The 354,611-nt window shown below is 66.9% G+C and carries 314 protein-coding genes, 10 tRNA genes, 3 pseudogenes and 1 riboswitch; of the genes and pseudogenes, 141 read left to right on the top strand and 186 right to left on the bottom strand.

Annotated elements, in window-relative coordinates; all coding sequences use genetic code 11:
- Positions 1-84: 84 nt before the first annotated feature.
- The 6 genes from ABE424_RS03910 to ABE424_RS03935 form a co-directional block, all read right to left on the bottom strand.
- Entirely contained in the window at positions 85-1,002 is a 918-nt protein-coding gene (locus tag ABE424_RS03910) for a M14 family metallocarboxypeptidase (protein ID WP_346491116.1), read from the bottom strand.
- Positions 1,003-1,078: 76 nt separating this feature from the next.
- Positions 1,079-1,735, bottom strand: coding sequence for an SDR family oxidoreductase (locus ABE424_RS03915; protein ID WP_346491115.1), 657 nt, complete (start codon positions 1,733-1,735; stop codon positions 1,079-1,081).
- Between the two features lie 77 nt (positions 1,736-1,812).
- Positions 1,813-2,232 carry a cupin domain-containing protein gene (locus ABE424_RS03920; protein ID WP_346491114.1) on the bottom strand — a complete coding sequence of 140 codons (420 nt, stop codon included), beginning with the start codon at positions 2,230-2,232 and terminating at the stop codon, positions 1,813-1,815.
- A gap of 244 nt (positions 2,233-2,476) precedes the next feature.
- Entirely contained in the window at positions 2,477-3,454 is a 978-nt protein-coding gene (locus ABE424_RS03925) for a zinc-binding dehydrogenase (RefSeq protein ID WP_346491113.1), read from the bottom strand.
- A gap of 50 nt (positions 3,455-3,504) precedes the next feature.
- Positions 3,505-4,275 carry a hypothetical protein gene (locus ABE424_RS03930; RefSeq protein WP_346488039.1) on the bottom strand — a complete coding sequence of 257 codons (771 nt, stop codon included), beginning with the start codon at positions 4,273-4,275 and terminating at the stop codon, positions 3,505-3,507.
- Positions 4,276-4,321: 46 nt separating this feature from the next.
- Positions 4,322-5,464 (bottom strand): MFS transporter, encoded by a 1,143-nt coding sequence (locus tag ABE424_RS03935; RefSeq protein WP_346491112.1) that lies wholly within the window; start codon positions 5,462-5,464, stop codon positions 4,322-4,324.
- A 165-nt stretch (positions 5,465-5,629) separates the two neighbouring features.
- Here ABE424_RS03935 and ABE424_RS03940 point away from each other — a divergent pair, with 165 nt between their 5' ends.
- From ABE424_RS03940 to ABE424_RS03950, 3 genes are all read left to right on the top strand, one after another.
- Positions 5,630-6,574 carry a LysR family transcriptional regulator gene (locus tag ABE424_RS03940; protein WP_346491111.1) on the top strand — a complete coding sequence of 315 codons (945 nt, stop codon included), beginning with the start codon at positions 5,630-5,632 and terminating at the stop codon, positions 6,572-6,574.
- A gap of 133 nt (positions 6,575-6,707) precedes the next feature.
- Positions 6,708-7,988 (top strand): Nramp family divalent metal transporter, encoded by a 1,281-nt coding sequence (locus ABE424_RS03945; RefSeq protein ID WP_346491245.1) that lies wholly within the window; start codon positions 6,708-6,710, stop codon positions 7,986-7,988.
- Positions 7,989-8,073: 85 nt separating this feature from the next.
- Entirely contained in the window at positions 8,074-8,907 is an 834-nt protein-coding gene (locus tag ABE424_RS03950) for a class I SAM-dependent methyltransferase (RefSeq protein WP_346491110.1), read from the top strand.
- A gap of 35 nt (positions 8,908-8,942) precedes the next feature.
- Here the strand turns inward: ABE424_RS03950 and ABE424_RS03955 are convergent, their stop codons facing one another.
- From ABE424_RS03955 to cyoA, 7 genes are read right to left on the bottom strand one after another with little or no spacing between them, the layout of a single operon-like run.
- Positions 8,943-10,442 carry an MFS transporter gene (locus ABE424_RS03955; protein WP_346491109.1) on the bottom strand — a complete coding sequence of 500 codons (1,500 nt, stop codon included), beginning with the start codon at positions 10,440-10,442 and terminating at the stop codon, positions 8,943-8,945.
- A gap of 37 nt (positions 10,443-10,479) precedes the next feature.
- On the bottom strand, positions 10,480-11,049 hold the full coding sequence (locus ABE424_RS03960; protein WP_346491108.1) for an SCO family protein: 570 nt from the start codon (positions 11,047-11,049) through the stop codon (positions 10,480-10,482).
- Positions 11,046-11,528 carry a copper chaperone PCu(A)C gene (locus tag ABE424_RS03965; protein WP_346491107.1) on the bottom strand — a complete coding sequence of 161 codons (483 nt, stop codon included), beginning with the start codon at positions 11,526-11,528 and terminating at the stop codon, positions 11,046-11,048. The genes ABE424_RS03960 and ABE424_RS03965 overlap by 4 nt, the downstream gene beginning before the upstream one ends.
- Positions 11,525-11,848, bottom strand: a complete 324-nt coding sequence (gene cyoD, locus ABE424_RS03970; RefSeq protein WP_346491106.1) for a cytochrome o ubiquinol oxidase subunit IV — start codon at positions 11,846-11,848, stop codon at positions 11,525-11,527. Before cyoD ends, ABE424_RS03965 begins: the two co-directional genes overlap by 4 nt.
- Positions 11,845-12,483 (bottom strand): cytochrome o ubiquinol oxidase subunit III, encoded by a 639-nt coding sequence (gene cyoC / locus ABE424_RS03975; RefSeq protein WP_346491105.1) that lies wholly within the window; start codon positions 12,481-12,483, stop codon positions 11,845-11,847. The genes cyoD and cyoC overlap by 4 nt, the downstream gene beginning before the upstream one ends.
- Positions 12,480-14,459: a cytochrome o ubiquinol oxidase subunit I gene (gene cyoB / locus ABE424_RS03980; protein WP_346491104.1), complete on the bottom strand. Its 1,980-nt coding sequence runs from the start codon at positions 14,457-14,459 to the stop codon at positions 12,480-12,482. The genes cyoC and cyoB overlap by 4 nt, the downstream gene beginning before the upstream one ends.
- 2 nt (positions 14,460-14,461) lie before the next feature.
- Complete coding sequence (cyoA, locus tag ABE424_RS03985; protein WP_346491103.1) at positions 14,462-15,436, bottom strand: ubiquinol oxidase subunit II; 975 nt, start codon at positions 15,434-15,436, stop codon at positions 14,462-14,464.
- A 190-nt stretch (positions 15,437-15,626) separates the two neighbouring features.
- On the opposite strand from cyoA, the gene ABE424_RS03990 reads away from it, so the two are divergent.
- Positions 15,627-16,994: a PLP-dependent aminotransferase family protein gene (locus ABE424_RS03990; protein ID WP_346491102.1), complete on the top strand. Its 1,368-nt coding sequence runs from the start codon at positions 15,627-15,629 to the stop codon at positions 16,992-16,994.
- A gap of 19 nt (positions 16,995-17,013) precedes the next feature.
- Here ABE424_RS03990 and ABE424_RS03995 read toward each other — a convergent pair whose 3' ends face one another.
- Positions 17,014-17,283: a hypothetical protein gene (locus ABE424_RS03995; RefSeq protein ID WP_346491101.1), complete on the bottom strand. Its 270-nt coding sequence runs from the start codon at positions 17,281-17,283 to the stop codon at positions 17,014-17,016.
- Positions 17,284-17,420: 137 nt separating this feature from the next.
- Between ABE424_RS03995 and ABE424_RS04000 the strand changes: the two genes are divergently transcribed.
- Together ABE424_RS04000 and ABE424_RS04005 are read left to right on the top strand one after the other, a co-directional pair.
- Positions 17,421-18,026 carry a TetR/AcrR family transcriptional regulator gene (locus tag ABE424_RS04000; RefSeq protein ID WP_346491100.1) on the top strand — a complete coding sequence of 202 codons (606 nt, stop codon included), beginning with the start codon at positions 17,421-17,423 and terminating at the stop codon, positions 18,024-18,026.
- A gap of 95 nt (positions 18,027-18,121) precedes the next feature.
- Complete coding sequence (locus ABE424_RS04005) at positions 18,122-18,814, top strand: type 1 glutamine amidotransferase domain-containing protein (RefSeq protein WP_346491099.1); 693 nt, start codon at positions 18,122-18,124, stop codon at positions 18,812-18,814.
- Positions 18,815-18,831: 17 nt separating this feature from the next.
- Here the strand turns inward: ABE424_RS04005 and cueR are convergent, their stop codons facing one another.
- The 4 genes from cueR to ABE424_RS04025 all read right to left on the bottom strand — a co-directional run bounded on the left by cueR (position 18,832) and on the right by ABE424_RS04025 (position 23,712).
- The gene (gene cueR / locus ABE424_RS04010; protein WP_346491098.1) at positions 18,832-19,332 is read right to left on the bottom strand and encodes a Cu(I)-responsive transcriptional regulator; all 501 of its coding nucleotides are present in this window, start codon (positions 19,330-19,332) and stop codon (positions 18,832-18,834) included.
- Positions 19,329-21,869, bottom strand: a complete 2,541-nt coding sequence (locus ABE424_RS04015) for a heavy metal translocating P-type ATPase (protein WP_346491097.1) — start codon at positions 21,867-21,869, stop codon at positions 19,329-19,331. The genes cueR and ABE424_RS04015 overlap by 4 nt, the downstream gene beginning before the upstream one ends.
- A gap of 119 nt (positions 21,870-21,988) precedes the next feature.
- Positions 21,989-23,299, bottom strand: coding sequence for a sorbosone dehydrogenase family protein (locus ABE424_RS04020; protein WP_346491096.1), 1,311 nt, complete (start codon positions 23,297-23,299; stop codon positions 21,989-21,991).
- Complete coding sequence (locus ABE424_RS04025; RefSeq protein ID WP_346477404.1) at positions 23,296-23,712, bottom strand: DUF2231 domain-containing protein; 417 nt, start codon at positions 23,710-23,712, stop codon at positions 23,296-23,298. Before ABE424_RS04025 ends, ABE424_RS04020 begins: the two co-directional genes overlap by 4 nt.
- A 123-nt stretch (positions 23,713-23,835) precedes the next feature.
- Here ABE424_RS04025 and ABE424_RS04030 point away from each other — a divergent pair, with 123 nt between their 5' ends.
- Complete coding sequence (locus tag ABE424_RS04030; protein WP_346491095.1) at positions 23,836-24,963, top strand: alpha/beta hydrolase; 1,128 nt, start codon at positions 23,836-23,838, stop codon at positions 24,961-24,963.
- Between the two features lie 47 nt (positions 24,964-25,010).
- On the opposite strand, the gene ABE424_RS04035 is transcribed toward ABE424_RS04030, so the two are convergent.
- Positions 25,011-25,949, bottom strand: coding sequence for a LysR family transcriptional regulator (locus ABE424_RS04035; protein WP_346491094.1), 939 nt, complete (start codon positions 25,947-25,949; stop codon positions 25,011-25,013).
- Positions 25,950-26,096: 147 nt separating this feature from the next.
- On the opposite strand from ABE424_RS04035, the gene ABE424_RS04040 reads away from it, so the two are divergent.
- Positions 26,097-27,254 (top strand): alkene reductase, encoded by a 1,158-nt coding sequence (locus tag ABE424_RS04040; RefSeq protein ID WP_346491093.1) that lies wholly within the window; start codon positions 26,097-26,099, stop codon positions 27,252-27,254.
- Between the two features lie 73 nt (positions 27,255-27,327).
- On the opposite strand, the gene ABE424_RS04045 is transcribed toward ABE424_RS04040, so the two are convergent.
- Together ABE424_RS04045 and ABE424_RS04050 are read right to left on the bottom strand one after the other, a co-directional pair.
- Positions 27,328-28,899 carry an arylsulfatase gene (locus ABE424_RS04045; protein ID WP_346491092.1) on the bottom strand — a complete coding sequence of 524 codons (1,572 nt, stop codon included), beginning with the start codon at positions 28,897-28,899 and terminating at the stop codon, positions 27,328-27,330.
- 103 nt (positions 28,900-29,002) lie between these two features.
- Complete coding sequence (locus ABE424_RS04050; RefSeq protein WP_346491091.1) at positions 29,003-33,814, bottom strand: ATP-dependent helicase; 4,812 nt, start codon at positions 33,812-33,814, stop codon at positions 29,003-29,005.
- A gap of 248 nt (positions 33,815-34,062) precedes the next feature.
- Here ABE424_RS04050 and ABE424_RS04055 point away from each other — a divergent pair, with 248 nt between their 5' ends.
- The 7 genes from ABE424_RS04055 to ABE424_RS04085 all read left to right on the top strand — a co-directional run bounded on the left by ABE424_RS04055 (position 34,063) and on the right by ABE424_RS04085 (position 42,050).
- A complete protein-coding gene (locus ABE424_RS04055; RefSeq protein ID WP_346491090.1) occupies positions 34,063-35,850 on the top strand; it encodes an FAD-binding protein in 1,788 nt (595 codons plus the stop codon).
- Positions 35,851-36,148: 298 nt separating this feature from the next.
- The gene (locus ABE424_RS04060; RefSeq protein ID WP_346491089.1) at positions 36,149-36,814 is read left to right on the top strand and encodes a T6SS immunity protein Tdi1 domain-containing protein; all 666 of its coding nucleotides are present in this window, start codon (positions 36,149-36,151) and stop codon (positions 36,812-36,814) included.
- A 135-nt stretch (positions 36,815-36,949) separates the two neighbouring features.
- Positions 36,950-38,842, top strand: a complete 1,893-nt coding sequence (locus ABE424_RS04065; RefSeq protein WP_346491088.1) for a DUF885 domain-containing protein — start codon at positions 36,950-36,952, stop codon at positions 38,840-38,842.
- A 155-nt stretch (positions 38,843-38,997) separates the two neighbouring features.
- On the top strand, positions 38,998-39,780 hold the full coding sequence (locus tag ABE424_RS04070; RefSeq protein WP_346477413.1) for a DUF2092 domain-containing protein: 783 nt from the start codon (positions 38,998-39,000) through the stop codon (positions 39,778-39,780).
- 643 nt (positions 39,781-40,423) lie between these two features.
- Complete coding sequence (locus tag ABE424_RS04075) at positions 40,424-41,245, top strand: hypothetical protein (RefSeq protein WP_346491087.1); 822 nt, start codon at positions 40,424-40,426, stop codon at positions 41,243-41,245.
- A gap of 11 nt (positions 41,246-41,256) precedes the next feature.
- A complete protein-coding gene (locus tag ABE424_RS04080) occupies positions 41,257-41,853 on the top strand; it encodes a YSC84-related protein (protein WP_346491086.1) in 597 nt (198 codons plus the stop codon).
- A 20-nt stretch (positions 41,854-41,873) separates the two neighbouring features.
- The gene (locus tag ABE424_RS04085) at positions 41,874-42,050 is read left to right on the top strand and encodes a hypothetical protein (RefSeq protein WP_167390385.1); all 177 of its coding nucleotides are present in this window, start codon (positions 41,874-41,876) and stop codon (positions 42,048-42,050) included.
- Positions 42,051-42,181: 131 nt separating this feature from the next.
- On the opposite strand, the gene ABE424_RS04090 is transcribed toward ABE424_RS04085, so the two are convergent.
- The 10 genes from ABE424_RS04090 to ABE424_RS04135 form a co-directional block, all read right to left on the bottom strand.
- Complete coding sequence (locus ABE424_RS04090) at positions 42,182-44,479, bottom strand: patatin-like phospholipase family protein (protein WP_346491085.1); 2,298 nt, start codon at positions 44,477-44,479, stop codon at positions 42,182-42,184.
- Positions 44,470-45,657 (bottom strand): BamA/TamA family outer membrane protein, encoded by a 1,188-nt coding sequence (locus tag ABE424_RS04095; protein ID WP_346491084.1) that lies wholly within the window; start codon positions 45,655-45,657, stop codon positions 44,470-44,472. Before ABE424_RS04095 ends, ABE424_RS04090 begins: the two co-directional genes overlap by 10 nt.
- Before the next feature lie 134 nt (positions 45,658-45,791).
- Positions 45,792-46,340 (bottom strand): DUF4136 domain-containing protein, encoded by a 549-nt coding sequence (locus tag ABE424_RS04100; protein ID WP_346491083.1) that lies wholly within the window; start codon positions 46,338-46,340, stop codon positions 45,792-45,794.
- Positions 46,341-46,496: 156 nt separating this feature from the next.
- Positions 46,497-47,018 (bottom strand): hypothetical protein, encoded by a 522-nt coding sequence (locus ABE424_RS04105; RefSeq protein WP_346491082.1) that lies wholly within the window; start codon positions 47,016-47,018, stop codon positions 46,497-46,499.
- Between the two features lies 1 nt (position 47,019).
- Positions 47,020-47,838 carry a DUF2092 domain-containing protein gene (locus ABE424_RS04110; RefSeq protein ID WP_346491081.1) on the bottom strand — a complete coding sequence of 273 codons (819 nt, stop codon included), beginning with the start codon at positions 47,836-47,838 and terminating at the stop codon, positions 47,020-47,022.
- A gap of 53 nt (positions 47,839-47,891) precedes the next feature.
- A complete protein-coding gene (locus ABE424_RS04115; protein ID WP_346491080.1) occupies positions 47,892-48,869 on the bottom strand; it encodes a transporter in 978 nt (325 codons plus the stop codon).
- 43 nt (positions 48,870-48,912) lie between these two features.
- Positions 48,913-49,290, bottom strand: a complete 378-nt coding sequence (locus tag ABE424_RS04120; RefSeq protein WP_346491079.1) for a DUF1622 domain-containing protein — start codon at positions 49,288-49,290, stop codon at positions 48,913-48,915.
- 42 nt (positions 49,291-49,332) lie between these two features.
- Entirely contained in the window at positions 49,333-50,259 is a 927-nt protein-coding gene (locus tag ABE424_RS04125; protein WP_346491078.1) for a formylglycine-generating enzyme family protein, read from the bottom strand.
- Positions 50,256-50,795 carry a DUF202 domain-containing protein gene (locus tag ABE424_RS04130; RefSeq protein ID WP_346501837.1) on the bottom strand — a complete coding sequence of 180 codons (540 nt, stop codon included), beginning with the start codon at positions 50,793-50,795 and terminating at the stop codon, positions 50,256-50,258. Before ABE424_RS04130 ends, ABE424_RS04125 begins: the two co-directional genes overlap by 4 nt.
- Entirely contained in the window at positions 50,792-51,196 is a 405-nt protein-coding gene (locus ABE424_RS04135) for a hypothetical protein (protein ID WP_346477425.1), read from the bottom strand. Before ABE424_RS04135 ends, ABE424_RS04130 begins: the two co-directional genes overlap by 4 nt.
- 182 nt (positions 51,197-51,378) lie before the next feature.
- Here ABE424_RS04135 and ABE424_RS04140 point away from each other — a divergent pair, with 182 nt between their 5' ends.
- A complete protein-coding gene (locus tag ABE424_RS04140; protein WP_346491077.1) occupies positions 51,379-52,551 on the top strand; it encodes a hypothetical protein in 1,173 nt (390 codons plus the stop codon).
- A gap of 12 nt (positions 52,552-52,563) precedes the next feature.
- On the opposite strand, the gene ABE424_RS04145 is transcribed toward ABE424_RS04140, so the two are convergent.
- From ABE424_RS04145 to ABE424_RS04155, 3 genes are all read right to left on the bottom strand, one after another.
- A complete protein-coding gene (locus tag ABE424_RS04145) occupies positions 52,564-52,971 on the bottom strand; it encodes a response regulator transcription factor (RefSeq protein WP_346477427.1) in 408 nt (135 codons plus the stop codon).
- A gap of 131 nt (positions 52,972-53,102) precedes the next feature.
- Entirely contained in the window at positions 53,103-53,753 is a 651-nt protein-coding gene (locus tag ABE424_RS04150; RefSeq protein WP_346491076.1) for a response regulator transcription factor, read from the bottom strand.
- Between the two features lie 205 nt (positions 53,754-53,958).
- Positions 53,959-54,930: an AraC family transcriptional regulator gene (locus ABE424_RS04155; RefSeq protein ID WP_346477429.1), complete on the bottom strand. Its 972-nt coding sequence runs from the start codon at positions 54,928-54,930 to the stop codon at positions 53,959-53,961.
- Positions 54,931-55,332: 402 nt separating this feature from the next.
- Here ABE424_RS04155 and ABE424_RS04160 point away from each other — a divergent pair, with 402 nt between their 5' ends.
- The 4 genes from ABE424_RS04160 to ABE424_RS04175 all read left to right on the top strand — a co-directional run bounded on the left by ABE424_RS04160 (position 55,333) and on the right by ABE424_RS04175 (position 59,015).
- The gene (locus ABE424_RS04160; protein ID WP_346491244.1) at positions 55,333-56,838 is read left to right on the top strand and encodes an ATP-binding protein; all 1,506 of its coding nucleotides are present in this window, start codon (positions 55,333-55,335) and stop codon (positions 56,836-56,838) included.
- A 181-nt stretch (positions 56,839-57,019) separates the two neighbouring features.
- The gene (locus ABE424_RS04165; RefSeq protein ID WP_346491075.1) at positions 57,020-57,814 is read left to right on the top strand and encodes a phosphatase PAP2 family protein; all 795 of its coding nucleotides are present in this window, start codon (positions 57,020-57,022) and stop codon (positions 57,812-57,814) included.
- A 68-nt stretch (positions 57,815-57,882) separates the two neighbouring features.
- Positions 57,883-58,275 carry an OsmC family protein gene (locus tag ABE424_RS04170; RefSeq protein ID WP_346491074.1) on the top strand — a complete coding sequence of 131 codons (393 nt, stop codon included), beginning with the start codon at positions 57,883-57,885 and terminating at the stop codon, positions 58,273-58,275.
- Between the two features lie 158 nt (positions 58,276-58,433).
- Entirely contained in the window at positions 58,434-59,015 is a 582-nt protein-coding gene (locus ABE424_RS04175) for a fasciclin domain-containing protein (protein WP_346491073.1), read from the top strand.
- Between the two features lie 197 nt (positions 59,016-59,212).
- On the opposite strand, the gene ABE424_RS04180 is transcribed toward ABE424_RS04175, so the two are convergent.
- The 4 genes from ABE424_RS04180 to ABE424_RS04195 all read right to left on the bottom strand — a co-directional run bounded on the left by ABE424_RS04180 (position 59,213) and on the right by ABE424_RS04195 (position 66,456).
- Positions 59,213-60,058, bottom strand: a complete 846-nt coding sequence (locus ABE424_RS04180; RefSeq protein ID WP_346491072.1) for an OmpA family protein — start codon at positions 60,056-60,058, stop codon at positions 59,213-59,215.
- Between the two features lie 78 nt (positions 60,059-60,136).
- The gene (locus tag ABE424_RS04185; protein ID WP_346491071.1) at positions 60,137-64,714 is read right to left on the bottom strand and encodes a YadA-like family protein; all 4,578 of its coding nucleotides are present in this window, start codon (positions 64,712-64,714) and stop codon (positions 60,137-60,139) included.
- Between the two features lie 215 nt (positions 64,715-64,929).
- Positions 64,930-65,919, bottom strand: a complete 990-nt coding sequence (locus tag ABE424_RS04190; protein WP_346491070.1) for a helix-turn-helix domain-containing protein — start codon at positions 65,917-65,919, stop codon at positions 64,930-64,932.
- 372 nt (positions 65,920-66,291) lie between these two features.
- The gene (locus ABE424_RS04195; protein ID WP_346491069.1) at positions 66,292-66,456 is read right to left on the bottom strand and encodes a hypothetical protein; all 165 of its coding nucleotides are present in this window, start codon (positions 66,454-66,456) and stop codon (positions 66,292-66,294) included.
- 252 nt (positions 66,457-66,708) lie between these two features.
- On the opposite strand from ABE424_RS04195, the gene ABE424_RS04200 reads away from it, so the two are divergent.
- The 14 genes from ABE424_RS04200 to ABE424_RS04265 all read left to right on the top strand — a co-directional run bounded on the left by ABE424_RS04200 (position 66,709) and on the right by ABE424_RS04265 (position 80,882).
- Positions 66,709-66,900: a Flp family type IVb pilin gene (locus ABE424_RS04200; protein WP_346491068.1), complete on the top strand. Its 192-nt coding sequence runs from the start codon at positions 66,709-66,711 to the stop codon at positions 66,898-66,900.
- 97 nt (positions 66,901-66,997) lie between these two features.
- Positions 66,998-67,543 carry an A24 family peptidase gene (locus tag ABE424_RS04205; protein WP_346491067.1) on the top strand — a complete coding sequence of 182 codons (546 nt, stop codon included), beginning with the start codon at positions 66,998-67,000 and terminating at the stop codon, positions 67,541-67,543.
- A complete protein-coding gene (locus ABE424_RS04210; RefSeq protein ID WP_346491066.1) occupies positions 67,540-68,028 on the top strand; it encodes a pilus assembly protein in 489 nt (162 codons plus the stop codon). The genes ABE424_RS04205 and ABE424_RS04210 overlap by 4 nt, the downstream gene beginning before the upstream one ends.
- A 19-nt stretch (positions 68,029-68,047) precedes the next feature.
- Positions 68,048-69,085 carry a Flp pilus assembly protein CpaB gene (cpaB, locus tag ABE424_RS04215; RefSeq protein WP_346491065.1) on the top strand — a complete coding sequence of 346 codons (1,038 nt, stop codon included), beginning with the start codon at positions 68,048-68,050 and terminating at the stop codon, positions 69,083-69,085.
- Positions 69,086-69,104: 19 nt separating this feature from the next.
- Positions 69,105-70,472 (top strand): type II and III secretion system protein family protein, encoded by a 1,368-nt coding sequence (locus tag ABE424_RS04220; protein WP_346491064.1) that lies wholly within the window; start codon positions 69,105-69,107, stop codon positions 70,470-70,472.
- Positions 70,473-70,497: 25 nt separating this feature from the next.
- A complete protein-coding gene (locus ABE424_RS04225; RefSeq protein ID WP_346491063.1) occupies positions 70,498-71,766 on the top strand; it encodes a fimbrial protein in 1,269 nt (422 codons plus the stop codon).
- Complete coding sequence (locus tag ABE424_RS04230; protein ID WP_346477442.1) at positions 71,751-73,103, top strand: CpaF family protein; 1,353 nt, start codon at positions 71,751-71,753, stop codon at positions 73,101-73,103. Before ABE424_RS04225 ends, ABE424_RS04230 begins: the two co-directional genes overlap by 16 nt.
- Before the next feature lie 2 nt (positions 73,104-73,105).
- Positions 73,106-74,044 carry a type II secretion system F family protein gene (locus tag ABE424_RS04235; protein WP_346491062.1) on the top strand — a complete coding sequence of 313 codons (939 nt, stop codon included), beginning with the start codon at positions 73,106-73,108 and terminating at the stop codon, positions 74,042-74,044.
- A gap of 36 nt (positions 74,045-74,080) precedes the next feature.
- On the top strand, positions 74,081-75,031 hold the full coding sequence (locus tag ABE424_RS04240; RefSeq protein WP_346491061.1) for a type II secretion system F family protein: 951 nt from the start codon (positions 74,081-74,083) through the stop codon (positions 75,029-75,031).
- Between the two features lie 5 nt (positions 75,032-75,036).
- Positions 75,037-75,936, top strand: coding sequence for a Flp pilus assembly protein TadD (locus ABE424_RS04245; RefSeq protein ID WP_346491060.1), 900 nt, complete (start codon positions 75,037-75,039; stop codon positions 75,934-75,936).
- On the top strand, positions 75,933-76,385 hold the full coding sequence (locus tag ABE424_RS04250) for a DUF3613 domain-containing protein (RefSeq protein WP_346491059.1): 453 nt from the start codon (positions 75,933-75,935) through the stop codon (positions 76,383-76,385). The genes ABE424_RS04245 and ABE424_RS04250 overlap by 4 nt, the downstream gene beginning before the upstream one ends.
- 13 nt (positions 76,386-76,398) lie before the next feature.
- Positions 76,399-78,570 carry a TadG family pilus assembly protein gene (locus tag ABE424_RS04255; RefSeq protein WP_346491058.1) on the top strand — a complete coding sequence of 724 codons (2,172 nt, stop codon included), beginning with the start codon at positions 76,399-76,401 and terminating at the stop codon, positions 78,568-78,570.
- Between the two features lie 92 nt (positions 78,571-78,662).
- On the top strand, positions 78,663-79,382 hold the full coding sequence (locus tag ABE424_RS04260) for a DUF2968 domain-containing protein (RefSeq protein ID WP_346491057.1): 720 nt from the start codon (positions 78,663-78,665) through the stop codon (positions 79,380-79,382).
- Positions 79,383-79,502: 120 nt separating this feature from the next.
- Positions 79,503-80,882 carry a serine hydrolase gene (locus ABE424_RS04265; protein WP_346491056.1) on the top strand — a complete coding sequence of 460 codons (1,380 nt, stop codon included), beginning with the start codon at positions 79,503-79,505 and terminating at the stop codon, positions 80,880-80,882.
- Positions 80,883-80,954: 72 nt separating this feature from the next.
- Here the strand turns inward: ABE424_RS04265 and ABE424_RS04270 are convergent, their stop codons facing one another.
- The 7 genes from ABE424_RS04270 to ABE424_RS04300 form a co-directional block, all read right to left on the bottom strand.
- On the bottom strand, positions 80,955-81,389 hold the full coding sequence (locus tag ABE424_RS04270; RefSeq protein ID WP_346491055.1) for a hypothetical protein: 435 nt from the start codon (positions 81,387-81,389) through the stop codon (positions 80,955-80,957).
- A 126-nt stretch (positions 81,390-81,515) separates the two neighbouring features.
- Positions 81,516-81,983: a GNAT family N-acetyltransferase gene (locus ABE424_RS04275; protein WP_346491054.1), complete on the bottom strand. Its 468-nt coding sequence runs from the start codon at positions 81,981-81,983 to the stop codon at positions 81,516-81,518.
- Between the two features lie 105 nt (positions 81,984-82,088).
- Positions 82,089-84,812 (bottom strand): TonB-dependent receptor, encoded by a 2,724-nt coding sequence (locus ABE424_RS04280; RefSeq protein ID WP_346491053.1) that lies wholly within the window; start codon positions 84,810-84,812, stop codon positions 82,089-82,091.
- A gap of 198 nt (positions 84,813-85,010) precedes the next feature.
- On the bottom strand, positions 85,011-85,778 hold the full coding sequence (locus ABE424_RS04285; RefSeq protein ID WP_179458755.1) for a SapC family protein: 768 nt from the start codon (positions 85,776-85,778) through the stop codon (positions 85,011-85,013).
- A 119-nt stretch (positions 85,779-85,897) separates the two neighbouring features.
- On the bottom strand, positions 85,898-86,698 hold the full coding sequence (locus tag ABE424_RS04290; protein ID WP_346491052.1) for a CDP-diacylglycerol diphosphatase: 801 nt from the start codon (positions 86,696-86,698) through the stop codon (positions 85,898-85,900).
- Between the two features lie 87 nt (positions 86,699-86,785).
- The gene (locus ABE424_RS04295) at positions 86,786-87,412 is read right to left on the bottom strand and encodes a decarboxylase (protein WP_346491051.1); all 627 of its coding nucleotides are present in this window, start codon (positions 87,410-87,412) and stop codon (positions 86,786-86,788) included.
- Between the two features lie 100 nt (positions 87,413-87,512).
- Entirely contained in the window at positions 87,513-88,007 is a 495-nt protein-coding gene (locus ABE424_RS04300; protein ID WP_176988723.1) for a DUF1543 domain-containing protein, read from the bottom strand.
- 169 nt (positions 88,008-88,176) lie between these two features.
- On the opposite strand from ABE424_RS04300, the gene ABE424_RS04305 reads away from it, so the two are divergent.
- Positions 88,177-88,482: a hypothetical protein gene (locus tag ABE424_RS04305; RefSeq protein ID WP_346491050.1), complete on the top strand. Its 306-nt coding sequence runs from the start codon at positions 88,177-88,179 to the stop codon at positions 88,480-88,482.
- 79 nt (positions 88,483-88,561) lie between these two features.
- On the opposite strand, the gene dld is transcribed toward ABE424_RS04305, so the two are convergent.
- From dld to ABE424_RS04340, 7 genes are all read right to left on the bottom strand, one after another.
- Complete coding sequence (gene dld, locus ABE424_RS04310; RefSeq protein WP_346491049.1) at positions 88,562-90,283, bottom strand: D-lactate dehydrogenase; 1,722 nt, start codon at positions 90,281-90,283, stop codon at positions 88,562-88,564.
- Positions 90,280-91,440, bottom strand: a complete 1,161-nt coding sequence (gene lldD, locus ABE424_RS04315) for an FMN-dependent L-lactate dehydrogenase LldD (protein WP_346491048.1) — start codon at positions 91,438-91,440, stop codon at positions 90,280-90,282. The genes dld and lldD overlap by 4 nt, the downstream gene beginning before the upstream one ends.
- A gap of 3 nt (positions 91,441-91,443) precedes the next feature.
- Positions 91,444-92,208 (bottom strand): transcriptional regulator LldR, encoded by a 765-nt coding sequence (lldR, locus tag ABE424_RS04320; RefSeq protein ID WP_346491243.1) that lies wholly within the window; start codon positions 92,206-92,208, stop codon positions 91,444-91,446.
- Positions 92,209-92,275: 67 nt separating this feature from the next.
- The gene (gene lldP, locus ABE424_RS04325) at positions 92,276-93,934 is read right to left on the bottom strand and encodes an L-lactate permease (RefSeq protein ID WP_346491047.1); all 1,659 of its coding nucleotides are present in this window, start codon (positions 93,932-93,934) and stop codon (positions 92,276-92,278) included.
- A gap of 185 nt (positions 93,935-94,119) precedes the next feature.
- Positions 94,120-94,554 (bottom strand): VOC family protein, encoded by a 435-nt coding sequence (locus tag ABE424_RS04330; RefSeq protein WP_346477460.1) that lies wholly within the window; start codon positions 94,552-94,554, stop codon positions 94,120-94,122.
- Positions 94,551-95,009 (bottom strand): MgtC/SapB family protein, encoded by a 459-nt coding sequence (locus tag ABE424_RS04335; RefSeq protein WP_346491046.1) that lies wholly within the window; start codon positions 95,007-95,009, stop codon positions 94,551-94,553. The genes ABE424_RS04330 and ABE424_RS04335 overlap by 4 nt, the downstream gene beginning before the upstream one ends.
- Positions 95,010-95,108: 99 nt before the next feature.
- Complete coding sequence (locus tag ABE424_RS04340; RefSeq protein WP_346491045.1) at positions 95,109-95,867, bottom strand: SDR family NAD(P)-dependent oxidoreductase; 759 nt, start codon at positions 95,865-95,867, stop codon at positions 95,109-95,111.
- A gap of 208 nt (positions 95,868-96,075) precedes the next feature.
- Between ABE424_RS04340 and ABE424_RS04345 the strand changes: the two genes are divergently transcribed.
- A complete protein-coding gene (locus tag ABE424_RS04345) occupies positions 96,076-97,170 on the top strand; it encodes an alkene reductase (protein WP_346477462.1) in 1,095 nt (364 codons plus the stop codon).
- An 11-nt stretch (positions 97,171-97,181) separates the two neighbouring features.
- Here the strand turns inward: ABE424_RS04345 and ABE424_RS04350 are convergent, their stop codons facing one another.
- The 4 genes from ABE424_RS04350 to ABE424_RS04365 all read right to left on the bottom strand — a co-directional run bounded on the left by ABE424_RS04350 (position 97,182) and on the right by ABE424_RS04365 (position 102,917).
- Complete coding sequence (locus ABE424_RS04350; protein WP_346491044.1) at positions 97,182-99,053, bottom strand: hypothetical protein; 1,872 nt, start codon at positions 99,051-99,053, stop codon at positions 97,182-97,184.
- 122 nt (positions 99,054-99,175) lie between these two features.
- Positions 99,176-101,071, bottom strand: a complete 1,896-nt coding sequence (locus tag ABE424_RS04355; RefSeq protein ID WP_346487976.1) for a CocE/NonD family hydrolase — start codon at positions 101,069-101,071, stop codon at positions 99,176-99,178.
- 98 nt (positions 101,072-101,169) lie between these two features.
- On the bottom strand, positions 101,170-101,565 hold the full coding sequence (locus ABE424_RS04360) for a hypothetical protein (RefSeq protein WP_346491043.1): 396 nt from the start codon (positions 101,563-101,565) through the stop codon (positions 101,170-101,172).
- Entirely contained in the window at positions 101,562-102,917 is a 1,356-nt protein-coding gene (locus tag ABE424_RS04365) for an MFS transporter (RefSeq protein WP_346491042.1), read from the bottom strand. The genes ABE424_RS04360 and ABE424_RS04365 overlap by 4 nt, the downstream gene beginning before the upstream one ends.
- A 104-nt stretch (positions 102,918-103,021) precedes the next feature.
- On the opposite strand from ABE424_RS04365, the gene ABE424_RS04370 reads away from it, so the two are divergent.
- Positions 103,022-103,918 carry a LysR family transcriptional regulator gene (locus ABE424_RS04370; protein WP_346491041.1) on the top strand — a complete coding sequence of 299 codons (897 nt, stop codon included), beginning with the start codon at positions 103,022-103,024 and terminating at the stop codon, positions 103,916-103,918.
- Between the two features lie 138 nt (positions 103,919-104,056).
- On the opposite strand, the gene ABE424_RS04375 is transcribed toward ABE424_RS04370, so the two are convergent.
- Both ABE424_RS04375 and ABE424_RS04380 read right to left on the bottom strand, forming a co-directional pair.
- Positions 104,057-106,876, bottom strand: a complete 2,820-nt coding sequence (locus tag ABE424_RS04375; protein ID WP_346491040.1) for a glycoside hydrolase family 3 C-terminal domain-containing protein — start codon at positions 106,874-106,876, stop codon at positions 104,057-104,059.
- 267 nt (positions 106,877-107,143) lie between these two features.
- Entirely contained in the window at positions 107,144-107,587 is a 444-nt protein-coding gene (locus ABE424_RS04380; protein ID WP_346491039.1) for a helix-turn-helix domain-containing protein, read from the bottom strand.
- Between the two features lie 75 nt (positions 107,588-107,662).
- On the opposite strand from ABE424_RS04380, the gene ABE424_RS04385 reads away from it, so the two are divergent.
- The 7 genes from ABE424_RS04385 to ABE424_RS04415 all read left to right on the top strand — a co-directional run bounded on the left by ABE424_RS04385 (position 107,663) and on the right by ABE424_RS04415 (position 116,255).
- Positions 107,663-109,003 (top strand): MFS transporter, encoded by a 1,341-nt coding sequence (locus ABE424_RS04385; RefSeq protein WP_346491038.1) that lies wholly within the window; start codon positions 107,663-107,665, stop codon positions 109,001-109,003.
- Positions 108,925-109,359, top strand: coding sequence for a glyoxalase (locus tag ABE424_RS04390; protein ID WP_070425312.1), 435 nt, complete (start codon positions 108,925-108,927; stop codon positions 109,357-109,359). Before ABE424_RS04385 ends, ABE424_RS04390 begins: the two co-directional genes overlap by 79 nt.
- 257 nt (positions 109,360-109,616) lie before the next feature.
- Complete coding sequence (gene imuA / locus ABE424_RS04395; protein ID WP_179458734.1) at positions 109,617-110,234, top strand: translesion DNA synthesis-associated protein ImuA; 618 nt, start codon at positions 109,617-109,619, stop codon at positions 110,232-110,234.
- Positions 110,235-110,243: 9 nt separating this feature from the next.
- Positions 110,244-111,659 (top strand): DNA polymerase Y family protein, encoded by a 1,416-nt coding sequence (locus tag ABE424_RS04400; RefSeq protein ID WP_346491037.1) that lies wholly within the window; start codon positions 110,244-110,246, stop codon positions 111,657-111,659.
- A complete protein-coding gene (locus ABE424_RS04405; protein WP_346491036.1) occupies positions 111,656-114,760 on the top strand; it encodes an error-prone DNA polymerase in 3,105 nt (1,034 codons plus the stop codon). Before ABE424_RS04400 ends, ABE424_RS04405 begins: the two co-directional genes overlap by 4 nt.
- A gap of 110 nt (positions 114,761-114,870) precedes the next feature.
- The gene (locus tag ABE424_RS04410; RefSeq protein ID WP_346491035.1) at positions 114,871-115,377 is read left to right on the top strand and encodes a hypothetical protein; all 507 of its coding nucleotides are present in this window, start codon (positions 114,871-114,873) and stop codon (positions 115,375-115,377) included.
- Positions 115,378-115,487: 110 nt separating this feature from the next.
- The gene (locus ABE424_RS04415; RefSeq protein WP_346491034.1) at positions 115,488-116,255 is read left to right on the top strand and encodes a YggS family pyridoxal phosphate-dependent enzyme; all 768 of its coding nucleotides are present in this window, start codon (positions 115,488-115,490) and stop codon (positions 116,253-116,255) included.
- A 12-nt stretch (positions 116,256-116,267) separates the two neighbouring features.
- Here ABE424_RS04415 and ABE424_RS04420 read toward each other — a convergent pair.
- Both ABE424_RS04420 and ABE424_RS04425 read right to left on the bottom strand, forming a co-directional pair.
- A pseudogene (locus tag ABE424_RS04420) lies at positions 116,268-116,481 on the bottom strand (biotin transporter BioY); the annotation flags it as partial.
- A 30-nt stretch (positions 116,482-116,511) separates the two neighbouring features.
- Positions 116,512-116,589: pseudogene (locus tag ABE424_RS04425) on the bottom strand (hypothetical protein); the annotation flags it as partial.
- A gap of 18 nt (positions 116,590-116,607) precedes the next feature.
- On the opposite strand from ABE424_RS04425, the gene ABE424_RS04430 reads away from it, so the two are divergent.
- Positions 116,608-116,799 (top strand): hypothetical protein, encoded by a 192-nt coding sequence (locus ABE424_RS04430; protein ID WP_346491033.1) that lies wholly within the window; start codon positions 116,608-116,610, stop codon positions 116,797-116,799.
- A gap of 312 nt (positions 116,800-117,111) precedes the next feature.
- Here the strand turns inward: ABE424_RS04430 and ABE424_RS04435 are convergent, their stop codons facing one another.
- Entirely contained in the window at positions 117,112-117,996 is an 885-nt protein-coding gene (locus ABE424_RS04435) for an AraC family transcriptional regulator (protein ID WP_346491032.1), read from the bottom strand.
- A 161-nt stretch (positions 117,997-118,157) separates the two neighbouring features.
- On the opposite strand from ABE424_RS04435, the gene ABE424_RS04440 reads away from it, so the two are divergent.
- From ABE424_RS04440 to ABE424_RS04450, 3 genes are all read left to right on the top strand, one after another.
- Positions 118,158-119,228 carry an aldo/keto reductase gene (locus tag ABE424_RS04440; RefSeq protein ID WP_346491031.1) on the top strand — a complete coding sequence of 357 codons (1,071 nt, stop codon included), beginning with the start codon at positions 118,158-118,160 and terminating at the stop codon, positions 119,226-119,228.
- A 130-nt stretch (positions 119,229-119,358) separates the two neighbouring features.
- Positions 119,359-119,763 (top strand): nuclear transport factor 2 family protein, encoded by a 405-nt coding sequence (locus tag ABE424_RS04445; RefSeq protein WP_346491030.1) that lies wholly within the window; start codon positions 119,359-119,361, stop codon positions 119,761-119,763.
- Positions 119,764-119,858: 95 nt separating this feature from the next.
- Entirely contained in the window at positions 119,859-121,172 is a 1,314-nt protein-coding gene (locus tag ABE424_RS04450; protein WP_346491029.1) for a chloride channel protein, read from the top strand.
- Between the two features lie 54 nt (positions 121,173-121,226).
- Here ABE424_RS04450 and ABE424_RS04455 read toward each other — a convergent pair whose 3' ends face one another.
- From ABE424_RS04455 to ABE424_RS04465, 3 genes are all read right to left on the bottom strand, one after another.
- Positions 121,227-122,213 carry an MDR family oxidoreductase gene (locus ABE424_RS04455; RefSeq protein ID WP_346491028.1) on the bottom strand — a complete coding sequence of 329 codons (987 nt, stop codon included), beginning with the start codon at positions 122,211-122,213 and terminating at the stop codon, positions 121,227-121,229.
- An 88-nt stretch (positions 122,214-122,301) separates the two neighbouring features.
- Positions 122,302-122,733, bottom strand: coding sequence for a lysozyme inhibitor LprI family protein (locus tag ABE424_RS04460; protein WP_346491027.1), 432 nt, complete (start codon positions 122,731-122,733; stop codon positions 122,302-122,304).
- A 191-nt stretch (positions 122,734-122,924) separates the two neighbouring features.
- A complete protein-coding gene (locus tag ABE424_RS04465) occupies positions 122,925-123,569 on the bottom strand; it encodes a helix-turn-helix domain-containing protein (RefSeq protein WP_346477479.1) in 645 nt (214 codons plus the stop codon).
- Positions 123,570-123,695: 126 nt separating this feature from the next.
- Between ABE424_RS04465 and ABE424_RS04470 the strand changes: the two genes are divergently transcribed.
- The gene (locus ABE424_RS04470; protein WP_346491026.1) at positions 123,696-125,978 is read left to right on the top strand and encodes a TonB-dependent receptor; all 2,283 of its coding nucleotides are present in this window, start codon (positions 123,696-123,698) and stop codon (positions 125,976-125,978) included.
- A 17-nt stretch (positions 125,979-125,995) separates the two neighbouring features.
- A complete protein-coding gene (locus ABE424_RS04475; RefSeq protein ID WP_346491025.1) occupies positions 125,996-126,901 on the top strand; it encodes a tyrosine-protein phosphatase in 906 nt (301 codons plus the stop codon).
- Between the two features lie 112 nt (positions 126,902-127,013).
- On the opposite strand, the gene ABE424_RS04480 is transcribed toward ABE424_RS04475, so the two are convergent.
- Together ABE424_RS04480 and ABE424_RS04485 are read right to left on the bottom strand one after the other, a co-directional pair.
- Positions 127,014-127,829 carry a trypsin-like serine protease gene (locus ABE424_RS04480; RefSeq protein ID WP_346491024.1) on the bottom strand — a complete coding sequence of 272 codons (816 nt, stop codon included), beginning with the start codon at positions 127,827-127,829 and terminating at the stop codon, positions 127,014-127,016.
- A 72-nt stretch (positions 127,830-127,901) separates the two neighbouring features.
- On the bottom strand, positions 127,902-128,321 hold the full coding sequence (locus tag ABE424_RS04485) for a MarR family transcriptional regulator (protein WP_346501841.1): 420 nt from the start codon (positions 128,319-128,321) through the stop codon (positions 127,902-127,904).
- Positions 128,322-128,456: 135 nt separating this feature from the next.
- Between ABE424_RS04485 and ABE424_RS04490 the strand changes: the two genes are divergently transcribed.
- Positions 128,457-129,944: an FAD-dependent oxidoreductase gene (locus ABE424_RS04490; protein WP_346491022.1), complete on the top strand. Its 1,488-nt coding sequence runs from the start codon at positions 128,457-128,459 to the stop codon at positions 129,942-129,944.
- A 20-nt stretch (positions 129,945-129,964) separates the two neighbouring features.
- Here ABE424_RS04490 and ABE424_RS04495 read toward each other — a convergent pair whose 3' ends face one another.
- Complete coding sequence (locus tag ABE424_RS04495) at positions 129,965-130,549, bottom strand: DUF3011 domain-containing protein (RefSeq protein ID WP_179458720.1); 585 nt, start codon at positions 130,547-130,549, stop codon at positions 129,965-129,967.
- Positions 130,550-130,597: 48 nt separating this feature from the next.
- On the bottom strand, positions 130,598-130,879 hold the full coding sequence (locus ABE424_RS04500) for a hypothetical protein (protein WP_179458719.1): 282 nt from the start codon (positions 130,877-130,879) through the stop codon (positions 130,598-130,600).
- Positions 130,880-131,097: 218 nt separating this feature from the next.
- Here ABE424_RS04500 and ABE424_RS04505 point away from each other — a divergent pair, with 218 nt between their 5' ends.
- Together ABE424_RS04505 and ABE424_RS04510 are read left to right on the top strand one after the other, a co-directional pair.
- Complete coding sequence (locus ABE424_RS04505; RefSeq protein WP_346491021.1) at positions 131,098-131,757, top strand: AprI/Inh family metalloprotease inhibitor; 660 nt, start codon at positions 131,098-131,100, stop codon at positions 131,755-131,757.
- Between the two features lie 139 nt (positions 131,758-131,896).
- Positions 131,897-132,637, top strand: coding sequence for a hypothetical protein (locus ABE424_RS04510; RefSeq protein ID WP_346491020.1), 741 nt, complete (start codon positions 131,897-131,899; stop codon positions 132,635-132,637).
- A gap of 42 nt (positions 132,638-132,679) precedes the next feature.
- On the opposite strand, the gene ABE424_RS04515 is transcribed toward ABE424_RS04510, so the two are convergent.
- From ABE424_RS04515 to ABE424_RS04525, 3 genes are all read right to left on the bottom strand, one after another.
- Positions 132,680-133,366 carry a hypothetical protein gene (locus ABE424_RS04515; protein WP_346491019.1) on the bottom strand — a complete coding sequence of 229 codons (687 nt, stop codon included), beginning with the start codon at positions 133,364-133,366 and terminating at the stop codon, positions 132,680-132,682.
- Positions 133,367-133,521: 155 nt separating this feature from the next.
- The gene (locus ABE424_RS04520; RefSeq protein WP_088433391.1) at positions 133,522-133,791 is read right to left on the bottom strand and encodes a hypothetical protein; all 270 of its coding nucleotides are present in this window, start codon (positions 133,789-133,791) and stop codon (positions 133,522-133,524) included.
- Between the two features lie 135 nt (positions 133,792-133,926).
- On the bottom strand, positions 133,927-134,703 hold the full coding sequence (locus ABE424_RS04525; RefSeq protein ID WP_346491018.1) for a helix-turn-helix transcriptional regulator: 777 nt from the start codon (positions 134,701-134,703) through the stop codon (positions 133,927-133,929).
- Positions 134,704-134,799: 96 nt separating this feature from the next.
- Between ABE424_RS04525 and ABE424_RS04530 the strand changes: the two genes are divergently transcribed.
- From ABE424_RS04530 to ABE424_RS04540, 3 genes are read left to right on the top strand one after another with little or no spacing between them, the layout of a single operon-like run.
- Positions 134,800-136,266, top strand: a complete 1,467-nt coding sequence (locus tag ABE424_RS04530) for a TolC family protein (RefSeq protein WP_346491017.1) — start codon at positions 134,800-134,802, stop codon at positions 136,264-136,266.
- 30 nt (positions 136,267-136,296) lie between these two features.
- On the top strand, positions 136,297-137,433 hold the full coding sequence (locus ABE424_RS04535) for an HlyD family secretion protein (protein WP_346491016.1): 1,137 nt from the start codon (positions 136,297-136,299) through the stop codon (positions 137,431-137,433).
- Positions 137,430-139,028, top strand: a complete 1,599-nt coding sequence (locus tag ABE424_RS04540; RefSeq protein WP_346491015.1) for a DHA2 family efflux MFS transporter permease subunit — start codon at positions 137,430-137,432, stop codon at positions 139,026-139,028. Before ABE424_RS04535 ends, ABE424_RS04540 begins: the two co-directional genes overlap by 4 nt.
- An 83-nt stretch (positions 139,029-139,111) precedes the next feature.
- Here ABE424_RS04540 and ABE424_RS04545 read toward each other — a convergent pair whose 3' ends face one another.
- The 9 genes from ABE424_RS04545 to ABE424_RS04585 form a co-directional block, all read right to left on the bottom strand.
- On the bottom strand, positions 139,112-139,966 hold the full coding sequence (locus ABE424_RS04545) for a hypothetical protein (protein ID WP_346491014.1): 855 nt from the start codon (positions 139,964-139,966) through the stop codon (positions 139,112-139,114).
- 25 nt (positions 139,967-139,991) lie between these two features.
- Positions 139,992-140,264 (bottom strand): heavy-metal-associated domain-containing protein, encoded by a 273-nt coding sequence (locus ABE424_RS04550; protein ID WP_346491013.1) that lies wholly within the window; start codon positions 140,262-140,264, stop codon positions 139,992-139,994.
- A 36-nt stretch (positions 140,265-140,300) separates the two neighbouring features.
- Positions 140,301-141,311 (bottom strand): 2Fe-2S iron-sulfur cluster-binding protein, encoded by a 1,011-nt coding sequence (locus ABE424_RS04555; protein ID WP_346491012.1) that lies wholly within the window; start codon positions 141,309-141,311, stop codon positions 140,301-140,303.
- A 9-nt stretch (positions 141,312-141,320) separates the two neighbouring features.
- A complete protein-coding gene (locus ABE424_RS04560; RefSeq protein ID WP_346491011.1) occupies positions 141,321-142,787 on the bottom strand; it encodes a TolC family protein in 1,467 nt (488 codons plus the stop codon).
- Positions 142,784-145,960: an efflux RND transporter permease subunit gene (locus ABE424_RS04565; RefSeq protein WP_346491010.1), complete on the bottom strand. Its 3,177-nt coding sequence runs from the start codon at positions 145,958-145,960 to the stop codon at positions 142,784-142,786. The genes ABE424_RS04560 and ABE424_RS04565 overlap by 4 nt, the downstream gene beginning before the upstream one ends.
- A complete protein-coding gene (locus tag ABE424_RS04570) occupies positions 145,957-147,123 on the bottom strand; it encodes an efflux RND transporter periplasmic adaptor subunit (RefSeq protein WP_346491009.1) in 1,167 nt (388 codons plus the stop codon). The genes ABE424_RS04565 and ABE424_RS04570 overlap by 4 nt, the downstream gene beginning before the upstream one ends.
- A 304-nt stretch (positions 147,124-147,427) precedes the next feature.
- Positions 147,428-147,700 carry a hypothetical protein gene (locus tag ABE424_RS04575; RefSeq protein WP_346491008.1) on the bottom strand — a complete coding sequence of 91 codons (273 nt, stop codon included), beginning with the start codon at positions 147,698-147,700 and terminating at the stop codon, positions 147,428-147,430.
- Between the two features lie 311 nt (positions 147,701-148,011).
- On the bottom strand, positions 148,012-148,794 hold the full coding sequence (locus ABE424_RS04580) for an SDR family oxidoreductase (RefSeq protein ID WP_346491007.1): 783 nt from the start codon (positions 148,792-148,794) through the stop codon (positions 148,012-148,014).
- Positions 148,791-149,120, bottom strand: a complete 330-nt coding sequence (locus tag ABE424_RS04585; protein ID WP_346491006.1) for a nuclear transport factor 2 family protein — start codon at positions 149,118-149,120, stop codon at positions 148,791-148,793. Before ABE424_RS04585 ends, ABE424_RS04580 begins: the two co-directional genes overlap by 4 nt.
- A 98-nt stretch (positions 149,121-149,218) precedes the next feature.
- On the opposite strand from ABE424_RS04585, the gene ABE424_RS04590 reads away from it, so the two are divergent.
- Positions 149,219-150,118 carry a LysR family transcriptional regulator gene (locus ABE424_RS04590; RefSeq protein ID WP_346491005.1) on the top strand — a complete coding sequence of 300 codons (900 nt, stop codon included), beginning with the start codon at positions 149,219-149,221 and terminating at the stop codon, positions 150,116-150,118.
- Between the two features lie 52 nt (positions 150,119-150,170).
- Here the strand turns inward: ABE424_RS04590 and ABE424_RS04595 are convergent, their stop codons facing one another.
- Complete coding sequence (locus ABE424_RS04595) at positions 150,171-150,545, bottom strand: glycine zipper 2TM domain-containing protein (protein ID WP_346491004.1); 375 nt, start codon at positions 150,543-150,545, stop codon at positions 150,171-150,173.
- A 76-nt stretch (positions 150,546-150,621) separates the two neighbouring features.
- On the opposite strand from ABE424_RS04595, the gene ABE424_RS04600 reads away from it, so the two are divergent.
- The 5 genes from ABE424_RS04600 (at position 150,622) to ABE424_RS04620 (ending at position 154,994) form a co-directional block, all read left to right on the top strand.
- A complete protein-coding gene (locus ABE424_RS04600; protein ID WP_346491003.1) occupies positions 150,622-151,149 on the top strand; it encodes an H-NS family nucleoid-associated regulatory protein in 528 nt (175 codons plus the stop codon).
- A gap of 11 nt (positions 151,150-151,160) precedes the next feature.
- Positions 151,161-151,517 (top strand): VOC family protein, encoded by a 357-nt coding sequence (locus ABE424_RS04605; RefSeq protein ID WP_346491002.1) that lies wholly within the window; start codon positions 151,161-151,163, stop codon positions 151,515-151,517.
- 46 nt (positions 151,518-151,563) lie between these two features.
- Positions 151,564-152,493, top strand: coding sequence for a hypothetical protein (locus ABE424_RS04610; protein ID WP_346491001.1), 930 nt, complete (start codon positions 151,564-151,566; stop codon positions 152,491-152,493).
- Between the two features lie 73 nt (positions 152,494-152,566).
- On the top strand, positions 152,567-152,800 hold the full coding sequence (locus ABE424_RS04615; RefSeq protein WP_179458702.1) for a hypothetical protein: 234 nt from the start codon (positions 152,567-152,569) through the stop codon (positions 152,798-152,800).
- A gap of 142 nt (positions 152,801-152,942) precedes the next feature.
- Positions 152,943-154,994: a TonB-dependent receptor gene (locus tag ABE424_RS04620; protein WP_346491000.1), complete on the top strand. Its 2,052-nt coding sequence runs from the start codon at positions 152,943-152,945 to the stop codon at positions 154,992-154,994.
- Between the two features lie 48 nt (positions 154,995-155,042).
- Here the strand turns inward: ABE424_RS04620 and pnuC are convergent, their stop codons facing one another.
- From pnuC to ABE424_RS04645, 5 genes are all read right to left on the bottom strand, one after another.
- Positions 155,043-155,639, bottom strand: a complete 597-nt coding sequence (pnuC, locus tag ABE424_RS04625) for a nicotinamide riboside transporter PnuC (protein ID WP_346490999.1) — start codon at positions 155,637-155,639, stop codon at positions 155,043-155,045.
- Positions 155,636-157,801 (bottom strand): TonB-dependent siderophore receptor, encoded by a 2,166-nt coding sequence (locus ABE424_RS04630; RefSeq protein WP_346490998.1) that lies wholly within the window; start codon positions 157,799-157,801, stop codon positions 155,636-155,638. Before ABE424_RS04630 ends, pnuC begins: the two co-directional genes overlap by 4 nt.
- 67 nt (positions 157,802-157,868) lie before the next feature.
- A riboswitch (TPP riboswitch) is annotated at positions 157,869-157,964 on the bottom strand.
- A 39-nt stretch (positions 157,965-158,003) separates the two neighbouring features.
- Positions 158,004-159,134: a phosphotransferase gene (locus ABE424_RS04635; protein ID WP_346490997.1), complete on the bottom strand. Its 1,131-nt coding sequence runs from the start codon at positions 159,132-159,134 to the stop codon at positions 158,004-158,006.
- A 102-nt stretch (positions 159,135-159,236) separates the two neighbouring features.
- Entirely contained in the window at positions 159,237-161,435 is a 2,199-nt protein-coding gene (locus tag ABE424_RS04640; RefSeq protein WP_346490996.1) for a hypothetical protein, read from the bottom strand.
- A gap of 72 nt (positions 161,436-161,507) precedes the next feature.
- Complete coding sequence (locus ABE424_RS04645; RefSeq protein WP_176988673.1) at positions 161,508-161,897, bottom strand: RidA family protein; 390 nt, start codon at positions 161,895-161,897, stop codon at positions 161,508-161,510.
- Between the two features lie 139 nt (positions 161,898-162,036).
- On the opposite strand from ABE424_RS04645, the gene ABE424_RS04650 reads away from it, so the two are divergent.
- A complete protein-coding gene (locus ABE424_RS04650) occupies positions 162,037-162,954 on the top strand; it encodes a LysR family transcriptional regulator (RefSeq protein ID WP_346490995.1) in 918 nt (305 codons plus the stop codon).
- A gap of 29 nt (positions 162,955-162,983) precedes the next feature.
- Here the strand turns inward: ABE424_RS04650 and ABE424_RS04655 are convergent, their stop codons facing one another.
- Positions 162,984-163,361 (bottom strand): hypothetical protein, encoded by a 378-nt coding sequence (locus ABE424_RS04655; RefSeq protein WP_346490994.1) that lies wholly within the window; start codon positions 163,359-163,361, stop codon positions 162,984-162,986.
- 184 nt (positions 163,362-163,545) lie between these two features.
- Here ABE424_RS04655 and ABE424_RS04660 point away from each other — a divergent pair, with 184 nt between their 5' ends.
- Together ABE424_RS04660 and ABE424_RS04665 are read left to right on the top strand one after the other, a co-directional pair.
- Positions 163,546-164,682 carry a histidine kinase gene (locus ABE424_RS04660; RefSeq protein WP_346490993.1) on the top strand — a complete coding sequence of 379 codons (1,137 nt, stop codon included), beginning with the start codon at positions 163,546-163,548 and terminating at the stop codon, positions 164,680-164,682.
- A complete protein-coding gene (locus ABE424_RS04665; protein WP_346490992.1) occupies positions 164,679-165,455 on the top strand; it encodes a LytTR family DNA-binding domain-containing protein in 777 nt (258 codons plus the stop codon). Before ABE424_RS04660 ends, ABE424_RS04665 begins: the two co-directional genes overlap by 4 nt.
- 4 nt (positions 165,456-165,459) lie before the next feature.
- Here ABE424_RS04665 and map read toward each other — a convergent pair whose 3' ends face one another.
- The 10 genes from map to ABE424_RS04715 form a co-directional block, all read right to left on the bottom strand.
- Complete coding sequence (gene map, locus ABE424_RS04670) at positions 165,460-166,227, bottom strand: type I methionyl aminopeptidase (RefSeq protein WP_346490991.1); 768 nt, start codon at positions 166,225-166,227, stop codon at positions 165,460-165,462.
- Entirely contained in the window at positions 166,224-166,436 is a 213-nt protein-coding gene (locus tag ABE424_RS04675) for a ParD-like family protein (protein WP_088433419.1), read from the bottom strand. The genes map and ABE424_RS04675 overlap by 4 nt, the downstream gene beginning before the upstream one ends.
- Positions 166,437-166,512: 76 nt before the next feature.
- The gene (locus tag ABE424_RS04680; RefSeq protein WP_346490990.1) at positions 166,513-166,944 is read right to left on the bottom strand and encodes a RidA family protein; all 432 of its coding nucleotides are present in this window, start codon (positions 166,942-166,944) and stop codon (positions 166,513-166,515) included.
- A 116-nt stretch (positions 166,945-167,060) separates the two neighbouring features.
- Positions 167,061-167,963 carry a cation diffusion facilitator family transporter gene (locus ABE424_RS04685; protein WP_346490989.1) on the bottom strand — a complete coding sequence of 301 codons (903 nt, stop codon included), beginning with the start codon at positions 167,961-167,963 and terminating at the stop codon, positions 167,061-167,063.
- 28 nt (positions 167,964-167,991) lie between these two features.
- Positions 167,992-170,280 carry an Orn/Lys/Arg decarboxylase N-terminal domain-containing protein gene (locus tag ABE424_RS04690; RefSeq protein ID WP_346490988.1) on the bottom strand — a complete coding sequence of 763 codons (2,289 nt, stop codon included), beginning with the start codon at positions 170,278-170,280 and terminating at the stop codon, positions 167,992-167,994.
- Positions 170,281-170,301: 21 nt separating this feature from the next.
- Positions 170,302-171,651, bottom strand: coding sequence for an arginine/agmatine antiporter (gene adiC, locus ABE424_RS04695; protein WP_176988665.1), 1,350 nt, complete (start codon positions 171,649-171,651; stop codon positions 170,302-170,304).
- A 51-nt stretch (positions 171,652-171,702) separates the two neighbouring features.
- A complete protein-coding gene (locus ABE424_RS04700) occupies positions 171,703-173,136 on the bottom strand; it encodes a DcaP family trimeric outer membrane transporter (protein ID WP_346490987.1) in 1,434 nt (477 codons plus the stop codon).
- 432 nt (positions 173,137-173,568) lie between these two features.
- Positions 173,569-174,390, bottom strand: a complete 822-nt coding sequence (gene dsbG, locus ABE424_RS04705; protein ID WP_346490986.1) for a thiol:disulfide interchange protein DsbG — start codon at positions 174,388-174,390, stop codon at positions 173,569-173,571.
- Positions 174,391-174,431: 41 nt separating this feature from the next.
- A complete protein-coding gene (locus ABE424_RS04710; protein WP_346490985.1) occupies positions 174,432-175,232 on the bottom strand; it encodes a TlpA disulfide reductase family protein in 801 nt (266 codons plus the stop codon).
- 114 nt (positions 175,233-175,346) lie between these two features.
- A complete protein-coding gene (locus ABE424_RS04715) occupies positions 175,347-176,411 on the bottom strand; it encodes a helix-turn-helix domain-containing protein (protein ID WP_346490984.1) in 1,065 nt (354 codons plus the stop codon).
- Positions 176,412-176,622: 211 nt separating this feature from the next.
- Between ABE424_RS04715 and ABE424_RS04720 the strand changes: the two genes are divergently transcribed.
- The 10 genes from ABE424_RS04720 (at position 176,623) to ABE424_RS04765 (ending at position 178,612) form a co-directional block, all read left to right on the top strand.
- Positions 176,623-177,021 (top strand): heavy metal-responsive transcriptional regulator, encoded by a 399-nt coding sequence (locus ABE424_RS04720; RefSeq protein WP_346490983.1) that lies wholly within the window; start codon positions 176,623-176,625, stop codon positions 177,019-177,021.
- Positions 177,022-177,094: 73 nt separating this feature from the next.
- Positions 177,095-177,253, top strand: a complete 159-nt coding sequence (locus tag ABE424_RS04725) for a hypothetical protein (RefSeq protein ID WP_346490982.1) — start codon at positions 177,095-177,097, stop codon at positions 177,251-177,253.
- Positions 177,254-177,334: 81 nt separating this feature from the next.
- Positions 177,335-177,410, top strand: a tRNA-Ala gene (locus ABE424_RS04730).
- Positions 177,411-177,463: 53 nt separating this feature from the next.
- A tRNA-Glu gene (locus ABE424_RS04735) sits at positions 177,464-177,539 on the top strand.
- A gap of 226 nt (positions 177,540-177,765) precedes the next feature.
- Positions 177,766-177,841 (top strand) — tRNA-Ala (locus ABE424_RS04740).
- A 52-nt stretch (positions 177,842-177,893) separates the two neighbouring features.
- Positions 177,894-177,969: transfer RNA gene (locus tag ABE424_RS04745), tRNA-Glu, on the top strand.
- Positions 177,970-178,104: 135 nt separating this feature from the next.
- A tRNA-Ala gene (locus tag ABE424_RS04750) sits at positions 178,105-178,180 on the top strand.
- A 50-nt stretch (positions 178,181-178,230) separates the two neighbouring features.
- A tRNA-Glu gene (locus tag ABE424_RS04755) sits at positions 178,231-178,306 on the top strand.
- 104 nt (positions 178,307-178,410) lie between these two features.
- Positions 178,411-178,486, top strand: a tRNA-Ala gene (locus ABE424_RS04760).
- Positions 178,487-178,536: 50 nt separating this feature from the next.
- Positions 178,537-178,612 (top strand) — tRNA-Glu (locus ABE424_RS04765).
- Between the two features lie 49 nt (positions 178,613-178,661).
- Here ABE424_RS04765 and ABE424_RS04770 read toward each other — a convergent pair.
- Positions 178,662-179,078: a GNAT family N-acetyltransferase gene (locus ABE424_RS04770; protein ID WP_346490981.1), complete on the bottom strand. Its 417-nt coding sequence runs from the start codon at positions 179,076-179,078 to the stop codon at positions 178,662-178,664.
- A gap of 105 nt (positions 179,079-179,183) precedes the next feature.
- On the opposite strand from ABE424_RS04770, the gene ABE424_RS04775 reads away from it, so the two are divergent.
- Positions 179,184-180,140: an SOS response-associated peptidase family protein gene (locus ABE424_RS04775; RefSeq protein WP_176988658.1), complete on the top strand. Its 957-nt coding sequence runs from the start codon at positions 179,184-179,186 to the stop codon at positions 180,138-180,140.
- A gap of 9 nt (positions 180,141-180,149) precedes the next feature.
- Here the strand turns inward: ABE424_RS04775 and ABE424_RS04780 are convergent, their stop codons facing one another.
- The gene (locus ABE424_RS04780; protein WP_346490980.1) at positions 180,150-180,530 is read right to left on the bottom strand and encodes a response regulator; all 381 of its coding nucleotides are present in this window, start codon (positions 180,528-180,530) and stop codon (positions 180,150-180,152) included.
- A gap of 124 nt (positions 180,531-180,654) precedes the next feature.
- Here ABE424_RS04780 and ABE424_RS04785 point away from each other — a divergent pair.
- The 3 genes from ABE424_RS04785 (at position 180,655) to ABE424_RS04795 (ending at position 181,516) form a co-directional block, all read left to right on the top strand.
- A tRNA-Leu gene (locus ABE424_RS04785) sits at positions 180,655-180,741 on the top strand.
- Positions 180,742-180,854: 113 nt separating this feature from the next.
- Positions 180,855-181,160, top strand: a complete 306-nt coding sequence (locus ABE424_RS04790; protein ID WP_346490979.1) for a type II toxin-antitoxin system HigB family toxin — start codon at positions 180,855-180,857, stop codon at positions 181,158-181,160.
- On the top strand, positions 181,157-181,516 hold the full coding sequence (locus tag ABE424_RS04795) for a transcriptional regulator (RefSeq protein WP_346490978.1): 360 nt from the start codon (positions 181,157-181,159) through the stop codon (positions 181,514-181,516). Before ABE424_RS04790 ends, ABE424_RS04795 begins: the two co-directional genes overlap by 4 nt.
- A gap of 62 nt (positions 181,517-181,578) precedes the next feature.
- Here the strand turns inward: ABE424_RS04795 and ABE424_RS04800 are convergent, their stop codons facing one another.
- The 10 genes from ABE424_RS04800 to ABE424_RS04845 form a co-directional block, all read right to left on the bottom strand.
- A complete protein-coding gene (locus tag ABE424_RS04800; RefSeq protein ID WP_346490977.1) occupies positions 181,579-183,441 on the bottom strand; it encodes a methyl-accepting chemotaxis protein in 1,863 nt (620 codons plus the stop codon).
- Positions 183,442-183,721: 280 nt separating this feature from the next.
- Positions 183,722-185,869 carry a PAS domain S-box protein gene (locus ABE424_RS04805; RefSeq protein WP_346491242.1) on the bottom strand — a complete coding sequence of 716 codons (2,148 nt, stop codon included), beginning with the start codon at positions 185,867-185,869 and terminating at the stop codon, positions 183,722-183,724.
- 228 nt (positions 185,870-186,097) lie between these two features.
- On the bottom strand, positions 186,098-188,473 hold the full coding sequence (locus tag ABE424_RS04810) for a Tex family protein (RefSeq protein WP_346490976.1): 2,376 nt from the start codon (positions 188,471-188,473) through the stop codon (positions 186,098-186,100).
- A gap of 206 nt (positions 188,474-188,679) precedes the next feature.
- On the bottom strand, positions 188,680-188,895 hold the full coding sequence (locus ABE424_RS04815) for a hypothetical protein (RefSeq protein WP_176988654.1): 216 nt from the start codon (positions 188,893-188,895) through the stop codon (positions 188,680-188,682).
- Between the two features lie 134 nt (positions 188,896-189,029).
- Entirely contained in the window at positions 189,030-189,494 is a 465-nt protein-coding gene (locus ABE424_RS04820) for a hypothetical protein (protein WP_346490975.1), read from the bottom strand.
- Entirely contained in the window at positions 189,491-189,694 is a 204-nt protein-coding gene (locus ABE424_RS04825; protein ID WP_123729552.1) for a PspC domain-containing protein, read from the bottom strand. The genes ABE424_RS04820 and ABE424_RS04825 overlap by 4 nt, the downstream gene beginning before the upstream one ends.
- 47 nt (positions 189,695-189,741) lie before the next feature.
- Positions 189,742-190,107, bottom strand: coding sequence for a YfeK family protein (locus tag ABE424_RS04830; RefSeq protein WP_346491241.1), 366 nt, complete (start codon positions 190,105-190,107; stop codon positions 189,742-189,744).
- 2 nt (positions 190,108-190,109) lie between these two features.
- Entirely contained in the window at positions 190,110-191,180 is a 1,071-nt protein-coding gene (locus ABE424_RS04835; RefSeq protein WP_179458670.1) for a class III poly(R)-hydroxyalkanoic acid synthase subunit PhaC, read from the bottom strand.
- Positions 191,177-192,292, bottom strand: a complete 1,116-nt coding sequence (phaE, locus tag ABE424_RS04840) for a class III poly(R)-hydroxyalkanoic acid synthase subunit PhaE (RefSeq protein WP_346490974.1) — start codon at positions 192,290-192,292, stop codon at positions 191,177-191,179. Before phaE ends, ABE424_RS04835 begins: the two co-directional genes overlap by 4 nt.
- A 52-nt stretch (positions 192,293-192,344) precedes the next feature.
- Complete coding sequence (locus ABE424_RS04845; protein WP_070474651.1) at positions 192,345-192,959, bottom strand: CDP-alcohol phosphatidyltransferase family protein; 615 nt, start codon at positions 192,957-192,959, stop codon at positions 192,345-192,347.
- A gap of 376 nt (positions 192,960-193,335) precedes the next feature.
- Between ABE424_RS04845 and ABE424_RS04850 the strand changes: the two genes are divergently transcribed.
- The gene (locus ABE424_RS04850; RefSeq protein WP_346490973.1) at positions 193,336-193,986 is read left to right on the top strand and encodes a methyltransferase domain-containing protein; all 651 of its coding nucleotides are present in this window, start codon (positions 193,336-193,338) and stop codon (positions 193,984-193,986) included.
- A 19-nt stretch (positions 193,987-194,005) separates the two neighbouring features.
- Here the strand turns inward: ABE424_RS04850 and ABE424_RS04855 are convergent, their stop codons facing one another.
- The 3 genes from ABE424_RS04855 to ABE424_RS04865 all read right to left on the bottom strand — a co-directional run bounded on the left by ABE424_RS04855 (position 194,006) and on the right by ABE424_RS04865 (position 196,156).
- Positions 194,006-194,494, bottom strand: coding sequence for an 8-oxo-dGTP diphosphatase (locus tag ABE424_RS04855; RefSeq protein WP_179458667.1), 489 nt, complete (start codon positions 194,492-194,494; stop codon positions 194,006-194,008).
- Between the two features lie 59 nt (positions 194,495-194,553).
- Positions 194,554-195,063 (bottom strand): DUF1249 domain-containing protein, encoded by a 510-nt coding sequence (locus ABE424_RS04860; protein WP_346490972.1) that lies wholly within the window; start codon positions 195,061-195,063, stop codon positions 194,554-194,556.
- 271 nt (positions 195,064-195,334) lie between these two features.
- The gene (locus tag ABE424_RS04865) at positions 195,335-196,156 is read right to left on the bottom strand and encodes a pyruvate, water dikinase regulatory protein (protein ID WP_019184148.1); all 822 of its coding nucleotides are present in this window, start codon (positions 196,154-196,156) and stop codon (positions 195,335-195,337) included.
- Between the two features lie 143 nt (positions 196,157-196,299).
- On the opposite strand from ABE424_RS04865, the gene ppsA reads away from it, so the two are divergent.
- A complete protein-coding gene (gene ppsA, locus ABE424_RS04870; RefSeq protein WP_346492025.1) occupies positions 196,300-198,678 on the top strand; it encodes a phosphoenolpyruvate synthase in 2,379 nt (792 codons plus the stop codon).
- Positions 198,679-198,858: 180 nt separating this feature from the next.
- On the opposite strand, the gene ABE424_RS04875 is transcribed toward ppsA, so the two are convergent.
- From ABE424_RS04875 to mntR, 5 genes are all read right to left on the bottom strand, one after another.
- On the bottom strand, positions 198,859-200,025 hold the full coding sequence (locus ABE424_RS04875) for an alkene reductase (RefSeq protein ID WP_346492024.1): 1,167 nt from the start codon (positions 200,023-200,025) through the stop codon (positions 198,859-198,861).
- Between the two features lie 118 nt (positions 200,026-200,143).
- Complete coding sequence (locus ABE424_RS04880) at positions 200,144-201,013, bottom strand: EcsC family protein (RefSeq protein ID WP_346492023.1); 870 nt, start codon at positions 201,011-201,013, stop codon at positions 200,144-200,146.
- A gap of 73 nt (positions 201,014-201,086) precedes the next feature.
- Positions 201,087-201,656, bottom strand: coding sequence for an oligoribonuclease (gene orn / locus ABE424_RS04885; RefSeq protein ID WP_176988643.1), 570 nt, complete (start codon positions 201,654-201,656; stop codon positions 201,087-201,089).
- Positions 201,657-201,756: 100 nt separating this feature from the next.
- Entirely contained in the window at positions 201,757-202,281 is a 525-nt protein-coding gene (gene tadA, locus ABE424_RS04890; RefSeq protein WP_346492021.1) for a tRNA adenosine(34) deaminase TadA, read from the bottom strand.
- A complete protein-coding gene (mntR, locus tag ABE424_RS04895; protein WP_176988641.1) occupies positions 202,274-202,732 on the bottom strand; it encodes a manganese-binding transcriptional regulator MntR in 459 nt (152 codons plus the stop codon). Before mntR ends, tadA begins: the two co-directional genes overlap by 8 nt.
- A gap of 241 nt (positions 202,733-202,973) precedes the next feature.
- Between mntR and ABE424_RS04900 the strand changes: the two genes are divergently transcribed.
- The 4 genes from ABE424_RS04900 to ABE424_RS04915 all read left to right on the top strand — a co-directional run bounded on the left by ABE424_RS04900 (position 202,974) and on the right by ABE424_RS04915 (position 204,366).
- Positions 202,974-203,588: a TlpA disulfide reductase family protein gene (locus ABE424_RS04900; protein ID WP_346492020.1), complete on the top strand. Its 615-nt coding sequence runs from the start codon at positions 202,974-202,976 to the stop codon at positions 203,586-203,588.
- Positions 203,589-203,697: 109 nt separating this feature from the next.
- A complete protein-coding gene (locus tag ABE424_RS04905) occupies positions 203,698-203,892 on the top strand; it encodes a hypothetical protein (RefSeq protein WP_346477535.1) in 195 nt (64 codons plus the stop codon).
- A 54-nt stretch (positions 203,893-203,946) separates the two neighbouring features.
- Positions 203,947-204,126 carry a hypothetical protein gene (locus ABE424_RS04910; protein WP_346492019.1) on the top strand — a complete coding sequence of 60 codons (180 nt, stop codon included), beginning with the start codon at positions 203,947-203,949 and terminating at the stop codon, positions 204,124-204,126.
- A gap of 60 nt (positions 204,127-204,186) precedes the next feature.
- Positions 204,187-204,366, top strand: coding sequence for a hypothetical protein (locus ABE424_RS04915; RefSeq protein ID WP_346477537.1), 180 nt, complete (start codon positions 204,187-204,189; stop codon positions 204,364-204,366).
- Positions 204,367-204,414: 48 nt separating this feature from the next.
- Here ABE424_RS04915 and ABE424_RS04920 read toward each other — a convergent pair whose 3' ends face one another.
- The 4 genes from ABE424_RS04920 to ABE424_RS04935 are packed head-to-tail and all read right to left on the bottom strand — an operon-like array spanning position 204,415 to position 210,045.
- On the bottom strand, positions 204,415-205,533 hold the full coding sequence (locus tag ABE424_RS04920; protein WP_346477538.1) for a hybrid sensor histidine kinase/response regulator: 1,119 nt from the start codon (positions 205,531-205,533) through the stop codon (positions 204,415-204,417).
- The gene (locus tag ABE424_RS04925; RefSeq protein ID WP_346492018.1) at positions 205,530-206,114 is read right to left on the bottom strand and encodes a chemotaxis protein CheB; all 585 of its coding nucleotides are present in this window, start codon (positions 206,112-206,114) and stop codon (positions 205,530-205,532) included. The genes ABE424_RS04920 and ABE424_RS04925 overlap by 4 nt, the downstream gene beginning before the upstream one ends.
- Complete coding sequence (locus ABE424_RS04930; protein ID WP_346489448.1) at positions 206,114-206,962, bottom strand: CheR family methyltransferase; 849 nt, start codon at positions 206,960-206,962, stop codon at positions 206,114-206,116. The genes ABE424_RS04925 and ABE424_RS04930 overlap by 1 nt, the downstream gene beginning before the upstream one ends.
- Complete coding sequence (locus ABE424_RS04935; protein WP_346492016.1) at positions 206,935-210,045, bottom strand: response regulator; 3,111 nt, start codon at positions 210,043-210,045, stop codon at positions 206,935-206,937. The genes ABE424_RS04930 and ABE424_RS04935 overlap by 28 nt, the downstream gene beginning before the upstream one ends.
- 154 nt (positions 210,046-210,199) lie before the next feature.
- Between ABE424_RS04935 and ABE424_RS04940 the strand changes: the two genes are divergently transcribed.
- From ABE424_RS04940 to ABE424_RS04955, 4 genes are all read left to right on the top strand, one after another.
- Positions 210,200-211,357: an ATP-binding protein gene (locus tag ABE424_RS04940; protein WP_346492015.1), complete on the top strand. Its 1,158-nt coding sequence runs from the start codon at positions 210,200-210,202 to the stop codon at positions 211,355-211,357.
- Positions 211,350-211,718, top strand: a complete 369-nt coding sequence (locus tag ABE424_RS04945; RefSeq protein ID WP_121037386.1) for a response regulator — start codon at positions 211,350-211,352, stop codon at positions 211,716-211,718. Before ABE424_RS04940 ends, ABE424_RS04945 begins: the two co-directional genes overlap by 8 nt.
- A 110-nt stretch (positions 211,719-211,828) precedes the next feature.
- The gene (locus tag ABE424_RS04950; protein ID WP_346492014.1) at positions 211,829-213,613 is read left to right on the top strand and encodes an EAL domain-containing protein; all 1,785 of its coding nucleotides are present in this window, start codon (positions 211,829-211,831) and stop codon (positions 213,611-213,613) included.
- Positions 213,614-213,682: 69 nt separating this feature from the next.
- A complete protein-coding gene (locus ABE424_RS04955; RefSeq protein WP_346492012.1) occupies positions 213,683-213,913 on the top strand; it encodes a DUF1653 domain-containing protein in 231 nt (76 codons plus the stop codon).
- A 46-nt stretch (positions 213,914-213,959) separates the two neighbouring features.
- On the opposite strand, the gene ABE424_RS04960 is transcribed toward ABE424_RS04955, so the two are convergent.
- Positions 213,960-214,871 carry a GAF domain-containing protein gene (locus ABE424_RS04960; RefSeq protein ID WP_346492011.1) on the bottom strand — a complete coding sequence of 304 codons (912 nt, stop codon included), beginning with the start codon at positions 214,869-214,871 and terminating at the stop codon, positions 213,960-213,962.
- A 210-nt stretch (positions 214,872-215,081) separates the two neighbouring features.
- Between ABE424_RS04960 and ABE424_RS04965 the strand changes: the two genes are divergently transcribed.
- From ABE424_RS04965 to ABE424_RS04975, 3 genes are all read left to right on the top strand, one after another.
- Positions 215,082-215,393, top strand: a complete 312-nt coding sequence (locus ABE424_RS04965; RefSeq protein WP_346492010.1) for a hypothetical protein — start codon at positions 215,082-215,084, stop codon at positions 215,391-215,393.
- A gap of 528 nt (positions 215,394-215,921) precedes the next feature.
- On the top strand, positions 215,922-216,542 hold the full coding sequence (locus ABE424_RS04970; protein ID WP_319207071.1) for a hypothetical protein: 621 nt from the start codon (positions 215,922-215,924) through the stop codon (positions 216,540-216,542).
- The gene (locus ABE424_RS04975) at positions 216,539-217,858 is read left to right on the top strand and encodes an XVIPCD domain-containing protein (protein WP_346492009.1); all 1,320 of its coding nucleotides are present in this window, start codon (positions 216,539-216,541) and stop codon (positions 217,856-217,858) included. Before ABE424_RS04970 ends, ABE424_RS04975 begins: the two co-directional genes overlap by 4 nt.
- Positions 217,859-217,996: 138 nt before the next feature.
- Here ABE424_RS04975 and ABE424_RS04980 read toward each other — a convergent pair whose 3' ends face one another.
- The 14 genes from ABE424_RS04980 to ABE424_RS05045 form a co-directional block, all read right to left on the bottom strand.
- Positions 217,997-219,184, bottom strand: a complete 1,188-nt coding sequence (locus ABE424_RS04980) for an XVIPCD domain-containing protein (protein ID WP_346492008.1) — start codon at positions 219,182-219,184, stop codon at positions 217,997-217,999.
- A 3-nt stretch (positions 219,185-219,187) separates the two neighbouring features.
- Positions 219,188-219,592 (bottom strand): hypothetical protein, encoded by a 405-nt coding sequence (locus ABE424_RS04985; RefSeq protein ID WP_319207065.1) that lies wholly within the window; start codon positions 219,590-219,592, stop codon positions 219,188-219,190.
- Between the two features lie 955 nt (positions 219,593-220,547).
- On the bottom strand, positions 220,548-221,696 hold the full coding sequence (locus tag ABE424_RS04990) for a type IV secretion system protein (RefSeq protein ID WP_346492007.1): 1,149 nt from the start codon (positions 221,694-221,696) through the stop codon (positions 220,548-220,550).
- 70 nt (positions 221,697-221,766) lie between these two features.
- The gene (locus ABE424_RS04995; protein ID WP_179458646.1) at positions 221,767-222,636 is read right to left on the bottom strand and encodes a hypothetical protein; all 870 of its coding nucleotides are present in this window, start codon (positions 222,634-222,636) and stop codon (positions 221,767-221,769) included.
- Entirely contained in the window at positions 222,633-225,080 is a 2,448-nt protein-coding gene (locus tag ABE424_RS05000) for a VirB4 family type IV secretion/conjugal transfer ATPase (RefSeq protein WP_179458645.1), read from the bottom strand. The genes ABE424_RS04995 and ABE424_RS05000 overlap by 4 nt, the downstream gene beginning before the upstream one ends.
- An 81-nt stretch (positions 225,081-225,161) precedes the next feature.
- Positions 225,162-225,470: a VirB3 family type IV secretion system protein gene (locus tag ABE424_RS05005; RefSeq protein WP_179458644.1), complete on the bottom strand. Its 309-nt coding sequence runs from the start codon at positions 225,468-225,470 to the stop codon at positions 225,162-225,164.
- Positions 225,463-225,867 (bottom strand): TrbC/VirB2 family protein, encoded by a 405-nt coding sequence (locus tag ABE424_RS05010; protein ID WP_179458643.1) that lies wholly within the window; start codon positions 225,865-225,867, stop codon positions 225,463-225,465. Before ABE424_RS05010 ends, ABE424_RS05005 begins: the two co-directional genes overlap by 8 nt.
- 73 nt (positions 225,868-225,940) lie before the next feature.
- Entirely contained in the window at positions 225,941-226,903 is a 963-nt protein-coding gene (locus ABE424_RS05015) for a transglycosylase SLT domain-containing protein (protein ID WP_346492006.1), read from the bottom strand.
- A gap of 71 nt (positions 226,904-226,974) precedes the next feature.
- Positions 226,975-228,018 carry a P-type DNA transfer ATPase VirB11 gene (gene virB11, locus ABE424_RS05020; protein ID WP_319207051.1) on the bottom strand — a complete coding sequence of 348 codons (1,044 nt, stop codon included), beginning with the start codon at positions 228,016-228,018 and terminating at the stop codon, positions 226,975-226,977.
- A 16-nt stretch (positions 228,019-228,034) separates the two neighbouring features.
- Positions 228,035-229,291, bottom strand: a complete 1,257-nt coding sequence (locus tag ABE424_RS05025; protein ID WP_346492004.1) for a TrbI/VirB10 family protein — start codon at positions 229,289-229,291, stop codon at positions 228,035-228,037.
- Positions 229,288-230,067, bottom strand: coding sequence for a TrbG/VirB9 family P-type conjugative transfer protein (locus ABE424_RS05030; RefSeq protein WP_346492003.1), 780 nt, complete (start codon positions 230,065-230,067; stop codon positions 229,288-229,290). The genes ABE424_RS05025 and ABE424_RS05030 overlap by 4 nt, the downstream gene beginning before the upstream one ends.
- The gene (locus ABE424_RS05035; protein WP_346492002.1) at positions 230,064-231,146 is read right to left on the bottom strand and encodes a VirB8/TrbF family protein; all 1,083 of its coding nucleotides are present in this window, start codon (positions 231,144-231,146) and stop codon (positions 230,064-230,066) included. Before ABE424_RS05035 ends, ABE424_RS05030 begins: the two co-directional genes overlap by 4 nt.
- Before the next feature lie 89 nt (positions 231,147-231,235).
- Positions 231,236-231,679, bottom strand: a complete 444-nt coding sequence (locus tag ABE424_RS05040; protein ID WP_346477557.1) for a hypothetical protein — start codon at positions 231,677-231,679, stop codon at positions 231,236-231,238.
- A gap of 433 nt (positions 231,680-232,112) precedes the next feature.
- Positions 232,113-233,789: a type IV secretory system conjugative DNA transfer family protein gene (locus ABE424_RS05045; RefSeq protein ID WP_346492001.1), complete on the bottom strand. Its 1,677-nt coding sequence runs from the start codon at positions 233,787-233,789 to the stop codon at positions 232,113-232,115.
- A gap of 385 nt (positions 233,790-234,174) precedes the next feature.
- Here ABE424_RS05045 and ABE424_RS05050 point away from each other — a divergent pair, with 385 nt between their 5' ends.
- The gene (locus ABE424_RS05050; protein ID WP_176988612.1) at positions 234,175-235,389 is read left to right on the top strand and encodes an MFS transporter; all 1,215 of its coding nucleotides are present in this window, start codon (positions 234,175-234,177) and stop codon (positions 235,387-235,389) included.
- A 107-nt stretch (positions 235,390-235,496) separates the two neighbouring features.
- Positions 235,497-238,244 carry a UvrD-helicase domain-containing protein gene (locus ABE424_RS05055; RefSeq protein ID WP_346492000.1) on the top strand — a complete coding sequence of 916 codons (2,748 nt, stop codon included), beginning with the start codon at positions 235,497-235,499 and terminating at the stop codon, positions 238,242-238,244.
- An 18-nt stretch (positions 238,245-238,262) separates the two neighbouring features.
- Here ABE424_RS05055 and ABE424_RS05060 read toward each other — a convergent pair whose 3' ends face one another.
- The 9 genes from ABE424_RS05060 to ABE424_RS05100 all read right to left on the bottom strand — a co-directional run bounded on the left by ABE424_RS05060 (position 238,263) and on the right by ABE424_RS05100 (position 246,674).
- The gene (locus ABE424_RS05060) at positions 238,263-239,051 is read right to left on the bottom strand and encodes a CHAD domain-containing protein (protein ID WP_346477560.1); all 789 of its coding nucleotides are present in this window, start codon (positions 239,049-239,051) and stop codon (positions 238,263-238,265) included.
- A 55-nt stretch (positions 239,052-239,106) separates the two neighbouring features.
- Positions 239,107-241,050, bottom strand: coding sequence for a response regulator (locus ABE424_RS05065; RefSeq protein ID WP_346491999.1), 1,944 nt, complete (start codon positions 241,048-241,050; stop codon positions 239,107-239,109).
- Positions 241,037-241,897, bottom strand: coding sequence for an ATP-binding protein (locus ABE424_RS05070; protein ID WP_346491998.1), 861 nt, complete (start codon positions 241,895-241,897; stop codon positions 241,037-241,039). The genes ABE424_RS05065 and ABE424_RS05070 overlap by 14 nt, the downstream gene beginning before the upstream one ends.
- Complete coding sequence (locus tag ABE424_RS05075) at positions 241,894-242,910, bottom strand: ATP-binding protein (protein WP_346491997.1); 1,017 nt, start codon at positions 242,908-242,910, stop codon at positions 241,894-241,896. Before ABE424_RS05075 ends, ABE424_RS05070 begins: the two co-directional genes overlap by 4 nt.
- Positions 242,901-243,302: an anti-sigma regulatory factor gene (locus tag ABE424_RS05080; protein ID WP_176988606.1), complete on the bottom strand. Its 402-nt coding sequence runs from the start codon at positions 243,300-243,302 to the stop codon at positions 242,901-242,903. Before ABE424_RS05080 ends, ABE424_RS05075 begins: the two co-directional genes overlap by 10 nt.
- Positions 243,299-243,670 carry an STAS domain-containing protein gene (locus ABE424_RS05085; protein WP_176988605.1) on the bottom strand — a complete coding sequence of 124 codons (372 nt, stop codon included), beginning with the start codon at positions 243,668-243,670 and terminating at the stop codon, positions 243,299-243,301. The genes ABE424_RS05080 and ABE424_RS05085 overlap by 4 nt, the downstream gene beginning before the upstream one ends.
- Position 243,671: 1 nt before the next feature.
- Complete coding sequence (locus ABE424_RS05090; protein ID WP_346491995.1) at positions 243,672-244,532, bottom strand: STAS domain-containing protein; 861 nt, start codon at positions 244,530-244,532, stop codon at positions 243,672-243,674.
- Positions 244,533-244,888: 356 nt separating this feature from the next.
- Positions 244,889-245,929, bottom strand: a complete 1,041-nt coding sequence (locus ABE424_RS05095; protein WP_346491994.1) for a hypothetical protein — start codon at positions 245,927-245,929, stop codon at positions 244,889-244,891.
- A gap of 136 nt (positions 245,930-246,065) precedes the next feature.
- Entirely contained in the window at positions 246,066-246,674 is a 609-nt protein-coding gene (locus tag ABE424_RS05100) for a hypothetical protein (RefSeq protein ID WP_346491993.1), read from the bottom strand.
- 326 nt (positions 246,675-247,000) lie between these two features.
- On the opposite strand from ABE424_RS05100, the gene ABE424_RS05105 reads away from it, so the two are divergent.
- The 4 genes from ABE424_RS05105 to ABE424_RS05120 all read left to right on the top strand — a co-directional run bounded on the left by ABE424_RS05105 (position 247,001) and on the right by ABE424_RS05120 (position 252,652).
- Positions 247,001-249,238: an ATP-binding protein gene (locus ABE424_RS05105; protein ID WP_346491992.1), complete on the top strand. Its 2,238-nt coding sequence runs from the start codon at positions 247,001-247,003 to the stop codon at positions 249,236-249,238.
- Positions 249,235-249,708 carry a response regulator gene (locus ABE424_RS05110; RefSeq protein ID WP_176988594.1) on the top strand — a complete coding sequence of 158 codons (474 nt, stop codon included), beginning with the start codon at positions 249,235-249,237 and terminating at the stop codon, positions 249,706-249,708. Before ABE424_RS05105 ends, ABE424_RS05110 begins: the two co-directional genes overlap by 4 nt.
- Entirely contained in the window at positions 249,701-252,124 is a 2,424-nt protein-coding gene (locus ABE424_RS05115; RefSeq protein WP_346491991.1) for a PAS domain-containing protein, read from the top strand. The genes ABE424_RS05110 and ABE424_RS05115 overlap by 8 nt, the downstream gene beginning before the upstream one ends.
- A 183-nt stretch (positions 252,125-252,307) precedes the next feature.
- The gene (locus tag ABE424_RS05120; RefSeq protein WP_346492031.1) at positions 252,308-252,652 is read left to right on the top strand and encodes a response regulator; all 345 of its coding nucleotides are present in this window, start codon (positions 252,308-252,310) and stop codon (positions 252,650-252,652) included.
- A gap of 27 nt (positions 252,653-252,679) precedes the next feature.
- Here the strand turns inward: ABE424_RS05120 and ABE424_RS05125 are convergent, their stop codons facing one another.
- The gene (locus ABE424_RS05125; protein WP_346492030.1) at positions 252,680-255,517 is read right to left on the bottom strand and encodes a PAS domain S-box protein; all 2,838 of its coding nucleotides are present in this window, start codon (positions 255,515-255,517) and stop codon (positions 252,680-252,682) included.
- Between the two features lie 303 nt (positions 255,518-255,820).
- Between ABE424_RS05125 and ABE424_RS05130 the strand changes: the two genes are divergently transcribed.
- The 3 genes from ABE424_RS05130 (at position 255,821) to ABE424_RS05140 (ending at position 257,863) form a co-directional block, all read left to right on the top strand.
- Positions 255,821-256,780 carry a cation diffusion facilitator family transporter gene (locus ABE424_RS05130; RefSeq protein ID WP_346491990.1) on the top strand — a complete coding sequence of 320 codons (960 nt, stop codon included), beginning with the start codon at positions 255,821-255,823 and terminating at the stop codon, positions 256,778-256,780.
- Between the two features lie 23 nt (positions 256,781-256,803).
- Entirely contained in the window at positions 256,804-257,547 is a 744-nt protein-coding gene (locus ABE424_RS05135; RefSeq protein WP_346491989.1) for an SOS response-associated peptidase family protein, read from the top strand.
- A gap of 145 nt (positions 257,548-257,692) precedes the next feature.
- The gene (locus tag ABE424_RS05140; protein ID WP_019184192.1) at positions 257,693-257,863 is read left to right on the top strand and encodes a CsbD family protein; all 171 of its coding nucleotides are present in this window, start codon (positions 257,693-257,695) and stop codon (positions 257,861-257,863) included.
- A 51-nt stretch (positions 257,864-257,914) separates the two neighbouring features.
- On the opposite strand, the gene ABE424_RS05145 is transcribed toward ABE424_RS05140, so the two are convergent.
- Positions 257,915-258,601: a class I SAM-dependent methyltransferase gene (locus tag ABE424_RS05145; protein WP_346491988.1), complete on the bottom strand. Its 687-nt coding sequence runs from the start codon at positions 258,599-258,601 to the stop codon at positions 257,915-257,917.
- A gap of 60 nt (positions 258,602-258,661) precedes the next feature.
- Positions 258,662-259,579: an NAD(P)/FAD-dependent oxidoreductase gene (locus ABE424_RS05150; RefSeq protein ID WP_346491987.1), complete on the bottom strand. Its 918-nt coding sequence runs from the start codon at positions 259,577-259,579 to the stop codon at positions 258,662-258,664.
- 263 nt (positions 259,580-259,842) lie between these two features.
- On the opposite strand from ABE424_RS05150, the gene ABE424_RS05155 reads away from it, so the two are divergent.
- From ABE424_RS05155 to ABE424_RS05180, 6 genes are all read left to right on the top strand, one after another.
- The gene (locus ABE424_RS05155; RefSeq protein ID WP_346491986.1) at positions 259,843-260,271 is read left to right on the top strand and encodes a DUF805 domain-containing protein; all 429 of its coding nucleotides are present in this window, start codon (positions 259,843-259,845) and stop codon (positions 260,269-260,271) included.
- A gap of 55 nt (positions 260,272-260,326) precedes the next feature.
- On the top strand, positions 260,327-261,253 hold the full coding sequence (locus ABE424_RS05160) for a DUF6624 domain-containing protein (protein WP_346491985.1): 927 nt from the start codon (positions 260,327-260,329) through the stop codon (positions 261,251-261,253).
- A 94-nt stretch (positions 261,254-261,347) separates the two neighbouring features.
- Complete coding sequence (locus tag ABE424_RS05165) at positions 261,348-263,495, top strand: TonB-dependent siderophore receptor (protein WP_346491984.1); 2,148 nt, start codon at positions 261,348-261,350, stop codon at positions 263,493-263,495.
- 8 nt (positions 263,496-263,503) lie between these two features.
- Positions 263,504-264,634: a PepSY-associated TM helix domain-containing protein gene (locus ABE424_RS05170; protein WP_346491983.1), complete on the top strand. Its 1,131-nt coding sequence runs from the start codon at positions 263,504-263,506 to the stop codon at positions 264,632-264,634.
- Positions 264,631-264,756, top strand: a complete 126-nt coding sequence (locus ABE424_RS05175) for a hypothetical protein (protein WP_346491982.1) — start codon at positions 264,631-264,633, stop codon at positions 264,754-264,756. Before ABE424_RS05170 ends, ABE424_RS05175 begins: the two co-directional genes overlap by 4 nt.
- A gap of 54 nt (positions 264,757-264,810) precedes the next feature.
- Positions 264,811-265,173, top strand: coding sequence for a hypothetical protein (locus ABE424_RS05180; RefSeq protein ID WP_346491981.1), 363 nt, complete (start codon positions 264,811-264,813; stop codon positions 265,171-265,173).
- Between the two features lie 5 nt (positions 265,174-265,178).
- Here ABE424_RS05180 and ABE424_RS05185 read toward each other — a convergent pair whose 3' ends face one another.
- Both ABE424_RS05185 and ABE424_RS05190 read right to left on the bottom strand, forming a co-directional pair.
- Positions 265,179-265,862: a thermonuclease family protein gene (locus ABE424_RS05185; protein WP_346492029.1), complete on the bottom strand. Its 684-nt coding sequence runs from the start codon at positions 265,860-265,862 to the stop codon at positions 265,179-265,181.
- Between the two features lie 139 nt (positions 265,863-266,001).
- Positions 266,002-267,246 carry an MFS transporter gene (locus tag ABE424_RS05190; RefSeq protein ID WP_346491980.1) on the bottom strand — a complete coding sequence of 415 codons (1,245 nt, stop codon included), beginning with the start codon at positions 267,244-267,246 and terminating at the stop codon, positions 266,002-266,004.
- A 104-nt stretch (positions 267,247-267,350) separates the two neighbouring features.
- Between ABE424_RS05190 and ABE424_RS05195 the strand changes: the two genes are divergently transcribed.
- Positions 267,351-268,322, top strand: a complete 972-nt coding sequence (locus ABE424_RS05195; protein WP_346491979.1) for an AraC family transcriptional regulator — start codon at positions 267,351-267,353, stop codon at positions 268,320-268,322.
- A gap of 412 nt (positions 268,323-268,734) precedes the next feature.
- On the opposite strand, the gene ABE424_RS05200 is transcribed toward ABE424_RS05195, so the two are convergent.
- Complete coding sequence (locus ABE424_RS05200) at positions 268,735-274,332, bottom strand: DUF3320 domain-containing protein (RefSeq protein WP_346491978.1); 5,598 nt, start codon at positions 274,330-274,332, stop codon at positions 268,735-268,737.
- A gap of 117 nt (positions 274,333-274,449) precedes the next feature.
- Between ABE424_RS05200 and ABE424_RS05205 the strand changes: the two genes are divergently transcribed.
- Complete coding sequence (locus tag ABE424_RS05205) at positions 274,450-275,199, top strand: abortive infection family protein (protein WP_346492028.1); 750 nt, start codon at positions 274,450-274,452, stop codon at positions 275,197-275,199.
- A 581-nt stretch (positions 275,200-275,780) separates the two neighbouring features.
- Here ABE424_RS05205 and ABE424_RS05210 read toward each other — a convergent pair.
- Positions 275,781-275,870, bottom strand: a tRNA-Ser gene (locus tag ABE424_RS05210).
- A gap of 154 nt (positions 275,871-276,024) precedes the next feature.
- On the bottom strand, positions 276,025-277,017 hold the full coding sequence (locus tag ABE424_RS05215; RefSeq protein ID WP_019184298.1) for a LysR substrate-binding domain-containing protein: 993 nt from the start codon (positions 277,015-277,017) through the stop codon (positions 276,025-276,027).
- A gap of 123 nt (positions 277,018-277,140) precedes the next feature.
- On the opposite strand from ABE424_RS05215, the gene ABE424_RS05220 reads away from it, so the two are divergent.
- Positions 277,141-277,722 (top strand): NAD(P)H-dependent oxidoreductase, encoded by a 582-nt coding sequence (locus ABE424_RS05220; RefSeq protein ID WP_319206945.1) that lies wholly within the window; start codon positions 277,141-277,143, stop codon positions 277,720-277,722.
- 104 nt (positions 277,723-277,826) lie between these two features.
- On the opposite strand, the gene ABE424_RS05225 is transcribed toward ABE424_RS05220, so the two are convergent.
- Positions 277,827-278,420, bottom strand: coding sequence for a hypothetical protein (locus ABE424_RS05225; protein ID WP_346491977.1), 594 nt, complete (start codon positions 278,418-278,420; stop codon positions 277,827-277,829).
- 380 nt (positions 278,421-278,800) lie between these two features.
- Here ABE424_RS05225 and ABE424_RS05230 point away from each other — a divergent pair, with 380 nt between their 5' ends.
- On the top strand, positions 278,801-279,160 hold the full coding sequence (locus tag ABE424_RS05230; RefSeq protein ID WP_346491976.1) for an SH3 domain-containing protein: 360 nt from the start codon (positions 278,801-278,803) through the stop codon (positions 279,158-279,160).
- 128 nt (positions 279,161-279,288) lie between these two features.
- On the opposite strand, the gene serS is transcribed toward ABE424_RS05230, so the two are convergent.
- Positions 279,289-280,569 carry a serine--tRNA ligase gene (serS, locus tag ABE424_RS05235; protein ID WP_346491975.1) on the bottom strand — a complete coding sequence of 427 codons (1,281 nt, stop codon included), beginning with the start codon at positions 280,567-280,569 and terminating at the stop codon, positions 279,289-279,291.
- Positions 280,570-280,681: 112 nt separating this feature from the next.
- Between serS and ABE424_RS05240 the strand changes: the two genes are divergently transcribed.
- Positions 280,682-281,317: an energy transducer TonB gene (locus tag ABE424_RS05240; protein ID WP_346491974.1), complete on the top strand. Its 636-nt coding sequence runs from the start codon at positions 280,682-280,684 to the stop codon at positions 281,315-281,317.
- A gap of 148 nt (positions 281,318-281,465) precedes the next feature.
- A complete protein-coding gene (locus ABE424_RS05245; RefSeq protein WP_346491973.1) occupies positions 281,466-282,044 on the top strand; it encodes an energy transducer TonB in 579 nt (192 codons plus the stop codon).
- A gap of 160 nt (positions 282,045-282,204) precedes the next feature.
- Here the strand turns inward: ABE424_RS05245 and aroA are convergent, their stop codons facing one another.
- The 4 genes from aroA to ABE424_RS05265 all read right to left on the bottom strand — a co-directional run bounded on the left by aroA (position 282,205) and on the right by ABE424_RS05265 (position 287,018).
- Positions 282,205-283,518: a 3-phosphoshikimate 1-carboxyvinyltransferase gene (gene aroA / locus ABE424_RS05250; RefSeq protein WP_346491972.1), complete on the bottom strand. Its 1,314-nt coding sequence runs from the start codon at positions 283,516-283,518 to the stop codon at positions 282,205-282,207.
- Between the two features lie 117 nt (positions 283,519-283,635).
- Positions 283,636-284,832 (bottom strand): prephenate dehydratase, encoded by a 1,197-nt coding sequence (pheA, locus tag ABE424_RS05255; RefSeq protein WP_346491971.1) that lies wholly within the window; start codon positions 284,830-284,832, stop codon positions 283,636-283,638.
- A gap of 52 nt (positions 284,833-284,884) precedes the next feature.
- Positions 284,885-285,970 carry a 3-phosphoserine/phosphohydroxythreonine transaminase gene (serC, locus tag ABE424_RS05260; protein ID WP_176988513.1) on the bottom strand — a complete coding sequence of 362 codons (1,086 nt, stop codon included), beginning with the start codon at positions 285,968-285,970 and terminating at the stop codon, positions 284,885-284,887.
- A 247-nt stretch (positions 285,971-286,217) separates the two neighbouring features.
- A complete protein-coding gene (locus ABE424_RS05265) occupies positions 286,218-287,018 on the bottom strand; it encodes an FHA domain-containing protein (RefSeq protein ID WP_346491970.1) in 801 nt (266 codons plus the stop codon).
- Between the two features lie 121 nt (positions 287,019-287,139).
- Between ABE424_RS05265 and ABE424_RS05270 the strand changes: the two genes are divergently transcribed.
- The 3 genes from ABE424_RS05270 to ABE424_RS05280 all read left to right on the top strand — a co-directional run bounded on the left by ABE424_RS05270 (position 287,140) and on the right by ABE424_RS05280 (position 289,257).
- On the top strand, positions 287,140-287,415 hold the full coding sequence (locus ABE424_RS05270) for a polyhydroxyalkanoic acid system family protein (RefSeq protein ID WP_176988511.1): 276 nt from the start codon (positions 287,140-287,142) through the stop codon (positions 287,413-287,415).
- Positions 287,416-287,513: 98 nt separating this feature from the next.
- Positions 287,514-288,008: a phasin family protein gene (locus ABE424_RS05275; RefSeq protein WP_176988510.1), complete on the top strand. Its 495-nt coding sequence runs from the start codon at positions 287,514-287,516 to the stop codon at positions 288,006-288,008.
- A 262-nt stretch (positions 288,009-288,270) separates the two neighbouring features.
- The gene (locus tag ABE424_RS05280) at positions 288,271-289,257 is read left to right on the top strand and encodes a restriction endonuclease (protein WP_346491969.1); all 987 of its coding nucleotides are present in this window, start codon (positions 288,271-288,273) and stop codon (positions 289,255-289,257) included.
- A 3-nt stretch (positions 289,258-289,260) separates the two neighbouring features.
- Here the strand turns inward: ABE424_RS05280 and hutC are convergent, their stop codons facing one another.
- Positions 289,261-289,989 carry a histidine utilization repressor gene (hutC, locus tag ABE424_RS05285; protein ID WP_319206916.1) on the bottom strand — a complete coding sequence of 243 codons (729 nt, stop codon included), beginning with the start codon at positions 289,987-289,989 and terminating at the stop codon, positions 289,261-289,263.
- Positions 289,990-290,016: 27 nt separating this feature from the next.
- Positions 290,017-291,393 (bottom strand): formimidoylglutamate deiminase, encoded by a 1,377-nt coding sequence (locus ABE424_RS05290; protein WP_346491968.1) that lies wholly within the window; start codon positions 291,391-291,393, stop codon positions 290,017-290,019.
- Positions 291,394-291,456: 63 nt separating this feature from the next.
- On the opposite strand from ABE424_RS05290, the gene hutI reads away from it, so the two are divergent.
- The 5 genes from hutI to ABE424_RS05315 all read left to right on the top strand — a co-directional run bounded on the left by hutI (position 291,457) and on the right by ABE424_RS05315 (position 299,128).
- Positions 291,457-292,656 (top strand): imidazolonepropionase, encoded by a 1,200-nt coding sequence (gene hutI / locus ABE424_RS05295; protein ID WP_346491967.1) that lies wholly within the window; start codon positions 291,457-291,459, stop codon positions 292,654-292,656.
- 23 nt (positions 292,657-292,679) lie between these two features.
- A complete protein-coding gene (gene hutH, locus ABE424_RS05300; protein ID WP_319206910.1) occupies positions 292,680-294,221 on the top strand; it encodes a histidine ammonia-lyase in 1,542 nt (513 codons plus the stop codon).
- On the top strand, positions 294,218-295,051 hold the full coding sequence (hutG, locus tag ABE424_RS05305) for an N-formylglutamate deformylase (RefSeq protein WP_346489504.1): 834 nt from the start codon (positions 294,218-294,220) through the stop codon (positions 295,049-295,051). Before hutH ends, hutG begins: the two co-directional genes overlap by 4 nt.
- Positions 295,048-296,715, top strand: a complete 1,668-nt coding sequence (hutU, locus tag ABE424_RS05310; protein WP_346491966.1) for a urocanate hydratase — start codon at positions 295,048-295,050, stop codon at positions 296,713-296,715. Before hutG ends, hutU begins: the two co-directional genes overlap by 4 nt.
- A 280-nt stretch (positions 296,716-296,995) precedes the next feature.
- Complete coding sequence (locus tag ABE424_RS05315; protein WP_346491965.1) at positions 296,996-299,128, top strand: TonB-dependent receptor; 2,133 nt, start codon at positions 296,996-296,998, stop codon at positions 299,126-299,128.
- 22 nt (positions 299,129-299,150) lie between these two features.
- Here the strand turns inward: ABE424_RS05315 and ABE424_RS05320 are convergent, their stop codons facing one another.
- From ABE424_RS05320 to ABE424_RS05330, 3 genes are all read right to left on the bottom strand, one after another.
- Positions 299,151-299,534 (bottom strand): hypothetical protein, encoded by a 384-nt coding sequence (locus ABE424_RS05320; RefSeq protein ID WP_346491964.1) that lies wholly within the window; start codon positions 299,532-299,534, stop codon positions 299,151-299,153.
- Positions 299,535-299,536: 2 nt separating this feature from the next.
- Entirely contained in the window at positions 299,537-300,223 is a 687-nt protein-coding gene (locus ABE424_RS05325) for an SGNH/GDSL hydrolase family protein (RefSeq protein ID WP_346492027.1), read from the bottom strand.
- Positions 300,224-300,356: 133 nt separating this feature from the next.
- Positions 300,357-300,932: a TetR/AcrR family transcriptional regulator gene (locus tag ABE424_RS05330; protein ID WP_346491963.1), complete on the bottom strand. Its 576-nt coding sequence runs from the start codon at positions 300,930-300,932 to the stop codon at positions 300,357-300,359.
- Positions 300,933-301,014: 82 nt separating this feature from the next.
- On the opposite strand from ABE424_RS05330, the gene ABE424_RS05335 reads away from it, so the two are divergent.
- Positions 301,015-301,554 carry a thioesterase family protein gene (locus tag ABE424_RS05335; protein WP_046273341.1) on the top strand — a complete coding sequence of 180 codons (540 nt, stop codon included), beginning with the start codon at positions 301,015-301,017 and terminating at the stop codon, positions 301,552-301,554.
- Positions 301,555-301,586: 32 nt separating this feature from the next.
- On the opposite strand, the gene ABE424_RS05340 is transcribed toward ABE424_RS05335, so the two are convergent.
- From ABE424_RS05340 to ABE424_RS05360, 5 genes are all read right to left on the bottom strand, one after another.
- Positions 301,587-302,258, bottom strand: coding sequence for an HAD family hydrolase (locus ABE424_RS05340; RefSeq protein ID WP_346491962.1), 672 nt, complete (start codon positions 302,256-302,258; stop codon positions 301,587-301,589).
- Between the two features lie 15 nt (positions 302,259-302,273).
- Positions 302,274-302,597, bottom strand: a complete 324-nt coding sequence (locus tag ABE424_RS05345; protein WP_346491961.1) for a hypothetical protein — start codon at positions 302,595-302,597, stop codon at positions 302,274-302,276.
- A gap of 84 nt (positions 302,598-302,681) precedes the next feature.
- A complete protein-coding gene (locus tag ABE424_RS05350) occupies positions 302,682-304,865 on the bottom strand; it encodes a patatin-like phospholipase family protein (RefSeq protein ID WP_346491960.1) in 2,184 nt (727 codons plus the stop codon).
- Between the two features lie 208 nt (positions 304,866-305,073).
- Positions 305,074-305,520 carry a hypothetical protein gene (locus ABE424_RS05355; RefSeq protein WP_346491959.1) on the bottom strand — a complete coding sequence of 149 codons (447 nt, stop codon included), beginning with the start codon at positions 305,518-305,520 and terminating at the stop codon, positions 305,074-305,076.
- Positions 305,521-305,656: 136 nt separating this feature from the next.
- Positions 305,657-308,128, bottom strand: coding sequence for a prolyl oligopeptidase family serine peptidase (locus ABE424_RS05360; RefSeq protein ID WP_346491958.1), 2,472 nt, complete (start codon positions 308,126-308,128; stop codon positions 305,657-305,659).
- A gap of 129 nt (positions 308,129-308,257) precedes the next feature.
- Between ABE424_RS05360 and ABE424_RS05365 the strand changes: the two genes are divergently transcribed.
- Both ABE424_RS05365 and ABE424_RS05370 read left to right on the top strand, forming a co-directional pair.
- Complete coding sequence (locus ABE424_RS05365) at positions 308,258-309,034, top strand: HipA family kinase (protein WP_346491957.1); 777 nt, start codon at positions 308,258-308,260, stop codon at positions 309,032-309,034.
- The gene (locus ABE424_RS05370) at positions 309,012-309,404 is read left to right on the top strand and encodes a DUF3037 domain-containing protein (RefSeq protein WP_346477664.1); all 393 of its coding nucleotides are present in this window, start codon (positions 309,012-309,014) and stop codon (positions 309,402-309,404) included. Before ABE424_RS05365 ends, ABE424_RS05370 begins: the two co-directional genes overlap by 23 nt.
- Positions 309,405-309,449: 45 nt before the next feature.
- Here the strand turns inward: ABE424_RS05370 and ABE424_RS05375 are convergent, their stop codons facing one another.
- The 8 genes from ABE424_RS05375 to ligA form a co-directional block, all read right to left on the bottom strand.
- Complete coding sequence (locus tag ABE424_RS05375) at positions 309,450-309,662, bottom strand: hypothetical protein (RefSeq protein WP_346491956.1); 213 nt, start codon at positions 309,660-309,662, stop codon at positions 309,450-309,452.
- Between the two features lie 272 nt (positions 309,663-309,934).
- Entirely contained in the window at positions 309,935-312,427 is a 2,493-nt protein-coding gene (locus tag ABE424_RS05380; RefSeq protein ID WP_346491955.1) for a membrane-bound PQQ-dependent dehydrogenase, glucose/quinate/shikimate family, read from the bottom strand.
- A 200-nt stretch (positions 312,428-312,627) separates the two neighbouring features.
- Positions 312,628-315,327 (bottom strand): DNA gyrase subunit A, encoded by a 2,700-nt coding sequence (gyrA, locus tag ABE424_RS05385; RefSeq protein WP_346491954.1) that lies wholly within the window; start codon positions 315,325-315,327, stop codon positions 312,628-312,630.
- Positions 315,328-315,575: 248 nt separating this feature from the next.
- Positions 315,576-316,637 (bottom strand): S-methyl-5-thioribose-1-phosphate isomerase, encoded by a 1,062-nt coding sequence (mtnA, locus tag ABE424_RS05390; RefSeq protein ID WP_346490331.1) that lies wholly within the window; start codon positions 316,635-316,637, stop codon positions 315,576-315,578.
- A gap of 43 nt (positions 316,638-316,680) precedes the next feature.
- The gene (locus ABE424_RS05395) at positions 316,681-317,403 is read right to left on the bottom strand and encodes a DUF3011 domain-containing protein (protein WP_346491953.1); all 723 of its coding nucleotides are present in this window, start codon (positions 317,401-317,403) and stop codon (positions 316,681-316,683) included.
- A gap of 110 nt (positions 317,404-317,513) precedes the next feature.
- Positions 317,514-318,458 (bottom strand): EF-P lysine aminoacylase EpmA, encoded by a 945-nt coding sequence (gene epmA / locus ABE424_RS05400; RefSeq protein WP_346491952.1) that lies wholly within the window; start codon positions 318,456-318,458, stop codon positions 317,514-317,516.
- Positions 318,455-318,940 carry a GNAT family N-acetyltransferase gene (locus ABE424_RS05405; protein WP_346477671.1) on the bottom strand — a complete coding sequence of 162 codons (486 nt, stop codon included), beginning with the start codon at positions 318,938-318,940 and terminating at the stop codon, positions 318,455-318,457. Before ABE424_RS05405 ends, epmA begins: the two co-directional genes overlap by 4 nt.
- 52 nt (positions 318,941-318,992) lie before the next feature.
- Positions 318,993-321,455 carry an NAD-dependent DNA ligase LigA gene (gene ligA / locus ABE424_RS05410; protein WP_346491951.1) on the bottom strand — a complete coding sequence of 821 codons (2,463 nt, stop codon included), beginning with the start codon at positions 321,453-321,455 and terminating at the stop codon, positions 318,993-318,995.
- Between the two features lie 126 nt (positions 321,456-321,581).
- Here ligA and ABE424_RS05415 point away from each other — a divergent pair, with 126 nt between their 5' ends.
- Complete coding sequence (locus tag ABE424_RS05415) at positions 321,582-322,703, top strand: pyridoxal phosphate-dependent aminotransferase (protein ID WP_346491950.1); 1,122 nt, start codon at positions 321,582-321,584, stop codon at positions 322,701-322,703.
- 91 nt (positions 322,704-322,794) lie between these two features.
- Here the strand turns inward: ABE424_RS05415 and zipA are convergent, their stop codons facing one another.
- The 6 genes from zipA to ABE424_RS05445 all read right to left on the bottom strand — a co-directional run bounded on the left by zipA (position 322,795) and on the right by ABE424_RS05445 (position 329,805).
- The gene (gene zipA, locus ABE424_RS05420) at positions 322,795-323,532 is read right to left on the bottom strand and encodes a cell division protein ZipA (RefSeq protein WP_346491949.1); all 738 of its coding nucleotides are present in this window, start codon (positions 323,530-323,532) and stop codon (positions 322,795-322,797) included.
- A gap of 47 nt (positions 323,533-323,579) precedes the next feature.
- Positions 323,580-327,083: a chromosome segregation protein SMC gene (gene smc, locus ABE424_RS05425; protein ID WP_346477674.1), complete on the bottom strand. Its 3,504-nt coding sequence runs from the start codon at positions 327,081-327,083 to the stop codon at positions 323,580-323,582.
- Positions 327,084-328,008: 925 nt separating this feature from the next.
- Positions 328,009-328,461, bottom strand: coding sequence for a 50S ribosomal protein L9 (rplI, locus tag ABE424_RS05430; RefSeq protein WP_019184347.1), 453 nt, complete (start codon positions 328,459-328,461; stop codon positions 328,009-328,011).
- Positions 328,462-328,616: 155 nt separating this feature from the next.
- Entirely contained in the window at positions 328,617-328,847 is a 231-nt protein-coding gene (gene rpsR, locus ABE424_RS05435) for a 30S ribosomal protein S18 (protein WP_002804494.1), read from the bottom strand.
- Positions 328,848-328,858: 11 nt separating this feature from the next.
- Complete coding sequence (gene rpsF / locus ABE424_RS05440) at positions 328,859-329,299, bottom strand: 30S ribosomal protein S6 (protein WP_319213497.1); 441 nt, start codon at positions 329,297-329,299, stop codon at positions 328,859-328,861.
- A gap of 167 nt (positions 329,300-329,466) precedes the next feature.
- Positions 329,467-329,805, bottom strand: coding sequence for an iron-sulfur cluster assembly accessory protein (locus ABE424_RS05445; protein WP_123729654.1), 339 nt, complete (start codon positions 329,803-329,805; stop codon positions 329,467-329,469).
- A 186-nt stretch (positions 329,806-329,991) separates the two neighbouring features.
- Here ABE424_RS05445 and asnS point away from each other — a divergent pair, with 186 nt between their 5' ends.
- The 13 genes from asnS (at position 329,992) to ABE424_RS05510 (ending at position 341,699) form a co-directional block, all read left to right on the top strand.
- Positions 329,992-331,386 (top strand): asparagine--tRNA ligase, encoded by a 1,395-nt coding sequence (gene asnS, locus ABE424_RS05450; protein ID WP_346491948.1) that lies wholly within the window; start codon positions 329,992-329,994, stop codon positions 331,384-331,386.
- Positions 331,387-331,411: 25 nt separating this feature from the next.
- A complete protein-coding gene (locus ABE424_RS05455) occupies positions 331,412-331,717 on the top strand; it encodes a hypothetical protein (protein WP_176990894.1) in 306 nt (101 codons plus the stop codon).
- Positions 331,714-332,028 (top strand): hypothetical protein, encoded by a 315-nt coding sequence (locus ABE424_RS05460; RefSeq protein WP_121037851.1) that lies wholly within the window; start codon positions 331,714-331,716, stop codon positions 332,026-332,028. The genes ABE424_RS05455 and ABE424_RS05460 overlap by 4 nt, the downstream gene beginning before the upstream one ends.
- A gap of 6 nt (positions 332,029-332,034) precedes the next feature.
- On the top strand, positions 332,035-332,673 hold the full coding sequence (locus ABE424_RS05465) for an FMN-binding negative transcriptional regulator (protein ID WP_346491947.1): 639 nt from the start codon (positions 332,035-332,037) through the stop codon (positions 332,671-332,673).
- Between the two features lie 75 nt (positions 332,674-332,748).
- Complete coding sequence (gene can / locus ABE424_RS05470; protein WP_346490389.1) at positions 332,749-333,411, top strand: carbonate dehydratase; 663 nt, start codon at positions 332,749-332,751, stop codon at positions 333,409-333,411.
- A gap of 25 nt (positions 333,412-333,436) precedes the next feature.
- Positions 333,437-333,964 (top strand): 3-hydroxyanthranilate 3,4-dioxygenase, encoded by a 528-nt coding sequence (locus ABE424_RS05475; protein WP_179458566.1) that lies wholly within the window; start codon positions 333,437-333,439, stop codon positions 333,962-333,964.
- A gap of 254 nt (positions 333,965-334,218) precedes the next feature.
- The gene (locus ABE424_RS05480; RefSeq protein ID WP_346491946.1) at positions 334,219-334,485 is read left to right on the top strand and encodes a hypothetical protein; all 267 of its coding nucleotides are present in this window, start codon (positions 334,219-334,221) and stop codon (positions 334,483-334,485) included.
- A 457-nt stretch (positions 334,486-334,942) separates the two neighbouring features.
- Entirely contained in the window at positions 334,943-335,857 is a 915-nt protein-coding gene (locus ABE424_RS05485) for an IS110 family transposase (RefSeq protein ID WP_346501846.1), read from the top strand.
- A gap of 397 nt (positions 335,858-336,254) precedes the next feature.
- Complete coding sequence (kynU, locus tag ABE424_RS05490) at positions 336,255-337,532, top strand: kynureninase (RefSeq protein WP_346492683.1); 1,278 nt, start codon at positions 336,255-336,257, stop codon at positions 337,530-337,532.
- Positions 337,533-337,566: 34 nt separating this feature from the next.
- Complete coding sequence (locus ABE424_RS05495; protein ID WP_346492682.1) at positions 337,567-338,934, top strand: NAD(P)/FAD-dependent oxidoreductase; 1,368 nt, start codon at positions 337,567-337,569, stop codon at positions 338,932-338,934.
- Positions 338,934-340,373, top strand: a complete 1,440-nt coding sequence (gene sbcB, locus ABE424_RS05500) for an exodeoxyribonuclease I (protein WP_346492681.1) — start codon at positions 338,934-338,936, stop codon at positions 340,371-340,373. The genes ABE424_RS05495 and sbcB overlap by 1 nt, the downstream gene beginning before the upstream one ends.
- Positions 340,370-341,056 (top strand): DUF2461 domain-containing protein, encoded by a 687-nt coding sequence (locus tag ABE424_RS05505; protein ID WP_346492680.1) that lies wholly within the window; start codon positions 340,370-340,372, stop codon positions 341,054-341,056. The genes sbcB and ABE424_RS05505 overlap by 4 nt, the downstream gene beginning before the upstream one ends.
- A gap of 61 nt (positions 341,057-341,117) precedes the next feature.
- A complete protein-coding gene (locus ABE424_RS05510; RefSeq protein WP_346492679.1) occupies positions 341,118-341,699 on the top strand; it encodes a DUF2939 domain-containing protein in 582 nt (193 codons plus the stop codon).
- A 73-nt stretch (positions 341,700-341,772) separates the two neighbouring features.
- Here ABE424_RS05510 and ABE424_RS05515 read toward each other — a convergent pair whose 3' ends face one another.
- The 3 genes and pseudogenes from ABE424_RS05515 to ABE424_RS05525 form a co-directional block, all read right to left on the bottom strand.
- On the bottom strand, positions 341,773-342,720 hold the full coding sequence (locus tag ABE424_RS05515) for a 5'-nucleotidase (protein ID WP_088434636.1): 948 nt from the start codon (positions 342,718-342,720) through the stop codon (positions 341,773-341,775).
- 79 nt (positions 342,721-342,799) lie between these two features.
- Positions 342,800-343,570 (bottom strand): NAD kinase, encoded by a 771-nt coding sequence (locus ABE424_RS05520; RefSeq protein WP_176990886.1) that lies wholly within the window; start codon positions 343,568-343,570, stop codon positions 342,800-342,802.
- Between the two features lie 347 nt (positions 343,571-343,917).
- Positions 343,918-348,810 (bottom strand): annotated as a pseudogene (locus ABE424_RS05525) (NAD-glutamate dehydrogenase domain-containing protein); the annotation flags it as partial.
- A 347-nt stretch (positions 348,811-349,157) separates the two neighbouring features.
- Between ABE424_RS05525 and ABE424_RS05530 the strand changes: the two are divergent.
- From ABE424_RS05530 to ABE424_RS05540, 3 genes are read left to right on the top strand one after another with little or no spacing between them, the layout of a single operon-like run.
- Positions 349,158-349,817: a TetR/AcrR family transcriptional regulator gene (locus ABE424_RS05530; protein WP_346492678.1), complete on the top strand. Its 660-nt coding sequence runs from the start codon at positions 349,158-349,160 to the stop codon at positions 349,815-349,817.
- The gene (locus tag ABE424_RS05535) at positions 349,817-351,094 is read left to right on the top strand and encodes an efflux RND transporter periplasmic adaptor subunit (RefSeq protein WP_346479836.1); all 1,278 of its coding nucleotides are present in this window, start codon (positions 349,817-349,819) and stop codon (positions 351,092-351,094) included. Before ABE424_RS05530 ends, ABE424_RS05535 begins: the two co-directional genes overlap by 1 nt.
- 15 nt (positions 351,095-351,109) lie before the next feature.
- Positions 351,110-354,283 (top strand): multidrug efflux RND transporter permease subunit, encoded by a 3,174-nt coding sequence (locus ABE424_RS05540; protein ID WP_346479837.1) that lies wholly within the window; start codon positions 351,110-351,112, stop codon positions 354,281-354,283.
- Positions 354,284-354,611 lie beyond the last annotated feature (328 nt).

Consider the following 354,611-nt stretch of genomic DNA (forward strand, 5'->3'; position numbering starts at 1 on the left):
CCCGCCAGGTGTGGGCGGGCGCGGGGAACACCTCACCCCCCCTCCTTCTGCCGCCCCCGCCCCCCCCACTACCCGGGCGGTGGGTCAGTGTGCGAGCGCGTAATCGATCGCCGCGCAGATCGCTGCCACCTGGGCGTCGTTGCACTGCTGTGGCGTGGCACGCGGGCTGTCCGGGTACACCTCGGTGGTGGTGGTGTACCTCGCGCCACTGACACTGGCGCACAGGCCCAGTTTCTCCAGCGGATACTCGATCACCCCCGGCGCCACCACCGGCGAGCCGATGATCTCGCCCTTGTCGTCGGCCGGGGCGATATGAGTCACCCGCTCGACCGCCGCATTGACCGCGGTCTGGAACGCAGGCTGCGGGTTCTCACTGTCATCGACCAGATAGAAACCATCGGGAATCAGCCCCGGTTCGAACGGCTTGCCGTCGCGTGCGGCCAGGGCCGGGCGGAATTCGGTCTCATCCGTGTCGGTGGTTTCGTGCAGGTCGATATGCATCGCGATACTGCCGCGCAGCGGCGCGACCAGGGCCATCAGCGCTGCGGATTCGGCCGCCGGGCTGTTGGCCATGAACGAGCGGTTCGGATCGATCGCATCGGCGTTCCAGCGCTGGATGCGCTCGTAACCCCAGGGGCTGACGCAGGGCACCACCAGCAGATTGGCGCGGCCGGCATACTCCGCTGCGCGGGTCTGCAGGAACTGCAGCGCGCCCTGCACGCCGCTGGTTTCGTAGCCATGGATGCCGCCGGTGACCAGCATCGTCGGCAGAGCCGGATTCCAGTCGCGGCTGCGCACCGCCAAGAGCGGGTACTGGTCCGGCGCGTAGTCCAGCGTGCCGTACTGGCTCACATCGAACGCATCGCGCAGCGCGTCGATCGCTGGCAGGACATCATCGGCATAGCGCCGCTGCGGCACCTGGCGGGCACGCCACTGCGCCTTCTCCGCTGCGCCCCACGGCTGGCCGGGGGTGCCGATGGGATAGAAGGAGGCGTGGTTCATGGCGTGCTCGTCTGTGTTGCGGTGTGGAAAGGCGATTTTACCATCGCCTTCAGCATCGCCGCGCAGGGCTGCCCGCTTACGTCCGGGCAAGCTGCGCGACGGCGTCCTCCACCGGCCGGTCGCCTTCGGTGAGCTCGATGATCGTGCGGCGCACCTCGGGGTGCTCGACCAGCGCGACCAGCGTGGCAGCCACATCGGCGCGTGGGATATCGCCGTACGCGATCGCCGGGCCGGCGCTGACGCGGCCCGTGCCTGGCGCATCGCTCAAGGTGCCCGGGCGCAGGATCACCCAATCCAGATCGGTGGCGGCCAGATACACATCGGCACGCTTCTTGACCGTCATGTAATTCTCGAAGCCCTCGCCCATGCCCTTGTTGCGGCCCGCTTCCGGGAATGCCGAGACCAGCAGGAAGCGGCGCACGCCCGCCTGCCGGGCGGCATCGACGGTAAGCTCAAGGCCACGGCCATCGATGGCGTTGGTCACTTCCACGCCTGCGCCACCCGCACCGGCGGTGAACACCACCACGTTAGTGCCGGCCATCTGCGCGGCCAGTGCAGCCACGTCGGTGGCGGTGAGATCACCGGTGACCGGCGTAGCGCCCAGTGCCTCCAGTTCGGCGCCCTGCCCGGCGCGGCGGTGCAGTGCGAGCACGCGATGCTGTTTGTCGGCCAGCTGCTTGACCAGGTGACGGCCGACCTTGCCGGCCGCGCCGACGATGAAGACAGTGCTCAAGACGGTTCTCCTGTTTCAATCGACCTGCAAGGGTACGCAGGCGGATGTGATACGACCGTCCCGACGCGCGCCGTCGTTCAGCCGCCGCTGTACTGCGCGTCGCTGACCTGTTCCATCCACGTCACCGGCGAGCCATCGACCGCTTCGGCGATCGCGATGTGCGTCATCGCGGTAGCGGCCTTCGCGCCATGCCAGTGCTTGACGCCTGGCGGGATCCAGACGATGTCGCCGGGTCGGATGTCGCGCGCGGGCTTGCCCCATTCCTGCACGCTGCCCACGCCGGCGGTGACGATCAGGGTCTGGCCCAGCGGATGGGTATGCCACGCGGTGCGTGCGCCGGGCTCGAAGGTGACAGTGGCTCCGCCGACCCGTGCGGGCGCGTCGGTCTGGAACGGTGCATCGATGCGCACCTGGCCGGTGAAATAGTCCGCCGGACCGGCCGCCGAGGCGGTGGTGCCCGCGCTGGTGATGCGGATGGGCGCGGTGTCGGTGGGCATGGCGCGATCTCCTGAAGAAACGGCGCAGTTCGCCGCGGACCCTCACTGTAGGCGCGCGGCCGCATCGGGACTAGCCGCCGCAAGCGGCATGCAGCCATGAGCCCAGCTCATCAATGGATCAGGCGGTCGCTGATGACCGAGGCCGGCGAGAACGTGCGCGTGGACCCGGTAGAGCCGACCCAGGGTCGGCTGCATGACCGGGGGCACCGCGACAGCCGACCATGGGTCGGCTCTACCGTAGCTGTCAGGGGCGCAGCAGCACCTTGCCGTTGCGGCCCGGCTCCAGGCTGGCCTTGGCGGCATCACCGACCTCATCCAGCCCGAAAACCCCGTCCACCGGCAGGCTCAATCCACCGCGGGCGGCCAGCTGCAGCAGTTCGCCGACCAGGCGACGCTTGTCCTCCGGGGCCATGGCCTGGCTGACCTTGCTGCCCCAGAAGCCCTTCACCGTCGCCTGCTTGAAGATCACGTCGCCCGAGCTGAGCTGCATCGGCTCGCCGGTCATCGAGCCGAACGAGACCAGCGTGCCGCCGTCGCCGAGCAGCGTCATCAGCTCGCTGCTCGCGCGCCCGCCGACCGAGTCGACCGCGGCGGCGATCGAGGCGCCGCCGGTCGCGGCCTGCACCTGCGCCATCCAGTCCGACTGCGCGGTGGAGATCGTGTGGTCGATGCCGAGCCCGCTCATCTCCGCCACGCCCGCGTCGCGCCGCACCAGGTTGATGCAGTGCACGCCGCGCGCCTTGGCCAGCATCGCCAGCGCCTTGCCGACCGCGCCGTTGGCCGCATTCTGGAGAATCCACTGGCCTTCCTTCACCTGCAGGAATTCCAGCAGCATCAGCGCGCTCAGCGGCATGGCGATCAGCTGCGCGGCGGTGTTGTCATCGATGCTGTCCGGCATCGGAATGACCATGCGTGCCGGCGCGATGAAGGACGCGGCCCAGGTGCCATGCACCGAGGCGGCGCTGACGCGCTGGCCGATCTTCAGGCCTTCGACGCCCTCGCCCAGCGCGTCGATCACGCCGGTCCCTTCGCTGCCACCGATCGCCGGCAGCTCGGGCTTGTAGCCGTACTGGCCGCGCACGGTCCACAGGTCGTGGTTGTGGATGGGCGCCAGCACGGTGCGGATGCGCACCTCGCCGGCCGCCGGGGCCGGCTGCGGCACGTCGCCGCCGTGCAGTACCTGGGTGGGATCACCAAAGGTGGTATGGATCGCAGCGCGCATCAGCAACGCTCCTTCTTCACGATGTTCATGGGGGTCTCCTGCAACGGGAATCAACGACGATGACGGTGCGCGGCGGCGATCGCGCGCGGCTGGCGGTACGCGCGTACGCGCAACCAGACGGTCTGGATCACCACGATGATGATCAGCACCAGGGCCAGGGTGGCGATGTTGCCTGCACCCGGCAGGTCCCAACCGGACTGCTTGACGTACATGCCGGCCAGCGCCCAGATCACGGCTGCCGGATAGGCGAAATGCCCGCGCAGCAGCTGGTTCACCACCAGCACCAGCAGCGTGGCCAGGACCAGCAGCACCAGGCTCCAGCCGAGCATGTTGTCCGTCGGCAGCCAGCCGTAGGCGACGATCACCTGGGCGGTATTGAGGTAGGCCGCCAACGACAGCCAGCCGGCGTGCAGCCCGAGCGGGTACGCCGCCCAGGCGCGTTGACCGCCCGGAGCGGTGATCGGCGAGGCGCGGTAGGCGGCCACGATCAGGCAGAGCAAGGCGGCCCATATGATCGCCAGCGCCGGCAGGAACCACTGGTTGGAGAACACGGGCATCCAGGCGGCGGTGAGCGCGAAACCGGCGGCGGCCCACGGGCGCACGCCGGTGATGTCGGGCTTGCGGAGGCGCAGCTGCCAGAATCCGAACAGCACGTCCCAGAGGAAAATCACGCCCCAGATCGCGAAGGCGTACCCGGCCGCCACCAGCAGCGTCGGATACTGGTCGGACACTGCGCCGTTGGTCGGGCCGAACATGCCGGTCTGTGAGAGCCACGCCACTACAGGCATCGCCAATGCGGCCAACAACACGATCCAACGCATGCATCCACTCCAGCTGAAAAGAGCGGTGACGATACGCGGTTCAGGGTTAAGACGTTGGGAGGGGGCGCCGGCGGCGCACGAACAGGCTCAGTGCCGCCGCCGCGGTCGCCAGCGTGGCCACGCCCATCCAGCCCCACTCTGCGAGCGCCAGGCTTCCCAGCGCGCCGCCCGCGGCCATGCCAAGGAAGACCCCGGTGAACAGCAGTGCGTTGAGCCGGCTGCGGGCATCGGGCACCAGCCCGTAGACCAGGGTCTGATGCGAGACCAGGGCCGACTGGAACCCGAAATCGAACACCACGGCACTCACCGCCAGCAGCGGCACCACCGCGACCCGCGGCAGCCACGGATCCAGCAGGAGCATCGCAAACCCGCACAGCGCGACCAGAATCGCGATCCGGGCCACCGCATGGCTGCCGAGCCGGTCGGCCCACCGCCCGGCCAACGGTGCCGCCAGCGCACCCGCCGCACCGGCGATGCCGAAGGCGCCGGCCACCGCACTGCCCAGTTGATAGCGACTGTGCAGCATCAGCGCCAGGGTCGACCAGAACGCACTGAACCCGACCGCCAGCAGCCCCTGCGCGAACACGGCGCGGCGCAGCGCCGGTTGCCCGCGCCACAGCGCCACCAGCGAACCCAACAACGCCGGATAGCGCAGCGTGGTACTCGGCGCGAAGCGCGGCAGCTCCCGTCCCAGGGCCACCGCCATCAGCCCGACCGAAAGCGCCGCGAGCCCGAACATCGTGCGCCAGCCGAGCCATTCAGCAACCAGCCCGCTGGCGACGCGTGAGAGCAGGATGCCGAGCAGCAGCCCGGTCATGACCTTCCCGACCACGGCGCCCCGGCTTGCCTCAGGTGCAAGGCTGGCTGCCGCGGGTACGACATCCTGGGCGACTGTCGCCGTCAGGCCCACCAGCAGACTGGCCAGCAGCAGCGTCGGCAGGCTGCCCGCCAGTGCCGCCCCGCCAAGCGCCAGCGCGAGCAGCGCAGCCTTGACCAGGATCAGCCGACGGCGATCGAACCGGTCGCCCAATGGCGCCAGCAGCAGAATGCCCAGCGCATAACCCAGCTGCGTCAGCGTAGGCACCAAGCCGATGGCGGCGGGCGCCGCGGACAGGCTGGGCCCCATTACCCCGAGCATGGGCTGGCTGTAGTAGATGGAAGCAACGGAAAAACCGGTCGCCGCAGCCATCGCCAGGATCAATCGCGGTGCCAGCGTGTGCGTCGGCGGCGCGCTGGAAGGTATATGCAGGACAGACATGGGCAACTCCAACCACGGGGAAAGTGGCGCCAGCATCGCCCTCCCCAGGCGCGGCGTGTAGTAGGCTTTCCCGCATATTCCTCATACGTCCGACGCATGACCAGCATCAGCCCTGCCCCCAGCGCCGACCGTATCGATCTGCTGCGGACCTTCGTGCGCATCGTGGAAAGCGGCAGCCTTTCAGCCGCTGCGGCCCAGCTCGGCACCACGCAGCCAACCGTGAGCCGGCGTCTTCAGGCCTTGGAGCGCCTGTTCGGCCTGCAACTGCTCAAGCGCTCGACGCACCGCATGACCCTCACCGAAGACGGCGAGCGGTGCTTCGCCCATGCCGAGGCACTGGTCGCCGACTGGGACGCGATCCAGGCCGACCTGCGCGGCGAGGTGAACGTGCCGCGCGGGCGGCTGCGGGTGCTGGTGCCGCACGCGTTCGGGCAAGCGCAGCTGCTGGCCCCGATGCTTCAGTTCCTGGCGCGCCATCCCCAGGTCAATCTGGAGTGGATCCTGGAAGATCGCCATCCGGACTTCATCGCCGAGGGCATCGACTGTGCGATCCGGGTTGGCACGGTGGACGCGCCACACCTCGTTGCAGTGCCCCTGGCCGAGGTGCCTCGCATCGTCATTGCCTCGCCACAGCTGATCGGCGAAGCGGATCCGCGCGACCCCGCCCTGTTGACCACCGTGCCCTGGATCGCGCTCACCACCTACTACCGCGACCGCATCACGCTGCTGCCCGACGACGGTGGCCCGGCCCTGCAGATCGCGATCCAGCCCCGCCTGTTCACCGACAATCTGTTCGTCGTGCGCGAGGCGGCGTTGGCGGGCCTGGGAGCCGCCGTCGTGTCCGCCTGGCTGGTGGAGGAGGCGCTGCGAGCCGGTCGGCTGATCCGCCTCATGCCGGAGCGGGAGGCACCCCCCTTGCCGGTGCACCTCGTCTATCCCACGACGCGCCAGATGCCAAGTCGGCTGCGTGCCTTCATCGACGCGATGAAGGCCTCCCTGCCACACACCCATGGGATGCGCCGCCTGCCGCCGCCACGCTGATTGGAGTCAGGTCGCGTGACCCGAAATTGCAAAGACTTACTAACATAGCCTCTGCTATATTGCGGCCGTGGACATCCAACGCCGCCCCGGGAACTCCCCTGCCTGGCCTTCCTCGGACGGGCACACGCCCAGCCTGGGTGAAATGAACGCCAGCGTGGCCGTTCCCAGCGGCGGCCACTGGTGGTTCCGGCTGCTGGCCTTCCTCGGCCCCGGCTACATGATTTCGGTCGGCTACATGGATCCGGGCAACTGGGCCACGGACATCGCCGGCGGCGCGCAGTTCGGCTATCTGCTGCTGTCGGTGATCCTGCTTTCCAATCTGATGGCGATCGTGCTGCAGGGGCTGTCCGCGCGGCTGGGCATCGCGACCGGGCGCGATCTGGCGCAGGCGTGCCGCGATCACTATTCGCGGCCGGTGAACCTGGGCCTGTGGCTGCTGTGCGAGATCGCGATCATCGCCTGCGACCTGGCCGAGGTGATCGGCACCGCGATCGCGCTGAAGCTGCTGTTCGGCATCCCGCTGCTGGCCGGCGCGATCATCACCGCGGTGGATGTGGTGCTGGTGCTGCTGCTGATGAACCGCGGCTTCCGCGCGCTGGAGGCCTTCGTGATCGCGCTGCTGCTGGTGATCTTCGGCTGCTTCGCGATCCAGATCTTCATCGCCGCCCCGCCGCTGCAGGCCGTGCTGGCCGGCTTCATCCCGCACGCGCAGGTGGTGACCGACCCCAAGGCGCTGTACCTGGCGATCGGCATCATCGGCGCCACCGTGATGCCACACAATCTGTACCTGCACTCCTCGATCGTGCAGACCCGCGCCTACCCGCGCACCGATGCCGGGCGCCGCAGTGCACTGCGCTGGGCGGTGACCGACAGCACCATCGCCCTGATGCTGGCGCTCTTCATCAACGCCTCGATCCTGATCCTGGCGGCCGCGGTGTTCCATGCGCACGGCCGTACCGACGTGCAGGAGATCGAGCAGGCATACGAGCTGCTGGCGCCGATGCTCGGCGTAGGGCTGGCCTCCACCCTGTTCGCGGTCGCCCTGCTCGCTTCGGGGATCAACTCGACGGTGACTGCGACGCTGGCCGGGCAGATCGTGATGGAAGGTTTCCTGCGGCTGCGGATTGCCCCGTGGGCACGGCGCCTGATTACCCGCGGCATCGCGATCGTGCCGGTGGTGGTGGTCACCGCGATCTACGGCGAGCAGGGCACCGCGCGGTTGCTGGTGCTGAGCCAGGTGCTGCTGTCGATGCAGCTGCCGTTCGCGGTGGTACCGCTGGTGCGGTTCGTGTCGGACAAGGCCAAGATGGGGGCGCTGGTCGCGCCGCGCTGGCTGATCGCGCTGTCATGGCTGATCGGCGGCCTGATCATCGTCTTGAACGTGAAGCTTCTGGTGGATGTGTGGTGGGGCTGAGGCATCCCCACTTGACCTCAACGATGGTTGAGGTGGCACAGTGCGAGCTCCTTACCCCACTGGCAAGCCCAGATCGAGCCACGCAATGACCGACACCTCGCAGCACGCGCTATGGAATGGCCCCGCCGGTGAGGCGTGGGTGGAGGCGCAGCGCATCCTAGACCAGATGTTCGCGCCGCTTGCCACCCACCTGGTCGAGGCGATCCCGCCCGGCGACGAACTGCACGTCCTGGATGTGGGCTGCGGGACCGGCGCGGTGGCGCTTGCCATTGCCGGGCGGATGAGTCCGGATGCTCACGTTACCGGGGTCGACATCTCGGCCCCGATGATCGCGCTGGCGCGTGAGCGCGCGCAACGTGCCGGGCTGCCCGTGGAGTTCATCGTCGCCGACGCGCAGCAGCATGCGTTCGCACCGGGCAGCCTGGATCGGATCGTGTCGCGCTTCGGGGTGATGTTCTTCGATGATCCCGTGCAGGCTTTCGTGCAGCTGCAGCGGGCGGCGAAACGTGACGGCGTGCTGCAGGCCCTGGTCTGGCGCGGCCCCGACGAGAATGGCTTCATGACCACGGCCGAGCGCGCGGCCGCACCGTGGTTGACCCTGCCCGCGCGCCAGCCCGGGGGACCGGGGCAGTTCGCGTTCGCCGACCGTGCGCAGGTCGAGCAGATCCTGACAGACGCGGGCTGGGAGGATGTCGAGATCCTGCCGCTGGACGTGGTCTGCCGGATCGACCGTGCGGACCTGGCGACCTACGTGACCTTGCTGGGACCGGTCGGAAGCGCGTTACGGAATGCGCACCTCGACGCGGCTGCACGGTCGCAGGTGATGGACGCGGTACTGCAGGCCTTTGCGCCGTTCGTTGAAGGCGATGCGGTGACGTTCACCGCCGCCTGCTGGGATGTGCGCGCCCGCGCCTGGTAGATCCACGCCCCGCGTGGATGCGACCCGCCGGCGCTCTATCCCTGCGAACAGCGCCTCGCCATCAGCGTGTTGGTCAGCAGCATCGCCACCAGTGCGATCACGGCGGCCGTCACGAAGGCATAGGCGGCCCCCTCCGCGTAGGCGTGGCGGGCCAGCTGCGTGAGGCCGTCGCTGGCCGCGCCCTGCACGGACAGCTCGCCCACCACCACGCGCTCGATCAGCGCCGGCGTCCATGCTTGCCCGGCCTCGGTCAGCGCGCCGCGGGCGGCGTCACGTACATGGCTGGACAGCACCGCGCCCAGCGTGGCGAACCCGATCAGGATGCCGGTGAAGCGCGCGGTGGTACTGATGCCCGAGGCCATGCCGGCGCGGTCCGGCGGGATCACGCTCATGATCGCCTTCTGCGTTTCGCCATTGAGCAGGCCACCGCCACTGCCGAGCACGGCCATCGCCAGCAGCAGGCCCGCGCTGCTGTGCTGCCACAGCGCCACGGCGATACCGAGGTTGCCGATCACGGCCACGCCCAGGCCGAGCACCAGGATCCGACCGGAGGCCCATCGCGTGCCGAGGCGGCGACCGAGGAACGGCAGCAGCAGCATCGCCAGCGCGAACGGCAGCATGTGCACGCCGGCCTGCAGCACGCTGTCGCCGCGGGCGTTCTGCAGCAGCAGCGGCAGCAACGAGGCCATCACCTGTACGCAGGCGGCGTAGGCGAACATCGCCAGCACTGCGCCCACCAGCGCCGGCGCGCGGAACAGGCGCAGGTCGAGCATGGGCTGGGCGCGGCGCTGTTCGACCGCGATGAAGCCAGCGCCCAGCACCGTCCCGGCCAGCAGCCACGGCAGCACCGCCGCGCTGCCCCAGCCTTCCACCGGCCCGCGGATCAGCGCCCAGGTCCACGACAGCATGCTGCCCGCGAACAGCAGTACGCCCGGCACGTCGATGCGACGGCTGACCGGATCGCGCGATTCCGGCACGAAACTCCACGCCAGGCCGGCCAGCAGCAGGCACAGGGGAAGGTTGATATGGAAGGCCCAGCGCCAGCCGAACCAGGTGGCGATGGCGCCGCCGATCAAGGGCGCGAGCACCATGGTCAGGCCCATGATCGCGCCCCAGATCGCCCAGGCACGCGCACGCGAGGGGGCGGTCTGGTGCGCATGCCCGATCAACGACAGCGCAGGTGCCAGCATGAACGCGGCCGCCGCACCCTGCCCGGCCCGTGCCAGGTACAAGGTCATCGCAGTGCCGGCGATGCCGCACGCCACCGAGGTCAGCGCGAACAGGCTCAAGCCGATCAGGAACAGGCGCCGACGACCGATGCGGTCGGCCAGCGTGCCCGCCGGCAGCAGCAACGCGGCGAAGCACAGCACGTAGGCACTGACCACCCACTCGATGTCCGCGAAGGAGGCCGACAGATCGCGCGCGATGGTCGGCAGCACCACACCGACCACATTGGTGTCGAGCACGGTGAGCGCGCAGCCGGCCGAGCCGAGCAGCAGCACGGCGTCCGCACGGTGCGGCGCAGTACGGCTCATCGCAGTGCCCGCCCTCGGAACGTGGCCGTCAACGGCTTCATGTGCCAGCCGCCGCCAGCCGACCGCGCAGCTTCTCCACGATCGCCTGCTCGCTCATCGCATAGCCGTACACATCGTGCAGCTGTCCGTCGGCGCCGAGCAGGAACCACGACGCGGTGTGCTCGAAGGTCGCGGCGTCGCCCTCGCCGACCCGGCGATAGCTCACGCCCAGGCTTTCGGCGATGGCACGCGTGCCCGCCTCGTCACCGGCCAGGCCGAGGAAGCCCGGATCGAAGGCGGCCAGGTATTCGCGCAGGTGCGCCGGTGTGTCGCGCTGCGGGTCGACCGTCACGAAGACGACCTGCAGTCGCTCTGCCGCCGGGCCCAGGAGGCGCTTGATCTGCACCGCCTTGACCAGGCTCAGCGGGCACACCTCGGGGCAATGGGTGAAGCCGAAGAACAGCAGGGTCGGCCTGCCCTGCAGATCCCGGAGGGTGAGCGTGCGGCCGTCGCTGCTCTCCAGCCTCACGGCCGCAAAGGCCGCCTGGCCCATCACGGGTGCCTGGCCGTCCGCGCAGCCGGCCAGCAGCATCAGTGCCAGCAGGCCCGCGGCTAGCCGACGGCTCACTTAGCCGATCCCTGCGCGACCCGACCATCGCGCACGCTGAAGTCCACCGCCTGTTCGGCACCGTGGGCGAACCGGAGTCTGATCCGCACCGTCTGCCCGGCCGACAACGGCCGCTTGGGATTCAACAGCATGAGGTGATAGCCGCCGGGCTGCAGCGCCACGGTCTGGCCTTCCGGCAAGGCCAGGCCATCGGGCAGCGCTTGCATGCGCATCACTTCGCCGTCCATGCGCATGGCATGGATCTGCACCTCGGCGAACGCCGCGGACGAGGCGGACAGCAGCCGGTCCGGCCCGCCACCGTTATGCAGCTGGACATAGCCGGCCGCCACGCTCGCCGCCGGTGGTGGCAGCCGGATCCACGGATCGCTGACCGACACCGTTGCCGCGGCGTGGGTCGGCGCGGCCGCCGCCACCACCGGCATCAGGGAGCTCGTCAACAGCAGCCCGACCCACAGGGCGCCGGCGCGGGACCTGCTCATGGCGTGCCCGACATCTGCATCGGCATCATGTTGAGGGTGGCGTTGTGCATCACCCACAGCGAGCCGGCCACCACGATGGCGATCAGGAAGGCGGTGCACAGGAAGATGCCGGTGTTCTCGCGCTGGCTGCGCCCTGCCCCGATATGCAGGAACAGCACCAGCTGCGCGACCAGCTGCACCACGCACAGCACCACGATCGCGGTCAGCCGCAGCGGCTGCGGTACGAGCCCGGTCATGACCACGGCGAACGAGGCGCCGGTCAGCACCAGGCACAGCAGCAGGCCGAGGATGTAGCCCTTCAGGGTGGCGTGGCCGCTCATACGAACTCCCGCAGGTAGACGAAGGTGAACACACAGATCCAGATCAGATCCAGGAAGTGCCAGAACAGGCTCAGGCAGGCCAGGCGGCGGCGCACGATCCCGTCCAGGCCGAACTTCAGCACCTGGTGGATCATGATGGCCAGCCATAGCAGGCCGAAGGTGACATGCAGGCCGTGCGTGGCCACCAGCGTGAAGTACGCCGACAGATACGCGCTCACGTCCGGGGTGGCGCCTTCATGGATCAGCTCGGCGAACTCATACAGCTCCATGCCAATGAACACCGCACCGAGCACGCCGGTCACGGCCAGCCATCCCACCACCTGGTTGCGTCTGCCGGCCTGCATGCCAAGCATCGCCAGGCCGAAGGTGAAGCTGCTGAGCAGCAGCACCACCGTTTCGGAGAGCACGAAGCTCAGTTTGAACAGCTCTTTCCCGCTGGGGCCATCGGCCGTGCCGTTGAGCAGCACGCCGAAGGTGGCGAACAGCACCGCGAAGATCAGGCAGTCGCCCATCAGGTACATCCAGAACCCGACGACGGTCTTGTTGCCGTCGTCGTGGTGCTCGTCGGCGTGGTCGTGATGACCGGCCGCGAGGTGCCCGTGCTGCGTGGCAGCGGTCAGGGTATCGCCGCTCATGCCTTGGCTCCTTCCATCTGCGCGAAGTGCGCGTCTTCGATGCGCTTCACCTCGGCGGCGGGCACGTAGTAGTCCACGTCACGGTCGTACGAACGCAGCACGAAGGTGGCGATCACACCGATCAGGCCGATGCCGGCCAGCACCCACATATGCCAGACCAGGGCGAAGCACAGGACCAGGCTGAACACCGAGATCACCACACCCGCTGCGGTATTGCGCGGCATGTGGATGTCCTCGTAGCTGTCCTGGCGCTGCCAGGCCCGGCCGTGCTGCTTGTCGTCCCAATGCTGTTCCAGCGAGGTGATCGTGGGCAGCTTCGCGAAGTTGTAGAACGGCGGCGGCGAGGACGTGGCCCATTCCAGGCTGCGCGCATTCCACGGGTCGCCGGTGAGGTCCATGTTGGCCTTGCGGTCACGCACGCTGACGTAGAACTGGATGAACATCGCGGCGATGCCGGCAGCGATCACCAGCGCACCGATCGCGGCCACGATCAGCCAGGGCTGGTAGCCCTCCACGCCGTAGTGATTCATGCGGCGGGTCATGCCCTTGAAGCCGAGCACGTACAGCGGCATGAAGGCCAGGTAGAAACCGACCAGCCAGCACCAGAACGAAATCTTGCCCCAGCGCTCGTTGAGGGTGAAACCAAAGGCTTTCGGGAACCAGAAGCTGATGCCGGCCAGGCACCCGAACACCACGCCGCCGATGATCACGTTATGGAAGTGCGCGATCAGGAACAGGCTGTTGTGCAGCACGAAGTCGGCACCCGGGATCGCCAGCATCACGCCGGTCATGCCGCCCAGGGCGAAGGTGACCATGAAGCCGATCGTCCACAACGTCGAGGAGTGGTAGCGGATCCGGCCGCGGTACATGGTGAACAGCCAGTTGAACAGCTTCACGCCGGTGGGGATCGAGATGATCGAGGTCATGATGCCGAAGAAGGCATTCACGTTCGCGCCCGAGCCCATGGTGAAGAAGTGGTGCAGCCACACGAAGAACGACAGGATGCCGATCGACGAGGTCGCGTAGACCATCGAGCGGTAGCCGAACAGCGGCTTGCCCGAGAACGTGGCGATGATCTCCGAGAACGCGCCGAAGCACGGCAGGATCAGCACATAGACTTCCGGATGGCCCCAGATCCAGATCAGGTTGACGTACATCATGGCGTTGCCGCCGGCGTCATTGGTGAAGAAATGCATCCCGAAGTAGCGGTCCATGGTCAGCAGCGCCAGGGTCGCGGTCAGCACCGGGAAAATCGCCACGATCAGGATGTTGGTGATCAGCGCGGTCCAGGTGAACACCGGCATCTTCATCAGGTCCATGCCCGGTGCACGCATCTTGAGGATGGTGACGATGAAGTTCAGGCCGGTCAGCGTGGTGCCGATGCCGGAGACCTGCAGCGACCAGATGTAGTAATCCACGCCCACCGTGGGGCTGTACTCGATCCCGGACAGCGGCGGATAGGCGACCCAGCCGGTCGCGGCGAAATCGCCGACGAACATCGACAGCATCACCAGCACCGCGCCCACCGCCGACAGCCAGAAGCTGAGCGAGTTGACGAACGGGAACGCCACGTCGCGCGCGCCGATCTGCAGCGGCACCACGATGTTCATCAAGCCCACGATCAGCGGCGTGGCCACGAAGAAGATCATGATCACACCGTGCGCGGTGAAGATCTGGTCGTAGTGTTCCGGCGGCAGGTAGCCTGCACTGTCATTGGCGGCGATGGCCTGCTGGGCACGCATCATCAGCGCGTCGGCGAAGCCGCGCACCAGCATGACCAAGGCCAGGAGGATGTACATCACGCCGATCTTCTTGTGGTCCACCGAGGTGATCCACTCGGTCCAGATATAGCCCCACTTCTTGTAATACGTGATGGCCGCGACGATCGCCACGCCCAGCAGCAGCGAGCCCACCAGCGCCGACATGATGATCGGGTCGTGGTAGGGAATCGCTTCGAGGTTCAACTTTCCGAGCACAATCAGTTCTCCGCGGTACGGCTGGCAGACGCGGCCAGGCTTACGGGTTGGGATTTCGCGCCGGGTTCTTCGCCGGGCAGGCAGATCTCGTCATCGGGCATGCCGCCGTAACGGCGCAGGATGCTGTCGAACAGTCCGGTATCCACGCTGGCGAAGCGCTGCATCGGCGCACCGTGGGTCGGCTTCTCCAGTTCGGCCAAGCGGGCCTGGTCCAGGTGCGCGGCGGTGCCACGCGACTGCGCCAGCCACTGCGTAAAGTCCGCCTCGGTCATCACCCGCGCATCGAACTTCATGTCCGAGAAGCCCGAACCGCTGTAGGCGGACGACATGCCGGCGTAGGTGCCCGGCGTATGGCCGATCAGGTGCAGGCGGGTCTGCATCGCCGGCATGGTGTAGACCATGCTGCCCAGCTGCGGCACGAAGAAGGCATTCATCATCGACTCGGAGGTCAGCTTGAACGCCACCGGTGTATCGACCGGCATCACGAGCTCATTGACCGTGGCCACGTTGTGGTCCGGGTAGATGAACAACCATTTCCAGTTGAGCGAGACCACTTCCACGCGCAGTGCGGGCTTGTCCGACGCGATCGGGCGGTAGGGATCCAGTGCGTGGGTGCTCTTCCAGATCAACACGCCGAGCACGACCACGATCAGGCACGGAATCGTCCACACCACCACTTCGATCGCGGTGGAATGCGACCAGGTCGGCGCGTAGGTGGCCTCCTTGTTGGACTCGCGGTAGTGCCACGCGAAGTACAGCGTGAGGATGATCACCGGGATCACCACCAGCAGCATCAGGCCGGTGCAGACCAGGATCAGCTGCATTTCCTGCTCGGCGATGCTGCCCATGGGGTTGAACAGCTCCAGGTTCTTGCACCCTGTGAGCAATGGCAGCAGCGCTGCCAGGCCGAACCAGCGTCCGGCGCGGGCTCGACCGGCCGGGGTGGCGCGGCGAGCGGGATGTGTAGCGGGGTTCATGCGTGACGGCCCTTCCAACGCAGTGCCGGGCCGGGCGGCCCGGATCATGAAAAGTGGCGAACACCCCCCTGCATGACCGATATGCATGGGGGGTGCCCGCCGCAGCCGCGTACGTTAGGCAACGACATGATCCATACATGATGCGACACACTGTCGCAGCCCGGCCCTGCGCCGCGCGTACCATGCGCGCATGGAATGGAGCCCCCTCATCGCCGACGGCCACGGGCCGGTCTACCTGCGCATCGTGCAGGCACTGGAACGTGCGGTCTGGTCCGGCGCGCTGCGCCCGGGTGAGCGCCTGCCCGCACAGCGCGCGCTCGCCGCCGAACTCGGCGTGGATCTGACCACCATCACCCGCGCCTTCACCGAGGCACGCAAACGCGGATTGATCGATGCGCGCGGCCCGCTCGGCTCGTTCGTCGCGCCTCCGCAGGTGGAGCTCACCCAGCTGGTCGACCTGAGCATGAACCTGCCGCCCAGCCCCGGCGGCGGCCAGGTCGCCGACGTTCTGCGGCGTGGCCTGTCGTCCGTGCTGACCCGCAGCGATGCGGACAACCTGATGACGTATCACGTGGGCGGTGGCAGCCGCGCCGATCACCGGGCGGCCCAGCACTGGCTCAAGCCGATCCTCGGCAAGGTCGATGCCGATACGCTGGTCGTCACCGAAGGCGCGCAGGCGGCGCTGTCGGCCCTGCTGCTGGCGTTGACCGACGCCGGCGACACGATCCTGTGCGAGCCCCTGGTCTACCCGGGCCTGCTGCACGCCGCGCGGGTGCTGGAGCGACGGCTGCACGTGGTCGAGTGCGACGCGCACGGCATGCGTCCGGACGCACTGGCGCGCATCGCGAAGCAGCAGGGCGCACGGCTGATCTACCTCAACCCAACCGCGCAGAACCCGACCGCCCACACGATGCCGCAGGCACGCCGCGAGGCGCTGGCCCAGGTGATCCGCGCGCAGGACCTGCGACTGATCGAAGACGATCCGTACTGGCTGCTGGTCGACGACGCCCCTGCCCCGCTCGCGCTGCTGGCGCCACGGCACGCCTGCTACATCTCCACCCTCTCCAAGTGCCTGAGCCCGGGATTGCACACCGGTTTCGTGCGCCTGCCCGACGGCATGGACCGGCAACCGGTGCTCGATGCCCTGCGCGCGGTCAACCTGATGGCGCCGCCGCTGATGAATGCCCTGGTGACGCAACTGATCCTGGATGGCTCGGCCCAGGCGATGCTGAAGCTGGTGCAGGAAGAGGCGGCCGAGCGCCGCTACCTGGCGCAGTCGGCGTTGTCGCCGCGCTTCCTGCAGCACTGCGCGGGCGTGCACGCATGGTGCCGGCTGCCCGCGCACTGGACCGATGCCAGCCTGACCCACGCCGCGCGGCTGCAGGGCCTGGGCATCGCACCGTCGTCGGCCTTCACGCCCGAAGGCGTGGCGATCAACGATGCGGTGCGGATTTCATTGGGCGCGGCCGCCCACCGGCAGGAACTGCACCGGGCGCTGCGCCAGCTGGATCAGCTGATGCATGTGGCGGCGGCGGAGCGCCCGGGCTGGACGGTCTGAGTCCCGCGCCCCGGCAACCTCAGCCGGACACGGCCTTGGCTTGCTTCCAGACCGCTTCAAACTGGCTGGCGGTGATGCTGTCATCCGAATCCAGGTCCAGCCAGGACAAGGGCTGATCGGACAGCGGGAAGCGTTCGTCGGCCTGCCCCGACTTGTCGGCCCAGACCAGCACGCTGCGATAGCTTTCGACCTGGCGGACGATCACATCGCCCTGTGCCTCGAGGTAGATCGTGCCGTTGCCGATCTCGGATTCCGCGGGGTGTTTGTAGTATGTCCGGGGCATGCTCATGGCGGGGTCTGGATCTGGCGATGAAAAGGGGCCGGGGAATATACCGTGATCCGGTAGTGCCGGCCGCTGGCCGGCTCTCCGTCAGGCCAACCGCCCAGCACTAGACGACCGGTCTAATCAGGCGTACAGTCCCTCCCATGACCTCCGCCTCCGCCTCCGCCACCTCCCCCGTCCGCGACACGATCCTGGCCACAGGCCAGCGGATCATGGGCGCCAAGGGCTTCTCCGCCGTCGGCCTCAATGAAGTGCTCGCAGCGGCGGGCGTCCCCAAGGGCTCGTTCTACCACTACTTTGCCTCCAAGGAGGCATTCGGCGAGGCGCTGCTCGAGGACTACTTCAGTGCGTACCTTGCCGACATGGACCGCATCTTCCGGCAGCCGGGCCAGACCAAGGCCGAGCAGCTGGAGGCGTATTTCGCTGCGTGGCAGGACAGCCAGTCGTTCGAGGATTGCCAAGGCAAGTGCCTGGCGGTGAAGCTCGGCGCGGAAGTCGCCGACCTGTCCGAGCCCATGCGGGCCGCCCTGCAGCGCGGCACCACCGGGATCACCGATCGTCTGGCGCGTGCGCTTGACGCAGGCGTCGCCGACGGATCGGTGACGCTTCAGGACCCGCCCGATGCGGTGGCGCGGCGCCTGTACCAGCTGTGGCTGGGCACCAGCATCATGGTCAAGATCGCCCGCACGACCCGCCCCTTCGACGATGCCGTGGCGTTGACCCGCCGCCTTCTGCATACCGCCCCCTGACAAAGGGATGTCTCACGCACGCCGGCATCGGCGTGTTCTTTTCGGCCCCATCACTAGACGACCAGTCTAATCAAGCACCCACAGGAGTATCACCCATGAAAGTCCTCATCGTATTGACGTCCCACGACGAACTCGGCAACACCGGCAAGAAGACCGGCTTCTGGCTGGAAGAGCTGGCCGCGCCCTACTACACCTTCAAGGACGCCGGCGCCGAGATCGTGCTGGCCTCGCCCAAGGGCGGGCAGCCGCCACTGGATCCCAAGAGCAACGAGCCCGACTTCAAGACCGACGCCACGCGTCGTTTCGAAGCCGATGCGGACGCCAACGCACAGCTGGCCGACACCGTGCGCCTGGACAGCGTCTCGCAGGCCGACTTCGATACCGTGTTCTATCCCGGCGGTCATGGCCCGCTGTGGGACCTGGCCGAAGACAGCCACTCGATCGCGCTGATCGAGGCCTTCATCGCCGCCGGCAAGCCGGTCGCGCTGGTCTGCCATGCCCCCGGCGTGCTGCGTCACGTCAAGAGCGCCGAGGGCGCCCCGCTGGTCCAGGGCAGGAAGGTCACCGGCTTCACCAACACCGAGGAAGCCGGCGTCGGCCTGACTGACGTGGTGCCCTTCCTGGTCGAAGACATGCTCAAGGCCGCGGGGGGCGACTACTCGCAGGGCCCGGACTGGGGCTCGTACGTGGTCAGCGACGGGCTGCTGATCACCGGCCAGAATCCGGCCTCGTCCGCCGAAGCCGCGGCCGTGCTGATGCAGAAGCTCGCCTCCGCCCCACAGCCCTGATCACCGGCGGACGTCACTCAGGCGCGTGGCTTCCGCGCCGATACCCCGCGTGAGGACACGGGGGTATCGGCCCCGAACAACGGCGTCCGGCGTGCCTTCCTGGACGCCGGCGCGTCCGATGCGGCGGCAACGGGCTCGGCCAGGTCAGCGATGATCGGGCAATCCGGCCGGTCATTGCCATGGCAGTGCTCGGCCAGATGCTCCAGGGTCTGCACCATCGCCTGCAGCTCGGCGATCTTGGCCTTCAACCCGCCCACGTGGGACAGCGCAACCGCCTTGACGTCGGCACTGGCGCGCTCGCGATCCTGCCACAGCACCAGCAGTTCGCCGATCTGCTCGACCGAGAAACCCAGATCGCGCGCGCGCCGGATGAAGCGCAGGCTGTGCGCGTCCTGCGGGCTGTAATGCCGGTAACCCGCCTCCGAGCGGGCCGCCGGAGGAATCAGCCCGATCTGCTCGTAGTAGCGGATCATCTTGGCCGACACGCCCGAGAACGTCGCTGCCTCCCCAATATTCATCGTACGGCCCTCATAGCGCCTGCCTCGACGCCGGTATCCAGCGTATCGGCCTGCATCGGTGCATGGAAGCGCTTGAGCCGCAGCGCGTTGCCGAGCACGAACACGCTGGACAGGGCCATCGCCGCCGCGGCGAAGATCGGCGAGAGCAGCGTGCCGTTGAACGGGTACAGCAGGCCCGCGGCCACCGGGATCAGCACCGCGTTGTAGGCGAAGGCCCAGAACAGGTTCTGCTTGATGTTGCGGATGGTCGCTTTGCTCAATGCGATGGCATTGGGCACGCCACGCAGGTCGCCGGACATCAGCACCACGTCCGCGGCCTCGATCGCCACATCCGTGCCGGTACCGATCGCCAGGCCGACATCGGCCTCGGCCAGGGCCGGTGCGTCGTTGATGCCGTCGCCGACGAAGGCCACCTTGGCGCCGCCCGCGCGGAAACGCTTCAATGCCGCGACCTTGCCATCCGGCAGCACTTCGGCCGCTACTTCATCGATGCCGAGCTGGCGGGCGATCGCCGCGGCGGTGGCGGCATTGTCGCCGGTGATCATCGCCACCTTCAGCCCGAGCGCGTGCAGCGCCTGGATCGCGGCCGGCGTGCTCTCCTTGATCGGATCGGCCACCGCGATGACCGCCGCCAGACGACCATCGATGGCGGCATACAGCGGGCTCCTGCCCTGCTTGCCCAGCTGCTGGGCAGTAGCGCGGAAGGCGGCGACATCCTGGCCGAGCTGGATCATGTAGCGGTCCGCGCCGACTGCGACGCTGCGGCCGCCGACCTGCGCCGACACGCCGAAGCCGGGCACGGCCTCGAAACTCTCGATGGGGGCCAGTGCAAGACCCCGCGCCTTGGCGGCCGCCACGATGGCCTCGGCGATCGGGTGCTCGGAACGGGTCTCCACTGCAGCGACCAGCGCCAGCACCTCATCCGCCGTGAAACCGGCGGCCGGCTCCAGGTCGGTCAGTTCCGGACGGCCCTTGGTCAGCGTGCCGGTCTTGTCCAGCGCAATCACACTCACATCGCGCAGGGCCTGCAGGGCTTCGCCCTTGCGGAACAGCACGCCCAATTCGGCGGCGCGCCCGGTGCCGACCATGATCGAGGTCGGCGTGGCCAGGCCCATCGCACAGGGGCAGGCGATGATGAGCACCGCGACGGCATTGACCAGCGCAAAGGTCAGCGCCGGCGCGGGGCCGAACACCAGCCAGACCAGGAAGGTGAGCGCGGCCGCGGCCATCACCGCCGGCACGAACCACATCGTCACCTTGTCGACCAGCGCCTGGATCGGCAGCTTGGAGCCCTGCGCCTGCTCGACCAGACGGATGATCTGCGCGAGCACGGTGTCGCCGCCCACCTTGGTGACACGGAAGCTGAAGGCGCCGGTCGTGTTGAGGGTGCCACCGACGACCTCGGCACCCACCGCCTTGGCGACCGGCACCGGTTCGCCGGTGATCATGCTTTCGTCCACGTACGAGGATCCTTCGACCACCACTCCGTCCACCGGCACTTTCTCGCCCGGGCGGACCAGCACGATGTCGCCGCGCGTGACCTGCTCGAGCGGCACTTCGACGGTGTCAGCGCCGCGCTGCACGCGAGCGGTCCGCGCCTGCAGCCCGACCAGGCGCTTGATCGCCTGTGAGGTGCGGCCCTTGGCCCGCGCCTCCAGCGTGCGTCCGAGCAGGATCAGGGTCACGATCACCACGGCCGCCTCGAAGTAGACGTTGGCGGTTGCCGGCGGAAGTGCGCCCGGCGCGAAGGTGGCGACCACCGAGTAGCCATAGGCCGCCGCGGTGCCCAGCGACACCAGCGAGTTCATGTCCGGCGCGCCACGCAGCAGTGCCGGTACGCCCTTGCGGAAGAAACGCAGGCCGGGCCCGAACAGCACCAGCGTGGCCAGCGCGAACTGCAGATACCAGCTGGTCTGCATTCCCAGGGTGTGCATCACCCAGTGGTGCATGGCCGGGACCAGGTGCGAGCCCATTTCGAGGATGAACACCGGCAGGGTCAGCGCGGCGGCGAGCACCAGGGAGCGGCGCAGCGCGCGCGCTTCCCCTTCGCGGCGTTCCTCCTCCTGCTCGCCGGCCGCAGCGGTGCTGACGGTGACGGCGCGCCCGGTATAGCCGGCCTTTTCCACGGCGGCCTCGAGATCGGCGACGGACACGGTGCCCGCCAGATGGCGTACCTGGGCGCGCTCGGTGGCGAGGTTGACGCTGGCGGCGATCACGCCGGGCACCTGCCCGAGGCTGCGTTCGACGCGGCCGACACAGGAGGCGCAGGTCATGCCCTCGATGCTCAGTTCGGTGCTGTCTTCCCGCACGGTGTAGCCCGCACTCTCGATGGCGCGTACGGCGGCCAGGGGATCGGCCGCGCCGATGAAACCGAGGTCGGCGCGCTCGGTGGCGAGGTTGACGGAGGCGCTCATTACGCCGGGCACCGCAGTGAGCGCACGCTCGACCCGGCCCACGCACGAGGCGCAGGTCATGCCCTCGATGGGCAGGCTCAGGCGGCTGATCGGCGCACCGGACCGGGAAGCAATGGAAGACATGGGGACAGTCCTTGGGGTGAGGTTACCTGCCACCCTAAAGGTTCCCATCATGGGAAGGTCAAGCGTCATAACGGGGACGGAGGGGATTATTAATCCCATCCGTCCCCATTACTGGAGCGTTACGGCGCGGGCGTCCCGTCGGGGGTGACGCGCCAGATCGTGTTGGAAAGGTCGTCGGCGACGATCAGGGCGCCGCGCGGGTCGACCGAGACGCCGACCGGGCGGCCGCGGGTCTTGCCGTCTTCGCCGAAGAAGCCGCTCACGAAATCGATCGGCTCGCCGGCCGGGCGACCATTGCTGAAGGGCACGAACACCACCTTGTAGCCGACCGGCGGATTGCGGTTCCAGCTGCCGTGCTCGCCCACGAAGACGCCATCGGCGAACTGCGTGCCCATCACCGGCGACGAGAACGCCACGCCGAGCGCCGCCACATGCGAGCCCAGCGCGTAGTCCGGTGCGATCGCCGAGGCGACCTTCGCCGGATTCTGCGGCATCACCCGGCGATCCACGTTCTTGCCCCAGTAGCTGTAGGGCCAGCCATAGAACCCGCCCTCCTTCACCGAGGTAAGGTAATCCGGAACCAGGTTCGGGCCGATCTCATCGCGTTCGTTGACCACCGCCCACAGCGTGCCCGTGCCCGGCTGGATCGCCAGCGCGGTGGGATTGCGGATGCCGGTGGCGTAATCCTTGTGCGCGCCGGTAGCCACATCGATCTGCCAGATCCGCGCACGGTCGATTTCCACCGCCATGCCACGCTCGGTGATGTTGCTGTTGGAGCCGATGCCCACATAGAGGTAGCGGCCATCGGCACTGGCGGTCATCGCCTTCGTCCAGTGATGGTTGATCGCCGCGGGCAGGTCGGTCAGCTTGACCGGGGCCGCGGCCGCCTTGGTCTGGCCGTCCTGGTAGTCGAAGCGCACCACGGCATCCTGGTTGGCCACGTAGATCGCGTTGCCGATCATCGCCAGCCCATATGGCGCGTTGAGCTTGTCGGCAAACACCGTCTTCAGTTCGTAGGTGCCATCGCCATCGGCATCACGCAGCAGAGTCAGGCGGTTGCCGCTCTTGACCGCCGTATTGCCCTTGGCCTTGATCTTGCCGGCGATGACGTCCTTCGGTTTCAGATTCGGCGCGCTGCCGCCCCGGCCTTCCGCCACCAGGATGTCGCCGTTGGGGAGGACCAGCGTCTGCCTCGGAATGCTCAGATCCGTGGCGATCGCCGAGATCCGGTAGCCCTTGGGCACGGTGGGCAGCCGGTCGCCCCACTGGGCCGGCTTGGCGATGGTCATGTCCGGCATCAGCCCGCGATGCGGCTTGGGCATCTCCGGGTTGCCGCCGTACTGCTCGAGCTCGGGGGCCTTGCCGCTGCAGGCAGCCAGTGCGACCGCAAGCGCGGACACCGAGAGGATCCGGATCGTCTGGCGGCTCATCGGACACCTCCCACGCGCAGGCTGGACAGTCCCACCCAGGTCGCGATCAACGCCAGCACCGTCAGGATCACCGAAAGCACCAGACCGGCCGGCATCACCGCCCACGCATCGCGGGCGTGGTGCAGGCAGTTGATGAAGCCCACGCCCCAGGTCACGGCCAGCAGCACCACATACGCAAGGTTACGGCTGCGACGGACCAGGCCGACGATCCCGCACAGCAGGGCCAGCGTGGTCATCACCATGGCGCCGATCAGCAGCCAGGAGGCGAAGTTGGCCCACTGGATCTCGTACGAGCTCCAGTAAGCGTAGTCCGCCAGCAGCGCGCCGAGGAACAGCGGCAGCACGCCACCCAGTACAGCGGCGTGGAACGGATGGATGACCCATGATCGGGTCAGGACAACGGTCGAAGCCATGGTGGTCTCCTGGTGAGGGGCGAATCTCTCCCGATCCTGCCACTGCATGCGTGATGGGGGTGCCGATGGCCTGCGCGCATGACACACTCGCCGGCCACTGCACCTCACCGGGTCACCACGCCGATGAAACGCCTGCTTTGGAGTCTGCTGGGCCTCGCCCTCGCGGGACTGTCCGCTTCTGCGTTCGCGTCACCGCCGTCACCGCCGTCACCGAACAACCGGGCCGAAGCGGTCGCCATCGTCAAGGAACTGCGGCGCGTGGTGAGCGATAACGGGGTGGAGCGCCTGGAAACCGTCCGTATTGGCGGCATAGACCAGGCGGTCTCGATCCGCGGCAACGACCGCCGCAATCCGGTGCTGTTGATGCTGCACGGCGGACCGGGCTGGGTGGCGATGCCCACCAGCTGGTACTTCCAGCGCGGCTGGGAAGAATATTTCACCGTCGTCCAGTGGGACCAGCGCGGTGCCGGGAAGACCTACGTCGCCAACGATCCCGCTGCCGTGGCACCGACCATGACGCGCGAACGCATGATCGCCGACGCCGAGGAGATGGTGGCCTGGCTACGCAAGGAGTTCGGCAAGGACAGGATTTTCGTGCTGGGCCACTCGTGGGGCAGCTATCTCGGCGTGGAACTGGCACAGCGCCGACCGGACTGGCTGCATGCCTACATCGGCATCGGCCAGATATCGAACGCGCCCGAGAGCGAACGCCGGGGATGGCGCTGGACCCTGCAGCAGGCCGAGCGCGACGGCAATGCCGTGGCGGTCGCCGAACTCCAGGCACTGGCGCCCTACGCCGTCGGCAATGCCCCGGTGCCGCTGCAGCAGCTGTTCCAGCAGCGCAAGTGGCTCAACCACTATGGCGGCATGGTGCACAACCGTCGCGGTGGCGATGCCGAAGCGGCCGGCGTCCGCCTGTCACCCGAGTACACCGATGCCGATGTCGCCGGCATGTGGAAGGGCAACGACTTCTCGATGGAACATCTGCTGTCCGGCGCCCTGACGCTGGACCTCACCGGTCGGCGCCGTTTCCAGACGCCGATCTTCCTGTTCCTGGGCCGCCACGATTACAACGTTTCCTCCGAACTGGCGGCGGCCTGGTTCGACACGATCACCGCCCCGGACAAGCAGCTGATCTGGTTCGAGCAGTCCGCGCACGAAGTGATGATCGAAGAGCCGGGCAAGACCTTGTTGACGCTGGTGCAGCAGGTCCGGCCGATCGCAGCGCGTGCGGGAGACGTCGCGCCCTGAGTGCCGGCACCCGACACCTGACAGCGCATTCCCGCCCCGTCGCTGTCTCAGCGTCCCCGCGTGTCGGCACGATCCCAGTACGGTGGCGAGCCGATCGCATCGGTGAGGAAGGCCGAGACTTCGCGGACCTTGCGCGAGCGCAGCTTGTTTTCCGGTGACAGCAGCTGCAGATGGACGCGCTCGGACTGCGGCGAAAACTCCCAGTCGTCGAGCAGCGTGACCATGTGTCCGCCCTGCAGGGTGTCCGGGTTGAACAGCCAGGTCGGGAACATCACCACGCCGCGCCCCGCGAGCGCGGCCGCGAGCAACGCTTCGGCGTTGTTGCTGCGCAGGGGCCCGGTGACGTTCAAGGCCTTGAACGGCACGTCGGGCGTGGCGCGGAAGTACCACTTCTGGATGCCCAGCTGGCCTTTGTAGACCAGGCACTGATGCTGCAGCAGATCCTCGGGCCGCTCCGGCGTGCCGTGTGCGGCCAGGTAGGCCGGGCTGGCGGCAAGCAGGTTCCGGTGCGGCGCGATGACCTTGCCGATCAGGCCCGAGTCGACCAGCGGCCCCACCCGGATGGTGATGTCCACCCCCTCCTGCACCGGATCGATCAGCATGTCGGTGAGGGTGAGCTCCACGAGCAGCTCCGGGTACCTGGCCTGCAGTGTGTTGACGATCTGGGCGATATGCAGCCGCCCCAGCGATTCGGGGGCGTTGATGCGGATCAGCCCCCGCAGTCCGGCATCGCGGCCTTCCAGTTGTTCGACCGCCTCGTCCAGCAGGTCGACGGCATCGCGCACCTGCAGGTGGAAGCGCTCGCCGGCCTCGGTCAGCCGCACGGCGCGCGTGCTGCGGTAGAACAACTGCTGCCCGACATCCTGCTCGAGTGCCGCGATGAAGCGCGATACCGACGACGCCTGCACCCGGAAGTGGCGCGCCGTGGCCAGGAAGCTGCCGGTGGCGGCGACGGTGAGGAAATAGCGGAGGGCTTTGAGCTGCATGGCGGGGGCCTCGGCGTCTGAATTGCGATTCCGGCAATAGTAATTTGTCAGAAGCCCGGATTGTGGCCGTTATCGCACACCCATACGATGAGGTCACGCGCATGGCGGATCGCCATGCCCTCCCCCCTTCCCCCATCTGGAACCCCCATGAGCGCCCTTTTCGACACCTTCGACCTCGCCGGTCTGCCCCTGCGCAACCGCGTGGTCATGGCCCCGCTGACCCGTGCCCGCGCCCCGCACGATGCCGCCGATGAGCGCACGGCGCTCTATTACGCCCAGCGTGCCACCGCCGGCCTGATCGTCAGCGAAGGCACGCCCATTTCCCGCGAGGGCCAGGGCTACCTGTTCAACCCCGGCATCTTCACCGCCGAGCAGATCGCCGGCTGGCGCCTGACCACCGATTCGGTCCACGCGCTGGGCAGCCGCATGTTCGCGCAGATCTGGCACGTCGGCCGGGTCTCGCATCCCACCATCCAGGCCGATGATGCGCTCCCGGTCAGCGCCAGTTCGCGCCTGCCGGTCGGCGCGCAGGCGTTCGGCTACGACGAGCACGGCCAGCCCGCGCTGGTGGCCTCGCCGGCCCCGCGCCAGCTGCAGACGGAAGAGATCGCGCGCATCGTCGCCGACTTCGCGCAGGCAGCCGCCAATGCCATCGACGCCGGCTTCGATGGCGTGGAAATCCACGGCGCGAACGGCTACCTGCATGAGCAGTTCATCAATCCGCGCGTGAATGACCGCAACGACCAGTACGGCCCACAGACGCTGGAGAACCGCCTGCGCTTCACCCTCGAGGTGATCGATGCCGTGGTCGCACGCATCGGTGCCTCGCGCACCGCCATCCGCCTTTCGCCGTATGGCCAGCTGTTCGACATGCCGCTGTATCCGGAGATCGACGCGACCTACACCGCGCTCATCCAGGCGATCGGTCAGCGTGGCCTGTCGTATGTGCATCTGATGGACCAGTCCGGCTTCAAGGTCGGCCAGAAGTCGGTCGATGGCGCGGGCGATTCGGGCTTCGGCGGCCTGCTGCGCACCCTGAAGCCGCTGCTGCCCGGCACCGCGCTGATCCTCGCCGGCCGCATGACCCGCGCGCGCGCCGAGCAGTTGATTGATGCCGGCGTGATCGATCTGGCTGCCTTCGGCACCGGCTTCATCAGCAACCCGGACCTGGTGGCACGCCTGCAGAACGGCTGGCCGCTGGCGCCTGCCGATCGCGAGACGTTCTATGGCGGCGGCGCCACCGGCTATATCGACTACCCGGCCTACGTTCCTGCACGCGAGCCGGCGGCCGCCAAAGCAGCCTGATACGGCAGGCACGACGAAAGGGGGACATCCCATCCCCCTGTCGTTGATGCTGGCGCGGACGCACACCCTGCCGCTATTTGCCGGTCACTGCTTCCTGCAGCTTCTCCACCGCCTGGTCGGCCGTGAACGTGTTCGGCTTCTGGATCTTGGGGAAGTCCACGAAGGTCTCATTGAACTTCGTCAGCAACGCGATCGCACCGTACACGATGTAGACGTGGTTGATGTACCAGTCCCAGTAGGTGTTGGAGGTCACGTCCGCGAACTCGTACGGATCCGTGCGCAGGTTGTAGATCTTGGGGATGCGCATCACCGTGAACGGTTCGCCCCAGATCTGCATCGTGCCCTTGCAGCGCTGCTCGATGAAGGTCACCTTCCAGTTGTCATAGCGGATCCCGAGCATGTCGCCGTCGTCGGATATGTAGACGAACAGCTTGCGCGGCGATTTCTCTTCCTTGCCGGTGAGGTACGGCAGCAGGCTGACACCGTCGATGTGGTTCTTGTAGGTGCGCCCGATCGCCTTGACGCCCTTCTTGAGGTCGTCGACCACGCCCTTGTTACCGGCCAGTTCCAGGAAGGTGGGCAGCCAGTCATGGTGCTGCACGATCTCGTTGGAGACCGAGCCGGCCTTGATCTTGCCCGGGTAACGCACCACCAGCGGAATCCGGAACGCGCCTTCCCAGTTGGTGTCCTTCTCGCTGCGGAACGGCGTCATGCCGCCATCCGGCCACGAATTGCGATGCGGCCCATTGTCGGTCGAGTACACCACCAGGGTGTCTTCGGCGATGCCCAGCTCGTCGAGGTAATCGAGCAACGAGCCCACGTTCTTGTCGTGGTCGATCATCGTGTCGTGGTACGGCGACTGCCAGCGCCCAGCCTGCCCCAGGCTTTCCTTCTTGGTATGCGTGATCAGGTGCATATGGGTAAAGTTGACCCAGACGAAGAACGGCGTGTCGTCGTCGTTCGCCTGCTTGATGAAGCCCTTGGCGCGGTCGGCGAAGTCGTCATCGCAGGTCAGCATGCGCTTGCGGTCCAGCGGGCCGGTATCCTCGATCTTCTGCTTGCCTACCTTGCCCCAGCGCTTCTGGTCGGTGCTGTCATCCTTGTCGGTGGCGAAACTGTGGATCACCCCGCGCGGCTTGATGGTCTCGATGAAATCCCCGAACTCGTCCTTGGGGAAGTAGTCGTACATTTCCGGCTCTTCTTCGGCATTGAGGTGGTACAGATTGCCGTAGAACTCATCGAATCCATGGTTGGTGGGCAGCATGTGGTTGAGGTCGCCCAGGTGGTTCTTGCCGAACTGCCCGGTGGTATAGCCCTCGTTCTTCAGCAGCGCGGCGATGGTGACGATCTTCTCGTTCATGCCGACCGGCGCGCCCGGAATGCCGACCTTCGACAGGCCGGTCCGCAGGACGCTCTGGCCGGTGATGAAGGACGAACGCCCTGCGGTACAGGACTGCTCGCCGTAGGAGTCGGTGAACAGCATGCCCTCGTTGGCCAGGCGGTCGATGTTCGGCGTCTGGTATCCCATCAGGCCGCGCGAGTAGCAGCTCAGGTTGGAGATGCCGATGTCGTCTCCCCAGATGACGAGAATGTTGGGCTTCTTTGCGGATGAACTGGGCTTCTTCTTTGCGGATGAGCTGGCCATGCACTTCTCCGACGACGGTGGTGCTCAATAGTCCGTGTCGGTCATCGTCGCGGCCAGCGTGTTTCTACTTAGACGGCGTCAGTAAGTCTTCGCCACCCCCTGCTCATCCCTCCCAGCTGATGCCTTTTGGCGCACTGGAGAAACCGGCGGCCCGCAGCGCGTCCATCAGGCCATCGCGTCGGGCCGGCGCATCGTCGATCAGTTCCACGGTGAACGAGGTGCGGCGGCCGCGCCGCAGTGCACTGGCCAGCGCGTTGGCCGCGGCAGCCGTGGTGCCTGCCAGGGACACATCGTCCGCGTCGAAGAACGTCAGCAGCTGGCGGCCCCCCTGGGCCAGGTACATCAGCAGCCGCCCACCGCCGATCACTACCAGGGCACCGGCGCGGCGTACCGGCCGCACGCGCGAACCGTGCACCGGCCAGGGCAGCACGGTTCCGAACGGATTGGCCGGATCGACCGCGGACAACCCGACGGCGACCTCGGCGGCACCGGGCCGCAGGGCCTCGGCGATGCCGCGCAGCCTATCCACGATCAGGCGGTCGGCGAACTGCGCCCCGCCCAATCCTTCCACGAAGCGGCCGCGCAGCACGCGGCCCGCATCCTCCATGCCCCGATAGACCTGTTGCAGGGCCGGGAAGCCGCCGGCGATGCCTTCGGCCACGGCCGCGCCACGGGTCACGATGCCGTGCCGGTCCAGCAGGCCGTCGGCCAGCGCCACCGCGCGTACCGTGTCGCTGATCGCCTCGCGCTGCAGCAGCGACCAGCGCCCGGCCAGGGTGGGTGCGGCGAAACTGGCGATCACCGCCGACGCGCCGTCGGCCAAGGGCGTCTCCCCCATCGGGATGCCACGGAAGCCTCGCCCACGCCGCGACGTGCGCGTGACCCGCGGACGTGGCGCGCGTGAGCCGGACATGCCGCGCAGCGGTGCCCACAGATCGGTGCTCAGATAGCCCGACCAGGCCAGGTCCCACAGCGCGGCGTGCAGCTGCTCGGCGCTGATCTCCATGGGCGGGGTGCCGGCCCGCGCCCAGTGACTGCCCACCGCCGTGACCAACTGGCGCGCGAAGTACGCGCCGCCGTCGGCCAGCACCTGCAGCAGCGCCTCCTGCAAGGGCGACAGCGCGGCCGAGACCGGGAGCGACGGCAGCGTCTCGGCGGCGACCTCCTGCAGATGCAGCGACACCAGGCCGTCCTCATCGCCCAGCCGCCCATGCCCGGCCCACACCACGGCCCCGGTGGCGAGCAGCTCATCGAGCATTGCCGGGGCGTAGTCGACCACGCGCGCCGGAAGAATCTGCTGCTCCCAGACCGACACCGGCAGCGCCACGCCGGCCAGCAGCTCGACCACGCGCAGCACCCCGTCGCTACCCTCCAGCGCGCCCGCGCCGCGGTGTGCGCTGCCACGCGCGGCCTGTTCGGCGTCGGCGAGCACGCCATGCCGCTCCAGCAGCAGCAAGGCATACGCCTCGCGCGCGACCGGCCGGGTCGCCTCGCGGGCCTGCTGCAGCGAGCGCATCCGCAGCCGGCGGAACACCGTTTCGCCTACCCATTCGTGGCGGGCCAGCGGCGTCGGCGCGGCCATGGCGGCAGCGGAGCGGGCATCCCGGCGGGCCACACCGAAGCTGCCCTTGAGCAGCTTGCCCTGCCCCTCCAACGCCGCCAATGCCGCATCGACGACGGCCACGCCGAGTCCGAACGCGGCGGCGGCCTCCGCCGTGGTGAACGGCGCATGGGTGCGTGCGTATCGCGCGAGCAGTTCGCCCAGCGGGTCCACCGACGGCTGCAGGAATACCGCCGGCACGTCCGTCGGCAGGCCGACGCCGAGGGCATCACGCAGGCGCCCGGCATCCTCGATGGCCGCCCAGTGCACACCACCGGCGACCCGGACCGGGAAGGCGCGCCGCTCATCGACGAGGGCGGCCAGCTCAGGCGCGGGATCGGTATCGACCAGCCGCAGCGCGAGCGCTTCGTCGGTGAGGGGCCCCAGTTCGCGCAGCAGGTCGGCGATCCCTTCCCTGCCACGGGCCCGCCGATCAGGCGCCCGCCGTTGCAGCTCATCGCCCACCTGCTCGACCACAGCCGCATCCAGCAGTTCGCCGAGGTCGACCTGGCCGAGCAGATCACCGAGCAGGCCGCTGTCGAGCGAGAGCACCGAGGCGCGGCGTTCGGCCAGCGGCACATCGGTGCCGTACATGAACTCGGCGACATACCCGAACAGCAGGTTCGCCGCGAACGGTGACGGCACCTCGGTGGTGACATCGGCGATCGCCACGCTGCCTTCGGCGAGCCGCTGCATCAGCGCATCCAGCGCGTCCAGATCGTAGACATCCTGCAGGCACTCGCGCGCGGTCTCGATCAGGATCGGGAACTCCGGATAGCCCTGCGCGATGGCGAGCAGTTCACCGGCGCGCAGGCGCTGCTGCCACAGTGGCGAGCGGCGGCCAGGCGTACGCCGCGGCAGCAACAGCGCGCGTGCGGCACATTCGCGGAAGCGCGCGGCGAACAGGGCCGATCCGCCCACGGCGCGGGTGACCTCCCGGCGCAGCCGCTCCGGCTCGAACAGGAACAGCTCCGCGCCCGGCAGGCGTCCCTGTGCGTCGGGCAGCCGCGCGATGATGCCGTCGTCGCTGGCGACCACCGCCGGATCCACGCCCCAGCGTTCGCGGATGCGCGCGGCCACCGCCAGCGCCCAGGGATCGTGCACGCGCCGCCCATACGGCGAATGCAGCATCAGCCGCCAGTCACCGGCCTCATCGCGGCAGCGCTCCAGCACCAGGCTGCGATCGGTGGGCAATACGCCCGTTGCCTCGCGCTGTTCGGCCAGCAGCCCGGCGATGTTGGCGATCGCGTTGTCGGCCAGCCCGGCCGCCTGCAGCCGTGCGCGCAGTGCAGGCCCAATCCCCTCGTTCCCCTCGTCCCCCTTGTCCGCCACCACGGCGTCGAGCGCGCCGATGAAGGCGCCCACCGCCTCGCCCAGCTCGGCGGGCCGGCCGACCCCCTCACCGCGCCAGAACGGCAGGCGCGCCGAACGGCCCGGCGCCGGGGTGACGACGACCTGATCGTGGGTGATCTGTTCGATCCGCCACGAGGTCGCGCCCAGGGTGATCACGTCGTTGACCCGCGATTCGTGGACCATCTCCTCATCGAGCTCGCCGACGCGGCGCGACCCGGCGCGCTCCTCGCCTTCCGGCAGCACCACGCTGAACATGCCGCGGTCCGGAATCGTCCCGCCGCTGGTCACCGCCAGCTGCTTCGCACCCGGGCGCGCGCTGAGTTCGCCGGTGACCCGGTTCCAGACCAGGCGCGGCCGGAAGCCGGCGAAATCATCGGAGGGATAGCGGCCGGCCAGCATGTCCAGGGTGGCATCGAAGGCACTGCGGGGCAGCGACCGGTATGGAGCGGCGCGGCGCACGCATGCATACCAGGCCTCCACGTCCAGCGTCTCCATCGCGGCGGCGGCCACTGTCTGCTGGGCCAGCACGTCCAGCGGGTTGCGCGGCGGGTCGATGGCTTCGATCTCGCCGGCCAGCATGCGCTCCACCGCCACGGACGCGTCGATCAGGTCGCGACGCGTGCGCGGGTAGACCAGGCCCGTCGAGATGCCCCCGACCTGGTGGCTGGCGCGCCCGACCCGCTGCAGCGCGCTGGCCACCGAGGGCGGTGCGGCCACCTGGATCACCAGGTCGACCAGGCCCATGTCGATGCCCAGCTCCAGGCTGGAGGTCGCCACCACGCAGCGCAGTTCGCCGGATTTGAGCGCCTGTTCGATCTCGCGGCGCTGTTCCTTGGAGACCGAGCCGTGGTGCGACCGCGCGATCAGCGTCTCCGCACCGGCGGCCCGTCCCCCGGTGCCGCCATTGAACGAGCCGTAGTGCTCGGGCGTGGGCGGCGCTGTCGGGGCCTGCGCCGGGACCTGCCCGCGGGCGACGCGGTCGGCGTACAGCTCATTCAAGCGCGCGGTCAGCTTTTCCGCCACGCCCCGCGAGTTGGCGAACACGATCGTGGAACGCCGCGCCAGCACCTGGTCCAGGATGCTGGCCTCCACATGGGGCCAGATCGAGCCGATCCGCCCGGAGGCCGGTGGCGCATCGGCCGCGGCAGGGTGTGGCGGAATGTCGGCCATGTCCTCTACCGGCACCACGATGCGGACATCCAGGGCCCGTTGCGAGGGCGGATGGACCACGGTCACCGGGCGGTCGCCGCCGAGGAACCGCGCGACTTCTTCGACCGGTCGCACCGTGGCGGACAGCCCGATGCGCTGCGCCGGCGCCCGCAACAGGGCGTCCAGCCGCTCCAGGCTCACCGCCAGATGGGTGCCACGTTTGCTGCCGGCCACCGCATGGATCTCATCGATGATCACGGTATGCACGTCGCGCAGGGTCTCGCGCGCCTGCGAGGTGAGCATCAGGAACAGCGATTCGGGCGTGGTGATCAGGATGTCGGGCGGACGCCGCAGCAGCCGTGCCCGCTCCGCCGTGGTGGTGTCGCCGGTGCGGATCGCGACCGACAGGGTGACCGCCGGGTCGCCGCGACGCTCACGTTCGGCACTGACGCCCTGCAGCGGTATCTGCAGGTTGCGCTGGACATCGGCGCCGAGCGCCTTGATCGGCGAGAGATACAGCACGCGGGTGCCGCGCTTCTTCGGCGCCGACGCCTCCTGCTGCGCACCGCCCGGCTGCTCATTATTGAGATGCTCACCGCTGCGAAACAGCTGGTCGATCGCCTGCAGGAACGCGGCGAGGGTCTTGCCCGAACCGGTCGGCGCGATGACCAGGGTGTGCTGGCCGGCGCTGATCGCCGCCCAGGCCTGCGCCTGTGCCGGGGTCGGGGTCGCGAACGCCGCCGTGAACCAGTGGCGCGTGGCGGGAGTGAAGGCAGCCAGTGAATCGGGCGTGGGGTCGTTCGGGGTCGGCATGGATCCGGGTGTCGTGGGGCGGTCGCCCGGCATCGGCCGCGAGCGCAAGGGAACCAGACTAGGGTATGCCGCGTAGGGCATGCGTCAACCGGCCTCCATCGCGTCGCATCCGCCGGGCACCGGTCGCCCCTGGCCCGCCACCACTCGTCCCTTCACCCCCGGAATTCGGCCCCAGGCCAGTGCTGGCGGGCCTCTACGGGACCACACTGGCGGTCATCGAACACGGCACTGCCACAGGAACCACCCCGATGAAACGACGCGATTGCCTCAAGGCCGGACTGACCCTGCCGCTGCTGCCGATGCTGCTCAAGGCCGGGCCCGCCGTCGCGGCCGGTGCTGCCCGGGTACGTCCAGGTACCGCGGCCTGGCCTGCCGCCGCCGCGTGGGAGCGGCTGTCGCGTGCCGTCGGTGGTCGCCTGTCGGTGCCGCAGTCGCCGTTCCTCGCGGACGCCGCCACTCGCGCGGCGGCGCTGGAGCAGCTGCAGAACCCGTTCTACCTCGGCGACCAGCCCGCACTGACCCAGACCAGCGGCTACTTCGGCGCGTGGCGTTCGGTCCCCAGCGCCAAGGTGGTCGCCGCCGCCAACAGCGCCGATGTCGCCGCCGCGGTGAACTTCGCGCGGACCCATCGCCTGCGGCTGGTGGTCAAAGGCGGCGGGCACAGTTACCACGGGACGTCCTGCGCGCCGGATTCGCTGCTGGTCTGGACCCGCGCGATGAACCAGGTCGAGCTGCACGATGCCTTCGTCGCCCACAACGCCCGCCCGGGCACCGCACCGCAGCCGGCGGTCAGCGTAGGCGCCGGGGCGATGTGGATCGATGCCTACGATGCGGTCACCACCCGCGGTGGGCGCTATGTCCAGGGCGGCGGCTGCACCTCCGTGGGCGTCACCGGCCTGGTCACCGGCGGCGGCTTCGGCAGTTTCTCCAAGGCCCATGGCACGGCCGCGGCCAGCCTGCTCGAAGCCGAGATCGTCACCGCCGACGGTCAGATCCGCATCGTCAACGCCGACAATGACCCCGAACTGTTCTGGGCCCTGAAAGGCGGCTGCGCGGCGAGTTTCGGGATCGTCACCCGGATGACGCTGCGCACCCATGCCCTGCCCGACACCTTCGGCGGCGTCTCCTGCCAGATTCAGGCCAGCGACGACGCCAGCTGGCAGGCCCTGGCGGCGGAGATGCTGCGCTTCTACCGCGACGCGCTGTGCAACGCGCACTGGGGCGAGCAGTTCACGTTCAAGGACAAGCGCCGCCTGTCGATCTCAATGGTATTCCAGGGCCTGTCGCGCGACGCGGCCGAAGCGACCTGGACGCCGTTCCTGGACTGGGTCCGCGCCCGGCCGGCGTACACCATCACCGACCCCCTGCAGGCATTGGCGATGCCCGCCCGCCACATGTGGGACGCCGGTTTCTTCCGCGAACACGCCCCCACGCTGATCGCCGAGGACACCCGCGAGGGCGCCGCCTCCCGGCATATGCTGTGGAAGGGGGACCAGGGTCAGGTCGGCTGGTTCCTGCATGGCTACGCCTCGGCCTGGCTGCCCTCCTCCCTGCTCGACGATGCCCGGCGCACGCAGGCGGCCGCAGCCATCTGCGCGGCCGCCGAGCACATGGATGTCGGCATGCACTGCAACAAGGGCCTGTTCGGTGCGCCCGCGGCGGCGCTGGCGGCCAGCCGCGAAACCGCCACCCATCCGGCGGTGCTGGATGCCTTCGCGCTGGCGATCATCGGCAACGCCAGCGGGCCGGTGTATCCGGGCCTCGGCCTGAACGTCGATGAGCCCCGTGCACGCCGCGGCGCGTTGAACGTTGCGCGCGCCTATCAGGCACTGAGCGTGGTGGCGCCGTCGGCGCCCGCCTATGTCTCGGAGAGCGACTACTTCCAGAAAGACTGGCAGCAGGCCTTCTGGGGACCGAACTACCCCAGGTTGCAGGCGGCCAAGCGCCGTTACGATCCGCAGGGTCTGTTCGTCATCCACCACGGCGTCGGCAGTGAAGAGTGGAGCGCGGACGGCTTCGAGCCTGTCCGCGGCTGAAGGCTATAGGGCAGTGCCGGAATGGCCGATAACGTCACCACTGCCAAACGGGGCACATGTAGGTTGCGCGCCGCTATGCCGCAGGTTTCCGGGACCGAGGTGGGCGTGACCCTTCACGCTCCTCCCGCGTCCGCAGTGCCGAACTGAAAGAGTGCGCTGGCGTGGCACACTTCGTGCGCGGCAGATACCGCCTGCGATCGCCACATCTAAAGAGCCAATATCCGTAATCAGCATGAGCCTTTCAGTTGAATCACGATGAGCATGGTAAATGCCAAGCCACAGAGAGCGGTGCAATAAAATGGACAAGCTGACTGAATTCATCATCAGTGAATATGGGAGTCCGACGGCGTATAGGCCCCTAAGCACTGAGGAGCTAACGGCCCTACCCAGCTCGTTGCCCGCAGAACTATCTCATCTCTATCGAGAATTCGGCCGCTTTACTCTCCAGAGTGGGCGCTTGCAGGTATGCCATCCGCATGACCTGAAGGGCGTATTGTCCGTCGCGCTTGGGGGCGACAGGGACTTTAACGAAGGCAACTGTCACGCCTTTGCATACTCTGCATTTGGAACAGTCTACTTTTATCAGGACATTTATGGATGCGGCGATTTGGATTTGATTGAGGGGCAGCTGCACAGTGCACCATTCACATCCAACCAAGAACCACAAACCCCTGGCAATACGGTGTTTCTTCCCTTCCTGATGGATGACGACTCACTTGACTATTACGACACCGAAGACCGGCCGCTTTTCTCGCGTGCAAGGAGAAAACTGGGGGCCTTGGATATCGACGAATGCTATGGATTCGTGCCGGCAATCTCTCTGGGGGGAGAGCCCCGAATGGAAAATCTACGGAAATTGAAAGCCAGGGAGCACTTCTCCATCCTTTCCCAGAGTCAAGACATCCAACTGATAGGTTCTTCCGGCTACGGGGAATCAGCCACGATTCGCCGTATAGGGGCATAGCTAATCGCCTTTGACCGTCACGCGGGGCCGCTCTTCCGAGTTCTGCCGCCTGCGCAGCCGTGACGATCCGCAGGTGCGGCCACCCCTGCGCTGGCGTAGCCTGCGCGCAGCCCGCCCGCAAACGGAGATCGCCCTGTGATTCCGACCACGCCCGCCCGCCGTTTCCCCGCCGTGCTCGCCCTCGCGATCGCAGCCGCCTTGACGCTTCCCTCGAACCGGGCGCAGGCGCAGGCGCCGCCCCCCGCCAGCGCCCCGGCCGCCACCTCGTTCAACGCCCTGCTCGATGCGCAGACGATGGCCGCGATCAACGCCGATCCGGAACTGCGCACGATGCTCGGCATCAGTGGCGATGCCGCCGGTGATCTGTCCGGCCAGCTGACCGACGTCTCGCTGGCCCGGCGCGAGATCAACCGCCGCTTCCTGGTCGACAACCTGGCGCAGATCCGTGCATGGAAAGGCCCGCCGCTGGATCCGCAGCAACGGCTCAGCGACGGACTGGCGCGCTGGTTCTACCAGACCCAGATCGATCTGATGGCCGTGCCCTGGGCCGCGGCCTGGTTGCCGGTCGGCGGCAGCACCTACGCCGTGGACCAGTTGTTCAGCCTGCCGGTCAACCTGCCGCAGTTCATGGACAACCAGCATGCGGTCACCGACGAGACCAGCGCCCGTCATTACATCGCACGGCTGCAGGCGATGGGCCCCAAGCTGGACCAGGTCCGGGCCAACGCGGATATGCAGGCCCGCCTGGGCGTGGTACCGCCCGCGGTGGCGCTGGAGGGCGCGGCCAACCAGTACCGTGCCCTGCTGAAACCGGCGCCGCAGGACAGCCTGTGGGTGCAGTCATTGCAACGCAAACTGGACAAGGTGCCCTCGATCCCCGCAGCCCGGCGCGCTGAGCTCATCGCACAGGCGACCACCGCAGTGCGCGACGCGGTGAACCCGGGCTATCAGCGCCTGCTCGACAACGTGCAGGCAACGCTGGCGACCCATCCCGGCAACAAGGGCGTGTGGGCACTGCCGGACGGCAAGGCGTACTACGATGCCGCGCTGCGCTGGTATACCAGCACCGACCTGGATGCCGATGCGATCCACCAGATCGGGCTGCGCGAAGTGGCGCGGCTGGACACGCGCATGGATGCCCGTCTGAAACAGCTCGGCCTGCGCGACGGCAGCGTCGCCGCGCGCATCGCGCAGCTGCGCAAGGACCCGCGCTACCTTTACGAGGACAGCGATGCCGGTCGCACGCAGCTGATCGGCGACATCGAGCAGCGCCTGCGCGACCTCGATCCGATCCTGCCGACCTACTTCGGCCACCTGCCGACACAGAAACTGCTGGTGCAGCCGGTGCCCGCGCACATGCAGGCCACCTCGCCGGGCGGCTACTACTACCCGCCGGCGATGGATGGCTCGCGCCCGGGCACGTTCTTCATCAACCTGGGCGACATCAGCTCCAACACCCGCTGGAGCATTCCCACCCTCACCTATCACGAGGGATCGCCGGGCCATCACTTCCAGATCTCGATCGGCCAGACCCTGACCGACCTGCCGATGCTGCGCCGCAGCCTCAATCCCAGCGCCTTCAGCGAAGGCTGGGCACTGTATGCCGAACAGTTGATGGCCGAGGCCGGCGTGTACCGCGAGGACCCTGCCGGTGACCTGGGCCGCCTGCAGGCCGAGATGTTCCGCTCGGTGCGGCTGGTGGTCGATAGCGGTCTGCACCGCAAACGCTGGACGCCCGAGCAGGCCGTCGCCTACATGGAGGAGAAGACCGGCATGAGCCCGGCCGACGTCCGCATCGAGGTCAACCGCTACCTGGTGCAGCCCGGCCAGGCCTCGTCCTACAAGATGGGCCAGCTGCGGCTGCTGGAACTGCGTGAGCACGCCCGCAGGGAACTGGGCGACCGGTTCGACATCCGCGCCTTCCACGATCTGATCCTGGGCAATGGGGCAATGCCGATGACCGTGGTCAGCCAGGCCGTGGACGCGTGGATCGCCGCGGGTGGACCGCCCTCCGCCCGTACCCCCTGAGCCCACCACGGAGGCACCGGCGCGAGGCCGGTGCCTGCGTATAAATACCTAGCGACTTACCGTGTAACTCCGGTTGTCCGTCGCGTGGGCGGTGCGCAGAGTGTCAGCAGGGTCGGCCCGTCGCGCGCCCCACTGACGACACTCTGGAGACTGTCATGCCGCGCACCTCATCGGGCCTGCTGTTGGCGCTGGTCCTGATCGGACCCCTGCTCCTGCTTCCTCCTCCGCTGGCGGCGCAGCCCGCGGCGGCCAGCGTTGATACCGAGGCCGTACAGGCACTCACGCGCATGGGCGCGGCGCTGCGCGCGCTGCCGCACTTCACCCTCAACGCCACCACCAGCACCGAGTACGTGCTCGATGATGGCCAGAAGATCGCCCTGCCCGGCACGGTGACGTACCGCGTGCTGGGGCCGGACCGCTTCTTCGTGGAAATACAGAGCGAGGACCAGCACCGCCAGCTGTTCTACGACGGCAAGGCGCTGACGATCTACTCCCCGCGGCTGAAGTACTACGCCACGCTGGAGGGGTTGAACAAGAGCAGCCAGGCGCTGTTGACCGAATCGGCGACCACCTATGGCATCGAGCTGCCGCTGGCGGATCTGTTCCTGTGGGGCACGCCCGCATTCCCGACCGATCAGCTGCAGTCCGCATTGCGCGTCGGCAGCGCGCGGATCGGCGGCGAAGCGACACAGCACTACGCGTTCCGGCAACCGGGCGTGGATTGGCAGGTCTGGATTTCCGATGCCACCCACCTGCCCCGGCAGCTGGCGATCACCAGCCACAGCGACCCGGCGTTGCCCGCCTACCAGGCCACGTTGAACTGGGATACGCGGCGCGCGGTGACCGCCAGGGAGTTGGCGTTCGATCCCAAGGGCGCGACCAAGATCGTGTTCGTGCCGGTCGCGCTGGCCGCACAGACCACTGACGGGGAGAACTGAGCATGGACCGTTCCGCTTGCCTGCGTGCTGCATTGTCCCCGGCCCTGTTCACCGTGCTGCTGGGCGCTTCGCTGCTGCCCGCCGATGCCGGTGCACGTCCCGGGCTGCGCGGCTTCGCCCATCCTTCCATCGCCCATGCCGGCGGCTTCGGCGGTGGCGGTCTGCCTCATGGGGGCGGCGGGTTCGCGCCGCACCCGCCGGGCCCTGGCCCCGCACCCCATCCCGGTCCGGGCCCGCGCCCGGAGCCCGGCCCGCATCCTGGCCCAGGTCCCGGTCCCCACCCTGCTCCGGGGCCGGGACCCGGTCCGGGACCCCATCCGCCTGGTCCTGGGCCTGGTCCTGGTCCTGGGCCTGGTCCTGGTCCTGGGCCTGGTCCTGGACCCGGTCCTGGTCCCGGGCCGCATCCTCCGGGCCCACCGCCGCCTCCGCCGCCCTACTGGGATCACCCGTTCTGGGACGCCGCCGCCTTCACCGCCGGCGTCGCGGTCACCTCGGCGGTGATCGGCTCGGTGGTGTACTCGCTGCCGGTGGACTGCAGCACGGTCGTGGTCAACGGCATCGGTTACCAGCAGTGCGACAACGCCTGGTACCAGCCGCGCTACGCGGGCACCACCGTGCAGTACATCGTCGTGGATGCGCCGCGATGAGTGACGCGTTCGGACGCGGCCGCTGGCTGCTGCTGCTCGCCAGCGCGTGCACTGCGCCGCTGGCCGCGCAGGAGGCGCCGGCGGGATCGGCGTCCTCCGACGATATCGCGCGCAAGCTCGCCGATCCCGGTGCGGCGCTGATCTCGGTGCCGTTCCAATACAACTACCAGGGCGCGGTCGGCCCCGGGGATGCGTTCCACAACCAGCAGCTGAAGATCCAGCCGGTGATTCCGTTCGTCGGCGAGAACGGCAAGTTCATCCTGCGCCCGATCCTGCCGCTGAGCTGGAACCAGTTTCCGCAGGACAAACACGGCACCGGGGATCTGTTCGTACAGGGGTATTACATCCCCAGGACCGCGGCTGAAGCGCATGGCACCGAATTCGGCTACGGCTTCGCCGCGCTGCTGGACACCGCTTCGCACGACAGTCTCGGCACGGGCAAGTACTCGCTCGGCCCTGCCTTCATCCTGGTCCACAAGACGCAGAAGTGGACGGTGGGCGCACTGGCCAACCACGTCTGGTCGGTCGGCGGCGATGGCGACCGTGAGGATGTCAGCAGCACCAGCGTGCAGCCGTTCGTGACCCGCAACCTGCCCGATGGCTGGTCACTCAGCGTCACCTCGGAAACCAATTACAACTGGAAGGCGGCCAGCGGCGATGCCTGGACGGTACCCCTGGGCGCCACCGTCTCCAAAGTGCTCAGGCTCGGGCATACCCCGATCAGCATCGGTGTCGGCGGCTTCTACAACGTGGACCGGCCGCACTACGCCAGTCGCTGGACCGGCCGGTTGATCGTGACCCTGGTCTTTCCCGAATGAGGCAGCTTCCCATGAACCGTCCGCTCCTTGTTGGCACGGCACTGATCCTGCTGGCTGTGGCTCCCCTCGGCTGCAGCACCTCCAGCCCCGCGCGCAGCGACGCGCCACCCTCCACCGAAAAGATCGAGGCGCAGAACCAGGCGCGGACCGCCACGGCCGCGGTGCTGTCGCGGTTGTATGCCGCGCAGCCGGGTGCACGCCAGGCCGTGGAGCACGCCGCGGGTTACGCAGTCTTCCGCAGCTTCGGGGTCAAGGTATTGATTGCCGGCGGCGGCGGTGGGCATGGCGTGGCCATCGACAACCGCAGTGGCCGCGAGACCTTCATGCGCATGGTGGAGATCCAGGCGGGCCTGGGCTTTGGCGCCAAGACCTTCGACCTGGTCTGGGTGTTCAAGACGCCCGAGGCGTACCAGGACTTCATCACCCGCGGCATCGAGATCGGCGGCCAGGCCACGCTGGCGGCGAAGGTGGACAAGGCCGGCGGTGGGCTTACCGGCGCAGTGCAGATCTCCGACAACGTCTGGGTGTACCAGATGACCGAAAGCGGCCTGGCGGCGGAACTCACCGTCAAAGGCACCCGCTACTACCCCGACAAGACGTTGAACTGAGCCACGCCCAAGGAGGTCCCATGCACGGTCACCCGCTGGTCTGGATCGTCAGCCTGTTCGTGCTGCCCCTGGTGGCGGCGCTGGTGCTGAGCCTGTTCGTCCGCCACCGCGGCATCAGCGCGAATGCGGTGCTGGCCTGGTTCGTGATCGTGTGCTGGTGCGGCGCGCTCGGGGTGATTCTGTCGCAGGTGTGGTGACACCCGCGCTGCCGGCCAGCGGCCGGCACTACCTGTGCATTGCGTGTTCGGATTGCCCGCGCTGCCCGCCAGCGGCGGGCACTACCTGTCCGTTGCTTGTTCGCCCTGGTAGTGCCGGCCGCTGGCCGGCATCACAGCGATTGCCCCAGCTCGATGAAGAGCACGTTCTCGCCGCCTTCGCGGAATCCCATGCCGAAGATCAACGGGCCGACCCACGAGTCGAAGCCGAGGAACAGGCTGCCGTTCCAGATGCCGTCGCTCAACGACATGTCGCTGCGCCGCTGCCAGGCATTGCCATATTCGACCGTGCCACCGACCTGCGCCGAGCGCCCCAGCAGCGTGCCCAGCTCATAGGTATACCCGGCAAAGCCGAGTGCGTAATCCTGCCCTGTCAGCTGGTTCTGCTGGAATCCGGCGAGCCGCCAGCGCCCGCCCAGCCGGTAGAGGTTCTGCACCGGTGCGGTGCCGGAGGAGGTGACGTGGTAGCGCAGCCCCAGCTGCAGGGCGTGCTTGCCGAACGATCGGGCGGCCACGGCATCCAGATCGATCTGGCCGAACCGCGCGTCCGCGCCCAGGCCGGGGCTGGACTGGTAGGTGCCGGCGGTGACCAGATAGCCGTTGCGGGGGAAGTAGACGCTGTCGATGTCGTCCAGCGTGGCCTGCGCGATCCATGCCCCCTCTTCGAAGTTCACGCGCGGGATGGTCGGGTCGCCTACTTCCACTTCGGCGTTGCCGGTGTAGCGCTCCACCCCCACGGACAACGCGAGCACGTTGGACACATTGCGGAACAGCGCCACCGTGGCGCCGGTCCGGCGCACGCGATAGCGCGCGATCTTGTCGCCGGCATCGTCGTAGAGATTGAAGCTGCGGGTCTGGAAACCACCACCGGCCTGGAAGGCGTATCGATTGTGCAGGTCGAACGGGTGGTAGTACTGGCCGGTCAGGCCGGGTTCGCTGCCGATCTGCAGCGCGATGCGCGCTTCGGCGCCGTAAGGCGACAGGGGCGAGAACAGCAGGCCGGCGCGCAGGTTGCTTTCGTGATTCCCTTCGAGGTCGTTGCTCAGGCTCAACCCCGCCTCCAGGTACACCGGTCCATTGGGCTTGGGATAGGCCGACACCACGACACCGGTCCTGCCGTCGCGCGCCTGGATCTCGTAGTTGATGCTGGCCAGCGTTCCCATGCCATAGGCGCGCAGTACGCCGGCCTGCATCGCCTCCACATCCAGCGGTTGGCCGATGCGGACCGGGAGATAGGACAGCAGCAGGGCGTCGGCGTACCCGGTGTGGTTGTCGACCTCGACGAAGTCGATCGGGGTCGGCACCGCGGCCGGGGTCCGACCGGCACGCTGCGCGGCCAGCCGGGTGTAGGTCTGCGGCGTCTGCGCGAACGCCTGCAGCGCCGGCGCAGCCTGGTCGGCGGCGAGCTGGCCGATCCGCAACGCCTCGGGCGCCTTGTCGAAATCACCGGTGGCGACCTTGCCGGTCAGGTCCGGCGAGATCAGCAGATCCTGCGTGCCCAGACTGTCCAACTGCGCCTGCGCGCTGCGCGTGGTCAGGAACCCGCTGAGCTGGCTGATCACATCCACCAGGCTGGCGTTGCGGTCCAGCGCGCTCAGCGGCGTGCCCACGTCCACCGCGATCACCCGGTCGGCGCCCATCGCCCGCACCACGTCGATCGGCACCTGGTTGGAGAGGCCACCGTCGAGCAGGACCTGGTCATGGATCACCACCGGACGGAAGATGCCCGGCAACGACATGCTGGCCCGCATCGCCATCGGCAGGCTGCCCTCGGACAGCACCACCGGCTTGCCGGTATTGATGTCGGTGGCGACCGCCCGGAACGGAATCGGCAGGTCGTCGAAACGGCCATTGACCCGGCCGCCCCCGGTCGCGCGCTCGAACAGGGCGATCAGCTTCTCGCCCTCGGAGACGCCCCCGGCCAGCGCGACCGCCTTGCCCTCGCCGCCCAGCCCGATGCCGATCGGGGCCAGCTGGGCATAGTCGTCGGCCTTGCGTCGCAGCGAGCGCTCGCGGCGCGGCAAGGTATCGGTGAACAGGCTCAGCCATTCGGTGCTCAGCACCAGCTGCTCGATCTGCTCGGGCGTGGAGCCGGACGCGTACAGGGCACCGACCAGCGCGCCGGCACTGGTACCGGCGATGCAGTCCACCGGAATGTGCAGCGCCTCGAGCTGTTTGAGGATGCGGACATGGGCGATGCCCCGTGCGCCGCCACCGCCCAGCGCCAGCCCGATCCGGGGCCGGGTGTCACCCGGGCCGCGCACGCCACAATGCCCCCCCTGGTCGGCCGGGTTGTCGGCTGCAACGGGTTCGGCCGCGTGCAGCGGCGACAGCGCGCCACCGCCGCACAGCCACGCGCAGGCGAGCGCTGCCATCCATGGCAGGCGCTGCCCGGGGCGCGTCAGCGCCACGCGCTGCCCACCTGGATGTAGAACGTGTCGTCCTCCGGCCCCCAGGCATAGTCGAGGCCGACATGCATGCCGAGTTGCCGGGCGATCAGATAGCGCACGCCCGCGCCTTTGGAGACCTGGCTGGCACCGTCGCCGAAACTGTTGTGCCGTCCCCAGGTGCGGCCCGCGCCGACGAAGCCGATCAAGGCCCAGCGCTGGGTCATGTTCCAGCGCAGCTCGGTCTCCAGCACCGCGGCCCGCGTGTCCTGGTAGCGCGCCGAACCAATGCCGCGCAGGTCGATGTAAGGCAACCGATAGAACGGAATATCGCCGTTCGCCCAGCGCGCATCCGCGCGCCCGCCGAGAACGAAGTGCCTGCCCAGCGGCCAGTAGCCGTAGGCGTGCCCGCGATAGCTCTGGAAGCTGGCATCGCTGCCGATCCCGGGCAGATAGAAATTGCCTTCGACCATGCCCAGCCACCCGCTGGAGGGCGTGAACGGGTTGTCGCGCGAATCGTACTCCAGCGACAGCCCCAGGCCCGAGCTGCGCTTGGACAGCTCATGCGGCTGGAAGCGATCGCGGTCCGAGGCCACGTCGAAGCCGATGTCCAGGTCCATGTAGACCCAGGCCAGGCCGAGGTACAGGTCGCGCTCGCCCAGACGCCGGAACCCCTGCTGGAAGGACATCAGGCCGTCCATGTTGTACTCGATCTTCTGCGTGGGCAGCAGCGTCCCGGGCGTGTAGAAGCCCAGGTTGAACGAGGCCTTGGCCACGCCACCGCGATAGCGCCAGCGGTCCTCGTCGAAGTGCAGCGAGGCGCCGACAGCGTAGGCTTCGCTGCCATTGGAGGTGCGCATGGCCCCACCGCCGTAGATGTCCGGCGTGACCATCTTCGGGGCGCCGTTCTCGCCCGTCGCCGCCGAGGACGGCGGGCGGTGGAAGAACGCCAGCGCCACGCCACCGCCATTGCCTACGGCCGGATCTGTGACGATGATCGGCACCGGCAGGAATCCGCGGTGCTCGAGCAGCCAGCGCGACATGTCGAAGCGGCCGTCCTCGGCGTCACGGAACAGCGACACCCGCGGCGCCGCGGCGGTCGCGGGTGCGGGCGACGGCGCGGCAGACTGCTGGGCGATCGCGGCGCAGGGCGTGAGCACGCTGAACAGCGACAGCAGGCATACGGCAGGGCCGATCGACACAGGGCACCTCGGGGGATGGGTAACCGGCCGTGCAGTCGGCGTGCGCGGCGAAATGCGTGGGCCCGTGCCGGTGGGAGGGGAACAGCCCGGCACGGGCCTACGCGGTTGAACGCATCGCGGACCGTCCGCAGCGATCAGCGTGCGGCGGTCGTGCCCGGCGGGAACGCAGCAAACAGCTTGTCCAGCCCGGCTTCCACCGCCGCGTTGACCTTGTCCGGCGAGGTCGGCACGGTGCCGCTGGCGGTGCCGCGCCAGACCGCCTGCTTGGTCTTGGCGTCGAACATGTCCACGACCAGCGTGCCGACGTCATACGTGCGAACGGTGGTAGTCGCATTGCCCATCGCCATCCCGCCGCCCCAGCCACCGCCGCGCCAGCCCCAACCGCCCATGCCGGTGCCGGTGTAGAAGGTGTCCAGGGTCTGCTTCTGGCCGGTGACGATATGCGCGGCCAGGGCGATATCGCCGTTGGGCGCTTCGCGCAGCCCCTTGGCCTGCAGCCGTGCGTTGATGCCATCGATGATGCGTTGCTGCACCAGCGGTGAGCCCGCCTGGGGTTTCATTGCCCAGGTATAGGTCCTGTACGAGGCGAAGCTGGCCGACGGATCGAAGTCGGTCTTGACGGTCGGGGTGGATGCACAGGCGACCAGAGAAGTCGCCAGGAGGGCGATGGCAAAGGCTTTCATGACGCGAGTCTCCAAAGGCGGGATGGAAAGACGCGCTGCGGTCGCAGCCGTCATGGGGCGGGCCGTGGTGGCTGGTGGTTGCAGCCCCACGGTAATGCAGTGCCGGGCGCGCGTAATGCGCATAACTACGGTAGGAGGACAGGAAAAACTACCGAGTCATCGCGGCGGATTGATCACCACGTACTGCACGGTGGTGCCCGCGTAGCGCGGCTCGTACCAGACGTTGCCGCACTGCTGATAGGCCATGCCGTTGATCACCGTGGTCACGCAGCTGGGGGGCACGGAATTGACGATCGAGCCGATCACCGCCGAGGTCACGGCCACGCCGGCGGTCACCGCCGCGGCGGTGGCGAAGGGATGATCGTCCCAGTGGTTCCAGTGGTCGTCGTGGTAGTCCACATCCACGTTGACGTTGCGGGTGACGTTACGGTTCACGTTGCGGTTGACGTTGCGGTTGCCGTCGATGTTGCGGTTGATGTTGCCCCCTCGGTTCACGTTGCCTCCCTGCGGGCGCTGCACGGGTCGGTTGACGCTGGTATGGGCGCTGGCCCGCGCGCCGCCGCCGTGGAAGCCGGCGCGCTGGGCGCTGGCCGGCGCTGACACCGCCAGCAGGACCAGCAGGAGCAGGCTCGCGACGAGGGACGACGCGACGAAGAAGCGGTTGATCACGATACGCATCTCAGTTCTCCTGACCGTCATCGCTGAGGACCACCGCCACCGGCACCAGCTTGATCCGCGTGGCATCGGCCGGCGGCGTGAACTGGAAGGCCGTGGCCGGTACCGCAGTGCGGGTATCCCAGCGCAACTGCGCGCGGTACTGCGGCAACGCCGGGTCATCCAGCGAGGTGATCACCAGCTTCTTCGGCAACGACGTGGCTTTGCTCACCCACAACTGCCAATCGACGCCGTCCTGCTTGAACGCGTACTGCTCGATCTGCTCACCGTCGACCGTGCCACCGCCGATGTGCAATGCGCTGCGGATGGCGGTCTTGGGCGCCTTGTCGGTCCCCCACAGGAACATGTCGGCGAGCGGCATGTCGATGCCATAACGGCTGGCGGCATCTTCGACCAACTCGCCCAGCGTGCTGCTCAGGCCATCCACCTGCGCGTAGTACTTCAGGCGCGGCGAATACAGCGACAGCGCTTTGCCATCGTAGAACAGCTGGCGCAGCTGGCGATCGCTGCGAAGCTCCAGGAACAGCTGGTTCGGCGCGCGTACCTTGTAGGTCACCACGCCATCCAGCTCCACCTTCTGGCCGTCGTCCAGCACGATCTCGGTGCTGGCATCGGAGGTCAGCGAGAACTGTTTGAGCGCGCGCAGGGCCGCGCCCATCCGGTCCAGCGCGGCCAACGCCTCCGGATCGCGCTCGGGGGCGTCGGGGGATGCGGCGCGCGGCGGGGCCGGCGGGGCGACGCGCGTCGCGCCGTGTGCGGCAGGCACCATCGCGGCCAGCAGCAGGCACGCCGACCAGGCAACCGGAGGAATGACAGAGGTCATGATCGTTGCTCCATGAAACGGGATACGGGCGGCCGCGGCGAGGCGGCCGGGGATCAGAAACCGCCGCTGATCGAGAGGCTCCACGGGTCGCCTTCGAAACGGTTCTTGACGCTGAATTCGCCGACGTAGCGGAACGACACATCCAGGTGCTCGCCGCCGGACCACTTCCTGCCGTAGGTCAGCACCGGGCCCACGCCGAACGAACGGCCCTTGAAGCCATCCAGGCGGTCCGCGGTGTCGCCCTTGTCGTCCTGCAGCTGCTGGATCCAGCCGCCGGCCGCGCCGAAGCCCCAGCCACTGGCGGTCCGCTTGACCAGCAGCACGTCGGCCCGCGCGACCACGCCGTTCTTGTAATCGGTATCGTCATTGCGGGTGTACCAGTCGGTGGCGCCCAGTACGCTGAACTCCAGCGTGCCTTTCTGGAACAGGTGGGTGTAACCCACGCTGGGCGAGAACGTCCAGACGTTCATGCCCGGATTGGCCAGCCGGTCCGGGTCGTACTTGGCCGTAGGCGCGTACACATACACGCCGAAAGACAGATGCTGCACTTCGCTGATGTGGAACCCGGCAATCACCGGCGCGAAGTACACGTCGAACAGGTTGGAGGCGTGATCCCGGGCCTGGAAACGGTTGCCCAGCGGGCCGGAGAGGCTCGCGGTCGCCTCGGCATCGATGTACGGCACGGTCAGCATCGAGGCGAAGTTCCAGCGGCCGGCCTGGGTCGGCCACACGTACACGCCGGTGGCAGCGGTCAGATTGACATCGGCCTCCAGCCCCAGCGAGATCTGCCCGGCGATCGGCGCGGGCCGGCCGCCGCTGATCTTGCCGTTGTAGCGGATGTAGCTCAGCGACCACTGCATGCCCGGCTCGGGGGGAATCACACCGGCGTACGAGGTGATCTGCATGCCGGTGATCGAACGCCCCAGCGCGCCCTCGGTGGCCACGGCCGGCGACGCGCACAGCACGGACAGGGACGCCAATGCGAGAGCCAATGGCCCGCGGCGCGACAGGTGGAACAAGGACGTGGTCATGGGATGGCCCTCCAGCACGGATGCAGGTTCATGGATGTGGACCTCACAGCGGCGGCGGCGCCGGCCGGGTGGCACGCTGGCGTTCGCGGACATCGGCGATGTCGCGCTCCAGGAAATAGTTCAGGAACGTGCGGATCACCGCGATCGCGGCCAGCTGGCCGATGGCATCCCAGCTGGTGTAGATCGAGGATTCGATGATGTCCGCCGAGAGCTGCATGGTCAGCCCGGCCACCAGCCAGCGCCCGTAGCCCAGCCACAGATCGCGGCGTTCGACATTGGTGAGATGGCCGCGCAGCGTCAGCCGCAAGGCCTGCACGAACACCACCACGGTCGCCAGTGCGACCAGCACCAGGGCCATCGCATCGATGATCACCACCACCGGCTCGGTGACGGCGACCAGCCACGCCTTGAGAGGAAGCATCGTCGGGGCTCCGGTGGGCATCGCAGTGCGCGGCGGTCGGGTTCATCGGCGGTCCACGCAACGGAAGCCGAGGTGGCAGGTCGAGGTATCGATCGGCTGGGCCATCCGCGCCGCGGGCCGATAGCGCCTGCAGTAGTTGGGGGCGCACAGGTGCGAGCCGCCCTTCATCACCCGGCGCGGGATCGCGCTGCGGTCGCGCGGATCATGGCTGCGCTCGCGGAGACCGCCGCGCGGGTTGTCGATCGCGCAGCACGGCTTGCTCTGCAGCTGGTCGTGCTGCTGGTACCAGTCGCTGGTCCATTCCCAGACATTGCCGATCATGTCGTACAGCCCATACCCGTTGGGCGGATAGCTGCCGACCGGCGAGGTCCAGCGGTGGCCGTCCTCGTCCAGGCTCTGCCAGGGAAACTCGCCCTGCCAGGTATTGGCCTGGTGACGGCCGCCGGGGACCAGGGTGTCCCCCCAGGCGAACTCGCCGCTGTCCTGGCCGCCGCGCGCGGCGAACTCCCATTCGGCTTCGGTCGGCAGGTCCTTGTCCATCCACCGGGCATAGGCCAGGGCGTCGGCGAAGGTCACGTGGACCACCGGATGATCCTCCAGGCCCTGCAGGTTCGACGCCGGACCGCGCGGATGCCGCCAGTCGGCACCGGGCAGGTAGTGCCACCAGTTGTGCGTGTTGCCCAGATCGACGGGATGCGCGGGCTGCACGAACACGACCGAGGCAGGTTGCAGCAGCGCCGGATCCGCACCCGGATAGTCGCGCGGGTCGGCCGCCTGCTCGGCGGCGGTGACGTGGCCGGTATCGCGGACGAAGTTGGCGAACTCCCGGTTGGTCACCGGATGGCGATCGATCCGGAACGGGCCGACCCGCGCCTTGTGGGCCGGGCGCTCTTCGGGGTAGTGCGCGTTGGAGCCCATGCTGAAGAGCCCACCGTCCAGCGCGATCATGGTCTCGGCGACGACGCTCATGCGAAGGGCGCCACGTTGAAGGTCATGCTGACGATCGCCAGCAGGCCGAGCAGCCACAGCAGGCCGGCGGTGATCAGCGTCAGCGAGATCGGGTAGTGACTCTCGCCGTGGATCAGGCCTTCGCGGATCATCTCCGCCCGCTCGGCGCGCAGGCCCTGCATGTAGCGGACGTGATAGAGGATGCCCAGCGTCAGCAGGACCATCCCCAGCCCGACCAGGGCGATGCCGAAGTTGCGCGGTGCATGCGGACGCAGCCCGACGCCGGGCACCTCCAGCATGTGGCCGAAGAACTGATAGATGGTGAAGCCGAACCCGATCAGCGACAGTGCGGTGCGGATGATCGACATCAAGGTGCGGTCCGCACTCATCCGGGTCCGCTGGAAGGACATGCCGGTGCGCCGTGAGGAGAGCTCCATCGAGGTGGCGTCCGCACCGCCAAGCAGGTCCTTGGCCTGTTCGATGGTGAGCGCGCGCGCGGCGAGATGCTGGCTGGGGTCCTGGGCGCTCATCGGGTCGTCGTCTCGTGAGGGCGTCATTTGCGGCGCAGCACATGGCTGGCGATGCGGGTGATCGGGCCGCGCAGGATCAGGTACGGCAGGAAGCCCAGTACGACCGCGATCACGAAGGCCTCCACCGGGTATTTGAATCCACCGAAGACCCGGAACTGGTAGATGACATCCATGCCGACCCCCAGCAGCAGGATTCTTGCCGTGTCCGTGACGCCCTCGCGCCAAGCGACGCGGCGCTCGCCGGATGAACTGTGCGTCAGCAGCCAGGCGTACGGCGTCTTGCCTGCCTTGGCGTCCTTGATCCCATCGATCAGGGCGGTGATCAGCGCCATGGACGGCTGCAGGAAGAAACGGAAGGTCATCGGACCGTCCGCGCGTTCGATCATGTCCGTCCAGAACCGCGTGAGAATGTCGATTACCGAGAGCATGGCTGGGTCCTTGCGACAGGCCTCCAGCTTGGGGTTTGCCCGAGAGCCGCACAATCGAGTTGTTACTGCAACGTCCCCAGTATTTTTACTGCGTCCAACAGATGGAACAGCAGCGCTATGCTCGCTGCCTGCGGCCTCTGCGATGCATGGCCGCCCTCCCCTTCGCTGCCGTAGGCGCGCCGATGCGATCGAGTCAGCACCGCTACTCCCTGATGCACGGCGGGCTCATCCATCGCCTGCTGCAGGCCACCGGCGTGCTGCACAGTCGGGCCAGCGTGGCACTGTGGCTGGCCGGGATCCTGCTCGTGGTGTCCTTCGGCCCCCTGCTGGTACTGGCGGCGCGCGACGGCAGCCTGTGGCCGCAGCCGCCGCGCATGCACCTGCTGGGCGACTACGCCACCCTGGCCCGCGTGCTGCTGGCATTGCCGTTGCTGGTGATCGCGGCACCGCGCTCGGATGCACTGCTGCGCAATGCCTTCCGCCAGCTCACCCATGCCAGCCTGGTCCCTCCCCATCGCCAGGGCCGCATGGACGCGCTGCTGGGCAGGGTCCGCCGCTGGCGTGACGGATGGTTCCCCGAAACCCTCTGCGTCGTCATCGCCTGGGCGCCGCTGTTGTTCGGCGGCGACCACGCAAGCCTGTTGCCGGGCGTGGCGGATTGGCGCCTGGACCACGGCGCGCTGACCGCGGCGGGCCGCTGGTACGAATGGGTCGCCGTGCCGCTGTTCCGCCTGGTGGCATTGCTGTGGCTGTGGCGTTTCCTGCTGTGGACCTGCGTGCTGTGGCGCCTGCCCCGCAGCGGCCTGGTCCTGCACGCCGAGCATCCGGATGGCGCCGGGGGCCTGGCCTTTCTTGGGGTCGCCCAGGAACGTTTCGCCGTGCTGGCGCTGGCCGGTGGCCTGCTGCTGGCCGGCGCGTGCGTCAACCATGTGCAGTATCTCGGCGACAGCCTCTACAGCCTGCGCCACCTGCTGGTCGGCTATGTGGTCGCGGCGACGTTGCTGCTGGTCGCGCCCCTGCTCCTGCTGATGCCGATCCTGATGCGGGCCAAGCGCCATGCGCTGTACCGCTTCGATGCACTGGGCAACCGCGCCGCCGATCTGTTCGACGCGCGCTGGCAATCCGCCCAGCAGCAGACGCCCGCGGCGGACTCCCTGCTCGATCACAGTGATGCTTCCGCGCTGGCGGACTTCAGTGGGGTGTACAAAGGCCTGGCCGGCATGTCGATACTTCCGTTGAACCGCTGGAACCTGCTGTGGATCGCGCTCCACGCGGTGCTGCCCCTGCTGCCGCTGGTGCTGCTGGCGATGTCGGTGGACGAGCTGGCCCGCAAGCTGCTGGACATCCTGGTCTAGCCCGCCCGCGGATCAGCCCCGGTACGTGCCGTGCAGGGACCGCGAGACGAACGACTCCCCCTTCACCGCGGCGAGCACGGCCTGCAGGAGGTCATCGCCCGCATCGGATTTGAGCACATAACTGCACGCGCCGAGCGCCATCGCCTGCGACACCATCTGCGGCTCGGCATGCACCGTGATGAACACCACGCCCAGCACGGGTCGTTGCAGGCGCAACCGACGCGCGGCCTCCAGCCCGTTCAATTCCGGCATGCCGATGTCGGTCACCACCACGTCGGGCAGCATCGCCTGCGCCGCCTGCACCAGCGAGGCACCGTCCTGGACCAGTCCGATCACCTGGAACTGCTGGGCCAACAGGCCGCGCAGCTGGCGGCCCATCGCACATCCATCTTCTGCCAGCAGCACACGGACAGCATTCATCGCACTCGCCCGTTCGATGCCTGCCACGATGGTGTGGCCGGACACGGTTCGGTAACAAGGGAAAAACAACCGGTGGCGGGCAAGTAAATCTACTTGCCCGCTCTGCGCGCATGCCGCCTGGTGCCTGCCGCCTAGTGACGGATCAAACCTTCCAGTTCGGCCTTGCGCACCAGTTCCAGCGTGCCATGCACGCCCAGCTCCTGCATGATCGCGTACTTGTGCGATTCAACCGTACGCACCGATACCCCGAGCTCGTAGGCGATCTGCTTGGAGCGCAGGCCACGCGCCACGTATTCCAGGATGCGCAGCTGCTTTTCGGTCAGTACGTATTGGCAGCGACCCGAGGACACGATCGCATTGGCCGCCAGGGTCGGCGTCACATACGTCTGGCCCTCCATCACCCCGTTGATCGCGCGGACCAGTTCATCGCCGGCCGCGCTTTTGAGGATGTAGCCCCGCGCTCCGGCCCGGATGGCCTCGGCCGCCATGCTGGATTCGTCGTGCATGGTGAGGAACACGAAGGGCGTCATGCAGCCCTCGCTGCGGACCTGGCGCATCACGTCGATGCCGCTGATCCCGGGCATGCTGATATCCGAGACCACCACATCCGGTGACTCGCGATGCAGCGAGTCCAGCAGTTCCTCGCCGGAGGCCACCAGCACGATCGATTCGAAACAGTCCATCAGCAATCTTTCGATACCCTGCGCCACCAGCATGTGGTCATCGGCGACGACCACTTTGCGGAACGGTACGGACATCGACTGCGCGCACGAAACGCCCATTTGCATTATCTCCATTGGCTTCAATCATCCCCTGATTGACCTGCAGCTGCGGCCGTCATCGCCCACAGCAGCGGGCGTGATGGCATCCCTTTCTGTCGTCCCGGTGCATCTGCAGCCAGCCGAACATGCGAGCCCCGCCGTGATGGGATCGTGATGCGATGCGTGCCACCACTGCGCTCGACCCGCAGCGTGTTCAGGCCGGCATTCAGCGTCTCAGCGTGTCTCGTGGACATTCCCCGAAGACATTCCGGTAGGTCACCGAGAAGCGTCCGAGGTGCCCGAAGCCGAGCCGCAGGGCGATGTCGGTCACGCTGTCGTGCGTGTCCGCCTGCAGCAATGCCGTGCGCGCGCGGTTCAAGCGGGCCAGCTGGTGCCAGTGGCAGGGCCCATGTCCGTAGGCATCTCGAAACAGACGCTCAAGCTGGCGTTCGCCCACGCCCAGCGCAAGCGACAGGGCGGCACTGTCGAAGGGCCGGTCCAGATGGGCTTTCAGATAGTCTTCGGCCCGCCGCACGACGGCATCGCGATGACGTTCGATCCAGCTGCCATCGGCACGTCGTTGCGGTCCGGCATCGGCGGCACTGACGGCGTCCACGAAGGCGCCCAGCAGCAGCGCCGACTGCGCCGCCAGCTGCTCCGGCGTGATCAGGCCCTCCCAGCGGGCGGCGGTGTCCAGTGCGGAGAACACGCCGTAACGCAGTGCCTGCGCGTGCGCGGGGGCGGCCGGTCGGCTGCACCAGCCACGGCGTGGGAGGCGCAGTTCGCGGCCTACCCGCGCCACGGCCTCGCGCTGCAGGACCTCGCGCGGAATCAGCAGCACGGCCCACTGCCAGCCCCCGGGCTGCGGACGCACATTGAGCTCGCTGTCTTCGGCGAACACCATCACCTGGCCTGCGGGAACCCAACGTCCGTTGGCCCACATCGGCTGCTGGCAGGACACGGCCATCGCCAGTGCGATCAATCCTTCGCCGAAGCTGCCGCTGGCGAAAATCGGCAGCGTATAGGCGCCACTGTCCAGGCTGAACTCCGGAAAGACCAGCCGCTGCAGGCACGCGCGGAAGTGTCCGGCCGCGAGCAGACGCTGTTCGAAGCGGGTGTCGCGCACTACCCCCAGCAACGCATCGGCGTCGAAGCCATCGACGACGAAGCGGCTGTATGGGGCCATCGGTTCGTCCATGCCAGTTCCTCGAACAGGTCGGAAATCGGATAGCGCGACGGGGGACAAGCTGTTTACATCGGCGCGATTGTGGGGCGGAAACGACATCGCTACAAGCGGTGACACGCTGCCCCGCAAGCGTGAAACGCATCACATTGAGACCTGTCCGGGGGAGCGTTGCGCGCCTCGGGGACCGGCTCCGATCCGAAGCTTCCTCACGCACCCGCCGAGGTCCACGTGCGCGTCAACGCGACTGTTTCGCACATCGCTCCCGTAAACAGCCCCCGTGCAGCACCGCCGGACGACCCGGTCAGCCCAGCCACCTCCACACACCCCTCACCTGGGCTTCGCGTCGCATTCACGCACGTCCTGCCGCTGTTGATCGGCTGCCTGCTCGGCCAGTTGCTGCCCACCCTGGCGCAGATGCCCGGGTTTCGCCTGCACGTGCTGTGGATTCCAGGACCGCTGTTGATGGGTTGGTTGCTGTTCACGCCGCGTCCGCAGTGGCGCACCTGCCTTCTCGCGGCTGCGGCCGGCACCGTGCTCGCGTTCGTGCTGGTGCCGTTCGTCGCACTGAACGGCCTGATTGCCAGTGCCGGTGAACTCGTCCTCGTGGCTGCGGCGGCCTGGCTGCTGCTGCGCTGGCGCGGTACGGGTTGGCCGCTGGAGGGATATCGCGATATCGCGCTGTTCGTCGTGCTCGGGGGCATCGCGCTTCCCGTGTGCGTGGCGTGGTGGCAGATGCTCGCCTTTCCCGATACGCCCCGCGGGCTGGCACCTGACGTGCTGCTCACACGGCTGCTATGCGCCAGCGTGAGCTACCTGCTGATCGTGCCGACGGTGGTCAACATCGCGCGGGTGCTGCAGACACCGGAACGTCGGGCCGGCTGGCGCTGGCGCACGATCGCTGTCGCCGTGCTTCTGTTCGGCGTGCTGGGCGTGATCTGGGGCATGGACTGGCCCGAAGGGGTCATGACCCCGCTGCTGGTCCTGGCCCCCATTCCGCTCCTGATCTGGGTGTTGATCGTGTTCGGGGTCAGCGGGGCAGCGGTGTGCATGCTGATCGTGGCGGTGCTGGCGATGCAGTTGAGCTTGGCCGGCGTGGGTCCGCTCGCCTTCTGGACACCCGAGCGCAACCTGATCACCGCCCAGGTATGGACCCTGGGCACCGGCTGTGCGCTGCTGTTCCTCGGCGCGCTGTCCGAGCAGAAGCTGTCCAATCACCTGAAACTGCAGCAGGCCTATCGTCGGCTGGGTGAGGTGACCGGGCGGATGCTGGTGGTGCAGGAAGAAGAACGCACACGCATCGCGCGCGACCTGCATGACGACGTCAACCAGTCGCTGGCGGCGATCTCGATCTGCCTGAGTACCCTGCGCAACCAGATTCCCGAAGCCGACCGCCATAGCGTGGTCGAGCTCCAGGACCAGCTGTTGACGGTGTCCAATGACATCCGGTCGATCTCCCACGAGCTGCATCCGAGCATCCTGCGTTTCACCGGCCTGGCCAGTGCGCTCGATGCGTTCTGCATCAAGCGCAATGCACGTGGCGCGCTACGCGTGCGATGCCGGATCGAAAGCCCGCCCCGACTCGGTGACGACCGCGAACTGAGCCTGTTCCGGATCGTGCAGGAAGCGGTGAACAACGTGGACAAACACGCGCATGCCAGTACCGCCCACGTGCTGGTGACGGTGCGCGGCGATCAACTGCTGCTGCGGGTCGACGACGATGGCATCGGCATGCCGGTAGCGGGCAGCACGCCGGCGGCACCGGGGCTGGGCATGATCAGCATGGAAGAGCGGGCACGGCTGCTGGGTGGCAGCCTGCGGATCGGTTCCAGCCCGCTGGGCGGCACCCGTGTCGAAGTGCGCTTTCCGTTGGGTGATGCGGCGACCGAACTGCCGCCGCTGCGCGTGGTCGCGCACCCGTAAAGATACTGAGGCCTGACGCGTAGAAAGGCGGTTGTACGGGCCGCATCCGCCGGACACAGTGGACCGACACTGGTCCGTGGAGCGCCCCATGCACAGGAATGCCCTACCCTCCCGCTGCCGCCGTGGTGCGGCCCTGCTCACGCTGGCCTGCGCGTTGACGGCGTGCACGTCGTCTCCTCCCATGTCTACTGCGGCAACGCCCACCGCCGTAGCTGCCGCCGCGCCTGCCTCCGCCCCTGTGCCGGAGCTGCGCCCCGGCATTCCGGCCGGCTACCTTGGGCGCGCCCTGCCGGACAGCCTGGCACTGCTGCCGCCGCCACCGGCCCAGGGCTCCCCGGCCTTCGCCAATGACCAGGCCATCCACCGCGCCGCGCAGAAGCTGCGTGGCACGCCCCGCTACGCGCTGGCGACCACGGACGCGAACCTGCACTTCCCGCAGGTGGCCACTACCTTCTCCTGCGCGCTCGGGGTGCCGATCAGCCAGCAGACTTCGCCGACGCTCTACCTGCTGCTGCAGCGCACCCTGGTCGATGCCGGCCTGGCCACCTATGCCGCCAAGGACCACTACAAGCGCACGCGCCCCTTCGTATTCCACAAGGAAGGCACCTGCGCACCCGCAGACGAGGCCTCGCTGCGCACCGACGGTTCCTATCCCTCCGGGCATACCGCGATCAGCTGGACCTGGGCGCTGCTGCTGACCGAGCTGAGCCCGGACCATGCCAACGCACTGCTCGCCCGCGGGCGCGCGTTCGGCGAGAACCGCCTGATCTGCAACGCGCACTGGCAGAGTGATGTACTCGAAGGCCGTGCCGTGGCCGCTGGCGCGCTCGCCGCCCTGCACGCCAACGCCGATTTCACCCGCGACATGGCGCTGGCCCGGGCGGAAATCCAGTCGCTGCGCGGCAACAGCGTGCAGCCCACCGGCTGCGATGCGGAGAAAGCGGCACTGGCGGTCCCGATTCCCGGGGTGCTCTAGCACGCGCCCGTGCGCTGTCCCGCGGCCCATGCCATCCTGCGCTGATCTCCACCCCGAAGGCGCAGCAGATGGCACAGGTCCAGATCGTTTCCGATGGCGTCAATTACCGCCACCACATCCGCAGCGGTGAGCATGCGCTGGTGACCGACGAACCAGTGAGCCTTGGCGGCCAGGCGGCAGGCATGGCCCCCTTCGATCTCTACCTCGCCTCGCTTGCGGCCTGCACGGCCATCACCCTGCGCATGTATGCGGAGAAGAAGGGCTGGGACCTGGGCGAATTCCGTGCCGAGCTGTCTTCCTCCCGCGACGCGGACGGCCGCTTGCAGGTGCATCGCGTACTGCATGCCTCCGGGGCGCTGACCGAGGCGCAATGGGCGCGCCTGCTCGAGGTCGTCGAGAAGACGCCGGTCACCCTGGTCATGCGTGAGGGAGCCACGATCACCAGCGAACAGGGCCGCTGACCGGGCGGTCGTCCGGTGGTTCCATCGCGTGCTGCAGACGCCGTTTTCACCTGGTCCTGACGGTTGAAAAAAAGAAGGCTTCCCGCTGCATCCGCCACGACACTCCCGCCGTAGCTGAAGGTGCGTCACACCGGCGCATCCATTTGGGAGTTTTGGTCATGAAGATCCAGTTCGCAGGCCTCGTACTGATCGGTTGTCTTGCCGCCACCGCATCCCCGCTCGTCTTCGCGCAGGCCCCGGCCGCGCCGATGGCGGCGCACAGCAATCCGATGGTCGGCGGTGCGGCGATGTATGCCAACAAGGACATCATCGACAACGCCGTCAATTCCAAGGACCACACCACGCTGGTTGCCGCGGTCAAGGCCGCCGGCCTGGTGGACACGCTCAAGGGCGCAGGCCCGTTCACGGTGTTCGCACCGACCAACGCCGCGTTCTCGGCACTGCCCAAAGGCACCGTGGAAGGGCTGCTGAAGCCTGAGAAGAAGGCGGACCTGACCCGGATCCTGACCTATCACGTCGTTCCGGGCGCAGTCACCAGCACCGACCTGATGGCGAAGATCAAGCAGGGTGGCGGCAAGGCCAGCCTCACCACGGTCGAAGGCGAAGCGCTGACCGCGCGCGTCGTTGGCAAGGGCATCACCCTGACCGACAGCAAGGGCCAGGTCGCCCACGTCACCATCGCCGATGTGAAGCAGAGCAACGGCGTGATCCACGTGATCGACAAAGTGCTGATGCCGTAACCGGAAACGGCGGCTGCAGATCGCCTGCAGCCGCCCCGGAGCGGGAGGAAGATGACCTGGCGCGCCGTCTTCAGGACGATGACGGGGGAGACATCACGCTGTGCGGACGACGCGCCAGGTCAAGACGGTCCCTCGCCGGCGCATGCGTGCGCCGGCAGGGTATGTAGACGGGGAAAGAGGACGCGGTCCGCCGGCGCTCAGCGCGGCAATGCCTTGCCGGACAGCTCGACGCGTCGGTTCGGCGCCAGGCAGACGATCAGCGCGTTGCGCTGCGCCTGCCCGCACTGCACCAGCGGGTCGGCCTTGCCCCGCCCTTCGGCGACGATCGCCGCCGCCGGTACGCCGCCGGCCACCAGCGCGTCGCGTACGGCCTCGGCACGCCGTTGCGACAACACCAGGTTGTAACGGTCGCTGCCGATCCGGTCGGTGTAGCCGATCACCTGGATGGTCTGCACCCGGCTGGCATCGCGCACCTGCTGCAGCAACGTCTCCACGTTACGGCGTCCTTCGGGCGTCAGCATGGCGCTGTCGAACGCGAACATCGCATCCGCCGCCAGCCGTAGCGGCTCGCTCGGCATCGGCGCGGGCGCCGGCGGCGTAGGTGGCCGCGGTGGGTCGAGCACGGCGGCACAGGCCTGCGGCTTCCAGTGCGCTGCCTGGGCAATGCCCTTGCCATCGAAATCGACCTTGAACTGACAGGTGAAGTAATCCCCACCCGGACTGCTGCGGAAATTGAACAGGTAGTTCCACTCGCGCACCCCCCACATACCCTCGCCGAAATGCGGGGTGCCCAGCAGAGCGTACAGCTGGCGTTTGCTCATGCCACGGGCGAACAGGCGCAGGTTGTCGACGTCCACGAACAGTCCCTCCTTCAGGCTGGCCCTGGCTGGATCCGGGAAGCTCACCGCCTCGGCGTCGACGGCGGTATCAGGCGGTGTGGCGCGTTGCTCGCCGTGGCTGGCGCAGGCGCCGAGCAGCAGCGCTGCCAGGCTCAGGCCCAGTGACCGCAGCAGCGGCCCCTGGGAAATGGATGCGGGCTGCATGTGCATGGTGTTCCCCCTGTAAACGCTGAATGCGGACCGTAGGGCCCGGTGCCGGCGGCGCGCCGGCACCGGACGCGGTCACCACTGGATGCCGGCACCTACCGCGACACCACCATCGCCGCGGCTGTTGGTCGAACCGCTGAACTTGTAGATCCAGCGGCCGCCTTCGGAGACCCCCGAAATGCCCACCGCCACGCCGGACTCGCCGTTGAAGCTGCCTGCGGCGAGCGAGGCCATGCTGCGGCCGGCTTCATAGGGCTGCGGCAGGGCGGCCACCGCCATGGCCGAGGCGACACCGGCCGAGGCGCGGTTGTCGGTCTTCTGCAGGTTGCGGTCGAACGAGTCCATGCGCTCGTCGGTGTACGCCTTGGACCAGTCCAGGGTCTGGGCCATGCCGCTGCGCAGCTGGTCCACGTTGACGGCATCGGTACCGGCGGTGCCGGGGGCGACGTTGCGCACCGTGGTCGGACCACTGGCGGTACTGCCGAGTGTCACGCTGTTGAGGTTGGTGGTGCCGTTGACGTTGGTGTCGTAACGGATCGTGCCCTGCTGGGACGCCTGCAGCTGGCGGACGTTGACCGCGTCGGTGGCTTCGCTGCCGTCGGCGACGTTGGCGATCTGCCGTTCCGCGCCACTGCTGCCCACCGAGACCGTGTTGGCCCGGTTGGCCACCGAACCGGCCCCCAGCGCGACGCTGTTGCTGCCCTGTGCACTGGCTCCGTTGCCCAGTGCGGTCGCGTTGCTGCCTGCGGCGGCAGCCCCCGCACCGCCGGCCACCGCGTTGTCGCCGGTCGCGGCCGGCGCGGCGAGGTTCTGCGTGTTGTTGACCTGGAACATCCCGGAGGTGCCGTTGTTGATGTTGTTGATCTGCGTGTCGGTGTAGGCCTTGGACTCGGTGATCGCGTAGTTCACACCGTTCTGCAGCTGACCGACATTGACCGCGTCATAGCGCTCCGAACCATCGGCCACGTGGGTGACCTTGCGCTCGGCACCGGTGCTGCCGACGGCCACCTCGCCCACCGAGTTGCTGGCACCGGCCTGGCCGTAGGCACCGGTGTACCCGGCCTGTGCGCCCACACTGGCCACCGAGCCGGCGCCGAGGGCGATGCTGTTGTCCGCGCTGGCGCTGGCGCCATCGCCGATCGCCGCGCTGCCGCTGCCCGCCGCACTCGCCAGCGGCCCGATCGCGATGCTGTCGGCGCCGCCCGCGGTGGCCGCGCCCTTGGTGGAGTTGACCTGCACATACTGGCTGTTGCCGCCCGGCTGGATCTGGTCGATGCGGCTATTGAGGTTGGTCAGCGAGGTATCCACCGCCGAGAAGGCCACGGTGACGTCGCTGTAGTCGTTGGGGATGACGCTGCCGTCGGTGGCGATCGAGGAAATGCGGAACGTCGGCGCGGTCCAGATGCCGGTGTTGCCATCGAAGTTGGTGGTGCCGCCGAAATACCCGACCAGGGCAGCGTTGGTCTGGAACAGCTGGTTGCCGTTGACCGCATCCAGGCTGCCGGCCAGCACGCGTCCGTCGGCCAGGTTGGTCAGTGCCACCGCCGCGCCGCTGGCATCGCCGGCCAGGGTGATGGTGTTGGTCGCGTTGCCACTGGCATCGGCGTCGTACTTCACGGCCAGGCGGTCCACGGTGTCGGTCTGGTCGGCGACGTTGGCCAACGAGGTGCTCACGGCATCGAAGGCGCTGCCGACGTTGTCATAGCTGCCGGCGGTGACCTGGCCATCGCTGGCCACGTTGTTGATCGTGTAGGTCGGGGCGGTGACCAGGCCGTTGGTGTCCAGCGCTGCACCACCGCCCAGATGGGTGGCCACGGCCTGATTGGCATTGAACAGCTGGGCACCGTTGACCGCTTCGTTGCTGGTGGCGGTGACACTGCCGGCGGCGACGTTGCTGAGGGTGGTGGCACCGGCTCCGTTGCCGAGCGTGGCGCTGGCGTAGTTCACGCTGCCATCGGGGTTGAGGTCGTAGCGCAGCGCGCCCTGCTCGGAGGCATCCAGCTGGGCCAGGTTGACGGCATCGGTCGCCTGGGTACCGGCGGCGACATTGACCACCTGGCGTTCGGCACCGGCCGCGCCCACCGACACCGTACCCTCGCGATCGGCCAAGGCACCGGCGCCCACGGCAATGCTGTTGGCGGCGGTGGCCGAGGCCCCGGTGCCGACGGCGATGCTGTCCAGCCCGGCGGCGGCGGCCTCGGCACCGGTCGAGTTGATCTTCAGGTAGCGGCTGCCGACGCCATTGCGGATGTCGGTGATCTGCGTGTTGAGGTTGACCAGCGAACCATCCACCGCGGAGAACGCGTCGCTGGCGTTGTCGTACACCCCCTGCGCGACGGCGCCACCGCTGGAGATCGTGGAGATCTGGAAGCTGGGTGCGGTCCACGCGCCGGTGGCGGGATCGTAGGCGGTGACACCGCCGAAGTAGTCGACGATCGCGCTGTTGGTATCGAACAGCTGGGCGCCATTGACCGCCTCGGTGCTGCCCGCGTCGACCGCGCCGTTGGCCAGGTTGGCGATCGTGGTGGTGCCGGTGCCGCCGCCGAGGGTGACGCGGCGGTAGTCCGCACCGCCAGCCCCGTCGTCGTCGTAGGTCACCGCCAGCGTGCCGACCGCATCGATCTGCGAGATCGCGCCCTGCAGCTGGGCCACGTTGACCGCATCGGTGGCGGCACTGCCGGCAGCCACGTTGCTGATCTGGCGCTCGCCACCGGCAAAGCCGACCGAGACTTCACCGGCTGATACCTGCGCCGCACTCAATCCATAGGCGCTGTAGCTGGCCTGCGCACCGCGGTTGGCCGCCGAGCGGTAGCCCAGCGCCACGCTGTTGGCCTGGTTGGAGGTCGCCTCCGAACCCAGGATGGTCTGCCCGTTGGCAGTGCCCGTCGCACTGTCGCCGACCACCACGGAGTGGCCCATGCGCGCTGCGTAATCGGCCGTCGGAACGCCCGTCGGATCGGTCGGGTCGTTGACCCCTGCGCCCGGGAACGCCACGCTGGCGTCCTGCTGCGGCAGCTCGTGGCGTGCGTTCGCACCGATCACCACTTCCCTGGACCCGTTGGCATAGGCACCATCGCCGACGAGCACCTGGTAGTCCTGCGCGGCGTTGACCGCCCAGCAGTCCACGCTGGCCACCAGCAGATTGACGCAGCGGTTGGACCACGCCGGCGAACCGTCCGGCAGCACCAGCCCGAGCAGGCCGTTGGGGTCGCCGTTGTTGATGTTGTAGATGTAGCTGTCGGAGGTGACGCCACCGATCAGGGTCAGGTGCGAGCTGCCGCCGGTGCTTGCGCCGCCCAGCCCATCCAGCAGCGTACCGACCGGGGTCAGGTTGACCACCGGCAGGCCGAGCACGTTGGTGACCGAATAGGTCTGCATGACGTTGGCGCTGCTGACTTTCAGGTTGCCGTTGCGGACATAGCCGTCGCCGCCCAGCAGCCCCTGCGCGGTCGGACCGACCAGCTGCGAGAGCGAGCCGACCAGGCCGCCGGTGCCGATGACCAGGCCGGCGTTGGGATCGGCCGGGGCCGGACCCTTCGGGCTGCCCGGCGGCAGCGCGGTCGGCGCCGGGAAGACGGTGCCGAGGATCGGCGTGGTGATCGCACCGACCGCACCCAGCACCGGGGTGGTGATGGCACCCACGGTAGTGCCGACGCCGTCGAGCAGGCCGCCGACCGCCCCGCCGACACCGTTCAACAGTCCCCCCAATGCATTGCCCAGACCATTCGGCGCCAGCGCCATCGAGCTGGTCTGCACGGCACTGACGCCGGCATCCACGAGCTTGGGATTGCGGTCGGCCGCATCGACCACGTGGCCGAGCGCATCCACGCGCACCCCACCAGCGACAGTGCTGGCCAGCGATGCCTGCACGGCATCCGGGGCGTCCGGCGTCACCGTGGCGTCGGCGATCAGCGCCGCCCTGGCCTCCACCTCGGCCGCCGCCAGGCGTGCCTGTGCCGCCGCATCGACGTTGGCCTCCAGTGCGGCCTTCCGTGGTGACGGCGTCGCGACGGCCACATTCGCCGCCGCCTTCGCCTCGGCGTTCACTGCCAGCGCGGTATCCGCTGCCGCAGTGAGTCGCGCCTCGGCCTTGACCGGCACGTGCACCTTCGCTGCGGTCGGCGCAACCGAGGCGACCGCGTTGATGTCGGCATGGGCCTTCAACGCCCCACCGTTGCTGTTACCTGCCGCGATGCCCAGATCGGCCAGGGTCGCCACCTGGGCGCCCGGCGCGGCAACGCGCCTGGGCAGATCCGCGTTCGCCTGCGCAGCGGCCTGCACCTGCAGCGCCGGCCGGTTGGCCGTCGGTGTGCCGAGGTTGAGATTGACCTTGGCATCCACGCTCAGCAGGGGGGCGGTGCCACGATCACGTGCCGCGGCTGCCAGCGCCACTTCCGCATCGAGCTTCACCGGCAGTGGCGCGGTGTACTTGGCGGTCAGTGCCTGCAGGTCGGTGAGCGTCTGGTTCTCACCGGCCCATGCACTGCCCGTGCACAACGCCAGCGAGAGACCCAGCGACAGCACCGACATCGGCACCTTCAGATGCACCACGACCGGGCCGGCGGCCAGGCTGCCACGCGCGGTGGCGATTTCGGAGACGACCACCAGGGCGTTCAGCCGGTGGCTCCACACCAATCGAAAAATACGGTTCATCAGGTATTCCCCCGTTTACGAATGCGTTGAACATCACCGGTGCCTGACGGCACGTGGATGTCATTACAGTCGAGGGGTCAAACCGCGAGCACTTCATTCCGGCAGCACAAACGTGCGTTCCGGCAAGACGACGGGTAAAACCGGCAGGGACATGGGCAATTTCGGCAGGTTGCCGAATATGTGCACGGCCGGCGCGTGGATACTCGTTTGAATGCTCAGGCCGGGCTGCCCATCTGCGCGGGCGCGCGCATCAGCGTGTCGCGTGGCAGCTCGCCGAACACGCGTCGATAATTATCGGCAAAGCGCGACAGGTCCCACAGTCCGCAGCTGAGCGCGATCGCCTTGACCGATTTGCGGCTGGAATCGGCCATCGACAACCCGCGGCACGCGGCGCACAGCCGCAGCATCGAGAGATAGCGGTTGGGCGAGGTGCCGAACAGGTCTTCGAAGGCATATCGCAGCGCGCGCTCGCTGACGCCGGCGGCGTCGCAGATTTCATTCATGTAGATATAGCGACGCAGATTGAGCCGCATGAAGTTCTCGGCGCGCTGGGCGATCAGATAATGCGTGCGCCGGCCCCGGCTGCAGGTCGGGTGGTCGTCGCTGCCGGCCCCCAACAGGGCCTGGATGTGGTCATGCAGCAGGGTATCCACGGCATCGGCGGCCAAGGCACCGCCCTGCCCGGCGAGCGCGGCATGCACATCGGCATAGCGCTGCATCAGGCGCGTCCCGCCGCCGGCCGCGCCGACGTGGAACAGGGACAGCGCCTGGCCCGAAGGCAGTGTGCTGCGCAGGCTGAGTTCGGTCAGTTTGCGCTGCACGCGCTGCATCGGCGCGAGCAGCAGGGTGAGGTGGGTGCCGGCGCTGAGCGTGAACTCGCTGATGCCTTCGGGCAGCACGGTCAACACCGTCCCCGCCGCCAGCGGCATGCCGTGGCACCAGCTCACATTCTCGTCTGTGGCGTGGATCAGGCCGAGCAGGCACCAGTCCTGCGGCAGCATGAATCGGCCGCGGAAATGGAACCCGCTCACGGCCGTGCAGAACAACGCCTCGTCATGCACCTGCGATTCGATGGCGGCCCGCGGGCCGTTGCCATCCAGCAGCACCATTTCCAGATCGCAGACACGCAGCACACCACTGAGCGATGCCAGGTCGAATGCCCTGAGCCCGCTCTCGATCCGGTTATCCACCACACCATCTACCATGACAGTGATGCCCCCTTTGGCCTGGACCCCCGGTGTCTCGCCATAGGCCACCGGGTGCGCACTCCTTCGATTCCTGCTGCGCATTCTGTTACGGCAACCTGCCGCGGCGATGCCGTCTGCCCGCCCATCCAGATCATCCAGCGATGCCCGCTAAATGACTCAGCAGATTCCTTGCCGCTCTGCGCGTCTGATTCGATGCGCATTTTTGGCAAGTATGCCCGAACTGGACGCCAGGTAAACAGAATCACAATCGCCATCACAAATATGGCCGACACCCGTAAAACCCAGCGTTTGTGCGCGTCCGCACACCGCCAAATAATTGACATCACATCACCATCACATAATATCCACCCGCAGTTCACTTTGACGCCATTACATCAGGTTCATGCAGCGCAGCCACGGCTGACCGGTTTTCCCTAAAGTTGAATCCGGGTCTGCCGATTTTGTGTATTGGATACCGCGCGATTCGTCGAGCATCCAGATCAGGACGCCCGGGTATACCGACGCGGTGATACTGCAATACAGAGGGAACGCCATGGACAGCAACCTTCATCTTCAGTGCCTTCATTGCCAGTGCCGCGTGCCGGCAGCAGTGACGTACTGTCCAGCGCGATCTGCCGCCAATGACGTCGGCCGGGCACTGCCCGGCCGATAGCGCAGGCCTGTAAAGGGCCGCACCGCGCAGGATGCGCGGTCGAGATGGACGTCCTGGCGGAGCCAGGCAACACCATCGGTACCAGGGGTTGTATCCGCCCGTTCGGGCTCTGATTGGGAAAGGGAGAAACCGTCATGAATGCATCCGTTCGCAAGTTCCTCGTGGAAGAAGATGGCGTGACCGCGCTCGAGTACGGCCTGCTGGCCGCCGTGATCGCGGGCATCCTGGTGGTCGTCGGTAAAACGCAGATCGAAGGCTTCTTCACGAGCCTCTTCGAAAAGCTCGGTGAAGTCGTCGAGGACGCCACCGGGAAAGCGTCGGCCTGATCGTCTGATGTGAATGCCAGCGCTGTCGCCCGGCTCTCCCGCGGCGACGGCATGGCGCGGACGTGCAGAGGCACGACCGATTCGGGGGACATAACGCATGGAACTCCTTCCCCTGGTGGCATTGCTGCTGGGCGTACAGGTCGCCATCCATGACCTGTACGCCCGACGGGTGTCCAATCGTGGGTTGATGCTGGCGACCGGCCTGGCACTGGTGGCACTGGCCTGGCAGTGGCTGATCGCAGGCCGCGGCTTTCCGGGTACGCACCTGCTCGGCTTCGCGCTGGGATTGCTGTCGCTGCTGCCCTTCTATGCCGTCGGCTGGATGGGTGCCGGTGACGTGAAGTATTTCGCGGTGCTCGGCCTGCTGCTCGGCGCCGCACCGCTGCTGCCGATCTGGATCATCGCCAGCCTGCTCGCCGGTGCACATGCGATGTGCGTGATCGTCGCGCGGCGCATGCCGCCTGTCTTCTCCCACGACGCACTGACCACTGGCTCCAGCGGTCCGGTCACGCGCCGGTTGCAGCCGGTGATCGCGCAGTGGCGTCATGCACGCCAAGGCCGGGTGGGAATCCCGTACGCGGCCTATCTGGCCTTCGCCAGCCTGTGGTGGGTGCTGCAGCAGCACGTCGGCGGTGCCGCATGAGCGTCACACGTCGGTACTGCCGTCATTCCCGGCCCCAACGCGGCATCGCCACGCTGGAATTCGCCTTGATGCTGTTGTTCGGCCTGTTGCCGCTGTTGCTGGTCACGTACTCCGGCGTGATGATCATGGCCGCGCAGCAGACGCTCTCGGCGGCCTCGGCCGAGGGAGCACGGGCCGCCTTCCGCCATGCCACGCCGACCGAACGCCGTACTGCCGCCTGCCTGGCGGCACGCCGCTCCATGCAGTGGCTGCTCACTTACGCCAAGCAGTCACCCGACTGCGCTGCGGGTGGCGCCCCGCCGATCACCGTCTCCACGCCAGCACCGTGCGCCGACCTGCCGGCCGCGCAGTGCATCCGCGTGGAAGTGAGCTACGACTACAGCGCCTACCCGTTCCTGCCCGGCACCGGCCGCGTGTATGGCTGGGTGATGCCCAAGCCACTGCGCAGCACCGCCGTCGCCCAGCTCGATCTCGGCGGCAACTGATGACACTCCGGAGAACAGCATGCTCAAGTTGACCCGCATCGCCGCGATCCTGTTGATCGGCCTGGCGGTGATCCTGGCGATCATCGCCTTCGGCGTCAGCCGTCGCGCCAGCCAGACGCCCCCGGGGACGCCGGCGACAGCGAACGCACCGGCGCAACCGGCGACCTGGCCGGTGGTCGAGGCGGTCGGCGCGTTGCCGGCCGGACGCCCGATCACGGCCGAGGACCTGCGCGTCACCGGCCATCCCCAGCGCCCTACTGGCGCCTACACCTCGATCAACGCCCTGGTCGGCGCGGTGCCGACCCAGGACATCCCGGCCGGCACCCAGATCCAGACGGCACAGATCGCGCAGGGCTTTTCGTTGCGCCTGAACCCCGGCGAGCGTGCGCTCGCCGTGCCGGTGGACGAACTGGTCGCCGCCGGCAACCGCATCCAGCCCGGCGATTTCGTCGACGTCTTCCTCAACCTGCGCGCCTCCGGTGGGTTGCGCGATGACGGCGATGCACAGACCCGGCTGCTGCTGTCGCGCCTGCGCGTGCTCAGCTATGGCGCGCATGACGTACAGAGCGTGGCCACGGTGCCGGCCGATGGCAGCGAGCCGCCGCCCGCAGACAGCCGCGCACAGGACATCACCGGCGGGAGCAGTTCGGCGGGCGGCTCCCGCAGCGATGGCACCACGGCCCCGGCACGCAGCGCGGTGCTGGCCGTGCCGGTCGCCGAAGCGAACCGGCTGCTGCTCGGCGCCCAGCAGGGCAAGCTGTTCCTGGCGCTGCGCAACCCGGCCGACATCGGGCTACCGGACCAGGCGCTGTTCCCGACGCCCAACCGCGTGCTGAGCCCGCGTCGCGAGCTCTCCGCCGACGAGCGCCTGGCCCTGCAGCGCCCGGAGAACGACGCCTATGCCGGCATCGACACCGAAGCATTGGCCGGCCGCGGACGCAGTACGGCCGCCGCACTACCGCTACCGACCAGCGCCCCCCGCCGGGCCACGCCGCGCGCGGACCGCGGCATCGAAATCATCCGTGGCGACATTTCCTCCCACAGCGGGTCGCGCTAAACCCATGCCGAGACAGCCCATGACCGAACGCCCCACCCTCGCGCGCCGTCTCTCCCACGTTCTGCCACGCTGCCTGCTGGTCGGCGTGCTGATCGGCAGCCCGCTGCTGGCCAGCGCCGAGGCCGAGCTTGTGCTGCAGACGCGCGAACAGCGTCCGTGGTCACTGCCGGCCAATCTGGAGCGGGTGGCCATCGCCGACCCCAGCGTGGCCGACGTGGTGATGCTGCGCGGCCGTGAGGCGCTGTTGGTCGGCAAGGCACCGGGCAGCACCACCCTGTTGCTGTGGCGTAACGGCAGCCGCGAGCCGGAGCGCCTGCAGATCGAGGTGCGCAGCGCGGTGCAGGGCGCCGTCAGCGCACAGGGCGGCGGCACCGGCCTGATCGTGCAGGACGGCCAGGGTCTGCTGCAGGGCCTGAGCCCGTCGCTGCTGGACCACCAGAGCAGCGTGAAAGCCGCCGCGATGGCGGTGGGCAAGGACGGCCAGCTCGCCGACATCTCCACCATCGCCAGCGGTGGCGTGGTCCAGGTCGAGGTGAAGATCGTCGAGTTCAACAAGTCGGTGCTGCGCCAGATCGGCATGAGCTTCGGCAACAAGAACTTCAACGGGAACAACGGTTTCTACTACGGCATCACCCGCCCTGGTTCCACCCTGCCGGGCCTGCTGCCGGCAGGCGAATCGGCCGGCCCGGACGACGTCATCATCACCAATCCGCTCTCGTCCGCATTCGGGTTGGTGTTCAAATCCCTCACTCATGGGTGGGATGCGAACATCGACCTGCTGCAGAGCAACGGCATGGCCCGGGTGCTGGCCGAGCCGACCCTGGTCGCGCTTTCCGGGCAGAGCGCGAGCTTCCTGGCCGGTGGTGAACTGCCGATCCTCGAACCGCAGGGCCTGGGCACGACCACGGTGACGTTCAAGCCGTTCGGCATCGGCCTGACCGTGACCCCGACCGTGCTCGGCCCGAACCGTATCGCGCTGAAGGTCGCCCCGGAAGCAAGCGATCTCAACTATGCCGCCGGCATCACCTACAACGATGTGCAGGTGCCATCGATCACCACGCGCCGCGCGGACACCACGGTCGAGCTGGGCGACGGCGAAACCTTCGTGATCGGCGGACTGGTCAGCAACAACGTCACCTCCAACGTGGACAAGGTGCCGCTGCTCGGCGATCTGCCGATCATCGGCTCGTTCTTCCGCACCCTGAATTACAAAAAGGAAGAGAAGGAGCTGGTCATCATCGTCACGCCGCGGCTGGTGCAGCCGCTGGCCCAGGGCACCGAGGTGCCGCTGCCGGGCCAGCGCGAGGCATCGCCGAACCTGCCGGTCTGGGGGGCCTGGCTGCTGAGCCCGGCGTCCTCGGACCAGCTGCCCGGATTCTCGCGCTGAGCCCGATGCCAGGAACCTGCCCTCCATGTCCGCCACCCTGCAACTGGTCCAACCACGGGATGCTTCGATGAAGCTCGTGCTGTTTGCGCCGGACCGCGAACTGGCCACCCTGCTCTCGGCGCTGCTGCCGTCGCTGGGCACGGTGCAGTGGCTGGACAGCGCCGCGCCGGCGTCGGCGCTGGAACCGCTGCGCGATACCGGCTGCGTGGTGCTGCTGGACTACCGGCATGAGCACGCGGCGTTTTCCGCGGCCCTGACCCGCCAGCTGCAGGCGCAGGCGCCCGAGCTGCCGCTGGTCGCGGTGGGCTCGACCCAGGCCGAGCACATGGACGGCGTGGTGGCCGCGCTGCGCGCCGGGTTGCGCGACCTGCTCGATCTGGACAGCGCGCCACAGGACATGGAGGCCGTGCTGCGCCGCGCCGCGTCGCTGGGCGTGCAGGGCCGCGGCACCGTCCCGGTCGCGCCACCGGCACGCGCACGCATGGTGCTGCTGCTCGGGGTACGCCCCGGCGTGGGCAGCAGCACGCTGGCCGCGCATCTGGGCGTGCTTGCGCAGCAGGCCACGACGGCGCACCCGGCTGAAACGGCGCCTGCCGGCACGGGCACGTTGCTGCTCGACCTGGGGCAACCCACCGGCGATCTGACGCTGTACCTCAATGTGGACCCCACCTTCCATTTCGACGATGCGCTGCGCAACGCCGGACGCATCGACGCCACGCTGGCGCGCACCGCGATGGCCCACCACGCCACCGGCGTCACCCTGCTCGGCCAGCCGCCGGGCATGGAAGGGGCCGCACTGCCCGACCCCGGCATGCTGATGCAGCGCCTGCGCAGTGTCTTCCACACCGTGCTGTGCGACCTCGGCGGCGTCCCCCTGCGTCAGTTGCCGGTGTCGCTGCTCAACAGTGCGGACGACATCTGGCTGATCGCCGACCAGTCGATCGGTACCCTGGTCTCGCTGGACCAGATGCTGCGTCATCTCACCCAGGTCGGTGCGCGCGATACCCGGGCGCAGCTGATCATCAACCGCCATGACGATGCCAGCGGCCTGAGCCCGGCGCAGATCGCCGCCCGCTTCGAGCTGCCGCTGTTGGCGGTGTTGCCCGATCGGCCCACACTGCGTTCCAGTGCCAGCCATGGCCGCCTGCTGCTGCAGGATGCGCCCCGTGATCCGTATGTGCGTGCCCTTGCCCCGCTGTTGTCGCACCTGGATCCGACGGCCCCCGCGCCGGCCAGGGGCTGGCGGGAACACCTCGCCCTTCGCCTGAGTGGTTCCCCATGGAAGACAAAGTGACCCCGTTCCCGACCACCACGGCCCGCGCCGATGCCGGCCCCGAAGCCGAGCCTGGCGTGCAGCCGTTCGAACAGTCCGAGCAGTACCAGAAAGTGCTGATCGCCGCGCATGAGCACCTGCTCAACAGCATCGAGGACGAGCGCATCGACATCGACGCGTGGGCACCGGATACCGTGTCGCGCTACGTGCATGCGCAGACCGCCGGCTTCGTCCACGAATGGCGGATCCCGATCAACGAGGCCGAGAAGGACATCGTCGCCAATGCGCTGGTCAAGGAGCTGACCGGCTTCGGGCCGCTCGATGACCTGCTGCATGATCCGGAGATCGAAGACATCCTGATCAACGGTTACAAGGACATCCACGTCTCCCAGGGCGGCATGCTCAAGCGCGCGCCGCAGCGCTTCAGCGACGACAGCCACCTGCTGCGCATCCTGCGCCGGATCCTGGCCCCGCTCGGCCGCCGGCTGGACGAATCCAACCCGATGGTGGATGCGCGCCTGCCCAACGGCGGCCGGCTCAACGCCATCATCTCGCCGCTGGCCGTGGATGGGCCGATGGTCTCGATCCGCAAGTTCCGCAAGGACCCGTTCACCCCGGACGAACTGCTGCGCATGGGCACCTTCGACCGGCCGATGCAGGCACTGCTGCACGCGATGGTGCTGGGCCGCTGCAACATTCTCGTCTCCGGCGGCACCAGTTCGGGCAAGACCTCGCTGCTCAATGCGCTGGCCAACTACATTCCGGCCAACGAACGCGTCATCACCGTCGAAGACACCGCAGAGCTCTCGCTCAACCACCCGCACGTGGTGCGCCTGGAAAGCCGGATCGGCGGCGCGGACGGCAACGGCGCGATCAGCATCCGCGACCTGGTCCGCAACAGCCTGCGCATGCGCCCGGACCGGATCGTGGTCGGCGAAGTGCGTGGCGCCGAAGTGCTGGAAATGCTGCAGGCCATGAACACCGGCCATGACGGCTCGATGGCCACCATCCACGCCAACTCGCCGCGCGACTGCCTCTACCGCATCGAGATGCTGGCCGGATTCGCCGGTTTCCAGGGCAGCGAGGACAGCCTGCGCCGGCAGATCGCCAGCGCCATCGATTTCATCGTGCAGATCTCCCGCCTGGGCAGCGGCCGCCGGGTCCTGATCTCGATCACGGAAATCACCGGCGTCACCGACAACATGATCGCGACCCAGGAGATGTTCCGTCACGAAGTGCAGATCGATGCCGACGGCAAGGAATACGACCGCTGGGTCGGGCTGGGCTTCCAACCGCATTCGCACAAGCTCGAGCCGTTCCGCCGGCAGCTGCGCGAAGCACTGGGCGGAGGCTTCTGAGCATGGCCTTCGTCCTGCTCCTGTGCAGTGCGGCGCTGGTGCTGGTGGCCCTGGCCGTGGAGCTGTGGGGCGGCGCGGCCGCACGCGAGCAGCGGAGGCTGTCGCTGCAGCACGCCGAGCAGCGGCTGTCGCGGCCGGACACCTCACCGCGCCTGGCCGGGATCAGCGACAGCCCTGCCCCGATGCCGGTGACCACCGCGCCCAGCGGCCTGCCCTGGGATGCGCTGATGCAACGCGCCGCCCTGCCGACCGGCTGGCGGGTGCCGTTGCTGTTTGCCGCCGCCGCTGCGTTGTTGGCGTGGATCGCCAGTGCGCGGCTCGGCACCGCGTGGGCCGCGCCGATCGTACTGGTGCTCAGTGCCTTGGCGGCGTGGTTCTGGGTATCGCGCCGGATCAACCGGCTGCAGGCCAGACTGCTGCGCCAGCTGCCGGACTTCCTCGACAACCTGGTGCGCCTGGCCGGGCTCGGCAACAGCCTGCAGATGGCGTTCCAGACCTCGGCCGCGCAGATGCCGATGCCACTGCGTGGCCTGCTCGATGCCACCCTGTCCTACACCCGCAGCGGGCTGGACCTCGACCGCGCCCTGGCGCAGGCAGCCCAGCCCTATCGGCTCGAGGCCCTGAACGTGCTGTCGGTCGTGCTCGGGGTCAGCGTGCGCATCGGCGGCCGCGCCGACCAGATCCTGCAGCGCATGGCCGATTTCATGCGCGATCTGGACCAGGCCCAGCAGGAGCTGATGGCCACCACCTCCGAGACCCGCATGTCGGCCTGGGTGCTCGCCCTGCTGCCGCCGATCAGCGCCGTCCTGATGGCGATCACCAGCCCCGAATTCTTCCAGCCGATCATCCACGAGCCACTCGGCCACACGCTGCTGCTGTGGGCGCTGGGGCTGGAACTGATCGGCGGCTTCCTGCTGTACCGCCTGGCCAAATCCCTATGAGCGCCCCCCTGCCCGTCCTGGCCACCGGAGGTCACCATGACCAGTAGCGGCTGGTGGGTCGCCACGCTGTTGGTACTCGCCGCGGGCGTGGCCCTGCTCGGCGTGCGCGGCTGGGTCCTGAGTGGCCGCGAACAACGGCACCAGGAGGCACTGCAGGCCGCCCTGCGTCCGCGCGACGTGCCGGGCTCAGCGTCCCCGCCCGCGCAGCCGCCGGTCAGCCTGCGCCAGCGCTGGCTCAAGGGAATCGCGGGGTTCGGCCAGCGCTTCAACGGCGGGCGCATCGAAGCCGCCCTGCTCGCGCCGGAAGATCGGCTGCTGCTCGACCAGGCAGGCTGGAACACCCAGGCCGGTACCGCGATCTTCCTCGGCCTGCGCCTGTTGATCGCGGTCGCCACACTGGTCCTGGTGCTGGCTTTCAACCACAGCACCGGATTCAGCCGCGCGATGGCGATCTTCGGCGCACTGGCGTTCGGCATCCTGCTGCCCAAGTTCGCCTTGCGTGCCTGGGCGATGCGCCTGCGCAGGCAGGTCTCCGCGGAGCTGCCCCTGCTGATCGATCTGCTGCGGCTGCTGCAGGGGGTGGGTTTCAGCATGGACCAGAGCCTGCAGACGCTGGGCGACAAGCTGCGCAACGCCATCCCGGTGCTGGGCCGCGAAATCCACCAGGCCAACATCGCCTACATGCATGGGCGCAGCCGCGAGCAGTCGCTGCGCCGGCTGAGCGAATCGTTCGATGACGAGGACCTGCGCAGTCTGGTGCAGCTGATCCTGCAGGTGCATGCCCATGGCGGCGCCGTGCAGGAGCCGTTTCGCCAGTTCAGCATCCGGCTGCGCGAACAGCGCCGTTCCACCCTCAAGGAGAAGGTGGGCAAGCTCTCGGTGAAGATGACCGTCGTGATGATGTTGACCTTGTTACCGGCGTTGATGCTGGTGCTGGCCGGTCCGGCCATCATCGCCCTCGCCTCCGCCCTGACCAAACTGGATTGAACGCCATGCGCCACGCCGTGCTTTCCCGCCTCTGCCTGCTGCTCGCCGCGACCGCACTCTGCGCAGCCTGTTCGAACGTGCGCAACGGCTACCGCCAGGACCCGATGGCGTTGGCCTCGCCCGAGGTGGCGCCGCAGGACGACAAGCAGCTCTACGCCGAGCTGATCGCCAAGATGCAGCAGCAGGGCGCGTACTACGCGTCGCTGGCGCACGTGGACGCCTACCGGCAGCGTTACGGCGACAGCCCGCAGCTGCGGCTGTTGAATGCCGATGCGCTGCGCGAAACCGGGCAGCGCGAGGCCGCGCTGACGATCTACGCCAGCCTCACCAGCGGACCGCAGGCCGCGGCGGCATGGCACGGACTGGGTCTGGTCGCGGCCCGCGACGGCGACGCGGTGCGCGCGGAACAGGCATTGGCGAAGGCCGTGCAGCTGCAACCGTTGAATACGGGCTACCTGGGAGATCTTGGCTTCGCCCGGCTGCGCGCCGGCGACTGGGCCCGGGCGCAGGAACCGCTGGCCAAGGCGGCCGAGCTGTCGCCCGGCAGCGCCAAGGCCAACGCCAATCTGGCGGTGTGGGCCATGCTTCGCGGCCAGAACGAGATGGCCGAGACGATCATGCGCAACGCGCGCTTGACCGACAGCGCCCAGGCCGAAGTGCGCCGGCTGGCGGAACAGCTGCGCCAGCAGGCCACGCCTGCACCGTCGGTGCAGCGCGCCCCGGCCAGCGTCGCCGCAGCGGCCCCGGCCCCGGCGCCCACACCCACCGCGCGCGCCGCGACCCCATCGGCAGCCCGCCGGGTGGCGGTCGATACCGATCGCCGTACCAGCACCGATGCGCGTCTGGCGCCATCGATGCTCGAGCGCTTCAGCACCGCCACTCCCGCCAGCGAGAACACGCCATGAGCCAGCTGCGTCGCCTGCCTGTTTGCCTCCTGCCCGTCGGCCTGCTGCTGATGCTGCCGGCCTGGATCTCGCCCGTGCTGGCGCAGCAGGCACCACTGACCGGACAGATGCTGGGCGGGCAGGATGCCCCGCCGGTCGCCGTCACTGCGCCGCCCGCCGCGGCGCCCGTCCAGTCCGATCCCGGTGACGTGGCGCGCGCACCGGGCCACGCCTCGGGCGTACCGGCCGAGCGTTACGTTCCCCCTGCACCGCCGCCGCGCACCGAGATCGGCCAGACCACCCGCGACCTGCTGCGCATGCAGGCCGCGGGCACCCACGCCGGGCCGCGCCTGCCGATCCTCGGTGACCAGGCGACCGCCAGCTACGCGCGTTACCTCAAGAGCTTCGAGCACGAGATTCCCGAGTTCCTCAAGACCAGCGTCAAGAAGGACGTCAGCGATACCAACTAAGGAGGGCAAGGCCATGCACCAGTCCAGCGCCCGCGTACCCCCGTCTTCCCGCCGGCGGCTGCGCGGCGGGATGTCGGTCACCATGATGCTGGTCCTGCTCGGCCTGGTCGGCATGCTCGGCCTGGTCGAAGTGGGCTATCTGTACTGGGCCAAGCGCGATGCGCAGAAGGTGGTCGACCTGGCCTCGATGGCCGGCGCGCAGCGGCTGGACCTGTGCAGCGCCGACCGCGGCGACAACAACGCCGCGCGCGGCAATGCGGCACAGGGCAATGGATTCTCCGGCACCCTGGCGATCCAGTGCGGCAACTGGAACCCGACACGCGGAACGGACGACCACTTCAGCATGACGCTGGATGCGGCGAACCCGCTCAACGCCGTCAAGGTCGTGGCGACCCGCCCGGTCCTGCCGTTCTTCGGCCAGAACACGCGCCTGCCGACGGTCCGCGCGCAGGCGGTGGCGACCCGCGCGCCACCGATCGCCGTGTTCTCGGTGGGCTCACAGCTGCTGCGGGTCAACGGCACGACGCCGCTGGGCAACGTACTCACTCTGGTCGGCGTCAATCTGGACCGCACCACCCTGCTCGGCTATGACGGATTGGCGCAGGCCAAGGTCACGCCGGGCGGCCTGCTGCAGGCGCTGGGCATTCCGGTCGATGCCAACATCGGCATCGCCGAATTCAACGCGCTTCTCGCCGCGAACCGCGTATCGCTCGGGCAACTGCTGGACGCTACGGCCACGGTGCTGACCCGCAGCGGTGTCGCCAACGTGGACCTGACCGCACTGCGCAATGCGCTCGCGGCAAGGATCGATCTCAACCAGCTCAACGTGCAGCTCGGCAGCACCGATGCCACGAGCGGCCTGTTCGCACGGGTCGTGGCACCCGAAGGCCCTGCATCGCCAGCGCTGCAGGCCGACATCAGCGCGCTGGACCTGATCACCACCAGCATCAGCATCGCCAGCGGCGGCAATGGCGTCGCGGTGAACAACCTCAACATCCTGGGCCTGGTGCAGACCCGCGCGGCGATCATCGAGCCGCCGTCCATCGCCATCGGCGGCATCGGCACGCGCGCCTACAACGCGCAGGTCCGGCTGAAGATCGATATCGATACCGCCGGCCTGGCCGTGCTTGGTCCGGTGCTGAGCGGGCTGGGCATCCGCCTCAACCTGCCGATCTACGCCGATGTGACCAACGCGATGGGGACGCTGGAGGCGCTCAATTGCGGCGCAACACCGCCCACCGCCACGGTGCGGGTGCAGTCCTCGCTGCTGCGCGCGTGTGTCGGCCGTGTCGATGCGGCCCATCAGTTCTCCGAGCGCAATGTCTGCGATACCGGGCTGCAGAACGAGCAGCTGCTGACCCTGCTGGGCGCGCCGCTGGTCACCGACAAGATCTCGCTCAATGCTCTCGCACACGATGAACGCGTCACGCTGGCTGCCGGGGAAACGGCCTCCACCCGCTTCAACCAGGCCCAGGTCGGCGCGGCGGTTTCCGGCCTGGTGAGTGAACTGCTGCGGGTGCTGAGCAACGTGGTTACGCCCGGCAAGCAGGGCAGCACCGATGCCGCCACCGCCAACCGGTTGGCGGATCAGTATCTCAAGGCCGCCAATCCGGGTAACGGATTCTACGATGCCAAGAAAACCATCGAGCTGCTGCGCCATGGCAACCCGGCCCTTGGCATCGGTGCGCTGGGTGATTGGGATGTCATCAATGGCGTGCCATATGCATGCCCCCCGCTCTATCTCACTACCTGCACCCGTACCGGCTCGGTATGGGACAGCTACAACGCCACGGTGACCGGCGAAGGGATGGGAGCGCTCAGCGGCCTGCTCGGCGGACTGCTCGGCGGACTGGTCGTCAACCGCTGCAACAGCCTGATCAGTACCCTGCTCAACTACAACAACTGCGTCAAATCCAATCTCGCCTCCTATCTGCAGACCCGGCCCGGCGGCCTGCAGGACCTGGGCGGCGGCACCGGCGTCACCGATCCGGGCAGCGACCAGGTCCGCTGCAGCGGCCTGCTGTGCCTGGCCCTGACCCCCGTCCTGGAAACCCTGAAGCCGCTGCTCAATGGCGTCGGCACCCTGCTGTCGCAGACGCTGGCGCAGATTCTCGGGCTGGAGCTGGGCCGGACCGACGTACATATGCAGTCCATCCAGTGCACCCCGGCACAGTTGGTTTATTGACGCCGTGGTGAAGTGCGGACCACGCGATTGTGCGTGCTAGACTCCGGCGGGGACTTAACTTCACCGATAATCCATTCGTGGATGGCCAGAATATGCGAGAGAGAAAAGGGGTAGGTTCCATCGTCACGCACGCGTTGACCGGTGGGATCGTGTTGCTGCTGACGTTGTCCGTCGTACCGCAGGCCGTGGCCGCGCGCGCATCGCGTGCCGAGCCGGCCGCGGAGGCCACGCCGCGCCCGGCGCCGGTGGTCCGCAATACCGTGGACGAACTGCGCCAGCTGGTCGACTCCAAACAGCTGACCGAGCTGCGCACGACCTACAACGGTGCCTACGGCGCCAGCCTGCTGTTCAATACCAGCACGCTGAACTATTACGTGGCGCTGTTCCACGAGAAAGACTTCTGGCGCGTGATCAAGACCGATTCGGTCGACAACGCCGAGAAGGTCTACCGCACGTTCGTCGAACAGACCGAACAACTGGCCCAGGTGTACATCGACACCACCCGCCTGCAGGCCGGCAAGCGTTACACCGAAAACCTGGTCGCCTACAACGCAGAGCGGCTGCGCAGCCTGCAGCAGGAAGCCGAGCTGCAGCGCCAGCAGTCGTTGCAGGTCAGCGCCTCGCTGGAACAGGCCAAGCAGCAGGCCGTCAGCCTGAGCACCGACCTGCGCAGCTCCCACAGCGAACTGGACGCGCTCAACCAGCGCATCCAGACGCTGCAGGCGCAGCAGCTGAATCCGGCGCTGTCCCTGCCCTCGGCCGAGTCGGCTACGCCGGACCCGGTGCCGCAGGGCAACCCCGGCAGCCCGTAACGGCATCGCGCGCCCTGCCCCGCCAGGGCACGTCACGGACGGCGCCGATGGCGCCGTCTTCGTTTGCGGTGCAGTACCCTTGGTGGCGCAGACGTACTGCGCATCAGCAAGGAGTGCACCATGCCCGTTCCACGTCCCCGCATCACCGTGTCCGGCGTGCGCGGTGCGCTGGCGTCATCGCGCGCCGGACTCGCCGCGGCACTGGTCGCCGTCCTCGCTGTGCCGGTCGCCGCCGTCGCTACCCCGGCGCCGCCGACCGCACCGCCGCTGTCGGCGGAGGCGTCCGATCCGAAGCTGCTGGGCTGGATGCAGGGCGCGCCGCCGCCGGAAGACAAGCGCATCCGCTACACCGACGACGATTATTTCAGCTTCCCCAAGCTGCGCTGGACGGTCTGCCATTTCCGCCAGTTGATGCCCACCGTCGGTGTCAGCCGCGGTGCCGGCGCTGCCCGTGCGCTGCCGCGTCGGCTGGATGACGCGATCGACGCGCTGTCGTTCACGCCGCTCGGCAGCAGCACCCGCATGACCTGGGCCCAGTCACTGCCGGCCAATTACACCGACGGCATCGTCGTGCTGCATGACGGCGTGGTGGTCTTCGAACGCTACAGCGGCTGCCTGGACGAACATGGCCAGCATGGCGCGATGTCCGTCACCAAATCGATCACCGGGCTGCTCGGCGAAATGCTGGTGGCCGAGGGCGTGATCGATGAAACCGAGCGCGTCGGCGCGATCATTCCCGAGCTCAAGGACAGCGCCTTCGGCGACGCCACGGTCAAGCAGGTGCTGGAGATGACCACGGCGCTGCGCTACAGCGAAGACTACGCCGACCCCAATGCCGAGGTCTGGCAGTACTCCGCCGCCGGCAGCACCCTGCCCCCGCCCGCCGGCTACACCGGGCCGCGCAGCTACTACGATTACCTGCAGACCGTGCAGAAGCAGGGCCGCCACGGCGACGCGTTCGGCTACAAGACGATCAACACCGATGCCCTGGGCTGGATCATCGCCCGGCGTACCGGCCAGTCCGTCGCACAGCTGCTGCAGTCGCGGATCTGGCAACGTCTCGGCGCCGAGCAGGATGCGTATTACACCGTGGACTCCACCGGCACGCCGTTCGCAGGCGGTGGCTTCAATGCCGGCCTGCGCGATCTCGCCCGGGTCGGCCAGCTGCTGCTCGACGACGGCAAGGTGGGTGGCCAGTCGGTCGTGCCCGCCGCCGCGATCGCCCGCATCCGCGCGGGCGGCAACACGCAGGCCTTCGCCAAGGCCGGGTATGCACAGCTGCCGGGCTGGAGCTATCGCGGCATGTGGTGGATCTCACACAACGACCACGGCGCCTACATGGCGCGCGGGGTGCATGGCCAGGCCCTCTACATCGATCCCACCGCACGGGTGGTGATCGCGCGGTTCGGCTCGCACCCGGTCGCCGGCAACAGCGCGAACGACCCGACCACCCTGCCGGCTTTCGATGCCGTCGCGCGGTACCTGATGACGCAGCCCTGAGCGTGCTTGGCGGCGGCCATCATGGCGGGCACGGTTCGCCTTTCGTGCGCCCTCCCAGCGGATGCCAGGCGGTCACCGGCAGGCATCATGGATACGGTCATCCATCTGCCGGCTCAGCGCGAGGCTCGCCCGCTGGCCTGCCTTCTGGTATGCCGTCTCCCGCCGGCGCCGCGCCGCGGCGCACTTCACAGGATCGGTGTGGACCGTGATCAGCGCTCCGCGGACGCCCGAGGCCCGTGCCGCGCCGGGGCGCTGCGCGCGCTTCTGACGCGTGGGTGCAGCGTCCGCGCGCCGCCTGGCCTGGAGCTCCTGCCGCAGCGACTCGATATGCATGTCATTGGCCCAGGTGTCGGCAGGCGGCGGCATCTCGCGGATGCGTTCGGTGCGACCCTGGCACGGAGTGGACTGGTAGTGGCGCGCGCCGTCCACCAGGCAGGTGTGAACTTGTCGAGTGGGCGGCTCCACTGTGGTGGCACTCATCATCAGGGTCAGCAACCACGCAGGCATCGCATCGCTCCGTGCAGAGGCATCCAGCATGTCCCGGTGCCGGTACCGCTGTCGTGACCGGCTGCACAATGACCCACCCATGCGCATGAACCCGACACGGAATCACTGGCACGCCCTACCCCGATCCTACGGTGTGGCGCCCACGTGCAGCTCGAGCACCTCATCGCCCAGCGCATCGATCTCACCGGTCGGCCGCCAGCCGAGGTAACGATAGAACCCGTACGAGCGAACCGCCGGATCCGCTGCACACCCCAGGATCAGCCGCGCATGCCCCGCCTCGACCAGATCAGCAATGGCCAGATCCAGCAAGTGCCGACCGATGCCCCGTCCTTCATAGGCCGGCAGCAACGCCAGAACGACGATCTCGCCGCCTTCGCGATCGCCAAAGCAGTAGCCGACCATCCGCTCACCTTCGAGTGCGATATGCCCCGGCAGCGCATCGTCACGGATACCGGCCGCCCAGCTGTCTTCCGTGATGCCAAGCTCGGCGAGCTGGGCGGCGGAGAACGCGTTCTCGCGGGTGCGACCGCGCAGATCGATGCAGGCCGCGGCATCGTCGGGTAACGCGCGGCGGTAATGGATCGGGTGGGTCATACGTGCTTCCTTCCATCGCCGAAACGCTCGGCACCGCACAGTATGCCGTTGCATCGCGGCAGGCCCAAACGCAGCGGGCCCGGCATTGCCGGGCCCGCGAGGCGATTACAGGAAGCGGTAGTCGAACTCCAGCCACAACTGGCGGCCGTACGGATCGTAGTTGCCGACCGGATAGAACGGCCAGCCACCGCCGTTCTTGTCCGCCGGCGGGCGGCTGTCGCGCAGGTTGTTGACGATCAGGCCGAGCGTGGCGTTGTCGTTGAGCTTGCGATACAGGCTGGCGTTGTAGGTCATGTACGGGGCGATGCGGCCGCTGCCGTCGGTCTTCGGCAACGAGCCGTAGCGCATGCCGTACAGCGTGGCGGTCCAGTCGTTGATCGCCCAGGTCACGCTGCCGTTGACCTTGCTGCGCCACTGGTAGGAATCCAGCGAGTTGCGCTGGTCCTGGACCTCGTCACCGGCGAACTGGCGGTAGCTGTGATCGATCACCAGCGAGTACGCCGCTCGCGCGGAGAAGCGACCGTAGCGACCGGCATCCCAGCGCAGGTTCGACTTCAGGTCGATGCCGCGCACGGTTTCGGACGCGGCGTTGATCGGGTTGATCAGCACGCGCACCACTTGGTTCGGCTGCACCGCGGCATCGGCCGGGTTGCGGATCACCCGGCGCAGCGCGTCCTGGCATTGCGCCGAGCCGATATCGCGCGCGTCGCCGCCCACCGTCTGGCCGAGACGGCAATCCGCTTCGTCCTTGAGGATGCGCGTGGCGTCGAGGTTGGTGACCTCGTCGTCGATGCGGATGTCGTAGTAGTCGGCGGTGAAGTCCAGATTCGCCGACGGCGACCAGACGAAGCCCAGGCCATAGGACTTGGCCGTCTCCGGCTGCAGCTGCGGGTTGGCGCCGCTGGTGTAGTCGATCGCCAGTCCGCTGAAGTCGCAGTCGTCATAGGCCTGGCCGGCACTGCGGCAGCGCCAGTAGTCGGTCATGCCGGGGTTGTAGCCGCGCGTTTCGGTCGCGAACACATAGTTCATGTCCGGCGCACGGAAGCTGGTCGCCGCACTGGCGCGCAGCAGCAACGTATCGAACGGGCGGAACTCCAGGCCGGTGCTCCAGGTCGCCTTGCCCAGGTGATCCCCGGCCGCGCGGTACTGGTCGTAGCGGCCGGCGACGGTCGCCGTCAGGCGCTCCAGCAACGGCAGCTGCAGCTCCACGCCGGCCGCATAGCGATCACGTTCGCCACCGGCGGGAATCCCGGCGTTGAGGTTCCAGAACACGCCTTGGCCCAACGCCGGGTCCGGGCGGTTGCTGTAGCCCTGGCTGCCGGCCTCGACCACCGCTGCCAGCGCGGCACGGCCGCCGGGCAGATCGAACAGCTGGCCGTTGACGCTGACGCTGGCGGTCTGCAGCCACGCCGCGTTGCGGCTCTCGTAGCGGTCCGAGAGACCGTCGTACTCCCCCGGGGTCAGCGGCTGGTACAGACGTGACGGATCGGGTGCATACACCTCCACGCCGTTGCGGGTGCCCAGCTGCGGGCCGAGCAGATACTCGTTGATGCCGACCAGCAGGCCCGGACGCTGCGTCCTGTTCTCGTAGCGCGAGCGGCTGTAGGCCGCTTCGTAGTCCCAGTCCGAGCCGCCGATGCTGCCTCGCGCACCGACGTTGAACGACCACGACTGCTCCAGGAAGCGATTGGCATTGCGCTGTACGCCACCGATCTCTTCCGGCGCGAAACGTCGGTACCAGCTTTCCAGCTGACCGCTGTTCTGGTTGTAGAAGTAGTTGCGCGAAGAGGTCCAGCTCGGCGCACGCGTGTTGTTGTAGATGCGCGCAGTGCCGATGGCCGCATCGGCGAACAGTTCCTGGCGATCGTTCAAACGCCAGGTCACGGCGCTGTAGGCATCGATGTTGCGCTTCTCGGTCTGCACGGTCCAGAACGTCGGCGAGGCTTCATTGCTGCCGCAGTACCAGCCTTGGCGCGGGTTCTGTGCGCGGAACACACTGCCGCCATAGAGCGTGCTGGAGGCATCGCAGCCGTCGGTGCCGGGATCGATGTAGTTGTTGGTGGACGCGTTGCGGCGATAGGCCACCGCCGTCGCCAACGGGTCCACGCCACGTGGGTCGTCGGTCAGCGAGTCCATGAAATCGCGCTGCGAGCCGTAGATGGCCTTGCGGTTGGCGATCTCCAGGCCGAAGATCGCGTCCCACTGCTCGCCCGAACCGCCGCCGACGGCCTGCAGGCGCTGGTTGTCACCGCCGCCCTGCTCGGTGGTGCCGGCGCGGACATTGATGCCGACGCCGTCATAGGTTTTCTTGAGGATGATGTTGACCACGCCGGCGATCGCGTCCGAGCCGTACACCGCCGACGCACCGCCGGCCAGCACTTCGATCCGGTCGATCAGCGCACTCGGGATGTTGGCCAGGTTGACCACGTTGACCGAGCCTTCGTAAGCCAGCGGGTAATCGGACTGGCGGCGGCCGTTGACCAGCACCAGCGTGCGGTTCGGGCCCAGGCCACGCAGATTGATCGTATTGGCTGCCGGGGTGAAGGTGTTGCCGAAGTCCTCGCCCTGCACGTTGCCGGTGTTCTCGGTCAGCGCGCTGAGTGCTTCGAAGGCGCTGCGATAGCCCTGCGCCTCGATCTGCTCCTGGGTGATCACCGTTACCGGGGAGGGGCCTTCCACGCTGGCGCGGGGGATGCGCGAGCCGGTGACCGTGACCGCATCGAGCTGGGTCGGCGCATCGGCGGCGTGGACCAGGGAGCCTGCGCCAAGCAGGGGCAACAACGACAGAACCAGGGCCCGCCGACGCAGCGGGCGATACAGCACAGACATGCAGAATTCCGGTAAAGAGCTACGTCCCGTCGCGGGCAGGCCCGTGCCGGAGCGTAGTGAGGAAGGGGCCGTGATTCTGCTGAACAGGCGGAAAAGGGGGAAATGACCGCCCGGGATATGCTTATCGATATTTCGCCTAAGCAACGAAAAACGGCGGCCCTGCGGCCGCCGTCTGCGTGACTTCGCGTGCGCCCGGGCTCAGGCGTCGGCAGGCAGTGCACTCTGGCGGTTCACCAGCGCGCTGAAGCGTGCGAGCGAGCTCAGGTGGTGATGCACCAGCGCCAGCCAGCCGTTGCGGTGCCAGGCCACCACGGTGGCATCCGGCAACGCGGCGAATTTCTCCACGTCCACGACCTGGAAACCGTTGATCGACATCTGCCGGCCATCGGCCAAGGTGACGTCGATATTGCGGTCGATCAGCAGGCTGTTCTCGATCAGGGCAGCAGTGAAGCGACGGGTCGCATCATGCTCGCGGGTGTAATCGCCGCAGAAGCGCATGGCGTTGTCGACCACCTCGGTCGCCTTGCCATCCTGGAACAGCGGCAGGCCGTCCTCGCTCTGGCCCTGGTTGACCTGCCGGGCGGCCGAGTCCAGCGCGAGCACGTACTCGTCCTGCTCGCCGGCCTGCATGAACACGAACGGGTAGCGGCGCACGTAGGCTGGCACGTAGCTCTGTTCGTCCCAGAGGTCATTGGCAACGAACAGATTGCGCTGGGCCAGACCCACGGCCACCACCGGCATCGCATCCTTGCCGGTGAAGATGATCGGGTAATGCTGGGCCAGCGAGCCGAACTCGCCGATCACGGCGGGAATCGCGTTGGTATCCGCCGCGAAATGCGCGGTGTCGGGCACCAGGCGCCAGGCGGCATGCAGATCCGAGCGCAGCGGCACGGGCGCTTGGTAGAACAGCGGACCGGTGGCCTGGGACGGCGCAGCGGCGGGCGGAGTCGTGGTTTCAGCAGTCATGGAATCAGTCGGATACGACGCGCCAGTCAGCCCGGGCGCGAAAGCGGGAACCGCATTGAACGGCCACTATAACGTGCCACGTCCGCGGTTTTTGTTTCAATCGTGCGATCTGCCACGCCTCACAGCACGCCATCCAGCGGACCGGATGCGCCGGTCAGCACGGCGCACGCATGGTCCTGCAGCTCCTCGCCGCTGGCCTTGTTGCCGGCTGCCAGGTCCAACCGGGTGGCCAGCAACACGAAGCCGGGCGCGCCGGCTGCATCGGTCCGTCCCACCACCACCAGCGACCAGTTGCCGATATCGGCGGGGTCGGCCAGGTGAGCGGCCAGCAGGCGCACCGGATTGGCGGTGAGCTCGGCACCCGACAGCTGGCGGGCCAGATAGGCATGTCCGCGCAGCGGCTCCGGCAACGGCTGCCAGTCGCTGCCGATGGCAGGCTGCAGCCGGCGCAGCTGGCCCAGGACATCCGCACGCAGGCAATCCACATGGATGTGCAGCTGGTGCTGGGAGCGACCATGCGGCGAGTTCAACGCCAGGCTGGCCACATCGCGCGGCAGCGCCCGGCCCAGTGCCTGCTCGGTGTGGCTGCGGGCGGCCCAGGCGGCGGCGAAATAGTTCGGTGCACCGGCCCTCAGCAGCGCCGGGCTTTCGATGCCCGAGACCCGGTCCAGGGGCAGCAGCAGAAATTGATAGTGGCCATGCGAGTCCTTCAGCAGCACATCACGGCGATGCGCCTCGGCGGCTACCGCCAGGCAGCTGCCGCGCGGCGCTGCATCGCCCGCGCAGTCGCGCTGGATGATGCCCCACAGCGCGTCCGGATTGGCAGGCGGTTTGGCAGGCGGTGCGGCCGGCGGCCGGGCCGGCGTGGCGCAGGCGGCCAACAGCAGCACCGCACAGGACAGGGACAATCGGGCGATCACGGACAGGCTCGGACAAGGAAACAGGCCCGCAGCAGCGATGCCGGCGGGCGGGCGCGATTGTACCGTGCCGGTTCTGTCGCTTCCGTGTCAGTACGTGCTGTAAGGCACCTCGACCACCACCGACGCGGCGGGTGCCGGCGGCTGCAGGGTGTAGCGATCCAGCGCGCCATTGTCATCGGCAAACCGCTGCGACTGCGCCTGCAGCCGGTAGCGGGTGGTGCCAAGCTTGATGCTGCCGCTCTCTTCCAGCGCAGCACCCGCCGGCAGCAGCAGGCCACCGAGGTCGCTGTAGCCGCCGCCGTCCTGCGAGAAGACGTGGTCGACCAGCTCGCCCTCGCGTTTCATCGCGAACACATGCGGGTCGCCGTGACGGCGGTTGTAGTCCTCGTTGCCAAGCAGGTCGGCGATCCAGACGCCGGGCAGCCGGTAGCGGGTTTCCAGCGCGATCGCATCCAGGCGCTCACTGTCGACCACCAGGCAGCACACCGCCTGCTTGTTCTCGCGGTCGAGGATCGCGAAACGCTCGCCCTTGGCGACCTCGCGCGGCAGGATCGCAAACGGCTGGTTGCGCAGGACCGGCTCGGCGCCACTGGCCGAATGCAGGTTGCGCCAGCCACCGAACACCGGCGCGTCCGGCTCGGCCGCAGCGGCGCTGCCCGCCATCGTCATTCCCAGTGTCACGATCAGCGCGGCCGTGATCTTCCTGCTCTGCATGTTCTACTTCCGTTGGTTGATCTGTCGCGGCGAAAGCGCCGGACCTCATAGGACCGCGACACTATGCGCCAGCGGCATGGCCGCGGGCAATCGGGTCCGCTCAGCCGATCACGATGTAGTCACTCACCAGGGTGATCCCGCGGTGCCCACCACGCTCGAGCTGCACATGGCGGCCGCCGACCTGGTCGATGGCGATGCAGTCATCCACCTCCAGCAGCGCATCGGTATGCGGCTTGAACCAGCTGGCATCACGCAGGCCCTTGGCCTTGCGCTTGGCCTCCTCGACATCGGTGGCGACCAGCAACCGGTAGTCATGCGCCTCGCCCAGCGCGCCCGCGGCGTACCCGCCGAGATTGAGGAAATACAGCCGCGGCGCGCCGGCCGCCGGTGCGACATCGGCAAACCGCACCCGGTACTCCTCTACCCCATCCACCGCGAGCCAGCCATCGACGTGCAGCCCCCTGCGTTCGCCGAACCAGTCCTGGCGCAGCTGCGGGTAGGCTTCCTCGATGGCATCGACATTGGCGAAGGCCACGTCGTGCACCTCGATCCGGGCACGGGCATGCCGCCCGCCGAGCATGAACACATGCAGCACCCGCGACTCCCGGCCTGGCCGATTCTGAGAGGGGCCAGTGTAACGCCAAGGGCGAAGCGCCCTGCCCCCGTGCGCCGACCCGGCTGCGTCGAACGCTCGCGGGCGACCACCACGCGACGATGCGCGTGGCGGTGGTATGGTCGGCGCCTGACCCCGCAGGAGCGACCCGATGGCATTCCTTTCCCGTTATCCCCTCGCCGCGATCATGCTCGCCGGCACCCTGTCGCTGACCGCCTGCGTCAGCTCGCCGGGGCCGGAAATCAAGGGCCCGGGCCTGTGCAAGGCCGACGAACTGGAGTGGGCCATCGGGCAGCCGGCCGACCAGGCGAACATGCGCAAGCTGCTGCTGCAGAGCGGCGCCGGCCTGATCAACCCGATCGGCCCGGCCACGATCACGTCGCGCGACCTGCGCCAGGATCGCCTGCGCGTGTTCATCGACAAGGACAACGTGATCACCGCCGTCCGTTGCGAGTGATTCTCCGCAGGTAGAGCCACCCCATGGGTGGCCGCTCTGAAACCTGCGATACGCCGGCACAGCCACCCATGGGGTGGCTCTACCCGGGGTCGGTGCAGTCGCAGCTGCCCCAGCCGCGCGTCTTCGCGGTCTGGCCGATGCCGGGATTGAACGTATTGCTCGGATCCAGCTGCTGATAGAACGCCGCCAGGGCCGGCTTGGCCGGGTACAGATGGCCCACGTTGTGCTCGGCCGGGTACTCGGCGCCCCGCGCGTCCAGCAGGGTCCACATGGCATGCTCGATCGCCAGCGGATCTTCGCCCTTGCGCACGATGTAGTCCTGGTGGAACACGTGGCAGAAGAAGTGCCCGTAATACAGCTTGCCGGCCAGCTTGGCGTCGATGGCCGCCGGCAGCTGTTCGACCCACGCGCGGTCGTCGCGCCGCAGGGCCACGTCCAGCGCCACGATGTCCTCGACCTCGCGCCGATGGACTTCGCGGTAGCGCACCGCCGCGCCGGCGACGGCGAACCGATGCAGGAATGCCTTGCGCCCCTCCTCGGCCGTGCATTGGAAGAAGTCCCCTTCTCCATCGGCGAAGTGATTGCGCAGGAAAGTCTCGGTCGCCGCGGCATCCACCGCTGACACCTTGAGCAGCAGGTGGTGCTCGTAGCGATCCCGGAACTGCCGCATGCGTGCCGGCAGATGGCCGGGCAGGCACTGCATCGCCAGCTGGATCACCCGGTCGGTGACCCCGCGCAGGCCCAGGCTTTCGAACCAGCCGTCGACCCGGCTCTTCAGCGCGAACGCGGCCGGCACCCGGGCGGTACCGAAGCGGTCGATCAGCAGGAAGGTGTCCTTGCCGTAGCGTTCGCCGATGTCATACGCCTGGCGGTGCAGGTACTCGCCGGAGATCGGCAGGCGCTCGAAGGCAGTCAACAGGTGGCGACGGATCGCGGTGAGATCCTCCATCGCATTGCTGCCGATGTAGAACACCTCGCCCGGCTCGCGCGCGAAGGTGTCCAGGCGCACCGCGAACACCGCCAGCTTGCCGGCCGAGCCGGAGGCTTCGTAATGCCGCGCGGGATCGGCGTTGTAGCGGGCCGGGGTGGCCGCATCGACCTGGCGTACCTGCTCGGCATAACGCGGATCGGAGGCCGCGCGGTCGTTGTCGTTGTCCACGTCGGCAGCCGCGTAGTCGCCGCGCTGCAGCCGCTCCAGGATCTGCTCGGGAGTGTCCCCCAACGCGATGCCGAGATGGTTGACCAACTGCAGCTGCCCATCGGCATCGACCTGGGCGAACAGCGCCATCTCGGTATAGGCGGGCCCGCGCCGCACCAGCGAACCCCCGGAATTGTTGCAGACCCCGCCCAACACCGAAGCCCCGATGCACGACGAGCCGATCACCGAGTGCGGTTCGCGATCCAGCGGTGCGAGCACCTTTTCAAGCCGGTCCAACGTCGCTCCCGGCAGGCAGACCACCTGGCGGCCCGCGTTGATCAGCTGCACGCCGGCCAGGCGCAGCGTGCTGACGATCACCACCGGGCGGTCGTAATCCGCGCCGTCGGGCGTGGAGCCACCGGTGAGGCCGGTGTTGGCCGCCTGCATGATCACGATGGCGTTGGCCGCCACGATCGCCTGCAGGGCGTACCACTGCTCCAGCAGCGTGCCCGGGCGGACGACCGCCAGCACCGGGCCGTCGCCGAAGCGATAGCCCTTGCGGAAGCGCCGGGTCGGTTTGTCGCCGGACAGGACGTGCGCATCGCCGACGATGTCGCGCAGCTGCGCCAGCAGTGCCGCCGTGCCCTGGGATGCACCGTTCACGGCGCGACCGCGAGACCACGGCTCGCGTCCACCAGCGAATCGCGGCTGATGTCGGCGATGGTCTTCGCGCCGGTGAGCGTCATCGCCACGCGCATTTCCTTGGCCATCAGGTCCAGCAGGTTGGCCACGCCGGCCTCGCCCTGCGCCGCGAGGGCATACACGAATGCTCGGCCGAGCAGCACGCTGTCCGCGCCCAGCGCGATCATGCGGACCACGTCCAGACCCGTGCGGATGCCCGAATCGGCCAGGATCTTCAGCTCGCCCTTGACCGCATCGGCGATCGCCGGCAACGCCCGTGCGGTGGAAAGCACGCCGTCCAGCTGGCGGCCGCCGTGGTTGGAGACCACGATGCCGTCGGCCCCGAACCGCACGGCATCGCGCGCATCCTCCGGATCGAGGATGCCCTTGATCACCATCGGGCCGGTCCAGAACTCGCGGATCCACTCCAGGTCTTTCCACGAAATGGAGGGATCGAAGTTGTTGCCCAGCCAGCCGATGTAGTCGGCCAGACCGGTCGGGCTGCCACGATAGGTGGAGATGTTGCCGAGGTCGTGCGGGCGGCCGAGCAGGCCCACGTCCCACGCCCAGCGCGGATGCGTGACCGCCTGCAGCATGCGCCGCGCCGCCGCGTTCGGGCCGCTCATGCCCGAGTGCGCATCACGGTAGCGCGCACCCGGCGTGGGCATGTCCACGGTGAACACCAGGGTGGTCACGCCGGCAGCCCTGGCCCGCTCCAGCGCATTGCGCATGAAGCCGCGGTCCTTGAGCACATACAGCTGGAACCACATCGGCCGGTCGATCGCCGGCGCCACTTCCTCGATCGGGCAGACCGAGACGGTGGACAGCGTGAACGGAATCCCCCGGCTCGCCGCCGCCCTCGCCGCCTGCACTTCACCGCGGCGCGCGTACATCCCGGTCAAGCCGACCGGCGCCAACGCAACCGGCATCGCCAGGCGTTCGCCGAACAGTTCCGTTTCCAGGCTCAGGTCGGACATGTTGCGCAGGATGCGCTGGCGCAGCGCGATGTCGGACAGGTCCGCGACATTGCGCTTCAGGGTGTGCTCGGCATACGCGCCGCCATCGATGTAGTGGAACAGGAACGGCGGCAGGCGACGTTGCGCCGCTGCACGGTAATCGGTGGAGGCGGAAATGATCATGGGTCAACCGTGGGAAGAAGGAAGCCGTGACGCGCGGGCGCGGCGGGCTTCGTTGTCGTCGAGCGTGCGCAGGGAGGTGTGCACGAATTCCAGGTGCGCGTGCGCGGCGGCACGCGCGCGTTCGGGGTCGCCGGAGAGCACGCCGTCCATCATCTCGCGGTGCTGGGCCGACAGCGGCTCGAAGGTGCGGGCGGAGGTATAGAGCTTCTCGCGGCTCTGCGAGATGTTGGTCTGCAGCAGCTCGAACAGGCCGCGCATGACCTGCAGCAGCACCAGGTTGTGCGAGGCCTCGGCGATGGCCAGGTGGAAGGCCGCATCGGCCTGCGCCTCGCCGGCCGGATCGTCCTTGCCGTGCGCGGCCATCATGGTCTCGAAGGCCTGGCGGATCCTGGCGCGGTCTTCGTCGGTGGCCCGCAGCGCCGCATGCCAGGCGGTCGCCCCTTCCAGCGCGTGGCGGATTTCCAGTACGTCGAAGCGGTATTCCGGGTCGCCCTGGAACAGCGGCAGGTACGGCATCAAGGGCTCATCGATGGCCTGCCGGGCGCGGGCCGCCGGCTCGCTCACGTAGGTGCCGCCGCCGACCCGCGCGCTCAGCAGGCCCTGGCTGGCCAGCTGCGCGATCGCCTCGCGCAGCGCCGTGCGCGAGACCCCCAGCTGCACCGCCAGGGGACGCTCGGCCGGCAGGCGGTCGCCGGGCTGCAGGTTCTGCTCACGGATCAGGCCACGCAGCTGCGCGGCCACCTTGTCGGACAGGCGTTCGTTCTTCATGGCGCCATTGTCGCCCGCGTGGCGGGCGATCGGGTCGATGCCGGTGGCCGGGATGCCGCGCATGGGCTCAGGGAATCATCCAGGTGAGCCAGTAAGCCTGCACCGTGGTGATGATGCCGACCATCACGGTGAAGATCAGGCTGTGCTTGACCGTGAAGCGGAACAGGTCCGACTCCTTGCCGGCCAGGCCGACCGCCGCGCAGGCAATCGCGATCGACTGCGGCGAGATCATCTTCCCGGTCACGCCACCGGTGGTATTGGCCGCGACCAGCAGCACCTCGGACACGCCGATCTGCTGGGCCGTGGTCGACTGCAGCGCCGAGAACAGCGCATTGGACGAGGTATCCGAACCGGTCAGGAACACGCCCAGCCAGCCCAGGAACGGCGAGAAGAACGTGAACGCCTTGCCGGTATGCGCCAGGGCCAGTGCCAGCGTCGCCGACAGCCCGGAGTAGTTGGCGATGAAGGCGAAGGCCAGCACCATGCCGATCGAGTAGATCGGGACCTTGAGCTCGTTGGCGGTTTCCCCGAACGTGCGCAGCGCCGCGGCCGGGCGCATCTTCAGCAGCACGATCGCGATCACCGCGCCGAGCATGATCGCGGTGCCGGTGGCCGAGACCGCATCGAACTTGTACACCGCCTCGTAACCGGTGGGCACCGGCACGATCGGCGGCATTTTCTGCACCAGTTGATCCAGCGACGGCACCGGAATCTTCAGCACCCAGTGTTCCAGCGCGCCGCCGGCCGCGAACAGCGCCTTGAACGGCTTGACGCTCCAGATCGTGACCATCGCGGTCAGGATCAGGAACGGCGACCACGCCTTGACGATCTGGCCGGCGGAGTAACGCGGGGCCTCCCGTGCCTGGGCAGCCGCCTTGGCGCTGGTTTCGGTATCGAAGCGGAAGATCCGCACCGGTGTCCACCTGCGCAGGAACAGGGTCAGGCACACCAGCGAGGTCAGCGAGGCGGTGATGTCCGGCAGCTCCGGACCGATGAAGTTGGAGGTCAGGTATTGCGCGATGGCAAACGAACCGCCGGCCACCAGCACCGCCGGCCAGGTTTCCTTGACACCGCGCCAGCCATCCATGATCGCCATGATCCAGAACAGCACGATGATGGTCAGGAACGGCAGCTGGCGTCCGGCCATCTGGCCGATCTCGAAGGCATCCAGCCCGGTCACCTGCCCGGCCACGATGATCGGAATGCCCATCGCGCCGAAGGCCACCGGCGCCGTGTTGACGATCAGGCACAGCCCGGCCGCATACAGCGGCTTGAAGCCCAGCCCGACCAGCAGCGCGGCGGTGATCGCCACCGGGGCACCGAAGCCGGCCGCCCCTTCCAGGAACGCGCCGAACGCGAACCCGACCATCAGCATCTGCAGGCGCTGGTCTTCGGTGACCGAGAGGATCGAGGCGCGGATGATGTCGAACTGGCCGGTCTTGACCGAGACCTTGTACAGGAACACGGCGCCCAGAATGATCCAGGCAATCGGCCACAAGCCGTACACGAATCCATAGCCCGCCGCCGCGAACGCCTGCGACAGCGGCATCCGGTAGAACAGCAGCGCCACCGCCAGCGCGATGGCCACGGTGATCGTGCCGGCGAGCCAGCCTTTCATGCGCAGCACAGCCAGCGCGACGAAGAAGAAGGCGATCGGCAGCAGCGCGATCAGGCTGGACAGCCAGAGGTTGCCAGCGGGGTCATACAGTTGTTGCCAGGCCTGCATCGGCGGATCTCATCAAGACGGACAGGGGTCCGCGCGGTCAGCACCGCGCGAGCCGGGAACGCTCAACAGGCTTTATTGGTATGACCAATAATTGGAGCGCCCGTTGAAACTGCCCGCATTGAAACGCCAAACGCAGGGCGAGCCTATTAGACCATAGGTCTAGGTTCGCTGATTGGTATTACCATTTAGCAACCGCAGTCGCTGGAGCGCCCCTTGAGCTCGACCGAGTTGCCGTCGGGGTCGCGCAGGCGCAGCGACAGCCCATCGCCCTCCGCGCCGTAGTTCCGCTCGGCCGGGCCGGTCACCTCCACCTGGTGCCCCTGCAGATGCAGCCGCACCTGCTCGGCGTCGAACGGCTCCACGCGCAGGCAGACATGCTCGACATTGCGCCCTTCCCGCCCCGGTGCCGCGCCACCTTTCAGCCCCAGAGGACCATCGACACTGATCAGATCGATCAGCGACTCGCCGGCATGCAGATGCACCATGCCCAGTGAGGGCCGCTCGCGCGCGACCGTGCAGCCAAGGATGTCGCAGTAGAAACGCACGGCACGCGGAAGATCCTGTACGCGCAGCACGACGTGATCGATGCGTTGGATCTCGAAGGGACGTTCGCTGCTCATGACGACTCCAGTTTCTTGGCGATACGGCTGAATACCACCAGCACGATCAGGCACAGCACACTCACGCCGACGGCGATCACGTACTCGCCGATGCCGACCGCGATACCGATCGCGGCGGCCATGATCAGCGAGCTGGCGGTGGTCAGGCCGCTGACCTGGTCGTCGCGCGAGCCCCGCAGGATCGTGCCGGCAGCAACGAAGCCGACGCAGGCCACCACGGCTTCGATCAGACGCACCGGGTCGACCTGCAGGAGGTCGCGATAGCGCTCCTCCTGGAAGTGCTCGGCGATGCTGTCACCCAGGCTCACGATGAGGGCCGCGGCCCCCGCGATGAGCATGTGGGTGCGCAGACCGGCGGCGTGCTTGCCCATCTCGCGCTCGATGCCGAGCGTGGCGCCCAGCAGCATGGCCACGGCGATCCGCAGCAGGATCGATAGATCTTGTTCCAGTCCCATCCGCGTCTCTCATCCGGCGATGGAGGGAGCGTCGCAGACAGGGGCGTCTGGGCACCGTGAAGCCAACGGCAGGCCAGGGTGAGCCTGCCGTCGCAGGGCTTACTGCGCCAGGTAACCGCCATCGATGGCGTAGTACGTGCCGGTCGCAAAGCCTGCATCGGCGCTGGCCAGCCAGGCCACCAGCGCGGCGACTTCTTCCGGCTTGCCCAGGCGTCCCAGCGCATGCTTGCTTTCCAGCGCCTGCTTCACCTTCGGGTCCATCTTGTCCAGCAGCGGCGTGGCAATGAAGCCGGGGCCAACCGCGTTGATGCGGATGCTGTCAGCGGCGTGCTCCCACGCGGCCGTCTGGGTCAATCCGACCACGCCGTGCTTGGCCGCGACATAGGCCGCTGAATTGTTGAACCCGACCTGGCCGAGGATGGAGGCCATGTTGATGATGCTGCCGCCCTTGCCCGCGCTGCGCATCGCCTGGATCTGCGCGCGTTGGCACAGGAACACGCTGGTGAGATTGACGTCGATGACGTTCTTCCAGCCCTCCACGGGATAGTCGCCACTGGTGGCCGACGGCCCGCCGATGCCGGCGTTGTTCACCGCGATGTCCAGGCCGCCAAGCTCCTGCAGCGTCCGCTTCACCGCGGCCTCCACCGCCTGCTCGTCGGTGACGTTCAACGCGATGCCGATCGACTTCACGCCTTTCCCGCGCAGCGCCGCGGCCGTCTTTTCGACAGCGTCGGCCTTGAGATCCCAGACCGCCACCGCCGCGCCGGAATCGGCCAGCAGTTCGGCCACGGCCAGGCCGATGCCCGAGACGCCGCCGGTGACGATGGCGACCTTTCCCTTGAGCTGATAATCAATCATCGCGTTGTTCCTCGTGTTGGAAAAAGGCTGCGGGCCATGCCTGCCCATGCCTCGACCATACGCCGCGAAAACGTTACAGAACGTGCACAGCGTGCTCCGCAACAATCCTTCCCATCGCTGTAACGCACCCGGGCCTATTCTCGGGGTCGTACGTCCACCTCCCATCTTTCATCCGCCAATGGCGGCAGCCCTCCCCCAAGGTAAACCCATGACAGAGTCCAGTGACGGCCAGTTGTTCTCCCCCACCCGTCTGGGGGCCATCGACGTCGCCAACCGCGTCGCGATGGCACCGCTGACGCGCAACCGCGCGATCCACGACCGCATCCCCAATCCGCTTGCGATCCAGTATTACGAGCAGCGCGCCAGCGCCGGCCTGATCATCGCCGAGGCCACCCAGATCAGTCCGATGGGCCAGGGCTACCTCGACACCCCCGGCATCTACAGCCAGGCGCAGATCGACGCCTGGAAAAAGGTCACCGATGCGGTGCATGCACGCGGCGGCAAGATCGTGCTGCAGCTGTGGCATGTCGGCCGCATCTCGCACACCAGCCTGCTGCCAGAGGGCGAAGTCCCGGTCGCGCCGAGTGCACTGCGTGCCAACACCAAGACGTTCACCGCCAACGGGTTTGAAGATGTCTCCGAGCCGCGTGCCCTGCGCCTGGACGAGATTCCGGGCCTGATCCAGGACTTCCGGCAGGCCGCGCGCAACGCGATCACCGCCGGCTTCGACGGCGTGGAAGTGCACGCCGCCAACGGCTACCTGATCGACCAGTTCCTCCGCGATGGCAGCAACCAGCGCACCGACGAATACGGTGGCAGCATCGAGAACCGCACCCGCCTGCTCGATGAAGTGGTCCGTGCGATCGCCTCGGAAATCGGCGCCGAACGCACCGGTGTGCGCCTGTCGCCGGTAACCCCGGCCAACGATGCCGCCGACTCCAATCCGCAGCCGCTGTTCGAACGTGCCGTCGAACGCCTGGAGGCCATCGGCCCGCTTGCTTTCATCCATGTGATCGAAGGGGCGACCGGCGGCCCGCGCGACAACATCGCCTTCGACTATGCCGCCCTGCGCGCCAAATTCACCGGTGCCTGGATCGCCAACAACGGCTATGACCAGGCACGCGCGGAAGCAGCGGTGGCGTCCGGCTATGCCGACATGATCGCCTTCGGTCGGCCCTATATCGCCAACCCGGACCTGGTCGAGCGCTTCCGTCTGGGCGTGGCGTTGTCCGATCTGGATCAGGACACGCTGTACGGCGGCGGTGCGCACGGCTACACCGATTACCCCAGCGTTTCCGGCTGATCCGCGCGCCGTTAGCGGGCGCGCATCGCATCGGTCACATCGCCGCCGGCAAGCACCGGCAGCAGCGCCCGGGGCAGCTTGCAGGGGCGCGTGGGCACACTGTCCACGCGCCACCCGCGCCCGAGCAGCACACCCTTCCCCTTCGAGGGCGGGCCATTGCCGGGTGCCGGACAGCTGATGTCACTGAGCAGCACCTGTCCGTTGCGGTCCAGCCATTGCTGGACGAAGTACTCGCCATCGGCAAAGCGCATCGTCCCGAGATTCAACTGCGTCAGCGGCTGGCTTTCCACATCGCCCTGCCAGGTGGACTGCAGTTCCACACCACTGAACAGCAGGCGTCGCCGCAGCAGCACCTGGTGGTGGGCATCCAGCAGGACCAGTTCCTCATCGCCCCCGTCCAGATAGCGGCGCGTCCAGGTGCGGTCCGTGCCCCAAGGCAGGATATCGAAGCTCTCTGGCGGCACCGGTTCGCTGCCATCGGCCAGCATCATGCCCAGCTTCCCGTCCCGGCGGAATACCACGCGGTCAGCGTCCATGCGCACCACAGCTTCGAAGGGACGACCCACGATGCGGCCATGCGCGAGGTTGTACAGGTGGTTGACGCCGGCGCCCTGCTCCCGGAGCAACAGCAACGGCGGGGTGACGTGGTTTTCGTCGATGGCCATCTCGGCAGGCACCGTGTAGGCCGTGCGGCCATCCCACCACAGCCGGGGTGAGGACTCGTCGCCGAACCTTCCCAGCAATCCGCTGCCAACGGCATCGAGCCGGGTCACGCCTGAGGGCGCGAAGATCACCTTGCCATCGCAGTCCAGTACCGCTGCGGTCTCGGTATCGGTGGGGTGGCGCACGCGCCACGGCGGTGCCTGCCGCTGTTCGGCATCGGGTTCGTCGAGCACCACTGCCAGCGCGGCCGGGGCGGCGGCGGGCGGGTGGGCGCCCTCCTCGTCCAATACCTGCCAGCGGCCACCACAGTAGTCCAGGCGGACGTTGCCACGCTGTGCGGCAAAGTGTCCGTCGGCCATCAGCCAGCCGGGCTCGGGCGTGTCGTCGGGGCTGCCGGTAGCGTGCCGGTGGACCTGCTCGGGCCAGTCGCGCCGCCCTGCGGTGCCGCCGTATTGTCGGTAACGGGGATACAGACCATCCTGCTGATAGCGCGCGATGTCGGTCGCCCTGCCCTGTGCATCCACGCGCCGCCAAAGTTCGCCCTGACGCAGCCACCAGCCACCGTCGCTGACCGGCAGCAGTGCGTCGATGTCATCGGAGAACAGCGTCGTGCCGTCTTCATCCAGCACGTTGCAGTGCTCAGGCACCTGGACACTGCAGGCCACATACACAGGGCGGCCGGCGAACGGTCCGGCGACCCACTGGAACTGGCGCTCGTCCAGTTCCATGACCGGGCGCCCGTGCAGGTCATGGAAGCGAAGCGGACCACGTCGGGGATTCCACAGCACGCGATCGGGCACCGCCAACGGCACCCACTCGCCATCGTTCAGTGCCGGCAGGCGCACCTGGCCCAGCGCATCGACCACGCCCCAACCGCCGGTGGGGTCTCCGTCCGGCTTGATGAACGCCTTCCACAACGGATCCCCGGGGGCGGCCTGGCGCAGCACGAACCGTTCCTGGTACTCGGTGTAGCCGCGGTCCTCGCGCAGCAGCCGGCCTGCATCGTCATACCACTGTTGCGGCGTGGACGTGTGCTGCGCGCGCATCCAACGGTCGGCGGACAGGCGCTGCATGCGCGCGCCATTGGGCGGTACCAGCAGGCGGCCATCGGCGGACACCAGCGCCTCGGCGCCGAAGCTGTTGCCCAGCACGGTGAACGACTGCGCCTGCGCGCCGCCTGCCAACGACGCCAGCGCGGCTACCACGAACATCCTTTTCATCGGTCACATCGTACAAAGCGGAGCTGCACGCTACCGCCTGTGCAGGGACGATGCAATGCAACCGGCGCGACCCCGCACGCGGCGTGCCAGCGCAGCCGCGTGGCGAAGCAGGCCGGGTCCGCTCAGTACACCGGCAACGAAATGAAGCTGGCCTGCTGCGGCGCGTGCCAGATCTGCTGCGTCGCCTTCTGGTAATCGCCCGGCTTGGCCAGGTAGATGTTCGGCACGAACGTCTGTGGATTGCGGTCATACAGCGGGAACAGGCTGGACTGCACCTGCACCATGACCCTATGACCCGGCTGGAACACATGGTTCGCGGTCGGCAGACCGAACTTGTAGTCCAGCACCTGATTGCTCGCGATCGCCTTCGGGTCGCTGAAGCTCTCGCGGTACCGGCCACGGAAGATCGCCATCGAGACCGACAGCTCGTAGCCGCCCATCTCGGGCGTCGACGGCGTCTGGTCCGGATACACATCGATCAGCTTCACCACCCAATCGCTGTCGCTGCCGCTCGTCGCCGCCTGCAGATTGACCTGCGGCGCACCACCGATCCGCAGCGGTTCGGTCAAGGGCTCACTGACGAACGTCAGCACGTCCGGCCGGCCGTCCACGAAGCGCTGATCCTTCACCAGCCAGCTGGTCCACATATCGCGGTCGGCGAACCGCACCGGGCGCGGCACGAACGGCACCGGCTTGGCCGGATCGGACACATAGGCTTCGAACGTGGCCTCCCCCGCCTGCGGTGCCTCGAAGGACAGCTTGCCGCCCGCGCGCAGGTACAGCGGCCGGGATTGCGCCACGCTGCGCGGCCACTGCTGCAGCTTGTCCCAGTGGTTCTCGCCGGTGTTGTAGATCAGCACCGGCGGCGTCTGCGCCTTGGGCGCGCCATCGACCAGGTACTGATCGAAGAACGGCTTGAGCACATCGCGGCGGAACTGCAGCGCGGTATCGCCGTCGAACTTCAACGGCCCCAGGCTGCTGCCGTCATAGTTGACCTGGCTGTGCCGCCACGGGCCCATCACCAGATAGTTCAGCGTGTTGCCGGTGTCGCGCGGCTCCATCGCCGCATAGCTGTGCACCGCGCCCCACATGTCTTCCTGGTCCCACAGGCCCTGCAGCCACATCGTGGGCACCTTCAGTTCGGTCTTGGCCATGCGCGCGTCCAGCGCCTGCTCCTGCCAGAACGCGTCGTAGCCCGGATGCTCGATCAGCTTGTGCCACCACGGCAGCTGGTCCAGCCCGTTGGCCTTGGCGTAGTCGCCCGCCGAGCCGGCGCGCAGGAACGTCGTGTAATCGTCGTAGCCCACGCTGGGGATCGACGGCCCCTTGCCGCGCTTGGCCAGCTGCCCGGTGAAGTAGCCGAAGTTGACCTGCCGGAACGCCCCGTAGTTGAGCCAGTCGTCGCCCATCCAGCCATCGATCATCGGGCTCTGCGGCGCGGCGACCTTCAACGCCGGGTGCGGGTTGGTCAGCGCCATCACCACGGTGAAGCCTTCATACGACGAGCCCAGCATGCCGACCTTGCCGTTGCTCTCAGGCACGTGCTTGACCAGCCAGTCGATGGTGTCCCACGCGTCGGTGGCGTGGTCGACCTTGGTGTTGTTGAGCGGCCCGCGCAGCGGCCGGGTCATCACGTAATCGCCCTCGGAGCCATACTTGCCGCGGATGTCCTGGAACACCCGGATGTACCCGCCATCGACGAACACCTCGTCGCCCTGCGGCAGGATGTCGCGCATGTTCGGCGAATCCATGCGCTTGGCGCGGTTGGCGGCATCGTACGGCGTGCGGGTCAGCAGGATCGGCGCGTTCCTGGCGCCCTTGGGCACCACGATCACGGTATAGAGTTTCGTTCCATCACGCATCGGCACCATCACCACGCGCTTGTCATAGTTGTCCTGCGCCGTGGGCGTCACGAAGCCCTTGGCGGGAATGTCCGGGGTCATCGGCGAGGTCTGCGCCGACACACTGGCCGCAACCATCAGACTCAACAGCGCAACTGGCAATACACGCACACGCATGGGGCTCTCCCGGCAGTGATGGCAACTCCCGCAGCCTAGCGCTGCGGGCGCTGCCCCGGTAGATGCCGATCGCCCTGTTCCGTGGCCATTTCGCGCATTCAGCTGCCAACCACCGTTTCATGCAAAGCCTGCCAGGCCAGCGTGCCGTCAGCGCTGTCCACCAGGATGGCCAGCGCTTCGCGGCGATGGCCCGCGCCACCGGCCTCTCTCTGCTCTTCGCGGTAGCGCACCGCGCAGGCGTTGGCACCCAACGGCAGATACTGCAACGCATCGACGGTGATCTGCAGGCCTGGCCGGCTGCCATGGGCCGATCCGAAGAAGCCTGCCAGCGCCGGCTTGTCCAGGCGCACGCCACGGATGCCGACCATGCTGAAGTCGTCGTTGAAACGGGCGAGCAGCGTGTCCAGTGCAGCCACCGGCGCGCGGCCGGTGAACCAGTCTTCGATCAGCACATGCAGGTCATGGATTTCGGTGAAGGCGAGCGTGTCATTCATGGGGAGGTTCTCAAGGAAAGGGAGGACGCCGGCAGGCGCCACAACAACAGGATCGGCAGCAGGCTCATGCCGGCCGCCAGCATCAGGGTGAGCGTGAATGCCTGTGCCGGCAGGACGGCGGAGAGCAGCGCCAGGACGCAGGCCAGCAGTGCGGCCGCCAGGCAGAAGCTGAGCTGGCGGTTGAGGTTCCACAGCGCGCTGCCCGGCAGCAGCTCCGCATCCGCCAGGCCCTGGAAAGCGAGCGTCTGCGCACTGCTGCTGCACAGGCTGCCACCCAGCCCCATCAGCGCGAACGCCAGCACCGGCAACCACGGCTGACCGGCCTGCACACCAATCAACAGCACGATGCCGAGCGCCTGGCATCCCATGCCGAGGCTCAGGAGTGGGCGCGCCCCAATGCGTGGCAGCCAGTGCCGGGTGGTGGCGATCGCGCAGGCCGAGGCGATCGCCCACGGCACCATGAAGCCACCGATGGCGGCGGCCCCGTAGCCTTGCCGATGCAGCAGCAGCGTCGCCACCAGCTGGGTGCCGATGAAGGTGCCGGGCACCAGCAGATAGACCAGCATCGCCAACCGCAGTGAGGCATGCCGCAGCAGCGACCACTGCAGCACCGGCTGATCGGTCCGACGCGCACTGCGGGCGTAGAGGAACAGCACCACGGCGGCGGCAACCAGCAGCCCGGCGCCCACCCGCCGCTGGCCCGGCTCGGCGATCAGGCTCAGCGCGACCAGCAGCACGCTCAGCCCCACCGAGCCCAGCAGCAGCCCGCGCCGGTCCAGCGCTGGCGCGGACAGCGGCGCACCCGGACGCACCCAGCAGGCCGCCAGCACCAGGGCCACCACGGCCAGCGGCACACTGACCAGCAACACGCCCCGCCACGAGCCCCACTCCACCAGCACGCCCCCCAGGGTCGGCGACAGCGCCGGCACCAGCAGCGCGACGGCCATGATCCGGGCGGTCAGGCGCGCGCGGTCGGCCGGTGGGCATTCGCGGTAGGCCATCGCCTGCCCGACCGGAATCAACAGGCCCCCACCCAGCCCCTGCAGCAGGCGCCAGCCGATCAGCCACTCGATGCTGGGGGCGGTGCCCGCCAGCACCGCGCCCAGGGTGAACAGCGCCAGCGACACGCACAGCAGCCGCCGCTCACCCAGGCGTGCCGCGAGCCAGCTGCCGAGCGGAATGACCAGAGTCAGGCCGAGCATGTAGGCGTTGCCGATCCACGCCAGCTGCGGCACGGAGGCCTGCAGGTCGGTCGCGATGGCCGGATACGCGACCGTGCCGATGAACATGTTCACCAGGTCCAGCGAGAATCCCAGCAGGTACAACGTTTCCACTTTCGCCCGGTAGGTCATGGCGCGCTCCGATTGCAAGGCGGCAGCATGCGCGTTGCCAGCGGCTGGATATACCGGCAATCGAGTGCAAGACTGTCAAACCATTTTTGACAGACACGGCAGCCATGGTCAGCCTGGACCGCTTCGAAACCTTCAAGGCGATTGTCGATGCCGGCAGCCTGACCGCGGCCGCGCAGCGCCTCGGCCAGAGCCGGGCCGTGGTGAGCTTCAATCTCAAGCGGCTGGAGCAGGAACTGGGCGTGACCCTGCTGGTGCGCAATACCCGCAGCCTGGCGTTGACCGAGGCCGGCGAACGCTTCTACCAGCACTGCACCGCCCTGCTGGCGACTGCCGAACTGGCGATCGATGAAGCCCGCAGCGAACAGCTGCAGCTGCGCGGGACACTGCGGCTGACCACCACGCCGGAGTACGCGATCGCCCGGGTCGTGCCGGTGCTGGAATCGTTCCGTGCCCTGCATCCCGAGCTGCGCCTGCACCTGTCGACTTCACCGGCGCCGGCGGACCTGATCCCCGAGCGGTTCGATCTGGCGATCCGGCTGGGGCGCCTGCAGGACTCGCAGCTGCGCGCGACCCTGCTGGACGAGCACGCGCTGTGCGCGGTCGCCTCACCCTCGTTGTTGTCCACCTTGCCCGACGATGCGGCACGCGACGACCCGGACTGGATCCGCACGCTGCCACGATTGGGGTATCCGCGCCTGGCGGACCTGCCGCTGGTGGCCCCCGATGGGAGCACCGCGCTGTTTGCCTGCAACCCCGCCCATGCGGTGGTCACGGTCGACAACGCCTCCACGCTGCGCGCCTTCGCGCTGGCCGGGGCCGGCGCGACCGTGTTGCCGCAGTGGTTGATCGATGACGATCTGGCGCAGGGACGGCTGCTGCCGATCCTGCGCCACCATCGTTTCCCGCGCCAGGGCGTGTATGCGGTGTTTCCGAACACCGCCCAGCCCTCGCGCCGGGTCCGGCTGCTGCTGGCGCACCTGCGCGAGCACCTGCCGGGGTGACCGGTGGCACGACCAACGGTCGTGGCCTGCCCGTCAGAACGTTGGCACGACCAACGGTCGTGCCCTACCCGGTAACGCGCGTTGTGACCGATCCGCGGCCGGTACCGACCGTTGGTCGGTACCGGCGCGTCCGTCAGCTCAGCGGACGACCTGTTCCGCCAGCTCCAGCGGCACGCGCTGGACCGGTGCGTTGGCCGCGCGCGACAGCTGTACTTCGTACTGCCCACCGGCGATCTTCCACTGCTTGTCGGCGGTGTCGAAGCTGGCCAGCGTCTTCGGTTCGGCTTCGATGCGGATCCGGCGGCTCTCGCCCGGCTGCAGCATGACCTTCTGGAAGCCGATCAGGCGGATCGGCGTGGTGCTGCCCTGCGGCAGCTGCAGGTACAGCTGCGGCACATCCGCACCGGCGACCTTGCCGGTGTTGCGCACGTCCACGCTGGCGACCACGCGCTGGCCTTCCACCACCACCTGCAGGTTGTCGTAGCCGAAGCTGGTGTAGGACAGGCCATGGCCGAACGCGTACTGCGGGGTCAGGCCCTTGGCGGCGAACCACTTGTAGCCGACGTTGGCGCCTTCGATGGTGTAATCGATGGTGTCATCCGGCTTGTTCTTCGGGTTGAAGCCCAGGCCGTTGACGTGCGGGCGCGGCAGCTGGCTGACATCCACCGGCCAGGTCACCGGCAGGCGGCCGGACGGATTGACCTTGCCGGTCAGCAGCGCGGCGATGCCTTCGCCGCCGCGGATGCCCGGGTACCACGCCTGCAGGATGGCCGGTACCTGCTGCAGCCACGGCAGCTCGACCGGGCCATTGGTTTCCAGCACCACCACGGTCTTCGGGTTGGCCTTGGCCACCCCGGCGATCAGCTTGTCCTGGTTGTCCGGCAGCTGCATGTGCGGCAGATCGACCGACTCGGCCGACCACTGCGTGGCGAACACGATGGCCACATCGGCGGCAGCGGCAGCGCGCGCGGCGGCAGCCACGTCACGGCCATCCACGTAATCGATGCGGGCATCCGGACGTTCGGCACGCAGCGCTTCCAGCGGCGAGGACGGATGGAAGATCACCGGGCCCGGCCAGGTGGTCGGCATCACGCCCGGCACCGCATTGGTGCCGCGCGCGGTCCAGCCCACCATCGAGGAACCGCCGCCACCGATCACGCCCTTGTCGGCATGGCCGCCGATGATGACGATGCGCTGCACGTCCTTGCCCAGCGGCAGCAGGTCATCCGCATTGCGCAGCAGCACGCTGCCTTCTTCGACGGTGCGCTGCGCAGCGTGGAAGCCGGCGTCGTCGTCGATCGGCTCATGCACCGGCGGCAGATCGAAATTGCCGTGCGCGAACATGGTGCGCAGGATGCGGCTCACCATGTCGTCCAGGCGCGCCTGCGGCACCACGCCACCGGCCACGGCCAGGCGCAGCGGTTCGTCGAAATAGACCGCCTTGTCGAACACTTCACCGGCCGACTGCTGGTCCAGGCCGGCCAGCGCCGCCTTGGAGCCGCTGTGCACGCCGCCCCAGTCGGACATCACGAAACCGGGGAACTTCCATTCCTGCTTGAGCACCTCGTTCATGAGGTAATCGTGTTCGCAGCCGTAGGTGCCGTTGATGCGGTTGTACGAGCACATCGCCGAACCGGGCTTGCCGATGTCGATGGCGATTTCGAAGGCCAGCAGATCCGACTCGCGCATCGCCTGCTCGCCGATCTCGGCGCTGTGGAAATTGCGCGAGGTCTCCATGTCGTTGAGTGCGAAGTGCTTCATCGTGGAGATCACGTGCTGGCTCTGCACGCCGCGGATCGATTCGCCGACCAGCACGCCGGCCAGCAGGGGATCTTCACCGGCGTATTCGAAGTTGCGGCCATTGCGGGGATCGCGCTGCAGGTTGACGCTGCCGGCCAGCAGGATATTGAAGCGCTGCTGCCAGGCTTCACGGCCCATGGTGGCGCCACCGGCGAAAGCGATATCCGGGTTCCAGCTCGAGGCGGTGGACGGACCGGACGGCATCGCGGTGGCGTGGTCGCCCTTGCGCAGGCCGCCCGGGTTGGTGACGCCGACGCCGGCATCGGCCGACTGCTGCGAAGGAATGCCCAGGCGCGGCACGCCCGGTACGAAACCGGCCGAACCGACCGCGCCTTCCGGCAGCGGACCGCCGTCCTTGCCCAGCCCGAAGTAGCTGTGCAGCATCTGGAACTTCTCGTCCACGGTCATCTGCGCGAGCAGGGCCTTGGCACGGGCATCGGCGTTCAGGGCGGTGTCCATCCACGGCGTCTCGCCGCCGACCGGCGCGGCATAGCCCAGGGTCAGCAGCGTGGCCGCGGTGGTGCCCTTCCTGCCGTCATGGGTGCGCAGCTTGATCGGGGCCGAGCTGGCCGACTGGAACCCATCACTGAAGTAGCTCTCGTTGGCTTCCAGCGCGACGCGCGACGGATCGAAGCCGGCGGTGGTGGCCGCATCGGCGCTGACCGCGCCCAGCAGCACGGCCGGTGCGCCCAGGCGCGAACGGGTGACCAGCGGCGGCAGTGCAGCGGCATCGGCAGCGCTGGTGTACAGCGCGACGACGTGGCGGCCATCGTTGAGGCGCAGGTAATTCAGCGACGGCTGTTCGGTGCCCGACTCGGCCTCGATCGGCAGGCGGGTCAGCACGACACTGCCGGTCTGCTGCGCGGCGGCAGGATCGGCGGTCACGAAACGATAGTGGTAGCCCAGCGCGTCGGCCAGACCCTGCAACGGGTCCACGCGGTCGGCGCGGCGTTCCACGTTGCGCACGGTCAGGGCATCGACCTGCAGCTGCTCCAGCTGCGCGGCGACCACGGCCGCATCCAGCTCACCCGGGGTCTGTTCCAGGGTCAGCACGGTGAACGCGTTGGTGGTGGCGGCCGGGGCGGCAGCCCAGGCGGAAGCGCTCAGCGAGAGCGCGATGGCGGCCGTCAGGGCCAGGGGCTTTGAAATCGTTTTCATGAGCGGACGAAACACCTTTGCTTGCGCAATAAATCCAGGGAGTCTTGCCGCAGAAGGGTGCAGCGCCATGTCGGCGGGAACCACGCGCAGGCGCGCGGAACCGTTTACAACGCAAGGCGATGACGGCTACGTCCAGGCCCCTCCGCCCGTCGTGACAGCCGCACCACCCGGGAGCCCGTTACCGGCACTCCACCCCGGAAGAGTGGGCGAGCCTGTTCATGCCTGTCAACAGGATGCTTACATTTGGGACACCGTGGCCCGCCGGATTCACGACGAAACAGGCTTGATGACCCGGGTCTGGGCGGCCTCCACCACCTGCCCGCGCTGGTCGCGCGGCTGCATCAGCGCCAGGGGGCGATCGTCGCTGTCGGCCTGCAGGACCGAGCGTGGTTCGCCCGGCGCGAACAGGAAGGCTTCCCCCCATTGGCGCAGCGCCACCACCAGCGGGAACAGCGCGCGGCCACGTTCGGTGAGCACGTATTCCTGATAGCTGCGGCCTTCTCCCAAGGGCTGCTGCGCCAGCACCTCCGCCTCCAGCAAGGCCTGCAGGCGCTGGCTGAGCATGCTCCGCGACATCCCCAGGCGGCGCTGGAAATCGCTGAAACGGCGCACCCCGTCGAAGGCCTCGCGCACGATCAGCAGCGACCAGCGGTCGCCGACCAGATCCAGCGCGCGCCCGACCGGGCAGGTTGTCATCGACTCGGTGGCCATCAGGATTCTCCGCTCAAGGTTTCATTTTAGAACCACATGCCGCAGAATCAACTGGTTCTATTTTGAGACTGAATGATGGCGACCACCGCCCCCGGCATTTCCGCTTCCCCGCTTCCCTCCGCCCTGCTGATGCTGTTCGCCTGCGCCGCCGGGCTCAGCGTGGCCAATGTCTATTACGCGCAGCCGTTGCTGGATGCGCTGGCGGCCGATCTGCAGATCAGCACCGGCCGCATCGGCGCGGTGATCGCCGCCACCCAGCTCGGCTCGGTCGCCGCCCTGCGGTGGGTGGTGCCGCTGGGCGACCGCATGGAGCGTCGCCGCCTGATGGCGATCCAGACGGTGGGCTTGGTGCTCGCCCTGCTGGCCGTTGCGATGGCCGCGCAGGCCTGGAGCCTGTTGCTGGGCATGCTGGCGGTGGGCCTGCTCGGCACCGCGATGACCCAGGGGCTGATCGCCTATGCGGCCGCCGCCGCAGGCGAGCACGAGCGCGGCCGCGTGGTCGGTGCCGCACAGGCCGGCGTGGTGGTCGGGTTGCTGTTGGCGCGCGTGGTGGCTGGCGCGGTGGCCGATCTGGGCGGTTGGCGCGCGGTGTACCTGCTCTCGGCGGCGCTGATGGTGGTGACGGGCACCCTGCTGTGGGCGCGCCTGCCGCGGCTGCCGGTGCCCATCACGTCCAGCGCGCGGACCGGCGTGATCGCCCTGCTGCGGCAGCAGCCGGTGCTGCGCCAGCGCGGCGTGCTGGGCCTGCTGCTGTTCACCGTGTTCGGGCTGTTCTGGAGCAGCATGAGCCTGCCGTTGAGTGCGCCGCCGTATGCGCTCAGCCACACCGGCATCGGCGCCTTCGCGCTGGTCGGTCTGCTCGGTGCATTGGCGGCGGCACGCAGCGGGCACTGGAGCGACCGTGGCCATGCCGGTCGGGTCACCACCGGCGCCCTGCTGCTGATGCTGCTGAGCTGGGCGCCGATCGCGGCGATGTCCCATCACCTCGGCTGGCTGGTGCTTGGCGTGCTGCTGCTGGACCTCGCCGTGCAGGCGCTGCACGTGACCAACCAGAGCCGCATCCTGGCCGCGGCCCCGCACGCACAGGCGCAGGTGATCGCCGCGTACATGCTGTTCTACGCTGCCGGGAGTGGATTGGGTGCGCTGCTTGGCAGTGCGTTGTATGCCGCCCATGGCTGGAACGCGGTATGCGCGGCCGGCGCCGGCATATCGCTGCTGGCACTGCTGGCGTGGTGGGCGATGACGGGTTATCACGCCATCACCGGTGGTCATGAGCCCTGCCCGGTTCCCGGCGGAGCGCGGATCGATAATGACTGCTCACGTCCCGGAGCAACCGCATGCCCCCCCACCGCCACTTCGATCAACTCTGGCGCGACCGCAATGACACCTCCCGGCAACGCAGCCCGCGGGTGCTGATCCGGGTGTTCGTCGGCCCGGGCGAACTGGAAGCGCGGGTGGCGTTCTACGAGCAGTTGCAGGGCGTGGTCGCCGATGCGGGTTTCCCGTTCCCCGAGGCCGGCCTGCGCCTGGCGATGGTCGGGGCATTCCTGCTGATCGAAGGAGCGCCGGACAAGCTGGCCCCGTTCACCTCCACCACCGGGACGCTGCTGGTCGATGACGTGCAGCCGTATTACGACCGGCTGGTGGCGGCCGGGGCGCAGATCATTTTCCCGCTGCAGGTCGTGCCTACCGGCGCGGCCTTCAATGCGGTGCATCCGGACGGCACCGTGGTCGAGTACGTGCACCACCGGCCCGATCCACAGGGGCGCTGAGTAGATCCACGCCATGCGTGGATGCCCTCCATCACGCACTTGGCCGTCCCATCTGGCGCGCTGCCATGCTGCTCTCGCTGAAGCATTCAGCACCCTCAACCGGTTCGGAATCCGGCTGCCGAATTCGTTAGCATTTTTACTAATTGCGGGTAGGATTGTCGGTCTCAGCCTTTGACACGCGTGCTGCCGATACTCGCCGCCATGCCCTTGTTTCCCGCCCGTTTCCGCCTGCTCCAGCCCTGCCGGGAGGCCCGCTGATGGGCGCCGTGCTGGCCCTGGACCGGCTGCTGGAAACCCGCCGGGTCTGGCGGGGGCAGCCACGTGCGGCCTTCCCGGAGGTGGCCCCGCACCCCACCGGCCACCCGGCGCTGGATGCCCGCCTGCCCGGGGGTGGCTGGCCGCCCTCGGCGTTGTCGGAGGTGCTGCTGGCTTCGCCCGGGGTCGGTGAGCTGGCCCTGGTCTGGCCGACCCTGGCACGGCTGAGCCAGCAGCAGCAGACCGTGGTGCTGATCGCCCCGCCGCACCTGCCGCATGCCCCGGCCTGGGCCCGCGCCGGACTGGCGCTGGGCCAGGTGCAGGTGGTCCAGGCCAGCCCGCGCGATGCGCTGTGGGCCGCCGAACAATGCCTGCGCTCGGCCGCCTGCGCGGCGGTGCTGTGCTGGCCGCAGCAGGCCGATGACCGTGCGCTGCGCCGGCTGCAGGTGGCGGCTGAAACCGGCCAGTGCCTGGGGTTTTCCTTCCGCGATGCCCGGCATGCGCGCAACCCCTCCCCGGCCGCGCTGCGCCTGCAGCTCGACGATGGCCAGGTGCGGGTGCTCAAGTGCCGTGGCGGGCTGGCACCGGCGCAGCCGTTGCCGCTGGCCGTGGCCCATTGAGCCGCCGCCGTGGACTGGGCCTGCCTGCTGCTGCCGCACCTGGCGCTGGACGCTGCCCTGCGCCAGCAACCGGATCCGGCCGCGCCGCTGGTGCTGGTCACCGGGCCGGCGCAGCGGCGCGTGCTGCATGCGGTCAGCCCCTCCGCACGCCAGCTCGGGCTGCGCCGCGGCATGCTGCTCTCGGCCGCGCAGGTGCTCACCCGCGACATGCTCAGCGTGGAGTACGACCCGCGCGCCGAGCAGGCCACCCGCCAGCTGCTGGCGAGCTGGCTGTACGGCATCAGCTCGCAGGTCAGCCTGGATTTCCCGCATGCGCTGGCACTGGAAATCCGGGCCAGCCGCGCCCTGTTCGGTGATTGGCCGAAGGTCGAGCAGCGGCTCACCCGCGGCTTGACCGAGCTGGGCTTCCGGCATCGGCTGGTGGCCGCACCGAATCCACATGCCGCCAGTGTGCTGGCGCGCGTGCATGGTCGGCTCGGCGTGGATGCGCACCAGCTGGACGCGGCCCTGGCCCAGGTGCCGATCGAACGCAGCGGGTTGCCGGTCGAGGCGGTCACGGTGCTGGCGCGCTCGGGCCTGCGCACGCTGGGCGCCGCGGTCGGCCTGCCGCGGGAGAGCCTGGCGCGGCGTTTCCCGCCGCAGGTACTGGCGCACCTGGATGCGCTGCGTGGGATCAGCACGCCGCCGCTGCGCTATTTCCAGCCACCGGACCGCTTCGATGCGCGCATCGAGTTCGAGTACGAGGTCGAGTCCACCCAGGCGATGCTGTTCCCGCTGCGGCGGCTGACCACCGACCTGGCCGCCTTCCTGTGCTCGCGCGATGGCGGCGTGCTGCAGTTCGATCTGTGGTTCGAACACGAAAACCACCCGGATACGCGGCTCTCGATCGGCCTGCTCGCGCCCGAGCGCGAACCGGCGATGCTGTTCGAGCTGGCCCGCAACCGTGTCGATCATCTGCAGTTGCCGGCGGGCAGCCGCGGCCTGCGGCTGCAGGCCGAGCAGCTGCCGCCGTTCGTGCCGGCCGCACGCGATCTGTTCGACCCGCGCCCGCAGCAGGCGATGCCGTGGGAGCAGCTGCGCGAACGCCTGCGTGCGCGGCTCGGCGATGACGCCGTCCAAGGGCTGGGGTTGCGCGCCGAGCACCGGCCCGAACGCGCGAGCGGCGATGCCCAGGGCGCCCCAAAGGCCCGGCCACCGGTGCTGCCGATGCGTCCGGGCTGGCTGCTGGCGCAGCCACAGGCGCTGCAGGATCCGCACCTGCGCATCCTGTCCGGGCCGGAGCGGATCGAATCGGGCTGGTGGGATGCCGGCGACATCCGCCGCGACTATTACGTCATCGAAACCGGCCAGGGCCAGCGCGGCTGGGCCTATACCGCCGCCGATGCACGCAGCGGACCCTTCATGCTGCACGGCTGGTTCGCATGAGCGCGCCGCCGTTGCCCGGGTATGCCGAGCTGCACTGCCTGTCGGCCTTCAGTTTCCAGCGCGGCGCGTCCATCGCCGAGGAGTTGTTCGCGCGCGCCAAGGGCCAGGGTTACCGTGCGCTGGCGATCACCGATGAGTGCTCGCTGGCCGGCATCGTGCGCGCCTGGCAGGCCGCGCAGAAGCACCAGCTGGCACTGATCACCGGCGCTGAATTCCAGCTGGAGGACGGCCCCAAGCTGGTGCTGCTGTGTACCAACCAGGGCAGCTACGCCGCGCTGTGCCAGCTGATCACTACCTGCCGCCGGCGCGCGCCCAAGGGCGAGTACCGCTGCCTGCGCAGCGACATCGGATCGTTGCATGCCGGCCTGCTGTGCCTGTGGGCCGACGCCACCCCGGGCATCGAGGATGCACAGTGGCTGCAGGCCTGCTTCCCGCAGCGACTGTGGCTGGCCGTTGAACTGCACCGCGAGGCCGACGACCGCGCGCGCCTGCAGCGCCTGCGTCGTTTCGGCCGCGACCAGGGCATTCCATTGGTGGCCAGCGGCGATGTGCACATGCATGTGCGCCGCCGCCGCGCGCTGCAGGATACCCTCACCGCGATCCGCCACCACTGCACGCTCGGCGACGCCGGCTGGCGTCTGTTCGCCAATGGCGAGCGCCACCTGCGCACCCGCCAGGCCCTGGCCACGCTGTACCCGCCCGAGCTGCTGGCCGAGACGCTGCGCATCGCCGAACGTTGCCACTTCGATCTCAAGCAGCTGCAGTACACCTATCCGCGCGAACTGGTGCCGGCCGGCCACGACCCGGCCAGCTGGCTGCGTGTGCTGGTGGAGGAAGGCATGCGATGGCGTTGGCCAACGGGCGAGACGCCCCGGCAGCGCCACCAGATCGAACACGAGCTGGCGCTGATCCACACCAAGCAGTACGAGTCGTACTTCCTGACCGTGCACGACATCGTGCGCTTCGCGCGCAGCCAGCAGATCCTCTGCCAGGGCCGCGGCTCGGCCGCCAATTCCTCGGTGTGCTACGTGCTGGGCGTGACCGAGATCGACCCCAGCGACATGGACCTGCTGTTCGAGCGCTTCATCTCCGCCGAGCGCGACGAGCCGCCGGACATCGACATCGACTTCGAACACGAGCGCCGCGAGGAAGTGCTGCAGTACGTGTTCAACCGCTACGGTCGCGAACGCGCTGCGTTGACCGCGGTGGCGATCAGCTACCGTGGCCGCAGTGCGGTGCGCGATGTGGCGCGGGTGCTGGGCCTGCCGCCGGACCAGGTCAATGAGCTGGCCGCCTGCCTGGACCGCTGGAGCAGCCACGAGCCGCTGCCCGAGGCGCTGCGCGAGCGCGGCTTCGATCCGGAGACGCCGCTGATGCGGCGGGTGGTCGCGCTGACCGCCGAGCTGGTCGACTTCCCGCGCCACCTGTCCCAGCACCCGGGCGGTTTCGTGATCTCCGAACACCCCCTGTCCACCATGGTGCCGGTGGAAAACGCGGCCATGGCCGACCGCACCGTGATCCAGTGGGACAAGGACGACCTGGATGCCACCGGCCTGATGAAGGTCGACTGCCTGGCGCTGGGCATGCTTACCGCGGTGCGCAAATGCCTGGCGATGCTGGAGGCACATGGCGAACCGCCGATGAGCATGGCGAAGATCCCCCCGGATGATGGCCCCACCTACGACATGATCTGCCGCGCCGACACCCTGGGCGTGTTCCAGATCGAGTCGCGCGCGCAGATGGCGATGCTGCCGCGCATGCAGCCACGCTGTTTCTACGATCTGGTGATCGAAGTGGCGATCGTGCGCCCTGGCCCGATCCAGGGCGACATGGTCCATCCCTATCTGAATCGACGGAAGAAACTGAAAGAAGAAGGCATCGAAGAGATCGACTACCCGCCCGCGCTGGAGAAGGTATTCAAGCGCACGCTGGGCGTACCGCTGTTCCAGGAACAGGTGATGCAGCTGGCCGTCGCCGCCGCCGGTTTCAGCCCCGGCCAGGCCGATGCGCTGCGCCGTTCGATGGCCGCCTGGAAGCGCCACGGCGGGCTGGAGCCGCACCGCGACAAACTGCTCACCGGCATGGCCGCCAACGGCTACAGCCGCGAGTACGGTGAGCGCCTGTTCGAGCAGATCAAGGGCTTCGGCAGTTATGGCTTCCCGGAAAGCCACGCGGCCAGCTTCGCGCTGATCACCTATGTCAGCTGCTGGCTCAAGTGCCACCACCCCTCCGCGTTTGCCGCCAGCCTGATCAACAGCCAGCCACTGGGCTTCTACACCCCGGACCAGATCCTGCAGGACGCGCGCCGCCATGGCGTGCCGGTGCTGCCAGTGGACGTGCGCTACAGCGCGTGGGACTGCACCCTGGTCCCACCCACCTCGCCGGGTCGCCCGTTCGGCATCCGCCTGGGCCTGCGCCTGGTCGATGGCTTCAGCGAGGCGGTCGCCACCGGACTGGTACAGGCGCGCCACCGCGCGCCGTTCGACAGCGTCGCCGACCTGAGCCAGCGCGCGCAGCTGGACCGTCGCCACCAGGGCCTGCTGGCCGATGCCGGTGCACTCAAGGGCTTGAGCGGCCATCGCCATCGCGCGCGCTGGGAGGTTTCCGGCGTGGAGAAGCCACTGCCACTGTTCGAGACCGCGCGCGCCACCACTGAAACCGCCGTGCCGCTGCCACTGCCGAGTGCCTTCGAGGACATGCAGGCCGACTACAACAGCACCGGCACCACGCTGGGCCGGCACATGGTGTCGTTCATCCGCAGCCAACTGCGCCAGCGCCGTTGCCACCGTTCCGACGAACTGAGCGCACTGCCGCACGGGCGCAGTGTGCGGTTTGCCGGCCTGGTGCGCATGCGCCAGCGCCCCCAGACCGCCAGCGGCGTCACCTTCCTCACCCTGGAAGACGAATGCGGCATGGTCAACGCGGTGGTCTGGCGCAAGATCGCCGACCGCCAGCATCGGGTGCTGGTCGAAGCGCAGTTGATGCAGATCGATGGCCGCCTCGAACGCGTGGACGGCGTGCAGCACCTGATCGTCCGCCAGATGCACAACATCGACAACCTGATCGACGGCGTGCGCACCCACAGTCGCGATTTCCGCTGAGCCATCTCGTGACCCACCTCACACTATGAATCCAATTCCAGAGTTTTCCGACTGGTGCCGTGAATGGCCTATCCGGTATGGTCGCACCCTTCCAAGGATCCGGAGACGGTATGTCGCGCGCGCTGACCCTCACCACGCTGGTTGTGTCCAGCCTTGCTCTGGCGGTTTCCGGGTGGACCGCGCTGCGCCTGCACCAGAGCCAGTCCGATGAGCGTGTCATCACCGCGCGGGGCCTGGTCATCCGCGATGCCAACGGCCAGGCGCGGGTGATCCTCGGCGCACCGGTCCCCGACCCGCTCACCCAAGGTGTGACCCAGGGGCCGCGCGCGTCACCGCTGTCGGGCCTGATCCTGCTCGGTGCCGATGGCTCCGAGCGTGGCGGCTACGGCACCGCCGATGTCGGCGACGAGGCGATCCTCACCCTGGACGATGCCACCGGCACCACCGAAGTGTTCAAGGTCACCGCCAACCCGGACCGCGGCGCCACCCTGGTGGTCAAGCACCAGAACAGCACCGGCGCGATGCTGACCTCCTGGCAGGGCAAGCCGGAGCTGATCTTCCTCAACAACGACGAACAGTCGCACTACGTCAGCCCGCACTCCGCTGCGGCGCCCTGATATCGGCGGGCGGTGATTTTCGGGTAGCGCTATGACAACCTGTCCGTTGTCACGGGACCGCCCTGCCGGCGCGCCGACGCGCCGCAGCCGTCCCCGCTTCCGGAGCCCCCATGCCCATCGCTGCCCCCACCTGGCCCCAGGCCACCACCGTCGACGAGATCCGCCACAACCTGGAGGCGGTGCGCGAACGCATCGTCCGCGCCTGTGCACTGGCCGGGCGCGACCCGGCCGGCGTGCGCCTGCTGCCGGTCAGCAAGACCGTCGATGAAGCCCGCCTGCGCATGGCTTGGGAAGCAGGCTGCCATGAGCTCGGCGAGAACAAGGTGCAGGAAGCCCAGCGCAAGGCCGCGGCCATGGCCGACCTGCCCGGCCTGCGCTGGTCGGTGATCGGCCACCTGCAGACCAACAAGGCACGTGACGTGGCGCGCTTCGCCAGTGAGTTCCAGGCGCTGGACAGCCTGCGGGTGGCACGGGCGCTGGATCAGCGGCTGGCACTGGAGCAGCGCACTCTGGACGTCTTCGTGCAGGTCAACACCTCCGGTGAGGACAGCAAGTACGGTCTGGACCCGATCGAGGTCGCCGATTTCGTGCAGCAGCTCCCGGCGTTCCCTAACCTGCGCGTGCGCGGGCTGATGACCCTGGCGCTGTTCTCGTCGGACCCGGAACAGGTACGCCCGTGCTTTACGCGGCTGCGCGACCTGCGCGAGCGGCTCCGCCCCACGCTGCCGCCGGGCATCCGCCTGGACGAACTGTCGATGGGCATGTCGGGCGATTTCGACATCGCCATCGAGGAAGGCGCCACTGTCGTACGGGTCGGCCAGGCCATTTTCGGCGCACGCTCGACCCCGGACAGTGTCTACTGGCCGACCCCGGCATGAGCTGACATCGCCCTCGGCCGCTTCGGCGTGCAGCCAATCGCGAAAGGCCAGGAAGCCCTGATGCGTCGCCGATCGCGGCGGGTACACCAGCCAGTGCGACCAACGCGGCGCGATGGTGTGCTTCGGAATCATTGAGCATCGCCACATAGCGCGCCGGTGGCGCGTCATCGACCAGCGCAAACCACCGGTCCCACTCGCCATCCGGGTCGCGCAGCAGCAACGGATAGCCGAGGCGCTGCTCCAGTTGCCGCATCTGGTGGCTTAGGGCGCTGACCGTGAGGTTCACCGTCTCGGCCGCGAGGGTCAGGTTGCCTGAACTTATCGTCAACTCCATTCAAGTGGAGATAGGCGCATGAACCTGTTCGGCGGACTGCTTTTTCTGCAGGGGCATATCACCAACGTTGCACTGGCCCGGCAACTGGCCGGCGTGGATGCCGTGGACGGCGAGACGGAGTCTGGGCCGGGGGACGCCGCAGCAGGCGGATCGCAGTGTGGGGAGGTCGCGCCGGACGTCGTTGCGAAGACATGCCCGAGCAGCCGTTGATATCGCCAAGGCGGCCGACGCGCCCTGACGCCCTGTCCGCCACCGGATGTGCCATGCTCGCCCCGTTGCAACCCACCTGGAGAGCGTCGCCATGGCCAAAGGCCTGAACAAACAGAAAGAGCAGAAGAAGAAACCTGCCAAGACCGCCAAGGAAAAGAAGGCGGAGAAGAACGAAAAGAAGACCACCCGCGGTTTCGCCCCGGTCTGACCGGCGGGTCTACCCGCTCACTGCGCGGGCAACATGGGAGTGCGGCCACACCACGGTGTCCCGCAGCTCCTCGCGCCACATCCCCGCAACCGTCACGCCAACGCTCATGCGTCGGCCAACCTCAGTCTCTGCGCATCCGTCGCCGGCGGCATCCCGAACAGCCGCGCGTAGTCCCGGCTGAACTGAGACGGGCTCTCATAGCCCACCCTGTGACCGGCATCCGCCGCATCCAGTCCGTCGCTGACCATCAGCCGCCGCGCCTCCTGCATCCGCAACTGCGTCCTGAACTCCAGCGGGCTCATCGCCGTGACCGTCTTGAAGTGCGCATGGAAACTCGAGCGACTCATGCCGGCAATGCGCGCCACCTCATCGATACGGCAGGCACCCCGGAAATTCGCCCGGATCCACAGGATCGCGCGGGCAATCTGCCCGTGCCGGCTGTCGCCGCGCGTCATCGCCTGCAGCACGCTGCCGTCGGGACCGGTCAACAACCGATAGAGAATCTCGCGCAGCGCCAGCGGACCGAGCGCCTCCGCATCCGCCGGTGAATCCAGCAAGGCAACGAGGCGTGTCGTGGCGTCCAGCAACCCGGACGTCATCGCGTTGAGGGAAAGGCCTGCAGGCGCCCGGTGCTCTGCGGCGGGCCGGGGGTACTGCAGCGCGAGCTCACCCAGCACGGCCGCATCGAGATCGATCTGAAGGCTCAGATACGGCTGCGCCGCGGTCGCCTCGATCACCGCTCCCATCACCGGCAGCCCGACCGATGCCAGCAGATAGCAGCTCGGATCGTAGTGATAGACGCTCGACCCCAGCAGGGCGCGCTTGCGGCCCTGGGCCACGAAGCACACGGTCGGCTCATAGATCACCGGCATGGGCATCGTCGGGGTGCTGCACCGGATCAGCTTCACGCCGGGCAGCCGGCAGTCGAAGGTGCCGTCACGCAGGGCATGCCGGGCGATGGCATCACGGAACTCTGCAAGCGAGGCCATGTGGCCGTCTCCATGGACGCGCTGGGAGTGCCAGACATCATCCGCCAGCGCCGGACGATCGTGCAAGCTTCCCGGAGGACACGGCTACCGGCCCATGGCAGCGCGCCGGAACAATGGGCGCCCCCGCAGGCAATGTCCTGCCCGCCACGGAGAACGCTCGCATGACCTCCCACACCTCGCTCGATCATTACCGCCTGCTCGGCCGCGCCGGACTGCGCGTCTCGCCCTTGTCGCTGGGCACGATGACCTTCGGCGCCGACTGGGGCTGGGGCGCCGACGACGCCGAAGCCCGACGGATCTTCGATGCGTATGTCGACCGCGGCGGCAACTTCATCGATACCGCGGTCAACTACACCAACGGCGCCGCCGAGCAGATCCTCGGCCGTTTCGCCAAGGCCCGGCGCGACCGCCTGGTGCTGGCCACGAAGTTCACGATGGCCCGTGATGCCACCAACATCAATTCCGGCGGCAACCACCGCTACAACCTCGTGCGCTCGGTCGAGACCAGCCTGCGCCAGCTGGACACCGACCGGATCGACCTGATGTACCTGCATGCCTGGGACTTCACCACCCGGCCGGACGAAGTGATGCGTGCGCTGGACGATCTCGTCCGCACCGGCAAGGTGCTGTATCTGGGCATCTGCAACACCCCCGCCTGGCGCGTGGCCGAACTGCAGACCCTGGCGGATCTCCGTGGCTGGGCGCCGCTGGTGGCGCTGCAGATCGAATACAGCCTGGTCGAACGCACGGTGGAGCACGAACTGCTGCCGATGGCGGAGGCCATGGGCCTGGGCGTGCTGCCCTGGTCGCCTCTTGGCGGCGGCATCCTGACCGGCAAATACACCCGCGCCGATCTCTCCGACGAAAATGGCGCCGACGTGGCGAGCAGTCGCAAGGGCGTGATCGCCTCGATCGGCCATCTCAACGAACGCGCACTGGACATCGCCGCGGTGGTGGGCGAAGTGGCCGAGGAACTGGGCGTGTCGCGCTCGCAGGTGGCGATCGCCTGGACGCTGGCCAATCCGGCGGTGGTGTCGCCGATCATCGGCGCGCGCACCGTGGCGCAGGCCGAAGACAATCTTGGCGCGCTGGACGTGGTGCTGGGCGAGGCACACCTGGCGCGCCTGGATGAGGCCAGCGCACCGGCACCGATCTTCCCCGCACGCTTCATCGGCCGGCCGATGGCGCAGCAGTTGATCTTCGGCACCTCCACGCTGAGCGGGCGGAGGTAAGCCATGGCCACCTTTCCATCTGGCTGGACAGTCGCCCTTGCAATCAGCCTGGCATCGCTTGCCGTTGGGCAATTGATCCCGATCCCCGCATCGGCCGAGACCACACCGCCGCACGCCGCGCAACAAGCAGGTGGTCAGTGAGGCCTTCAATCGATGGTCAGCCGGCGGCTCGGCGTTCTTCAACGAGACGCTCGCACCCGATGTCGTGTGGACCATAGCCGGCTCCAGCCCGACGTCAGGCACCTATCGCGGGCGGGAGGACTTCATCGCCCGCGCGGTCCGCCCCTTCGTCAGCCGCCTGCGCACCCCGGTCCGCCCAACCTCGCGGCAGATATGGGCGGACGGCGAGCATGTGATCATCCACTGGACCGGCAACGCAGTGGCCCTGGACGGCAGGCCGTATCACAACGACTACGTCTGGATATTCCGCATGCGCGACGGCAAGGCTGTCGAGGTCACCGCGTTCCTGGATCTTGTCCCTTACGATGCCGTCCTCCACCGCGTGCCGCCGCCGGACACATCCGGCACCCAGTAGCGCGGCGGGCACCGGTCCGCCCCTGTCTTCTCCTGAGCGCAAACCGACAGATTCAGTGAAAAAGACCGCTGGATCGGCGTGAGACAATGCGGTTCATGACCTCACCCGACCCTCAACGCCCTCTGCTTTCCAGGGATGCGTGGAAGCGCCGTGCGGCCCTGTGGGGCGGTGCGGTGGCCGTGGCCCTGGTCGCGATCGTGTTCGCCAAGGCCGGCGACGCCGCCTTCAGGGTGTTCCAGTCGATCATCGCCCACTCGATCTGGTGGGCACTGCTGGTGACCCCGGCGGTCTTCGCGCTGCTGGCATGGCTGACCAGTGGCGCACTCAAACCCACGCGTGGCAGCGGAATTCCGCAGGTGATCGCGGCGCTCGATGTGCCGACACCGTCGTTTCGGCGGGACAACCTCTCGCTGGGCGTATCGGCAGGCAAACTCGCCCTGACCACCCTGTCCCTGCTCGGAGGCGCCTCGGTGGGCCGCGAGGGCCCTACCGTGCATGTCGGCGCCAGCGTGATGTACATGTTCGGGCGATGGTTCGGATTCCGCGATCCGAAGGAGCTGTCGCACTTTCTGCTGGCCGGTGGCGCAGCCGGTATCGCGGCGGCGTTCAACACGCCGCTGGCGGGCATCGTGTTTGCCATCGAAGAGCTCAGCGGCCGTTTCGAGCACCGCTTCTCCGGCACGCTGCTGACCGCGGTCATCGTGGGTGGCGTGGTGTCCCTTGGCCTGCTCGGCAACTACACCTACTTCGGCAAAGTCACCGCGACCCTGCCACTCGGCCAGGCCTGGCTGGCGATCGTCCTGTGCGGCGTCGTCGCGGGCCTGCTGGGCGGTGTGTTCGCCAACGCCGTGCTGCTGACCATGGCAGGCCGGCCACGCTGGCTGGGTCAGCTGCGGCAGCGGCATCCCGTCCTGTTGGCCGCCCTGTGCGGGCTCGCCCTGGTCCTGCTGGCGGCGGCCTTTGGTGTGGGCGCCTTCGGCACCGGCTACGAGCAGGCCAGGGGGCTGGTCCAGGGCGCGCCGTCGGTCGGCCACGAGTTCGGCCTCATGAAGCTCCTCGCCAATCTGGTCTCCTATGTCGCCGGCATTCCCGGCGGGCTGTTCTCGCCCGCCCTGGCCGTCGGCGCCGGCCTGGGCCACAACCTCGCCGCCATCATGCCCTCGGTCGATGAGCGCATCTTCGTCCTGCTGGGGATGTGTGCTTACCTCACCGGGGTGACCCAGGCACCGCTGACCTCCGCGGTCATCTCGTTGGAACTGACGGACAGCAGCGACATGCTGCTGCCCATTCTGGCAACGGTGCTGATCGCGCGCGGCGTCTCCGGCCTGGTATGCCGCGTGCCGATCTACAAGGCCATGGCCGAACAGCTGGTCAAGCCGCTGCAGGGCGCCCATCCGCCGCCGGCGTAGCGGGCTGATCCACCGCAGGCGCCTGCTGCCCGTCGGCCGCGTGTGCGGGCCGGATCACGCGTTGACGTCCACCACGGTGCGCCCCTGTACGCGGCCCTGCAGTACCTGCCCCGCAAGTGCGGGCACCTCGGCGAGTCCGATCACCTGCGTGGTGCGGGCCAGCTTGCCCAGGTCGAGATCGCTGGCCAGGCGCGTCCACGCCTGCTCGCGCGCTGCGTACGGCGCGTTCACCGAATCGATGCCGGCCAGCGTCACGTTGCGCAGGATGAAAGGCAGCACGGAGCCCGGCAGATCGGCCCCCTGGGCCAGACCGAAGGCCGCCACCACACCGCGATAGCGGGTCTGTGCGAGCACGTTGGCCAAGGTATGGCTGCCCACCGCATCGATCGCACCCACCCAGCGTTCCTTGGCGATCGGCGCACCCGGTTCGGACAGCGTGGCGCGGTCGATGATCTCGGCCGCGCCCAGCGCCTTGAGATAGCCGGACTCCTCCCGCCGGCCGGTCGAGGCGACCACCCGGTAGCCGAGCGCGGACAACAGCGCGATCGCGATGGAGCCGGCACCACCGTTGGCGCCGGTGACCAGGATGTCCCCCTGGTCCGGTGATACACCGCCATGTTCCAACGCCAGCACCGACAGCATCGCGGTATAGCCGGCGGTGCCGATCGCCATCGCGTCGCGGCTGGAGAAGGCCTCGGGAATCTTCACCAGCCACTCGCCCGGCACGCGCGCCTTCTGTGCATAGCCGCCGTGATGGGTCTGGCTCAAGCCCCAGCCGTTGACCAGTACACGATCACCGGCGGCGTAGCCCGGATGGCTGGAGGTCTCGACCACGCCGGCCAGATCGATGCCGGGGATCAGCGGGAAGGTACGGATCACGGGCGAACGGCCGCTCAGCGCCAACGCGTCCTTGTAGTTCACCGTGGAATACTCCACGGCAACGGTCACGTCGCCGGGCATCAGATCCTGTTCGGTCAGGTCGACGACGCCAGCCGTGATGCTGTCATCGCTTCGCGTGGCGAGAAGGGCTTTGAAGGACATGGGATCTCCGGTTCCGGTGCATGAGGGGCGTTTCAGAGGAAACCAGTGTGCGCACGGCGCTGTACCGTCCCGTTAAATGGCCGCCGCTCTAGCGTCCACTCGTGGGGTAGGACCCGGCACAGACGTCACCCTCCTCGACCCCGTCAACCCAGGCCTTGAGCTGCTTGATCCGATCCAGGGTCAGCTGCTCGTACTCGCCGCTCTGGCACATCGGCAGAACGCTCCCGTAATCCTCCGGAGACGGATAACGCGCGGCGATCTGGGCATCGCGGAACACCAGCCAGGCGCGCTGCGCTGCCTTGAATCGCTCCAGGAACACCGTGTCCTGGGCATTGAGCGCCAGCACTTTGGCATAGATCCGATTGAGCTCGGCATCGGCGCTCTGCGCGCTGTTGCTGGCACATTGGTTGAGCCCGGCCTGCGACTGGTTCGGGCTGTCGCAGGCCATGCCATCGGACGTATGCGGCGCCGCCGCTGCCTTGGCCGGGCCTTTCGGCGCCTGCGCATGCGACGACGCCACCGGAAGCAACCCGCAAACCAGAAGGAGTGCGGAAAGAACACGCATCGCAGCGCGCGCGTTCATTGGTATACCGCCGGAGCGGATGCGTGGATGGCGTTGGTATACATGACGGCTCCGATCACCAGGCAGGTGGCGAGGTCCGCCACGGCCGGATTAACCGCGCGCCGCCGTGAATTCCATGTGACCGGGGCTCACTCGCCCAGCACGCTCGCAATCGCCACCGCCAGCAGACCCCGCACGGTCTCCGCCGCGAGGTCCGGATCGCGTACCGCACGCATCGCCAGGCCCTCGACCAGCAACCGCATCAACAACGTGCGGCGTTCCAGATCGGCGTCTTCGGGGGTGCGGCCGCGCGCGATGTCGTGCTGCCGCAACCACGCGGTGATCGCCGCACTGGTCAGCCTGTCGTGCCGGCGCAGCACCTCGGCCACCACGGGATCGCGATGCGCTTCGGCGGTGATCTCCGCATACAGCGCGACGTTGGCGATGGCGTTGCCGCGGGTCTCCAGCGTCTCGCCGCGCGCCCACAGCTGGTAGCAGCGCAGCAGCCCGTCGACCAGATCGGCGGCGGCCGGCATGTGCCCGATCGCCTCCTCGTCGTGCGCGAGCTGCCGTTCGATCAAGGCCAGGATCAGTGCGCGCTTGTTCTGGAAGTAGCGGTACATCAGGCCTTGGCTGATCTCCGCCTCCGCGGCGATGTCGCTGATCGAGCCGGCGTGGAAACCACGGGCGATGAAGCAGCGCTGCGCGGCATCGAGGATGCGTTGTCGCTGCGCCTCGGCACGGGCGGCGGCGGTGTCGTCGGCGGCAGCGCCGGAAAGGGAATTAAGCGTCATTGCTCGTCATGGCAGGCGTCCAGTTGAGGACGGATGGTACGACAGCCGGCGACTGAATGAACGGTCATTCATCTGTCATTTTGCGCGCCCAGACTGCGCCGGCCCCCTCCTTCCATGAACACTCAGATGCGCCACGCCCAGCTGCACCGCCACCTGTTAGCCCTCGCCATCGCCACCGCCCTGCCCGGCCTCGCCCTGGCCAACGACGCGGATACCGCCACGACCACCGATAGCGCCGCCCGCGACGTCGTCGCGCTGGATCAGGTGGTCGTCACCGCCCAGAAGCGTGCCACCAATCTGCAGGACACCCCGATCTCGGTTTCCGTGGTGGATGCCGAAGCACTGAAGGACCGCAGCGCGATCTCGATCGGCAGCCTGTCCGATGGCTCGATCCCCTCGCTGCGGGTCACCCCGTTCGCGACCCGCAGCTCGGCACTGAACATCGGCATCCGCGGCATCGGTGCCTCCGGTGATGCCAACCAGCCCGCACGCGATGCGGGCGTTGGCGTGTATGTCGATGGTGTGTTCATGGGCCGCGCGCAGGGCCTGGGCAGCATGCTGTACGACGTCGAGCGCATCGAGGTGTTGAAGGGGCCGCAGGGCACGCTGTTCGGCCGCAACACCGAAGGCGGCGCACTCAGCATCGTCACCCGACAGCCCACCGGCGAGTTCGGTGGCCGCGTGAGCGCAGGCGTCTCCAACTACAGCGGCTACACCACCGGCCTGCACCTGGACCTGCCGAAAGTGGGCGATGTCAGCGTCAAGATCGACGCCGTGCAGGCCACGCGCGGCGGGACCACCGACAACCCGATGCGCGGCGAGCGCGACTTCAACAGCTACGACAAGCGCGGCGCCCGCATCACCGCGTTGTGGCAGCCCAGCGACGACTTCTCCGCGCTGTATGCCTTCGACCGCTCCTACGATGCCACCACGCCGTACCACACCCAGCTGCTGGTCCCGGGCCCCTACGTGAGCCCGCTGCAGAAAGCCGGCGCCAGCGAAGATCGACGTGATTCCGCCATTCTCGGTGGCCCGCAGGAAGACAACATCGGCCGCACCAGCGGCCACCTGCTCAACCTCGGCTGGACGCTCAGCGACAGCCTGGAACTGAAGTCGATCAGCTCCTACCGCGAACTGACCCAGGGCCAGTTCGATATGGGCCTGGTCGACGCGATCTCCGCCTATGGCGGCCCGAACACGCCGTTCGGTCGCTACAGCCTGGCCCAGGTCTACCAGCACCAGTACAGCCAGGAGTTCCAGCTGATCGGCACCACCTCGCAGGTCCAGTTCCTGGCGGGCGCCTTCTACTATCACGAAACCGCCGGCGACAACGCACAGACCCCCAACATGCTGCTGTGGGGGCCGGGCGGCAACAGCTACACGCTCAATCCCGCCACCAACCCGTTGAACCTGGGCAACGTGCGCGTCGATCGTGCCAGCAAGGCGTGGACCGACAGCCTAGGCATCTTCGGCCAGGCCACCTGGACGCCGGCCTCCCTCGAGCGTCTGCACCTGACCGCCGGTGGCCGCTACACGCGCGATGACAAGAAGGGCAGCCTGTACATCGTCAACGGCGCGGCCACCGATCTTGCCTTCGACGATGCGTGGGGACGCTTCGACCCGATGGTGAACATCGCCTACGACCTCGGCGACAACGCGATGGTGTATGCCAAGTACAGCACCGGCTTCAAGGCCGGCGGCGCCAACTCGCGCTCCACGACCTACACCGCCTTCGCTCCGGAAGAGGTCACCGCGCTCGAGCTCGGCTTCAAGTCGCAGTTCTGGGACAACCGCGCGCGCCTGAACCTCGCGCTGTTCGATTCGAAGATCGAGCACAAGCAGATGGATTTCTCGCTGCCCTTCGATCCCAACAGCGGCGAGACCCGCACCACGATGGTGACCACCAACGCGCTCAGCAACGGCACCTCGCGCGGTGCGGAGCTGGAATTCAACGTGATGCCGGTGGACAACCTCACCGTCGGCCTGAACTACGCCTACACCCGGATCGATGCGCAGAGCGCGGTCGACCCCTTTGGCGCGGGCGTGCAGGTCACCGTGCAGCCGCTGCTGGCGCCGAAGAACGCCGGCAGCGTGTCGCTGGACTACCTGCTGCCGTTCGCCAACTTCTCCGCACTCAAGTTCCACCTCGACGGCAACTGGTCCGACGGCTACTACACCAGCGAGTACGACCAGATGCTCACCGACAGCTCCTTCATCGTGAACGCCCGCGTGGCCCTGATCGACGTCCCCCTCAACAGCACGGGCTCGACCCTGGCCGTCTCGCTGTGGGCGCGCAACCTGCTCGACGAAGAACACCTGTTCTACAAGCTCAACAACGCGTCCCTCGGCCAGAGCGGGATCTTCAATGATCCGCGCACCTATGGCCTGGACGTCACTGTCACCTTCTGATCGCCCTGGAGATCCCGATGAAGAACCGAAGCACCCCACTCGCCCTTGCCATGGCCCTGAGCCTGCCGATGCTCACCGGCGCCGGTATCGCACTGGCCCGCGCGCCCGTCGCCGAGACTGCGACCGCCGCCGCGCGCACCACCAACGTGCAGCCGGTCGCCGCCGACGCACAGCGCGTCATTCCGCTGCAGGGCGCATGGAACACCCGCACGTTTGCCGGCCTGCAGGGGACCCATGGGCCGATCCCGGCCAGCGCGTTCGTGCGCACCTCGGACCTCGGTCGCCTGACCGCCGCCGACCGCGACGCACTGGCCGCCGCCGGCGTCACCCTGGATATCGACCTGCGCACCGCCGATGAGCAGGCGCAGTCGCCGGACCTGCTGGCCGACGATGCCCGCTTCGCCTACCAGCGCACCTCGCTGATGGGGACCGAGAAGATGGACCTGCAGAAAATGATGACGACGTTCCCGGACTCGCTGGGCGCGGCCTACGTGCAATGGCTGGATCACAGCCAGCCACAGTTCAAGCAGGTCTTCCAGCGCATCGCCGCCGAGCGCGACGGCACCGTGCTGTTCCATTGCACCGCCGGCAAGGACCGTACCGGCATCATCGCCGGGCTGCTGCTCGACCTGGCCGGCGTCCCGCGCGCGGACATCGTGCACAACTATGCGATCTCCGCGCATTACCTGGAAGGCCAGCCCAAGGACAGCGCGATGAACGCGCAGATCATGGAACTGATCAGACAGAACCCGGAGATCGGCAGGAAGATGGCCGGCATGTCGGGCACCGCGCCGGAGAACATGGAGATGTTCCTGGTGGCCCTGCATCAGCAGTACGGCGGTGCCGAGGGCTACCTGAAGTCCATCGGCGTCAGCGAGGCGGAGATCGACCAGCTGAAGCTGCGGTTGGGTCAGGCGGGCTGAGCCGAGCGGGTCACGGGGGCGTGTGGGCCACGGACGGTCCACACGTGATGCACCGGATGTCGCGTGGCGACGCTCGCCACTGGCATGACGGGCAACGTCCAGATCGCACTGCCTACGGCTGCTCAGACATCACGCGTTGAATCCAACCCGCGTAATGGCTCATCCGCACATTGCAGGTCACCTGGCCATAGCGCCCGGGTCGAGCCGTCAGCACATTACCCTGCACGACCTTCCAGGCCCCCTGCCCGGCCAGCAGCCACTGGCCATCGCGCTCGATGAGCACCGGGCCACCGCTGTCGCCGTTGCCCAGCACGCCCTCGAGGGGCAACGCTTCCGGCGGTTCGTCGAACACGTAACAGAGCCAGCGGTCGTAGGCACTGGTGATCCGGTTGAACGCACGCCGGAGCTCGGTGCGATTGGGGCCGTTGGGAGAATGCCCGGTGGCGCCGGTACCCGTTGCGCCCTTCCCCAGGATTTTCGCGATCTGACCGGCCTCGTCGCTGTCGCTGTACAGGGCCACCGGCGTTACGTCCGTGACCGGCGCCTTCAACCGGATCAGCGCAACATCATCGCCCGAGGCGAGAAACACCACGATCAGCATCGCCTCGCCACTGGCCATGGCCTGATCGATCAACGTCTGCGGCAGCGTCCTGTGGCCCGGATGGGTGATGACGCGCTCAACCTCCCGCGCGGTTCCGTTGATCACCACCTGCTTGAGCCCGGCATGCATCGGCAGCGTGTGCGCGGCGGTCAGCACCCACTGTGGTGCGATCAGCGCGCCGTGACCCTCGCCGGGCATGTCCGCGAGAGCGGGAAACTCGCTGGCAGGAACGCGGTACGCGGCATCCTCCACATCGTGGCGAATGACGATGGCACTGGCGGGTAACGACACCGCAAGCAGCAGCGGAAGCAGCAGGAATCCTTTCACGTGTGATGCCTTGAGGTTCTGACAGGGGCGTCCAAGCGACGGGCGGTAGGCTGAAACGTCCGCGGTGCGTCGTTACGGCTCCCGCTCGCGGGCTTCCAGCGCGCTGGCGAACTGTGCCATCAAACGGACCAGCTCCGATACATCCTGCGCGGACCACGACGCGAAGATCTCCCTGCCGATCCGCTCGCGGGCGGCGTCCAGCCGATCGGTCATCTCCTTGCCCTTTGGCGCGATGGTCGCCTCCCGGATGCGGCGGTCGGCGGGGTTTCCACGACGTGTCACCAACTCCATCGCCGCCAGTTTGGCGACCTGCCGGCTGATGGTGGTGTAGTCGCGGCCCAGCCGGTCGGCCAGGTCCACCACGCCGATGGGGCCGACCCGCTCGATCACCACCAGCAGGCGGAACAGGGCCTGGTCCAGCGTCACCCCGGCCTCCTGGATCAGCCGCTCATCGTTGCGCGGCCGATTCATCACGCTGGCGAGGCTGACCATGGACAGGTGCAGCGACTTCAGCGCGGCCGAATTATGTGTATCTTGCACCTTCTTTTTCGCAGGCATAGCATCCCCTCCAAGTAAGTGCATATTACACACACCTGGAGCGGCGAAATGGGCACGACCCCTGAAGTAGTGATCTGCGGTGCCGGCGCTGCCGGCCTCACCCTGGCCATCGAACTGGCCCGCCGCGGCGTGTCATTCCGCCTGGTGGAGCAGCGGGAACAGCCCTTCCATGGCTCACGCGGCAAGGGCATCCAGCCGCGCAGCCAGGAAGTCTTCGAGGACATGGGCATCCTCGATCGCCTATTCGCGGTCGGTGGGCCCTACCCTGTGTCCCGGATCCATCGCGCCGATGGCAGCAGCGGGGACACGGCGGTCATCCAGGGCGCACCGGCCACGCCGGCCGAACCCTACCGCCAGCCGCTGATGGTTCCGCAGTTCCTGACCGAGGCCGTGATGCGCGATCGTCTGGCCGAGTTGGGCCACCGGGTCGAGTTCGGGCATGGAGTGATCGGCTTCGAGCAGGACGCCAGCGGCGTGACCATTCGTCTCGCCACCCCCACCGGCGAGCAGACGCTTCAGACGCGCTATCTGGTCGGCGCCGATGGCGGCCGCAGCTTCGTGCGGCAGGCACTGGACATCGGCTTCCCGGGCAAAACGCTGGGCGTGCGCGCGGTGGTGGCCGACATCGTGCTGAAGGGACTGCCGCGCGATGCCTGGCACAGTTTCAACGAGGACGACATGGCCCGGCGCATCTCGCTGTGCCCGCTCATGGGAACGGCGCTGTTCCAACTGCAGGCCCCCGTGCCGCTCGACGGTGACGTGGATCTTTCCGTCGACGGGCTGGCGGACATGGTGCGCATGCGTACCGGCCGCGAGGATCTCGCGGTGCTCGATGTCCATTGGGCGTCCGCGTACCGGATGAACGCGCGCTTGGCCGACCGGTACCGCGACGGCCGCGTGTTCCTCATCGGCGACGCCGCCCACACGCATCCGCCGACGGGCGGCCAGGGCCTGAACACCAGCGCGCAGGATGCCTACAACCTCGGCTGGAAACTGGCCGCGGTGCTGAAGGGTGCGCCGCAGGGCCTGCTGGATACCTACGAGGAAGAGCGCCGCCCCATTGCGGCCTCGATGCTCGGGCTTGCCACGACGCTGCTCGCCCAGGCCCAGCGCGGCGACAACCGCCGCGGGCGCGACGTGCAGCAGCTCGATCTCGCCTATCCAGAATCGTCACTCACGCTGCCTGCCGACGCCCGTGGCGGGCGCATCGCGCCGGGCAGCCGGGCGCCGGATGCGCCGCTGCAGGGCGCGGGTGGGCAGCGCGTGCGCCTGTTCGACGTGCTGCGCGGGACGCATTGGACAGTGCTCGGCTACGCCTGCGATCGGTCCAACATCCCCTCGCGTGCGGGGTTGCGCGTCCACGTCATCGGCCCGGCTGGGGACCTGCACGATGTGGAGGGGCACTTCGTCGAGGCCTATGGCGTGCAACCGGGCGAGTGGCTGCTGATCCGGCCGGACGGCTACGTCGCCGCCGTGGTCGACACGTCGCGCATCGACATACTGGAGCGACATTTCGGGGGGATTGATGCCTGCCACCCATGCCCCCGAGCGGCTTGATCCGATTCTGCGTAGGCGCGTCAGTTATTGTCATCCGGGTTGTCGACCTTGCAGCCTTCACCGTGGCAGCCCTGATAATTGCCATGGGTGTCGAAGTTCGGATTTCCGTCCTTGTCGAACTGAGGCCGCGTGTCGATCGCGTCCGGGTTGTCGACGAGGCAACCATTGCCATGGCAACCGTCGTAGGTGCTGCTGTGATGCTTGTGGCTTTTATGGGAATCGTCGTCGGCCGCTCCGGCCAACAGCGCAGCGAGCACCACGCCGGCTGCTACCGCGCCTACGTCATGGCCACGGTCATCATAGCGACGCGTATTGGCGTCATATCCATCACCCCTGCCGTGGTGATAGCCGCCGACATCCGCAAACACGCCGGCGCAGCCGTCCGACACCCAGAGGTAACCGCTCCGCCTGTTGAAGCCCCACGATCTGTTGACGATGCAGGCGCTGGAAGAAGATTGTCGTACAAGCTGCGGGGATCTCAGCGGTCCCGCACTGCATTCGTTGTACTCAAAATGACGCGACGCGCATTCAACCGTTTCACCAGCGGCAGCCTGATACAGGGGAACCAGGCAGAGCAGGACAGCAAAGGAAATCACACGGCGCATAGCATGTTCCTTGCAGGTTGGGGGTAAGGTCGATCGGGTGCGCCACGCTCATCCGCCGTAACCGCGTATTCGCATGCACTTCTTGATGAGATCCGATTTTTCCATTCCGCGGACGACGCCCTCGCCCACCGCATCGTCAGTACTCCTGGGGGCTTTCCCATCCCCGATCGTGGCCTTGGAAGCGTCGTAATCGCACTCCGCGAGGTCGCGCTGTTTCTGCTCTTCGCTTGCGCCCGGTCTGCTCCACGCCTTGATCTGGGACGTACCACACCCAACCAGCATCAGAGCACCAGAAAGCAGGGCGACAGCGCCAATCGACTTGGTCTGCATGAGGGGTACCACCCATACGAAGTGGCGCCGATCGGCCACGGGGCAATTAACGACGCGACAGAGTGAAAATTCCGTGAACCGATCATGAATAATCATGTCGCCGCCACGTGCGGGAAGACGTCCGGCCTCTTTCGCGACCTACTCACGGCCCGCGTGCTCCGCTTGGCCGGCACGCCGCACCCTCACAGCACCCCGCTGTCTCATTGGAGATTCCAGCGATGGCATCTGTTCCTTTACCCGCACGTACCCTGATCTGCTGTGGGCTGTGTCTCACTGCCAGTGTGGCCTTCGGCCAGGACGCCTCTCTCGGCGTCCAGCAGCAGACCATCTCCACTCAACAAACCAGCGCCTCCTCGACCACCTCGACCCGTCAGTCCGATGCCGGCCAGATTGACGATGCAGGCGCCGACCAGAACGGGAGTGCGGCGTCCGGCAGCCTCGGTACGGTCAGCGAGCAGACCAGCAGCAGCTCAGCGACACGAAGCCGGAGCACGCGCGCCTATGTGGGCGTCGACCTCAATGACGACGGAGAGTGGGCCGATGACCATGGCCGCAGCTACGAACACCATCGGGGCGACAGGTCGGGCCCGGCGACCGACATGATCGGAAACTGGACGCTCGGCCAGGAGAGCGGTGAGACGTGTACCGTCCAATTGAAGGACAACCCCTGGCTGGGCGGATACGGCGCCTACGTGCCTGCAGGTTGCCCGGATGGCTTTTTCCAGGCGTCGCGGTGGTTGATGTCAGGCAACCAGTTGCTGCTCACCGACAGCAACAACCAGGTCATCGGCCGCTTCCGTCCGTCTGGCGGCGGTCGCTGGTCGGGGCGTCGGGAATCCGATGGCGCACGTCTGTTCCTGAATCCCGCCGCGCGCTAGCAGAGTCAGCGGCGCTGCGGCCGCCAAGCGGCCCCATCCGCCCATCAGCGTTGGCGTGCCGGGCCGCGTGCCGGTTACAGTGAGTGCCGTATGCAGCAACCGCGACATCATGGATGCCACCGCCCGCATGGAATGCAGAATGATCCCCCTCCATCGCGCGTTGGTTGGGTTGGTGAGTGTGGTCCTGTCAGCGGCAGCCCATGCCGCGCCCGTTCCGTTCACTGACTATGCGGAGTTCTACCGGTCACTAGGCGGCAACCTGTTCCCGGACGCCGGGATACCGTTGGCGCTGCCCTGCGCCGAATCGCCGCGACACTGCATCTGGGTGACCTCGATGCGCCAAGCACTGCGGCGCTACGATCAGCCGCTGTGGACCACGCCGGGCGAGTTGGCCATGTCGCCGCCGAAGGGAACCCCCGACGTTGCCTTTGATGGCGAGGCCGTGATCGTGGGTGCGCGACGCTGGTCGCTGGGCAGCGCCGTCAGCCTCGGACCAGAGCGACGGGCCAGCGGCGCGCACATCCATCCTGAGCGCGTCGCAGACGTGACAGCCTGGCAGCGTGGCAGTTCGGTGTGCCTGGATGTCCGGCACGCCGGCAGTGGCGCGAGCGTCCGCTACACGACGGTGCTCCTGCTGCACAGTGATCGCCTGTACATCCTGCCGCCGCTGTTTGGCAGCTGCGCGGCCGTTCGGGAAGCGCCCCGTGGTGGGTTCAGCTATCCCCGCAATACCTACCTGGGAGCTGAGCAGGAAAACCATCCGACCGGCCTGCAGGTGGACTATCTGCTGTCCGACGGCAGCACGCGCATCGCGCGCTATCTGCTGCGCTTTTCGGATCCGGGCGACCCCTACGGCTTTGAGGCATCGCTCGACCCATGACAGCAACGGGGGTGCGTGACGGCCTTGGCCGATTACGCCGGCCTACTTGCCGGTGGCACCCGCATCTGCTCCATCCTTCGCCTGCGCGGTCGCGCGACTCTTCGCGAACTCGGGGAAGGTCTCCGCTATCGAGGCTTTGTCGGGCAGCACGTAGAACACCCCGCCGCGCTCGAACGTGGATTGAACGATCTGCTCGTAGAACGCCGGCGAGACATTGATGCAGCCATGGGTGACACGATTGTCGTCCGGCGACGCCGATGCCAGCCGCTCGGCGCGTCGCTCTTTCGGGACGCCCGTCGCCGTCGGGTGGATGGAGACGGCGGAATCGTAGTCCACCCACAGGACGCGGCCCGCGTCGATGGACGGCCCGAAGCCGCCCACGAAGCGCCCCGCGGGCGTCGTGCGATCCCGGCCTGGAATTTCGCGCAGGGCGAGACCGGCGATCCCCGGCGCGATATGGTCGCCGGTCGCCGAGCCGAACAGCCCCGGGGCGGCGCCGCGAAGCTTGCCGTCGCCGTCGAAGACCAGGATCTGCGCGGCGGCCTTGTCCATGATCGCGAACGGATAGCCTTGGCTGTCCTTGCTCGCGACGACCCAGCCCGCGAGTTCAATCACGGTCTCGGACACGGCCTGCCCTTGCGGAAGCTCATCGACGGCGGCGGCTGGCTGAGCGGGAGCATCCTCGGCGCTGGCCACGCCGATGCTCGTGAACGCCAGCGCCACGGCCAATGCGCCACGCAGGGCCCGGGTTACAGGGTATGAGTTCGTACGGATGGGACAATTCCTTGCATTGAAGACTGCACAAGCACAGGAAACCAGTGGCCCGCAAAGGCCACTGGTTTCCGATTCACACGTTACTTGCGTGATACATGGTGCGGGAACGATCAGCCGCGCGGCTTGCGACGCGGTGCTTGTTCGAGCTGCTGGACGCGGCCCTCGATCTGATCGAGACGCTGGTTGGCCTGCTGCGCCGACTGATTGGCGGACTCTGCGCTCTGCGCCGCGCCCTGCACCTTCACGTCGAGCTGGTCGAGGCGGGAGTTGATCGTTGCAAACTCGTCTTTGTAGGTCGCACAGGCACTCAGGCCCACGGTAGCGACAAGCGCCACAGCAAGCGTACGCGCGGTCGTCAGGTGTTGTTTGGTCAGAATCATTGCACTGCCTCCTTCTTATGGGGTGTTCGGACTATAGCGGCCTTTACGCCAGAGCCATGACCGGCATTCAGTTGAAGCTGGGCGACGTAGAGGGAGCGTGAAGGACATCCTCCTCGTCGGCCCAGCCCAAAAACCTCACACTTTGGAGACCAGATACTCCGTTGGTGACACCCCAAGAGAGCGGCGAAACATGGCCGAGAACGCGCTTGGGCTCTGATACCCATGCTCCAGCGAGACCTCGAGGATGGAGACGCCCGAGGCGAGACGCGGCAGGCTGAGCAGCAGGCACATTCGCCGCCGCCAGTCGCCAAAACTCATGCCGACTTCTCGATGGAACAGCCTCGCCACCGTTCGCCCACTTGTGTTCATCTCGCGCGCCAGGCCTTCCAGCGTTACCGGTTCAGCGGGCTCGGCGATCATTCGTTCGCAGAGGCGCAGCAGCTTGAGATTGCGCGGCAGCGGGACATGCAGTTGAAGCCGGGGAGCCACTTCGATCTCGTCAAGGATCAGGTCCATGACGCGCTGGTCGCGCCCCCCATTGCCGTAATCCAGGCGGATCGCGGTAGCGGCGATGATGGCCTCACGCAGCAGCGCTGATACCTCGATGACCTCGCAGTGGGTGGGAAGGCCCGGCCGCACCTGCGGTGCAAGGTAGAGGGTCCGCATGGCGACATTGCCGGCGATGTGGATTCCGTGGACGACATTTTCAGGCATCCACACCGCCCTGCCGGCCGGCACCACCCAGCTTCCAGCAGCGCTGACCACCGTCAACACGCCGCTGAGTGCATGGATCAACTGCGCCCGCGCATGGCTGTGCGGACGGATATGTTCACCATGGGGATGTCGCGTGGCCAGGGCTGCGACGGGGCGGTCGGTGGCGTGGCAATCGCTGACAGTGCGTTTTTTGTCCATATCTCGACGATGGTAGTCCGCCAGGCGGGAGAAGGACAGAGGTGAGGCTGGTGTCATAGATGCCTTGGCTCCACGACACCCACAAGCCCCTCGTCCATGATTGTTTCCCGTCCTTTCCTGTTGTGTTTGCTGGCTACCACCGCCCTCTCCGGATGCGCCGTGGGTCCAACGCGGTCCCCCCGTTCCACCCTCGACGCAGCGCCATCGTTGAACCCATCAGACAGCACCAGCGTGGGCCTGCCCACCGTGCCTCGATGGTGGAGCCTTTATCAGGACCCCACGCTGGATGCGCTGGTCAGCGAGGCGCTGCAGAACAACCGCGACCTGCGGGTGGCTTCGGCGAATCTCGCCGAAGCCCACGCGGTGCTCCTGGAACGCCAGGACAGTCGCCTGCCGGTCACCACCGTGTCCAGCGACATCGGGTATGGCAGCACGGTCAGTGACCAGATCGCAGCCGCGTTGGATCAAACCGAGGTACGCACCGGACCGCGCTACACCGCGGGGCTTTCGTCAGGCTGGCGGCTCGACCAGTTTGGCCAGATCGCCCGCAGCATCCAGGCCGCCCGCGCCGACGAGGCGGCAACCCTGGCCGCTGAAGACAGTGTTCGCGTTGTCGTAGCGGCCGAAACGACGCGTGCCTACCTGGACAGCTGTGGCTTCGCAGCGCGCGCAGAAGTAGCGCAAAGGTCGCTCGCCGTAGTCACGCGCAACCTGGAACTGAAGAACGCGCTGCGTGCTGCGGGTGGCACGACGTCACTGGATGCCGCGCGCTCGGCGGCACTGATGGAACAGGTGCGTGCGGCAATTCCGGCCATCGAGGCCGCGCGGCAGAATGCGTTGTACGAACTGGCCGTGCTGACCGGACGTCCCCCGGATCATCTGTCCACCCCTGCGACGGGCTGTGTCAGCGTGCCTCAACTGACGGCACCGATCCCGATCGGAGACGTGACAGCACTGCTGCAGCGCCGACCGGATATCCGCGAGGCGGAGCGGCGGCTTGAGGCCAGTACCGCGCGCATCGGCGTAGCCATGGCCAGTCTGTATCCGACGGTGTCAATCCTGGGTTCCGTAGCCAGTTCCGCGCCGACCGTGGACGGCATGCGCGACCACGGCTCGATCGTCTGGGGTGTGGGGCCGGCACTGTCCTGGCACTTTCCCAACCGCAGCGCCGCGCGTGCGCAGATAGCGAAGGCCGAGGCCCAGGAAGTGGCCGCACTTGCACGCTTCGACGCCGTGATCCTGACGGCACTCAAAGACGTGAAGCAGGCGCTCGCCACCTACGCGGCGGCAGTGCGCCGTCAGAGCGCCTTGGCTACGGCAGTCCAGCAGAGCCGCGAGGCGGCCCGCCTGGCCGGGGTGGGCCGCCGCGCCGGCGCGATAAGTGAACTGGATGCGCTGGATGCGCAGCGCCGGAATGTCGAGGCGGAAGCGATGCTCGCCTCGGCGGAGGCCGACGTTGCCTCGGACCAGGTGGCCTTGTTCCGCTCCCTCGGTGGCGGCTGGGAACAGGCGCCCGCGGTACGCCGACCTGTGATCACTCGCGCTGTCGATGCGGCGCGCTGAACCCCCTTCCCCCCTCCTCTGATAGCCAACATGACCAATACAACTCCTTCCCACAGCGCACATGCCGATGCGTCCGGTTCGCTGATCCGCAAGACACGCCGCCCCGCGGTGATAGGCGCGATCGCGCTGTGCCTGCTAGCTGCCGGTGGCGCAGGCATTCGATGGTGGACGGCCGGCCGCTTCATGGTCAGTACCGATAACGCCTATGTCCGGGCTGACATCGCCACCGTCAGTCCGCGCGTCACCGGTTACATCGTCAACGTGGGGGTGCGCGACAACCAGCGCGTCGCCAAAGGCGATGTGTTGGCGACGCTCGATGATCGGGACTACCGCATGCGCGTGTCTCGGGCCGAGGGTGCGGTCGCGGCCGCAAAGGCAGCGTTGGACGCGCAATACGCGGCCATTGCCAATCTCGATGCGCAAGGCGAGCGGCAACGCAGTGTGATCGCCGCGACCACCGCAGACGTGCAGGCTCGCCAGGCTGATCATCGCCAAGCAACCCTGGAGTATCGGCGTGAACGTGCGCTGGAGCATCAACAGGCCTCCGATGCACGGCACCTGGAAGCGGCCGACGCCAGTGCGACGCGTACAGAGGCCGCGGTGCAGGCCGCGCGTGCCACCGCCGAGGCGAGCAGAGCCTATGCGAGGGTGCTGACGACAGAGCGACAACGCTCAAGTGCCGCGTTGGAGGAAGCGCGCGGAGCGTTGTTGCAGGCCGAAGCCGGCTTGGCGCTGGCAAACCTTGATCTCGAACACACCGTGATCCGCGCGCCGATGGGGGGAACCATCGGCCAACGTGCCGCGCGGGTGGGAGCGTACGTCGGTCCGGGCAGCCCGTTGATGGCGATCGTACCGAACGAGGTCTACGTCATCGCCAACTACAAGGAAGTACAGCTGGAGGGCGTCGCACCCGGCCAGCGTGTGGAGGTCGAGGTCGATGCGCTGGGTGGCGGAGTGCTGAAAGGCCGCGTCGAGAGCTTCGCGCCTGCATCCGGCGCACAGTTCGCGCTGTTGCCGCCGGATAACGCCACCGGGAATTTCACCAAGATCGTGCAGCGCATCCCGGTGCGCATCGCCGTGGATGCCGACCAGCCGACGCTCTCCAGCCTCCGGCCGGGAATGTCGGTCGTGGCGGCAATCAATACCCGACCGGAATCCAATCCATGACCGCCGCCACTGCACTGTCTGGCGAAGAATCGGTCTCCCTGCGCTCCTGGGTCGCGGTGATCGGCGGCGTGGTCGGGTGTTTCATGGCGGGCATGAACGTCCACGTCACCAATGCGTCACTGCCCGATGTGCGCGGCTCGCTGGGTGCGACCTTCGAAGAAGGCTCGTGGATCACCACCGCCTATCTCGTGGCGGAGATCATCGTGATCCCGCTGGCGGCGTGGCTGGCAGCAGTGTTCACCGTCCGTCGCGTCCTGATGGTAGGGGCCGCTGGTTTCGTGATCTTCTCGATGGCCTGCTCGATAGCGCCCAACATCAACGCAATGATCCTGGCGCGCACCCTGCAGGGTGCCTTTGGCGGCGTCCTCATCCCGCTTTCCTTCCAGCTCATCGTGACCGAGCTGCCCTCCTCGAAGCATCCCTTCGGCATGGCGTTGTTCGCCATTGCAAACAACGTTGCACAGGCCGCGGGGCCCTCGCTGGGCGGCTGGCTGACCGATGCCTATTCCTGGCGCGCGATCTTCTATCTCCAAGTCCCACCCGGGCTGCTGCTTCTGGCTGCGATCGGCTGGTCGATCCGGCCGGAGCCAATGGCGCTGGAGAAGTTCAGGAAGGGCGACTGGGGCGGGATCATCGCCATGGCCCTGGGTCTGTCCGCACTGCAGATCATGTTGGAGGAAGGCGGGCGCAAGGACTGGTTCTCCTCGTCATTCATCATCGAGGCCTCCCTCGTTGCCGCGGTCGGGCTGGTGGCATTCGTCGTCATCGAGCTTCGCCGCAAGGAGCCGTTCCTCAATCTGCGACTGCTTTCCAGCTACAACTTCGGCTTGGCCAGCCTGATGCAGTTCACCTTCGGCGCCGTGGTCTTCGGGGTGGTATTCCTCATCCCCAATTACTTTTCCGACGTGCATGGCTACAACGCGCGCCAGATCGGGCTGACCATGATTCCCTACGGCATCGTGCAGTTCATCATGTCCTTCGCTACGCCGCCGCTGATGAGACGCACAAGCGTAAGAACGGCCATCGTGCTGGGATTCGTCATCATGGCGGTGGGCTGTCTGATGAACATCCACCTGGACGCCAATGCGGCGAGCAACGTCATCGTGCCGTCGTTGATCGTACGCGGCATCGGTCAATCGCTGATCGTGGTCGCGCTCAGTGTGATGGCCGTGGAGGGGCTTGAGCGCGGGGAACTTGGCTCGGCGGCGGGGGTGTTCTCGATGGTGCGCAATGTCGGCGGCGCCATCGGCATCGCGGTGGCGAGCCAGTTCATCGTGACCCGGGAACGGCTGCATGCGGTGCACATCGGGGAATCGGTGTCGCCGTTCGCGGAGGCGACCCAGCTGCGTGTGGTCGAGCTGGTCAGGATGCTGGCGAAGGTGCCGGTGGAAAGTGCGGCGGCCCTCTACGGAAGTGGCCTTGCATTGGAGCGACAGCAGGCCTTCGCGATGCTGGACCGGGTCATCCATCGTGAGGCGCTGCTGCTTGCCTACAGCGACGCCTTCCTGGTGGCGGGAGTCGCCATGCTGGGCTGCGCGGCTGGCAGTCTGCTGCTTCGTGGCAGGAAGGCGAGCCCGTCCAGCGTGAAGCACTAGATCCACCACCGCTGTGCGTCTACAGGTGTGGCCGGGGGTTGACCCCGGCCATGACTACAGAGGGGTTGGAACCGCTGGGTGGCCTACGAGCCCTTCGCAACATCCACCACGAACGGCACCGTGCGGATTTCATCACTGGCCATGAACTGGATCCAGAGGGCGTATCGGCCTGCATGAGGCGGCTGTGCGTGGAGCATCATCCGTGCCGACACCGGTCCGGCCTGCGAATGCGCTGCGCCGTGTCCACCGTGTGCACCTTTGGCGGCATCGGCGGACATTGCATGCGCATGAACGTAGGCAAGGTCATCGGTCCCGACGAACACCGCATGGGCCGGCACGCCCAGGTACAGGCCCAGGTCCTGCGCCGGCGTGCCATTCTTCAGCACCGTCAGGTTCAGCATGCTTTCCTTGCCCGCCTGCAGGCCGGCCTTGTCCAGCTGGACGGTATACGGACCATCGGTCCCTTCCCTCGGGGCCGAAACCGGCTGGGGGGATGTCGCCCCGGCAGGGGCAGCCACGTTGACGTCGAATCGAACCACCTGCTGGCCCAGCCCGGTGGGCACTGCGTCGGCGAAGACATGGTAAACGCCGGGCTTGGGGAAGGTCATCGCGACCCGGAACTGACCGTCCGGTCCCGCTTTTCCGGGATGCTCGTGCAGGAAGGTGGAGAATGCGCTGTCGGTCGCGAGCACATGCAGCTCCTGTGTCAGCTCCTCGTCAAACTGCGCGATGCGCTTTCCGGTGGTTTTGTCGGCGAAGGTGATGAACAGATCGCGGGACAGCGGGCCGGTTTCTTCGATGGACAGTTGGGCGATGACCTTCTCGGTCGTACCGGAAAGCGCAAAGGCGCCTTTGATCGATGCGTCGGATGCCGAAGACGGTACTGCCACGGTACCGAGGGCGGCGACGCCGAAGGTAAGAAGCTGTTTCATGAACATGTGACGTTTCTCCTCGAGAAGGGAATTACGGGCGCGGCTGCGGCTGGTGCGGATACCCCGCCTCTGCCAGCACCGCGATGAAGGCGGCTTCGTCCAGCGCGGTTTCGACGCGCACCTGTCGCGCCGGCGTGTCGGTCTCGATCTGCGCCAGCGGGTCGACGCTCAGCAGCGCATCTCTCACCGGCCTGGCGCAGGACCCGCACGTCATGTTGGGAATGTTGAACTGGAGCATGGTGTTTTCCTGATTGAGTGGTACAGCGACCACCTTCGGCGTTGACAGCGTGGCAATGTCAATCACCTGTTCTGCGATCTCCGCCCGTACATTGGTTTCCGTTCATGCAGCCGTCTCCGGCGTAAAGAAGACATCGGCGTGGAGATCTTCCTGACGCAGGCGCCCTGCCCTGAGGACGCGCATGGCTGCATCCACCATCAACGGCGGCCCGGCCACGTAGGCCTTCCACCCTTCAACATTCGGATGATCCTGGGCCACGGCATCGGTCACCCAGCCGGTCCGCCACATCGTCTGCCGCTGATCGTGGGACAGCACGGGGGTAAACGACAGGTTGGGCCGGGTCTGCGCCAGTCGCTGGAAATGCGCCACCCGGTACAGGTCACGGAGAGCGCGTGCGCCCACGTAGACATGGATCGGCTGCGACATGTCCGCCGCGATCGCCGCGTGCACGATGGCCTGGATGGGGGCCAGACCCGAGCCCCCGGCGATGCAGAGCATGGGGCCGTCGTGCTGGCTGCGCAGATGGGAGACGCCCAGGGGCCCTTCCACCAGCACGGGATCGCCCCGCTTCAGCGACGCGTGGATCCATTCGGTCACGGCTCCGCCCGGCACGCGGCGAACATGGAAATCGAGCTCGCCATCGAGCGCCCCGCCTGCCATCGAATAATCGCGGGGTGGAACGCCCGGGAACGTCAGTCGCGCATACTGGCCGGCCTTGAACGCCAGCTCGGCGCCGCAGGTGGCGAGCCGGATGCGTTTGATGTCATGGGTCAGGGTTTCGATCGCCTCAACCCGATACGCCAGGCGCTGCATCGCGGGCGAAGGACATGCGTCGACATCACCCGCATAGGCAGCGACCAGGTCGCTTCCCGGCAGCGCACGGCACGCCAGGAACAGGCCCTGGGCCTTCTGCTCGTCCGTGAGTGCGAAGCGACTGTGCTCCAGGTGCACGACGTTCCCGCTGATCACGCGGGACAGGCAGGACCCGCACCTGCCAGAGCGGCAGCCATGCGGATACGCCACCTCCGCGGCCAACGCGGCGTCCAGCACGGTGGTTCCCTCCGGCACGACGAGGGTTCGTCCTGCGGAGCGTAGTTCGACATGTCGGGTCATGGCTGTCGCTCACCCATGTGCACCACCACAGTCGATCTCTTCCTGCGTGCAGGGCAGCCAGCCACCGCCCAGCGCCTTGTAGATGCTGACAATGGCCAGGCGCTGGTTGGTCCGGGCTACCACCAAGGCACGCCGGCTGGCGAAGTCGGCCCGTTCCGCATCCAGGACATCCAGATAGATGCCCTCGCCGTGGGTGAACTGCGCGCGTGCAAGGCCTGCTGCCTGACCCGTAGCGGACGCTTCCTGGAGCCGGAGCTGCAGCGCCTCGCCGGCCGCGCTGAAGGCACCGAACGCGTTGTCGGTTTCCTCCAGCGCACGCAGCACGGTCTGGTCGTAGCGGATCAGCGCTTCACGCGCACGTGCTTCGCTCGCCGCGATCCTGGCGCGAACCCGTCCGCTGTCGAGGAAGGACCAGCGCAGCAGCGGTGCCAGAAGGCTGGACAGCGCCGAACTGCCGCCCGTGGAGCCCAGGCTGCCCGCCACCACGCCAATCGACCCCTGCACCTCGATCTGCGGATACAGCCCCGCGGTCTCCACCCCGATGCGTGCCGTCGCTGCCGCCAGGCTCAACTCCGCTGCTTCGATATCCGGACGTCGTGCCAGCAACGCGGTGGGATCACCCACGGCGATCCTGCGGACCTCCAGCGCGTCGCGTGCGGTTGCGGTCGAGGGTGCGGCGAAGGTCTGCGGTGTTTCACCCAACAGAATGGCGAGCGCGTTCGAGGCCACGGTACGGCGGTGCGCCAGTTCGGGCGCCACCACCTCTACGGCGCGCAGCGCGGCGTCCGCCCGCAGCCGGTCGACCTCATTGGCCGAGCCGGCCTCCACCAGCCCCTCGACCAGCCGCAGACTGTCGCGCTGGCTCCGGGTGATCTCGGCGACCACGCCGAGCTCCGCCTCCAGCCCGCCCAGCTCGAACCAGGTGGCCGCCACCGCCGCCGCCACGCTGGCCTGCACATCGCGCAGCAGCGCTTCGCGTGACCCGGCGTCGGCCTGTGCTGCTTCCGCCGAGCGGCGGACACGGCCGAACAGATCGATCTCCCAGGAGGCATCGACTGCAGCCCGATAGGTCTCGGTCCGGCGCGCCTGGCCCGGTCCGCGTTCCACCTCGCCCAGCCGGCGGTTCTCATGCCCCACGCCTACGCTGCCTCGCGGCAGGAAGCCCTGCCGACTCTCGCGAAGCATCGCCTTGGCTTCGTCCAGGCGTGCGGCGGCGAGCCCGATGTCATGGTTGGCCGCCCATGCGCGCTGGATCAGCGACGACAGCACCGGATCATCAAAGGACTGCCACCACGCCGCGTCCACTGCACCGGGTGATAGCCCGGCCGACCCCACGCGGAACTCGGTGGGGAACGGCGCCGACGGCAGGTTGGGCAGCGCTGGCGAGGAGACGTTGGGCCCCACCGACGCGCAGGCGGTCAGCATCACGCTGGCGGCGAGAGGAAGCAGGAACACCCTGCGGCGACGATCGTTCACGACGCACTCTCCTGTGCAGGATGGCTGGCGCCGCGCTTGCGCCTCTCGAAGCGGGACGAAATGCGGCGGATCACCACATAGAACACTGGCGTCAGGAACAGGCCGAACACGGTCACCCCCAACATGCCGGCAAAGACCGCGACGCCCATCGCCTGGCGCATCTCGGCGCCCGCACCGGTCGCCAGTACCAGCGGCACCACACCGGCGATGAAGGCCAGCGAGGTCATCACGATGGGACGCAGCCGCAGGCGGCACGCTTCCACCACCGCATCGACGGTGGCCCATCCCTCCGCCTCGAGTGTCCGGGCGAACTCGACGATCAGAATCGCATTCTTCGCCGCCAGCCCTACCAGGACGATCAGGCCGATCTGCACGAACACGTTGTTGTCGCCCCCCATCAGCCAGACCCCGCCGATCGCGCTGAGCAGACACATCGGCACGATCAGCAGCACCGACAACGGCAGCAACCAGCTGTTGTACTGCGCGGCGAGGATCAGGTAGGCGAGCAGCACACACAACGGGAAGATGTACAGCGCCGCGTCACCGGCCAGCTTCTGCTGATAGGTCAGTTCGGTCCACTCAAAGCTCACGCCCTCGGGCAGAACTTCCTTGGCCAGGCGCTCCATCACCGCCACGACCTGCCCCGAGCTGACCCCGGGCGGCGCGCCGCCGGAGATGTCGGCAGAGGGATAGCCGTTGTAGTGGATGACACGGTCAGGACCCGAGCTCGGCGTGACCGTCACGAATGACGACAGCGGCAGCATCTGACCGGCGGCATTGCGCACCTGCAGTTGACCAATCGCCTCGGCCTGCATGCGATGTTCCGCGTCCCCCTGGGCGGTGACCTTGTAGGTGCGCCCGAAGCGGTTGAAGTCGTTGATGTACAGCGAGCCGAGGTAAACCTGGAGTGACTCGAAGACATCGGCCAAGGGCACGCCCTGGCTCTTGGCCTTGGTCCGGTCGATCACCACGTCCAGCTGCGGCGCGTTGACATCCAGACTGGTCATCAATCCGGCGACCTGGCCGGATTCGGTGGCCTTCATCATCAGGATCTGGGTCTGCTGCACCAGGGCATCCAGCCCCACCCCGCCGCGATCCTCGATCTGCATCTTGAAGCCGCCCGTAGCGCCCAGCCCGGGGACGGGCGGCGGCGGGAACACACCGAGGAAGCCATCCTGGATGCCAGCGAACTTCGCCTGCAGACGCCCCGCGATCGCCGTCGCCGCGAGATCAGGCGACGTACGCTCCTTGAACGGATCGAGCATGACGAACATGACTGCTGCGTTGGGCACGTTGACGAAGCCATTGATCGACAGCCCCGGGAAGGCGACCACGCTCTCGACGCCCGGCTCGGCAAGTGCGAGCTTCGACATCTGCTTGACGACATCGTCGGTGCGGTCCAACGAGGCCGAGTTGGGCAACTGGGCGATGCCCACCAGGTAATACTTGTCCTGCATCGGCACGAAACCGGGCGGCACCACCTTGAAGCCGAACAAGGTCAGCGCAAGCAATCCGCCGTAAACAAACAGCGCTACCCCACTGACCCGCACGAGTTTGCGCACGCCATTGCCATACGCATCCGGTGCACGCTCGGAGGGACGGCTGAGTCGCTCGAACACCCGCCCGGCACGGCCACGCAGGCTGCGCGGATCGCGTGGAGGTGCGATCGTGCGCGGTCGCAGCAGCATCCCGGCCAGCGCCGGGCTGAGCGTGAGCGAGTTGACCGCGGACAGAATCGTGGAGATCGCGATCGTCAGGGCGAACTGGCGATAGAACTCGCCCTGCAGGCCGGTCAGGAAGGCCGTAGGAATGAATACCGCAGCCAGCACCGAGGTGATCGCGATGATCGGCCCGGTCACCTCGCGCATGGCATGCCGCGCCGCCTCCAGCGGCTCCTCGCCGTCCTCGATATGCCGTTCGACGTTCTCCACCACCACGATCGCATCATCGACGACGATGCCGATGGAGAGCACCAGGCCGAACAGGGACAGCGTGTTGAGTGAGAACCCCATCAGGTGCATCACGGCGAAGGTGCCGATCAGGGACACCGGGACGGCCAGCAACGGGATCAGCGATGCGCGCCAGTTGCGCAGGAACAGCACCACCACGATGACGACCAGGATGATCGCTTCCAGCAGCGTCGTCGCCACCGATTCCAGCGAGGCCCTCACGAAGACCGTCGGGTCATACGCGATGCGCGACGAGAGGCCTTCCGGGAAGTTCTTCTCGAGCCTGGCCATGGTCTCGGGCACGGCGGCCGACACGTCGAGTGCATTCGCACCCGGGCTCTGGATGATCTGCAGGGCCACCGCCGGCTCACCATCGAGCAGGCTGCGCAGCGCATAGGCATCGGCGCCCATCTCGATCCGTGCGACGTCGCGCAGGCGGGTGACCTGGCCGTCATCGCCGGTGCGGATGATGATATCGCCGAACTGTTCTTCGTCGGTCAGGCGGCCCAGCGTGTTTACGGTCACCTGGAAGGCGGCGGTGGAATCCGGCGACTGTCCGACCGAACCGGCGGCGACCTGCACATTCTGCTCGCGCACCGCGGCAATGACATCGCCGGCGGTCAAGCCACGGGCGGCGATGAGGCTGGGATCCAGCCAGAGCCGCATGCTGTACTCGCCCGCTCCCCAGACCAGCACATCGCTGATGCCGGGAATGCGGGACAGCTCGTCGCGCACCTGCAGATAGGCATAGTTGGAGATATAGAGCGGGTCGTACCGCTTGTCCGGCGACAGCAGGTGGACCACCATCAGGATGTCGGGAGACGTCTTCTGGGTCACCACGCCCTGGCGCTGCACTTCGGCAGGCAGGCGCGGCAACGCACGCGAGACCCGGTTCTGCACCTGGACCTGTGCCATGTCCGGATTGGTCCCGTCGGCAAAGGTGACGGTGAGGATCATCCGGCCGTCGGTCGCGGACTGCGAAGACATGTACATCATGCCTTCGACACCGGTGATGGCCTGCTCCAGGGGTGCAGCCACCGTCTCGGCGATCACCTTCGGATTGGCGCCCGGATAGGACGCCGTGACCTGGACAGTAGGCGGCGTCACCGCCGGATACTCGCTCAGCGGCAACTGGAAGAAGGCGACGATGCCGGCGATCACCATCAGCACCGACAGCACGATGGCGAAGATCGGCCGATCAATGAAGAAGCGCGGGAAATTCACTGCGCCGCTCCTTTCTTCGCCGGCGCCTTCAGCGGCGTACCGTCAATGGCACTCGCCTGCGGCGTCACCTTCATGCCGGGGCGCACCAGGCCCTTGACGACGATGCGATCGCCGCGCTGCAGGCCCTGCTCGATGACCCGCAGCCCATCCACTACCGGGCCAAGTTCGACCGGTCGGTATTCGGTCGTATCCCCCTTCCCCACCACCAGCACGTACCGGTGGCCCTGATCGGTGCTGATCGACTGATCCGACACCAGTACCCGGTCCTTCGACGGACCCGCCTCCAGTCTTACCTTGGCGAACAGGCCGGGGGTGAGCTGGCCATCGGGGTTGTCGATCACCGCGCGCACGCGCACCGTCCCCGTCCCGCGATCGGCTGCGTTGGAGAGGAAATCGAGTCGCCCCTCGCGGCTGTAGTCCTTGTCGGTGACCAGCGCCACCGCGACCTTGGCGGCTGCCGGACCGGCCGCGGCGTCCTGCGTCCGGCCCGCGGCCAGTGAGCGCAGATAGGTGCGCTCGTCCACGTCGAAATAGACGTGGAGCGGGTTGATCGACACGATCGTGGTGAGCGGCGTCACCCCAGCTGCAACGAAGTTGCCTTCAGTGACCAGTACCTGCCCTACCCGGCCGCTGATCGGGGACGTGACGTGGGTGAAGCCCAGGTCCAGTTTCGCGGCATCCAGCGCCGCCTTGGCCGCGTCCACCTGTGCCTTGCCGGCATTCAACGCCGCCGTGGCCGAGTCCAGCCGGTTGCGGGCCACGATCTTCTGGGCGAACAGCTGCTCGGCGCGTGCGTGGTCGGCCTGGGCGAGCGCCGAGGCCGCTTGGGCTTCGCGCAGACGCGCGGCAGCCGCATCGCGTGCGGCCTGGAACGGTCGCGGGTCGATGTGGAAGAGCGCCTTGCCCTTCTCCACGAAACTTCCCTCCGGCACGCTGACCTGCTGGATGTAGCCGGCGACGCGCGGGCGCAGTTCCACCTGCTTGACCGCCGTCAGCGAGCCGGTGAATTCGGCGAAGGGCGTTACCGGGCGGACGATGACCTCGGCGACCGGCACACCGGGCGGCTGGGTGGAGCCCGCGCCGGGCGCGGTCTGCCTGCATCCAGCGAGGGCGAGTGCGGCGCCGATCGCCAGGGTCATCAAGGTGGTGCGCGTGAGTGTCATCGTTGTGCCTTTCGCGACTGCGGTTGGGTGTCTGGATTGCTGAACCGGAACGGCTCCGGCGACCGTTGTCCGGCATGACACGCTGGGAAGGTCAAGCGGTTTCCGAGTGCGCAACCTGCTGCGCGGATGGCCACGCCAAACCGCAGGCATGGCGATGCCGCCTGGGCTGCGCTCAGGCAGGCCGGGCACGGGGGGCAGTCGTCAGGGTGTCGGGGCGTGGAGCAGCAGTCCTGCCCGGCTCAGTCCGGCCATGGGCGGGTGCAGGCCGACGCAAGCGCGGCGGCAGCGACGCCGCTACGGGGTTCTAGCCCCGGGGCCGACCGTACATGTCCTGCCCGGTGAGTTCATTGACCTCACGCAGAAGCGCTTCGGTGGCGGCGTAGGTGGTGCTGGCGTCCATTCGTCGGCTCGCCATGTCCATGCACTCGGAGCGGAGCGTTGCGGTCAGTTCGAAAAGCGCAGACAGCACGGCCTGGTTGTCAGGCATATCACGCAAGGCCGCCTTGCCAACGGCATAGGCCTGCGCATGGTCGCCGGACTGGACGTGCGTTCTTATGCGATGCGATGCGTTACTCACAACCGACTCCGTGATACCCGGCATGCTCCTATTCTATGGTGCTTGTTCGGCATCCGTCATGCGTCGTGACGTCCTCACTCAGTTGGCGTACCGCGGTCGAAATGGCATTCGCGGGAACCCTGATTGCGCCGCCGATTCCAAGGGAAACGAACCATGGACTTCATTGGTCACCTCTTCAGCGCGCTGTTCGACTCGCTTGGCCAGGCTGGCAGCCGAAGGGCCTGGATATGCCTGGCCGTTTGCGTCCTCGTGATTGTTGTCTCGTGCGCGTGGATGCTTTCTGGGCAAGGATAGAGACGGATCCACCACGGTCACGCCGTCGGCACGGTTCCACCATCGATCGTGTGCTCCGTCCCGGAAATAGCCGCCGCCCGTGGCGAGACGAGGAAGGCGATGAGGTCGGCTACTTCCTCCGGTCTGGCGGGCCGTCCGAGCGGGATGCCGCCCAGTTGCTGCATGACCAACTGCTTGCCGCCCTCCTGGTCGGTGCCCGCCTGTGCGGCGACACGCTCGACCAGTGCGATGGCAGCCTCCGTCTCGATCCACCCCGGCGATACGCGCACCACGCGCACGCCCTTGGGTGTGACTTCCTTTGACAACGCCTTGCTGTACGTCGACAGCGCGGCCTTGGCAGCGGCGTAAGCCGTCGTGGCGTCGGGCAGCGGTAATTCATGCTGGATCGACGTCACATGCAGGATCACCCCCGCCCCCTGGGCGATCATCGCCGGCAGCAGCGCGCGGTCCAGGCGCACCGCGGACATCAGGTTGAGATCGAGTTCCTTCATCCATTCGGCGTCGTCCAGCATGGCAAATCCGCCCGCGGGGGCAGACGAGCCGCCCGCCACGTTGATCAGGATATCGATCCCGCCGAGGTAGCGTAGTGCCGCATCCGCTGCATGACGGGCACCTTCGGCCGTGGAGAGGTCTGCGGCGACGTAATGGACGGCCTTGCTCCCGCTTGGCGGCAGCGATCGCGCCGTCGCCACGATCCGGGCCTCAAGCCGGGCCAGGAGGTCGACGACGGCGGCACCGACGCCGCGCGTTCCACCGGTAACCACTACCCGCGTGCCGGCCAACTGGAGATCGAAGTTCACGGCGCGATCTCCAGCGTGGCGATCCTGTCCTGCTTGAGGGTGAAGGTGTAGCGCAGATCCACCGGGCTGCCGGGGAAGTCGCCCGAGACGTGACTGGTCACGACATAGATACCCCCGTTCTTTTCCAGCGTGCGGGGCGTGGTGGTGTAGCGGTAGCGGGTCGAGGCAGCCGCCTTCCAGGCCTCGATCGCGGCGCGTCCCACGTGGGTCTTCCCTTCGTCCAGCACGCGTCCGTCGGGGGTGAAGCAGCGTGCGACTGCGTGGGCATCCGTGAGGTCGGCAGCAAAGTAGGCCGTGATCGGCTCGGGCAGGGTCAGGTCGTTCATCGGCGTGCTCCATCGGGTTGATGGGCCTAGCGTGAGCCGTGCCGATAAATAAGAGAATCACCTATTATCGAACCAGGCTATGCAGGAATCAGAACACAATGCGCGGTGCCGAATTTGCGGAGCTCAAGGCCTTCGTGGCGGTCGTGGAACGGGGCAGCTTCGCCCGCGCGGCCGATCACCTCGGGCTGTCGCGATCCGCCCTCAGTCAGATCATTCGCCAGCTGGAGTCACGGCTGGGCGTTCGGCTGTTGAACCGGACCACGCGCAGCGTCTCGGCGACGGAGACGGGGCGAAGCCTGCATGAACGGATCGCCCCGATGTTCCGCGACATGGAGGACGCGGTCGCGCAGGCGGTCGCCGCCCACGCACGTGCTGCGGGCACCTTGAGGATCAACACGCTCAGCATGGGCGCTCGGAAGGTGATCGCCCCCCGGCTCGGACGATTTGCAGCAGCGCATCCGGACGTCGTGCTCGATATCGTGATCGACGATGGCCTGACCGACATCGCCGGTGAAGGGTTCGATGCGGGCATCCGCGTGGGGGGCCGCCTGCAGAAGGACATGGTCGCCGTCCGGCTCACACCGGACGTGCAGTTGTTGGCCGTGGCGTCGCCCGACTATCTGGCCCGACACGGCGAACCGCGATCACCCGCGGATCTGGATCGTCATGCCTGCATCAACTGGCGATTTCCGGGCAGCGGCAAAGTGGCCGGCTGGGACTTCAGGAACGGCACGCAGGCTGTCGATTTTTTTGGCGAAGGCGCGGTGATCGCCAATCACCAGGACATCGTGGTTCCCGCGGCGCTGCAGGGGCTTGGCATTTTCTATGCGTACGACGACGAAGGAATCGCAGACGCGCTGGCGGATGGGCGGCTCAAACGCGTCCTCGCCGATTGGTCGCCTACCGTGCCTGGCCTGTACCTCTATTACTCCAGCCGGCGCCACCTGCTGCCCGCATTGCGCGCCTTCATTGATTGCCTGCTGGATCGGGATCGTTGAGGCACGGCCAAGCGGATGCCTCAACGCGCGGCTGCTGCCTGCCGGCCAGCCGTCAGCGCCAGCCGCGGTCATGGTGGCGACGGTCCTGGTTCCAGCGGCGCTGGTCATGACGGCGGTCGTGGCGGCTGCTGCGCTCGTAACGGTGGTCGCGGTCATAGCGGCGATCACGGTCGTAGCGATAGTCGCGTTCGCGGCGATCCTTGGTGGTCACGTTGCCGATCGCACCGCCCGCCACTGCGCCACCTGCGGTCATCAGCGGATCGCCGTTGGAGAGCACGTGCCCGGCGACGCCACCCACTACGGCACCCACCAGCGTGTTCTTGTCCTTGCGCGACATCGCATCGGCATTGCCTGCGGCGGTCACGCCAGCGGTCAGGGCCAACGCCAGGGCCAGGCCACGGAAGCTGAAAGCGGTCGAGGTAAGCATCGTTGGATCCTTTGAGTGGAACGGTGTTGAATCGAATCTGGTGGCCGAAGATTGCCGGAACATTGCGCACCCGCAGATGAACCTCCCCCTGTTCAGTTTGGCGAAAGTACAGCTTTCCCCTCGCGCCGATCTGCGATGGCTTCACGCCGGCATTTGCTATCGTGCCCTCCGTCAGTCCGACCTACCCTGGAACCCCATGCCCCGAACGCCCTCCCCTGCTCGCTCCGCATCCAAGATCAACGCCAGCCTCGCAGCGCAGGTCGCGCGATCGGGCATGGATGAGCAGGCACTGCTGAAGGCCGCTACCCGGGAGGCCTACGAGCGCGTCACCGTGCTGCTGAGCACGAGCTTCGCTGACTTCACTCCGGAGCAGCAGCGCAGGATTCAGGCACTGGTGGGAACCGAAGGCCCGGCCAGGCGTGAAAAGCCCGCCAAGGCCGCCAAAGAAGATCTGCCACCGCGTTTCTGGTTGCCGCACAGCGGCGCCACCTGGTCCGGCCGCGGCCGGGTGCCCAATGCGTTCCTGTCCTGGGAAGGCACCGTGGCGCATACCGAATGGAAGAAGACCCACCCGGATCAGCGTTTTCCTGCCTATCCGGGCTGAGGCGATCATTGATGCAGCAGACCGTCATCCCCCAGCTGCGCATGACCGATGCCACGGTCAGCGTGCCCTTCTACCAGCGCTTGGGGTTTGCAATCGACTGGGAACACCGGTTCGCCCCGGACATGCCGCTGTTCGTGCAGATCAGCCGTGAGGGCCAATCGTTGTTCCTGAGCGAGCATGCCGGCGACTGCGCGCCTGGCGGCGCCGTCTATTTCCACGTCCCGGACGTGGATGCACTGCACGCTGCGTTTGTCGCGGCCGGAGCGCCGGTGTTCCGACCGCCGGCGGACGTGCCCTGGGGCGGGCGCGAGATGATGGTGGTCGATCCGGACCACAACCGGCTGCGGTTTGCGACGCAGGGCGACTGATCGAAGCGACTATGATGGTCGCCATTGAACGAAGCAGTGGTTGCAGATGAGTCGCGGAATCAAGATGCGCAAGGCGGTGGGCACGCACGGCACCCTGCACCGGGTGGGCGACCTGCAGAAGCGCCATGACGCGCAGCAGACCCTGCCGACCCTGTTGTGCGATGGCTGCAACGTGCCGGTGCGGTTCGTCCCCGAGCACAGCAGGTCCGGCGTGGAGCGTGCCCCGCCGCTCCTGGTCCCCGCCTACATCGCGTTGCAGAAAGGAACCGAACATCTTCCCGGCTGCCGCTACAACGCGCCCGGTCATCTGCAGGTCCTCCTTGCAGGCGGAGCCGATCCCGAGTTCCTGCCCACACTGGATGATGGGAAGCATGAGCTTCGCTTGTTGGTCCTCCAGCAGGCCCTGAAACGCGGCAGCGCGGGGCCGACGCTTCTCCCGGCAGACGCACCGCTCGACGGTTACCTGCGCACCCTCACCGACCTGCTCACGCTGCAGGCGATGTGCGAGGACGACACGCTGCTGGCCGCGCAGCTGACCCTGCGCCTGGGCAAGAAGCGGGTGGATTGGACGAATTTCGTCTACCGGCAGGACCGCTACGACGCGGCATGGGAACGGCTTGGCTCAGCATCCAGCGAGCTGCCGATGGCGCTGCTTGGGACCGTGCGGTCACATCGCACGCCGCAGCCCGGTGACCCCCATGGGGTCACCTTCCTCAACTGTGCCCCGAAGTATCAGCACACCGGCGTGACCGACCGCCGGGATTTCTACGAAGTCAGCGTCGGGCACCCCGATGCCGCGTGGCTGAAGTCCTTCCCGGTGGGCGCGGAGATCGTGATGGTCGGGCTTTGGCGCCAAGGCAGGAGCAGCACCACCTCCCGGCCGCATCCGACCGATCCGCGCCGCACGATCACCAGCGTCACCCACAAGCTGGCCCTGCGGCCGCTTGTTGCCGGACAATTGGCCTTGGTGGAATAACGCGGTCTGTGGGTGCCTGCATGGCGGCCAGACCTACGCGATGTTTGACCCCGCTATAAGGAGATAGCCGCAGATGAAGGACACACAGTACTGGTTTGTCGCGCGTTCCAATGGCTGGGGATGGGGACTTCCCTGCGCCTGGCAGGGATGGGTCGTCTACACCGTCGCATTCGCGCTGCTGATGGCCAGCCCATTCGTGTTCTCGCCATTCAAGGAACCCGTGGCGTTCCAAGTGTGCACCTGGACTGTCGTTATAGCGCTGGTGCTGATCTGTTGGAAGAAAGGGGAACCGCCCAGCTGGCGCTGACAATACGTGGGAGCGCAAACGTATCCTAATATTTCAAATGCGAATGGGTCGTGATACGATTGTTAAGAGTTGTTGAAATTTCCCACACGGACGTCCCCAAGCCATCGCCAGCGGACCCCTCTTTTCCAGGAGTACTGCGTCGATGTTGCACCCGTCCCCCCGTTCCCGTCGTTCCGTTGCCACGCTGACTGTGGCCATTGGTCTCGCCCTGGCGAGTCAGGCACATGCGGATGCAGCGGCAGACGCCGCCTCGCCCCGCCAGATGGACACCGTCGTGGTCACCGCCACCGGCGCCCAGCAGTGGATCAAGGACGCCCCGGCCAGCATCAGCGTGATCACCCGCGAGGAGATCGAACGCAAGCCGGTCAGCAGCATCGGCCAGCTGCTGAGCACGGTTCCCGGCGTGACCGGTGGTTATGCACTGTCCGGCGCGCAGTCCAAGATCCGCCTGCGCGGCCTGCCCGAGCAGTACACGCTGATCCTCATCGACGGCCGCCGGCAGGGCAATTCCTCCGGCGTGAATTACCGCGATGACCTGGGCCCGCAGGATCTGAACTGGCTCTCGCCGGACATGATCGAGCGCATCGAAGTGGTGCGCGGGCCGATGTCCTCGCTGTACGGTTCCGACGCCATGGGCGGCGTGATCAACATCATCACCCGCAAGATCGCCGACGAATGGGGTGGCTCGGTCACCTTCAACTACAGCAAGCCCGATTCCCCCACCCGCGGTGATACCACCCAGATGGGCGCGTTGTTCAGTGGCCCGCTGACCGAGAACCTGGGCCTGCGCGTCGGTGCCAATGTCACCAACCGCGAATCGGATACCGGCCGTCGACAGACGCCTGGCAACAAGGCCGAGAACGCCAACGCGCTGCTCAACTGGCGCATCAATGACGACCACACCGTGGGTTTCGAGGCATCGCGCGGCGAACAGCGCAACAGTGGCGCCGGTGACGTCGGTGCCTGGGGCCTGTCCAAGCTGGTGCAGACCGGCTACGTGGTCATGCACGATGGTCGTTACGGCGATGCCGCCACGTCCAAGACGACGCTGGTGCAGAACGATTACGAAGACAAGGGCAGCGCCGTCGGCAACCACTCCAAGGAGACGGTGTTCGATACCGCGTTCACCCGCAGCTTTCATTGGGGCTTCGAGCAGAGCCTGAACGTGGGCGGGCAGTGGAAGCGCGAAGAGCTGAAGAACAGCGACACCATCGGCACCGTACCGGTGACCTGGACCGGCACCGGCCGCATCAGTCCGGTCAGCGAAGCCGATTCCTGGGCGCTGTTCGCCGAAGATCACATCACCCTGCACGAGCGTTTCATCCTCACGGTGGGCCTGCGCTGGGACAACACCGACAACTACGACGACAACCTGAGCCCGCGCGTCTACGGCGTGTGGCACCCGTCCGATGACTGGACCGTGCGCGGCGGTGTATCGCAGGGCTTCCGTGCGCCCACGCTGAAGCAGGGCACGGCCGGTGCGGCGACGCAGTCCGGTGGCAACGGCTGCACCGCCCTGACCGCCGAAGGCTGGACCAACCGCTCGGTCAGCGCCGATGGCACCACCGGTTGCTACATGGCCGGCAATCCGAACCTGGAACCGGAAACCAGCACCAACTACGAGCTGGGCGTCGGCTTCGACAAGAACGGCTGGTCGGCGTCGGCCACCTACTTCCTGACCGATTTCGATGACAAGATCCAGCAGGTTCCGCTGCGCGAGATTCCGGGCCAGACCACCAGCTTCGTCAACGGATTCTGGTGGACCGTTGCGCAGAACATCCAGAAGGCCCGCACCCGCGGCGTCGAAGCCAGCGTCACCGTGCCCCTGCATGAGCGACTGAACTGGATCACCAATGCCACGCGCATGCTGGAATCGAAGAACCGCACCACCGGCGCCAGCCTGCTGGTGGTGCCCAAGCTGACCGCCAATACCTCGCTGGACTGGCAGGTCACCGATGCCTGGTCGCTCAACCTGAGCGCGCAGCACATCGGCGAGCAGCTGGTGTCCTCCACCAGTGCCACGTTCGCCAAGGCGTACACCACCTGGGACCTGGTCACCGGCTACGACGTCAACGAGCACCTGACCGTCCGTGCAGGCGTGCTCAACCTGGGCGATGTCTCCACCATCGAAGAAGGCAACAACTACGACGGCGGTGCCCGCACCTTCTTCGTGGGTGCCACGGCGCGGTTCTGACCGCGCCGGGTCGAGTGCAGACCTGAGGTGACGAAGGGCGGCGCGGACTTATCCGCGTCGCCCTTCCACGTTGTGAAGCAGCGCGTCGTTGCGCGCCACCGTCCATGCCCGCAACCCCATCACGGCCAGGCCGACGAACACCAGATACAGCACGGCGGTCACGTGCAGTGACTTGACCATGTACATGCCGACGTAGACGACGTCCACCAGGATCCACAGCCACCACGCCGCCGTGTGCCGGCGCGCCTGCCACCACTGGGCGACCAGGCTCAGTGCCGCCAGCATCGCATCCAGCCACGGCAGCGCCGCATCGGTGTAGAAGTGCATCGCCGCGCCAAGCGCGATACCGAAGGCCACGCCGATGCCCAGGTCCCGCCACAACGCGCGCCGCGCCAGCGGCAGGATCGCAACCCTGCCATCGTCTTCGACCTGGCCGCGCCAGCGCACCCAGCCGTAGACCAGGAAGCCGCCGAACACGATCTGCAGCAGCGTGTCCGAATACAGCCTGGCCTCCACGAACACCAGCGCGTACAGCGCGACCGACACCAGTCCGACCGGCCAGGCCAACGGCACCCGGCGCGTCATCAGCCACACCCCGAGCATGCTGACAGCGGCCGCCGACCATTCCAGGATCGCCGGGTTCATAGCGCGAAGGTCACCGACAACCGGGCCTGGCGCGGCGCGCCCGGGAACAGGTAGTAGTCACCCGAGCTGCTGCCGGTATCGCGCCAGTAGAAGCGGTTGAACAGATTGTCCACCGAAAGGTTCCAGGTCACCGGGTGCTCGCCCACCTGATGCTTGAAGCGCAGGCCGGCATCGAACACGCTGTAGGCCGGCGCGCTCACGCGGCCATCGGCCGTGGCCACGTTGGACGCGGCGTAGCGCCAGCCACCGGTCACCCCGAGTCCGGCCACGAACGGCAGCTGGTACTCCGCGTGCACCGTCGCGCGGGTCTTCGGCACGTTGATCAGCTGGTGGCCCTCATAGTCCGGCGTGCCGGCATCGCGTGCACGGGCGCGCAGGAAACTGGCGCTGGCGGTCATCGACAGGCGCTCGCTGAGCTGCCCCTGCGCGGTGAGCTCCAGCCCGGTGTGGGTCTGCTGCCCTTCTTCGACGAAGGTGTAGCCCGCATCGCTGCCGTCCGGCTTGGCGTACTGGAACGGCTGCGAGGTGCGGAACAGTGCCGCGCCGAGGGTCAGCGCGTCGCCGGGGACGAACTTGACGCCCACTTCGACCTGGCGCGACAGCACCGCGGGCAGGAACGTGCCTTCGTTGGACGTCCAGAACGGGGCCTCCTGGCCGAGCGAGATGCCGCGCACGTAGCTGACGTAGGCGTTGACCTCATCGGTGGCCTTCCAGACCAGCGCGGTCTGCGGCAGGAAGCGCGACAGGCGGCTGTGGCGCTCGGGCGTGCCGCGCTTGTCGTAGGCCCGCTCGTCCAGGCGCACGAAACGGCCCCCGGCCAGCCACTGCCAATCGCCCAAGCTCATGCGGTCCAGCGCGAAGACCGCCGTCTGCGCGCTGTCCAGGCGACGCGCGGATGCACCGGGCATCAATGGCGACGGGACGAACTGCGGCACCTGTGCGTCGTGGATGTTGGCGGTGCCCACGTACTCGTTGACGTTGCGGCGCTTGTCCACGGTGCGCTCGAAACGATCCGCGCCAATGCTCAGTGCGTGACTGACGGCACCCGTGTCGAACGCACCCCGCAGCTCGCCACGGAACTCCAGGTTGCGGCGGGTGTCGTCCGGACTGCGGTAATCGTAGATGTCGTAGTCGCCGTTGGGCGCGAAGTAGTTGCCCGGCACGCTGCCATCGGCACATCCGGCGGCGTAGTAGCAGCCATAGGCGAAGGCGACGTTGTCGTCGATCACCGAGCGGCTGTAGCTGGCCGACACGCGCGACTGCCAGCGCGGGCTGAAATCGTAGGTGTGCAAGGCGGTCAGGTTGGTGCTGTCGATCCCGACCGGCCGCTGCCAGGCTTGATAACCCAGCATGTGCTTGCGGTCCACGCCGCGCGGCAGCTCGGTGGCGCCCAGCAGCTGATAGCCCGAGGCCGAGCGCTGCGCGCTGGTCTGGTAGTTGGCATCCACTTCCAGCTTGCCGCGTTCGCCGATCAGCCAGTCGGTGGCCAGCGAGTAGAAATTGCGGCGGCCATCGGCATGGTCGATATAGGAATCGCTGTCTTCCCAGGCCGCATTGAAGCGCACGCCGAAACGCGGCGACAACCAATGGCCGAGATCCACCGCGGTATAGCGCGAGCCTTCCGAGTCGGTGCCGAGGGTGACGTTGCGGACCTCGGCCGGGCGCTTGCCCACGTAATTGACGATGCCGCCGGGCGCCATGACGCCTGCGGCGAGACCCGCCTCGCCCTTGAGTATCTCCACTGACTGGATGTTCTCCAGTGCCAGGCGCTGCTCGCCGGTGATGGCCAGCCCATTGAAGCGGTAGCCGGTGCCGGTATCCAGCGGGAAGCCGCGGATCGCGATGTTCTGGTAGTAGCCGACCGGGGCGTAGCTGTCGCCCAGCGAGGCATCATTGCTGGCCAGCTCGGACAGCGTACGGACCTGGCGGCTGTCCAGCAGGTCGCGGTCCAGCACGTTCACCGAGGCCGGGGTGCTCTTCCAGTCACCGGCGCCGAAGCTGCTGGTCTGCGTGGCGGTGACCGCCGGCTGATGTGCCTGCACGCGCACCGCAGCCAGTTCGGTCGGCGAGCGCTCGGGCGCATCCGCGGGTTCGTTGGCATGGAGAGGCAGCGCGGCGCAGAGGGCGGCGGACAACAGCGTGGGGCGGAAGCAGCGGTTCATTCGATTCGTCATCAGCGAGGGGAGACGAAGCGAAGGCGCGCACGCGCACCGACCCATCACGGCGGTATGCCTGCTGCTCAAAGCTCCCTACGCCGGTGCAAACCGGATCAGGTTCCAAGGGACTCTCTCAGCCTGGTTTCGCCAGGCACCCCCGCTTCTGCGACTATTTCACTACAAACCGTACGGATTTGCGAGCCTGCCCTCAGGCGGCGGCGTGCAGCGCCTTCAGCAGGCCCTGGCCTGCGGCGGTGCTGAACCAGTCAGCATGCCCCAGCAGGAAGGTGTGGTACGCCACGTCCGCATTGGCCGGCGAGTGGGTCACACCTTCGAAGTACTCCACCTCCGAGAGCGCGAAATCCAGCTGCACGACCGGCAGCAGATCTGCCAGCAGGTGCACGCGCTCGGCCGACAGCGGCACGATCTCGCGATAGCCCGCGAGCAGCGCCAGTGCGATATCCACGCGCACGGCCTCCTGCTCCAGCGCCAGCCAGGCGATGGCATTGCGTTCGATGGCCGTGGCCAGATCGAACAAGGCACTGGTCGGTGAGGCCAGGCCGACATCGAGCACGGTCGCGACCACGGACGTATCGCCGTGCGGGCGCCACAGCAGGTTGGAGACATGCCAGTCGTTGTGCGCCCACAGGCGCGGTTCGGCCTGCAGCCGGGCGGCCAGCCCCGCATGCCACGGCAGCACCGAACGCTGCAGATCGGCCTGCCAGTCCTGCCGTGCCAGATAGGCCGCCAGGCCGGGGCGATCAGCGAGACCGGCCTGGAGGGCGGCGACGGGATCGGCGGCGCGGATCAGATCGTCGCGCGCGACCAGCAGGTGCGTGCTGCGCTGGGGTGCGCGGTAGCTGGCCGACGCGCGATGCAGCGTCGCCAGCATCCGTCCCGCCTCGCGTGCCTGCGCGGCATCGGTCAGCAGCGTCCAGGACGGCGTGTCGCGGTACAGGTCGTGGCCACGGCCCACGCTATGCAGCTCATAGGTCCACCCCTCGTGCTCGACCGCGGTTGCACCGTCGCGGTCACGCAGCACCTCGACCACGGGCACGCCGTGCCCGGCCAGGTGCTGCAGGAAGCGATGCTCCTCGGCCAGTCCCACGGTCGTGCGGACGCTGCCGTGGTGGCGCTTGACGAACACCCTGCCGCCCCGGCTTTCCACGATGGCGGCGGCGGACAGCGGCCGCGGGCTGTGCCAGATCAGCTGGCACTCCCCGTCCAGCTGGGCGAAGCGCCCGCGCAGCCAGGCGATCTCGCGATCAGTGATGGCGGGCCAATCGGCCGCCACCTCATCGTTGTTGAGGCCTTGGACGCGGTGGGTGCTGTTGCTCATGGGATAACGGGTCGATGACGGCGAGAAAGCACGCTGTCACCAGACAGTGGGCGCGGCGAGGATACCAAGCCGGGCCCGGCAAGGGGGAGCAGCGGCCGTCGGTCAGGGCGTGCCGTTGCCCTGCTTCGCTGCGGCCGGCTTGGCCGGCAGCAACCGCGGCTGCCCCGCATACCAGTCGCGGGCCCCGGCCAGGTGCCACTTGCGCTGCTCGCCCTGCAGCTCGATGCCGGCCCCGAGCACGCCCCAGCGCAGATAGAGATCACCCCGGCGTTTGGCGTGACTCAGATCCAACCGCGCCTGCAGGGACAACCGCTCGTTCTCGGCCTGCAGGTCCTCCACGATCAGCTCGCCACTGCGCCAGCGCAGCTGGCCGCTGGCCTGCACTTCGCCCGAGTCCAGCATGCCGAGCACCCAGCGCGGGTATTCACTGCGCTGGGCGAACACGCCGAGCAGGGGCCCGGCATCGCGCAGGCGCAGGTCGGCCAGCCCATCGACCTGGAACGGCGCGGCCGCATCGATGTGGCCGCTGCGGATCGCGACCTTGCCCCACCAGCGTCCATCGCTCTTCTCATCGCCCACGTGGATGTTGCGCAGGTCCACCGTGGTGCCACCGAGGTCGAACTGGCGGCTGTCGAAATCCGCTCGCTGCAGGCGCGCCTGCAGCTGGGCATCGCCGCGCATCGCGATGCCGGCCACGCTCAGACGGGCGCCGGTGCCGCGCAGATCGGCCCTGCCCTTGCCGACCCGGCCGGACGCATCCAGCGACACATCCCCGCTGAGCAATCCCGTGCCGCCGAGCAGGCGCACGTTGTCGTTGCCGAGATACCGGTTGTAGGCCGTCAGGTCCGGCACGCGGGCATCGGTGAAGCGCAACTGCGCGCGCATGCCGTCACTCAACTGCTTCAGGCGCGCGTCCCCCTGCAGGGTGAGCGCGAGCTCGCGCCCATCGAACAACAGCGCTTTGGGCGCGTTGGTCGGCGCGGCCTGGAACCGCGGAATCTGCACCTTCAGCTCGGCCTGCGCCGGCGTGCCTTCGACAATCCGGCCCTGTGCCTGGGCATCGCCACGCATGCGGACGCCGGCCACTTCGGCCACGGCCGCCACCTGCGGAATATCCACCTTGCTGCCCGGTGCCAACTCACCCTCGGCCAGCAGCACGTCGGCCTTCAGCAGGCCACCGCCGTCCAGATGGAACCAGGGCTTTTTCACGAACAGGTCGCTGATCCAGTTCAGCGACTGGAACTGCCACGCGCCCTGCACCCTGCCGGACAGTCGCGGCAGCAGCTCGGCCGGCGCCTGGAACGGTATCTTCCGGCCGGTCACGCGGACATCGGCGTTGATCTCGCTGCCCGTCTCCGGGTCGCGCGGCAGCCGCGCCTGCACCCGCATGTCCTGCGCCACGTCCAGCTGCAGGGACAGCAGGCCACGGTCGTCGGCGTGCACGCCGGCATGCAGCGGCAGACGCCAGACCAGACGGCTGCCGGGTCGCAGCGCACCGTCTTCCAGGGTCACATCCGCCGTGAGCCGCGCATTGGAGACCGCGCTGCCAACCTTGACGTGCGGGCCGCCGGTGTCGATGCGCAGGCCCTGGCTGCGGGCGTCGATCTGCAGCTGTGCCCAGGTGATGCCGAGTTTCTGCAGCCCCGGCGCGTCGTCACGATAGTGGCGCGGGAAGTGGAAGCGCGCGGCGATATGCGCATCGTCCAGGACGTTGACCCCGTCGAAGCTGACCTGGGCATCGTCGAAGCCTGCCGTGGAATCGAACAGCTCCGAAGGGCCGCCCTTGAGCTGCTTGAGGAAACCGACCGTGCCGTGGCCCTGGCCGACCACCAGCAGCGTGCCGAAACGGCCGCTGCGGATGGTGTCGCTGTGGATGGCATCGAAGCGCAGGGTCCAGCCGCGGTCGCCGCGCGGCGGTGGCGGGATGGCGTTTTCGACGCGCTCGACCTCGGCTTCCACCCCCGTCGCGTCAATCCGCGGAATGCGCACTTCCTTGCGGAACAGCGCCGGCAGGTCGATCCACGCACTGGCCCGATCGGCGCGGAACACATACTGCGTGCGGTTGGCCTGGCCACGCATGCGGATGTTCCAGACCACGGCCTGGCCCGGCATCAGGGTCAGCGCCGGCCCGGTCTGCATCGTGAATTTTTCAGGTTTGCGGTTGGTGACCGCATCGAACAGCGGCGTATTGAGGAATACGTTGCCTGCCAGCAGGTACAGCACGTACAGCGCCAGCAAGGAGAGCAACGCCACGCGCCACGGCCGGGGCCAGCGCTGGACGCGCTCGGGAATCAGGGGCATGTGGATCCGCAACAGGAAGCAGGATGACAGCCCACTATCGACAACGTGCGGCCGTCACCGCGTGAAGGTGTGCTACGGCAGCTTCGCAATCACCTTGATTTCAACGTCGAATCCGTACAGCCAGGTCACCCCGATCCCGGTCAGCGTCGGATACGGCGCCTCGCCCCAGTAGTCCGGCACGATGGCCCACACGCGCTCGAAGATCTGCTCGGGGTTGACCAGGAACACGGTGACGTCGACCACGTCCTCGAACGTGCAGCCCGCCGCGCCGAGCACGGCGTTGAGGTTCTCGAACGCGCGCCGCACCTGCGCCTCGAGGTCGGGTTCGGGCGAGCCATCCTCGCGGCTGCCGACCTGGCCGGACACGAACAGGAAGCCGTTGGAGCGCACGGCCGGCGAATAGCGGTTGCGCTCGTACAGGGCCTGGCGGCCCGGCGGGAAAACGACGTCACGTGTTGCCATGATCAACCTCTGCCCTGGGCCGACGAACGGCCCGTCAAGAATGAAACGCCACGGTAGACCCGCAGGAGCGCGGGATAAACGCGGCCTGCCCGCCAGGATTGTTTGTAGAATCCAAACAATCAGCCCCCGTGGAATGCAGATGGACCGGTTCGACGCAATGCAGGCCTTCGCCCGGGTGGTGGAAACCGGCAGCTTCACCAAGGCCGCCGACACGCTGCACATGAGCCGAACCACGGTCACGCAGCTGGTGCAGCACCTGGAGGCCCGGCTGCGGGTACGGCTGTTGAACCGCACCACCCGGCAGGTGAACGTCACCGCCGATGGTGCGGCCTACTACGCGCGGGTGATCCGGCTGCTGGCCGACATCGACGACGCTGAAACCAGCCTGTCCACAGCGGCAGCGGCGCCGCGCGGGCGTCTGCGGGTGGACGTGCCCGCCCCCTTCGCGCGGCTGGTGCTGGTGCCCGCCCTGCCCGACTTCCTTGCCCGCTATCCGGAGATCCAGCTCGATCTGGGCGTCAGCGATCGCCACGTGGACCTGATCGACGAGAACGTGGACTGCGTGATCCGCGGCGGACAGATCACGGATCAATCGCTGGTCGCGCGCCATATCGGCGATCTGCAGGCCGGCATCCACGCCTCGCCCGCCTACCTGCAGCAGGCGGGCATCCCCGCGCATCCGCAGGACCTGGAGCAGGCCCCGCATCGCGTGGTCGGCTACCTGCGCTCGCGCAGTGGCACGGTGCTGCCCTACACCCTCCAGCGCGGCGACGAACAGGTCACGGTGAAGGGGCACCACCTGCTCGCGGTCGATGATGGCAATGCTTATCTCGCCGCGGGCGTGGCGGGCCTGGGCGCGCTTTGGCTCCCCGACTACATGGCCGCCCCGCATGTGGCCACCGGCGAGCTGGTCCGGCTGTTCCCGGAGTGGCGCATCGATGCGATGCCGCTGCACCTTGCGTTCCCCCCGAACCGGCATGTCAGCGCCAAGCTGCGCGTCTTCATCGACTGGATCACGGCCCTGGTGGAGCAGCGCATGCCACGTGCGCGTCCGTAAGCGCGGGACGCACTGGCTGCACGCCACGGTTATCGGCTACGGGATGCACGCTGTGGCTCCAGCGCAACCGCGCGATCATCGGATGTTTTCTTCAGCGGCGCGATGACCAGCGTATCGCCCCTGCACACATCCACATCCCGGTAGATCACGCGCCGGCCGTTGCGGAACGCCACGCGAAGGTCGAACCTGCACCCTTCGTCGGCCAACCGGACCGTAGTGCCGGCACCACCACCCGGCAGGGCATCGATCGACCGCGGAACGAAGGCCTCGGTCCCGGCAGGCGCGACGTCCAGGGCCACGACACTGTCATGGGCCCGGTTGAGCAGGCCGAGGTAGCGTGCCTCCGCACCGTGCGCGGTACCGGCGAGCATCAGCGAAACGATCAGGAAGGGGCGGATCAAGGTCATGGCAGCGTCTCCAGGCGGGTGATGAACCCCTGCATCACGCGCCCGCGCGCCCTCGCCGCCAACCGATCCGGGACGAATCGTCGCTACGACCAGGCCAATCGTAATGGGCCGTCATGGCGCTTCCCGCGCTCCCGCCGCCTGCCTAAGATGAGCTTTGCCAGAGACGCCTGGCCCGGAATCGACCATGTACATCCGCCTCGGCAGCACCCGGATCCGCCTGTCCCGCTACCTCGCCCTCTGGACGGCGGTGGCGGTGGTGTTCGCCCTGCAGACCTCGATCAACGCCGGCCTGCCGAACAGCCAACAACCCCTCTGGGATCTCCTGCGCTGGTCGCTGATCCAGTGGTACACCTGGGCAGCCCTGGCACCCACGGTCTTCCGTCTCGCCGAGCGCTTTCCGGTGCGCGGCAGCGGGCGCCTCCACGGGCTCGGCACGCAGGTGGTGGCCAGCTTCTGCATGACGTTCATCGCCATGGTGGTGGGCGCGATCGTCTCCACCCTGTTCGAGCCCAGCGGTTTCTTCGAGCAGCTGGGCTACTTCCTGGAGCAGCACTTCGCCATCGGGCTGCTGACCTACTGGACCCTGTTCGCGATCCAGCAGGCCATCCATTTCCACGCCGAGAAAGCCCGCCGTGAACTGGAGGCGAGCCAGTTGGCCACCGAACTGGCGCAGTCGCGCCTGCTCTCGCTGAAATCCCAGCTGCAGCCGCACTTCCTGTTCAACACCCTGCACGCGATCATTACCCTGCTCGACGAGGACAAAGTCTCGGCCGAAGACATGCTGCTGCGCCTGAGCGAACTGCTGCGCGCGTTCCTGGAAGACTACGACGGCCAGGAAATCCGCCTGCGCCAGGAACTGGACCTGATCGAGCTGTACCTGGGCATCCAGCGCACCCGCTTCAAGGATCGGCTGACCACCCGCACGTATATCGCGCCGGACACGCTGGACTGCGCGGTACCCAGCCTGATCCTGCAGCCGCTGGTGGAGAACGCGCTGCGCCATGGCATCGGCCAGCGCGTGGGCAGCGACACCCTCGAGATCGAGGCGCGCCGCGATGGCGACACGCTGTGCATCGAAGTGCGCAACCGCAACAGCACCCTCTCGGCCGAACCGACCGCATCGGCCGGGCACGGCATCGGCATGAACAACACACGCCTGCGCCTGAAGGAACTGTACGGCGATGCCGCCGATGTCCGGCTGGACATGCTCTGGCCAGAGGGCGTGGCCTGCCGCATCCGCGTGCCGTTCCGTGAACTGGACGGTGCCGACGAGGCACCCGAATTCACCCCGGGGACAACGCCGGGGATCGCACCGGCATGAGCCTGACCGTGCTGGTGGTCGATGATGAGCCGATCGCGCGGCACGCGATCGTGCGGTTGCTGCGCGATGATCCCGGGATCGAGATCGTCGGCGAATGCGGCGATGGCATCTCGGCGGTCGGCGCGATCCGCAGCCACTCACCGGACCTGGTGTTCCTGGACATCCAGATGCCGGCGATCAATGGCATGGACGTGGTCGCCACCATCGGCGCGGCGCGGATGCCGGCCACCGTGTTCGTCACCGCGTACGAGCAGTACGCAGTGAAGGCCTTCGAGGCCAATGCGGTGGACTACCTGGTCAAGCCGTTCAGCCGCGAGCGCTTTGCCGCCACGCTTGAGCGGGCGAAAGCCCGGGTGACGGCGTCAAGCGCGATGGGCACGCAGGCATCGGCGCAGATCCTGCAGGCGCTGGATGCCCTGCGCCAGCGGGACGACTACCTGCAGCGCATCCCGGTGCGCGTCGATGAGCATGTGGTGCTGGTGGCGGTGGAGGACATCGTCTGGATCAAGGCGGCACGCAACACGGTCGAGATCCACCTGGTCGACCGCATGCACGAACTGCGCGAGACCATGACCACCCTCGCCGCGCGTCTGGACCCGCGGCACTTCGCGCGCGTGCATCGCTCGGCGATCGTCAACGTGCGCCGGGTCAAGGCGATCCATCCGTGGTTCAACGGCCACCACGTGGTGACCATGGACACCGGCCAGCAGCTGCGCATGAGCCGGTATCAGAACGAGGCGTTCCTCAAGCTGGTGTCCACGCGCAGCGAATGACGGGTCAATCCGGCATCCGCTCGCCCGCGCGCAGGGTCAACACCTCCACCCCGTCGGCGGTCACCAGCACCGTGTGCTCGGCCTGCGCCGACAGCTTCCCGTCACGGGTGGTCACGGTCCAGCCGTCATCACTCATGTCGATGGTCGCACGGCCCTGGTTGATCATCGGCTCGATGGTGAAGGTCATACCCTCTTCCAGCTCCAGCCCGTCGCCGCGGCGCCCGTAATGCAGCACCTGCGGTTCCTCGTGCATCTCCTGGCCGATGCCATGGCCGCAGAATTCGCGGACCACGCTGTAGCCATGCACCTTGGCATGCTGCTGGATCGCAAACCCGATGTCGCCCAGCGTCGCACCCGGGCGCACCACGCCGATCCCCTTCCACATCGCCTCGCGGGTGACCCGTACCAGCCGCTTGGCCGCGTAGTCCACCTCGCCGACCAGATAGGTCTTGCTGGAATCGGCGATGTAACCGCCCTTCTCCAGGGTGATGTCCAGGTTGACGATGCTGCCGCTGCGCAGGATCACATCCGCTGAGGGCACCCCGTGGCAGACCACATTGTCGATGGAGGAATTGAGCACGTAGGCAAAGCCATACTGGCCTTTGCTTGCCGGGCGGGCGTGCAGTTGATCGACGATGAAGCGCTCGACCCAGTCGTTCACCTGCAGCGTGCTCATGCCCTCCAGCGACAGCTCGTCCAGCGCTTGGAACACCTGTGCCAGCAGACGCCCCGATGCGCGCATCAGCGCTTGTTCTTCAGGGGTCTTGATCATGCTTCGGCCACCCGCAACGCGCCCGGCTCGACCCCGGCGGCACGCAGTTCACGGCTGACGATCTCCTGATAACTCATACCCGGATTCATCTCGCACAGCATGCCGATCTTGATCCAGAACCCCGCCTGGGCATTGATCGAGCGGCCCGAGACGCCGCTGGCGCGGCGCAGGTTGTCGTGCAGTTCGTCGTCGATGTTGACGATGCCCATGGGCGAGCCCTCTGAATATTGATATACACATCATATATGTTTCGTATATCAGATGGAAAGGCCCGCCCCGGATCGCTCAGCCGGTGTACGCCGTCGCCTCGATCTCGAACAGCATGCCGTCCAACGCCAGCCGCGGCACCGGGATCAGCGTGCAGGTCGGCGCACGGCCCAGCGGCCAGCGGCGGCCGATCTGATCCGACAGGATGGCGAGCCGGTCCTGATCGTGATCCACCACCAGCACGGTCAGCTTGGCCACGTCGGCCAGGGTCGCCCCGGCGGAGGCCAGCGCCAGGTTCAGGTTGTCCAGCGCCTGGGCGACCTGCGCCTCGAAGCGCGGCGACAATGCGCCATCGGCGGTCTCCCCGCCCTGCCCGGCGATGTGGATCACGCGGGCCGGCAGGCGCACCACGGCAACGTGGGAATAGCCGTTCGCGGTCGGGTCGTACAGCCCGGACGGATTGATGAAACCAAACAGGCCGGCAGGCGCAACAGGGGCATCGGTCAACATGGGGGAGGCTTGGTCAGGGAGTAAGTGCGCAGTCTCCGGCCTCAACCCCGGTTGAGGTCAACGCAGGGCATTGCAACGCTGCGGTGCAGTCATGGTCGCACCGCTTGCGCGCCGAATCAGGTCCAGGCCGGATCGGCCGTGAAATCGATGGTCAGCCAGAACTCGCTGCCGCGCGCGTCCAAGCGCTCGGCGATCTCATCGCGCATCGCGTCCACGTTGCCGATGGTGCCGATCACTGTCTCCGGATGGGTCAGGATGTGGATTTCCACGAACCGCATGCGGCCCATCTTGGCCACGTGGCTGGTGAAAGCCAGATAGCCGTGCTCGGCAACGAAGTCCTTCATCACCGCCTGCACGCGCGCATCCAGCGTATCCGGCGCCACCTGCAGCACTTCGCGCATGGCTTTCCAGGCGCTGCGAAGCGGTACCGGCAGCACCGCGACGCTGATCGCGGCCAGCACCAGCGGATCCAGATAGGGAATCCAGTGGGCGTGCTCGCCGCCGCGCAGCAGCAAGGCGATCGCGAAGGCCAGCACCACGGCCAGGCTCATCAGTCCACTGAGCAGCCAGGCGCGCACGTCCAGCCACAGCAGAGCCGAATGCAACTGCATCGCGCGGATGCGCACGAACGCCGCCATGGCCAGGTTGCTCACGCACAGCAGGGCCGCCCACAGCAGCGCAGGCCCGGCCTTGACCTCGTGCCCGCCGGTGGTCAGCCCGATCACCGAGTTGGCCAATGCATAGATGCAGGCCAGCGACAGGATCGCCCCGCCGAGGGCCTCCACCATCGGCTCCAGATGCCAGTACCCATACTGGAAGCGCGGGCTTTCTTCCCGCGCCACCAGCCGCAGCACCGACAACGCCACCAGGGTCAGCGCCACGTCCACCAGGCTGTAGACGCCGTCGAACAGGATGGCCTGCGATCCCACCAGCAGGCCCCCGATGAAGCCGACGGCGCTGACCGCCATCGTCACTCCGATGGAAAACGTGAGGACCCGCTGCTCGCGTGCTGTATCCATCGCTGGCCGAGGGTCCTCCGCGCGGGCGTCAGACCTTCAGCACCTCCACCTTGTAGCGCGGCGCATCGCCGTCGGTGTCGATGATAAGCCCGTGCACATCCGACTCGAAGCCCGGGAAGCGCGCGTTCTGCTCACGGGCGATCCGCAGCGACTGGATGATCGGCTCATCGCTGGCACCGAAGCGCTCGCCCGGCATGATGGTCGGGATGCCCGGCGGGTATGGCACCAGCATGGTGCCGGCGATGCGGCCACTGATCTGCTCGATGTCGACCCGCTCGATCTGGCCGCGCACCAGGTGGTCGTAGGCCTCGGCCGGGGTCATCACCGGCTCGGGCAGGTCCACGTACATCGCGCGCATCACCTGGGCAACGCCGAACTCATCGTTGAAGGCATGCAGCGCATCGCACAGATCGCGCAGGCCCCAGCCGGCGTAGGCGATCGGGAATTCGGCGGCGAGCTGCGGCAGTGCACGGGTCAGCGGCGCGTTATTGTCGTACAGCTCCTTGAACGCCATCAGCTCGGTCACCAGGGTGCTCCACTTGCCCTTGGTGATGCCCATCGAGAACAGGAACAGCACCGAGTACAGGTTCGTCTTCTCCACGGTGATGCCGCGGGTCCACAGGAATTTGCTCAGGACCGCGGCCGGAATCCCCCGCTTGCCCATTTCGCCGTCCATCGACAGCCCGGGGGTCAGCAGGGTCACCTTGATCGGATCGATCAGCACGTAGTCGTCGACCAGTCCCTCGAAACCGTGCCAGTGCGCGTCCGGCTGCAGGTACCACTCGCTGCGCTTGGCCACCATCGGGGCCGGTGCGTCGCCCTTGGCCAGCGAGCGCTCCAGCTTGTCCGGCTGCCAGACGCTGAACCACCAGTCATCCCGACCCAGGTCCTCGCGCACATGCAGCATCGCGCGGCGGAAGGCGATCGCCTCGTCGTGCATTTCCTGCACCAGCGATTCCCCGGCCGCGCCCTCCATCATCTTGGAGGCCACATCGCAGGCCGCGATCACCCCGTAATGCGGGCTGGTCGTGGTGTGCATCATGAAGGCTTCGTTGAAGCGCTCGGCATCCAGCTCGCGGGAGGCCGCATTGCGCACGTGGATCATCGAGGCCTGCGAGAACGCAGCCAGCAGCTTGTGCGTGGAGTGCGTGGTGAAGATGATCGCATCCTGTTCGCGCGGCTTGCCCTTGGCCATGCCGTAGTGGTTCTCGTAGAACGGATGGAAGGCGGCGTAGGCGTACCAGGCTTCGTCGAAATGCAGGTAGTCGACCGCGCTGCCGATTTCCTCGGCGATCTTCTCGGCGTTGTAGCACAGCCCGTCGTAGGTCGAGTTGGTCACCACCGCGATGCGCGGCTTGGAGCCGGCCTTGTAGGCCTTGCTGGCCAGCGGGTTGGCGGCGATGGCCTGCTGCAGCGATTCGGGGGTGAACTGATCCAGGCTGATCGGGCCGATGATGCCGTGCGCGTTGCGGCTCGGGGTGAAATACACCGGGATGCCCCCGGTCATGATCAGCGAGTGCAGCAGCGACTTATGGCAGTTGCGGTCGACGAACACCACATCGCCGCGCCCTACCGTGCCGTGCCAGACGATCTTGTTGGCGGTGGAAGTACCGTTGGTGACGAAGAAGGTATGGTCGGCACCAAAGTTGCGCGCCGCCTCGTTCTCGGCCTCCTTGATCGGACCGCTGTGGTCGAGCAGCGAACCCAGCTCCGGCACCGAGATCGACAGGTCGCTGCGCAGCGTGTTCTCACCGTAGAACTGGTGGAACGCGCGCCCTACCGGTGATTTGGTGAACGCCACGCCGCCGGCATGACCGGGCGTGTGCCAGGAATAGTTCGACTCGGCTGTATGGTGGATCAGGGCCTTGAAGAACGGCGGCAGCAGGTTGGCCATGTAGTCTTCGGCCGCACGCATCACCTGGCGCGAAATGAAGCTCTTGGTATCTTCGAACAGGAAGATGTAGCCGTGCACGAACTTGAGCAGCTTGCTCGGCACCTTCTCGATCGTGCGCCGCTCGCCGTACAGGAAGACCGGCAGGTTCGCGCGGCGGGCGGTCTGCTCACGCAGGAAGCCGAGCAGGCGCTGGAACTGCTCCGGGTTCTCCTCGGTGCCGTCGATGGAGATCAGCACCGCCGAAGCCGCCACATAGGTGCGTGCACCGGCCTGGGCGTCGGCCAGGGTCAGACCGCACAGCACGCGCTGGTCGCTCTTGCGCAGCTCGTCCACCAGCGCACGGATCAGGATGCCGCCGATGCGCGGGGATTCGTAGTCGTCGTCGATGACGATGATCGGGTAATCAAGGGACTTGAAGTACACAGGGATTCTCCTGGGGGAAGATCACGAAAGCGTGGTGCGGACGGCGGCATCGAGGGCGGGAAGCTGGCCGCGCTGGCGGCGACGCTCCTCGCTGAAGAACGGATAGAACACCGTGATGAACAACACGAACAGGAAGGCGTACTGCACGATGTTGCCGGCCGAGCCGAAGATCGCCCACAGGCAGTACACGACGGTGACGCTGGTCAGCAGCCAGAACGCGCCGGTATGCACCAGCGTGTGCGAGCGCTCGACCACGAAATAGCAGGCCACGCAGGAGTAGATGTAGGGCAGCAGGGTCAGCACCACCGCGGCCGAGGTGATCACGTCGAACTGGGCCGAGGCGGTCTTGGAGGTCGAGGTGACCAGCACCGCCAGGGTCATCAGCACGGCCACGATCAGCACGCCCTTGACCGGCACGTCGTCCTTGTTGGTCTTGCTGAAGATGCTCGGGAACAGGCCATCGTCCGACGCGGCCTTGGCGCTCTGCGCGGTCAGCAGGATCCAGCCACCGAGCGAGCCGGCGGCACCCACGAAGGCGCACAGGCTGACCAGCGCCCCGCCCCACCCGCCCACGGCATTGGCCGCCGCCAGCGCGAACGGCGCATCGGAGACCTGCAGGTCGCCATTGGGCACCATGCCCATGATCACCGAGGAGCTGGCGATGTAGGCGATCGCCGCCAGGAACACGCCGGCGAGCGTGGCACGCGCCACGTTCTTCTCCGGATTCTCGACCACACCGGCGGTCACCGAGGCCGATTCCACGCCGATGAAGGCCCACAGGGTCAACGCCGCGGCGCTTGAGATCGCGCCGAAGTTGGACTCCCCGGACACGTTGTAGGCGCCCTTGAAGATCGTCGGGTCGAAGAAGAACCAGCCGAAGATGGCGATGCCCAGGATCGGCACCAGCGCGAAACTGGTGGTCACCGTCTGCAGCTTGCTGACGAACGACGGTCCGATGACGTTGGCGAAGCTCAGCGCCCACACCAGCGCCAGCACTGCGATGCAGCGCGGCACCGGCTCGGACAGGATCGGGAAGAAGTAGCTGAAGTAGCCCACCGCCGCGATCGGGATGGCGACGTTGCCGATCCAGTTGGCAAACCAGTAGACGGCATTGGTCTGGAAGCCCATGTAGGGCCCGAACCAGTCACGCGCGTGGGCATACGGCCCACCGGCCTTGGGCGCCAGCTTGCCGAGCTTGGCGAACACGAACGCCAGCAGCAGCGCGCCGGCCGTGGTGATCAGCCAGCCCCAGATCGAGGCGGTGCCGATCTTGGCCAGGCTGGAGGGCAGCAGGAACACCCCCGACCCCATCATGTTGCCGGCCACCAGGAAGGTGGCCCCGACGACCCCGATTTTCTTTGCTTGTGCCATGACGCTTGCTCCTTTGCCAGGCAGGGACCCGGTCAGGCCGGGCGGTGGGAGTTACTTGATGAAGTTGTATTGCAGGCTGCCCTGCAGCCGCACGGTGTCGCCGCGCTGTCCGCCCTGCTGCTCCAGCTGCCCGTAAAGCAGTTCCATGCCCATCGTCCAGGACGGCGCCGGGCTCCACAGCAGGTTGAAGACGCCGTAGCGGCTCTGGCGGAAGGCATCGGCGGCCAGCGCATCGTTGCGCCCGCTGGTCAGCTGGCCGTAGATCAGGTTCGAACGCCACAGCGGCGACCAGTAATGCGTGTATCCGACGAAGCCGCCGTACAGCGACAGCGCCTGCAGGCGGCCATCGGCGGTCACCACCGCATCCATGCCCGACCCGGTCAGGTCGGCCGTATAGCGCGCCAGTCCCTTGCCACCGAGCATGCCGAACAGCAGCAGGTCCTGTTCTCCCATCGCCGCCGAACCGCTGAGCTGCAGGCCACCGGCAAAGCGCCGGCCATCGCCGGCATCGCCGTCGAAGCCCAGACTGCGCGCGACACCGCCGAGCTGCAGGTGTCCCCAGTCGCGCTCCATGCGGGCGGTGACGGTGACATCGGGGAGCTGGTCGACCGGCATGATCCCCTCGGCGGGGTTGCTCAACTGGGTATCCGGATCTTCGGCTGCCACGGTGAGCGTGTTGCCTTTGCCCATCGCGAAGCTGTGGTGGATGCCGGCCACCAGCAGGTAGCCTGCGCCGCCCGGACCGGCGAAATCCAGGGTGTCGGGCAGGCTGTCGGCATCCATGAAGCTGGAATAGCCGTAGCCGGCATAGGTGTTGCCGAGCTGGCCGTACGCGTGGCGCAGGCGGAACTGATAGCTGTCGCTGCTGCCGAAGAAGTCGTTCTCCAGGTAGAAGCGCAGGTTGCCGTGCGTGGTCGGGCGCCGCGCTTCGAAGCTGAAGCGGGTCTGCTTGGCATGCAGCGTGAAGTTGGACACATCCCGGTGCGCACTGCCGACCGGAATGGACGAGGTGATGAACTGCTCCTGGTCACCGGCCGCACGGGAATCGGCGATCGCATCGAGCTTGGCGTAGCCGCCGATACGGATCAGGGTGTCGGTGTTGGGAATCGCGAAGAAGCCTTTCAGCTCGGGATCGGTCGGGCCGGCGGCGCTGTCCGGGCGGGACGCGGCGGTGGACGGATCGGAAACGGAATCACGTTGCGGGAGGATGGCCTGGCCCATGCCCGGCACCTGGGCCTGGGCGGTCAGCGGGGCCGGTGACGGCAAGGGCGCGGCCGTCGTGCCCGGCGAAGGAATCGCCGTGGCCACCGGCGAGGCGGGAGGCGGCCTCCCGGATTCGATCGCTTCCAGGCGCTTCTCCATCTGTTCCAGGGTCTGCCGCAGCGTCTGGATGTCCTGCCGCAACGCCGCGGCCGAATCCTGCGCGTACACCGGTGCCGCAGCCATCGCTGCCACGCATGCGACCGTCAACACAGCCAAGCGCATCACATCCTCCTTGAAACGCACACAGTCCCGCGCGTCCGCAGCGGCAGACGTCCAGGACGCCGCAGGCCACGGGCGCACAGCCCGGCACTGCACGGCGCGCGACCACCGCGCCCGCACGGGATCCCCTCATCCCTGATGACCAACGCGCTCACGCGTGTCGGCCAGCGCCTTGAGTAACAATCGCAAAGTGAGAATGTCGTGAATGTTGTGAGGCCGTTTTCTGACCGCCACGCCACGAATCCAATGCGTGCGGGAAAATCCATGGAATAGCGCATGGAGCCAAGCGTAGCGATCCGGGCGATTCCGGCCTTGATCCAAATCAAGCCGGACGCATCGGCCCAGGCGGAGGTGCACCGCTGCAGCGCGAAGCCGAAACGAAACGCGCCGGGCATGGCCCGGCGCGAGGTGTGGCGTGTAACGGGGCGCGTTGGCTCAGCGCGGGCCGAGCACCACGGTCATGTCGTCGCCCTGCGGCATGCCGGAGCGGCGTTGCACCATGCCCTGTGCATCCTTGAACAGAATGCCCGGCGTGCCCTGGAAACCAAGCTCGATCATCAACACCTGGTTCGCATCCAGCTTGTTGGCGACCTCCGCGGTCAGCGATGCCGCCGGCTTGATACCGCCGCGATCGAACAGTCGCTCGTTCTCCAGCAGTGCAGCACTGGGATTGGGCGCGGTAAGAATCGCGGCCGCCTTGGCCGGGCTGTCTTCGCGGATCACGCCAACCATGACGTGGCGCAACTGCACTTTGCCGGCATCCACCCACGGTCGTGCCGCTTCCCAGAAGCGATGGCAGTAAGGGCAGTTCGCATCGCTGAAGGTGTAGACCACGCGCGGCGCATCGGCACGGCCGTCGCGCACCCAGGCGCTCTGGTCGAGCTTCTTCCAGCTGCGCTCGGACATCGGCTTGGCCACCAGCTTCTCCAGCGGCCCTGCACCCACGTCTTCGCCATTGGCATCGAACAGACTGCCGACGACCACGTGCTTTCCATCCGCGGTGACATACGCCGCCGCGGGTTGCTGCCCGCCGACCACGCCGGCGAAACCGCGCAGGCCACCGGGCGCATCAAACTCGCCGATCACCTCGAAACCATGCTTCTCGATGCCCTTCAGTACCGCCGGGCGATCGCCACCGACCTTCCCTGCGGCGGCATCACCGGCCTTCGGCGTCTGCGCCTGGCTGCACCCGGCCAAGACCATCAGCAGCGACACGGCAAGCACGGTGCCCAGCGGGCGCGAGGACTTCAATTTCATGGTGACTCCTGGATTCAATAAACATGACAACGCGACCCCGGTTACAGGCTGTCGAGCTTGGATTGCAGGCCAGCGGCACTGAGTTCACCCAGGTGTATCTGCCGCAGCCGGCCCTGCGCATCGAAGAACAGGGTAGTCGGATAGGCGTGCACCTGCAGCCGCTCGGCGGTGAGTGCGTCCTCGTCGAGCAGCACATTGGCCAGCGTCAACCGCTCGGCGGCCAGGAAACCCTGGACCTCCTCGCGGGTTTCACCCTGGTTGACGAACAGGAAGCGGATATCCGGATGGCGCTGCTGCGCGCGGGCCAGCACCGGCATCTCGCGACGACAGGGGCCGCACCAGCTCGCCCAGAGATTGACCACCACCGGCTTGCCCTGCGTGTCGGACAACGCGGTTGGCGCGCCCTCCAGCGAGGTCAGGGTGACCACCGGCAGCGTCACCCGCGATTGCTGCAGCCAGCCAGCGCCGCTGGACAGCACCGCCCAGCCGAGGACGCCGGCCAGGGCACCGGCCCATACCGGCCGACGCAACGAAGGCCATCGGCGCAGACGCCATGCGCCCCACCCCAGCCCCGCCACCAGGGCCGGCCACAACAGGAAGCCGCCATCGCCGATGCGCAGGACGCCCCAGGGATCCTGCGCATAATCGCCGACATGCCAGAGCACGAAGGCGGCGCGGCCGGCCAGCAGGCCCAGCAGCAGCATGTCGACCACCACCGATCGCGGACGCGGTGCGCCCTCGATGGCCGGCGTACGCACCACGCTGGCCACGAGCATCGCAATGCCGACGGCCACCAACATCCACACGACCGCAAGCGGTACCGGGCCTACACTGCTGATCATTGATTCTCTCCGCCATCGCTCGGGGTCTGCCTCGCTGCGACGGCTGTTGCTTCGGGCCCGCCGGCATCGTCCCAGCAAGGCGTCAAAGGAGCAAGCGTGCCGGTGGTGCGCGATTCAGGCCACCGAGCGCACCGGCTCGACCATCCGACCGACCGTTCGCGGGGCAACCCGCTCACGCAGTTGCGCGGCCACCTGACGCCGATAGCGTGCCGGTGTCAGCCCGACGAGGCGCAGGAACAACCTACGGAATGCGCTCTGGTCGGAATACCCGACCAACGCTGCCACCTGGTCGACCACGCCACCGGCCTGCAGCAGCAACTGCGCTTTGGCGATGCGCAGCCGCTGGCAGTACTCGATCGGCCGCATCCCGGTGGCTTTCAGGAACCGCCGCTGCAAGGTGCGCGGCTCCAGGCCCGCCTGCATGCAGATGTCCTCCAGCCCGACCCCGCGGGCGGCGATCCCATGCAGCCAGCGCTGCGCCTTGAGGATGCATCGGTCGCCGTGCGCGAAGTTCGGACTGAAGCGCTCCAGGTCGTCCAGCTCGGTACGCGGGATCACCAGCTGCAGCTGCTGGATGACGGTGTTCATCACGCTCTGCCCATAGACACGCGCCAGCAGCCGCAGGCTCAGGTATTTCCAGGCCTCCTGGCCTGCGGCGGTCAGCAGATCGCCGTCATCGACCAAAGTGCGTTCGCTGGGCAACCAGCTGGGCACCATCATGCGCAGTGGCGGGCAGCGTGCGGGATCGGGCACGCTGACCGAGCGCCCGGCCAGCACACCCGCGGCCGCCAGCAGCAGACCACCTTCATCGCAGCCGGCCAGCAGGCTGCAGCCATCGTGACATTCCCGCAGCCAGGCCAGCAGGCGCTCGTCGGGCGGCGGCATGGTCCAGCTCGATTCGCTCCCGGGCACGACGATGATGGTCGGCAACGCATCGCCGAACAGTTCCGTTCCGGCAACGCGCTGCATGCCGCGCGCGGACATCGTCCAGCGCGTCACCAGCATGCGTGCACCGGTGCGACGGCCGGCGGCCACCGTGCGGTTGCAGCGCTGCGCCAGCTCGGAGAGGATCGGTGCGGCAGCGCGAAGGCTGCCGGGGAATTCCACCACCGCGACTTCCATCAGGGCCGGCTTGTCCGGCCGGCGGTCCGGCTGCAGCGTGTTGCGGGGTGCGTCCATGGCCATTCTCCTGGAACAGTGCCTGCCGGCGAGGGCCGGTCAGATCAGGTCGATACATTCAGATCGCCTGAGGCTACGGACGTCCCGGGAGCAGGACCATGCAACTAGTTGCAAATTTCACACCCGCTGAACTTCCAGTGGGGTTTGAGCAAGGCTTGACCCTGGATCAGACTCCAAGGTTCAGAATGAGCACGTCTTCCACGAGGTGCTCATGAACATTGGACAGCTCGCGCGCCTGGCCGGCGTGCCCATCGACACGGTGCATTATTACGAGCGGCAACAGCTGCTGCCGACCGCCCGACGCAGCGCCGGCGGCTACCGCGTCTTCAGCGAGTCCGACCTGACCCGGCTGCAGTTCATCCGCCGCGCCAAGACCCTGGGCTTCCGCCTGGACGAGATCGCCGACCTGCTTGGCTTCAGCGATCAGCGCGGTCGGGACATGGCGCAGATCCGCGACAGCGCGGTGAACAAACTCACCGATATCGAGCAGCGCATCGGCGAGCTGCAACGCATGCACGGCGCGCTCAAGCAACTGGTCGATGCCTGCCCCGGTCACGGGGATCAGGAACGGTGCCCGATCCTGACGGCGTTGACCGACACACGCCTATGAAACCACTCACGCTCCAGTGCAGCGCATGTGCCGCGACGATGGTGATGCCACGCACACGGTGTGAAGCTCCGCGATGGATACAACGGTTGCCGCCGGCGTGCTGTATCCACTCGGCATCGTGATGTCGCCGAGTTTGCTGGCGATGTTCATTGCGATGGCGATGAGCCCGAGTCCGATGTCGGTGATCGGCAATGCACTGCGACTGCGCCATCAACGACTGCCTGGCGAATGAGCGCGCGTGCATGACGAAGTTTCTTCACTTTTTCCTTGCCAATCCAAAACGTCGTCGCTATGATTTCGCTCCTCACGACGTGGGGCCATAGCTCAGCTGGGAGAGCGCCTGCATGGCATGCAGGAGGTCGGCGGTTCGATCCCGCCTGGCTCCACCAATCCGATCATTAGGCCGATCAGATTGCAGTGACAAAATTTGAATTTTTCGTGCGTCCCCATCGTCTAGAGGCCTAGGACATCACCCTTTCACGGTGGCGACCGGGGTTCGAATCCCCGTGGGGACGCCAGTTTCAAGCAGACAGCCCTGACCTCGGTCGGGGCTTTTTGTTTGTGGCGTGCCGTTCAATGGCACGGCACGTGCGATCTGTTTTCCTTGGTCTGCGTGTCGATGCGGACTGCCGGGAACCGCCGGCATCGATGGTCGAGTGGCTGCGTGCATTCTTTCTTCGGTGTTTCAGAAAAAAGACTTGGCGAACGCTTCACGGCCGCGTAGAATTCCGCCTCCAGCATCGTGGGGCCATAGCTCAGCTGGGAGAGCGCCTGCATGGCATGCAGGAGGTCGGCGGTTCGATCCCGCCTGGCTCCACCACTCCGGACATTAGGCCGTCCGGGTGTGCTGAACAATTTGATGAGTTTCATGCGTCCCCATCGTCTAGAGGCCTAGGACATCACCCTTTCACGGTGGCGACCGGGGTTCGAATCCCCGTGGGGACGCCACTCATCAGAAGAACACCGAGGCCCGGCATGCCGGGTCTTTTTGTTCACCGCTTACTGCGGTTGCGTTGCGGATGTCCGGAAAGGCTTCCACAAACGTGAACAGGCAGATATACTAGGCGGCTCGCGGTACAACGTGGGGCCATAGCTCAGCTGGGAGAGCGCCTGCATGGCATGCAGGAGGTCGGCGGTTCGATCCCGCCTGGCTCCACCACTTCTCCGGACACAGGCCGTCCGATAGAAGCCAAAAATTCGGTTTAACGCGTCCCCATCGTCTAGAGGCCTAGGACATCACCCTTTCACGGTGGCGACCGGGGTTCGAATCCCCGTGGGGACGCCAGCTTCAAGCAAACAGCCCTGACTTCGGTCGGGGCTTTTTGTTTGACGAACCCCTTCCCATCCGGCAAAACCGCCGCTATGATAGGCGGCTCGCAGCACAACTGTGGGGCCATAGCTCAGCTGGGAGAGCGCCTGCATGGCATGCAGGAGGTCGGCGGTTCGATCCCGCCTGGCTCCACCACTTCTCCGGACACAGGCCGTCCGATGGAAGCCAAAAATTCGGTTTAACGCGTCCCCATCGTCTAGAGGCCTAGGACATCACCCTTTCACGGTGGCGACCGGGGTTCGAATCCCCGTGGGGACGCCAGCTTCAAACAAACAGCCCTGACTTCGGTCGGGGCTGTTTGTTTATGGGCCTATGCCACCACCTTCGCCATGCCCACCGAACGCGGCGCGGTCAAGGCGAAGCCGAACTGCGCATACAGCCGATGCGCCTCCCCATCGGCGATCAGGCTCACGTAGGCACCGACGGCATTTGCGCGCAGCCAGGCGTCGAGCTCGGCCATCACGGCCTTGCCCAGGCCCTGTCCCTGCCGGTCCGGCACCACCGCGATATCCACTACCTGCAGGAAGCAGCCACCGTCGCCGACGATCCGGCCCATGGCCAGCAGCCGGTCACCCTCGCGCAGGCTCACGCCGAACACCGTACTGGGCAGGCCACGCGCCGCCGCCTCGGCCGATTTCGGGCTCAGGCCGGCCAGCACCCGCAGCGCGCGGTACTCCTCCACGTTGGGCGGTAACGGAATGCAGTGAACACCGACGGGCAGCGACATGACGCGGATCCAGCACTGAATGGACGCTCAGCATGCCCGAACGGATTCGCAGGATGTGCGACCCATGGGCCTATCCTGTCCCCCTGCCCACCCTGCTCTCCCGCCATGTGCTATTCCGCCCAGATCCGCGCCGACTACACCAAGCTGGTCCGTGAGTACGGCGCCATGATGTCGCTGGACGAGTTCGCCCAGCTGTATGCGCACGATGCCGGCAAGCAGCGTCCGAAGACCCCCAAGGCGATGGACGACGGCTTTGCCGGCGCGCGTACCGCGCAGGGCCAGGAGATCGTGGCGCGGATCCAGCAATGGCATGCCGAGGAAATGCAGGCACTGGATGAGGAAGTGCGCCTGCAGGGCGCGCGCTTGAAAGCGGCCGAGGAACAACTGGCTACGCGCCCCACGCAGAAGGCGCGCACCGAGGTGCGCGTGGCCGGCAACCGCATCGAGCGCGCGCAGACGCGCCTGTCCGATCTGCAGCGCGCGGGCCTGGTGCCGCGCGACAGCCGCATTTTCCCCGGGGTCTACGCGCCGGTGATCGTGTCCGAGCACGGGCAGCGCGTGATCAAGCCGATGCGATACCAGTGCCGGCTGCCGGACAAGCCCGCGCGCAACGACGCGCTGTATCCCGGCACGTACAACGCACGCCGGGACAGCCTCGAGGCGTACTGGAAATCCGCGTTCGGCCACCGGCATGGCGTGGTGGTGGTGCAGTCGTTCTACGAGCACGTTCCACGGCACGCGTTGGAGCAGCGCCCGCTCTCGCCCGGCGAGAAAGCCGAGAACGTCGTGCTGGAGTTCAGTCCGCAGCCGCCGCGCGATCTGCTGATCGCGTGCCTGTGGTCGGAATGGGAGGGACCGGAAGGTCGCCTGCTGTCGTTCGCCGCGATCACCGATGATCCGCCTGCCGATGTGGCGCGGACCGGCCATGACCGCTGCATCGTCCCGATCCGGCGCGAACATCTGGATGCGTGGCTGAATCCGGACCCGCAGGATCTGGCCGCGCTGTACCGGATCCTGGACGACCGCGAACCGGTCGCCCTGGCACACGCCGAAGCAGCGTGAGGTCGCCGCTCAGCCGGCGACGGAGTCGCCCACCCGGGCACGCCCCAGCGCGGTGTTCAGGTCGGCCGTCACGTACGGCTTGGTCAGGATGACACCCGGCCGGAAAGCCTCGGGCAGATGCTCGGTCGCCATGCCGGTCGCCAGCACGAAGGGGATCTGGCGCGCCACCAGGGCAGCAGCCACCGCTTCACTGGTCTCGTTGTTGGCCAAGCGGTAATCCAGCAGCACCACCTGTGGCTCGGTTTCGGCGAGCAGGCGCAGCGCCTCGGCGACCGAGGCCGCCAGTCCCACCACCACGGCGCCGGACTGCGCCAGCTGCATCTGCAGCAGGGCCGCACTCATTTCGTCGTTCTCGACCACCAGCACCCGAAGATCCTGCAGCGCGCTCATGACGACTCCCTGTATGGTTCAGCGCGATGAGTATAGCGTCCTGCGTAGGTGAAACCCTGACAGGAACTTAAGCATTCAGGTCTGCACAAATGTCGACATCTTGTATACACTACGCGGCCAGCCAGCCGAAGTGGCGGAATCGGTAGACGCAGCGGACTCAAAATCCGCCGCCCTTAAAAGCGTGTGGGTTCGAGTCCCACCTTCGGCACCATGGAAAACCAGAACGCCCCGGATCGACGGATCCGGGGCGTTTTTTGTGAGCAGCGGCTTCGCCTGCCTGCTGGCCTGCTTGCCCAAGTCCCAAAATGGGACTAAGCTGCGCAGATGCGAATCCTGGCAAAGCCTGTACTTGAGCGATTCTGGGCCAAGCACCCTGCAGCGGAGCAATCTCTCAAAGCCTGGTACGACGAGGCGAAGAACGCTGAGTGGCGTACGCCGCAGGACATCCGGAATCACTATGCGACGGCCAGTTTCGTGGCGAACAATCGCGTCGTCTTCAACATCAAAGGCAATGACTACCGCCTCGTGGTGGCAATCGCCTATCAATACCAGGCGGTCTACATCAAATTCATCGGCACGCATGCCCAATACGATGCAATCGATGTGACTACGGTGGAGTGCACCCCATGAACATCCGTCCCATCCGCAATGAAGACGACTATCAGCTCGCTCTCAAGGCTGTGTCGCACTACTTCGACCACCCTCCCGAGGTCGGCACCGCCGAAGGCGATGAGTTCGACGTACTCATCACCCTGATCGAGTCCTACGAGAGCAAGCACCACGCGATTGCCCCTCCCGACCCGATCGAGGCGATCAAGTTCCGCATGGAGCAATCCGGATTGACCGCCAAGGATCTGGTGCCCAGCATCGGCCAGCCCAATCGGGTTTACGAGGTGCTCAACGGCAAGCGTGCGTTGACGTTGAACATGATCCGCAACCTGCACCGGAATCTGGGTATTCCGGTGGAAAGTCTCGTCGGACTCTAAGCGGTGACGAAGGCCGGACCGCTCCGGTCCGGCCTTCTCATATCAGGTGCATCCAGACCCGCTCAGACCAGCCGAAGCGTCGGATGTGCGCCATTGTGCGTATTCGCCGCAGCCGGCCGCGCCGCACCCACCGCCCCCGTCACCCGGAACGCCGCCACCGTCTGCAGCAGCTGGGTCGACTGCTCTTCCATGCTGCGTGCGGCCGCCGAGGCCTCTTCGACCAGCGCGGCATTCTGCTGGGTGCTCTCGTCGATATGCTCGACCACCTGGTTGATCTGCTCGATGCCTTCGCTCTGCTGCTGGGCCGCGGCGCTGATGTCGGCCATGAGATCGCTCACGCGCTTCACGCTGACCACGATCTCGTCCATGGTGCGCCCCGCGCTCTCGACCTGGCGCGTGCCTGCCCCGACCTTCTCGACCGAATCGCCGATCAGCTGCTTGATTTCCTTGGCGGCCTCGGCCGAACGCTGCGACAGCGAGCGGATTTCCGAGGCGACCACGGCAAAGCCACGGCCATGCGCACCCGCGCGGGCCGCCTCCACCGCCGCGTTGAGCGCCAGGATATTGGTCTGGAACGCGATGCCGTCGATCACCCCGATGATGTCGACGATGCGGCGCGAGGAATCATTGATCAGCGACATGGTCGAGACCACCTCGTGCACCACCTGCCCACCCTGCGCGGCCACCTCCACCGCGCCGCCGGCCAGTTGATTGGCCTGGCGGGCATTGTCGGCGGTGCGACGCACCGTGGCGGTCAGGCCCTTCATCGAAACAGCGGTTTCCTCCAGCGAGGCGGCCTGCTGTTCGGTACGCACAGACAGGTCGCTGTTGCCTTCGGCGATCTCGCTGGCACCCACCGCGATGGTGTCGGCGGCCAGCTTGATCTGGGCGATGATCCCGGCCATCGCCTCCACCAGCGCATTGATGCCCTGGCACAGCTCGGCGATCGGGCCGGACTTGTCCTCGGTGGCGATATGACCGGTCAGGTCGCCGGCCTGCGCCGCGGCGACGACCTCGCGCGTCTGCGCGACGGCCTGCTGCAGCGCCAGGGTGTCACGCACCTGCACGGTGATGTCGGTGGCGTACTTGACGACCTTGAACGGGCGTCCGTTCATGTCGTAGATCGGGTTGTACGACGCCTGGATCCAGACCTCGCGCCCGCCTTTGCCCAGCCGCTTGTACTGGCCGGCATCGTACTCGCCGCGGCCCAGCTTGGTCCAGAACGCACGGTACTCCGCACTCTGCCGATAGTCGGGCTCGGCGAACATCGCATGATGCTGCCCGCGCACCTCGTCCAGGGCGTATCCCATCGCGGCGAGGAAATTCTCGTTGGCGGCCAGGATGCGGCCCTCCAGGTCGAACTCGATCACGGCCTGCGATTTGTTGATCGCCGCCAGCTGGCCGGCGAAATCGGCGGCCTGGAACTTCTGCGCGGTGATGTCGGTGGCGAACTTCACCACCTTGTAGGGCCGCCCGTGGCTGTCGAAGACCGGGTTGTAGGATGCCTGGATCCAGATTTCGCGGCCGCCCTTACCCAGCCGCCGATACTGGCCCGCCTCGAACTCACCGCGGCCCAGGTTGGCCCAGAAGTCCCGGTATTCCCTGCTCTGCGCATACTCGGCATCGACGAACATGGCGTGGTGTTTGCCCTGGATTTCCTCCAGGGTATAGCCCAGTGTCTGCAGGAAATTGTCGTTGGCGTGCACGATGGTGCCGTCGAGATGGAACTCGATCACCGCCTGAACCCGGTGCAGCGCCTTGACCTGGTCTTCCAGCTCGGCCTGCCGCTGCAGCGCGGCAGATGCCGCGGCGCCATGGGCGGCGCGACGGGAAACGAACAATGCGGTGAGCGAACGCCACAACGAGCCTGCATCGGCGTCGCTGTCACGACCTGGCACATGCGTGTGCAAGCCTGAAGTAATCATCTTTAGACCTCGGTGTCCTGTTAGCGAATAGGTCAGCGCCGGGCGGTGGCCCGGTGGCGGTATTCCGTTGGCTGGGACTCACGAAGATCGCCAGTGGTGATGACGTTGCTTCGATGGACTGCAAACACCGGGCAAGCCGGTGAACAAGAACCATTAAAAAAGGTGTACGGCCAGGCATCCACGTGAGCAGAGAGGCAGCAACTGCGAGTCATATAACGGCGCGTCTTCTGAAAGCTTTAGGGCCGTCATCGTCGCTGTGTGACGCAGGGTGGACCCGCGCCTACTCGCCGCTTTCGCTGGCATCGAGCGCGTCCAGCGGGTCGATCGCACCGAGCGCCTGGGCTTCCACCTGCACGTTGTCGCGCCCCAGCGCCTTGGCCCGGTAGCACTGCGCATCCGCCGCCGCCACGGCGTCATCCACGCTCATGCCGCCGAACAGGGGCGCGATGCCGATGCTCGCGCCCACGCTCAGCCGGCGCTGGTCCCAGGGGATGGACAACCCGCGCATCGCCTCGAGCAGGTCGATGGCGATGCGGCGGGCACGCTTGAGCGAACAGCCGGCCAGGATCACCGCGAACTCATCGCCCCCCAGCCGCGCCACGATGTCCGAATCCCGCACCCCGTGCCGCAATACGCTGGCCACGGCCCACAGCACCGCATCACCGGCCAGATGGCCGTGGGTGTCATTGACCGGTTTGAAGTGGTCCAGGTCGATGTACATCAACGAGGCCGACTGGCCGGTGCGGGCCACGCGGGTGATGGCCTGCTGCAGGTGCGCCTCGAATCCGCGCCGGTTGCTCAGCTCGGTCAGCGGGTCGATCTCGGCCAGGTGCCGGGCCTCGCGCTGGCGCGCGCGCTGCTGGGTGACGTCACGGATCACCCAGACCGCGCCGCTGGTCAGCCCGTCCTCATCGCGCAGCCAGGCACGGGTCAGGTCGACCGGCAGCAGGTGGGTTCCCACCGCGAGCAGCAGGTCCGAATGCAGGTCGACCGCATTGCTGTCCGGGTCGAGCAGCACCGCCACGTCCAACGGCGAGCGCGGCGCGTACTCGGTGGTGAGTTCCACCACCTCCTGCAGCCGGCTCCCGGCCAGTGCGTCGGCGCCCTCGCCCGCCAGCGCGCGGGTGGCCGCTGCGTTGGCGTACTGGATGCCACCGTGCAGGTCCAGGGTCAGCACCATGTCGGCCACCGCATCCAGCGTGACCCGGGTGCGCTGCTCGGATTCGCGCAGCTGCTGGCCGCTGAGTCGTTGCGCGGTCACGTCCTGGATCTGGGAGACGAAATGCAGTGGCTCGCCATTTTCCGTGCGGACCAGCGAGACCGACAGCCGCCCCCAGACCAGGTTGCCGGCCTTGCCCAGGTAGCGCTTCTCCATGTGGTAATGCTCACGGCGGCCGGCCAGCAGATCGCCAAGCAGGGCGAGGTCGGTATGCAGGTCGTCCGGATGCGTCAATGTCTGGAAATCGATCAGCAGCAGCTCGGCACGGGTGTAGCCGAGGATGCCGCACAGCGAATCGTTGACGTCCAGCCAGCGCCCCTCCAGCGATACCAGGGCCATCCCCAGCGCCGCGGACGAGAACGCCCCGGCGAACTTTTCCGAGGCCAGGAATGCCTGCTCGCGGACCTGCAGCAGCGGGGTCAGGTCGACCGCCATGCCGACGTAGCCGATCCGGTTGCCGCCGGCGCAGTCCAGCGGACTGATCGACAGGCGCACCTGGCGGCGCTCGCCGTCCTTGCGCAGGAACGTCCACTGATGTGACCAGGTGCCCTGCGCGGCCCGCGCGCTCAACGCCTCGAACACGGTCGGCAGACGCCCGTCCGCCCCCATCTGGGGCTGCAGGTAGGCACGCATCTCCTCCGGATCGTGGAAGAGGCCCGGGTTGACCCGTCCGAGCACTTCATCGGGGCGGTAGCCGAGCAGTTTCTGCGCACCGGTGTTGAACAGATTGACCACCCCGTCGATGTCGGTGGCGATCACCGCAACCTCGTCGGAGGCATCGACGACCGCCTGCAGGCGCTGGCGCATGTTCGCCGCATCCTGCCGGGCCTCCTGCAGCTCGGTGACATCGGCATGCGCGCCGGCCATCCACAGCGGCCGGCCCTGTGCATCGCGTTCGTAGACGCGGCCCCGGTCCTGCACCCAGATCCAGTGGCCCTTCTTGTGCCGCATCCGGCACAGGCTGTCGTAGCGCGGCGAGCGGCCCGCCATGTGCTCCTCGAGCAACGCGTTGGACTGGGCCAGGTCGTCGGGATGCACCAGCCGGAAGAAGGTCTCCGGCGTGATCGGCGCCAGTTCCTCGCGGGTGTAGCCCACGATCTCCGCCCAGCGTTCGTTGACCCGCATCTGGTTACCGGGAATGTCCCAGTCCCAGGTGCCCGCCGCGGTGCCCTCGATGATCATCTCCAGCCGGTGGCGCTGTTCGGCCATCTCGCGCAGCGCGGCGCCAGCGCGGTCATCGGCGCTGCGGCCCGCCCGGTCGCCCGGTCCTGCCTGGTCGTCTGTCATCTGGGCTCCCCGCCGTCCACCTACCCTACGGGCATTGAACGCGAAGTGTGCGTAAACCCGGGCGAAACCAGAAGTGCCTCCGCCCATCGGCGGGACCAGAAACGCCAAGGGCCGCCCGAAGGCGGCCCCTGGCAGGCAGCGGAGAGGCGCTCAGCCGCCGCGCTTGGCCCGGGCGAAGGCGTCGGCCAGCGCATTGTTGGCCGGCGGCGCGGCACTGCCCGGGCGCGGCCCGGAGGGGGCGCCACGGCCGCCATTGCGCGGGCCGTTGCCTGCCCCGCCCTCCCGGCGACCGCCTCCGGCCGGGCGCGCATCGCGCTCGCCGGGTGCCTTGGCCGGGGCCGGGGTGTCGTCCAGGCGGCGGGTCAGCGCGATGCGCTTGCGCGCCACGTCGACCTCCAGCACCTTCACCTTGACGATGTCACCGGCCTTGACCACGTCGCGTGGATCCTTGACGTAGGTGTCCGACAAGGCGGAGATGTGGATCAGGCCGTCCTGGTGGACGCCGATGTCCACGAAGGCACCGAACGCGGCCACGTTGCTGACCACGCCCTCCAGGATCATCCCGACCTTGAGGTCCTTCAGTTCTTCGACACCGTCAGCGAAGCGCGCGGCCTTGAACTCGGGGCGCGGATCGCGGCCGGGCTTTTCCAGTTCCTTGAGGATGTCGCGCACGGTCGGCACACCGAAGGTTTCGTCGGTGAACTGCTCGGCCTTGAGCCCACGCAGGAAGCTGCCGTCGCCGATCAACGCCTTGATCGGGCGTGCGGTGGCCGCCACGATGCGCTCCACCACCGGGTAGGCTTCCGGGTGCACCGAGGAGGCATCCAGCGGCTGGTCCCCATCGGCGATGCGCAGGAAGCCGGCGCACTGCTCGAAGGTCTTCTCGCCCAGGCGCGGCACCTTGAGCAGGTCCTTGCGGCGCTTGAACGGACCGTTGTCGTCGCGGTGGCGCACGATGTTCTCGGCGACGGTGGACGACAGCCCCGACACGCGCGAGAGCAGCGCGGCCGAGGCGGTGTTGACGTGCACGCCGACCGCGTTGACGCAGTCCTCCACGCGCGCATCCAGCGCGCGCGCCAGCCGGTACTGGTCTACGTCGTGCTGGTACTGGCCCACGCCGATCGCCTTCGGATCGATCTTGACCAGTTCGGCCAGCGGGTCCTGCAGGCGGCGGGCGATCGACACCGCGCCACGGATGGACACGTCCAGGTTCGGGAATTCCTTGGCCGCGAACTCCGAGGCCGAGTACACCGATGCACCAGCCTCGCTGACCACGATCTTCTGCAGCTTCGTATCACCCAGTGCCTTGATCACCTCACCGGCCAGCTTGTCGGTTTCGCGGCTGGCGGTGCCGTTGCCGATCGCGATCAGGTCCACGTTGTGCTGCACGCACAACTGCTTGATCGCGTGCAGCGACTGGTCCCACTGGCGGCGCGGTTCGTGCGGGTAGATGGTGTCGGTGGCCACCAGCTTGCCGGTGGCATCGACCACGGCGATCTTGCAGCCGGTGCGGATGCCCGGGTCCAGGCCAAGCACGGCCTTGGGGCCGGCCGGGGCGGACAGCAGCAGGTCCTTGAGGTTGTCGCCGAACACCGCGATCGCCTCGGCCTCGGCCTTCTCGCGGGCCTGGTTGAACAGGTCCAGGAGCAGGTGCATGTGCAGCTTGGCGCGCCAGGTCAGGCGGCAGGCGTCCAGCAACCAGCGGTCGCCGGGGCGGCCGGCGTCGCGGATGCCGGCGTTGTGCGCGACACGGCCTTCGGCGTACAGATTGCCGGCCTCCGCATCGCTGCCCGGGTCTAGTTCCAGGAACAGGATTTCCTCGCGCCGCGCACGGAACAGCGCCAGCAGCCGGTGCGACGGAATCTTTGCCAGCGACTCCGAATGCTCGAAGTAATCGCGGTACTTGGCACCCTGCTCTTCCTTGCCCTCGGCGACACGTGCGCGGATCACGCCGTTCTCGCCCAGCCAGGTGCGCAGTTCGCCGACCAGCGCGGCATCTTCGCCCCAGCGCTCCATCAGGATCGCACGGGCGCCCTCCAGGGCCCCCTTGACGTCGGCGACGCCCTTGTCGCCATCGACAAAGCCCGCGCCGAACACCTGCGGGTCCAGGCCGGGATCGGCCAGCAGCCCATCGGCGAGCGGCTCCAGGCCGGCTTCGCGCGCGATCTGCGCACGGGTGCGGCGCTTGGGCTTGTAGGGCAGGTACAGATCTTCCAGGCGCGACTTGGTGTCCGCGCCGAGGATCTCGTTGCGCAGCTCGTCGCTGAGCTTGCCTTGTTCGTCGATGCTGGAGAGCACCGCGGCGCGGCGGTCTTCCAGTTCACGCAGGTAGGTCAGGCGCGTTTCGAGGTTGCGCAGCTGGGTATCGTCCAAGCCGCCGGTGACTTCCTTGCGGTAGCGGGCGATGAACGGAACGCTGGCGCCTTCGTCCAACAGGGCGATGGCGGCGAGGGCCTGGGCGGTCTGGGCACCGATCTCATCGGCGATGGTCTGGGCGATCTGCTGCGCGAGCTTGATGTCAGGCATTGCTTCCGGCCGGAGCCGCTTTGCGGAAAGAACCCATTCTGGCAATGCCGGGCGGCGGGGGAAAGCCGTTGACAGGCCGGGCCGAACCTGTCGCCCCGTGGCGATCACCACACGAGGGGTCCGGCGTTCACGCCGGCATCCTGCGTGGGGCTGGGATGCCGGCGCGGGCGCCCGCGACAACCGGGCACCTCCGCAGTGTGGCTCGCTTACCGGTAATGCACTGCAGCACGCTGATGGACGATGTCGTCGCGCATCGACTCCAACGCCATCACCCGCACCCTGCCCACACCCTGCAGCTCCATGAACCGCTCGGTGTAGATCTCCGGGCCCAGCTCGGTATCGGCCTGGGACTTGCTGAAGCCATGGGGCACCAGGCCCTTGTCGCCATCCTTGCTACCACCGACATAAAGAACGATTGCCATGTGATGTATTCCTCCAGAAAAACGTTGTTGCTCATACAGCGATGCAAGTTTACCCCGGCAAAGCTGACTGATTCGTCATGCAGGCTAATAACGTTTTTTTGCATGCAGATGACGCCGCGTTGTCGACATTTTTCTTACATGGTTTTAACGCGGAAATAACTGGGCCACCAACCCCGCCCGTGCAGCGCATACACATCGGCGGCCCGCTCGAACGGATTGCGTGCGCTCACGCCACCACAGAGCAGATACACCGGAAGATACAACGGCCCCAGCACCAGATACTGGTAGACATGCGCACGCTCGTGGTCGTGCAGGCCGATCACCGGCTCGCTGGCGTGGCCCGCCTGGTGCGCGTAGGTGCGGCACGGCACGTCCAGTACCGTTCCGGTATGCAGGATGACGTTGCCAAGGGTGATCGCCCCACCCGGCCCCCACGGAAACTCGCGGAACACGATCGCGCAGTCGCGCGCGTTCCACGATGGCCGCGCACCGGCCAGCATCCCGGCGGTGCCGGCGGCCAGCCCGATCAGGGTGTTGGGTGACGTCCACAGCGCGCCCAGTACCTGCAGGGCGCGCAGCAGCAGCGGCGACAGGCTCAATCGGCCTCGTTGGGGATCAACAGCCACAGGATCAGGTAGACCAGGATGCCCGGGAAGGCGGCCGAGCCGATCGAGATCAGCACGAACAGCACCCGCACCAGGGTGACGTTCCAGCCGTAGCGATGCGCGATGCCGCCCATCACCCCGGCGATCATGCGGTCGTTGAGCGAACGGGACAGGGGGCGCGGCGGTGTGTTCATGCACGGGGTCTCGAGCCGGTAGGTGCCGACTCTAGCGCGAACCGTGTCTACGGGGTGCGTTGGCGCAGGGCCTTGAGTCGCGCCCCGAACCAGACCGCGGCGGTCTGCTCCGGCTGGCCCGGGCAGGCGATCCGGTACGGCTTGCCGCTCATGCTGCTCTGGCTGGCGGCCCGCTCGATGAACTGCTCGGCGGTGTCCACCTTGTCCTTCTTGAGCAGGTAGTCGTACTTGCGCTGCAGGTGGGCCCGCGCCTCGGGCGCATCATGCCAGCTGCCGTTGCGCTGGAAGCGGCAGGTTGAGCCATCCAGCGCACCGATCAGGCCGGCGATCTCGCGGCGGGCGGCCTCGCTGGGGGCGGCCTGGGCGGTAGCGATGCCCGACAGACCCACGACCAGCCAGAGAAGGGAACGCATGTTCATTGCGCGCGCTCGTTCAACCAACCGGTGATGGTCGCCGGAACCTCGCGCTGCGCGCGCCCGGACACGTAGATGCCGATATGGCCACCGCGGAAACTGCTCTCGGTGTAGTCCGTGCTGCCGATCCGGCCGCGCAGCGCGCGCGATGCATCCGGCGGGACCAGATGGTCCTGCTCCGCATAGATGTTCAGTACCGGCAACGTGACCTGCTGGAGGTCGACCGTTTCTTCGCCGATGCGGACGCCGTCGTGCATCAGGCCATTGCCCTGGTAGAACTGCTTGATGAAGTCACGGAACGCCTCGCCGGCGAGATCGGGCGAGTCGAAAATCCACTTCTCCATGCGCAGGAAATCTTCCAGCGCGTCCTTGTCGTCGAGGATGTCGAGCAGGCCCACGTACTTCTGGACGTTGAGCCGGAATGGCTTGAGCATCAGGTAGCTGGCATTCATCAGATCAGCCGGGATGTTGCCCAGCGTGTCCACCAGCAGGTCCACATCCACCTGCCGCGCCCAGTGCGAGAGCATGTTGTCCGGGGTGTGGAAATCGACGGGGGTGACCATGGTGATCAGGTTTGCCAGCTTGGCCTGGCGCAGCGCGGCATAGCACAGCGCGAACACGCCGCCCTGGCAGATGCCCAGCATGTTGATCGGCTCGCCACCGTTGCGCGCCTGCAGGTGATCCACCGCGCCATCCACGAAGCGCAGCAGGTAATCCTCCAGCGTCTGGTAGCGCTCGGAGCGGTCCGGGTAGCCCCAGTCCAGCACATAGACATCGTGGCCGAGCGCCAGCAGTTTCTGCACCAGCGAGCGGTCGGTCTGCAGGTCGACCATGTACGGCCGGTTGACCAGCGCATAGACGATCAGCAGCGGCGTGCGGTGCACCGGCGCTTCGGTACCGACGAAGCGGTACAGCGTGACCTTGCCGTCGCGCCAGATCTCTTCGCGCGTGGTCACGCCGTAATCGACATCGTCCACCGACGGCAGCAGCTTCAGGCCATCCATCAGCTTGCGTTGCATGGCCAGGGTTTCCTGCAGCAGGTCTTCGGCGTTGAAGCCCAGGGGGCCTTTCATGCGCTGCGCTTCCGGGGCTTGGTGGTGGGCTTGGTGGCAGGCTTGGTGTCCCTGGCCGGCGTGGAAACGTTGCCTGCGCGTTTGCTCGCGGCGGCTGGCTTTACCGCGGGCCTGCTCGCCTTGGCCTTACCGGCAGGTGCCGCAGCCGCACGCGCTGCGGCAGGTGCCTTGCCCCGCTTCGGTGCTGCCTTGCCGGATGTTGCCTTGCTGGGGCCCGCCGTACCCGCGCCGCTGGCCATGCGCCGCACCAACCGCTCCAGCTCGGCGATCCGGCGATGCGCCGCATCCATCTCCGTGCGCGTCGGCAGCCCGAAGCTCTCGGTCAGCCGTTCGATTTCCTGCTGGGTGGCCGCGCGCAGCCGCATCTGGGCGTTGCCCAGCGAGGCATAGACCGTCTGGAACGGCTCGGACAGCGCGACCTTGGCATACGCCTCTTCGGCCGCGTCGATCCACAGATCGAACATCGCCCGCGCACTGGTCAGCTGGTTGCCCGGCTGTTCGTGCTCGGCCAGCCGCTGCTCGAACAGGGTGAACGCATCGTCCAGTGCCTGCTTGATCTGCTCCACGTAATCGCGCGAATGCGCCTGATACTCCTGCTGCGCGCGCAGCAGCGCCTGCCAGCGGGCCTGATGCTCGCGACCGGGACCGAATGCGGGACTCTGCAGCCACGGGCCAAGCTGGCGCTGCAAGGTCTCCAGCAACTGGAGAAGATCCGGACCCTCGGCATGCGTGTGTCCGCGTGCGCCCTGCAGCATCCACTGCAGCAGTCCGTTGCCCTGCCCCAGCACGGCTTTTCGCCAGGCCTGCGCGACGTCGGCGCTGGTGGTGTCGCGACCGGCGAACTGCGCGGCCACCTGCTGCATGGTGCCGTACCAGCCACCGGCCTGCTCACGGAAGCGATGCACGGCCTCGTCGGCCGGGCCGCTGGCGGCGTTGGGCATCATCTGCGCCCACCCGTCGATCGCCTGCTGCCAGTTGCCCTGGCCCTCGGGGCCACCCGCATGGCCCGGCGCTGCCGCAGCGTGCCGCAGGGCATCGCCCCAGGCACTGAAATACTGCCGCGCCAAGGCCTCTACATCGCCTGCGCCGCTGCCGCTGCCCGCCGTGGTCATGACCGCCCTCCCGTCTCGGGAAACGATGATAGCAATGCCTCGCCGGGCCGCCTCACGGCTTGGGGATGCGCAGGGTCTTGCTGATCATCAGCGAGCCGGACAGCGCGAACAGCAGCACCAGCGGGTGCAGCTGCCACGGGCCGAGCTGCCACTGGCCGAGCCACAGGTCCGCGCCGGTCGCGCCGACGCTCGCCGCCACGGCCAGCACCACCACCAGCGCCAGGCTGGTCGGAATCGGGGTGCCCTCGAAGTACGGCACCTTGTCGCCTTCACCGGCCAGCGCCTCGGCGGTCACGTTGTAGCGCGCCAGGCGGCTGACGCCGCAGCAGACGAAATAGCTCAGCACCAGCCAGTCCCAGCCGCCCTGCATGCCGCAGGCGTAGGCCAGCGCCGCCGGGGCCACGCCGAAGGAAATGATGTCCGACAGCGAATCCAGCTCGCGGCCCAGCGTGGAGCTGGACTTGCGCCAGCGGGCGATGCGCCCGTCCAGTGCGTCGAAGATGAAGGCCAGCGGGATCAGCGCCATGCCGAACAGCAGGTAGCTGCGCTCGCCGTCCTGCAGGTAGCGCATGGCGGCGAAGACCGCGCCGGTGCCGCAGAACGCGTTGGCCAGGGTGAACCAGTCGGCCAGGTGGAACTCGCGCAACATCGAGAAATGACGTTTCATGGAAGATCGGGTGGCGGCAATCGCAAGAGAGTACCGCGAGCGGCCCGCACCCGGACACCCCACCCTACGCCACCGTACCCGGCCTTGCCGCGCCGTTCACGCGAGAACGACCTGCGGTGAATTTTTGACCACCCATCTTGACAGCGAGCGCCAGCGGGGGCCGGAGGCGCTTATCCACAAACTTGCCCACGAGTCATCCACACCCCCTGTGGACAACTCAGTCTCAATAGACGCGACCTTGGTGATTTGTTGATCACCGATCTTCATCGTGGCTGGCCGATCGATCTTCACAGGGGCGCCCATCGGTGCCGCCGGTGGGCTAAGCTGGTGGATGGACTCCGCCGCCGCCAGGTCCTGCCGCCCACCGACAGGAGTCTTGCGCGTGCTTTCCCCCGACCATCTGGCCGCCCAGTTGTGCCACCCGCACGGTGAGCACGCGCTCCTCGTGGCCGAATCGATGAACCGCAGCAACGGCGACCTCAATCGCGCCGCGATCGCCCTGCTGGCGGTCACCGCGGACGAGCAGGTGCTGGAGATCGGCCCGGGTAATGCAGCCTTTGCACCCGATCTGCTGCGCTCCTCGGGCAGCCTCTACCTGGGGCTGGATGTCTCGGCCGCGATGGTCGACGCGGGCAACATGCTGCTGGCCGCGCGCGGGCTGCAGGATCGCGCCGAGGTCCGGCTCGGCGATGCCCAGGCCCTGCCCCTGGACGCGGCCTGCATCGACGCGGCGCTGGCAGTGAACACCCTGTACTTCTGGGACGAACTGAAATTCCCGTTCGCCGAACTGGCCCGCGTGCTGCGCCCCGGTGGCCGGCTCTGCCTGGCCTTTGGGGATGCCGCCTTCATGCGCACCCTGCCGTTCACCGCGCATGGCTTCCACCTGCACGAGCTGGCCGAGGTCGAGCAGGCCCTGCGCAGCGCTGGATTGACCGTACAGGGCTGGCGCGCCCATCACGAAACCGGGCGCAGCAACGACGGGCGCGAGGTCAACAAGCATTTCCACCTGCTGCTCGCCCGCAGGTAGTGACGGCCGCTGGCCGGCATTACAGCCGGGTATAGCTCCAGGATTCCATGGCGCCATCGCGGTACGGCATCACGCCATGGAAGGCGCGGGGCTCGTCGTCGAAGACCAGCGGCAGGAAGCTGCGATCGCCTTCCCACAGCGGCAGGCTGTCGATCCTGTCCACGTCCACCCATTCCAGCGTGCCCTCCGGATTGGAGGTCAACGGCGTGCCGGTGAAGTCATCGATGACGAACACGAAACCAAACCAGTCCTCGCCGTTCTTGCCGAAGCCCGGCCAGCTGATCGTGCCGCGCAGGCGCATGGTCCCGCACTCGATCCCGGCTTCTTCGCGGATCTCGCGGCGCATGCAGGCGGCGGCGTCTTCATCGCGCTCCATCTTGCCGCCCAGCCCGTTGTACTTGCCCAGGTGCAGGTCACCGGGGCGGGCGTTGCGGTGGATCATCAGCACTTGCTTGCCGTCGGCGGACAGCACGTAGCCCAGGGTGGCCACGATGGGGGTATAGGGCATTTCGCACAGGCTCGGGGGAACACAGACCCCCGATTATGCGTGATCCGCCAGAGGGCGGCTCAGGGCACCAGGGTGGTGCGACGGGCATCCGTGGGTGCCGCCACCGCGCCATCGCGGCGCAGGGTCGCCACGCCGTGGCCGCGTTCGGCCAGGTATTCCAGCCATTTGCCGAGGAAGGTGTTCATCCGCATGCGGTGGCTGATCAGCTCGGCCGGCGGCGGGTACATGCCCACCACGTCCTGCCAGCGGCGCCCGACGTAGCAATGGGTGGTCTCGGCCTGGCGGGCGTCACGGTACAGGCGCACATAGGCCGACGGATCCGGTTGCCCGGTGACCGGGTCGGCGAAGTCGTAGGTCAGACGCAGCTCGACCGTGTAACGGTGGCACTCGATCACGTCGAGCCGCACATCCAGACCGTCGCCGATCGAGGAGACATAGCTGCCGGGCACCAGCTCGGAGGGCGCGAACAGACGCACAAGGTGCTGGTAGTTCTCGGCGTAAAGCCCCATCAGCCAGCTCAGGCGGCTGAGCCGGGGAATGCGTTCGATACGGGGCGATGCCTGGGCCATGGGTCGATCCTACACGTTGATCTCCCAACGTGGGGGCGGCGGCAGCCCGGCCAAAGGGGCGGCCCGTCACCGGTTCACGGACGCAGGGTAGTGCCGGCCGCTGGCCGGCTTACTGCACATCCTGCGCTGTTGTAGTGCCGGCCGCTGGCCGGCTGCCCTGACAAACCGCTCCGCCGGAATCCTGGAGGAGCCGGCCAGCGGCCGGCACTACCGCCACCCCGGACGAGGACGGTGGAATGCGCACATTGACCGCTGCCCAAAGGCACGACGGTCAATACATCTCGCGCTGCAGCCCCAGCGTGCCCAGCACCTTGCTCGAGATTTCCTCGATCGAGGTGTGGGTGGTGCTCAGGGTCGGGATCCGCTCCATCCGGAACATGGTCTCGGCCGCGGCGACCTCGCGGCGGCAGGTCTCCAGGTTGGCGTAGCGCGAATTGGGGCGGCGCTCCTGGCGGATCTGCTGCAGGCGGTCCGGGTCGATGGTCAGGCCGAACAGCTTCTTGCGGTACGGACGCAGCCGGGGCGGCAGCCGGTCCTGCTCCAGATCCTCGTCGGTCAGCGGGTAGTTGGCCGCACGGACCCCGTAATGCAGGGCCAGGTAGATGCAGGTGGGGGTCTTGCCGGCCCGCGACACAGCCACCAGGATCACGTCGGCATCGTCGTAGTTGATGGCGATGCCGTCGTCATGGGTCAGCGCGAAGTTCATCGCGTTGATGCGGCGGTGGTAGGTCTCGAAGTCGACCATGCCGTGCGCCTGGCCGACCCGGGAATGCCGGTTGACCGCCAGTTCGCGCTCCAGCGGCTCGATGAAGGGGGCGAACACGTCCAGCATCAACCCGCCGCTTTCGGCCAGGATGATGCTCAGCCCGCTGTCCACGCAGGAACTGACCACGATGGGCCGAACCTGGTACCGCTCCCCCGCTGCACGGATCCTTTCACAGGCTTCCCGCGCTTTTTCCGGATCATCGATGAACGACATTCGGTCGGTGATGAAGCTGAACCCGGAGAACTGGGTCAGGAGGCTATGCCCAATGGTTTCAGCGGTGATACCGGTTCCATCGGACACGTAGAACACCGGACGGATCGTCGACATACGGCTTTTACCCCCTCCGAAGCTTAAAAAGGCTGTCGATACAAGCTTGTGCCGACAGCGGTCTGCCCGGCATCATATCGGCTTCTTCCTACGGACGTGGCCATCCAGCCCGCCTCGGGCGATGGCCAAACGGAGCATCGCGCTTGAACGAGAACATCCTGTGGTTGCACGAACTGCGCCTGGCCGATCTGGCCCGCGTAGGCGGCAAGAATTCGTCGCTTGGCGAAATGATCGGCAATCTGGCCGGTCTGGGGGTGTCTGTCCCCGGCGGTTACGCAACCACCTCTGAAGCCTTCAAGGACTTCATCGCCCATAACGATCTGTCCAAGCGCATCTTCGACAAGCTGGCCACGCTGGACGTGGAAGATGTCGGTGCCCTGACGATCGCCGGCAAGGAAATCCGCGGCTGGGTGATCGATGCCCCGCTCCACCCGGCGCTGGACCAGGACATCCGCACCGCCTACGCCAAGCTGTGCAGCGAAAACGGCGGCGGCGACGTCGCGGTCGCGGTGCGTTCCTCGGCGACCGCCGAAGATCTGCCCGATGCGTCCTTCGCCGGCCAGCAGGAAACCTTCCTCAACGTGACCGGCGCCGACGATGTCGTGCTCAAGGTCAAGGAAGTGTTCGCCTCGCTCTACAACGACCGCGCGATCGCCTACCGCGTCCACCACGGCTTCAAGCACGAGGACGTGTTCCTGTCCGCCGGCGTGCAGCTGATGGTGCGCTCGGGCGTCGGTTCGTCCGGCGTGCTGTTCACCCTGGACACCGAGTCCGGCTTCCGCGACGTGGTGTTCGTCACCTCCTCGTTCGGCCTGGGCGAAATGGTCGTGCAGGGTGCGGTCAACCCGGACGAGTTCTACGTCTACAAGCCCACCCTGAGCGCGGGCAAGCCGGCGATCCTGCGCCGCTCGCTCGGCAGCAAGGCGATCCGGATGGTGTATTCGGATGTCCCCGGTGAGCGCGTGCGCATCGAAGACACCCCGGCCGACCTGCGCAACACCTTCTCGATCAGCGATGAGGACGTGCAGGAACTGTCCAAGCAGGCGCTGGTGATCGAAAAGCATTACGGCCGCCCGATGGATATCGAGTGGGCCAAGGACGGCGTCAGCGGCAAGCTGTTCATCGTGCAGGCGCGCCCGGAGACGGTGAAGTCGCGTGGCCATGCCACCCAGATCGAACGTTTTGCACTGAACCAGAAGGACGGCAAGGTGCTGGCCGAAGGCCGCGCCGTCGGTGCCAAGATCGGTGCCGGTACCGCCCGCGTGGTGCGCACCCTGGACGACATGGCCCGCGTGCAGCCCGGCGACGTGCTGATCGCCGACATGACCGATCCCGATTGGGAGCCGGTGATGAAGCGCGCCTCGGCCATCGTGACCAACCGCGGCGGCCGTACCTGCCACGCGGCGATCATCGCGCGTGAGCTGGGCGTACCGGCCGTGGTCGGCTCGGGCAACGCGACCCAGCTGATCCAGGATGGCCAGGAAGTGACCGTCAGCTGCGCCGAGGGCGACACCGGCTTCATCTACGACGGCATCCTCGAATTCGAGCGCACCACCACGGACCTGGGCAACATGCCGCCGGCGCCGCTGAAGATCATGATGAACGTGGCCAACCCGGAACGTGCCTTCGACTTCGGCCAGCTGCCGAACGCCGGCATCGGCCTGGCCCGTCTGGAAATGATCATCGCCAGCCACATCGGCATCCACCCGAACGCGCTGCTGGAGTACGACCGCCAGGACGCGGCGACCAAGAAGAAGATCGACGAGAAGATCGCCGGTTACTCCGATCCGGTCAGCTTCTACGTCGGTCGCTTGGCCGAAGGCATCGCCACGCTGACCGCGTCGGTCGCCCCGAACCCGGTGATCGTGCGCCTGTCGGACTTCAAGTCCAACGAGTACGCCAACCTGATCGGCGGCAGCAACTACGAGCCGCACGAAGAGAACCCGATGATCGGCTTCCGCGGCGCCAGCCGTTACGTCGACCCGAGCTTCTCGGCCGCCTTCGCCCTGGAATGCCAGGCCGTGCTGCGCGTGCGCAACGAGATGGGCCTGGACAACCTGTGGGTCATGATCCCGTTCGTGCGCACGCTGGAAGAAGGCCGAAAGGTCGTCGAGGTGCTGGAACAGAACGGCCTCAAGCAGGGCGAAAACGGCCTGAAGATCATCATGATGTGCGAAGTGCCGTCCAACGCACTGCTCGCCGATGAGTTCCTGGAGATCTTCGACGGCTTCTCGATCGGCTCCAACGACCTGACCCAGCTGACCCTGGGCCTGGACCGCGATTCCTCGATCGTCGCGCACCTGTTCGACGAGCGGAACCCGGCGGTGAAGAAGCTGCTGTCGATGGCGATCAAGTCCGCGCGCGCCAAGGGCAAGTACGTCGGCATCTGCGGCCAAGGCCCGTCCGATCATCCGGACCTGGCCGAATGGCTGATGCAGGAAGGCATTGAATCGGTGTCGCTGAACCCGGACACCGTGGTGGATACCTGGCTGCGTCTGGCCAAGCTTAAAGCCAAGGGTTGATCCCTTCGGCAATGCGATGAAGAACAAAACCCCGCGCAAGCGGGGTTTTGTTTTTGGGACGCGGCATTTGGTCCCAGGGGTAGAGCCACGCCATGCGTGGCTGCTTTTCGTTGGGCCGCCATTTGGTGGGCATCCAATGGCCGGAAGGTCCGCGTTGCCACGCATGGCGTGGCACTACCGTCAGGCGTCGGCGGGCTCGGCCGGCTCGGCCGGCTCGGCCGGCTCGGCCGGCTCGGCCAGCTCGGCCAGCTCGGCCACCGGGTAATCGGTAAACCCTTCCGCTCCGCCCCCGAAGAACGTCGCCTTGTCGGACGGGTTCAACGACAGGCCCTGCTGCAGCCGCTCCGGCAGGTCCGGGTTGGCGATGAACGGCCGGCCGAACGCGATCAGGTCGGCCCAGCCCTTGGCCAGCGCTTCCTCCGCGCGCGCCACGGTGTACTTGCCCGCGTAGATCAGCGTGCCCCGGTAGATCATGCGCAGCGCTTCCTTGAAGGCCACCGGCATCACCGGTGCGTCCTCCCAGTCGGCTTCGGCGATATGCAGGTAGCCCACGCCGATCTGGTCCAGCAGGTGCGCGGCGGCCAGGTAGGTCGCCTGCGGGGTGTCGTCCACCGCGCCCTGCAGCGTGGTCAGCGGGGCCAGACGCACGCCGACGCGCTCGGCACCGATCTCCGCAGCCACCGCTTCGGTCACCTCGCGCAGGAAGCGCAGGCGGTTCTGCAGCGCGCCACCGTAGGCATCCGTGCGCTGGTTGGCCTGGGAGTCGATGAACTGGTTGATCAGGTAGCCGTTGGCGCCATGCAGTTCGATGCCATCGAAGCCTGCCGCGATCGCATTGCGCGCGGCCGCCGCGTAGTCGCGCACGATCCCGGCGATCTCATCGATGGCCAATGCGCGCGGCATCGAGTGCTGCACCATCTCGCCGACGCCGCTCTGCGGGCCGCGGCCTTCCGGATCGACGAACACCTTGACGCCCTCGGCCAGCAGCGCCGAGGAGGACACCGGTGCGGCGCCACCCGGCTGCAGGGCCACATGCGAGACGCGGCCGACATGCCAGAGCTGGGCGACGATGCGGCCACCCGCCGCGTGGACAGCGTCGGTGACGCCGCGCCAGCCGGCGATCTGGGCCTCGTCATGGATGCCCGGGGTCCAGGCGTAGCCCTGGCCCTGCTGGCTGATCTGGGTACCTTCGCTGACGATCAGGCCGGCCGAGGCGCGCTGGGCGTAGTACTCGGCCATCAGCGGCGTGGCAACGTTGCCCGCACCGGCCCGCGAACGGGTCATCGGCGGCATCACGATACGGTTGGGCAGCGTCAACGCGCCACGGGTGTAGGGGGAGAACAGCATGGGAATCCTTGATCGGGGGGCGCCGCCGAAGCGGTGATGCCGACAAGGATGGGGACCGCACCGCCCGCTCAACAGCCCTGCGGCGGCAAAACAGTTGTGCCGCCCGTGCAACGATCGATCAGGTACGCTCGGCCGCCAGCATCGAGTAGGCCGCGCGCACGGTCTCGTAGCCGTAGGTTCGTTCCAGCCGGCGCACGATGAAGTGCCCGCGCGCGACGTCCTGGTAGTAGTCGGTGAACATGGTGTTGAGCGTTGCACCGGCCACCGCCCCCACGATCGGCACCGCCTGCGCGGCGAACTTCTCGGTGACCACCACGCCGAAGCGCGCGGCGACCTTCTCCACGAGCTTGGCCAGCCACTTGCCGGCCTCCTTCGGGGTCAGGCCGATCATCACCGGGCTGCCGCCGACCGCGCGCCCGGCCAGCTCGGCGGAGAGGTGGCGCATCACTTCGGCGGTGAAGCCACGGGTGATGTAGTAGCCGGTCTCGCTGGCGTCGTCGTTGCCCGAATTGCCGCCCAGCGCGAACACCTCCAGGCAGGCGTGCCGGGTGCTCATGTCACGCAGGTCGAAGCCCTCGCTGCGGGCGACGTCGGCCACCGAGCGCATCATGATCGTGGTCGACACCGGCAGTTCGATGAACAGCGTGGTGAACCCGAACGCGCCGCCGACCGCACCGGAGGTGGCTGCGGCCAGTTTGTGCCAACGGGTGGAGGCCGCCTTCCCGGGCGTGTTGTCCATCGTCCACAACGCGGCCTGGGCGGATTTGAACAATGCCGCCTCGACCGCGCCATGGATGCGGCGCGATACCGAATCGGGCAGCCGCTTGACCGCGAACTCCAGCGGCGAGCCGATCAGGTTCGCCATCTTGGCGGTCAGCGTGGGCGATTCAAGCAGGTCCACCGCTCGCTGCAGGTCGCGCCAATCCTGCGAGGTCGGCAGGATCGAGGACGACAGCGGCGGCGGTTGCGGCGAGGTGATGGCGTTCATGGCCGCGATCATAGCGCCGCCGATGTCTAGCGCTTGTTGCCTCGCCTGCCGGTGGCTGAATGCCCCGGTGGGCTCAGGCCGGCAGGCCCGACAGCGCGCCCATGAACTGCCGGTAATGGCGCAGCTCCGCGATGGAATCGTGCACGTCGCTCAGCGCGGTATGGCTGGCGGTCTTGCCGACGCCGGCGGCGACGCCCGGGGCCCAGCGCTTGGCCAGTTCCTTGATCGTGGAAACGTCCAGGTTCCGGTAATGGAAGTACTTCTCCAGGCGCGGCATTTCACGGTGCAGGAAGCGACGGTCCTGGCAGATCGAATTGCCGCACATCGGCGAGGCACCCGCCTTGATCCACTGCTGCAGGAACGCGATGGTCTGCGCCTCGGCCTGGCCCAGCGTCACGCTGCTGTCGACCACGCGCTGCCACAGGCCGGATCGGCGATGCTGGTTGCGGTTCCATTCGTCCATGGCCTCCAGCCGCTCGACCGGATGATGGATCGCGAACTCGGGACCTTCGGCCAGCACGTTCAACTGCGCATCGGTCACCACCGTTGCGATCTCGATGATGGCATCGTTGTCGGTGTCCAGACCGGTCATTTCCAGATCGATCCAGATCAGTCGCTCGCCTTCTGCGCCGTTGTCCGCCATGTGTTCGCCTTGTGCTGGGTCGCCGCCTGCGCCGCGACCGGGAATGGATAAGGCCCACATGATACCGCCAACGCGTCACGAGCCTGTCGCTGCGGCGCCCTTACTCCAGCAGCAGCGGCGGCTTGCCGCGCTTGGCGCGGAAGTAGTTGGTCAAGCGGGTGCTGGCCTCCTTGGCCAGCACGCCGCCGTGGAGCTCGACACGGTGGTTGTGCCGCGGGTCGCCGATCAGGTCGAACACACTGCCGCAGGCACCGGTCTTGGGGTCGGTCGCCGCATATACCAGCCGCGCCACGCGTGCATGCACGATCGCCATGGCACACATCGCACACGGCTCCAGGGTGACGTACAGCGTGCTGCCGATCAGCCGGTGGTTGGCCAGCGCCCTGCCCGCCTGCCGCATCGCCACGATCTCGGCGTGCGCGCTGGGGTCGTGGTCGGCGATGTTGAGGTTCCAGCCTTCGCCGAGCACGGCGCCGTCGGCACCGACCAGCACCGCGCCGACCGGAATCTCGTTGAACTCACGCTCGGCACGCTCGGCCAGGCCCAGTGCATGGCGCATCCAGTGCTCGTCGTGGTCGTGCACCGGCACGCCCAGCGGGGGCGGCGGCGCGAGGCGCTCAACCATGGCCGTTGGCCTTGCGCACGAATGCCTCGAACGCGGCCAGGGTGGCCTCGCTGACGTGGTGCTCGATGCCTTCGGCGTCGCGGCGCGCCGAGTCGGCGTCCACGCCCAATGCCAGCAGGAACTGCTCCACGGTCTGGTGGCGGGCACGCATCTCCACCGCCAGCTGCTCGCCGGCCGGGGTCAGGAACACGCCACGGTACGGTCGCTGGATCGCCCAGCCCTCCTTGACCAGTCGCTTGAGCGCCTTGGCGACCGTCGGCTGCGCCACCCCGAGCCGGCTGGCGATGTCCACCTGGCGGGCCTCACGGCCATCGGCGATCAGGTCCGCGATCAGCTCCACATAATCCTCGACCAGCTCGGACCGGCGCGCTTCGCGCACCTGCACGAAGCCCTCGACGTGCACCTGGGCATCGATCAGGGGCGTGGTGGCTTTACGGCTCGACGACGGCATGGTGGCTCCAGCAATGGCCGGTGGCGAAGGGCTGCGGCGCCCGGACAGTTTACCTCACGGGGGTTTGCGACTGGCCGGGGCGGTCCGGCGGGTGCGGCACGCCCCCGTTCCGCTGATAGACCGCAAACGGAATGAAACCGATGTCTCATTCACAGGTTCTGGTGTTTGACAAATGATTTTTGTTGCCGGATATATACCCCACCTACTCAGCCATGGACCCGGCCGAAGGCCAAGGAGCAGCATGGACGCATCCGCGCTACGCAAGTACGGCAGCTTCGCTCTGATCATCGTATTGGCCGCCCTGATGACGGCGCTGGCCGTGCAGAACCGGCAGCTCCGCCAGGAGCAGGCACTGCTGGTGAGCAAGGTCGAACAGATCTCCAAGGCCGCCCACGGTCTTCCGGAAGGCGCGCAGCCTGAAGCACTGGACACCACGGCACTGGACGGCCAGGCGGTCACCCTCGCCGGCCCGGCCAGCGGCCGTCAGGTCCTGTATTTCTTCTCCCCGGCCTGCAAGTACTGCCTGGCCTCGGTGCCGCAGATCCAGGCGCTGGACGCCGCCGGCCGGAACAATGGCAACCGCGCCTTCGAGATGCTCGGTGTCAGCCTGCCGCCCCATGAAACCGCTGCGGACTACGCACGCCAGCATGGGTTCGACTTCCCGGTCGTCAACGATACCGATGACCGGATCCGGCAGCGCTACACCGCGACCATGGTGCCGATGGTGGTGGTCATCCAGGACGGCAAGGTGATCTATCGCCATGTCGGCCAGCTCAAGGACAGCTCGGTCAATGCCATCACCGGCGCCTTCGTAGTGCACGCTGCGCGCAGTGCAGTGCCCGCCCCGGCAGGCTGATGGCCCTCTGACCCCGCTGCCGGGCGGTGTATCCAAGGTCTGTCCGCACCGGCTCATGGGGCGGATCGACAGTTCGTCGGCTTTCCTTCCCATTCCGAGGAGTTGAACGATGACGTCGAAACACACGCTGTCCCTGCTTGGCGGCCTCGCCGTCGCCGGCATGCTCGCCTTCGCTTCCGCCCAGGCCTTCGCCACCTCAGCCACGCCCGCCGCGTTGTCCGGCTGCAAAGCCGCGCCGCACTGCGACTACGGCGCCAATCCGGACGGCACCTGCTGCCCGCTGACGGATCCGCCGGCCCGCTAAACCGCCTCGCGCACCACCCGCTGCATCCGCATGATCCACAACAGGAGAAACACCATGAAGTCCAAGAAATTCGTCTCGGTCTTTGGCGGTATCGCTGTTGTCTGCGCCTTGGCGTTTGCTTCGAGCCAGGCGGTGGCAACCTCCAGCCAACCGAAACAGCTGGAGGGTTGCCCCTACAAGCCTGGCTGCACCTATGGCGGGCATAACGAGATCCGCTGCTGCCAGCCGGTGTAACACCCCCGCCGCATCCACACGCTCGACCACCCGCATCATCCCCTCAAGGAGAGAGTAACCATGACATCCAAAAAACTGCTGTCGGCCTTCGGTGGCATTACCCTGATCTGTGCACTGGCCTTCGCCTCCAGCCAGGCGGTGGCCACCTCCAGCCAGCCCACGCCGTTGGCGGGGTGTGAAGAACAGCCGAGCTGCACCTATGGCGGGCACGGCGTGCGCCTCTGCTGCGATCCGCTGTAAACAAGCACTCGACCATCCCGGCACACTGCCGGGATGGTTCCGCCGCGATCAGCGCGGCCTGCGCTGCAGCAGGGTTTCAAACAGGACCGTGCCGTCCTGGTTCGCGGCCACCAGCGTGCCGCCATGCGCGCGCGCGAACTCGCTGGCGATGAACAACCCCAGCCCCAACCCGCGGCTGTCGTGGAAACTGGCCTTGAACGGTTCGAACAGACGCGGCAGCAACGCCTCGGGAATCTGTCCGGCATTGCGCACCTGCAGGCGCAGCGGCGCGCTGCGCTCACCCTCCAGGCGCACCAGCACGGGCGCATCGCCGCCATGCAGCACCGCATTGCCGATCAGGTTGGACAACAACTGCGCCAGCCGATCCGGATCACCCTGCAGGTGGGCATCGCCCTGGACCTGCAGCTCGATGCGCGCCTGCGGATGCGCACGCCCGATCTCGGCCACGACCGTTGCGGCTACGTCGGCCAGGTCGCACTCGGTGCTGTACAGGCGCAACCCGCCGGTACGGATCTTCGAGAAGTCCAGCAACTGCTCCACCATCCGGGCCATGCGCTGGGCACTGTTCTCCAGGTGGCCGAGCGTGCGCTGGACCTGGCTGTCGTCGGGCAGGTCGAGCGCCAGCTTGTCGGCGCACAGCAGGATCGAGGCCAGCGGCGTGCGCAGATCGTGCGTGAGCACCGCCATCATCGTTTCGTTGAGCGTGAGCGCATGCTCCAGTGCCTCGTTGCGCGTCTTGAGCAGCTGCTTCTGCTGGTAGAGCTCGATGAACACGTTGACCTTGCTCATGATCACCTGCGGCTCGATCGGTTTGTGCAGGAAATCGACCGCCCCGGTCTCGTAACCCTTGAACGCGCGCACGGGATCGTTCGGCGAGGCGGTCAGGAAGATGATCGGCACATCGCGGCTGCGCTGCGAGCCGCGCATCAGCTCGGCGAGCGAAAAGCCGTCGATCTCCGGCATGTGCACGTCCAGCAGCGCCAGCGCCACCTCATGCTCGAGCAGCAGTTCCAGCGCCTCGGCGCCGGAGGGCGCACACAGAATCTCCAGGCCCGGGCGACGCAGCAGCGCTTCCATCGCGACCAGGTTCTGCGGAATGTCATCGACAATCAGCAGCTTCACGCAATCGGTGGTGGCAGTCGACCCGGCGGGCTCGATCAGGTTCATCGGGTAAGACCTTTCATACGCGTGCAGATGGAGGTGAGCGGGAGTACCGCATCGGCACCGGCGTGCGCCAGGGCCGAGGCGGGCATCATCGAGGAATAAGCCTCCTCAGGGCATTGGATCCAGGCTTCGCCGCCTGCGTGGCGCACGGCCGCAACGCCGTCGCTGCCGTCGGTACTGGCCCCGGTCAGCAGGATCGCCAGCACGCCATCACCGAACACATCGGCGGCGCTTTCGAACAGGGGATCGATCGCGGGGCGGGAGAACAGCACCGGCGGATCGACCGACAGCGCCAGCGTGGCACGGTCCTCGACCAGCAGGTGGTAGTCCGGCGGCGCGAACGTCACTGTCCCGGGCTGCAGAGGTTGTTTGTCCTCGGCTTCGCGCACCGGCAGCGGGCAGCCGGCGTCGAGCAGGTCGGCGATGCGACTGGGGCGGTCGCGCGGCAGATGCAGCACCACCAGCACCGGCATCGCCAGCGCCGACGGCAGCGATGACAGCAGGGCCTGCAGCGCGCTGACGCCGCCGGCCGACGCACCGACGACCACCAGGTCGAACCGGCTGCGTTGCGATGCCGCGCTCATCAGGCCAGCTTCCGGTAGAGGCGCTGTTCGCGCGCACAGGCTTCGAACAGGTCCGCGTGCGCGCCGAACTGCAGCGACTCCTTGCTGCCCAGGCCCAGGAAGCCCCGGTGCACCAGCGCCTCATGGAACAGGCCGATGGCACGGTCCTGCAGCGGCCGCTGGAAATAGATGAGCACGTTGCGGCAGGACACCAGGTGCACTTCCGAGAACACGGTATCGGTCGCCAGGCTGTGGTCGGCGAACACGATGTTGCGCTTCAGGCGACGGTCGAACACCACGCTGCCGTAGCCGCTGCTGTAGTAGTCGGAGAGCGATCCGGTGCCGCCGGCGGCCAGATAATTGCGGCTGAACTGCGCAAGACGATCCAGCGCGAAAGCGCCGGACTCGGCCGCCTGCAGCGCTTCGGGATTGATGTCGGTGGCGTAGATGATCGCGCGGTCGAGCAGGCCTTCCTCATGCAGCAGGATCGCCAGTGACCAGACCTCTTCGCCGGTGCTGCAGCCGGCGATCCACAGTTTGATCGACGGATACGTGCGCAGCACCGGTACCGCATGCTCGCGCAGCACCCGGAAATACGGCGGGTCGCGGAACATCTCCGAGACCTGCACGGTGAAGTACTGCATCGCCTGGGCGAACGTGTCCGGCTCGTGCAGCAGCCGGTGCTGCAGCGCGCCCATGGTCGGGCAGTCGAAGCGCGCCATGGCATGGCGCATCCGCCGCCGCAGCGACGCCAGTGCGTAGTCACGGAAGTCGTAGTGGTAGCGCTGGTAGACCGCCTCCAGCAACACCTTCAGCTCCAGGTCGAACAACTCCGTTTCGTTCATCGGCGCGAGCACCACACACGGCACAGCGAGACCAGCTTGTCCACGTCGATCGGCTTGGCGATGTAGTCGTTGGCACCGGCCTGCAGGCAATGCTCGCGGTCATCGGGCATCGCCTTGGCGGTCAGCGCGATGATCGGCAGGTCACGCCAGCGGTTGTCCGCGCGGATCTCGCGCATGGCGGTCAGCCCGTCCATCTCCGGCATCATGATGTCCATCAGCACCAGGTCGATCTCCGGGCGCAGCTTCTCCAGCGCCTCGCGACCGTTGCGGGCGATGTCCAGGGTGACGCCGAGCGGCTCGAGCACGCTGGACAGTGCGAAGATGTTGCGCACGTCGTCCTCGGCCAGCAGCACGGTACGGCCATCGAGCACCGCATCGCGGCGGCGCGCCTCGCGCAGCAGGCGCTGCTGGTCGGTCGGCAGCGAGGCCTCGACACTGTGCAGGAACAGGGTCACTTCATCGAGCAGGCGCTCGGGCGAGCGCGCGCCCTTGATGATGATGCTCTTGGAATAGCGGCGCAGGCGCTGCTCCTCATCGCGGGTCAGCGCGCGGCCGGTGTAGACGATCACCGGCGGGAACGCCACGGCCTCGTTGCCGGCCATGCGCTCGAGCAGGTCGTAGCCGGTGCCGTCGGGCAGCGCCAGGTCGGTGACCATGCAGTCGAAGGTCGATCCGGCCAGCTCCGCCATCGCCTCGGTGATGGTGCCCACCGCGGTGATTTCCAACTGGTCGCGGCCGAGCAGCAGCTGCAGGTTGGAGCGCAGCTCACTGTCGTCCTCGACGATCAGCAGGCGGCGCATGTCACGCTGGCTGGTGGCCTCCAGCTGCTGGATCGCCCCGACCAGGCGCTCGCGCGTGGCCGGCTTGATCACATAGCCGATCGCACCCAGCTCCATCGCTACCTGCGAGCGCTCCAGCCCGGACACCACGTGCACGGGGATGTGGCGCGTGGCCGGGTCGCGCTTGAGGCGCTCCAGCACGCTGAGCCCGGAGACGTCGGGCAGGCCGATATCGAGCAGGATGCCGTTGGGCCGCAGTTCGGTCGCCAGGGCCAGCGCCTCCTCGGCCGTGCCGGCGACCACGCAGTCGAAGTCCAGTTCATGCGCCATCGACACCAGCGCGCTGGCGAAGGTCGCATCGTCTTCGACCACCAGGATCATCCGGCCCGCGCGGCTGCGACGGCCGCGGTCATCGATCACCTTTGCCGCCGGCGTCGGGGCCGGCGTCGACCCGGCATGCGCACGGCCGAGCGGCGCGGCGGCGGGCAGCGACGGGGCCGCGACGGCCGCCGGGCGGACGTCATGCACGACGTGCTGGGCACTGCCGGTGCCGCCGCCAGCCAGCAGCGGCAGTTCGAGGGTGAAGCAGCTGCCGCGCCCCGGCTCGCTGGAAACGGAGATGCTGCCGCCCATGCGGGCGGCCAGATCGCGCGAGATCGACAGGCCCAGCCCGGTGCCACCATAACGGCGGCGGGTACTGCCATCGGCCTGGCGGAACGCTTCGAAGATCACCGCGGTCTGCTCTTCGGGAATCCCGATGCCGGTATCGGACACGGCGAACTGGATCCGCCCTGCCCCGGCACTGCGCACCTTCAGCGACACGCTGCCGTGCTCGGTGAACTTGACCGCATTGGCCAGCAGGTTCTTGAGGATCTGCTGCAGGCGCTGGCTGTCGGCCAGCAGCTGGGTCGGCGCATCCGGCGCGGCGCTGATCTCCAGGCTCAGGCCCTTCTGCACCGCCATCGGCTCGAAGGTTTCCTTCAACCGCTGCAGCACACTGGAGACGGCCAGGTTCTCCTCGACCAGCTCGACGTGGCCGGCTTCGATCCGCGACAGGTCCAGGATGTCGTTGATGAGCGCAAGCAGGTCGTTGTTGGAGGAGTGGATCGCCTGGGCGTACTTGACCTGCTCGGCGGTCAGCGTGCCGTCCTTGTTGTCGGCCAGCAGCTTGGCCAGGATCAGCGCGCTGTTGAGCGGCGTACGCAGCTCGTGGGACATGTTGGCCAGGAATTCGGACTTGTAGCGCGAGCTGGCCTCCAGCTCGTTGCTGTTCTGCACCAGCTGCGCCTGGGCCAGGAGCAGGGCCTGCTGGCGCGACTCCAGCTCGTGGGTGCGCTCTTCAAGCTGCACATTGGTCTGCTCCAGCTCGGCCTGCTGCTGCTCCAGGTTGGCCTGGGAATGCAGCAGGCTGCGGCTCTGCTCCTCCAGCTCTTCGTTGGCGACGCGCAGCTCTTCCTGCTGGGTCTGCAGCTCTTCGCTCTGGCGCTGGGTTTCCTCCAGCAGTTCCACCAGCTGGGCATTGAGCAGCGACGCGCGCAGCGCGATGCCGATCGGCTCGGCGCACTGCAGCAGCAGCGCCATCTCCAGGCCGCGTGCGGGCGATACGCCGGCACGGCCCAGCTCGATCACGCCGATCACCACGCCATCGGCGGTGATCGGTCCCAGCAGGCGCTGGTGCACGGTGGTGCGGCCCAGCGGCGTGTCGATATCCAGCGGGCTGTCGCTGTCCTCCAGGCGGCGGGCACGGCCCTCACGGATGATCTCGCCCCATTGCCCGGCGTTCGCCGGCAGCGTCTCCGGCAGCTGCGACGGCAGCGCGGCGCCACCGACCAGCACCAGCCGCTCGCCCTGCAGGCGGTACATCGCGCCGACATCGGCATTGAGCTGCGCGCACAGCGCGCGCATGGCTGCTTCGGCCAGTTCACGCGGGGTGGGATCCCCTTGCAGGCTGGTGCCGACCACGTTCTCGCCGGCCTGCAGCCACAGCGCGTCGGCCGCTTCACGGCGGGCGCCGATGGCCTTCATCACGGTCAGCGCCATCATCAGGAAGGCCACGCCGCCGATGCTGCGGTTGACGAAGGAAAACGCCGAATTGCTGCTGGCCGGCGCGACGTTGTAGCCCACCGCCAACAGGATGCAGGACCCGATCGCCACCAGCAGGGGCACGTCAAGGCGGCGCTGGAACAGCGTGATGCCGACCGCCATGAAGTAGGTCAGCCAGACCGCATAGCCCAGCGGCACCACCATTTCCGTGCCCAGCGTGGCCGCCATCAAGGCGGCCGACGCAAGCCAGATCCAGCGGTCACGGGCGGTAGGCGCAGAATTCATGCCATGTTCCAGCGTAAAAGGGGGCTGATGGTACCCGAAGCGGTAAACGGCTGTTAAGCGCCAGAAGTCAGCGCGTTTGGCGCACGTTCTTGACACTTTCTTCACACCGTGGCCCCTACGGTTCGGTCCCTTATCGGGGGAGTCGATAACCGTCGTGGTCCAGGCCGTATCCAGCGTTGCACCGCTCGCCGACGAAAGCCGGCAGCTGAAGCTGTTGATCGACAACGTGAGCGATCACGCCATCTATCTGCTGGATACGCAGGGCAGCATCTGCAGCTGGAACCGCGGCTGTGAACGGGTCAAGGGCTATGACGCCGAAGCGGTGATCGGCAAGTACGTCGGCCTGTTCTATACCCCCGAAGACCAGCAGCTGGGCGTGCCCCAGCAGGCGCTGGAATACGCCCGCGACCATGGCCGCTTCGTCGGCGAAGGCTGGCGCGTGCGCCGCAACGGCGAGCGGTTCCGGGCCGGCGAAGTGATCGAGCCGGTCCGCGAGGACGGCTGTCTGCTCGGCTTCGTCAAGGTCACCCAGGATGTCACCGAGCGCTACCAGGCCCAGCGCCTGCTGCAGGATGCGCAGCGCGCGCACGTGCAGCAGCGCCAGCTGGACAATGTCGGCCGGCTGACCCGGGGCCTGGCCCATGAATTCAACAACCTGCTGACCACCATCGGCAACGCGCTGGACCTGATCGCCCTGCGCCCCGGCGCCGACGGGCGCACCCAGGAGCTGGTGGACCTCGCCCAGGCCGCTGCCGACCGCGGCTCGCTGCTGACCCGCCAGCTGCTCGCGTTCTCCGCGGATCAGACCCTGGTGCGCGAACCGGTGGTGGTGCAGGATTTCCTGCGCGATGCCCTGCCCGTGCTGCGTCGCGCCTGCCCGACCGGCATCGAGGTCCACCTGGACGTGACCCCGGATCTGCCCCCGATCGTCACCGATGGCGTACAGTTGCACAGCGCCGTGTTGAATCTGGTGCTCAATAGTGGCGAAGCGATGCCCCAGGGCGGCACGGTCACGATCACGGCCGAGGTCGAACAGCGACTGGCACCGGATCTGTCCCAGCCCATGCGCCGCCACTATGTCGCCATCGCGGTGACCGACCAGGGCAATGGCATGCCCCCGGACATCGCCGCGCGCGCCAGCGAGCCGTTCTTCACCACCAAGGAAATCGGCAAAGGCAGCGGGCTGGGCCTGAGCCAGGTCTTCGGCTTCGTTTCCCAGTGCGACGGCTTCGTCGACGTACAAACCGCCCCCGGCCGGGGTACCACCGTCCGCCTGTTGTTACCTGTCATTGAGGAAGTCGAGCATGTCTGAGCCCCTACGCGTATTGATGGTCGAAGACCAGCAGGACCTGCGTGAACTGATCGGCCAGGCGCTGCAGGACTTCGGCATCGAAATCCACACCGCCGACGACGGCCCGGCCGCGCTGCGCCTGATGCAGGATCCCGGCGGGTTCGATGTGGTGTTCAGCGATATCAGCATGCCCAACGGCATGAGCGGCGTGGAGCTGAGCGAACATGTGGCCGACGTGCTGCCCAATGCGCGCATCATCCTGGCCTCCGGTTACGCACGCTCGCAGCTGCCGCCGCTGCCCGAGCATGTCGAATTCCTGCCCAAGCCGTATCGCCTGCGCCAGCTGGTGACGTTGCTGCAGTCCCCCGTCGCGCCCTGCTGAGCCGGCGCACCGCCGCCAGCGTGAACGCTTCATCCGTGGCGACCCTGCTTCACGCCGGTGCTGCAACCCACCCCGGATAGTGAGGGTGAAGTCGGGACAGGGTGCGGTACATGCAGGACAGAGCTGAGGATCTGGATCGGATCGCGTTGATCGAAGCACTCAACGTGATGGACCCTGCGTTGGGGACGGCGCTGGACCCGATCACCGAACTGGTGGCCTTTACCTTCGGCGTTCCGATCGCGCTGGTGTCCATCTTCGATGCCGTCCACCAGCACATCATCTCGCGCGTCGGTCTGGCGCTGACCCGTAACGAACGGCATGCCTCGATCTGCGCGCTGGCGTTGGGTGCCCCCGACGTGCTCCAGGTCGCCGACCTGCACCTGGATCCGCGCTTTGCCGACCACGCGCTGGTGACCGGCCCCGAACAACTGCGTTTCTACGCGGGCGCCCCATTGATCACCAAGGCCGGCATCACGCTCGGCACGCTGTGCATCATGGGCCGCGAGCCGCGCCGGCTGTCCGCGGAAGAACAGCTGCAGCTGCAGACGCTGTCGCGGGTGGTGATCGCGCAGATGGAACTGAAGATGTCGCTGGGCCGCCGCGAGCAGGTCAGCGGCCTGCCCAACCGGCAGCAGTTCCAGGCCGACCTCAATGCCCTGTCCCGTGGTGGCGAGGCGCGCGCGTTCACGGCGGTGCTGCTGGATGTGTTCGATCTGCAGAGCGCCAACGATGCCGGCCAGGCGCTGGGCATGAAACCGGTGGAAACCCTGCTCCGCCAGGCGGCGCTGCGCGTGCAGGACGTGCTGCGCGATATCGCGCAGGTGTATCACGTGGGCCTGACCCGGTTTGCTTTCCTGCTGCCGGAACAATCGCACGACCAGACCGAGGCCGTGCTTGATCGCCTGCGTGTACGCATGCGCCGGCCACTGATGGCCGGCAGCATTCCGATGTCGCCGCAGTTCCACGCCGGGGTCTGCGACTTCCGCGCCGTTCCGGAACAGACCGCCGATCTGATCCGCAAGTGTCTGGTCGCCATGCATCACGCCCTGCAGACCGACGCCTGCCTGTGCTGGTACTCGCAGGAACGCGACGATGCGCTGCGGCGTCGCTACCGGTTGGCCTCGGACGCCGGACGCGGCCTGGCCCAACACCAGTTCAGCCTGGTCTACCAACCCCGATTCAATCTCATCGACGGACTGCCGGTCTCGGCCGAAGCCCTGCTGCGCTGGACCCATCCGATGCTCGGTCCGGTCAGCCCGGGCGAATTCATTCCGGTCCTGGAGCGCACCGCGCTGATGCCCGCGATCAGCCGCTGGGTCATCGACCACGCCCTGGCCCAGGCGGCGCAATGGCAGCAGAGCGTGCCGGGGTTCAGCCTGTCGCTCAATCTCTCGCCGCGCGACTTCGACGACCAGTGTGTGTGGAGCGTGCTGTCCGAACGATTGGACGCGCATGGGCTGGCACCCAGCCTGGTCGAGATCGAAATCACCGAAGGGCAGTGGCTCAACCACCATCCCGCTGCGCTGCCACAACTGCGGGAAATGGCCGCCGCCGGCGTGCGCATCGCCATCGATGATTTCGGCAGCGGCTACAGCAACTTCGGCTACCTCAGCGAGGTGCCGATCAGCCATATCAAGATCGACCAGACGCTGGTCACCGGGCTGGCGCGTTCGCGTACCGCACGGCTGAAGGTCGAAGCCATCATCAAGCTGTCCCGGCAGCTGGGGTACCGCACGGTCGCCGAAGGCGTGGAGAACGAGGCCGAACTGTCCCTGCTGCGTCTGTGGGGCTGCGATGAAGCGCAGGGCTATCACCTCGCCCGCCCGATGCATCCCGACGCGGTGCTGCAGCTGGTCAGCGCCTGCCGCGCCGGTCCCCTGCCGGATGCGGGCTGACGCTGCCACGCCGCGACGCCGCCTGCAGCACGGGCGATAATGCCCGGCCCGCCCCAGTCACTGTCGACCATGTCCGATCTCGCCCCGTTGCCCATCCTGCCGCCCGGCCACTACCGCCACTTCAAGGGCGGCAATTACGAGGTGATCGGCGTCGTGCGCCACAGCGAAACGCTGGCACCGATGGTGCTCTACCGGCCGCTGGACACGGACATCGGGCTGTGGGTGCGCCCGTTCGAGATGTTCGTGGCGCAGGTGGAGGTGCAGGGCCAGTGGCGGGCGCGCTTTGCGCGCGTCGAATGAGCGGCTGAGCGGCTGAGCGGCGACGCCCATCGCGGCTGCGGCGCGATCAGCTCGCCGCAGTCTGTCGCGCGTCGACCAGTGCACGCAGGCGCGCGGTCACCGCGCGGAACGGCTCCGGCAGCCTCGCCGCCTCCAGGGCATCGACCTGGCCCGACAGCAGCGACAACGCCTCGCTCACGCTGACCGCGTCCTGCCCAGCGTCCACGGCCGCCTCCGGCACCTCCAGATGCGCGCCGATGACGCCCGCCAGGACTTCGAACGCTTTCACCGTGGCTGCGTCGAGCTTGGACGGTTGCGGGTCCAGCGCGCACAGGGTGCCGTGGAAACCACCGTCGCGGCGGAACATCGGCACCGAGATGTAACTCTCGAATCCGTACAGCGCAGGCGTGGGATGGCGGGAGAACACCGGATGGGTGCTGGCCTGGTCGAACTGGACCAGATGGCGATGCTCGCGGATCTCATCGCAGATGGTGGTTTCCAGCACGAGGTCGTCGCCCGGCCGCAGGCCGAAATCCAGGCGATCATGCACGGCGCAGGCGGTCCAGCGATCCGCGGTCACCCGCGCCACCGCGACGAAGCGCATGCCGGTCATCGCACTGGCCAACTCCAGGATGCCCGGCACGGCCGGCATCGCCAGCAGCGCCGCGATATCGTCCAGGCGTGGATCCGTCGAGACCGTCGGTTCCGCCACCGGCGCCGAGCCCGGACCGCCGTCCTCCAGCGGGTTCTCCATGGCCGCCAATCGGCGGTCCAGCGCCTTGGCATTGACCTCGTTGAACAGGCCGCGCACGGCCGCCGACAACGCGCGCGCGTCCTTGATGATGCCCACGAAATGGATGCCCTGCCCGACCAGGCGGATCTGCTCCACGCCATGGTCCACGCGCAGGGAGGGCCACGCCTGGCGGTGCAGGATGCGCATCCAGTCGCTGGGCGGCGTTTCATCGAGAAATGCGGTCACGATCGCCCGCGAAGGCGCCGATCCGACCGGTAGACCAGGCAGATCAAAGCCGATGAGCGTGGGAAAGCCCGTACTGGTAGACATCACAACCCCTAGGCGGCCTGGTGCAGCCATCGACAGGTGGTGGCTTTGAAGTGAAATTGTCGCACGAATGGGCGAGACTGGCCGTGAGCGGGCGCTGCTTCCGCGCGCCGGAACGCGCCCTTCCACATGCCGCTCGTCGTGATCGATTCGCTGCTCGCTACGCCTACGGGCGCAGGATGCCGCCTCTGCCAAGAACAAGGAACGGACTTCATGGGCTCAACAGGCCACGGTTTTTCAGTGTTGGTCGGGATCCTCTGGGCGCTGCTCGGACTGCTCTGGATCTTCGTCCCCTTCGCCATCTTCGGGATCAAGGGCCTGCTCAAGCAGATCGTGGCCGAACAACGCCGGACCAACGAGATTCTCAGCCGCGTCCACGGCGATCGCCTGCCGCCGGCGTCTCCCGAACCCCAGCCGTTCCGGGTCGGGCCGTATCCGTAAGGGTTCGTCGATCGTCAGCGCGGGTGCGGGCCTTCGCCGGCGCCGTTCGCCCGCCGCAGTCTGCTGCTGGCGCTGATGGAATGCCATGCGGGGGTATGGAATGCCGTGCGGGCGTAATGCCGGTCTTGCGACCAAGGCCGTCAAATTCTCGGCGCATTTCGCGCATTTTGAACAAATCCACCCTCGCTCCCCCCCTATACTCGGGCCTCGTCACCATGGAACGGAGACTTGATGTCCCGCTGCTCCCTGCAGACTCCCGACACGCCCGGCCTGATCATCCGCACGGCCCCGGCGGCGGCGCATGTCGCCATGCGAACCGTCCCCCTGTACGCGGGCATCGGCGGACAGACGGATTCCCCCGACGCTGGCACAACGGCCCCCTGCGCGTTGCCGCCAGCTCTGTGCGGCGTCCCCGCACCGTCCCACCTTCATTCCCCCCCTGTCAAACGGAGACCGGCCTTGCACCGTGTCCTCAAGATCTGCCTTGTCACCCTTCTGATCACCGCCTGCAGCCGTACGGAGAACACCATGAGCCAAGACCTTTCCACCGCCGCCGCCGAGGCCGATGTCGAAAAAGGCGGACGCGGTCTCGCCAAGCTCAATCCACAACCGCGCCAGGCCTATGACGTGGTCCTGAAGCTGCACAACGCCCCGGGCCCGTTCGAACGCATCGAAGGCGTCGCGCAGTACGACGTCACCAACGAAGCAGAGTGCGGTCGCATCAACCCGGAAACCGGCACCGCCGGGCGCATCACCAGCCAGGAGCCGCTCGCGCTCAAGCGCGTCGCCGACGATGAGTACCACGGCACCGTCTACCTCGACCGGATGCTGGACGAGGACTATTACGGGCGCGGCGTATGCCACTGGAAATTCAGTGGTACGGGTGCCCTGCTCAAGGCCACCGGTGCGCATGAGGAAACCCGTTTCCTCACCTTCATCGACGCCGACCGGTTCACTGCGGGCGATACGCTGACCCGTCACTACCCGGCCAGGGACTATCCGCGCGCCTCGCCGGTGGAAGGTCCATCGGGCATCACCTCGATCGAAGACTATCCGGCCAGAGGCAATGAAGATCCCACCGTATTCGTGCCGGAACTGCGTAACGCGTTGTTCTCGATCTCGTTGTCCGCCAAAGAGGCCAAACAATGACCATTCCCAGCCAGGATTACGCGGCGATCTCCGATGACGCGTACAAGGATCGAGCGGTAGGACGTCGCGCACCTGGCGAGGAAGAGCCAGTCACGCTCAACGGTCACCGGTACGTGGTGCTTGAACATGTCAACAACACCCGCAACGGCTATCAAGGCACGGTCTACCAGCGTGTAGACACCAATGAGATCGTGGTATCGCACCGCGGCACCGAGCAGATCCTGCTTGATGCCGTACTTACCGATGGCACGATGGTCACTGGACGCACCAATCTGCAGGCCAAGGATGCGATCGCACTGACCGAGAGGGCCATGGAATATGCGATCAAACAGGGCAAGGACGTTGGGCACGCCCCGGAAGTAACCGTCACCGGCCACTCGCTGGGCGGCACCCTGGCCCAGATCAGTGCGCACCACTTCGATCTCAAAGGCGAAACCTTCAATGCCTTCGGCGCGGCCAGCCTGAACTACCGGATTCCCGAAGGTGGCAACAGGATGGTCAACCATGTCATGGCTGCCGATCCGGTCAGCGCTGCATCGCCGCATTACGGCCAGGTCCGCATCTACGCCAGCCCCCAGGAAATCAAGACCCTGGAGGCCTCCGGCTTCAGCAACAGCAGGTACAACGCGCTGATTCCCGATCGCCCCGTGATCGCCGCCGCCGCATCGCTGGGCTCGCACAAGCTGGGCAACTTCCTCGACAGCGGCTCGGTACTGGGCTCGGAGCAGGCCAAGACCCTGGCCAACACCAATGCCCGAATGATCGACGAATATCGCGACGACATCGGAGAACGCCGTGCCGCGACCACCGTCATCTCGCGCGGCACTGTCGGTGGCGCGGTAGACCTGATCGACACCCTGCGCGGCCCGCTGCCGGCCGGTGAACCGGCCCGGCGCGAGGCCGAGAAACACCAGAACAGCCACACCAGTCTGCGCATGGACGATGCCCGCCATCCGGGCAATCTCCTGTTCAACGACGCACAGCGTGGCGTCTACGCCCAGGACACCCGCGTGGGCCGCACTCCGGATCAGTCCAGCGACCAGCTCGCCGGCAGCCTGGCTGCGCAGATGCACGCCGCCGGCGGCAAGCGCATCGATCATGTGCTGATGAGCAACGACGCGGCCAACACCTTTGCTGTGCAGGGCAACCAGAACGACCCGGCCCACCTGCGGGTCACCGTCGACACCCTGCTGGCCATGAACACGCCGTTGGAACAGAGCAGCCGCAAGGTGGAAGAACAGGCCAGCAGCCAGCGCCAGGAACAGGAGCGCAACCAGGAACAGGTCCAGAGCAACAGCCGCACCATGATGGGGTGAGGCCGCGCCACGGCACGACCGCAACAGCCATCGCCGGGACGGGATGGCTGTTGTTGTTTGGGCAACGCCCGCTACTAGCTGCACGCCGCTGGAATCGACGACATCACAGCGCCCCTGCCGGGGTGCAGCGCTTAACCGCTAGGCCACGCGCGGCCCTGCCAGGGCCTGCACGACGTCCGCGCCTCGCCGCTCGGCAGCACGTGCGTTGGCCTGCTCAATCTGCGCGGTGCTTTCCTCCAGCGGTTGCTGCAGCGCGGTCATTACCTCGACGGCGGAGCGCCGCGCCCATGGTGCAGACGCATCCGCGTTGTCCACGGCAAACGCGCGGGTACCGGTGTCGTTGAGGAGCACCTGCTGGATGGTTTCCAGCCCATCGGTCCTGCCCTGTGCAGCGAGCGCGGCAGCAAGCCGTTGCGATTGTTCGTCCGGCGTGCGTCCGAATTGCTCGTCCAGGCGTGCCACCCCGGCATAGGCCTGCAGATACAGGTCATGCCCAGGGTGGGACGGATGCAGCAGGCCATCACGCTCGCGGGCAGGCGGATCCAACTGCGCGCTGCTGGAACCCGGACGCGACGGCGCAGGTGCCTGCGGGCCGAGTGGCTGGGTGGCCTCGCCCTTCACCGGCGGCGGGATCACCCGTCCGTCGTCGTCCTTCCAACTGCGGCCATCGAACTGATAACCGCTGCGCCAGCCGCCCGGCCCGATGCTCTGATAAAGCGGTTCGTCAAAGGCCGGGGCGGAAACGGTAGTGCCATCGGTCTGCGTGGGCAATGCCGGCGTTACGCCAATGGCCGTGAGCAATGCGGTGGAGACGTTGTTGCAGTTGTTGGAAAGCGGGGAGTACTCAAGGCCAGCGTTGGTGATCTGCTTACCAGCCTCCCGTGCCATAAGCAGCTTGGCCTGCAGTTCGGCGTCAGCACCGGTCCACAGGACCCGTCTCTCGTGATACTCACCCGGCAAGGGCCAGTCGATGCCACGTTCCTGCCGGACTATGGGGTTCCCATGTGGGTCCCTCTTCAGCGTGGCATCGAAGCGGTCACCCCCCGCCACAGGGATACTCTCCACGCCGCTATCGGTCACGCGTTGATACGCAGGGTATGAGGCTTGATACGGCGAAGAACTGACCTTGATGTCACCGTAGCGATCGGCACCAAGCAGCGTGCTATCGGCTAGCGCCCAAAGCGGGTCACCTTGCGGGTTCCGCGTGGGTCCACCGCGGACGACGGTCTGGCTGCCATCAGAACGTTCGAACAGCAGATACGTATGCCGGTTTCCCGCAGCCACTGGACTGGAGCCAATCAAAATACGCGCCTGCGGATCGCTCATCGCTTACTCGCCCAGATCCGCAGGGAAACGACCTACAAGTACTTTCGTCACAGCCTGCGCCTCGTCTTCCACCAGCATCACCGTCCAGCCGGACAGCGCAAGCCGCGCAACCTGAGGCTCAGCAGGTTCGGCAATCGACAGATCACAGGACATTCCCTTTAGCGCTCCAGCCGTGACTTGCGTCGGCGAGCAGGTGAAGCCGTTCTTCTCCATTATGCCGACAGCCTCACTCATCGGCGTGCCTGCTGGAAACCAGTTCGCCAGCAGCGCAGTGGCCTCCCGTCTGGTCTGTTGCCGGTCAAACACGCGCACATCGGTGTTGTCGTAGTCATCCATGGCGGAGCATCCCGTAATCGATAGGAAGGTCAAGATGCCGGCAAGCAACATGTGGTTCGATCGGATCGTCATGGCCGTCGCATCCTGGCAGCGGAGAAGCCGCCCCGCCTGCGGTACGGCGAGGGAGGCGCAGTCTGCATCATGGCCGTTGATCGCCCCAACGATAGCGGCAAGCTGCCTTTGAGGCCGCCACCGATGCCGACTCATCCCTCCCGCTGCCCCTCATATTCCCCCCTGTATGGATGAACATTCTCTCTCCGGGGTGACGCGGGGTCTGGATCGGGTTCCACGCAAAGAAGCAACTGCTCCCGTAGAACGCGGGAGCCATTCCCCGATCGGGCCTTCCTGGATGAGCAAATAATCACAAGGGCAGGCTATCTTGAGGCTGGGAGATCGAGCGAACCCACTGTCGCCACCACGCACTCATTGCCGACCTTATGGCTTAGAACTTCTCGAATGTGGGCTCAGCACAATCGGTATAGAAAATCTTGCATGCATCACCCGACGACGTCATGCATGCCCTGTTCGCAATCTGCGTCGCAGTTTCAATATTCTCCCCCGTACCGGATCCCCATCGGAAGTTCTCTTTCGCCGCAGGAACCATCAAGGCAAAGCACTGATTGTGGTAGGAACTCAGAACAGTGCAATCGCTCGCGCCTTCAGCCCTGCACTTCTGAAGCGCGATACCCTCCGCGCGAGACCTAGACGGTTCATCAGTGGATGCACCCACCCATGACGTCGCTTTCGACAAAGCTACAGCGCCCCAAGCGTCGTGCCAGCGGCCGGTCGGCACCGGCGCAGCAGGAGGCTTGGCCGGGCGTTGGTTGCCAGGGGTCGAACCAGGGATTGGCGCACAGCCCTTTACCCCCTGCCCACCGATGGGGTAGAACCCCGGCGGACACCCGCCCTCAGCTCGAGATTTCAATGGGTATGCCATGCCGAACGCCAGCACGACCAAAAAGATCAAAGAGCGATACATTGACCACACTCCTAATACCTGACAAATGTAAAACGGACCGGAGGGTAATCACTCACCAGTCCGACCAGATGCCGCAAGACCGCGCGAACCAGATTCTTGTGCAGTAGCAGAAGAGCTGCTGCCGGACATCCTCAATGCCCCGGTTGTGGATCCGTGATCCTCAGTTCTGCTGGTGTTATCCGGCCTCGGCGGCGTATACGACCCACCCCCGCCCATCGAGCCCGGCGGCTGCCCCTGCGGGCCCGGCTGTGCTCCAACGCCAGAGCCACCAATCTGCGAGTACGCCATGAAGCTGCCCAGCGTGCCCTGGAAGAACATGGCCGCCATCGGCGGGGCGGTCAGGATCAGCGTGGTCAGGATCAGACCCATGCCGCCCTGCTGCAACGCCATACTGGTCACGCCATCGGAGAAGTCCTGACCGATCAGCTTGCCCAATGCGGCACTGGCCCAGAAGGCCCCCGCCACTTTGGCAACCATCTTCATCGCGATTGTGGTCATCACTGCCAGTACCGCCATAGAGAACATCGTTCCTATCCCGTACAACAACCATTTCTGGAAGAGCTGCTTGGTCTGATCAAATAGCAGGCAGAGGATGAACAGAGGGCCAAAGCCGATGAACAAGGCCAACGCCACCTCGTACAACAGCAGCATCGACCCGGCGGTTACGGCCGGCCCCCCGGTACCCAAGCCGACAAACCACATGGCGCGGGTTTTTGCGCTGTCCAGGGTCACATCGCCCATCACATCCAGCGCATCGACCGCCGACAATGCAATCTGCATATAGCCCAGATTCTTGTCGATCAGGTCCTCCGGCGATTCGTCCTTGCCCGTGATGACGTAGCTGATCTCGTTCTTCACGTCATTGATCAGGAAGCCATGAAGGTCTTCGCCGAACATGGCCATGCTCGTAGCCACCGACACGATCAACGCGGCGCGGGCCATGTTGGTGACCAGCACCATCATCGAGTCGCGGCTCTGGCCGGTGGCGATGCGGAAGCCCTGGATGAGCACCCACAGCGTCATCAGGATCAGCGCGATCGCACCGACCCACTTCATCATGCGGCCGAGCAACTTGATGCCGAACTCTGCAATCTCCTTGTGAAGGTAATCCAGGATCAGCCTGAAAAAGAAGAAATCGCCGACCGACGCCTGCGCCTGCAGGTCCTGGAGCCATTGAAGCGGCCCGTGGCCGAACATGGCGTGCACCATCCCTAGAGTCATAATCTCACCCAATATTGTGTCGGCCCGCGTTCAACGGTGTCCGTGATCAGTTGGACAGCGCCGCTTTCAGCGCGGCCGTCTTCACCGCAGTGCCCAGTATGTTGGGGGCCTTGCTGCCCCTGAGAACCCGCTCGGCCAGCATCCGCTGCTGCCGGGTGAGAATGTCGATGTGTTTGTCGTACAGGCCCATCTGCTGCTCCCATTGGTCAATGGCGGCAGTCGACTTGGCGATGGACAGGGTCGTATTGCTCAGCACCTCGTTCATCGGGCCCTCGTCCTCAAAGCTGGTCAGGGCACGGATCTCGGCGATCTTGTTGAGCACCTGATTCATGTTGGGCAGGCTCTCCTGCAGGACCTTGACGGTCTCGTTGTACTTCTGATTCTCGATGACCTGGATCATGCTGCAGATGGTGCGCTGCTGCGCGCGGATGTCCCCCTGCGGGGAGAACGAGCCGATATCCAGTGCCTGCATCACCCCTTGGAAACTGAACATGCTGGAGGTCCCGCACTTCTCGGCGACATTGAAGTCGATGGGAACGGGCTTGAGGGTAGGAGTAACGGGCATCAGAGGCGATGCGATGATCTGCTGGAACCGTGCCATCTTCTGCGCCCAGTTGGCCAGCGTCTTGGTGAAGCGCCAGGCCTGGGTGCCGTATTCAGCAGCTGACTCCATCTGCGAGTACAGCGTATTGACCTGCGTGTAGGTCAGGTTGAACAGGTTGGCGCCGACCTCGACAACGGGCAGCGTATAGGCCTGCACCGGGGCGGCCAGCATGGCCGCGCACGAAACGCTCAGCAAGGTCGCGCGCGCACGCGCGTACATGGCTCGGGGCTTTTGGGCTCGCTTTGCAGTATCCATTGTCTTCTCCATCGAATTCGAACGGCGATATTCCTTCAGCTCAACGATCGTTTTCATGCGGCTGCCTCCTGGCTGCCCGGGGCCGGTTTTCCCGAGCCTTTCCGCCTGCGGTAGAACTCGCTGAGCCATTGCTCCGGCGTCAACTCTGACTCAAGCACTTTTTCCCGGGCTGCCGCATCGGACAGCACCCGGTGCATGATGTCGATGTTATCGGTGGATGCCGAAATCACCGACAGGATGTCATCCATGCCACGCAGGTTGAGCTGGCACACACTCGATGCATGCCCCTGCTTGACCAGGAAGCATCGCGAGCGTTCGTCCAGCGCGGTCACCACGCGGAACTCGGCCTCGGTCAGCTTCAGACCATCCATGTAATCGCTCTTGCTGGCGTTGGGATTGGGCAGCAGGATCAGCGTGGCGGTCTGCTCGATCAGCGCGGCGGAGATGTCGCTCTTGAGCGCGTCTTCCGGGCTCTGGGTGGCGAAAATGCCCATGCCGTTCTGTTTACGGATGGTCTTCTGCTTGTTCTTGGCGAACTCTTTCAGGCCACCCTCGCCGTCCAGGATCTTCCAGAACTCGTCCATCACATAGATCAGACGCCGCCCGTCGATCAGCGATTCCAGCTTGTGCAGCAGGTAGTTGATCACCGGCACCCGCACTTCGGGGTTGTCGATGATGTCGGTGTAGTCGAAGCCGATGATATTGGCCCGGCTCAGGTCGATGGTATCGACCGGGTTGTCGAACACCCAGCCCAGCGAGTTGCCCGAGGTCCAGCGGCGCATGCGCGCATACAGGCCATCGTCGCCCATGTTGGGCAGGCTCTTCTGGAAGTTGGTCATGCTGCGCAGGTGCATCGGGGTGTCGAGCATGTTCTCCACGCCGCGGAAGATGTCCTCTTCCTCGCGCGAGCTGTACTCGCGCTTGCCGGCCAACACCTTGATCAGGTCGGACAGGAACTGCACGTTGGCTTCGTTGCGTTCGCACTGGAACGGGTTGAAGCCGGTGGCCGCGCCATTCTCCAGCGCCAGATAGTTGCCCCCGCAGGCACGCACGAAGATCTCCGCGCCGCGGTCCTTGTCGAAGAAGAAGATGGTCGGCGATGGGTCGTACTTCTGCACCTGGCTCAGCAGGAAGTTGATCAACGCGGTTTTACCGGTACCGGACTTGCCGATCACCATCGTGTTGGCGATCGCCTTCTCACCGAGCGAGTTTTCCGAGGGGTGGGTGGCGTGGAAATTGAAGTAGTACGGCTGCCCGTTGGTGGTCTGCAGGGTGGTCACGCAGTCGCCCCACGGGTTGTTGTGCTGTTTGCCGGTAGCAAAGTTGTGCAGCGGCGACAGGCCCAGGAAATTCAGTGAACTCAGGTTGGCCAAGCGGGTGCGGTAGCGCCAGTTGCCGGGAATCTGCGCATAGAACGACGAGGTGACGGCCAGGTCTTCCTTGACCGAGATGAACCCGGCGTTGGAGAGTTCTGCACGCGTGGCAGCCACGTTCTGCGAGAGCTTGGCCTGGCTGTCGCCGTACACGGCGATGGTGTAGTGGTACTCGCCCAGCACGAAGTTGCCCGAGGACAATTGGTCCATGGCCTGGTCCAGCTCGATGATCTGACTGACCGCCTTGTCACCGGAAGAGATCATCATGCCCTTGGTGCGGTCCAGCACCTTGAGCGCGTCCTGGCGGCCCATCGGGCTGAACGAATGGGTGGACACATACTCGAAGTCAAGATACTTCAGGCCGTTGAGGATGCCCGGATAGGTTCCTTCAGCGTATTCCTTGATATTGAGAATGGCACCGAAGTGATTGACGCCGTTGGGTGTGGCGACCACGAAATCGCCGGTCTTGGCCGAGAACATGTGTCGGCTGACCGGGAGGTAATCCTTGATCGGCGCAGAGAGCACGGGGACCGGCTCGTCGATGCGGTTGATCAGATAACCGAAGAATTCCAGGGTCTCGGAGAATACGATGCCATTCTTGGCTTCATACATGCCGAGGCGATACGGTGCGTAATCGCGGATGACCGCTTCCACGTTGCCGGCCAGTTCCATCAGCTTGTCGACGGCCTGCTCCTGCTCGGCCTGCAGTTTGGAGACATTGGCGGACTTCTCGACGAAACGCTTCCCCCCCACCACCGGCCGGTAGATCATGGTCAGGTACAGCTCGTTCTGCATGATCCGCTGCGAGGACAGCATCCCCATGTACTGGTCGGACACGTCCTGGTTGAACGTCTGCTTGAACGAGCTGCGACTCTTCAACGTGCGGCGGCGGCGCAGGTCATGGACCCAGAAGGCCACATTGACGAAATCCGGTGCGCGCAGAGTCTGCAGCAGGCGGTTGAAGGTGTTGTGCTTGTGTTCCAGCTCCCATTCTTCGCGCCCGACAAAGGGCAGACCTTCCAGATGCCAGGTCAACAGGTAATCACCGCCCGTGGTTTTGACCACGTTCGCCGAGACGTGCGATGACAGCGGAATGAACTCTGCGATGGAGGTGTCGGGGCTGAACATGGGACTGCTTCCGTAGAGGGTACTGCGACATTTCCAGGACAAACCGGGCAGGCGGCTGCCTGCCCGGGATGATCCGGCACCTCAATCCTTGGGCGCCGGCTTGGTACGGTAGTGATTGGGGCTGAACACCCACATGCCATCGTGGTCCTGCACGTTGCGCGCCTTGAACTTGAAATGCAGGCGCAGACCAAGCAGCCGGAAAATCATCTCATCGCGCTTGGCCATGTTCCGCATGATGAAGATCGCGACCGGAATGGACAGCAGGTACCAGAAGTTCGTGTAGACGCTCAACAGGAACAAACCGCCGATCACGAGGAAAAACGGCATGTAGGGCACGCCCAGAAACATCGCTGGGCGCGTACAACCCCGGAAGACGACGTTCTTATGCACTGTAGTACAGCAGCGCCTGCTCGATCATCACGGTGGTGGTGCCGCCGCAGCTGCTGCTGGAGCTGTCGCCGAGCAGCATCTTGGCGATCTGGCCGGCCGCACCGATCAGCAGGCCGCCGATCAGGATCGGAGCAACGTCGGCAATGCGCTTATGGGCGAACGCGATCTGGTACCCGGCGAAGATGACCGCGATGGTCACCACGGCGATCGACGCGATGTTCAGCAGACCATTGATGTTGCTGAAGAAGCCGCACACCTTGTCATCGGTGCCGCCGAAGCTGGGCGTGCCCTGGGCCATTACTTCCGGCACGAACACCGCGCCGACGAACAGCACGGCCAATGACGCGGACTTGAGCAGACGCTGGGCGTGGATGAGGTCGAGATTGGAGCGCTTCATGGGTGGGTTTCCTTGTAGTTGAACGTACATAACTCAATTGACCAGTCGAGGGCCTGGCCACGCCACGACTTCGTCAGAAAACGAAGGCCGCATCCCCTGCGGGAATCTGTTGTTCCGGTTGCCTGATCGCTTCACCGTTCTGGCTGGGCAAGGCAGCCGGCGTGCTGCGTTCATTCCATGGCCGCAGCATTACCGGCTGCCCAGCCTGTTGCGCGGCGCTCCCCGCAGGCACCTGCGGTATCGGCGGTGCACCGGCTTGGCTCAACGCCTCCTGCACATCTTGCGGGTACGGCGCATACGGTGAAGCGGCCTGCTGGGCCGGGGCTGCCGTACCGGCGCGGTCCACCGCGCCCAGGACCACCCGCGACAGGGCCTGGTCGGCAAGATTGACCAGCGCGCCACGTGCCATGGCGCTGGTCGAGGGATACACCACATACGCCCGCGCCGGATCGACCGGCGGCTGGGGCGCATACAGCGGACCATCGGCCTGGGCAACGATGCGCGACTGTGCCGGCGAGACCTGTTGGGGATGATGCTCGACCTTGACGGTACGGCGGCTGTCGCGGCTGACCACGTCGATCGGCGGGACGCCGCCAGCCGAGGCCAGTTGCTGCCCGCGCTGGATCGAGTCGAACACCTTCTGCACGTACCCGTGGCGGAAGCCGGTGGTGAAGTTGCCGGAGTAGTAGCAGCTGAACGACTTGCCCCAGTCGCCACCGGACCGCTTGTAGCATTCGGCGAGAATCCGCGAGCCGGCCACCAGGTTCGGGCATTGCTGGAATGCCTTCTCGTAGGAATCCAGGCCGTACTTTGCCAGGTTGTAGCGGTTGACCTGGGCCAGCCCGATGGAGAAGTTGTAGCCTTTCTCCTCCAGCATGCGCACGGTCGACAGGGCTTCCTCCAGCTGCTTGGGCTGGCGCACCAGAGCCCCCCCGACCACGCCGATGGCGTAGGGATTGCGGGAAGATTCAACATTGATGACGTGTTTCATCACGTCCATCGAGACGGCCATCTCCGGGCACGCAAGCACTTCCATGCCAGGCAGCATCAGGGCGCCCTCGAGGTGGGGTGGACACAGCCATGTCCGGTCTTCATGTCGTTCATCGTTCAGCCCTCCTGTCCCTGCGCACGGCCGGGATTGAAATCAATGCCGGTGATGTAGCGCGACCCGACGTGCGCCTTGATATGCACGACGATATCGATGGTCATCATCAGCAGACGCTTGATCACCGCAAACTCCAGTCCGGAGCCTTCGCTGGATGCCTTCACCATCAGCGCCAGCTGGTCCCAGGTCTGTTCCGGGCTGCCGGCGTGGCAGCTGGTGATCGAACCGGGATGGCCGGAGGCGCAGTTGCGGATGAAGTAGAACGCCTCGTCGCCACGCAGCTCGGCCAGGATGATGCGTTCGGGCTTCATGCGCAGGCACGCTTCCATGCAACTCTTGGCGGTGACGTTGCTGGCGCTCTGCCCGCCCTTGGAGTACAGCAGATGCACGACATTGGGCTGGCTGATGAACAGCTCGCGCGCATCCTCGATGGTGACCAGGCGCTCTTCATCGGGGATGTGGTTGACCAGCGCCTTCATGAAGGTGGTCTTGCCGCTGCCGGTGGCGCCGGACACCACGATGTTCTTGCGGTATATCACCGCACGCCGGAAGAACTCGGCGTAGTCGCGCGACTGGCGCAGCTCCAGCAGCTCGCGGTCCTGCTCGCTGATGCTGCCGTCCTGCTCGAGGATCTGGTTGAAGAAACCGTCCTCGTTGTACTGGCTGAGCGTCTTGGTGTGCTTGGACGGCAAACGGATGGTGATCGACACCTTGCCGGCATCACACGCCGGCGGAATCACGAACTGGGCGCGCTGACCCGTCGGAAAGGTCAACGACACGACCGGGTCGGCATCGGTGATGCGCTGGCCGGTATTGCTTTCGTTCACCACCGCGGTGCAGAACTGCCGGGCCCGTTCGAAGGTCAGTCCCGGCACCTCCACCCGCTGCCACCCTGCCCGGGTTTCCAGGTACAGCTCGCCGGGACGGTTGATGCAGATTTCCGTCACCTCCGGCGAATTCATGTACTCGGCGATGCCCAGCACTTCGTACTGATAGCGCAGGAAATCGCTTGAAACCAGAGCTAGGGGGGCCACTTCGGCATCCATGATTCAGTTCACTCGATCAACGTCGCTGGGACAGCACATCGGAGAAGTCGACATCCTTGGCGACATAGACGGCAAGCACGGTGCCCTGGTTGATGGTCACGGTTGGCGGGCTACGCTCGCTGAGCGCCTCGCCAGCCAGCCGCTCCATGGTCCGCGCGGTGGCACTCTCATAGGGCGACTGTACGGCTAGACCGCTGCCGGTGACCGTGGTGGTTTCCGGGCCGTTCTCGGCGGCGGCGTACTTGAAGGCGTCGGCAATCAGACTGATCATCAGCGCCGAGCCAATGCGCGCGCCCCAATGGGCGTCGTACTGGCCCGGATGGCCCGCACTGCCCAACCCATCGATACCCGGGCTGGACATGGCCACGTCCAGGCCATTGGGCGTGGTGATGCGATCCCAGATCACCTCCACACGCTTGCCGGTCGGGCGGCCGCCGTAGCTGCCATAGATCTTGGAGCCCTTCGGCAGCAGCAGGCTGCGACCATTGATCGAATACACCGGCTCGGTCAGCAGGCACGACGTGTAGCCGGCGTAGTCGGTGATGATGCGGGTTTCCAGGACGCAGCGCAGATAGGTGCCGCGCACCAGCAAGGCATCCGGGCTGCGGATGAAGCTTGCATTGGATACGTCCTCGACATCGGGACCACGCTGGAGCCTGGCGGGACCGCCGGGCTGTTGCCCCCCCATCTGCGCCATCATCGCGCTGCGCGCAGCAGCCTCGATGGCGGGATTCTGGCCATTGGGCGGGCCACCGGAAATGCCATTGGCTGCCGCGCCGTCGATGCCGGCAAGGCGACGCTCCAGCAACGTGGGAACGCGCGGCCCCATCGGCTCAGGCGACTGCAGAGGGACCAGGGTCGGCTGCGTGTTGGCCTCCGAGGGCGGCAGCATCGGGATGGGATCGGCCGGCGCCACCGGCACCGCCGGCGCCCCCTGGTTCAGATTCGGAAGCTCCGGGGTGGAGGTGACCGGCGTTCCGGTGACCGGCTTGGCGTCTTTGTCGCCAGAGCCGCGAAGCAGCAGATACCCCATGGCCACCACAAGCAGCAGGATGCCGGCAAGGAAGGCCAGGGCCTTGCGGTTCAGGCGCTGCTCTTCGGCCGAGCGCAGCTGCGGCGCAGCGGCATCCAGGTCCGGCGTCTGCGCCGGTTGCGCCGTGCCGAAGTACGGATTCGAATGCGTTTCTCCGGCAGCCGGGCCATTGCCCTGCGGCCCCTGCTCCTGCTCACGTCCGTCGTACGGATCATTCCCGGGCGTAGTGTTCTGGCTCATTTCTTGACGTTCCTTCGCAGGCCGACGACGAACTCGCCGTGGCGGATGACCAGGTACGGGTAGGTCCCGTGGACGATCAGGTTGTTGCCTTCCACGGTCGTATTGACCACGAAGTCTTCACCGTATTCGGTATCCCGTCCGAACACCGCCGGGAAGATGCCGGTCTTGAACTCAGGCGAATTGGGCAGACGCAGGTAGGTGAAACGACCATCGTCATACGCATTGACCGGAACCAGCCAGCCCATCTTCTTGGCCCGCCGGGTCGAATAGGAATAATCGAAGTTGTACTGCCGATCCTTGGCCAGCTCGGTGCTGAGCAGCGGCTTGGCTTCCTCCTTCACGGCCTCCTGCGCGATGCCGAATTCGGTATCGGCCGGATAGTTGAAGGCGATCTTGTACTGCACACCGGCTCGACGGGCCTGTTCCAGCTGGCGCCAATCGGTGGCCACCACCTTCAGCTCGAAGATGTAGGAATGGGTCTCGGTGCGCACCATCATGTTGGTGTCGACGTCGACGTTCTTGGGCTTGAGATAGAACACGTTCTCGCGACGGGTCAGCTCCCAGCCACTGCTGAAACCGGTGCTGTAGTCGAGGATCTTCTCGTCCGGGCTCAATTCGATCTGGGTGGTCAGGCCCAGGCCGGTACGCACCGGGTAGATGCGGTCCTTTTCATACTCGTAATAATCCACTGCCTGCGCGAACGCGGACGCGGAGAACAACAATAACAGCATCGACACCAACGCCCATGCGCGCCCTCTGACTTTTCGACTACTCATCGGTTGCTTGCTCCATCAGCACTTCCGGTGGAATTGTTCTGCGCCGGCGTCATTGCCGGCTGTCCGGGCACTGCCTGCCCCGGCATTGCCTGGCCAGGCATCCCCTGGCCCTGGATCTGCTGCCCCGGAACCGGCGGCACGCCCTGCACCGGTTGGCCCGGCACGGGTTGGCCCGGATAGGCCTGCCCTGGAGCGCCGGGTGCCGGCACCACCATCGGCTGCCCGGTGGTCGGGTCGATCACCATGGTCGCTGCCGCCGGGTTGTTCGGGTCGTACACGCCCTGCTGGGCGATCTGCTGGGCCTGGTCGGCCTGCTGCTGCAATGCGGCCTGGTCGGGGCCGGGCACGCCGCGCGAGTAATCGTTGTCCACTCGATACTCGAACACCTGGAAACTGAGCGGATTCAGGATGCGCTCCTGTTCGTTCAAGGCCAGGTTCGGCACATAGCGGAAGCGCAGCGTCACCAACTGGTTGTCCAGATAGGTGGTGGTCGCCTTGGTCTTGTCGTAGAGGCTGCGCTGGATACGCACCGAAGCGCCGCGGAAGCCGCCATTGGCCTGCGCCTCCAGCGGCGTGATGCTGAGGATCTTGACCCGGATCGCGCGCTCCTTGCCGTACATGTTGAACGGGCTCTGCGGGTTGTTGTTGGCATAGCGCGCCCTGAGCGAGCCGCCCACCAGGTCATCAGACATGACGAAGACCAACTGCCAGTCGCGCAGCCCCATCACCGCGAAGTCGTAGGACTCCCGCGCCATCACATACTGCGCCACATTGCTGCGGTTGATCGCATCGCTGGCGGTGATGGACTGGTTTTCGAAGTTGCCGGTAAGCCGCGCCACGGTCGCCGTACCGGTATAGGCATCGGCCATCACCAGGAACGGCACCTTCTCCTTCAGCGGCAGCATGTAGTAGTAGCCGCCGGCCAGGGCCAGCGACATCACCAGCGAGGCCGAGGCCACCCACCATGCGCGGCGCTCGCTGCGACGTGCCATGTCGGCCACGGTCAGCTCGTAGCTCACCGCCTTGGCGACCGCCTGGTCGACCTTCTGGCTACTGCCTGTTTCCTTCTTTCGGAACATGGGTTCATCCGTACTACTGGAACGTCAATGGGCGCGGCACCCCTGCGCGGTACGCGGGGAGCATCACGTTTACCGATACTCGACCCGCGTCAGCTACCGCTGGACGCATCGGCCGCAGCCGCCGAAACGGTGGGCGACGCAGCGGCCTGCACGACAATCTGATTGCCGACGATGGACACCGACACGCCCTGCGCCGCATAGGCGGAGCTGAGGTCGACCATCGCCTGCTGTGGATTGGTGGTCCCGATGCCGGAGACGGCACCGTAGAGCGTGTAGTCCGAGCTGATCCGGTAATCCAGGGTCATGCCCGAATCCTTGGCCCAGCGTTCCAGCATGGTCTTCAGCGTGCCGTCCATCGGCGTGGCCTGGTACACGTAACTGGTGTACAGCGGAATTTCCATGGTGGTGCTGGCGAAGCGGTTGACCGGCTTCCAGCGGCCGCCGATATCCGGGGCCGGCTTGGTGGCGCAGCCGGCCAGCATCAGTGCGGCGGCGGCGACGATGAATCCCTGTGACAGATACGCTTGCTTCATACGGACTTCCCTATGACGTACGTAACGCGGCTTGATTCGATTGACTGGCAGCAACTCACTGGACCGGGTGGAAGACCCGGACGCAGTTGGCTATGGCAGATGGAGTGATGAAACATCCTGGACTACTGCGATCGGCCCCCGCCCGCTTGTGCAGCCCGTGGCTGCACGTACCGATGTGCAGGCGCCCCGGGCGTACTGCCCGGCCCCATCGCCCCACATCCACATCACTTCAACAATGCCGTCCATGACTTCCCTGCAACGATTCGATGCTCGGCTTCCGCGTCGCATGCCAGACAAAAACGACGACGAAAGCAGCTCACCATCATGAACACGATGCCACAGGCGAGCGTCAATTCCGCGTCAAATCACGAGCAAAAAAACGTTTTCAAACGTCACTTCTTTGACGTGCATCACACAATTGATGCCAAGCTGATCAGATATTGAGGTTCGGGACGGACGTCTTCGGCAGCAGGCGCGAGGTGAAGTAGCGATCCTTGTAGTACTTGATCTTGTCGCATTTCACAGGGTGAGGGATGCCCTCGTACAGGAACACCTCGTGATCGTTGCCCATCGCCTTGAGCTCCTGCGGCAGCATCAGCGCGCGTCGCTCCTCGGTGAAACTATGGGTCTTCTCGCGGGCGTGGGTGACGTTCTTCCTGCGGATGGTCGTGTAGCCGAGCATCTCCGAGTAGTCGTTGGCATCCTGCTGCTCCCGCGGCGCGTACAGGATCTGCAGGGCGTGGTTGGTGATGATGGTGCGCGACACATCCCGGCCATAGGTGGCATCGAGCTGGGCCATGCTCTGGATGATCGGCAGCAGACGCACGTTGTAGCCGGCCATGTAGGACACCGCCGAGGCAATGATGTCGACCTTGCCGATCGCAGTGAATTCATCCATCAACAGCAGGCACTGGTACTTCAGGTCCGGGTTGGACTTGGGCAGTTCCTTGGTGTTGAGGTTGATGATCTGGCTGAAGAACAGGTTGATGATCAGGCGGCTTTCGGCCAGCTTGTTGGGCTGGATGCCGATATAGATGGTCATCTTCTTCTTGCGCAGGTCGGTCAGCAGGAAGTCGTTGCCGCTGGTGGCCTTGTCCAGCACCGGGTTGATCCAGGCGTTGAGTGGCTCCTTGAAGGTGCCCATGATCGAAGCGAACGTCTCATCGGCCTGGGACAGAAGGTTGGCGAAGGCCGACTTGGCGTTGCCACTCAGGTAGGCCTGGCTGGCCAGGCGCTGCAGGTACTTCCGGAGGTCGCTGCCATCGCCGGTGGACAGGCGGAACAGCGCGCCCAGTGTGGGCATTTCCTGCGCCTCGCCCGGGAAGCCGTTGCTGCGCGCATCGTCACGGTTCTCGAACAGGTACAGGCTGAAGGCCATGAACGCGTTGCGCGCCTGGCTGACCCAGAATTTCTGATCGTCCGATCCGTCCGGATACAGCATCGCGGCGATGCTCATCAGCTCGGAAACGCGGAAGGCCGGGTCGTCGGAAACATAGCTGAGCGGGTTCCAGCGATGGGTACGGCGGTCTTCCGCGAAAGGATTGAACAGGAAGACCTCCTGGCCCTGGCTGGCACGCCAGCCGCTGGTCAGGTCGAAGTTTTCCTGCTTGATGTCCAGCACGACCACCGACTCGTCGTACTCGAGCAGGTTGGGGATGACCACGCCCACGCCCTTGCCCGAGCGGGTCGGGGCGGCCAGGATCACGAACTGCTGGCCACTCAGGCGCACCAGCTTGCCGCCGAAGCGGCCCACCACGATGCCGTTGCCGGTCTTCTTGAACAGCCCGTGCCTGGCCAGGTCCGCAGCCTGGGCAAAGCGCGCGTCACCGTGCAGCGAGGTCTTCTTCGACCGGAACATCAGGAACATCGCCACCAGGGACAGCAGCAGCGGAAGCCCGAAACCGACCACACCGGCCAGCTTGATCTTGGTGACGTACGGCGCCACGACCGGCTGATCCAGTGCCTGCAGGTACTGCAGATAGGTGTTCCACTTGAACAGCCCGGTATCCAGGCCCAGCAACAACAAGGTGAGATACCCGGCAAGGCAGTAGCCGGCAATCACGGTCAACACGATGACGACGGCGGGAACAACAATCTTCTGCGTGGACAAACCCTATCCTCCATGACGCGCCCCACAGGGCGCTACGGCCTGCGCCGGCGCCTGGGTCGCACCGTACGCGTTTCTTTCACTTCGTCGTGCATACGCCCCGTCGTCGCGTCGCCACAACAACGACCCCTCGCTGCGCGCCTGCTTCCAGCGACAGCAGCGGGGGGTGATCCTTGCCGTTCGGACGTGAACACGGCGTAGCCGGACCCATCGCCCGGACTGTACACGGGCGGATATGTCAGGGCTACCCTGCATCATGGAGCTGCGCCGACAGGGCCTGCGGGAGATCACCACCTTCACGCACCACAGCATCCCAGCGCAGGGGTCGGCAGTATGTTGCGCCGCAGCAGTACAATAGGCGGCCGCCTTCTGGTCACGTCCTGCCCGCATGAGCTCCTCCCCCGTTTCCCTGGCCGCCCGGCTCTCGCCGCGCGAGCGCACCCTGATCCTGCTGGCCTTGTCGCTGGGCGGCTTTGCCATCGGCACCAGCGAGTTCGCCAGCATGGGACTGATGCTGGAGATCAGCCGTGGGCTGTCGATCAGCGAGACCCAGGTCGGCCACCTGATCAGCGCCTACGCCATCGGCGTGGTGGTCGGTGCGCCGGTGCTGGCCTTCGCCGGTGCCGGTTTCGCCCGGCGCAGCCTGCTGCTCGCCCTGATGGGCTTCTACGCGATCGGCAACCTGGCCAGCGCACTGGCGCCGAACTACGGCACGATGCTGCTCGCGCGCTTCGTCGCCGGCCTGCCGCACGGCGCCTACTTCGGCGTGGCGATGCTGGTGGCCGCCGCGATCAGTCCGCCCGCCCAGCGCGGCGCGGCGGTATCGAAGGTGCTGCTCGGCCTGTCGGTCGCGATCCTGGTCGGCAATCCGCTGACCACCTGGCTCGGCCAGCAGGTCAGCTGGCGCACCGCGTTCGCCCTGGTCAGCGTGCTGGCGATCGCCACCGTGGCGATGATCGCGCGCTTCCTGCTGCCCGATCCGGATGAAGTCCGGACCTCGCCGATGCGCGAGCTGCGCGCCTTCAACCGCACCCAGGTGTGGCTGGCACTGGCGATCGGCTCGGTCGGCTTTGCCGGCATGTTCTGCGTGTTCACCTATCTCGCCCCGACCCTGGTGCAGGTCACCGGCCTGGCTGAATCGTGGATGCCGCTGGCCGTGGGCATCTTCGGCATCGGCGCGATCATCGGCAACGTGGCCGGGGGTTGGCTGGTGGACCGCTTCCAGTTCCGCGCGGCGGCCGTGGTGCTGGTCTGGTCGATCATCGTGCTGCTGGCTTTCCCGATCGCCGCGCAGTCGGTGTGGAGCGTGTTCCCGATGATCATCGCAGTCGGCACCATGGGCGCACTGGCGGCCGTATTGCAGACCCGCCTGATGGATGTCGCCGGTGAAGCGCAGACGCTGGCCGCGGCCTCCAACCATGCGGCCTTCAATACCGCCAATGCGCTCGGCCCGTGGTTCGGTGGCATGGCCATCGGCGCCGGCTTCAGCCCCGCCGTGACCGGCTACGTCGGCGCGGCGACCGCGCTGGGTGGCCTGCTGCTGTGGGGCGTGGCGATGCTGGTGGACCGCCGCTCGCGCAGCGCGCCGGTGCTGCAGCAGTAAGCGCGCGGGGATTTTTTTTATTTCCCCTATCATGGGTGTCCGCTCACACCGCGCCACTCGTGCTGCCCCGGCCACGGCCGCCACGAGGGCCGCACCTGGACACACCGATGACGTACGAATGGGCCCCGAGCCACTGGGGTCAACGCCTGACGCGATCGCCGCACTGGCAGCTGCGCCTGGCAGACGAACAGCTGGTCCTGACCTTCGACGGTCAGGTCTATCACGCGCCGCTGGACGCGCTGCAGGTGCACCCGCGCCTGCCCTGGGCGCGCCTCACCCTGCATCGCGAGGGCCACGCCCCGTTGACGCTCGGCGGCCTTTCAGCGGCGTCCGCGCGCGGCTTGGTGGCGGCACTGGACGCGCAGCGTGGAGCGCAGCGCCAGCGTGACCATGTCGCCCTGTTCGGGCAGGCCCACGCCGCGATCCAGCGCTGGCTCACGCAGGTGCAGACCGCCACCGATCTCGCCGACGAGGAGTCGCTGTGGCTGACCCACGAGCAGCAGCAGGCCCTGCTGCAGGCGCGCCCCAGCCTGCCGCTCGATGAAGAAGCGCTGTGGGCGGTGTTCGATGACGCCGGTTTGCGCAGCGAACTGGAGGGCGACCCCTCGGTGATCGAGGAAGCGCTGATGCTGTGGCTGGCCGATTGGCCAGCGATGTGGGCGCGCCGCAATGAAGCCCATCAGGCGCGCGAGCGGGTCGCCAGCCGCCCGCTGCTGGACCGTGTCGAAAGCCGCCCCCTCACCGATGAGCAGGCCCGCGCGGTGATCTGCTTCGACAACCGCGTCCAGGTGGTGGCCGCGGCCGGCTCGGGCAAGACCTCGACCATGGTCGCCAAGGCGGCCTACGCCATCGAACGCGGCCTGGTCGCACCCGAACGTATCGTCATGCTCGCCTTCAACAAGGATGCCGCGGCCGAACTGCAGGCGCGTGCCGACCGGGCCTTCGTGCGCGTCGGCCTGGATGGGGTGCGGGTGGAAGCACGCACGTTCCATGCGTTGGGCCGGCACATCATCGCCCAGGCGACCGGGCGCATGCCGCAGGTGCCGGACTGGGCGGTGGACGCGACGCAGGGCTTCCATCGGCTGGCCGAGATCATCGATGCGCTGAAAGACCGCTCCCTGCATTTCCGAACGCAGTGGGACATGTTCCGGTTGGTGTTCGGCCGCGATCTGCCCGTCATCGGCGGTGCGCTGGACGCCGAGGAATGGGACAAGGACGGCCAGGGGTACGTGCGTACGCTGCGCGGCGAGCGCGCGCGCAGCATCGAGGAGTGCGTGATCGCCGACTGGCTGTTCTACAGCGGCGTGGAGTACGTCTATGCACGACGCGACACATTCGATGCCGGGACGGACGAGTACCGCCAGTACCGCCCGGATTTCCACTATCCAGGCATTGCGCTGCATCACGATCACCTCGCCCCGGACGTTCACGGCCGTGCGCCGGCGCATCACGAGGGCCGCCAAGGCACCCGTCACGGCAACGAGCGGATCGAAACCACCTCCCACCAGCTGCGTACCGGCGAACTGTTCGTGCGGCTGGGCGAGGCGCTGTCACGGCACGGTGTCGTGCTCGATCCAAATCCGGACCGCGCGTTGCCCGAAGGCGGCGCGACGCCGATGCCGGATACCGAGCTGATCGGCCTGGTGCGCACCTTCATCAGCCACGCCAAGAGCAACGGGCTGGGCATGCAGGACATGGTCGAGCGCCTGCGCCGCCTGCCCGACGATCATTTCAAGCACCGTTACCGTCTCTTCCTCGAACTGATCCTGCCGATCCTGGAGGGCTGGGACGATGTGCTGGTCGCCGAAGGCGGCATCGACTTCGAGGACATGCTCAACCAGGCCGCCGAACATCTGGAACAGGGGCGTTACGTGGCCCCGTTCGACCTGGTGATGGCCGACGAATTCCAGGATGCCTCGCGGGCCCGCGCGCGGCTGTGCCGTGCGCTGGTGCAGGCACCGGGCAGGCATCTGTTCGCGGTCGGCGATGACTGGCAGTCGATCAACCGGTTCGCCGGTGCGGACGTGTCGGTGATGACGGGTTTCGTGGCGTGGTTCGGGCAGGGCCAGGTGCTCAAGCTCGAGCAGACCTTCCGCTGCCCGCAGGCGCTGTGTGATGTCTCCAGTGCCTTCGTGTCACGCAATCCGGCGCAGATCCCCAAGGACGTCCACTCGGTCACGCCCGCGTATGGCGCGGTGCTGCAGGCCTTCCAGGTAGCCTCGCGCGACCGGCTGGCCGGCGCGGTCGAGCAGTATCTGCAGCAGCTGCACCAGCAACTGCTGAGCGGCCAGGTTCCGCCGGGCCGCGATGGCAAGGTCACCGTCTTCGTGCTCGGCCGCTACAACGCCGACCGCGCCCTGCTGCCGGCCACGTGGCGCGCACGCCATGGGCAGCTCATGGAGGTCAGCTTCCTCACCGCGCACCGCTCCAAGGGGGCCGAGGCGGACTACGTGATCCTGCCCGGCATGCTGGATCGCCGCTTCCCCAATACCCGCGCCGATGACCCGGTCCTGACGCTGGCGATGCCGGACAGCGATCCCTATCCGCTCGGCGAGGAGCGCCGCCTGTTCTATGTCGCGCTGACGCGTGCGCGCCGCTCGGTGGCGATGTTCACCGTGCAGGGCCGCCGCTCCGCCTTTCTGAGCGAGCTGGTCAACGACGGCGCGGTGCGGGTGACCTCGATGGCCGGCGAGACGATCCACGAGCAGGCGTGCCCGGCCTGCAAGGTGGGCGTGATCGTGCCGCGCAGCGGGCCGTATGGCGCGTTCCAGTCGTGCTCGGGGTATCCGCGCTGCGAGTACAAACCGCCCAGGACAGCCGGCCATGCCGGCCTGCGTAGCGTCGCGGGGGCCTGAGCGCTGCGCCTGCGCCGCTCAGCCGGGCACAGCGGCCAGTGCGGCATCGATCTGCGCAAGCAGGGCACGCCGTTCCGGCACGCCCGGCATCACCCGCACGAGGTTGCGGACCATCCGCTGGTCCTGCTGCCTGCCAAGCTGATCGCCCAGCGCATGCAGGGCGCGCGCCTGGTGGCCCGGTCCTTTCCGTTTGATCGAGGCCGCAAGCGCACTGTCCAGCGCGGGCAGCGCCTCCAACTGCATCCGCAGGCGACGCACTCTGCGCCGCCAGCGATGCAGGTCCTCCGGATCCCCGGTATGGGCGGCGCGCTTCTCCGCCTTGGCGGTACGACGTTCGCTGCGCGCCAGACCCTTGCGGAGATCACGCGCTCTCAGCGCGTCCCATGGCTGCGCCTGGAGGTCGCCCGCGATACGCACCAGTGCCGCCTGACGGCGTGCGAACGCCGGGTCCCGCGCCAGCGCCCGGGCGAGGAGTACGTCGCGCCGCGCCGTCAGCCGCCTGCACACCTCCTCCCACGGCCGGGCCGGATGCTGCGCGGCGAGGTGCTGGCAGGTCTCCACCACCACATGGGCATCGCGCAATGCCGACAATCCCTGCCCGAGCCGACGCAGGGCCGCGTCAGTCCGGGCGGTCTCAAGCTCGCTGCTCTCCAGCACCGCGAGCAGCGCGCGAAGGCGGCGTATCGTCTTGCGTGCACGATGCACGGCATCGTGGACATCCGGCTGGAGCGCCAGCGCATCGGCGATGGCCCTGCACTCACGGTCTGCCAGTGCGCGGGCGGCAGGGCCGATGGCGGGTGGCGACATGGCGGTTTCCCCCGGGGGCGTCGGGGGATTGTACCCATGCCAGCGGGCCGCCGGCTCAGGCCGGGTTGAACATCTGCCGCACGCCCCGAAGCAGCTCGTTCACGCTGAACGGCTTGGGCAGCAATGACATGCCCTGCCCCAGGAATTCATTGCGCACGGCCGCACTCTCCGTATAGCCGGTCACGAACAGCACCGGCAGATGGGGCCGCAGCACGCGTGCCGCATCGGCGAGCTCACGTCCGTTCATGCCCGGCAGGCCCACATCGGACAGCAGCAGGTCCAGCTCGCGGTCCGAATGCAGCTCCAGCAGGGCCTGCTGTGCGTTGATGGCCTCGACGACCTGATAACCGGCCTCGACCAGCATCTCGCGCACCATCATGCGCACCGAGTCGGTATCGTCGACCAGCAGGATGCGCTCGGCGCTGCCACGGGGCAGCTGTACCGGTGCGACAGGTGTCTGGTCCGCAGGCTGCAGATGCCCCTCCGGCAGCAGGAGTTCGATCTCGGTGCCTTCGCCACGCTCGCTGGCGATGCGCGCACTGCCACCGGACTGGCGTGCGAACCCGTAGGTCATCGACAGCCCCAGCCCGGTGCCCTCGCCCTGCGGCTTGGTGGTGAAGAAGGGCTCGAACACCTTGGTCAGCAGCTCTGCGGGTATGCCCACGCCGTTGTCGAGCACGGTTACCGTAATGTAGTGACCCGGCGCCAGCTCATGGTCCCGCTCGATCTCGACACGCCCGGCGCGGATGCGGATCAGCCCTTGGCCGGCCAGCGCATCGCGGGCATTGATGACCAGGTTGAGGATCACGTTCTCGAACTGGTTCGGATCAGCGACCGCGATCAGCGGTTCAAGACCCAGCTCCAGCTCGAGTTCGATGTTCTCACCGATCGATCGCTGCAGCATGTCTTCCAGCGAGCGCACCCGCGCCACGACATCGAATGTCTGTGGATCGAGCGGTTGCTTGCGGGCAAACGCCAACATGCGCTGGGTCAGCGCGGCCGCGCGGTGTGCCGAGCCCGTGGCGATCTCGACGTAGCGGGAGGCCTTGTCCCATTTGCCGCTGGACGCGGCGATCTCGATCATGTCCAGCCCGGAGATGATCGTGGTCAGCAGATTATTGAAATCGTGCGCGATGCCGCCGGTGAGCTGGCCCAGCGCATCCATTTTCTGCGCCTGCATCAACTCGATTTCGGTGCGCTCGCGCTCGGCGATCTGGAAGGCGAGCTCGGAGGTCGCACTCTCCAGTTCCTGCCGCTGCTCGTTCGCACGCGCATGCTGTTCGGTGGTGTCCTCGATGTGCACGAGGCCCTGCCCGGCGGCCTGGTACGGCGTCACCCGCCATTCGGTCATGCGGATCGTCCCGCCGACGCGAAGGCTGAAGGTCCCCTGCCAGCGCTCGCCTTCGGCCAACGCCACTTTCAACGCACTGAGGGGAACGACCTGATCCTGCAGCAGCTGATCGAGCTGACCCGGCCCGGCCTGCTGGCCCAGCAGGCGGGTGAAGGCATCGTTGGCATCGTGGGCGTTGAGCGACGCATCCAAGACCGCGATCGGGGCATTGATGTGGCGGTAGATCTCGCGGAAGCGCGCTTCGGTCTCGCGCAGCGCCTCTTCAGCGCGGCGGGCGCGCAGCAGGCTGCGCAGCGTCGCCAGCAGCACATCCGGATCGACAGGATGGATCAGATAGCCATCCGCACCGGCGTTGAGGCCGGTGATCATGTCGCCGGTGGCGATCGACGCCGCGGAGACATGCACCACGGGCAGCAACTGCAGGCGGGGGTCTTCGCGTAGTTGGCGGACGACATCGAAGCCGCTCATGTCCGGCAGGTTCACATCCAGCACCAACGCGCCGAAATCATGCTCGGCCAGCCGCGCCAGGCCCTCACCGCCGGTACCGGCCTCCTCCACATGGAACCCGTGGTGCTCGAGCACGCGGCGCACCGCGTAACGGGTCGCCACGTTGTCATCCACCACCAGGATGCGATCAGGAATCGGCATTCACGGTCTCCGTGGCCAGGGTCAGCGGCAGCACCACGTAGAAATTCGAGCCGGTGCCGATCTCGCTCTCGACGCCGACATGGCCACCGAGCAGCTCGGCGAAGCGTTTGCACAGCGACAGACCGAGGCCGGTGCCGCGCAGGCGCTTCTGCAGCGGGGTGTCGACCTGTACGAAATCCTCGAACAGGGTCGACTGCAGCTCCGCCGGGATGCCGATGCCGGTATCGCGGACACTGAAGCGCACCGCGTTCTCACCCTCCAGCTGTGTCGATACGATCACCTGGCCGCTGGGGGTGAACTTCAGCGCATTGGAAATGAAGTTGCGCAGGATCTGCGCCAGCTTCTTGTCATCGGTGTACAGCATCGGCATCACCGGCGGATCCTCGAACAGCAGGTCCACCTGGTTGCCTTCCACCAAGGGACGGAACATGCCGCGCAGCGCGGAGAACAGATCCATCAGGTCGAACCAGGCGGGCGAGATGGTGATCCGCCCCGCCTCGATCTTGGCCAGGTCGAGCAGGTCGTCCACCATCTCGCGCAGTTCGCTGGTCGAGGTACTGATGAAGCGGACCTGCCGGCGCTGCTCCGCGGTCAGCGGCCCGTCCATGCCATCCTCCAGCAGCCGCGTCATGCTCAGGATCGAGCCCAACGGCGTGCGGAATTCATGACTCATGTAGGACAGGAACCGGCTCTTCAGCTCGGAGACCTCGCGCAGCTGCTCGGCCTGCTCGTCCAGCTCGGCATAGAGCGCCAGCACACCCTGGTTGGTTTCATCCAGTTCAGCGCGCAGCGCATCGGCTTCCAGGCGCAGCCGCTGCAGCTCCTGATCGTGGGGGGTGGCGCTCAATGCAGGTCTCCAAGACGCAGGGCAACGATGCCGGCGTCATCCCGGCCACGATCGAAATCACGGTGCAGCACCGCCACGATCAAGGCCGGGTGGCGGTGGAACAGGCCGGGGTAGTCGCGCAGGCTCCAGCGCGCCTGCAGTCCATCACTGTGCATGACCAGCAGCGTGCCTGCCGCCGCGTGAAAATGGAATGGTTGTGCCTTGCGGTACTGCACCCCGACGATGCCCGGGTGCGAGGCCAACCCGCGTGAGCCGGTGGGCTCGCACAGACTGGCGGCGATGTTGCCGATGCCGGCGAACTCCACCTGGGCACTCGCCACGTCCACGCAGGCCACCGCCGCCGCACCGCCGCGGGTGCCCGACATGCTTGAATGCAGGACGCCGATCAACGCTGGCGCGCCAACCGCGGACGACTCGGCGACGGCATTCACACCGGCCTGTGCTGCATCCGCGGCGGGCAATCCATGCCCCAGCCCATCGATCACGGTGACCGCCACGGTCTGTCCATCGGCGCGCAGATGCCAGGCATCGCCACAGGCCAGCTCGTGGCGCATGGGGATGCGCAGTGCACCGTAGGGCACGTCGATATCGCCAGGCGCACGACTGGCGTAGATCCGCGCCACCACGACCGCGCCTTTGCCGTCGGACCAGGCGTCCAGCACGGTGGCCTGGCGCTGGATCGCACCGAGCCCCAACCCCTGCGTACCGCCCGTCGAGTAGCCGTCCGGCAGGCACTCGGCCAGGGAAAAGCCCGGACCGGCGTCCACGGTGCACAGCTCCACACCCTTGCCGACGCGGCCACAGACCTCGGACAGGTACATGCGTCCACCGCGCCCATGCTTGAGCACATTGGTCGCCATCTCCGTGGCCACCAACGCCGCCCGGCCGGCGTCCATTTCATCCAGGCCGATCAGATCGGCCAACGCCAGCGCTTCGCGCCGGGCCTGCCCGACCTGTGAGGATTCCTCGACCACCACGATCCGCGTCACCCGGCCGCCGAAGTTCAGCTCCATTTGGTGATCGTGATACGGGTGCCCTGCCCCGGTGCACTCTCCAGTTCGAACTCATCCACCAGGCGGCGCGAACCGGAGAGGCCCAGGCCCATGCCGGAGCCGGACGACCAGCCGTCGGTCAGGGCCTGTGCGACATCCGGAATGCCCGGGCCGTTGTCGGCGAAGACCAGCCGTACGCCCTTGCGCAATCCCTTCTCGACCACGTCCCAGTCCATGGTCCCGCCGCCACCGTAGATGACGGCATTGCGGGCCAGTTCACTGGCGGCGGTCACCAGCTTGGTCTGGTCGATCAAGCGCAGCTTGCAGGCCACGCAGATCTGACGTGCGGCCTGGCGGGCCAGCACCACATCCTGCTCGATGCGGATCGGCAGCGAACCACTGGACGCCGTCATGAGCTGGCTTCGTCGTCGTCAGTGCGCTGCAACAGCTTCATGCCCCGCTCCACATTGAGCGCGGTGCGCACGCCACTTAGAGTGAGGCCCAGCTCGACCAGCGTGATCGCGACCGCAGGCTGCATGCCGACCACCACCGTGGTGGCATCCATGATCCGGGCCAGCGACGAAATGGTGGCGATCATGCGGCCGATGAACGAATCGACGATATCCAGTGCGGAAATGTCGATCAGCACACCGCGCGCGGAGGTGCTGCGGATCTTTTCAGTGAGGTCGTCCTGCAGGGTCAGCGCAAGCTGGTCATGCATGTCCACCTGGATGGTCACCAGCAGCAGATCGCCCATCTGCAGGATCGGAATACGCTCCATCTCAGCGGGCGGTCCGGGTGACGGTCTGGCCGGTGCGCTTGAGCGCCAGCGCCAGTGCGTCGGCCAGATTGGCCTTGGTCACGATGCCATTGAGGTCCAGCCCCAGGTGCACGATGGTCTGGGCGATCTGCGGGCGCACGCCGCTGATGATCGCATCAGCGCCCATCAGGCGGATGGCGGTGACGGTCTTCAGCAGATGCTGGGCCACCAGCGTGTCCACGGTCGGGACGCCGGTGATATCGATGATCGCGATTTCAGACCCGGTATCCACGATGCGCTGCAGCAGCGACTCCATCACCACCTGGGTGCGCTGCGAATCCAGCGTGCCGATCATCGGCAGCGCCAGCACGCCCTCCCACAGCTTCACCACCGGCGTGGACAGCTCGAGCATTTCTTCCTGCTGGCGCTGGATCACGTCTTCGCGCGTCTTCTGGAACACGCTGACCGTGTGCAGCCCGAGCTGATCGATCAGTTCGGAGATCGCCCACAGCTGGTCGCCCAGCAGTGCCGGATCATTCGCGTAGCCCTGCTGGATCACCTCGAACAGCGGGCGCTTCAGCGAGAAGATGAAGCTGGCGGTTTCCGAGGAATTGAATCCCTTCAGGACGCGCTCGCGCGACAGTTCCTCCAGGAAACGGCGGACGTCCTGCCACTCTGCCCGCGCGACGGAGCTGACGTCCGTGGCCGACAGTGCGTCCAGGAACAGGCGCCAGAACTCGCGGACCTGGCTATCCAGCTCGCGGGATGAAAGGCGGCCGTCCTGTGCCTGGCTGGAACCGGCCAGATTGCCGGCCCATGCAGCAAGCAGGGGCTCCTGGTGGCTGCGGATGAGATCGATCGTGCGCTGCTGCAAAGCCGCCATGGAAAAGGTCCTGAGAGAGAAGGGAAACCCGCGGATGGGCTGGCGACCCATCACCGATATGAATGGGGGCCGCAATTTTCAAAGCTTAAATGAATTCAGGAAGATTGGGCATGACAACGGATGCCAGCGGCGTGAAGGTTCTCTGCACCTCCCTGACTCGTTCAGATACTGCCAGTGGGGCGCGCGCCCAGCAGCCCGCAACGGCACGCCGCCACAACGCATCAGGCCGCCCGGAGGCGGCCTGATGGTGTAGCGGTCAGCGCAGCAGCGCGAACAGGAGCAGCAGCGGAATCGGAATGCCGAGCATCCACAGCAGAATGTACTTCATGGTGTTTCCTCCCTTGAGGTGGTCAGGATCACAGGTCGCGGCGGCGGCCGCCCCAGGTGGCACTCAGGCTGGCGATGAAGGCACCGATCAGCAGCGTGATGAACAGCCAGAGCGCGGCGTAGGCGGTGGCCTTGCGGGCATCGTCGGCAGCCTGCTTGGCCTGCTCCTTGGCGTTGTCGAGCGCCGCACGCAGTCGGGTCTGGACATCGGTCACGCGGGCCTGGGCTTCGGCCTGGGTCATGCCGGTCTGCGCCGCCACCAGCTGGGCCAGATACTGCGTATCGGCCGGATCCATGGTGTCGGACTTCAGGCTGTTGACGATGATGCGGTTGACTTCGGTACGGACCTCACGGCTGTCCGGGCGACGGTCGGCACCCGGCATCGGGCGCGGCGGCGGCAGTGCGCCGGTCGCGGATGGTGCGGGCGGTGCCGCGGGATCGGCAGGACCGGTCGGCGGCGCGGGCGGCGCAGCGGCCGGGGTGGCACGGAACAGCGAATCCACCCAGTACTGCACGTCACCCTGGTCGTTGCCCATCGCAGCCGAACCTGCACCGGCTGCGGCGATACCGCCTGCCGTCGAGGCGGCGGCGCCTGCGGTAGCACCGGCCACCTTGGCACCCGCGCCGAGGATGCCGCCAATCGCCGAGGTCAGCAGCGCGGCCGTGAGCAGCGTGGCCACCGCCCACGAGACGAAACCATGCGCGGTGTCGCGGAAGTAGGTCTCGTCACCGTGGATGTTGCTCCACTTCGTGCGCAGGCGCCCCGCCAGATAGCCACCCAGACCCGACGCGGCGATGGCGGTAAAGGTCAGCCAGGCGATGCTGGACCAGCCGAACGTTTCAGCGGTCACACCTTCAAACGACCACGGCGACACCGATGACAGGCCGAGGCCTACACCGAGTATCACCAGAATCAGCGAGAGCGCCGCCGCAGCGATCGCACCGGCCAGGATGGCACCCCATGACACAGCGCTGTCGCGCGGAAGATCCACCACCGGCGGTGGGGTGACCACGGCCACGGTCGCGGCAGCGACGGGCTCTGGGTGGGCGTAATCGCCTCGGGTATTCATAGCGTATGGCACTCCTTTTCATGCGCTGCGGACGCAGCTCGCATCGGCAGGCTGCGCTTGCGGTCGTGAAATACGCGAGACGCTGAAAACAAGACGATGTGGACGCGATGGCATCGTCGCGGCACCCACCCGCTGCTCAGACGCGACGGCCCAACAGCATGAAAACCCCGAACACTCCGCCCAGCGCCCCGACAATGGCCAGCTCAATGGACGGCTCACGCAACCGCAGCGCCATGACAATACACATTGCTCCCAGCCCGACGATCAAGGCACCGATGGCGCGCGCACCTACGGAACCATAAAACCAGGTGCGTCGGATCGGCTCGGTCAGCGCTGGCTGCTGCCGATGCCAGGTGTCCAGTGCGTGCTGGAACTCGCGCAGCAGCCGGTCGCGACTCTGCAGGTCCGCCGCGCTCACCATCAGTGTTGCCCTGCCCGGTCGCACCAGGGTGAGGTAGTCGTCGGTTCCCCAGCGGGACAGCTCGGCAAAGGGCACGGCATCGCGCCGGGAAAACATCAGGCCGTCGGGCATCACCATCACCTCGTTGCGGGTGGGAAATCCCTGGAAGGCGAGCAAGGGCGGAATCACCAGGGACAGCAGGGCGACCACGATCGCGACGCCGACCGGTCCCCGATTGAGCACGATGAACATGAAACTGCCGGCGGCCAGTGCGAAGGCCAATGGCACAGCCAATTGATGCCAGCGGGTATAGACCGAGACCTGGATTCCCTGCAGGGGTTTCATGTTGGTTCCCTCCTCCATCGGCACGCAGCGGCGCCATCGAGCGGCGTGCGGCCGGCTTTGCGCCCGGCCAGTGGGCGCTTCCTGCCCCATGGTCTTCGATGTCGGCGCCAGCGGCAAACCGGCGCTGGTATCAAAACCGCATCGCCCTACCATTGTCGCGTCCGGAACAATGCCATCGCATCCTCACAGATAGGGGCTCACGCCTATGCAAAAATAAGGGAACTGTGGCACACCGCGTCGCAGTGGACGGTGTGAGCTCCTGACGACCAGGCGACGCCGTGCCATTCGGGCGGTGGTCACCACTGGCAACGAGCAGGAGTCAATGAATGTCCTCGAGGAATTCCGGCGCAAGCGCCTTGGAGCTGTCCAGCTGCGCGCGTGAGCCGATCCGTACCCCCGGCGCAATCCAGCCTTACGGGTTGATCCTGGTCCTCGATCACCTGACATTGACGGTCAACGCCCGTGCCGTCGCGCAACCGGACCTCATCGAGGCGCTCGGCGATCCCTTGGGGCACTCTCTGGATACGGTGCTCGGCGGTACCCTGGCCCACTGCAGGCCGCTGCTGGAAGCGCTGGAGCAAGGCGCTTCGCATTTCCTGGGAACGCACCCGGTGGGCACCGCGGGCCATCACCACACCGTGGCGCACCGGATCGGCGATGAGATCATCATCGAACTCGAAGCGCCGGTACCGGGTGAGCCGGGCTCGCTGGAAGACCTGTACCCCTCGATCCGCCGCTTCATGGCCGCCATCGAGCGTGCGCCCACCACCCAGGCGCTGTGCGAGCTCGCCGCCGAGCACATCCGCGCCTTGACCGGTTTCGATCGCACGATGCTCTACCAGTTCGACCCGGACTGGAACGGCGCGGTGGTGGCCGAAGATCGCAATACCGTACTGCCCTCCTACCTCGACCTGCGCTTCCCGGAATCGGACATCCCCGCGCAGGCACGCGAGTTGTACCGGCAGAACCGGGTCCGGCTCATCGCCGACAGCCACTACACCCCCGTGCCGCTGGTGCGGCTGCCGGCCATCGCCGCTGCGCCGCCCACGGACCTGGGCCCGGCGATGCTGCGCAGCGTCTCGCCGGTGCACCTGCAGTACATGCGCAACATGGGGACCGGTGCATCGATGTCGGTCTCGGTGCTGTGCGAGGGCGAGCTGTGGGGCCTGATCTCCTGCCACAACCAGGTCGCGCGCCGGGTGCCGTACCACGTGCGCACGGCCTGCGAGTTCATCGGCCAGATCCTGTCGCTGCAGATAGCGCTGAAGCAGCGCGCGGTGCTGATCGAAGAGCGGATCGCGCGCCGGGCGATCCAGGTCCGGCTGCTCGGGCGGATGGCCGGCGATACCGATTTCATGGCCGCGCTCGGCCGCGACCAGCACAGCCTGCTCGCGCTGACCCACTCCACGGGCGCGGCGATCGTGCACCGTGGGGAATGCATCCTGCACGGCGACTGCCCGAGCCAGCGCCAGGTGATGCAGCTGGTCCAGTGGCTGACGGCGCAGCAGATCGAGGGCGATATCTTCTGCACCGATACGCTGCCGCAGCGATGGAAAGAGGCAGAGGCCTTCGCCGGCGTCGCCAGTGGCGTGCTGGCCATCTCCATCTCGCAGCTCCACGACAGCTTCGTGATCTGGTTCCGGCCGGAGGTGGTCCGCACCGTGCGCTGGGGCGGCGATCCGCGCAAGGAAGAGACCGGTCAGCCGCTGTCGCCGCGGACCTCGTTCGAGGGCTGGAAGCAGACCGTGCGCGAGCAGTCGCTGCCCTGGAACGAGGTGGACCGCGATGCCGCGCTGGAACTGCGCGCCGCGATCGTCGACATCGTGCTGCGCAAGGCCGAGGAAATGGCCGCGTTGAACGAGCAGCTGCTGCGCAGCAACAAGGAGCTCGAAGCATTCTCGTATTCGGTCAGCCATGACCTGCGCGCGCCGTTCCGCCACATCGTGGGCTATTCGGAACTGCTGTGGTCCTCGGCCGGCGAGAGATTGAACGATTCAGAAAAGAGATTCCTCGAGACCATCGTGGAGTCGGCAAAATCCGCAGGAACGCTGGTGGATGACCTGCTCAGCTTTTCGCAGATGGGCCGCTCGACCATGGGCCAGATCGCGATGGAGATGACGGCCCTGGTGGATGACGTGCGCCACAAGCTCGACATGGAATACACCGGCCGCGCCATCGACTGGCAGATCGCACCCCTGCCCAAGGTGCTGGCCGACCCCGGCATGCTGCGGCTGGTCTGGCAGAACCTGCTGGCCAACGCGATCAAGTTTACCCGCGACACGCCCGAACCCCGCATCGAAATCGGGCACGAACGCACGGACACCGAGGATGTCTTCTTCGTGAAGGACAACGGCTGCGGTTTCGACATGCGCTACGTGGACAAGCTGTTCGGCGTGTTCCAGCGGCTGCACCACGTCGATGAGTACGAAGGCACCGGCATCGGCCTGGCCAACGTCCACCGCATCATCACCCGCCATGGCGGCCGCACCTGGGCCCAGGGCCAGGTTGGCGCCGGCGCGACCTTCTTTTTCACCATCCCCTTTACTGCTGGAGACCACCTATGAGAGATCTGCGACCGATCCTGCTCGTAGAAGACAACCCGAAAGACGCCGAACTGACGATGGCGGCGCTTGCGCGCTGCCAGCTGCTCAACGACGTGACCCATGTGCGCGACGGCGTGGAAGCGCTGGAGTATCTGCGCTGCCAGGGACGTTACGAAGGGGCCATGCACGGCGGGCCCGTGGTCGTGCTGCTGGACCTCAAGCTGCCCAAGCTCAACGGCCTGGAAGTGCTGAAGGAAATCCGCACCGACCGCGCCCTGAGCAGCACCCCGGTGGTGATGCTGACCTCCTCGCGGGAGGAGCAGGACCTGATCCGCAGCTACGAACTGGGCGTCAACGCCTTCGTGGTCAAACCGGTGGATTTCAAGGAATTCCTGGAGGCGATTCAGGGGCTGGGCATGTTCTGGGGCATCACCAACCAGCCGCCGCCGAACGGCACGCTGTTCGGCGGGAAGAGCAGACACGATGGCTGAGGCTGCCACAACAGGGACCATCAGCATCCTGATGGTCGAAGACAGCGCACTCGATGCAGAGCTGATCAGCGCGCAGCTGCGGCGCGCCGGCCTGCCGTTCACGGCCGAGCGCACCTGGTCGCACCAGGGCATGCTCGACGCCTTGGGCAAGGCCTCCTTCGATGTGATCCTGGCCGACCACGTGCTGCCGGGCTTCGACGGCGACGCGGCCCTTACGCTTGCCAGCGAGATCGCACCCGAGACGCCCTTCATCTTCGTCTCCGGCACGCTCACCGAAGAGCTGGCGGTGCAGGCACTCAAGCGCGGCGCCCGCGATTACGTGGTCAAGTCGCGCCTGCAGCGGCTGCCCGACGCCGTCGTCCGTGCCATCCAGGAGGCGCAGGAGCGTCGCCGGCTGCTGCGCGTGGAGGCCGAGCTGCATGACAGCCACCAGCGGCTGAAGCTGATCACCGATTCGCTGCCGGCGCTGATCGCCTACTTCGGCCACGACCACCGCTACCGCTTTGCCAACAATGCCTACTTCGAATGGCACGGGCTGACCCCGGACGCTCTGGTCGGGCGGCATACCCGCGAGGTCATCGGCGAAGACGCCTTCAACGGTATCCAGCAGCACCTGGATCGCGTGCTGGCTGGCGAGAAGGTGAGTTTCGACATGCTGTCGCTGCGCAGCAACGGTACCCCCCGCCATGCGCAGGTGGACTGCGTGCCCGAGCTGGGCCCCGACGGGGTGGTGGTGGGTTACTACGCCATGGCACGCGACATCAGCGAGCTCAAGCAGGCGCAGGCCCTGTTGAAGGCCAGCAACGAATCGCTGGAGCGCCAGGTGGACGAGCGGACCTCGGCCCTGCACCGCAGCGAAAGCCGGCTGCAGGCCCTGTTCGAATCCAGCTTCCAGCACCAGAACCTGCTGACGCTGGATGGCTACATCATCGACACCAACTCCGCCTCGCTGGCGGCCATCCTGGCCGACAAGCAGGACGTGCGCGGCAACCTGTACTGCGAATCGGCGTGGTTTGCCGACACCCCCGGTGTGCCGGCCGTGGTCTGCACCGCCATCCTCGAGGCCGCGGCCGGCACCGCCTCCCGCCATGAGCTGGAGCTGCGCCTGCCGACCGGCAAGCGCACGTTCGACTTCTCGTTCCGGCCCCTGTTTGATCATCAGGCGCGGATCACCGCGGTCGTCTCCGAAGCCGTGGAAACCACCGCGCGCCGGCAGGCCGAAGAGGCACTCCGGCACAGCCAGAAGATCGAGGCGGTGGGCCAGCTGACCGGTGGGATCGCGCATGACTTCAACAACATCCTGACCGTGATCGCCGGCAACATCGAGTACGCCAAGATGCTCACCGACCGGCTCGGCGACGCGGCGGGCAACTCTTCGCGTGCGCTCGACAACGCCATGAAGGGCGTCATGCGCGCGGCCAACGTCACCCAGCGCCTGCTCGCGTTCTCGCGCCGCCAGCCGCTGAAGAACATGCCGGTCGATCTGAACGAAGAGATGCGCGGCATGCAGGACATGCTCAAGCGGTCGCTGGGCGAACTGGTGCAGATCGACATGCTGCACAGCCCGGATATCTGGTGCGTGGAGATCGATCCGAGCCAGCTCGAGGCCTCGATCCTCAACCTCGCGGTCAACGCACGCGATGCCATGCCCGAGGGCGGTCGCCTGACGATCGAGGTCGACAACATCCACCTGGACAAGGATTACGCGGAACAGCATCCCGATGTTCCCCCCGGCCAGTACGCGATGATCCGCGTGCGCGACACCGGCCAGGGCATGTCGCCGGAGGTGATGGCGCGCGTGTTCGAGCCGTTCTTCACCACCAAGGAGGTCGGCCGCGGCACCGGGCTGGGCCTGTCCATGGTGTACGGCTTCGCCAAGCAGTCCGGCGGGCACGTCCTGCTGGATTCCGCCGAGGGCACCGGTACCACGATCACGCTGCTGTTCCCGCGTTCTGCGGCCGCCCTGCCCAGTACCCGTATGGGCGACGCCCAGGCGCTGGACGCCTTCGAGGTCGAGGAGGAAACGACGGTCCTGGTCGCCGAGGACAATGACGATGTCCGGGCCTACACCGTGGACACCCTGCGCCAGCTGGGCTATCGCGTGCTCGAAGCCCATGACGGCCCGTCCGCGCTGCGCTTGCTGGACCGGACCGACGTGCGCGTGGACCTGCTGTTCTCCGACATCGTGATGCCGGGCATGTCCGGGTGGGCGCTGGCCAAGGAAGCGCTGGCCCGCAAGCCCGGCCTGCGGGTGCTGTTCACCTCGGGGTATCCGCGCGATATCGACGCCAGCGGCACGGTCGGCCGCAGCATCGCCTTGCTGGCCAAACCGTTCACCCGCAGCGATCTGGCGCGCTCCATCCGCACCTCGCTGCAGGATGAAAGCGCCGCCCACAACGGTGCCGGGTTGAACTGAGACCCCCGGGCCAGACGGGAGCCGTGACAGGAGTTCCCGGCCGTCATGACGCCGGGCAGGCGTGCGATGCACGGCCGGCTAACACGCACGGGCGCTAAGGTGGAGTTCCGCACAGGTGGCTGCACGCCACGAGGATCTCCGCCCGCAATGAGTGCTGCCCGTACCCACCCGCGATGCCGCGTCCTGCTGGTTGAAGACGACGCACCGATCCGGGAGATGACCAAGGACATCCTCAGCGACGACGGCTTCGATGTCCTCGACGTCGCCGACGCCGAGACCGCGCTGGGGTGCCTCAAGCGCGACGGCCCCTTCGATCTGCTGGTATCGGACGTCGGCCTGCCCGGCATGGATGGCCGCGGCCTGGCCACCATCGCCACCACGCTGCACCCGGCCATGCCCATCCTGCTGGTCACCGGCTACGCCGGGCCCGCTGGCGCCCGTCCGGATTTCCTCGGCGACGACATCAAACTGCTCCGCAAACCGTTCACGCTCAAGCAACTGGTGAGTTCGGTGCGGTCGCTGCTGTGATCGCGGCCGGGAGCCCCGCCGGCTGCATCAGATCCTGTTCCTGCTCGCCAGCAGCGCGCGGGTGCGTCGCTCCAGTTCGGCCGTGGTGAACGGCTTGGTCAGCACTTCCATGCCTTCCTCTAGCTGGCCTGCTCCCACCGCAGCTGATGCCGCGTAGCCGGTAATGAACAGCACCGGCAACGCAGGGCGCACCTGGCGTCCCGCGTCGGCGACCTGGCGGCCGTTGAGCCCACCGGTCAATCCGACATCGGTGATGAGCAGATCGACCGTTTCCCCGGATCGCAACAGGTCGATGGCCTGGCCGCCTTCCGGTGCCTGCAGCACGCGATAGCCGGCGCCGCCGAGCACCTCGACCAGCAAGGCACGGATCGCCTCCTCGTCTTCGACCACCAGGATGGTGCCCACGCTGGGCGTGACGATCGCCGGCAGCTCCGGTGCGGCCTCGTCCGCCGTTTCCCCGGCGCTCTCGCCGATGAAACGCGGCAGATACAGCTCCACCGTCGTACCGAGGCCGACCTGGGAATCGATCCGCACCTGACCGCCGGACTGCCGGGTAAAGCCATAGATCATCGACAGGCCCAGGCCGGTCCCCTGCCCGATCGGCTTGGTGGTGAAGAACGGTTCGAACACCTTCTCGATCACGGACGCATCCATGCCGCTCCCGGCATCCTTGACCGAGAGGCGGATGTAATCGCCCGGGGGGGTATCCAGCAGCGCCGCCTCCTCGCCGTGCAGCGTCACGTTCGCCGCGCTGATGACCAGCGGGCCGCCATCCGGCATCGCATCGCGGGCGTTGATGCACAGGTTGAGCAGCGCGTTCTCCATCTGCGGCACATCCACCAGCACCGCCCAGGGATCGGACTCCAGCTGCGTGGAAATCGCAATCGAGGGCCCCAGCGTGCGGGAGATGATGTCCAGCATCCCGCGCACCATTGCGTCGGCCACCACCGGCGTGGGCGCGAGCGTCTGCCGGCGGGAGAACGCCAGCAGCCGCTGGGTGAGCGCGGTGGCGCGCGACGCGCTGGACTGCGCCATCTCCAGGTAACGGCCCACATCGTCGTAGCGCCGCTGATCGATCCGCAGCTCCAGCAGTTCCAGGCCGACAGAGATGGCGGTCAACAGATTGTTGAAGTCGTGCGCCAGGCCGCCGGTCAACTGTCCCACGGCCTCCATCTTCTGGCTCTGCCGCAGCCGCTCCTCGGCGACCTGAAGCTCGGCACTGCGGGTCTGCACGCGCTCCTCCAGGGTCAGGGTCAGCTCGCGCAACTGCTCCTCGGCCTGGCGTCGCTCGGTGACATCCGCCGCGGTACCGAACCACTCGGTTATCTCACCGGCACCGTCCAACAGCGGCACGGCACGCATCTGCACCCAGCGCACGCTGCCATCGGCCAGCAGGCTGCGGTGCTCCAGTTCCAGCGGCTGCCGCTGCGCCGTCGCACGCGCGATCGCCTGCTCGAGCAGGTCGAGATCATCCGGGTGTACGTAGCGTTCCCGCCAGTCGGTCACCACGGGCAGGGCTTCGTCGTGCGCCACCGGCCCGGTCGCCAGGATCTGGCGCATCTCCCGCCAATCCACGGTGACCGCATAGAGCGACTGCGACGAGGCGCTCACCAGCGCACCCAGGCGGCGCTCGCTATGCGCCAACGCATCGCCGGCGCGGCGCTGCTCGGTGCGGTCGCCCAGCACTTTGACGAAGCCCTGCACGGTCCCGTCCTCGTCCCGCAGCACGGTCATGGCACCGCTCGCCCAGAAGCGCTCGCCCGATTTGCGGACCAGCCAGCGCTCGCCGCTGACGCCGCCCGAGGCGATCGAAACGTCGCGGTTGTGCCGCAGCCGCTCGGCCTGGATGTCCTCGGGGGTATAGATCACCTCGACATCCTGGCCCAGCATCTCGGCCTCGCTCCAGCCGAAAATGTGCTCGGCCCCGGCATTCCAGAGGGTCACCCTGCCGCACAGGTCGGAGGCGACGATCGCGTAGTCGCTGGCACTGTCGATGATCTGCCGGTTGCGCGCCTCCACCCGCCGCATCGAGCGCTGCAGCTCGATGTGGGAGGTCACGTCCAGGCCCTGCACGAACACGCCGGCGGTGCTGCCATCGGCACCGGCCACCGGCTGGAACACGATATCCAGCATGCGCCTGGCCGAGGTGGGGTCGGACGGAAACGGCGCGTCATACACCACCTCGCTGCCGATGTAGGGCTTGCCCGTACGGTAGACCTCGTCCAACAGGGGCATGAAGCCCTGATCGACGATCTCCGGCAGCGCGTCACGAATGGATTTTCCAAGGACATGGCGGTTGCCGACCAGGCGTTCGTAACCCGGATTGGCCAGCTCCACCCGGTGCTCGGGCCCGCTGAGGAAGGCCATGAACATCGGCGACTTGTCGAACAGGGCAATGAGCCGCTCGTTCTCCTTGGCCAGGCGCTGCTGCGCCACGATGATGCTGGTCACCTCGTTGGTCACGCAGAAGGCGCCACCGACGCTGCCATCGTCGAGGAAGATCGGCGAGAACGAGAACGTCCACCAGGTCTCTTCCGGCACGCCGCGGCGGCTCATCGACACCGGGAGGTTCTCGTAGCGCGAGGACCTCCCGGCGAAGGCGCCTTCGATCGGTTCCCGCACGGCATCCCACGCATCGGCCCACAACTGCCGGAGCGGCGCCCCCAGCGCACCGTCCAGCCGCGGGCCCAGGATCGGGCTGTACGCATCGTTGAAGAAGAAGGTCAGGTCATCGCCCCAGACCACGTACATGCTCTCGGGCGAGGCCAGAATCAGGTTGATCGCATTGCGCAATGCGGCGGGCCAGGTCTCGATCGGCCCTACCGGCGTCGCCTGCCACTCCAGGGCGCGGACCTGTTCGGCCATCGGCCCGGTGGCACCGGGAAACCGCGCTGCCGTTGCCGTCACGCGCCGCGCTCCGGCGAAGCCGATCGACAGACGCCGTGCAGCCGCACGACAGACCAGGGAAGGACAGACATCATCGGGGCACCGGACCTTGAACGTAAGGCGTTGCAGCAGCGGGGGAACGGCGGGCAGCGGTCGGCCAGCCGGGAGGGGAGAGCAATGTAATCCACACGGGGCAAAACCACGTCAAGGCAGTGACGTGCACGCGCCCGGGACGCGCCGTCCGCGATGATGCGCGCACCCTCCCCGCTCCCGCCGACCGCCATGGCCAAGCCGACTGGCTCCCGTCTCGTCATCTATGCCGCCCTCGCCGGCAACCTCGCCATCGCCATCGCCAAGTTCGTCGCCGCCGGCATCTCCGGCAGTTCGGCCATGCTCAGCGAGGGCGTCCACTCCCTGGTGGACACCATCAACGAGCTCCTGTTGTTGTATGGCCTGCACCGGGCGGAGCAGAAGCCGGACACCCTGCATCCCTTCGGCTACGGGCGCGAGCTGTACTTCTGGAGCTTCATCGTGGCGCTGCTGGTGTTCGCGGCCGGCGCCGGTGTATCGGCCTACGAAGGCATCCAGCACATCCGCAATCCCGAGCCGGCCACCAACCATCTGATCAGCTACATCGTGCTCGGCGTCTCGATCGTGTTCGAGGGCACCTCGTGGTGGATCGCGCTGCGCGAGTTCCGCGCCACCAAGGGTTCGCTGGGCTACTTCGAAGCCTTCCGCCGCAGCAAGGATCCCTCCACGTTCACCGTGCTGCTGGAAGACAGTGCCGCCCTGCTCGGCCTGGGCTTCGCGCTGGTCGGCCTGCTCGCCGCGCAGCTGCTGGAGATGCCGATCCTGGATGGCGTGGCCTCGCTGTGCATCGCCGGCGTGCTGGCCGTCACCGCCTTCCTGCTCGCCCGCGAAACCAAAGGCCTGCTGGTGGGTGAGCCGGCGCACCCGAGCGTGGCCAAGCGCATCCTCGCCGTCGCCAGCTCCGATGCCGATCTGCGCCGCGCCAATGGCGTGACCACGATGCAGATGGGCCCGGACCAGGTGGTGGCGATGCTGAGTGCGGAATTCGAAGATGACCGCACCACGCCGCAGATCGAGGCGTGCATCACGCGGATCGAGAAGGCGGTGAAGGCCGAGTACCCCGAGCTGGTGGCGTTGTTCGTCAAGCCACAGACGCCGGAGGTGTTCCAGGCACGACGCGCGGCGCTCGCGGAACCGCATCCCGACAACTGAGCACACTGGACACTGCACCACGCATGCGTCGATTCGCCCAAGCCATCGCGGATACCGCCTCCCTGCCCGACGGGCTTCCCGCCGCATTGGCACGCGCGCTGGCGACCGCGCCGGACCACTACAACATCGGCAAGGGCGGCATCGCGACCGTGCTCGCGCGTGACCACGATTGTTCGATCGCGGTGGCCGACATGGTGTGGGGCCTGGTGCCGCGCTGGTCCAAGGAACCGGCCACGCCCTACACGACCGTCACCGCCCGCCTGGATCGCGCATCGCGCAGCCGCATCTACGCGCAGGCGTGGGCGCAGCGCCCGTGCGTGCTGCCCCTGAGCGGGTATTACAAATGGGACCGGCAGCGCCGACCGCCGTGGCCGCTGTTCGTGCAGCGCAGCGATGGCCTGGCCCTGCTGGCGGCAGGTCTCTGGGAGCACTGGGAAGGCGACGACGGCCAGCAGCTGGACAGCTTCACCGTGTTGACCGGTCCCAACACCGCGATCCCGGCGCCATTGACCCCGGATGGACCGATCTTCCTCGATGCGGATACGGCGCTTGACTGGCTCAGCGGTGCTTTCAAAATGCCCGCGGCGTTGAGTGCCCGAGCGTCCAGGCCGGCCTTGGAGGCGTATCCCGTGAGCCGTGCCTTCCGCGATCCCGCGCGTGGCGATTACACGCTGCTGGAACCTGTCGATCCGGATGCCGCAGCAGGAACCGCCGAGCCACAGGAATGGGAAGACGATGGAGGGGACGAGCGCGATGCGGATGAATGACGTGCAGCGCGCGTGAGCGTCAACCTTTCCGGCGCTTGAACGGATTCCGCACCCGCGGCGTATTTCACCTTCGCGCCACCGCCTTCCCGTCAGGGTGGAGATGCCCAGCAACACGGGCCCTCTCTAATCAATCGTGGAGTCAACCATGGACAAGAATCGCACTGAAGGCGCCAAGAACCAGGTCAAGGGCACCGTAAAGGAAGTCGTGGGCAAGGTCACCGGCGACAAGACGAAGGAAGTGGAAGGCAAGATCCAGAAGGGTGTTGGCGAAGTCCAAAGCGACGTGGGCAAGGCGCGGGATGACGCTCGCCGCTGAGTCTTGACCCCACCGCTCTCTGGCCCGACCCGGGCAGAGAGCAGTGGGAGGCTAGCCGTGTACATCGCCGGCGTACGCCACCCAACCTCGGAATGACAGCGCGGCATAGAACAGACCCGGCCGCTCGAATCCCGCCTCCTCCAGCATCGCGACCTCCTGCTCCGGCGACAACGTGGGCAGCCGGTTGGCGATGCTGTCGGCACGTGCAGCTGCCGTCTCTCCCACCAGACCGCGCGCCGCTACGAACGCGGCCCAGCGCTGGAACCACCTGTGTTTCTCCAACGGCTCGCTCGGCACGCTGTGGTGCGCGATGATCAACGGTGCACTTGGCTTGAGTCGACGCCGCAGTGCGCACAGCGTCTTCAGACGCTCTTCCGCTGACAGGAAATGCAGCGTCAGCAAGCAGGTGGCGCCGTCGAACGCGGTATCCGGCGCGCTCTCGATATAGCCTTCGATGAGGTCCATGCGGGCAGACAGCTCAACGCCCACGACACGCTTCGCCAGCCCTAGCATCTCGGCGGAGGGATCCACGCCGGTGAAGCGCCAGGCAGGACTCGCTTCTGCGAATGCCTTCAGCTCCATGCCACCGCCCGCCCCCAGGACCAATACGCGACCCTGCGGTGGCACGTGTTCGGCCAACAGGAGGTGGGTCATCTGGTGCAGCGCGTGGACGCCGGGTACCTGGCGGACGAGGTTGTCGGCGTACCGGGCGACGGCATCGGGATCAGAGAAGGACATCCGGACCACCTTGGTTGCAGCGGACCTTAATGTAACACTATTGGTTACATTAAGACTGCGTCACTCCAGCAGCCCCATCAGCGAGTGGTGCACCGCCACACCCGCCAGCGCGCCCTCGCCCACTGCCAACGCGATGCTGCCCGCCATCCGGGCCGCATCGCCGCAGGCAAACACGCCCGGCACCGTGGTCTGTTTGGCCGAATCGGTGGTGATGCAGCCGCCATCCTTCAATTCGCAGCCCAGCTGCCCGGCGAGATCCGTGGACAGCCGCGAATGCGGCGAGATGAAGAGCGCATCCACCTCCACCCGCCGCCCATCGGCGAGCACCACCGTGGCGGTGTCTTCCACGCGCGTCACCCGCGCCGATTCGATCACGACGCCGCACTCCTCCAGCCGTGCATGCTGCTCCGCATCGATCCTGGCGGATGCCTCGCTGCAGAACAGCGTGATCCGACCCCAGTCGCAGAGCAACAGGGCCTGGGCCGCGCCGCCATCCTTCGCGCAGCCAATCACACCGATGCGCCCTTCGAACACCTCGTAGCCGTGGCAGTACGGGCAATGAAAAACGCTCCGGCCCCAGCGTTCGCCGATGCCGTCGATGTCGGGCAGGTCGTCGGTCACCCCGTGGGCCAGGATCACGCGATCCGCCACGAAGGTCTGGCCCTCTTCGACCCTGACCTGGAAGCTCCCGCCGTCATCGATCGCCTGTGCCGACACCGCTGTATCGGTGAGCCACGTCAGGGTGGGATAGCGCAGCAGTTCGTCGCGGGCCTGGGAGGCAATGTCCGCCGGCGGCAGGCCTTCCCTGCCGAGGAACCCATGGGCGACGCGCGCATTCCGGTTGCGCGGTTTTCCCCCGTTGATGATCAACACCTTGCGCCGGGCGCGGACCAGCTGCAGCGCTGCGGACATGCCGGCGTAGCTGCCGCCGATGATGATCACGTCGTACTTTGCGTTCTCGGGCGCGGGAGTGGACATAGCGCTTCCAGGGCTGGGTTGAGGGCATCATGCGCCCGCCCACCGGCTGCATCCTGTGAGGCAGGCAGGAGCGGTCGCCGCCGATGCCCAACAACGTTGCGGTCGCACACTTCGCCAGCGCGATTCAGCAGGCACTGAATTGCCCTGTGCTATCTATTCGACCATGCGGCGCATGACGTGCTGCACGACGCGTTTCCGGGCGCGCGACGGCCACGCTCCGTGGCCACGCCGGATCTTCGACAGGCTATCTGGGTAAGGCCCGCATGACATCGACCTTTTCCACCACACCCCTCCGCCGGCCGGGCGTGACCCGCGGCATCTCACTGGCGCTGCTCCCCCTAAGGCGCTACAGCACGTTCTCCGGGCGCGCCAGCCGCAGGGAGTTCTGGGCGTTCTCGCTGCTTGCCTTCGGCGCGCTTGGCGGTTGCTACGCCCTGATGATGTGGCCGTACAGTGCCGGATGCGTCATCACGGGCATGGTGCTGGCGGCCCTGCTGGCCCCTGTGCTCGTGATCCCCCTGATCGCCGTCACGATCCGGCGGCTTCACGATATCGACGAATCCGGTTGGCTGGCGCTTCTCATCCTCGTGCCCTTGGGCGTGTTCGTGTTCTTCCCGCTGATGCTGCTTCCCCCTACGCCGGGATCAAATCGCTTCGGCGCGCGTGAACCAGGCGGCGGTACGAAGGCTTGAATTCCGTGGCAGGTAGCGGCTACGTTTCCTGTACGCCCTTCATGGAAGAACTGCGATGCGTTCAAGGTCGATACGCTCTTACCCTGCGACCCGCGCGGCGACGCTCACCTTCGCCCTCCTTGCAGCGTCCACCGTCGCAGCTGAGCCGCCCAGCTTCTTCACGGCGCTGGACCAGTATGGAAGCAACGACTATGCCGCGTGCAGCAGCACCTTGAGTGACCTGCACCGGCAAGGTATCCCGTTCCCCGAGGGTGGCGAACTGTTGCTGGTCGAGTGCACGGCGGCTGCGGGTGATCATGCAGCGGCTTTCGCGTACATCGATGCGCTGCTCGCCAGCGGTCGCCTGCCGCTGGACGATCTGCGTACGAAAGAACGCCCCGGCCTGGATGCGCTGCGTGGCGATCCCGCGTGGCCGGCGGTGCTGAAGCGGGTGATGGCCGAAGAGAAGAAACACGCTGCGTTGCGCGATGCGCCTCTGCGGCAGGCGTTGCTCGCACGCGAGGCGAAGGATCAGGCGGCGCAACATGCCGCCATCGCGGCAGGCGGCGGCGATGCATGGCGGCAAACCACTCCGGTGAGCGAAGCCAATGCAACTTGGCTGAAAGCCGTGATCGCCGAGAAGGGCTGGCCCGGCATGGCGCGCGTCGGCCGCGATGGCGCCAAGGCGGCGTGGCTGATCGTGCAGCATGCCGACCATGACCCCGCGTTCCAGGCGCAGGCGTTGGCATTGATGCAGAAGGCCAGCGAGGCGGGTGATGCCGACCCTGCGGACATGGCACTGCTGACCGATCGGGTGTTGCTGGCGCAGGGGAAGCCGCAGCGCTACGGGACGCAGTTCGCGGACGCCGGGCACGGGGTCATGGAGCTTCGGCCTACCGAGGATCTGACAACCTTGGATGCACGGCGGAGGGCGGTTGGGTTGCAGCCGTTGGACGCGTACAAGGCGATGCTGGCGGAGATGTACGGAAAGCAGGTCAAGTAGGCTGCCGTAGGATCAGCGGTGGTGCCGAGCAACCGTCACTCACTCGCCCCACATGTTAATATTTCTCATTCGCACCTGACACCCCCCGTGCCCGATGACCTGCCCATCGCTTCGTCTCTCTGCCCTGGGCCTGGCCCTGACCCTGGCCTGCGCGTCGGCCCATGCGGCTCCACCCTCCTCGCCCTCCTCGCCCGATGTGCGCCAGCTGGACGCCGTGCAGGTGCTCGGGCGCGCCCAGACGCTTTACCGGGTGGACGACGCCACGGTGGGCACGCGTACGGACACGCCGTTGGCGCTGGTGCCGCAGTCCATCCAGGTGGTGCCGCGTGAGCTGATTGAAGACCAGGCGGCCCGCCAGATCACTGACCTGTACCGCAGCATCAGCGGCATCAGTTTTTTCAGCTATGCCGGCGTGACCCTGCGCGGCTTCCGGCAGGAAAACGTCCTGTATGACGGCCTGCGCGGCGACCCCTATGCCGGCTTCTCGGTGCCGCAGCTGTTCAACATCGAGCGCGTGGAAGTCCTGAAGGGGCCGGCCGGTGCCCTGTATGGCGGCGGCGATGCAGGAGGCGTCATCAACTACGTGACGCGCAAGCCCAAAGCCACCCCCGAGCGCCGCATCGAACTGCAGGCCGGCAACAGCGATTTCCGGGCTGCGTCGATCGAGGCCACCGGGCCGATGAACACCGCTGGCAGCGTGCGCTACCGCGCCGGGCTGTACGGCGACACCGAACAGGGCGTGCGCTGGAACGCGGACAGCGAAAGCGTGATCGGTGATGCGTCGGTCGCCTTCGACGTGGGCGATACCGGCGAGTTGACCCTGCAGTTCACCGACATCACCCAGAACCTGGGCGGCAACCGCCTGCGTGGCGTGCCGGTGGACGACAACGGCAGTTTTCTGACCGACCGTCGCTGGAACCACAACGAAGCCACCGACTTTCTCGACATGCGGGCCAAGGTCGCGTTGGCGCAGTATCGCTTCTCGCCCAGCAGCAACCTCGATGTGGATGTGGGTGCACGCTGGTTCGAGAACAACGAACACCAGATCTACCACGAGCCGATGGGCCTGATCGACCGCAACCGCGACGGCGTGCCCGAATGGATGACACGCCAGCTGCGCAACCAGATCCGCGACAACGATGCATTCACCGCCAATGGCAACGCGGTGTGGCGCGTCAGCACCGGCAACATCGAGCACAAGGTGCTGTTCGGCGCCGATGTGTACCAGCAGGATGCCGACTTCACCGCGCAGACGGCCAACAGCGCGGACCTGGCGCGGGGTGCCGGCCCGGTGCCAGGCATCGACCTGTTCAACCCGGCATATGGCGCAAGTTCGTGGCGCGACTACAACCTGGCCACCCTGCCCTGGCGCAGCACGAGCACGCGTAGCAAGCGCTATGGCGGCTACCTGCAGGACGAACTGACGCTGACCCCGCGCTGGCATGTGCTGGCCGGACTGCGCTGGGATGGGTTCAACGACGATGACCGCATTGCCGGCACCCGCGTGGACGGCAACGACATCAGCTGGCGGCTGGGCAGCACGTATACCGTGCTGGAAGACGTCAATGTCTACGCCAACATCGCCAGCGGCTTCATGCCCCAGAGCGCGGCCAACCAGAGCGCAGAGTCGGGCGGCCCGTTCGATGCGGAGCGCAGCAGACAATGGGAAGTCGGTTTGAAATCCCTGCTGGCCGAGCGTGTGACCCTGAACCTGGCCGCGTACCGGATCGACCGCAGCAATATCGTGCAGGCCACCGGCGAGATCGTGGACGGCGTCAACCAACTGGCCGCCCTGGGCCTGGTGCGCAGTACCGGCATGGAGCTGGATCTGCTGGCCGATGTCACCGAACGCTGGGTGCTCAACCTGACCTACGCCTACAACGATGCGCGGGTGAAGGATGCCGGCAGCAACGGCATCACCAATGCCTCCGGTGACCGCTTCGCCAATGCGCCGCAGAACAAGCTCGGCCTGTGGACGCGCTACGACCTGCCGGCGATCCATTCCGCCATCGGCTTCGGCGCCGATTACGTGGATGAGCGCGTCAGCCTGGATGGCCAACGGGTAAAGCCGTACACCGTGTTCGACATGAGCTGGAAGACGCAGTGGCAGCAGTGGCAGTTCCAGGCCAACGTCAAGAACCTGTTCGACAAGGTCTATGCCGCCAGTGGCTTCACCGAGCGCACCGGCCACTTCCCGGGTGAGCCACGCCGCGTCTACGTGCAAGCTGCGTACTCCTTCTGAGCCTGCCCATGCGCCCGCCTGCGCCAACGCCCCCCAACCATCCTGCGCGCAGTGGAAGCGGACGGCGGCTGTGGTTCGACCTGCACAGCTGGCTCGGCCTGAAACTCTGCCTGTTCATGGGCTTTGTCTGCCTCACCGGCACGCTGGCGGTATTCTCGCAGGAGATCGACTGGCTGCTGCATTCCCCCATCCGCGTCGCCGATGGTGGTGAACAAGCCGGCTGGGGGGCGGTCATCCAGGCCGCGCAGACGGCGCATCCGGACTGGGAGCTGGAAGGCATCTCCGCCGGCCACACGCGCCTGTTCGCGGCGCGTGCGCAGATGCGCCGACCCGATGGCAAGCGACGCTTTGTCTGGATCAATCCTTACACCGCGCAGGTGACCGGCGACACGGGCTGGTTCAATACGCAACGGCTGCTGCGCAACACCCATCGCCACCTGATGCTGCCGGTGGCCTGGGGCGTGCCACTGGTGGCGGCGCTGTCCATCCCGTTGCTGTTGTCGCTGTTGAGCAGCCTGTACATCTACAAGAAGTGGTGGCGCGGTTTCTTCAAACGGCCTGACGCCTCGCGACCGCGCCGCCTGTGGGGGGATGTGCATCGGTTGGCCGGGGTGTGGTCACTCTGGTTTCTGCTGCTGATCGGGTTGACCGGGGCGTGGTATCTGATCGAATCCCTCGGCGGCGATGCACCGGCCGCACCGACCATGCAATTGGCCAAGGGCGATGACCGCGTTGCCGCCGTAGACCCGGTCGCCGTCGACGCTGCCGTTCGGACCGTCCGCCAGCAATGGCCCAGCCTTCGGATCCTTGGCGCCATCCCCGCACGCGATGGCGGCAGCATCCTGTTCATGGGCGAGGCCGACGCCTGGCTGGTGCGGGAGCGGGCGAACAACATTGCCGTGGACCTGCGCACCGGGCACGTGATCGGCCTGCATGACGGCCGTACGCTGGGGGTCCATCAGCGCATCGCCGAAATGGCCGATCCCCTGCACTTCGGCAGCTTCGGTGGGTGGCCCATCCGGCTGCTGTGGTTGCTGGCCGGCACGCTGGTGACAGGGCTGTGCTTCACCGGCGTGTATCTCTACGGACTTCGCACAGTGGATTCGCTGCGATCAGCAGCTAAAAGGCGGCAGACATGAGTCAGGACAAACTGCCCGGCCCCTGGCGCGCAGCGTGGTACGGCATGGGTCGCTGGCGCTGGCTGTGGCTGGCACTGCTGCTGGTGTGGGCGTCGCTGGTGCCGCTGGAGGCAATGAAGTAGACGCGCTCCCCCGTTGAACAATGGCATGCTGGATGTTCGCCCAGGAGAGCAACGATGCGGATGACGGGAAACCTTCTAGCAGCAGGCGCTGTCACGCTGAAGGTCGGCGTGGTGTTCTGGGTACTGGTGGCCTGGCGGACACCGGACGGTGAGCCTTGGGACGCGCCTGCGTTCTGGACCGTCGTCTATCCCATCGCATTGGGCATCGCAGCAGTTCTGGGCGCCTGTTTTCCCCGGCGGGCGTGGCTATGGGGACTGATGCTCATGATGCTGCAGGTGCCGGTGGTGGCCGTGATGTCGGGCGTTGGCCCGTTGTTGCTGGCCGGACTGGTGTATGCACTGGTACTGGCGGCGCCTGCGACGGCCATCGCGACGGCAGCCGGTGCGCTGCGCCGCCGCCTGCATGGGAGGGTCTGAGAAGCTCAGCGCTTCGCCGGCTGCCACCCTGCCCGCAGTGCATCCGAAGGGCTGCAGAACATGCGCTCGCCGCGGCTCAAGTCGATGCGCGTGTGCGCGTAGTCCCGCTGGCCGGGCACGTGGTAGATCTTCTTGCCCTGCCGGGAGATGTTGCCCTTGATGCGGCATCCGCCCGGCGCCGGCTGCGCGGCCACCGGGGCTTGTCGTGCCGTCTGCTCATGCTTGCTGCGACGGTAGTCAGCTGGCATCTGAAACGGCCCCTGCCAGAGGTTCCGCTGGTGCCGGCGCGCGTCGGCTTCGTCTGCGATGAATGCCGTGGCGTACTGGCGGTACGCGACCGCCCAACCGGAGCGCACCATCCACCGATTGACCGACGTCCCTTGAACAAAGCACTCCGCCACCACCCGGCCGTAGCGGTCGGTGTCCTTGGGCTGGCAACGAACGGTTTTTTCCAGCAGATAGCCGTCCAGCGCGGCGGCTGACCGACGCCCACAGGGCCAACTGCGCCCATCTTGGGCGGTGCATTGCTGCGCGCTTTCCGGAGCGTCGATGCCCCACAGGCGGATGCGCTGCTTCGCCACGGTGAGAGTGTCCCCGTCCGTGACCGTCGCGCGGCCGACCAGCTCTGCTGCCACACCAGGAACCGACGCAAAAACCAAAAGCAACACCACCAGACCTTTCACCACCATCAACAACAACGTCCTTCAAGTGCACGCCCGGGAGCGAGCGCCAGTTAAAACAGGGCCGAGCACTTTAGCGGAAGCGGAGACAGGACGCCGACTACATCGACAGACGTTCACTCCCGATGTGCATTCCTGGTGCGGCCGACTAGATATGCAACGCCGGACCTGCCGAGAACGTCGGCGGGCTCACCCTGACCCGGAACGCGATGAGCAGGCTGGCGAGGAGCATCACCGCCGCTGCCACGGTGAGAACGGCAACGATGCCCCCCAGCCCGAACACCAGACCGCCCAAGGCGGCGCCCGCCGCGATGGAGGACTGCACGGCAGCGACCACCATCCCGCCGGCACTCTCGGCCTGGTCAGGCACCGCACGCGCGACCCAGCTCGACCAGGCAACCGGCACGCCACCGAATGCCAGACCCCACAGCGCGACCAGGATCGACAGCCCGCCAACGCCCACCGGCAACAGGACCATGCCGAGCGCCGCTGCACCCACCAGGGCAGGCATGATCACCAACGTGACTTTCAGACTGCGCTCCATAAGCCAGCCGGCCAGGAGTGTGCCGACAAAGTTCGCCACGCCAAATCCGAGCAGAATCAGCGCCAGGCCATCAGCGCTCATCTGCCCCAGACTCTCCAGCGTGGGGCGGATGTAAGTGAAGAGCGAGTACTGACCGGTGTGCGCCAGAACGCAGCCCAGCATTCCGACCGCAACGCCTGGCCGTCGCAGGAGCCCCACCACCGACTCCGGGAGTGCCGCCCTGCGCGGGGCCATTCGGGGCAGCGTGAACCACTGGAACGCGAACGTGAGTCCACCCACCGCCGTCGCCGCCCAGAAGGCGCTGCGCCAGCCCAGCAGCCCGCCGAGGTAGCTCCCCAACGGAACCGACACCACCGTGCCGACTGCAATCCCGCTGAAGATGATGGAAAGCGCGCGAGGCACGCGGTGGGGCCGCACCAACCGCATGGCCACGGCCGCCGCCATGCTCCAGAAACCGCCCAGCGCGATGCCCAGCAGGACGCGCATTACCAGCAGGACGCCCATGCTGGACGACAACGCTACCAAGGCGTTGGAGAGGATCATCAGACCCGTGAAACCCAACAGCACCAGGCGCCTGTCCATCGAACGGGTCAGCCGGGGCACAAGCAGGCCGGCGAACAGGGCCACAACAGCAGTGACCGTGACTGCTTGACCGGCCAGCGCCTCCGATACTCCAAGGTCCGCCGCCATCGGCGTCAACAGGCTGGCAGGCAGGTATTCCGCCGTGAGCAGCCCAAAGACACCCATGGCCAGCGAAAACACGGCCACCCATGCCGATGAAGACGGCTCCCCCCTACCCCTGTCCACAGAATCAGACGCGTTCGCGGCATCCACTACGTTATTGCTCATCACAGATCCCAGTGCATTCGTGCAGCCGAGAGTCTAGGGAGCCAGGTCAGGATGATCTATGATTGTCCAACCTGTATTTTTGATCGAAACCCCGGGCCGCCTCAGTGAGCCACGCTCCACACCCGTCCCAGTCCTCCGACCTGATCAGCGAGCTGTTGACCGGGATGCGGCTGCATGGCGTTCAATACCGACGCATCCAGACCGGGCCGACCTTTGGGCTTGGATTTCCGCCGAAGCCAGGGCATGCCTACTTCCATTATCTGGCAGTGGGCAATGCGATTCTTCGTGGCGCGGACGGCAGCCAACACCTTCTCTCCGCCGGTGATGTCGTGCTGCTTCCCCGCGGAGACGGCCACGCGTTGCTGTCGGGCGAGGACCATCCCGTCCAGTGTCTGGAAACGATAGACGCCGCCCCACTGGGCGACGCGGTGAGCGGGATAGACACATGCCCCAGCACACATGCCGTGCCAAGCGCTGTGCTTTTCCACGGACGCATGGTATTCGATCTGGGTGGCATGCAGGGGTTGAGCAAGGTGATGCCGGCGGTGATGTTGGCCGATGGAAACGCCACTCCGTTCACCGGGCTGTTGCCGATGGTCGACGCGATGAAGCGCGAGGTGTGCTCCGGACGCATTGGCTATGCAGGCATACTCGCCCGGCTGGCGGATGCAGTCGCCGCGATGATCGTTCGTGACTGGGTCGAGCGCGGTTGCGACGGCGCATCAGGCCTGGTCGTTGCGATGCGCGACCCTCGTCTATCGCTGTCGTTGCTTGCCCTGCACAGAGACCCTGGGCGTGACTGGACCGTCGAAGCACTGGCTGCGGAATCCAACATCTCACGGTCTGTCTTTGCAGACCGGTTCCAGACCGTGATTGGAACCGCGCCGCTGCGCTACGTGACCGAGCTGCGCATGCAATTGGCCAGTCAATGGCTGAGCCACCAAGGCCTCTCCATCGAGGTGGTGGCAGAGCGTCTTGGCTACGCGTCGCAGGCTGCTTTCAGTCGGGCGTATAAGCGCGTCATGGGGCACTCTCCTGGCGCGACTCGGCGGGGGCGCGGCTTGGTCTCTCCGTAGGAACGCCGCCAGCCCAGCCTTCGAACAATCGCCTTGCTCTTCGCGGCTCATCGCCGCTGCGCCGTCGGTGCTTGGCCCGACCTGAGCGTGGGCATCCGCAGACCGAGGTCGGGCGCTGCTGCAGCTGATCCTGCTTCAGGCACACAGACGTCAGTCGGGCACCATGGTTTCGCCTGAGGCGGTGCTACGAGATGCAGACAGCTGAAGCTGCTCATTGTGAGGGCCCAAGCCGCGCCGTAGTCAAAGGGGACGTCGCGACTGCGATCGTCATTGGCGGAGAGAGTGGGATTCGGAGTAATGCCCCCTGAGCCACTGCTATGCACGAAAAACACAAACCGCTTTGCGTCCTGGCGTGTGTCTGGTTAGTTTGGAGTCGCATAAGATCAGCGGTTAGCGTGAAGACCTCAGCAGATCAGGGCGCCACCAAAAGATCTCCCTTTGACGCCAATCGCCCTGCCCCCACCAAGGCCTCACAGCGATCAAGAATGACCCGGCGAAGTTGTGGGCTCGTACTCTTGTATCCGAGCTGCCGCGAGACCATCGTCACCAACTCCTCAGCCTTCGCGCCCAGGTTGTCCTGCACGACCTTGATCAGAGCCGAATCGATTTCGGATGGAGGCAAGAACTCTGGGCGGCGCAGTGTCAATGACTCGACCATCGAGCGGTCCCGCACGCGCACCTCTTTCCCCGGACTGACCAAATATTCCTTTTCGACGATCTGCACCCCACCAACTGACACTGCCGCCGCAATCGCCTCTTCAACCGCTTGTTGGATGCGCGAGCCAGCACGCTGCAAACCCCAAAGCGTCCGAGCGCGCGTAACGACCTCGCTGCGATGAATGGGGCTTTCCACCTCGACGATCTGGCGCACGATGGCCGCGAGTTGCCCCGTTGGAATAAGATGCAATTCGAACTGATTGCTTGGCACGGCAAAGGACGCTTCGATGTAAGACTCAGTCTCGGGCAGACTTTGCGTCTCGATGAGCCCCATCTCAGCCACTTCACCGCGATCAACAGTCAGAATCTCAACGGGCACCGCGCGATGCGAAGACTTGAGACTGGACTCTAAGGTGCCTGGCTCGGACTTCGCGCGTTCAATGGCCGCAACAAGCTTCTCAAGCTCCGCCTCAGGGCGGTGGAACCAATCTGAACTCCAAACACGGTAGACCTGCCACCCCTTGTCACGCAGCACACTCTCGCGCAGGCGATCCCGATCACGCGCACTTCTTGCGTCTCGATAAGACTGCCCGTCGCACTCGATCCCCAAGATGTAGCGCCCAGGCTCGTCTGGACTGGCCACGGCAATGTCAACGAAAAAGCCGGCCAAGCCCACATCGGTGTGAAGATCATAGCCCCGCGCGCGAAGAGCTTGGGCGACCTCTTGCTCGAACACGCTTTGCTTGACGTCGCGCTTCTCCGTGGTGAGCGTCAGCCGACCAGTCCTGGCGTAGTTCAAAAAGAGTTTTAAGGCAAAGGTTCCCTTGCCCTTGGCTCGATCAGTGTCGATGTCCTCATCGGTGATCGAGGTAAATATTTCGCAGCGCGACTTGGCGCGGCTGATGAGCACATTCAAGCGGCGCTCGCCGCCGTCGCTGCTAACGGGACCGAAATTCATCGTCATGTGGCGCTGTGCATCACGGCCATAGCCCACCGAGATGAAGATGACATCGCGCTCGTCGCCCTGGATGTTTTCGAGGCTCTTGACGAAGAACGGTTCCGCTGGATGATCGGCGAAGAACCCTTCTGTTTCTGGATGCTGCCGGCGCAGCAGTTCCAGCTCGTCGAGAATGGCGCGGCGCTGTGCTGTGGAGAAGGTCGCAACACCCAGTGTGAGTTGAGGGGTGTTCTGCGCATGCGCCAGCACAGCCAGCGCCACAGCCTTGGCCTCTTTGGGATTGGTGCGTGTGTTGCCCCGGTCGTAGATCGCTTCGGGCAAATGATGCAACCGCAAGCCCACACCAGCTTCGCTGGTATAGGGACTGGGGACGATGAATAGCTTGCCTTCATAGAACTGCTGATTTGAAACAGCGATCAGGGACTGATGGCGGCTCCGGTAGTGCCAACGAAGCATGCGCTCGGGCAAGCCTCGCGCACGGCAAAGTCCCAAGATGCTTTCAACATCTGACGCCTGCGCGCCACTCTCATCGTCTTCTCTATCACCCCCATCGCCAAGCGCCTTGGAGAAGAAGCGCGTTGGCGGCAACTGTCGCTCGTCACCCACGATCACCAACTGCTTACAACGCGCAATCGCACCCAGCGCATCGATGGGCTGGACCTGGCTCGCTTCGTCAATGACCAGCATGTCGAAGTCCAGCGCCCCTGCCGGCAGGAACTGCGCCACGGACAAAGGACTCATCATGAAGACGGGCTTAAGCGCTTGGATCGCGGGGGCACATCGTTGCATGAGTTGCCGGATCGGCAGATGACCCTTTTTCCTGGCCATCTCGCCAATGAGAATAGCTGTCGGACCGGTCGCTCCGCCTTGACGCGGGATCTTGCTGTGGTGTGCCTTCACCACTTCATAGCGGGCCAGTCGCATGCGCTCCTCGTCAAGGCTTGCGAAGCTCGCAACCACTTGCGATTGACGCAGCCCGTCGAAGCCCGCCAGTGCTCGATCACGCTGCACCAGCGCTTGGAGCACGGCCTCATAGTAGGAAAGATCAAACACGCCCAAGGCGTCGGAAACCGCAAGTTCACCTTTGGCAAGAGTGTTCACCAAGGCGCCAAGCCCCTTACGGTTGGCCTCCTTAGCAATGGCCAAATATGCAACCCAACTCCGAAGCCCTTCCGGGTCGGCTTGCCAGCTTGCAAGCTGTGCTTTAAGAGTCGCCAAAACTGCTTGGCTTGGATCACGCGTAATCTCAGAATTGCCTTCAAACTGCAAGCCAACCAGAAGGTCCATGACCTCCCCTGCCAGGAGCCCAGCAGCTGACGACGCGCGCTCGGCCTGGTCCAACAATAGTTGAGGCTCACTGATGCGTGCTGCCAATGGGCGAAGCTCTGAATTTTCCTCAATCCAAGACACGATTTGACGAAGCTCGCTTGGCTTACTTTCAAGCGACAGCCAGAACGGGCCGAACGCAGAGCCCCCATCCGCCACGGCCTCATAAGCAGCATGCGCTACTTGCGTCTGCTGGATCTCCTCAATCACGGCAAGCGCATGATCAACCGGCAGCTCTTCTGCCCCGAGCAAGAATGCTGCCTGCTCAGATGCCGCCAGCCACAGCGCGGATTTAGCCGTGAGATCAGAGAGCGCAACACGCTTTAAGACGGTCTCCTCGTCCCAAGGATTGCGCTCAGCTGAAAGCAGCGCTTCGTGCACGGGCGAAAGATTGCGACTGAGTTCCTCCAAAGATGGCTTAACACGCTTGGCGATCTCAGTTGCCAGCACCCGGTCACCGATGTCAGCCAAGCGCTCGCGCACGCCGCTTCCCAAGGGTCGAAGCGTGCGCATCCAGGCCACAACGCCTCTCAGGAACGAGGGGTTTGAGCGCTCGCGCTGCCAGTTCGAGCCAAACGCCTCTTGTCCTTGGGCATCGTGCTCCGCAACCTTGCGCTGTGCTGCCTTGCCATCTAGAAGCACATCGAGCGACCCCAGTATGTCCATAGCCGGGAGCTTAGGGTTAGAAAGCAACGTCCGGACTGTCTGGTTGGCACGACGCCAATCTCCACTCAGGAACCGGAAAAAGCTCGTGCCACGCATGGCCAGCTGCCCACGCGCCGTTTCAAGTTCAGCGCTGTCTTTGCTCCAAGCTGCATCCCGGAAGACCGGAGAGAGATTTGATTTCGCCTGCTGGACGGTTTCAACCGCGACCACTATCTCTTCGACTGCATCAACGCCCCGGTCCCAAATGTGAGCTACTAGGGCATCGCGGTCGAGTTCAGGGATGCTCGTCGCACGCTCAGCAATGGCAACCAGTCGAAGAGCGAGATCGAGCGTAAGTGGCGCCCTCTCAGCCAGAAGCTGCGTCAACCGAGTGAGGTCAGGCAGAAGCCGCACCAAGGCTCTGTGCGCAGCACCCAGAATTGCAAGCTCTTTCCCCAAAACGAAGCTGCTTGGCAAAGCGCTCAAAGCGGCCATGGTAGCGCCCCAGTCTTGCGCCAACGCCTCCACCCGGATCTTGGCCTCGACCGCCGTTCTGGCCTTCTGAGCCTTTTCCAGCGCATCGATGACTGTCGAAGCGCGACCAGGCTCATCCCAGACCTTGCTCTGAAGCGCATCGGAGCCAAGTTTTGGCGCTTCGAGCAGCGCCTTGCCGCGCTGAACGGCAAGGTTGGCTTCATCAAATCGAGCCGGAGGGGCAAGATCCAGCGCGCTGTGAAGCTCGGTGGTCGACGCCTCCCAGTCGTTCAATCGCTCGCTCAATCCAGCGACCGAAATGAGCAACCGGTCGCGTTCAGTCGGCAAGAGTCCGTCGTTCTGAACACCACTCCAAGCATGCTCATCTGGAACGCCAATCTCTTCAATTCGCTCTATGAGTTCGCGCAGAAGCGATTCCCGCTCATCTTTTTGATGGGACGCCCAAGAGGTCGGTGCTTCGAGAGGCAGGCTGTGGGTGGTGTAGCCCAAACGACGCAGGCGCACCATGTGCCCGAAGACTTGGTAGGGCGTCAATCCAGACGGCTGGTGACCTTCGTGGAGCCGCGCAACATGAGCGTTGAGCGTGTCACGTCGTTCGGTGAGCTGCTCGATGATGGGCGCCGTGCTGGTTCGCTTCGGATCACCGAGGCTCAGCGTCTGCCGAAGCTCTTCCAAAAGAGAACGCTTGTTGGCCTTGTTGCTGTGAAGCTCCAAACACGCCACGCCCACACCGACATGGTCCAAACGGCGCTTAACAACCTCAAGCGCGGCCATCTTTTCGGCCACGAAAAGCACGCGCTTTCCCTCAGCCACAGCGCCTGAGATTATGTTCGCGATGGTCTGAGACTTACCCGTTCCAGGCGGTCCCTGCACCAAGATGTTGTTGCCTTGGAGCACATCGTGCACCACCAATGCTTGCGACGAATCGCAGTCAACGACATGACGCATCTTTTCGGGCGGGATGATGAGATCCAGATTGCTTGCCTCATCCGTTAGGCTCGCACCTGGGAAGCCGTCCTGAACGACGCCGCGAAGTGTCGGGATGGCCTCCATCCCGCCAAGCCCCACCCATCCTTGGGGGTCTAGGTCTCGATACATCATGAACTTGGCGAAAGAAAAAAGCCCGAGGATGGCATCATCACGAAGCACTCCCCACGTGTCTTTCCCTTCTAGCATGGCTTCTACTGCTACCAGATAGGCATCGATGTCGAGCGTTTCGAACTCCTCAATGCCCGGCAAGCGAAGCCCAAACTCGCGCTGCAAAAAGAGCTGCAACGATAAGTTCGCTTGGATGTCGTCGCCGGTCCATTTCAGGTGGAACTTCTCGCCCGCCGTGCTGCGTTCCAATTGAACGGGGATCAGCACCAACGGTGCGAAGCGGTCAGTTTGCGGAGTGGAAGCAGCGCGCCAGCGCAAGTAGCCGACCGCCAAGTAAAGAACATTCACGCCCTGCTCTTCTTGGAGCGTGCGGGAATCGGAGTAGAGATCCAAAAGGCGCTTTTGGAGTCCTGTGGGGGTTAAACGGGTGGTCAGATGCGCGTCCCAGTGCGCCTTAACACGCCCGTTTTCATCGAGCTCGAAATCAGGCTGTGCGATCAGCTCAGGGTCTTCCGGAGCCTCATCCAGCAGAACGGCTTCATCATCGTCATCAAACTCAGGCAGTGAGTCACCTTGCTTCGCTTCACCTTTGCCCGCCACGAAGGTGAAGCGCTTACCGTCGACGACCAAGGTCTGATACATCGCCTTGGCCAGCTCATGGACAACTTCGATGGTCTTCGCGCGCCCGCCTCTGGGCGTGTGAAGGAGTCGATTGCGCGTCGACAGATCCAAAAGCTCCAAACGGGCCTTTTCGATCTTGTCTATGAGGCCACCAGCCCCCCGGAGCGAAGAGGAAACCTCTTCTGCCTGTGCCAGCGTCGTCTGATCCATTGACTTTCCCCTGTTACGGGGCTCGTCAGGGCGTCGAACGGCCCCTTCACTGCCCCAAAGCGTCTGCCTATAATGCTCTCAAAGTGACGCGTGTTCCAGCCGATTGAGGGGTGGTCTGTGGGCGAGTTGCGAAGCAGTGAGATCCACTGGGTGGTCCACCAATACGTTGGTGTGGAGGGTGGCTACTTGGGGGACTTCTCCTATCGCACCCATCGCGAATTCTATTCAGCTATCTGCGACTTGGACTTAGATCTCGATGCCTTCGGCGGTAAGACCACGCGCGAACGATTTCTGGCCATCCTGAGTGGCGTTGAAGGACACCAACAAGCGGCCATTCTTCGAGGCATTGCCAAAAAGTATCCGCAAGGTGGGGAGCACTTCCGGACGCCACAGGCGTATCAAAAGCTCTTAGAGCTGGCCAAGCGATGCGCAAATGGGCTCTCAGTGCAAGCGAGCAGCCCAGCCATCACTAGCGATGTATTGAGGCGCGCGCTTGCCGACGCCAATACGCTGATCCAAAGCGGGGGCCCAACCCACGCGGTTGATCGCGTCCATACAGCGCTTCATGCCTACCTGAAGGCTGTTTGTCATGCGCAAAGCCTTGAAACATCACCAGGCGCGACAATCACCAACTTATTCAAGCTTCTACGAACAGAGCACCCGAGCCTGCGCGACTTAGGAAGCCATTCGGACACAATGAACAATGTTCTGAGGTCATTGAGCAATGTCATGGACTGCCTCAATCCGGCTCGCAACCACGGCAGCTTGGCTCACGCCAATGACGCTTTGTTGGACAAAGATGAGGCCATGCTCGTTATCAACGCTGCCCGGACACTGTTTCAGTATCTAGACAGCAAGTTTTCCTGACGGTATAGCGCTATCGGGCTTCGCTGCATGCCATCCGCGCAAGGCATGTGAAGGCTCGGCAGGCTAGCCTCACTCAGAGGATTGACCAAGGACCGCTCGCATTCTCCTGCGCTGACGGCGGCGCCTTCAGCGGCATTGGCCCACGTCTGGTCCTTACGAAACAGACGCAGATCCTCATCGCTATCGATCTGCCAGCATTCGCTGATCGCTCCGTCCGAGGTCTGCGTTCGATTGAAGGGCAGCTCCTAAGCAATTTACCCTGGCTCAGGCGTTTAACCAGTACATCCATGTCCCTCTTGCTAGTCCTATCCACACGTCGATCCCTCAACACGTCGAAGGACTGAGCGTAGCCTGAGGCGAGTATCAGCACCCGCAGTCGCACGCTAATCAGTTCTTTCTGAAAGACGTGCTTGATGACCTGCAGTTCGACGGCAAGGCGTTGGCGGAAGGACCAGTGCCCTGACGCGGATCGGACGAAATGATGAGGGAAGCGCGTCGGGGAACGCGTCCCGATTTGTGCGCTGGTTTAGACCTGAAAAATCTTTAAGTAAACCTTTCTAAATCAAAAACTTACGCTTGAATGGCGGAGAGAGTGGGATTCGAACCCACGGAAGGAATGACCCTTCGCCGGTTTTCAAGACCGGTGCCTTAAACCGCTCGGCCATCTCTCCGTATCGGCAGCGCTTCCGCGCCCCGCGTACCCAGGTCATTGCAACCCAGGCAACCGGTCGGGGCAGCGCCCCGTCCGGCATGGCTCCCCGGCATTGGCCGGGGGTCGCATTCTCGCATTTCAGGTGGGATTTGCCCACCCGCCAGCGGTCGGGCTCAGCCCGCATCCACCGCCAAGGCACCCAAGGCACTGGCCTTGATCTTCTCCTTGGCCCGCTCGCACGCGCCACCGCAATCCAGGCGCGAGGCCTCCAGTTGCGGCGGCAGGTGCTCGGCCAGGAAGTCGATGAACACGCGCACCGCCGGCAGCAGGCCGCGGCGGGAGGCGAAGACGGCATGGCAGATGCCCTGCGGCAGCGACCAGTCCGGCAGCACCACTTCCAGTTCGCCGTTGCGCACCGCGTCGGCACAGACGGTTTCCGGCAGCATGGTGATGCCGAAGCCGTCCTTGACCATGCTCTGCAGCAGCGGGAAATCGAAACCGGCTACGCGCGGCTGCAGGTCCACGCGGCGTACCGCGCCTTCCGGGCCGTGAAGTTCCCAGCGCTGGCGGGCTTCGTCTTCGCTGATGCTCAGGGTGACGTGGTTGGTCAGCTCGTCCGGATCCTTCGGGCGGCCGGCGCGATCGAGGTATTTGGGGCTGGCCACCAGCAGTTCCTGCACCTGGCCGAAGCTGCGCATCACCAGGCTGCCATCGTCATCCAGACGCGAGCGCACGCGCAGGGCGACGTCGTAGCCTTCGTTGATGATGTCCACGCGGCGGTTGCTGATGTTCAGCTGCAGCCGCACCTTGGGATACTGCGCCAGGAAGATCGGCAGCAGCTTGGGCAGCTGCATCTGCGCGAGCGAGACCGGCACGCTGGCACGGACGAGGCCACGTGGCTCGGCGCTGAGGCGGTCGACCACCTCACGCGCGGCCTGGGCCTCGGCGAGCATGGTCTGCGCGTGGCGATGCACGCTGGTGCCGACGTCGGTCACCGCGAAGCGGCGCGTGGAGCGCTGCAGCAGGCGGACGCCCAGGTCGGTTTCCAGCTGGCTGATACGGCGGCTCAGGCGGGATTTTGGGATGCCGAGCGCGCGTTCTGCTGCGGCGAAGCCACCATGATCCACCACCATGGCGAAGTAGTAGAGGTCGTTGAGGTCTTGCATACCGAAGTTCCAGATATAGAACAATACGTGGTATTCAACCACCTTTATTCCAATCAAGCAACAACCTAGCCTGTTCTCCGTCGGCGGCGTCTACCGCCCCTCCCCCAGAATCAGGTGATTGCCATGAAGCTCCTTCACATCGACGCCAGCGTGCTTGGCGAAAACTCGGTCTCCCGCCAGCTCTCCGCCGCCGTGGTCCAGCAGTGGCGCGACCAGGTCCCGGGCCTGGAGGTGAGCTACCGCGACCTCGACGCCCAGCCGGTCCCGCACCTGCGCAGCTCGTCCCTGGCCCAGTCCGACCCGGCCGAAGTGGCCGACGCCGAGCAGGTGCTGGAGCAGTTCCTGGCGGCCGACGTGGTTGTCATCGGCTCCCCAATGTACAACTTCAGCGTCGCCTCCACCCTCAAGGCGTGGATTGACCGCCTGGCCGTGGCCGGGCGCACCTTCAAGTACACCGAGAACGGCCCGGTGGGCCTGGCCGGCGGCAAGCGCGTGATCGTGGCCAGCAGCCGCGGCGGCCTGCACACCGGCGCCCCGACCGATTTCCAGGATCCGTACCTGCGCCAGGTCTTCGCCTTCTTCGGCATCGACAACGTCGAGTTCGTACGGGCCGAGGGCATCGCCTACTCGCCGCAGCACCGCACCGATGCGATTGCCCAGGCCCTGGCGGCGCTGCCGCAGCCGGAAGAACTCGCCGCAGCCTGAGCCACGCGCGACCCACACCGTTCCCTCCCCCTCGTCGTGACGGTGTGGGTGTGGCAGAGATGGCCCCTCCTGGGGCCATCTTTTTTTTGGACGCGGCTCCGCCTTTACTGGAGTTCGCAGTCCCGCGTCACCGGCGATCCGAGGATCATGCCGTTGCCCGTGCAGGCCACAGTCACAGCCTCGCCTTTGCCGAGCGCGCCGGCCGCCTCCCTTGAGAGCCCGGAGATCATCACCTGCTCGACGCTTCCGGCCTTCAGCAGCACCTGCGGTTCATCCATCAGGTCGGTCTGGATCGTGGCTACTTCGCCGGTGATCAGCAGCCGCTTGCCTTTGTAGAGGACGTCGGCGGCGACCTCATTGGCCTCGTAGTCCCGATAGAGCTGGCGCGCCGTGATGTCGACAGGCGCGACGGGCGCGATGGCCATGTCCTGCTGGCTGCCCTTGTCCGCGGGAGCCTTGGCATCGAGGGCCGGCTGGCTGATCGCGCTGACGGTGCCGGCGAACACCACGACGCCCACGAGGTAGACCACCGGGGAGGCGACGAGGGACAGCAGGAGCTGGGCGATGCCTTTGCCGGCGCCGCCCTTGGCCATCGCCACGACGGCCAGGATGAAGGCCACCAGATTGAGCGGCCAGCCGAGGAAGAGCCCGAGCCCCGGGAACGGGATCAGGAAGCACAGCCAGGCGATGCCCAGCATCAGCCATGCAGCGATGCCGGCGGGATTGGAGGATGGGAGGGGTGCAGCCGCTGTGTTCACCGGGCGTCCTGTGGAAGTAGAGGTCGGTGCCCAGCCTGTTCGCTGTGTGCCGCAGGAAATGGGCGTCGATCACACCGCTACGTGCGGGCCGTGCGAGCCGCCACCGGATGCTCAATCCGCGAAGCCCTGTGCCTGCCCTCTCTGCGGCCCTCTACGCCGACTTCCGCCCACTCGGCCGTCAACTTCTCCTACATTTCATCAAGGCGCTTTCTGATCTGCCTCTCTTCCTTTCTGGAAGCCGCACCGATGACGCAATCAACGCTGCAGCGTCGCGGGAATGGCCGCTAAGCTGGGGGCCCTTTGCACACAGCTGATTCCGCATGGATTACCGCGTCGTCCAGACCCACCGCAGCGAGTTCCCCCACCCGATCACCCTGCAGCCAGGCGACGCGCTGCAGGTCGGCGAGCGCTATCAGGGGCCCGAAGGCTGGGACAACTGGTATCTGTGCGAGACACCGGGCCAGGCCGCAGGCTGGGTACCGGCGCAGGTGATCGGCAGGAACGCGCAGGGCGATGCGATGGCGGCCGAGGCCTACTGTGCGCGCGAGCTGGATGTCGACGTGGGCCAGCACGTGCGAGGTGAGCGCGTGCTCAACAGCTGGGTGTGGTGCGAGGTGGTCGGCGGCACGTCGTCTGGCTGGGTGCCGCTGGGCGTGCTGACGCCGATGACGGACGGGTAGAGCCACCCCATGGGTGGCTGCCGTACCGGTCATGCATCACCTGCAGCCACCCATGGGGTGGCTCTACCGGGGCACCAACAAAAAACCCGCCTTTCGGCGGGTTTTTTTCCATGCGTCACGGCGCTGGATCAGCCGATGACGTCCAGCCCGCCCATGTAGGGCTTCAACACGTCCGGCACGGTGATGCTGCCGTCGGCGTTCTGGTAGTTCTCCATCACCGCGATCATCGCGCGGCCGACCGCCACGCCGGAGCCGTTGAGCGTATGCAGCAGCTCGGGCTTGCTGGTCTCCGGGTTGCGCCAGCGGGCCTGCATGCGACGGGCCTGGAAATCACCGCAGTTGGAGCACGACGAGATCTCGCGGTAGGTGTCCTGCGAGGGCAGCCACACTTCCAGGTCATAGGTCTTGATGGCCGAGAAGCCCATGTCGCCGGTGCACAGCAGCACCTTGCGGTACGGCAGGCCAAGCTTTTCCAGCACGACTTCCGCACAGCGGGTCATGCGCTGGTGCTCTTCATCGCTCTGCGCCGGGGCGCACGCGGCGACCAGTTCCACCTTCTCGAACTGGTGCTGGCGGATCATGCCGCGCACGTCGCGGCCACCGCTGCCGGCTTCGGCACGGAAGCAGAGCGAATGGGCGGTCATGCGCAGCGGCAGCTGCTCGGCGTCGATGATCTCATCGCGCACGATGTTGGTCAGCGGCACTTCCGAAGTCGGGATCAGGTAGCGCGTGGATTCGCCCACGGCGGTCTTGAACAGGTCGTCCTCGAACTTCGGCAGCTGGCTGGTGCCACGCAGTGACTCGGCATTGACCAGGGCGGGCACGTTGGTTTCTTCATAGCCGTGCTCGCCGGTGTGCAGATCGAGCATGAACTGCGCCAGCGCGCGGTGCAGGCGCGCGATCGGGCCGCGCAGCACGGTGAAGCGCGAGCCGGACAGCTTGGCCGCGGTCTCGCCATCCAGCCAGCGGTTGCGGGCGCCGAGCTCGACGTGATCCAGCACCGGGAAATCGAACGCACGCGGGGTGCCCCAGCGCTTCTGTTCGACATTGTCCGATTCATCCTGCCCGGCCGGTACATCCTCGGCCGGCAGGTTCGGGATGCCCAGCGCGATCGCTTCGATCTTCTCGCGCAGCGCATCCAGGGCCACTTCCGAGGCCTTCAGCTCATCGGCGAACGCGGCCACTTCGGCCATGATCGCCGAGACGTCCTCGCCCTTGGCCTTGGCCTGGCCGATGGCCTTGGAACGGCTGTTGCGCAGGCTCTGCAGCTCCTGGGTACGCACCTGGATGCGCTTGCGATCGGCCTCCAGCGACTCCAGCCCGGAGACATCCAGCTCGAAACCGCGCGAGGAGCGCAGGCGTTCGGCAAGGTCGGCGGGCTGTTGGCGGAGCAGGGCTGGATCGAGCATGGCGGCAGAGGGGTCGACGGGTACGGAGGGGGATTATCGCCTGTTATGCGTTTTTCTGCCGCCGGTTCATCCCGGGCGTGGCAGAATCGCGGTGATCCATACGGTATGCCCCATGTCTGCTTCCCGCTCGACTTCTGGCAAGAACATCACCTTCCAGCTGCCCCGCCGCAGCCTCCTGATCGCCGCGATCGCATTCGGCGCAGGCCTGCTGCTGTTCCTGGTGGTATGGCTGAGCAGCCGCAACAACGACTTCTACAAGGCCGACCCGGCCGCGCAGACCCCCGCCCAGGTGGCCGAGGTGGTGCCGCTGCCCGAGCCGTTGGCCGCTGCCGCCGGCTCCAGCGACATGCCCGACGCCAAGGCCCCGCCGGTCAACGAGGAAAAGCCGCAGCTGGTGGAGACCGCGCCGCCCCCGCCGCCGGTCGCCCCCGCTGCACCCACCGCACCGGCAGCCCCGAACGCGATGGCACCGAGCGATCGTCCGCAGCCGATCGCCGACCAGTCGCCGCCACCGAGCTATCCGCCCGCTGCATTGCGCCGCGGTGATCGCGGCACCGTGGTGGTACGCGTGGATGTGGATGCGACGGGTTATCCCTCGGCAGTCACGTTGATCCAGCGCAGCGGTTCACGCGATCTTGACCGCGCGGCCTCCGACGCGGTGCGCCGGTGGCGCTTCCAGCCGGCGCAGAACAACGGCGTACCAGTGCCTGGCAGCCTGGAAGTGCCCTTCGACTTCACGCCGCAGTGATGCATCGCCGCGTCACGCGGCGATTTTGCAACGGCTCAGCAAACTGAACCTCGATGGGAATGCAGTCATCGCGTTGACGGTGCGCTGACACATCCGCAACCGGGTACGGGCAAGACTGCAGGTGTCACATCGACACCAGGAGTCAGCCATGAGTGTTACCCATGCCCCGGACATGCCCCGCTCGCCGCAGCATCAGCGCGACGTGATCGATGAGCCCCATAACCGCCGCACGTCGCCCTGGTTGTGGGTCGCGTTGATCGTGGCGATGTTCGCCGCCGCGCTGGTGTGGCTGCGCTATGCCACCCCCGGCGATACCAACGATGCACCGGTGGGCCAGCGCATGTTGCCGGCCAGCGACACCGCGCCCGTCGCGACGACGCCCTCCCCGGCGGCACGCCAGGCCGCACCGGCCGCCGATCAGCGCAAGGCGACGCCGGCCGTGCGCAACCGCGAGGCCCGTCCGCTGGCAAGCAACGTGAAGCCGGCCTATCCGCGTACTGCCCTGCGCAGCGGCGTGGAGGGCAGCGTGGTGGCCAGCCTCAACGTGGATACCCGCGGCCAGGTGACCGAAGCCAACATCGTTCAGCGCAGCGGCACGCGTGACCGCGACCTGGATCGCGCGGTGCTGACCACCGTGCGCGACTGGAAGTTCGAGCCGGCGATGCACAACGGCCGCGCCGTCGCCAGCGTGGTTCGCGTGCCGGTGGATTTCCGCACCGAGCGCTGACCTGATGCGCTGAGGCGGGAACGAAAAGGGAGGCCAATGGCCTCCCTTTTTTGTTCTGCGAAGCACCGCGTCCGCGAGGTCAAGGTAGTGCCGGGCGCTGCCCGGCAACCACGCATACCCGACATCTGGACGCAGCAGCCCGGCAGAACCCGGCGCTACCTCAGCCGGCGCGAAGCCCAAAACCCGCACCGGTCGCCAGGCCATCGAAATCCGGGAAGGACGTCGCCACGTTGGCGATGTCATTGACCCGCACTTCGCCGCTGCAGAGCTGGCCGGCAATCGCGAAGGCCATCGCGATGCGGTGGTCGCCGTGGCTTTCGATGGTGCCGCTGCCCAGCACCCCGCCACCGTGGATGGTCGCGCCGTCCTCGGTTTCGTCCACCTGCACGCCCAGCGTGCGCAGGCCGGTCGCCATCGCGGCAAGACGATCCGACTCCTTGACCCGCAGTTCGGCCGCACCGCGCACCACGGTGTTGCCCTGCGCGGCTGCAGCAGCCACGAACAACGCCGGGAACTCGTCGATCATGTCCGGCACCAGCGCTTCGGGAATCTCGGCGCCGTGCAGCGGCGCATGCCGCACCACCAGATCAGCCACCGCTTCCCCACCCTGCTCGGCATGGTTCTCTTCGGTGATATCGGCCCCCATCAGCCGCAGCGCGGCCAGCAGGCCGGTGCGGCGCGGGTTGAGGCCCACCGCACGCAGGCGCAGCGCGGAGCCTGGAATCACGCTCGCGGCCACCAGGAAGAACGCCGCCGAGGAGAAATCGGCCGGCACCACGATATCGGTCGGGCGCAGGCGCTGGCCGCCACGCAGGCGGGCCTTGCCCGGCGAGAACTCGATGTCCACGCCGAACGCGCGCAGCATGCGCTCGCTGTAATCGCGGGTCGGGTGCGGCTCAGTGACCGAGGTTTCGCCGTCGGCATAGAGACCGGCCAGCAGCACCGCGGATTTGACCTGCGCGCTCGCCACCGGGGAGGCGAATGCAATACCGCGCAGCGCTTGGCCACCGTGCACCCGCAGCGGCGGCGTGCCGTCGGCCTCGGTGTCGATCTTCGCGCCCATCTCGGCCAGCGGTCCGGTCACGCGGCGCATCGGACGGCGCGACAGCGACTCATCGCCGACCATCACCGAATCGAAGGACTGTGCAGCCAGCAGGCCCGCCAGCAGACGCATGCCGGTGCCGGCGTTGCCGCAGTCCAGCGGGGCGCTCGGCGCCTTCAGTCCATCCACGCCGACGCCATGCACGACGCGCTGCGAGGGCGACGGGGTGTCGATGCGCACGCCCATCTGCGCGAAGATCGCCGCCGTGGCGCGGGTGTCTTCGCCTTCCAGGAAACCGTCAATGCGCGAGACGCCATCGGCCAGCGCGGCGAACATCACCGAGCGGTGCGAGACGGACTTGTCGCCGGGAATGGTCAGGCTGCCCTGCAGGGGCTGGCCCTTGTGGGCGATCCAGTACGGAGAAGCGGTCATCGGAAATCCTGTGGGGCGGGCCGCCGCGGCGGCGATGCAACGGAGTGCGGGAGGGGCCGCAGCGCCCGGAGGGGCGCCGGACCGGGCGCAGCGCGCGAAGCGGCTGCGCCATTCGGATCAGGGCACGGCGACCGGATAGGAGCCGAGAATCTTGATCTGTGCCGAGTGGGCTTTCAGTTCGGCCAGGGCCGCCTGCATCGCCTCGTCCTCGACATGGCCAGCCAGATCGATGAAGAAGCCATATTCCCACTTGGCGTTGTGCGACGGACGCGACTCGATCCGGTTCATGCTGATGCCATGCCGCGCGAACGGACTGAGCACATCGAACAGCGCACCGGGCTTGTCGTGGATGAACACCAGCACCGAGGTGCGGTCGTGGCCGGAGGTCGGGAAGATGTTGCGGCCGATGACCAGGAAGCGCGTGGTGTTGTCCGCGTCGTTCTGGATCGGCTTGGTCACTACCTTCTTCAGGCCGTACACATGCCCGGCGCTCTCGCCACCGATGGCGGCGGCATCTTCGGCGTTGCGGGCGCGGCGTGCGCCCTCGGCGTTGCTGGAGACCGGAATCTTCTCGGCCTTCGGCAGATTGGCGCGAAGCCACGAAGAGGTCTGCATGAACGACTGCGGGTGACCGTACACGCGCTCGACATCCTCCAGCCGGCCACTGCGCGACATCAGATACTGCTGCACGCGCAGCTCCACTTCACCGCAGATCTTCAGGTTGGAGGTCAGGAACATGTCCAGCGTGATCTGGATCGTGCCCTGCCCCGAGTTTTCCACCGGCACCACGCCGAAATCGGCGTTGCCCGCTTCCACTTCCTGGAAGACCTCTTCGATGCTGGCCAACGGCAGGCCCAGCGCGGAGCGGCCGAAATGCTTGAGCACCGCCTGCTGGCTGAAAGTACCTTCCGGACCGAGGTAACCGATCTTCAGCGGTTCCTGCTGGGCCAGGCAGGCGGACATGATTTCCCGGTAGACGTGGACCAGTACTTCATCGCTGAGCGGGCCTTCGTTGCGGTCCACCACCATGCGCAGCACCTGCGCTTCGCGCTCGGGGCGGTAGTAATCCACGGCCGCGGCGAGCTTGCCCTTGGCCTTGCCGACCTGGTGGGCGAAGTTGGCGCGTTCGGCGATCAGCGCCTGGATGCTGCGGTCGATATGGTCGATCTTGGCGCGCACGTCCGACAGCACGGGCGCGGCAACGGCCGGCGCAGCATCGCGCTTGGTGGCCTTGGCCTTCTTCGCGGGGGCAGCAGCCTTGGGCGGGGTCGGCGCCGGCGTGGCGGCCTTGGGCTTGGCGGGTTTGGTGGCCATCTGGGGGTTCCGGTGCAGTGGGGCGGCGAGCGCCCCGGGGAAAACGAATGCGTCAGCCGTTGCGCTGCTGGAAATCGCGCATGAAGGCGGCCAGCGCCTGCGCGCCCTCCACCGGCATGGCGTTGTACAGCGAAGCACGGATGCCGCCGACCGCCTTGTGACCCTTCAGCGCCAGCAGGCCGGCGGCTTTGGATTCACTGACGAAACGCGCGTTGAGCGCCTCGTCGGGCAGGAAGAACGGGATGTTCATGCGCGAGCGTGCGGCCGGGACGACTTCATTGCGGTAGAAGCCGCCGGACTGGTCGATCGCCTCGTAGATCAGGCCCGACTTGACCGCGTTGCGGCGGGCGAATTCTTCCACGCCACCTTCGGCCAGCATCCACTGGAACACCAGCCCGGCCAGGTACCAGTTCCAGGTCGGCGGCGTGTTGAGCATGGAGTCGCGGGCAACGTGCGAGCGGTAATCGAAGATGTCCGCACGCGGCTGGCCAGTGCGCTCGAGCAGGTCGCGGCGCACGATCACCACCGACACGCCGACCGGGCCGAGGTTCTTCTGCGCGCCGGCGTAGATCAGGCCGTATCTGCTGACATCCAGCGGCTCGCTGGCGATCGAGGAGCTGAAATCGGCGAACAGCGGCACGTCACCCACGTCCGGGGTATCACGGAACTCGACCCCGTGGATGGTTTCGTTGGCGGTGATGTGCACGTAGGCCGCGTCATCGGAGAGCTGCCAGCCGGCGCGCGCCGGGATGTCGTGGAAGCCGTTGGCCTCGCTGCTCGCGGCGACATTAACCGTGACATAGGGGCTGACCTGCTTGATCGCGGTCTTGCCCCAGTGCCCGGTGAGCACGTAATCCACGGTCTGGCCGGGCTGGGCGAAGTTGAGCGCGAGCAGGGCCTGCTGGGTGGTCGCGCCACCGGCCAGGAACAGCACCGCGTAGTCGTCCGGGATGCCGATCAGGCGGCGCAGATCGGCCTCGGCCTGGGCGGCGACGGCCATGAACTCCGGGCCGCGATGGCTCATTTCGACAATGGAGGCGCCCGCGCCGTTCCACTCCAACATCTCTTCCTGCGCCTGGCGCAGGACCGATTCCGGCAGGGTTGCAGGGCCGGCACTGAAATTGAACGCGCGCGTCATGTCACACCTATGGGGCAAGACCCCTAGTATGCCGCAGCGCACCAGCCTTTAGGCCTTGCAGGACAAGGCGAATTTGGTTGCAAACGAATCTATCCAGGGCCCGGCTGTCTGCCAGAGCCACCGCCATATGTCTGGAGGCGAGCCCCCTGAGTCAGGGGGCGCCGCGGCGGGGTCTGGAAGCAATGTCACGCGGGGGCCCGTGGTTTGCGTAGCAAATCACGGGGCGTCAGCGCGGATGCGATGACGTTTACCGCGCCCCGAACCAGAGCAGACCACTGATCGCGGCCGCCAGCAGCAGTGCACTGGCCAGCAGCCACGGCCAGCGACTCACGCGCTTGGGCGCAGCGACCGGTTCCGGGCGCTGGCGTGCTTCGAAGCCATCGTCCTCTTCCTCGATCACGATGCGCTTGCGGCCGTCGTGCGGCACTTCGAGCACGAAGCGGTGCTGGGCATCGAAGACCAGCTGGTCGCCGGGCTGCAGCCAGCAATGGCGAACCGTGACGCCGTTGACCCGCGTGGACTCGCCTGCGCCCAGGTCGCGCAGCAGCAGGCGCTCGCCGTGCTGTTCCAGGCGCGCGTGCTGCTCGGCGAAGGCCGGGTCGTCGATGACGATGTCCGCCTCGGGCCCGCGCCCGATCACGCGCGGGCGGTCGAGGGTGAAACTGCGCCCGTGGTGCTGGCCGCCGACCCCGCGCAGCAGGCGCTGGTCGTCGCCGCCATCGTCGCTGCGCGGCGGCGCATGGACCAGCGCCTCGCAATCGCCCTGCACCACCATCTCCACGCCATCGGCGTAGACGGCGTCGCCGGCGCGCAGCAGCGCCATCCGGCGCACGGGGCGGCCGTTGACGTGGATGCCACGGATGCCGTTGGCCACCTGCAGCCACAGGCCACGGTCGTCCAGGCAGAACTGGGCCAGCAGCAGGGTGCCGGGGGTGTCATCGCCAAGCCGGACGGTGCCCGAAGCATGACGCACGATGCGCTGCACCCCGGGCCGCAGCGGCTGATCGGGGTGTTGGCGTTGAGTGAAGTGAACTAGCAGGTTCTGCACGCGGCGCAGCCTAGCAGGTTGAATGTCAGGGAAGAAGAAGTGTGACGCAGACCTTGGAGTTGTGCCTGAGGATGCGCACAATGCACGCCCAAATCCGCGCTGTTGTCCGCCAGGAGTCCGCATGTCCAGCATTGATATCCGTCATCCCCATTCCCTGCCCGCTGAAAATGCGCGCCAGGCCATCGAAGACGTCGCCGCTAAATTGTCCGAGCGTTTCGGCCTGCAATCGAACTGGGTCGGCGACGTGCTGAACTTCAGCGGCTCCGGCGTGGACGGCGAGATCGCCCTGCAGCCCGGCCAGGTGCAGGTCACCGCCAAGCTCGGCTTCCTGCTGTCGGCGATGAAGGGCATGGTGGAGAGCGAGATCCAGCGCGTGCTCAAGGAAAAGCTCGGCTGAACCGACGCCCGGCCCGGCGTCGCACAGGCGCCGGCCATCACATCGCTTGAAGCCGGCGATGCATACGATCCAGGGGTGTCCACCCAAGGGATCGCCCCATGAATTCACCCAACGACTTCGACGATCGCATCCCCGGCGAGAAGCCCTCGCTGCAGGATCAGGCGGAGCGCTTCTCGCGCAAGCTGACCGATTCGGCCCAGCAGATCTGGCTGGCGGGCCTGGGCGCCTTCGGGCGTGCGCAGGCCGAAGGCAGCCGCGTCTTCGACAACCTGGTCAAGGAAGGCGAGAACATCGAGGCCCGCAACCGCGAGCAGACCGGCGATGCGCCGCGCTGGCGCGACAATGTCGAGGAGCACCTCGGCGAGGCCCGCGAGAAGGCCAGCGGCACCTGGGACAAGGTCGAGAAGGCCTTCGATGACCGGGTCCAGGGCGTGCTCAAACGCCTGCACATCCCGACCGCCGAGGATGTCGCCGCGCTCAATGCCCGCATCGATGCGCTGAACACCCGGGTCAACCGGGCCGAGGCCCGCAATGCCTCGCCGTCCGGCGCACCGTCCCCGGGCACCCACCAGTCGCCCACCTCCGACGCCTGATCCCTGGATTGTTGCAAAGCAGCAGAACTTTGTTGACAATCGAAACCGACCCGCCAATCGCTTCCACCGCCGTTTGTTCCCTCCCCTCACGGCTCTGGATTGGCGGGTTTTTTGTGGGCGGCCGGTGGGCGGGTCGGCGTAAAGTGAGACGGCCGTCACTGACGTGATCGCCGGATGCGAAACGCCGCGGAAACGACGCGCCGCAGACGTCCAAAGGCGCATATAAACTGTCTGTCGCACTTCCCTGTTCATATCCCCCTGCATGCTCTCCTGGATCCTGGCCCTGCTGTTGGCCCTCATCGTCTGGTTCGTGGCCACGGCCTACTTCTGGCTGATCAAACGGAAGCGCAAGGAGACCCAGCTCGGCCTGAATGCCCTGGCCGGCATGCACTGGCGCGAGTTTTCCCTGATCGTGCGGCGTGCGATGCACGAGCAGCGGGGCCTGCAGGACGTGCCCGACGAGGCCGCCGACAGCCGCGAACCGCGCAGCGATTTCCTGATGCACGATGGCCCGCAACGCTGGCTGCTGTCGTGCAAGCACGGCCGCGCCTACCGGATCGGCACGGCGGCGGTGAACGAGCTGGGCGCCGCCGCGCGCCTGGCCGGTGCCCGTGGCGGGATCCTGATCACCGAGGGCAAGGTAGAACGCGACGGGCGCATCGCCGCTGAAAAGCAGGGGGTCGAGGTGCTCGACGGCCCGTTGCTGTGGCCGCTGCTGAAGCCTTACCTGCCGGGCGACATGGAAGCCCGGGTCGAGGCCGGTGCCCGCGGCGAGGCCATCCGCCGTATCTCGATCGCAGCGCTGGGGGCGGTGACGCTGGGCCTGCTGGTCGGGCTGGGCTCGCTGACCGCCGGGCTGGAAAAGGAGTGGGCAGCCACAGCCCCCGCACCGGGCGTCGCCCAGCCCACCGCGGCGGCGACGACAGCCCCGCCAGCGCCTGGGGCCACTGAAGACCGCGCCGCCGATAACGCCGCGCCAGCAATGGACGCCAACCCGGACGACGCCACGCTGGACCGCTATCAGCAGGAACTGTCACGTAAAGTCGCGACCCGCCCCGGCGTGGCCAGCGGCATCTGGCTGACCCGGCAGACGCTGGCGATCAACCGCACCGGCGAGATCGACACGATCTGGCCGCTGATCTGCGAGGAAGTGGTCCGCTATCCGGCGCTGCGCACCGTGCGCATCCAGCTCAACCCGCGCCCCGGCGTGGATGAGCCGGTCCGCTGGCGGCAGTGCACGACGCTGTAAGGCTCAGCGCGCGCCCGGCGAGAACCGGGCGACCAGATCGTAGGCATCGCCCAGGAACATCTGCCGCACGCAGGTGATCGGCTGCTCGCCGCGCCAGGTGAGGCGGTCGATGACCAGGCACGCCGTGCCGGGTTTGACCTGCAGCAGCGTCGCTGCCGCGTCATCGGCGCCCCAGGCGCTGATCCGGTGCTGGGCGCGCGTCCACGAGACGTTCTGCAGCAGCCAGCTGCCCGGCGCCGTCGTCTCGAAGTCCACCGCCAGCACCTCCGGCACGCCGACCGGGCTGATCAGGCGGTGCTCCAGCGCCAGCGGCCGGCCATCGGCCAGATGCAGGCAGCGGATCGCCAGCAGCTTCTCGCCGCCGGCCAATGTGGTTTCCTCGGCCACCTGCTCACGCGGGCGCCGGTAGGCACGCTCGAGCAGCTGGTACCCGTAGACATGGCCACGCGCTTCCACCGCCATCGCGATGTCGGGGATTTCCAGCGCGACCTGTTCCAGGTGGGGCGGCTGGCGCGCGACGAACGAGCCCGCACGGCGGCGGCGCTCGATCATGCCGCTCTCAGCCAGCGCGGTCAGCACCTTGTTCACGGTCATCCGCGAGCAGCCGTACTGCTCCATCAGCTCGTGCTCGTAGGGGATGCGGAAGCCAGGCTCCCACTGTCCACTGAGGATGCGGCTTTCCAGATCAGCACGGATGCGCTGATTGAGGGTTGCTGCTTTCTTGCCCGTCACTCTGGATTCCTGCATGGGAGGGTCGGATCAGACCCCCAACAACGGTCGAAGTGCCGCGGCGAACCGTGCGGCCACCGTCTCGCGTTGCGGGTGGCGACCGTCACGGACCAACTGGCGCCCTTGGCGCCACACCGATCGCACGGCGCCATTACGTGCGGCGAACACCCAGCTGTCAAGCAAGGCATCGCCGTCGCGGGCGATCAGCGCCGGGTGGTCCGGATCGAGTTCGACCAGGTCGGCCGGCGCGCCGGCCTGCAGCCCGGTGCTCACGCCCAGGGCCTGCGCAGCACCGTTCAACGACTGCTCGTACAGCCAGCGGCCGGTGGACTGACCATCGCCCGGGGCCAGCACGTTGCGGCCTTGCAGCTGCAGGCGCTGGCCGTACTCGAGCAGGCGCAGTTCTTCGGCCGCGTCGATCAGCACGTTGGAGTCCGAGCCCACGCCGAACCGGCCACCGGCACGCGCGAAGGCCTGCATCGGGAACAGCCCGTCGCCCAGGTTCGCCTCGGTGATCGGGCACAGACCGGCCACCGCACGGCTGGCCACGATCTGCTGCATCTCCGCGTCGGTGATGTGGGTGGCATGGACCAGGCACCAGCGCGCATCCACCGGGGCGTGCTCGTACAGCCACTGCACCGGGCGCATGCCGCTCCAGGCCACGCAGGCATCGACCTCGCGGGTCTGTTCGGCGATGTGGATGTGGACGGGCCCCTGGTTGAGCGGCAGCAGCGCCGACAGCTCCTCGCCGGTCACCGCGCGCAGGCTGTGCGGGGCGAAACCGAGCACCGCATCGTCCTGGCCCTGCAGCGCGCGCGTGCAGCCCTGCAGCAGTTCAGCAAAACCGTCGACGTCGTGGATCAAACGGCGCTGGGCCGGGTTCGGCGCAGCGCCACCGAAATCGGCATGCGCGTAGAACACCGGCAACAAGGTCAGGCCGATGCCGCTTGAGTGGGCAGCGGCGGCGATGCGTTCGGCCATCTCGGCGCGGTTGGCATACGGCACTCCATCCGGCCCGTGGTGCAGGTAATGGAACTCACCGACCCGGGTGAAGCCGGATTCCAGCATTTCCACATAGGCCTGCTCGGCGATCGCCTGCATGGCTTCGGGCTGCAGATGCGCCAGGAAGCGGTACATCAGCTCGCGCCAGCTCCAGAAGCTGTCGCCGCTGTTGCCGCCGATCTCGGTCAGCCCGGCCATGCCGCGCTGGAAGGCGTGGCTGTGCAGGTTGCCCAGGCCCGGCAGCGCGATCGCCAGCGCGGTATCGCCCGGCTCGGCCGACGCACCTTCGGTCACCTCGATGAGCGCGCCGCCCTGGCTGAGGATGCGTACATCGCGCGCCCAGCCGTGTGGCAGCAGCGCGCGGGCAGCGTGAAAATGAAGGATCGGTGCGGGGTTGGCTGGCATCACTGGACATCCCGGAAGAGGCGCCTATATTGTATAGACATATACACCGATGTGGTTGCTGCCATGCACTGTGACACCCTCTGGTACCACGCCAACCTGATCACCGTCGACGGCCCGGGCCTGGGCGTGATCGAGGAGGGCGTCATCGCCGCCACCGATGGTCGCATCGTGCATGTCGGGGCGGCCGGCTCGGCCGATCATCTGCAGCCGGCCCAGCGCATCGACTGCGCCGGGCGCTGGATCAGCCCCGGCCTGATCGACTGCCACACCCATCTGGTCTATGCCGGCAACCGTGCCGGCGAGTTCGAGCAGCGCCTGCAAGGGGTGAGCTATGCCGACATCGCCCGCGCCGGCGGCGGCATCGTCTCCACCGTGCGCGCCACCCGCGCCGCCAGCGAGGCCGACCTGCTCGCCGCCAGCCTGCCCCGGCTCGACGCCATGCTGGCCGAAGGCATCACCACACTCGAGATCAAATCCGGTTACGGGCTGACCCTGGCCGATGAGACCAAGCAGCTGCAGGTCGCGCGCGAGCTGGGCCGCCGGCGCGCGGTCGAGATCGTGCCGACCTTCCTCGGCGCGCACGCGATTCCGCCGGGCCGCGAGGCGCAGGAGTACATCGACGAGGTCTGCAACGTCATGATTCCGGCCGTTGCGGCCGCCGGACTGGCCGAAGCGGTGGACGTGTTCTGCGAGAACATCGCCTTCAGCGCCGCGCAGGCCGAGCAGGTCTTCGTCGCCGCGCAGCAGCACGGACTGGCGATCAAGATCCACGCCGAGCAGCTCAGCAACCAGCACGGTGCTGCCCTGGCGGCGCGCCACGGTGCCCTGTCGGCCGACCATATCGAACACCTCGACGCCGACGGCATCGCCGCGATGCGCAGCGCCGGCACCGTGGCGGTGCTGCTGCCGGGCGCGTTCTACTTCACCCGCGACACCACCCTGCCCCCGATCCCCGCACTGCGCGCGGCCGGGGTGGCACTGGCACTGGCCACCGATTCCAACCCGGGCACGTCGCCGCTGACCAGCCCGCTGCTGGCGATGAACATGGCCGCCACCCTGTTCCGCATGACCGTGGACGAATGCATCGCCGGGTTCACCCGCGAAGCGGCGCGTGCACTGGGCCGGCAGGACCGGATCGGCCGGCTGGCGGTCGGCCTGGACTGCAACCTCGTCCTGTGGGACATCGAGGCCCCCGCCGACCTTGTCTACCGCATGGGCTTCAACCCCCTGCACGCCCGCGTGATGCGCGGCCAACCCGCATGAACCCTGTGATGTCTGGAGATTCCATGAGCACTACCCTGACCCTGCACCCCGGCGCCGTGACCCTGGCGCAATGGCGCGCCATCCACGATGGCGCGCGGGTGCGGCTGGACCCGGCCTCGGCCGCGGCCGTGCTGCGCAGTGCGCAGACGGTGGCCGACATCGTCGCCAAGGGCGCGCCGGTGTATGGCATCAACACCGGCTTCGGCAAGCTGGCCAGCGTGCGCATCGAGCGCGAGGATCTGGAAACCCTGCAGCGCAATATCGTGCTCTCGCATGCGGCCGGCGTCGGCGAGCCGATGCCGGCCCCCGTGGTGCGCCTGATGATGGCGCTGAAGCTGGCCAGCCTGGCCCAGGGCGCCTCGGGTATCCGCCCGCAGACGCTGGCCCTGCTGGAAGCGTTCCTGCAGCACGACTTCATTCCGGTCATTCCGTGCCAGGGCTCGGTCGGCGCTTCGGGCGACCTGGCCCCGCTCTCGCACCTGGCGAGCGTGATGATCGGTGTCGGCGAAGCCTTCGTCGATGGCGAGCGCCTGCCGGCTGCCGAGGCGTTGGCCAAGGTCGGCCTGGCCCCGCTGGTGCTCGGCGCGAAGGAAGGCCTGGCGCTGCTCAACGGCACCCAGTACTCCACCGCCTACGCACTGGCCGGCCTGTTCGCGATCGACACCGTGTTCCGTGCGGCGCTGGTCACCGGCGCGCTCTCGGTGGAAGCGGCCAAGGGCTCGGACACGCCGTTCGACCCGCGCATCCACAGCATCCGTGGCCAGCGCGGGCAGATCGCCACCGCCGCCGCGCTGCGCACCCTGATGCAGGGCTCGGCGATCCGCGAATCGCACCGCGACAACGACGTGCGCGTGCAGGATCCGTATTGCCTGCGCTGCCAGCCGCAGGTGATGGGCGCCGCGTTCGACGTGATGCGCCAGGCGGCCACCACGCTGGCGATCGAAGCCAACGGCGTCTCCGACAATCCGCTGGTGTTCACCGATACCAACGAGGCGCTGAGCGGCGGCAACTTCCACGCCGAGCCGGTCGCCTTCGCGGCGGACATGCTGGCGATGGCCGTGTGCGAGATCGGCTCGATCAGCGAGCGCCGTACCGCGATGCTGGTCGACCCGGCACTGTCCGGCCTGCCGGCGTTCCTCACCCCGAAGCCCGGCCTCAACTCCGGCTTCATGATTCCGCAGGTCACCGCCGCTGCGCTGGTCTCGGAAAACAAGCAGCGCGCCTATCCGGCCAGCGTCGACTCGATCCCGACCTCGGCCAACCAGGAAGACCACGTCTCGATGGCCGCACACGGTGCGCGCCGCCTGATGGCGATGGCCGAGAACGCCGCCAACGTGATCGGCATCGAGCTGCTCGCCGCCGCGCAGGGCTGCGATTTCCACGCCCCGCTGCGCTCCAGCAACGCGCTGGAAGCAGTCCGCCAGCGCCTGCGCGCGCAGGTGCCGACGCTGGAGGACGACCGCTATTTCCATCCGGACATGGTCGCCGCCACCCACCTGGTGCGCAGCGGCGTGCTCGCTGAAGGCCTCGGCGACATCCTGCCGCCCCTGGAGCCGCTGTCATGACCGCGCACCCGGACTGGCTGCAGATCCACCGCGGCGACGTGCCGTTGATCGTCAGCTTCCCGCATACCGGCACCGAACTTCCGGATGCACTGGCCTCGCAGTTCCTGTCGCCGTGGCTGGCCCGCCGCGACGCCGACTGGTGGGTGCACGAGCTGTATGCCTTCGCGCAGCAGATGGGCGCCACCACGGTGCGCACGGCGGTGTCGCGCTCGGTCATCGACGTCAATCGCGACCCCAGCGGCACCTCGCTGTATCCGGGCCAGAACACCACCGGCCTGTGCCCGCTGACCACCTTCGACAACCAGCCGCTGTACCGCGATGGCCACGGTCCGGACGAGGCCGAGATCGCGCGCCGCCGCGACACCTGGTTCGTGCCGTACCACGATGCGCTCGCCGCGGAGATCGCGCGTTTGCGCGCCGAGCACGGCACCGTGGTGGTGTACGACGCGCACTCGATCCGCTCGCACATCCCGCACCTGTTCGATGGCCAGCTGCCGCAGTTCAACCTCGGCACCAACGGCGATACCACCTGCGACAACGCGTTGACCGACGTCGTCGACAACCTGTGCGCGATGAGCGGCATGAGCCATGTGCGCAACGGCCGCTTCAAGGGCGGCTACATCACCCGCCATTACAGCGACATCCCGGGCGGCGTGCACACGCTGCAGATGGAGCTGGCCTGCCGCGGCTACATGCACGAGCCCGAGGCCGTGGATGAGCACAGCTGGCCCACGCCATTGGATCCCGATCACGCCGCCCCGCTGCGCGCCACGCTGCAGCAGGTGCTCGATGCCTGTCTCGACTTCGCTACGTCCCGGAGTGCTGCATGACCCGTCTCGATTCCACCCGCACCATCCTCGCCCCGACCGGCACCACGCTGACCTGCAAGAGCTGGCTGACCGAAGCCCCGCTGCGCATGCTGATGAACAACCTGCACCCGGACGTGGCCGAGCGCCCGCAGGAGCTGGTGGTCTACGGCGGCATCGGCCGCGCCGCGCGCGACTGGGAGAGCTACGACAAGATCATCGAGACCCTGCAGCGGCTCGAGGATGACCAGACCCTGCTGGTGCAGTCCGGCAAGCCGGTCGGCGTGTTCCGCACCCACGTCGATGCCCCGCGCGTGCTGATCGCCAACTCCAATCTGGTGCCGCGCTGGGCCAACTGGGACCACTTCAACGAGCTCGACAAGAAGGGCCTGGCGATGTACGGCCAGATGACCGCGGGCAGCTGGATCTACATCGGCGCGCAGGGCATCGTGCAGGGCACTTACGAGACCTTCGTGGAAATGGGCCGCCAGCACTACAACGGCAGCCTGGCCGGCAAATGGCTGTTCACCGGTGGCCTGGGCGGCATGGGCGGCGCGCAGCCACTGGCCGCGGTGATGGCCGGGGCTTCCTGCCTCGCGGTGGAATGCCGCAAGAGCAGCATCGAGATGCGCCTGCGCACCGGGTATCTCGACACCTGGACCGATGACCTCGACGAAGCGCTGCGCCTGATCGAGGAATCCTGCACTGCGAAAAAGCCGCTCTCGGTCGGCCTGCTCGGCAACGTTGCCGACGTGCTCGACGAGTTGCTGATCCGCGGCGTGAAGCCGGACCTGCTGACCGACCAGACCTCCGCGCACGACCCGGTCAACGGTTATCTGCCGCAGGGCTGGACGGTGGAAGAATGGGACGCCAAGCGCGTCTCCGCACCGAAGGAAGTGGAAGCCGCCGCGCGCGCGTCGATGGCCAACCACATCCGCGCCATGCTCGGCTTCCACTCGCTCGGCGTACCGACGGTGGACTACGGCAACAACCTGCGCCAGATGGCGCTGGAAGAAGGCGTGGAAGATGCATTTGACTTCCCCGGCTTCGTGCCCGCCTACATCCGCCCGCTGTTCTGCCGCGGCATCGGCCCGTTCCGCTGGGCCGCACTCAGCGGCGATCCGGAGGACATCGCCAAGACCGATGCCAAGGTCAAGGAACTGATCCCGGACAACCCGCACCTGCATCGCTGGCTCGACATGGCCGCCGAGAAGATCAAGTTCCAGGGCCTGCCCGCGCGCATCTGCTGGGTCGGCCTGGGCGATCGCGATCGACTCGGCCTGGCCTTCAACGAGATGGTCGCCAATGGCGAACTGAAGGCGCCGGTGGTGATCGGCCGCGACCATCTGGATTCGGGCAGCGTCGCCTCGCCCAACCGCGAAACCGAGGCCATGCAGGACGGCTCCGATGCCGTCTCCGACTGGCCGCTGCTCAACGCCCTGCTCAACACCGCCAGCGGTGCCACCTGGGTGTCGCTGCATCATGGCGGCGGCGTCGGCATGGGCTTCTCGCAGCATGCCGGCATGGTCATCGTCTGCGATGGCACCGAGGCCGCGGCCAAGCGCATCGCGCGCGTGCTGTGGAACGACCCGGCCACGGGGGTGATGCGGCATGCCGATGCGGGGTATGAGATCGCGGTGGACTGTGCGAAGGAGAAGGGGCTGGATCTGCCTGGGATTCTGGGCTGATCCGGGAGGGCCCCGGCTCACGGCCGCGGCCCACACCTCAAGGTGGTGCCGGCCGCTGGCCGGCAACCACGCAATGATGGGTCTCACGCCACGGGATCGCGTAGATCCTGGCGTGCCGGCCAGCGGCCGGCACTACGGACATCCCGCCGTCGGCGTTCGTCACCCATACGCCCCACAAGGGTGACGAACACCCCCACACCCTGTTAACTTGCGCGCCCCACATGAAGTTGACAGGGTGTCGCGCCAACACGCGCCCTGTCGACACTGATAGCGCGCACGAATGACTGTCCTCCCGAATCGCTCCACCGCCCCTGCCCTGTCCCTGCTCGCCGCCGCCCTGCTGGCCAGCCTTGCCGCCACCGACACCGCCCGCGCCGCCCCTGCTGGCCAGGCCGTCACCCTGGACGCGGTCAACGTCACCGCCGCCGATGCCACCGAGGCTGCGCGCCGCGCACTCGACCGGGTGCCCGGCGCAGGCAACGTCGTCGATATGACCCAGGTCGGCCAAGGCCGCGTCGCCGGTACCGCCGATGTGCTGGCCTACCAGCCCGGCATCAGCGCGCAGAGCGCCGGCAATGAAGGCGTCAAGGTCTCCGTCCGCGGCTCGGGCCTCAACCGCGCGCCGGGTGCGCATGCCTCCGGCCTGTCGGTCTCGCTGGATGGCCTGCCGCTGACCGGCCCGGGTGGCACGCCGTACGAACTGCTGGAGCCGCTGTGGCTGAGCCGCGTCGAGGTCCTGCGCGGTGCCAACGGGTTCGAGCGCGGTGCCCTGGCGCTGGGCGGTGCGATCAACTACATCACCCGCAGCGGGCGCGATACACCCGGGCTGGAGCTGCACTACGAAGCCGGCGCACGCGGTTACCAGAAGCGCGGGATCAGCATCGGCGGCGTGCACGACGCTGTCGACTATTTCCTGGCCTACACCGATACCGAGTACGACGGCTATCAGCAGCACGCGGCCGGCAAGGGCAAAGGTGCGGTGGCCAACCTCGGCTGGCAGCTCACCCCGGATCTCGAAACGCGCTTCTTGCTGCGCTACCGCGAAACCGATCACGAAACCCCGGGGCGCCTGACCCGCGCGCAGATTCGCAACGATCCACGCGCGGCGAATCCAGCCAACCTGGCGATCGACGCGCGCCGCCCGCAGCCGGGCAGCACCTGGATCGGCAACACCACGACCTACACCATCGATGACGATTCGTCGCTGCAGGCCGGCCTCGTCTATCACACGTACCCGATGGACTTGAACGAGAGCCTGTACCGCCAGCAACTGGACTACGCCAACCTCAACGGCACGCTCGACTACCGCCGCCGGCACGCGCTGTTCGGGCATGACAGCGTGACCACGATCGGCCTGCGCGTCACCCACGATCTGGATGCCAACGTGCGCGAGACCCTGCGCTTCGCCAGCAACGGGTACGCGGCCGGCACGCACACACGCGACTTTGAGCATTACGGCACCGACAGCGTGCTGCACGTCGGCAATGATCTGGCGCTGAGCGACACGCTGCGCCTGCAGACCGGGCTGGCGTTGATCCACACCCGCCGCGATGTGCAGGTCACCTGGCCGGCGACGCCGGAGAAACTGTCCGAGCGCCAGTGGGACTACGCGCCGCGGCTGGGCTTCACCTGGCAGCAGACGCCGCAGACGCAATGGTTCGGCAACCTCAGCCGCTCGGTGGAACCGGCGCATCCGTGGTCGATGATCTGGGGATCGAACCAGTACTTCGCCGCCGGCAATGGCGCCTCCACCGGCCGCCAACGCGCGCCGGTGAATCTGGACAACCAGACCGCAACCACGCTGGAACTCGGCGCGCGCGGCGACAGCGCACTCGGCCGCTGGGAGCTGACCGGCTACTACGCGCGCCTCAACCACGAACTGCTCACCGTGGAAGTGCAGCCGGTGCCGAACCTGTTCATCGCCGAATCCAACGCCAGCCCGACCGTACACCGTGGCATCGAAGCCGGCCTGGACAGTGCGCTGTGGCAGGGCGTCAGCGGGCGGCTGTCATTGCGCCAGGCCTACACCTTCAGCGACTTCCGCTACCGCAATGATGCACGCTTCGGTAGCAACCGCCTGCCCGGCCTGCCGCGCCACTACTACCAGGCCGAGCTGCGCTACGACCACCCGGCCGGCTTCTACGCCGGGCTGAACACCGAGTACGCGTCGAAAGTGTTCGTCGACTATGCCAACAGCATGGCCGCCGACAGCCACGTGATCTTCGGCACCCGCATCGGCTACGACGCCCCCGGTGGCCGCTGGCAGGTCTGGGCGGAACTGCGCAACCTGACCGACCGCCACTACGCCGCCACGGTGACCCCGGGCTACGACGATGCGGGCAAGGATGTCGCGCGGTCGACGCCGGGTGACGGCCGCGGTGTGTATGCCGGGGTGCGCTGGCGCTTTGACTGAGCGCCTCGGGCCGTGCGGCGCCTCACACCACCCCACCAAGCTGGAACGTCGGCAGGTACAACCCGAACAAGGTCAGCAGCGTACCGCCCAGCATCGACAGCATGCCAAGCGCGGCGGCCAGGTGCCAGCGATAGCGACCGCCCGGGCCGCGAAACCATTGCAGCAGGACGAGCGCGGGGCCGATCCAGATCCAGCCATACCCGTGGATCAGGACACGGGTGATCCACGGCAGCCCCACGCCGAAGCTACTGAATATCTCCTGGAACTGCGGAACCACGAAGCGCCCGGTGGCGGTCACCACGATCGCGGTCAGGCCACTGCTCAACAGGCCGACCGCCAGCAGGCCGTATCCCCGGGAAGCGACGGGAAGCGGGGCCCGCGCGGTGACCGAATAAGGGTTGTTCATCCTCAGCGCCCCTGTGCCCGGGCAATCGCCGCTTCAGCCAACGGCACCATCTTCGCGTAGCCGGCCGGCGTGGGATGCACGCCATCGGCAGCCAGGTCCGGGTCGAGGCCGCCGTCTTTGTTGGTCATGGCCGTGTGGTAATCCAGATAGACCAGACCCTGCTCCTCCGCGTAAGCACGCAACGCCCGATTGAGCGCCGTCACTTTGCCCGCGGGCTGCACGCCGGGTTGCCACGGGTAATCGCTGACCGGCAGCACCGAGGCCAACACGATGCGGATGTTGTGCGCCTGCGCCAGTTCCACCATCGCATGCAGGTTGTCTTCGATCATCGCCTGCGTTGTCGGCCCGGTATTGCCGGCGATATCGTTGGTGCCGGCAAGGATCACGACCAGCGCCGGCTTCAGTGCGATGACATCCTGCTGGAAGCGCAGCAGCATCTGTGCCGTGGTCTGCCCGGAAATACCCCGGTTGACGTAGGGCTTGCCCGGGAAGAAACGCGCGCTGCCGGTCGGTCCCCAACCTTCGGTGATTGAGTCACCGTAGAACACCACGCGCTTCGTCCCCGGCGCGACGGGCGCCAATGTGGCGTTCTCGCCGCGGTAGCGCTGCAGCTGCGGCCAGTCCAGCAGGCGCTGCTGCATCTCCGTGATCTGCGCGGGCGTCGCCTGGCCGGCGGGCACCCGATACAGCGGATTGGTCGCAGCTGATTCCTGCGCGTGCGCACTCGGATGCAGGGCGCACGCGGCGAGCGTCGCGGCAAACACGGTAGAACGGATCAAGGCGGTCAAGGCGCGGCACTCCGGTGGCGGCAGGCCGACAGTCTCAGCGATCAGCGACCAGGGAAACAAGCTGCGCTGCGACGCGATCAAAGGGGCCGATGTCGCGCGTGGCCCGGCTCATCGCCACCGCGCCCTCGATGCTGGCGATGATCATGGTGGCCATGCCGTTGGCCTGCTCGGGCGAGCGGCCACCGCGACCCAACGCTTCGGTCAGACGGGCTTCCCAGCGCGCGAATACCTCGGCCGCTGCCCGCCGTGCATCATCGGGTGCATCGTCGATCGGCTCTTCGACCGCCGCCGCAAGCACCGGGCAGCCGACATGGAACGCCGAGCGGATCAGGCGCTCTCGCCACGCCGCCAGGAACAGGGACAGCCCGTCGGGGGCCGCGCCCTGCAGGCAGGCATCGAGCAGCGCATCCACCTTGGTGCCCGCCAATGTCGTGGCTTCGGCCAGGACCTGCTGCTTGCCGCCGGGAAAGTGGTGGTAGGTGGAGCCGAACGGCGCCTGCGCGCGCTTGGCGACCTCGCGGACGCTGGAGGCATTGAGTCCGTAGGTGGCCAGCATTTCCGCGGCCGCCGCCACGACGCGCTGCGGCGCATCGGAATGACGTGCACTCATGAGCCGGACTCCTTGCTAAGACGAGTGTCATAGATTAGCGTATTTCCATTATGACACTTGTTATAGATGAGCGCCCCTGCCCATGAATCTCTGGTTCCGCCTGCTGTTCCTGCTGCTGTCCTCGCCGTTCCGCCCGAAGCTGAGCGCGCCGTTCGCGGTGTCGCGCTTGAACTTCCGGGTGCTGCCCAACGACATCGACAGCAACCTGCACATGACCAACGGCCGCTATTGGACGATCTTCGACCTGGGCCGGCTCGATCTCGTGTTCCGCATGGGCCTGGGCCGGGTGGCATGGCGCTCGAAGTGGGCCCCGATCGTCAGTGGCGGCAGCATCCAGTTCCGGCGCGAGCTCAAGCCGTTCCAGCGCTTCGTGTTGGAAACACGGCTGGCCGGCTGGGTCGGCACGCGCATCATCATGGAGCAGCGGGTGCTGATCGGTGACGAGGAAAAGGTCGCCACGCGTGCCCTGCTGATCACCGGCATCTACGACCGCCGGCATCGCCGGTTCGTCTCCACCGATCAGATGATGGAGGCCATCGGTGCGCCGGTGGTGCCCTCGCCTGAGCTGAGCAAGGCGGCGCAGGCGCTGCTTGCCGCGGAACTGGCGATGAAAGAGGACTGAGGCCCGCTCCCATCACGCGATGACGGCAGCGCTCAGGCGTTGCGCCAGGGAACGATCCGTGCCTTGGTCATCATCGTCTGTTCGATCAGGCGCAGGCACTTCTCACCCGGGCTGACCAGATACCACTGCTCGCTGTTGCGCAGCAGCGGCAGGTCGGTGCGGTGATCGGTATAGGCGATGCGCCACGGCGGCGGATAGCCACATTCGGTCAGCATCGGAATCTTGTTCTCGCCAAGACAATGGCGCTCGCTGATCCACCCGCCCAGGAACGGCCGCAATGTCGAAGCGACCAGCGGCACGTGCTGCAGACCTTCGCGCTCAAGCAGCGCGCGTGCGAGCGGCTCCCAGCAGCCGGTGGCGATGACGACCTCGTCGCCGTAGGCCAGATGTTGGCGCAGTCGTTCCACGCCCTGCGCCAGGAACACCGGCTCCGGTCCGCCGAACACCGCATCGGCATGCGCGACCGCGAGGGCAGCAAGTGCCTGTCGGCTGCGCCCGAACGTGGCCATCCAGACTGCAAAGCGCACCGGCCGCCGCTGCGTCTGCGGCACCACCCAGAGTGGAACCAGCACCGGCAGCGCAAGCACTACGACCGCGAGCCGCCACGGCTGGCGTCGCAGCAGACCTTTGAAGAACCGGCTTGCCGTCTCCCATCGGGTCAACGTCAAGTCGAAATCGAATACCACCACAGTGCGGTCTGACATCCGTATCAGCTCCTTTCAGAAAACGCCCTGCACCAGCAGTTTTCCATCGTCGGTAGGTGCAAGCACCAGACCGTAGGTCTCGTTCCCGCGGCCGTATCCTGCCGAGCAGATCGCATCCCAGCCCTGCCCGCAATCCACCTCGGGATGCGCGGCGAAGACGGGGTTGCCGTCATTGTCGGGCGCGGATGCAACCCAGCCGGCCTTGATGAGCGCGGCCTTGGCCTGCGCGTAGGGCATGCCGACGGTGATGCCGATCTGCGTCCAGGCCGCGGGGAGCGACGGTGCATCAGCGGCATGCGCGTGGCCGGCGAACAGCAACAGCAACACCGCCAGGAACATCGATTTCATCAGCATCACATCACGGTATGGGCTGCACAGGATAAAACGCGGGAAGGTCTGCGGGCACGGATCGCACGTGCCACCTCAGAACCCATCCAACGTCCGCAGCAGTGAGCCGAAGGTCAAATAGAACGAGTCATGCCCCCCCTGCGCGCGCCCATACCCAAGGAACACCGGCCCCAGGAACGTATCCGCACCGACGAACACGCTGCCCGCCGTCTGCATGCCATCGATGTTGACGTCCTCGCGGCGCTGCCAGAATCCGCCCCACTCCACGCTGCCGCCGACGTACAGCGGAATCGTCAGCAGGGAGTCGGCATGCGCGACGCGGCGGTAATACACCACCCGTGCCAGCGCGGTCTGCGGCGCGAAGATGGCCTCCTCTGGATAGCCGGACAGATTGCCCAGCCCACCCAGGAAGCCATAGGTGGCCAGCAGATCATCGCCGCCGTGCGCCGAGGTGGCGCGCACGCCGCCCAGCCACCGGTTGTGGCCCTGCGCCCACGCGCCATCCCACTGCACCCGGGTGACCGCCGCCGAGTTGTCGGTGCCCAGTGCGTCGAGATAGTGCTGCCGCGTGAGCGACAGGCGCTGGCCGCGGCTGGGGAAGGCCGAGCTGTCGATCGAATCGTGGCGCAGCTGCCAGCCGACGCTGCCCATGTCCGCGCGGTAATTGCCCAGCTCGGTCGGGTTGCCGACGTCCAGGCGCAGGCGCTCACGCCCGCGCTCGCCGAACAGCGCGACTTCCCAATCCGGATGTGGCGAATACGCCCAGCGCAGCCCTCCCAGCCACTGGCTGTAACGGAACTCGGCGAGTGCGCCCCCGCGCATCAGCGCCAGGTCCAGATCAGTGGCGCGGTACTTGGCATAGGTGGACAGCGCATGCCGGCCACTACTGCCGAACGGCCGGTAGTACTCGGCGAACGCCTCTTCCACTTCGCCCAGCCCGACGCGCAGTTTGAGCTCGGCGCCCTGCTCGCTGAGGCCGGTGCGGGTCAACTCGGTGATGAGCTGGTAGTTGCTGCTGCCATCGAAATCATCGGACAGGCGCAGCGCGAAATGCAGGAAATCCGGGCCCCAGCGTTTGTCCTGCGGTGCGAGCACCAGACCCTGCTGCCCGTCGCGCTCCTCCAGCCGCCACTGCACCTGCTGGTAGCGGCCTTCGCCGTACGCAGTGGCCACCTTCTGCTCGACGCGGTCCGGTTCCAGCGGCTGGCCCACTTCGGGCTGCAGGCGCTGCTCGATGTAGCGCGCAGTGCGGGTTCTGTCGTGCAGCACATCGATGAAGGCCACGATCGGCGTCTCGTAGGCCGGCGGGCGATGCTGACGCTGGAACGCGGCGTAGCGGGTGTCGTCCACCTGGAAGCGCCGGACGGAGGCCATCTCGGCCCGCGCAGCCTGCTCACCGACGCCGACCGCCTGCGGCGAGCGGTTGAAATCCTGGCTGCCCATGTCGCCCAGCGGCGGCGTGATCAGCAGATCCTGCGGCCCCAGCGTGGCCAGCTGCGCGAGTACTTCGCGCTGCATCAGCACGCTGGCCATCTGGTGGCTGATCGCCAGCGGCGAATCCAGTTGCGCCTCGGTCATCAGCGGCGAGCCCACCCGCGAGACGATCAGCCGCTGCGCGCCCAGCCGGCGCGCTTCGTCGATCGGTACGTTGTCGACCACGCCGCCATCGACCAGCAGATGGTCCTCATAGCGGACCGGCGCGAACACGCCCGGCACCGACATGCTCGCGCGGATCGCCAAGGCCAGGTCGCCCTGCGCGAACACGACTTTCTCGCCGCTGACGATATCGGTAGCGATCGCCCGGAACGGAATCGGCAGCTGGTCGAAATCGCGCACCTGCCAGGTCGGCAGCAACAGGCGGCGCAGCAGCATCTCCAGCTTCTGGCCCTGGATCAGGCCCTGCGGGAACGCGATCTTGCCGTTGCTCAGGCCGACTTCGACGCCGCCCAGCAGACGCAGGTCATCTTCCTTGCGGCGCATGCTGCGCTCATCGCGTGGCGGTTTGTCGCGCAGCACCTCGGCCCAGTCGATCCGGTCCAGCACCGCCTCGATCTCATCGGCGGTGTAGCCGGAGGCATACAGGCCGCCGACCACCGCGCCCATCGAGGTGCCGACGATGCAGTCGATCGGTACGCGCTCGCGCTCCAGCACTTTGAGCACACCGATGTGGGCCGCGCCACGGGCACCGCCACCGCCGAGGACCAGGCAGGTGCGGGGGCGGTCGGGATCCTGCGGTGCGGAATCAACGGACGCTGGCACGGTTTGCGCAGCCGCCAACAGTGGGGCGCACACCAGCGCCGCCAGGACAAACAGCCAGCGGCTGCAAGCACGCCGCGTGGCCCTGTCGGTGGTTTGTGTCTGTGTCTGCCGCATTCGATCCCTCGCTCCCCGCTACCCGTCATCCCCTTGAAGCGCACTTTGCCTGCCGGGCCCGACGAGGTCCACTCATCGGGCCTGGGCCTGCATCTCAAGTGCCGCTGGGAAGAAAGCCCACGAGCGCCACGGCCAGACAGACGAGGCCGCCAGCCAGCGGCAGATAGGCGGCCCACACCGGCGCCCCCTGGCCAACCGCGAAAGCGACAAACGCCTCCCGTATGTTTCGGCCGGTCAGAAGCGGAATGACGATCAGCGCCAGCAGGGGCAACAGCGAGGCGAGCCCGAAGCCGAGGAACGCGGGGCGGTGATCATTGCTGGCAAATCCGCCCAGCGGGTACAGGGCCACGCCCCCCAGTAATCCCGCGAAGAACAGGGTGTTGGCGACCCGGATCGTGGTGCGGTGACGGCGCCGCAGCGCGGCCCGGGACCAGCCACGGTAGTGCGTCTGCAATCCCCTCGCCCAATACGCCACCAACCCCGTTGCGATGATGCCGCCGACGACACCGCTGACCGCCGGTCCCCAAGGTGGTATCTCCATGCTTACATCCCTGTGCCTTTCCGGCAGTCTAAGGCCGCGGCCGGTCGCGGATGCACGAACGGCCGCCCATGACGGGCGGCCGTTGGTCTAATGCAAGGTGCTGCCGAATGACAGCCGACGCTACCGACGCATCGCCTCAGCGCTTGGCCGGCGGCGCATTCTTCACATAGGTATCGAACCAGTTCAGCATTTCCGATACCAGCTGTTCATTCGATTCCAGCGCGGTGTACCAATGCGGTTCGTGCGGCAGCATCACCAGGCGCGTGGTACCCCCGTTGCCGCGGATCGCCTGGAACAGCTTGCGCGACTGGAACGGTTCGGTGCCCGGGTTCGCATCGTCCTCGCCGTGGACCAGCAGCAGCGGCAGCTTGATCTTGTCGGCGTAGAAGAACGGCGAGGCCTTCAGGTACACGTCCTGTGCCTGCCACACCGAGCGGCGCTCGTTCTGGAACCCAAACGGGGTGAACGTCTTGTTGTAGGAACCACTGGTGGCGACGCCAGCCTTGAACAGATCGGTATGCGCGATCAGGTTGGCGGTCATCAGGCCCCCATGGCTGTGACCGGTGACACCGATCCGGTTGCGGTCGACCACACCCAGGTCCACCGCTTTGTCCACCGCAGCCTTGGCATCGGCCTCAAGCTGTTCCAGATACGTGTTGTAGGCGGTTTTCGGGTCGCCCACGATCGGGAACGAGGCGTTGTCGATGATCGCGTAACCGGCCAGCAGCATCAGCCGGTACGGTGCCAGGCGGGTGAAGGTCTGCTGCGAACCGGACACCTGCCCCGCCTGCGCCGCGTTGGCAAAATCGGCCGGGTAGGCGTACAGGATCGCCGGCACGCGCTGGCCTTCCTTGTAGCCCGGCGGGGTGTACAGGGTGAACGACAGGTCCACGCCGTCGGCACGCGTGTAGGTGACCAGGCGCTTCTTGATCTGGCGCACTTCCGGGGTGGGGTCGACCAGATGGGTCAGTGCGGCCGGCTTGGACATGAACTGCGCCTCGCCCGGCTTGGCGTCGGCGACATCCTCGCCCAGCAGGCGCACGAACGCATTCGGCGCATCGGTCACCGACTGGTGCCAGGTGATGAGGTGGCCCGGGATGGCGCTGAAGCCGATGAACTGCTCGTAGGCATCGGCATCGCTGCGGAAAAGACGCTCCGTCTTCAGGCTGCGGAGGCTGAGCGCATCCAGGAAGGGACGATCGCCCTGCGGCGAAGCGCCCTGCCCGCGCAGGAAGACCGTGTTGCCTTCCTGACGCACCACGTAGGCGCCGTTGGGCAGGCGCTGGTAGACGAAATTACCGGGATCCTCGTAGAGCTCATCGCTGGACAGATCCCACAGCAGGCGACCTTCCTGCTTGGGGTTGTCGACGTTGACGATGCGCGTCTGGCGCCAGTGGCGGTTCTCGTCGTTCTCATCCAGGAAGGCAACGTCCGGCTGCGCCGTCCAGGCCAAGCCTTCGAAACGCTGCGCGGTGCGGGCGATCTCGGTGGGCTTGGCGGTGAACGGCGCCTTGAGCATCAGCACGCGGTCACGATGCGGAACCGTGACTTTCCAGTCGCCCTTGTCCAGCGCCTCGGCGTAGACCAGCGTGGCCGGATCGGTGGCGCGCCAATCGAAATCACGCGGACCCTCCGGCACGCCATGCACCGGCACGCGGTCGGCCAGCGGCAGGCTGGCGATTGGCGTGCTGCGGCCGCTGGCGATATCCAGCACCGCCACGTCATTGGCGAAACGCTGATAGGTCACTGCATGCGAGAACGGTGCCTTGAGTGTTTTGGTCAGCACATGCACGCCATCCGGGGCGGCCCCGATGCTGTCCAGCAGCGCCGGGGCACCGACGGTGCGCACGGTGTTGGAGGCGGTATCCACCACCGCCAGCTGCGACTGGCCGTAATAGGCGAACAGCGCTTCATCGTAGGCACTGGTCAGCGTATCGCGGGCTTCGTAGGTACTGCTTTCGCCCGCCGTCCCCAGCGACTCCTGGATGTCCGGGCCGATCGCACCTTCGGCGCTCGGCGCCGGTCCCTGCTTGGCAGGCACCAGCTTGACCAGCAGCTGCTGACTGCCACCGAGCCACTGCACGGTGCTGCCGAAGATCGGGTTGAGCGCTACGTTGGGTACCTGACGGACCTGGCCACTGACCGCATCACCGATCCACAACTGCACGCTGTCATCGACCACATTCTGGAACGCGAAGCGTTGACCGTCGGCCGACCACAGCGCCATGCCGGCGCAACCGCTGGGCAAGGTGACCTTGGTGGAGCGGCCGCTAAGGGTCTCCACCACGGTGAAGTCACCGACGCACGGTGGAATGCCGTACCCACCCGGGGTGTCGTGGCGGCTGCGGTTCTTCGGCTCCAGGCGCACGCCGGCCAGCTTCAGGTACGGCTGGGCAACGCGGGTGATCGACGGATAGGTCTGCACCGTCGTCAGCAACAGGCGCTGGCCGGTGGGGTCGACGCTGGGCGTCGGCGGCGGCGGCGCCTTGAGCACCTTGAGCAGGTGTTCCGGCGGCGTGGCGTAACCGGCAAAGGCCGGTGCGGCAAGCAGCAGGCCGAGGGTGGCGACGGCAACGGCCGCAGCCAACGAGGTACGACGAATCAGCATCCTTATCCCCTTGCAGTGTCAACGAGTGCCCGCACAGGGGCATGGCCCGAATCTAGCACCGCTTGGGCCGATGGGAATGGGCCGGAAGGGCTAACCGCCCGACACCGCAAAGCCCGGCTAGAATGTCCCATGCGAACCGTGCACGCCCTCCGATATGTCACCCCGCTGCGCGAAGGCGGCTCCCTGCCCGCCGTGGTCGAGACCGACGACGACGGCATGGTCGTCCTCAAGTTCCGGGGCGCCGGCCAGGGACCGAAGGCGCTGATCGCCGAACTGATCGCCGGCGAGATCGCCCGCACGCTCGGCCTGCCGATTCCGGAAATCCTGTTCGTCGAGCTGGACCGCGAGTTCGCGCGGACCGAGCCGGACCCGGAGATCCAGGACCTGATCCGCGCCAGCGAAGGCCTGAACCTGGGCAGCGATTACCTGCCCGGCGCGATCAACTACGACCCGGCCGCGATGCAGCCCGATGCGGAGCTTGCCTCGAAGATCGTGTGGTTCGATGCGTTCACCAGCAACGTCGACCGCACCGCCCGCAATCCCAACCTGATGGTCTGGCATCGCAAGCTGTACCTGATCGACCATGGCGCAGCGATGTATTTCCATCACGATTGGGCCAGTGCCGGCGAGGCCTGCAAGAAGCCGTTCGTGCTGATCCGCGATCATGTGCTGCTGCCGTTCGCCACGCAGATTGCCGAGGTGGATCCCGGTCTCGCGGTGATGCTGCCGGATGCGGAAATCGAGCGCATCGTCGGCCTGGTGCCGGACAGCTGGCTGGTGGACGAACCCGCCTTCGACAGCCCGACCGCCTACCGCCAGGCGTACATCGATTACCTGCAACACCGCCTTCGCGTCCGCGCCGCCTTTGTCCAGGAGGCCGTCCGTGCCCACACTGCACACGTATGACTATGCGGTGATCCGCGTGGTGCCCCGCGTCGAGCGCGAGGAGTTCATCAACGTCGGGGTGATCGTGTCGTGCCCGGGCGCCAAGCATCTCGAAGCGGCGATCGAGCTGGATCTGGAGCGGCTGCGTGCCTTTGCCCCGTCACTGGATATCGAAGGACTGCGGCCCTGGCTGGACGCGATCGTGGCGATCTGCCGCGGTGATGCGACCGCCGGGCCGATCGCGCAATTGCCTGCGCGCGCCCGCTTCCATTTCCTCACCGCCAAGCGCAGCTCGGTGGTGCAGATGTCGAGCACGCACGTCGGTCGCACGGCGGAGCCGACAGGCGTGGTCGAGCATCTGATGCGGAAAATGGTGCGCGTTCCGACGTAACAGCACTACCGCCTTGTATGACTGGCGGTAGTGCTCACGTGGGGCTCAGCGCGTGGTGCGGGGCTGCATGCGGACCGTGGTCTGCGTACGTATCGGGGTGCGGGCCGTGTTGCCCTCGGCGGGCAGGTAGGCATGTGCCTTGATGGCCTGGGCCGCCCAGTTCGGGTTGCTGCCTTCCGGCGCGAACGCGAGCACCTTTACGTCGCGCACGCGGCCGCGCTTGTTGATCGTGTATTCCACTTCAACCTCGCTGGACATTCGAACGCCTCGCATGTCCGAGTTCAAATTGGGCGAGAACGGCTTCTCAGACGGGGTCCAGTAGTGCCTGAGCTCGGTCGGTGGAACGACAGCGACGTCCTCCTTTGCTGCTGCCACGGCACTGACGGAGAGACTCGACACCAGTAGAACGGAACACACGAAAAGACGGCGCATGAACTTCCTTGTAGAGCGGCTTGGTGGCTCAGCATACCCACGTCGCGGCGCATCCGCCAAATGCCGCTCTTACACGGTGTCGCGCGCCTTCCCGATCCTCACCCCTTCGGCAGCGCGTAGGCGATCACGTAATCGCCCGCCGGGGTTTCCATGAAGTGGTGGCCGCCGGCCATGATGACCACGTACTGGCGTCCGCCGAACGCGTAGATCATCGGGTTGGCCTGGCCGCCGGCCGGCAGCTTGGCGTGCCAGAGTTCCTTGCCGGTTTTCAGGTCGATCGCACGCAGCAGATCATCGGTCGCCGCGGCGATGAAGATCAGGCCGCTGGCAGTGACCACCGAGCCGCCGTTGTTGGGCGTGCCGATTTCGATCGGGAGGCCGGAACGGATGCCGAACGGGCCGTTGCCGCGGGCGCTGCCGAACGGGCGGTCCCACAGGGTCTTGCCGGTACGCAGGTCGACGGCACGGATGCCACCGTACGGCGGTTCCTTGCACAGCAGCTTGGTGAACGGCAGGCGCCAGCCGGCGTTGACGTCGATGGCGTACGGCGTGCCCACCTGCGGATCGCCCGCACCTTCCGCGCCGCCCTTGTCGGCGGTCACGTCCTCGCGCGGCAGCCAGCCCAGCTTGTCCGCCTTCTCGCGCGGCACCAGCCGGTTGTAATTGGGCATGTCGTTGTAGTTGGCCACGATCACGCCGCGACGCGGATCCACGGCCACGCTGCCCCAGTCCGAGCCGCCGTTGTAACCGGGATACTCGATGGAATGACGGTCCGCGGTCGGCGGAGTGTAGAAACCTTCGTAACTGGCCTTGCGGAACTGGATGCGGCAGACCAGCTGATCGATCGGCGTCATGCCCCACATGTCGCGCTCGGTGAGGTCCGGCTTGCGCAGCGTGTGATACAGCGAGAACAGCTGGGTCGGGGAACGCTGTTCCGGCTCGACGCCGCCAGTCGGAACCTTGCGCTCTTCGGCCGGGGTCAGCAGCTTCCCGGTGCGGCGGTCGAGGATGTACATGTCGCCCTGTTTGGTCGGCAGCAGCAGCGCCGGGACTTTGCCGGCGGCGGTCGGATAGTCGATCAGGGTCGCCTGCGAGCCCATGTCGTAATCCCAGACATCCTTGCGCACCGCCTGGAAATGCCAGGCCGGCTTGCCGGTGTTGACGTCGATGGCGACCAGCGACGTGGCGTATCTGTTCTCGTTCTCCGTGCGCGAACCACTCCAGTAATCGCCGGCCGAGTTGCCCATCGGCAGGTAGACCAGGCCGAGTTCGTCGTCGCCGGTCGCGGTGGTCCACATGTTCGGGGTGCCGCGGGTATAGGTCTCACCCGCCGGCGGTGCGCCGGTGCGTTCCGGGCGGACCATGTCCCACGCCCAGCGCAGCTTGCCGGTGACGGCGTCGTAGGCCTGGATCACGCCGGAGGGCGCATCGCGGCGCTGGCCATCCAGCACCTGGTGGCCGGTGACGATCACGCCCTGCACGATCGCTGGCGGCGAGGTGATGGAGACATAGCCGGCCGGGCTGTCGCCCATGCCGACGGTGATGTCGACCTGGCCGTTGTTGCCGAAGCCTGTGCACGGCTTGCCGGTCGCGGCGTCGACCGCGATCAGGCGGCCATCGAGGGTGCCTTCGATGATGCGGGCAGCGCAGGCGCCACGCGGCACCTGGGTCAGCACCGGCACGCCACTCGGGACGGCGAGATCCGCTGCGACGTCATTGAATGCGGCATCCTGCGCGGTGGCCGGCACTTCGTAATAGGAGACCCCACGGCAGGCCGCGGTGTACGGAATGGACTTGTCCTTGATCTTCGGGTTGTAGCGCCAGCGCTCGGTGCCGTCGGCGGCGTTGAGCGCGACCAGCTGGTTGCGGGCGGTGCACAGATACAGGCTGTCGCCGACTTTCAGCGGCGTGGTTTCCGCGCCCCAGCGCTTCTCGGGCAGGTCACCGGTGCGGAACAACCAGGCCTGCTCAAGCTTGCCCACGTTGTCCGGGGTGATCTGTTGCAATGGCGAGAAGCGCGTGGCGGCGTTGTTGCGGCCATAGGCGGCCCAGTCGCCATCGACCGGGCGGTCGGCCGGCTGCAGCGGCGCATCGGCGGTCGGTGTCAGGCCGGTGCTGGTCATCGGTTCGGGGAACGCGCCTTCGGCAGCGGTGACGCCGTGCGGCACGAAGGCGAGCGTAAAGGCCGCCACGAACACCAGGGCCAGCACGCCGGCGATCCCGCGCGAGACCTTGCGCGATACCGGACGATCCAGTGTCGGCAGCAGCAGCGACAGCACGAAGCCGATCGCCACGATCAGGCCCAGGCGCGGCACCCAGCGCCAGTAGTTGCTGCCCGACTCCCACCAGGTCCACAGCAGCGTGCCGACGAACACCAGCGCGAACCACAGCGCACCGCTGTAGCGACCCCGCCACAGCTGCACGCCGGAGATCAACAGCCCGACACCGGCCAGCACGTAGTACCAGGAACCACCGAGGCTGGCGAGCCAGCCGCCCCCTGCGGTGAATACAACGCCCAGCAACAGAATGACAATCGCCAGCACAGCCACCAGCCAATGGCGGGGGTGGCGGGTCTGCGTCGTGGTGGACATCGGTTTCTCCTGAAGCGCGAAGATCGCCGACGTTGCTGCCGGCCCCGCGGCTCTTATCCCACCGGGGTCGTGAACGTTGCGCGTTCTTTGCGGCGGTCGCCAACGTCGGCACAGCCGACGATGAAACCCGGCAAGTCCTTGCCCTCCAACGAAAAACGCCGGCATGCGCCGGCGTTCTCCGTGTGACTCCCGCGGGCGGCTTACGCCTCCGGCGGTGCCACCACCGGGCTGGCCTCGACGGCCGCCGGTGCATCTTCTTCCACACCCTCGTCCAGCGAGGCATCCATGCGTTCGACCGCCTGGAGCTTCTCTTCCTTGGACAGACGGATCAGGGTCACGCCCTGGGTGTTGCGGCCGACGCGCGAGATTTCCGAACCACGGGTACGCACCAGGGTGCCACCGTCGGAAATCAGCAGCACTTCGTCGCGCGGCCCCATCAGCACCGCACGCACCAGCTTGCCGTTGCGCTCGGTGGTCTGGATGCCGATCACGCCCTGCGTGCCACGGCCCTTGCGCGGGTAATCCGGCAGCGGGGTGCGCTTGCCGTAGCCGTTCTCGGTCGCGGTCAGGATGTAGAGCGCGTTGTCGTCGTCAGCTCCGTTCTCGATCACGGCATCGCCGCTGTCGATCACGGTCTCGTCGACCAGCCCCTCATCCTCGTTCTCGTCTTCGCTGCCGCCGGCACTCTCGGCCACGATCAGGCTGACCACTTCCTCGCCCTTGGGCATCTTGATGCCGCGCACGCCGGTCGCGGTACGGCCCATCGAGCGGACCTTGTCCTCACCGAAGCGCACGGTCTTGCCGTTGGAGGCGAACAGCAGGATGTCGCGCTCACCGTCGGTCAGGCCGACGCCGACCAGCGCATCGCCCTCATCGAGGTTGATCGCGATCTTGCCGCGCGCCAGGCGGAAGGCGAACTCGCTGAGCGGGGTCTTCTTGACCGTACCGTTGCGGGTGGCGAAGAACACGAACTGGCCTTCGGCATACTCGCGTACCGGCAGTACCGCCTGGACCCGCTCACCGGCTTCCAGCGGAATCCAGTTGATGATCGGGCGGCCACGGGCGTTGGACCCGGCTTCCGGCAGTTGATGCACCGGCAGCCAGAACACCTTGCCGGCGCTGGTGAAGGTCAGCAGCGTATCGTGCGTGTTGACCAGCCACAGCTGCTCGATGAAATCCTCTTCCTTGGTCGACGCCGCGCTGCGGCCACGGCCACCGCGGCGCTGGGCCCGGTAGGCGCTGACCGGCTGGCGCTTGGCATAGCCAGCGTGCGACAGGGTGACCACCACGTCTTCCGGGGCGATCAGGTCGAGGATGTCCAGGTCTTCTTCGCTGTGGCGGATCTCGGTACGGCGGTCGTCGCCGAACTCGGTGCGCACGTTGATCAGCTCTTCGCGGATGACCTGCAGCAGACGGTCGGGATCTTCCAGGATTTCGATCAGCCCGGCGATCACTTCCAGCAGCTGCTTGTACTCGTCGGTCAGGCGGTCCTGCTCCAGCCCGGTCAGGCGGTGCAGGCGCATTTCCAGGATCTGGGTCGCCTGGATCTCGGTCAGCTGGTAGCCGCCCTCAAGCAGGCCCACACCCTTGGGCAGATCATCCGGACGCGAGGCTTCGGCGCCGGCGGCGCCCAGCATCGAGCCGACCAGGCCCGGCTCCCACAGGCGGGCGAGCATGCGTTCGCGCGCTTCGGTGGGGTTCGGCGAGGTCTTGATCAGTTCGATCATCTCGTCGATGTTGGCCAGCGCGACGGTCAGGCCTTCCAGCACGTGCGCACGCGCACGCGCCTTGCGCAGCTCGAACACGGTGCGGCGGGTGACCACTTCGCGGCGGTGGCGCACGAAGGCCTCGAGCATCTGCTTGAGGTTCATCAACTGCGGGCGGCCATCGACCAGCGCCACCATGTTGATGCCGAACACCGACTCCATCTGGGTCTGCTGGTAGAGGTTGTTCAACACAACTTCCGCCGACTCGCCACGCTTGATCTCGATGAAGATGCGCATGCCGTCCTTGTCGGACTCATCGCGCAGTTCGCTGATGCCTTCGAGCTTCTTTTCCTTGACCAGCTCGGCGATCTTCTCGATCAACCGGGCCTTGTTCACCTGGTACGGAATCTCGGTGACGATGATCGATTCGCGGCCGTTGTCAGCCACTTCGACCTCGGCCTTGGCGCGGATGCGCACACGGCCACGCCCGGTCCGGTACCCGGCGACGATGCCGGCGGTGCCGTTGATGATGCCCGCGGTCGGGAAGTCCGGACCCGGGATGTACTCCATCAGGCCGTCGACGTCGATCTCGGGGTTGTCGATCAGCGCGATGCAGGCGTTGATCGACTCGGTCAGGTTGTGCGGCGGGATGTTGGTCGCCATGCCCACCGCGATACCGGCCGAACCATTGACCAGCAGGTTCGGGAACCGGGTCGGCATGACCGTCGGCTCCAGTTCCTTTTCGTCGTAGTTCGGCTGGAAATCGACGGTTTCCTTGTCGATGTCCGCCATCAGCTCATGGGTGAGCCGCGACATGCGCGCTTCGGTGTATCGCATCGCAGCGGCGGAATCGCCGTCGACCGAGCCGAAGTTACCCTGGCCATCGACCAGCATGTAGCGCAGCGAGAACGGCTGCGCCAGACGCACCAGCGTGTCGTACACCGACTGATCGCCATGCGGGTGGTACTTACCGATGACGTCACCGACGATACGGGCCGATTTGAAGTAAGGCTTGTTGCTGTGCGCGTTCAACTCACTCATCGCGAACAGCACGCGGCGATGCACCGGCTTGAGGCCATCGCGCGCATCCGGGAGTGCGCGCCCCACGATCACGCTCATCGCGTAATCGAGGTAACTCTTGCGCATCTCGTCTTCCAGGTTGACCTGGATGATTTCCTTGGCGGTTTCTGCCATTCGGGTTCCGTTGTCTGGTAGCGGTCCAGTCCGTCGCGGCCGCCCTTTCGGGGCGGTTGCGCCGGAATCTCGATTAACCGTTGGATTCTACCACAGCGGGCCGTTCTCCGCCTGCTTTTACGGGCGTTTTACCGGCAAGAATCAGGAACTTACGGGGGCGTTGCCGGGAGGCAACCCGCGTGACGCACCCCCGGGCAGGCCACGACCATTGGTCGTGGCACGCGTCGTGGCACGCGACGCGCCAGTCCTCAGCCGAAGGCGGCCTGCATATTGGCCACCGTCGGGTTCAGGATCACCCCGCGCTCGGTCACGATGGCATCGATCAGGCTGCCCGGGGTGACGTCGAAGACCGGGTTCCAGGCCGCGATGCCCTCGGCGACGGTGCGGGTGCCGCCCACGCCGTAGAGCTCGCCCGGGTCGCGCTGTTCGATCTCGATCTGCTCGCCATCGGCGGTGTCCATGTCCACCGTCGAGGACGGCGCCACGACCATGAACTTCACCCCGTGGTGGCGGGCGGCGATGGCCAACTGGTAGGTGCCGATCTTGTTGGCGGTATCGCCGTTGGCGCAGATGCGATCCGCACCGACGATGACCCACTGCACCGCCCCGGTCTTCATCAGGTGCGAGGCCGCCGAGTCGGCGATCAGGGTGGCGTCGATGCCGTCCTGCTGCAGCTCCCAGACGGTCAGGCGCGCGCCCTGCAGCCACGGCCGGGTCTCGCCGGCGAACACGCGCGCGATGCGGTGCTGGGCCATGCCCGCGCGGATCACGCCCAGGGCGGTACCGAAACCGGCGGTGGCCAGCGAGCCGGTGTTGCAATGCGTGAGCACCCCGCTGCCTGCATCGATCAGGCCGGCGCCCAGTGCGCCCATGTGGCGGTTGGCGGCAAGGTCTTCTTCGGCGATGGCCTGGGCCTCGGCGGCCAGCACCTGGCGCCAGTCGCTACCCGCCGGGGCCAGCGCGCGGCGCATCCGGGCCAGCGCCCAGGCCAGGTTCACCGCGGTCGGGCGCGAGGCGTTGAGGCGCTGCAGGGCCGGTTCGAGCTTCAGCAGGGCCTGCGCACCGTCATCGGCCTGGACCTCGTTGGCCGCCAGCACCACGCCCCAGGCGGCGGCGATGCCGATCGCGGGCGCGCCGCGCACGGTCAGCGCGTGGATGGCCTCGGCGACCGCGTCGCTGTCGCGGCACTCCACGTGCTCGACGATGAACGGCAGTTTGCGCTGGTCGAGCAGCTGCAGGCTCTCGCCGGTCCACAGGATCGGGCGGATATGGTCGTAGCGGGCGTAATCGATGTCGGTGGATGCGTTCATGCGGCCATTGTAACGGCGCACCGTTGCACGCGGAATCGGGCGCTCAGTTGACCGCGAATTCGGCGCGGCAGCCCTTGTCGACCCACACGCCGCGGCTGTCCCAGCCCCAGCTGCTGCCCTGCTCGCACGGAGTGCCGGAGAGCTGCTTGTTGAGGGTGACGCCGTGGGTGATGCCCGCGCCGCAGAAGCGTCGCTGGCGCGACTTGGATTCACAGACGAGGACGCGCGGCACGTTGAGGAAGCCAGTGCCATCGGCGGCACCGACTTCGAACTCGCCCTGGCAGCCACGGGTCACCCAGATTTCGTTGCGGCGGTAGCCCCAGCTGTGTCCTTCGCGGCAGGGCAGCGAGGTGAGCTGGCGAAGCAGCCGGACCGGCGCCCCCTGCAGCACGACCGGGCAGTTCTGCGGACGGCCATTGGATTCGCAGCGGACCACGCGGCGGGTGCGGCGTTCGCCATCGGCACGCGGCGCGGCCGCCGCGGTCCGCGCGCGGAACTCGGCACGGCAGCCCAGGGTGACCCACACGCCGGAGCGATCGGTGCCCCACTCCGAGCCACGCACGCAGCTGTTGTCGGACAGTTGGCGGATCAGATCCACGCCGCCTTCGGTCGGCACATCGCAATGCACCCACTCCATGTCACGGGATTCGCAACGCACGACCTGGCCGGCATACCCGCCCGCCTGCGCCAAGGCCGTTTCGGGCATCAGCGCAGTCCACAGCAACACCGGCCACAGGGGCATGCCCGCGCCTACCAACAGCTTCATCAACACGATCCCCGCCACGCCTGAACGATCACATGACCACCTTCGGACATCCCGTGTGATCAGAGCATCATCATGCACCCCGTGCAAGACGCGAATGCGTCAAATACACCTCAGGCCCGGGCGAAATCGAAGGCCAGCACATCGGCGATCCGGCCGGTGCGGTTCATCGCCATCAACAGGCGATCCACGCCGACCGCCACGCCCGCGCAATCGGGCAGTGCCGGCAGGGCCGTCAACAGGTGTTCATCGAGCGGCGGCAGTACATCGCCACGTGCCGTGCGGATCGCATGGTCGCGCTCGAAGCGCGCACGCTGTTCAGCCGCATCGTTCAGCTCGTGATAGCCGTTGGCCAGCTCCACGCTGCCCAGGTAGAGCTCGAAGCGCTCCGCCAGTGGCGGCGTGCCCGGCCGGATCCTCGCCAACGCCGCCTGGGTCGCTGGCCAGTCATGGACCACCGTCATCGTGTCGTCACGGAAGTGCGGCTGGATGCAGTGGGTCATCAGCAGATCGAGCCAGTCATCGCGGGTCAATCCCTCGGCGTCGATGCGCACGGCGGACATGGGCGCCTGCAGCTGTTCCAGCGTCGCCTCGAACGGGTCCATCCCGACATGCTGCTGGTAGAGCGCGCGGTAATCGATCACCTGCACCGTGGCCTCACGCTGGACCAGCCGGAGTGCGTCGCGTACCAGGGTGGCGGTCTCGTCGATCAGACGGTGATGGTTCCAGCCCACCCGATACCACTCCAGCATGGTGAACTCGGGATTGTGGCGGCCACCGGCCTCGCCATTGCGGAACACGCGGCCCAGTTCGTAGCAGTCGCCCACCCCGGCGGCGAGCAGGCGCTTGAGCGGGAACTCCGGCGAAGTGCGCAGCCAGCGCTGCGGCGTGCCTGCATCGACATGCCCGCTGAAACGGGTATGGAAGCTGTCGATGTTCGGCTCGGTGTTGCCAGCGGCGGACAGGATCGGCGTTTCCACCTCCAGTACGTCACGCGCGGCGAAGAAGCTGCGGATCAGCGCGTTGAGCGCGGCACGCTGGCGCAGCGCTGCGATCATGCGCGCGCGTCCTTCAGGCGCTGCGCCAGCGGCAGGGTCAGCAGGTCGCGGGTGTCGTCGACATAGCCGGTCGCCAGGTACAGCCGGCGCGCGAGTTCGTTGTGGTGGTTCACTTCCAGCCGCATGCGCTCCACCCCGCGTGCGTTCGCACGCTGTTCCAGGATGGCCAGCGCCTGCTTGCCGCGGCCGCGGCCGCGTGCGGCATGGCCCAGGTACAGCTCGTCCAGCAGCGCGAAGTGACCGCCCTGCTCCAGGCTGAAGCCCATCGCCAGCGCGCCGTAGCCGACCACGCTGCCCGCCTCGTCCAGCCACAACAGCACTTCGCCGTTGCGCGGATCTTCCAGCAGCGACGCCAGGGCCCTGCGCACGCGGGTGTCGTCGAAATCGAGTTTGTCTTCGGCGTAGAAATCGCGCATCAGCCCGATCAGCAGCTCGGTGTCGGCCACGGTGGCCAGGCGGAAATCGAGGGGGACGGTATGCATGCGGTTTCTCTTTGAAGGACGGAGCGCGGGGCACGGCGGCCCCGCGACAGATTCAGTGCTGCGCGAGGAAGGCCACCAGCTGGTCTTCGTCCCAGACCGGCACGCCCAGTTCCTGCGCCTTGGTCAGTTTGGAGCCCGCCTCGGCACCGGCCACCACGAAGGAGGTCTTCTTCGACACACTGCCGGCCACCTTGGCGCCCAGCGCTTCCAGCCGTGCCTTGGCCTCATCGCGATTCATCTGCGCCAGCGTGCCGGTCAGCACGGCGGTCTGACCCTCCAGCGGGCCCGCGGCCTGCTCGGCCTGTTCCGGCGCCAGGGCCAGCAGCTTCCGGCGGTAGTCCTCGGCCTTGAGCAGCATCGGGCCATGACCGTCGCTGTCCAACCAGTCGGCCAGGCCGAGTGCCACCTCGTTGGGCAATCCGGCCGCCACGAAACGCACCGGCTCGGCATCCAGCACCGAGGCAGCGTCCGGCAGCATGGCGACCAGCTTCTCGGCGCGCAGGCGGGTTATGCCCGGAATCTCCGCTTCAACCAGCAACTGCGCGAAATCCAGCCCCTCGCGCAGCTTGGCGATCGGCGGATGCACATCGCTGATGCGGACCTGACCGACCTGCAGCAGCGCATCGATCGCCTCCTGGTTGCCGGCCTGCTCGAAGAAGTGGCCGAGCGAGCGCGCGACCTCACCGCCGATGTCCGGCACGCGCTTGAACAGCGGCCACGGCAGATGGCGGATCAGCTCGAGATCACCGAACCAGGTCGCCAGGGCCTTGGCGGTGCTCTCGCCGACGTGCTCGATGCCCAGTGCGAACAGCAGGCGCTCCAGCGTGGTGGTGCGGCTGGCATCGATCGCGGCGATCAGGTTGTCGGCCCACTTGGTCGCGATCTTCTTCGTGTTCCACGTGAACGTGGCCGGCATCGCCAGCGCCTGCGCGCGCCACGCCTCGTCGCTGCCGTCCAGCTTGAGCAGGCTGCGGAGGTACTCGCCACTGCCTTCCGGCGGCAGGTGCAGGCCGACCTGGCTGGCCAGCGCCTCGGGCGACTCGGCATCCAGCACCAGCTTGAGCTGCAGCAGCTGGTCGCGCTGCAGACGATACAGATCGGCCACACCGCGCACGATGCCGGCGTCGACCAGCGTCTCGATGTACTTGCCGCCCAGGCCATCGATATCCATCGCGCGGCGCGAGGCAAAGTGCGCGATGGCTTCCTTGCGCTGCGCCGGGCAGCTCAGCTCACCCGAGCAGCGCCAGGCCGCCTCGCCCTCTTCGCGGACGATCTCCGAACCGCACACCGGGCACTGCGACGGCATCTGCCACGGCCGGGTCCCGGCAGGGCGGCGGTCGGCGATCACGCTGACCACTTCGGGGATCACATCGCCGGCGCGACGCACGATCACCGTGTCACCCACACGGACATCCAGGCGCGCGATCTGGTCGGCATTGTGCAGCGTCGCGTTGGAGACGATCACGCCCGCCACCGCGACCGGCGCCAGGCGCGCGACCGGCGTCGCCGCGCCGGTGCGGCCGATCTGGATTTCAATCGCCTCCACCGTGGTGGTCTGTTCCTGCGCCGGAAACTTGTGCGCGATCGCCCAGCGCGGCGCACGGGCGACGAAGCCCATCTGTTCCTGGCCGGCGCGATCATCGAGCTTGTAGACCACGCCGTCGATATCGAACGCCAAGCCATCGCGGCGCTCACCGATGTCACGGTAATAGGCAAGCAGTCCGTCCGCGCCTTCCACCACCTGGCACAGATCGCTGACCGGGAAGCCCCACTCGCGCAGCTGGGCCAGCGTGGCCGAATGCGTGGCCGGCAGCTCACCGCCGTCGACCTGGCCGATGCCATAGGCGTAGAAGCTGAGCTTGCGCTTGGCGCTGATCTTCGGATCAAGCTGGCGCAGCGACCCGGCAGCGGCGTTGCGTGGATTGGCCAGCACCTTGCCGTCATGCAGGCGTGCATCGGCGTTGTAGGCCTCGAAATCGGCACGGGCCATGTAGACCTCGCCACGCACTTCCAGCACGTCGGGCCAACCGGCGCCTTTCAAGGTCTGCGGGATCACGGCGATCTGGCGCAGGTTCGCACTGACGTCTTCGCCGGTGGCGCCATCGCCCCGCGTCGCGCCCTGCACGAACCGGCCGTTCTCGTAGCGCAGACTGATCGCCAGGCCGTCGAGCTTGGGTTCGGCGGAGAAATACAGCGTGCTGCGGCGCAGGCGCTCGCCGATGCGGCGCACGAAATCCTGCACTTCCTCATCGCTGAAGGCGTTGCCCAGCGACAGCATCGGCACCGCGTGGCGGACCTCGGCGAAGCGCGAGGAGGCCTTGCCACCGACCTGCCGGGTCGGAGAATCGGCGCGGGCCAGTTCCGGGTGCGCCTGCTCGATCGCTTCCAGCTCACGCACCAGCAGGTCGTACTCGACGTCGGGGATCAGCTGCTCGTCGCGCTCGTGGTATGCCTTGCCGGCATCCTCGATCTGGCGGCGCAGGACGTCGGCACGTGCGGCGGGACTGGGGGTCATGCGGAAGGCAATCCTGGTGGGGCATTCAATTTTACCCCTCCCCCCGCGCCTGCGTGCGGTGAAGAGCGCTTGCCGCCGATCCGCAGGGGCGCTAGCGTGCGCCGAACCCCTCGTTTCCGGTGTCCCGTGACCCCTGCCCTCGCCGCGTCCCGTCGCTCTTTCCTGCAGCTGGCCGGTACCGGCCTGGCGTTGTCCGGCCTCGGCATGGTGCCCACGTCGGCCGCACCTGCGCGCGCCCTTCCGCACGCCGGAGGACCGGTGCTGCTCAACTTCAACGAATGCCCGTACGGGCCATCGCCTGCCGCGCAGGCAGCGGCACGCGACATCGTCACCAGCAGCGGGCGCTATCTGTTCGGTCTGGCCGGCGAACTGCGCGACCTGTTCGCCCAGCAGGAAGGCCTTGGCAAGGAGCACGTGCGGCTGTATCCGGGCTCGAGCGAGCCGCTGAACCGGGCGGCGGTGCTGTGGACCTCGCCCGCTGCGGGGCTGGTCGTTGCCGATCCCACCTTCGAGGCATTGGGCGATCTCGCCGCCGCGCGGGGCGCGACCGTGGCCAAGGTTCCGTTGCGCGCCGATGGTGCACACGACCTGCGTGCGATGGCGGCGGCAGCCGCGAAGGTCGATGCCGGCCTGCTGTACCTGTGCAACCCCAACAATCCCACCGGCTCGATCACCCCGGCGGCCGACATCGCCTGGCTGCTCGCCCACAAGCCGGCGAAGACCCGGGTGCTGGTGGATGAGGCCTACCTGCAGTACAGCGAGCAGCGCTCGGTGATCGACCAGGTGATGCAGCGCGACGATGTGATCGTGCTGCGCACCTTCTCCAAGCTCTACGGCATGGCCGGCCTGCGCCTGGGCGTGGCCGCGGCGCATCCGGACCGCTTGAAGGAACTGGCCAGCCTGGGCGACAACCCGCTGCCGGTGACCGCGATGGCGGCAGGGCTGGCGAGCCTGCGCGATCCCGGGCTGATCGCACAGCGCAAGGCGGACAATGCACTGGTGCGGCAGAACACCGTCGGCTGGCTGGGCCAGCGCGGCTTTGCGTGCGTGCCTTCGGAGGCGAACTGTTTCGTGGTCGACGTGCAGCGCGACGGCGCCGCGTTCTCCGGCGCCATGGCCGCGCGCGGCGTGGTGATCGGGCGCAGCTGGCCGATCTGGCCGCAGCGGGTGCGGGTGACGGTGGGAACCGAGGCCGAGATGGCGCGGTTCCGTGAGGCGTTCGAAGCGGTGGTCAGCGAGAACGGCTAGGGCCGACCGTTGCGTGTCGGCCGGTGTGCGTATCGACCAACGGTCGATACCTACCGGTGCTGGTCCACGTCCCCGCCAAACCGCGCTGGGTTCACCAACGCGGGGCTTTGGTCAGCGGCGGGGCCTGGTGCTGGCGGTCGTAGGCGCGCAGTTCGTCGCGGATGTGCGCGATGCGCTGGCGGCCCAGGGCGTTGCGGCTGTCATCGAGCACCACGCCATCGAGCAGCTCGCCCATGCGCTGCACGGTCGGCAGCATCTTTTCCCAGGCATCCAGCGCGGTCAGCGGCGCCGGCAGGGTCAGGAAGAAGGCGATCGCCGGCGTTTCCATCTCGCGGATGTTGGCCATGTCGAAACTGCCCGGCTTCATGATGCTGGCCATCGAGAAGATCGGGCCGCGCTCGGGGTGGCCTTCGACCAGGCGGTGGAAGACATTCATGTGGCCGAACACCAGGCCGGTCTTTTCGGCCGCGACCACGATGTCTTCGCCCCGCAGCTGCTCGCCCGCGCGGGCGGCAACGAACAGCGAGACGATCTTGTCGAAATCTTGGGTGGTGCGCTTGCCCAGGTCGCTGGCCGGACCGGCATCCACCTCGGGCAGGCCGAGTTCGGGCTGGGTCACGCCGTCTTCGCCCACCACGGGCGCAGCGCCGTCGGCCGGGCTCTCGCCGTCAGCCAGCACGGGCTCGCGGCGTTGGCCGTTGGCGCCTTCGGCGCCCTCGACGCGGCGGCCCTGCACTTTCTTTTTCGGACGGCCAAACAGGAAGATCGCAGCGATCAACAGCAGGCCGGCGGCCAGGATGCCGATGCGGAGCAGTGCCATGTCGGACATTCGGGAGGTTCTCCGGCTAAATCATTCAGGTACTTAAGGATGGCACGTCACGCCGCGCCCGCCAATCGTGCGGCTTCCTCCAGGTCGACACTGACCAGTCGGCTGACGCCCGGTTCGCGCATGGTCACGCCGGACAGCTGGTGCGCAGCTTCCATCGTGGCCTTGTTGTGGCTCACAAACAGGAACTGAACCTTCTCGCTCATTTCCTTGACCATGTTGGCCAGGCGACCGACGTTGGCTTCGTCCAACGGCGCGTCCACCTCGTCCAGCAGGCAGAACGGGGCCGGGTTGAGCTGGAAGATCGCAAACACCAGCGCCACCGCGGTCATCGCCTTCTCGCCACCGGACAGCAGCGAGATGCTCGAAACCCGCTTGCCCGGCGGCCGCGCCATGATCGCAACACCGGTGTCGAGCAGGTCTTCACCTGTCAGTTCCAGGTACGCGTGGCCACCCCCGAACAGGCGCGGATACAGCTGCTGCACGCCGGCGTTGACGCGATCGAACGTGTCCTTGAAGCGGCCGCGGGTCTCGCGGTCGATCTTGCGGATCGCGTCTTCCAGCGTTTCCAGCGCGGTGGTGAGGTCGGTATTCTGCGCGTCCAGATACTCCGAACGCTGCGAGGCCTCACCGTACTCCTGGATGGCGGCCAGGTTGACCGGCTCCAGGCGGCGCATGCGGCCATCGATCTGGTGCACGGCCTGCTCCCAGTCGGTGACGCGCGCATCCTCGGGGAGGCCATTGATCACGTCCTGCAGCACGAAGCCGGCTTTCTCCACCGAGGCCGACAGCTGGTCGGCACTGAGCACCAGCGCCTGCTGGTCGAGCTTGCGCTGGGAAATCCGCTCGCGCTGCGCCAGCGCCTGTTCATCGCGCTGGTGGCGGGTCTGTTCGAACGTACGCAGTTCGGCATCGATGCCGTCCAGCAGGGTGCGGGCCTCACCCAGCACGCGGTCGGCGCGCACGCGCTCGCCCAGTGCGTTCTGGTGTTCGGCTTCCAGCGTCTTGACCGGGGAATCGCCTTCGTCGAGCTGCGAATGCAGTTCGCCCAGGCGGGTATCCAGCTGCCCGCGCTGCGTGCTCATGCGCTCCAGCGCCTGGCTGAGCGAGGCCATCTGCGCGCGTTGCGATTCCAGGGTCAAGGCCAGCGAATGCGCCGCTTCGCGCACGTTGCGCGCCTGGTCGCGGGCCTGGTCGCGGGCATCGGTGAGCTGCCGCCGCTCGCCTTCCAGCGCGGCCCGGACCGATTCCAGATCGCCCATGCTGGTGACCGCGTCGTCCAGGCGCGACCGTGCTTCGCGCACCTGCTCACGACCGGCATCCAGTGTTTCCAGCAGCTGCACCAGTTCGCCTTCGATGCGATCGATGCGGGTGCGCGCGGCTTCCACCTTGCCCTGCTGGCTCTGCAGCTGCCCACCCAGTTCGGAGACGCTGCGGTGGGCCAGATACAACTGGCGCTGCGCGTCTTCGCGCTGCTGCTCGCCGGCCAGCAACTGGTCGCGGAAGCCGGCCAACTGCTGCTCCAGCGCGGCTTCGCGGTCCTGCAGGGTTTCAATCTGCTCGCGCAGGGTGACGATCTCGCGCTCACGCAGCAGCGCGCCCTGCTTGGCCGCGCCGGAGCGCGACACCCGCACCCAGCCCTCGCCCAGGCGCTCACCGCCACGGGTGATGACCGAATCGCCCTCGCCCAGCGTTGCCTGCAGCGCACGCGCCGCCTCGAGATCCTCGGCGGCATGCAGGCGCGCGAGCAGACGACGGATCGCGGTCGGGCCCTGCACTTTCGCGGCCAGCGAGGTCGGCGCGACGGTCAGCGCGTCCTGCTCGGCCGAGACCAGCGCGATACGGCCTTCGCCGAGTTCGCCCAGCGCGTCCACCAGCGCTTCGGGGGCATCGACCAGCACGCCTTCGATCAGCTGACCGAGCGCACTTTCCACGGCGTTTTCCCAGCCACTTTCCACGGTCAGGCGCTCGCCGACGCGCGCGCCCGAATCCAGCCCGCGTGCCTTCAGCCACGCCACGGCAGCGCCCTGCTCCTGGCCGAGTGCGGCCTGCTGCAGGGTTTCCAGCGACGACAGCCGGCCGCGTGCGGCCTGGGCCTGCTTGCGGATCTCGGCCAGCTCGGTCTGCCCGGTGCGCTGGCGATCCTGCAGCCCGGCCACGGCGATCTTGCGTTCTTCGACCTGCTCGTTGAGCACATCCAGCGAGGCTTTCTGGGTCTCGTGCTGGATATGCAGCTCCTCGAACACCTCGGCGAGCGCGTCCAGGTCCAGCCCGGCGCGTTCGGCCTGCAGCGATTCGCGGCGACGGTCCGCCTCGAGCACCTGGCGGTCCAGATAGTCCACGCGGGTGCGTTCCACCTCGCCGGCACGCGAGGCCTCGGAGGTGCTGCGGGTATGGCTTTCCCACCGCTGCTGCCAATCGGCCAGACGGGCCTCGGCATCGCGCAGGGCTTCCTGCTTGATTTCGTTTTCTTCCTGCAGCTGCTCCAGGCGCGGCTCGGCATCGTCCACCGCCTCGCGCAGCACCATCAGCTTGGCCTCATCGCCGCTGATGTGCTGACCCAGATCGGCCAGCGCCTGCTGTGCTTCATCGCGCGCCTTATTGAGTCGCTGCGACATTTCGCGCTGGTGCTGAATCTGCTGCTCAAGGCGCGCCAGCGTGCTGCCGACCTGGTAGACCTCGGCCTGCGCGGTGTTGAGCGCATCGGACGCTTCTTCGCGGCGCAGCCGGCTGGTTTCGATCCGGGCCTCGGCATCGCGCTGCTCGGCGATCAGCTGCTGCAGGCGGGTTTCTTCGCGCGACAGCGCTTCGCGCAGTCCGCCCAGGCGACCGTCCAGGCCTCGGTATTCCAGTGCCTTCCACTCGGCATCCTTGACCTTGCGCTCTTCCTGCAACGCCTGGTACTGCTCGGCCTGGCGGGCCTGCCGCTTGAGGTGCTCGAGCTGCTTGCCGATTTCCTCGCGCAGGTCGCCGAGACGATCCAGGTTCTCGCGCGTGTGGCGGATGCGGGTTTCGGTTTCCTTGCGGCGTTCCTTGTACTTGGAGATGCCGGCGGCTTCTTCGAGGTACACGCGCAGGTCTTCGGGGCGGGCCTCGATGATCTTGCTGATCATGCCCTGCTCGATGATCGAGTAGCTGCGCGGCCCCAGGCCGGTACCCAGGAACAGATCGGTGATGTCGCGCCGGCGGCACTTGGTGCCGTTGAGGTAGTAGTTGCTGCTGCCGTCGCGGCTGACGGTACGCTTGACCGAAATCTCGTTGAACGAGGCGTATTCGCCGGTGATGGTGTGGTCGGTGTTGTCGAAGATCAGTTCGACGACGGCCTGTGAGACGGGCTTACGGGCGGAGGAGCCGGAGAAGATCACGTCGGTGAGCGAGTCGCCGCGCAGGCGGCTGGCGGAGCTTTCGCCCATGACCCAGCGCACGGCGTCGATGATGTTCGATTTGCCACAGCCATTGGGGCCCACCACGCCGGTCATGTTGGTCGGCAGGTGCAGCGTGGTCGGATCGACGAAGGATTTGAATCCGGACAGCTTGATCGTGGACAGACGCATGGCGTGATGGTTTTCCGGGCGAAGGCCTGAAGCGACCCCCACCATGGTGGATTACGGAGCGGATTTACCCTTCAAGCCATTGATGTTGCAGGGTTTCAATGGCCCCGGGGGCGACGCGATAGCCTGAGTATAACGGGGCGGGTGTTCAGCGGGCTGCGGGGGGTGGAGCCAAAGCCAAAGCCCGCATTTCACGGTGGCGCGAGGCGGGACGGCGTGGGTGGGGTCGCGGGACCCGCCGTGAACCCGTCCATGGGGGCTCGTAATGCGCCATCCATGGCGCCTTACGGTCCCGCCACCCCACCCACGCCATCCCGTAGACAGAGGGCTGGTGTGCAGGCGAACAGCCAAAGCGGAACAGCCCGGACCGGACCCACGCTGGCCGAGCTGACCCGAGCTGACCCGCCACCGCCGACGCGCGGAACGGGGGTAGAGCCACGCCATGCGTGGCTGGGGCGGCACCTGGAACCTGGAGCATCCACGCATGGCGTGGATCTACCCAAGCCGGCCGCCTATCCAAAGGCGCAGACCCCGCGTGCCCTGGAACGCTGAGGCTGCCCTGCCCTTCCAACCGCCGCACCGGATACCACGCTGGAGGGTGCCGGGTAGCCCGGCCCGGGACCGTAAGGCGCCATGGATGGCGCATTACGAGCCCCCATGGGTGAGAACGCATTGCTTGCGAGGCACTGCCTCGCATGCGTTCGAACGCACAGCCGCCAGCGGCTGGGCCGGACCGCGGAGCGGGGTTCACGGCGGGTCCCGGGACGGGCTACCCGGCGCCCTCCCACCCGTACCCTGAAGGCGCCATGCCGTTGGCGTTGGCGCCACAGTCGCAAGCGGCCTTGCCGTTGCTGCTGCAGCCGCCCCAAAACAAAAACGGGCACCCTCGCGGGCGCCCGTTTCAGTGACTCCAGCCTTTCGGCGGGGATCAGGCCTTTTCGGCTTCCACAACCACCTTGACGGTGGTTTCGACGTCGGCGTGCAGGTGAACGGTCACCTCGTACTCGCCCACGTTGCGGAACGCGCCTTCGCCCAGGATCACTTCGCTCTTTTCCAGCGGCAGGCCGGCAGCGGTGAAGGCTTCGGCGATATCGCGCGGGCCGACCGAACCGTACAGCTTGCCTTCGGTCGAAGCGTTCGCAGCGATCGTGACGCTCTTGCCTTCCAGCTGCGCCTTGCGGGCTTCGGCGTCAGCGTGGATCGACTGGGCCTTGGCTTCGTAATCAGCGCGCTTGGCTTCGAACTCAGCCACGTTGGTCGCGGTGGCCGGAACGGCCTTGCCGGTCGGGACGAGGAAGTTGCGGCCGTAGCCCGGCTTCACGTCGACCAGATCGCCCAGACCGCCGAGGTTGGTGACCTTCTGAAGAAGAATCAGCTTCATGGTGTAGCTCCAAATATGTATTCGTTAGCGAGGCTCAGGCCCCGCAGCGGATGGCTGTCCGAATATCCGAACGGCAGACCTGGAAACCGCCCGACGCCATGCAGCGCGGGCGGCCAGATCCGCGAAAGCGGCGACCGCAAGGCCGCCTGCCTTCATCAGACGTCGTGGTTGTCGGTGTACGGAATCAGGGCCAGGAAACGGGCGCGCTTGACGGCCGTTGCCAGCTGGCGCTGGTACTTCGACTTGGTACCGGTCACGCGGCTCGGCACGATCTTGCCGTTCTCGGTGAGGTACTGGCGCAGGGTGTTGAGATCCTTGTAATCGATCTCCTTGACACCTTCGGCCGTGAACTTGCAGAACTTGCGACGACGGAAGAACTTGGACATGTCAGTGCTCCTTAAGCGGCCGAAGCGGCGTCTTCGCCGGCATCGGTGTCAGCGGCGGCGGGGGTGGTTTCACCTTCTTCGTCATCACGACGACGACGCTCGCCACGCTCGGGCTTGTCACCCTTCTCGTCCTTGCTCTTCATGATCAGCGACTGCTCGGTGTCAGCTTCGTCACGCTTGATGACGAGGTTGCGCAGCACGGCGTCGTTGAAGCGGAAGCTTTCCACCAGCTCGCTCAGCACGGCCTGGTCGCACTCAATGTTGAGCATGACGTAGTGGGCCTTCACCAGGTTCTGGATCGGGTAAGCCAGCTGACGACGGCCCCAATCTTCCAGACGGTGGATGGTGCCGCTGCCGTTCTCGACCAGCGCCTTGTAGCGCTCGATCATGGCCGGGACCTGTTCGCTCTGGTCCGGATGGACCAGGAACACGACTTCGTAATGACGACTCATGTGTTTTTACCTTTCGGATGTGGCCCTTTGAGGGCCGGACAGCCCCCCGCAGGTGAACGCGGTGGGGCAAGGGTCCTGCCCGGAATCAGGCAGGAAGCCGCACATTGTGGCAGCAGAAGGGGTTTCAGGCAAGCCGGGCGGGCGCAACAGGCCCGGCGCGCGGGCGATCAGGCCTTGTCGGCCTCGGTCGTGAAGCTCTCGCCGCAGCCGCATTCGGCGGTCGCGTTCGGGTTCCTGAACGTGAAGGTCTCGCTCAGTCCATGCTTGCCGAAGTCGATTTCAGTGCCGTCGACCAGGTCCAGGCTGGTGGCATCCACATAGATGCGGACCCCGTCCTGCTCGAAGACGGTGTCGCCCTCGCGCTCATCGCGGGCCAGATCGGTGATGTGGCCCCAGCCGGAACAGCCGGTGCGGGTCACGCCGAAACGCAGGCCCAGCGCGCCGGGGGTCTGTTCGACGAACTTCTGCACACGGGCAAAGGCAACAGGGGTAAGGCTTACGGCCATGACAGGCAACTCCAGCGGATCGTGATCATTATAGAGGGTATGGCGCGGCCCGGCTTCGACGGCCGTCGCTGCGGTTCACATGGCGCGCAGCCCCGGAGAGCGCGCGAAAAATGCCTCGCAAGCCGAACACCGCACCCGTTAAACTCCGTGTTCAGAGATCGAGTCGATCAACAGAGGATTCAAGTCATGACGGTGGTCAGCGTTGAACATGCGCTTGCCGGGAAGATCCCGGAAGGCGGCGAGGCAACAGTACGCGGATGGGTCCGCACGGTGCGCGGCTCTGCGGCGCTTGCCTTCGTCAATGTCACCGATGGCTCCTGCTTCGCCCCCATCCAGGTGGTGGCCAACGACACCCTGGCCAACTTCGACGACATCAAGAGCCTGACGCCGGGCTGCTCGGTGATCGCCCGCGGCACCCTGGTCAAGTCCCAGGGCAAGGGCCAGTCCTTCGAGATCCAGGCCAGCCACATCGAGATCGTCGGCCTGGTCGAAGATCCGCTGACCTACCCGATCCAGCCCAAGCCGATGAGCGCCGAGTTCCTGCGGGAAGTGGCCCACCTGCGCCCGCGCACCAATCTGTTCGGCGCGGTCACCCGTATCCGCAACTGCCTGTCCCAGGCCGTACACCGGTTCTTCCATGAGAACGGGTTCAACTGGATCAGCACCCCGATCATCACCACCTCCGATGCCGAAGGCGCCGGCCAGATGTTCCGGGTCTCGACCCTGGACATGGCCAACCTGCCGCGCAACGAAAAGGGCGAGGTCGATTTCAGCCGTGATTTCTTCGGCAAGGAAACCTTCCTGACCGTGTCCGGCCAGCTGAACGTCGAGGCGTACTGCCTGGCGCTGAGCAAGGTCTACACCTTCGGCCCGACCTTCCGTGCCGAGAACTCCAACACCACCCGCCACCTGGCGGAGTTCTGGATGATCGAGCCGGAAATCGCCTTCGCCGATCTGGCCGAAGACGCGCGCCTGGCCGAGCAGTTCCTGAAGTACCTGTTCCGCGCGGTGCTCGATGAGCGCGGCGATGACCTGGCCTTCCTGGCCGAGCGCGTGGACAAGAACGCGATCACCAAGCTGGAAGGCTTCATCAACGCCCCGTTCGAGCAGATCGACTACACCGAAGCGGTGAAGCTGCTGCAGAAGGCCGACAAGAAGTTCGACTTCCCGGTCGAATGGGGCCTGGACCTGCAGACCGAGCACGAGCGCTGGCTGACCGAAGAACACATCGGCCGCCCGGTGGTGGTGACCAACTACCCCGAGCACATCAAGGCCTTCTACATGCGCCTGAACGATGACGGCAAGACCGTCGCCGCGATGGACGTGCTGGCCCCGGGCATCGGCGAGATCATCGGCGGCAGCCAGCGCGAAGAGCGCCTGGACGTGCTCGATGCGCGCATGGCGCAGTTCGGCCTCGATCCGGAGCATTACGGCTGGTACCGCGATTTCCGCCGCTACGGTTCGGTGCCGCACGCCGGTTTCGGCCTGGGCTTCGAGCGCCTGGTGGTCTACGTCTGCGGGCTGAGCAACATCCGCGACGCGATCCCCTACCCGCGCGCACCGGGCAGCGCCGAATTCTGATCCCGACCACGGAGGCACCGAGCCCATGACCCTGTTCTTCGCGCTGTGTTTCGTCGGCGTGGCGATCGCCGGGTTCAGTGCCTTCGTGATCTTCTGGCCGCTGACCCTGGTCCACATCCGCGACCGTCATCCGGCGCTGGCGGATCGTTTCGGTACGGGCGCATTCCTGCGCCCGGATGCGCTGCGCTGGCTGCTCGGCCGTGACTATCGCCAGAGCAGCGACCGCTCGCTGACCGGCCTGGCCACGCCGGCCTGGCTCTCGCTGCTTACTCTTCTTGCCGGACTGGGCATGGCTGCCCTGCTCTGGCTGCTTTCGATGGTACTGACATGAACGACGACACTTCCCACCACGACGAGTGGTTCCTGGCCAGCCTCGGCAACACGCTGATCTGGGCCCGCCTGCGGGTCCGCCCGGCGGGCACCGCAGAGGTGCTGGACAGCGACGGCAACACGCTGAGCTACGACAGCGAAGACACCGCGCGCTCGCAGCTGTTCGACGCCGAGTTCGTCGCCTACGACGGCCTGGACGAAGAAGACGCCCTGGTGCGCGGCTTTTCGCTGCATGAAGTGCAGCCGCCGCAGGCCGACAGCGACGACGCACTCCACGGCCGCATGGTCCAGAGCCTGGGCGCGCGGGCGTAACCGACGATGTTCATCCCGTCCGCCTTCGTCGAGACCGACCTGATCTGGCTGGACCGGCTGCTGGCGCGTGATGCGTTCGTCACCCTGGTCACCACCGGGCCCGATGGTCTGCCGCAGGCCACCCGCCTGCCGGTGCTGTACAAGCGCGATGCCGACGGCATCCTGATCGAAGGCCACTGGGCCAGGCCCAATCCGCAGGCGGGACACGCCGGCCCGGCGTTGATGCTGGTGCAGGGCCCGCACGCGTACATATCGCCAGGCTGGTATCCGGACAAAGCCGCGCAGGCGCGCGTACCGACCTGGAACTACGCGGCTGCGGAACTGCGTGGGGTGCTGGAACCGACCACCGATCCGGACACGCTGATCGCCATGCTGGATGGCCTGAGCGCGCACTACGAGGCGCAGGTCGGCGGCGACTGGAACCTGCTGCCGATCGAGCCCCGCCAGCAGCGCATGCTCGGCGGCATCGACGGTTTCCGTTTCCGCCCGGCGCAGGTGCAGATCAAACTCAAGCTCAGCCAGAACCACCCCGAGGCCAACCAGTCCAGCGTGATCGACGCGCTGTCGGCACTGGAGGCCCCGGCATCCCGCGAGCTGGCGCAGTGGATGCGCTGGCGACGCGAGGGCGGCACGTCCGCCGACTGACCTTCCCCACTCCTGCGACGACGCGGCCATGATGGCCACGCCTTGCCCCCACCCGACGTCAGGGACCCCCGCACGATGAAAGACATCCACAAGCTGCTGCAGAACAACCGCGAATGGGCGGACCGGATCGAGAAAGAAGACCCGGAGTTCTTCCACCAGCTGGCCAAGCAGCAGCACCCGGAATACCTGTGGATCGGCTGCTCCGATTCGCGCGTGCCGGCCAACCAGATCATCGGCATGGCACCGGGTGAGGTGTTCGTGCACCGCAACGTGGCCAACGTGGTCGTGCACACCGACCTGAACTGCCTGAGCGTGATCCAGTACGCGGTGGACCAGCTGAAGGTGAAGCACATCCTGATCGTGGGCCACTACGGCTGCGGCGGTGTGCACGCCAGCTTGAACAACACGCGCGTCGGCCTGGCCGACAACTGGCTGCGCCACGTCGGCGATGTGGCGCAGAAGCATGCGGCGATCATGGACGCGATCGAGGAGCCGGAGCTGAAGCATGCCCGCCTGTGCGAGTTGAACGTCATCGAGCAGGTGGTCAACGCCTGCCGTTCGACGATCGTGCAGGACGCATGGGCACGCGGTCAGAAGCTGATGGTGCACGGCTGGGTATACAGCCTGAAAGACGGCCGGGTGCGCGAGATGGGCATCGACGTGGGCGCGCCGGAAGACCTGCAGCCGGCCTACGAGAAGGCTCTGTCCTACGTTCCGCGCCACGGTCGGCGCGACTGATCCTTCCTTTCTGCGGACAGCGACCATGCTTGCCTCCCCCATCAATCTGCTCGGCTGGATCGAGGAACACCGGCATCTGTTGAAGCCGCCGGTGGGCAACAAGATGATCGAGAACGGCGATTTCATCGTGATGGTGGTCGGCGGCCCGAACAGCCGGACGGACTTCCATTACGACGAGGGCCCGGAGTGGTTCTATCAGCTGGAAGGGGAGATGACGCTGAAGGTGCAGGAGGATGGCGCGGTACGCGACATCCCGATCCGCGCGGGCGAGATTTTCCTGTTGCCGGGTGGCGTGCCGCATTCGCCGCGCCGTCCGCCGGGCGGTGTGGGCCTGGTGGTGGAGCGCAAGCGGCTGGCGCATGAGCGCGATGGGTTGATGTGGTTCTGCGAGCGGTGCAATCACAAGTTGTACGAGGAATTTTTCGCGCTGGAGAACATCGAGACGGATCTGCCGAAGGTGTTCGATCGCTATCACTCCTCGCTGGAGCTGCGCACGTGCAACGCCTGCGGGCATGTGGATCCGTTGCCTGCGAAGGTGACTGTTGAGGGGTGATGGCTCTCCAGCTTGAGAGCATGGAGGCCAGAAGGCTTGAGCGCTTGAGACCTTTAAAAGCAGAGCAGTAGGTGAATTGCCTGGAAGTGGGCCGGCGGGGGTGGGTTTCCGGGACCCGCCGCAAGTACATCCATGTAGGCTCGTAGTGCGGCATCCATGCCGCACACGGTCCCGGAAACCCACCCCCACCGACCCATCCACACTGCGTCGGTGTGCACGTAAGGAGCAGAGTCAACTACAGGCTCCTGCTGCTCGTGCTTCTGCTGCTTCTGCTGCTTCTGCTGCTGCTTCTGCTGCTTCTGCTGCTGCTTCTGCTGCTTCTGCTGCTGCTTCTGCTGCTTCTGCTGCTTCTGCTGCTTCTGCTGCTTCTGCTGCTTCTGCTGCTTCAGCTGCTTCTGCGCCCCAGTCACAGTGCAACCACAGAGGCAAATCAAACTGCGCTGGTCCCAACGCCGCCAACCTCGGCGCAGGCATTAATGATCGCGTCTGCGTCTGGGGTGTGGGTCCGCTCCGAAAGTTGAAGCGAACACCGGCCATATGGGTGAGCAAGCGACGCTGTTGTGTTCGATCACGGCCGGCAATATCAGGCTGCGGCGAGTGAATGCATCGTCCACCGCTGTTGGCTCGCCTACCCTCAGCCCTCCAGCTGCACCAAAGAACAGTCCAAGGCGCAGAGTCCCGCCTTTCCCATGCGCCCCAGCCAACTGTCAGCGGGCCGGTGTGGGTGGGTCTGCAGGACCGTGTGCGGCATGGATGCCGCACTACGAGCCTTATCTGTTCGGAATCTGGCAGCTTAGGTGCCGAGAGCCGGCGTGGGCCGCCGTACGAGCCTGGATCTGAGCGATCGCCATGTAGCTTGGCGCCCACGCCGGAATCTCCCTTGATCCGCCCGAACAGTTGCTGGAGCTGGCACTCGAAGCGATAAGACTGGGCAAGCGGGGGAGCTCTCGACCCTTCCAGACTATACGGAGTCGGGCGATGAACGGGATCGGGATTGATGTAAGCAAGCGCCAGCTGGATGTCGGCACGACGGACAGAGAGACCCTGCAGGTCAGCAATAGCCCCTCTGGCTTTGTTGAATTGGACGCCTGGCTGAAGAAACGCCCAGCGATCCAGATCGTGCTGGAGGCCACCGGCGGATATGAGCAGCCCGTGCTGGATTTCCTGCACAAGGCAGGCCATCGGGTGGTGCGCGCCAATGCCTTTCGGGCGCGAAAACTAGCTCAGGGGTTGGGCCAGGTGGCCAAGACCGATCGTTTGGATGCCTATGCATTGGCACAGATGGCCGCGCTGGTGACATTGCCGGCCTACCAACCACTAGAGCCTTGGCAGCAGAAACTGCGGGAATTCGTGCGGGCACGTCGACAGATGATGCAGGCCCTGACCGTAGCGCGGCAGCAGCAGGAAATGGTGCGTGATCGTGAATTGCGACGGCTTTTGCAGACCAACATCACCCGCTTGCAGACACTGGTCGAACGCCTGGGAAAGCAGATTGCCGAGCAAGTCGCCCAACAGCCCCAGCTCACGATTCTGAAGTCGATGAAGGGCGTGGGACCGGGGCTACAGGCGGTGCTGGCCAGCTATCTGCCTGAGCTGGGCCAGATCAGTGGCAAGGCCATCGCCAGCCTGGTTGGCGTGGCACCGATGTCCCACGACAGCGGGACGATACGCGGAAAACGAAGCATCCACGGCGGTCGAGCCGAGATCCGTCAGGTGCTTTACATGGCCAGCATGTCGGCGCTGCAGCACGAACCTCGATTACGAGACTTTTACCGGTCGCTGCGGGCTCGCGGCAAGGAGGGCAAAGTGGCGATTGTGGCGGTAATGCGGAAGATGCTGGTGATCCTCAACGCACGCGTGCGCGACGCTCAAAGCGGTCTAATCCCCGCCTGAAGCACGCCCGGGCACATCTCCAAAGGCTGCCGGCCAGCGGCCGGCACTACCGCGCCCGTCTGCTGGAGGGGCCGAAGTCCCTCCAACAACACAGTTGCTACATGGACGTACTTGCGGCGGGTCCAGCGGACCCACCCACACCGACCCGTACACTGGAACGACACTCCGTACGCTTTGGCTTTGGCTTTGGCTTTGGCGTTGGCGTTGGCGTTGGCGTTGGCTTTGGCTTTGGCTTTGGCGTTGGCGTTGGCGTTGGCGTTGGCTTTGGCTCCGCCTTCCGCCTTGAGCACCAGCTGCCAGCCACCAGCCCACGCCAAATCAGCACCGCAAGCCAGATTCAGCCCACACCCCCACCACCCGGATAAACTGTCGGTTCACTGACACCGCCGGTTGCACCATGTCCGAGATCCTCAGCCGCACCCATGCCGTTGCCCTGGACGCCGCCGATCCGCTGCGCGCCCTGCGCAACGAATTCGTCTTCCCGCAGCACAACCACCGCGACCAGACCTACTTCGTCGGCAACTCGCTGGGCCTGCAGCCGCGCGGCGCCCGGGGTGCCGTCCAGGAAGTCATGGACAAATGGGCCGCACTGGCGGTTGAAGGCCACTTCACCGGCGACACCCAGTGGCTGCACTACCACCGCCTGGTCAGCGAACAGCTCGCCCGCGTCGTCGGCGCCCTGCCCAGCGAAGTCGTGGCGATGAACACCCTCAGCGTCAACCTGCACCTGATGATGGTCAGCTTCTACCGGCCTACGTCCGAACGCCCCGCCATCCTCATGGAAGCCGGTGCCTTCCCGACCGATCGGCACGCGGTGGAATCGCAGATCCGCTTCCACGGCTTCCATCCGGATACCGACCTGATCGAAGTGCAGCCCGACGAGCCCAACGGCACCATCTCGCTGCAGGCCATCGAACGCGCCATCACCGAACACGGCCCGCGCCTGGCGCTGGTGCTGTGGCCCGGCGTGCAGTACCGCAGCGGCCAGGTCTTCGATCTGGAGGCCATCACCCGCATGGCCCGCCTGCAGGGTGCACGGATCGGTTTCGATCTTGCGCACTCCGTCGGCAACGTGCCGCTCGCGCTGCACGACATCGCGCCGGATTTCGCCGTGTGGTGCCATTACAAATACCTCAACGCCGGCCCGGGCGCCGTCGCCGGCTGCTTCGTGCACGAACGCCATCATCGCGATGCCACGCTGCCGCGTTTCGCCGGCTGGTGGGGCCATGAGGAAGCCACCCGCTTCAAGATGGCACCGCAGTTCGTGCCCGCCGTCGGTGCCGAAGGCTGGCAGCTCAGCAATCCGCCGGTGCTGGGCCTGGCGCCGCTGCGCGCCGCGCTGGACATCGTCGACAAAGCCGGCGGCATCGAGGCGCTGCGCACCAAGTCACTGCGGCTGACCGGCATGCTCGATGCCCTCGTGCGTGCCCGCCTGTCCGGCGTGCTCGAGGTGCTGACCCCGCCCGAACCCGAGCGCCGTGGCTGCCAGCTCTCGCTGCGCGTGGCCGGTGGCCGTGAGCGCGGCCGCAGCCTGTTCGAATACCTGCAGACCGTGGGCGTGCTCGGTGACTGGCGCGAGCCCGACGTGATCCGCATCTCGCCGACACCGCTGTACAACCGCTACCTCGACCTGCACCACTTCGTCGAGGAAGTGGAAGCCTGGGCCGGTCTCTGACCCGACCGCCCTCCCCGCCCCCACGGATATCGCCTTGATCGCTACCCCCTCCCGCTCGCTGAGCATCATCGGCGCAGGTCTGGCCGGTTCACTGCTGGCCATCCTGCTGTCCCGCCAGGGCTGGCAGATCACCTTGTATGAGCGCCGCGGCGACCCGCGCGTGAGCGATTACGAGTCCGGCCGTTCGATCAATCTGGCCCTGGCCGAGCGTGGCCGCCATGCGCTGCGCCAGGCCGGTGTCGAAGACGCGGTCATGGCCAAGGCCGTGATGATGCGCGGGCGCATGATCCACCCGCGCGAGGGCGAACCGCAGCTGCAGCGCTACGGGCGCGATGACAGCGAAGTGATCTGGTCGATCCACCGCAAGGACCTCAACACCACCCTGCTGCAGCTGGCCGAGGATGCAGGCGCGACCGTGCATTTCCACCGCCGCCTGCACACCGTGGATTTCGATGCCGGCTACGCGCGTTTCATTGATGACCGCGACGACCAGCCGCACGACATCCGCTTCGATACCCTGATCGGTGCCGACGGTGCCGGCTCGGCACTGCGCGCGTCGATGAACCGCAAGCAGCCGCTGAATGAGCGCATCGACTTCCTGGATCACTCCTACAAGGAGCTGGAGATCCCGCCAACCGATGCCGGTGGTTTCCGGATCGAGGCCAATGCACTGCACATCTGGCCGCGCGGGCACTACATGTGCATCGCGCTGCCGAACGACGAAGGCACGTTCACGGTCACGCTGTTCCTGCCCAACGAAGGCGACCCGAGTTTTGCCACCACCAACAGCGGCGCCGAGGCCGAAGCGCTGTTCGCGCGTGACTTCCCCGATGCGCTGGCGCTGATCCCGAACCTGCGCCGCGATTGGGAGCAGCACCCGCCGGGCCTGCTCGGCACGCTGCACCTCACGCATTGGCACATGAACGGCCGCGCGGTCCTGATCGGCGATGCGGCGCACGCGATGGTGCCGTTCCACGGCCAAGGCATGAACTGCGCCTTCGAAGACTGCATTGCACTCGCGGCCCACCTGTTGGAACAGGACTCGCTGGGCGAGGCGTTCGCCGCATTCGAGGCCGACCGCAAGCCGAATGCCGAAGCGATCCAGCAGATGGCGCTGGAGAACTACCTGGAGATGCGCGACCGCGTGGCCGATCCGCAATTCCTGCTGCAGCGCGAACTGGAACAGGCGCTGCAGGCGCGCTGGCCGACCCGCTTCGTGCCGCATTACACGATGGTCACCTTCCTGCGTACGCCGTATGCCGTTGCGCTGGCGCGCACCGAGCTGCAGCGACGCATGCTCGAAGACGCCACCGCCGGGCACGACAGCCTGGCGCATATCGACTGGGCCGCGCTCGAGCGCCTGGTCCATGACCAACTGCCCGTCCTGGAGGGTGCGCACTGATGGCCGACAGCTTCCTGTTCTACGACCTGGAGACCTTCGGCCAGGACCCGCGCCGCACGCGCATCGCACAGTTCGCCGGTATCCGCACCGATGCCGATCTGAACATCATCGATGAACCGGTCAGCTTCTACGTCAAACCGGCCGACGACCTGCTGCCCTCGCCGATCGCCACCCTGATCACCGGCATCACCCCGCAGCACGCACTCAGCGCCGGCGTCACCGAGGCCGAGGCGTTCTCGCGCATCAACGATCTGATGGCGCGGCCGGGCACCTGCTCGCTGGGCTACAACACCCTGCGCTTCGACGATGAGTTCGTCCGCCACGGGCTGTTCCGCAACTTCTACGATCCGTACGAGCGCGAGTGGCGCAACGGCAACTCGCGCTGGGACCTGTTGGACATGATGCGGCTGCTGCACGCGCTGCGCCCGGACGGCATTGTCTGGCCGCAGCGTGAGGACGGCGCGACCTCGTTCAAGCTCGAGCATCTGGCCACGGCCAACAACGTCCGCCAGGGCGACGCACATGAAGCGTTGTCCGACGTGTACGCGACGATCGGTCTGGCGAAGCTGTTCAAGCAGGCCCAGCCACGCCTGTGGGACTACGCGCTGAAACTGCGCGACAAGCGATTCGTCGGCAGCCTGCTGGATGTGGACGCGATGCAGCCGGTGCTGCACATCTCGATGCGCTACCCGGCCCAGCGCATGTGCGCCGCGCCGGTGCTGCCACTGGCGCGCCATCCCTTCATCAACAACCGCATCATCGCGCTCGACCTGGACGGCGATATCGAGCCGCTGCTTGAGCTGCCCCCGGAAACCATCGCTGCGCGCCTGTACACCCGTGCCGCCGACATGGCCGAAGGCGAGCAGCGCGTGCCCCTCAAGGAAGTGCACCTCAACAAGGTGCCGGCGCTGGTCGCCTGGAACCACCTGCGCCCGGCCGACCATGCCCGCCTGGGCATCGACCCGGCCGCGATCGAGGCCAAGGCCGCGCGTCTGCGCCAGATCGGCCCCGCGCTGGCCGAGAAGGTCCGCCAGGTGTACTCGGGCGAGCGCACGCTGGCCCCCAGCGATGTGGACGCCTCGCTGTACGACGGCTTCCTCGCCGACGGCGACAAATCCCTGATGTCGCGCATCCGCACCAGCCCGCCCGCGGAACTGGCCAGCTTCGCCGAGCGCCTGCGCGACCCGCGCATGCCCGAGCTGTTGTTCCGCTACCGCGCCCGCAACCACCTCGACACCCTGGACACCACCGAGCGCTCACGCTGGAACGACTATCGTCGCCAGCGCCTGCTCGGCGATGCGTCGCTGGGCGAACAGACCCTGCCGCAGTTCACCGCGCAGCTGGATGCACTGGCCGCGGAGCACGCCGACGATGCCGGCAAGCTCGCCCTGCTCCAGCAGCTGCGTGACTGGGGCACCCACCTGCAGAGCAGCCTATGAGCACGTATTTCAGCCCGGCCACCTTCACCTTCCTGCGTGGCCTGGCCCGCAACAACGACAAGACCTGGTTCAACGAGCACAAGCCGAAGTACGAAGAGCACGTCCGCCAGCCGTTCCTGCGCCTGATCACCGATCTGGAGCCGGACCTGGCCGCGGTCAGCGAGCACTTCCGTGCCGATCCGCGCACCGTGGGCGGTTCGCTGTTCCGCATCTACCGCGATGCGCGCTTCTCCAACGACAAGTCGCCCTACAAGAGCTGGCAGGGTGCACGCCTGTTCCATGAACGGCGCAAGCAGGTGCCGGCGCCGTCGTTCTACATTCACCTGCAGCCGGGCGAGAGCTTCGTCGGCGCCGGCCTGTGGCATCCCGAGCCAGCCACGCAGCGCAAGGTGCGGCATTTCATCGTCGACAACCCGGGCAGCTGGAAGGCCGCCGCGCATTCACCAGTGCTGCGGAAGAAGTTCGATTTCGAGGAAAGCGAAAAACTGGTGCGCGCCCCGCGTGGGTTCGAACCGGATTTCGAATTCATCGACGATCTCAAGCACCGCAACTGGGTGTTCTGGCGCTCGCTGGACGACGCCACGATGACCGGGCCGCGCCTGCGCCAGACCATCGCAGCCGATCTGGTCACGCTGGCCCCGTTCGTGGATTACCTGTGCGCGGCGCTGGACCTGGAATTCTGAGCTTCACGTGCGCTGACGCCGGCTGCGGCAAGCTGGGCGCCAACACTGCAAGGCAGATCCGATGAAAAAACTGCTCTGGCTGACGGTCATCCTGCTGGTGGTGCTGGCGGGCATCGTGTTCAGCGGCCCCTATGTGACCGTGCATGGCCTCAGCCGCGCGATCGAACAGCGTGATACCGCCAAGCTCGACCGCTACGTGGACTTCCCGATGCTGCGCGCCAACCTGCGCGCGCAGCTGAGCGACTACGTGGTGCGCCGCGCCGGGCCGGACCTGCAGTCCAGCCTGTTCGGTGCGCTGTTGCTCTCGGCCGGTGACCGCCTCAGCGCGACCGCCGTGGATGCACTGGTGACACCGACCGGCATCGGCGCCCTGCTCGAGGGCCACACCCTGTGGAAGCGCGCCAGCAACGACCTGGACAGCCCCAGCAACGATGCCTACGCAGCGCCACGACCGGCGCGGCCGCTGAACGGTGCCACCCATCGTTTCGAGTCGCTGTCGCGCTTTACCGCTACCACCCACACCCCGCAGGGCGCGCCGGTGGTGTTCGTCCTGCAGCGCTCGGGCCTGCGCTGGCGCCTGGTCGACATCCGGCTGCCATTGAATCCCGAGACCACCGCCCCGTCGGCCCTGCCGATCCGGTAGGTGCCCACCGTTGGTGGGTACATCGGCGCCACCGTTGGTGGGTACATGGGCCCACGCACCTCCGGGCGGCGCATCAACCGTCGTTGGCTACACCATGCGGCACATGTCCGGCCGCCACGCTCTGGTGCTGCAGCGCGCTGTCGATGTTGTGCTGCGAATCGTCGAAGAAGATGTCCGCGCCGAAGGCTTCCAGGAACGGTCCCTTGTGACGGCCGCCGAGGAACAGCGCTTCATCCAGACGCACGCCCCATTCGCGCAGGGTGCGGATCACGCGCTCGTGCGCCGGCGCGGAGCGCGCGGTCACCAGTGCGGTGCGGATCGGCGCATCCTCGCCCGAGGGGAACACGGCCTGCAGGGTGTGCAGGGCCGACAGGAAATTGCGGAACGGGCCACCGCTGAGCGGCTCGCGGGCGTTCTCGCGCTCATGGCGCCCGAAGGCTTCCACGCCCTGCTCGCGCGAAATGCGCTCGCTCTCGTCACCAAAGATCACCGCATCACCATCGAAGGCGATGCGCAGCTGGCCCAGCGGACGGCCGAGGTCGACCTGTTCGGCCGCAGCGATGGTCTCGCCCGGTGGCTTGGGCAGGATGGTTGCGGCGGCAATGCCGTGCAGCAGCGCGCGGCGCACCGACTCCGGGTTGGCCGACAGGAACAGATCCGTGCCGAACGGCTTCACATACGGCCAGGTCGGCTCGCCCGCGGTGAACGTCGCGCGGATGATGCCCAGGTCGTAGTGCTGGATCGAATTGAAGATGCGCAGGCCGGTATCGGCGGAGTTGCGCGAGAGCAGGATAACTTCCACCCGCGGCTGTTCCGGCGACTGGCCCTGGTTGAGCGCGAGCAGCTTGCGCACCACCGGGAAGGCCACGCCGGGGCGCAGCACATCGTCTTCGTGCTTGCGCTGATACTCGGCGTAGGCATCGACGCCTTCGGCCTCGAACAGCGCGTGGCCCTCTTCCAGATCGAACAGGGCCCGCGAGGTCACGGCAACGGTCAGCAAGCGGGGGGTGTTGTCGCCCATGGCAATCAGCAATCCAATGCGGCCGCAGCGGCCGGCCAGCCATTCTCCCACAGAGCATGGCCACCACGGCCGTGCCCCGTCAGAACATGAACTGCTCGCTCAGGATCCGGTCTTCCAGATTGTGCTCCGGGTCGAACAGCATGGTGACGCGGCGCTCGCGCGATTCGCGGATGGTCACTTCCACCACATCGCGGGTTTCATGCGAATCGGCGGTGACACTGACCGGGCGCTTGTAGGGGTCGAGCACGCGGAACCGCACTTCGGTGTCGGCCTTGAGGATCGCCCCGCGCCAGCGGCGCGGACGGTACGGAGCCAACGGGGTCAGCGCGATGGTGTGCGAGCCCAGCGGCAGGATCGGACCGTGCGCGGAGTAGTTGTAGGCGGTGCTGCCGGCCGGGGTGGCGACCAGCACCCCGTCACCGATCAGCTCGGCCACGCGCTCCTGTCCATTGAGGTCGATGCCGATGTGCGCGGCCTGGCGGGTCTGGCGCAGCAGCGAGACGTCGTTGTAGGCCAGCGAGCCGGTGGTCGTGCCGGATTCGGTCAGCGCCAGCATCTCCAGCGGGCGCAGGTTGGCCGGTTCGGCCGCAGCCAGGCGCGCCGGCAGGTCGTCATCACGGAACTGGTTCATCAGGAACCCCACCGTGCCCAGCTTCATCCCGAACACCGGTTTGCCCAGCGCGCCGTAGCGATGCAGCGCCTGCAGCAGGAAGCCATCGCCCCCCAGCGGACACAGCACCTCGGCCTGCTCGGGCGTGTAGTCGCCATAGCGGGCCCGCATCTGTGCCAGGGCGAGCTGCGCCGCTTCGGTGGAACTGGCCAGGAAGGCGATACGGGGGGAAGCGCTCATCAAACATCCGGTGGGGCGGGTTCGCCAGAGCATACCCGCCACGTCCCGGGTAGGCCACGACCGCTGGTCGTGGCGTGGGGCGCCGGTCATGTCGGCGTCCGCACCGACCAACGGTCGGTACCTACCGGATGCCGGGAACCGACATGAAAAAACGGCCCCGCCGAAGCGGAGCCGTGTGTTTCTCATGCAATGCAGTTACCAGCCCCCCCCATCCCTCTGGAGCAGAGCCCCCCTGGGTCAGGGGGGCGCGCCAAAGGCGCGGGGGTCTGGAGGCATCGTTTGCATGGGGCCCACGGTTTGCAGGGCAAACCGTGGGGCGTCAGCGCGAATGCGCTCACGCACCATGCTTACGCGCCGTGCGAGGCCAGCTGACCGAGGCGCTGGACCGCGACCGAGACGGTCGGGTAGTCCAGGGTCTTCTGTTCGGCCAGCTCGGCCAGCATCGCCAGGGTGAAGCGCAGGCTGCTGTCGTCGCGGCCCATCCAGGCGGCGACCTTGGCTTCGGCGCTGCTGCCCTTCATCGACAGGACCTGGGCAGCCAGGTTGCGATGGTGGGCGGCCAGCTCGTCGCGCAGCACGCCACGGGCCACGGCGTGCCAGCGGCCGTTGACCTCCAGCGCGTCGATCTGCTCGAACAGCCACGGCAGCTGCAGGGCGTCGCCCAGGCGGAAGTGGACCTTGGAGACGTCCACCGGCTTGAGCTTGCGTGTCCGGGCCAGTTCGATGATGTCGAACGCCGGCTCCAGGAACTGCAGTTCCGAGAGCTGCTGCGACAACGCCGGCGGCAGGCCCTTGTCCTTCCACTCCTGCACGCTCGCCTCGTAGGCCGGGCGCTGCGAATCCGGCAGCACGCCCGAGGCGTCGCGGATGTCGTTGAACGCGGCCTGGTAGCGGTTGACGGCCTCGGTGATGCCCGGCATGGCGCCCGGACGCGAGAGCAGCCAGCGCACGAACGAGCGCTGCAGCTTCCAGATCACTTCCAGCGCGTCGATCTGCACCGACTCCGGCAGGGTGCCGTCGAGGGCGTCGATCTGTGCCCACAGCGCGCGTGCGTCCAGCGTTTCACGGCTGATCGTGTACGCCTTGGCGACCTCGGCCACGGTGCGGCCGGTGTCTTCCTGCATGCGCATCAGGAAGGTGGCGCCCATGCGGTTGATGGTCTGGTTGGTCACGGCCGTGGCGATGATCTCGCGCTTCAGGCGGTGACGCTCCATCGCATCGGCGTACTTCTTCTGCAGCGGCGTCGGGAAGTAGCGCTGCAGTTCCTTGGACAGGTACGGATCTTCCGGAATGTCCGACTCGAGCAGCTGCTGGAAGGCCACCAGCTTGGAGTAGGACAACAGCACCGAGAGTTCCGGACGGGTCAGGCCCTGGCCACGCGCCTTGCGTGCGGACAGTTCCGCATCCGAGGGCAGGTACTCGATCTGGCGGTCCAGCAGGCCCTGCTGTTCCAGCGTGCGGATGAAGTGCTGCTTGGACCCCAGGCGCTTGACCGCCATGCGTTCCATCAGGCTCAGCGCCTGGTTCTGACGGTAGTTGTCCATCAGCACCAGCGCGGCCACTTCGTCGGTCATCGAGGCCAGCAGCTTGTTGCGCTGTTCGACGGTCAACTTCTTGGCCCGCACCACATCGTTGAGCAGGATCTTGATGTTGACTTCGTGATCGGAGGTATCCACACCGGCCGAGTTGTCGATGAAGTCGGTGTTGAGCAGCACGCCGGCCTGGGCGGCTTCGATGCGGCCCAGCTGGGTCATGCCCAGGTTGCCGCCCTCGCCCACCACCTTGCAGCGCAGCTCGCCGCCATTGACGCGCAGCGCGTTGTTGGCACGATCGCCGACATCGCTGTGCTGCTCGCTGGCCGCCTTGACGTAGGTACCGATGCCGCCGTTCCACAGCAGGTCGACCGGCGACTTCAGGATCGCGCTCATCAGGTCGTTCGGGGTCATCGACTTGATGCCCTCGTCCAGGCCGAGTACCTCACGGACCTGCGGGGTGATCTCGATCGACTTCAGCGTACGCGGGTACACGCCACCGCCCTTGCTGATCAGCTTGGCATCGTAATCGGCCCAGCTGGAACGCGGCACGGTGAACAGACGCTCGCGCTCGACGAAGGTCGTGGCTGCATCCGGGTTCGGGTCCAGGAAGATGTGGCGGTGATCGAACGCAGCGACCAGGCGGATGTGGCGCGACAGCAGCATGCCGTTGCCGAACACGTCGCCGGACATGTCGCCCACGCCGACCGCGGTGAAATCCTGGCTCTGGCTGTCACGGCCCAGCGCACGGAAGTGGCGCTTGACCGACTCCCACGCACCGCGTGCGGTGATGCCCATGCCCTTGTGGTCGTAACCGACCGAGCCACCGGAGGCGAACGCGTCGCCCATCCAGAAGCCGTGCGCCACGGCCAGGCCGTTGGCGATGTCGGAGAACGTGGCGGTGCCCTTGTCGGCCGCCACCACCAGGTACGGGTCGTCCATGTCGTGGCGGACCACGTCCACCGGCGGCACGATCTTGTTGTTGACGATGTTGTCGGTGATGTCCAGCAGGCCCTGGATGAACAACTTGTAGCAGGCCACGCCGTTGGCGAACACCGCATCACGGTCGCCGTTGACCGGCGGCATCTTGGCGAAGAAGCCGCCCTTCGCACCGACCGGCACGATCACGGTGTTCTTGACCATCTGTGCCTTGACCAGGCCCAGCACCTCGGTGCGGAAGTCTTCGCGACGGTCCGACCAGCGCAGGCCGCCACGGGCGACGGCACCGAAGCGCAGGTGGGTACCTTCCACGCGCGGGCCATACACGAAGATCTCGCGGTACGGGCGCGGCTTGGGCAGGTCCGGCACCAGCGCCGAATCGAACTTGAAGCTGATGACGTGGCCCGGACGGCCCTCGGCATCGGTCTGGTAGTAGCTGGTGCGCAGGGTCGCATCGATCACGCCCATGAAGCTGCGCAGGATGCGGTCCTCATCGAGGCTGGAGACGCGGTCCATCAGCTTCAGCAGCGCATCGCGCGCGGCATCCATCTGCACGGTACGGTCGCCCTTGCGCGCATCGACCACGGTCTTGAGCACTTTCAGGGTGGCTTCGTCGCCGCCGGCGAGCACGGTCAGGTGCGCGCGCAGCTGGGCCTGGCCCTCCGCGATCGCGTCCTTGCTCTCGTGGCCGGTGGCCGGATCGAAGCGGGCTTCGAACAGCTCCACCAGCAGGCGGGCCAGCAGCGGGTAACGGGTGAAGGTACCTTCCACATAGGCCTGCGAGAACGGCACGCCGGTCTGCAGCAGGTACTTGCAGTAGCCACGCAGCATCGCGACCTGGCGCCAGTGCAGGCCGGCGGCGAGCACGAGGCGGTTGAAGCCGTCGTTCTCGGCATCGCCGTGCCACACGCGGGCGAAGGTTTCACCGAAGGCGGCATCGACGCTCGGCGCATCGATCGCACCGGCCACCGATTCCACTTCGAAGTCCTGCACGTACACCGGGGCGTTATCGACCGTCAGGCGGTACGGACGCTCGGAGATCACGCGCAGGCCCATGTTTTCCATCATCGGCAGCGCGTCCGACAACGGAATGTCGTCCAGCTGGCGATACAGCTTCAGGCGCAGGCCATCGCCTTCTTCGCGATGCACGGCCTGCAGGCTCAGGCGCAGATCGTCCGGACCGGTCAGCGCGTCCAGCTGGCTGACGTCGTTGGCGGCGATCTCGGTGCTGGAATCTTCGATGTAACCGGCCGGCAGCGCCTTGCCGATACGCGCGGCGATGCGCAGGCCTTCGCCTTCACCGTGGCGGGCGACCAGCGCTTCGCGCAGATCGTCCTGCCAGTTGCGCAGCACCTGGGCGAGCTTCTGCTCCAGTTCGCTGGTGTCCACTTCCAGGGTCTGGCCTGCCTTCGGACGCACGATCAGGTGCACCTGGGCCAGCGGCGACTCACCGAGCACCACCGAGCTGTCCACGTACTCGCCCTGCAGGGCGTCCTTGAGCATCGCTTCGATGCGCAGGCGCACATCGGTGTTGAAACGTTCGCGCGGCAGGTACACCAGCGCGGAGATGAAACGGCTGTACTTGTCGCGGCGCAGGAACAGGCGGCTGCGCACGCGCTCCTGCAGGCCCAGCACGCCCATGGCGGTGCGGAACAGTTCGTCCTCGCTGGACTGGAACAGTTCTTCGCGCGGCAGGGTTTCCAGGATGTGGCGCAGCGCCTTGCCGCTGTGGCTGCTCGGCGCCAGGCCGGACTTGCTCATCACGTATTCGTGGCGCTGGCGCACCAGCGGGATTTCCCACGGGCGGCGGTTGTAGGCGCTGGAGGTGAACAGGCCCAGGAAGCGCTGCTCGCCGATGATCTTGCCCTTGGCGTCGAATTCCAGCACGCCGATGTAATCCATGTAACCGGAGCGATGCACGCGCGAACGGGCATTGGTCTTGGTCAGGATCAGCGCGTCCTTCAGGCCGGTGGTGGCATTGAGACCCTGCGCGGCGAGCGTCTTGACCGGGCGTGCAGCGGACTTGTCCTGCCCGCGCATCAGGCCCAGCCCGGTGTCGTTGAGCGGCGCCAGTACGTCTTCCTTGCCCTGCTTCTCCACGCGGTATTCGCGGTAGCCGAAGAAGGTGAAGTGGTTGTCGGCGGCCCAGCGCAGGAACTCCTGTGCTTCGGCGCGCGACGCGGCATCGACCGGCAGCTGCCGGCTGCCCAGGTCGTCGGCCAGGCTCTGCGCCTTGGCACGCATCGCGTCCCAATCGCGGACGATGGCACGCACCTCGTCCAGCGCCTTGATGATCGCCTTCTCGACGTCGGCCATGGCCTCGGCCGGCTGGCGGTCGATCTCCAGCAGCATCACCGATTCGGCGGTGCCGTCGCTCACACCGGTCAGCTTGCCGGCCTTGTCACGCGCGAAGCGGATCACCGGGTGACCCAGCACGTGCACGCCGACGCCATGCTCGGCCAGCGACATCGTGACGGTGTCCACCAGGAACGGCATATCGTCGTTGACGATCTGCAGCACCGTATGCGGCGACTCCCACCCGTTGCTCTTCAGCGTCGGGTTGAACACGCGGACGTTGGCCTTGCCGGACTTGCGCACACGCGCGAATTCCAGCGTGTCCGCTGCCAGTGCGGCCCACTCCTCCGCGCTGTGGTGCGGGAACTCGTCCGCCTCCATGCGCTTGTAGAAGTCGGCGGCAAAAGCCACTGCCTCGGCCTGCCCGGCCGACGGGTAGCGCTTGCGCAAGGCCGTGTACACCGGCTCCAGCGAGAAGCCCACTGGCGAAACAGTCTGCGTATCGGCTGGTTTGGATTTGTTTTTCACGGTCTTGGCTGCTGGTTTTTGCGGTTTCATGACGGAGCGGTGCGTGATGCTCAGTTGGGAAAATGAAATTGTAGGCCTACCGCACAGAAATACCTTGCTGCAGGACGGAATAAGATCATTCGGGTTGGGTGGCGTTTACATCGGTGGTGTCAATCCGGCCGGGTACGGACATGGGCATCGGGATTTGCCATGGCGCAGCATCGGCCGCTTCCATTGCAACGTGACGTCGGGTATCAAACGCCGCGGAAAAACAAGGCTTCTACAATTCTGAACTGGACGGTATAGTCCACCGCGTGACTCCCCCACACCCCGCCGCCAGCACCCTGGACGCGCGCGATCACCGCGTGTTCGATGCCGTGCGCGAACTGCTGGCCAGCCAGGGCATGCAATTGAGCATGGACGCGGTGGCCCAGCACGCGGGCTGCTCCAAACAGACGCTCTACAGCCGCTACGGCAGCAAGCAGGAACTGCTCAAGCGGGTGATGCAGCGGCATGTCTGCCGCGCCACCGCCGGGCTGCGCTCACTCGACGGTGATGACCTGCGTGGCAGCCTGCTGCAGTTCGCCAATGACTACCTGGACCACTTCAATCAACCGCACGTGGTCCAGGCCCGGCGGCTGATCGCAACCGAATCCAGCCAGTTCCCCCAGGAAGCCCGTACCCTTTACCAGGACGGCGCCGGGGCACTGGCGCTTCATGTTTCTGAATGGCTGGCAACACGGGCCGCACAGGGCCAGTTGAGGCATGACGACCCGCACTTCATGGCTGAACTGCTATTGAGCATGATCGCCGGACTGGATTTCGAGAAACAACGTTTCCACATCCCCCACCGCGATGACGCCGCCGTGCGCCGCCGCTGGGCAGAATTCTCCGTCGACAGCTTCCTGCGCGCCTTCGCTGCGCCCGAAGCCGCCACGGCTTCGCATTCAAACCAACACCGGAGCTTCTCCTGATGATCGCCCCACTCCGCACCCTTGCCCTGACGTGCGCAGTCGCCTTTGCGTTGACCGCCTGCAAGAAGGAAGAGCAGCAGGCCCCGCCGCCGCCGGAGGTGGGCGTGATCGAGGCCAAGCCGCAGACCCTGCCGCTGCAGCGCGAGCTGGTCGGCCGCCTGTCGCCGTTCCGCAGCGCCGACGTGCGTGCCCGCGTCCCGGGCGTGCTGCTCAAGCGCGTGTATCAGGAAGGCTCGGACGTGAAGGAAGGCCAGGTGCTGTTCCTGATCGACCCGGCACCGCTGCAGGCTGCCCTCAATGCCTCCCAGGCCGAGCTGGCCTCGGCGCAGGCTACCGCCGCCAACGCCAAGGCCGCCGCCAACCGCGCCCGCTCGCTGGCGCCGCAGGCCTACGTCTCCAAGTCCGACCTGGATGCCGCCGAAGCCACCGAGCGCACCGCGGCTGCCGCCGTGCAGCAGGCCCAGGCCTCGCTGGCCAGCGCGCGGATCAACCTCGGGTATGCCGAAGTGCGCTCGCCGATCAGCGGCCGCGCCGGCAAGCAGCAGGTCACCGAAGGCGCGCTGGTCGGCCAGGGCGATGTGACCCTGCTGACCACCGTGGACCAGCTCGACCCGCTGTACGTGAACTTCTCGATGAGCGTGGATGAGCTGACCCAGATGCGCGCGGCCCAGGCCAAGGGCGCACTGGCCCTGAGCGGGGACGGCAAGTCCACCGTGCAGGTGAAGCTGGCCGACGGCACGGTCTACGACCAGCCGGGCACGCTGGACTTCTCCTCGACCACGGTCGATCCGGCCACCGGCGCGGTCTCGCTGCGCGCGGTGCTGCCGAACCCGCAGCAGATCCTGCTGCCGGGCGCCTTCGTCAGCTTCCAGGCGACCCTGGGTGAGCGCAACAACGCCTACCTGGTGCCGCTGCAGGCGCTGCAGCGCGACACCACCGGCGGCTATGTGCTGGTCGTGGGCAAGGACGGCAAGGTCATCCGCAAGAACGTGAAGAGTGAAGGCCAGCAGGGCAGCAACTGGCTGGTCAGTGGCGGGCTGGATGCCGGCGACCAGGTCATCGTGGCCGGCGTGCAGAAGGTCAAGGAAGGCGAGCCGGCCAAGGCCGCCCCGTGGAACCCGGCCGCCGGCAACGGCAATGGCCAGGCGCCGGCGGGTGCTGCTCCGGCAGGGGCCGCTCCGGCGGCTGCCGCCAAGCCCGATGCCGCTGCCGCGCCGGCCGACGCCGCCGCAGACACGTCCGACGCCGCTCCGGCTGCCGAACCGAACAAGCAATAACGGGAATCCTCCGTCATGCCTAAATTTTTCATTGAACACCCGGTATTCGCCTGGGTGGTCGCGATCCTGATCTCGCTTGCAGGCGTGATCTCGATCCTGGGTCTGGGCGTGGAGTCCTACCCGAGCATCGCACCTCCACAGGTGACGGTGAGCGCCACCTACCCCGGCGCCAGCGCCGACACCGCCGAAAAGTCGGTCACCCAGGTGATCGAGCAGCAGCTGACCGGTATCGATCACCTTCTGTACTTCAGCTCCTCCTCGGCCTCCAACGGCCGCGTCACCATCACCCTGACCTTCGAGACCGGCACCGATGCCGATATCGCCCAGGTCCAGGTGCAGAACAAGGTCTCGCTGGCGACCCCTCGCCTGCCGACCGAAGTGACCCAGCAGGGTGTGGTGGTGGCCAAGGCCAACGCCGGCTTCCTGATGGTGGTGGCCCTGCAGTCCGACAGCGCGTCGATCGACCGCGATGCCCTCAACGACATCGTCGGTTCGCGCGTGCTCGACCAGATCTCGCGCATCCCCGGCGTGGGCAGCACCCAGCAGTTCGGTTCCGAGTACGCCATGAACATCTGGCTCAACCCGGAAAAGATGCAGGGTTACGGCCTGTCCGCCACCCAGGTGCTGGCTGCGATCAAGGACCAGAACGTGCAGTTCGCGGCCGGTTCGCTGGGCTCGGATCCCTCGCCGGAAGGGCATTACTTCACCGCGACGGTCTCGGCCGAAGGCCGCTTCAGCTCGCCGGAAGAGTTCGAGAACATCATCCTGCGCGCCAATACCGACGGCTCGCGCGTGCTGCTCAAGGACATCGCCCGGATCGCCTTCGGTGCGAACAACTACGGCTTTGACACCCAGTACAACGGCAAGCCGACCGGCGCCTTCGCGATCCAGCTGCTGCCGGGTGCCAACGCCCTGAACGTGGCCAACGCGGTCACCGCCAAGATGGACGAGCTGTCGCCGAGCTTCCCGGCCGGTGTCAGCTGGTTCTCGCCGTACGACAGCACCACCTTCGTGAAGATCTCGATCGAGGAAGTGGTCAAGACCCTGATCGAAGCGGTCGCGCTGGTCTTCCTGGTGATGCTGATCTTCCTGCAGAACTTCCGCGCCACCCTGATCCCGACCCTGGTCATCCCGGTCGCGCTGCTGGGTACGTTCCTGGGCATGAGCATCATCGGCTTCACCATCAACCAGCTGACGCTGTTTGCGATGGTGCTGGCGATCGGCATCGTGGTCGATGACGCCATCGTGGTCATCGAGAACGTCGAACGCATCATGACCGAGGAGAAGCTGCCGCCCAAGGCCGCCACCCAGAAGGCCATGACCCAGATCACCGGTGCGGTGGTCGCGATCACGGTCGTGCTGGCCGCGGTGTTCATTCCGTCGGCCCTGCAGGGCGGTGCCGCCGGTGAGATCTACAAGCAGTTCGCGCTGACCATCGCCATCGCGATGGCCTTCTCGGCGTTCCTGGCACTGGGCTTCACCCCGGCGCTGTGCGCGACGTTCCTCAAGCCGACGCACAACGACAAGCCGAACATCGTCTACCGCACCTTCAACAAGTACTACGACAAGGTCAGCAACACCTACGTGGGCCACATCACCTCGGCGGTGAAGCATGCCCCGCGCTGGATGATCCTGTTCGTGGTGCTGACCGCGCTGTGCGGTTTCCTGTTCACGCGCATGCCGGGCAGCTTCCTGCCGGAAGAAGACCAGGGCTATGCGCTGGCGATCGTGCAGCTGCCGCCGGGCTCGACCAAGTCGCAGACCAACCACGCGTTCGCCCAGATGCGCGGCATCCTGCAAAAGCAGGATGGCTTCGAAGGCATGCTGCAGGTGGCCGGTTTCAGCTTCGTCGGCTCCGGTGAAAACGTGGGCATGGGCTTCATCCGCCTCAAGCCATGGGCGGACCGCGACATCACGGTGCCCGAGTTCATCAACAACATGAACGGCGCGTTCTTCGGCATCAAGGAGGCGCAGATCTTCGTGGTCAACCTGCCGACCGTGCAGGGCCTGGGCCAGTTCGGCGGCTTCGACATGTGGCTGCAGGACCGTGGCGGCGTGGGCTATGAGCAGCTGACGCAGGCGCGCAACATCCTGCTCGGCAAGGCCGCGCAGGAAAGCGATCTGCTGACCGGCGTACGCCCGAACGGCCTGGAAAACGCGCCGCAGCTGCAGTTGCACGTGGACCGGGTGCAGGCGCAGACCATGGGCCTGTCGGTCTCGGACGTGTACAGCACCATCCAGCTGATGCTGGCCCCGGTGTACGTCAACGACTTCTTCTATGAAGGCCGCATCAAGCGCGTGACCCTGCAGGCCGATGGCCCGTACCGCACCGGCGCGGAGTCGTTGAACAGCTTCTACACGCCGAGCACGCTGCAGACCAATCCCGACGGCACGCAGGCGATGATTCCGCTGAGCACCGTGGTGAAGTCCGAATGGGTGTCCGCACCGCCGTCGCTGAGCCGCTACAACGGCTACTCGGCGGTCAACATCGTCGGTTCGCAGGCGGCCGGGCGCAGCTCGGGCGAGGCGATGCAGGCGATGGAGCGGATCGTCAACGACGACCTGCCGGCAGGCTTCGGCTACGACTGGTCGGGCATGTCCTACCAGGAAATCCTGGCCGGCAACGCCGCGACCCTGCTGCTGGTGCTGTCCATCGTGGTGGTGTTCCTCTGCCTGGCCGCGCTGTATGAAAGCTGGTCGATCCCGGTGGCGGTGCTGCTGGTGGTGCCGCTCGGCGTTCTCGGCGCGCTGGCCTTCTCGCTGGCACGTGGCCTGCCGAACGATCTGTACTTCAAGATCGGCCTGATCACGGTGATCGGCCTGGCCGCGAAGAACGCGATCCTGATCGTGGAGTTCGCGGTGGAACAGCGGGCCGCGGGCAAGAACCTGCGCGAAGCAACCATCGAAGCCTCGCGCCTGCGCTTCCGTCCGATCCTGATGACCTCGTTCGCCTTCATCATGGGCGTGGTGCCGATGGCCATCTCCACCGGTGCCGGCGCCAACGCGCGTCACGCGATCGGTACCGGCGTGATCGGCGGCATGGTGTTCGCCACCTTCCTGGGTCTGCTGATGATCCCGGTGTTCTTCGTGGTGGTCCGCCGCATGCTGGGTGACAAGCTGGACGAACCGTCCAAGGAGTTCCTGGAGCGCCAGGGCGAAGCCAACACGGCCCACCGTCCGGATCGTTGATGCACCGGGGCAGCCACGGCTGCCCCACCCTGCCAGGTGACCACCGTGGGTGGTCACGCTGATCGGTAGGTGACCCCATGGGTGGTTACGCTGATCGGTAGGTGACCACCGTTGGTGGTCACACTGAAATGCAAAAGCCCCGGCGCGAGCCGGGGCTTTTTTGTGTGCGGCGCAAGAGGGGTAGAGCCACACCATGTGTGGCTCAGGCGATGCACGCGCGCCTGGGAAGCAGGTAGTGCCCGGCGCCGGGCCGGGCCCCCCCCAGGCCCCCCCGGGAGGGGCGCCAGGGGGCGCGCCCCCCGCCCGCCCCACCAAAAAGAGACAACCC

This window comes from Stenotrophomonas sp. TWI1149 (assembly GCF_039673155.1).
GTDB lineage: Bacteria > Pseudomonadota > Gammaproteobacteria > Xanthomonadales > Xanthomonadaceae > Stenotrophomonas > Stenotrophomonas maltophilia_AA.

Bases quoted from the DNA above. Each gene is read 5' to 3' on its own strand.
- ABE424_RS03910 (WP_346491116.1), bottom strand. From the start codon at position 1,002: ATGAACCACGCCTCCTTCTATCCCATCGGCACCCCCGGCCAGCCGTGG.
- ABE424_RS03920 (WP_346491114.1), bottom strand. From the start codon at position 2,232: ATGCCCACCGACACCGCGCCCATCCGCATCACCAGCGCGGGCACCACC.
- ABE424_RS03925 (WP_346491113.1), bottom strand. From the start codon at position 3,454: ATGCGCGCTGCGATCCATACCACCTTTGGTGATCCCACCCAGGTACTG.
- ABE424_RS03930 (WP_346488039.1), bottom strand. From the start codon at position 4,275: ATGCGTTGGATCGTGTTGTTGGCCGCATTGGCGATGCCTGTAGTGGCG.
- ABE424_RS03935 (WP_346491112.1), bottom strand. From the start codon at position 5,464: ATGGCTGCGGCGACCGGTTTTTCCGTTGCTTCCATCTACTACAGCCAG.
- ABE424_RS03940 (WP_346491111.1), top strand. From the start codon at position 5,630: ATGACCAGCATCAGCCCTGCCCCCAGCGCCGACCGTATCGATCTGCTG.
- ABE424_RS03950 (WP_346491110.1), top strand. From the start codon at position 8,074: ATGACCGACACCTCGCAGCACGCGCTATGGAATGGCCCCGCCGGTGAG.
- ABE424_RS03955 (WP_346491109.1), bottom strand. From the start codon at position 10,442: ATGAGCCGTACTGCGCCGCACCGTGCGGACGCCGTGCTGCTGCTCGGC.
- ABE424_RS03965 (WP_346491107.1), bottom strand. From the start codon at position 11,528: ATGAGCAGGTCCCGCGCCGGCGCCCTGTGGGTCGGGCTGCTGTTGACG.
- cyoD (WP_346491106.1), bottom strand. From the start codon at position 11,848: ATGAGCGGCCACGCCACCCTGAAGGGCTACATCCTCGGCCTGCTGCTG.
- cyoC (WP_346491105.1), bottom strand. From the start codon at position 12,483: ATGAGCGGCGATACCCTGACCGCTGCCACGCAGCACGGGCACCTCGCG.
- cyoA (WP_346491103.1), bottom strand. From the start codon at position 15,436: ATGAACCCCGCTACACATCCCGCTCGCCGCGCCACCCCGGCCGGTCGA.
- ABE424_RS03990 (WP_346491102.1), top strand. From the start codon at position 15,627: ATGGAATGGAGCCCCCTCATCGCCGACGGCCACGGGCCGGTCTACCTG.
- ABE424_RS03995 (WP_346491101.1), bottom strand. From the start codon at position 17,283: ATGAGCATGCCCCGGACATACTACAAACACCCCGCGGAATCCGAGATC.
- ABE424_RS04000 (WP_346491100.1), top strand. From the start codon at position 17,421: ATGACCTCCGCCTCCGCCTCCGCCACCTCCCCCGTCCGCGACACGATC.
- ABE424_RS04005 (WP_346491099.1), top strand. From the start codon at position 18,122: ATGAAAGTCCTCATCGTATTGACGTCCCACGACGAACTCGGCAACACC.
- cueR (WP_346491098.1), bottom strand. From the start codon at position 19,332: ATGAATATTGGGGAGGCAGCGACGTTCTCGGGCGTGTCGGCCAAGATG.
- ABE424_RS04015 (WP_346491097.1), bottom strand. From the start codon at position 21,869: ATGTCTTCCATTGCTTCCCGGTCCGGTGCGCCGATCAGCCGCCTGAGC.
- ABE424_RS04020 (WP_346491096.1), bottom strand. From the start codon at position 23,299: ATGAGCCGCCAGACGATCCGGATCCTCTCGGTGTCCGCGCTTGCGGTC.
- ABE424_RS04025 (WP_346477404.1), bottom strand. From the start codon at position 23,712: ATGGCTTCGACCGTTGTCCTGACCCGATCATGGGTCATCCATCCGTTC.
- ABE424_RS04030 (WP_346491095.1), top strand. From the start codon at position 23,836: ATGAAACGCCTGCTTTGGAGTCTGCTGGGCCTCGCCCTCGCGGGACTG.
- ABE424_RS04035 (WP_346491094.1), bottom strand. From the start codon at position 25,949: ATGCAGCTCAAAGCCCTCCGCTATTTCCTCACCGTCGCCGCCACCGGC.
- ABE424_RS04040 (WP_346491093.1), top strand. From the start codon at position 26,097: ATGAGCGCCCTTTTCGACACCTTCGACCTCGCCGGTCTGCCCCTGCGC.
- ABE424_RS04045 (WP_346491092.1), bottom strand. From the start codon at position 28,899: ATGGCCAGCTCATCCGCAAAGAAGAAGCCCAGTTCATCCGCAAAGAAG.
- ABE424_RS04050 (WP_346491091.1), bottom strand. From the start codon at position 33,814: ATGCCGACCCCGAACGACCCCACGCCCGATTCACTGGCTGCCTTCACT.
- ABE424_RS04055 (WP_346491090.1), top strand. From the start codon at position 34,063: ATGAAACGACGCGATTGCCTCAAGGCCGGACTGACCCTGCCGCTGCTG.
- ABE424_RS04060 (WP_346491089.1), top strand. From the start codon at position 36,149: ATGGACAAGCTGACTGAATTCATCATCAGTGAATATGGGAGTCCGACG.
- ABE424_RS04070 (WP_346477413.1), top strand. From the start codon at position 38,998: ATGCCGCGCACCTCATCGGGCCTGCTGTTGGCGCTGGTCCTGATCGGA.
- ABE424_RS04075 (WP_346491087.1), top strand. From the start codon at position 40,424: ATGAGTGACGCGTTCGGACGCGGCCGCTGGCTGCTGCTGCTCGCCAGC.
- ABE424_RS04080 (WP_346491086.1), top strand. From the start codon at position 41,257: ATGAACCGTCCGCTCCTTGTTGGCACGGCACTGATCCTGCTGGCTGTG.
- ABE424_RS04085 (WP_167390385.1), top strand. From the start codon at position 41,874: ATGCACGGTCACCCGCTGGTCTGGATCGTCAGCCTGTTCGTGCTGCCC.
- ABE424_RS04100 (WP_346491083.1), bottom strand. From the start codon at position 46,340: ATGAAAGCCTTTGCCATCGCCCTCCTGGCGACTTCTCTGGTCGCCTGT.
- ABE424_RS04105 (WP_346491082.1), bottom strand. From the start codon at position 47,018: ATGCGTATCGTGATCAACCGCTTCTTCGTCGCGTCGTCCCTCGTCGCG.
- ABE424_RS04110 (WP_346491081.1), bottom strand. From the start codon at position 47,838: ATGACCTCTGTCATTCCTCCGGTTGCCTGGTCGGCGTGCCTGCTGCTG.
- ABE424_RS04115 (WP_346491080.1), bottom strand. From the start codon at position 48,869: ATGACCACGTCCTTGTTCCACCTGTCGCGCCGCGGGCCATTGGCTCTC.
- ABE424_RS04120 (WP_346491079.1), bottom strand. From the start codon at position 49,290: ATGCTTCCTCTCAAGGCGTGGCTGGTCGCCGTCACCGAGCCGGTGGTG.
- ABE424_RS04125 (WP_346491078.1), bottom strand. From the start codon at position 50,259: ATGAGCGTCGTCGCCGAGACCATGATCGCGCTGGACGGTGGGCTCTTC.
- ABE424_RS04130 (WP_346501837.1), bottom strand. From the start codon at position 50,795: ATGACGCCCTCACGAGACGACGACCCGATGAGCGCCCAGGACCCCAGC.
- ABE424_RS04135 (WP_346477425.1), bottom strand. From the start codon at position 51,196: ATGCTCTCGGTAATCGACATTCTCACGCGGTTCTGGACGGACATGATC.
- ABE424_RS04140 (WP_346491077.1), top strand. From the start codon at position 51,379: ATGCGATCGAGTCAGCACCGCTACTCCCTGATGCACGGCGGGCTCATC.
- ABE424_RS04145 (WP_346477427.1), bottom strand. From the start codon at position 52,971: ATGAATGCTGTCCGTGTGCTGCTGGCAGAAGATGGATGTGCGATGGGC.
- ABE424_RS04150 (WP_346491076.1), bottom strand. From the start codon at position 53,753: ATGGGCGTTTCGTGCGCGCAGTCGATGTCCGTACCGTTCCGCAAAGTG.
- ABE424_RS04155 (WP_346477429.1), bottom strand. From the start codon at position 54,930: ATGGACGAACCGATGGCCCCATACAGCCGCTTCGTCGTCGATGGCTTC.
- ABE424_RS04160 (WP_346491244.1), top strand. From the start codon at position 55,333: ATGCCCGGGTTTCGCCTGCACGTGCTGTGGATTCCAGGACCGCTGTTG.
- ABE424_RS04165 (WP_346491075.1), top strand. From the start codon at position 57,020: ATGTCTACTGCGGCAACGCCCACCGCCGTAGCTGCCGCCGCGCCTGCC.
- ABE424_RS04170 (WP_346491074.1), top strand. From the start codon at position 57,883: ATGGCACAGGTCCAGATCGTTTCCGATGGCGTCAATTACCGCCACCAC.
- ABE424_RS04175 (WP_346491073.1), top strand. From the start codon at position 58,434: ATGAAGATCCAGTTCGCAGGCCTCGTACTGATCGGTTGTCTTGCCGCC.
- ABE424_RS04180 (WP_346491072.1), bottom strand. From the start codon at position 60,058: ATGCAGCCCGCATCCATTTCCCAGGGGCCGCTGCTGCGGTCACTGGGC.
- ABE424_RS04185 (WP_346491071.1), bottom strand. From the start codon at position 64,714: ATGAACCGTATTTTTCGATTGGTGTGGAGCCACCGGCTGAACGCCCTG.
- ABE424_RS04190 (WP_346491070.1), bottom strand. From the start codon at position 65,919: ATGGTAGATGGTGTGGTGGATAACCGGATCGAGAGCGGGCTCAGGGCA.
- ABE424_RS04195 (WP_346491069.1), bottom strand. From the start codon at position 66,456: ATGGCGTTCCCTCTGTATTGCAGTATCACCGCGTCGGTATACCCGGGC.
- ABE424_RS04200 (WP_346491068.1), top strand. From the start codon at position 66,709: ATGAATGCATCCGTTCGCAAGTTCCTCGTGGAAGAAGATGGCGTGACC.
- ABE424_RS04205 (WP_346491067.1), top strand. From the start codon at position 66,998: ATGGAACTCCTTCCCCTGGTGGCATTGCTGCTGGGCGTACAGGTCGCC.
- ABE424_RS04210 (WP_346491066.1), top strand. From the start codon at position 67,540: ATGAGCGTCACACGTCGGTACTGCCGTCATTCCCGGCCCCAACGCGGC.
- cpaB (WP_346491065.1), top strand. From the start codon at position 68,048: ATGCTCAAGTTGACCCGCATCGCCGCGATCCTGTTGATCGGCCTGGCG.
- ABE424_RS04220 (WP_346491064.1), top strand. From the start codon at position 69,105: ATGACCGAACGCCCCACCCTCGCGCGCCGTCTCTCCCACGTTCTGCCA.
- ABE424_RS04225 (WP_346491063.1), top strand. From the start codon at position 70,498: ATGTCCGCCACCCTGCAACTGGTCCAACCACGGGATGCTTCGATGAAG.
- ABE424_RS04230 (WP_346477442.1), top strand. From the start codon at position 71,751: ATGGAAGACAAAGTGACCCCGTTCCCGACCACCACGGCCCGCGCCGAT.
- ABE424_RS04235 (WP_346491062.1), top strand. From the start codon at position 73,106: ATGGCCTTCGTCCTGCTCCTGTGCAGTGCGGCGCTGGTGCTGGTGGCC.
- ABE424_RS04240 (WP_346491061.1), top strand. From the start codon at position 74,081: ATGACCAGTAGCGGCTGGTGGGTCGCCACGCTGTTGGTACTCGCCGCG.
- ABE424_RS04245 (WP_346491060.1), top strand. From the start codon at position 75,037: ATGCGCCACGCCGTGCTTTCCCGCCTCTGCCTGCTGCTCGCCGCGACC.
- ABE424_RS04250 (WP_346491059.1), top strand. From the start codon at position 75,933: ATGAGCCAGCTGCGTCGCCTGCCTGTTTGCCTCCTGCCCGTCGGCCTG.
- ABE424_RS04255 (WP_346491058.1), top strand. From the start codon at position 76,399: ATGCACCAGTCCAGCGCCCGCGTACCCCCGTCTTCCCGCCGGCGGCTG.
- ABE424_RS04260 (WP_346491057.1), top strand. From the start codon at position 78,663: ATGCGAGAGAGAAAAGGGGTAGGTTCCATCGTCACGCACGCGTTGACC.
- ABE424_RS04265 (WP_346491056.1), top strand. From the start codon at position 79,503: ATGCCCGTTCCACGTCCCCGCATCACCGTGTCCGGCGTGCGCGGTGCG.
- ABE424_RS04270 (WP_346491055.1), bottom strand. From the start codon at position 81,389: ATGCCTGCGTGGTTGCTGACCCTGATGATGAGTGCCACCACAGTGGAG.
- ABE424_RS04275 (WP_346491054.1), bottom strand. From the start codon at position 81,983: ATGACCCACCCGATCCATTACCGCCGCGCGTTACCCGACGATGCCGCG.
- ABE424_RS04280 (WP_346491053.1), bottom strand. From the start codon at position 84,812: ATGTCTGTGCTGTATCGCCCGCTGCGTCGGCGGGCCCTGGTTCTGTCG.
- ABE424_RS04285 (WP_179458755.1), bottom strand. From the start codon at position 85,778: ATGACTGCTGAAACCACGACTCCGCCCGCCGCTGCGCCGTCCCAGGCC.
- ABE424_RS04295 (WP_346491051.1), bottom strand. From the start codon at position 87,412: ATGCAGAGCAGGAAGATCACGGCCGCGCTGATCGTGACACTGGGAATG.
- ABE424_RS04305 (WP_346491050.1), top strand. From the start codon at position 88,177: ATGGCATTCCTTTCCCGTTATCCCCTCGCCGCGATCATGCTCGCCGGC.
- lldD (WP_346491048.1), bottom strand. From the start codon at position 91,440: ATGATCATTTCCGCCTCCACCGATTACCGTGCAGCGGCGCAACGTCGC.
- lldR (WP_346491243.1), bottom strand. From the start codon at position 92,208: ATGAAGAACGAACGCCTGTCCGACAAGGTGGCCGCGCAGCTGCGTGGC.
- lldP (WP_346491047.1), bottom strand. From the start codon at position 93,934: ATGCAGGCCTGGCAACAACTGTATGACCCCGCTGGCAACCTCTGGCTG.
- ABE424_RS04330 (WP_346477460.1), bottom strand. From the start codon at position 94,554: ATGAGCAGCGAACGTCCCTTCGAGATCCAACGCATCGATCACGTCGTG.
- ABE424_RS04335 (WP_346491046.1), bottom strand. From the start codon at position 95,009: ATGGGACTGGAACAAGATCTATCGATCCTGCTGCGGATCGCCGTGGCC.
- ABE424_RS04340 (WP_346491045.1), bottom strand. From the start codon at position 95,867: ATGATTGATTATCAGCTCAAGGGAAAGGTCGCCATCGTCACCGGCGGC.
- ABE424_RS04345 (WP_346477462.1), top strand. From the start codon at position 96,076: ATGACAGAGTCCAGTGACGGCCAGTTGTTCTCCCCCACCCGTCTGGGG.
- ABE424_RS04350 (WP_346491044.1), bottom strand. From the start codon at position 99,053: ATGAAAAGGATGTTCGTGGTAGCCGCGCTGGCGTCGTTGGCAGGCGGC.
- ABE424_RS04355 (WP_346487976.1), bottom strand. From the start codon at position 101,071: ATGCGTGTGCGTGTATTGCCAGTTGCGCTGTTGAGTCTGATGGTTGCG.
- ABE424_RS04360 (WP_346491043.1), bottom strand. From the start codon at position 101,565: ATGAATGACACGCTCGCCTTCACCGAAATCCATGACCTGCATGTGCTG.
- ABE424_RS04365 (WP_346491042.1), bottom strand. From the start codon at position 102,917: ATGACCTACCGGGCGAAAGTGGAAACGTTGTACCTGCTGGGATTCTCG.
- ABE424_RS04370 (WP_346491041.1), top strand. From the start codon at position 103,022: ATGGTCAGCCTGGACCGCTTCGAAACCTTCAAGGCGATTGTCGATGCC.
- ABE424_RS04375 (WP_346491040.1), bottom strand. From the start codon at position 106,876: ATGAAAACGATTTCAAAGCCCCTGGCCCTGACGGCCGCCATCGCGCTC.
- ABE424_RS04380 (WP_346491039.1), bottom strand. From the start codon at position 107,587: ATGGCCACCGAGTCGATGACAACCTGCCCGGTCGGGCGCGCGCTGGAT.
- ABE424_RS04385 (WP_346491038.1), top strand. From the start codon at position 107,663: ATGGCGACCACCGCCCCCGGCATTTCCGCTTCCCCGCTTCCCTCCGCC.
- ABE424_RS04390 (WP_070425312.1), top strand. From the start codon at position 108,925: ATGCCCCCCCACCGCCACTTCGATCAACTCTGGCGCGACCGCAATGAC.
- imuA (WP_179458734.1), top strand. From the start codon at position 109,617: ATGGGCGCCGTGCTGGCCCTGGACCGGCTGCTGGAAACCCGCCGGGTC.
- ABE424_RS04405 (WP_346491036.1), top strand. From the start codon at position 111,656: ATGAGCGCGCCGCCGTTGCCCGGGTATGCCGAGCTGCACTGCCTGTCG.
- ABE424_RS04410 (WP_346491035.1), top strand. From the start codon at position 114,871: ATGTCGCGCGCGCTGACCCTCACCACGCTGGTTGTGTCCAGCCTTGCT.
- ABE424_RS04415 (WP_346491034.1), top strand. From the start codon at position 115,488: ATGCCCATCGCTGCCCCCACCTGGCCCCAGGCCACCACCGTCGACGAG.
- ABE424_RS04430 (WP_346491033.1), top strand. From the start codon at position 116,608: ATGAACCTGTTCGGCGGACTGCTTTTTCTGCAGGGGCATATCACCAAC.
- ABE424_RS04435 (WP_346491032.1), bottom strand. From the start codon at position 117,996: ATGGCCTCGCTTGCAGAGTTCCGTGATGCCATCGCCCGGCATGCCCTG.
- ABE424_RS04440 (WP_346491031.1), top strand. From the start codon at position 118,158: ATGACCTCCCACACCTCGCTCGATCATTACCGCCTGCTCGGCCGCGCC.
- ABE424_RS04450 (WP_346491029.1), top strand. From the start codon at position 119,859: ATGACCTCACCCGACCCTCAACGCCCTCTGCTTTCCAGGGATGCGTGG.
- ABE424_RS04455 (WP_346491028.1), bottom strand. From the start codon at position 122,213: ATGTCCTTCAAAGCCCTTCTCGCCACGCGAAGCGATGACAGCATCACG.
- ABE424_RS04465 (WP_346477479.1), bottom strand. From the start codon at position 123,569: ATGACGCTTAATTCCCTTTCCGGCGCTGCCGCCGACGACACCGCCGCC.
- ABE424_RS04470 (WP_346491026.1), top strand. From the start codon at position 123,696: ATGCGCCACGCCCAGCTGCACCGCCACCTGTTAGCCCTCGCCATCGCC.
- ABE424_RS04475 (WP_346491025.1), top strand. From the start codon at position 125,996: ATGAAGAACCGAAGCACCCCACTCGCCCTTGCCATGGCCCTGAGCCTG.
- ABE424_RS04485 (WP_346501841.1), bottom strand. From the start codon at position 128,321: ATGGTCAGCCTCGCCAGCGTGATGAATCGGCCGCGCAACGATGAGCGG.
- ABE424_RS04495 (WP_179458720.1), bottom strand. From the start codon at position 130,549: ATGCGCCGTGTGATTTCCTTTGCTGTCCTGCTCTGCCTGGTTCCCCTG.
- ABE424_RS04500 (WP_179458719.1), bottom strand. From the start codon at position 130,879: ATGCAGACCAAGTCGATTGGCGCTGTCGCCCTGCTTTCTGGTGCTCTG.
- ABE424_RS04505 (WP_346491021.1), top strand. From the start codon at position 131,098: ATGGCATCTGTTCCTTTACCCGCACGTACCCTGATCTGCTGTGGGCTG.
- ABE424_RS04510 (WP_346491020.1), top strand. From the start codon at position 131,897: ATGATCCCCCTCCATCGCGCGTTGGTTGGGTTGGTGAGTGTGGTCCTG.
- ABE424_RS04520 (WP_088433391.1), bottom strand. From the start codon at position 133,791: ATGATTCTGACCAAACAACACCTGACGACCGCGCGTACGCTTGCTGTG.
- ABE424_RS04525 (WP_346491018.1), bottom strand. From the start codon at position 134,703: ATGGACAAAAAACGCACTGTCAGCGATTGCCACGCCACCGACCGCCCC.
- ABE424_RS04530 (WP_346491017.1), top strand. From the start codon at position 134,800: ATGATTGTTTCCCGTCCTTTCCTGTTGTGTTTGCTGGCTACCACCGCC.
- ABE424_RS04535 (WP_346491016.1), top strand. From the start codon at position 136,297: ATGACCAATACAACTCCTTCCCACAGCGCACATGCCGATGCGTCCGGT.
- ABE424_RS04540 (WP_346491015.1), top strand. From the start codon at position 137,430: ATGACCGCCGCCACTGCACTGTCTGGCGAAGAATCGGTCTCCCTGCGC.
- ABE424_RS04545 (WP_346491014.1), bottom strand. From the start codon at position 139,966: ATGTTCATGAAACAGCTTCTTACCTTCGGCGTCGCCGCCCTCGGTACC.
- ABE424_RS04555 (WP_346491012.1), bottom strand. From the start codon at position 141,311: ATGACCCGACATGTCGAACTACGCTCCGCAGGACGAACCCTCGTCGTG.
- ABE424_RS04570 (WP_346491009.1), bottom strand. From the start codon at position 147,123: ATGACACTCACGCGCACCACCTTGATGACCCTGGCGATCGGCGCCGCA.
- ABE424_RS04585 (WP_346491006.1), bottom strand. From the start codon at position 149,120: ATGAACGACCTGACCCTGCCCGAGCCGATCACGGCCTACTTTGCTGCC.
- ABE424_RS04590 (WP_346491005.1), top strand. From the start codon at position 149,219: ATGCGCGGTGCCGAATTTGCGGAGCTCAAGGCCTTCGTGGCGGTCGTG.
- ABE424_RS04595 (WP_346491004.1), bottom strand. From the start codon at position 150,545: ATGCTTACCTCGACCGCTTTCAGCTTCCGTGGCCTGGCCCTGGCGTTG.
- ABE424_RS04600 (WP_346491003.1), top strand. From the start codon at position 150,622: ATGAACCTCCCCCTGTTCAGTTTGGCGAAAGTACAGCTTTCCCCTCGC.
- ABE424_RS04605 (WP_346491002.1), top strand. From the start codon at position 151,161: ATGCAGCAGACCGTCATCCCCCAGCTGCGCATGACCGATGCCACGGTC.
- ABE424_RS04610 (WP_346491001.1), top strand. From the start codon at position 151,564: ATGAGTCGCGGAATCAAGATGCGCAAGGCGGTGGGCACGCACGGCACC.
- ABE424_RS04615 (WP_179458702.1), top strand. From the start codon at position 152,567: ATGAAGGACACACAGTACTGGTTTGTCGCGCGTTCCAATGGCTGGGGA.
- ABE424_RS04620 (WP_346491000.1), top strand. From the start codon at position 152,943: ATGTTGCACCCGTCCCCCCGTTCCCGTCGTTCCGTTGCCACGCTGACT.
- pnuC (WP_346490999.1), bottom strand. From the start codon at position 155,639: ATGAACCCGGCGATCCTGGAATGGTCGGCGGCCGCTGTCAGCATGCTC.
- ABE424_RS04630 (WP_346490998.1), bottom strand. From the start codon at position 157,801: ATGAACCGCTGCTTCCGCCCCACGCTGTTGTCCGCCGCCCTCTGCGCC.
- ABE424_RS04635 (WP_346490997.1), bottom strand. From the start codon at position 159,134: ATGAGCAACAGCACCCACCGCGTCCAAGGCCTCAACAACGATGAGGTG.
- ABE424_RS04640 (WP_346490996.1), bottom strand. From the start codon at position 161,435: ATGCCCCTGATTCCCGAGCGCGTCCAGCGCTGGCCCCGGCCGTGGCGC.
- ABE424_RS04645 (WP_176988673.1), bottom strand. From the start codon at position 161,897: ATGGCAACACGTGACGTCGTTTTCCCGCCGGGCCGCCAGGCCCTGTAC.
- ABE424_RS04650 (WP_346490995.1), top strand. From the start codon at position 162,037: ATGGACCGGTTCGACGCAATGCAGGCCTTCGCCCGGGTGGTGGAAACC.
- ABE424_RS04655 (WP_346490994.1), bottom strand. From the start codon at position 163,361: ATGACCTTGATCCGCCCCTTCCTGATCGTTTCGCTGATGCTCGCCGGT.
- ABE424_RS04660 (WP_346490993.1), top strand. From the start codon at position 163,546: ATGTACATCCGCCTCGGCAGCACCCGGATCCGCCTGTCCCGCTACCTC.
- ABE424_RS04665 (WP_346490992.1), top strand. From the start codon at position 164,679: ATGAGCCTGACCGTGCTGGTGGTCGATGATGAGCCGATCGCGCGGCAC.
- map (WP_346490991.1), bottom strand. From the start codon at position 166,227: ATGATCAAGACCCCTGAAGAACAAGCGCTGATGCGCGCATCGGGGCGT.
- ABE424_RS04675 (WP_088433419.1), bottom strand. From the start codon at position 166,436: ATGGGCATCGTCAACATCGACGACGAACTGCACGACAACCTGCGCCGC.
- ABE424_RS04680 (WP_346490990.1), bottom strand. From the start codon at position 166,944: ATGTTGACCGATGCCCCTGTTGCGCCTGCCGGCCTGTTTGGTTTCATC.
- ABE424_RS04685 (WP_346490989.1), bottom strand. From the start codon at position 167,963: ATGGATACAGCACGCGAGCAGCGGGTCCTCACGTTTTCCATCGGAGTG.
- adiC (WP_176988665.1), bottom strand. From the start codon at position 171,651: ATGGCACAAGCAAAGAAAATCGGGGTCGTCGGGGCCACCTTCCTGGTG.
- ABE424_RS04700 (WP_346490987.1), bottom strand. From the start codon at position 173,136: ATGCGCTTGGCTGTGTTGACGGTCGCATGCGTGGCAGCGATGGCTGCG.
- dsbG (WP_346490986.1), bottom strand. From the start codon at position 174,390: ATGAAATTGAAGTCCTCGCGCCCGCTGGGCACCGTGCTTGCCGTGTCG.
- ABE424_RS04710 (WP_346490985.1), bottom strand. From the start codon at position 175,232: ATGATCAGCAGTGTAGGCCCGGTACCGCTTGCGGTCGTGTGGATGTTG.
- ABE424_RS04715 (WP_346490984.1), bottom strand. From the start codon at position 176,411: ATGGACGCACCCCGCAACACGCTGCAGCCGGACCGCCGGCCGGACAAG.
- ABE424_RS04720 (WP_346490983.1), top strand. From the start codon at position 176,623: ATGAACATTGGACAGCTCGCGCGCCTGGCCGGCGTGCCCATCGACACG.
- ABE424_RS04725 (WP_346490982.1), top strand. From the start codon at position 177,095: ATGGATACAACGGTTGCCGCCGGCGTGCTGTATCCACTCGGCATCGTG.
- ABE424_RS04770 (WP_346490981.1), bottom strand. From the start codon at position 179,078: ATGTCGCTGCCCGTCGGTGTTCACTGCATTCCGTTACCGCCCAACGTG.
- ABE424_RS04775 (WP_176988658.1), top strand. From the start codon at position 179,184: ATGTGCTATTCCGCCCAGATCCGCGCCGACTACACCAAGCTGGTCCGT.
- ABE424_RS04780 (WP_346490980.1), bottom strand. From the start codon at position 180,530: ATGAGCGCGCTGCAGGATCTTCGGGTGCTGGTGGTCGAGAACGACGAA.
- ABE424_RS04790 (WP_346490979.1), top strand. From the start codon at position 180,855: ATGCGAATCCTGGCAAAGCCTGTACTTGAGCGATTCTGGGCCAAGCAC.
- ABE424_RS04795 (WP_346490978.1), top strand. From the start codon at position 181,157: ATGAACATCCGTCCCATCCGCAATGAAGACGACTATCAGCTCGCTCTC.
- ABE424_RS04800 (WP_346490977.1), bottom strand. From the start codon at position 183,441: ATGATTACTTCAGGCTTGCACACGCATGTGCCAGGTCGTGACAGCGAC.
- ABE424_RS04805 (WP_346491242.1), bottom strand. From the start codon at position 185,869: ATGGCCGAACAGCGCCACCGGCTGGAGATGATCATCGAGGGCACCGCG.
- ABE424_RS04810 (WP_346490976.1), bottom strand. From the start codon at position 188,473: ATGCCTGACATCAAGCTCGCGCAGCAGATCGCCCAGACCATCGCCGAT.
- ABE424_RS04815 (WP_176988654.1), bottom strand. From the start codon at position 188,895: ATGGCAATCGTTCTTTATGTCGGTGGTAGCAAGGATGGCGACAAGGGC.
- ABE424_RS04825 (WP_123729552.1), bottom strand. From the start codon at position 189,694: ATGAACACACCGCCGCGCCCCCTGTCCCGTTCGCTCAACGACCGCATG.
- ABE424_RS04830 (WP_346491241.1), bottom strand. From the start codon at position 190,107: ATGCGTTCCCTTCTCTGGCTGGTCGTGGGTCTGTCGGGCATCGCTACC.
- ABE424_RS04835 (WP_179458670.1), bottom strand. From the start codon at position 191,180: ATGAAAGGCCCCCTGGGCTTCAACGCCGAAGACCTGCTGCAGGAAACC.
- phaE (WP_346490974.1), bottom strand. From the start codon at position 192,292: ATGACCACGGCGGGCAGCGGCAGCGGCGCAGGCGATGTAGAGGCCTTG.
- ABE424_RS04845 (WP_070474651.1), bottom strand. From the start codon at position 192,959: ATGAAACGTCATTTCTCGATGTTGCGCGAGTTCCACCTGGCCGACTGG.
- ABE424_RS04855 (WP_179458667.1), bottom strand. From the start codon at position 194,494: ATGCCCTATACCCCCATCGTGGCCACCCTGGGCTACGTGCTGTCCGCC.
- ABE424_RS04860 (WP_346490972.1), bottom strand. From the start codon at position 195,063: ATGGCCCAGGCATCGCCCCGTATCGAACGCATTCCCCGGCTCAGCCGC.
- ABE424_RS04865 (WP_019184148.1), bottom strand. From the start codon at position 196,156: ATGTCGACGATCCGTCCGGTGTTCTACGTGTCCGATGGAACCGGTATC.
- ABE424_RS04875 (WP_346492024.1), bottom strand. From the start codon at position 200,025: ATGCTGTTCTCCCCCTACACCCGTGGCGCGTTGACGCTGCCCAACCGT.
- ABE424_RS04880 (WP_346492023.1), bottom strand. From the start codon at position 201,013: ATGAACGCCATCACCTCGCCGCAACCGCCGCCGCTGTCGTCCTCGATC.
- orn (WP_176988643.1), bottom strand. From the start codon at position 201,656: ATGGCGGACAACGGCGCAGAAGGCGAGCGACTGATCTGGATCGATCTG.
- tadA (WP_346492021.1), bottom strand. From the start codon at position 202,281: ATGGTTGAGCGCCTCGCGCCGCCGCCCCCGCTGGGCGTGCCGGTGCAC.
- mntR (WP_176988641.1), bottom strand. From the start codon at position 202,732: ATGCCGTCGTCGAGCCGTAAAGCCACCACGCCCCTGATCGATGCCCAG.
- ABE424_RS04900 (WP_346492020.1), top strand. From the start codon at position 202,974: ATGGACGCATCCGCGCTACGCAAGTACGGCAGCTTCGCTCTGATCATC.
- ABE424_RS04905 (WP_346477535.1), top strand. From the start codon at position 203,698: ATGACGTCGAAACACACGCTGTCCCTGCTTGGCGGCCTCGCCGTCGCC.
- ABE424_RS04910 (WP_346492019.1), top strand. From the start codon at position 203,947: ATGAAGTCCAAGAAATTCGTCTCGGTCTTTGGCGGTATCGCTGTTGTC.
- ABE424_RS04915 (WP_346477537.1), top strand. From the start codon at position 204,187: ATGACATCCAAAAAACTGCTGTCGGCCTTCGGTGGCATTACCCTGATC.
- ABE424_RS04920 (WP_346477538.1), bottom strand. From the start codon at position 205,533: ATGAACCTGATCGAGCCCGCCGGGTCGACTGCCACCACCGATTGCGTG.
- ABE424_RS04925 (WP_346492018.1), bottom strand. From the start codon at position 206,114: ATGAGCGCGGCATCGCAACGCAGCCGGTTCGACCTGGTGGTCGTCGGT.
- ABE424_RS04935 (WP_346492016.1), bottom strand. From the start codon at position 210,045: ATGAATTCTGCGCCTACCGCCCGTGACCGCTGGATCTGGCTTGCGTCG.
- ABE424_RS04945 (WP_121037386.1), top strand. From the start codon at position 211,350: ATGTCTGAGCCCCTACGCGTATTGATGGTCGAAGACCAGCAGGACCTG.
- ABE424_RS04950 (WP_346492014.1), top strand. From the start codon at position 211,829: ATGCAGGACAGAGCTGAGGATCTGGATCGGATCGCGTTGATCGAAGCA.
- ABE424_RS04955 (WP_346492012.1), top strand. From the start codon at position 213,683: ATGTCCGATCTCGCCCCGTTGCCCATCCTGCCGCCCGGCCACTACCGC.
- ABE424_RS04965 (WP_346492010.1), top strand. From the start codon at position 215,082: ATGCCGCTCGTCGTGATCGATTCGCTGCTCGCTACGCCTACGGGCGCA.
- ABE424_RS04970 (WP_319207071.1), top strand. From the start codon at position 215,922: ATGAGCCAAGACCTTTCCACCGCCGCCGCCGAGGCCGATGTCGAAAAA.
- ABE424_RS04975 (WP_346492009.1), top strand. From the start codon at position 216,539: ATGACCATTCCCAGCCAGGATTACGCGGCGATCTCCGATGACGCGTAC.
- ABE424_RS04980 (WP_346492008.1), bottom strand. From the start codon at position 219,184: ATGAGCGATCCGCAGGCGCGTATTTTGATTGGCTCCAGTCCAGTGGCT.
- ABE424_RS04985 (WP_319207065.1), bottom strand. From the start codon at position 219,592: ATGACGATCCGATCGAACCACATGTTGCTTGCCGGCATCTTGACCTTC.
- ABE424_RS04990 (WP_346492007.1), bottom strand. From the start codon at position 221,696: ATGTTCGGCCACGGGCCGCTTCAATGGCTCCAGGACCTGCAGGCGCAG.
- ABE424_RS04995 (WP_179458646.1), bottom strand. From the start codon at position 222,636: ATGAAAACGATCGTTGAGCTGAAGGAATATCGCCGTTCGAATTCGATG.
- ABE424_RS05000 (WP_179458645.1), bottom strand. From the start codon at position 225,080: ATGTTCAGCCCCGACACCTCCATCGCAGAGTTCATTCCGCTGTCATCG.
- ABE424_RS05010 (WP_179458643.1), bottom strand. From the start codon at position 225,867: ATGAAGCGCTCCAATCTCGACCTCATCCACGCCCAGCGTCTGCTCAAG.
- ABE424_RS05015 (WP_346492006.1), bottom strand. From the start codon at position 226,903: ATGGAAGTGCTTGCGTGCCCGGAGATGGCCGTCTCGATGGACGTGATG.
- virB11 (WP_319207051.1), bottom strand. From the start codon at position 228,018: ATGGATGCCGAAGTGGCCCCCCTAGCTCTGGTTTCAAGCGATTTCCTG.
- ABE424_RS05025 (WP_346492004.1), bottom strand. From the start codon at position 229,291: ATGAGCCAGAACACTACGCCCGGGAATGATCCGTACGACGGACGTGAG.
- ABE424_RS05030 (WP_346492003.1), bottom strand. From the start codon at position 230,067: ATGAGTAGTCGAAAAGTCAGAGGGCGCGCATGGGCGTTGGTGTCGATG.
- ABE424_RS05035 (WP_346492002.1), bottom strand. From the start codon at position 231,146: ATGTTCCGAAAGAAGGAAACAGGCAGTAGCCAGAAGGTCGACCAGGCG.
- ABE424_RS05040 (WP_346477557.1), bottom strand. From the start codon at position 231,679: ATGAAGCAAGCGTATCTGTCACAGGGATTCATCGTCGCCGCCGCCGCA.
- ABE424_RS05050 (WP_176988612.1), top strand. From the start codon at position 234,175: ATGAGCTCCTCCCCCGTTTCCCTGGCCGCCCGGCTCTCGCCGCGCGAG.
- ABE424_RS05055 (WP_346492000.1), top strand. From the start codon at position 235,497: ATGACGTACGAATGGGCCCCGAGCCACTGGGGTCAACGCCTGACGCGA.
- ABE424_RS05060 (WP_346477560.1), bottom strand. From the start codon at position 239,051: ATGTCGCCACCCGCCATCGGCCCTGCCGCCCGCGCACTGGCAGACCGT.
- ABE424_RS05065 (WP_346491999.1), bottom strand. From the start codon at position 241,050: ATGCCGATTCCTGATCGCATCCTGGTGGTGGATGACAACGTGGCGACC.
- ABE424_RS05075 (WP_346491997.1), bottom strand. From the start codon at position 242,910: ATGGAGCTGAACTTCGGCGGCCGGGTGACGCGGATCGTGGTGGTCGAG.
- ABE424_RS05080 (WP_176988606.1), bottom strand. From the start codon at position 243,302: ATGACGGCGTCCAGTGGTTCGCTGCCGATCCGCATCGAGCAGGATGTG.
- ABE424_RS05085 (WP_176988605.1), bottom strand. From the start codon at position 243,670: ATGGAGCGTATTCCGATCCTGCAGATGGGCGATCTGCTGCTGGTGACC.
- ABE424_RS05090 (WP_346491995.1), bottom strand. From the start codon at position 244,532: ATGGCGGCTTTGCAGCAGCGCACGATCGATCTCATCCGCAGCCACCAG.
- ABE424_RS05095 (WP_346491994.1), bottom strand. From the start codon at position 245,929: ATGAATACCCGAGGCGATTACGCCCACCCAGAGCCCGTCGCTGCCGCG.
- ABE424_RS05100 (WP_346491993.1), bottom strand. From the start codon at position 246,674: ATGAAACCCCTGCAGGGAATCCAGGTCTCGGTCTATACCCGCTGGCAT.
- ABE424_RS05105 (WP_346491992.1), top strand. From the start codon at position 247,001: ATGTCCTCGAGGAATTCCGGCGCAAGCGCCTTGGAGCTGTCCAGCTGC.
- ABE424_RS05110 (WP_176988594.1), top strand. From the start codon at position 249,235: ATGAGAGATCTGCGACCGATCCTGCTCGTAGAAGACAACCCGAAAGAC.
- ABE424_RS05115 (WP_346491991.1), top strand. From the start codon at position 249,701: ATGGCTGAGGCTGCCACAACAGGGACCATCAGCATCCTGATGGTCGAA.
- ABE424_RS05125 (WP_346492030.1), bottom strand. From the start codon at position 255,517: ATGGCCGAACAGGTCCGCGCCCTGGAGTGGCAGGCGACGCCGGTAGGG.
- ABE424_RS05130 (WP_346491990.1), top strand. From the start codon at position 255,821: ATGGCCAAGCCGACTGGCTCCCGTCTCGTCATCTATGCCGCCCTCGCC.
- ABE424_RS05135 (WP_346491989.1), top strand. From the start codon at position 256,804: ATGCGTCGATTCGCCCAAGCCATCGCGGATACCGCCTCCCTGCCCGAC.
- ABE424_RS05140 (WP_019184192.1), top strand. From the start codon at position 257,693: ATGGACAAGAATCGCACTGAAGGCGCCAAGAACCAGGTCAAGGGCACC.
- ABE424_RS05145 (WP_346491988.1), bottom strand. From the start codon at position 258,601: ATGTCCTTCTCTGATCCCGATGCCGTCGCCCGGTACGCCGACAACCTC.
- ABE424_RS05150 (WP_346491987.1), bottom strand. From the start codon at position 259,579: ATGTCCACTCCCGCGCCCGAGAACGCAAAGTACGACGTGATCATCATC.
- ABE424_RS05155 (WP_346491986.1), top strand. From the start codon at position 259,843: ATGACATCGACCTTTTCCACCACACCCCTCCGCCGGCCGGGCGTGACC.
- ABE424_RS05160 (WP_346491985.1), top strand. From the start codon at position 260,327: ATGCGTTCAAGGTCGATACGCTCTTACCCTGCGACCCGCGCGGCGACG.
- ABE424_RS05165 (WP_346491984.1), top strand. From the start codon at position 261,348: ATGACCTGCCCATCGCTTCGTCTCTCTGCCCTGGGCCTGGCCCTGACC.
- ABE424_RS05170 (WP_346491983.1), top strand. From the start codon at position 263,504: ATGCGCCCGCCTGCGCCAACGCCCCCCAACCATCCTGCGCGCAGTGGA.
- ABE424_RS05175 (WP_346491982.1), top strand. From the start codon at position 264,631: ATGAGTCAGGACAAACTGCCCGGCCCCTGGCGCGCAGCGTGGTACGGC.
- ABE424_RS05180 (WP_346491981.1), top strand. From the start codon at position 264,811: ATGCGGATGACGGGAAACCTTCTAGCAGCAGGCGCTGTCACGCTGAAG.
- ABE424_RS05185 (WP_346492029.1), bottom strand. From the start codon at position 265,862: ATGGTGGTGAAAGGTCTGGTGGTGTTGCTTTTGGTTTTTGCGTCGGTT.
- ABE424_RS05190 (WP_346491980.1), bottom strand. From the start codon at position 267,246: ATGAGCAATAACGTAGTGGATGCCGCGAACGCGTCTGATTCTGTGGAC.
- ABE424_RS05200 (WP_346491978.1), bottom strand. From the start codon at position 274,332: ATGGATCAGACGACGCTGGCACAGGCAGAAGAGGTTTCCTCTTCGCTC.
- ABE424_RS05215 (WP_019184298.1), bottom strand. From the start codon at position 277,017: ATGCAAGACCTCAACGACCTCTACTACTTCGCCATGGTGGTGGATCAT.
- ABE424_RS05220 (WP_319206945.1), top strand. From the start codon at position 277,141: ATGAAGCTCCTTCACATCGACGCCAGCGTGCTTGGCGAAAACTCGGTC.
- ABE424_RS05225 (WP_346491977.1), bottom strand. From the start codon at position 278,420: ATGCTGGGCATCGCCTGGCTGTGCTTCCTGATCCCGTTCCCGGGGCTC.
- ABE424_RS05230 (WP_346491976.1), top strand. From the start codon at position 278,801: ATGGATTACCGCGTCGTCCAGACCCACCGCAGCGAGTTCCCCCACCCG.
- serS (WP_346491975.1), bottom strand. From the start codon at position 280,569: ATGCTCGATCCAGCCCTGCTCCGCCAACAGCCCGCCGACCTTGCCGAA.
- ABE424_RS05240 (WP_346491974.1), top strand. From the start codon at position 280,682: ATGTCTGCTTCCCGCTCGACTTCTGGCAAGAACATCACCTTCCAGCTG.
- ABE424_RS05245 (WP_346491973.1), top strand. From the start codon at position 281,466: ATGAGTGTTACCCATGCCCCGGACATGCCCCGCTCGCCGCAGCATCAG.
- aroA (WP_346491972.1), bottom strand. From the start codon at position 283,518: ATGACCGCTTCTCCGTACTGGATCGCCCACAAGGGCCAGCCCCTGCAG.
- pheA (WP_346491971.1), bottom strand. From the start codon at position 284,832: ATGGCCACCAAACCCGCCAAGCCCAAGGCCGCCACGCCGGCGCCGACC.
- serC (WP_176988513.1), bottom strand. From the start codon at position 285,970: ATGACGCGCGCGTTCAATTTCAGTGCCGGCCCTGCAACCCTGCCGGAA.
- ABE424_RS05270 (WP_176988511.1), top strand. From the start codon at position 287,140: ATGTCCAGCATTGATATCCGTCATCCCCATTCCCTGCCCGCTGAAAAT.
- ABE424_RS05275 (WP_176988510.1), top strand. From the start codon at position 287,514: ATGAATTCACCCAACGACTTCGACGATCGCATCCCCGGCGAGAAGCCC.
- ABE424_RS05280 (WP_346491969.1), top strand. From the start codon at position 288,271: ATGCTCTCCTGGATCCTGGCCCTGCTGTTGGCCCTCATCGTCTGGTTC.
- ABE424_RS05290 (WP_346491968.1), bottom strand. From the start codon at position 291,393: ATGCCAGCCAACCCCGCACCGATCCTTCATTTTCACGCTGCCCGCGCG.
- hutI (WP_346491967.1), top strand. From the start codon at position 291,457: ATGCACTGTGACACCCTCTGGTACCACGCCAACCTGATCACCGTCGAC.
- hutH (WP_319206910.1), top strand. From the start codon at position 292,680: ATGAGCACTACCCTGACCCTGCACCCCGGCGCCGTGACCCTGGCGCAA.
- hutG (WP_346489504.1), top strand. From the start codon at position 294,218: ATGACCGCGCACCCGGACTGGCTGCAGATCCACCGCGGCGACGTGCCG.
- hutU (WP_346491966.1), top strand. From the start codon at position 295,048: ATGACCCGTCTCGATTCCACCCGCACCATCCTCGCCCCGACCGGCACC.
- ABE424_RS05315 (WP_346491965.1), top strand. From the start codon at position 296,996: ATGACTGTCCTCCCGAATCGCTCCACCGCCCCTGCCCTGTCCCTGCTC.
- ABE424_RS05320 (WP_346491964.1), bottom strand. From the start codon at position 299,534: ATGAACAACCCTTATTCGGTCACCGCGCGGGCCCCGCTTCCCGTCGCT.
- ABE424_RS05330 (WP_346491963.1), bottom strand. From the start codon at position 300,932: ATGAGTGCACGTCATTCCGATGCGCCGCAGCGCGTCGTGGCGGCGGCC.
- ABE424_RS05335 (WP_046273341.1), top strand. From the start codon at position 301,015: ATGAATCTCTGGTTCCGCCTGCTGTTCCTGCTGCTGTCCTCGCCGTTC.
- ABE424_RS05340 (WP_346491962.1), bottom strand. From the start codon at position 302,258: ATGTCAGACCGCACTGTGGTGGTATTCGATTTCGACTTGACGTTGACC.
- ABE424_RS05345 (WP_346491961.1), bottom strand. From the start codon at position 302,597: ATGTTCCTGGCGGTGTTGCTGTTGCTGTTCGCCGGCCACGCGCATGCC.
- ABE424_RS05355 (WP_346491959.1), bottom strand. From the start codon at position 305,520: ATGGAGATACCACCTTGGGGACCGGCGGTCAGCGGTGTCGTCGGCGGC.
- ABE424_RS05360 (WP_346491958.1), bottom strand. From the start codon at position 308,128: ATGCTGATTCGTCGTACCTCGTTGGCTGCGGCCGTTGCCGTCGCCACC.
- ABE424_RS05365 (WP_346491957.1), top strand. From the start codon at position 308,258: ATGCGAACCGTGCACGCCCTCCGATATGTCACCCCGCTGCGCGAAGGC.
- ABE424_RS05375 (WP_346491956.1), bottom strand. From the start codon at position 309,662: ATGTCCAGCGAGGTTGAAGTGGAATACACGATCAACAAGCGCGGCCGC.
- ABE424_RS05380 (WP_346491955.1), bottom strand. From the start codon at position 312,427: ATGTCCACCACGACGCAGACCCGCCACCCCCGCCATTGGCTGGTGGCT.
- gyrA (WP_346491954.1), bottom strand. From the start codon at position 315,327: ATGGCAGAAACCGCCAAGGAAATCATCCAGGTCAACCTGGAAGACGAG.
- mtnA (WP_346490331.1), bottom strand. From the start codon at position 316,637: ATGAACGCATCCACCGACATCGATTACGCCCGCTACGACCATATCCGC.
- ABE424_RS05395 (WP_346491953.1), bottom strand. From the start codon at position 317,403: ATGAAGCTGTTGGTAGGCGCGGGCATGCCCCTGTGGCCGGTGTTGCTG.
- epmA (WP_346491952.1), bottom strand. From the start codon at position 318,458: ATGATCGCAGCGCTGCGCCAGCGTGCCGCGCTCAACGCGCTGATCCGC.
- ABE424_RS05405 (WP_346477671.1), bottom strand. From the start codon at position 318,940: ATGCATACCGTCCCCCTCGATTTCCGCCTGGCCACCGTGGCCGACACC.
- ligA (WP_346491951.1), bottom strand. From the start codon at position 321,455: ATGACCCCCAGTCCCGCCGCACGTGCCGACGTCCTGCGCCGCCAGATC.
- zipA (WP_346491949.1), bottom strand. From the start codon at position 323,532: ATGTCCGACATGGCACTGCTCCGCATCGGCATCCTGGCCGCCGGCCTG.
- smc (WP_346477674.1), bottom strand. From the start codon at position 327,083: ATGCGTCTGTCCACGATCAAGCTGTCCGGATTCAAATCCTTCGTCGAT.
- rplI (WP_019184347.1), bottom strand. From the start codon at position 328,461: ATGAAGCTGATTCTTCTTCAGAAGGTCACCAACCTCGGCGGTCTGGGC.
- rpsR (WP_002804494.1), bottom strand. From the start codon at position 328,847: ATGTCCAAGTTCTTCCGTCGTCGCAAGTTCTGCAAGTTCACGGCCGAA.
- rpsF (WP_319213497.1), bottom strand. From the start codon at position 329,299: ATGAGTCGTCATTACGAAGTCGTGTTCCTGGTCCATCCGGACCAGAGC.
- ABE424_RS05445 (WP_123729654.1), bottom strand. From the start codon at position 329,805: ATGGCCGTAAGCCTTACCCCTGTTGCCTTTGCCCGTGTGCAGAAGTTC.
- asnS (WP_346491948.1), top strand. From the start codon at position 329,992: ATGACGGTGGTCAGCGTTGAACATGCGCTTGCCGGGAAGATCCCGGAA.
- ABE424_RS05455 (WP_176990894.1), top strand. From the start codon at position 331,412: ATGACCCTGTTCTTCGCGCTGTGTTTCGTCGGCGTGGCGATCGCCGGG.
- ABE424_RS05460 (WP_121037851.1), top strand. From the start codon at position 331,714: ATGAACGACGACACTTCCCACCACGACGAGTGGTTCCTGGCCAGCCTC.
- ABE424_RS05465 (WP_346491947.1), top strand. From the start codon at position 332,035: ATGTTCATCCCGTCCGCCTTCGTCGAGACCGACCTGATCTGGCTGGAC.
- can (WP_346490389.1), top strand. From the start codon at position 332,749: ATGAAAGACATCCACAAGCTGCTGCAGAACAACCGCGAATGGGCGGAC.
- ABE424_RS05475 (WP_179458566.1), top strand. From the start codon at position 333,437: ATGCTTGCCTCCCCCATCAATCTGCTCGGCTGGATCGAGGAACACCGG.
- ABE424_RS05485 (WP_346501846.1), top strand. From the start codon at position 334,943: ATGAACGGGATCGGGATTGATGTAAGCAAGCGCCAGCTGGATGTCGGC.
- kynU (WP_346492683.1), top strand. From the start codon at position 336,255: ATGTCCGAGATCCTCAGCCGCACCCATGCCGTTGCCCTGGACGCCGCC.
- sbcB (WP_346492681.1), top strand. From the start codon at position 338,934: ATGGCCGACAGCTTCCTGTTCTACGACCTGGAGACCTTCGGCCAGGAC.
- ABE424_RS05505 (WP_346492680.1), top strand. From the start codon at position 340,370: ATGAGCACGTATTTCAGCCCGGCCACCTTCACCTTCCTGCGTGGCCTG.
- ABE424_RS05510 (WP_346492679.1), top strand. From the start codon at position 341,118: ATGAAAAAACTGCTCTGGCTGACGGTCATCCTGCTGGTGGTGCTGGCG.
- ABE424_RS05515 (WP_088434636.1), bottom strand. From the start codon at position 342,720: ATGGGCGACAACACCCCCCGCTTGCTGACCGTTGCCGTGACCTCGCGG.
- ABE424_RS05520 (WP_176990886.1), bottom strand. From the start codon at position 343,570: ATGAGCGCTTCCCCCCGTATCGCCTTCCTGGCCAGTTCCACCGAAGCG.
- ABE424_RS05535 (WP_346479836.1), top strand. From the start codon at position 349,817: ATGATCGCCCCACTCCGCACCCTTGCCCTGACGTGCGCAGTCGCCTTT.
- ABE424_RS05540 (WP_346479837.1), top strand. From the start codon at position 351,110: ATGCCTAAATTTTTCATTGAACACCCGGTATTCGCCTGGGTGGTCGCG.